The following is a 446,605-nucleotide window of genomic DNA, read 5'->3' as shown; positions in this document are numbered from 1 at the left end:
CCGCGAAATCGCACGAACTTCGCATTCAGCACACTAGCGCCTCACAAGCGACGTGGTCCGGCCGCTCTGTCCGATCGTCTTCACCGTATCCGTGCCGCATTTGAAATCGCGGGCGAAATCATCGGCAGCCTGCCGCGCCAACTCGTTGGCGTTGGGATTGGCCGCGACGTCGACATAGGCGACATGACAGACATCGCCCGGCGGCAGCCGGGTCACGGCGAGCATTGCCCGCGAGACAGGACCGCCGCGCTTGTCCTGTTCGCTGTTGTCGGCGATCTGCCAGCGCTGGATGATCGCAAACGGTTTGCCGCCGGCTGCACGCCATTCGACCCTGTCGCCGGTCGAACTGAACGGGCCGAACCAGGCCCGCGCGGCCGGTTCCCTGGCTGCTGCCTCGCGGTTTCGGCCGACCGAGACCACTTCGCGCAGGTCGCCCTCGTTGATCAGCACCACAAGCCCGGATTTTCCCGGACAGACCCTGGTGGTGCTGCCGTCCTCTTCGCTGGGCTTGCCGATCATGCGGCAGGCCTTCGGCGCGGTCGATGAGTAGCTGCTGCTGATCGCCACAGAGCCGGCATGGCCGGGACTTGCGCCGGCAGCCGTCATAAAGACTGTTGCAAAAGCAAGGTATTTCATCGGGGGAAACCTGCGATCCGGACGTTACTTTGTCTCTGACATATGCAATCTGGGGAAGGTTCAATAGACATGCGGGAAACACCTGACAGGCGCGCGGAATCGTCCTAGAAGGGCGGCTTCGCAACTTCTGTCGCGTGCACCTGCGTGCCGTAACCTCGATCGTCATGCCCACGATATCATCCAACAAGCCCTATCGCGTCGGCCGTTCCCGTACCGGTCTTGGTCTTTTCGCCACCAAGCCGATCAAGAAAGGCACCAAGATCATCCGTTATTTCGGGCCGTTGCTCGACTCGAAGAAGAAGGATGAGGACGCGATCGAGAACAAATATCTGTTCGAGCTCACCAATCGCTGGACCATCGACGGCTCGATCCGCGAAAACGTCGCCCGCTACATCAACCATGCCTGCAGGCCGAACGCGGAATCCGACGTTCGCCCACGCAAGCGCAAGGTGTTCATCCGCGCCATCAAGGACATCGAGCCGGGCGACGAAATCAATTACGACTACGGAACCGACTATTTCAAAGCCTATCTGAAGCCGATCGGCTGCAAGTGCGATGCCTGCGAGAAGAAGCGCAAGAAGAAGCGCGCGGAGGCGAGGGCGGAGCGGGTGCGGCTGAAGGAAAGAGCCGAGCGGAAGGCACAGCGCAAGGCCGAGAAGCTCGCCGAGGAGCGGGCCAGACAGCGGAAGGCGAAGAAGGCTGCCAAAGCAATCGGCAAGCTCGCCAACGGCACGGCGCTGAACGGCAGTCACCTCAATGGCCATAGCCTGATCAACACGGCGGGCAAGAAGGCTGCCTCGTCGAAGCGCGGCACCGCTCGGGCGCTGAACGCCTGATATCCGGGACGAGGTCTCTCTAGCCGCTCGGCCGGTGCGCCGCGCGTGGCAACGGAGAATTGCCGAAATCCAGCGTCGAGCGCTGGATGATCGTGCCGTGCTCGTCGATAACGAGACGGAAACGCTTGCTCCCCGAGAAGAATGTGAGGCGATGGCGCCCCTGATCGGCGTCGAGCCCGCGCTCCGAGCGCGTCGTGATTGCGCCCGAGCGCATCCCGGCCTGCAGCAGCGGAACCGCGATGCCGAGGCCTTCGGCGACGATGTTGGCGTCGACCTCGAACGCGCCGTCCGAGAATGTGATCGTCGTCATGATGCCCTCGCGGGATGGCGGACGGGACGCGGCAGGTAGGCGCATTCGGCGAGCGTCGTTCCGTCGAGCTCGCGCATGAAGGCCTCGCGTGCCGCCGCAAGCTTCGCCTTCAGCCGGCAGCGCGGCAGCAGCAGACAATCTCCGCCATCATCCCTGAAACATTCGACCAGCGCGCTGTCGCCTTCCAGCGCACGGACAACCTGGCCGAGGGTGATGGTCTCCGCCGGCCGTGCCAGCGAAAACCCGCCACCGGCGCCGCGCTGGGTGGCAATGAAGCCGGCGTCGGCAAGGTCGCGCACCACCTTGGCAAGGTGATTGCGGGAAATGTCGAACTCGGCCGCGATCTCGCTGGTCGCAAACGACCGGTCCGGCTCGCCGGCCAGCCGCATCAGGGCGCGGAGCGCAAAATCCGTGAACGATGTCAGGCGCATGGAAGCCCTTCGAAATCAGCACTTGGCGGATCAGCTATAGCAGGCTAAATAGGCATTTGAAATACCTATTTAGGATGTAAGCCATGACAGGAGCAGAGCGCCGCGAGCAGATCACCGCCGGGATTGTCGCGCGGACCGGGATCACCGAGGCCATGATCGAGCAGCTGGTGCACGCCTTCTACGCCAGGGTCCGCAAGGACCCGATGATCGGACCGGTGTTCGAGACCAGGATCAGCAATTGGGAGCCGCATCTGGCGCAGATGTGCGCGTTCTGGTCTTCGGTTGCGCTGATGACCGGGCGCTATCACGGCACGCCGATGGTCAAGCATATGCCGCTGCCGATCGACGCCGCGCATTTCGACCGCTGGCTCGAACTGTTCGAGGCGACCGCGGCCGAGCTGTGCCCGCCTGACGCAGCGGCGCATTTCATCGATCGCGCGCGGCGCATCGCCTCGAGCCTCGAGATGGGCGTCGCCGGCGGACAGGGCGTGATGCTGGCGGTCGGCGAGCGTTACAGGCGAAGCGAAGCAGGAGCAGTGCAATGAGGAACAGGGCGAAGGCGATTGCGCGCGCCATCGACGGCGCGTGGTTTCATCAGGATCAGGCCGATCCGTTTTCCGGCAGCAGACTGGTGCCGATGCTGATCATCGGCCTGGCGCTGACCTTTGCCGGCGGTCGTGCTGAGCTGACGGAAACGGCCGCCGCGTTTGCCGCGACGGCCGCTCGTCACATCCGGCATTCGAATTACGCCGCGACCGCCTCGCCGCTGCGGCGCAGCCCGACATATTGCAGCTCGGCGAACACGCCGGTGGCGATCGCCTGGGCGAGGATCACGAGGGTCCCGAAGAGGTTCGGCGACACCGCGCCCGACAGCAGCAGCGCGATGCTGGCGAGCGTCCAGGCCGCGTTGCCGACGACCACCAGCATCACCAGCGGCTTCGGCACCGAAGTGCGCGTGCCGAGCCAGCCGACCAGCGCGGTATAAGCGATCAGGAACAGCCCGGTCTCGCGCAGCAGCGCTTCCGGCAGACCGAGCAGTGATGCCAGCGCGCCGGCGTCGAGCACCATGGCTATGGCGGATACGCCGCTGAAGACGGCGTCGGCGAGCAAGGCGCGGCGCAGCAGCTGGGACGAATGGATCATGGCAGTGTCTCCTCTGGTTGGGATGGGGGTGGTCAGCGGAACAGCGACTGCAGCTGACGCCACAGCCGGAGCGGACACAGCGCCCTGCCGACCCTCATCTCGGCCGCATAGACCTGCGCGAACACGAACACGCCGGTCGCGTGCACGAGCGGCTGCGGCATGTTGAGCGAGCGCGCCAGCAGCCAAGTGGCCAGATGGACCAGCCACGGGAGCAGGACGGCGAGGACGCGGACAAGGGACAGCATCAGCATGGTCATCTCCTGTGCCGTGGAAGATGAGCCGGCCAGCGCGCCAATTCGATTACCTCAGGCGTAATGGAACGGGCGAATTCCGCATGGTAGGTTTCGCATCATGAACGCACATGCATCCATGGCGCGGGCCGAGCCCGCAAAACCCGTTCCGATCGGCGAACACCTGCGCGAGTGGCGGCAGCGCCGTCATCTCAGCCAGCTCGACCTTGCCGTCGATGCTGAGATCTCGGCGCGGCATTTGAGCTTCGTCGAGACCGGCCGCTCGGCGCCCTCGCGCGACATGGTCCTCAAACTGGCGGAGCGCCTCGACGTGCCCCTACGCGAACGCAACGTGCTGCTGGTCGCCGCGGGTTTCGCGCCCGCATTCCCGCAACGCTCGCTGGATGATCCGGCGCTGAAATCGGCGCGCGAGGCCATCAACCTGGTGCTGAAGGCGCACGAGCCCAATCCGGCGCTGGCCTATGACCGGCACTGGAATCTGGTCTCCGCCAATCGCATGGTGGCGCCGCTGCTCGAGGGCGTGCCGCAGCGGCTGCTCGGCCAGCCCTTCAACATCCTGCGGCTTGCCTTCCACCCCGAGGGCCTCGCGCCGCGCACCGTGAACCTCGCGGAATGGGCGGCGCATCTACTGGAGCGGCTGCATCGGCAATGCGAGGCAACGGCCGATCCGGAGCTGCTCAAGCTCTATCAGGACCTCAAGTCCTATCCGATCCCGGCGCGGTCGGCCCCGATCACCACCGACAACAACGTCGCGCTCCCCTTCAAGCTCCGCCTCAATGGCGAGATCCTGAGCTTCATCTCGACCACCATGGTGTTCGGCACGCCGGTCGACATCACGCTGCAGGAACTGGCGCTGGAGACCTTCTTCCCGGCCGATGAGCTGACCGCCGAGCGGATGCGGCAGATGGCAGCCAGTATGAAATAGCGGCTTGTCTCGGGACGCTTTCGGCCTACCTTTGGGGTTCCATTTCCGCCGGGAACCCCGCCATGAGCGATCTGAAGCCGCTTCGTCTCGACATCGTCTCCGATGTCGTTTGCCCCTGGTGCTATATCGGCAAGCATCGGATCGAGGATGCGCTCAAGCTGGTGCCCGATGTACCGGTCGAGGTGCATTGGCGGCCGTTCTTCCTCAACAACTGGGTGCCGCGCGAAGGCATCAGCCGCGAGGAATATCTCACCGCCAAGTTCGGCTCGGTCGAGGCCTACAAGGGCATTGCCGGCCGCGTGGTCGCCGCCGCCAATGAGGAGGGGCTCACCTACCATCCCGAGCTCGTCAAGCGGCAGCCCAACACGATCGACTGCCATCGCCTGATCCACTGGGCCGAGGCCAGGGGCAAGGCGGCCGAGATGAAGCAGCGGCTGATGGAGCTGTATTTCCGCGACGGCGGCGATCTCACCGACAGCAACGTGCTGGTGCAGGCGGCAAGCGATGTCGGGCTCGATGTCGACGACGTGCGCAAGCGTCTTGCCACCGACGAGGATGTCGCCCTGGTCTCGGCGCAGGCCCAGGAGGCCGCCGAGAAGGGTATTTCCGGCGTGCCGACCTTCGTGTTCGCGCAGAAATACGCGGTGTCCGGCGCCCAGCCGGCCGAGCAGCTCGCCCGCGCCATCCGCCAGGTCTCGGCCGAGATCAACACAGAGGCTGCGGAGTAGTCCACAATCCCTATCGAAAGCCCGGCTCATGCCGGGCTTTTTCGTTTGCCCACATCATCCATCGGAAACAATCAGGGGAGACCACCATGATCTATGAGCTGCGCACCTATACGGTCCGTCCAGGCGCCGTCGGCGAGATGGTGAAGGCGGCGAGCACGATCTCGCGCGATATCCGCGCCGACAATTTCGGCAAGCTGGAAGGCTACTGGATCACGGAGATCGGTCCGCTCAATCAGGTCATGCACATGTGGAGCTACGCCGATCTCAACGAGCGGACGCGGCTGCGCGCCGAGCTCGCCAAGAACCCGCGCTGGACCGGCGAGTATATTCCGGTGATCCGTCCGCTGCTGGTGCGGCAGGAGGTGCGGCTGCTCAATGCAATCATCCCGCCGGTGGCGCCGGCGACATCAGGCAACATCTACGAATTCCGCAACTATCGTGCCAAGCCGGTCGGCGGCGCCAAGCAATGGCTCGATCTGATCACCGGCGTGATGCCGGAGCGCGAGAAATACTCCAAGATCGTTGGTCTCTGGACCACCGAGGCCGGGCAGCCCAACGAAGTCTGCCACATCTGGGCCTATCCCGATCTCAACGCCCGCGCCGCCGCACGCGGCAACGCGATGAAGGATCCGGCCTGGCTGGAATTTTTGAGCAAGGGCACGCAGGTGCTCGAGGAGATGCACTCGACCATCATGCTGCCGGCACCGCACTCGCCGTTGCAGTAAGGGGAGGCGCTGGTCGCGCCGCGTTTCCCAATGATGCGCCGAGCGCGAGACAGAGAGGCCGCCGGTTGAGGCGGCCTTTTCGTTTGCCGTCAGGATGTCGCGAGCGCCGGCAAAAAGCCCCATCCGATGTTTCCATCAGATGAGGCTTTCGAAGCAAGGGCGCGCGCCGTCTGAGAACCAGCGCGCCGCAACGCTAGTCGGGCCAGCTGACACCAACCTGACGGCAGCAGTCACTTGTTTCCCGATGTGTCTGCATGCCTACGAAAGGGTAAACCGCATTATCCGGGCTTGCCGCGCCGGCTGCGGATGAAGCGGACGGCGCCGCGCGCCCCTTCGTAGGCGAAGTTGTTCAGGGTCAGCGCGGCGTGAATGGCCGGCACCAGCGGATCGCGGCGCCGCAGCGGCAGCAAGACGTCGCCGATCGCGAAGCGGCCGCGCCAGATCGGGTCGATCATGGGGTGGCCCGGTGCCGCGGTGGAATCGGCCGAATTGATCGCGGGATCGGCGCAGAGATGGCGCGTCAGCTCCAGCGTCAACTGCGTGCCGGGCGAATGTTTCGCAAAGCGCTCGTCGACGCCGATCTTGAAGAAGAAGGCGCGGTCCTGGTGACGCACCACGATGCCGCCCGCGACCGGCGTGTCGCCCGCATGCAGCGTGATGATCTCGCAGCGGCCGGCTTCGGCCATCGTCGACGTCGCGCGGCGGATGAAGGCCGCATCGCCGGCATGCTGGCTCAGCGCCGTGCCGCGCTTTCCCTTCCAGCCACCGGCTTCGAGGACAAGGAAAGTCTCGAGCGCCGTCGCAACCTCGCGCGGCGTGCGAGCGACATCCAAGCGCACCGCGCCGTGGTCGGACAGGCGATGATGCTGGCGGCGCAGCTCCTTCAGCTTCTTGGGCCCCAGCGCGTCGCGCAACAATTCGTCGGCATCGCGCGTCGCATCCAGCTGGGCGCGCTGGTAGGCGCTCACTATGCGCGGCTGCAACCCGTCTCGTGCCAGCACCGCGCGGATCGCCGCCATGGCCGGCCCCTCGAGCGACATGGTGCGCAGGATCAGCGCATGCGCGCCCGCATTGCGCGCCTGCCGCAGCATCTTGTCCACCGCTTCCTCGGCGGCGTCGCGGTCGAGCAGCGGCGTGCACAGCGTGCCATAGGGTTCGGCGCCGACCAAAGCGGGCAGGGGAATCCGGTAGATCCGCCGCATCGGAACGACCGGCAACAGCCCGATCAGTTGCCCGGCATCGCCGGCGGCGCTGAGCAGCGCCGCGCCGGTGCGGCCGCGCGCGGAGGCATCGACCGCCAATTCCCAGTCCGCCTGATAGTAGCCATTGGCCTCGATCGCGCGCGCGGCAAGCGCGCGCCATGCATTGAGCGGCGCGGCCGACAGCGGCGGCAAGGTGCGATCGTCCGTGGCATCCTTGCGCGATGCACGGTGCATCATTGCTTGGTCAGCAATATCGGCCACGTCCTTGTTTCCCCACTCCGCGAGGCTGATTGGCCTTGCGTTCGTCAGGGCAACGCTAGCGGAAAGAAATGGAAAATGCCGTTGAGGCCATCAGGCAATTTGAGCGGTCGTGTTAACGGGCCGTTCAACATGCCGGTGTGCGGCGGCCCGGCCGGCTCAAGCGCTAGGGTTTGGCGCCCCGCTGCGCTTCCGCCGCAACGGTGCTCTCGACCGGCTCGTAAGTCTCCGTCACGCAATTGTCGTCGGCCCCGACCTGCCGGCGATCGAAGATCGAGCCTTCATTGATGAAGACGCGATAGGTCTGCGTCCCCAGCGGCTTGCCGATCACCGATGTCAGTTCGGCGCGCACGCAGGCGGTCCAGCCGGTGCCGCGCGGGTCGTGCAGCGGGGCGGAAACCCGCACATGGGTCGGCTGTGAGCCGGCCGTGAACACTGAATCCAACTTGCCGGCGACCAGCCGTTTGACGTCCGGAGGCGTCTCGAGCGGCGCCGGCTCGGCGGCCTTGACCTTCAAGGCCTCCGGCCACACCGCGTGGCTGTCCGCCAGCCCGCAGCCACTCAATATTAAGGCGACGCCGGCCAGCAGCGCCGCCAGATGTACTTGTCCCTGTCCCATTCAGCGCATTTAATGTGCCGCCGTCAGGATTGCGCCCCCTGGTGGCGCTGAATTCGCGTGAGGCGGCGCTTTGTCGATCAACAAATGTCGAGCGACAAGTTATCGTTGGGGTAGAGGTATTACCGGATGTTGCTGCGGCGGCGGGGGAGACAGACTGACATGAAACGCTTCACGGTTGCTGCCGTCATCCTGGCGCTGCTCGCGACACCCACCCTGGCCCAGGGCCGGCGAGGGGGCGGTGGAGGCGATACGAAGACGGAGCAGAAGCCCAAGGTCGACGAGAAGGCCTACAAGGCCGCGCTCGATCGGATCCCCGAGCCCAAGGAGAAATACGATCCCTGGGGCGTCACCAAGCCGGCAGCGGATCCGGCCAAGAAACCGAGATAGCCGGGCTCACGACTCGGCAGCCATTCGACCGTCGTCGGTCGGCAGTACATTGCCGCACGGCATGAACCTTGGCCTGACGGCCTCCGACCCATCTTCGATATCATTGTCGGAGGCCGCCATGCTTCGCCGTTCGTTCCTCAGCCTCATCGTTCCGGCAGCGATCCTGCTCGGCGCCGTGCCGGCGTCGGCGGAAAACCGGCTGGCGCTGGTGATCGGGCAGTCGGCCTACAAGTCGGTGCCCGCGCTGCCGAATCCGGCCAACGACGCCAAGGCTGTGTCGCAAATGCTGACCGATGCCGGATTTGCGGTGACGGCCGCATCGGACCTGTCGCAGGACGAGATGCGCGCACGGCTCAGCGATTTCGCTGGCCAGGTGGCGGCGAAAGGCGCCGATACCGTGGCGCTGGTGTTCTATGCCGGGCATGGCCTGCAGATCGACGGCGAGAACTATCTGGTGCCGGTCGATGTCGATCCGAAGCGCGAGGCTGATATCCCGATCCAGGCGGTTCGGCTCAACGACGTCCTGAATACGCTCACCTCAGTTCCGAGTCGGATGCGCATCGTGCTGCTCGATGCCTGCCGCAACAATCCTTTCCCGGAGCTCAGCAAGACCGCGGGGCACGGGCTCGCCATCGTCGATGCCAGGGTCGGCGCGCCCGGCACGTTCGTGTCGTTCTCGACCTCGCCGGGAGCGGAAGCCGAGGACGGCAGCGGTGCCAACAGCCCCTACACCACCGCGTTGCTGGCCACGGCCAAGGAGCCGGGCATCCCGATCGAGGACACCTTCAAGCGCGTTCGCCTGGCGGTGAACAGGGCAACCGACGGTCGCCAGACGCCGTGGGACTCGTCCTCGCTCACCGACGACTTCCGTTTCATGGCGGGTGCGGCGGCATCGCCCGCAGTGACGCCGCCGCCGGCCGCGGCCAAACGCACCGTCGACGAATGGAAGCGCGAGTTGCAGGGCAAGCCGATCGAGGCCGCGAACGAACTGATGGTGGTCGATGGCTCCGACGAATCCTATGAGGCCTTCGCCGCGATCTTCGCCGGCACGCCGCGTGGCCTGCAGGCGCGCGACTGGCTCGGCCGGCATCGCCGCATGGTGGCGTGGAATAACGCTGTTCTCGCCAACACGGCCGCGGCCTATCGCGGTTTCCTCGCGCAATATCCTGACACCGACCTGACAGCGACCGCGCGCAAGATGATCGAACGGCTGCGCTACCGTCCCGATCCGGCGCCCGCCGTCGCGCTCAGCGTGCCTGCGACCAGCGTCGCGCTGGCGGCGCCGACCTGTCCCTGCAACGCGGCGCCGCCGCAACAGCCGCTGCAGCAGAGGGCCAATGCGCCGGTGAAAAAGCGTGCCGATCCCGATCCGCCGCGGCGCGCGGGCAAGCGCCCGCCGCGCGTCGTCGTTGAGGACGACGTCGTGGTGGTGCGCCGTCCGCCTCCAACCGTGGTCTACGAGCCTGCCGGACCGCCGATCGGAATCGGAATCGGGATCGGCATCGGCGGCGGCGGTGGTGGTTATCGCGGCAACTACGGCGGCGGCTATCGCCGGGGTGGATACTGACGCGACGATCGCGTAAATGCTTTCCCGCATGAGATGCGGCGCCCGGTGATCGCATCCTGGGGGAGGACGCGATGCAGTCGCTGTTTTGCCTGCTTGCCGCGCTGCTGCTGTGTGGTCAGCCGGCGCGCGCCTGGGAGTATTGGGGCGGCGACCGCGGCGGACAACGCTTCTCGCCGCTGACGCAGATCACATCAGACAATGTCGGCAAGCTGCTGCGCGGCTGGGAATTCCGCACCGGCGATCTCGATACGCGCCCGCCCGAGGTCATGAAGCGCACCAAGTTCGAGGTGACGCCGCTGTTCGTCGAGGACAGCCTGATCCTCTGCACGCCGTTCAACGAAGTGATCGCGCTCGATCCCGGCACCGGTGCGCAGAAATGGCGTTTCGATCCGAAGATCAGCATGGCGCAACGGCCGGCCAATCGCTTTGTCTGCCGCGGCGTCGCGTACTGGACGGATGATCGCGCGGCGGAAGGCGCCGCCTGCAAGTCACGCATCTTCACCGGCACCAACGACAGGCGCCTGATCGCGCTCGACGCCAGAACCGGCAAGCCTTGCGCCGATTTCGGCAACGGTGGCGAGATCAGGATCGACGTTGGCATGAAGCTGGAATGGCCGGGCGAGTTTCAGATCACGTCGGCGCCGGTGACGGGACGCGGCGTGGTCGTGGTGGGCTCCGCGATCGGCGACAACCGGCGGGTCGACGCGCCGCTCGGCGCGGTGCGCGCCTTCGATGCGCGAACCGGACAGCCGCGCTGGAGCTTCGATCCGCTCGTGCACAATGGCGTCGAGGCCGGCCACAGCAATGTCTGGGCGCCGATGTCGGTGGACGAGGAGCGCGGCCTGGTGTTCCTGCCGACGACATCGCCCAGTCCGGACTTCTGGGGCGGCAAGCGCCCCGGCAATGACGAGCACGCCAATTCCGTGGTCGCGCTGCGGATCGAGACCGGCGAACTCGCATGGGCATTCCAGACCGTGCATCACGACGTCTGGGACTACGACCTGCCGGCGCAGCCGACGCTGGCGCGGATCGACACCGGCGATGATCAACGCGACGTCGTGATCCAGCCGACCAAGCAGGGCTTTGTGTTCGTGCTCGATCGCGACACCGGCAAGCCGGTGTGGCCGGTCGAGGAGCGCGCGGTGCCGCAGAACGGTGCCGAGGGCGAGAGGCTGTCGCCGACGCAGCCGTTCCCGACCCATGTGCCGCCGCTGCTGACGCAGCGGATGACGGCCGACGATGTCGCCGGCCTGCTGCCGGGCACCAGGAGCTCGGCTTGCGAGACGCTGCTCGCGCAATCCCGTAATGAGGGCCTTTACACGCCGCCGTCGACGCAAGGCACCGTGATCTATCCGATGACAGGCGGCGGGGTGAACTGGGGCGGCGCGGCGTTCGATCCGGTCAATCAGCTCCTCTACGCCAATGTCAGTCATGCGGCGCACATCGTCACACTGATTCCGCGCGACCAGGCCAAGGGCTTCAATCCGCCGCCGGGTCATGAATTCGGCCAGCAGGAAGGGGCGCCGTTCGCGATGTCGCGGGCGCTGGCGAAGTCGGCGGTCGGGTCGCCCTGCAACAAGCCGCCATGGGGCGAGACGGTGGCGGTCGATCTCAAGGCCGGCAAGATCCTCTGGCATTCGTCGGTCGGCACCAGCGAGGATCTCGCGCCGCTCGGCATCGCGCTCAATACCGGCACGCCGCTGGTCAACGGCGTCGCGATCACCGCGGGCGGCCTGGTGTTCACCGGCGCGATGGATGCCTATCTGCGCGCGTTCGATGCCAGGTCGGGAAAGCAGCTGTGGCTCGGCCGGCTTCCGGTGCCGGGCGTCGCCAATCCGATGACCTATCTCTGGAAGGGCGAGCAGTACGTCGTGATCGGCGCCGGCGGCCATTCCGAAGCCGGCACCTCGATCGGCGATAGCGCGGTGGCGTTTCGCCTGCCGCGTCAGGGCGAGGGGGCATCGTTGTGGACCCGCCTGATCGATCGGCCCGGCGGGCGGTTCACCGCCAAGGCTGTGGCCGCCGGTCTCGTGCTCGTCGCCCTCGTTGCGCTGTTCTGGCGCCGGCGGCGGAGCCGCCGCTCGCGATCCGCTTAGGTGCTCCCTGCCGCAGTGCGCGCCGCCAAAATATCGAAAACAACCCCATGCAAAGGTGCCGGCAGCTGCCGGCGTTCGAAAAGCAACTTGACACGTCGGGCAACTCAGGGTTACTTTTCTACTATTCCGAAATAATGCAAGCGTCGCCTCGCTCCGCTAAAGCGCGATGAAGTCAGGTTGAATCGGCCTGGCGGCATTCGCTGCATCTCCTCCCGCAACCGGAGAGGGAGCGCAGGTTGTTCGCGGATGCAATTGAACCTGGGGCGTGGACCCGTAAATCCGGGACATCGCTTCCGAGACGAAATGCGGACACGCCGCGCAGACCGCGGGGATGTCACCTTGCGGACCAACTTCGCCGCCTCCGATTGGTCCCGTGTTGGGTGCAGTCCGGATTTCTCATCAACGATCCTCGATCGCCACATTTGACCCATCTCGGACATTCGGTAGGGTTGCCGCGGGTCGGTTACAGGCTTCTCGCACGAGCGTTCGCGCGCCATCGCTCGGGGAGGCTCTGCGGCGTGGCGGCCGGTTTCCACTGCAGGGACACGACCCCCAGTTGTCGAAGACCGTGTTGAAGCTCCCGGACTGGTACGAGAAGTTCTCGCCCGCCGGCCAAAAGTAGCCGGCATCGGCTGCGTAGGTAAAGAGCGTCCAGGTATGGGGCTTCTTCCAGAACGCGTTGCCGCCGTCCGGGTCCCCGTCGAGGGCGCTGAAGTCGAGGAAGAGCCAGAGAGGTGCATTCTTGGTGCCGAGGTTCGTATCCGGCGAGTTGAACTGCAGCGCGTTCCAGTAGATCCCAGGTCCGGCTCCGGGATCAGCATCGTCCACGAGCTTCTGCAGCCGCCAATAGAAGCTCGCGTCGCCGGTCATAGTGGTCTCGCCGGTGAACGTGATCAGGCCAGCCTGCGGGCCTGACTGGATGATGCCGCTGATCGAGGTGGTCCCGCTGATTGTTCCGCTCCCTTGTAGCATGCCGCCGGGAGCAGGCGAATCGGTGCCGGTCGCTGCAATGGTGACCGGGCCCGAGACCGTCCCACCGTTCATGAACAGTGTGCCCGACTCGCCGACAACAATCGCGCCGGTCACCGTGCCGGCGACCTCCAGCGTCGCCGCGTAGGATACCAGCACCTCGCCGGCACCCGTTGCTGATCCACCGGTACCGCCGGCAATCAGCGTACCCCCATTGACCCTGATCAGACCGGAAAGCATGCGGCTGCTGTCTGCGCTCAGGGTCAGCGTGCCGGGACCGAAGATCGTCAGGCCCGCCGATCCCTCGATGGCGGCTGCGATCTGCGAACTACCGCCGGTAGCATTGGTGTAGATCAGGCCTTCTGCCGCGCCGAACGAAAGGCTCGCAGTAGCGATGCTGCCGCCGTTCATGATGAGGCCCGCGGCGTCGCCGCTCGCCTGGCTTCCGACCAGAATGCTCGCATCGCCGCCCGTAATCGCCCCGCCGTTCACTTCGAGCGCCGCCACCTGCGGCACACCGCCGCTCTCGACCGCCTGGCTGTCGACGACCTCGTAGACGGCATCGGCCGGAACGTCGTTGATGCTGACATCGGTCGACGACACGGTCGCCGCGCTCGCGAAGCCCTCGGAGGGCGAATAGGTCAGGAACTTGCCCGAGCTGGCCGCGTCGTCGTCCTCTCCGAGAATGTAGGGAGCGACGATCCCGTTCATAATGATGGGCAGGTTTGCTCCCGTTCCTGCCACGAACACCTGTTGCGTCAGCCCAAGCTGGGCCATGCCGCCGCCCGGCACGATAACAAGCGTTCCGCCGGAGTTGCGGACAATGTTCGTCAGGGTACCGTCGTCATTGCCCCCGATTACGACGCGATAGTTGCCGCTTCCGGAAAGTTGCAAGGCGCCTCCCGTAGAGCCGATGACGAACGTCGCCAGAGATCCCGAGGCGATCTGCACATCGACCGTCGCGCCGTCCGAACGAAGCTCGAGTATTCCGCCGTTCGTCACCGTCACTCTGAAGCTGCCAAATGGTGTGCCCGATGTCCGGGTACTTGCCAGCGTCCCCGCGCCTACGGTGTTGTGTCCTATCAGCTGGTTTGTGTTGGTGAGCAGGAGCGTGCCTTCGCCGTATTTGTGCAGGCCGCCCAGCCCGGAGATCGGCGCGACGACGGTCAGCGTGCCACCGTTCGTGTTGATGACCTTAGGCTGGTTGATCGTCCAGGTGCTGGGTTCATATCCGGATGTCGAGGGCAGCGCCGACTGCGAGATCGCCCAAGCTTGCCCCTGCCAGAGCACGGCGTAGACGCCCCACCCGGTGAGCGCGTCGGTGACGACCTGGCTGTAGTCTTCGGAGGGTAGCGGCAGATTTTCCAGCGTCCATCCGCTGGGCATTTGCGCGATCTGGACGGTCTGCGGATTGCTAGACGGGAGGTTGGGTACGTTCTCGAACGAGGCGGGGAAAGCGTTGTTGATGGTGATCGTGCCACCCGTCAGGTTCACCGTGAGCGGCGCGAGGACGTGGCCGCCGTTATTTTCCATGTATCCCTTCGTCGTCTGGGAAACGGAATACCAGCCAACCGCGAAATTGGCCAAGACGATCGTCTGCGGACTCTCGGACACGTTCGGGGCCAACTGATCGGCGAGCCACGCGAGGCCCGGATTAGAAGTGCCCGTCAAATTATAAAGATCAGGCCCGATTCCGCAGGCCGACAGATAGTCGGCCATCCCGCTCGTCATGCCGTCCACGAAGCTGCCGCTCTCGCTCGACGTCCGCATCAAGCCCGCGACCACCCTTTCCAGGTTGATCGCCACGGGGTCGTCCTCGCCGTTGTAGACCACAGGAGCAACCTGCGTGAAGCCGTTTGCCGACAGCCAGTAAAGGCCCATGACCATCGACGTCGGGCCGCAATAGGCTTCACCGTCCCCCGGCAGGCTCTGCCCGAAGGGCCCGAAATCGGTCTGGATGATCGAAGGCGTGCTCTTGATGGGGTCTTTCCACATGGGGCTGGTCCACTCCTGTCCGACAAAGGCCACGGTACGCGCTTGACCCGCAGGTTAATGTCCCGTTAATTGCGGGGCACAACTTGTGAATACTTTAGCGTGTCAATACACTCTAAGAGTGTAGAGCGGAATCTTGAAAGTACGCAAGCTGGGTCTCCAGCTTGGCCGGCAGGGACGGCTTAGGAGTTCAAGCGCGGGCGCCGAGCGGCAGCATGTTCATCGTGAGTGGCGCATATCTGCCACCAGCGGCGATGTCCTGCGGCAGGGCATGATACCAGGTGGTGTCGCGGCCGGTCCGTGTAACGCGAACGTCTACTTCTGAGGCGTGCTGCGAATCCTGGAAGTGGCACGTTTGAGATATGGCGACCGGCTCTGAAGATGTCCGTTCATTGGGGTAGACCGGAAGTACCCGACTGATTGCTAAAACGGCGCCTTTGACCCGAAGCGGACTATCAATGTTTGACGCGCTCGATAGCTAGCGACTGGAGAAGCGAGATGTCGCTCATTTTATGCCTACTCGCCATTGTGCTAATCGGCATTGCCGGATGGGGTTTCATGTCCGTCATGAGCGAGCTGGGAAAGTGGTATCCCCAAGAGCCGGCGGATACGATTTCCCGCAGGTTCGAGGTTGATGGCTTCGTCTGGAGCTCCCGCGCTCCGCGCGCACTGCGCCGCCGGTTTGTTGTGACACAGGCGTGCGCAATCCCTGCGTTTCTGTGCTTGGCGGCACTTGTTTGGCTGAATGAGACAAGCCCTAATGTCCGTGTCTGGGGGACGATAGCATTCTGTTCTATGTCACTTTTCCTTGCCGGCTCTCTTACCTGGAAGGTCATTCGGCGCGGAGTGTGATCGCGCCATTTTTGAACCGCAGGACTGGTATTGGGCCCTGAGCGGACATTCACCACAGCATCGCCGGTATCGGCTTTTGAGAGCGACACCGACCTCGCTATCCCCGCTCGCATACACTGGATTCTCGACTACACGCCCTGTTCTCATCACGCTTTAGCGCGGGCGCCGTCGCAAATCAGAAACACGAATTCTCAATCCGTGCAGCGAAGCGATGTGCGGACTGATTTGCGCGATGCCGTGCTTGCGTTCGGCGCGACGCTTCGCTTACGAGGTCGCGAGCGGAGCCGCCGGGCTTCCGTCGACCTGTTCATTTTCAGATCATTGCCCATGGAGATTGCGATGAAGATCACTGCTTCGATCATGCTCGCCGCCGCGCTCGCTCTGTCGTCGGCACCGGCCTGCGCCACCGTCCTCGATCTCTCGACCATGACCTGCAAACAGTTCGTCGAAGGTGGCGACGACACCATCAAGATGGTGCTGGTGTGGATGGACGGCTGGTACAAGGGCGACTCCGACGAGGCGATCATCGACACCGACGTGTTCACCGAGAACGCCAAGAAGTTCGGCACCTATTGCGGAAAGAATCCGACCATCAGCATCGTCAACGCGGCGGAGGCCGTGCTCGGCAAGTAAATCTTGCAGCGTGATTGGCCTGAACCCTCATGGTGAGGAGCGTGGAACGCGTGTCTCTGTACGATGCTTCGCATCGCCAGGCGAACCGTGAGGCCGGGCTGGTAGCCTCGTCCTTCGAGACGCCTGCTGCGCAAGCTCCTCAGGATGACGGGATTGAAGGCGGGACAACATGTCCGACGTCGTCCCTGCGAAAGCAGGGACCCATAACCACAGGGTTCAATTGTTGAGGAAGGCTGTGGCCGCAGCCCTGCGCAACAATGGTCTTCGGTGGTTATGGGTCCCGGCTTTCGCCGGGACGACACTGAATGTTTGGTGCCGCTCCTCGGTCATACATTCACATCCTTCAGGATGAGATAGACCGGCCATGATGCGAGAGGCCTATCCCGGCAGCATCGCGAACGCGCTCGACACCATCGCCACCGGCTTGTTGTCGGTGGCGGAGGATAGCGTGACGCGGCCGAAGCTCATGGTGCGGCCGAGCCGGACCACGCGGGCGTCGGCCAGCACGTCGGACGCCGTCACCGCGCGCATGAAGTGCGTGGTCTGGTCGACCGTCGTCATCGGCCGATAGCCCTTGTTGGCCGCGAGGTTGGCGAGCACCATCGCGGTGTCGGCGAACGCCATCAAGGCCTGGCCGCAGACGATGCCGCCATTGCGGCACAGTCGCTCGGAAAACGGCATGCGCAGGATGGCGCCGGGCTGCCAGTCGGCATCGCCGCCGGCAGGCGGCGCGATGTCGAACTGCTCGATCGACAGATTGAGGTCCTGGACCCATGGCGCAAAGACGTCGCCGAGCACGCGTTTCGCGTCGTCGATCCCGAATTCCCCGGCTTGCTGCTGCATGACGTCCCGTTCCTCTGTTGATCCTATATTGCTCTAGTTGCGCGTGACATGCACGCGTGGCGTCTTGCCGTCATTCCACTTGCCGTCGATCGCCCGTTCGATCTGGGCGGCGAGCTGCAGCAACAGCCCGTCACTCGCTTGCTTTCCGATCGCCTGGATGCCGAGCGGCAGGCCGTGCTCGTTGGTCGCGAGCGGCAGCGAGATCGCGGGGATGCCGCAGAGATTGGCGAGCGGCGTGAAGGCGAAGTTGCGCCAGAGATTGCCGAACCAGTCCAGCACCGACGGATTGTCGCTGATGGTGAGATACTCCTTGGTGCCGACCTTCGGCGTCGGCAGTGCCGTGATCGGCGTCAGGATGATGTCCCAGTCCTCGAAGAAGGTGCCGAAGCCGCGCGAGGTGGTGTTGAAGACGGCCTGCATGCGGGCGCGATCGGCGAAGCTGAAGTCGCGGCCATGCTCCCAGATGCGGATGTTGATCGGCTCGATCAGCTCCGCCGGCGGCCGCTCGAGGCCGCGCGCGGCGAGCATGTTGCCGATCACGACGGCGAAATTGCTGATGTAGCAGGTGGTCTGTGCCGCGAAGGCATCCCGGTAGTCGATCGACGGCAATGCGTAATCGACCTGATGGCCGAGGCCTTCGAGGAAGCGGCCGACCCGTTCGAGTTCGGCTGTGATGTGCGGGGTCGCGCGATAGTCGCCCCAGGTGTGCGACAGCGCGATTCTGAGCCGGCCGGGGTCGCGCGCGATCATTGCGGCATATGGCTCGGGCGAGGTCCAGAACGGCATGAACTCGCCGGGCGCAGGTCCCCGGCAGGCATCGACGAAGCCAGCGGTGTCGCGCACCGTGCGCGACTGGCAGCCCTGGATCGAGACCAGCCCGGTGAGATCGGACAGATGCGGCGCGAGCGAGAACACGCCGCGCGAGACTTTCAGGCCGATATTGCCGTTGACCCCGGCGGGAATGCGGATCGAGCCGCCGCCGTCGGTCGCATGCGCGATCGGCACCGCACCGGCGGCGACCATCGCCGCGCTGCCTGCCGACGAGCCGCAGGTGGTGTAGTCGGTGTTCCAGGGATTGCGCGTGACATAGACCGCGGGATTTTCCGCCGAGCTGCAGACCCCGAACTCCGGCGTCGTGGTGCGGCCGATCAAATTGAGCCCGGCCTTGCGCATCTTCGCCGTCAGGAAGGTGTCCGCCGCGGCGCGATTGCCGCGCATCATCAGCGAGCCCATCTCCTGCAGCCGTCCCTTCAGGGTCGGGCCGAGGTCCTTCATCAGGAAGGGCAGGCCGGCGAACGGGCCGTCGAGGTCGGCACCGTCGCGCGCCGGATCGGCGATCACATCGTCGAACAGCTCGACGACGCCGCAGAGCGCGGGATCGACCTTGGTGACGGCGCTGGCTGCCTGCGACGCCAGCTCACGGGGCGTCAGCTCGCCGGACCTGACGCGCTCCGCGAGCGCCGTCCCGTCGTGCTGCGTCCACTCGTCCCAGCTCATCGCCAAAGTCATTTGATCGATTCCTTCTCTGCTTTGTTGCGCAGTGTAATTTGCGCGGCCGCCCGGTCAAACCAGTGCGCGCCGGCAGCCCGTCCGACGCGTGCTCGCGCTCCGACGCGCACTGCGCTGCGCTCCGACGCGCACTGCGCTGCGCTGCAAGTGCCGTGCCCGGCTTGAAAATGCCCCAGTTTCGGCGCCCAGTCGCCTGCTCGCGAGTGGTGGGGGCGTACATGTTCCGCAGGTTGATGGTGCTCGGCGGCGTGGTTGCGATCGGGCTTGCGCTCAGCGGTTGCACGCGCTGCGGTCCGATCTGGGACGACTGGATGCAGTCGCCGAAATCCTGCAAGTCAGACCATCTCTAAGGGCATGATCCGGAAAAGTGGAAACCGGTTTTCCGAAAAAGATCATGCTCAAACAAAGAGATGAGAACATGATGCGATTCCGCGGAAACGCATCATGTTCGGGGCCGGAGCAGGCGCGCTTGGCGGCGGCTTTCTTGCGGTGATATACCGCCGACGAAAACGCAGGGAGTGTTCTTATGAGAGTTTTGAGCGCAGTTGCGGTTGCGGTGCTGTTGTCGGCGCCGGCCTATGCGCAGATGCCGAACGTCAACCTGATGCCTGAGGTCAAGACCAGGACCCAGGAGGAGAAGGAGCAGGACGCGGTCAGGGACAAGGCCTACAAGGACTCGCTCAGCAAGATTCCCGATGCCAAGGGATCGTCCGATCCCTGGGGCGTCGTGCGCAGCGATCCGCCGAAAGCGGCCGCCCATCCCGCCAAGCCGAAGACCAAGACCGGAAGCTCGGCGCAGCCGGGAAGCGCCGCGCCGCGCAGCCAGTAACGCCCATTCGGGGCGACGTCGTCCGTCTCCCGCAGACTCGGATTCTCCCGCCGCCGCCCCTATATTGGGGTGTCGTCAGTTGGTCCGGAGTTGCGGCATGGTGTCTCGTCCGCGCGATCTCGCCAGCCGGATGGCCGAGCGGCGAAAGCCGGACGACGGCTATCTGCGCGAGACCTTCAGCCTGCCACGCGATCAGGCCCGCGTGAGGGCGCGTGACTTTCTCAAGCGCTACCCGAAGGCGGCCTATATGAGCGCCGTCGAGAGCTGGCGCGAGCTTCCCGGCGGCGACATCGAGTTCACGATGCGGCGGCTGGCCAGCGCGGACTGAAGCGTTTTCGAGCGAAGCGGGCGCCGGTTCGTGTGTTCTAATTTTAATTAGAACCGAAGCTCTGCAGGCCAGCGCGTCAGGGCACCGGGGCGTGCACGATAGACTGTGCCTCAGTCCCCATTGCTGCCGCGGGTCCGTTCCCGCCCCAGATTGTTCAGCTCGCGATCGATCCGCAGCTGCACGCGGCGGATCGCCAGAAGATCGAGCTTTGCTTCGGTCTTGCCAGTGAAGACGCGATCGCCGATCTGGAAGCGCCATGTCCAGACGCCGGCCATCAGCTGAGTGACGCTGAACTCGATGCCCCTGTGGATCATCTGTATCGGTTCCGCGAAGGAAGGGCGGTTGTCGATATTTAAACCATTAGTTGTAGTAATGATCAGCACCCGTAAAAAGATCGTGTGAAAGGCCGCGCCCGTTCGGGCCGTCGTTGTGGATTCCGGAAAGGATTCGTCCGCCGGCAGCGTCGCCACGGAACGGTCGCCAGCCATGTTGCCTGCCCGCGCCGCGCAATTCGCGTTGCTTGGAGCAGGCCAATGTTACGAACACTGGCGGAACCCGAGTCTTCCGTCGAACGCTACGGAGTTTTTCCAGGGCTCAGGAGGGGTACGAAGGTAGTATGCAGATTGTGCCAGCCGTTATCGGACGCCGTCGCGCCTGTCACGTTAACTTGTTGATTATCAGGGGAACTTCGGGCGCAAGGCGCGTCGCACGGCCGGAACTTTGTTCTTGGCCGGAGAACTACGGAATTTTAAACGGCCCCAACAGGGGGCCGCCAACCCGTCCCGGAGGCGGGTTTTCCTCCAGCAGTCGGGGGGCTACCTGTCTGGCTGGGGGCCCCCAAATAAGGGCACTGCCGGGTCAATTGTTCCAGTAAAGATTCCGCGAGAACAGATCGCGACCCGCAGGAAATTATGGGGCCAGAACATCTGAGGGCCTTCTCAGTAGTCCTACCGAGAACATCGGCTAACCCTTGGTTACGACGGGGTTAAAGCCAAGCCGGCCACTCGAAAAATCAAAGCAGGCCATTGTGGATGGAAACAGGCCGGCACCGGTCTGTTGGTGCTGTCCTAGTTGGGACACTCGCTTGGGGAAATCAGGACACTCATTCACTTATGCAAATGCCCTTCCGCGCCATGGAGGTTCTAGCTTGAGGTGGGGGTGTCCAGAATCTTTCCCTACCCCACGGGCGCTCCTCGGCCTCAGCCTCCCTGTCGGGGTGCTGGGGCCGTTTGTTTATGTAGAATCCAGTTCGGCTGGGGCCGCAACACTCGGAGTGGTCCCTGCCCAGTGGCGGCGCGGTGAGGCGGCCTCAGCGTTCGTTCCAACGCGCTGGGGCCGTTTCTTCAGGACACCTGATGCCGGCGCACTTCTCCGGCCGCCATGTTGAGAATTGGGATGTGATCGGCGGCCAGCTGTCGCTGAATGAGGCTAACAGCCCATCCCTCCGGGATTGCATCCAGCACTCGGTCAACGGCTTCTTCGCGCGAGGTCGCGGCGATAGGCGCCCTGTTTATGTGATGAGCCTGTCATCTCATGGATGATCCAACCGCCTTGGCCTCAGCGTGTACCGCCTCGCTGGGGCCGTTCTTTGGGCCAAGAAAAATCCCGGCTCGCGCCGGGCTTCATAGTTCAAGCTGACCTGCGAGATAGCGCCGCTTCTCGACTGCCGCGATGTCGAGAGCCTTTCAGCACCTCATTCACGCGACCGGGATTCACGTCATATGTCGCAGCGATTCGACGGGAAGGGCCTGTAATGAAAGAGGCCGCCAAGTGAGGCGGCCTCTTTCTCACATGAATATTGCAATCGCAGCGATAGCAATGGGGCACAGCCCCAGCACCACAATGCTCGCCCTAAAAAGTAGGTCACTGGTCATGACGCAACCTCTGCGTGAGGTTGGAATCTAACTCGGGATGACCACCAAAACAAAGTGCAGTTTGTGCCACGCTAGGAAATTAATCGTGCGCTAGATGAGAATAGGCCGTCAACTGAGGTGGCCCTTTACTCTCCCAGCTCTCTGCGGATTCGGTCGCGGTGCTGAACGTGCAAAACCTGGCATGAGTAGAAGTTATCCAGAAGCTTCTTCGCTTCCGCTAGATCGTGCCCGTGATTGGCAAGGTGCTCGATCAGTCCCTCTTGCTCGGCAATGTGTCGTTCGCCTTGGGCAATATGCCGCTCGGCTTGCTCCAGATGGCGAAGCTGCATCTCGCGGTGCGCTATTGTGGAATGGTTCGGCATGGCCGCGCTCCCTTCCTATGCAGGCGGGAGCGCTGTTGGTCTCTCAGCCACCGACGCCTACGGGCAAAGCCTTGGCCGGTGATGGTGCTATCGTATCACGTTCCGTTGCCCCCGGTTCGTTCTCTCAAGATTAAATTCCGTGATCTCGGTCAAAGGCGGGACGGGGATAGAACATCCGATGGGTCGCCTCGGTAGTCCTACTGAGAACACCGGCCAAGCTACGGTTTCCGTTCGCTTAATCCGAACAAGGACACACCCCAAAAATCAAACTAGGATACGGGGACTTAAATACGGACAGTACCGATCTGTTCGAAAGAACATATTGCGAACGCAGAACAAACGTGGTACGAGGTTCCAATCAACAACGCATTCCACCCGATCTCGTCGCCCGTTTTCCCGCTAGCGAATCCCCGCCATAAGGAGCACATCCCAAATGTCCGCCACCGCACTGCGTATCGTCGAAGGATCCTCCATGGACAAGTCCAAGGCCCTCTCAGCCGCGCTCTCCCAGATCGAGCGCCAGTTCGGCAAGGGCTCGGTGATGAAGCTCGGCAAGAACGACCGTTCGATGGATGTCGAGACGGTGTCGTCGGGGTCGCTCGGGCTCGATATCGCGCTCGGCGTCGGCGGCCTGCCGAAGGGGCGCATCGTCGAAATCTACGGGCCGGAATCGTCGGGCAAGACCACGCTGGCGCTGCACACGGTGGCGGAAGGCCAGAAGAAGGGCGGCATCTGCGCCTTCATCGACGCTGAACACGCGCTCGATCCGGTCTATGCGCGCAAGCTCGGCGTCAACATCGACGAGCTCTTGATCTCGCAGCCGGACACCGGCGAGCAGGCACTCGAGATCGCCGACACGCTGGTGCGCTCCGGCGCGGTCGACGTGCTGGTGATCGATTCGGTCGCGGCTCTGGTGCCGAAGGCCGAGCTCGAGGGCGAGATGGGCGATGCGCTGCCGGGTCTGCAGGCCCGCCTGATGAGCCAGGCGCTGCGCAAGCTCACCGCCTCGATCAACAAGTCGAACACGATGGTGATCTTCATCAACCAGATCCGTATGAAGATCGGTGTGATGTACGGCTCGCCGGAGACCACCACCGGCGGCAACGCGCTGAAGTTTTATGCCTCGGTTCGTCTCGACATCCGCCGCATCGGCGCTATCAAGGAGCGCGACGAAGTCGTCGGCAACACCACCCGCGTCAAGGTGGTGAAGAACAAGCTGGCGCCGCCCTTCAAGCAGGTCGAGTTCGACATCATGTATGGCGAGGGCGTCTCCAAGATGGGCGAGATCCTCGACCTCGGCGTCAAGGCCGGCATCGTCGAGAAGTCCGGCGCCTGGTTCTCCTATGACAGCCAGCGGCTCGGCCAGGGTCGCGAGAATTCCAAGGCATTCCTGAAGTCGAATCCCGACATCACCGCCAAGATCGAAGCCGCGATCCGGCAGAACTCCGGCCTGATCTCCGAGCAGATCCTCGCCGGCACGCCCGAACGCGACGCCGAGGGCGAGGAGCCGACGGAGGAGTAAGTCTCAATCATTTCGCTGCAAGCGGGCGCTGAGGACGTTGAGTTGCCGACGTCTTCGGCGCCCGTTTGGTTTTGTGTGTCTTTTGTAAAGCAGTTGATCCTCAGCTTGCGGTGCTGATGCCATCGCGCGTAGCCGGAGAGCATCGTGACAAGTCTGATCCTGGCGACAAGTGAACTCGCGAGCTATCGCCTGAGGCAGGCGGGAAGGGCGGACATCGTCGTCGGGTTGAGGCCGCGCTTCGTTTGGGGGAAAATGCCCTCGTCGGATGACCTCACGACCCTGCTGGAACCGCGTTCCGCAAAGCATGTCGATTTCGACACGCACTGGCTCGACTTCGCCAGTTCAAGATGGACCGGCTCGATCGGTCGGGACATTGGGCTTGTCGAGTTGTGCGAGCGTTGCGATAGCGTCGAGCTATGGGCTGATCCCCAGCCGAATGACCAGTTGGTGCTGGCCTGGTTGCTCGACGTGCTCCGCCCGCACCGCCACATCGTAGCGAAGCTCAAGCTGGTCCAGACCGATGTCGAGATCGGCGGGTACCGAGGCGAGAGCTTGGCGAAATGGCGATTGCCTGCACTTGCGGTGACCGATGATCGGCTGGAATTGGCCGGTCGCGCCTGGACTGCCTATCGCGCTCCGACGCCCGAGCCCTGTTTCGACCTTCTCATGCAGGATCTGTCGGCCATCCCGCAGCTCCGCGCGGCACTGATTGCGTTGCTCGAGGAGCTACCCGGGCAAGACACCGGCCTCGGCGCGTCCGAACTGCGGATGCTGGATCTCGTCGCCGACGGCGAGACAAGCCCACAGGTCCTTTCAAGCGAGCTGAACCGGGAACGCGGCGTGTTCGATTTTCAGGAAGCGGAGCTGATCCTGGACCGGCTCGCCTATTGTCCATCACCGGTCCTGACCGGATTCCCCGCGGAGATCGAAGCGCCCGACGATCTGAAAGCCCGAAACAACCGACTCCTGCACAGTCGGCTGTCGCTCACCGATTTCGGCCAGGAAGTGTCGGATCGCGAGCTCGACTTCAGCCAGTACAACACGATCCATCGCTGGTGGGGCGGCACCGAACTGACCAATGAGCGGCTGTGGCGCTGGGACGCCGAGAGCCGCACTCTCGTCGCTCCGTAAGGCTTGTTCGAGCGACGCCAGCACGCGACGTTCTGATCTCTACGCCAGCGCCTTTTCCCGGCTCGCGATCAGCGCCCGCAAATCCTCGGTCACCGCGACCGATTGATGGGTCTTCTGGTCGGTCGCGACCCAGATGATCTCGCCGGTGGCGCGCAGGTCATCGGAGCCTTTGGCGAAGATCGCGAGCGCAAGATTGATCGAGGAGCGGCCGATCTTGGCGACCCGCACGCAGACCTCGATGTCCTCGTCGAACCGGATCGGAGCCTTGTACTCGACGACCGATTTCACGGTGTGGAAGTCGATGCCGGTCCGCGCCACCTCGCCGAGATAGTCGTAGCCGAGCGCGCGGAAATATTCGGTGATGGCGGTGTCGAAATAGGTGAGGTAGTGGGCGTTGAACACCACGGCCTGCGCGTCGACCTCCGAATAGCGGACGCGAAACGGGAAATGGAACCAGAATTCCTCGCGCATGTTTCCTCCTGCCGCGGGCGGGCCAGTCCGTCATTCCGGGGCGCGACGAAGTCGCGAATCCGGAATCCGGAAGTCGTGGATCGAGATTCCGGGTTCTCGCTTCGCGAGCCCCGGAATGACACCGAGTGAATCACGCGTCAGAGACGCAGCACGACGTAGCTGCAACAATGGTGCGCTTTACTCAGCCGCCTGCGCGTAATCCTCGACCGGCGGGCACGAGCACACCAGGTTGCGGTCGCCGTAGACGTTGTCGACGCGGCCGACCGGGCTCCAGTATTTGTCGGACCGTGACACGCCGTCCGGGAAGCAGCCTTCGGCGCGGGTGTAGGCCCGGTTCCAGGCATCGTCGGCGATGTCGTGCACGGTGTGCGGCGCGTGGCGCAGCGGCGAGGCCTCGACCTCCCAGCGGCCCTTCTCGATCTCCGCGATCTCGCCCCGGATCGCGATCATGGCGTCGCAGAACCGGTCGATCTCGAACTTCGATTCCGATTCCGTCGGTTCGATCATCAGCGTGCCCGCCACCGGGAAGCTCATGGTCGGCGCGTGGAAGCCGTAGTCGATCAGGCGTTTTGCGATGTCGTCGACGGTGACGCCGCTGGTCGTCTTGAGCGGCCGCGGATCGACGATGCACTCATGCGCAACGCGGCCGCGCTCGTTGCGGTACAGCACCGGGAAGTGCGGCTGCAGCCGTGCGGCGATGTAGTTGGCGTTGAGGATCGCGATCTCGGTCGCCCGCGTCAGGCCTTCGCCCCCCATCATCAGGATGTAGATGTAGGAGATGGTCAGGATCGACGCCGAGCCAAACGGCGCGGCCGACACCGCGCCGATCGCATGCGCCGTCGCTCCATCGGTTGCGGGATGGCCCGGCAGATAGGGCGCAAGATGCGCCTTCACGCCGATCGGGCCCATGCCGGGGCCGCCGCCGCCATGCGGAATGCAGAAGGTCTTGTGCAAATTGAGATGGCTGACATCGGCGCCGTAATCGCCGGGCCGCGACAGTCCGACCTGCGCGTTCATGTTGGCGCCGTCGAGATAGACCTGGCCGCCATGGGCATGCACGATGTCGCAGATCTCGCGGATATGCTCCTCGAACACGCCGTGGGTCGACGGATAGGTGATCATGACCGCGGCAAGGTTGGCGGAGTGCTTCTCCGCCTTGGCGCGAAGATCATTAACGTCGACGTCGCCGCGCGCATCGCACGCGACGACCACGACCTCCATGCCGACCATCGCAGCCGAGGCCGGATTGGTGCCGTGCGCGGAGGAGGGGATCAGGCACACCTTGCGGTGCGGCTCGCCGCGCGCGAGGTGATAGCCGCGGATCGCCAGCAGCCCGGCATATTCGCCCTGCGCGCCGGAATTCGGCTGCAGCGAGACTGCGTCATAGCCGGTGATGTCGCACAGCCATTGCTCCAGCCGCTTGAACAGCGCGTGATAGCCCTTGGCCTGATCCGCCGGCGCGAACGGATGCAGATTGCCGAACGCCGGCCAGGTCAGCGGGATCATTTCGGTGGTGGCGTTGAGCTTCATCGTGCAGGAGCCGAGCGGGATCATCGCGCGGTCGAGCGCGAGGTCACGATCGCTGAGCTTGCGCATGTAGCGCAGCAGCTCGGTCTCGGAACGATGCGTATTGAACACCGGATGGCTGAGGAAGGCGCTGGTGCGCCGCAGCTCCTTCGGCAGCGCCTCGTGCGCGCCGGCCTCGATCTCGGCATAGCTGAGCTTGCCGCCGAACACGCGCCACACCGCCTCGACCGTCTCCGGCGTCGAGGTCTCGTCGAGCGCGATGCCGAGCGTGGTCGCGCCGACGCGAAGGTTGATCTGTTCCGCCTGCGCGCGGGTGACGAGCTCGATCTGCTTGCTACCTGCCTCGACGGTCACGGTATCGAAGAACGCTTCGCTGGTCGGCGCAAAGCCGAGCTTGCGCAGGCCGGCCGCAAGCACGGTGGCGCGACGATGCACGCTGCGTGCGATATGGGTCAGGCCCTCGGGACCGTGATAGACCGCATACATCGAGGCGATCACGGCGAGCAGCACCTGCGCGGTGCAGATGTTCGAGGTCGCCTTCTCGCGGCGGATATGCTGCTCGCGGGTCTGCAGCGCGAGGCGATAGGCGGGCTGGCCACGCGAATCCACCGAGAGGCCGACGATGCGGCCGGGCAGCGAGCGCTTCAGCGTGTCGCGCACCGCCATATAGGCGGCGTGTGGTCCGCCATACCCCATCGGCACGCCGAACCGCTGCGCCGAACCGATCGCGATGTCGGCGCCGAGCTCGCCGGGCGAGGCGAGCAGCGTCAGCGACAGCAGGTCCGCCGCGACGATCGCAAGCGCGCCCTTGGCGCGCAGCGACGCGATGGCAGGCTTGAGGTCGCGTACTGCGCCCGACGTTCCCGGATATTGCAGCAGCGCGCCGAGCACATCGGCGTTGTCGAGCTCGGTCAGGGGATCGCCGACCACCAGCGCCCAGCCCAGCGGCGCGGCGCGCGTGCGCATCACCGCCAGCGTCTGCGGATGCACCTCCTTGTCGACGAAGAACACCTTTGCCTTGACCTGCGAGTGGCGCTCGGCGAGCGCCATCGCTTCCGCCGCGGCGGTCGCCTCGTCGAGCAGCGAGGCGTTGGCGACGTCGAGCCCGGTGAGGTCGCAGATCATGGTCTGGAAGTTGAACAGGGCCTCGAGCCGGCCCTGGCTGATCTCCGGCTGGTACGGCGTATAGGCGGTGTACCAGGCCGGGTTCTCCAGAATGTTGCGCTGGATCACCGCGGGCAGGATGGTGCCCGAATAGCCCTGGCCGATCAGCGAGGTGAACACCTGGTTCTGCGCGGCGAGCTCGCTCATATGCGCGAGCGCCTCGGTCTCGCTCAGCGCCCGGCCGAGATCGAGCGGCGCCTTCTGCCGGATCGACGCCGGCAGCGTCTCGTTCATCAGCGCCTGCAGGCTCGCGGCGCCGACCGTCTCCAGCATCGCGTTGACGTCGCGCGGCGACGGTCCGATGTGGCGGCGGACGAAATCGGTGGCGGCTTCGTTGATCGGCTTGAAGGGCGCGTTCATGACGTGATCCTCGGGGTGATCCTTTAGGCGGTGTGCGCGGCGTAGGCGGCCTCGTCCATCAGGCCGCCGAGCTCGCCCTTGTCGGCAATCTTCAGCTTGAAGAACCAGGCCTTGCCGCCGGCGTCGGAATTGACCAGCGCGGGCTCGGCGGCGAGCGCGTCGTTGACCTCGACCACCTCGCCGGAGATCGGCGCGTAAACGTCGGAGGCGGCCTTGACGGATTCGACGACAGCGGCGGCCTCGGCCTTCTTCAGGCTGCGGCCGACCTTGGGCAGTTCGACGAACACGACGTCGCCGAGCTGCGACTGCGCATAGTCGGTGATCCCGATCGTGGCGACGTCGCCCTCGATGCGGAGCCATTCGTGGTCGGACGTGTACAGCGTCGTCATGGGGTCGATCCTTTGGCGTTCAGCGTTTGTAGGTATTGGGGACGAAGGGCGTAGCGGCGACTTTCAGCGGCAGCCGCTGGCCGCGCACTTCGGCGAAAACGGTGGTGCCGACGGCGGAAAGGGCCGTGGGCAGGTAGCCCATCGCAACCGGCGCATTGAGGCTCGGGCCGAAGCCGCCCGAGGTCACCTTGCCGATCTGCTCGGTCGAGCCGGCATCGGCGAACAGCGCGGCGCCTTCGCGCACCGGTGCGCGGCCGTCAGGCTTCAGGCCGACCCGTCGGCGCGCAGCGCCATCTGCGAATTGCGCGAGAATTTTGTCGGCGCCGGGGAAGCCGCCGGCGCGGGCGCCGCCGCTGCGGCGAACCTTCTGCACCGACCATTCCAGCGCGCCTTCGACCGGTGTCGTCGTGGTGTCGATGTCATGGCCATAGAGGCACAGCCCGGCTTCGAGCCGCAGGCTGTCGCGCGCGCCGAGCCCGATCGGCAACACGTCGGGATTGTCGAGCAGCGCGGTGACCAGGGCTTCCACCTTGTCTGCGGGCACGGAAATCTCAAAGCCGTCCTCGCCGGTATAGCCGGAGCGCGAGACGAAGCAGTCGACGTCACTGAGCCGGCGCGGACCGGCGTCCATGAATTTCATCGAACCGACATCTGCACAAAGTTTCGCCAGCACCGATTCGGCTTTCGGGCCCTGCAGCGCGATCAGCGCGCGGTCGGCCAGCGAGACGATCTCGCAGGCGTCGGAGAGATTCGCGCGCAGATGCGCCTCGTCCTCGGCCTTGCAAGCGGCGTTGACCACCAGGAACAGGTGATCGCCGAAATTCGCCACCATCAGGTCGTCGAGCAGGCCACCGTCATTGTTGGTGAATTGCGCGTAGCGCTGCCGTCCCGGCGCGATACCGACGATGTCCTGCGGCACCAGTTTTTCCAGCGCGAGCGCGGCATCCGCGACCTTGCCGGATTTGGCCTTCAGCACGAGCTGGCCCATGTGCGACACATCGAACAGACCGGCTTCCTTGCGGGTGTGCAGATGCTCCTTCAGCACGCCGGCCGCGTATTGCACCGGCATGTCATAGCCGGCGAACGGCACCATCTTGGCGCCGCGCGCCAGATGCAGCGCGTGCAGCGGGGTCTGTTTCAGCGGGGAGGTTTCGCGCGCAAGCATCACAGGGCCCTCGCGGTTCCCGCCGGGGACCTATTTCCCCTTGAGAAACCTGCAGAAAGCCCCATCTGTCGCTGTGCCTGAGAGTATTATCCCGTCGGCGGACGCGTCGGGGCGAACCCCAGCGTCTCTTTCCAGATGTCAGACGTCACGCGGTCCTTTTGCCTGAGAGTTTCCGGGGCGGTTGCTCCTTCGGCGCCGGCGATGAGGCCGGTCTCTCCCGACGTGACTAGGTATAGGTAGGTAGAAAACACGGCGCCACCAAGACTGTCAACGCAGCTGCAGCAACTATCCAATGGGCTTTGTGCTGCCGCGGCAAGCCCATGATCCGCCTGCACAGTTTCTGGACACCGCAGCTGGCAATGTCTAAAAGCGTTCGGCCGGAAAATGACGCCTTTTTGCGGCTGGCCGGCCCCTTTTTCCGATTGGATGAACATGAGCAGCGTCAACGACATCAGGTCGACATTTCTGAACTTCTTCAAGGAGAACGGGCACGAGATCGTGGCCTCGTCGCCGCTGGTTCCGCGCAACGACCCGACCTTGATGTTCACCAATGCCGGCATGGTGCAGTTCAAGAACGTCTTCACCGGCGTCGAGAAGCGCGGCTACCAGCGCGCCACGACGTCGCAGAAGTGCGTGCGCGCCGGCGGCAAGCATAACGACCTCGACAATGTCGGCTACACCGCGCGCCATCTCACCTTCTTCGAGATGCTCGGCAACTTCTCGTTCGGCGATTACTTCAAGGAGCGCGCGATCGAGTTCGCCTGGAATCTGATCACCAAGGATTTCGGGCTGAAGAAGGACAAGCTGCTGGTCACCGTCTACCACACCGACGACGAGGCGGCCGGCTACTGGAAGAAGATCGCGGGCTTCTCGGACGACCGCATCATCCGCATCCCGACCTCGGACAATTTCTGGGCGATGGGCGACACCGGCCCGTGCGGACCGTGCTCCGAAATCTTCATCGACCGCGGCGAGCACATCTGGGGCGGCCCTCCGGGCAGCCCGGATGAGGATGGCGATCGCTTCCTCGAATTCTGGAACCTGGTGTTCATGCAGTACGAGCAGGTGACGAAGGAGGAGCGCGTAGCGCTGCCGCGTCCCTCGATCGACACCGGCATGGGGCTCGAGCGCATGGCCTGCATCCTGCAGGGCGTCGAGAGCGTGTTCGAGACCGATCTGTTCCGCAATCTGATCGATGCCGCCGCGTCTACCCTCGGGCACGGTCCGAACGAGCAGAACGTTGGGTCGTATCGGGTGATCGCGGACCATCTGCGCTCGTCCGCGTTCCTGATCACCGACGGCGTGCTGCCGTCGAACGAGGGCCGCGGCTACGTGCTGCGCCGGATCATGCGCCGCGCGATGCGCCATGCACAGCTCTTGGGCGCGAGCGAGCCGCTGATGCATCGCCTGGTCTGGGCGCTGGTCCGCGAGATGGGCCAGGCCTATCCGGATCTGGTCCGTGCGGAGAAGCTGATCGAGGAGACGCTGCGGCTGGAGGAGACGCGCTTCCGCAAGACGCTGGCGCGCGGCCTGTCGATCCTCGACGAGAAGAGCGCCGGCCTCAAGAAGGGCGACATGTTCGACGGCGACACCGCGTTCACGCTGTACGACACCTACGGCTTCCCGCTCGATCTGACGCAGGACGCGCTGAAGTCGCGCGGCATCAGCGTCGACCAGGCGTCGTTCACCGACGCGATGGAGCGGCAGCGCGTGAAGGCGCGTGCCTCCTGGGCAGGTTCGGGCGAGGCGGCGAGCGAGGCGATCTGGTTCCCGCTGCGCGAGAAGCTCGGCGCGACCGAATTCCTCGGCTACGAAACCGAGAGCGCGGAAGGCGCGGTGACGGCGCTGATCAAGGACGGCGCCGAGGTCGAGAGCCTGAAGGCCGGCGAGAGCGGCGCGATCGTGCTGAACCAGACCCCGTTCTACGGCGAGTCCGGCGGCCAGGTCGGCGACACCGGCGTGCTGACCGGGGAGGGCGTCAAGTTCCGCGTCACCGACACGCAGAAGAAGGCCGGCGATCTGTTCGTGCATCTCGGCACGGTGGAGCAGGGCACGCTCGGCGTCGGCACCACATTGCAGCTCGAGGTCGATCACACCAGGCGCTCGTCGATCCGCGCCAACCATTCGGCGACGCATCTGCTGCACGAGGCGCTGCGCCAGGTGCTCGGCGATCACATTGCCCAGCGTGGCTCGCTGGTCACGCCCGACCGGCTGCGCTTCGACTTCGTGCATCCGAAGCAGATCACGCCGGAAGAGCTCGCCCGGATCGAGGACATCGCCAACGATGTCGTGCTGGAGAATGACGAGGTCACGACCCGCGTCATGGGCGTCGACGATGCCCGCGAGGCCGGCGCCCGCGCGCTGTTCGGCGAGAAATACGGCGACGAGGTTCGCGTCGTGTCGATGGGCAAGGGCGCCCGCGATCACGGCCAGAACGCGCTTGGCTGGTCGGTCGAGCTCTGCGGCGGCACTCATGTGCGCCGCACCGGCGACATCGGCCTGATCTCGGTGACCAGCGAGGGCGCGGTGGCGTCCGGCGTCCGCCGCATCGAGGCGCTGACCGGACGTCACGCGCGCAAGCACGCCAACGACACCATCGCGCTGGCCAAGACCGCGGCGCTGGAGTTGCGCACCACGATCGACGACGTGCCGGCGCGCATCGCCGCGCTGATGGAAGAGCGCAAGAAGCTCGAGCGCGATCTGTCTGACGCCCGCAAGAAGCTCGCGATGGGCGGCGGCAGTGCGTCGAACGGCGCCGCCTCGGCCGTTCGCGAGGTCGGCAATGTCAAGCTGCTGGCGCGCGCGGTCGAGGGCGTCGAGACCAAGGATCTCAAGAGTCTCGTCGACGACGGCAAGAAGCAGATCGGCTCGGGCGTGGTCGCGATCGTTGGCGTCACCGAGGACGGCAAGGCCGGCATCGTGGTCGGCGTCACTGCCGATCTGACCGCGCGGTTCAACGCGGTCGAGCTCGTGCGCAAGGGCTCCGAGGTGCTCGGCGGCAAGGGCGGCGGCGGCCGGCCCGACATGGCGCAGGCCGGCGGGCCCGACGGCGCCAAGGCCAACGCCGCGCTGTCGGCGATCGAACAGGCCATGACTCAACAGGCGTCGGCCGGCGCCTGACGGAGAGGCTGATCGTGGCGACGGCTCCGCTCAAGCCCACGATCAGCGATCCCGGGCTGCGCGACCGTCTCTACGAGCTGCTCGAACGCGATGATCTGCCGCATTCGGGCGGCTTGCGGTTTGCCCGGGTCATCGTCGCCATCATCGCCGTCGATGTGCTGGCGGCGATCCTGGCCTCCGTGCCCGAGATCGACGCGCAGCTCGGCTGGCTGCTGACGACCATCGAGATCGCGGCGGTCATTGCCTTCGCGCTGGAATATGCCGCGCGGCTCTGGAGCGTGGTCGGCCACTCGCTGCGCGACATGACGCCGGCGCGGGCGCGGCTGGAATACGCCTTCTCGGCGCTCGGCGTGATCGACCTGCTGGCCTTCCTGCCGTCAGCCGTCGCGCTTGCGATCGGCGACAAGACCGCGCTGGTGCTGTTCGGCATGCTGCCGTTCCTCAAGCTGGTGCGCTATTCGACCGCGATGCGCTCGCTGCTGGCGGCGCTACATGCCGAGCGGCGCACGCTGTTCGGCTGCGTGGTGATCCTGACCGGCGCCGTGCTGCTGTTTGCCTCGCTGCTCTATGCCATCGAGCACAGGGTGCAGCCGGACAAGTTCGGCACTATGCCGCAGGCGATGTGGTGGGCGATCGTGACGCTCGGCACCGTCGGTTACGGCGACGTCGTCCCGATTACGCCGCTCGGCCGGACCGTCACGGTGGTCGCGATCGTGGTCGGCTTCGCGATGATCGCGCTGCCGGTCGCGATCATCTCGACCGCGTTCGCCGACGAGGTCCGGCGCCGCGACTTCGTCGTGACCTGGGGCATGCTGGCGCGGGTGCCGCTGTTCTCACATCTTGGCGCTGCCGATATTTCCGACATCATGCGCTTGCTGCGGTCGCAGACCATCGAGGCCGGCGAGGTCTTGGTGCGGCGCGGCGATGCGGCGTCATCGATGTATTTCATCACCGCGGGCGAGGTCGAGATCGACCTGCCGAGCCAGCTTGTGCGGCTTTCCGACGGCGCGTTCTTCGGCGAGATCGCGCTGCTGCGGCGGACCAGCCGCTCCGGCACGGTGACGGCGACGCGCAAGACCAAGCTCCTGGTGCTCGATGCGCAGGACTTCCATGCCCTGATCGAGCGCATGCCGGCGCTCGCCGCGCATGTCCGGGAGACCGCGGAGGCGCGGCTTGCCGATCCGCTTGCGGCCGGCGGCGACCTGGCCGCCGCGGAGATCGCCCAGGCGCCGCGCGAGACCGACGGCGGCATCCGCGACTAGTCTAGAACCTCATTCCGATTGAATCGGAACGAGGCTCTCGATTCTTCGTTTGGCGCGTTTTCTTCACGCGAACCGGTATCCACTTCGCTCGAAAACGCTAGTCCCGTCGCAGGAACACGTAATCCGCCGAGTAGGCCGCGCTCTTCAGCGCGCCTGATTTGTCGCAGGCGCCGCTGAGCTCGCCGCCCGAGGTGTTGATCCGCTGCACCGTTGCGACGCCGGAGAGCAGGCCGTTGCCGCGGTGTGCGATCACCTCGAGCTTCAGCCAGGCAATGTCGGAAGGCGTTGCGCCGGGTGCGCTGCCGGCGGTGCGGGCGGTCACGGCGCTGCCGTCGACATGCTCCCAGTTCGGACCCGCATAATGCCGGCCGACCGTGCGGCCGTCGGCGATCAGGGTCGCGACCGGTTCGCGGAACGACCAGGCGAGCTTGCCGTCGCTGACCGGCTTGCACTCATAGACCTGCACGCCCTCGGCATGGACGGTGAGGATCTTGGACTCGCCAGGCGCCGCGACGGCGTCGGGCAGGGGATCGGCAGCGAATGCCGCCGACCCGTTGAGCGAGAACGATGCGAGCACGACGGCTCTGACAAGGGCCCTGGTCATGCTCGCACCTGTCTTCCCAGGATGACGGCCTCAGGCCGCGATCGCCTTCACGAGGTTGTCGGACACCTTGTCGAGGAATCCGGTGGTCGAGAGCCAGCGCTGGTCGGCGCCGACCAGGAGCGCGAGATCCTTGGTCATGTAGCCCTCTTCGACGGTCGCGACGCAGACCTTCTCCAGGGTGGTGGCGAACTTGGCCAGCGCCTCGTTGTTGTCGAGCTTGGCGCGATGGGCGAGGCCACGGGTCCAGGCGAAGATCGACGCGATCGAGTTGGTCGAGGTCTCCTTGCCCTTCTGGTGCTCGCGGTAGTGGCGGGTCACGGTGCCGTGGGCGGCCTCGGCTTCCACGGTCTTGCCGTCCGGGGTGAGCAGCACCGAGGTCATCAGGCCGAGCGAGCCGTAGCCCTGGGCCACGGTGTCGGACTGCACGTCGCCGTCATAGTTCTTGCAGGCCCAGACATAACCGCCGGACCATTTCAGCGCCGAGGCCACCATGTCGTCGATCAGGCGGTGCTCGTAGGTCAGGCCCTTGGCGTCGAATTCCTTCTTGAACTCGCGGTCGAAGACGTCCTGGAAGATGTCCTTGAAGCGGCCGTCATAGACCTTCAGAATCGTGTTCTTGGTCGACAGATAGACGGGGTAGTTGCGCATCAGGCCGTAGTTGAACGAGGCGCGGGCGAAATCGGTGATGGAGTCGTCGAGATTGTACATCTCCATCGCGACGCCGGCGCCGGGCGCCTTGAACACTTCCTTCTCGATGACGGTGCCGTCCTCGCCGACGAACTTCAGCGACAGCGTGCCCTTGCCGGGGAACTTGATGTCGGTGGCGCGGTACTGGTCGCCATAGGCATGGCGGCCGATGATGATCGGCTTGGTCCAGCCGGGAACCAGGCGCGGCACGTTCTTGCAGATGATCGGCTCGCGGAAGATGCAGCCGCCGAGGATGTTGCGGATGGTGCCGTTCGGCGACTTCCACATCTGCTTCAGGCCGAACTCCTTCACCCGGGCCTCGTCGGGAGTGATGGTGGCGCATTTGACGCCGACGCCGACCTTCTTGATGGCTTCGGCGGCGTCGATGGTCACCTGGTCGTTGGTCTCATCGCGGTATTCCATGCCCAGATCGAAATAGAGCAGTTCGACATCCAGGAACGGGTTGATCAGCTTGTCCTTGATGTACTGCCAGATGATCCGGGTCATCTCGTCGCCATCGAGCTCGACAACGGGGTTGGATACCTTGATTTTTGCCATGACGGGGAGGCCCTCTTGGGAACGGCGCGCTTTTGACGGCGGGGGGTGGAAAATACGCCTGCGCTATAGCACCGCCCGGGGGCGGGCGAAAGCGCACCGGTTATGCACTTTCAGCCCATCTTTTCACCGAGAACCGCCATTCTGGACGGACCAGAATAGCGCCTCTCGGCCCTTGTTCTTGACGGGTTTTCTTCGCGCGAACCGGTGCCCGCTTCGCTTGAAAACCATCTAAAACGCCGCCTGCGTCGCGGTCCCGGCCACGATGTACCAGGTCACGAACAGGCCCGCGATCAGGGCGCCCGGCAGGCTCGATCCGGTCCGCCGCCAGGTGAACGTCGCGATCACGGCGACGATCGCGAGCAGGGGCACGAACTGGATCGCGACGATGGTCGAGAGCGGCACGAAACCGGGGTCCGGGACCGGGTTGAACAGCTTCCCCGTCAGCCACAGCGTGCCGTATTGCAGCACCAGCAACACGATGAAACCGAACGTCAGCGCCAGGATGTTGGTCAGGTACAGCGCCCCGCGCGGCGCATCCATGGTCGAGAAATTCCGGTGCAGCACGTGCAGCGCCACGACGAAAAACGCCGTGAACGGAATCAGATAGATCAGGAAGATGAGGAATTGCTTCGCGCTCATCAACTTGAGTGCGACGATCCAGAAGCGGAAGTCGATCTTGAAGGCGAGGTCGGCAAGCCACAGCGCGGCGTAGCCGACCGCGACCGAAGCCAGCGCGATCACGATGGATTGACCGACGAGGCCGGCCCGGGTGGTGCGCCTTGGGGCGAAGGGCATCAGCGCCAGCGTGATCAGGCCGTTGATGATGGCCCAGACCAGGATCTGGTTGGTGATGCCCTGCGGCAGGAATGCGCTGGGGGCCACGAAGGTGCCGCCCAGCGCGAAGGCCGGATAATAGGTCAGCGCCGGGATGAAGGCGGACAGGATGAACGCCGTGGTCCAGCGCCGGCCCTTGGCAGCCTCATGCGGCGGCATGGTGCCGTCGGCAACCGCCGGCAGCCGGAGGCGGGAGAACGTCTTGGCTTCCAGCAGCCCGTCGAACGTCCCGATGACCAGGGCAATGAAACCGGCGAGGGCGATGAGCGTGCCGATTTCCTTGCGGAACCAGATCTGGTCGTCGACCGGACGAGGCGTGCCGCCCTTCAATGTCTTGGCGAACCAGTCGAGGCTGTAGCCGATCGCCTCATGTGAGATGTGCTCGGCCGGATGGGTCATCGCCGGGGTGTACAGCACCCGGGCCGTGCCGTTGGCCGGGTCGCCATAGACCTTGCCCGGCTCGACCGCGCCTTGGGTGCCGAACAGCGCCCAGAGCTTCGGGCTCGTGGTGACGTCGCGGGCCAGCTGGACGCCCCACATCAGGTCGGGGAATTCCTCATACTGGGCGAACACCAGCGCGGTGTTGCGCGGCCACGACGTGGTGCCCTCGGCCGCGAACGGCTTGCCGGTGGACGAGCCCTCCAGCACCATCGACTTGTAGTCGTTGGGCATCGCCGCGGCGGCGGCCAGCACGGTCCAGCCGCCCATCGAATGGCCCTCGAGCCCGATATTCTCCTTGTCGACGAATTGGAGGCTGCGGAGATAGGCAAGGCCGTCAGGTCCGCCAAAACCGTTGGCGAAGGAGGGCGGGTCGCTATAGCCGTGGCCGGTCTGGTCGAGCGCGAGCACCACATAGCCGCGGCGGGCGAACTCGATGGCGAAGCCGTCCTGGGTCTCGCGCGAATTGATATAGCCGTGGACGGCGAGGATGCCGGGCGCCGGGATCTGCGGCGTGGCATTCGTTGGGATATAGAGCAGGGCGCTCATGGTATTGCCCTTGGCGCCGTTGAAGCGGACATCCTCGATCCGGATGCTGCCGGCGGTCTGCGTGAAGTGGGCGAGCAGGCCCCCCGCCACGATCAAGATCAGGCCCACAATCGCCAGCGTCCATCTGCCCCGCATCGTCGTCCCCCCAAGGTGCCTCGCCGTTGAAACCGGCGTCTCAAACGTGCCTTTACAGCTTCGCTTTGGTTGTGGTTGATAGCCTATCCGAAGGCCAAGTGCGCGCAAGCGGCAGCCTTCGCTTCTTGCGATTGGGATTCCGATTGAGGATTCGCAAACGCCGCTAACCCTGTTATCTCCTTGGAGAAAATGGTCCCGCGCAAAACCGGTGCAAAGCTGGTCGGTGCGGTCCTGGACCCCTGCATGAGATTTTGAATCAGCGTCCTCGGAAGCTGATTCAAAATCTTCAGACGTTGAATCAGAAAGTGAACTGAGATGTCCGGCACCGACAAGACCAAGGCAGGGCACGACCTTGCCGGTCCCGTCGTCATCCTGGTCGAACCGCAGCTTGGCGAGAACATCGGCATGGCCGCGCGCGCGATGGGCAACTTCGCGCTGTCGAGGATGCGCATCGTCAACCCGCGCGACGGCTGGCCGAACATTGCCGCCCAGCGCGCGGCCGCCGGTGCCGACCACATCATCGGTTCCGTCGAGCTGTTCGACACCGTCGAGCAGGCGATCGCCGATCTCACGCTGGTGTTTGCGACCACCGCCCGGGCCCACGACCAGGCCAAGCCGGTGGTCGGGCCGGAGGGCGCGGCGGGTGAGATCGTCGGCCATGTCGCGTCGGGCGGCGGCGCCGGCATCCTGTTCGGGCGCGAGCGCGCCGGCCTGACCAATGAGGAGGTCGCGCTCGCCAACCGCATCATCACCTTCCCGGTCAATCCAGGCTTCGCCTCGCTCAATCTGGCGCAGGCGGTGCTGTTGATGGGCTACGAGTGGTTCAAGCTGTCGACCGCGGGTGCGCTGCCGTTCGCGATGCCCGAGCGGTCCGAGCCGGCCTCCCAGCACCAGATGCAGGCCTTCTTCGACAACCTCGTCGCCGAGCTCGACAAGGTCGAGTTCCTGCGGCCGGCGGAGAAGCGCGACACCATGCTGGTGAACCTGCGCAACATCTTCACGAGGATGGATCCGACCAAGCAGGACATGCACACGCTGCACGGCGTGGTGATGGCGATCGCCGAGGGCCGCAAGGGCCCGGCCAAGGGCGGCGTGCTCGACGGCGCCCAGGCGACGCGCTTGCGGGCGCTGCTCGCCGAGCAGGGGCAGGGCGGCGCGACCGCCGACAGCAGCAGCACCGTGCGCGGCCTCGCCCGGCTGCTCCGCCGCAACCCGACCGACGCCGAACGGACCCTGTGGCAGGCGCTGACGCGGGACCGCCGCTTCGCCGGTCAGTTCAAGCGCCAGACCCCGGTCGGCCGCCACATCCCCGACTTCGTCTCCTTCGTGCACCGGCTTGCGATCGAGCTGGTCAACCCGAACGAGAGCGAGGCCATCGGGGCCGACCGCGCCAAGCGCAGAGCCTGGCTCGAAGCGCGCGACTATCGGGTGGTCGACATGCAGGTTGCCGATGTCGAGTGCGACCTCGACGCCGAGCTCGCGCGGCTGGAGGCGGGGCTGCGGCAGGAGCGGTAGCTTACGCTGCCGTTCCGTCCGCGTCGTTCGCGTGGATTCGGGCGCGTAGCTCCCTCCACGTGTCGTCCCGGCGAAGGCCGGGACCCATACGCCGCGGCTCATGTTGTTGAAGAGATTCGTCGTTCCACCGTCGCAAGACAATCAGCATTTGTGGTTATGGGTCCCTGCTTTCGCAGGGACGACATCGAATGTGTTGCACGATCGTTGAGTCATACATCCACGTTCTCGCGCCTCGCTTCGCCGAGCTTTGCATCTCGTTTCGCCGCTCTGATTACAGAAGGCGCCGCGCGGCGCGGATGGCGTGGTATCTGTCTTCACGATCCAGCAGGCAGCATCTCGCTAGGCTCGTGCCGACACGAGCCACAGACCCACATGCAGGTCGCGCCCATCCGCTCCGAGGCTTGCGGCGAGCGCGTTGCGTACCGCTTCCATGGCGCGATGACGTTGATCGTCCGTGGCATTCTCGAGCAGCGCAGGCAGCGGGCCGGCCTGCGTGATGAAGGCCATGCTTTGCGTGATGTCGCCGCCATCGATCGGCACGTCGGTGGCCTTCAGCGCAATCTCGTGAAACCCGGCCTCGGTCAGGATGCCGCGAACGCGATCCTCGCGCGCGAACGAAAACATCCCGGGCGCCAATGGATCGAGCGGCGGCTGTGGCGGCACGTGCGGTCGGGCCGCCTCGATGGGTACGCGAAACCACGGCGACTCCGGCATGGTGCGAAAACAGACGAACACCAGCCGCCCGCCCGCTTTCATGCCGCCGCGGATGTTGGTGAAGGCCTTGACCGGGTCATCGAAGAACATCAGGCCAAAACGCGAATACACCAGATCCGCCCAGCGCGGTTCGAAGCCGTAGATCGTTGCGTCGGCCAGCGCACAGGTCACGTTGCCAAATCCCGCCTCGGCGACACGATGCCTGGCCAGATCCAGCATCGGAACCGAGATATCGACACCCACCACGGCACCCGACGGACCAACAACCTTGGCGAACGCCAACACTGTGTCACCGGTGCCGCATCCGATATCGATGACACGCTCACCCGGCTTTGCCGCCGCGGCACCCAGGCTGACGTTGGTGACCGACGTGAAGACTTCGCTGATCACGGCTTGCTGCGAAACCCATGAGTGCCCCATGGTGCTGTTCCAGAACTCTGCTCCCCGTGGGTTTGGCGTGGGCGTCTGCATTTGATCAATCTCCTGGTGCTGAAAATGGAGTGTCGTCTGAAACAAACTGCACAAAATTCCAGATCGAACGCGAAGCTGAAATCTCTGTACCGGGCATTAGCCAATTGCAGCCAACGTGCTTTGCATCTCGGCTCTAGGCCATCAGGACGTCTTCGCGCGATCCGCATCTGATCGATGCTGTGCGCTCAGGTGGTGGATTCATTGCCGCCGCCCTTCGGCTTGGAAATCGGAGGGATGCAGCTACCGAAGCGTGGATCGAGCGGATCGTTGCGCGACCTCATTCTCGCAAAAATATAGAGCGCCGCCAGTGCGAAGGCGCCGAGCAACAGCAGGCCCCATGCAGGTGGCGGACCTGCAACCAAAAGCACTGCTGCTCCAACGAGGACTAACGCGAAAATGCCCGAAGACAGTTTTGAAGCCATGACCGGCTCCGCAGTTAGCGCAGGGACGGGATACTATCCCTGAAATCGATCTAGTTGTGAGAGGGCCGGCTGCGACACGCCAGCGCAGATAGATCCACCTGCGCCGGGGACGGAGCAACGGCCTGTTCGCTCACCGCCGCGGACGTCACTATTGCGAGTTAGAGGTTGAGTTGGCCCGGGCTCACTTGCTCACTGCCGCGTGGATGGCGCGGCAATGTTGTACCAGGGCATCGTGCGAGACCACGAATTGCTTCAACGGCGTCTCGATGTCGTAAAAGTAGATGTTGGCCACGAAGCCATAGATGCCGGCGTCGATGGTCGTCGGCCTGTCGCCATGCACATAGCCTTGGCTCGGGATCAGGCTCGCCAGTGCGGCGAGATCGGCGAGACCGCGGGCCATCGCGGCGTCGGGCTCGAAGCGGCCGATGCCCTGGTAATAATAGCGCTGGGCGTTGAACTCCTTGGCCTTCATCAAGCCGTCGTCGGTGAGGGCCGGATGCTCGCGCTTGAGCGCGTCGCGGAATTGGAGCCAATAGCGCGCGTCCTGCCAGCGTGAATAGGACATTACCCAGTAGAGATCGTCGAGCGTCCGCGTGACGAGGAGGTTGGTCGTGCGTTGCGCCGGCGTCAGCGCGGCATCCAGCGTCACGCCATATTTTCCGGTGACATAGGCGAGGATGGTCTCGCTGTCGCCGACAGTGTCGTCGCCGTCGACGACATAGGGCAATTGCTTGCGCGGTGCCTTCGATGCATCGAAAATATGTTCGTGCCGGAACGGTACGCCGGCGAGCTTCAGAAAAGCGAATACCTTCAGACCATAGCCATTGTTGTCGGCGACGCCGAACAACGGCGGATAGGAATAGAGCGTGAGCATGATGGCTCGCCACGTTCGAGGTCGCTACACGCTACCTCAGAATCCGTCGGCTGGATACGTCGGGCAGGCAAGCCCGCGTGTTGCGCCGCAACGCCTGAAACGATTGCCTACAATCCGTAGTTGATGTCTTATTGTCGTCCTCGTCCCGGGTCGGGCGATTTTTAATACAGATATTTTCAGGGAGGAATTGCGATGCTGCGGACGTGCTTCTCATGCCTATTCCTGATGGTCTTTTCGCTGTCGGCAATGGCCGCGGACGGTGATCCAAAGCAAAAGGTCGAAGGGATTGCTTCCGAATATGCGGCGAGTTTCAACAAGCAGGATGGTGCGGGAATTGCCGCGCTGTTCGCGACCGGTGGCGTCCACGTCAATCCTGCGGGGCCGCGCTCCGACATTGCAGAGTTTTATCAAGGCGCCTTCAAGGCCGGGTTCGACCATGAGGAAATCACGGTGGACCAGGCATGGCCGCTGGGCCCGGACATGGCGCTCGCCATCGGCGGGTATCGCATCTCGGGCAAGAACCAAAGCGGCGCGCCTATCGAGACAGGGGGCATCTGGACAGCAACTTACGTGACCGAGGGAGGCAAGCTCAAAATTCGCTTGCTGTCGGCGATGCCCAAGCCGCCGCCGAAGTAGCAGGGGCATCCGGACGACGATACCGCCGCGCGCTTCGGCGCGCGGCTTCGATGAAGTCTACCGGCGCAGTTCGCGCCAGCGGTGCACGCCCGGGACGATCACGCCTTCGAGATCCCGCCGTCGATCACCGGTCCCATCGGCTCGTAGCGCTCGCCGCTGAAACGCACCAGTTGCAGCTGCTCGAGCGGATAATAGTCTGATGGCGAGGTGTTGATCCGGATGCCGGGCAGCAGCATGTCGGATTCGAAATCCTTCAGGTTGGCCGCCTGCTTGATGATGCTTTCGGACGAGACGTCGTCGCCGCACTGCTTGAGCACCTGGACCAGGATCTGGCTGGTGAGATAGCCGGTGACCGCGTAGATGTCGTTCTTGGCGGCGGCCGGATCATATTTGTCGAGGAACGCGCGCCATTTCTGGATGGCGGGATCGCTGTCCCAGGCGGCGTCGACGGGATCCTTCAGGTAGGCGCTCGAAATGATCCCCTTGGAGACGTCGAAGCCCGCGGCTTTCAGCGTCGAGCCGGCGGAGGAGGCGTTGTTGCCGATGTAGTGCGCCGGTTGCCAGCCGAGCTCGGCGATCTTCTTGATGCCTTGGGCGGCGAATTTTGGTGTGGTCATGCTCATGAACACGTTGGCGCCGGCGGATTTGCAGCGGACCACCTGGCTGTCGATGGTCGGGTCGGCGGTCTCATAGGACAGCTCCGCCACGATTGCGGACGTCCTGGCGCCAAGTCCGTCCTTGAAGCCCTTCAGCACGTCGCGGCCGAAATCGTCGTTCTGGTAGACGATGCCGATTTTGGGATCGTTCTGTGTCGACAGCACATGCTGCGCGAAGGCGCGGCCCTCGATCTGGTAGCAGGGCTGGAAACCCATGGTGTAGGGGAAATTCTTGTAGTCGCCGAACTTGGTCGCGCCCGAGGCAATGAAGAGGTGCGGGACCTTCTTCTGGTTCATGTACTTCATGATCGCCGCGTTGGTCGGCGCGCCAAGCGGCGCAAACAGCACGTCGATCTCGTCGCCTTCGACCAGCTTGCGCGCCTGCTCGACGGTCTTGGCCGGGCTGTAGGCATCGTCATAGGTGATATACTTGATCATGCGGCCATTGATGCCGCCTTGCTCGTTGATCATCTTGAAATAGCCGCCGGGGGTGCGGCCGATCGACGAATAGACCGCGGCCGGTCCCGAATAGGCGTCGATGTTGCCGATGACGATCTCGGTCTTGCCCTCCGTCTTGCTCTTGGCGATCGCGGGCCCGCCGAGCAGCACCGTGGCTGACGTGGCTGCGGCGCCCTTGATGAGATGACGGCGCGATAGACGGGGCGAACGGTTCCTTGTCATTGCAGTCCTCCGCTTCTTCTTGTTGGCCGTTTTGGCATTATTGGCCGTTTGGCAGCCTCTGACGGGCATGTCGGCGCGCAGCATTCCACAGCGGTGCTTTGGGACTTGTGTGCAGTCGCTACCATCTGAAATTTTCGCGCGATGTCAGCCGCGGAGGCCGCGTTCCCCATCCTCGGTTACCGACATGCCGCCCGGGATTGCTATACTGCGGCGGATGTCTTGGTGATCTCAGCAGGGTGGACCGATGGCGAAAGCACTGGAAGGCAAGGTAGCGGCCGTGACCGGGGCGGCGTCGGGGATCGGACTGGCGAGCAGCACGGCGATGCTGGCCGCGGGCGCGCGCGTGGTGATGGTCGACCGCGATGCCGCCGCGCTGCAAGCGCTCGCCCGCGAGCATGGCGATGCGGTGGTCCCGCTGGTGATCGACCTGATCGATCCCGGGGAGTGTTCGACCTTGCTGCCCAAGGTGCTCGAGAAGACCGGCCAGCTCGACATCCTGCACGCCAATGCCGGCATCTATGTCGGCGGCGACCTCGTCGATGCCGACACCGCGGCGATCGACCGGATGCTGAACCTCAACGTCAACGTCGTGATGAAGAACGTGCACGACGTGCTGCCGCACATGATCGCGCGCGGCACCGGCGACATCATCGTCACGAGCTCGCTCGCCGCGCATTTCCCGACGCCGTGGGAGCCGGTCTATGCGTCGTCGAAATGGGCGGTCAACTGCTTCGTGCAGACGGTGCGGCGCCAGGTGTTCAAGCACGGCATCCGCGTCGGCTCGATCTCGCCCGGGCCCGTGATCAGCGCGCTGCTGGCGGACTGGCCGCCCGAGAAGCTTGCGGAGGCCAAGGCGGCCGGAAGCCTGCTGGAGGCCAGCGAAGTCGCCGAGGTCGTGATGTTCATGCTGACCCGGCCGCGCGGCATGACGATCCGCGACGTCGTGATGCTGCCGACGAATTTCGACCTGTAACGGCGAGCGCCGCGCCTCAGGCGGCGCTGCGATCGGTGGCGGGCGCCGGGCTGTGCTGCGTGAGGCGGCGCAGTGCGGCGACATTGGTCGCGACGGAGGCCATGCGGCACTGTGCCTTGCCTTCGGATTTCGCCTCGTACAGCGCGGCGTCGGCGGCCGCCAGCAGCTGTTCGGCCTCGGTGCCGTGCTCAGGCGACACCGCGATGCCGACGCTGACGCCGACCTCGGCCGAGATGCCGCCCGCGAGTTGATAGGGCATCGTGACGGTCTGGATGATGCGCTGGCCGGCCGTGAGCGCCTGTTCCGCGGTGACGCCGTTGACCAGCACCACGAACTCATCGCCGCCGAGCCGTGCGATTACCGCGGTTTCGGGCAGCGCGCGCCGCAGCCGCTCCGCGGTCAGCATCAGCACCTGGTCGCCGGCGGCGTGGCCATAGGTGTCGTTGACCGGCTTGAAATTGTCGAGGTCGAAGAACAGCAGCGCAAAGGGCCTGCCATTCCCGGCGGGAGCCGCCAGCTTCGCGTTCAGCGCCGCGACGAAGCCGGCGCGATTGCGCAGGCCGGTCAGGGTGTCGTGATGGGCAAGATGGCCGTTCTCGCGCTCGGCGCGCATGGTGGCGATCAGCATCTTGTTGAGACGGAAGGCCGCAACCGTCATCGCCGTGAGATACAGCGGCACCTGCATGACGACGATGAAGAGCAGCGGCTCGCCGGCAAGGGCCGCGCCCGGAACGATCGGTCCGAGGCTCAGCAGGATCATGGTGCCGGCAAGGCGCGGGGCGCTGAAATTTCGGAAGCAGATGCCGCCGACCATCGCCGCCGCCGATAGCGAAGCCAGCAGCGCAACCACCCAGTCGCCGCTTGCGAGGCTGATCAGGATGCCGAAGCCGACGCTGGCGCTCCAGGCGACTGCAAGCACGAGATGCAGATCGGTCGGGGTCGGCCGCTGCTCGCGCGCGGCGCGATGCGCAACCACGAGCACGGCGAGGCGCGAGAGGCAGATGACGAGTTCGAGAACGACCCAATTGATGAACAGCGCGGTCGGCTCGCGGATCGCGATCACGGCTGCGACTGCGACCATATTGACCGCGCCAGCCGCAAACACCGGCAGCGAGCCGTAGAGATCCCCGATCAGCGCCGCGCGGATGTCGTCAGGTACGCCCGGTCCGGCGTCGGCGAGCCAGCGCGTCACGCCCCAGCGCGGCTGGCTGTATCGTCCTTTTTCGGACTGCATTGTTCTTGCCTCGTACTTTCACCGTGCAACTGACCCGGCCGGACCTAACAGGCGTTTAAGGCCGGCTCCGATCGCGCGGCGTGATTGACGGCAGGTAAACCCGGCGGGCGATCGCGCCGCAGAAATACCGACGCCGGAGGTCGCGATGCGGCCGTTGCGTTACACGGCGAGGAGCTGTTGTTCGGCCGCGCCGCCGGCGCGCTTCGGCTTCTTCGCCTTGGCCGGCGCGAACAGATTGCTGGCGGCAAGGCCCGCGGTGTCGGCGACAGTCGGATCGCACGACACCATGGCCGCGACGATGGCGCCGTCGATCAGAAGCGCGAGCTGGTGCGCGAGCACGGCCGGCTCGGCCGCGCCCATCTCGCCGGCGAGCTTCTCGATATGCGCCAGCACCACCTTCTTGTGCTTCAGCGCGATGTTGCGGAACTGCTTGGCGTCCTTGTCGTGCTCGGCGACCGCGTTGATGAAGGGGCAGCCGTAGAAGCGCTCCTCGGCGAACCAGGTCTTCAGGGCAGGGAAGATCCGCGACAGCTTGGTCTGCGGATCGCCGCCGCCGGCCTCGATCGCGCCGATGAACCATTCGCGCCACTGGCGGCCTTCGCTCTCCAGCACCGCATGCACGAGGTTGGTCTTCGAGCCGAACAGCTTGTAGAGCGTCGTCTTCGCGGTTCCGGCCTCGTCGATGATCGCATCGATGCCGGTGGCGTTGATGCCGTTCTTGCAGAACAGATGGGTTGCGGCGTTCAGCAGGCGCCCGCGCGCCGATTCATCGTCGCCGGCGGTGAACGCCGCGGCAGTTCTTTTCTTCGCAAGCGATTTGGCCATGCACGTCAGTAAATCGGAGCGCGGCAGAATCATCAAGTCGCATCTTCATGCCCCTATCGATGCGCTGAAAATCATCGCGGTCGCGCGCCATTTGCTTGGCGATTGAGCAGCCGCGCCCTGATCAATCCGCAGGCAGCCCCGCTTAAGCGCCTGCGGGATTTCGGCTTTTGATTTGCGGCAGGACTGGCACGCTTCGTGCAGGAAACAGACCGTTCGGTATCCTGACCAATTCCATCGCTCCCAGGGAGAAAACTGATGACCGCTGTCGCCCAGAAAACCGCACTGACCGGCTGCCTCGCGCCGATCGACAGAGGCGGGCTCGAGCAGCTGATTGCCAACGGCAAGGCCAACCCGAAGGTGATCAAGACCTTGAAGTGCAAGACGGTGGCCGAGGGCAAGTTCCGCCACGCCAACTACATCCGCAACCTCGCGCCCTACATCGTCGACGAGCCACCGGGCCTGCTCGGCGACGACACCGCGCCCAATCCCTCCGAGGCCTCGCTCGCCGCGCTTGGCTCCTGCCTCGCTGTCGGCCTGCACGCCAACGCCGTGCATCGCGGCTGGATCGTCAACAAGCTCGAGCTCGAGCTCGAGGGCGATCTCAACATTACCGCGGTGTGGGGCACCGGCGACGTCAGCGAGAAGCCGGTCGGCTTCACCGACGTCCGCGTCAAGGTCGACATGGAGTGCGAGGGCGTCCCGCAGGACGAGATCGACGCGCTGGTCGCGCATGTGAAGAAGTGGTCGCCGGTCGCCAACACCTTCACCCGTCCCGTCAATCTCGAGGTCAGCGCGTAAGCGCCCGACCGGCAATTCAAGGTGCGGAGATCATCCATGGGTTCACTGGCTTTGTCGCGGGTCGCAGCTCAAGATCCCGCACCGACCATTGCGGACGAGGTTGCCCGCCTTGCCCGTCAGGAGCTGGCGCCGATCGCAGCCGCGGTCGACGCCGGCTCGGTCTATCCCGGCGAATTCCTGCGCCGGCTCGGCAAGGTCGGCGCCTGGAGCAGCCATGTGCCGCAGGAGGGGCCTGCCGACCTGCGCTGGGCCATCCAGTCGATGGCCGCGCTCGGCGAGGTCTGCGGTGCCACCGCATTCATGGCGTGGTGTCAGAACACGCTGGTCTGGTACGTCGCCAATTCCACCAACATGAAGCTCGCCGCGCGCTTCGGTGACTGCTTTGCCCGCGGGCGCGCGCTCGGCGGCACCGGGCTTTCCAACCCGATGAAGAGCTTCTTCGGCATCGAGCGGCTGAAGCTGAAGGGCCGCAAGGTCGATGGCGGCTACATCGTCCGCGGCGCGCTGCCCTGGGTGTCGAATCTCGGTCCCGGCCATTACTTCGGTACGATCTTCGAGCGCGAGGACGAGGGCGCCAAGGGCGAGCCGGGCGGCACCGCAGGCGGCGAGCCGGGCGGCATCGCAAGCGGCGAGCCGGGCAGCATCGCAAGCGGCGAGCTGGGCAGCACCGTGATGTTCCTCGCCGACTGCTCCGATCCCGCGATCACGCTGACGCCCTGCAAGCCGTTCCTGGCGATGGACGGCACCGGTACCTATGGCGTCCAGTTTCGCGACGTGTTCGTGCCGGACGAACTGATCCTGGCCGAGCCGGCTGCGCCGTTCGTCAAGAAAATCCGCGCCGGCTTCATCCTGTTGCAGGCCGGCATGGGCCTTGGGCTGATGAAGGATTGCATCAACATCATGGACGAGGTCCATGCGCCGCTCGGACACGTCAACCGCTATCTGCCGCAACAGCCGCTGCAATTCCGCGAGCTCCATGCCGAGTTCGAGAAGGAGGCGATGGCGCTGGCAAGCGACCCCTACAATGCCGATGACAGCTATTGGCGCCGCGTCGTCGCACTGCGACTGCGGATCGGCGATGCCAGCGTCGCATTCGCACATGCCGCGATGCTCCATTGCGGCGCGCGCGGCTATCTGATGAGCCACCGCGCCCAGCGCAGGCTGCGCGAGGCCTATTTCGTCGCCATCGTCACGCCCGCCACCAAGCAGCTGCGCAAGATGCTGGCGGACGGCTGAAGCATGATCCGGAAAAGTGGAAACCGGTTTTCCCTCGCGACAAACGCGGAACGCGTTTGCGCGGAGATCATGCTCAAACAAGTTCGGGACCACCACAACTGCAACCACAGACAGGAGAGGCTGCCATGACGGACGTTCTGATCACCGCCGGCGAACTTGCCGAGCTCGTCAAGAAAGACCCGTGTGTCATCATCGACACGCGAAATCCGGATGCCTATGCGGCCGGCCATTTGCCCGGTGCCGTCAATGTGCATGACATCTTCACCTTCCTCGCGACCTCGACGCCGGAAGGCATCCACGAGCTGAAGACCAAGTTCGCCGACGCGTTCGGTGCCGCCGGTCTCTCCGGCAAGGAGACCGCCGTGATCTACGAGCAGTCGATGAATTCCGGCTTCGGGCAGTCCTGCCGCGGCTACTATCTTCTGACAATGCTGGGCTATCCCAGGATCAAGGTGCTGCATGGCGGCTTCGATGCCTGGAAGGCGGCCGACCTGCCGGTGACCACCGACGTGGCGGTGCCGGCGAAGGCCGCCTTTGCGATCGTACCGGAGGCCGGCGATATCATGATCGACGCCAAGGCGATGCTGGCGGCGGTCGGCAAGCCCGGCGTTGCGATCCTCGACGTGCGCGACGTCGACGAGTGGATCGGCGAAAGCTCCTCGCCCTATGGCAAGGATTTCTGCCCGCGCAAGGGCCGCATTCCCGGCGCGGTGTGGCTGGAATGGTACCGCATGATGAAGCCGACCGCCGAGGGCCCGCGCTTCAAGTCGAAGGATGAGATCCTGGCGGAATGCGCCACCGTCGGCATCTCGCAGACCACGCCGGTCTATCTCTACTGCTTCAAGGGCGCGCGCGCCTCGAACACCTTCCTGGCGCTGAAGAATGCCGGCGTGAAGGACGTGCGGATGTACTTCGGCTCCTGGAACGAGTGGTCGCGCGACCCGTCGCTGCCGATCGATGAGGGCTTGCCGACCGCGGCCGTCGTCACCGGCAAGGCGGCATAGAACCTGCATGTTTGTTGGTGTCCGGCGGCGCAAAACGCGGCCGGACGCCGATCAATGAACCGGATCGCGGAGTTCTCCGCGTTTCGGTGCGACAATGGGGCGCAGTATGTCCATGTCAGATGATCCCTTCGACGTCGACCGCGTGCTCACGCGATCGGGTTGCGCCTGCGGCTGGCATCGCTCAGCCGCCGAGCATGAGCAGGCCGCGCGCACGTTGCGCTGCGAGCCGGTCGCCGACCTCAGCGAACAGAAGCGTTACGAAGGCATCGTCGCGTCGGCGGTGATGCGGGCGGTGTTTCCGCAGGATGTCGCGCGCCGCGCTTTCCTGAAATCGGTTGGCGTAGCGACGGCGCTCGCCGCGCTGTCACAGTTCTTCCCGCTGAAGACGGCGACAGAGGCGTTCGCCGACGCCGGACCGCCGGAGAAGAAGGACCTCAAGGTCGGCTTCATCCCGATCACCTGCGCGACCCCGATCATCATGGCGGCGCCGCTCGGCTTCTATGCCAAGCAGGGCCTCAACGTCGAGGTGGTGAAGACCGCCGGCTGGGCGGTCATTCGCGACAAGACCATCAACAAGGAATACGACGCCGCCCACATGCTGGCGCCGATGCCGATCGCGATCTCGCTCGGCCTTGGCGCCAACGCCATCCCGTTCACGGTCCCTGCGATCGAGAACATCAACGGGCAGGGCATCACGCTGGCCATGAAGCACAAGGACAGGCGCGATCCGAAGGACTGGAAGGGCATGAAGTTCGCCATTCCGTTCGACTACTCCATGCACAATTATCTGCTGCGCTATTACCTCGCCGAGCACGGGCTCGACCCGGATACCGACGTGCAGCTTCGCTCGGTGCCGCCGCCGGAGATGGTCGCCAATCTGCGCGCCGACAACATCGACGGTTTCCTCGCGCCCGACAATATCTGCCAGCGCGCGATCTATGACGGGGTCGGCTTCCTGCACATCCTCTCCAAGGAGATCTGGGACGGCCATCCCTGCTGCAGCTTTGCCGCCAGCCGCGAGTTTATCACGACGGCGCCGAATTCCTTCGCGGCGCTGACCCGCGCGATCGTGGATGCCACCGGCTACGCGGCGAAGGCCGAGAACCGCAAGCAGATCGCGGAAGCGATTGCGCCGGCCAACTACATCAACGCGCCGGTGACGGTGCTGGAGCAGGTGCTGACCGGCACCTATGCCGACGGGCTCGGTGGCGTGAAAACCGATCCGAAGCGCGTCGATTTCGATCCGTTCCCCTGGCAGTCCTTTGCGGTGTGGATGCTGACGCAGATGAAGCGCTGGGGCCAGATCAAGGGCGACGTCGACTACAAGGCGGTCGCCGAGCAGGTCTATCTCGCCACCGATACCAAGAAGGTGATGGCCGAGATGGGCCTCGCGCCACCCGCCACCTCGTACAAGTCGTTCTCGGTGATGGGCAAGAGCTTCGATCCGGCCAAGCCCGACGATTATCTCGCGAGCTTCAAGATCAGGAAATCGTCGTGAGAGAGCAAGCTTTCTCCACGATGTCGTCCCGGCGAAGGCCGGGACCCATAACCCCAACAGCCAGTGATTCGGCACGGCGTCTCCCCGCGTGCCTTATCGCGACGGCACGGCGTATGGGTCCCGGCTTTCGCCGGGACGACGGGTTGAAAGAGTGGGCGCGATGATGCTGCCCCTTCGCCTTCGCGCCGCCATCGTCTCGATCGCGCTGCTCTGCGCCTTCCTCGGCGCCTGGCACCTCGCCACCCGCGGCAGCGGCACGACGGCGGCCATGAGCCCCGAATACGCCAGGCTGATGGGGCTGACCGCGACGCAGGGCAAATCGGCGATGCCCGGACCGCTCGATGTCGGCGCCAAGCTGTGGGAGCATCTGAAGCGGCCGTTCTACGACAATGGCCCGAACGACAAGGGGCTCGGCATCCAGCTCGCCTATTCGATCGGGCGCGTCGGGCTCGGCTATCTGATCGCGGTCGTCGTCGCGATCCCGCTCGGCTTCATGATCGGCATGTCGCCGCTGATCAGCAGGGCGCTTGATCCGTTCATCCAGGTGCTGAAGCCGATCTCGCCGCTGGCCTGGATGCCGCTCGCGCTCTACACGATCAAGGATTCCTCGATCTCGGCGATCTTTGTCATTTTCATCTGCTCGGTGTGGCCGATGCTGCTCAACACCGCGTTTGGGGTCGCGGGTGTGCGCAAGGAGTGGATCAACGTCGCGCGCACGCTCGAGGTCGGCACCATCAGGCGCGCCTTCACCGTGATCCTGCCGGCGGCGGCGCCGACGATCCTGACGGGCATGCGGATCTCGATCGGGATCGCCTGGCTCGTGATCGTCGCCGCCGAGATGCTCGTCGGCGGTACCGGCATCGGCTATTTCGTCTGGAACGAGTGGAATAACCTGTCGATCACCAATGTGATCATCGCAATCCTCTTGATCGGCCTCGTCGGCATGCTGCTCGACCAGGTGCTGGCGCGGTTCACGCGCATGGTGACGTTTCCGGAGTAGCGATGACCGACAGCCGCATTGCAGCCCCTTCACCTCGCCCCGCCTGCGGGGAGACGTCGATTGCGAAGCGATCGGGTGAGGGGGAGTTTCCGCGAGTCTATCTGCCGCCGTGCTCGCGGAGGAAGCCCCTCCCAACCCTCTCCCCGCGAAGAGCGGGGCGAGGGAGCGCAGTCCATTCGTGGAGCTACCGCGGATGACCGACAAGTTCATTTCGATCGAGGGCATTGCGCGGCGCTATCCCGGCGCCGGCGGCGGCGTCACCACGGTGTTCGAGAATTTCTGGCTGTCGATGGCGCGCGGCGAGTTCGGCTGCGTGATCGGCCATTCCGGCTGCGGCAAGACCACGGTGCTGAACATCCTCGCCGGCCTCGACGAGCCGAGCGAGGGCACGGTGATCGTCGACGGGCAGGGGATCGAGGGCACCAGCCTCGACCGCGCCGTGATCTTCCAAAGCCATGCGCTGCTGCCGTGGCGCACCGTGTCGGGCAATGTCGCCTATGCTGTCAGTTCGAAATGGCGCAAATGGGACCGTGCGCGGGTGAAGGCGCATGCGCAGAAGTTCATCGATCTCGTCGGGCTCACCGGCTCCGAGCACAAGCATCCGTCCGAGCTCTCCGGCGGCATGAAACAGCGCGTCGGCATCGCGCGGGCGCTGTCGATCACCCCGAAGATCATGCTGATGGACGAGCCGTTCTCGGCGCTCGACGCGCTGACCCGCGGCACGCTGCAGGACGAGGTGCGGCGGATCTGCCTGGAGACCGGGCAGACCACCTTCATGATCACCCATGACGTCGACGAGGCGATCTTCCTTGCCGACAAGATCTTCCTGATGACCAACGGTCCCGGTGCCGTGCTGGCCGAGATCGTCGAGAACCCGCTGCCGAAGGAGCGCGGCCGCATCGACCTGCACCGCCATCCCTATTACTATGCGCTGCGCAACCATATCGTCGATTTCCTGGTCAGCCGCAGCAAGAGTTTTGACGCCGAGGTGACCGGTCACGATCCGCGCCGCGTGCCGACGGTGCGGCCCGGCGTCGGCGAGCCCGTGATCGTCTCGCCGCCACGCGCCGTCGAACCCAATCCCGCGCAGAGCGCTGCGCGCTGAAGCCCAAGGAGGAAACCTGATGAACCGCGAAGATCTCACCGAGAAGCTGCTCGACATCAAGCGCGAGAAGGGCTGGAGCTGGAAATACATCTGCGAGAAGATCGGCGGCTATTCCGACGTGCTGATCACGGGCGCGATCCTCGGCCAGATGAAACTGACGAAGCCGCAGGCGGCGAATGCCGGAGAATTGTTTGGGCTGTCGAAGGCCGAGATCGCGATGCTCAACGAGGTGCCGATGCGCGGCACCGGCACGCCGATGCCGCCGACCGATCCGCTGATCTACCGCTTCTACGAGATGGTGATGGTCAACGGTCCGGCCTGGAAGGCGCTGATCGAAGAAGAATTCGGCGACGGCATCATGTCGGCGATCGACTTCGACATGGCGCTGGAGCGCGTCGCCAATCCGAAGGGCGACCGCGTCAAGATCACCATGAGCGGCAAGTTCCTGCCGTACAAATATTACGGCGCCAGCGGCAACGTGCCGGAATACGGCTTCAAGGAAGAGTGAGGCGAGGGGGCGAATGGCGAGTAGCGAATGGATTCCTGCCCATTCGCTACTCGCACCTCACCATTCGCTACAGGATCGTGCCCGGGTTGTAGCGCGCCGCCTCAGGCTTGGCCTTGGCCAGAGCCTCGACCTGCTCGGCGAAGAAATCGACCTGGGCGCCGGCGTCGCCGGAGTTGGCGCGACCCTGGTCGAGCACGTGCTGCAACTCGGCTGCGCTCAAGCCAAGACGCTTGTCGGCGGCGAGGCGCTGCAGCAGATCGTTCTGCACGATCTTGCCGGTGCGCAGGTCGCCGATGGCCGCGACGGCATGCTCCTTGATCGCCTCGTGGGCGCCTTCACGGCCCGCACCCTTCTTGACCGCTTCCATCATCACCGTGGTGGTCAGCAGGAAAGGCAGATAGCGGTTGAGCTCGGTCTCGACGACGGCTTCGAACACCTCCATCTGGTCAAGCACCGTGAGCAAGGTTTCGAGCAGGCCATCCATGGCGAGGAAGGCATCGGGCAGCATGACGCGGCGGACGACCGAGCAGGAGACGTCGCCTTCGTTCCACTGATCGCCGGCAAGGCCTGCGGCCATCGCGAGATAGCCCTTCAGGATCACATGCAGGCCGTTGATGCGCTCGCAGGAGCGGCTGTTCATCTTGTGCGGCATCGCGGAGGAGCCGACCTGGCCCTTGGCAAAACCTTCGCTGGCGAGTTCGTGGCCTGCCATCAGGCGGATGGTCTTGGCGAAATTGCCGGGCCCGCTGGCGAGCTCGGTGAGCACGCTGACCGCACGGAAGTCGAGGCTGCGCGGATAAACCTGGCCGACGGCATCGAGGGCCTTCGGCAGGCCGAGGTGAACGAGGACGCTCTGCTCGAGCGCGCGCGCCTTGCCGGCATCTCCGTTGAACAGGGTGATCTGATCGAGACGGGTGCCGACCGCGCCCTTCAGGCCGCGGGCGGGATAGGTCTGCAGCACATTGACCAGGCTCTGATGCGCCAGCAGCATCTCCTCGCCGGACATGGCGATGCGCTTGCCGAGCGTCGTGACCTGCGCGGCCACGTTATGGGTGCGCGCGGTGAACGGGATGTCGCGCAATTGCTTCGCGCGCTTGGCAAAGCGGATAAGCGCGGCGATGCTCTTGGTCTCGATGAGCTGCAGCGCGCGGTAGACCTGCAATTGCTCGACGTTCTCGGTGAGGTCGCGGCTGGTCATGCCCTTGTGCAGGTGCTCGTGACCGGCGAGCTCGCAGAACTCCTCGATGCGCGCCTTGACGTCGTGGCGGGTGACGCGCTCCCGCTTCATGATGGAGGCCAGGTTGATCTGGTCCTTGACGCGCTCGTAGCTTTCGATCACGCCATCCGGCACCGCGATGCCGAGATCGCGCTGGGCCTTCAGCACGGCGATCCAGTAGTCGCGTTCGAGGCGGACCTTGCCTTCGCCACTCCAGATGGCGCGCATGGCGGGCGAAGCGTAACGTTCGGCGAGGACGTTGGAAATGTGATCTTGGGACATCCCGCTCTCTTGGCATTGCCTGAGGCTGGCTGCAAGCCGCGACCTGCGATGAATCGTCAGGTCTGGTAACGCCTCGGCCGGGCTTGCGGTGCTGGCGCCAGCATACCAGATTCTAGAAGGCGCCGCCTCGGGCAATCCGGGGCGGCGCAGGCATGCTTCGCCCCGCGTCAGAGCGAGAAGGTCACTGCGGCGGGTCCGCAGCTCAGGCCGGCCGTGTTCGGCACGGCCGTGTCGCTGGTCCAGTTGTCCTCGCCGTCGGTCGTCTTGTACAGGAACTGGCCGTTGGGCCCCTGGTGCAGGACGTACAATGTGTCGTTGAACACGACCGGCGCGGCATTGCCGAAATTGCCCGGCGTGTCGGGGACCTGGCGGTCGGCTCCCCAGCTGCCAATGCCGTCGAACCGCTTGAAGAAGAAGAGGCCCGTGGGGTCGTTGAAGAACAGGTAGATCCAGTCCTTGTAGGACGCTGCGCCCGGACCGTTGCTGAGGCCTTCCGTGCCGGCAACCGGATTGCTTCGCCAGGTGCTGCGGTCGAAGGTTGCGTACCAGAAGCGGTTCATGTTGCCGGGTTCGCTATAGCCGGGCCCGCGGCCGAACACGTGGAGCGTGTCGCCGCGCACGACCGCGGCCGGGGTGTCGACGTTCTGGTAGGCGACGGAGATGAGATGGTTGGTTCCGGATGTGTTGATCTCGGGTCCGAAGCTGGTGCCGTCGTAGGTCTTGTACATCAGGTCGGACTGGCCGGGATTCGAGTACAGCAGATAGATCAGGCCGTCATACACGGCGGCCGCCACGCCCGCCGCCGACGCCGGCCATGTTGGGCACCTGGGCTGCCGCGGTCCACAGCCCGCCGTCATAGACCCTGTAATAGAGGGACTGGTTGATCGGATAGAACACATACAGGTTGGTGTTGAAGACGACGGCTGCCGGCGTGTTGCTGATCCAGGTGTTCCCCGGCATTGGGACATCGCCGCTCCAGGCCTCGCCGTTGAAGACGTTCGTAAAAAATTGCGGACTGTTTCCAACGCCCTTGTGCAGGGAAAGCAACCAGCTCTTCATTTGGAAATCCCCCATGGCGACGAGACGCCGCCTCTGATCATCGGTGTAGATTGGATCGACGTGCGCAGGATCGATTGGAATGAACTGATCGTACGCCTGCGCCCGTCGTGTTCTACGTCCGATTCACCGACGGTTGTGTGAAGCTGTTCACTCACCCTGGAGGAGGAGACCATATATGTCGTGCGCAGACTGAGAATCGAGGCCGCGCAAGGCACGCCGCGACGTGAGTGGCGACTTGTCGGAAGACGGATTTCGAGGAGATGAGAGAAGCGCGAATAGCGAATGGATGCTTTCCGATTAGCTATTCGCTGCTTCCTATTCGCCTTTCGCTGCGGCGAACGCCGCCCGGACCTCCTTCACCGGCGCCATGTCGCGGACGAAGCTGAATGCGCCGTTGTCCTTCATCTCACGGGCACAGCGCAGGAACGCAGCCAGCGCGTGGCGCTGCATCGCGCCGCCGACGCTGATGCGCTTGACGCCGGCGGCGGCGAGTTGCTCGACGGTTAGGGTCGGATCGGCAAAGCCCATCACGAGGTTGAACGGCTTGTTGATCGATGACACCACGGTCTTGATGGTGGCGAGATCGTAGAGGCCCGGCGAATACAGCACGTCGGCGCCGGCGGCCTCGAACGCCTGTAGCCGCTTGATGGTGTCGTCGAGGTCCTTGCGGCCGTGCAGGAAGTTTTCCGCCCGCGCCGTCAGCGTGAACGGGAAGGGCAGCGCCCGTGCGGCCTCGACCGCGGCCTGGACCCGCTCCACGGCGAGCGTGAAATCGTAGATCGGGCGCTGCGGGTCGCCGGTCGAGTCCTCGATCGAGCCGCCGACCGCGCCGGCCTCGGCGGCGAAGCGGATCGCCTCGGCCGCGAGCTTCGGCATGTCGGCGCCGCATTTTTCCAGATCGGCATTGACGGGCAGGTCGGTGGCCTCGGCGATCACCCGGCAATTCTCGATGATCTCGTCGAGGCTGACGGTCGAACGGCCAAGCGTGTTGGCGAGCCCGAGGCTGGTGGTCGCCAGCGCCTCGAAGCCCATGGATGCGAGCAGCTTCGCCGTTCCGGCGTCCCACGGATTTGGAATGATGAAGGCGCCGGGCCGCTGATGCAGCTCGCGAAACCGTGCTGCCTTGTCCGCCTGGGTGCGCATGTGAACTCCTGCTGTTGTCAAAAGCGACTGAAAGCAGCGATAGGGCGGTTTCGCCCATCAGACAAATTTGTTATTTCTCTCGATATCATCAGCTTTTTGCATGGGGAGAGCGATGGACAGCGACGCGCTCAACACGTTCCTGGTGGTGCATCGGCGCGGCGGGATCTCGCACGCCGCCAAGGCGCTGCACCGCTCGCAGCCGGCGATTTCGCGGCGCATAGCGCTGCTCGAGCAGGAGCTCGGGGTGCCCCTGTTCGAGCGGATCGCGGGCAAGACGCGGCTGAGCGATGCCGGGCGGGTGATGGTGCCCTATGCCGAACGGGCGGTGGCGGCGGCGCAGGATGCCGAGAACGCGGTGCGCGCACTGCTGCGCGACAATTCCGGCCCGGTGGCGCTGGCGGTGACCGGTACCCTCGCCGGCGAGCGGCTCTCGAACGTATTGAAGCGCTTTGCCCGCCGGCATCCGGATGTTGCGCTGACGCTGCGCACCGCGACCAGCGCCGAGGTCAGCGACCTGATCCGGCGCGGCGAGGCGACGATCGGGTTGCGTTACGACCGCGACCGCTCGCGCGACCTCGATTGCGAGGTGCTGTTTGCCGAGCCGCTCGGGGTGGTCTGCGCGCCGGACCATCCGCTGGCGGGACGCCGGGTCGGCAAGCTTGCCGATCTCAGGGATGAGCGGTGGATCGCCTTCCCGGAGGTGCCGGGACGCCGCGAAATCACCGCCTCGCACGTCTTCGCCCTGTTCCTGACGCACGGGCTCGGCGAGGTCGCCTGGACGCCGGTCGACAGCCTGACGGCGCAGAAGCGGCTGGTCGAGGCCGGGCTCGGGATCGCGCTGCTGTCACAAAGCAATGCGGCGGAGGAATTGGGTAGCTCGAGGATCGCGACGATCCGCGTCGGCGATCTCGCCGCAAGTCACGAGGTCGTCGCCGTGACGCGGCATGGCGGCTTCCTTAGCGCCGCCTCACGCCGTCTGTTCGACATCCTCCGTGCCGACTTCACCAAGGCGAGGGGCACAAACACGTCGCGCCGGAACGGTGTCCGGCGCGCGTAAAAGTCGACTTGGTAGGGTGTCCCGGGAACTCAGCTTCCCGCCTTGACCTGCGCCGCGGCCACCGCCAGCAGCTCGTCCATCTTGGCGCGGATATCGCGCTCGGTGACGGCCTGGTCCTTGGCGGAGAGGTCCTTCAGAACCTTGTGCAGCACGTCGTTGTCGCCGGCTTCCTCGAAGTCGGCGGCGACCACTTCCTTGGCATAGGCGCTGGCGGCATCGCCCGTGATGCCGAGCTTCTCGGCGGCCCACAGGCCAAGCAGCTTGTTCCGGCGGGCTTCAGCCTTGAACTTCTGCTCCTCGTCGAGGGCGAACTTCTTCTCGAAACCTTCCTCGCGCTTGTTGAATTCGCTCATGGCTGAAGTTCCAATTCCCTTGCTGAATGAGGGCCGCCGCGCGTTGCGGCAGCCCCTGTGCCTGCCTAGATAGGTGGGAGGAATCGGCAAGACAACGAGCCGTTAAGCCGCAGGCAAAACTGGCGGAATCGGCCCTTTATGATAGGGCGGTATAAGTGCCCTCAAGGGGGCACTATCGATTGTGCTGGATGGGCCAATCGGATAGGTTGCCAACAGGCATGGTTCTTGTTCTGTTTCCAGTTGGATTGCCCAGGTTCCAGGCCTCCGCGGCAGCTCCGTCGTGGGTCGTAACCCCAAGTCATCCGGAGCACCCAAATCCATGGATTTCAACAAAACACGGTACATCCCAATGAGCCGTCGACGCCGTATTTATGAAGGCAAGGCCAAGGTGCTTTACGAAGGCCCCGAGCCGGGAACCCTGATCCAGCACTTCAAGGACGACGCGACCGCGTTCAACGCCAAGAAACACCAGGTGATCGAGGGCAAGGGTGTCCTCAACAACCGGATTTCGGAGTACCTGTTTCAGCACCTCAACGACATCGGGGTGCCGACGCACTTCATCCGCCGCCTCAACATGCGCGAGCAGCTGATTCGCGAGGTCGAGATCGTGCCGCTCGAGGTGGTGGTGCGGAACGTCGCCGCCGGCTCGCTGTCGCAGCGGCTCGGGATCGAGGAGGGCACCCAGCTGCCGCGCTCGATCATCGAGTTCTATTACAAGAACGACCAGCTCAACGACCCCATGGTGTCGGAAGAGCACATCACCGCCTTCGGCTGGGCGACGCCGCAGGAGATCGACGACATCATGGCGCTGGCCATCCGCGTCAACGACTTCCTGACCGGCCTCTTCCTCGGCATCGGCATCCGCCTCGTCGACTTCAAGATGGAGTGCGGACGGCTGTTCGAGAACGAGATGATGCGGATCATCGTCGCCGACGAGATCTCGCCGGACTCCTGCCGGCTGTGGGACATCAAGTCGAACGAGAAGCTCGACAAGGACCGTTTCCGCAGGGATCTGGGTGGCCTGCTCGAGGCCTACACCGAGGTCGCCAAGCGGCTCGGCATTCTGATTGAAAACGAGCGGCCGGCCGGTAGCGGCCCGGTGCTGGTGAAGAGCTAAGCTGAAGGGACGACCGTGAAGGCACGTGTGACTGTGACATTGAAGTCGGGCATCCTCGATCCGCAGGGCAAGGCGATCGAGGGTGCGCTGAAATCGCTCGGCGTCGACGGCGTCGCCAGCGTTCGCCAGGGCAAGGTGTTCGACATCGAGCTCGCCGCGACCGACAAGACCAAGGCGGAAGCGGCGCTGAAGGCCGCCGCCGACAAGTTGTTGGCGAATACCGTGATCGAGAATTATGCCATCGAACTGAAGGCGTAAGGGGCGAGCAAATGGCCGACGTGACGATGGAGCTGATGTTCGAAGTGATGAAATCGGTCCAGGCGCGTTTGGCTCAGGTCGACGGCAAGATCGATGAGTTGAAGCAGGAAATGCAGGCATCGCGAACGTCTCAGAATGGTATCCGCCAGGAAATTACCGGCGTGTTCCAGGAGATTTCCGGTATTCACGCGACGCTGGTTCGCCACGAAGGGCGTCTTGACCGCATAGAGACACGTCTCGAATTGAACGAAGTACCAACTCCATGAAATCAGCCGTCCTCGTCTTCCCCGGCATCAACCGCGAGCGCGACATGGCGCGCGCGCTCAAGCTCGCATCCGGCAATGAGACCGCGATGGTCTGGCACGCCGAGACCGCGCTGCCCAAAGGCACGGACCTCGTGGTGGTGCCCGGCGGCTTCTCCTATGGCGATTACCTGCGCTGCGGCGCGATCGCGGCCCGCGCGCCGGTGATGGACGCGGTGCGCGACTTCGCCGCCAAGGGCGGGCTCGTGCTCGGCGTCTGCAACGGCTTCCAGATCCTCTGCGAGTCGGGGCTGCTACCGGGCGTGCTGATGCGCAATGCCGGGCTGAAGTTCATCTGCCGCGACGTGCATATGCGCGTCGAGCGTTCCGACACGCCGTTCACCCGCGGCTACAATGCCGGCCAGGTGATCCGCGTGCCGGTGGCTCACGGCGAAGGCAATTACGAGGCGGACGAAGAGACGCTGAAGCGGCTCGAAGGCGACGGGCGGGTGCTGTACCGCTACTGCTCGCCGGAGGGCGTGGTCGACGAGGCCTCCAATCTGAACGGCGCCGCGCATTCGATCGCCGGCATCGTCAATGAGCGCGGCAACGTGCTCGGCATGATGCCGCATCCGGAAAACCACGTCGAAGAGATCATGGGCTGCACCGACGGCCGCGGCCTGTTCGCAGGCCTGGTCCAGCAGTTCGAAAAGGCGGCGTAATCACCATAGCGTTTTCGAGCGAAGTGGGGACCGGTTCGCGTGAAGAAAACGCGTCAGAATAAAATGCGGCGGTGGTGCGTTGCCGCGGCTGCGGCGCTTCTGCTTGCGACGTCGGCCTACGCCCAGGACTTCCCGAAGCGTCCGATCACGATGATCGTGCCGTTCACGGCCGGCGGCACCTCCGACGTCATCGCCCGCGCGGTCGCCGACCAGATGGGCACGGCGCTCGGCCAGAGCATCATCATCGAGAATGTCGGCGGCGCCGGCGGCTCCACCGCGCTCGCCCGCGCCGCGCGCGCCGAGCCGGACGGCTACACCATCGCGATCGGCAATGCCGGCACCAACGCCGCGACCTACACGATCTATCCGAAGCTGCCGTTTACGCCTGACTCCTTCGCGCCGATCGCCGTGGTCGCCAAGACCTTCGGCATCGTCGCGCTGCGCAAGGATTTTCCGGCCAAGGACCTCAAGGAATTCATCGACTACGCCAGGAACAATCCGGGCAAGGTCAATCTCGGCCATGCCGGCGTCGGCTCCTCGAATTACCTGATCTGCAAGAGCTTTGTTCATGCCGCCGGCATCGACGTGCAGCTGGTCGGCTATCGCGGCGCGGCGCTTGCGCTGACGGACGCGATCGGCAGTCAGATCGACGGCGTCTGCGATGCCGCGGCCTCGGTGTCGCAGGCGATCGACGACAAATTGGTGAAAGCGGTCGTGGTCGGCTCGACGGTACGGCTTGCGTCGTTGCCGGAACTGCCGACCTCGGCCGAGGCCGGACTGCCCGAGTTCGAGGCGCAGGGCTGGAACGGCCTGTTCGCGCCGAAGGGCACACCGCCCGAGATCATCGCCAAGCTCAACGCCGCCGCGCGCACCGCGGTTGCGAGCGAGGCGGTGAAGAAGCGCTTCGCCGACCTGTCGACCGTCGCCCCCGACGCCAATGAGCTCGCGCCCGAGGCGCTGCAGCAGCTCGTGACCCGCGACGTCGCGAAATACCGCACGCTGCTGGCGGACGATAAGAAGTAGAGGGTCATCGTCGCTGCGTTGGCTCTGCCCTCGACGCGGTCGCCGAGGCGGCGAGTCTTGCGTCAGCCGCTCGCCAGACTGGCCTGAAATTTGCTGGTGATCTCCCGATCGATCAGGACGGGAGCGCATCATGCTCATTCGCAAGGCTCACTGCACGATTGCGTTCCTATGCGCGCTGCTGTGGTCGCATTGGGCGATGGCCGAGACCACGTTGCGCATCGCCATGACGGCGTCCGATATCCCGACGGCCACCGGGCTGCCGAATAACGGCTTCGAAGGCATGCGCTTTCTCGGTTATCCGATCTTTGAAGGTTTGGTGCTGTGGAATTTGAGCGGAACCGACCGCTTGGCGACTTTGCGTCCCGGACTCGCGGAGAAATGGGAACAGGACCCCGTCGACAACAAGACCTGGATTTTCCATCTGCGCCAGGGCGTCAAATTCCACGATGGTACCGATTTCAATGCCGATGCCGTGATCTGGAATCTCGATCGCTACTTCAACAGCGAGAGCCCGCAATTTGAGCCGCCGAGTTCGGCGATGTCGCGGGCGCGGGTCCCGGTGATGGGCAGTTACCGGAAGATCGATGACGCAACGGTGGCGATCTCGACGACGAAGCCGGCATCCTATTTTCCCTATATGGCGGTCTATCTTCTGTTCACCTCGCCCGCCTCATTCGAAAAGGCCGGCCGCGACTGGGCCAAGGTCGCGACGTTGCCGGCTGCCGGCACCGGGCCGTTCCGCATCACCAGGATTGTGCCGCGGCAAGAGGCAGATCTGGCGCGTTGGGACAAGTATTGGGACACGAGCAAGACAGCGAAGGTCGACAATGTCGTGTTGCTGCCGATCCCCGAGGCCAATTCGCGGCTGGCCGCCTTGCGTGCCGGCCAGGTCGACTGGATCGAAGTGCCGCCGGCCGATGGCGTCGACTCGCTGAAATCCGCCGGCTTCACCATTACCACCGGCTCCTATCCGCATGTCTGGCCGTGGTTCTACAACATCGGCGCCGCCAACAGCCCGTTCAAGGACGTCAGGGTTCGCCAGGCCCTGAACTACTGCATCGATCGGGACGGGCTGGTGTCCCTGCTCAACGGGACCGCAGAGCCGTCGGTCGGCTGGCTCAAGGCCAGCGATCCCGATTTCGGCGCGCCGGTCAATCACTACAAGTTCGATCCGACCAAGGGCAAGGCGCTGCTTGCCGAGGCGGGTTACACGTCGGCGAAGCCATTGGCGTTCAAGGTGCTGATCTCGAATTCAGGCTCGGGGCAGATGCTGCCCCTGCCGATGAACGAATTCCTGCAGCAGAACCTGAAGGAAGCCTGCGGGGTCGATGTGGAATTCGACGTCATCGAGTGGCAGGTGCTTCTGACGGCGGCCCGGGCCACGCCCGACAGCCCAACTTTGCGCGGCGCCATGGCGCTCAATATCAGCTCGCCTTCGTCGGACGCCGGCGTGATGGCGCGCTATTTCCTGGCCGCCAATTTTTCACCGAACGGTTTCAATTTCGAGCAATGGAAGGACGGCGAGTTCGAAGCCGCACTCAAGACGATTTCGGAAGCGACCGATCCGAAAGTGATCTCGGCGGCTTACCGCAAGGCGCATGAGCGCCTCGTCGACGATCCGCCCTGGCTCTATATTGTCCACGATCTGAACCCTCGCGCGATGAGTCCGAAGGTGAAGGGTTTTGTGTCGCCCCAATCGTGGTTCGTCGACCTCACGCTGGTCAGCGTGCAATAAGCCGGGGTCCAGCATCGTCGCCCGCATGCTGCGCCCGAGTGCGAGCGAAGCGGTGAAGAAGCGGTTCGTCGACCTGTCGACGGTCGTACCCGACGCCAATGAACTCGCGCGCCGAGGTGCTGCAGCAACTCGTGACCCGCGACGTTGCGAAGGACGACAAGAAGTAGCATTTCCGCGGCGTGCAACGCCCTGATGCGGACACAGTCCGCGACGAGCCTGAGTTCAGGTCTGATCGGGGAAAGCGGCCATGCGCCGTGTGATCTTGCGTTGCTGCGCCGGCATTGCGCTTGCTTGGCTGGTTGCCGGCCCAGTAGCCGGCGAACAGGCTACGTTGACTTATCCCCCCTGGACGAAGTTCTGCATAGCCGACACCTGCATTGTCGGGCGAGAGGGGCGATCGAAGATAGAGAACATAGACTGCGGGGCAGTCGTGGCAGCCGCGCTGATCGCGCGCACCGGAGATTCCAGGAAGACGTTGCGCGTTTTCTTGCCGACCCGGGTGATAGTCGAACGTGGTGTTCGGATCATTATCGATCAGGGACAAGCGATTGAGCGGCCCTACGCGGGCTGCTTTGCCTACGGTTGCACGGCTGACTACGACGCCGGACCGGAAATGGTCGATCAGCTCAAGCAAGCGCATGCGCTCACTCTGGAAGCCTTCGATAAGGCCAATTCGCCGATCAGCCTGACCGTGCCGCTCGCCGGATTCGCTGATGCTTGCGATGGACCCGCACAAGGGACGAAGGTCATCGAGGAGGTGCTTTCGGCGGAGGAAAAGCAGGCGAGATCGGAGCGTGCGAAGCGCGCCGAAGAGGAGCGCAAAGCGCGCTGTGAAGCGAGATAGGCGACCGCAAATAGCGGGTCTGTCAGATTCGATGAGCAGCAGCTAAAGCCTGCGCAGCCACCGTTTGACTGCTTCGCCCGGCACCGTCATCGCGGCGACGCCGGCCATGACCAGCACGAGGCCGAGCGCGAGATTCGACGGTACGGATTCCCCGAGCAGGATCACCGACAGCGCGACGCCGATCGGAATGCGAAGATAACCTTGCGCATTCGTCGTCAGCGTGCCGAGCCGCGTCAGGCACATGTAGAACAGCATCAGGCCGAACGCGCTGGAGAAGATGCCCATCACGACGGTGGCGACCAGCGCCTGCGGCGTCGGGTGCAGGGTCCAGGGATGGTCGACGATCAGGGCGACCGGCAGCAGCACGGTGCCGCCGAACAACAGCGAGCCGGCCGCCACGACCATCGGATCATAGTCCGACAGCCGAAGCCCGAAGATCGTGGCGCAGGCGAACGAGACGGTGGCGAGCAGGATCGCGATCTCGGCGAAGATCTCCTTGCCGAAGCCTGAGAGTGCGTCGAGGCCGATGATCGCGACCGTGCCGGCGAGGCCGAGGATCGCGCCGACCAGCTTGAGCAGAGAGGCCGGCTCGTGTCGCGTGATCGCCCAGGTGATGAGGAAGGCGAAGATCGGCGTCGTCGAGGCCAGCACCACGGTGTTGGATGCCGGCACGTAAAGCTGCGCCCAGGTGATCACCAAAAACGGGATCGTGGAGTTGATGGTCTGCTGGAAGGCGAACAGCTTCCAGGCCTTGAGGTCGGTCGGGATGCGGATGCCGCGAATGCGCAGCACGATGAGCAGGAAGGCGGCGGCCACCAGCGAGCGCGCGGAAATGAAGGTGACCGGCGGGATCGAGCCGAGCCCGATCTTGGTGAGCGGGTAGGTCGAGCTCCAGCAGCACGCCAGCGCCAGCAGCAGCGCATAATCGCGCCAGCCGCGCGCGCCCGGCGCCGACGTGGACGAGGTGGGCACTTTCGCGGGAGCCGTCACGCCGCCCGTTTTCGCTGTGCTCTTCGGCACCTTGATTTGGCTCCCTTCGCGCATTGGCGCGCGAAGCAGCAATCTAGCGCGGCGGCGCGATGCAAGGCTAGGGTATTGAATTTACGCCGATATCCCGCTTGGAGGAATTGGTGCGGGCGCGTCTGAGGGACTGAGGCTGGAGGCGTCCCGACGCCTCCGGCGTATACTACCGTTTGGTGACTTGGCCCACACGGGCGTCTGGCTCGTCCTGCTAGCCTCAGCACCATGACGAAGCATTTCAGATTACCGATCATTTTCACTGCGCGTCGTCGCAACGCAATGCTTCGCTGCGGAGACCAGGGGCGCCGGCTCAACCTTCGTGTCGCCGGTGATGGCGAAATGGATCGATGCCTACAAGGCGAAGACCGGCAACACCGTCAGCTATCAATCGGTGGGCTCGAGCATCGGCGTCGGCCTGATCAAGAAGGCCGCCGTCGATTTCGGGACGAGCGATATGCCGCTCGATCCGAAGGAGCTGGAGAGGCTCGGCATGGTGCAATTCCCTATCGTGATCGGAGGCGTCGTGCCGGTGGTCAACATCGCGGGCGTCAAGCCCGGCCAGATCCAGTTCACCGGACAGCTGCTCGCCGATATCTATCTCGGCAAGGTCAAATCGTGGAACAATCCGGCCATTCAGGCGGTCAATCCCGATCTGAAGCTGCCGCGCACGGCGATCACCGTCGTGCATCGCCTCGATGGATCGGGGACGACGTTCAATTGGTCGAACTATCTTGCGAAGGTCAGTGCGCGGTGGAAGGCAAGCGTCGGAGAGGGCTCGTCGGTCGAGTGGCCGGTCGGGCTCGGCAGCAAGGGCAACGATGGCGTCGCCTCGCTCGTCGGCCTGATTCCCGGGTCGATCGGCTATCTCGAATACGCCTACGCGCTGCAACGGCTTGACCGGATTTCCTTCGGCCTGGTGCAGAACAGTGCCGGCAATTTCGTCACCCCCGACGCCGCATCGTTCCAGGCTGCGGCCTCGAGCGCGGACTGGATGGCGACGCAGGACTTCAACCTGGTCCTCACCAACGCTCCCGGCGAGGACGCATACCCGATCACGGCCACGACCTTCGTCCTGATGCACAAGCAGCCGAAATCGCCCGACGGGTCGGCAACCGCGATCAACTTCCTGCGCTGGTCGTTGCATAGCGGCAAGCCGCAGGCTCAATTGCTCAACTACGTTCCTCTGCCGGCCACGCTGGTCGAACAGATCGAGCAGTATTGGCAACACAATTTCGAGGCGCTTACGGCGTCGGCAGCGGCGTCCGGAAAGCGGACTGATCGGTAGACCACGCGGATACGCTACTTAAATCCGATCACCATCGAATCCGGGCCAACGAGCGGTTCGACCCGCGTTCGGGAAAATCCGACGTCGCGCATCCAAGCCTGACAGTCTTCGCCTGTGTAGTCAAACCCACCGGCGGTTTCGATCAGCATATTCAAGCTCATCAGAAGCCCGAAAGCGTTTTCGCGGCGATCGTCATCGATGATGGCGTCATAAACAATGATTGCGCCACCTTTCGGAAGCGCATCGAATGCCTTGCCGAGAAGCGCCCGTTTCTTGGCAAGGTCCCAATCATGAAGGATGTGACCCATGATGATGACGTCAACCTCCGGCAGCGGGTCCTCGAAGAAGTTTCCTCCCCGAAACCGCACCCGATCCTCCAGCCCGCGCTGAGCGATAAATTCCTCGAACACCGGCTTGACCGCGGGAAGGTCGAAGCCGATGCCGGTGAGGTGCGGATGGTCGTGTGCGAGCGTGGCAGGCACCATGCCCTGAGCCGAACCGAGATCCATGAAAGTCTTGTACTCGCTCCAAGGGAACTTGCCGGCAATAGCATGCGCCGCACCCGCGCTTATTGCGCTCATCGCGGTCAGAAATCCCCGCAACCGATCCGGATCGGCATACAATGCCGCAAATAAGTCTTCTCCTCCGCCCTTGCCCTCGTTCTGCAATTCGCCGCTGCGCAGGGCCTCCGTGAGCGATCCCCAAAAGCCATAGAGCCGGGCATTCGCCATCTCCAGAATGCCTCCGATGTAGGATGGCTTGGCGCGATCGAGATACAGGTCCGTGTCCGGGGTGTTGCTGTAGATGCCGTTCTCGCGCTCAAGCAATCTGAGCGCCACCAGCGAATCGAGGAAGTCGCGGGCCGATCGCTGATGCAACGCAAGCGTCCTTTGCAGCGTCGGCAGGTCGGCGGGGCCATCGGCCAACGTACTGAACACGCCCAGTTCGACGGCGCTCAAGAGCGTTTTGGACGCCCAAAAGCCCAGACCAATCTGCATAATATGTTCCGGTGTTGCGGCGCTCATGACTTGATCCCAATTGGTTGTCACTGCTGGTGCAGCCGGGTGAACATGTCGCCCCTGGTTCGGGCCTGGTGCGCCGGGAGGGTGGCAGGGGTTCACCACGGCGTCATTCAAATAACGGCGAATAAATTTGAGTTTGACACTTCGGCTCGGTGAACGCCAGTGGCGCAGGATTGGCGAGAACGAATCAGCGATGGACGCCGCTCCGGCGTCCATCGCGTGAGCTTTGCCTGAAATGCCGGACCATGCTCTAGCGCAGGACCTGGCCCAGCACCTCGCCGTCGACCTGCTGCGGTGCCGAGCCGAGGATTCGCATGATGGTCGGCGCCACGTCGATATTGCGCATGTGCCGCACCACGGTGTCCTTGCGGATCTGCGGCCCGGCGGCGATGAACGTCGCGCTCATCACCGGAAGCTCGGGGTCGTGACCGTGGGCGCCATAGAAGTTCGGCATCGACAGCATGGTGGTTGCCGCGTTGAACGGCGCGTCGCCCTGGCGCGCGACGCCGGGGTTCTGGATGCCGTCGAAATTGTAGCCGGGCGCCATCAGCGCGAACACGTCGCCATAGTCCTGGCCGATGGTCTTGCTGATGCATTGTCCGGTTCCGGCGTCGCATTGCAGCGGCCGGGTCTCGACGACGGTGAAGATGCGTTGGTCCTTGAGTGAGTAGTTGAAGCGGGCATTGGGGTCGACCGCGTTCTTCACCGCGTCAGTGATCTGCGCCACCAGGGTGCGGTAGGTCGCCAGATCAACGGTGCCGCCGAGCTCGCGGTTCTGCAGGTTGATGTAGATGTCGGCGGCGGGGCCGGAGGTGCGGATCCCGACCTTGCTGGTGTCGATCCCGGCGTTGCGCAGGATGTTGGTGAGATTGACCGAGGTGTGGAACGGCGCGAAGCCGTGGTCCGACACCACGATCACGTTGCTGTCGCGGCCCGCCGCATCGGCGATCTGCTTCACCGCCTTGTCGGCCGTCTGGTAGGCGAAACGGATGTAGGACGCGTAGCGCTTGACCTTGGCAGCATCCTGGTTGGCGCCGATCGAATTCGGATCGGTCGGGTTGGTGCCCTGGCGGGGATCGGTCAGCAGGAACTGGTGCTCGGAGCCGTCGGGCTGCTCGATATAGACCATGACGAGGTCGGCGTCCGGATGGGTCTTGATCGCGCGCTCGCCGATATTGGCCTGGTAGCGCACGAAGGTCTTCACCATGTCCTCGAACATCGTCTCGATCTCGACGTCGGAGAAGCTGGTGAAGCCGGGGCTCAGGCGCTCCGGAATGCGGAAGTCGGCCTGCGGACGCCAGAACCCGATGTTGTTGTTGATGTCGTCGACGTCGGCGAGCACAGGCGTATTGCGCGGGATGTAATTGGCGCCGTAGCGGGCGAAGCGCACCACCGCGAGATCGGGAGACAGCGCAGAGACGAAGTACGCGGCACCAACCTTCGCCCCGCTGCCTTCAAAGAAGAACGGTGCGTTCTCGCCGCCGAACTTGACATAGGCCGGTCCGGTCGACGGCGCGTGGAACGGTCCTGCGGTGATGCCGCGGTTGGCATCGAAGAACACCAGCGTGTCGTAGTTCACCTTCCGATCGTTGGTGGTGTCGATTGCGGCGACGCGGATCGAATATTTGACGTCGAGCGTCGAGGCATTGGTGCAGGTCGCGGTTGCCGCGGCCGAGCAGGAGAACGTCTCGATCGGTGCCGAGGTCACCAGCACCGGGCTGAACGAGAAATGGCCGGCAGCCTGCAGCGCCGTCACGATGCTCGGGTCGGCGGTGAAGTCGCCTCGCGACAGCGAGAAACCCTGGGCCCCGATGCCGCCGAACGCGCCGAACGGGACCGTGAAGTCGGTGATGCGGGTCGGCTGGGCCGGCTGCACCACGGTCTTGTTGATGGAGATGTCGGCGCCGTCGCCGCCGGGCCAGGTCGCCGTGACAACCTTCTTGCCCTGCTGGCGCAGCTGCACCCACAACGGCACCGCGGTCGGGTGCGGCGACGGCCCGAGCGGATTCTCGCTGTAGCCGCCGATCGGCGCCGCAAAGCCGCTGATGCTGCCGGAGATCGGCCCGACGATCGGCTCGAACGTGTTCGAGGGGATGTCGTTGTGGACCGCCGTCGAACCGGTCGCGATGGCAATATGAGACACCGCGGTGAGCGACGGTGACGCCGTCACGTTCTGCAACGCCACCGCGCCGCGTCGGCTGAGCCGGGCGAGGCCGCCGTCGCGCGGCAGTACGCCTTCCTCGATGAATTTCTGGATGAAATCGGGCTTGGCACCGTCAAGCGAGATCATCACCACGCGCGGCTTGCGGCCGTGATGACCGCCGTCATGATCCTGGTCTTGATCCTGATCGTGACCGCGAGCATCGCCAACGCCGCGATCACCATTATCGCCGTCTTGACTGGCGCGCGCCGGAGTTGCAGTCCACACCAGCGATGCGACAAGCGACATCGCCGTCGTAACGGAAACGAACGTCTTCAATTTCATGAGAATGCCCCAATTTCGCTGCGCGAACGCACAAACGGAAACCGTTCAGCAATCTTCGGGGGCTTGCCTGACGCGCATGTGACGCGCGCGCGACGACGCAACGACAGTGCGTCGATGCGTCACAACTGCAGTTCGTATTGCCTCACGCGAAGAACGCGCGTGAACACAACGCGCTAGAGCTGTGCTGTCGATTCAATCCGTGCCGATGTAACGGCTGGATGACGGCGAGCGTCCACAGACGTCACACGCTTTACGCCGTTGCCTGCGCCGGCGCCCTGCGCTTCACCCGCTTGATGGTGCCGGAGAAGGTGAACAGCGGCCGCTCCGCCGATGTCAGCATGCCCCGCACGAAGATCAGCGACATGCCGGCGCGGGTGACCTCGCCGGTGCACTCGATCAGGTCGCCCTCGCGGGCGGCGTCGAGGAATTCCGACGCGAACGACACCGTGACGCCGGGGCCCTGCAGCACCGAGCCGGCGAGCGCGAACAGGCAGTAATCCGCGAAGGTCATGAAGCAGCCGCCGTGGACGTTGCCGGAGCCGTTGAGGTGCTTCTTGCCGACCCGGAACGCGCAGGTGATGCGGCCGTTCTCGTCCATGCGGTGGTAGAACGGGCCGGTATGGGTCTCGAAATTGTCCCGGGTCCAGGTTCGCCAGCCGGCGAATTCGCCCTGGGTTTCGACGTGCAGGTCGGGGCGGCGGTTGAATGCGGTTTTGGCGAGCTCGTTCACGAAATATGGCCTTCAATTATCGGGTTCGGGTCCTTAAATCCGATCCATCCCCATTGTGCAAATCCGGGAGCAGATCCCGGGCCGCGGCCAGCTGCCGCAAAGCTCTGGACAGGCCGGAAATGGGCCCTAAAAGGCCTTTTCGCCCCCGTTCTATCTACCTATTAAGGGTCCCATGAACGCGCCCAAGAACGACGCCAAGAACGAGCCCCAAATCACCCCCGAACTCGTCGCCGCCCACGGGCTGAAGCCGGACGAGTACGAGCGGATCCTGAAGCTGATCGGGCGGGTTCCGACCTTCACCGAGCTCGGCATCTTCTCGGCGATGTGGAACGAGCACTGCTCGTACAAGTCGTCGCGCATCCATCTGCGCGGGCTGCCGACCAAGGCCCCCTGGGTGATCCAGGGCCCCGGCGAGAATGCCGGCGTGATCGACATCGGCGACGGGCAGGCCGTGGTCTTCAAGATGGAGAGCCACAATCACCCGAGCTACATCGAGCCCTACCAGGGCGCGACCACCGGCGTCGGTGGCATCCTGCGCGACGTCTTCACCATGGGCGCGCGGCCGATCGCCTGCCTGAACGCGCTGAGCTTCGGTGCGCCCGAGCATCCCAAGACCCGGCATCTGGTGTCCGGCGTGGTCGCGGGCGTCGGCGGCTACGGCAATTCCTTCGGCGTGCCGACGGTCGGCGGCCAGGTGCGTTTCCACACCCGCTATGACGGCAACATCCTGGTCAACGCCATGGCGGTCGGCCTCGCCGACGCCGACAAGATCTTCTACGCGGCGGCCTCCGGCGTGAACATGCCGATCGTCTATCTCGGCTCCAAGACCGGCCGCGACGGCATCCACGGCGCCTCGATGGCCTCGGCCGAATTCGACGACGCCTCCGAGGAGAAGCGCCCGACCGTGCAGGTCGGCGATCCCTTCGCCGAGAAGCTCTTGCTGGAAGCCTGCCTCGAGATCATGGAAAAGGGTTGCGTGATCGCGATCCAGGACATGGGCGCGGCGGGCCTGACCTGCTCGGCGGTTGAGATGGGCGCCAAGGGCGATCTCGGCGTCGAGCTCGACCTCAGCGCGGTGCCGACCCGCGAGACCGGCATGAGCGCCTACGAGATGATGCTCTCGGAAAGCCAGGAGCGCATGCTCATGGTGCTCAAGCCCGAGAAGGAGAAAGAGGCCGAGGCGATCTTCCGCAAATGGGGGCTCGATTTCGCCATCGTCGGCTACACGACGCCGACCAAGCGCTTCGTCGTCAAGCATGCTGGCGACGTGATGGCCGATCTGCCGATCAAGGAGCTCGGTGACGAGGCGCCGGTCTACGACCGTCCGCACGTCGCCTCGAATGCGCTGCCGGTGATCCGCGGGCAGGACGTCAAGCCGCCGCTCGGCATCGCGGATGCGCTGGAAAAGCTGATCGGCACGCCCGAATTGTGCTCGAAGCGCTGGGTGTGGGAGCAGTACGACCACGTCATCCTCGGCAATACGATGCAGCGCCCCGGCGGCGATGCCGCGGTGGTTCGCGTCGAGGACGGACCGAAGGGCCTTGCGCTCACCGTCGACGTCACGCCGCGCTATTGCGAGGCCGATCCGTTCGAGGGCGGCAAGCAGGCGGTCGCGGAAGCCTGGCGCAACATCACCGCGGTCGGCGGCCGGCCGCTCGCGATCACCGACAATCTCAACTTCGGCAATCCCGAGCGCCCCGAGATCATGGGTCAGTTCGTCGGCTGCCTGAAGGGCATTTCGGAGGCCTGCCGCACGCTGGATTTCCCGGTCGTGTCCGGCAACGTGTCGCTCTACAACGAGACCAACGGCCGCGGCATCCTGCCGACGCCCTCGATCGGCGGCGTCGGCCTGCTCGACGACTTCACGAAGTCCGCGACCCTGGCGTTCAAGGCGGCCGGCGAGGCGATCCTCCTGGTTGGCGACACGCAGGGCTGGCTCGGCCAGTCGGTCTATCTGCGCGACGTCTGCGGCCGCGAGGAGGGCGCTCCGCCGCCGGTCGATCTCGCTGCCGAGAAGCGCAATGGCGACGTGGTGCGCGGCATGATCCACGCCGGCACCGCGACCGCGGTGCACGACGTCTCCGACGGCGGTCTTTTGATCGCGCTCGCCGAAATGGCGATCGCAAGCGGCATCGGCGCGCAACTCCTGGCCGCGCCGTCCTCGATCGTGCCGCACGCCTATTGGTACGGCGAGGATCAGGCCCGCTACATCGTCACCGTGCCGGCCGCCGACGCAGGCCTCGTGCTGGCCAAGATGAAGGGCGCCGGCGTGCCCTGCGCGCGCATCGGCACCACCGGCGGCGACGCGATTGTGGTGGCCGGGGAGTCGCCGGTTGCGGTCGAAAGCCTGTCGCGCGCCTTCGAGCACTGGCTGCCGAACTACATGCACGGCACTGCCGCCTGATCCGGCTGGATCAGGCGCCGCGAGCAACGATTCAATGGCGCGATGAACCCATCATCGCGCCATTTCTATTCCGAACGTGATCCCTTCGGATCATGCCTTATGTCGCGCCGCGGACCGCGCGCCAGGCAAAGATGATGATGCAGGCGCCGATGAAGCCGGCGACGAGATAGCTGAGCCAGCCTCCGCCGAGCGATACGCCGAGCAGACCCAATAGCCAGTTCGCCAGCGCGGCGCCGACAATGCCGAGGATGATATTCATGAAGATGCCGGTTCCGGATTTCATGAACATCTCGGCGAGCCAGCCCGCCAGTCCGCCGACGATGATGGCGGCGATCCATCCAACTTGAGGGTCGTTCATCTCAGGACTCCCTAGGGTCAAGCAGTCCGGCCAGCATACCTGAGAATCACCTGGCGGGATGTGACCAAAGGCAGGTTGTGCGCAACTTGTCGGCCGCGAAAATGCCGTTAGCCCCGCCGCTTGCGCCGCGCCCGGCGTTCGGCCGCGGTGATCAGGATGCGCGGGCCCGGCCCCTGGGCGCCGAGCTTGTCGTCGCAGTTGCGCAGCGGGCAATCGGTCACCGACAGGCAGCCGCAGCCGATGCAGTTGAACAGCTTGTCGCGGAGGTCGGTGAGATCGTTGATGCGCTGCTCGAGCGTCTCGGTCCAGGCGCGCATCGCGCGCTCCCATTCGCGCACGGTCGGCGCGCGATCGAGCGGTATCGCGGCGAAGGTCTGCCTGATCTCTTCCAGCGGGATCCCGGCGCGCTGCGCGATCCTGATCACCGCGATCCGCCGCAGCACCCCGCGCATGTAGCGGCGCTGGTTGCCGCCGGTGCGGCGGCTCGCGATCAGTCCCTTGCTCTCGTAGAAGTGAAGGGTGGAGACGGCAAGCCCGCTGCGCCGCGCCACTTCGCCGACTGAAAGCTCCTGCGCAAGCGTCATTGCAAATCCTGGATTAGAAGTCCTGCAAGCTGCCAGCCTTGACCTCAACCATACTTGAGGTTCTATATCAGTTGCGAGCTTGCAGGGGCAAGCTTCCGGCCGACACGCCGGGGTTCGTTCTTGGAAGCAATATGCCGTCCGCATCATTTTCGTCGCGCCGCTGGCTCGGGCTTCGTGCCAGGCCGTTCGGCATCACCGTTCTGTTGCTCGCCTGTGCCGCGGCCGGCTTGTTTGCCTGGCGCGCAGGCGGATCCAGCGCCTCGGCCAAGCCCACCGCCGAAGCCCGGCCGACGCCGGTCGCGGCGATGGTGGTGCGGACCGAAACCCTGCCGCGGTCGATCGAGGCGATCGGCTCGCTGCAGGCGGTGCGTCAGGTGATTCTGGCGCCGGAGGTTGCCGGCCGCGTCACCGCGATCAATTTCGATGCCGGCATCGATGTCGCCGAGGGTTCGCCGCTGGTGCAACTCTATGACGCGCCGCTGCGCGCCGCGCGTGCGGTTGCGGTCTCCAAGGGGCGCTTCGCGCAATTGCAGGAGAAGCGCTCGCAGGGCCTCGCGCCGTCCGGCTTCGTGACCCAGGAGACGCTGCAGCAGCGGCAGGAGGATCTGAAGCAGGCCGACGCCTCGCTCGACCAGCTCGATGCGCAGATCGCGCAGATGACGATCCGCGCGCCGTTCGCGGGCCAGATCGGCCTGCGCAAGGTCAATCTCGGCCAATACGTCAATGCCGGCGATGCGCTCGCGACGCTGACCGCGCTCGACCAGCTCTATGCCAATTTCACCGTTCCGCAGCAGCGCCTGTCAAATCTGAAGGTGGGAGGCGCGGTGACGATCCGTACCGATGCTTTCCCCGATCGGGTGTTCGAGGCCAAGATCAACGCCATCGAGCCGCAGGTCGCCGAGGACACCCGCAATGTCCTCGTGCAAGCCCTGTTTCCTAATCCCGACCGGCTGCTGCGGCCGGGCCTCTTCGTGATGGTGAACGTCGTGCTGCCGCCGCAGGCCGACGCCATCGTGGTGCCGGTCACCGCGATCCAGACCAGCGCATCCGGCGAGAGCGTGCTGGTCGTGCGCGACAACAAGGCGGTCGGCGTCGCTGTCAAGACCGGGCAACGGATCGGCGAGCGTGTCGTGGTGGAGCAGGGGCTTGCGCCCGGCGATCACATCGTCACCGCGGGCCAGCTCCGCGTCATGCCCGGCGCGGCCGTCCAGACGACCATGGCGGAGACGCCGGAGAAGGGGCGCTGACCCGCGAGCGGTAGGCGACCAAAGGCAAGCATCATGCATTTCACCGACATCTTCATCCGCCGGCCGATTCTGGCGACGGTCGTCAGCCTGCTGATCCTGTTGATCGGCACCGCAGCGATGGTCTCGCTGCCGGTGCGGCAATATCCCAACATGGAGAGCGCGACGATCCAGGTCGACGTCTCGTTCCCCGGTGCGACCCAGGACGTGATGCAGGGCTTCGTCACGTCCGTCATCGCGCAGTCGATCGCGACCGCCAACGGCATCGAGTACATGACCTCGAACTCGACGCTTGGCCTCAGCCAGATCAAGGCCAAGCTGGTGCTCAACGCCAATGCCGACCGCGCCATGACCGAGGTGCTCGCCAAGGTGCAGCAGGTCAAGTACCGGATGCCGGCCGGCGTGTTCGACCCTGTCATCACCAAGATCACCGACGGCGCCTCGGCGGTGCAGTACATCGCCTTCACCAGCGACACGCTGACGCCGGCGCAGATCACCGACTTCGCGACCCGCGTGGCGCAGCCGCTGCTCACCTCGGTGCCCGGCGTGGCGTCGGCCGACACCTCGGGCGGATCGTCGCTGGCGATGCGGGTGTGGATCGATCCGTTCAAGCTCGCGGCACGCGGGCTGACCGCGGCCGATATCTCCGCCGCGCTGTGGTCCAACAACGTGCAGGCGGCGCCGGGGCGGCTGCGCGGCGAAATGACCGTCACCAACATCACCGCGGCGACCGATCTGCGCAATCTCGACGATTTCCGCAAGATGGTGATCAAGACCGGCGCCGGCGGCGGAGGCCTGGTGCGGCTCGGCGACGTCGCCACCCTCGAGATCGGCGGCGAGAACTACGATTCCAACGCACGCGACAGCGGCAGGCCCACCGTCTACATCGCGGTGCAGCCGACCCCCGACGGCAACCCGCTGGAGATCGTCGCCGCCACCGCCAAGGTGATCGAGGACCTCAACCGCGTGGCGCCGCCCGGCTTGAAGGTCGCCGACGTCTTCAACATCGTGCACTTCGTCAAGGCTTCGATATCGGAGGTGCAGCATTCGCTGGCCGAGGCGATCGCGATCGTGGTGGTGGTGATCCTGCTGTTCCTGGGATCGTTCCGTTCCGTGCTGATCCCTGTGGTGACCGTGCCGCTGTCGCTGGTCGGCACCGCCGCGATGATGCTGGCGCTCGGCTTTTCGATCAATCTGCTGACCCTGCTCGCGATGGTGCTGGCGATCGGGCTCGTGGTCGACGACGCCATCGTGGTGGTGGAAAACATCCATCGTCACATCGAGGAAGGGCGGAGCCCCAGCGACGCCGCCTTGATTGGCGCGCGCGAGATCATCGGTCCCGTGATCGCGATGACGATCACGCTCGCCGCGGTCTATGCGCCGATCGGCCTGATGGGCGGCCTGACCGGCAGCCTGTTCCGCGAATTCGCCTTCACGCTGGCGGGCTCGGTGGTGGTCTCGGGCGTCATCGCCCTGACCTTGTCGCCGATGATGAGCGCGCAGCTGCTCGGCGAAGCCACCTCGCACGGCCGGTTTGCCCGCTTTGTCGAGCATCAGTTCTCAAGGCTGTCGCGCGGCTACGGCCGGCTGCTGGCCGCGACGCTCAAGATGCGCGCAGCGGTGCTGCTGGTGGCATTCGGCGTGCTGGCGGCGATCGTGGTGCTGTTCCTCGGCAGCCAGCGCGAGCTCGCGCCCTCCGAGGACCAGGGCTATGTGTTCACCGTGCTCCGCGCGCCGCAATATGCCAGCGTCGATTACACCACGCGCTCCTCCGACCAGATCGAGCAGCTGTTTCGCTCGTTTCCCGAATACCATGCGAGCTGGTTCATCAACGGTACCGACGGGCAGAACCATGCCTTCGGCGGCATCACCCTGACCGATTGGGACAAGCGCAAGCGCTCGGCCAACGACATCCAGAACCAGCTCTACGGCATGTCCTACGGCGTGCTCGGCGCCAGCGTGACGCCGTTCCAGCCGGCGGCGCTGCCGGCGGCGACCGGCGGCCTGCCGTTTCAGATGGTGGTGCGCTCGGCCGGCGATTTCGCCACCATCTATCAGGAGGTCGAGACGCTGAAGGGGGCCGCATGGAAGAGCGGGCTGTTCGCCTTCGTCGACAGCGATCTTGCCTTCGACAGCCCGACCGCGCGGATCACCATCGATCACGCCAAGGCGGCCGAGGCCGGCGTCAGCATGCAGACCATCGCCGACACTCTCGCGGTGCTGGTCGGCGAGAATTATGTCAACCGCTTCAATTTCTTTGAACGCTCCTACGAGGTGATCCCGCAGGTGCGCCAGGCCGACCGGGTCACGCCGGAAGGGCTCGGAAACTTCAACGTCCGTTCGAGCTCGGGGCAGATGTTTCCGCTGTCGACGGTGATCAAGGTCAACGTCAAGCCGGAGCCGAACCGGCTGCCGCAGTTCAATCAGATGAACGCGGCGACGATCTCGGCGGTGCTGAGGCCCGGCGTCACCATGGGGCAGGCGGTGTCGTTCATGCAGGCGCAGAAGCTGTCGCCGGGGATGACCGTCGACTGGCTGTCGGACAGCCGGCAATATGTCCAGGAGGGCAACCGTCTCATCGTCACCTTCGGCATGGCGCTGATCGTGATCTTCCTGGTGCTAGCGGCGCAGTTCGAAAGTTTTCGCGATCCGCTGGTGATCATGGTCACGGTGCCGCTGGCGGTCTGCGGCGCACTGCTGCCGCTGTATTTCGGCTTCACCACGCTGAACATCTACACCCAGATCGGCCTCGTCACCCTGATCGGGCTGATCTCCAAGCACGGCATCCTGATGGTGAGCTTCGCCAACGAGATCCAGCACCATGAAGGGCTCGACCGGGTCGCCGCGATCCAGAAGGCGGCCGCGGTGCGGATGCGGCCGGTGCTGATGACGACAGCCGCGATGGTCGCGGGCCTTGCCCCGCTGCTCTATGCCGACGGCGCCGGCGCCGCGAGCCGCTTCGCCATCGGCATCGTCGTGGTGATGGGCATGCTGATCGGCACGCTGTTCACGCTGTTCGTGCTGCCGACCTTCTACATCCTGATCGCCCGCGACCATCGCGCCGCGGCCGCCCCGCGGCTGGAAAGCGTGGCGGCGAGGGGCGAGATCGCTGCGTAGGCGTAGGGTGGGTAGAGCGCAGCGAAACCCACCATCTCGATGCACGGCACGAAAGTGATGGGTTTCGCTGCGCTCTACCCATCCTACGGCTTCATCGAACTAAAGCACGTATCTCGAGCCGGGAATCTTGCGCAACACGGCCGTGACCGCCCAGCTCAGCGCCACGGTGGCGAAGAACGCGATCGCGGCCTTGGCGAAGGCAGGCAGATCCATATCGAACAGCCAGTATTGCAGCCACAGCACGATCGGATAGTGCACCAGGAACATGCCGTAGGCGTCGCCCTGCATCCGGTCGAGCAGCGTCGGGCCCGACGATTTCGATTGCAGGAAGTAGGCCAGGATCGCGAACAGGATCGAGGCGCTGAACAGCACATAGAAGGTACCGTAGATCCCGAGATACCAGCCGGGCAGCGGATCGGGGTTACCGATGATCATGCGCTTGATGTAGATCATCACCCACATCAAACAGTAGGGGATCAGCGTGATGCCGGTCCAGAACCAGCGGCGCTCGGTCAGCCGTCCGTGCGCGCTGAGCACGCCACCCTCGAGGTTCGCCGCCCCGATTCCCGCGCCGATGAAGAAATAGGACGCGTACAGCAGCACGCGACTCGCCTGCACCGAAAACGGTCCGAACTCGAACCAGTAGTTCTGGCCGTAATGGACCAGCATCGGCAGGTAGGCGGCGACACTGACGATGACGAGGAACAGCCAGAACTTCGAGGGACGTTGAAATCCCTTGATCGACAGGCGGTTGATCGGATCGAGCAGACGCGGCGACACCCGGTACAGCAGGCTTGCCGTGAGGTCGAAAGCCATCAGGACATAGACGAACCAGATCGGGCCGCTTGGCCACGGCCCGACCGTCATGGTTTTCCACCAGAATTCGGAGAAGCTCAGCCCCGGCGTCGCGCGCAGCGCGATCGCGTAATAGGCGATCGGAATGACCGTGACAGCGCAGATCACGAACGGCAGGCCGAGCCGCAGCAGCCGGTCGCGCAGGAAGATCAGCCATGGCTTGTTGCCGAGCCCCGGCCAGACGAACAGCCCCGACAGGAAAAAGAACATCGCCATGAAGAAGCTGTCGGTGGCGAGCACCACGCAGTCGAAGCCGATCCACGATGTCGGGTCGGTGTGCCCGAAATAGGTGTAGGGGATCACCGCGTGGTGCAGCAGCACGACCAGGGTCAGGAAGGTGCGCGCGCGGTCCAGCGCGACATTGCGCTTGTGGAGCTTCGGTGCTGCCTGGATGTCGACGGCCGGAGCCGCGTGAGCAATCGATTTCATGGTGCCACCAGCCGGGTCTGCACCCTGATGTTGCAATCGGGAACCTGATTCAGCAAGGCCCAATCGGCCGGATGGGGGAGTATCGAGGTCGGTCATCTCGGCGAAGCTGTTTCGTCTTTGGAACTGCGGTCGGGTGCGGGCGTTCTCGTCCGACCTGGCGGACACGCGCGGTTATGAGGAGCGGGCAATGACAATTCTGAAATGGGCGCTGATCTTCCTTGTCGTGTCGATCATCGCGGGTTTGCTTGGCTTCACCGGCATTTCCGCCGCCTCCGCCGACATCGCGCGCTTTCTGTTCTATGTGTTCGTCGTGATCTTCCTGGTGCTCCTGATCCTCGGGCTCACGATATTTAGGGTATAGCTGGGATCGGGGCCAAGCGCTCCCGACGTCATGCCCGGGCCTCGCCCGGGCATTGCCGTTTTGCAGGCTGGGTCAGCGCGCGACCAAAGGCCGGGCGAGGCCCGGCGCTTGCGGCAGGCGACCCTAGGCGACTTCCTCGATCTTTACCTTGTCCGGATAGAAGGCGAGGTGGCCGGCAATCTCGGTCATCGCCGGGAAGGGCTCCTCATAGGTCCAGATCGCGTTGTCCAGCGTCTTGCCGTTGGCCTTGATGCTGAAGTAGTTCGCGTCCCCCTTGTACGGGCAATGCGTGGTCCGCTCGGTGCGGGTCAACAGCTCCATGTTGGCGTCCTGCCGGGGGACGTATTGCACGGCCGGATAGCTCGCTTCCTTCAAGGTCAGCGCATGGGTAGTCTCGGCGATCACGACGCCGTCGGCGATGACGCGGACGCGCTTGGCGTTGGGCGTGATCGTAATGGGATGATCGGGGCCGGGGAGCTTCATGATTCTGCGCCTCTTCTGGTCATTTCGGTGTGATGGCTTGTGACCGATTGATGCAGGTTTAAATCGCTGGGAATGGGAATATAGTGTGCCCGGGATGACCTAGAAGACCCCAAGGGCTAGGTTTTATCCTTAGGTTTATCTGGCCGATCTGGCCCTGATTCGAACGACCTGACGGAGGTGGACTGGGATGCCGATGGACGCCCGTGATATCGAATCGATGATCAAGGCAGCGATTCCCGATGCCGAGGTGACGATCCGCGATCTGGCCGGCGACGGCGACCACTACGCCGCCACTGTTATTTCCGAGTCATTCCGCGGCAAGTCCCGCGTCCAGCAGCACCAGATCGTCTACCAGTCGCTGAAGGGCCAGATGGGCGGCGTGCTGCACGCGCTGGCCCTGCAGACCGGCGTGCCGGAAGGCTAGGGCCCGGCAACGCTGCGGGCGGGGGCCTCAAGCATGGTGGACAATCCGCGTGGCGCGATGTTTCGCGTCATCGTGCCGAACCAGCACAGCCGCGTCACCAATGCCGAGCTGTTCTTCGACCTCGTCTTCGTCTTCGCCGTCACGCAGCTGTCGCATACGCTGCTGCACCACTTCACCCTGCTTGGGGCGGTGCAGGTCACGCTGCTGTTCCTCGCGGTGTGGTGGGTGTGGGTCTACACCACCTGGGTCACCAACTGGCTCAATCCCGAGCTGACGCCGGTCCGCCTGCTGCTGTTCGTGCTGATGCTGGGCGGGCTGTTGCTGTCGACCTCCATACCGACCGCCTTCGAGGGCCGCGGGCTGTGGTTCGCCGGGACCTATGCGGCAATGCAGGTCGGCCGCACCGCGTTCTGGCTGCTGGCGACGCCGCGGCGCCGGACGGCGGTGCGCCACAACGCCATCCGCATCCTGACCTGGCTGTCCTGCTCGGCCGTGCTGTGGATCCTCGGCGGATTCGCCGAGCACGAGACGCGGATGTGGCTCTGGATCGCGGCGCTGACCATCGAATATATCGCGCCGGCCGCGCGGTTCTGGACCCCTGGGCTCGGCTTTTCCTCGATCGAGGCGTGGTCGGTCGAGGGCGGCCACATGGCCGAGCGCTGCGCTGGCTTCATCATCATTGCGCTTGGCGAGGCCATCGTGGTCGATGGCGCGACCTTTGCCGAGCTGACCTGGACACCGGAGAACGTCGCCGCGTTCATCTCGGCGCTGGTCGGCAGCATCGCGATGTGGTGGATCTATTTCCACAAGGGCGCCGAGGCCGGCTCGGATATGATCTCCAAGTCAGAGGAATCCGGCCGCGTGGCGCGGATCGCCTATACCTATCTGCACATGCCGATCGTCGGCGGCATCATCCTCACCGCGGTGGCCGACGAACTGGTGCTGAAGCACCCGTCCGGCCATTCCGATCTGAACACGATCGTCAGCTCGGTCGGCGGGCCCATGCTGTTCCTGATCGGGACCATCCTGTTCAAATATGTGATCCGCAACTTCCTGCAGCTGTCGCACGGCGTCGGCATCGTCGCGCTGGCGATCACGGCCTATTTCGCCCGCGAGATGTCGCCGCTGGTGCTCTCGATCGTCACCACCGCGATCATGATCGTGGTCGCCGCGTGGGAGTCGATCTCGCTGCGGTCGACGGGGGAAGAGGAATAGCGGCCGCCGTTACTTGCGGCCGGCCTTTGCTACCAGGTGCTGCCAATAGACGAACAGCGGTGCGCCGATCACTTCGAGCGCGGTGAAGCCCACGAAGGGCAGCGGCGGCAAGCCGACCATCAGCATCGACAGCAGCCTGCCGATGCCGCCGAGGAAGATGCCGCCCCAGACCACCCGAAACAGCACGCTCTCGCTTTCGATCCGCGGTACCAGCCAGAGCAGCGCGAGGCCGAGACCGAGCCAGACCCCGCCGAAGAAGCGCAGATTGCTGTCGAGCACCGGCAGCGCCGGAACGCCCGCTGAGGCGTAGAGCGGATCGCTGACGCCCAGCATGGTGATGATGCCGGTCAGGATCGGGACCAGGGCGAGCAACGCCGTCGCGACCTGCAGCGGACGCCTGCCCATGATTTGCCCCGTCCTGGTTTGGGCGCTAGTCCGCGACCAGTGCGTGCACCGAGAACATCGTGTTGGCGTCGGTCCAGCTTTCGCGCACCGTCCAGCCCGCGCTGCGGGCGAGCGCGGTGAAGCGCTCGAGCGAGTATTTGTAGCTGTTCTCGGTGTGGATGCTCTCGCCCGGACGGAACGCAAAGGTGTTGCCGAGGATGCGCACGGTCTGCGCCTTGCGACTGATCAGGTGCATCTCGATGCGATGGCGGTCGCGGTTGTAGATCGAGCGGTGCGTGAAGCCCGACAGATCGAAATTGCCGCCGAGCTCGCGGTTGATGCGAACCAGCACATTGAGGTTGAACCGCGCGGTGACGCCGGCCGCGTCGTTATAGGCGTCGTACAGCACGCGCTCGTCCTTCTCGAGGTCGACGCCGATGATCATCTGCGCGCCGTGGCCGAGGATTTTTCGCGCGCTGCGCAGGAAGGCCAAGGCCTCGCTCGGCTCGAAATTGCCGAGCGTCGAGCCGGGGAAGAAGCCGACCTTCGGCATCGTGGCGACGGCCTCGGGCAGCGTGAACGGCGTGGTGAAATCGGCAGCGACCGGGTAGATGCCGAGGCGAGGGAAATCCTTCCGCAGCCCGTCGGCCTGGGCTTTGAGGAAATCGCCTGAGATATCGACCGGCACATAGGCTGCGAATTCGCAATGCTCGAGCAGCAGGCGCACCTTGGTGGTAGCGCCGGCGCCGAACTCGACCAGCGCCGCGCCGTCAGGGATGATCGCGGCGATCTCGTCGCCGCGGTCGCGCAGGATGCCAAGCTCGGTGCGCGTCGGATAATATTCCGGCAGCACCGTGATCTGCTCGAACAGCTCGGAGCCGGTGGCGTCGTAGAAATATTTCGGCGACAGCCGTTTCGGGTGACGGGCGAGATCGCCAATCACGTCGCCGGCAAATACCGATGTCGCTTCGTCGAACGGATACGCTTTGGCCAAAGCGGCGGCATGCACATTCATGATACTCTCCCGAACGCGCTTACCGACGCGTTATTGATGTCGACAGGACTCAATCAGGCATAGTCTGCGAGGCGTAACCCCGTGAATTGCCAGCGATGGTGTGGATAGAAGAAGTTGCGATAGGTGACGCGGCTGTGACCTGAAGGCGTCGCCAGCGACGAGCCGCGCAGCACGAGCTGGTTGACCATGAACTTGCCGTTGTACTCACCGAGCGCGCCTTCGATCGCGCGGTAGCCCGGATAGGGCGAATAGGAGCTACGGGTCCATTGCCAGACGATGCCGTAGGCGTCGTTGAGCAGGCCGGCGCGCGCGGCGACCTCCCATTCCATCTCGGTCGGCAGGTGCCTGCCGGCCCATCGGGCGAAGGCGTCGGCCTCGTAATAGCTGACGTGGCAAACCGGCGCTGACGGATCGATCGGCTGCAGGCCGCCGAGCGTCATGAGCTTCCATTCGCCGTCGATCTCGCGCCAATGGCCGGGTGCCTGCCAGCCCTCGTTGCTCACGGTGCCGAAGCCATCCATCAGCCACAGCGTGGCGGTGGAATAGCCGCCGTCCTTCATGAAGGCGAGCCAGTCGGCATTGGTGACGAGGTTCTTCGCGAGCTTGACCGGGCCGACCAAGGCGCGATGCGCGGGCTTCTCATTGTCGAAATGGAAGCTGTCGTCGCCATGGCCGACGGTGTGGATGCCTTCGTTGAGCGTCACCCATTCCTCAGGCCCGTGCTGCGACGCCGGGAAGCGCCACGTCGGATCGTAGGCCGGCGGGATCGGGTTCTGCGCGAAGGCATGCAGGATGTCGGTGTACATCAGCTCCTGATGCTGCTGCTCGTGATTGAGCCCGACCTCGACCAGCGGCACCAGCGCCTCGAGCGTGTCGGCGCCGGCAGTCTGGAAGAATTTCACCACCTCGGCGTCGACATGGCGGCGGTAGGCGGTGACTTCGTCGGCGGTCGGGCGGGTCAAATGGCCGCGCTGGTGGCGGGCGTGCCGCGGACCGGCGCTGACGTAATAAGAATTGAACAGATAAGCGTAGTCGGGATGGAATGGCGTGTAGCCCTTGACGTGCTCGCCGAGCAGGAACTGCTCGAAGAACCAAGTGGTATGGGCGCGGTGCCATTTGGCTGGGCTCGCGTCCGGCATCGACTGGATCAGCTGGTCTTCAGGCGACAGCGGTGCGGCCCGCCGTTCGGTCTCGTCGCGGACGGCGCGATAGGCGTCCACCAAGCGCTGGGCGAGCGGGCCGGATTCGGAGGATAGTGACGGGGGGACGGCGGGAAGGGCGGCCGCGGCAGAGGCTGGTTTCGTCACAGGGGTCTCCGATTCAATGGAGAGAACGTTGCTTCGGCAAACTGGTTCCCAACGGACAGTTCGTCCTAGATAGGGGCTCCGTTACGGGAAAAAAGCCTCCCCCCGCGATGATATTGGGGCCGTCAGATAATCGCGGCCCATTTTGGGCGCCCGCAGCGCCCGGTGCATGCCAGATTTCCGCCATTTTGCTTTGGATGCACAATGGTTTGAGCTACATATATAGTCAGTCACGGGTTAGAAGGGTGGGCCGGCCCGTCAAGGCCTGAGAGCGCCGCCCCCGAAGGAAGCGAAAATGAGCATCGAGCAATTCATCGACAACGAAGTGAAGTCGAACGACGTCGTGCTGTTCATGAAGGGCACGCCGCAATTCCCGCAGTGCGGGTTTTCCGGTCAGGTCGTGCAGATCCTCGACCACGTCGGCGTCGGCTACAAAGGCCTCAACGTTCTCGAATCCGCCGAGCTGCGCAACGGCATCAAGGTCTATTCGAACTGGCCGACGATTCCGCAGCTCTATGTGAAGGGCGAGTTCGTCGGCGGTTGCGACATCATCCGCGAGATGTTCCAGGCCGGCGAATTGCAGCAGCTGTTTGCCGACAAGGGCATCCCGGTCGACGTGGCTGCCTGACCTTGACGGCGCGCCAGATCGGCAAGGCGCGGCTCGAAGTCATCGTTACCGACATCACGACCCTGCGCGTTGACGCCATCGTCAACGCGGCCAATTCATCGCTGCTCGGCGGTGGCGGCGTTGACGGTGCGATCCATCGTGCCGCGGGCCCCGAGCTGCTCGCTGAGTGCCGCACCCTGCACGGCTGCAAGACCGGCGATGCCAAGATCACCAAAGGCTATCGGCTCCCGGCCAAGCACGTGATCCACGCCGTCGGCCCGATCTGGCACGGCGGCATTCAAAACGAGGATGCGCTGCTCGCATCCTGCTATCGTCGCGGCATCGAGCTGTGCCACGCCAATCAGCTGGGCTCCATCGCATTTCCCGCCATCTCGACCGGCGTCTATCACTTCCCGCCGGATCGCGCCGCCGACATCGCGGTCAAGGCCGTCGTCGATGCCCTGGCCGCCGCACCCGGCCTCGCGCAGGTGATCTTTTGCTGCTTTTCTGCCCAAAGCGGCGAGCTTCATCAGAAGGTCCTGGGGGCCTTTGGCAGCCCTTGTGCCTGATGATACCGCCGCTACACTTCCCCGTGATTTCCGGGGAGGGATAATCCAAATGCATTCATTTCGTTTGACGTGCGCGGCCGCGGCCGCCGCGGTGGTGCTGGCGGCGCCGGCGTACCCGCACACCGAGGGCACCTACGAGATTCCGGCGGGTGCGCATTTCAACCGCGACAAGCTCGCCAAGATCAGCGAGTTCTTTAAGAACGAGGTCGCGACCGGGAAGATTCCCGGCGCCATCGTCTTGATCCAGCAGCACGGCAAGCCGGTCTATCACGAGGCCTTCGGCGTGCAGGATGTGGTCAGCAAGGTGCCGATCACGGACAAGACCATCTTCCGGCTGGCTTCGATGTCCAAGTCGATCACCGCCGTGGTGTCGATGCAGTTGCTGCAGGAAGGGAAATACAAGCTCGACGATCCGGTCTCGAAGTACATCCCGTCCTTTGCCAACGTGAAGGTCGGCGTCGAGAAGAAGGCCGAGGACGGCACCAAGACGCTGGAGCTGGTGCCGCCAAAGCGGCCGCTCACGATCCTCGATCTGATGACGCATACGTCGGGTATCACTTACGGCTTCTATGGCGACAGCCTGGTCCGCAAAGCCTACAAGGAAGCCAATATCTACGGCGGAGATTTTGATCTCGCCGAATTCGCCGAGCGGATCGCCAAGCTGCCGTTGCACAACCAGCCCGGCGCGCTCTGGCAATACGGCCATTCCACCGACATTCTGGCGCGCGTGATGGAGGTGGCCACCGCCGAGAAGCTCTCGGCGATCGAGCACGAAAGGCTACTCGATCCGCTCGGCATGAAGGACACCGGCTTCTTCGTCACCGATCCCGAGAAGCAGAAGCTGATGGCCGAGCCGATGCCGAACGACAGCGACTTCCGGGTCGGCCGGGTCAACGATCCGACCAAGGTCAAGAAATGGGAGTCCGCCAGCGGCGGCATGGTCTCGACCATGGCGGATTATTCGCGCTTCGCGCAGATGCTGCTCAATGGCGGCACCCTCGACGGCAAGACCATCCTGAAGCCCGAGACGTTCAAGGAGCTGACGACCGACCGCGTCGGACCGGGCTCCGGCGTCGAGCGCGACTTTTTCTACTTCCCCGGCGACGGCTTCGGCTTCGGGCTTGGGATCGCGGTGCGCACCGATCCCGGCACTGCGAAGCCACCACCGCCCGGCGATCTCGGCGAGCTGAAATGGGACGGCGCCAGCGGCTGCTATTATGTCATCGACCGCAAGCAGGACTTCTTCTTCGTTCTGCTGGAGCAGACGCCGACCGAGCGTCAGCGCATCCAGCGGACGCTGAAGCAGCTCGTCTATGAAGCCATGGAAAACTAGAGCGTTTTCGAGCGAAGTGGATACCGGTTCGCGTGAAGCAGCGCGTTGAAAAGAAGGGAATGACGGCATGATCCGATTCAGGCGGATCGGCTCATGCGCTTGCATGCGTGGGGGCCGCGCGTTCGTCGCGGCACTAGCGTTCGCGTTGGTCGCAACGATTGCGAAGGCCGGCTCCGCGGGGCCGGCCGCGCACAGCTTCTCGGCGGAGGGCCTCGCCAGGGTCTCCGACTATGTCAGGAACGAGGTCGCGACCGGAAAGATCCCGGGCGCGATCCTGCTGCTGCAGCAGCATGGCAAGCCGGTCTACTACGAGAAGTTCGGGGTTCGCGACGTCGCCACCGAGCTCTCGATGAGCGCGGATACCATCTTCCGCCTCTATTCGATGTCGAAGCCGATCACCACCGTCATCGCGATGATGCTGGTCGAGGAAGGCAAGCTCGCCCTCGGCGATCCGGTGTCGAAATATATCCCGTCCTTTGCCGACATGAAGGTCGGGGTGGAAAAGCGCGGCGATGAGGGCAAGATGGCGATGACGCTGGAGCCGCTGAGGCGCCCCATCACCATCGAAGACCTGATGCGCCACACCGCCGGCCTGCCTTACGGCTATTACGGCGGTGGTGTCGTGAACAAGACCTACGCCGATGCCGGCCTGTTCAACAACGATCCCGACAATGCCGAATTCGTGGCGCGGCTTTCGGCATTGCCGCTCGCCGAACAACCCGGCACGCAATGGGACTACGGCCATTCCACCGACGTGCTCGGCCGCATCATCGAGGTGATCACGGGGAAATCGCTGTTTCAGGTCGAGAAGGAGCGGCTGCTCGGCCCGCTCGGGATGAACGAGACCGCGTTCTATGTCGCCGACCGGGCGAAATGGCCGCTGATCGCCGAGCCGATGCCGAAGGATCGCACCATCAGTCCGGTCGCCGACGTCCGCAATCCGCGCAAGCCGCTGCGATGGGAATCCGGCGGCGGCGGCATGGTCGGCACCATCGGCGACTATGCGCGCTTCTCGCAGATGCTGCTGAATGGCGGCAGCTATGAGGGCAGGCGCTATCTGAAGCCGGAGACCATTGCGCTGATGGCGAGGGACCATATCGGTCCGGAGACCGGAGTCGTGCGCGACCAGAACTACTATCCCGGTCCGAACTCCGGCTTCGGCCTCGGCTTCGCGGTCCGCACTTCGGTGCCGGCGAACACAGACTGGCCGCTGGGCGAGTATCGCTGGGACGGTGTCGGCGGCACCTTCTTCTTCATCGATCCCGCGGATGACCTGTTCGGGATCTTCATGGTGCAGACGCCGTCGCAGCGCGGCCGAATCCAGCAGGAGCTGAAGACGCTGATCTACCAAGCGATGGGACGGTAGAATTCAGCTTCGTAGCCCGGATGACGCGAAGCGCAATCCGGGGCTCTCCACCCGCGGATCTGCCGTCCCGGATTTTCGCGGAGCTGTCATCGGGCGCGCGTTCGCGCGACCCGTTGGCTCCATCAGAGCTACAAGACTACGCCGCGCGCACGATGTCCCTGACGTGTCCGACGGCTTCCTCGATCATCGCTGCCGTGACATCGAGATGCGTGCAGGCCCTGATCCGGCCGTCCATCATCGCCAGCGTCACGCCGCGCTTGCGCAGCTCGGCGACCATCTTGTCGCCTGATACCCCGGCGCCGTCGGGCTTGAAGAACACAAGGTTGGTCTCCGGCGCCTGCACCGCGATGCCGTTGATCTGCGACAGGCCGCGCGCCAGCGCCCGGGCATTGGCGTGGTCGTCGGCGAGGCGGTCGACATGGTGATCGAGCGCATGGATGCAGGCGGCGGCGCAGACGCCGGACTGCCGCATCGAGCCGCCGAGCCGCTGCTTCCAGCGCCAGACATCGTCGATGAAGGCGCGGGTGCCGGCGATCACGCCGCCGATCGGCGCGCCGAGGCCCTTGGAGAAATCGATCCAGGCGGAATCCCAGCCCGCCGTCATTTCGCGCGGCGTGATGCCGGACGCCACAGTCGCATTGAGCAGCCGCGCGCCGTCCATGTGGGTGACAAGGCCGTGGGCCTTGGCGATACGCACGACCTCGTCGAGCGCCGCCTTCTTCCAGATCGTGCCGCCACCGATATTGGCGGTCTGCTCGACGCTGACGAGCACCTGCGGCGGCTGGTAGCGGGTGCGCGGATGCAGCGCGGCCTGGAAGGTCTCAGGCGTGAACTGGCCGTCATCACCCGGCAGCTGCGTGATCTGGAAACCGCCGAGCGCGGCATGGGCGCCGCCCTCGCGCGCGATGATATGCGCGGTCGCATGCGCCAAAATCTCGTCGCCGGGGCGGCAATAGGCCAGCGTCGCCGCGACGTTGCACATCGTGCCCGACGGCATGAACACGGCGGCCTCCTTGCCGAGCAGATCGGCGACGCGGGCGCAGAGCTCATTGGTGGTCGGATCGTCGCCGACCTGCTCGTCGCCGACCTCCGCCTTCGCCATCGCCTCGCGCATCGCCGGCGTCGGCCTGGTCTGCGTATCGGACAGAAGGTTGATGCGGACGGGCGGGGCCTTGGGATCGGGCCGGGCAGGGGTGTAGTGCATGATGTCTCTCTCGGTCGATATGCCCTGACTTTAGCCAAACAAAAAGGCCCCGGCAAAACCGGGGCCTTTCGGATCTCGCAACGCTGAAGTGGTCAGCGCGAATAGAATTCGACGATCAGATGCGGCTCCATCTGCACCGGGAACGGCACGTCCGAGAGGCCGGGGGTGCGCGCGAACGTCGCGGTCATCTTGGAGTGATCGACCTCGATGAAGTCGGGGACGTCACGCTCAGGGAGCTGGGCCGCTTCCAGCACCGGGGTCAGCTGCTTGGAGGATTCCTTGACCTCGATGAGGTCGCCGACCTTCAGCTTGTAGCTGCCGATGTTGACCTTGCGGCCGTTCACCTTGATGTGGCCGTGGTTGATGAACTGGCGCGCGGCGAACATCGTGGAGACGAACTTGGCGCGGTAGACCACGGTGTCGAGACGGCGCTCCAGGAGCCCGATCAGGTTCTCGCCGGTGTCGCCCTTCAGGCGGCTGGCTTCGACATAGATGCCGTGGAACTGGCGCTCGGAAATGTTGGCGTAGTAGCCCTTGAGCTTCTGCTTGGCGCGCAGCTGCACGCCGAAGTCGGAGAGCTTGCCCTTGCGGCGCTGGCCGTGCTGGCCGGGGCCGTATTCGCGGCGGTTCACGGGGCTCTTCGGGCGGCCCCAGATATTCTGGCCCATGCGGCGATCGATCTTGTACTTCGCCTCACTGCGCTTTGTCATCGCGTCCTCTTTGTACAGCCGTCGCACCCAGCGCCCGGCGTTTTGTCAGTCTAGGGTTTGAGGAGACGCGCCCTCCTGTGTACCGGCCAAAAGGCCTGTACCGACAGGTCCGCCTCGAAAGCTCGGGGAGGACCACGGGTCGCGAAACGCATCGCGGGCCGAAACCGGCCCGCGAGCAAGGTGGTCTTAAGGAGAAAGTCCGGTTCTGTCAAACAAAACGCAGGGCATTTTGGGCCGAATCGGCGTCAAAATTGGCCGATTTTGCCCCTCAGAGGCGGCTTCCGGCCGCCCGGACCAGCCGGGCATCGGCTTGCGGCCGGCCCGCGCCCAGTTCCGCGGCGATTTCGCCGCCCAGCACCTTGCTCGAGGCGGATCAAGGTCTGCGCGATCAGGGCGGCGTCGCAGACCAGATGGTCCCAGCGCAGCACCACGTCGACAGTGTGGTCCGGCCTGATCACGCCATAGCTCAACAGGAATGGCCCTGGGCTCAGCGCGTGCAATTCGCCGGGGCCATAGGCCGCGACCGAGGTCACGCCAAAGCTGCCGCAGAAATTGGCGCGCTGCCGGCCAAAATTCATCCCGATCGCCCACGCCAGGCGGCGCAGCGGAAGCGGCAGGCGGGTCACGCAGAGCATTTTGCGGAACGAGGGGATTTCGTGCAGCGGCGCGGTCTTGGCGCGGCGGATCCGCGCGTCGACCTCGGCGAGCGGCATCTCGTCGGCGGCACAGACGCGCTCGAACAGCACGCAGTCCTCGCCCTTCTCAACGCGCGCAATCGCCACCATGCCGACGCTGCGCGGCAGCTCGTAGAGGCAAGGCCACGGCCATTTGACGTGCAGCGTGCGCAACGTCGGCTCGATCCTGGCGACCAGCGCGAATGCCTTGACGAAGATGGCGGCCCAGCCCGGTGCCTGCGCCGCACGTGCACGGGCCTCGACGATTGCCCGGACGTTCAGGGTGCGCTTCAGGGAGACCAGCGGCACGCCGGCCGATGCATGCATCAGATCGGCGACGAGACGGCGCGGCAATGAAATCTGACGAAATTTACCGCGCATCCGTTCGGTTCAGTTCCTTAGCAAACAGGCAAAAAATCAAAGGCCCGGCGAGCTCAAATGGTTGCTCGCCGCACCTGAAGCTCAGATGAACCAACTGGTCGGAGACCAAGGGGTTCTGCTCACGGCGCGGGTTTTGCCAACGGCTCGCCGGCCTTGACTACGTAGACGCCGAGCACCTTGAGCGGCTTGTCGCCGGACGTCTTGGCGTCGTGCACCGCGCCTTCCGGGATCTGGTAGGAATCGCCCGCCTTCAGCTTCAGCGGCGGCTTGCCGTCGATCAGAAGCTCGAGCTCGCCTTCGAGCACATAGCCGGTTTCAGCGCCGGGATGGGTGTGACGCCCCGACGCACCCCCGGCCGGAACCTCGGCGATCGCGGTGACCGTGTTGTAGCCCGGCGGAAAATCGACCTTCTGCAGCGGTGTCCGCTTGATGCCGCTCTGCTGCGCCAAAGCAGCGCCGGCACCGGCAAGGGCAATCACAGTGAGACCAAGCAGTAATTTCCTGAACATGGATTTTCCTCCCAACCCGCAAAACTCTAGCAGCGCGGAATCGCGGCGGAAAGCGGGCGATGTGTGATGTGCACTTGCGACGTTGGGATTAGTCCGTTCATCCAACAGCGCGGGTTTGCGCCGCTTATTCATGAGCTACTCAGGCGAACGAGCTGTCTCGGCGACATGCATCGTTCGCGCCGTCGCAGGCGCGATGCAGGAAGTTGCGCCCGCGGTTCCTTCACGACGTGACTGGAACCTGCTCGCCGGCGGCTGTGAACAAGCGGAGCGCCGCGCGGCCGCGTTTGACGCCTACCGCTTGATCCCCGCGAACGCGGCCGCGATGCCGCGCTGGAACAGCGACCAGTCGAAGCCGAGTGCGAGCGCGAGGTAGCCGCGGTCGATCATCGCATTGGCCTGTTCGGCGGTGCGCGCGACGCCGCCGATCGGCACGCCGCTCTTCATGATGCCTTGCTCGGCGCGCTGCATCAGCGCGACCACTTCAGGATCGTCGGGCAGACCGCGCTTGTTGATCGAAGTGGCGAGATCGCCGGGGCCAATCACTGCGAGGTCGATGCCCGGTGTCGCCATGATCTCGTCGATGCGGTTGACGGCATCGACGTGCTCGATCGTGATCATGCAGATCATGTCGTCGTCAGCGGTCGCCATGTAGTCGTTCATCGAGACGCCCCAGCGGAACGGCGCATGGAACGGTCCCCAGAGCCGGTCGCCTTGCGGCGGATAGCGCACGCTGCGCACCGCCTTCACCGCATCGCTTGCGTTGCAGATCATCGGAAAATTGATGCCGAGCGCGCCGATGTCCATCGGTGCCTTGGCGAGATGCGGCTCGTTGGCGGCGATCCGCACCATCGGCACGCAGGGCGTGCCCGAGGTCGCCACGATCATCGCATGGGCGGTGCCGAGATCGATCGGCCCGTGCTCGAGATCGACGATGATCCAGTCCAGCGACTGCGCCATGATCTGCACGGTCTGGATGCTCGGAATGGTCGCGATCGCGCCGAAGGTTGGGCGCTTGTCGCGCCACGCCTCGCGCAGGCGATTGAGCGGTGTCAGCGGGGCTGCGGTCAAATTTTGGTCCTCCCTCGAAGGAGAGCAGAGGCTAGCAGCGCGTTGTGACGGCGAAAAGGATCAGGCCGGGACGCGGCCGCCGAAGAATGGCGTCAAGGCTTCCGTCAGCGCGTGCGGGCGCTTCGAGGTGAAGATCATCTCGGCGCCGGCCTGGTCGCTCTCGTGGCCGGCAGGGCCGAGCAGGTCGGCGACGCGGCGTGCGATCGCCGGCGCCGGATCGATCCAGTCGACCGGCCAGGGCGCGAGCCTCCTGAGGCGTTCCAGCAGCAGCGGATAATGCGTGCAGGCGAGCACGACGGTGTCGGTGCGGGTGGGGTCGTGGGCGCCATCGCCGACGAAGCAGGGCGCGAGCTCGGCCGCGATATCCTCGTCACGCACGCTCGCGCCGCTGAGGGCGGCCTCCGCCAACGAGGCGAGCTCGCCGGAGCCGACCAGCGTCACCTCGCAGCCCTGCGCAAAGTCCGAGATCAGCTTGCGGGTATATTCGCGCTTCACGGTGCCCCTTGTGCCGAGCACCGACACGCGCTTCGTTTTCGACGAGGCGCAGGCCGGCTTGATCGCCGGCACGGTGCCGACGAAGGGCAAAGGATAGGCGTCGCGCAGATGCGACATGACCAGGGTGGATGCCGTATTGCAGGCGATCACGACGAGGTCGGGCGCGTGGGCCGCGATCAGCTCACCGACCAGCGGCACCACACGGGCGATGATCTCGTCCTCGCCGTGGTGGCCATAGGGGAAAAAGGCGTCGTCGGCGACATAGACGTAATGCGCGTCGGGCCGGGCGCGGACGATCTCGCGGAGCACGGTGAGGCCGCCGAGGCCGGAATCGAACACAAGGATGGTCGGGGGAGTGGACACGCGAAAACTCTATCCGAAGCAGGGTTACCATTCAGTTGTTTTTGGCTATCCGGCCGCTACGGCCGACAAAAGGCGGTAAAGCCGGGAATTTCAGATGGCCTTGACCGATAGCTGCAAGTATCACGGCAAACTATTGCTGCGACGTGTGAAATCCAAAAATGCGGCCGCAAGGGGGCCACGCGACATGATCCGCAATACCGCCGCGAGCTGGGGCTCGCTCGCCCGCGCGTTCCACTGGGTGCTCGGCGTCGCCATCATCGGCATGCTGGCCTATGGCTGGTGGATGAACCACGTCCCGGCGCGGGCGGACAAGTTCTTCTACCGCTCGATCCACGCCGATATCGGCTATCTGGTGCTGCTGTTCACCGTGCTGCGGCTGCTCTGGCGCGGCCTTAACCCGACGCCCGCGCTGCCGGCCGAGATGCCCGCCTGGCAGCGGATCGCCGCCCGGGTCAGCCACGGCGCGCTCTATACCGTCACCATCCTGGTGGCGATGCTGGGGTGGGCGCATTCCGGCGCCCGCGCCCAGGATTATTCTGATTTCTTCGGCCTGTTTCGCGTTCCCCAGATCACCTCGCCCGACAAGGCGGCGGCGGATGCCTTTGAGGATCGCCACATCTTCTTCGCCTATGTCTTGCTGGCGCTGATCGTGCTGCACCTCGCCGCGGTCGCCTTCCACCACTTCGTCAAGCGCGACCGTGTCGCCGCGCGGATGGTGGGGACGGGCGCGGCGGACCAAGCCGGTTTGTCCACATGAGAAACTCCGCACCGGACGCTGACCGCCGCTGGCGGATGCCGGACGAGAGCGCTTTGCATGTCGCCACCTGGATGGCGTTCGCGCACGACACTAAGATCTGGCGCAAGCAGCGGCTGCTTCCGGTGGTCAGGGAAAACCTCGCCCTGGTCGCGAAGGAGATCGCGGCTCATGAGCCCGTGAACATGCTGGTGCGCAAGGAAGACTACGATATTGCCGCGCGGCTATGCGGCCCTCGGGTGAACCTCGTTGTTCAACCGCTCGACGACATCTGGATCAGGGACACCGGACCGGTCTTTGTAACGAACCCGTCAGGGCAACTCGGAGCCGTCGGCTTCAACTTCAACGGCTGGGGCGGGAAACAAAGGCATGCGCATGATGCCAAGATCGCGGAACGTGTGGCCGAGCTTGCGCAAGCTGAGTTCATCAAGGCCGGCCCGAAGCTGGAGGGCGGCGGCATCGAAGTCGACGGCGAGGGGACAGCGATCATCACCAAAAGCTGTGTTCTCAACGACAATCGCAATCCTGGTTTGACGAAGGATGAATGCGAGGCTGAACTCTTCCGCCTGCTCGGGCTGCAGAAGATCATCTGGCTACCCGGCTGTCACAACAAAGACGACATTACCGACGGCCATACCGATTTCTACGCGCGCTTCACCAGCCCGGGCGTCGTTGTCGCGGGCCTGGAGATGGATACGTCGTTCGACGATTACGAGGTGACGAGAGAACACCTGGCAATCCTGCGCAAGTCGACAGACGCAAGAGGTCGACACCTGAAGGTCGTGGAGTTGCAGGGACCGTCGACGGTCCGTCCAAAGTACGGAAACGACGACGGCTTCGCCGCCGGCTACATCAATTTCTACGTTTGCAACGGTGCCGTGATCGCGCCGGAATTCGGTGACCCGGCGGCGGACCGCAACGCGCGCGACAAGCTGCGCGACCTGTACCCGGACCGGGAAATCATCCAGCTCGATATCGACGGCATCGCCGCCGGTGGCGGCGGCATCCACTGCGTGACGCAGCAGCAGCCGCGCTTGTGAAAGCTGGCGGCCCGGTCGCGAAGCGGGCGACCGGGCCGTGGCTGCACGAGCGGCGCTAGCCCGCCGGCATCTGCTTCTCGACCAGCCGCACCCAGTAGGAGGCGCCGTGGCCGAGGATGTTGTCGTTGAACTTGTAGGCGGGGTGGTGGCACATCGGACCGTCGCCCATGCCGAGGAAGACGAACGCGCCGGGTCGCGCTTCCAGCATGAAGGCGAAATCCTCGGCGCCCATCACCGGCACCAGATTGTCGTTGACGCGGTCGGCGCCGACCACATCGCGGGCGACCTCGGCGGCGACGCCGGCCTCGCGCGCGTGGTTCAACGTCACCGGATACATCCGGCCATAATCCGTCTCGGCCGAGCCGCCATAGGCCTTGGCGATGCTGGAGGCGACCTCGCCGATCCGGCGCTCGACCAGGTCGCGCACACCGGGATCGAGCGTGCGCACGGTGCCGCCCAGCGTCACGGTCTCCGGGATCACGTTGAACGCGGTGCCGGCCTCGAACATGGTGATCGAGATGACCGCCGATTTCAGCGGGTCGACATTGCGCGATACGATCGACTGCAGCGCATTGATGATCTGGGCGCCGATCAGCACGCTGTCGACCGCCTCGTGCGGGGCGGCGCCGGCGTGGCCGCCCTTGCCGTGGACCACGATCTTCAACGTGTCTGACGAGGCCAGCATCGGGCCCGGCGTCGTCGCGAAGTAACCCTCGGGCAGGCCGGGCATGTTGTGCAGGCCGTAGACCTCCTGGATGCCCCACCGGGTCATCAGCCCGTCGTCGACCATCGCCTTGCCGCCGGCGCCGCCTTCCTCGGCGGGCTGGAAGATCACGACCGCGGTGCCGTCGAAATTGCGCGTCTCGGTGAGATATTTGGCGGCGCCGAGCAGCATTGCGGTGTGGCCGTCATGGCCGCACGCGTGCATCTTGCCGGGAATCTTCGAGGCGTAGGCGACGCCCGAGGCCTCCGCGATCGGCAGCGCGTCCATGTCGGCGCGCAGGCCGATGGTCTTTCCCGAAGTGGACTTGCGGCCGCGGATCACGCCGACCACGCCGGTGCGCCCAATCCCCGTCACCACCTCGTCGCAGCCGAACTCGCGCAGTCTGTCGGCGACGATGCCGGCGGTGCGGTGGACTTCGTAGAGCAGTTCGGGATTCTCATGGAAGTCATGGCGCCAGGCGGCCATTTCATCCGAGAGGGCGGCAACGCGATTGACGATGGGCATGGGGAGCGTCCGTTTCTTGTGAACTTTGGTGGGCGGGTCAGCGTAGCGTAACCCGCCGACTTGTCACGCGGGAATGGCGTCAGTATCCCGGATGAGCGCAAGCGATATCCGGGGATATGCACAACCAGCCCCGGGTGTCGCTGCGCTCACCCGGGCTACGGGAACGGGCTACAAATTCGCCAGCCCGCATTCGACGGCGAGGCGGACCAGCTGGGCGTCGGTCCGCATGCCGGTCTTGGCCTTGATGAGGTAGTGATAGTTCTGCACGGTCTTGGTGCTGAGGTTGAGGTTGGCGGCGATCTGCTCCTTGGTGCTGCCGGCGGCCAGCTGCCGGAGGATTTCGATCTCGCGCTCGCCGAGCTGGTCGAGCGCCGATCGGGTCGGCACCAGGCTCTCCAGCGCCAGCACGCGGGCGACGTCGTCGCTCATCGCATGCTCGCCGCGCGCCACCGAGCGGATCGCCGCGATCAGCTCGGCCGGTTCGCTGCCCTTGGTGACGAAGCCGCTGGCGCCGGAGCCGAATGCCGCTTTCACCTGGGCCGCCTCGCTGTGCATGCTGAAGACGAGGATGCGCGCGTCAGGGTCGCGCGCGCGGATGTTGCGGATCGCCTCCAGCCCGCTGGCACCCGGCATCGAAATATCCATCACCACCACATCGGGCTGGTGCGACTTGAACGCGCGATAGGCATTGGCGGCGTTGTCGGCTTCGGCCACCACGCGGAAATCGTCCTGATGCTCAAGCACGCGCCGGTAGCCCTGGCGGACGACCGGATGATCGTCCACCAGCAGGATCGAGATGCCCCGAATCTTCGCCGTTGTCGTCGTCACGGTTGTCATCTCAGGCGGCGAGCGGGATCGTGGCGGCGACCGACAGGCCGCGGCTGGCGCGCGCGATCGACAGCGAGCCGCCGAGGGCGGTGACGCGCTCGCTGACCCCGGTGAGGCCGAAGCCGGCCGACTGCGCCACCTTGGTCGCATCGCCGCCGCCATCGTCCTCGACGCGCACCAGCAGCGCATTCTCGGCTCCAGTGCGCCGTTCGATCCGCAGCACGATCTCGCGCGCCGAGCTGTGGCGCAGCGCATTGGTCAGGCATTCCTGCGCGACGCGATAGGCGGTGGCGGCGACCGTGCCGCTGATGTCGGCAAGGTCGCCCTGCAGATCGAGCTGGATCATCGGCTGCGCCGTGCGCGACCGCCAGCTGTCGACGAGATCGACCAGGCTTGCCTCCAGCCCGAGCTCTTCGGCCGGCGGATGGCGCAGCCGGTTCAGTGTATCGCGCAGGCACGCCATGATGCGGCGCGTCGCTTGCGAGATCATCCGTGCATCCTGCGCAATTTCGGTGCCGGCGGCGTACTTATCTCCGGCGCTTGCCTCGATCGTGTTGGCGAAGGCGAGGATCGCGGTGAGATTCTGGCCGAACTCATCGTGTAGCTCGCGCGCCAGTGTGCGGCGTTCGTCGTTGCGGATTTCGAGCAGCCGCCTGGTCAGCACCGTGCGTTCCTCCTCGGCAAGCGCGAGGCGGTCGCCGAGATCGCTGACGGCGCGCCCGATCATCGCGAGCTCCATCGAGCGGACGCGCGGCAGCGGCGTACGGTACTCGCCGTCGGCCATCCGCCGCAGCGCCGACACGATCGAGTGGGCGGGCGCCAGCGTGTGCGCGATCGCAAGCGAAGCGAGCAGCGCGATGGCGAGCGCCATCGACAGCGCGACATGGATGTTGTCGAGAATGTGCTGCCAGGCGAGCGCAATCGCGGCGTCCGGATCGGCGATGGCGCGGACGGTTCCCGCGGTCGCGGCGCGGGCGCTGATCGGCCGCTCCACGGTGGCGTGATCGCCGAGTATCATCTGCACGGTGGCCGCGAACCAGCGCGGCGGCGCCTTGCCGATCCCCTTGCTCTGGCCGCAGAGCGGCTTCTCGAAGGCGCCGGCCGGTTCGAACTGCACGCAGATCCCGGGCGCGATCAGGCCCATGGTTTCGATGGTGCGCCAGTCCGGTGCCGGCAGCAATTGCTCGCGCATCCGGTTGCTGCGCAGCAGCAATTCGCGCCAGTACAGCGCTTCGAGCGATTGCGAAACCCGCTCGGCGGACGCCTGCGTGGCGCGATCGACGCTGCGATAGGCATCGATCGTGGCCCAGACGGTGGCTGCGCCGAGGCATAGCGCGACGATCACGAGCAGGCGGGCGACCAGTTGAAGCACGAGGCGCATGCGATCACTCCACGGCCAGAGCATGATCCGGAACGGAAAGCAGCGGCTGGTCATGCTCAAACGAGAGATGCGATGCTAACAGCACCGCTGTTCCCCGCCAATCGCAAGCATGCGAAGCTATGCAGGTCGGGAAATTTGCCCGACGGAATCTGGGCAGATGTCTTTGGACGGCGCAGGCCGGCTCTGCTCTAACGGAAGGTGAGGTCCGCGCGGAGCCTCACGGAACACAGGGAGCTCACGCAGCATGGATGCCAAGGTCGACGTCGCGGCCGCATCGGCCGGCACGGACGCGGCGGAGCGCAGCGCCCTGCTGCTCTGGATGATCTTCACCGGCCTTTCGGTGTTCGCCGCATTCCTGCTGTGGCGCTACGGGTTGATCCGCCTCATGATTAGTTCCGACCGCACCTACATTTCGAGCGTCATCGCCGTCCTCTATATCGTCACCTGCATCCATTGCTTCTGGCGGACGCGGGCGATCGCACGGGAAGGCGAGGTGGCGCGCTCCTGCCGCACCATCCTCGCCGCGCCCGATGGCGCCAAGATCCTTGCATCAGGGGCGCTTGCATCAGATGCGCGCGGCCTGCCCGGCGGGCTCGTCACCGATCACATCAAGAGCCTGGTGCAGAAGGCCGAGGCGCAGGCGAAAGGCCGCATCGACCAGACCCTGCTGCTGCGGACGCTGGCGGACCGGCTGCGCGGGTCCAACGGCTTCGGCGCCTTCGTCTCCGACACGCTGATGAAACTCGGCCTGCTCGGCACCATCATCGGCTTCATCATCATGCTGGCGCCGATCGCTTCGCTGGATGCCGCCGACAAGGTCGCGATGAAATCGTCGATGGGCCTGATGAGCGACGGCATGGCGGTCGCGATGTACACGACGCTGGCCGGGCTGATCGGATCGATCCTGGTCCGGATCCAGTATTACATGCTCGATTCCGCGACCCAGCGGGTGTTTTCCGACGCCGTCGTGCTGACTGAGACGCACGTCACGCCGGCCCTGGAACGTCGCCTCGGTACGCCGTCATGATGGATGAGTTCGGGCTCTATCCGCGTGAGGAGCCGTTCGATCCGCTCGGCGTGATGTTGTTCAAGGCGCTGCAGGTCATCGCTTTCCTGTTCTTCCTGGCGCTGCTTGCGGTGTCGCCGGATTCCAAGGAAGGCAAGATCGAATCCAAGGCGGAGTTCATCATCACGATGGACTGGCCGGACAACCATCCTGACGATCTCGACCTGTTCGTGCAGGATCCGGCCGGCAACATCGCCTGGTACCGGCATCGCGAGGCCGGATTCCTGACGCTCGATCGCGACGACCGCGGCGGCGCCAACGACTTCATCATCGTCAACGGCAAGAAGATCGCCTCTCCGATCCGCGAGGAGATCGTCACGCTGCGCGGCATCGTCGCCGGCGAATACACCGTCAACGTCTCGCACTTCCAGGCGACGACCGGCGAGCCGGTGCAGGCCAATGTGAAGGTGCAGAAGCTCAATCCGACGGCGCAGGTGATCTTCGACGACAAGCTGACCGTCGATCACACCGGCGACGAGAAGACCGCGGTCAGGTTTCGTCTCGATGCCGAGGGCAAGGTGATCAACGTGGACCGGCGGCCGAAATCGCTGCTCGAGACCTTCCGCAGCAGCTGGCGCAACGGCGCCGACATGGATCCGAAAACCGGCGTCAGGGTGCTCCGCCGTGATTAGTCTGCAGTCGGTGATCCTCACGCTTGCGGTCGCATACGCGGTGGTTGGTGCGCTGCTCTTGATCGTGCTGGTCTATGCGCGGCTGCACTGGTCGCTGAAGGCTGTCGTCATCGTCGTGACCAGCGCGTTCTATTTCGTCAGCTTCGGCGGCATGCGCGGTCTGCTCGGCTGGGCGTCCGCGGAAAAATTGCCGGCGAATTTCAAGCTGCTGTCGACGCGAATCGTGGAGCCGCATTCGCTCGAGGGCGACCCGGGCTCGATCTATCTCTGGGTCGAGGAGCTTGACGAGGACAACCGGCCGAGCGCGATCCCGCGCGCTTTCCGCATTCCCTATAGCGAGGCGTTGGCGGAGCAGACCCACACCGCCGAGAACGAGATCAAGGCCGGGCATCCGCAGGGCGGGCGGGCGGCGGATTTCGGCGGTGGCGACGGCACCATCATGGACTTCGTCAGGGAGTACATCACGCCGAAGACGATCGTGGAGACGACAGGCGGCGATTCCACGACGGGGACGTTCGTGGCCCCGCCGGCCGGCGCGCAAGGGTCGGTGTTCACGCCATTGCCGCCGCCCCGGATGCCGCCCAAGGACGAGCAGCAATAGCAGGATGCCTACCCAGAAGGTGGCACAAAAATAGGGATCGGCAATAATCAGTCAGCGGGATGGACAGTAATCATCCGGAATTCCTCAATTCCCTGAAGTGTGTAGTCTTGGGGCTAACCGGGGCTAGATTTCATCCCGAAGCGATTTTCCCGGCAAAGGGGCCGCTGCATGAAGCGGCCCCTTTCGATTCCGGCAGCAATGTACGGTGAGGGGCCGGCGCGGCGAGGCGGGCTCACAGCACCGTCAAGAATGCGATCGCAAGCACCATCAGCCACCCGACAATGACGAGCGAGACCACCGCGCCCGCGGTGATCTTGGCGATCTCCTTCAAGGTCATTGGCCGGTCCATGCAAGTCTCTCCCGGGTAGCCCCGAGCGAGACATAGGCGCGCATTGGCAGATCGCCCCGGCTGCTCACGGAACGTTGTAGCGCCCGTAAGCCGGGGTGGGCCTTTCCCGCGGACCCGGCTGTCATTTCACAAAATATTGTCTGACAGATATTGAAATCTGTCAGCGGGATGGTGTATATACTCAACAGCCCAAGGGAGGAGGGCGCCCAGTGGCTGTTCTGGCGTTTGGCCGGGGAGCCGGACTTAATTTGACTACCTCGAAGGACTACCTCCATGACCATAGAAATCTTTCAATTGACCGCCCAGATTCAACAGTGGCTCAATCTTCGCGTCGCTCGCCACTTGGCCGCCCAGGCCGCCAAGTTCACCCGCGGGCAGGACAGCGATAACCAGACGGTAAACGCATGAACGAGGCGGTGGTTTTGACACCCGAGCGGATCCTTGAGGCAACTGAGGATGTCTTGAGGCGCTTTGGGTTGACCAAGGCCACCGTTGTCGACGTTGCCCGTGCGCTGGATGTCAGCCACGGCAGCGTCTACCGTCACTTCCCCAGCAAAGCCTCGCTGCGCGATGCCGTCGCCAAGCGCTGGCTCGACCGCGCCAACGAGCCGCTGTGCAAGATCGCAGCCGGCGAAGGCCCGGCGCCGGAGCGGCTGGAGCAATGGTTGCGCACCGCCTTCACGATCAAGCAGAAGAAGGTTTGCGACGATCCCGAGATGTTCGCGACCTACCTGGCGCTGGCGCAGGACGCGCGCGAGGTGGTGGAAGCCTACAAGGACAAGCAGGTCGACCTGATCGCGAAAATCCTCTCCGACGGTGTCGCGCAGGGCGTGTTCGAGATCGACAATGTGAAGGCGACCGCCCGTGCCGTGTTCGACGCCACCGTCCGCTACCATCACCCGGCGCATGCCGAGGAATGGGCCAAGCCGGAATGCCCGGGGCGGATCGACGCGCTGCTGGCCCTGCTGCTGAAGGGCCTGCGGGTCTGCAAGCCCTAGCTGAGCTTTCTGCCGACATCCCCTGACCACCTGATGCCTTTGGCCCGATTGCGAGCCCGGGGCCGCGTGTGCTTGATATCGGATAGGGATCAGCGACGCGGATCACGATGCGGCTTGCACTGTTCGCCGATATTCACGCCAACCGGCAGGGCTTCGCCGCCTGCCTCGACGCTGCGCATGCGCGCGGCGCCGAGCGGCTGATCTGCCTCGGCGATATCGTCGGCTACGGCGCCGATCCCGAATGGGCCGTCGACACGGTGATGGACCTCGTCGCCAAGGGCGCGGTCGCGGTGCGCGGCAATCATGACAATGCGATCGGCGTGCCGAGCGACAGCATGAATGCCGAGGCGCAGGCTGCGATCGACTGGACCCGCGGCCGGCTCAGTGGCGAGCAGAAGGCGTTCCTTGCCGAGCTTCCGATGTCGCGGGAGGAGGACAATCGGCTCTACGTGCACTCCGAAGCTTCGGAGCCCGCGAAATGGCGCTATGTCCGCGACACCGCCGACGCCGCGCGCAGCATGATGGCCACCGAGCTGCAGATCACGTTCTGCGGCCACATCCATCGTCCCGGCCTCTATTCGATGTCCTCGACCGCCAAGATGACGAGCTTCGTTCCGACTTCGGGCATCGCTGTTCAGTTGCTGCCGGGGCGGCGCTGGCTTGCCGTGCTCGGCTCGGTCGGCCAGCCGCGCGACGGCGATCCCGCGGCGTCGTTTGCGATGTTCGATACCATAAGCCGCGAGATCACCTTTCATCGCGTGCCCTACGACGTCGCAACCGCGGCGGCGCGGATCAAGGCGAACGGCCTGCCGCATTGGCTCGCCGACCGCCTGCCGCTGGGCCGGTGACGCCGATGGCGGCGCTGGCGATGCAGGCGGGCGCCGAGATCGATGGCTTCACCATCGGCGAACGCGTGCACCGCGGCGGCATGGCGACGTTGTGGAGCGTCACCCATCCCGGCATCACCGTGCCGCTGCTGATGAAGGTGCCGCTCACCTCGGAGGGCGAGGATCCGGCCGCGATCGTCAGCTTCGAGATGGAGCAGATGATCCTGCCGCGGCTGTCGGGGCCGCACGTGCCGGCCTGTTTCGGCACCGGCGACTTCGAACGCCAGGCCTATGTGGTGATGGAGCGCATCCCCGGTCAGACGCTCTACAAGCGGCTCGGCGAGCTGCCGATGCCGTATGAGGAGGTGAGGGTGATCGGCGGCAAGGTCGCCACCGCGCTCGCCAGTCTGCACCGGCAGAACGTCATCCATCACGACATCAAGCCGAGCAGCATCATGTTCCGCGAGCGCGGCGAGGCGGTGCTGATCGATTTCGGCCTCTCGCATCACCGGCATCTGCCCGACCTGTTGCAGGAGGAGTTTCGCCTGCCTTACGGCACCGCGCCCTACATGGCGCCGGAGCGCTTGCTCGGCGTCCGCGACGATCCGCGCAGCGATCTGTTTTCGCTCGGCGTGCTGCTCTATTTCTTCACCACCGGCGTGCGCCCGTTCGGCGAGACCGAAAGCCTGCGCGGCATGCGCCGGCGGCTGTGGCGCGACCCCTATCCGCCGCGCGAGCTGAAGCCCGACTATCCGCCCTGGCTGCAGGAGATCGTGCTGCGCTGCCTGGAAATCGATCCCGCCGCGCGCTATCCGACCGCGGCGCAGCTTGCCTTCGATCTCGGCCATCCCGATCAGGTGAAGCTGACCGCGCGGGCGCAGCGGCTGAGCCGCGACCCGCTCACCACGGTCTGGCGCCGCCGCTTCAATCTCGGCGCGGTGCCGCCGCGGCCGAAGTCTGATGTCGCGGCCCAGCTCGCCTCGAGCCCGATCGTGGCCGTCGCGCTCGATATCGGCGAGGGTGCCGAGGCGCTGAACGACACCATCCGCGTCACCGCCGAGCGGGTGCTGTCGACCTCGCCGTCGGCGCGGCTCGCCTGCGTCAATGTGCTGAAGCTCAATCGCCTGGCGATCGACCGCACCCATGACGAGCAGGGCCAGAACAAGCATGTCGACCGCCTGGTGGCGCTGCGGCACTGGGCGCGGCCGTTCGGGCTCGAGGAAGGGCGGCTGACCGTGCATGTGCTGGAGGCGATCGATCCCGCCGCCGCGATCCTGGAATTCGCCGCGGTCAACCTGGTCGACCACATCATCATCGGCGCGCGGCAGAACTCGCAGCGGCGCGCGCTGCTCGGCAGCGTGTCCGCCAGGGTCGCGGGGGAAGCGCCGTGCACGGTGACCGTGGTGCGGCCGTCGCGGCTGGCGTCGCAAGCGGACGACGGCGAGGGCGATGAGGCGGCGGAGCAAGCGGCGAATGCCGCGGCCACGCCGCCCGCAGTGTTCTAGTTTCCCCGGATCGTCAGATCGCCTCGCCGCGTGCCTCGGCCGCCGCATGGCGGATCGCGGCGATGTTGGTCTTGTAAGCCTCGACCGTGCCGCCCTTGAACACGGCGGATCCCGCGACAAAGGCGTTGGCGCCGGCGGCCGCGAGCTGGCCCGCGACGTCGGGCGCAACGCCGCCGTCGACCTCGACGTCGATCGGGCGGCCCGCGACCATCGCCCTGACGTCGCTGATCTTGCCGATCGCCGAGCGGATGAAGGCCTGGCCGCCGAAGCCGGGATTGACCGACATGACCAGCACGAGGTCGATCAGGTCGAGCACATATTCGATCGCGCTTGCCGGCGTTGCCGGATTGAGCGAGACGCCGGCCTTCTTGCCGAGCGCGCGGATCGCCTGCAGCGAGCGGTGCAAATGCGGGCCGGCCTCGGCATGCACCGTGATATGGTCGCAGCCCGCCTTGGCGAACGCCTCCAGGTAGGGATCGCAGGGCGAGATCATCAGATGGGCGTCGAAGATCTTTTTGGTGTGCGGCCGCATCGCCTTGATGACGTCGGGGCCGTAAGAGATGTTCGGCACAAAGTGTCCGTCCATCACGTCGAGATGGATCCAGTCGGCGCCGGCCTGGTCGACGGCGCGGACCTCCTCGCCGAGCTTTGAGAAATCCGACGCCAGGATCGACGGAGCGATAACGAGGGGACGCGGGGTGAATGACTGAGTCATGTCAGCTGTTCCGGAACACTTCAGGGGGGCGACGGGTGAGTCCGCCTAACATGCGGACGCGTGGCGGGCAATGCGAGCGGACGGCGCTCTGCGACCGGAAAATTCTTCCGCCGGCGGCAGCTCTTGCCGGGTGCGCGGAACCCGCTTCGATGCGGGAACGCCTGGTTTTGCTGGTTTTTTGCCATGGCACGCCCTTTGCTCAGCCACTGACCAGCGTTTGAGCCGCCAGGCGCGGCCCTGTTGGAGTATTGCCATGCTGTTCGCCCTTGGCGCTGCGTCGTCGGCCATTGACCTTTTGAGCTCGCTGATGTCGTCGAAGTCGACGACCCAGACCGGCAGCTCCAGTCAGGGGGCCAAGACCACCGGCCTGTTCGCCCCTTCGACCGGTACATCGACGTCGACCGGGAGCAGCACCGGCACCGGCTCGGGCAGCGTCTCTCCGCAGATTTCGCCGCTGACGATGGGCGCGCTGATTTCCGCGCAAAGCCAGTCCCAGACCGCGGTTTCAAACAGCCCGACGGCGGCCAGCCGCTCGGATGCGCTCAAGGACCTGTTCTCGCAGATCGATGCCGACGGCAACGGCAAGATCACCCAGTCGGAATTCGAGAACGCGCTCGGCGCCGGCGGCACCAACACGGCGCAGGCCGACGACGTGTTCTCCAAGCTCGACAGCAATGGCGACGGTAACGTCAGCCTCGACGAGATGTCCCAGGCCTTGCAGGGCCACAAGGGCGGCGGCCATCATCGCCATCACATGGCCAGCGGCTCGACCGATGGCTCCGGCGCGGGCGGATCGAGCTCCGATCCCTTGATGCAGGCGCTGGACGGTGCGACCTCGACGTCGGTGACCAACAGCGACGGCTCGACCACCACGACGACGACCTATGCCGACGGCTCGAAGGTGGCTATGACGACGCCGGCCACATCCTCCGCGACCCTCAACGCGGCTTCGTCCTACAATATCGTCGAGCAGCTGATCCAGCGCCAGGCGAAGGCGATCTCGGCGCAGGACTTCGCTGCGATTTCGGTCAGCGCTTAAGACGAGACTGGTAATTTCCGTCATTGCGAGGAGCTCGGCGACAAAATTGCAAAGCAATTTTGCGCTGGAGCGACGAAGCAATCCATCTGTCCACATGTGCGGACAGATGGATTGCTTCGCTTCGCTCGCAATGACGGCAGAGCCAGAAGCGCGATGATCTAACCGAATCTGTCCCGCCAGCTCGGTAGCGCGCCGGCGAATGGCAGCGCGGTCGCTGAATGGACGCCGCGGGCTATGGCGCGCGCCACGGTGTTGGCGGCGAGCGCACCGAGCCTGGTGAGGCCGAACAGCGGATCGATCGGCCTGGCGCCGGTCGCGGCGGCAAACACCACGTCGCCGTCGAGCGGGGCGTGCACCGGATAGATCGCGCGCGCCATGCCGGTCTGCGCGATCATCGCAAGCCGCCGCGCCTGCGGCTTCGTCAACTGCGCATCGGTCACCACGACGACGAGGGTGGTGTTCTCGACGGCGCGCGCGTCGGCGCCGCCCTTCAGCCGCGCCTTCAGCATGTCCGGCGTGAACGAGGGCGGCAGGCCGCGCCCGCCGAATTCGCCGCCGACCTCGAACGGCGCCGCCCAGAACCAGGGGCCGCTGCCGACCGTGACGCTGCCGACCGCGTTGACCACCGCGAGCGCCGCGACCGTCACGCCGTCGTCGGTCATGTCGGACGCCGAGCCGAGGCCGCCCTTCAGGTTGGCCGTGGTCGCGCCCATGCCGGCGCCGACGCTGCCGAGCTCGAAGTCATCGGAGGCGGCATTGGCCGCCGCGTAGCCGAGGTCGCGATAGGGCGGAAAGCGTCCCCACGCCTTGTTGCCGCCGTTGAGCAGGTCGAAGCAGATCGCGCCCGGCACGATCGGGATCACCGCGTCGCGGATGCGGAAGCCGCGGCCGCGCTCGGCGAGCCAGGCCTGCACGCCGCCGGCGGCGTCGAGCCCGTGCGCCGAGCCGCCGGACAGCGCGATGGCGTCGATTGCCTCGACGACGTTGTGCGGCGAAAGCAGCGCTTCCTCGCGGGTGCCCGGACCCCCGCCGCGGACATCGATCGAGGCGACCGCCGGCCGCTCGAACAGGATGGCGGTGACGCCGGAGGCGACTGTGGGATCGTCGGCATGGCCGACGGCAACGCCGGCAATATCGGTGAGAAGGTTTTTCACGATGGGTCCATCCGCCTGCTGTCCGATCGATCCGGTATAGCAGCCGCGACGGATGCATCAACCGTCGGGCACGGGCGGGCGGAGACGTGCGGTAAGACTTGCAGGCATCCGGCAAACAGAAAAACGCCCCGGCGGATCGGGGCGTTCTCGTATCTCTGATTGGATCAGACGCGAGAGAGGCTCAGGAGCCCTTCGGATTGATCTCGGTGTAGTTGCCCTTGGCGTCCCACTTGTAGACGACGTAATCGATCGCCTTGATGTCGCCCTTGGCGTCGAAGGCCATCTTGCCGAGCACGGTGTCCCACTCGCCGGCCTTGATGGTGTCCATCACCTTCTTGGCGTCGGTCGAACCGGCCTTGGCGACGGCCTGCGTCCAGACCTGCATCGCGGCGTAGGTGTAGAGCGTGTAGCCCTCGGGGTCGATGTTCTTGGCCTTGAACTTCTCGACGATCGCCTTCGCGGTCGGCTTGTTGCGCGGGTCGGGGCCGAAGGTGAACAGCGTGCCTTCGGCGGCGGGGCCGGTGATCGAGGCGAATTCCTTGTCGTTCATGGCATCGCCGGCCATCAGCACGGTCTGCAGGCCCTGGTCGCGCATCTGGCGCAGGATCAGGCCGGCTTCCTGATGGTAGCCGCCGACATAGACCAGATCGATGTTGTCGCGCTTCAGGCGCGAGACGATCGAGTTGAAGTCCTTGTCGCCCTTGTTGTAGGACTCGAACATCTTCTCCTGGAAGCCGGCCTTGTTCAGCGCCTTCTTGGTCTCGTCGGCGAGGCCTTTGCCGTAGGTGGTCTTGTCGTTCAGGATCGCGACGTTCTTGCCCTTGTAGTTCTTCATGATGTAGTCGGCGGCGACCAGGCCCTGCTGGTCGTCACGGCCGCAGACGCGCGCCACGTTCCAGAGCTTGCGCTCGGTGAACAGCGGGTTGGTCGAGGCCGGGGTGATCTGCAGCACGTTGGCGTCGGCATAGGCCTCGGAGGCCGGGATCGAGGACGACGAGCAGAAATGGCCGGCCACGAACGGGATCTTCGAAGAGCCGATCTTTTCCGCGATCGAGCGCGCCTGCTTCGGATCGCAGGCATCGTCGTCAGCTTCCAGCGCGAGCTTCTTGCCGAGCACGCCGCCGGCGGCGTTGATGTCGGCGACCGCCTGCTCGGCGCCGTTCTTCATCTGCCGGCCGAAAGCGGATTCGGAGCCCGTCATCGGGCCCGCGACGGCGATGGTGATGTCTTGCGCGAACGCGCTCGCCGATAATGCGAACGAAGCGCCAAGTGCCAGGCCGATCAGCTTCAGTGATTTCATGAGACGTCCCTCGTGGTCGTTGCCTCTTGCGGAAGGGCCCGGCACGCCGGGCCCCAAAACCGCGGGCATTCTCAGCTGATTTCGCGGCGAAGTCACCGGCAATTTTCAGGCAAATCGACGCTGCATCCGCCGCATCTTGCTTGCGGGGGCGGCACGGAACGTCAAGCTAGCCGCGGCGGCCGCCTTCCAGATAGGCGGCGCGGATTTCCGGGCGCTGCAGCAATTCGGCGCCGGTTCCGGCCAGCGTGATCAGCCCGTTGACCATGACATAGCCGCGATGGGCGAGCTTCAGCGCATGGTTGGCGTTCTGCTCCACGATCAGCACGGTGAGGCCGTCCTGCCGGTTCAGCGTGCGGATGGCGTCGAAGATCTGCCGCGCGATCAGCGGCGCGAGCCCGAGCGAGGGCTCGTCCAGCATCAACAGCCGCGGCCGGCTCATTAGGGCGCGGCCGATCGCCAGCATCTGCTGCTCGCCGCCCGACAGCGTGCCGCCGCGTTGTGCGACGCGTTCCTTCAGGCGCGGGAACAGCGCGAACACCCGCTCCAGCCCGGCTGCACGTTCGGCCTCGCTGCATTCGGTGGCATCGGCGCCCATCTGCAGGTTTTCCGCGACGCTCATGCGCGGAAAGATCCGCCGGCCCTCCGGCGATTGTGCGATGCGCAGCCGCGCGATCTCGTGGGTCGGCACGCCGGTGATGTCACGGCCGTCGAACTCGATGGCGCCGGCGCGAGCGCGCGGCCTGCCGAAAATCGTCATCATCAGCGTCGACTTGCCGGCGCCGTTGGCGCCGATCAGGGCGACGATCTCCCCGCGATTGATCTCGATATCGACGCCCTTCAGCGCCTCGATCTTGCCATACGCCGCGCGCACGCCGCGCACCGCGAGCAGGGGCTGGGTCATGACTCGTTCCCCTTCTTGGCCGACATGGCGGTGTCGGTTCTCCCTCCCCCTGAAAGGGGGAGGGTTGGAGTGGGGGTTGTCGCCGCTTGCGCCAATCTCTCCATGTGCGTGACCAAGTCGCTCAGCACGCCGTCCAAATTCGACAGCACGTCGTTGTTCCAGTAGCGAACCACGGTGACGCCTTTTTCCGCGAGCCATGCGGTTCGGCGATCGTCGGCCTGCTTCCGCTGCTCGGCATGCTGACCACCGTCCACCTCAACAGCCAGACCAAGGCGCGAGCAGTAGAAGTCGACGGTGTACGGGCCGATCGGGTGCTGCTTGCGGAAAGAGAAGCCGTTGAGTTGATCGCGACGCAACGCACGCCAGAGGCAGGCTTCCGCATCGGTCATGTTTGCGCGGAGAGATCGCGCCCGTGCCGTCATATCTTTCGTGCAGGAAAAGCGTGACCCCCACCCGCCCGCTTCGCGGTCGACCTCCCCCTTGCAGGGGGAGGTGGGGGGCTTGCTGGCTGCGCTCGTCACGTGCCGCTCTCCATCACGGCGATCGCCTCTTCTTCGTCGGCGCCGAGATAGGCGGCGATCACCTTGGGGTCGTCGCGCACCGTCTGCGGCGTGCCTTCGGCGATCTTGACGCCGTAGTCCATGACCACGACGTGATCGGAGATCTCCATCACGACCGACATGTCGTGCTCGATCAGGAGGATCGAGGTGCCCTGTTCGTTGCGGATCGACAGCAGCAGCTCGTTGAGCCCGCCGCTCTCGCGCGCGTTCAGACCGGCCGCCGGCTCGTCGAGACAGAGCAGCACCGGTTCAGTGCACATCGCGCGCGCGATCTCGAGCCTGCGCTGGTCGCCATAGGGCAGGTTGCCCGCGGCATCGTCGGCGCGGTCGAGCAGGCCGACGCGCGCGAGCCAGGTCCGCGCCAGATCGATGGCGCGCTGCTCGGCCTCGCGCCAGGACGGCAGGCCGAGCAGCCCGAGCAGGGTCAGGCCCGAGGCGCGCATCAGCGCGTTGTGCTGGGCGACCATCAGATTTTCCAGCGCCGTCATGCCGGGAAACAGCCGGATGTTCTGGAAGGTGCGCGCCACCTTGGCCTGCTTGGAGATGCGGAAATCGTTCAGCCGCTCGAGCTGGATGGTGCGGCCGTCGTCATGGGCGAGGCGGATCGCGCCCCCGCTCGGCCGGTAGAACCCGGTGATGCAGTTGAATACGGTGGTCTTGCCGGCGCCGTTCGGCCCGATCAGCGCGGTGATCTTGCGCCGCTCGGCCGCAAAGGACAGCTCGTTGACCGCGACGATGCCGCCGAAGCGCATCATCAGGCGGTCGACGGTGAGGATGGGGTCGCCGCTCATCCGTGGCCCTCCTTGACGAGGTCGGACGAGATCGCCTGGTTGCGTTCCAGGAACACGGTCGGCGCGCGATGGCCGATCAGCCCGCGCGGCCGCCAGATCATCAGCAGCACCATCGCCATGCCGAACACCAGCATGCGGTATTGATCGAGGCCGCGGAACAGCTCGAAGCCGCCGATCATGGTCAGCGCGGCGAGCGCCACGCCAAGCTGCGAGCCCATGCCGCCGAGCACCACAATCGCCAGCACCAGCGCCGATTCCTGGAAGGTGAAGGATTCCGGGCTGATGAAGCCCTGCCGGGTGGCGAAGAACGCGCCGGCGAGGCCGCCGAACATCGCGCCGGTCGCGAACGCCGTCAGCTTGGTGGTCGTGGTGTTGATGCCGAGCGCGCGGCAGGCGACCTCGTCCTCGCGCAGCGCCTCCCAGGCGCGGCCGATCGGCAGCCGCCGCAGCCGGATCGTCACCCAGTTGGTGATCAGCGCCATCGCCAGGATCAGATAGAACAGGAAGACGAGGCGGTGGGTCGGCGAGAATTCGATGCCGAGCTTGGCGGCGAGCCCGTCATCACCCGCCGTCAGCGGAATGCCGAACATGGTCGGGCGGGGAATTCCCGAGACGCCGTTGGGGCCGCCGGTCAGGCTCTGCCAGTTGATGATGACGAGGCGGATGATCTCGCCGAAGGCGAGCGTCACGATCGCGAGATAGTCGCCGCGCAGCCGCAGCACCGGGAAGCCGAGCAGCACGCCCCAGAACGCCGCCAGGATGCCGGCAAGCGGCAGGCAGACCCAGAACGACAATCCGAAATTGGTCGCAAGCAATGCGTAGGAATAGGCGCCGACCGCGTAGAAGGCGACGTAGCCGAGGTCGAGCAGGCCGGCGAGGCCGACCACGACGTTCAATCCCCATCCCAGCATCACATAGGTCAGGACCAGGATCGACAGGTCGAGAATGTAGCGCTGGTTGTAGAAGATGACAGGCACGAGGAAGGTGAACACCAGGAGCGCCGGCGCCAGCCAGCGGCCGGCGAACGACATCGCCGATTGCACCGGCTTCGGCACGATGCGGTCCTTGTCGACCGGTCCCCACCATTGCCGCAGCAACTCGACGACGATGCTGCCGCCGAACACGGTAGCGACAAGGGCTGCGAGGTCGCCGAACCGCGTCCAGTAGATCAAGCCGCCCTGCGGCCCGGCCTCGGTGCGAATGCCGATCATCAGCGAGAACAGCACCAGCGCGACAAGGGCGCTGATCAGGGCCTTCTTGAGAATGAAGGCGCTGCCCGAGGGCTGCGCGGCGTGCGAGGGGCGGGCTGAGGTCGCGCTCACGAAGTGCCTGTCAGACTTTTTCGACTTCGGGACGGCCGAGCAGGCCGGTCGGCATGAAGATCAGCACCACGATCAGGATCGAGAACGCGGCGACGTCCTTGTACTCAACCGAGAAATAGGCCGACCAGAACGTCTCGATCAGGCCGATTGCGAGCCCGCCGAGCATCGCGCCCGGCAGCGAGCCGATGCCGCCGAGCACGGCGGCGGTAAACGCCTTGATGCCGGCGACGAAGCCCATGAAGAAATCGACCAGGCCGTAATACAGGAGATACATCATGCCTGCGACGGCGGCGAGCGCGGCGCCGATCACGAAGGTCATCGAGATGGTGTAGTCGACGTCGACGCCGAGCAGCGCGGCCATGGTCTGGTCCTGCTCGCAGGCGCGCATGTCGCGTCCGAGCCGGGTGCGCGAGACCAGCCAGGTGAACAGCGCCAGCACGACGATGGTGGCGAGCACGACCATGATCTGGATGTTGGAGAGCTGCACGGCGAAGCCCGACGAGCCTTCATGCAGCGTGTAGCCGCCGGTGATGATCGGCGGCACCGGCTTCACCCGCGCGCCCTGCGACACCTGTGAGAAATTGGTCAGCACGAATGACATGCCGATCGCCGAGAGCATCGGCGCCAGGCGGAATGAATGCCGCAGCGGCCGGTAGGCGATGCGCTCGATGGTCCAGCCGTAGAGCGCCGTGATCGCCATCGAGACCAGCAGCACGATCAGCAGGATCAGGGGGATCGCGGTGAGGCCGAGCGACACCAGCACCAGGAACGAGATCAGCGCGATGAAGCCGCCGATCATGAAGATGTCGCCATGGGCGAAGTTGATCATGCCGACGATGCCGTAGACCATCGTGTAGCCGATGGCGATCAGGCCGTAGATCGAACCGAGCACGAGGCCGTTGATCAGTTGCTGGGCGAAATAATCCATACGCTGCCGTCAGAGCCTGTTCGGTTGAGAACCGACCAGGCTCTCGTGTTGATCTGGACGCGCTTTCTTCACGCGAACCGGTTCCCACTTCGCTCGAAAACGCTACGTCGAGGGTGACGCGGCGAGGGCCCCGGCAGCCTGATCCGTCGCGTCATGTCGTTTTCTAACAGTGGAACCCCGGCCGCGGCAACAGCGTGGCAGCAGCAGAAAGGGCTTGTACATAACTAGTTTGGCGGATGCGGTTCCGATGTCACAGGGCCGACATGGCCTTGCCTTGCAATGATCACGCCGGAACCCGTGTTCCCCGAGCAACCGCGCTTCCGACGCGCGCGTTGTCCCCAGCTTGATGAAAGCAAAGGGAGTAGCTGAATGAGCAACCCAAATCAGAATCCGGGACAGCCGAACCAGAACCCCAATCAGAAGCCCGGCCAGCAGCAGCAGGGCGGCGGCCAGAAGCCCGGCCAGCAACAGCAGGATCAGGGCCGGCAGGGCCAGAAGCCCAATCCGGAGCGCTAATTCGGACAATTGAGCCGAACTAGCAGGGAGGCCTCGCCGAAAGGCGAGGCCTTCCTTGTTCAGGCTGGACCCTTTTCGCTTGGGCTGTCTTGTTCAGGCCAACTGGTCGGCGAAGCGGCCGCGGAAGGCGTACGAACCGAAATGCGTGAGCTCGCTTCGAAGGTCGAGCCAGATTTCGCCGCCGAGATCGATCCAGCGCCGGCAGAACGCGTAATCTTCGGACAGATACTCGCCGGTTGTCTTGTCGATCATGCATTCGAACAGCGAGACGCGGTCGAGGTCGGCGCGAACCAGGTCGCCGGTGTTCAAGTCGTTGCTCTTGTGGTTCGCCCGATATTTGAGTTCGGGATGGGCGTCGCACAGCCTGACGAGGGCGGATCGCTTCATCATGAGAAAGCCGGTTCCGGCATATCGGACCTTGGCGAAGCCGTCGCCGCGAGATGTGATCTGGTCGCCCTCCCGTGTGACGACATAGTCCAGCGAGGATGACGCGAGGTTCTTGCGCTTGGCGTCCGCAGCCCGCTGCACCTTTGCCCAATCGATGTGCTTGAGCGGATAGGCCGCGGCGGAAACGTCGGCACCGCAATCCAGCAGCCGGAAGACGGACTCGGGTTCGAACCCGATATCGGCATCGATGAACAGGAGATGGCTGGCGCCGGATGCAAGGAATTGGTGGGCCAGTTCATTCCGGGCGCGCACGATCAGCGATTCGTTTCCGATCAGATGGAACTGGATGTCGATGCCCCGGGCGGTGGCCGCAGCCTGAAGCTTCAAGGCGGACAACACATAGGCCATCTTCAGATCGCCGCCGAAGCAGGGCGTTGCGACGAAAACGCGCGTTCTTTCGGTCATTTTACCCCCTTTATCCCCGGCCGGCGCCGATCTTGCGCAGATCCCGGCCGGGCCCGATCGCATCGATCCGGAACCATCGCATCGCGCTTAACCTTAACAAAGGGTTTAAATTGCTGCCGGCAATTGATCGGCGTTAGCTCGCGCCCTGAACCGTCGCCGGTCTGAAAGGCGCGGGATGCACGGGAAGCGGCAATGTCGAACAACTGGCGGATCAGCTCCTTCAACGGCGCGCTGCTTGCGGCCTATTTCATTCCGGTCTGGACCATCATCGCCTTCAGCATCATGGTGTCGCCGATCCACGGCCTCTATGAGCGGCCGAGCGTGTCGATCGCGTTCTATGCCAGCGACTATCTGCACCTCGGCAAGATGGCGACGGTGCGCCTCGCATGGCTGCTCGCGCTGGCGCGGATCACCGTGGTGGCGTTCTTCGCAGTCTTCCTCGCGATGGCCGCCTTCTCACCGCTGCGCAAGAGCAGCAGCGGCGCCGACGAGGCGCTGGCGGTGGCGCTCTGCCTCGGCAGCGTGCTGAGCTTCGCCAGCATGATGATGGCTTCCAAGGTCGGCGAGGTCGAAGCGATGCGCATGCACGCGTCCGAGCTTCTGATGCTGCTCGGGACCGCGATCGTGATGCTGTTCGAGACCTCGCCGAAGCGAGCTCAAGCGTCGGCCAATGCAGCAACGACCACCGAAACGCCCGCAGGCCAGCTATCCCTTCAGCAGCCCTAAAGCGCGATAGTCTTCGCGCTTTAGTCGTTTTTTTGCATGATCTTTTCAGAAAACCGCTTCGCACTTTTCCGGATCATGCTCCTAGCTCGGCAATGATCGCGCCGGCTTCCTTGACGGCGTGATTGGCCGCGGGCACGCCGCAATAGATCGCCTGCTGCAGCAGGATCTCCTTGATGTCCTCGGGCGTGAAGCCGCCCTCGGCGAGCGCGGCGCGCACATGCAGGCGGAATTCGTCCCACTGGCCGAGCGCGACCATGGTGCCGATCACAAGCACGCGCCGGGTGCGGTGATCGAAATGCGGCCGGGTCCAGATGTCGCCCCACGCATAGCGCGTGATCAGGTCCTGGAAGTCGGTGTTGAACGCGTTGCGGTTCTTGATCGACTTGTCGACCCATTCATTGCCGAGCACCTTGCGGCGCTGCGTCATGCCGTCGTCGCGGCGCTGATTGTCGTCCATGGATGTCTCCTCATGAAATCGTAGCCCGGATGGAGCGCAGCGCAATCCGGGGCTTCAGCGTTGGCCGAAGGACTTGTCCCGGATTTCGCTTCGCTGCATCCGGGCTACGTGCTGATTGTCGCCCATAGAGCATCTTTCCCGGTTACGTCATTCCGGGGCGGTCCGCAGGACCGAACCCGGAATCTCGAAGTTATGGATGCGGATCGAGATTCCGGGTTCGATGCTTCGCATCGCCCCGGAATGACGATGACCGTTACCGTTGCGTCAGGAAGCCGACCACGGCCTCGGTGAAGGCGTGCGACTGCTCGACGTTGGAAATGTGCGCGGCATCGAGCAGCGTCATGCTGGCGCCGGGAATGCCGCTGCGGATCATTTCGCCTGCCGACACCGGCGTTGCCATGTCCTGCTTTCCCGCGATCACCAGGGTCGGGCTCTTGATCTTCGGCAGCAGGGCGCGTTGGTCGAGTGTCGATAGCGCCTCGCAGCAGGCGAGATAGCCTTCGACCGGCGAGGCAATCAGCATCGCCTTCATGCGCGCCGCGGTTTCCGGCTCGCGCTCGCGGAAATCGGCGGTCAGCCAGCCGGCGATCACGGCGTCGGCGACGGCGGCGATGCCGCCTTCCTTCACCGCCTTGATGCGGTTCAGCCAGTTGGTCGGATCGGGATAGTAGCAGGCGGTGTTGGCGAGGATGATCTTGCCGAATCTTTCCGGGGCATTCGCTCCCAGCCACTGTCCGACCATGCCGCCCATCGACAGGCCGCACCAGTGCACCTTCTCGATGTTGAGATCGTCGAGGATCGCCAGCACGTCGCGGCCGAAGCGCTCCATGGAGTAGGGGCCCGCCGGCACGCCGGATTTGCCGTGACCGCGGCGGTCGTAGCGGATGACGCGGAACAGCTGCGTCAGCGCCCGCATCTGCGGCTCCCACATCTGCAAGGTGCAGCCGAGCGAGTTCGACAGCATCAAGGTCGGTCCGCCGTCGCGGCCGTCCACCTGGACGTTGAGCAGGCACCCGTCGGCGTTGATCATCGGCATCGTCTTGTCCCTCTCGTCATGCGCTTGCCGGGTCATCTGCGCGAAGACGCGCTTCGCGCTTTTGTCCGGCAATGACATCGTCGCTATTTGTCATCCAGTGAAGCCAGCAGGCGGTCGATCAGTGCTTGCGAGGCACCCTGATAGGCCATCGGCTCGAACAGCTCCGCGATTCGTTTCGCGTCGAGATGCGCGGTGACCTTGGCGTCCGCCGACAGCACCTCGCGCAGATGCTTCTTCTCCGCGACCGCGCGCTTGCTGGCGGCCTCGATCAGATGATGGGCGTCGCTCTTGCCGATCTTGTCGGCGAGCGCAAAGGCGATGGCTTCCGCCATGATCAATCCCTGAGTCGCATCGAGATTGACGCGCATCCGCGCCGCATCGACCTCGAGCCCCTCGGCGAGATCGACGATGGCGGCGAGCGCGCCCGAGGTCACCAGCATCAGGCCGGGCAAGGTCGGCCATTCCGCATGCCATGGACCGGCGCTGCGCTCATGGTCCTGCACCTGCGCGGCGAAGATCGTGGCGGCAAGATTCGGCGCCATGGTCGCAGCCCCCAGCGCGCTCGCGGCAGCGACCGGATTGCGCTTGTGCGGCATGGTGGAGGAGCCGCCGCGACCGGCGCCCGCCGGCTCGAAGGCCTCGCCGACATCGGTCTGCATCATCAGCGAAACGTCGCGCGCGATCTTGCCGCAGCTGCCGGCGAGGATGGCGAACACCGACGCGGCCTCGGCGATGCGGTCGCGATGGGTATGCCAGGGAGCATCCGGCAGCGGCAGATCGAGCTCTCGCGCAAGGTCGGCGGCGACCGCCAGCCCCTTATCGCCGAGCGCGGCGAGCGTCCCGGCGGCGCCGCCGAATTGCAGCGCCAGCGTCTCGCGGCGCAGGCGCAGCAAGCGCTTGCGGGAGCGATGCAGCGCCGCGGCATATTCGGCGAGTTTGAGGGCGAACGGCATCGGCAGCGCATGCTGCAGCCAGGTCCGCGCCACCACGGCGGTGTTGCGATGGGCGCGCGCAAGCCCGGCGAAGCCGGCGACGGCGCGGTCGAGGTCGGCCAGCAGCGCGTCGATCCCCGCACGCAACGACAGCATGGTCGCGGTGTCGATGACGTCCTGGCTGGTCGCGCCCCAATGCACGTAGCGCGCCGCCTCGGCGTCCGCCCTGGCGACATTGGCGGTCAGGGCCTTCACCAGCGGAATCGCCAGATTGCCGGACCGCGTCGCGGCGTCGGCCAGCGCGGCCAGGTCGAATGATTCGGCCTTGCAGGCGGCGCCGATCGGTCCCGCGCCAGCTGCGGGAATCACCCCGCAGGCCACCTCGGCGCGGGCCAGCGCGGCCTCGAAATCCAGCATGTTCTGCAGCGTGGCGGCGTCGTCGCACACCGCGCGCATCGCGGCGCTCGACAGCATCGGCGCAAGCAGGGGAGAAAGGGCTGTGCTCATGGCCGGCGACCTAACCACTGTCGCGCGTCGATGCCAATGCCCCGGGGCTGCCTGCATTTTCAACACCGGGGATTGCGCGATTTCGTGAACGATCGGCTTGGCTTGCTGCGGTTGCGAATATGCATCGCTCATCCTCCGAAGGTGCCCTTTCCTTTGCGCCCCGGCTGCTTTACTTGGGGGAAAAGGTTCTAGCGATCGAGGAGATCCCCCATGGCCATGACAATGACCGGCGAAGTCCAGCTTGCAGCGCCGCGCCAGGCTGTGTGGGACAAGCTCAACGATCCCGAAGTGTTGAAGGCCTGCATTCCCGGCTGCGAAGAGCTGGAGAAGACCGACGAGGGCGGCTTCCGCGCCACCGCCAAGATGAAGGTCGGCCCGGTCTCCGCCCGCTTCAAGGGCAAGGTCACCTTGAGCGATCTCGACCCGCCGAACGGCTACAAGATCTCAGGCGAAGGTGAGGGCGGGGTTGCCGGCTTTGCCAAGGGCGGCGCCACCGTGGGCCTTGCAGACAAGGATGGCGGTACGCTTCTGAGCTACAATGTGGAGGCGCAGATCGGCGGCAAGCTCGCCCAGCTCGGCCAGCGCCTGATCAACGGCGCCGCCAAGAAGCTGGCCGATGAATTCTTTGCAAATTTCGCCAAGGCGGTGCAGGGTTAGCCCCGCCTTTCGGCTGGATTATTCAGGTCCGGCCATGTCCTGGAGGGGGGGCTCGAAAGGTTGCCCATCGCGGGGCGCGCCCATATTATGCCGTCTGGAATGATTTAAAACCGCCTGCTTCGCCGATATGCGGTGGCGCAGATAAGAGAGTGCTGATGGCCAAGATTTCAATGATCGTGAACGGCAACCCCGTGAACGCGAATGTCGACCCCCGTACCCTTCTGGTCCAGTTTCTGCGCGAAAACCTGCGGCTGACAGGCACCCATGTCGGCTGCGACACCTCGCAGTGCGGCGCCTGCGTCGTGCATCTGGACGGCAGGGCGGTGAAGTCCTGCACGACGCTTGCGGTGATGGCCGACGGTCACGAGGTCAAGACCATCGAGGGGCTTGCAGCCGACGGTGCGCCGCTGCATCCAATGCAGGAGGCCTTCCGCGAGCATCACGGCCTGCAGTGCGGCTTCTGCACGCCGGGCATGATCATGACCGCGGTCGACCTGGTCCATCGCAAGGGCCACGAGCTCTCCGACGAGGTGATCCGCGAGGAGCTGGAAGGCAATCTGTGCCGCTGCACCGGCTACCAGAACATCGTTGCTTCGATCGCCGCCGGCGCCAAGGCGATGGCGAAGTCGGACCTCGCCTAGTCAGCAATTCATCGCGAGCGCGATCAGGACATTCCAATGTACGAATTCAAATATCACCGTCCCGGCACCGTGCGGCAGGCCGCCAACCTGCTGGTGAAGAACGAGGACGCCAAGCTGATCGCCGGCGGCCACACGCTGGTGCCGGTCATGAAGCAGCGGCTCGCCAGCCCGCCGCATCTGGTCGATCTCTCCCACATCGAAGGTCTCGACACGATCGAGATGAAGGGCCGCTCGCTGGTCATCGGTGCCACCGCCAAGCACGCCGAAGTCGCGAACTCCGCGGTCGTGGGCGAGGCGATCCCGGCGCTGGCCGAGCTTGCCGGCCTGATCGGCGATCCCGCCGTGCGCCACCGCGGCACCATCGGCGGCTCGCTCGCCAACAACGACCCGACCGCCGACTATCCGGCCGCGGTACTGGCGCTGGGCGCGACCATCGTCACCAACAAGCGCCGCCTCAAGGCCGAGGAGTATTTCCAGGGCCTGTTCTCGACCGCGCTGGAGGCCGACGAGATCATCACCAAGGTGATGTTCCCGGTGCCGAAGAAGGCGGCCTACGTCAAGTTCCGCAACCAGGCCTCGCGTTATGCGTTGGTCGGGGTGTTCGTGGCCAAGCGTCCGTCCGACGTGCGCGTCGCGGTCACCGGCGCGGGCTCCGACGGCGTCTTCCGCGTCACCGCGTTCGAGGACGCGCTGAAGAAGCGCTTCTCGCACAAGGTGCTCGACGGCATCGCGGTTTCGGCCGACGGGCTGAACAGCGACCTGCACGGCAGTGCAGAATACCGCGCGCATTTGATCGGCGTTTTGACGCGCCGGGCGGTGGAAGCCGCGAACGCCAAGGACTAAGTACCAAGGCGTGACTTTGCTGACCTCTGTTCGAAAGACTGGCTGTTCCATGAGTGCATCGGCGTTACCCACTTCCGTCGATGCGCTCGAGGATCTCCTGACCTCGCGCGGCTATCTCGCCGAGCGGTCGCTCGCGACCGTGACCTATCTCGCGCTGCGCATGGGCCGGCCGCTGTTCCTCGAAGGCGAAGCCGGTGTCGGCAAGACCGAGATCGCAAAGGTGCTGTCGGCGGCGCTCGGGCGCAAGCTGATCCGCCTGCAATGCTATGAAGGCCTCGACGTCGCCTCCGCGGTCTATGAGTGGAGCAGTGCGGCGCAGATGATCGCGATCCGCCTTGCGGAGGCTTCCGGCGATACCGATCGCGACCAGCTCGCCAGCGACATCTTCGCCGAGCGATTCCTGATCAAGCGGCCGCTGCTGCAGGCGCTCGAGCCCGATGTCGCGGGTCCTCCGGTGCTGCTGATCGACGAGCTCGACCGCGCCGACGAGGCGTTCGAGGCGTATCTGTTGGAAATCCTCAGCGACTTCCAGGTCACGATCCCCGAGCTCGGCACCGTGAAGGCGCCGGCGCCGCCGATCGTGATCATCACCTCGAACCGCACGCGCGAGATTCATGACGCGCTGAAGCGGCGCTGTCTCTATCACTGGGTGGATTATCCCACAGCCGAGCGCGAGCTTGCGATCGTCAAGTCGCGGGTGCCGAACATCTCCGTCAAGCTGTCGCAGCAGGTCGTCCGCTTCGTGCAGGCGCTGCGCAACCAGGATTTCTACAAGTCGCCGGGCGTCGCCGAGACCATCGACTGGGCGACCGCGCTGTCCGAGCTCGACGCCCGCTCTCTGACCCCGCAGGTGGTCGGCGACACGCTGGGCGCGCTCTTGAAGTATCAGGACGACATCGCGCGCATGCAGGGCGATGCGTTGCAGAAGACATTGAAGGAAGCGACGAGCGAGACGTAAGTCGCGCGTCATAACAACGTCCGTCATTCCGGGGCGATGCGTTAGCATCGAACCCGGAATCTCGAGGTTCCGGGTTCGCTCGCTTCGCGCGCGCCCCGGAACGACGGGAAATGGATCACGATGGCGATCAACCACCTCGCGCCTCCGACCGGCCACATGGCCGACAACGTGATCGGCTTTGCCCGCGCGCTGCGGGCGGCCGGGCTTCCCGTCGGGCCGGGCTCGGTGATCGATGCGCTCGACGCGCTGCAGCTGATCGAGGTCGGCCATCGCTCCGATTTCTACGCCACGCTGGAAGCGATCTTCGTCAAGCGCCACGAGCACGCGCTGATCTTCCGCCAGGCCTTTATGCTGTTCTTCCGCGCCGCCGAGGAGTGGAAGAGCATGCTGGATTCGGTGCCGCTGCCGGACCACGCCAGGAAGAAGCCGCCGCCGGCCTCGCGCCGCGTCCAGGAGGCGATGGCGCAGCCGGCGAAGACCGAAGAGCGCCCGCAGGCCCAGGAGCAGGAGCTCAAGCTCTCGGTCTCCGACAAGGAGATCCTGCAGAAGAAGGATTTTGCGCAGATGACCGCGGCCGAGATCGCCGAGGTGACGCGCGAGATCGCCAAGATGCGGCTGCCGCAGGCCGAGCTCGTGACCCGCCGCTACCAGCCGGATGCGCGGGGCCTGCGGCTCGACATGCGCCGCACCGTGCGCAACTCGCTGCGCACCGGCGGCGAGATCATCGACATCCGAAAGCTCGGCCGGATCGAGAAGCCGGCGCCGATCGTGGCGTTGCTCGATATCTCCGGCTCGATGAGCGAGTACACCCGCCTGTTCCTGCACTTCCTGCACGCCATCACCGACGCCCGCAAGCGGGTCTCGGTGTTCCTGTTCGGTACCCGCCTGACCAATGTGACGCGCGCGTTGCGGGAGCGTGACCCCGACGAAGCGCTGGCGAATTGCTCGTCCGCGGTCGAGGACTGGGCCGGCGGGACGCGGATCGCGACCTCGCTGCACAGCTTCAACCAGCTCTGGGCCCGCCGGGTGCTCGGGCAGGGCGCCATCGTCCTCCTTATATCCGATGGACTAGAACGGGAGGCTGATGCCAAACTGGCCTTCGAGATGGACCGATTGCACCGTTCCTGCCGCCGCCTGATCTGGCTCAATCCGCTGCTGCGCTACTCCGGCTTTGAGGCCAAGGCGCAGGGCATCAAAATGATGTTGCCCCACGTTGACGAATTTCGCCCGGTGCATAACTTGACGTCCATCAAGGGCTTGATCGGGGCGTTGTCATCCCCGCCGCCGGCGCACCACCGCAGCCTGATCCGCTCTGTAGCCTAAGAAGCATCCGATTTCACAGGAGGCCGCCATGCTGAACCGCGACGAAGACATCCTGCAGGCCGCCGAGACCTGGCAGAAAGAGGGCCATGGCGTGGCGCTTGCCACCGTGGTCGAGACCTGGGGCTCGGCGCCGCGCCCGGCCGGCTCGAGCCTCGTCATCAATGACGACGGCACCTTCCTCGGCTCGGTCTCCGGCGGCTGCGTCGAGGGCGCGGTCGTGACGGAAGCGCTCGACGTGATCGCGAGCGGCCAGCCCAAAATGCTCGAATTCGGCGTCGCCGACGAGACCGCCTGGAATGTCGGCCTGTCGTGCGGCGGCACCATCCGCGTCTTCGTTGAGAAGGTTGGTTAGCCGTGAAACTCGAGATCCTGAAAGAGCTGAACGCCGAGCGCGCCGCGCGCCGCCCGGTCATCATTGTCACCGACACCGCCAATGGCGATCAGCGCCTGGTCAAGGCCGCGGACATCGCCGCCGATCCGCTGCGCGCCGAGCTCTCAAAGCAACTGCGGATGGGCAAGAGCGGCAATGTCGAGGTCGGGACCAAGAAGCTGTTCCTCAACGTCTACGCGCCGACCGCAAAGCTCGTGATCATCGGCGCGGTCCATATCAGCCAGGCGCTGGCGCCGCTGGCGCGTTCGCTTGACTATGACGTCACGGTGGTCGATCCGCGCACCGCGTTTGCGAGCCCGGAGCGCTTCCCCGACGTGCCGCTGGTCGCCGAATGGCCCGACGTCGCACTGCCGCCGCTCAACGTCGATCACTACACCGCCTTCGTCGCGGTGACGCATGATCCGAAGATCGACGATCCGGCGCTGCTGCACGCCTTCGACCGCGACTGCTTCTATATCGGCGCGCTCGGATCGCGAAAGACCCACGCCAAGCGCTCCGAGCGGCTGCGCGCGCAGGGCGCCAGGGACAGCGACATCGCGCGCATCCACGCGCCGATCGGCCTCGATATCGGCGCGGTGTCGCCGTCGGAGATCGCGGTCGCGATCATGGCCGAGATCACCGCGCAGCTGCGCTTGCCCCCCAAAGAAAAAGAAGAAGCGGCATGAAATTCGGTCCCGCCAGTCCAGCCGACGCGATTGGCGGCGTCACCGTGCATACCCTCCGCCAGGGCGCGCTGGTGCTCAAGAAGGGCACCACGATCGGCCCCGCCGAGGTCGAGGCGCTGACCAAGGCCGGCGTCGACGAGATCGTCGTGGTGCGGCTCGACGAGGGCGACGTCTCCGAGGATGCCGCGGCCGCCAGCATCGCGCAGGCGGTGGCCGGCGACGGCGTCAATGTCGAGCGCGCCTTCACCGGCCGCGCCAATCTGTTCGCGGCCCGTCCCGGTGTGCTGGTGATCGATCGCGCCGCGGTCGACCGTATCAACGACGTCGACGAGGCCATCACCTTCGCAACGCTCGCCGCGTTCAAGCCGGTGGTCGAAGGCGAGATGATCGCGACCGTCAAGCTGATCCCGTTCGGCGTCGAGGGGCGCTTACGCGATGCCGCCGTCGCGGTCGCCGGCAAGGATACGCTGCGGATCGCGCCCTATGTGATCCGGAAGGTCGGCGTGGTCTCGACGCTGCTGCCGGGTCTTGCGCCGAAGGTGATCGACAAGACGCTGCGCGTCACCGCCGAGCGGCTCGCGCCGGCCGGCGCCACCATCATCGCCGAGCGCCGCGTGCCGCATGACGAGACGGTGCTCGCCGCCTCGATCAAGGAATTGCTCGGCTTAGGGGCCGAGCTCGTCATCGTGTTCGGCGCGTCCGCGATCGCCGACCGTCGTGATGTCATTCCTGCTGCAATCACCGAGATCGGCGGCGCGGTCGAGCATTTCGGCATGCCGGTCGATCCGGGCAATCTGCTGCTGATCGGCAGCGCCGGCGGCGTGCCGGTCCTGGGCGCGCCAGGCTGCGCGCGCTCGCCGGTCGAGAACGGCTTCGACTGGGTGCTGATGCGGCTGCTCGCCGGCATCAAGGTGACGCGATCGGATCTCACCGGCATGGGCGTCGGCGGCCTGTTGATGGAGATCGTGACGCGGCCGCAGCCGCGCACGGTGCCGGACACCGAAGGCAACCGCAACGTCGCCGCGATCGTGCTTGCCGCCGGCCGCTCGACCCGGATGGGCGGCCCGAACAAGCTGCTCGCCGAGCTCGACGGCAAGAAGCTCGCGCGCATCGTCGCCGAGCAGGCCCTGGCGTCGAAGGCCTCCGAGGTCATCGTCGTCACCGGGCATCAGGCCGAGCTGGTCGAGCAGGCGCTCGATGGCCTCAAGGTCAAGTTCGTCCGCAACGCGGATTTCGCCGGCGGCCTCGCCAGCTCGGTGAAGGCGGGCATTGCGGCGGTGTCCGACAGCGCCGACGGCGCGATCGTCTGCCTCGGCGACATGCCGCTGATCGATGCGAAGCTGATCGATCGCCTGATCGAGACCTTCGCGCCGGACCGCGGCCATCTGATCGCGGTCCCGGTCAGTGAGGGCCGCCGCGGCAATCCGGTGCTGTGGTCGCGGCGCTTTTTCAAGGAGCTGATGACGCTCGACGGCGACATCGGCGCCCGTCACTTGATCACCAAGCATGCCGAGGTGGTCGCCGAGGTCCCGGTCGAAGGCGACAGCGCCTTCCTCGACATCGACACCCCGCAGGCGCTGGAAGCCGCAAGACAGGGCTGAACACTCTCCGCGTCGTCCCGGCGAAGGCCGGGACCCATTACCACCAATCGTTGTTGTTGGTGGGATAGCGGCCAGAGCCTCGCGCAATCATCACCATCGGTGGCTATGGGTCCCGGCCTTCGCCGGGACGACGAGTGGATAGAATTCGCTCTCAACCCGTCATTCACCATCTGGAAACGACCCCTGCGTACAGTCCGCGCCGGGCTTTGGGGGATTTCCGCTTGATCATTTCGACCGCCGTCGCGCAGCGTCGCGCGTTGACGATTCTCGTCCTGACATTGCTGCTCGGCGCCACGCGTTTCTCCGTGGAAACCTTCGTGCCCAAGGCGCGCGCGGCCGGCGCGTTCGCGGTCGGCAAGTGCGGGGCCTATGGCCAGGCCTACGACTATCCGGCGGAGGGCGCGGCGCGCGCCGCCGCGCTGAAGCAGTGCAAGGGCGATTGCACCACCGTCACCATGAAGCGGGCCTGCGCCGCGCTCTCGATCGACATGAAGAATCCCTGCGGCGCCCATGGCTATGCCTTGGCGCCGAAGATCTCGAGCTCGCTCAATGCCGCGACCAGGAAGTGCTACGACTATGGCGGCAAGGAATGCGTGATCCGCGCCTGGGCCTGCGACGCCAAGGGGTAGGGCAGTCGCCGCAATCCGCCTGGTGGGCAAAGCGCGCTGCCGCGCTCAGACGGCGCCATAGAAGTGTCGGTATTGCCAGGCGGCGTCGCGCTCCAATTGGTCTTCGGACCACGATTGGTCTTTGAACCGCATGACCGACATCGGCGATAGATCGATGGGCGGCTTGCCGTCCACGATCCAGGCCGCAAGCGCCTCGCCGACGGTCGGCGAGATCGACAGACCGGCGACGTTGCACCCGCTTGCAAAATAGAAGCCGGCCACGCCGATGGCCGGGCCGAGAATATGATGGCCGTCGGCAGTCATCGTCGGAATGCCGCCGCGAAACTCCCGCACCTTGGCGGTTTGCAGGAACGGGAGCTGGTCCTTGACCTCATCGGCGGCTGCATGAAGCACGCCGATATCGAGCGGCATGTCCTTGACGTCGAAGCCGGCCCCAAGCGACTGCATATCGAAGAAGCGCGGCGTTTCCTCGTAGACACCCCACAGGAAACCGCCCTGACACGGACGGGCATACACCGCGGCATCCATGATGCGGATCATCGGCAGGTCGGCCCGCGCGCCATCCAAAGGCTCGGTCACGATCAACTGCTGCCGGGTCGGCACCAGCGGCACGCGGATCCCGCTCGCCTCCGCGACCTGCCGTGTCCACGCGCCGGCCGCATCGACGACAACCGGACTTTCAATGACGCCGTTCGCGGTGGTCAGGCCGATCACGGTGCCGCCGACGATGTTGACGGCGCGCACGTCGGTCTTCGGCAGCAAGATTGCACCGTTGGCCGCCGCGGCTGTGGCGAAACCGACGGCAACCTGCGCCGGGTCGAAATACCGGTCGTCGCCGATCCGCATCGCCGCAACGACGCCCGTCGGCTGCAAGAACGGATTGAGACTGCTCGCCTCTTCCGGAGAGATCAGCTCGACGTCGAGGCCGGTGCTGCGTCCGCGCTCGAAGTCGTCCTCGATCACTTCGGCGTCCTGCGGCCGGCGCGCAACCTTGAGGCTGCCCGAATGCACCCAGTCGAGCGGCTGGCCGGTTTCTTCCGTGAACGCCTCGATCTTGCGGCATGCGTCCTTGATGAGGCCAATCATCAAGTCGCTCTTGCGCGCGCAACTCACCATGCCTGCAGCGCGGGGGGAAGTTTGCGATCCGATCTCATGCTTGTCGACAAGGGCGACGCTGAGACCTCCACGCTTGCTCAGGTAATAGGCTGTGGCCGCGCCCAATCCGCCCGAACCGATAACAACAACATCGGCCTTGCTGATCATGATGCAATGCCCTGAAATATGCTGATGGTCATCGAACGCCCGAAGCCTACTACGCGGCGCAGGAGCTGACTATCGCTTTCCGTCCCGGCGCGGATCTGGCCTTTGCGACGTCGCACGGCTAGCGGTCGACGTGTGGGTTGAGCTTCTTCGCCGCAGCGATATCAGCTTCGCCAGCCGCGACGTCGCCCTTCAGGCGGGCAGGGTCCGCCCGTGGGTTGCTCAAGAAACTAACGTCAGCGCCTGGCGGGCAGATGAGGGATGCGCGGTCAGAACTGGCGTTTGTCGTCAACCTGCGGATAGATTTATCGCCATGCAGTTCGACACCAAGATCGCGGTCGTGATCCGCACCGACCTGGAAGTCTGGCAGAAGCTCAACGTGGCGTCGTTTCTTGCCGGCGGCATCGCGGCTTCCTTTCCCGAATGCATCGGCGAGAATTACGAGGACGGCTCGGGGACCAGATATCTCTCTTTGATCGGCCAGCCGATCCTGATCTACGGCGCCGACGGGCCTGCGCTGTCGCGGGCGCTGGAGCGCGCGCTGGCGCGCAACGTGCAGCCGGCGCTCTACACCGAGGACATGTTCAAGACCACGCATGACGCCGCCAACCGCGAGGTGGTGAAGGCGGTCGTGCGCAGCGAGCTCAACCTGGTCGGCCTCGCCATTCGCGCCGAGCGCAAGGTGGTCGACAAGATCCTCGATGGGCTGAAGTTTCACACCTAGCGGACAGCGCGCGTGCGCGGTCCGGCGCTTATCGGCTCGCCTCCTTGTCCGGCATGATCTGCAGCAACGGCGTCGGCGCGATCGATATCTGGCCGGTGAATGGTCGATCATGCGCGGCAATCAGCAGAACCGATGTGGCCACGCCGGTCGCGAACAGTCCCATCGCGATGGCGGATCCCAACCGGTTGTCGCAGTGAACAAGGGCAATGACCAATAGCTCGCAGATGGCCTGAAGGTAGAGGCACCACCATTTGATCGAGTCGACTTCGGTCTGACTGACGATGATCCGTTGTCGTCGCGCATCGAGTGCCGAATTCAGATTGGTGATGATCTCGTGCTGCGTCGTCTGCTGGCCCGGGTTTTGCGCGGGCGTTGATACGACAAGGCGCAACGCCGCGGTCAGTGCGGGAGGCGCTGCCTTGAGCGATGCAGCCTGGCGCGCCATCATCGGCCATTCCACGGCGACCGTTTCCTCGACGTAGTCGCGAACGAGGCCGCGCAGGCGCGCCTCCTGCTCCGGCGGCAGGCCGCCGGCGAGCAAGATGACCGCCCGCAACGAACTGGCTTCGCGGCTCACCGCCGCGGTGGCGCGATCGCTGTCACTCCAGACCTGTGCCGCGGTGAATGCGACAAACAGGCCGAAAAGGATGCCGAGCACCGGCAACATGCCGGGAGAGATCGATTTGAAAGACGTTGCGCGCTCCTTGGTCGACAGGATCGCAACGCCTGCGAAAATGAGAATGGCAACAAGAAAGGTGAAGCCGAAGACGATGAAGGCCATCCACGGCACAGAAAGGTTGTGTAGCCAATCGCTCATTGGTGTTCCCCCAGCGGACCGCTTGTATCAAATTCCCCCCAATCTCGCCGGGGAGAGCATGAGGTGAGCCGTAGCGCGTCGCGCAGGGAAAGCTGGATTGCTCCGGTTACACCTGTGGTGCCACCCCTGCGCCTTTCTTGTTGCACAGGGCCCGCGGGTACGATCGGCAATCGACTTTCCCTGCGCCCACTGTTCCCCGGAGGGGCGGAAATAAGCAGCAAATTCGGGCATTTGCACCGCGAGATCGCGAACCTATGCGCCCCCTGAGAGCCGGGAAGGCCGACAGGAACGCTTCCGGCCGGCAGGCGTTTTCTCTGAACATGTTGACAATGACTGACTGGTCAGTCATATTATGACCATGACAAAGCGCATCGAAAAGACGACCCGCTCCCGGCCCGCCAAGCGCCGGACCACCGCGATCCGGGCTGCCGCGGCGAGGATCCCGAAGGTGGCCTCGGCAAAGCTGCCCGAGGCCAAGCCTGCTGCGAACCGCGCCGAGAAATCGGCGGAGCGGCGCGCTGCGATCGTCGAGGCGGCGATGGACGAGTTCATTGCGCGCGGCTTCGCCGCGACGCGGCTCGACGATGTCGCCAGGCGGGCGGGCGTCGCCAAGGGCACGCTCTATCTGTACTTCAAGGACAAGGAGTCGATGTTCGAGGAGTTGATCCGCACCGCAGTCGTGCCCTTGGTCAATCGCATGGCCGCGCCGCCCACCATCACCGGCCCGGTGCGCGATGCGGTGGAGAGGTTTGCCGAGACCTTCATCCGCGAGATCGTGTCGACCCGGCGCGGCGACATCGTCCGTTTGATCGTCTCCGAAGGGCCGCGCTTCCCGACGATCGCCGACTTCTATTTCCGCGAGGTGGTGTCGAAGGGGATGGCCGCGATGCAGGCGCTGATCCAGCTTGCGATCACGCGCGGCGAGATCAGGCAGCGCCAACTCGCGCAGTTTCCGCAACTCGTCGTGGCGCCCGCGATCGTCGCGGTGATCTGGCAGGGCCTGTTTGCCCGGCACGCGCCGCTCGATGCCCTCGCGATGTTTAAGGTTCATCTCGATCTGATCTTCGGCGAACGGAGCAAGCCATGACCGGCTCGCGCATGATGAAGCTCGTGACCGCAGTCGTGCTGGCGGCGGCGCTGGCCGGTTGCCAGGAGAAGCGTGATCCCGGCTTCCAGGGCTGGGTCGAGGCCGACATGATCTTCGTCAGCCCCGATGAATCCGGCCGCGTCATCAAGCTCAATGTGCGCGAAGGCGACGAGGTCAAGCCCGGCGATCTGCTCTATTCGGTCGACGACGATTTGCAGCGCGCCGATCTCAACCAGAACAATGCGACCCTCGCCAATGCGCGGCAGAGCTATGACCGCGCGGCCTCGCTGCGCGGCACCGGCGCCGGCACCCAGGCCAATCTGGATTCCGCGGTCTCGGCGCTGCGCGTCGCGGAGGCGCGGGTCAACACCTCGCAGACCCGGCTCGACCGTCGCAAGGGCTTTGCGCCGATCGCGGGCTCGATCCAGCAGATCTATTTCCGCGAGGGCGAGATGGTGCAGGCGCAGCGCCCGGTGCTGTCGATCATGCCGCCCGGCAACATGAAGCTGCGCTTCTTCGTGCCCGAGACCGAATTGCCGAAGCTCGCGCTCGGCGACGAGGTGAGGGTGACCTGCGATAATTGCGCCGCCGACCTCACCGCGAAGATCTACTTCATCGCCACCACGGCGGAGTACACGCCACCCGTCATCTACAGCCTCGATGAGCGCAACAAGCTGGTCTATCTGATCCAGGCACGGCCGAGCCGGCCCGATGTGCTGCGCGTCGGCCAGCCGATCAGCATCTATCTCAATCCCAAGACCACCCCCAAGACGCCGGTGGCGGACCGCAGATGAACGGCGGACCCACCAGCGCGCGGTCCAACGCACCCTCCATCGCCATCGATGTGAAGGGCCTGACCAAGTCGTTCGGCGGACGCGAGGTCGTCCATGACCTGTCGATGCAGGTCAAGCGCGGCTCGATCTACGGCTTCCTCGGTCCCAACGGCAGCGGCAAGACCACGACCATCCGCATCCTGTGCGGCCTGCTGACACCCGACAGCGGCGAGGGCACCTGCCTCGGCTACGACATCCGGCGCGATGCCGACAAGATCAAGCGCAAGGTCGGCTACATGACGCAGCGCTTCAGCCTCTACCAGGATCTGTCGGTGCGCGAGAATCTGGAATTCGTGGCGCGGCTCTACGGCATGCCGGACGCGCGCGGCGCCGCGGCCGACATGATCGCGCGGATCGGGCTGAAGGGCCGCGAGGAGCAGCTCGCCGCCAACCTTTCCGGCGGCTGGAAGCAGCGGCTCGCGCTCGGCGCCTGCACGCTGCCCAATCCGCAATTGCTGCTGCTCGACGAGCCGACCGCCGGCGTCGATCCCAAGGCGCGGCGCGATTTCTGGAACGAGATCCACGCGCTCGCCGCCGAAGGCCTCACCGTGCTGGTCTCGACCCATTACATGGACGAGGCCGAGCGCTGTCACGAGATCGCCTACATCGCCTACGGCCATCTCTTGGCCCATGGCACGGTGGACGAGGTGATCGCGGCGTCCGCGCTGTCGACCTGGACGGTGACGGGCGAGGATTTCAACGGCCTGATGGCCGAGCTCACGGACAAGCCCGGCGTCGACATGGTGGCGCCGTTCGGCACCAGCCTGCACGTCTCCGGCCGCGACAAGGCGGCGCTCGAGGCCGCGATCGCGCCCTATCGGGACAATTCGAAGTGGCATTGGCAGGCCAGCGAGCCGTCGCTCGAAGACGTCTTCATCGATCTGATGGGGCGCTCCAAGGATAATTTCCAAGGATAATCTCCAGGGATAATTGCGATGAGCGCAACGGAAACTATCCAGAACAGCGAGGCGAGGGAGCCGGCATTCGGCTTCTGGCGGCGCAGCTACGCGATGCTGGTCAAGGAGTTCATCCAGCTTCGCCGCGACCGCGTCTCTTTCGCCATGATCATCATGCTGCCGGTCATGCAGCTGACGTTGTTCGGCTACGCCATCAACACCACGCCGCGCAATCTGCCGACCGCGGTGCTGACCCAGGAAGACAGCGATCTCGGCCGTTCGATCCTGAAGGCGATGGAGAACACCGCCTATTTCCATTTTGTCCGCGAGGTCCACACCGTCGAGGAATTCGACGAGCTGCTGCAATCCGGCAAGGTGCTGTTCGGCGTCGAAATCCCGCGCGGCTTCGAGCGCGCGGTGCGGCGCGGCGACAGACCGGCGCTGCTGGTCGCCGCCGATGCCACCGACCCGGTCGCGTCGGGCTCGGCGCTCGGCGCACTCGGGCCGCTGGTGCAATCGGCGCTGGCGCATGATCTGCACGTCGGCGATCCCCCGGACATGCCGTTCGAAATCCGCGCCCACGCCCGCTACAACCCGGCGGCGGATTCGCGCCTCAATATCGTGCCCGGCCTGGTCGGGACCATCCTGACCATGACCATGCTGATCTTCACCGCGCTCTCGGTGACGCGCGAGATCGAGCGCGGCACCATGGAGAGCCTGCTGTCGATGCCGATCAAACCGGTCGAGGTGATGTTCGGCAAGATCATCCCCTATGTGCTGGTCGGCTTCATCCAGGCCACGCTGATCATCGCCATCGGCATTGTGCTGTTCGGTGTGCCGGTCCTCGGCAGCCTGACGCTGCTGGCGCTGCTCACCACACTGTTCATCACCACCAATCTGTCGATCGGCTACACCTTCTCGACCATCGTCCAGAACCAGCTGCAGGCGATGCAGCTCTCGATGATGTTCTTCCTGCCGAGCATCCTGCTGTCCGGCTTCATGTTTCCGTTCGCGGGCATGCCGGTCTGGGCGCAATATATCGGCGAGGGGCTGCCGCTGACCCATTTCGTGCGCATCGTCCGGGCCATCATGCTGAAGGGCGCGGCGATGCAGAACCTGCAATACGACACCGCCGCATTGGTCGCCCTGATGCTGTTCGCCATGACGATCGCGGTGACGCGCTTCCGCCGCACGCTCGATTGAGGCTATGATGGATGCCATCAATGATCGTCATTCCGGGGCGATGCGAAGCATCGAACCCGGAATCTCGAGATTCCGGGTTCGCTTCGCGCCCCGGGATGACGGGGTGGGAGGCATGGCGGAATCTTCGGACAAAAGCGGCGCAGCGGCAGACACAACCGTATCCGCCGATTTCCATCACGCCCTGATGCGCGAGGTGATGACCACCGAGCTGCTCCGCATCAAGGTGCTGATCGCTACCGCCGCTGCTCTCGCGGCGATCAGTCTGCTGGTGTATTTCTTTGCGCCCGACGCGGTCAGCCGCGTCTGGCACGGCAACCTCAGCCCCGTCTACGTCTTCTACGTCACCATTCCGCTGATCCTGTTCGAGCTATGGGTGCACGGGGCAATCAGCTGGCACATGCGCAAGGGGCGCGACCTGCCGGTGGTCCGGCGCTACATCGGCGTGCTGGTCGAGACGTCGCTGCCGACCGTCGTGCTGGCGCTGCACATGAACAGCATGGGGCCGCAAGAGGCGCTCGGCTTCGTGGCGCCGCTGATCTATTTCGTCTTCATCATCCTGTCGACGCTGCGGCTCGACTTCTGGCTCTCGACCTTCACCGGCTTCGTCGCGGCGGCCGAGCTGTTCTACATGGCGGTGTTCTTCCATCCCTCGGGCGGCGGCGCGGCCGAGACCAGCATCTACTATCACGCCGCGCGGAGCTCGATCATCCTGATCTGCGGCATGTTGGCCGGCGCGGTCGGCATGCAGCTGCGCCGGCAGTTCGCGGCCAGCATCGCGGCCGCCACCGCGCGCGATCGCATCACCAATCTGTTTGGCCAGCACGTCTCGCCGCAGGTGGTCGAACGTCTGATGACGGAGGGTGCCGGCACCGGCAGCGACATCCGCCGTGTTGCGGTGATGTTCGTGGATTTCCGCAGCTTCACGGCCGGTGCGCGCACCCGCTCGCCGCAAGAGGTGGTCGACAGGCTCGATGGCGCCTTTGCCGTGCTGGTCGATATCCTCGATCGCCATGGCGGCATCGTGAACAAGTTTTTGGGCGACGGCTTTCTCGCGCTGTTCGGTGCCCCGTTTGAGACCGGCGACGCCGCGCATCAGGCGGTCGCCGCCGCGCGTGAAATGCTCGCGGCGAATGAGCGCACCAACGCGGCGACGAGCTGGCCGCTGCGCATCGGCATCGGCATCCACATCGGCGAGGTCGTCGCCGGCAACATCGGCTCGCCCCGGCGCAAGGAATACACCGTGATCGGCGACACCGTGAATTTTGCGGCGCGGCTTGAGGCACTGAACAAGGATCTTGGCTCGCAGTTTTTGATTTCCTCCGCGGTGCGTGATGCGCTCGGCGATGACTGCAAGGACGCGGTGTCGCGCGGCGAGATCCCGGTGCGGGGCTACGAGCACCCGGTGCACGTCTGGCAGTTGGGGTAGGCGGCGACGCTCACATGATCCGAGGCAATCACGCACGGCTCCTCAAGCCGCGCGAGCTGCCTGCATGTGACTTGCCCGCGATTGTACCGAGTGCTCTGAAGGGCATCGCTCGGGCCGTGGTACGGTGACGTCATCGGAATGACCGGAGCACGAGGACAAGCAGGATGCAGCGGCGCTATATCACCGTCGACGTTTTCACCGACCGCGCCTTCGGCGGCAACCCGCTCGGCGTGGTGCTCGACGCCGAAGGGCTCTCGACCGAAGAGATGCAGGCGATCGCGACCGAGTTCAACTATTCCGAGACGACCTTCGTGCTGCCGCCGCAGGACAAGGTCAACGACGCCCAGGTTCGCATCTTCACGGTGCGCTCGGAAATTCCGTTCGCCGGCCATCCCAATGTCGGCACCGCCTTCGTGCTGGCAAGCCGGGCTGCGAAGGCGCCGGCGCGCTTGAGGTTCGAGGAGAAGGCGGGCCTCGTGCCGGTCGAGATCCTGTCCGACGGCGGCAATGTGGTCGGGGCCGAGCTGACCGCGCCGCAGGCGCTGCAGCGGACCAATGAGGTCAGCGCGGCCGCCGCCGCCGCGTGCCTGTCGCTGACGGCGGCTGATGTGAAGACCGATCGGCACGCGCCGCAGGTCGTCTCGGTCGGGCTGCCGTTCCTGGTGGTCGAGATCGCCTCGCGCGAGGCGCTGAGGCGCGCCCGGCCGGATGCTGCGGCGTTCGCCAGGACGCTGGCCGAGATCGGCCGCGACGTGGTCTATTTCTACACGCGCGACGTGCCGGCGAGCGAGCAGCCGCTCGACCTGCAGGCGCGCATGTTCCATCCGGGCGCCAGCGGCCTGTCCGAGGATCCCGCCACCGGCAGCGCGACCGCGGCTTGCGCGGCGCTGCTCGCCGATATTGATCCCGCGCGCGATGGCGAATTGCGGCTGCGGATCGGGCAGGGCGTCGACATGGGCCGGCCGAGCCTGTTGCTGACGCGCGTGCGCAAGCAAGGCGGCGCGATCACTTCGGTGCACGTCGGCGGCGGCTGCGTGACGATGATGGAAGGGACGCTGAACATGCCGGGCGAGGCAGGCTAGAGCTGCGGTGCCGCCAGGTTCTCGATCCTGACGCCGTCGCGCTCTTCGATGATCTCGGCGATCCATCGACGGTGGCAGTGCTGGTGGTCGCGCTCGTAGCAGAGGATGCAGACCGGGCCGGACTGCTTGACCAGCGCCGACAGCTCGTCGAGCTCTTCCTTGGCCTGCGCCGTCTTTAGGTGCGCCGAATAGATCTTGTGCAGCAGCGCATATTGCCCGCTGCGTGCCGCTTCCCGTCCGCTTTTCGGGGTGCCGAGACCGCGCAGATGGACGTAGCCGATGCCGCGCTCGTCGAGACCGGCGGCGAGCTGGGTCTTGGAGAAGCCGGGCCGGCGCGAGGAGGCGATGGCGCGGACGTCGACCAGCAGCTTGACGCCGGCCTGCTCGAGCTCGTCGAGCACCGCCTTCGACGGCGTCTGCTCGTAGCCGATGGTGAACAGCTTCCTGGCCTTCGCCATCGGTTCTCGCTCACTTCACCCGTTCGATCAGCTCCATCGCGCCGGCCGGCGCGCGGACCTTGCCCTCGTGGATCACATAGGCGAACACGTCGCGCGGCGCCTTCTTGGGCGCGGTCTTCTCGACCTTCGGCAGGTCGTCGGGCTCGCTGCCGCCGGCCCAGTCCTGAAACCGCTTGGCCCAGGCGTCGAGCTGCTTCGGCGGATAGCAGGTCTTCAATTCGTCATTGCCCTTCTGCAGCCGCGCATAGACGAAGTCGCTCGCGACGTCGGCGATCGCCGGATATTTGCCGTGCTCGGCGAACACCACCGGTACCTCGTGCTCGCGAATGAGGGCGACGAATTCGGGCACGCAAAAACTGTCGTGGCGGACCTCGACGACGTGGCGCAGCGCGCGGCCATCGAGCTTGCGCGGCAGCAGCTCGAGGAACTTGCCGAAATCGGCGCCGTCGAACTTCTTGGTCGGCGCGAACTGCCAGAGCACCGGCCCGAGCCGGTCCTTCAGCTCCAGCACGCCCGAATCATAGAACCGCTTCACCGAATCGCCGGCCTCGGCGAGCACGCGGCGGTTGGTGGCGAAGCGTGGTCCCTTCAGCGAGAAGATGAAGCCGTCGGGCACTTCGCTGGCCCATTTGCGAAAGCTCTCCGGCTTCTGCGAGCCGTAATAGGTGCCGTTGATCTCGATCGAGGTCAGCTTGGAGGCGGCGTAGGACAGCTCCTTCGCTTGCGCGAGCTTCTCCGGATAGAACACCCCGCGCCACGGCTCGAAGGTCCAGCCGCCGATGCCGATATAGATGTTGCCTGCGTCGGTCTTGGTTGCCTTGGTGTCTGTCTTGGTCGCCTTGGTGGGAGCTTTGGCCACGACTGCACTCATCGTGAGGGAGGGAACAGGAAGCAAGACTAATCAAAATAATCGTGATTGGCCAGTTTGCCAGATCGGCACGGCGGCGCTTATCGTCGCTGTCGCTCTTCGCTACGATGCGCCAAATGGAGAACAACAATGCGCATGCTGGTTGCGGCCGCCCTCTTGATCATGTCCTCCGCCGCCATATCCTCCGCTGCAATGGCCGATGAGGTCGACGATGCGCACAAGCTCGCGATCACCGGCCGCGACGCCTACTGGAATTGTCTCGCCCGCGAATATCCCCGCGACAGCAACAAGGCGATGTCCGACCAGGAGTTCACCTCGCTGATCGCCAATGTCTGTCCGTCGGAGCGGCAGAACTTCCGTGTGTCGCTGATCGACTTCCTGTCGCTGCAATTTCCGAAGCAGGACGCCGACGCGAATCTGACGACCGCCAACCGTGCGATCGAGCTCGCGCAGAAGGACATCGTGACCGCCTTCACCCGGCGCAGGGCCGCGGCCAAATAGGTTCCCAAATCCTGTTGCGGCCGGCCGATTTTTGATATCAATCCGCGCAGGCGAGGGGATCATCGGCATGAGATCACAATCGACGGCAGGTTTCTTGGGCGCACTGGTCGCGGCCGTCGCGCTGGCGGCGGCGTTCATCTACGGGCCGTCGCCGAGCCAGCTCCGTAACCCGACCCGGTCCGCCGCACAGCCGCAGGCGGCTCCAGCTGCCGAGGCCGCGCCGGCAGCCCCGGCGCCACGCGGCCCGGTGATCCGGGAAGTCCCGAACAACTAGCGCCTCCTGCGCCCCTTGCGGACCGCCTGGCGCCTTCCTATCTAGCCTCCAACGGCGACGTTGCAGCTTCAGGGCTCCGGCGCCGGACGACCACGACATTGATTGGCTGCGCCGGATGTACGCGCGCCCCTTGTTCGTGGTCGTTGGCATTTTCAGGGGTGTTTTGCCCCGTTTTCCCGCTTTCCGAGCGTGCGTTTGGGTCGGCCTGCCTTGGCAGCGGGAGAGGCTGCGGCTATACGCTGGCGCTCATGAACGAAGCCATCAAGCCGAGCCCCGAAACCTCATCGCTGGCAGCAAGCTTGCCGCTGCTTTCGGTGGTCGTCCCGACCTTCAACGAACGCGACAATGTCACGGTGCTGTACCGCCGGCTCGACGCGATCCTGAAGGACGTGTCCTGGGAAGTCATCTTCGTCGACGACAATTCGCCCGACGGAACCTGGGACGTGGTGCGCGCGCTGGCGCGGAAGGATTCCCGCGTGCGCTGCATCCGCCGGATCGGCCGGCGCGGCCTGTCCGGCGCCTGCATCGAGGGCATCCTGGCCTCGAGCGCGCCCTATGCCGCGGTGATGGACGCCGACCTGCAGCATGACGAGACCCAGCTGCCGAAGATGGTGGCGCTGCTGCAGAGCGGCGAGGCCGAGCTCGTGGTCGGCAGCCGCTATATCGAGGGCTACAAGGCCGACGGCTTCAACAAGCAGCGCGCCGGCGCCAGCGCGTTTGCCACCGAGATCGCGCGCCGCGCGCTGAAGGTCGAGATCGCCGACCCCATGAGCGGCTTCTTCATGATCCGCCGCGACCGTTTCGAGCAGCTCGCGCCGCAGCTGTCGACGCAGGGTTTCAAGATTCTGCTCGACGTCGTGGCGACGGCGGAGGGCAAGCTGCGCGCGGTCGAGATTCCCTACACGTTCGGTGCCCGCCAGCATGGCGAGAGCAAGCTCGACTCCATGGTCGCGCTCGACTTCCTCGGTTTGGTGCTGGCGAAGCTGACCAATGATCTGATCTCGCTGCGCTTCATTCTGTTCGCGGCGGTCGGCGGGCTCGGCCTGGTGGTGCACCTCACCGTGCTGTTCATCGCGCTCGAACTGTTCAAGGCGCCATTCCCGGAGGCCCAGGCCACCGGTGCGATCGTCGCCATGACCAGCAATTTCATCCTCAACAATTTCCTGACCTATCGCGATCAGCGGCTGAAGGGCTTTGGCATCCTGCGCGGCCTGCTGCTGTTCTATCTGGTCTGCAGCGTCGGCCTGCTCGCCAATGTCGGCGTCGCGTTCTCGGTCTACGACCAGGAGCCGATCTGGTGGCTGGCGGGCGCGGCCGGCGCACTGATGGGCGTGGTGTGGAATTACGCGATGTCCGGGCTGTTCGTCTGGCGCAAGCGATGACGGCGGCATGAACGCGGACGAGGCGCGGCTGGCCCGAAACACCGCGCTAGCGGTGTGCGCGCTGGTCGTGTTGCGGCTGGCCGCCGCGGCATGGACGCCGCTGACTTTCGACGAAGCCTATTACTGGATGTGGTCGAAGTCACTCGCCGGCGGCTATTACGACCATCCGTCGATGGTGGCGGTGGTGATCCGGCTCGGCACCATGATCGCGGGCGATACGCCATTCGGCGTGCGGCTGGTGTCGATCCTGCTCGCACTGCCGATGAGCTGGGCGATCTACCGGGCGGCCGGGATCCTGTTCGGCGGCCGGCGCATCGCCGCGAGCGCAACGATCCTGCTCAATGTGACGCTGATGGCCGCCGTCGGCACGCTGATCGTGACGCCGGATGCGCCGCTGCTGGTCGCTGCCAGCCTCCTGCTGTACGCGCTGGCAAAGGTGCTGGAGAGCGGTCGCGGCGAATGGTGGCTTGCGGTCGGCGCCAGCGCCGGCGCGGCGCTGCTGTCGAAATACTCGGCGCTGTTCTTTGGTCCGGCGATCCTGATCTGGCTTGCGACGGTGCCGAAGCTGCGGCGCTGGTTTCTCTCGCCCTGGCTCTATCTCGGCGGTCTGGTCGCCCTCGGCCTGTTCAGCCCGGTCATCCGCTGGAATGCCGATCATCACTGGGTGTCCTTCATCAAGCAGATGGGCCGCGCGCGGATCGAGGATTTCCGGCCGACCTACATCGCCGAGCTGATCCCGACCCAGTTTGCGTTCGCAACGCCATTGGTCTTCATCCTCGGCGTGATGGGCCTCTACGCGCTCTATCGGCGCCGCGCCGGCGCGCTGGAGGCGCGCGTGCTGGTCAACACGATGTTCTGGACCATCGTCGTCTACTTCACCTGGCACGCATTGCATGCACGGGTCGAGGCCAACTGGTTCGCGCCGGTCTATCCCGCCTTTGCCGTAGCGGCCGCGGTCGCGGCAGTCCAGGTGCAGTGGGCGCCGCGCGAGCAGCGCACGGTCGATTTCTGCCGCCGCTGGGCCGCGCCCGTCGGCGTCGTGCTGTTCGCGCTGCTGATCGTGCAGGCCAACACCGGTTTGCTCTCGGGCTACCGCCGCGACGCCACCGTGCGCAGCGTCGGTGTCGGCTGGCAGGAGCTTGCGGACGAGATCGAGGCGACCCGCGTGCGGACCGGCGCGAGCTGCGTGCTGGCGGCGGATTACGGCACCACGGGCTGGCTCGCCTTCTATCTCCCCAAGGGCACCTGCGTCGCCCAGCAGGGCCAGCGCATTCGCTGGGTCAACATGCAAGAGCCGAGCCCGGCGCAACTGGCTGGCAAGCTGCTCTATGTGCATGAGGTCGAGCAGGCGATGCCGGCCTCGCTGCGCGACAATTTCGCCCGTGTCGAAACGGTGGCCGAGGCCAAACGCATGCGGGGGCCGTTGACCATCGAGACCTACGCGCTCGACCTGCTGGAAGGCGCAAAGGGCGAGATCCTCGACCGTTCCCCGCCGCCGGAACTGCAATAAATCCTCGCCGTTGAGTGTCGGATCGTCCGGGTCCGGGTCGTCTTCCAGACAGCCCGTCAACCACGCGAGGTTCCAACCATGACCAGTTCCGTCCTCAAGCCTGCTGCCGAACTCGCCACGACCAATGTTAGGCGCTTTCCCAATGAAAGCGCCGAGTATCGCAGCGCCCGCCAGGAATTGCTCGTCGAAGAGATCGAACTGCGCCGGCATATCGAGCGCGTCGCCGCGCTGCGCCGCGCATTGCCGCCGGGCGGCGAGGTGGCCAAGTCCTACGAGTTCACCGGAGAAGCCGGTGCGGCATCGCTCGCCGATCTGTTCGGCAGCAAGCCGACGCTGATCATCTACAGCTACATGTACGGCCCGCAGCGCGAGAAGCCGTGTCCGATGTGCACATCGTTCATGGGCACGTGGGAGGAGAAGCTGCCCGATATCGAGCAGCGCGTGTCGTTCGTGTTCGTGGCGCGCTCGCCGATCGCACGGCTGATCGAGGCAAAGAAGGCGCGCGGCTGGACGCGTCACAGGATCTACTCGGATGCATCGGGCGATTACACGCGCGACTATGTCAACAAGGATGACAGCGACCTGCCGGGCTACAATGTCTTCACACGCCACAACGGCACGATCCGTCATTTCTGGGCCGGCGAAATGGGGGCGGGCACGATGGACCCCGGCCAGGACCCGCGCGGCGCGCCGGACATGGATCCGCTGTGGACCTTGCTCGACACGACGCCTGAAGGACGCGGCAAGGACTGGTATCCGAAGCTCAGCTACTGAGAGATGGTTTTTGCTCGATCCCCGCGCGATTACGGGGCGATCGGCAAGGAAATTCTCCCCTGAATATATTCCGGTATGCCGCGCTGGAGCGGCATACCGGAATGTCCCATGATGGGACAGAAAAGCCGCTTTGGCGGTCCAATGTCATCTTAAAAAAGCCCTACGCCACAGGCACTTCCCGCGCTGCAGGGGATCGCATCCGGTTAAGTCGCATTTAACTAAAAGTCGCCTTAATGGCCGTCTGTGCCCCCGCGCGACGTTGAGCCGAACACCCGTTCGACCCCGCGTCGAGTGAGGGACAAAGGTGGACCTGTTTTGAGCGCCGGGCGTATGGGTACGAGTGCGAGTGCGTATGTTCTTGGGGCACCAAGCCGCAAGAAATCCTCCCGAAAAATTCTCCCACAGCATTTCCTCGGCAGCGCCGCGGTGGTGGGGCTGGTGCTTGGCTGCGCCTGGACCGTCTACGCCAACATTTTTGCGGCGAGCGTCTATCCCTCCGTGGGCAATGTGTCGTTCGATGCGCCGGTGGTGAAGCGGCCCGTCGCGGTCGCTGCGCGGCCGACGCCTGCCTTCAACGAGGTGTTCGCGTCCCTGACGCCCGCACCGGCGGCGCCCGCGAAGACCGAGGTCGCGAAGTCGGAAGTCCCGGCATCGTCGCTTATGTTTAACGATCGGTTTGCGGCCGCCTCGCCCGAGGGCGTCGCGTCCAGCGTCGTGGCTGACGCCGCATCGCAGATCGACCCGATCAAGCAGGCCGCTGCTCCCAAGGTCGCCGAAGCGGCGAGGGCGGTCGCCTCCGCGGAGCTTGCCGAGACATCGAAGCCGTTGCCGGCGCCGAAGTCGGTCGAGACCGCCAAGAAGCAGGCCGCCGCCAATCTGAAGGTGGCGCTCAACGATCCCACCGCGGACGTTCAGCCCAAGGGGGCCGAGAAGGCGTCCGAGGCGAAGCCTGCCGAGGCCAAGCAGGCTGCGAAGTCCGGCGGCGTTCGCGACATGGCCGCGCGCGCCAAGGCCGCGGTGATGTCGATCGCATCGAACGAGCGGCAGACCATGGTCGAAAAACTGTGGGGCAAGCGGGAGTCGAGCGGCGGACTGCTCTCCTTCGCTTCAGCCGACGCGAACGTGACCGGCAGCATCCCCTCGACGTTGGACCAGAACCCGATGCTCGGCGGCTCGCCGCCCTATGATCGTCAGACCGCGGTCTACGACATCTCAGCCAAGACCGTGTACCTGCCCGACGGCACGCGCCTCGAGGCGCATTCGGGCCTCGGCTCCAGGCTCGACGACCCCAGGTCCTCGCATCTGAAGATGGTCGGCGTGACGCCGCCGCACATTTACGAGCTCAAGCCGCGCGAGGCGCTGTTCCACGGCGTGCCGGCACTGCGGCTCAATCCGATCGGGGGCGAGGGCAAGATCTTCAACCGCGACGGCTTGCTCGCGCACACCTTCATGCTCGGTCCGAACGGCGACTCCAACGGCTGCGTCTCGTTCAAGGACTATTACGCGTTCCTCGACGCCTACCGTAACAAGGGCATCCGCCGTCTCGCGGTGCTCGCGCGGATTCAGTAGTCAGAGCGGGCAGCGGCCCACCGCCGCGGCCGGATCGACGTCTGGAACTGGATGCCATAGTCGCTATACTGCACTGATCCAGAGCGAGTCCAAGCTCGGCAACGGATCTGGTGCAACGCGAACATGTCTCCCACACCCTCCATCGAAATCCCGCCGCCGATCACGACCGAAGCGTTCGTCGATGCCGCCGCGGCCGTTGCCCGCCTCGAAGAGATCTACGTGCGCAACACTGAATTCCTGCGCAATCGCTTTGAGGCCTATGTCAACGGCGTGCCGTTCACGACGCGGGTGCGGGCACATTACCCGTTCGTCCGCATCACGACCTCGTCGCATGCGCGGCTCGACTCGCGGCTTGCCTACGGCTTCGTCGCAGGACCCGGCGTCCACGAGACCAGCATCACGCGCCCCGATATCTTCCAGACCTATCTCACCGAGCAGATCGGGCTCCTGATCAAGAACCATGGCGTGGCGGTCGAGATCGGCGAGTCGAACGAACCGATCCCGATTCATTTCGCCTACCGCCGGGACATCAATATCGAGGCGGCGCTGACCATCGCCGACAGTTCGGCGTTCACCAGGTCGCTGCGCGACATCTTCGATACGCCCGATCTCGCCGCGATGGACGATGCGATCGCCGACGGGACCTTTGAGCTGACGCCGGGCGTGCCGGAGCCGCTGGCGCTGTTCCGCGCGGCGCGGGTCGATTACTCGCTGCGCCGGCTCTACCACTACACCGGCACCGACCCGGAGCACTTCCAGAATTTCGTGATCTTCACGAACTACCAGTTCTATGTCGATGCCTTCGTGCAGCTTTCCCAGCAGCGCCTTGCGTCGGGCGAGGCCGGTCTCGAGGCCTTCGTCGCGCCCGGCAATGTGATGACGCACAATGCGCGGCTCGGCGGCGGCATCACCGGGACCCCGTCCGAACGCGTCCCGCAGATGCCGGCCTTTCATCTGGTCCGGCCCGGCTATAACGGCATTACCCTGATCAATATCGGAATCGGTCCGTCCAATGCGCGCAACATCACCGATCACGTCGCGGTGCTGCGGCCGCATGCCTGGCTGATGATCGGGCACTGCGCCGGACTGCGCAACACGCAGCGGCTCGGCGATTATGTGCTCGCCCATGGCTATGTGCGCGAGGACCACGTGCTCGATCACGAGCTGCCGCTCTGGGTGCCGATCCCGGCGCTTGCGGAGATGCAGGTCGCGCTTGAGGAAGCCGTCGGCGAGGTGACCGGGCTCACCGGCTTCGAGCTCAAGCGGCTGATGCGCACCGGCACGGTCGCCAGCGTCGACAACCGCAACTGGGAGATCAGCGGGCCGCAGGTGATCCGGCGCATGTCGCAGTCGCGCGCGGTCGCGCTCGACATGGAATCGGCGGCGATCGCCGCCAACGGCTATCGCTTCCGCGTACCCTACGGCACGCTGCTATGCGTCTCCGACAAGCCGCTGCACGGCGAGATCAAACTCGCAGGCATGGCCAGCGAATTCTACCGCCAGCGCGTCGGCCAGCACCTTGAGATCGGTCTCAAGGCGCTGGAGCGGCTCAAGCAGCAGGAATCCGAACGCCTGCATTCGCGCAAGCTGCGCAGCTTCGCCGAGGTCGCGTTTCAGTAGCGCAACGCCGGGCGGGGCGGCCCTCAGGCAAGCGCGTTGCCGCGGGCGATGATCGCGAAGCGGTCGGACAGTTCGGCGAGCGCGACGTCGTGAATCAGCCTTGCGGCAATCGTGCCGCCGACGCCGTCGGGCAGGTCGCGGGTGGCGCAGCTGTCGGCGTCGATCGTGGTGCGGAAGCCGAGATCGAGCGCGGCGCGGGCCGTCGAGCTCACGCACATATGCGTCATGAAGCCGGCCAGCACCAGCTCCTTGCGGCCGGTCGCGGCAAGCTGCGCGTTGAGGTCGGTGCCGGCGAACGCGTTCGGCAATTGCTTCTCGATCACGATCTCGCCCGGCCGCGGCGCCAGCGGCGCGACGATCGCGCCACGCTCCGCGCTGCGGTCGAACAGGCTGCCCGGCTGGCCCTTGTGCGCGATGTGGATGATCGCGGCGCCGCTTTCACGGGCGCGCGCGAGCAATGCGGTGGCGCGCGCAATCGCCGGGTTGGCGTCGGGCAGCGCCAGCGGACCGGCCAGATATTCGTTCTGGATATCGATCAGCACCAGGCAGCTGTCGCCGAGGCGGGGCGGGGTGAGGTCGATACCGGCAAGCTGCATCAATGTCTTGGCTGACGTCATGGTCGTTCTCCAGCGGATGTATCGCCGAAAACATAGCCCGGGATCGGCCTGCCGTTATGCAGGGATATTGCAGCCGGTGGCTGCGTTATTGCAGGTGGCCGCCGCAGGATGTAGCCTGCCGCCATGAACTGGGACGATCTTCGCATCATCGCGGCCGTCAGGGACGAGGGCACTTACGCAGGCGCCAGCGCGCGGCTGCGCATCGACGAGACCACGGTCGGGCGCAGGCTGGCGCGGATCGAGCGCGCGCTCGGCCTGCGCCTGTTCGAGGCCGTCGATGGCGTCCGCAAGCCGACCCGGCAGTGCGACATGGTGCTCGCGCATATTGAGGCGATGGCCGCGCATGCCGAGGAGATCGGCCGGATCGGCGAGAGCCTGCCCGGTCCGGTCGGGCGGCTGCGCATCGCTTCCACCAGTGCGATCGCCGAGGAGGTGCTGGCGCCGCGCACAAGTGAATTCCTGCGCGCCCATCCAGGCCTGACGCTGCAGTTTCTGACGTCGAGCGACAATGTAAAATTCTCGCGCTGGGAGGCCGATCTCGCGATCCGCTTGCGCAAGCCGGACAAGGGCGACTTTGCGATCTCGAAGCTTGCCGAGGTCAGGTCGTATTTCTTCGAGCCGGCCGCGACGACAGCGGGCGAAGCGATGCTGTGCGCCTATCCCGACGAGCTTGGAGGGATTCCGGAAATGCAGTTCCTGCGCACGAAGCGACTTCGCGCGCGCTGCGTCACCGACAATGTCCGGATCATCCACACGCTGATTCAGTCGCATCACGCGGTCGGCGTGTTGCCGGAGCACAGCTGTGCCGACCTGCTGACCGACCGCCGTCTGCGCGCCACGCTGCTGCCGAAGCGACGCGACGTCTGGCTCCTGGTGCAAAACCATCTCAAGCGCGATGCGGCGACGCGCGTCACCATCGACTGGCTGCGCGCCTGCTTCCAGGATGCCGCGCAGAGGGGGTGAGGTGCCCTCGCAATGACGGGACGTGCCGCGACGCGTGGGTCACAGCAGCGCCCCGTCATGAAAAAATCACACGCAGCCCTCTTGCAACCCGGACGTGCTTCGTCTATTAGCCCGCTCCTTCGCTTCGGCCACGGGTTCGGGCTCGTTGAGATCCCGACTGGCGCGAGCCGCTTTGCGGTGTTGTGTTCCGCCGAAATGAAGATCGCGAGATGAAGCTCATGGTCGAGCGTCGGGGATGAAATCCCGAAGGCATCGGTTCGAATCCGGTCTCTCACAAAGGATAGCTCAGTTGGTTAGAGCAGGTGAATGATACTCATCGGGTCGCGGGTTCGATTCCCGCTCCAAGCGCTCCGTTTCAGCCTGTAAAGCTGATACCTCTGAAGGGGACCGGACGCGCGCTTCAGTCGCAGTCCGGCCGTCCTGCCGCAAGGCATTTCGTCCGAACATCGACACTGTGAGACCGGCTTTGCGCCGCGGTGGATACCGCTTGCGCTGATGCCGGGTGGCTCCGCTGGCCGCGCGACATTCGTCGCGCGAAAGCGCGCGTGCGCCCGTCATCGCGCAAGCCTTAAGCCACGGCCCGCTTGGCTGACAGGAAGCCGCGTTCGCGTCCTCACGTCCTTTGCCAAATGCAACCCGCTCTCAGGCCCATGGGCCTGATGGCAAACGATGGAGGCGTGTCATGACCTGGCACTTCTTGACGACCAATTTGACGGTGAAGGATGGCGAGCGCGCGTTGCTGACGCGCAACGGCCGGCTCGAGCAGGTGCTCGCGCCCGGACGTCACCGCCTGTTCGATCCCCTGCATCAGCTCAAGGCCGAGCTGTTCAGCGTCGTGCGGACCGAATTCCCCGCGGATCGCTTCGCGGTGATCAAGGCCGCGCGGCCTGATCTCGCCGACGAGCTGTTCGAGGCGGTGGAAACCCGCGCGAACGAGATCGCGATCGTCAGCCTCGACGGCCGTCCCGTGCAACTGATGACGCCCTGGCAGACGCGCGTGTACTGGAAGATCGCGACGTCGGTCGAGGTCGAGCGCATCGACGTCACCAGCGATCCCAGGGTCACGGCACGCCACCTCGCGATGATCCAGCCCAACCGGGCCGGCGTCATCACCGAGGCGGTGGTCGAGAACCACGAGGCCGGTCTGCTCACGGTCGAGGGCAAGCTGGTCGAGCGGCTCGCGCCCGGTCGGCACGCGTTCTGGATCGCGGGCCGCAAGATCGAGGTCAAGCGCCTCGATCTGCGTCCCCAGGCGGTCGAGATCACGGCGCAGGAGATGCTGACCAAGGATCGCATCGCGCTGCGCGTAACGCTGACCGCGTTCCGCCGGATCGGCGATCCCGAGCGGGTCGTGGCAACGGTGCCCGACGTGGATGCGTGGCTGTACCGCCTGGTGCAGTTCGCGATCCGCGAGGCGGTGGCCGGCCGCACGCTGGACGAGGTGCTGTCTGCGAAGACGGCGCTCGATACGGAGCTTCGCGACTTCGTCCGCGATCGTGTCGCGGACAGCGGCGTCGAGGTCACCGAGCTCGGCGTGAAGGACGTGATCCTGCCCGGCGAGATCCGCGAGCTGGTCAACAAGGTGGTGGAGGCGGAGCGGGTGGCGAAGGCCAACCTGATCCGCCGCCAGGAGGAGACCGCGGCGACGCGTTCGCTCCTGAACACCGCCAGGCTGATGGAGGAGAACCCTCTGCTGCTCCGGCTCAAGGAGCTGGAGTCGCTCGAGCGTCTGGTCGAGAAGGTCGGCCGCATCGACCTGCATGCGGGCGAGGGCCAGGGCCTCGATGCGCTGCTGACCAAGCTCGTGCGTCTCAAGGCGCCCGAGAGCGCCTAAGACAGAAGGGCCGCCCACGGGCGGCCCTTCGATTTTCTTCGCCGGGACGGACCGCCGGCACCCGTACGAATGTTAGCGTGCAGACGGCTGTAACGGGGCACCGCCACGGCACAGTTCGCATGTCCCGCGCCACGCCGCAAAACAAAGGTGCTACTCCGGTCAGATTGCGATAACGTTCATGCGCCGTGGTCCATTCGGCCAGCCGTCAACCCGTCGGTGAAGCCAGTGCAGCAGATTGCGGAATGGCTCGAGAAGCTGGGACTTGGGCAATACGCGCTGCGTTTTGCCGAGAACGGGATCGACCTCGGCGTTCTTCCCGAGTTGACGGATGAAGACTTCGACAGGCTCGGCGTCCTGCTCGGCCATCGCCGCAAGATGCTGCGCGCGATCGCCGATCTCAATCATGCCGAACTGATCGCCGCGCCGGTTTCACCGCACGATGCCGAGCGCCGCCACCTCACCGTGATGTTCTGCGACCTGGTCGGCTCGACGGCATTGTCGGCACGTCTCGATCCCGAGGACATGTGGGAGGTGATCCGCGCCTATCGCGCGGCCTGTGCGCAGGTGATCACGACATATGACGGCGCCGTTGCCAGATTTATCGGCGATGGGATCCTTGCTTATTTCGGCTATCCCCGCGCCCACGAGGATGATGCGGAGCGCGCGGTGCGCGCCGGCCTCGATGTCATCGCCGCAATCGGCAAGCTCGAGACCCGCGCGGACGAGGGGGTTGCGGTGCGGATCGCAATCGCGAGCGGGCTCGTCGTGGTCGGCGACCTCGTCTCCGGCGGCGCGTCGGAGGAGCAGGCGCTGGTCGGCGATGCGCCGAACATCGCCGCGCGGCTGCAAAGCCTGGCGGAGCCGGGCGTGGTCGTCGTGGCGGCCTCGACCCGGCGGCTGCTCGGCAATCTGTTCACGCTGCGCAACCTCGGCCGCCGCGAGGTCAAGGGTATCTCCGAGCCGATCGCGGTGTGGGCCGTCGAAGGCGAGCCGGCATCGGAAAGCCGTTTCGAGGCGGTGCGCACCGCGCGCTCGATCGGCTTCGTCGGCCGCAAGGCGGAGATCGAATTTGCGCTGTCGCGCCAGCAGCTGGCGTGGCAGGGCCAGGGCCAGGCGGTGCTGATATCGGGCGAAGCGGGTATCGGCAAATCGCGGATCGTGGCGATGCTCTCCGACAGCCTGGCGCCCGGAACACACCGCCGTGTGCGGTATCAATGCTCGCCCTATCACACCAACAGCGCGCTGCACCCCTTTGTCGGCCAGCTCGAGCGTGCCGCCGGCATCAGGTCGGAAGATGCGCCGGAGCAGAAGCTGGACAAGCTCGAAGCCATGCTGGCGCTCGGCACGCAGCACGTGCCCACCGTGACACCGCTGATCGCAGCGCTGCTGTCGATCCCGACCGGCGAGCGCTATCCGCCGCTCGGCCTCAGCCCGGCGCAGCAGCGGCGGCAGACATTCGCAGCGCTGCTCGACCAGCTCGAGGGCCTCGCCCGGCAGCAGCCGGTGCTTGTCGTCTGCGAAGACGTGCATTGGGCCGATGCCACGTCGCTCGAGCTGCTCGACCTCGCGGTCGACCGGATCAGGGGGCTGCCGATCCTGATGCTCATGACGTTCAGGCCGGAGTTCGAGCCGCCATGGGCGGGGCTCGCCAATGTCAGCCTGCTGCGGCTCGATCGGCTCGACCGGCAGGATACGCGCGCGCTGATCGAGCAGGTGACCGTCGGCCGGTTGCTGCCCGGCGAGATGATGGCGCAGATCGTCGAGCGGACGGACGGTGTCCCGCTGTTCGTCGAGGAGCTGACCAAGATGGTCATGGAGTCGGGGCTGCTGGTCGAGAATGCCGGGCGCTATCGCCTCGACAATCCGCTGCCGCCGCTGGCGATCCCGGCAACGCTGCAGGACTCGCTGATGGCACGGCTCGACCGGCTGGCGCCGGTCAAGGAGGTGGCGCAGATCGGTGCCGCGATCGGCCGTGAGTTCTCATATGCGCTGCTGCGCAGCGTGGCAGGGCGCGACGATCTGACGCTTGCCGCGGCGCTTGCCCAGCTCGAAGAGGCCGAGCTGCTGCTGCGCCGGGGCGTGCCGCCGGACGCGAGCTACAGCTTCAAGCACGCGCTGGTCCAGGAAGCGGCTTACGAGAGCTTGCTCAAGAGCCGCCGGCAATTGCTTCACAAGCATATTGGCGATGTGTTGCGCGACAAGTTTGCCGAGATGGCCGAGATCGAGCCGGAAGTCGTCGCCTACCATTTCACCGAGGCAGGGCTCGGCGAGACCGCGCTGGCGTGGTGGCGCAAGGCCGGTCAGCAGGCGCTGAAGCGCTCGGCCTATTGCGAGGCGATCGCGCATCTCGGCAAGGCGGTCGCCATCGCCGATGAACTGCCCGACGAGCCGGATCGGATGATCGGCCGGCTCCATCTGCAAATCGCCTACGGCCGCGCGCTGCGGGGCAGTCTCGGGCACAGCGCCCCCGAGACGGTCGCCGCCTGGACCCGCGCCCGGCAGTTCGCCTCCGATATCGATGATCCGATCGAAATGGCGCCGATCCAGTCGGGCCTCTTCAACGCCTGCTTGACCCACGGCGAGCTCGCGCCGATGCGGGAGTTAGCGGAGGCGATCATGGGCGCAGCGGAGCGGCACCCGCAGTCGCCGGTGGCGACCATCGTCGCGCGCTGGACCAGCGGGGTAACCTGCTGGTTCGCGGGCGAGTACCTGAACGCGGGCATCCATCTCGAGCAGGCCTTCGCGGCCTATGCGACCGAGCCGGATCCGGCAACCTTCAAGGCGTCGACGCTCGACTTGCCGTTCGTCATCATGAGATTTCTCGCCCTGGTGCTTTGGCCGCGTGGCGAGATCGATCGGGCCCGGCAGCTCGCGGGCGCCGCGATGGACGTCGCCGGGAAGCAGCGGGCGCTCGCGCGCGCCAATGCGCTGGTTCACAAGGCCGTCTTCGACGGGCTGTGCGGCAACAGATTGCGCCAGACCGACACGATCCTGGCCCTCGGCCTGGCGCGCGATCACACGATGCCGTTGTATGTCGCCGCCGGAACCTATCTCAATGGTCTGGAGAAGTGGCGTGCCGGCGACCGCGCCGCAGGTCTCGCGGAGATGCAGCGTGGCTGGTCGTTGCTTCACGAGAACGACTGCTATCTCTGTGAACCGTTCTGGGGATTGCAGATTGCCGTGGCGAATGCGGAGGCCGGGCATGTCGATGCCGGGCTCGACATCATCAATGAGTTGATCGAGGCGACGGAGCAGTCCGGGCAGCACTGGCTGGATGCCGAACTCTACCGCGTGCAGGCTGGGCTGCTGTCGCATCGTCACAGCCCCGACATGTCCGGCGCCGAGGATGCCTTCCGCCGTGCCCTCGAGATTGCTCGAAGGCAGCAGACCAGGACGTTCGAGCTGCGCAGCGCGCTGGGACTTGCACGTCTTTACAGCCGCAGCGGCCGGGCAGAGGAGATATCGCAATTGCTGGCGCCGGTGCTCGCCGGTTTCGATCCGGCGCTCGACCTTGCCGAGATCAAGGACGCGCAGGAACTGCTCGCGCAGGCGCGTCGGTGGCCGGACCGCCACTCGCGCGCCTCTTGACGGGTGCCGCAGCGAGCGGTCACACCGCGTCCGCCACCTTCCTGCGCCCGCGCAGATAGTGAAAGAGCAGGTTCGGATGTCGCGCGCGGCGCGAGCGATGCGAAACTGGAACTGTTGGGTTCCCGAAGTTCTACGGTGCGACGATGCGCATTTTGCTATTGCGTCCGGCGGCGCATTTGCATCTAACTTTAAGGACGCCGCCGCGGAGAATTCCGCCTTGCGGTCAAGCGTTTGGAATATGTTTTTGATCCCGTGTTCGAGTGAGTATGCTGTGCGACCCTTGACGTTCCCGCAGGTGAGCATTTCCGGTGGAACTTGTAATCGCCTTCTCGCGACATTGTCGCCGGCGGATCTGGACCTCCTGAGACCCGAACTTGAGACCGTTGCGCTCGAACAGGATGCAGTCCTGGCGCGCGCCGGTGACGAGATCGACTACGTCTTCTTTCCTCACAGCGGCGCGATCCTGTTGATGATCGACATGGCGGATGGGCAGACGGTCGCAACCGGCGTGGTCGGATGCGAAGGGGCCGTGGGCAGTCTTTCGGTTCTCGGAGCCTCGCCGTCAGGCATTACCGCCGTCGTTCGCGCGGCTGGTACCGCCTCGCGGGTTCCGGCGGCGCGCTTTCACGCCGCTTTCGGGCGCAGTCCGGGGATTCGGCAGGCAATCCAGAAGCACGTCAGATCGATGCTGATCCAGTTTCAGCTCGGCTCCGCTTGCAATGCGCTCCACCCGGTCGAGGCGCGGATGGCGCGCTGGCTGCTTCAGCTTCGCGACCGCGTCGACAGCGACGTCCTCCCGCTGACCCAGCAAGCGCTGTCGCAAATCCTCGGCGTGCGACGAACGACGGTGACCTTGCTGATGGGCAATCTGCGCAAGCGCGGTGCGATCAGGTCAGATCAACGAGGCCAGATCGAGATCGACCGGGCGCGGCTATTGGCGGCGGCGTGCGAATGCCATCGCGTCATGCGTATCGAGGCCGAGGAGATCTTCTCGGGCGACAGGGTTCGAACGCGAGGAATGGCGCCGGCTAACGATCCGGGTATCCCGGAAATCGAGGCTGACGACGCCGTGTGAGCGCGTTCCCTGCTGCGATCAGCTTCCCGGCCGCCGATCAAGCTCCCGTGTCGGGGAGGATACCCTTTCGAGCTCCGCAATCTCACGCAGCACCTTTGCGGTCTCGCGCAACTCATTGCGCTTCGGACCGGGCTTCAGCCGTCGTGCTTCATCGAGAAAGTCCTTGGCCTGCAGCAGCCAGGCAGACGTTTCGGTCGAGATCTGTACCTGCGCCATGGTGTCCCTCCATCGCGGTCGTCAAAAGTGGTGGCCACTTTCAGGCCGGTGAACCGCCGCCGCGGCGTCGCCGCACGCGGATGCTCGGCTCGTCGACCCAGGCGTCCCGCGCAAACCAGGCGTGATCCGCGCGGCAAAATGGACAGGGCGTGCGCGAGAAGAACACGGTACTGCGTCGAAAGCTCTCGCGATCGGTCTTGATTCCGGTGGAAATCGCGTGCCCGGTTTGCGGACATCTGACCATCACCATGCCCATGAGCGCCTCCCTCCCATATTGCCTTTTGCTTTTTGCCTGTTGCCTTGCAGAATAGTCCGGCCGGTTGGATTGGCCTGATCGGTGCGCAGGGTAGTTGGGGGGCATCGCGCACCTGCGGCGGTTGACGGAGCATCGGGCAGTGGGGGCTGCATGCTCTCGTCACTGGGCTTCTTCCAACCGGCCAGGTCCCTCCTTGAACGAATCCTCGATGTGACTTCAACGCCGCTTCTTCAGGCGGCTCGGCTGAAAACCTTGTCGCTTTCGCTCACTGCACTGCCTCCCTCGCAAGTGAAAGCATTCTCCGCAACGCTTGCCCGCGTCACGGGAGCTGACGCTCCGTGCTCAATACAGATTGTTGGAGTGAACTTCGATCTTGTCCCGAAGCTACTGTGGGGGACGAAGATGACGCTGTCGGTTCGGTTTGCGACTCTCGCACGAAATTTTTTTTGAGATTGTCAACTCAGACCAACGTATGTTTACGGAGAGTGTTGTGCATAACCTGCATGCCGTGAGCAGTGTGAGGCGCCTGCATCAGCGCGAGGTTGTGGAAGTATTCGCATTGGCCGCGCTGCGGTAAGTCGCCCGGCGAGCCTGCCCCAAACAAAAACCCCGGCATCGCTGCCGGGGTTTTGCGTTCCGTTGTCGTTGAGCGAGATCCCGGCTCTGCGGTGCACCGCTTCGCGCTGCACCGCGTCCGGGTCGACTTCGTCGCTTAGAAGTCCATGCCGCCCATGCCGCCGCCCGGAGGCATCGCGGGGCCGCCGGCGTTCTTCTTCGGCAGCTCGGCAACCATCGCTTCCGTGGTGATCAGGAGCGCGGCAACCGAGGCAGCGTTCTGGATCGCGGTGCGTACGACCTTGGTCGGGTCGATGATGCCCTTCTTGACGAGGTCGGCATAGTCGCCGGTCTGGGAGTCGAAGCCGTAGTTGTAGGTCTTGTTCTCCAGGATCTTGCCGACGATGACCGAACCGTCTTCACCGGCGTTGATCGCGATCTGGCGAGCGGGAGCCGACAGCGCCTTGCGCACGATCTCGACGCCGGTCTTCTGGTCGTCGTTCTTGGTGCGCAGGCCCTTGAGCTGCTCGGAGGCACGGAGCAGGGCGACGCCGCCGCCCGGGACGATGCCTTCCTCGACAGCCGCGCGGGTCGCATGCATCGCGTCATCAACGCGATCCTTGCGCTCCTTCACCTCGACTTCGGTCGCGCCGCCGACGCGGATCACCGCGACGCCGCCCGCGAGCTTGGCGAGACGCTCCTGCAGCTTCTCACGGTCGTAGTCCGAGGTGGTCTCCTCGATCTGCGCCTTGATCTGGGCAACGCGGGCGTCGATGTCGGCCTTCTTGCCGGCGCCGTTGACGATCGTGGTGTTCTCCTTGTCGATCATCACCTTCTTGGCGCGACCGAGCATCTGCAGCGTGACGTTCTCGAGCTTGATGCCGAGGTCTTCCGAGATGGCCTGGCCGCCGGTCAGGATCGCGATGTCCTGCAGCATGGCCTTGCGGCGATCGCCGAAGCCCGGAGCCTTGACGGCCGCGACCTTCAGGCCGCCACGCAGGCGGTTGACGACGAGAGTGGCGAGAGCTTCGCCTTCGACGTCCTCGGCGACGATGACCAGCGGCTTGCCGGTCTGCACCACGGCCTCGAGCAGCGGCAGCAGCTCGTTCAGCGAGGAGAGCTTCTTCTCGTTGATCAGGATGTAGGCGTCGTCCATCTCAACGCGCATCTTGTCGGCGTTGGTGACGAAGTAGGGCGAGATGTAGCCGCGGTCGAACTGCATGCCCTCGACGACGTCGAGCTCGGTCTCGAGCGACTTGGCTTCCTCAACCGTGATCACGCCCTCGTTGCCGACCTTCTTCATGGCGTCGGCGAGGAACTTGCCGATCTCGGCATCGCCGTTGGCCGAAATGGTGCCGACCTGGGCGATCTCCTCGTTCGAGGTGACCTTCTTCGAGTTCTTCTGGAGGTCCGCAACGACGGCTTCGACCGCGAGGTCGATACCGCGCTTCAGATCCATCGGGTTCATGCCGGCGGCGACCGACTTGGCGCCTTCCTTCACGATCGCCTGGGCGAGCACGGTCGCCGTGGTGGTGCCGTCGCCGGCCGCGTCAGCGGACTTGGAGGCGACTTCGCGCACCATCTGGGCGCCCATGTTCTCGAACTTGTCGTCGAGCTCGATCTCCTTGGCGACGGTGACGCCGTCCTTGGTGATGCGGGGAGCGCCGAACGACTTCTCGAGCACCACGTTGCGGCCCTTCGGACCGAGGGTGACCTTCACCGCGTTGGCGAGAACGTCGACGCCGCGCAGCATCTTGTCGCGCGCCTCGACGGAGAATTTGACTTCTTTAGCTGCCATCTGAGTTTTTCCTTGAGAGATTTAACCTGGGAGGGAGGGAGGCGCTTAGGCCGCCTTCTTCTTGGAAGCGGGGACGTCGAGCACGCCCATGATGTCGCTTTCCTTCATGATCAGCAGGTCTTCGCCGTCGATCTTGACCTCGGTGCCCGACCACTTGCCGAACAGGACGCGGTCGCCGACCTTGACGTCGATCGGGATCAGCTTGCCAGCTTCATCGCGGCCGCCCGGGCCAACGGCGATGACTTCGCCCTGGGAGGGCTTTTCCTTGGCACTGTCCGGAATGATGATGCCGCCAGCAGTCTTCTCTTCGGCGTCGATACGCTTGACTACGACGCGGTCGTGAAGCGGACGGAATTTCATGCAGTCCTCCTAAACATTTGTAGATGCTGTAGATTTTTGGAGAGTTAGCAGTCCAGTCCAGCGAGTGCCAGACTGGTTGGGCAGGAGATAGGCCAAGCCTTGGCGGCGGGCAAGTGCCTCTAGCAGAAAAATTGGCACTCGTGAGTGCCGCCTGCCAAGAGGATGCCGAGATCATTTCGGCATCCTTAATGCCGCCCAAGATGGGTTGCCGGGGCTATTAGCAGATGCGGTAAGCTGCTGCCAACGCAAGAAATTTCAACAACCTATTAAACATTTAGGCTTGAGATGGGTTAGTCGCGTGCGTCACATTTCTCTCATGTGAGCGCATCCATTGCCGGTGGTCCGGCGGGGGAGGTCGGCCACCACGTGAATGCGCTCCGTCACAGGAGGTTGGCATGGTTTCGCGAGTTGGTGGGGTTGTTTCCGATGATTTCCGGAAGCAGTTGCTGGGGTACGGGCTGACGACGGCGCAAATCCTCTATCGGATGCCGGATCACCCCTCGTTGCTGCAGACCTATGTCTGGCAGAGCTACGACCTGTTTCCGAAATTTCCGGCGCTGCAGGATTTCCTCGCGTTCTGGCAGGCGAAGCTCGAAGGCCCGCTGTTTTCGGTGACGGTGGCGCATTCCAAGCTGGTTAAGCCGGCCGAGCTGCGTGCCGTCGACGGCGTGTTCCGGCTGCATTGATCAGCAAACGTAGCAGGGCGCGGCTCTGCGCCTTTGCTCGCCTCGCGGCGCGCGACTTGTGTTAGCCTCTCTCCGTCACAAAAAGACGGGAGGCGAAACAATGGCCAAGAAGACGGCATCAAGATCGGCAGCCAAGACCGCGGTGAAGAAGAAATGGTCGGGGCTTGGCGCAGGCGCCAAGAAGACGTCCGCGAAATCGTCCGCGCGCAAGACCATCAAGTCGAAAGGCCGCGTCTCGGCGGCCAAGAAGAGCGCGCCGAAAGCTGCGACCAAGGCGCGGCCGAAGCAGCGCGTGGCGATCAGCCATCACCGCGAAGAGGACTTCAAGGCCGACGGGCTGCGCGCCTACGCCAAGTACCGCGACCTCGGCATATCAGCCGCGTCGCATGGTCTCGCCCAGGCGCACGTCATCCGGCTGCAGGGACCGTGCAATCCCGATGAAGTGTCGAAGCTGCACTTCCACGATGTCGACTTCCAGATGGTCTATGTGCTCAAGGGCTGGGTGAAGACCTACATGGAAGGCGAGGGCGAGACGCTGATGCAGCAAGGCAGTGCCTGGACCCAGCCGCCGCGCATCCGGCACATGATCCTGGACTATTCCGACGACGTCGAACTGCTGGAAGTGATCCTGCCGGCCGAGTTCAAGACGGTGGAGCTGAAGGCGTAATGCTCACGCACTCGTCGTGGCCGGGCTTGACCCGGCCATCCTGCTTGCTTCGCAAGATTCTCCTTGGTCGATGGATGCCCGGGTCAAGCCCGGGCATGACGATTTCCTAGGCCGTGTACCCATAAAACCGTCGGCGTGACTCTACGTCCGCTTTGCCCCGATAGCGACCAAGTTCGTGCGGCAACGCAAGATGTCGCGATGGGCCAACTGCCGACGTTCCAAAGTGAATGAGACCACCAACAGTTATTCTGTCGGCGCTATTGGAGGAGCGGCGTCAAGTAGCCCGAAACAGACTATCCCCGCAATCAGACTGCAAGACGATCCAAAGGAATCGAAACCCTTAACCTGAGCCCGCTCGGTAACCAATCATATTCCACCTTGCCGCCCAGTTGAGCGGCAATGCTGCGCTCCGCAAGCACACTCCCAAAACCCTGTGCCGAAGGCGCAGCAACAATCACTGGGCCGCCTGTCTCCTCCCATTCAAGATGCAAGTCCCCGCCTTGCGTGTCCCATGCGATGTTTATTGAACCGGTTGGTTCCGACAACGCCCCATACTTGGCCGCATTCGTAGTGGTTTCATGCAGCGCGAGTGCGAGGCTTGTAACGGCCATAGCACCCACGGGGACAGTTGGTCCTCTTACCATGATGCGTTCGCTGGACGCGTCATCTTCATACGGCCGCAAGACCGTTCGCACCACGTCTCCCACCGTCGTTCGCTCGCTATGCGCCTCCGTACCCATGATTCCAGGACGGATTAGGTCCTTGGCCTGCATTAGAGCGTCGAGACGGCCTCGTAACGATTGAGCCATCTCTTGCGGAGTTCTGGCTGACCGAGCGCTCAGACTTATGATGCCGTGGAAAACGGCAAACATGTTCTTTACGCGATGGTTTGCTTCCCGAGCGAGCAACCGTTGGCGTTCTTGCGCAATTACACGTTCGGTCGTCTCACTAACGATGCAGAGTACACCGCCAGTTTCGCCAGCCTCGTTCTGAACTGGAGAATACGAGATGTCGAAATAAACTGTCTCTGGGTAGCCGTGCCGCTCAATGTAGAAGGGGCGGTCCTTCGCGAAGACTGTTTCGCCGGTGTCGAGGACGCGCCTGAGAAGCGGTCCTAAATCGTCCCACAGCTCGGCCCAATTATCGCGTGCTGGTCGCCCAAGTGCCTTTGGATGCTTCTGACCTATCGTAGGAGCATAGGCGTCGTTGTAGAGAGCGACAAATTCGGCTCCCCAAAACAGCACGATTTGTGCTTTGGCCGGCAGCATAAGGCTCACCGCGCTCCTGAGGTGCGTTGGCCACCCAACGATTGGTCCCAAGCTGGTGCTGGACCAGTCGAAAGACCGGATGAGTGCGGCAGCTTCGCCCTCAGCCCGCGGAAAATCGCCTTTTACTTCTCGAACAGTGCCCATGGCGATCAACAAAGCAAACATTGGAATCGGGAACAATGGCCCACGAAACACTGATGTCAACAGAGCAACGACGAGATGGGCATAACGAGCTGTCGCAACGGGCCATAAGCAGTCATCAACCGCCGCTGTAGGTCGGCGGTCGGCCGAGAATGTTCCCGCCACGACGCCAAATTAGCAAAAGAACTCAATGGCTTGGAACGTTGCGCCCCTCTGTAGGTTGGCTGACCAGCATCCGAGGAGCCAACGATGGTCCCCCAAGCGCAGCAAAAGAGCGAACGGATCAGGGTTTTGTTCGTGGAGGACGAATGGTTCATCCGATTTGACGTAGCTGAGCAGCTTCGAGGCGCGGGGTTTGAGGTTATTGAGGCGAGGACCGCCGATGACGCGATGGACTACATCTCATCAGGCGAGCGGATTGACGCGCTGATAACCGATATCCGGATGCCCGGAACCCTTGATGGTCTGGAGTTGGCTGGGAAGGTCCGCGTCATGCAACCGATGCTCCTTATCCTCGTTGCCTCTGGAAGCACAGAATTGGAGAGCGCAGCGAGCCGCGTAGGTAGGTTCATCAGCAAGCCCTACGATCCCAAGCAGATCGCGATGCTGATCGCGGAGATGCTCGGCCCGGCGCTGTAGTAAGCATGCAAGCAACAACTGTATTGATCGTCGAGCAGGACGTGCTCGTGCGCCATCCGCTGGCGGAGTACCTTCGTGAGTGCGGCTATCGCGTGATGGAAGCAACTCAACACGATGAGGCACGTGAATGCCTCGAAGGCGGGAAACACTGTATCGAAGTGGCCCTGATCGACGTAGGCGGCCCCACCGGCTCTGGGTTTGCTCTTTCTGCGTGGATACGGAGCAACTACCCAACTGTGAAGACAATGCTGGGCGCGACGGTCGGCAAGGTCCTCGCGCTCGCGGGTGACCTTTGCGAGGAAGGCCCGCAGGCAGCGAAGAAGCTGAATTATCGCCCCGTGTTGGATCACATTCGCCAACTGCTCGCGACCCGGAAGCCGCCGAAAATCACCAGCCGCGATACCCGCGCAGGATAGGTGGCTGCAAACAGTGCGCTCATCGCGCTGCCTTCGGAATTCCCCATGATCACCGCTTGTGATGCGCCAATTGTTGTATCCATGATGGCGCGAACGTCGTCCATGCGTTGCTCAAGGGAAGGAGCAGCGGAATCCGGTCGGATAGTCCGTCGCCCCTTTTGTCGAATGTAGTGACACGCGCAAAGGCTGAAAGCCGCTGCAAGAATGCCGTATATCCGGACGTTTCGTGCTGAAAATCGACGCGCGAGAACCCACCAAGAACCATGATGATGTCGATAGGTCCTTCACCCATCACTTGACAGGCGATATTGACCTCGCCGCTCAGAGCATATCTGGTTTCGGCTAAGGCGAACTCTGACATCCATTCCGGTCCTCGCGAGACCCGACAATTCTCCTCGGCTGAACTATGGGGGTCAGCGGATAAAGTCACCTCAGAAGTATGGCAATGTCCACAGCGGGTCATTCACGTCGAATCGCATCGGGCGGAGCCGCCGGTCGATGTCCGCAATGCTCCGTTTGCGTCCACGCCGGCACTGCGCGGCAAACGACGCTAGGGGCCAATAGCTGCCCCGCAATGTTAAGACGGCGGCGCGCACTTCGAAACTAAACACCGGCACGTCCGGTCGAATCTTCCGTGCCAACGCGACGCGCTCGTCCAACCGCAAGTAAAATGGCGAAAACCCTCTGAGAAATCTGCTACACTCGATCTATGAAAACCTTTTCAGATAAGGTCCGCGACATCGTGCGCAAGATCCCAAAGGGGAAGGCCATGACGTACAAAGCTGTCGCTGCTAAAGCCGGCAATCCGAAGGCTGCGCGCGCGGTCGGTGCCATAATGCGCACGAATGACGACCCATCGATCCCCTGTCATCGCGTTATTGCAAGCGACGGCTCAATGCGCGGCTACGTGCGCCCGCGCCGTCGGCCGGCCCAACAATGATCCGCTTGGCAGGGAGCTTCACCGCGTCAGCACCGCCCCGGATTGCGCGGAGCCTGTTATCGGGCGCGCGTTCGCGCGACCCGTTGGCTCCTCCGGGCTACTGCGACTACGGCTGCGTCAGCATCCCCACGATCGCGCCCATCAGGCAGGTCGTCAGCGTGCCCGAGACGATCGACTTCAGCCCGAGCGCGTTGATCTCGTCGCGCCGCTCGGGCGCCATGATGCCGAGGCCGCCGATCATGATGCCGAGGCTCGCGAAGTTCGCAAAGCCGCACATCGCGTAGAGCATGATCAGCCGCGAGCGCGGATCGAGCGCGTCGGGGCCGAGCTTCGACAGGTCGACATAGGCGATCAACTCGTTCAGCACGGTCTTGGTGCCCATCAGGCTTCCGGCCGTGATCGCCTGCGGCCAGGGCAGGCCCATCAGCCAGCACACCGGCGCCATGACGTAACCAAGCAGGCGCTGCAGCGAAATCTTCGCGCCGCCGATCTCCGGCAGCAGGCCGATGATCGCGTTTGCCAGATACACCAGCGCGACCAGCACGAGCAGCATCGCGATGATGTTCATCAAGAGCTCGAGCCCGGCTGCCGTGCCCTTCACGATGGCGTCCATCGTCGACGACACCTGGATATCGGGATTGTCGAGCGATCCGCCGGTGCGCTTGCCGGACGTTTCCGGCACCATGATCAGGCTCACTAAAATAGCGGTCGGCGCGCCGAGCACCGAGGCGATGACGAAATGCGCGGCCGCATCCGGGATCAGCGGCGCCAGCAGAGTGGCGTACAGCACCAGCACCGTGCCGGCGATCCCGGCCATGCCGCCGGTCATCACCAGAAACAACTCGCTGCGGGTGAGCTGAGCGAGGTAGGGACGGATGAAGAGCGGGGCTTCGACCATGCCGAGGAAGATATTGGCCGCGGTCGAGAGCCCGACCGCGCCGCCGACGCCGAGCGTGCGCTCGAGCAGCCAGGCCATGCCGCGCACGACAGGCGGCAGCAGGCGCCAATAGAACAACAGCGTCGTCAGCACGCTCATCACAAGCACGATCGGCAGCGCCTGGAAGGCGAGGATGAAATCCGAGCCGGGCGCTTTGGGATCGAACGGCGCCGGGCCGCCGCCGACATAGCCGAACACGAAGGCAGTGCCGGCGCGCGTCGCGGCGGCGATGGTGCCGACGGCGTCATTGATCGCGCCGAAGGCCTGCGTCACCAGCGGCACCTTGATCAGCACCAGCGCAGTGACGATCGTGACGGCAAGTCCGATCGCCGCCTGGCGCAGCGACACCTTCAGGCGATTCTCGCTCAGCGCCCAGGCGATCAAGAGCAACGCCACCACGCCGAACGCCGATTGCAACTGCAGCATCACGCCCCCAAAAAACCTCGCGGGATTATGGGCAGGGGCCTCGCGCAGCGCAATGCTGTTGCGCGTTCATCTCGTATCCATTGACAAGTTGCAGGCGCTCGGCCACGCAATCATCCATGTCCTCCGCCACGCCGGCCGGCGCCCGCGATCTGCTCGGCCACAGACCGTTCCTGTTCTTCTTGTCGTCGCGCAGCCTGTCGCGCTTCTCCAGCCAGATCGGCGCGGTGGCGATCGGCTGGCAGATCTATGATCTGACCGGCAGCGCGTTCGACCTCGGCATGGTCGGACTGGTGCAGTTTCTGCCGACCGCGCTGTTGGTGTTCGTCGCCGGCCACGCCGCCGACCGCTTCGAGCGCAAGCGCGTGGTGCAGGCCTGCCAGATCGCTGAGGCGCTGACCGCATTGTTTCTTGCCGGAAGCACTTTTGCCGGCACCATCTCCGAGATCCAGATCTTCGTCGCGACCTTCGTGCTCGGGATCGCCGGCGCGTTCGAGAGTCCGGCGACCGCCGCGCTATTGCCGCTGATCGCGCCGCAAGGCTCGCTGCAGCGGGCGACCGCGATATCGAGCGGCGCGGCGCAGGTCGCGACCATCACCGGACCCGCGCTCGGCGGCTTTGCCTATGCCCTGATGCCGAGCGCGCCCTACGGCATCATGATGGTGTTCTGGCTGTTCGGCGCGCTGCTCACCGGCGGCATCGGCCGGTTGCAGCAGGCGCCGGTGAAGAACGGCGGGTCGTCGGACGACCTGTTTGCCGGCGTCACCTTCGTTCGCAGCAATCCGGCGATCCTCGGCACCATCTCGCTCGACCTGTTCGCGGTGCTGTTCGGCGGCGTCACCGCGCTGCTGCCGATCTATGCGCGCGATATCCTGCAAGCCGGTCCGCTCGGCCTCGGCATCCTGCGCGCCGCGCCCGCGGTCGGTGCGCTGCTGATGACGATGGTGCTGGCGCGGCACACCATCAACCGCCGCGTCGGCATGCGGATGTTCCAGGCGGTGATCGTGTTCGGCGTTGCGACGGTGGTGTTCGCGCTGTCGCACTGGATGTGGCTGTCGGCGCTGGCGCTCGCGGTGCTCGGCGCCGCGGACACGATCAGCGTCGTGATCCGCTTCTCGCTGGTGCAGCTCGCCACCCCCGACGAGATGCGCGGCCGTGTCGGCGCGGTGAACTTTCTGTTCATCAACGCGTCAAACCAACTCGGCCAGTTCGAGAGCGGCGTCACCGCGGCGCTGCTCGGCACCGTGCCGTCGGCCGTGCTCGGCGGCGTCGCCACGGTCGCGGTCGCGCTGCTCTGGATGAAGCTGTTCCCGACGCTGCGGGACGTCGAGAAGCTGGAGTAGGGCGCTTCCCTTACCTCGCCCCGCTTGCGGGGAGAGGTCGGATTGCGCAGCAATCCGGGTGAGGGGGACTCTCCGCGCGTTTGTCTCTCACCGTCCTTGTGGAGACTCCCCCTCATCCCGACCTTCTCCCCGCGCGCGGGGAGAAGGGGACGATGAGCCCCGGGGCAAGCTTTTCATGATTTCGGAATAATGGAAAAGTATCGCTGATTTGCCTGACGTGTCAAGTTGCCGTGTCGGACTCCGACAGCTGCCGGCTCCTTTGCATGGGGTTGTTTTCGATATTTTGGCAGCGCGCCCGGCGACGGCCGGCCGGGACAAGCCCGGCCGGGCGTCGTGAGGGTCCTGCCGCAAGCAGGGAGGAGAAGATCAGCCCCGGCCGACGAACGGCATCTTGGTCGCCATGACAGTCATGAACAACACGTTGGCGTCGAGCGGCAGGCCGGCCATGTAGGCCACGGCGTCGCCGACCGCCTTGGCGTCCATGCGCGGCTCGTGCTTGGTGGTGCCGTCCGGCTGCAGCACGCCGGGACCGTTGACCATGCGGTCGGTCATCGGGGTCGCGGCATTGCCGATATCGACCTGGCCGACCGCGATGTCATACATGCGGCCGTCGAGGTTGGACGACTTGGTGAGGCCGGTGATGGCGTGCTTGGTCGAGGTGTAGGCGGCCGAGAACGGCCGCGGCGCATGCGCCGAGATCGAGCCGTTGTTGATGATGCGGCCGCCGCGCGGCTTCTGGTCCTTCATGATGCGGAAGGCGTGCTGGGTGCACAGGAACGGCGCGGTCAGGTTGGTGTTGACGACGGCCTGCCACTGCTCCAGGGCTAAGTCCTCGAAATTCACCGGCGGCGCGCCCATGCCGGCGTTGTTGAACAGCACGTCGAGCCGGCCATAGGTCGCCTTCACCTTGTCGAACAGGGCTGCGATCGCGGCCGGATTGGCCATGTCGGCCGAAACGCACAGGCTCTTGCCGGCGGGGCCGAGCTTGGCGGTCTCTTCCAGCATCTCCATGCGGCGCCCGGCGAGCACCACGGTGTAGCCCTTGTCCATCAGAGCGAGCGACGCGGCGCGTCCGACGCCGGTGCCGGCGCCGGTCACGAGTGCGATCTTGCTGGTTGCCTCAGTCATCCGAGTTTCCTCTTACTTGGTTTTTGCTTCGGTTTCGTTCTTGTAGGGTGGGCGTGGAATGTTCTGGTGCGCCGCGCGCAGCGCCGCCGACCAGCGTGAGCGCAGGTCGTGGAAATAGGGCTCGCCGGCCTCGATGCGGTGGTTGAGGTCGGCCTCGCAGGCGTCCGTGCGCACCACCAGCACGTCGATCGGCAGGCCGACGCCGAGGTTGGAGCGCATCGTCGAATCCATCGAGATCAGCCCGGTCTTCAGCGCCTCGTAGAGCTCGACGTCGTAATGCATGGCGCGGTCGAGCACCGGCTTGCCGTATTTGTGCTCGCCGATCTGCAGGTACGGCGTGTCGGTGGTGCACTCGATGAAGTTGCCGGCGGTGTAGACCATGAACAGGCGCATCCGCGAGCCCTTGATCTGGCCGCCGAACAGGAACGAGACGTCGAAGGAGATGTCCTCGGCGCGCAGCGCATCGCCCTCGGTGGCGTGCACCGAGCGGATGGCGCGGCCGATCCGCTGCGCCGCCTGGAACATGGTCGGGGCGTTCATCAGCGTCTCGAGCTCGCCGGTGTCCGGATTTTCCATGCCCTCGGTCAGGGTCGACAGCACCGACTGGCTGATCGCGAGATTCCCGGCGCTGGCGATCGCCATGATGCGGTCGCCAGGCTTTTCGAAGATGTGCAGCTTGCGGAAGGTCGAGACGTTGTCGAGGCCGGCATTGGTGCGGGTATCGGCGATCATGACGAGCCCGTCGCGCACCAGAATTCCGCAGCAATAGGTCATTTAAAGCCCTCAGACGGTCCGAGTTTCTCGGCGGGAAACGTGTAGCCAATTTCGAGGATGCATCCAACCCCAATTCCCCGTGACGGGACGTGCGATGGCCGGTCGCGCGGGTCGGGGCCGCCGGTCCCGGCGGTGGTCCGTCCGGGTGCCCTGTTCCGGCCATCGAGGTCGCGAGCATTCCGGTCTCGCTCGGCGTGGCGCGCAGCCGGCAATGATCTTCGCCTTGCGTCGTTGCGAGGGGCGGGGCGTTGTGCTCGACTGCCTGCAACCGACGACAACAAGAAATTTCGGGAGGCGGGAATGTCGTTCAAACTGGCCGCGTGCATTGTGGCATTGGGTATCGCGGCGCTGGCCGCGAGCCCTGCATCGGCGCAGAAGCAGGGCGGCACGCTGCGGCTCTATCACAACGACAATCCGCCCTCGACCTCGCTGCTCGAGGAATCCACCATCGCCTCGGTGATGCCGTTCGCGGCCGTCTTCAACAACCTCGTGGTGTTCAATCCGGCCAAGGTGCACGAAAGCATCGACACCGTGATCCCCGATCTCGCCGAGAGCTGGTCGTGGGACCAGACCAACACAAAGCTTACCTTCAAGCTGCGGCACGGCGTGAAGTGGCATGACGGTCAGCCGTTCACGGCCAGGGACGTGCAGTGCACCTGGCGGATGCTGATCGGCAAGAGCGAGACCCAAGACGTCAAAACACCGGACTTCAAGCGCAATCCGCGCAAGGTCTGGTACTCGAAGCTGAGGGATGTCAGCATCAATGGCGACGATGAGGCGACCTTCGAGCTGACCGAGCCGCAGCCCGGCCTGCTGGCGCTGCTCGCCAGCGCCTTCTCGGTTGTCTATCCCTGCCACGTGCCGCAGCAGGTGATGCGCACCAAGCCGGTCGGCACCGGGCCGTTCAAGTTCGTCGAGTTCCGGCGCGGCGACTCTATCCGTCTGGTCCGTAACCCCGATTACTTCAAGAAGGACCGGCCGTATCTCGACGAGATCACGGTGCGCTCGATCGATAGCCGCGCCACCCGCTTGCTGGCGTTCGCGACCGGCGACTACGACATCACCTTTCCGTCCGACGTCAGCATTCCCCTGATGAAGGACGTCAAGGCGCGGGCGCCGAACGCGATCTGCGAGATGACGTCGACCAATCTGCAGATCAATCTTCTGGTCAACCGCGTCAATCCGCCGTTCGACAATCCGGATATCCGCAAGGCGATGTCGCTGGCGCTGGATCGCAAGGCCTTCAACAGCATCCTGTTCGAGGGCAGCGGGCGGCTCGGCGGCGCGATGCAGGCCAAGCCCGAAGGCGAGTGGGGCATGCCGCCGGAGATCCTGTCGACGCTGATGGGTTACGGCCCCGATGCCGAGAAGAACCTCGCCGAGGCGCAGGCGATCATGCAGAAGCTCGGCTACAGCGACGCCAAGCCGCTGTCGATCAAGATCCAGACCCGCAACCTGCCGACCTATCGCGACCCGGCGGTGATCCTCGCCGACCAGCTCAAGAAGATCTACATCACAGCCGAGCTCGACATTCTGGACACGCCGCGCTGGTACTCGCGGCTGCAGCGCAAGGACTACACCATCGGCCTCAATGTCACCGGCGTCAGCGTCGACGATCCCGACGGCAATCTGGTCGAGAACTATTCCTGCAACTCCGAGCGCAACTACACCCAGTATTGCAACGCCGAAGTCGACAAGCTGCTGGCGGCGCAGTCGCGCGAGGTCGACAAGGACAAGCGCCGCAAGATCGTGTTCGACATCGAGCACCTGCTGGTCGACGACGCCGCGCGGCCGGTCATCCTGCACTCATCGGCCGGCAATTGCTGGCAGCCCTATGTGAGGAATTTCCACCCGCACGACAACAGCCAGTACAACAATCTGCGCTTCGAGGATGTCTGGCTGGATAAGTAACGCGTGGTGGCCCGCCGGCGACGACGTGCGCCGTCGCCCTCGTGCCCTTCGTATCCTTATTTATTCACACGACCAAAGCCGCGGCTGGTCCTGCGCATGCGCGCACTCCCGCGCCGATCGCCGGGGCAAGTCTGCGACGGCGCCCGTCAGTCAGGCCGCGTCGAGAACCATCGGGATATCCGATGTGGCTACGGGAGCTCGGATATCAGCTTGGTCCACTCCGCCTCGGGCCAGGCCCGTGAGGTGCAAGTCCGTATGTTTCCCAGAGAGCTGAGGGCAAGCGCGAGTTTTGTGATGTTGTCGCCGAGCGGTGCTTCGGCGAGGAGAAGGATGTCATGCTCGCCGGAGGTGAGATAGACCTCCTTGATTTCGACACCTAGTGTCTTGGCGAGTTCTTTCGCCGCTCGGCTGCGCTTGGGAGCTTCCTTGACATTACGAATTCCCTGGTCGGTCCAGTCGATCCTCAATATGAATGTCGCCATGTCGTCCTCCAAGGGTTAAGCACTGCCCTTGTCTGCCGCGCGCGCGGCAGGCCAACCTGTTTCATGTTGAAGTTGAGGGAGCGCCACATAAGGCAGGCGCTGCTTTCAGACTGCGATGCCTGCCGACGGCCTGACCGCTGCCCGTTCCTTCAAACGGCGACGTCGGCCCGTCCCGTCTAAGGGCAGCTCGCTGCAGATTACGCCATGTCCCTTGCTCGAGAAAGAGGGCTCCCCGCGTTGTGATCGGGACCGCGGTGGTCTCGCGTAAGCGAGGGCGCCGCGTCAAGATCACACCCTCTGCGCAAGGATGCGGCCGCAGACCTTGACGCGCCGGACAGCGATCCGATGCAAGTCAGCTGTGGGTGTAATCACCGGGTTTCAACCCGAGCGCCTTGACAGCTGCTTCGGGAAGCGGCCCCCACGCTTCGACCGTTTCATTCGGGGCCATCATGTCCGCAATAATTGCCGTGGCCTTTGCCGCGTCTCCTTCAGCCACGAAGAAGACCGAGCGAACAGGCGGGCCGCCGTCCAACGGCGCAGTTGTTACGAGGACAACCTGACCATTTGCCATGCTCTCTTATACCGCAGTCGCGGCGCTGTTCCACGGATCCTGTCGATCGATCCTTACGACCCGGCCGCTGACGCGTGCGCCAAGAGCGATGCTGCTACGGTATTGCATCGTCGCGGCCCTAACACCAAATAACTGAATGTGGGAGGCAGAACCGCTCCAGGAATGAGCGCGTGGCCAGCAAAAGAGCAAACGAAGAGCTCCCCGTCATTGCGCGCTTTGAGGTGCGCCGCCGCAATTACCTCGCGCCCGACGGCTCGATAGAGCGGCCGCTTCCTGCCTTCGCCACCGATGCCAAGCTGCTGGTCGAACTTTACCGGTCGATGGTGCTCTTGCGTCTGTTCGACCGAAAGGCTGTTGCATTGCAGCGCACCGGTCGGCTGGGAACCTATGCCATTTCGCTCGGCCAGGAGGCGGTGTCGGTCGGGATTGCGAGTGCGATGCGGGAGGATGACGTCCTGTTGCCCTCCTATCGCGACAACGGCGCGTTGCTCTGGCGTGGCGTCGCGCTGGAGGAGATCCTGCTGTTCTGGGGCGGCGATGAACGCGGCAATCAATTCTCCGGTCCGGTGCACGATTTCCCGTTCTGCGTTCCCGTCGGATCACAGGCGCCGCATGCCGCCGGCGTTGCCTACGCCCTGAAGTTGCGCAAGGAGCCGCGCGTGGCCGTCTGCATGTTCGGCGACGGCGCCACCTCGAAAGGCGATGTTTACGAGGCCATGAATTTCGCCGGCGTTCACAAATTGCCGCTCGTGTTCGTCGCCACCAACAATCAATGGGCCATATCGGTGCCGTTGCGTCTGCAGACGGGTTCCGAGACGCTGGCGCAGAAGGCCATCGGCGCCGGGTTCAGCGGCGAGCAGGTGGACGGGAGTGACGTGGTGGCGATGCGTGCCGCGGCCGAGGAGGCCATTGCCACTGCCCGCGACGGCAAGGGCCCTCACTTCATCGAAGCGGTCAGCTATCGGCTCGGCGATCACACGACGTCAGATGATGCATTGCGCTATCGTTCGGCCGAAGAAGTCCAGGCGCATTGGAAGGAAGAGCCGATCGCGCGCCTCCGGTCCTATCTTGTGGGTCAGAAGATGTGGACCAAGGCGGATGAGGAGCGGCTTGCCGCCGCGTGCCATGAGCGCATCGAGGCGGCGGTGGAGCGCTATCTGAAGACGCCGCCACGCCGAGCAGAAACCATGTTCGACAACCTCTATGCCGATCTGCCCGAGGCGTATGCCGCGCAGCGTCGCGAACTTGCAGGAGAGGACGATGCCTGAACTCACGTTGGTCGAAGCCATCAATCTGGCGCTCGGCCGCGCGATGGCGGATGATCCCGATGTGGTCGTGCTCGGCGAGGATGTCGGCGTCAATGGCGGCGTCTTCCGCGCGACCGTCGGCTTGCAGGAGCGCTTCGGTCCGGAGCGCGTCCTCGATACGCCGCTTGCCGAACTCCTGATCAGCGGGCTTTGCGTCGGCATGGCCGCGCAGGGACTGAAGCCCGTGGGCGAAATCCAGTTCATGGGATTTATTTATCCCTGTCTCGATCAGCTGGTGAACCACGCATCACGGCTGCGCAACCGTACCCAGGGACGGCTCAATTGTCCGATGGTCCTGCGGACGCCGCATGGTGCCGGCATTCGCGCGCCCGAGCATCATTCCGAAAGCACCGAGGCGATGCTGGCCCACATTCCGGGCTTGCGTGTCGTGGTGCCTTCGTCGCCGGAGCGCGCCTATGGACTTCTCCTCGCCGCGATCCGCGATCCCGATCCGGTGGTGTTCCTGGAGCCGACGCGGTTGTACCGCGCCGTGAAAGGCGAGGTCGAGGACAACGGCGAAGCCTTGCCGATGGATCGCGCCTTTGTCGAGAGGGAAGGTCGCGACGTCACGCTGATCAGCTGGGGTGCGATGCTGAAGGAAACGATGGCCGCAGCGGACGCGCTCGCCGACGAGGGCATCGCTGCCGAGGTTATCGACCTCGCCACGCTCAAGCCCTACGATGAAAACACCGTGCTCAGGTCGGTCACAAAGACCGGGCGCTGCGTCATCGTGCATGAGGCCGCGCACACCGGCGGATTTGGGGCGGAGATCGCGGCCATGATCGCCGAGCGCGGACTGTCCTCGCTGCTCGCACCCGTGACCCGCGTCACCGGCTACGACACGATCATTCCGATGGCCCGCCTCGAGCAACGCTACATGCCGTCGGTCGGACGCATCGTGACCGCAGCCCGAAAGGCGCAACAGTACAACTGAACACCGACGGACCTTGTGCCATGCGCCAGTTCACGTTGCCGGACCTTGGTGAAGGCCTTGAAGAAGCCGAGATCGTCACCTGGTACGTCAACGAGGGCGATCACGTCGTGACCGATCAGCCGCTCGTTTCGGTCGAGACCGACAAGGCGGTGGTCGAGATACCGGCGCCGTCGAGCGGACGCATCGCGCGCCTGTTCGGTGCCAAGGGCGATATCGTGAAGGTCGGCGCGCCGCTCGTCGAGTTTGCCGAGGACGCCGGGCAGGACACCGGCACGATTGTGGGCGAACTCGACACCGGCGAGCAACGGCCGGCGCCAGCAACTGCCTCGCCGACCAGCGGGCAGGGAGCCCGAGTGTTTCCGGCAGTGCGCGCCCTTGCGCGCAAGCTTGACGTCGCGCTCGATCTCGTCGAGGCGACCGGGCCCGGCGGCACCATCACGCGGGCCGATGTCGAGAGGGCGGCGAAGCGGATGTCTCACAGCGGACCCGCCGAGCCGCTGCGCGGCTTGCGCCGCGCGATGGCCCAACGCATGACGGCAGCGCATGCGGAAATCGTCCCCGCGACGGTCACCGATGAAGCCGACATCGACGATTGGCGGCAGGGCGAGGACGTGACAATCCGCCTGGCGCGGGCGATCGCCGCTGCCTGCAAGGCAGAGCCCGCGCTCAATGCCTGGTATCATTCCGGTACGGGAGAACGGCGCCTGATCGAGCGCATCGATCTCGGCATCGCCGTCGACACCGGCGGCGGCCTGATCGTTCCCGTGCTGCGCAATGTCGCGGAGCGGAGCGTATCGGACCTGCGGGCCGGACTCGACCGTCTGCGAGCCGACGCAATCGCGCGCGCGATACCCCCGGAGGAACTGCGCGGTGCGACGATCACGTTGTCGAACTTCGGCATGATCGGAGGCCGGTTTGCTAATCTCATCATCGTGCCGCCACAGACGGCGATCGTCGGCGCCGGGCGGATTTCGGAGCGCGTGGTCGCGCTTCGCGGGCAGGTTGCGGTCCGACGCACGCTGCCGCTATCGCTGACCTTCGATCATCGGGTGGTGACGGGCGGCGAAGCTGCCCGTTTCCTGGTTGTCCTCAAATCCGACGTTGAGCGCATTTCGTGACATCACTCATCCGCGAGACAGGCAGGAGCGTCACGGCTCCTGGCTTCGTCCCGCAGGTGCATCGACGAGGAAGGCCTCGTCGACGGGCACGCCGAGCGCCGTGACCAGCCGGTTGGTCTCGGCGGCCATGCCGACGATTGCCAGCATTTCCTGATATTCGGCGTCGGTCATGCCCTTGGCGCGGGCGCTCGCGGTGTGCGAGTGAATGCAGTAGCTGCAGCCGTGGGCCACCGAGACGGCGACGTAGAGCATCTCCTTGACCTTCGGGTCGAGCGCGCCGGGTGCCATCACCTCCTTGATGCTCTCCCAGGTCCGCCGCAGGGTCTTCGGATCATGCGCCAGGGCGCGCCAGAAATTGTTGACGAAGTCCGAGTTCCGCGTCTTGCGGATGTCGTCGAAGACGGCGCGTGCCTCCGCCGGGAGTTCGTCGTCGGAAAGCAGTTTTACGGTGGCCATGGCTTGTCTCGCTGGTTCGGTTTGCAGCAGCGATCATAGCACCCCTGCCGTCATGAGGAGCGAAGCGACGAAGCAATCCATGCCTCCGCAGGCGGTCAGATGGATTGCTTCGCGGAGCCTGTCCTCGGGCGCGCGTTCGCGCGACCCGTTAGCTCGCAATGACAGACGCGGAGAGGGATCAGCCCTACGACTGCGTCTGGCTCTGCCACTGGCCGGGACGGCCGGCCTGGTCGACCTTGACCGCGACCGTCAGCGTCTCGTTGCCGCCGCCATAGCGGGTGCCGCGGACCGGGGCGGCGCCGAGATAGTCGAGGCCAATCGCGACGCGGGCATGGGCGTCGGTGGTGCAGATGCCGTTGGCGGCGTCGAAGCCGATCCAGCCGAGATCGGGCACGAAGGCCTCGGCCCAGGCGTGGCCGGCCTGCTGGTTGACCATGCCGTCGGAGCGCAGGAAGTGGCCGGAGACGAACCGCGCCGGAACGCCGCCGGCGCGCGCGCAGGCGATCAGGATGTGCGCGTAGTCCTGGCAGACGCCGCGCTTCAGCGCGAACGCCTCGGCGGCCGAGGTGGCGCTGTTGGTCGGGTCCTCATCGAAGGTCATGTGCTCGTAGATCTGCACCATCAGCGCGTGCAGGAAACCGAGCACGTCGGCGCCGGCGTCGGCGCGCAGCTCGCGCACGACGGCCGTCATTGCCGGGTTGAGGTCGGTCAGCGGTGTGGGACGCAGGAACAGGCTCGGCGGAAACCGCTCGTCGCTGCCGCGCAGCACGCCGCCGGTATCCTGGGTCTCGATCAGGCCCTCGCAATGGATCGTGAGGTCGGCGATCGAGCCGTGCGTCAGCACATGGGTGACGTTGCCGAAGGCGTCCTCATGGGTGTCGAGCCGGGAATCGGTCGAGACGTCGATCTGCCAATCCGCGACATACTGGCCGTCATGGCTGCCGGGCGTCATCCGCAGAATCTGGATCACGCCCGAGGCCGCCGGCTCGTAACGATAGGTGGTGGTGTGGGCTATCCGCAGGCGCATGGCTCAACCGGTGTTCAATCGGTTTTTTCAGGGCAGGACTGTCATGCCCGGACCCTTCCCGGGCACCCACGTCTTTCTTCCTAATCGGCCGCGAAAGCAAGATGTCGATGGCCGGGACACCCATGCGAAGACGCGCTTCGCGCTTTTGGCCCCGCCATGACGACAATTTGAGCGTTTTTCGGCCGTATCGGTTAGATCAGGTACTGCTTGGTGATGATCTCACCCAGCCGTGAGTTGTCCGCGATGAACTCCTGGATGAATTCGTGCACGCCGTGCTGGAAGATATCGTCCATGTTGCTGTGCTCGAGCCGGTTCCTGATGCCGCGGGCATGGCGTTGCGAGGCGCCCTGGCGGCCATAGGCGACGCCGATCTGGTCGAGGTTGCGCACTAGGTTGCTGTAGCAGCTGGCAAGCGAGCGCGGCAGCGTATCGTTGAGGATCAACAGGTCGGCGATCAGCCAGGGCTTCAGGGTTTCCCGGTAGACCCAGTGATAGGCGGTCGTTGCCGACACCGAGCGCAGAATCGAGGTCCACTGGTAGTAATCCAGCGGGCCGCCGACATGCTCCTCCTCGGGTAACAGCATGTGATACTTCACGTCGAGAATCCGAGCCGTGTTGTCGGCGCGCTCGAGATGCACCCCGAGCCGCGAGAACCAGTAGGCGTCGTTGCGCAGCATGGTTCGGTAGGCCGAGCCGTCGAAGCGCAGCGAGGTCTCCTGCACGAAGCGCAGGAATTTGGCCAGCTCCTCGCGGTTGGCGGGACCCTTGTTCCAGACCGCCTGCAGCTCGATCCACGCCGAATTGATGGTGTCCCACATCTCCGACGTCAGCGCTGTCCGTACCGAGCGTGAATTGAGCCGCGCCGCCTCGATGCAGTTCTTGATCGAGGACGGATTGTCCGACGAGAAGGAGAGATATTCGATGACGTTCCGCTCGTCGGCTTCCTCATAGTGGTCGTAGAAGCTCGCGCCGACGCCGGCGGTGAGCAGTGCGGAATCCCACTCATTGGTCTTGCCGACATAGGCCGCGGGCAGCGCCGTGACGCGCAAGGTCGCATCGATCGTGCGCGCCAGATATTCGGCGCGTTCGACATAACGGGCCAGCCAGAACAGGTTTTCGGCGGTGCGCGACAGCATGCGATAGTCCCTACAAGGCGAAACGTGTTTCACCTCCCCCTGAAAGGGGGAGGTCGACGCGCAGCGGCGGGTGGGGGTTTTCTCTCCATTCGGCGTATGCGGCCGACCCCCACCCCGACCCTCCCCCTTGCAGGGGGAGGGAGGGCTCGCGCAGCGCGTTTGGCTTCAAATCACTCACTCAGTATCCAGGTGTCCTTGGTGCCGCCGCCCTGGCTCGAATTGACGACGAGCGAGCCTTCCTTCAGCGCGACGCGGGTCAGCCCGCCGGGCACGATGGTGGTGTGGCTGGAGCCGGTCAGCACGAACGGGCGGAGGTCGACATGACGCGGCGCCAGCCCCTTGTCGGTGCAGGTCGGGCAGGTCGACAGCGCCAGCGTCGGCTGGGCGATGAAGCCTTCCGGCTCGCGCTTGAGCTTGTCGCGGAACGCCTCGATCGTCGCTTTGGTGGCGGCGGGGCCGATCAGCATGCCGTAGCCGCCCGAGCCGTGCACCTCCTTGACGACGAGGTCGGCGAGGTTGTCGAGCACGTAGGACAGATCCTGCGGTTCGCGGCAGCGCCAGGTCAGCACGTTCTTCAGGATCGGCTCTTCACTGAGATAGAATTTTACGATGTCCGGCATGTAGGAATAGATCGCCTTGTCGTCGGCGATGCCGGTGCCGACTGCATTGGCGAGCGTGATGTTGCCGGCGGCGTAGGCCGACATCAGCCCGGGGACGCCGAGCGCGGAGTCCGGCCGGAAGGTGAGGGGATCGAGAAAATCGTCGTCGACGCGGCGGTAGATCACGTCGACCCGCTTCAGCCCCTCGGTGGTGCGCATGAACACCTCGTCGTTCTTGACGATGAGGTCGCGCCCCTCGACCAGTTCGATGCCGAGCTTGTCGGCGAGGAAGGAGTGCTCGTAATAGGCCGAGTTGTAGACGCCGGGCGTCATCAGCGCGACTGTCGGCTCGGCGGAGGCGCTGTGCGGCGCCACCGACCGCAGCGCCGACAGCAGCTCGTCCGGATAACGGTCCACCGGCGCGACGCGGTGCCGCGCGAACAGGTCCGGAAACAACCGCATCATGATCTCGCGGTTTTCCAGCATGTAGGACACGCCGGATGGCGTGCGCGCATTGTCCTCCAGCACGATGAAATTGTCGGGATCGGTGCGGATGATGTCGATGCCGGCGATGTGGACGTAGATGTCGTGCGGCACGTCCTGGCCGTTCATCTCCGGCCGGAACACCGGGTTCTGGAAGATCAGGTCCTCGGGGATGACGTTGGCGCGCAGGATGTCGCGGCCGTGATAGATGTCTTTCAAGAACATGTTGAGCGCGAGCACGCGCTGCTTGAGGCCCTTCTCCAGCAGCGTCCACTCGGTCGCCGACATGATGCGGGGGATGACGTCGAACGGGATCAGCCGCTCCTGGGCCTCGGCATCGCCATAGACCGCGAAGGTGATGCCGATCCGGCGGAACAGCAGCTCCGCTTCCTGGCGTCGATATTCGAGCGCATCCGGCGGCGTCTCTTTGAGCCAGCGGGAGAGCTCCTGGTAGGCCGGGCGGAGATCCTCGCCGAGGCCATTCATCTCGTCGAACGCGACTGCCATATAGCCCGACTGCCCTCCCAAGCCCTGTGACACAGTGCATGACTTGATGGGATGGTAGCAAGGGGCGGGCCAGCGCGATATGCATTGGCTTGCGGCATTTGCTATGGGTGAGGTGGAAGGCCTGCCCGAAAAACCGGCTGAGGTCTGCTTAATTCGGCGGCAAAACCCCGTGACATCAAGGCATTGGATCGGCAATGTCAGGGGATCAAGTTAGGGAATGAGACCATGAGCGAGATCGTCACGGCGGGGATATTGGTGATCGGCGACGAGATCCTGTCCGGCCGGACCAAGGACAAGAACATCGGCTTCATCGCCGAATACCTGACCAACATCGGCATCGACCTGAAGGAAGTCCGCGTCGTCGCCGATGACGAGGCCGACATCGTCTCCGCCCTTGATGCGCTGCGGCATAGGTACGCTTACGTGTTCACCACCGGCGGCATCGGGCCGACCCATGACGACATCACCGCCGACAGCGTGGCGAAGGCGTTCGGGGTCGATATCCATCATCACCCCGAGGTGGTGGCGCGGTTCAGGGAGCGCTGGAGCGAGCAGGACCTCAACGAGGCGCGGCTGCGGATGGCCCGGGTGCCCGACGGCGCCGAGCTGATCCAGAGCGCGACCATCCTGGCGCCGGGCTTCAAGCTCGGCAATGTCATCGTGATGGCCGGCATCCCCAGCATCATGCAGGCGATGATGGACATCGTGGCGCCGACCCTGAAGTCCGGCGTGCGGATGCTGTCGGATTCGGTCAGGGCCGATGCGCGGGAAGGCGACATCGGCGGCCCGCTGCGGGCGATCGCGGAAGCCAATCCCGACACCATCATCGGCAGCTATCCGTTCCAGGACGAGAACCAGAAGCCGAACACCAATCTCGTGGTCCGCTCGCGCGATCCGGAAAAGCTCGCCGCGGCGATGATCGCGGTGAAGGAGATGCTGAAGCAAGTGCAGGCCGCGCAGAAGAAGCCGGCGGGTTGAGACGATATGGCTGAACGAAATTCCGAACCGAGTGCACAGGAGCGAGCCGGCAGGCCGTTTCCGGTCTCGTGGGATCAATTCCATCGGGACTGCCGGGCGCTGACCTGGCGGCTCAATGAGGTCGGCCCGTTCCAAGCGGTGATCGCGATCACCCGCGGCGGGCTGGTGCCCGCGGCGATCGTGGCGCGCGAGCTCGGCTTGCGGGTGATCGATACCGTCTGCGTCGCCAGCTACGACCACGACAAGCAGGGCGACCTGAAAGTGCTCAAGGGCATTTCGGAGCAGACTGCCAAGCTCGGCGGCGGCACCGGCAAGGGGCTCTTGATCGTCGACGACCTCGTCGATACCGGCAAGACCGGCAGGCTGGTGCGCCAGTTGCTGCCCGATGCGCATTTCGCGACCGTGTACGCCAAGCCGAAGGGCCGGCCGCTGGTCGACACCTACATCACCGAGGTGTCGCAGGACACCTGGATCTACTTTCCCTGGGATACCGCGCTGTCGTTCCAGCCGCCGATCCGCGACGGGGCGGCGTGAGGAGTCACCTCGCCCCGCTTGCGGGGAGAGGTCGATCGCGGAGCGATCGGGTGAGGGGGAGTCACCGCGAGTTCATCTCTCACTATCTTTGCGGACAAGCCCCTCACCCCAACCCTCTCCCCGCAAGAGCGGGGCGAGGGGGAAGTAAGAAACATGCCCCTGCAAAACCGCGTCACGCCCACCGGCGACATCGTCGCGACCGACCATCGCGGCACCTTCACCGGCAATCGCGGCATCATCCACGATCCGGCGACGCGCACGCTGCTGAACAAGCGCTGGTCGAGCCCGGCGTGGCTCACCTGCGTCTGCGAGTTCAGGGGACGGCGGCGCGAGGTGATGAGCCGGCAGAGCTGGACCGAGCTGTTCTTCCTCGATGAGGCCACCGCGTTCGCGGCCGGACACCGGCCCTGCTTCTACTGCCGCCGTGACGATGCCAAGCGGTTTCGCAGCTGCTTGGAGCAGGGCAACGGCGTAAGCGATCTCAGCGCCAAGGCGATGGATGCGGTGCTGCACGCCGAGCGGCTCGACCGCGGCAAGAAGCGGCTGCATCCGCTGCCGATGCGATTGCGCGACTTGCCCGATGGGACGATGGTGCAGGCGAGCGGGGAGAGCTACCTCGTCGCCGACGGCGCCACGTTGCGCTGGTCGTTCGCCGGTTACAGCCGGGCCGACGTACCCGAGCCGGCCATGCTGCTGACGCCGCCATCGACGTTGCGCGCCTTCCAGGCCGGCTACCGGCCGGTGCTGCATCCGAGCGCGATGGCCGTTCTGGGTTGATTGGCCGGCGTCATCCTTACGCCAGCCGCTGCCGCGCCAGCTTGGCACCGGCGCCCAGCGCGATCAGCTTGGCTTCCGCGATGTCCCGCCGCATCGGCGCCATGCCGCAATTGGTGGTCGCGATGATGTTGCCCTTCGGCACGTGCTTCGCGACCGCCTCGATCACCTTGACGACGTCCTCCGCGGTTTCGATCTCGTCGCTGGCGACGTCGATCACGCCGGCCTGCACGATCTTGCCGGGGAGTGCCGCCAGCAGTTCGATCGGCACCTTCGAGTTGCGGCATTCGATCGCGACCTGCTGGATCGTGCTCTTGTCGATGACGGGAAACGTCTCCTCGTATTGCCGCCACTCGCCGCCAAGCGTCTGCTTCCAGTCGGTGTTGGCCTTGATGCCGTAGCCGTAGCAGATGTGCACGGCGGTGGCGCAGGTCAGACCTTCGGCGGCGCGCTCCAGCGCCTTGATGCCCCAGTCGCGCACTTGGTCCATGTAGACGTTGAAGGCGGGCTCGTCGAACTGGATCATGTCGACGCCGTCGGCCTGCAACGCCTTCGCCTCCTGATTCAAAAGCTCGGCGAAAGCGAAGGCCATCTTCACGCGGTCGCCGTAATATTTGTCGGCGATGGTATCGATGATCGTCATCGGGCCGGGCATGGTGAATTTCAGCCGGTTCCTGGTGTGCGCGCGGGCCGCACGGGCCTCGCTCTCGTGGACGCGTCCCTTGAGCTGCAGCGGTGCGACCACCTGCGGCACCATCGCCTTATAGCGGTCCTTGCGGATGCCCATCTCGACCTTGTGGGCGAAATCGATGCCCTCGATCCGCTCCAGGAAGCCGTGCACGAAATGCTGGCGCGCCTGCTCGCCTTCGGTGACGATGTCGACGCCGGCATCTTCCTGCAGCTTGACCGCGAGCACCGTGGCATCGCGCTTGGCGCGGGCGAGCTCGGCGCCCTCCGACTTCCAGGGTGCCCACAGCATGTTCGGCTCCGCCAGCCATTCCGGCTTCGGCAGCGAGCCTGCGATCGTCGTTGGAAACAGCATGGGTGCCTCCCGTTGGGTTCTGATTGAGGGCCTGTGTGCCATGTCCTAAGGTGGAGGTACAGAACAACAAAAGTCTTTGTGATGGGGAATAGAACGCCGATGATCGACCTGCACTACGCGCCGACGCCGAACGGCTGGAAGATCTCGATCATGCTGGAGGAACTGGGGCTGCCCTACAAGGTGATCCCGGTGAACATCCGCGCCGGCGAGCAGTTTCGGCCCGAATTCCTGGCGATCAGCCCGAACAACCGGATCCCCGCCATCGTCGACCATCAACCGGCCGACGGCGGCGGGCCGTTCTCGGTGTTCGAGACCGGCGCGATCCTGATCTATCTCGCCGACAAGACCGGCCGTTTCCTGTCGCGGGAGTTGCGTGCGCGGTCGAACGTCATCCAATGGGTGATGTGGCAGATGGGCGGCCTCGGGCCGATGCTCGGCCAGCACGGCCATTTCGCGCTCTATGCGGCCGAGAAGATTCCCTACGCGATCGAGCGCTACCGCGACGAGACCGCGCGGCTCTATGGCGTGCTCGACCGCCAGCTCGGCAGGACCGGCGCCTATATCGCCGGCGACGACTATTCGATCGCCGACATCGCCTGCTTTCCCTGGACCATGACCCACAAGGCGCAGGGTTTTACCCTCGACGATTTCCCGAACATCAAGCGCTGGTACGTCACCGTGCGCGCCCGCCCGCAGGTGCAGGCGGGGCTTGCGATCGGAAAATTCGTCAAGGAGCCGTTTGACGAGGAATCACGCAAGAACATGTTCGGCCAGCGTGCGAAGGAATTGGTCGAGAAGAAATGATGCCCGTTATTCCGCGGCGCGACACAGTCGCGAGCCCTGCGCCTTGCGGTGCATCCCGGAATGACGAGAATGAATGTGGAAAAGACAAAGGGAAACGCCATGATCGAATTCTTCTTCGACTGCTCCAGCCCGTGGACCTATCTCGCCTGGCACAACATCCAGCCGCTCGCGAAGGAGTTCGACGCTCCGATCACCTGGCGGCCGATCCTGGTCGGCGGCATCTTCAACACCGTCAACCCGTCGGTCTACGCGCAGCGCGAGAAGCCGGTGCCGCTGAAGGCGCGCTACATGAAGAAGGATCTCACCGACTGGGCGCGCTCGGCCGGCCTTGCGATCAAGATGCCGCCGACCGTGTTCCCGGTGAACAGCGTCAAGGCGATGCGCGGCTGCATCCTTCTCGGCAACGAGAAGATGGTGCCGTTCGCCCGCGCGGTGTTCGAGGCCTATTGGGGTGACGACAAGGACATTTCGCAGGATGCGGTGCTGACCGAGATCTGCACTAAACTCGGGATCGATCCGGCGCAATTCCTTGCCGGCATCGGCGACCAGGCGATCAAGGATCAACTCAAGGCCAACACCGAGGAGGTGATGGCGCGCGGCGGCTTCGGCTCGCCGACGATCTATCTCGACAAGACCGACATGTATTTCGGCAACGACCGCTTGCCGCTGATCCGGGAGGCGCTGGCACGCCTCAAGGCGCGGGCCGCCTGATGCCGAAAGCCGTCGTTTGCCGCGAGCTCGGCCCGCCCGAGCGTCTGCAGCTCGAGAACTTTGCCTCGGTGCCCTTGCAGCCGGGCCAGGTGCGGGTTGCGATCCGGGCCGCCGGGATCAACTTTCCCGACATCCTGATGGCCGCGGGCGAGTACCAGCTTAAGCCGCCGCTGCCGTTCACGCCGGGCTCGGAAGCCGCCGGCGATGTCGTCGAGGTCAATGGAGCATCCGGTGTCGCCGTCGGCGACAAGGTGATCGTCAAGATGCGCTTCGGCGCCTATTGCGACGAGACGGTTGCAACGCCGTCGCAGCTCGTGCCGGTGCCGTCGACTTTCGACTACGCGGAAGGCGCGACCTTCCTGGCCGCGCATGGCACCGCCTATCATGCGCTGATCGACCGCGGGCAGATCAAGCCGGGCGAGGTGCTGCTGGTGCATGGCGCCGGCGGCGGCGTCGGACTTGCCGCGGTCGAGATCGGCAAGCTGCTCGGCGCCACCGTGATCGCCGCGGCTTCGAGCGAGGACAAGCTTGCGATCGCCAAGGCGCGCGGCGCGGACCATCTCGTGCTCTATGCGCGCGAGCCGTTCCGCGATGCGGTCAAGCGCCTCACCGACGGTCGCGGCGCCGATGTCGTGTTCGATCCTGTCGGCGGCGAGGTGTTCGAGAACTCGATGCGCTGCATCAACTGGGGCGCGCGGATTCTCGTCGTCGGCTTCACCGGCGGCATCGGTCTTGCCCGCACCAATCTGTTGATGATCAAGGGCGCGAGCGTGCTCGGCGTTCGCGCCGGCGAGGCAGTGCGCAAGGATCCCGCACTCGGCGAGGTCAGGTTCAAGGCGCTGAGCGAATGGGCCGAGGCCGGCCGGGTGCGGCCGAATATCTCGCACCGGCTGCCGCTGGAAGACTATGCGAAGGCGATGCGGCTGTTGATCGAGCGCAAGGCGATCGGGCGTGTGGCGCTGCTGACGAGGCCGTGAATCCACAGTGTCCAAATTCTGCAGTGCAGCCAAATGACGCGATGGGCCTGACGTTCAGGGAATCGAACCCGGGTCCGTCGCGTGATATCCTCTGCCGGCTGAGTGTCGTTGCAGGGGGGAGGATATGACATGCGTATCGCTGTGATGGCGGCCGGTGCCCTCGGCGGTTATTTCGGAGCACGTATGGCTGCGGCAGGGCACGACGTGTTCTTTATCGCACGCGGCTCCAACCTCGAGGCGATCAGGAAAAACGGTCTCAAGGTCGAGAGTGTGCTCGGCAATCTTCATTTGCCCGAACCCAACGTGACCGATGATCCAGCCACGGTCGGCCCTGTCGATATCGTACTGTTCGCGGTCAAGCTTTGGGACAGCGAGACGGCAGCTAGGTCGTCTCTCCCCCTGGTCGGACCCCGCACCCGGGTGATCCCGCTGCAAAACGGGGTCGATAGCGCCGAGAGGATCGCCCCGATTCTCGGCGCCGACAACGTGGTCGCTGGAAGTGCCTACATTGCTACAGTGCTGTCCGCGCCTGGCGTCGTCACCCACACGAGCCAGTTCGCGCGCATGGTCTGCGGCAGAACCGACGGTAAGCCCGATGACGGCCTCAAGGCCTTTGCCGACGCCGCTCAAGCGGCCGGCATCGACATCTCGGTGTCCGACGGGATTGACCGCGAGCGCTGGCAGAAATTTGTATTCCTCGTCGGACTATCAGGCGCGACCGCAACGACTCGCCAGCCGCTGGGGCCGATCCTGGCCGACCCGGATACGCGAGCGTTCTTTTACAGCCTGATGAGCGAGGTGGTGGCGGTCGGCCGTGCCAGGGGCGTTCCGATTCCGGAGAATTTTGCCGAGGACCGAATGAAATTCGCGGAAGCATCGCCGCCCACCTTCAAGGCTTCCATGCTGCACGATCTCGAACGCGGTAACCGGCTCGAACTCGACTGGCTCGCCGGAAAGGTGGTGGAGTTCGCCCGCCCGCTTGGCATTCCTACGCCAGCCAACAATGCGGTCTATGCCATGCTCAAGCTGCACAGGATGGGTAACGCTCGCGCCTAGTCCACCCGACGATTTGTGCTGAATTTCCCCTCTTGCAAGAACGCGATGGTCTGCGCGATCGCTTCCTTGTTGCGCACCAGCCAGGGATGCGAGGTGCGGATCACGATGTGATCGGCCATGCCCTTGAGCCTGGTGTTGGCGACCGACACCCGGCCGTCATGCGGCCGCGGCAGGGCCATGGAGGTGATCGGATAGACCGAACGGTTGCCGGCGATGATGCCGGCGGAATAATCGATCGGCGGCAGCAGCGCGCTGGTTGCGGCATCGCGGCGGGTGACGAGCTGCTGCCCGGCCGGACCGAAATAGGCGCGATAAGCCGCGAGGTTCTTCAGGCGGTCGGCGATCTCGCTGCCGCCGTTCGGCGTGCCCAGCATCACGACGCGGCCGAGCCGCGCCGGGCGATGCCTTGCCAGATAGACGCGCGCCAGAAGCCCGCCCATGGAATGGCAGACGAAGTTCACGGAGCCGTCGAGGCTCTCTGCGAACCGATCGAGCGAGGGGCGGATGTCCTGGGCCAACACGTCGAGTGGCTTGCGCCGGCTATCATAGTCGAGATTGAGGGTGGCAAAGCCGGCAGCCTTCAGTGCCAGCTCCATCCTGCGAAACGAGCGCGCCGTCCTGCTGATGCCGTGCAGCAGGACGACGCCGTCAAGTGTGGACGCCGCTTGACGCCGTTCGTTCACTTATAGTCGCGCTCTTGCCACCACGGGAAATAGTCGGGCATGTCCGACGACACCTTATTCTTGAACTGCGCGGGGCGCTTTTCCAGGAACGACACCCACGCCTTCCTTGACGTCGTCGGAGCGGCCGCGGGCATAGATGCCGCGGCTGTCGACCTTGTGCGCCTCCATCGGATCGTCGGCGCCCATCATGCGCCACATCATCTGGCGGATCAGCGCCACCGATACCGGCGCGGTCTTGGCCGCGAACTCCTTGGCGAGTGCACGCGCGGTCGGCAGCAGATCGGCCGGCGGCACCACCTTGCTGACGAGCCGCCCGGCAAGCGCTTCCTGCGCCGGGAAGACGCGGCCGGAATAGCACCATTCCAGCGCCTGCGAGATGCCGACGATGCGCGGCAGGAACCAGCTCGATGCGGCTTCCGGCACGATGCCGCGCTGGGAGAACACAAAGCCGAAGCGCGCGGCGTCGGAAGCGATGCGGATATCCATCGCAAGCTGCATGGTGACGCCGATGCCGACCGCCGGGCCGTTCACGGCGGCGATCACCGGCTTCAGGCACTTGAAGATGCGCAGCGTCACTTGCCCGCCGCCGTCACGCACCTGCGGATCGCTGTAGTCGACGCTGCCGTCGGCATTGCGCTTGACCGGGCCGCGCCGCGCATCGCGGTCGAACGTGTTGGCGCCGGAGGAAAGATCGGCGCCGGCGCAGAAGCCGCGGCCCGCACCGGTCACGATGATGGCCCTGACGTCGTCGTCCTTGTCGGCTTTGTCGAACGCGTCGATCAGCTCCTGCTGCATCGTGGCGTTGAAGGCGTTGAGCTTGTCGGGCCGGTTCAGCGTGATGGTCAGGATCTGCTCGGCGACCTCGTACTTGATCGTCTCATACGCCATGGGGATGATTTCCTCTCGGTTTTCTTGAATGAACGGCGCTGGCGCGCGTCTCCATCCAGTTAACCCGGCAATCATCCGTTGTGAAGAAGAGGGATGCGCGGGCCTGGCTCCGCGCATCCTGACTTGCGTTGAGGCGCTGCTTTACTTCTTCGGCGGCGCGGGCCACGGCTTCTGCGGGCCGCGCAGGCCTTCGAACGCCTTGCCCATGCCGAGCACGCCGATGTCGTCGAAGCGGCGGCCGATGATCTGGACGCCGATCGGAAAGCCCTTCTTGTCGTAGCCGGCGTTGATCGACAGCGCCGGGTTCTCCGACATATTCCACGGCACGGTAAAGCAGATGTGCTCGAACGGCTTTGCCGGGTCGTTGAGCGGCGCGGCGAACTCCGCCGGGAAGTTCACCACCGGCGATACTGGCGAGATCACGTAGTCGACCTCGCAGAACAATTTCGCGGCGGCCGCGCGGATCGCCATCGTCATGTTGAAGCCGCGCACCACATCGACGCCGGAGAGCTTTGCGCCGGCTTCTGCCCAGTTGAGGATGTAGGGCAGGGTCTTGCCGCGGTCGGCCTGCGACAGTTTCGACAGCTCGTCCCAGGTCCTAGCGCGCCAGAAATTGTCGAGCCCTTCGAGCATCTCGGGCGTCAGGATGCCGTCGATCTCGGTGATGACGGCGCCGGCGGATTCGAACGCCTTCGCAGCCTTCACGACGACCTCGCGAACCTCCTTCTCGACCTTCTGGCCGGAGCCGGCGTCGAGCATCAGCCCGATGCGCAGCTTGCGCGGCGACTTCTCCAGCGCCTTCCAGTTCACCTCGAGCGCCGGCAGGCTCATGCCGTCGCGGCGATCGGGACGCGACAATACGCTCATCATCAGCGCGGCGTCGTCGACGGTGCGGGTCATCGGACCGGCGACGCGGCCGACATAGGGCGGGTCGATCGGCACGCGGCCGAGGCTCGGTTTCAATGCGACGAGGCCGCACCAGTTGGCCGGCAGCCGCACCGAGCCGCCGATATCGGTGCCGAGATGCAAGGGACCATAGCCGGCAGCGCCTGCCGCGCCCGCGCCGGCGCTCGAGCCGCCGGGGTTCTTGCTGACATCCCAGGGATTGCGGGTCAGGGGATGGAACGAGGACAGGCCCGACGACAGCATGCCGTAGTCCGGCATCGTGGTCTTGGAGAAGATCACGCAGCCGGCCTCGCGCAGCCGCGCCGCAGGCGGTGCATCCTTCTCCGCGGGCGCCAGCTTGACGCTCGCCGCGCCCAGCGGCACCGGCTGCCCCTTGGTCGCGACATTGTCCTTGATGGTGGCGGGAACGCCATCGAGCGTGCCGGCCGGCTCGGCCTGCTGCCAGCGCTCGGTCGAGGTCTTGGCGACCTTCCGCGCCCCTTCCGGGTCGTACAAATACAGCGCCTTGATGTGCGGCTCCCAGGTCGCGACCTGGGAGATGATTTCCTCCAGCACCTCGGACGGCGAGAACTGCTTGGCACGATAGCCGGCGAGCAGGTCGACGGCGGAGAGATCGTGCAGCGACGTGATGGCGTCCCCTTTGGGCTTATGCATGCGCACCTGCCGGCATGCGTTTCTCGATGATGCGGGCGAACATGCTGGCGCCGATCGGCAGGATCTTGTCGTCGAGAACGTAACCGGGATTGTGAACGGGCACGGAGCCGTCATGGCCGACCCAGAAATACGCGCCGGGAATGGCCTGCATCATGTCGGCGAAATCCTCGCTGCCCATCTTGGGTGTCGAGCGGGTGATGACCTTGGCCGGGTCGACGACGGTGCGCGCGACTTCCTCGACCACGCGGGACTGCTCTTCCTGATTCACCAGCACGCTGAAGCCGTCGCGGATCTCGACCGAGATTTCGGCGCCATATGCCGCCGCAAAGCCGGCGGAGATTTCGCGCATGCGCTTGCGGATCAGCTCACGAATCTCGTCGGAGAAGCAGCGCACCGTGCCGCACATCCAGGCTTCGCCGGGAATGACGTTGTACGCCGACCCGGAATGGATCTGCGTGATCGACAGCACCGCAGCCTGCAGCGGATCGACGTTGCGGCTGACGATCGACTGCAACGCCTGTCCGAGCGTCATTGCGATCACGACCGCGTCCTTGGAGCGCTCCGGCATCGCGCCATGCGCGCCGTAGCCCTGGATCCTGATGTCGAAGAAGTCGGCTGCGGCCATTGCCGGGCCCGGCAGGATCGCGATCTCGCCATGGTTGAGGTCCGGCGCGTTGTGCAGGCCATAGACCTCGTCGCAGGGGAACTGCTTGAACAGGCCGTCCTTGATCATGGCGCGGGCGCCGCCGAGGCCTTCCTCGGCCGGCTGGAAGATGAAATGCACGGTGCCGTCGAAATTGCGGGTCTCGGCGAGATAGCGCGCCGAGCCGAGCAGCATCGTGGTGTGGCCGTCATGGCCGCAGCCGTGGAAGCGGCCGGGGATGGTCGAACGCCACTTCAGATTGGTGTTCTCCTCCATCGGCAGCGCGTCCATGTCGGCGCGCAGGCCGATCTTCTTGGTGCTGTTGCCCTTGCCCTTGAGCACACCGACCACGCCGGTGCCGCCGAGGCCGCGATGCACCTCGATGCCCCAGCTCGTCAGCTTGTCGGCGACGATGCCCGAGGTGCGGACCTCCTCGAAGCCGATCTCGGGATGCGCATGCAGATCCCGTCTGATCGCGGTGAGTTCGTCGGCAAAACTGTCGATGCGCTCAATGGTCGGCATGGCTCTCTATCCGTTTGTGCGTGATGGGGAGGTGGGTGTGAAAGTAGGGCCGTTCGGCTTGATACGAATGCCGGGACGCAAATGTTTCCACGGCAGCGTGGCGGTATCGGCGGGCATCGCGCCGGGAGCGGCGCAGATCAAGAGCTTCTCGGCGATCGGCTCGAAATCGGCACGGAAGTGCACCGAGCTCTTGTTGACCAAAATCTTCTGTGCCGTCGGCTCGATGCCGACATAGCGGTACATCGCCTGGTCGGCAAGCTGGGCCTTGTAGGAGCCGACCACGACGCGGACGTCGCCGACCCGCAGGCAGGCCGAGGGGCCCATGTCCATGTCGCGGCCGCCGAAATAGGGACCGGGAGCCACGAATTTTCCATCCGAGAGCTGCTCGACGACAAAAGTCTCCCGGTATGGCGCGTCGCCGGGAATGCCGGACTTGCCGCCGAGCTCGAGCGTGACTGATGCCCCGACACCGGCGGTGTGCGCGGCCTTCGCGGATTGCGGGTCGTAGATCACGCCGGTTGCGGCACTCGCCCTGTTGCGCACCAGTGCGCGCAGCATGCCGGTGGTGTCGGAATCGCCGCCGGCGCCGGGATTGTCCTGGGTGTCGGCGATGATAATCGGCTTGCTGGCCGATTTCGCCAGTTCCATCGCCAGCCGCACGCCTTCGTCGGGCGAATAGATCCGGCCGTCGAAATCATCCTCATGGCTCTCGACCAGGGCGACGACCTTGTCGGCGGCGGCATCCGCATCGGCCTGGGTCCGGCCGTAAGCGAATACGCTCGGCCCGCAATCCCTGAAATCGGCGGCCGGGAAGCCCGGCGCAAACGACAGCGTCGGCACCGCGTCGCTCTCGAGGGCGGCGAGCTTCTGATAGATGCCCTTGGTCGGCTGGTCGTTGGTGCATTGCCAGCTGATCGGGATCAGGAACGGCAATTGCCGGAACGCCTTTGCGAAGCGCTGCCTGGACTTGACCATCAGCGCCAGATGCCGGGCGCAGGCGCGGCCGGTTTCGGCCATGTCGACATGCGGATAGGTGCGGTAGGCAATCAGCGCATCGGCATGCTCGATCATCTTTGGCGAGACATTCGCATGCAGATCGAGGCTCGCCACCAGCGGCAGCTCGTTGCCGATCGCCTTGCGCACGCGGGCCAGCGTTTCGCCTTCACCGTCGTCATAATGCTCGGTGACCATGGCGCCGTGCAGGTCGAGATAGACGGCATCGATCGGTCCGGCCGCGGCGATGCCGTCGACCATTTCCGTCACGATCCGCTCGAACGCATCCTTGCTGACATGCGCCGACGGGCTCGCCGCGGCGAAGATCGTCGGCACCAGCTCCCAGCCATTGGCTTCCGCCGCCTCGACAAAGCCGGCGAGGCCGACATTGATCTTGCGCATGACCTTGAGCACGTCGGCGCCATGCCTCATCGACGGCCAGCCGCCGCCATGCACGAAATCGTCATAGGTTGCCTTCGTCGGTGCGAAGGTATTGGTCTCGTGCAGGAAGCCGCCAACGGCAATGCGGGTCATCAAGTCGGTCTCGATACGTTTCTTCGATCATGATGCGATCATAACGACGCGCGTCATGATCTCATCTGTTTGGTTGGAGCGTGATCTCCGGGGAAGACCGGCGTCCACCTTCAGGGCCACGCTCTAGCGCGCGACGTTAAGCGTGTCGTCGCGCCCAGCGCAAGCCGGGGAGCACCAGCGGATTTGCATGCCCTGTGGGCGGAAAGGCTTGAGGCTAAAGACCTAGGCCGTCGCCACAATGCCTTCCGAAACGGGGCGGAAGTTGGCGAAGTCCCAATCGCGTCCGGGCGCCGCATCGAGCAGCGCGCGGGTATAGGCCTGCTGCGGATTGGTCAGCACCTCGGCGGCCGGTCCCTGTTCCACGACGCGGCCATGCTGCATCACGGCGACGTCGTCGCAGATTTGTGCGGCGACGCGCAAATCATGCGTGATGAACAGCAGCGCGATGCCCAGCCGGCGCTGGATTTCGTCAAGCAGATCCAGAACCTGCGCCTGCACCGAGACGTCGAGCGCGGACACCGCCTCATCCGCGACGAGCACGTCGGGATCGAGCGCCAGCGCGCGCGCGATCGCGATGCGCTGGCGCTGGCCGCCGGAGAACTGGTGCGGATAGCGCGAGATCGCGTCGGGCGGCAGATGGACGAGCTCGAGCAGCTCGCGCGCCCGCGCCAGCGCGTCCTTGCGCGGCATGCCATAATTGACCGGGCCTTCCGCGATGCTCTCGCCGACAGTGACGCGCGGATTGAGCGAGCGGTAGGGATCCTGGAAGATGATCTGGATCTTCTGGCGATGCGGCTGCAACAGCCGGCGCGACAGGTCGGAGATCTCGCGGCCGGCGAGGCGTACCCCGCCCGAGGTCGGATCGATCAGGCGGACGATGCAGCGCGCCACCGTCGACTTGCCGGAACCGCTTTCGCCGACGATGCCGAGCGTGCGGCCCTTGCGCAGAGTGAGCGTGACGTTGCTGGCGGCGGCGACCTCGCGGGCTTTGCCGTACAGCGACCGCTCCCGGTAGACCTTGCTGAGCTCGTTGGCTTCCAGCACCACGGGCTCGGTCGTCTCCGGGCGCGGCGCGCGCGGCACCAGGCTCGGCACCGAGGACAAGAGGTTGCGGGTGTACTCCATCTTCGGATTGCGCAGCACGTCCTGCAGCGGGCCGGTTTCGACCAGGCGGCCGTGCCGCATCACCGCGACGCGGTCGGCGATCTCGGCCACCACGCCCATGTCGTGGGTGATAAACAGAACCGCGGTGCCGTGATCGCGTTGCAGGTCGCGGATCAAGGTGAGGATCTGCTTCTGGGTGGTGACGTCGAGCGCGGTGGTCGGCTCGTCCGCGATCAGGAGCTTCGGCTCCAGCACCAGCGCCATCGCGATCATGATGCGCTGGCGCTGGCCGCCCGACAGGCGGTGCGGGTAGGAGGAGAAGATGCGCTCCACGTCCGGCAGCCGCACATGCTCCATCATCGCCAAAATCCTCTGGCGCCGTGCGCGGGCATCGAGATCTGTGTGGGCGCGCAGCACCTCGTCGATCTGGCGGCCTACCGGCACCACGGGATTGAGCGCGGTCATCGGCTCCTGGAAGATCATCGCCATCCGCGTGGCGCGGAGTTGCCGCAGCCGCCGGTCGCTGGCGGTGAGCAGTTCCTCGCCGACCAGTTTGACGCTGCCGCCAGACGGCACCAGCGTGCCCTTCTGCTGCAGGCCCATCACGGTGAGCGATGTCACCGACTTGCCCGAGCCGCTTTCGCCGACCAGGCACAGCGTCTCGCTTTCACGTACCTGCAGCGAGAGGTCGTCGATGATGCGATGCGCATCCGCCTTGCGGCCGAGGCCGACGACGAGATTGCTGATGTCGAGGACGACGTTGGTCATGTCAGGGTCTCTTGGCGCTGCGAAGGAATTTACCCACTGTCATTCCGGGATGGTGCGCCAGCACCAGACCCGGAATCTCGAGATTCCGGGTTCGATGCTTCGCATCGCCCCGGAATGACGGCTTCAGAAGAGCTGAAGCCGTCACTTGCCCTCACGCTGCTTCATGCGGGGATCGAGCGCGTCGCGGGCGGCGTCGCCGATCAGGTTGACGCTGAGAATGGCGATCGAGAGCAGCAGCCCCGGCCAGAAGATCAGCGACGGCTTGACCTGGAAATAGGCGCGGCCCTCGGCCATGATGTTGCCCCATGTCGGCGTTTCCGGCGAGATGCCGGCGCCGAGGAACGACAGGATCGCCTCGGTCAAGATCGCGGACGCGCAGACATAGGTGCCTTGCACGATCAGCGGCGCGATCGTGTTCGGCATCAAATGCCGCCACATGATCTTCGGCAGGCTGCTGCCGAGCGAAATCGCGGCCTCGACATAAGGCTCCTCGCGTGCGGTCAGCACCACTGAGCGCACCAGCCGCGCCACGCGCGGGATCTCGGGGATGGTGATCGCGACCATCACGGTCCAGATGCTGGCGCCCGACAGCGACACCACGGCGATCGCGAGCAGGATGGCGGGGATCGCCATCAGGCCGTCCATCACGCGCATCAGCACCGCATCGACCCAGCGGAAGAAGCCGGCGACGAGGCCGATCAGAAGACCGATGGCGATCGAGCAGACGGCGGCGCCGAGCCCGATCACCAGCGAGATCCGTGCGCCGTAGATGATGCGCGACAACAGGTCGCGGCCATAGGCGTCGGTGCCGAGCAGATATTGCGCGCTCGACGGCTTCAGCCGCTGCGACGGCGTCAGCAGCAGAGGATCATGCGGCGCAAGCAGCGGTGCGAAGATCGCCATCAGGATGATGAGGGCGAGGCTGATCGTCGCAACCGCGATGATCGGCGTCGACGTCAGGAAGCCGAACTTGACGCGGAACGGCCGGGTGACGGGAAGCGAGGATTCGGGAAGGGTTTCGATCGCCATTGCTCAGTACCGGATACGAGGATCGAGCAGGGTGTAGGCGAGGTCGATCAACAGATTGACCGCGACGTAGATACCTGACGTCAACAGGATCATCGCCTGGATCACCGGATAGTCGCGCGCCAGCACCGCATCGACGGTGAGGCGGCCGATGCCGGGCAGATTGAACACGCTCTCGGTGACGACGACGCCGGAGATCAAGAGCGCGAAGCCGGAACCGATCACCGTGATGACCGGCACGGCGGCGTTGCGCAGCGCATGGCGCAGCAGCACGCCGGTCTCGCCGATGCCCTTGGCCCGCGCCGTGCGCACGTAATCCTCGCCGAGCACATCGAGCATCGAGGCCCGCGTCATGCGTGCGATCAGCGCGACATAGATGAAGGAGAGTGTGCAGGTCGGCAGGATGAGGCGCTGGAAGAACGGACCGAAGCCGGCCGAGATGCTCTTGAAGCCCTGTACCGGAACCCAGCGCAGATCGATCGCAAAGATCTGGATCAGCACATAGCCGATGACGAACACCGGCACCGAGAAGCCGAGCACGGAAAGCCCCATCACGAAGCGGTCGATCCAGGTGCCGTGCTTCCACGCCGCGATCACGCCGAGCGGCACCGCCACCAGGATCGAGAGGATGATGGTGGCCAGCGCGACCGAGATCGAGGGCTCGAGGCGCGGGACGATCATTTCGAGGATCGGCTTGTTCGAGATCAGGGAGACGCCGAGGTCGCCGTGCAGCAACTTGGCGATCCAGGTGTAGAACTGGATGTAGATCGGCTCGTTCAGACCAAGCGAGGTCCGAATGCGTTCGAGCTGTTCGGGAGTCGCGTTGTCGCCGGCGAGGATGGCGGCCGGGTCGCCCGGCGTCAGCCGCAGCAACAGGAACACGAACAGAGCCACCACGCCCATCACGGGAATGGCGGCGAGGATGCGGCGAAGCAGATATCCGAGCAAATTTGATCCGTTGGGTTGTGGTCGATGAAGTCCCCAGCGGGACCGTTGCACACCAGACCGTAGCACAGATGGTAGCAGACTCACGGTAGAACTTGAGCAAGTCCCATGCCATCGGTGCTGCGGATTTTGCGGTGCAGCTAATCAGTCCTGTTGGCCGCGATTATTCCTCCGGTGAAGTTTGAAGCAGTCCACTGGAAGGTGGATTGATTTCAGCTTTGCGCGCGTCGGCGGGCACGTCGAGCCCGGCACCGAACGTCGGCGCCATCGGCGGCGTGTCGAGGTCGCGCCAATCGTCGATCGCCTGGGCCACCATCTGCGCCGTTGCCGCCGACAGTGTCCAGCCGAGATGACCGTGGCCCGTATTGTAGAACACGCCCGGAATCCGTCCGGCGCGAACCACCGGCATCATGTTCGGCATCATCGGGCGCAGGCCCGCCCATGGCACGACTTTCGACGTGTCGATCTCCGGGAAATGATGCCGCACCCAGTCCACCAGCGGTTGAATGCGGTCGGCGCGAATGTCGCGGTTGAAGCCGTTGAACTCGGCGGTGCCGGCGACGCGGAAGCGGTCGGCGCCGAGCCGGCTGGTGACGATCTTCGCAGCTTCATCGAGCAGGCTGACGGTTGGGGCCGCATTCCGGCTTTGCGGCGCATCGAGTTGCACCGTGATCGAATAGCCCTTCACCGGATAGACATTGACGCGGTCGTTGAGCAGGCTGGCGAAGTGGCGGCTCGCCACGCCGGCGCAAATCACGATCCCGTCCGCCTGTAGCTGCTGGCGCGTCGCGACCGCAGCATCATGTGAAGCAGCTTCGTTCCAGCCGATGCGGAAGCCGTCATCGCCGTGTGCGATCGTGTCGACGTCGGCTTCATGGACGAAGCTCGCGCCACGGCGGATGCAGGCGTCGGCAAGCCCACGCGCGAATTTGTGAATATCGCCGATCGCGTCCGACGGCGTGAAGAAGCCGCCATAGCAGGTTGTCTGCAGCGCGGGTTCGATGACGCGGATCTCGTCCGGGGTCACCGGCCGGCGGTCGAGCCCGCCTTGCTGCAGCAGCGTGTTGACCTTGAGGCCGGCTTCGAAGCCGGCCCTGTCGTGATAGACGTGCAGGATGCCGCGGCGTTCGAGATCGAAGGCGATGTTTTCGCGCTCTGCGATCGAGAACAGATGCTTGCGCGCTTCGATGGCGAGCTTCGTGGTCTCGATGGTGTTGCCGCGATAGCGCGTGATGTGGCCTACGAACTCGCCGATCCAGGAATATTTGTGCCAGCTCGGCTTCGGGTTCATCAGCAGCGGCGCGTCGCTTCTCAGCATCCAGCGCAGCCCCTTGAGGATGGTCGCGGCGCTGTTCCACACCTCGGCGTTGCTGGCGGAGAGTTGTCCGCCATTGGCGAACGAGGTTTCCATCGCGGCGTAGCGATGCCTGTCGAGGACAGTCACCTTGTAGCCGCGTTCAAGCAGGGCATAGGCCGTCGTTACGCCGGTGATGCCGGCGCCGATGATCGCGATGTGTGGCATGATAGTTGTCAGGCTCCCGTGGGTTAGAGTCGCCGAACCGCCGGTGAAACCGGCATCGGCGCCCCATCTGTCACGGTACCTGAGAGCTTGATCCGCATCGGGCCGGGGCCAGAAGCGAACTATCCCCTTCGGTGGACGTCATGGCCCTTGATGTGCGGCCATGTTCGTCTCTCTCCAGATCGTCCTGACGATACAGTCCTTTTGCCTGAGAGTTTCCGGGGCGGTTGCTCCGTCGGCGCCAAAGGCAACAACACGAATGTTGTCGCTTCGATCTCTCCCGCATCGTCGCGTTGGACGGCCGGACCGTAGGCGAAGCCTCAAAAATGGACAAGGCTAAATTTCGATCCGGCAGTGCCAACGTGTTGTGCAGTGCAAATCGATGTCAGTCCAGCGTCGCCAGCAGTGCCGCCATCAGGCGGCCGCGTTCGGCGAGGCTGTCGACCTCGATGTGCTCGTTGAGCGTATGTGCATCGGCGCCGCGAACGCCGAGGCCGTCGAGCGTGGGGATGCCCATCGCGCCGGTGAAGTTGCCGTCCGAGCCGCCGCCGGCGCTGCCGTGCGGCAGATCGAGACCCATCGCTGCAGCAAGGCCTTTTGCCTTTTCATAGAGCGCCATGGTGCCCGCATCGGGCTCCCACACCGGGCGGGTGACGCCGCGCGTCACCTTGAAGGTCACGTCGTTGGCGGTGCCCGACAGTGCCAGCATGCGCTCGACGCCACGGTCGAGATCGGCCTGGCGCTTGGCCATGCTGAGCGCTTCGCCGGTGCAGGTCGTCGCGACGCAATTGACCCACTGGCCGCCATGCACGATGCCGACCGAGAACGTGCAGTCCTCGGTGGTCATGCCGTCGATGGCGATGATCTGCCGCGCCATCTCGCGGATCGCGGAGCGGCCGGAAGACAGCGTTGCGCCGGCATGGCTGGGCTTGCCGGTGGCTTCCAGGTTGAAGCGCGCGATCGCATAGCGGCCGGTGACGACGCCGTTGTTCGGACGGCCGGGCTCCGGCACCAGCACATATTTGTTGCGCGCGGCTTCCGCCTCGATGATGTCGCGCGTCGACGGCGTGCCGACCTCTTCGTCGGGGGTGAACAGCACGGTGATCGGCAGCGGAGTCGTAAAGGAGGCGCGCGCCAATTGCCTGATCGCCTCGATCGACAGGTAGTTGCCGCCCTTCATGTCGAAGATGCCCGGCCCGAAGCACTTGTTGCCTTCGCGCCGCCACTTCAGCTTCTCGATCGTGCCGACGGGGTGAACGGTGTCCAGATGGCCGGCGATCAGGATGCCGGGCTGGCCTTGTTTCGGATGGGGGAAACGGGCGCGGACGCAGCCCGCGAAGCCCTGGCGTCCGGCGATGCGCTCGATCGTCGCACCCATGATCGCCATCTCGCGGGCGGCGAGATCGAGCATGCGTTCGACCGCGGCGGCGTCCCAGGTCGGGCTTTCGCATTCCACCCAGCTGCGCAGGCCCTGCAGCATCGTTTCGGAATCAAAGGGGAGATTGGCGGGGTTCATCGTTGTTCTCTCTTGTTGTTCTGACGGCGCCGGCATCGCGCGCGCGTTACGAAAATCTCAGCCGACGATTTTGTAAAGCCAAAATCTGGCGCGCGGCCTCATTCGTTTGTGTACGTCCGATGCGACCTGAAACCGATTGACGCGCTTGGCGCTTGGTGCAAGTCTCAATTTCACAAGCCATACAGCATGTTAGTTCGCCTAAATAACGAACCACATGCATAACGAATAAGCCGGCTTTGACCAGTTACACGTCAGGAGAGATTGCATGTTCCCTATCTCGCGTTGGAAACACCGCACGCTAGCGGCCGCGTTGACGGCGCTCGCGCTGTCGTTCGCGCCGCAGGAATTGTCATTCGCGCCGCAGGCGATGGCCGCGGGCAAGACCATCACCGCGGTGATGCACTCGGATCTGCGCGTCATCGATCCGATCATGACCACGGCCTACATCACCCGCGATCATGGCTACATGATCTATGACACGCTGCTGGCGACGGATTCCAATTTCAAGATCCAGCCGCAGATGGCGGACTGGAAGGTTTCCGACGACAAGCTGACCTACACGTTCACGCTGCGCGACGGTCTGAAGTGGCACGACGGCGCGCCGGTCACCGCGGAAGACTGCGTCGCCTCGCTGCAGCGTTGGGGCAAGGTCGACGGCATGGGCCAGAAGCTGATGGACTTCGTCGCGAGCCTGGAGGCGACCGACGCCAAGACCATCACGCTGAAGCTGAAGGAACCCTACGGCCTCGTGCTGGAATCGATCGGCAAGCCGTCATCGCGCGTGCCGTTCATGATGCCGAAGCGTCTGGCCGAGACGCCGCCGGACAAGCCGATCCCGGAACAGATCGGCTCCGGACCGTTCAAATTCGTGCAGGCGGAATTCCAGCCGGGCGTGAAGGCGGTCTATGAGAAGAACAAGGACTACGTGCCGCGCAAGGAGCCTGCGAGTTGGACCGCGGGCGGCAAGGTGGTCAAGGTCGACCGTGTCGAGTGGGTCACGATGGCCGATGCGCAGACCGCGGTGAACGCGTTGCAATCCGGCGACATCGATTTCATGGAGAACCTTCCGTTCGACATGCTGCCGGTGCTCGAAGCCAATCCGGATCTCAAGATCGACGTCCTCAACAAGTTCGGCTTCCAGACCCTCGGACGCATGAACTTCCTCTATCCGCCGTTCGACAATCCGAAGGTGCGCCGGGCTGCGTTCCTGGCGATGAACCAGAAGGACGTGCTCGACGCGCTGGTCGGCAACGCCAAGTACCAGAGGATCTGCGGCGCCTTCTTCGTCTGCGGCACGCCGCTCGAGACCGACGTCGGGGCCGAAACGCTGGTGAAGGGCAACGGCCTGGCGGAAGCCAAGAAGGCGCTTGCCGCATCCGGCTATGACGGCACCCCCGTGGTGATCATGGCGCCGGGCGACGTCACGACGTTGAAAGCCCAACCGGTCGTGGCTGCGCAGCAGTTGCGCGAGGCCGGCTTCAAGGTCGACCTGCAGGCCACCGACTGGCAGACCGTGGTGACCCGCCGCGCCAGCCAGAAGCCGCCGAAGGAAGGCGGCTGGAACATGTTCTTCACCAACTGGGTCGCGGCCGACGTTTCCGATCCGATCGTCAACGCGTCGATCACGGGTCGCGGCAAGAATGGCGGCTGGTTCGGCTGGGCCGAAGACCCGAAGATCGAGGAGCTGCGTGACAAGTTCGCGCGCGCCGGCTCGGCTGAGGAAAAGAAGAAGATCGCCGCGGAAATCCAGACCGAGGCCTACGATCAGGTGATCTACGTTCCGCTCGGCCAGTACACCATTCCGAGCGCATGGCGGAAGTCGCTGACCGGTGTGCTCGACGGCCCGGCGACGCCGATCTTCTGGAATATCGACAAGTCCGAGTAAGCTTGCGGCTTGACGCAAAAACAAATGGCCGGGACTTGTCCCGGCCATTTTCTTTTCGCCCTGTCGCGTGTCAGGTGTGGCTGTCGCGGAGCTGCTCCAATCCGTCGCTGAGCGGTGGTCCGCCTTGTGGTGCGTGCTGCGGCGGGGAGGGGCGCTCCTTGCGCTGATCGGGTTGGTCGGTTGCGCGCTGCGCGGATGGATCGTCGTTCGGCATCGTCATGCTCCAATTGCGGCATGACAACGAATACGCAGTGCACGGGTTCCGAACCGGGGACCGCTAATCGCCGTGGCCTGGTGTCATGCTGCTCGGGCTCGACAAGCTCGTGAGCTGTGTCTGTCTGGTGCCGGTTCCGCTCATCCTGACCACCGCTCCAGCGGCAAATGCGAGCAGTCCGTACACCACGATCGCGCCGCGGATCCATCGCCGGTAGATCGCGCGGTCGTCGGGCGCAGCGTTGCGGAAATTCTGGGCATTGAGCCCGTTGCTGCAATGAGCCGCATCGTCGCCATGCTCGAGAGTAAAGGCACCATGATCGCGCGCCGTTTCGCTAGCAATCCGATTGCTCTTCGCAATCCGATTGCAGTTTGCAATCTCCATCGCCGATCTCCGACCAAAATTGATTTCGAAATGCAACAGCCGCGAAAATGCGCGGCCGGAATTTCCAATGCGGGTAAGACTACGACAGTCAGCGATCGCGGCGTGTGAACTGCGCCACAGCCGGGAAACACGACGCTGGCCCGCTCGGGTGCGCGTGGCATGCGAAGGTTGGTGCGGGCGGTGGGACTCGAACCCACACGACGTTGCCATCGAGGGATTTTAAGTCCCTTGCGTCTACCAGTTCCGCCACGTCCGCGTTGCGCCAGGCGCGCCGATTTCTAGCGCGTTTGGGCGCGGAGTGGAATTGTCATTATCCGGTGCTAACAGGTGAGCTTTCAAAGGCTTAAGCGGCGGCCCGCAATTCCATTTGCCTCGGCGGCCGAGCATTGCGATAAGCAGCGCGCCGCCGCGATTGAGCCTCAATCCGGACACCGGTGGCTGCTTTAGGCAATCTCAACACTGTCCGGTTAAGAAAGCTGAATGTCCGTTCGTTTCCCACGCCGCCTGAAGCTGTCGCGCGCGGCGGCCGTCATCGCGCTGCTCGCCTCGGCCGCGGGCGTTTCCGGCTGCGCGCAGATCGGCGACACCGTGCCGTCGGCATTCGCAGATCCCGCCAAGTACGAGCTTTATGATTGCAAGCAGCTCGAGAACGAGCGCAGCAATCTCAAGACCCGCGCGGCGGATCAGGAAAAATTGATGGCCAAGGCGGAGACCGGCGTCGGCGGTACTGTCGTCTCCGAGATGGTCTATCGCAACGAGCTGATCTCGATCCACTCCCAGCAGAAGCTGGCGGATGAGGCCTGGCGCAAAGGCAGGTGCCATGAAAGCACGCCGGACACGCCTGCGGCCGCGGCCCCCGCGGCTTCCACGCCGGCGGCGAAGGGCCCGCGCGCACCGCGAGGCCTCGTCCACTAAGCTTGCGTTTCCAGACGGGTCGGTCGTGATTGGCCGAGCTCAGGCTCGCCAGTCGTAGATCCAGTCCTGCCGCGCCAGCATGCGCTCCGGACCGATGGCGCGGATCGCCAGATCGCGCGCGATCGCCGCCGGCCCGCGCAAATGATAGATGCGGCCCTGCTGTCGCGCCAGGCGCTGCACTTTCAGCACGCGCCCGCGCCGCACCCGTGCGTAGCGCGTCAACGCCGCGGGAATGCCCGCGGTGTTTTCCCCGGTGCTGTCGCTCAAGGCCTTGGCGAGCACGGCCGCATCCTCGATCGCCATGCCGGCGCCTTGTGCGGCAAACGGCAGCATCGCATGCGCGGCATCGCCGAGCAGCGTCACCGCGCCTTCGCTCCAGCGACCGATGTCGGGCAGGGTGAACAGCGCCCATTTGCGCCAGCCGTCGACCGCGTCGATCAGCACCCGCGCTGTCGTGGGCCAGCGCGCGGTGGCGAATGCACCCTTGATCTCGTTGATGTCGCCGGGCTCGCTCCAGCCCGGCCGGTTCCAGGTGCCCGATACGATCGCGACCACGTTGATCTGGCGTCCGGCCGAGATGGGATAGGCGACGAGATGCGCGTCCGGTCCCATCCAGAGCTGCACGCGCGGTGCGGTGTATTCACGCGGCAGGGCGGTGGCGTCCAGCGTGCCGCGCCAGGCGATCAGGCCGGAGAATTGCGGCTGTACATCCGGAAACAAATGCCCGCGCACCGACGACCAGATGCCGTCGGCGCCGATCAGCGCGACGGCCAATTCCTCCTGCCGTGAATTGCCGCGGCGTTGCACGACGGTGAGGCCTCGCGCATGCTTGGTCACATCCTCGAACTGGCAGCCGAGCCGCAGATCGATATCGGGATGGTCGCTCGCGGCGGCCTGCAGCGCGGCCTGCAAATCGGCGCGGTGGATCACCCAATAGGGTGCGCCGGCGCGGAACTCGGCGGCCTGGCCAAGCGGCATCCGTGCGATCTCGCCACCGGCCCGCGCGCTCAGGATGTTGACGGATTCAGGCGTGACCGCGCGCCGCGCAAGCGGTTCCTTGAGCCCGAGCTCGACCAGGATGCGGCTGGCATTGGGAGAGAGCTGGATGCCGGCGCCGGCTTCCTCGAGCCGTTCGGCCTTCTCCAGCACGACGACGCGAAAGCCCTGTGCCGCCAGTGTCAGCGACGCCGTCAGTCCTCCGATCCCGGCGCCTGCAACGATGACGGTTCGCGTCAGCGCCACGGAGCGGTCAGGCGACCTTGTCTTTCAGCACGCATTCCGGCGGTCGCGCTTCGCCGGCCGCGAGGTCGGATGCGAAGCGATAAAGCGTCGAGCAGTACGGGCAGATAATCTCGTTGTCATTGCCGAGGTCGAGGAACACGTGCGGATGGTCGAACGGCGGGTTGGCGCCGACGCACATGAACTCCTGCGATCCGATTTCGATCACCGAGACACCGGCATCGTTATGGAAGTGCGGGACGACGTGGTCGGACATATTCTCACCTTGATGGCAACGATGGGCAGACGCAATCAACAGCATGCGGCATCGCGAAATGCCGCGCACCATACTGGCGGGAACAGTTGATTCCTAGAGCCCCGATGGCTCATTTGCTCATGCAAATTCGACACAATCTTGTCGTCCCAGAGAAGCCCTCCTTTGGTCGGAGCCGTTGTGTCGCAAAAACGGCACACTATCTCCAAGGCGAATAAAACTAGAGGTTTTATCGGGATGAATCGGGTGCGCGTCAGCTTGGCGATGGTCGGCGTGGCAGCAAGTGCTGCCGTGGGCGCGGCTATTTGGCCGCACGCCCGTGATGCCGGCACCGTGCTGGCGGCGCGGGACGATCCCGCTGCGCTCGCCGACATCAGGCTCAATTCCGTGCTGCGCAACAACCCGGCGTTGATCTCCGACAATATCGAGGCGGCGCTGGCCTCCGGTGATGCCGACCTTGCGGCCAGCTTTGTCGAACTCGCCGGCGAGAAGAACATCGCACTTGGTGATGATCTCACAAAGCGCGTCGATGACGCGCGCGTCGAGCAATCATCCACCATTCATTTCGCCAAAGGCTTCGCCACCGGCCTGGTGACCGGCAATGCCGACGATGTCGCAAGCCTGTCCGGCACGGTCGCCGGCGACCTGTTCGTATTCGGTGATGTCCGGGACGTCGTGCGCGAGGGCAAGCACCTCGTGATGGGCGAGGACACCGACCAGCTGGTGCTCGGCCTCGCGGCCGCCGGGCTCGCGGTGACCGCGGCCACCTATGTGTCGGTCGGCGGCGCCGGGCCGCTGCGCGCCGGGCTGACGCTGGTCAAGGATACGCGCAAGGCCGGACGGCTGAGCGAGGGGATGATCGAATGGGCCGGGCGTTCGACCCGCGAGGTGGTCGACCAGCCGGCGCTGCGCGAGGCGGTCGCATCCGGCTCGGTGCTGCGGCCGGTGCAAACCGCAACCGCGATCCGCGCGGCCTTCCGAGCCGAGAAGGCGGGCGCGCTGGTGCGCGTCGCCAAGGACGTCGGGCGCATCGGCGAGGCGGCCGGGGTTCGCGCTGCGCGGGATACGCTGAAGGTCGCCGAGAATCCGAGGGAGATCGCGCGGGCGGCGCGGATAGCCGAGGTCAAGGGCGGCCAGACCCGCGCGATCCTGAAGCTGCTCGGCCGCGGCGCGCTGCTGCTGGCGGCCGGCGCATTCAATCTCACCATGTGGCTGTTCGGCGCGCTGCTGGCGCTGTTCGGCTTCCTGTCGTCGATCAAGGCCACCACCGAACGGGCCACCGCCGGGTGGCTCAGACGAAGCAAGGTGCTGCGCCTGAAGCAGCAGATGGCCGCTCAGGCTACCTTGGCGAGTATGCCCGCCCAGGGTTAGGCTTGCGGTCGCCTGTCGATCGCCAATCGCAAATCCCAAGAACAAACGGAATGGATGATGCCGAGTTTCCATCACGGCGATGTTGAAATTGCCTTTATCGACGAAGGCGCGGGCGAACCGATCGTGCTGGTGCACGGCTTTGCCTCGAGCAAGAACGTCAACTGGATCTACCCGACCTGGGTGTCCGATCTCGTCAAGGCCGGCCGTCGGGTGATCGCGCTCGATAATCGTGGCCACGGCGAATCCGCCAAGCTCTACGATGCCGCGCAGTACGAGATCGCGACCATGGCCGGCGACGTGATTGCGCTGATGGACCATCTCGGAATCGCGCGCGCCGACATCATGGGCTATTCGCTGGGCTCGCGGATGACGGCGATCCTGGCGCGAGAGAATTCCGATCGGGTGCGCTCGGCGATCCTTGGCGGGATCGGCATCGGGCTGATCGAGGGCGGCGGCCCCGGCGAGGCGGTCGCGCTGGCGCTGGAGGCGCCGTCGCTCGACGATGTCACCGACCCGGTCGGCCGTACCTTCCGCGCCTTTGCCGATCAGACCCGCTCCGACCGCCGCGCGCTCGCCGCCTGCCTGCGCGGCTCGCGCCGCCTGATGACGCGCGAGGAGGCGGCCGGCATCCGCGTGCCGGTTCTGATCGCGGTCGGCAGCAAGGACGAGATTGCGGGCTCGGCGTCAGCGCTCGGCCGGATCATTCCGGGTTCGGAGGTGCTCGACATTCCGAACCGCGATCACATGCGGGCGGTCGGCGACAAGGTCTACAAGACCGGGGTCATCGACTTCCTGTCGCGGCGAAAATAGATCGTCGGCTTCATCCCTGGCGAAGGCGCGCGCGGCCGCGATCAGCACCACGAAGGTCGCGACCCACACCATGCGCGCGCCGTAGCGGTCGTGCGGTCCCGAGATCACGCCGCAGACAAAGGCATTGCCGAGCAAGGCGAGCGTGACTGCGCCCGCCAGCAACGTCAGATCGTCGAGCCGCCGCTGCCACAGTCCGCGGCCGAACAGGATGACGACCAGGAGCATCGAGCCCAGCGCGACCGGCACGTGGATGCGGTTGATCGCGGTGAAGTCGAGGTGCCAGCGTTGCTGCCGCGCCGCGCGCATCGGCCGGACCTGTTTGGGAATGTAGCGCTCGATGATGCCGTAGGTATGCGGGATCCAGCCATTAGCGCCTTCGCCTGTCGCGACATGCATGAGCTGGTCGGCGGTCGCCGTCAGCGCCGCCTTTGCCTGCCATTCCGGATATTCGGCCAGCGAGCGCAGCACGATGGTGCCCATCTCGTCATTCAGTCCCTTGAAGCGGCCGAGCGTGTTGAACATGCTGTGGCCCCACAGGAAGTCGTCCGCGGTCGGCGGCAACTCATTGCGATAGGGGCAGAGCTTCAGCTTCTCCGTCGCGCAATGATCGTGCAGGTATTGCGCGACGATGCCATCCTGCAGCATGCGGCCGAAGGCGACGCCATAGCCGCCGGGCGTCCAGGCCAGCTGTCCGGACAGCGCAAAGTTCGCCGCCAGCAGCATCGCCGCGCCGGCGACGGTGGTCAGGCTGCCTTGCACGAGGCCCGCGAACGGGATGCGCTGCCCGAGCCATGGACGCAGCATCCAGCCGACGCAGCACAGGCCGAGCAGCACCGCCAGCGTCGCGCTGTGCGTGGCGGCCGAAAACGCGATGAACCCGAACAGCACCGCCCTCTCGAGCGTCGAGATCCGTTCGCCGTGCAGGACGAGGATGAAGAGCGCGAGCACCGAAAGGCCGGCGAAGATGTCGGTCAGCAGCATGCTGGCCAGCCAGGGCAAAGCGGTGGTTGCGATCAGCGCGAGGCTGATCGCGATCAGCCGGACCGGCCGGGCGAGGCCGAGCACGCGCAGCGTCAGTTGCAGGATCCACAGCGTCGCCAGGGTCTGGATGCCGAGGTTGAGCCAGAAATCCGATGTCTCGCCGACATGGAGGTAGATGCCGAATACCGTGGACCGGCTCGGCACCAGGTAGCCCTCATACCAGCGCGCCAGATAGCCGCCGGTATCCCATTGGAGCAGCGGATAGCCGTTCCAGAAGGCAGGGGCGAGCAGCAGGAGGGGGATGGCAATGGTCGCGATCCAGACCGACCGTGCATCGGTCAGGCGGGCACCTAAACTCCGGGTATTGATGATGTTTCCCCCTTTTATTGGGGCCGACCATGCCCAAAACCACACGGGGGACGAAATCCGCCAATAGTTGCAGAAGCACGGCTTGATTTCGGCAAAATCCCGACCAATTCCCCTAGACGCCGGCCCGGGGGTGTTCGGCTGGGGTTTACCGTACTGAGCCATCCCGGGACGCGCTGGGTCCATCGTGCTATAACGCACATCAGAACAACCGAATTGCGAGAGCAGCTATGGCAGTTCATCAGGTTAATCCGCAGGGAGGCAAGCTTGCGGCGCTCGATCCGATCTGGGATCGAATCCGCGGCGAGGCGGAGGACATCCTGCGGCGCGAGCCGGAACTCGCATCCTTCATCTATGCGACCGTGCTGCATCATGAGCGGCTGGAAGATTCGGTAGTCCATCGCATTGCCGAGCGGCTCGATCACGCCGCGCTGTCGGGCGATTTGATCCGCCAGACCTATGGCGAGGCACTGCGCGACGAGCCCGATATCGGCAACGCGTTCCGCGCCGATCTCGTCGCCGTCTATGACCGCGATCCGGCGACCTCGCGCTTCATCGATCCCTTGCTCTACTTCAAGGGCTTTCACGCGCTGCAGACCCACCGTCTCGCGCACTGGCTCTATCAGAAGGGCCGCAAGGATTTTGCCTTCTACCTGCAGAGCCGCTCCTCGGCCGTGTTCCAGACCGACATCAACCCGGCCGCCAGGATCGGCCGCGGCATCTTCCTCGATCATGCCACCGGTTTCGTCTGCGGCGAGACGGCGGTCATCGAGGACGATGTCTCGATCCTGCATGGCGTCACGCTCGGCGGCACCGGCAAGGAGAACGAGGATCGCCATCCGAAGATCCGCCACGGCGTGCTGATCGGCGCCGGCGCCAAGATCCTCGGCAATATCGAGATCGGTCATTGCGCGCGCATCGCGGCCGGCTCGGTCGTGGTCAAGCCGGTGCCGCACAACGTCACGGTCGCGGGCGTGCCGGCGAAAATCGTCGGCGAGGCCGGCTGTGCCGAGCCGTCGCGTACCATGGACCAGATGCTCAGCGCGATCGGGCTTTGATTTCACTCGCTTTCTGATCGCGGCGAAAAAGCGCCCAAGCAAGAGTCGTGTGCGCAACATCACGTCGCCAAAGCCTGAAAAGGCTCTGGCGATCTTTGCCGTCTCGTCCTAAAACTCCCCCGAAAATCATCGACCCGATTGGAGACGGCCGTGGACGTTCAGGAAGTCAGGAAGCTCGACGCGTATCTCAAACGCGTGTTCAGCAATCCCAAGATCCGCGTGGTGCCGCGGCCCAAGAAGGACGACTCGGCCGAGGTCTATATCGGCGAGGAGTTCATCGGCGTGCTGTTCGTCGACGACGAGGACGATGATCGCTCGTTCCAGTTCCAGATGGCGATCCTGGAAGAGGATCTGGCCGAGTAAGGCGGAACAGCCTCGCCTTCACACGTCGTTACGACGAACTCGCGACAAAATTGCAGAGCGATTTTGCGCTGGAGCGACCGTCCTTCGCGGACACGTCGCTCCGCTTGCAATGACAGTGTCATCCCTTCGCGCTGTGCATCTGCGCGGAGAGACGGTTCATCGCGGTGGCGATGTCGTGCCACTGCGCAAGCCAGCTGCGCGGAAAGCGAAAGATCAGGTCGGCGCCGTCGATGCGCCGCTCACTCAGGCACATGCCGGGCGTCGAGGTGTCGCGCGTGCAGCGCGCGGTCAGCTGCGGCTCGCTCGCGGTGAACAGGTCCTCGCCGCCATAGGGCGTGCCGTCGCGGAACGCGCGCGCCGTCAGGCCGTCATCAATGTTTGCGCGCTCGTCGAGATAGCGCGGATAGATCGTGCGCAGGCGCATGTCCGGCGCGAGTGAATCGTGGTGCGCCGCGATCGATACGAAGATCCTGTCGATCGGCTGCACCTTGTCATCGACCGTATCGGCGCTGTAGTGCTTCGGCGCGGCGGGCGCGTCCAGCGACGGATAGAGGAAGCTCAGATCGACGCGCTCCTGCGGCCCGGAGTGGCGCTGGATCTTCATGCGCACCGCCATCGTCGGCACGTTGAACAGCGTGCCGCCGACGCTCACCGGCAGCCGCGACGGATCGCTCGGCGGGATGGTCGTGTAGGTCGGCCACAGCAGATAGGCGACAAGCGCGACCGCGCCCGCCGCGATCACCGCCGAGGCGATGATCGGAACGAGATGCGCGCGCGGGTTGCGGCGGGTGTCGCGGGCGAGATGCTGGGCGGTCGAGAGAAGCGTCATGAGCGAGGCTGAGATCAGGTCGGGAGTGGCCGAATCATCTGCCGAATATGCCACGTAGCGGGGAATTTCCGTACGATTCCAATGGAATCCGGGACCGAATGGCCATGCGCAAACGCCGCGCCTGATGTGTCCGGTTAACCTTTCCTTAAGGATGATGTGGCGGCAGGCTGCCAATTCTGCGAAGCAGGGCGGGTGGCCTGTTGCGTAGCGGAAGTTCCGATGTCGCCCGATACATTGAATTCCCTGTTCTCGCTCTTGATCGGTTTCGCGCTCGCGGGCGCGCTGGCCAACGGTTACCAGGCGATGGCGGAGCGCCCGGCCGGTTTCGGTCTGCTGCAGGAGGGCGCGGCGCCGAAGACCTTCGCCGCGGTCCCGTTCCTCGTCTTCGCCGCACCGTTCATCATCATGCGCAACACGCTGCGCGGGGCGCGCATCGAGCGCCGCCGCTTCGAATTCGTGATGATGGCAACCGTCATCTCCGGCTTCTGGAGCCTGATGTCGGGCACCTTCTTCGTGATGACGCTGCGCGCTGCGGGCGTGCTGGCCTGATCCGATCATGATCCGCGGCCGATCACGGTCGCGCTTGCTTGAAACCATGTCGGCCGTCGTGCCAAGGTCTCCTGCGATCAGGGCTTCGGTTCTGATTGAATCAGAAACCGAAGCTCTGGATTTTCGTTTCGACGCGTTTTCTTCACGCGAACCGGTGTCCACTTCGCTCGAAAACGCTCCAGGGAGACCTCAATGGCGATCTACGAACTCGACGGGCAGGCGCCCGATCTTCCCGCCGACGGCAGCTATTTCATCGCCGACAATGCCGTGGTGATCGGCAAGGTCCGCCTCAAGTCCGCCGCGAGCGTCTGGTTCGGCGCCGTGCTGCGCGGCGACAATGAGTGGATCGAGATCGGCGAGGGCTCCAACGTCCAGGACAATTCCACCCTGCACGTCGATCCCGGCTTTCCCCTCAGCATCGGCAACAGCGTCACCATCGGCCACAATGCGATCGTGCACGGCTGCACGCTGGAAGACGGCGTGCTGATCGGGATGGGATCCATCGTGATGAACGGTGCGCGGATCCGGCGCGGCAGCGTGGTCGGTGCCGGCTCTGTCATCACCGAGGGCAAGGAGTTTCCGGAAAATTCCCTGATCATCGGTGCGCCCGCCCGCGTGGTGCGTACGCTTGACGCGGCGCAGGCCGAAGCGCTGTCGCGGCCGGCGAAGTCCTACGCCATCAGGGGCCCGCAATACAAAACGGGACTGAAGAAGATCGGCTGAAGCTTCAGCGCTTGCGGCCGCGCTTGCGCGCGGCGTTCGGTGCGGCGGGGCGAGGCTTCGCTGCGCCTTGCGGTCTCGTTGCCTGTTGAAGTCTTGTTGCTTCCTGAAGTCTTGCGCTCTTGCGCAGCGCATCCTTCAGGTCGATCGGAATGCCGTGCTTCTTGAGCAGGTCGGCGAAAGCTTCGTCGGCGAGCTCCTGCAAGGTCGCCATCCGGTCGCGCCCGAGTTGCTTCAGCTTGTCGAAAGTGTCGTCGTCAAAACTCGATCAGCTTGCGCAAATTGCATTGCTCCCAAACTGTATTGCTCCAACGCCTGCGGGAACCGGCGTTTTGCGGACTCGTTGACGTCCGCAAGGGAGAATTGCCATGCGCAAATTATCTGTCACCACCGCGCTCGCGACAATCGCGATTGTGCTGACGCCCGCGGTTACCGTCGCCCAAGGTACCGGGAGCGGCGCCGGGACCGGAAGCCCTTCGTCAGCCAGCCCGACATCGCCGCAAGCCACGTCGCCGCCGGCCGGGACCAACAGCGCCGGGACCGCGCAATCCTCCGGCGGCCCCAATACCGGCAGAGGCGTTACCACCGGATCGGCATCGACGACCGAGAGCGTCGACAAGGCCATCGCCGACGAGAACGAAAAAGTCGAGCGCCGTACGAAAGGCATCTGCCGCGGCTGTTAACTTCTGAAGGCCGTGCTTTGATGAACGCGGGTCGCGCAGATGTGAGCGCGACATAGGCGCGCGGTAGAAGCCGCGGTCCTAGATTGAGCTAGCATACGCAGGACGCGGCGGAGGAGGCTTGAAAACAAAGCCTTTGAAAAGAGGAGTAACGGGTAATGTTGCGTAAAACGATGATTGCCTTGCTGGCGACGGCCTCGGTCGGTCTGTTCACCGTCGATGCTGCGTCGGCACGCGGTGGCTTCGGTGGCGGCGGCTTTCATGGTGGCGGCGGCTTCCGCGGCGGCGGCGGATTTGGCGGCTTCCACGGCGGCGGCGCTGCATTCCGGGCGATGGGCGGAGGCGGTGGCTTCCGGTCGGCTGCGATCGGCGGCGGTTGGGCCGGCCGCGGCTGGCACGGCGGAGGCTGGCGTGGTGGCGGCTGGAACGGCGGCTACTATCGGCGCGGCTGGGGCGGCGGCTGGGGCTATCCGCTCGCGGCGGCAGCGGTCGGCTTCGGGCTGGGCTATGGCGCCTACGATTACTATGACGGCTACTACGGCAATCCATACTACGCCGGCTACGGCTATGACGACGGCTACGGTTACGGCGGCTGTTACGTCGTTCGCCGCGGCGTGATGACACCGTATGGCTGGCGCGTTCGGCCGGTGCAGGTTTGCAATTGAGCCATTCGCTCGCGCATGGCCGGTCCGTTCGCTCGCCATGCTGATGGTCTTGCAATGATCGGCGCGGCCGGCGTTTCGATGCCCGGCCGCCGCGTTGTCTGTCGCGCACTAGTGTGCTGAATGCGAAGTTCGTGCGATTTCGCGGCAGCCACTTTCACGAACTTCGCATTCATAAAGCACACTAGAATCATAAGTTTGCTAGTGTCCTTATCGAATCCGAAGTTCGCTCCGAAGGTGCGGCAAATGATGCGAACTTCGGATTCGGGACACTGGTATGCAGCTTGCACCGCCTTGCAGCAGTCCGTGCGTGAGCGCGCCGCGAAAACCAATGGTCCGGCTGCGATTGAAGCCGAGCCTAGAGGACATCCAAGATGCTGACCATTCCTGACCTGACATTGCTGCTCATGGTGGTTGTTGCGAGCCTCGCCGTTGCGCTGATCTACATGCTCCGCGAGCTCGAGCCGAAGCTTGCGCGGCTGCGAGGTGGTCGCGCCGCCTTGCGCGATCGCACCGAATAAGGCGGCAATTCCGTTCGCCGCGGCTTTGGCCGCGGCGGTGCTGCGCATCCAAAGTCGTCAGCCGAGCACGCCGTATTTCTTCAGCCGGTCTGCATCCTTCGCGCGGCGAGGGCACCTTCGGGATCTCGAGCCGGAGCTTTCCTGTCGGGCGGTCCCGAGCGGGATTCAAGGACCCAAAAAACAAGGCCGTCGACGTAGTATACCGTCAACGACCTTGCCAGCCCCGGATATTGAAATCGGCTCACGCCATCCGGTCATTCGAAGATGACTCGGATTCGAAGGCCGATATGTGAACCAGTTCACAAAGTCAGGATTAATTCACGGTAACGGGCACTCGTGATCGGCCGCCGCCGGCAGCCCTCGAGCGCGAAAGTTCCCCGTTAGATGATGATCTTGCTGGGGATTTGGCGCATTTTTATGGCTGGTTACCTTGGGTGGGCGGGGTCTGCGGGCGCGTCAACCGCGCGACCTGTGGCGCTTCCGGTTGGCGCTACGGGTGGCCTTCGAGCGCTTGCGCGGCGCGGGCTCGGCGGCCGGCTCGTTGGCCTGCGCACTCGCCAGCGACTGGCGCAAACCCTCGACCTGTTCGGTCAGCGCGGCGACCTGGTCGGAGAGCCTCTTGGCATCGGCCGCCTGCAAGGCGAGCTGCTTGCGCATGGTCTGCAGCTGGTCCTGCACCTCCTGCAGCTGGTCGATGGATTCCTGCTGGGTCGCCTCCATGCCCTTGGTCTTTTCCACCAGGGCCTCGGAGACCTGCGCGGTCCGCACCTGCAACTGCCGCGCGGCGACCATGCGGTCGGTCTCCGGCACGTTGCCGGTGTAGGCGCGCCACAGCGCGATCGAGCCGATCCCGAACAGCACGAGCACCAGCGCCACGGCGCCGATCGCGATCGGCTGCACGCCAATCAGGCTGCTGGCTTGTGAATTCCGGGGGGCAAGTTCGACCATGCGACCAACAACCGGACATCAATTGAAAGGTCCGAAATAGCACAAACCCCGGCGCGGGCAAAACCGAGGGGTGTGTAGACCACTGCGGCAGCAGCGAAATTTGTATCATATGTTAGTTTTCGGCCGTGCTGCCCGGCCTGCTCGAGGCACGATCGGCCTCTGGCCGACCCGAACTCAACCTCCCCGAATTCAGCCTCTGGGCGCGATCAGGCCGACCCGCATGTCCTTTGCCAGATAGACGCAAGCGCCGTCTGCGAGCACCCGGCCGTCGGCGATGCCCAGCGCCAGCCGGCCGCGCCTGGCCTGGCGTATGTCGACCTCATAGCGCACCAGCCTGACATCCGGCGTGATGTGCCCCCTGAACTTGACCTCGCCGACCCCGAGCGCGCGGCCCTTGCCGGGCGAGCCCGACCAGCCGAGCCAGAAGCCGATGATCTGCCACATGGCGTCGAGGCCGAGGCATCCGGGCATCACGGGGTCGGCGGCAAAGTGACAGGCGAAGAACCAGTGGTCCGGCGCAATCTCGAGTTCGCCGGCGACGTGGCCCTTGCCGAACGCGCCGCCGTCCAGGCTGATCTCGGTAATGCGGTCCATCATTAGCATCGGCGGTGCCGGCAGCTGCGCATTGCCCGGGCCGAAATAGCCGCCTTCGCTCGAGCGCAGCAGATCCGGCTTGCTGTAGGACGATTGCGGTGCGTGAAAATCGTGCGGATTGAACAAGATGGCCATCGATGTTCGGGTTCTGGCTGAAGCTTAGTTGCGGCTGCGCCGCGTGGCTCTTGGCCGCGCGGACAGGGGTTTGGCAGGCAAGCCCAGCGCGGCGGCCATGAAGGCCCAGATGTCGCCGGTCAGCCTTGCCGGATCCGGCCGTCTTTCGCTCGTGAGCGCGCCGATCAGCGCCTGGCGGATGCCGCCGATCATCAGCGCGATGGTGAGGTGAGGGTCGATGCCGCCGGGCACGATCCCGTCGCGCTGGGCCGCCTCGAGCATGCGGGCGCCGGCTGCAAGCTGCCGGCCGGTGAAGGCGGTCTCGACATCGAGCACCTCGGGTGCGCGGCTGAGCGGTCCGATCACGAGGGGTGCAAACGGGTGATCGTAGTGAAAGGCGACATAGGCGCCGATGCGCGCCTTCTCCCGGTCCGCCCAGTCCGTGGCGGACAGCTTGGCACTGCCGAACGCCGCCGCATCAAGTTGTTCATAGAAGCCTTCGACCACGGCGGCGATCAGGCCGGCCTTCGATCCGAAGTGATGGTAGGCGAGCCCGACCGAGACCTGCGCCCGCCTTGCGACGGCCTGCATCTCGAGGTGCCCATGGCCCTCGATGAGCTCGGCCTGCGCTGCCAAGAGCAGCCGTTCCCGTGTCCCGAGGCTCGCCGCGTCCATCGTGGGCCCATTCGCTGAATTGAATTCAATTCAATCGCGCCGATGCTAGGATGTCAAGCCGCCGACGCGGATGGCAAAGCGAGCCGGTGAAGGAAGGCGATGGCGTTTGCGATCAAGACCGAGATCTGAAATCCGCGGGCGAAGGTGTTCACCTTCACCGCGCAGAAGACCATGTATGGCGGCAAGCACATCGCGGCCGATGACATCGTGTTCGTGTTCGCGAGCGAGAACGAGGGCGGCAACGGCCTGATCGCCCGCGCGATCGTCGCGTCGGCCGACGCGACACCGCGCAAGGTCGGCGTCATCAGGCAGACGCCGCGCGTCAGCATCACGGTCAGACGCACCGCATCCGCGGCGCGGCTGCTCGGGCGCGACCAACTCAGGCGCTTCAAGGATTGGGGCGACGGCCGGCCCGAGACCGAGCTGAATTTCAAGTTCTATCGCCAGGCCACCAACAAGATCGTCGGCATCTCAGACGAGACCAAGGACACTGGCAAACTTATGATTCTAGTGTGCTTTATGAATGCGAAGTTCGTGAAAGTGGCTGCCGCGAAATCGCACGAACTTCGCATTCAGCACACTAGGCGTCGGTCGACGCCGCTCAAAAAAGGTGCGGCCACCCTTTGGGGGAAGGGTGGCCGCGCGCGAACCGGTCTGGGACGGGGAGGGGTGGGGATGTGACCGGGTCGCGAACTCGAAATTTCCTGTTCTGCTCAGCGCGAGCTTGCCGTTGCAACTGCCGGGCGGTTGTCACCGAGCGAGACCCACACATTGGGATCGCCCTGCGACTGCCGCTTGACGAAGCGGTAGCCAGTGTCGGTCCAGGCGACGATGCTCTCGTTCTGGTTATCGAGCACGAACTCGCCCTTGTCGGTCTTCACCGTCAGCACTGCGTGGCCTTCGCCCTTCTTGTCGCGGACCACCGTGATCAACAGCGCCTCGCGGGGCCAGCCGGCGTCCATCAGCATCTTGCGCTTCAGGAGCACGTAGTCCTCGCAGTCGCCGTAACCGTCTGATGGCAACGACCATTTCTCGATCACGCCCCAATGATCCATGTCGGTCATCGGCTTGATGGATTCGTTGACCCACTTGTTGACCCGTACGAGGTCCCGCCAAGCGGTCTGCGACAACACGATGTCGCGTGGTTGCGTCGCGCCGCCGCGGCATTCGCCCGGATTGTCGGCACAGAATTCGACCCAGCCGATCGGCGAACGCGCAACGTCACCCAGGCTGGCGTAGACCACGTCGCCGGCCTTGGCCGACACGCACGTCGCAAACAGAATGGCGGCAACCGCCAAACCTTTCCCCTGTCCCCTGAACCCAAACATCGTGGCCCCCGTTCTTCTTGTTGGGACCACGTTTCGCACAAAGCTTTTGCGCCGCCGCTAAGTACGCAAAGTAGATTTGACGCGAATACTGGTAAAACCTGCGGCGAATTCGAACTGTACTTGAATCGAATTCGCGTAAAATTTGAAACAACTGCAATTGATTCAAATTTTATGCATTAACGCCGCGCGCGCTGCGCCAGCGCGGTTTGTTGCGCCAAACGCTGCGGCCGTTAACCGCCGATTTTCACCGGGCCAAACGCGCCGAAGGCGGCCACCGGTGCACCGGTGGCCGCCTTCGCGGGCAAAAAAAAGGGTCTTGAGCGGTTTTTCGCTTTACCTCGCGGTAACGCTCTCTTCGAGCGTTTCCGCCGATTGCTCGTGGACGAACTCGAGCGCGAAGCCTTCCTCGAGATTTCGCACCACGCGGGACTGTACCCGCCCGAGCATCACGAGCGATTTCAGCGGCGGGCGGTTCTCGGCAGCAATCGCAGCACCGGACAAGGAAAGGTCGATGATGCGGCAGGTCATCCGCGTGCCGTCTTCCTGGGTCAGCAGGGCGATCGGGTTGCGCGGCACGATACGGTCGTGGCGGCGATCCTCGGGCAGATTGAGGATGTCGCGGTTGGCGAGCCAGGTCAGCTGTGCGGCGAGCTTGTCGCGCTTGCGCGCGGTGGCGCCGATCGTCATCGCAAAGCCGTTGTCGATGATGCGGGTGATGCGTCCCTCGACCCGGCCGATATGGTCGAGATAGGCGATCACACGGTCGCCGACATTGCCGATGCCAGGCGCCAGCAAAGCGAGGCCGCCCGGCGACATGTTGATAATCTGGCAGGGAAACTCGCGCCGGTCGGGCAGCATGTAGCGGCCGAGCAGGTGCACCTTGACGCGCTGGAAGCGCCGCCGCTCCTCGGCTACGGGGACGATGGTAGTTTTCTTCTGTGCAAACGACATCACGACAAACCCGGCCACCGTCCATTCGGAGCCCCGACGACCCTAAGGCTGATAGGGTTAACGGGGCGTTACGGTTGAGGCGGGGAACCCGCACACGGTGCAAGAGAAGTGTGAGTGGAAGGGGCAGGGCCGCGCATCAGGTTCGCCGAACCACCGCGACATGACCTGAGCGGCTTCATCGAGGTGGGGGGCGGTGTCGGCGGCCCATGCGACGAAGCCGTCGGGGCGTACGAGCACGGCATTAAGGCCCAGCCGATCCCGCGCCTCGCATGCGACATAGCCGATCCGCCCATGCCAGCGATCGGCAAGCGTTTGCTGGGGCGCGCGCCGATCAAAGTCCAGCAGCAGGCCGCGACCATCCCTGAGCAGCTCGCCGAGCTTAGCCCCGCAGGCGAGCTCGAAGTCGGGCGCGCTGCGGCCCGCCAGCGGATGGTTGCTGCCAAGATCGTAGCGCAGCGTAACGCCCCACACGCGCTCGGCAAAGTAGGTCGCGCCGTCTGATGTCGCGATCAGGTCGCGGATGATGGCTTCGAGCGCGCGCGAACTTCGGCTTGGCCGCATCAGCGCGACCTGGGCGCGCGACCAGTCCAGCACCTGTGCGCCCACCGGATGCCGCTCACGCGAGTAGCTGTCGAGCAGGTCCACCGGTGCGTCGCCGCGGATCGTGGCCGCGAGCTTCCAGCCGAGGTTCATCGCATCGCCCAGCCCGAGATTGAGCCCCTGGCCGCCGAGCGGAGAATGGATATGCGCGGCATCGCCCGCGAGCAGCACGCCCGCCCGCGAGCAGCACGCGGCCCTTGCGGTAATCCGTCGCCTGACAGGTGCGATCGGTCCAGGTGGTGGCAAGCCGGAGCGCCGTCAACGTGACGTCCGTGCCGGAGACGCGGCGCAGCACCGCCTGCACATGCTCGCGCGTGATCGGCCGGGTTCGGTGGAAGGCGCCGCCGTCGAACTCCACCGTCGCGATCGTGCCGGGCCGTGCGCAGGTATACATGCCCGTCGGCGTGTAGTGACGGCCGGTACGGAGCTTGTCCGGATCTGATATCTCGACCTCGACCGAATAGCCGGTGAACTCGGGATCGGTGCCGACGAATTCAAAGCCGCCGGCCTTGCGCACCATGCTGCGGCCGCCGTCACAGCCGACCAGCCAGGGCGCATGGAACGTCTCGGCACCGGCGCGAACGGTGACGCCGTCGTCCGACTGATCGAACGCATCGACACTCAGGCCGCGCCTGATCTCAACCCCCATCGCGGTTGCGCGCGCGGCGAGGGCGGATTCGAGCGCCTCCATCTCGACCGCCATGCTGGTGCCTGCCGGGCTCGGCAGACGAAACGGCCATTTCGACGTGTCGAGATCATCGTGAAAGAACTGGATGCCGGCAAAATGGCCGGCCGGGCGGCGCGGATGTTGCATCCAATGTGTGCCGTTTGGCGTACTGGCCGTGCCATCCTGCACACGCTGAGCCACCGCGATGTCATCCAGCATCCCGCGACGATAGAACGCCTCGATGCTGGGCGCCGAAAGGCCGCGCATACCGAAGGGCAGCCGCTTCAGCGGCGAGTGCGCCTCCGCGGCCTGCACCAGCACCAGCACCGAGCACCTTGCGAGCCGCAGCTCGCAGGCGAGCATCAAGCCGACCGGGCCGGCACCGGCAATCACGACATCATGGGGAAGGGGGGCGGCTGGCGTGCATGAACTGCTCCTTTGTCGGTGTTCGACCGGAGCGGTTCGTCGGGTTGAGAACCACACGGACGAACATTGGGCGCCTGGACTGCGTCCGGTGTTCGTCGTGGGGATCTCATGCACGAGGCAGGAGACCAGAGCTTTCGTTTTCGAAAGGTCTTTCGTTCCAGAAAGGACTTCGATCCGAAAGGACTTGGGCTTACCAAACCAAGTCTGCCTTTTCCGACGCGGCGTATATAGCTGCGTGGCGTTCGATCCGCAACGGAAGATGCGCGGCTGCGGATTACTGGAACAATGCACGGCCGCGATGTCGCGGCGCGACTGCATCGGCGTTGCCTGGTTCGTCGACGCGGCGCGCGCCCGGGCGGGGCGCAAGATCGTCCGGCGTATTGATGTTGCTCGCGAGTCCTGCGGCTTCGAATGCCTTGATCAACCACCAGCCGAGGTCGATCTGACCCGGCAGCAGCCCGAGCTTCGCGGAGCCGGGATAGGCGTGGTGATTGTTGTGCCAGCTTTCGCCCATGCTGATCAGGCCCGCGATGCCGACATTGTAGCCCTGGGCCGCGACGCCTTCGATGATCCAGGTCTGTCCGCCCTTGCGATGCGAGTAATGACCGATCAGCCAGTGACCGGTGACGCAGACGGCAACGCGGACGCAGATGCCCCAGACCAGCCAGCTCCACGAGCCGATCGCGAGGAACAGGATCGCCCAGGGCAATTGCTGCCACATCCAGGTTCGCTCGACGAAGGCGTAGAAGGGGTCATCGGCGAGCCGCCGTTCGAGCCGGAATTCGGGCGGGTGTTTCAGCACCAGCGTGCAGTGCAGTTGCCACCACGCGTCGCGCCAGAAACCGGCGCGGTGGCAGGAGTAGTCGTGACACGCCGTCTGGCGCTGCGCCCAGTCGCGGAAATCGTGCAGCCGCACCATGCCGTAGGGGCCGGCCATCCCGACCAGCGTGCCGAGATAGACGCAGAGCCGCTCCAGCCACAGCGGACAGTCGAAGCTCGCATGGATCAGGCGGCGGTGCATGCCGACCGAATGCCCGAAGCACAGCGTGATCGCGCTGGTGACGATGAATAATGCGAACGCGCTCCACGTGAACAGCAGCGGCCCGAGGACGATCGCGACCGCGGTCATGCCGCCAAGCCACAGCGACTTCGCCGGCGCCCATCGCACGCGCCCGTCCAGCGGATCGGTGCTGGCGTCCACGAAGATTCGCTCCGAGCCGGGTTGCGGCTTCATCCCGTCACCTGAGGTTGCATCGCAGGTTGCGGTGAAGCGATCGTCGCTGTCAATCGGCCGCGCACGTCCGTCATGTCGCAGCCCATATTGGCGTCTGCGGCGGATTCACCTAGGTGACGGCGCCCGGCGGATACGGGGTGTGCGGAAGCGGCGCGGTGAGGTTATTTGGCCTCGGCGTCCATTTCCGGTTCGACAGCCGTTTCCGGTTCGACTGCCACCGCTGGTGGTTCAACAGCCACGGCTTTCAGCATCTTTCGTTTCGCCGCGCGGACCTCAATCTGCAGCGGCGGCTGATAGGATTCGCTTGGCGGCACGAAGACGAAGGCATGGTGTCCATCGCCCTTGTTGAGCTTGAGAAGATCGTTGCGGAACTGATCGGCGACGACTTCGCCAACGAGATTGCCGTTGAAGTAGATATCGATCGCGACCCTCTTGTCGGGGTGTTGGTTGTACAGCGCCCAGCCGGAAATCCTTTTTTCGTTGACGACGTCGACATGGCCGGTGATCTCGCCATACAGACTCTCGATGCCGGCCTCGATCACCTCGAGGTCGCTCCTGTAGATCGATCTCGTCACATCGAAGCTGAAATTCGCCGTATCGACGCATTGGTCCAGCAAGCCCTGTCGATGCTCCTTCATCCGTTGCAGCGTGTCCAGTTCGCCCAACTTGACGTACATGCCGACGATACCTTCGATACCAGGATTCATGGTGTCATTCCCCGCAATGCTACCAGCCAATTCGCGCCTCGGCTGCTTTCACAATCGATGCCTCCTTGCGGAAAATACTCCGCCAGGACGAGAAGCGCCTCGTTCCGCCAAGGTCTGTCATCAAGACCTTCATGACAGGCCTTCATGACATCCCAATCGTCCTGACTTAAAGTCGGCTCGGCCGAACCCGGCCCAACGACAAGGACAGGGAGAGCGAACCGATGGAGCAGATCCGCGTCTGCACGCATGATGGACCTGGAGCCAAGCCGGTAATCCGGACAGTGCCATGGCCGGAAATCGGCAAAAAGGCGGCCTTGATCAAGGTGGGTGCCTGTGGCGTTTGCGGAACCGATCTGCACATCCTGAAGGGACATTGGCCGAAGCCGTTGCCGTGGCCGTTCACGCTCGGCCATGAGCTCGGCGGCGTGATCGTGGAATGCGGCGCGGAGTTCACCGAGGATTTCATGAGCAAGCCGCTGCAGGTGGGATCGAAGGTGATGATCCCGCCCTTGATGCCGTGCGGCCGCTGCTACTACTGCATCCATTATCCCGAGAGCGCCAACAAATGCCTGACGCCGGTCTATTACGGCCGCTATCTCGGTTTCGACAAGGCGCCGCACATGTGGGGCGGCTGGGCTGAATATGTCTATGTCGATCTCGACATGCTGCCCGGCACCAAGATCTACAAATTGCCCGACGACATGTCGCTGCGGCTCGGCGCGCTCTCCGAGCCTCTGACCTCCTGCATCCGCGCCTTCAACCGCGCCACCCGCGCCGGCGGTTTCAGCTGGGGCGACACGGTGGTGATCCAGGGCTCGGGGCCGATCGGTATCCTCGCGGTCGCCGCCGCGCAGGAAATGGGCGCGGGGCGCGTGATCTGCGTCGGCGCGCCGGAGGCGCCGCGCCTTGCGCTGGCGCGCAAGTTCGGCGCCGAGGCGACCGTCGATATCGAGCAGCTCAAGACGCCGGAGCAGCGCATCGAGGCGGTGCGTGACATCGTCGGCGGTTTCGGCGCCGACCTCGTCATGGACTGCTCGGGCCATCCGACCGCCGGCCCCGAGGGCATCGAGATGCTGCGCGACGGCGGCACCTATGTCGAGATGGGGCAGTTCACCGATGCCGGCTCGATCAACACCTCGTGGCACCGCATCTGCACCAAGGATCTCAACGTGCTCGGCTCCTGGGGCTTTACCGGCAACGACCTGCCGCTCGGCGTCGACATGCTCTACCGCACGCGCAACAAATATCCCTGGCTCGACATGCAGACGATCTATCCGTTCACCGAGGACGGCGTCGCCCGCGCGGTTGCCGACGCAATGGCGATGAAGACGGTGAAGTCGACCATCGTGCCGTGGCCGGAATTGGTCGGGTGAAGCAGATCGCGGATGCTGCAAATCCTGCTGCAGTGCTCCCAAGGATTTGTGTCCAGGGTGCGGCCGATTGGGCCCTGATATCGCTCGCCGGGACGACGGCCCGGCGCTAACATCGGATCATGCATTCGAACCGTGTGCCGCCGAGCGCGACGTTTGCGTGGGGAAACGTGTCCGAGGACTTCGCGCTGTTCAGAACCCTCAGCGCGGAGCAGCGGCTGATTGCCTTTGGCGCAATGACCCGGCGCGACCTCGTGCGCGGCGAGCTGCTGGTCGAGCAGGGCGGCGCCTCCGACGCGCTGTTCCTGGTGCTGCATGGCGCGCTCGCGGTGTACCGGACCAGTCATCCCGAACCGATCGCGGAACTTCGCGCCGGCGAACTGGTCGGCGAGATCGGCTTCTTTGCCAACATCCCGCGCACCGCCAATGTGATTGCGATCCGCGACACCAGCGTGCTGGTGTTGACGCGCGCCGCCTATACGACGCTGGCGCGGGAAACGCCCGAGATCGTCGAGGCGCTGCTGGCTGCGCTCGCGCGGCGGTTTGCCACCGAGACTGCGCGCCTGTTGCCGCTCCGGGCGTCGCCGAAGGCGCGCACTGTCGCGCTGATCCCGGGCGGACGGGAACCGGTGCCTGCCGCCTTTGAGCGCAGGCTGCGCGAAGGCCTTGCCGCTGCCGGTGCCGAGATCGTCGACCTCGCGCGGGTCCAGGCGATGTTTCCCGGCCGCGCGCTCGACGCATCCGAGGTCGCCGACTGGCTCAACAGGATCGAGTACGACGCGCCGCTGGTGGCCTATTTCGGTGGTCCTGACGCATCGGAGTGGGCGCGGAAAACCATCCGCCAGGCCGATCTTGTCGTATTCGCCTGCCGTGGTCATGCGCCGACGCCCGATCTGACGGAGATCGAACGCTTCGCCTGCGCCGTGCATCCGGCGTCGACGCGGCGTCTCGTCCGGGTTCATGACGTCAGGCGCCACGAGGTCAGCGGCACCGCGGCGTGGCTGGCGCGGCTGCCCTGCTTCATGCATCATCACGTCGCGCTCGAGGACCAGCTCGACATCGACAGCCTGGTTCGCTTCCTGTGCGGTCGCGCCGTCGGATTTGTCGCCGGCGGCGGCGGCAGCCTCGGCACCGCGCATGTCGGCGTCTACAAGGCGTTTCGTGAGCGCGGCGCGATGTTCGACATCTTTGTCGGCACCAGCGTCGGCTCGGCGATGGCGGCGGGCTTTGCCAAGAACTACGACGCCGAGCATCTCGAGCGCGGCACGCATGAGATCTTCGTCTCCAGTCGCAGCTTCCGCCGCCCGACCTGGCCGCGCTACGCCTTGCTGGACCACAAGGCGTTCGATGCCGCGCTCGCCGAGCAGTACGGCCACAATTGCCGGATCGAGGACTGCTGGCGGCCGTTCGCGGCGGTCGCAACCAATCTGTCGACGCACAGTCTCGAATTGATCCGCACCGGTCTGCTGTGGCACGCGGTGCGGGCGTCGAGCGCCATCCCCGGTCTGCTGCCGCCGTTCTATACGAGGGACGGCTCGATGCTGGTCGACGGATGCCTCGTCGACAACGTTCCGCTGGGGCAGATGCACCAGATGAAGAGCGGACCGAATCTGGTGGTCCATTTCGGCGACCCGGCAACCGAGATGTTCGACGTCGACTATGCCGCGCTGCCGGGGCGGCTAGAGCTGTTTGCGTCGCTACTGACGCCGTTCCGCAAGAAATTGCTTCCGGCCGCGCCGAGCGCCGTCAACGTGCTGTGGCGAAGCCTCGTCGCGCATCAGCGCTATGATACGCTGCCGACCACGCCGCTCGACATGGTGATGCGTCCCCCGACGCCCGACGGCATCGACGTCACCGATTTCGACCGCCATCAGGAAATCTTCGAATCCTCGTACCGCTGGGCCCGCGAGACCATTGCTGCCTCGGAGGCGGCACATAATCCCGCCATTGCGGCCATCGTCGCGTCGGCCAACGGAGCGGACAAGGGAACGGACATGGTCGCCGACGAGGGCGCGGATCGCGCGACAGCGACCGCGCCGGTTTCTGAGCAGGCCCGGGTCGGTTGAGCGGCTTGCGGGCGCCGGCGAAGTCGACCATCGTGCCGGACCGAATCCGGAGAACACGATGCCTTTCGATTTGATCCTGCGCGGCGGACGGGTGATCGACCCGTCGCAGAAACTCGATGCCGTGACCGATGTCGGCTTTGCCGCGGGCAAGGTCGCTGCGGTCGGCCGCGAGTTGCAAGCCGATCCCGCCACCGAGGTCCGCGACGTCTCGGGGCTGATCGTCTCACCGGGCATCATCGACCTGCACACCCATGTCTATTGGGGCGGCACCTCGCTCGGCATCGATGCGGAGGAGTTTTGCCGCAACTCCGGCGTCACCACCTCGGTCGACACCGGCAGCGCCGGCCCCGGCAACTTTGCCGGCTTCCGCAAGCATGTGATCGAGCCGAGCCAGGTCCGTATCCTCGCCTATCTGCACGTCTCGCACGCCGGCATCTTCGGCTTCTCGGATCGCGTGATGGTCGGCGAGAGCGAGGAGCTGCGGCTGATGAATCCAATCGATGCGGCGCGCGTCGCCGACGAGAACCGCGACCTGATCGTCGGCATCAAGGTGCGGGTCGGCCTGTTCGCCTCGGGCACCTCGGGGCTGGTGCCGCTCGAGATCGCGCTCGAAGTTGCCGAGCAGGTCGGCATGCCCCTGATGGCGCATATCGACCATCCGCCGCCGAGCTATGAGGAGGTGCTCGCGCGCCTGCGTCCGGGCGACGTGCTGACCCATGCGTTCCGTCCGTTCCCCAACACGCCCGCGACCGCGCAGGGCACGGTGAAGAAGGTCGTCCTGGAGGCGCGCGAGCGCGGCGTGCTGTTCGACATCGGCCATGGCAAGGGCTCGTTCGCCTTCAGGACGGCGCGCGCGATGCTCGCCAACGGCTTCTATCCCGACACCATCTCCTCCGACATCCATCAGCTCTGCATCGACGGCCCGGCATTCGACCAGGTGACGACGATGTCGAAATTCCTCTGCATGGGGATGCCGCTGCCGGACGTGATCGCGGCGTCCACCGTCAATGCCGCGATGGCATTGCGGCGGCCCGAGCTCGGCAGCCTCAAGCCGGGCAGCGTCGGCGACGCCACGCTGCTCTTGGTCCGGCAGGGGACGTTCGACTATGTCGATGTGGTCGGCGAGCACCTGACCGGCGATCGCAAGATCGCATCCGAAGGCGTCGTGATCGGCGGACGCTGGTGGCATCCGCGTTAGGATTGATCGCCGCCGCGGGCATCGAGGTGACTGGCATGATCTTCTGGATCGCGGGTGTGGCTGGACTGGCGATCGCCTATCTGCTCGGTTCGACGCCGACGGGGTATCTGGCGGGGAAGCTGCTGAGGGGCATCGATATCCGCCAGCATGGCTCCAAATCCACCGGGGCAACGAACGTATTGCGAACCCTGGGGAAGTGGCCCGCGTTGGCGGTGCTCCTTGTCGACGTGCTGAAAGGCGTAGCGGCAATCCTGTTCGCCCGCTGGTTTTATCCCTGGTTGTACACCTTGCCATCCGTCACGCCGCCGGCAGCGCTTGATCCGCAAACCTGCGTGTCCTGGGCTGTCTGCCTGGCCGGGCTTGCCGTGTTGCTAGGGCACGGCCGTTCGATCTGGCTGAATTTCACCGGCGGCAAATCCGCTGCGACCGGGCTCGGCGTGTTGCTGGCGATGTCCTGGCCGGTAGGCCTCGGCGCTGCGGCGGCCTTTGGCGCTGTGGTGGCTGTCTTTCGGATTGTCTCCCTCGGCTCGATGCTGGCGGCATTGACGGCGATCGTCCTCGTCTGCGGCCTGGAGCAACCGTTGCCCTATCGCTTGCTGGTGATCGCAGGCGGCATCTACGTGATCGTGCGCCATCGTGCCAACATTCAGCGGCTGCTGGCCGGCACGGAGGCGCGGCTCGGGCATTGATAAGTGGTTCGGATTTCCTCAGAGAAGGCCGATCGATCAATCCGATGATCCGGCCTCGAGCGCTCCGGAGCGAAGCCGGTACCGGTTCGCGTTAAGAAAACGCGTTTGAACCATGGATATGGAATCCCGTTCCGATTCAATCGGAACGGGGAAGGCTCTAGTCGGCGACGACCGGCCCGAAAGGCTGCCACCGCTCACCGGTGAAGCGGCATCATCCGGAACTCCTTCACCACGCGATAGTCGGCGCGGCTGGTATTGATGGCGAGGCCGGGCAACGTCGTCCCTTGCCAAATTTCAACTAGATCAGCGAATGCAGAGCCATGACCGCGGCCTCACGGCTCTCCATCGGAACAAAGAAGCTTACCGAATGCGATGACAAAACATACTTGTCGGCGATGATTCCGTGGCGTTGCAGAATCTGAACCGCCTTGTACGGCAGGTCCGAGGAAATACCGCCGAAGCAAGTGAGGCTCACCGAACTCAGCGTCTCGCGCTGTTTGCGCAGGTCTTTGCTCCGTTCCAGTGTGCGCAGCAACGCGTCGAGTGTCTCAGAATCGCAAGTCATCATGATGCGGGTTTTTTCGGCGGTGAAAGCCGAGGCGAGGAGTTGCGGCCAAGGCAAGCCATTTTGCTGGAGATGCTGCGCGAACTTCTCAAAGCCTTGATTGAGGTCCGCCGAATCGATCTCCACATGCTCGATGCGAGCCATCGAGTTGACGGCCAGGACTTTTCCGTTCTCCATGTCTGCGACCTCCTTCATCACTTGCGTGCTGTGTCGCGCGCCGCCCCACTTTCTCAGGACCAAAGGCACGTTTTGGCTGTGGGCCAGCTCCACGCTGCGAAAGTGCAGGACCTTGGCGCCCCAGAAGCACATTTCGGACAGGGATGCGAAATCCAGCTGACGCAAGGGTTTTGCGTCCGCGACGATGCGCGGGTCAGCCGAGCAAACTCCGTCGACCTCCTTGATGATCTCGCAGCACTCCGCCTTGAGCGCCGCAGCCATGGCGACCGCGGTGGTATCGCTGCCACCTCGGCCAAGCGTCGTGATTTCCTTGGTCAGCGGGTTCACGCCCTGAAAGCCCGCCAAAACCACGATGCGTCCACGATCGAGTTCTTCGCGCACGCGAATGGGCCGCACGTCCAGAATGCGTGCGGAGGAATGGGACCCGTCGGTCATGACACCGGCCTGACTGCCGGTAAAGCTGATCGCCGGCACGCCGAGATCAGACAGCGCCATGCTCATCAAGGACATGCTGATGCGCTCGCCGGTGGTCAAGAGCATATCGAGTTCGCGGCGATTGGGGTGCGGGCTGACCTGATAGGCCATCCTGACGAGTTCATCGGTGGTCTTGCCCATCGCTGAAACGATCGCCACGACACGATGACCACGGCCATGCAAATCGGCGACACTGCTCGCGGCCGCGCGGATTCTTGCTGGTGTTTCGAGACAGACGCCTCCGTATTTTTGCACGATGATAGGATTGCTAGGCATTGTTGCCCGCGTCGTGTTGGAAGGCGCAGCTGAACCCGATCAGATCGTTCTCCCCTTCGACGCCTTTGCGGTCTTTGATCGTTTTGCCACGACCCGCACAGCGCCCCGGTCGCGCTTCTTGCGATCCGCTTCCGCGTGCTGAGCTTTCGTCCCGCCGCGGTGAGCGGCGTATTCCTTGCCGTCGATCGGCGCGACATGTGGTGGATCTCGATCGAGATACGGTCGCCCGATTCCAAAATCCGGTCCACGCGCATCGATCCATTTCCAAAGGGCCTCGGTGGAGACCCAACGCTCCGCCCGCGTCGCGCCTCTGACGCTCACGACATCGACGGCAAGCCCGTGGCCATAGCCGCCGCGGAAGCTCCCGCCATGGTATGACTTGTCGGACGCCGCCTTCAGGCCGCTCGCGATCGATTGACGGTAGTCATCGCGGAACGCGCTGGTGATGCCAGGCGCCAACCCGGCCTGCTCCGCCGCGTAGAGCGCGTGAAACAGCTTGAGTTTGAAGCTCCGATCCACCCCTCCAATCACGTAGTCGATCATCGGCATGCCCATTCGCTCCGCCGCCTTCGGATCCTTCCACGTGAAATCGTTATCGACGCGCCTGGTGAACGTCCTGGTGACAGTCACCGTCTTGCGCTTCTTCTTGACGGTCACTTTCCGCTGCTCTTGTACGCTGATGGTGTCTTGCTTCGGCGTCCGCTGGTAGAGCGCCCACAGGTACCGGTCGATGCAGACATCGACGACGAGGCACTCCTCGAAAATATCCAGGGGTCTCGCGGCCTCCTCGGTGTCACCAGACACTGGAGGCGGGCTCGCCGTCGCCGCTTGCACCGGCGATGTTTCGGCCGGCAGCGTCTGCGACGAATCCGGCAAGGCAGCCACGACGATTGACTTCGGCTCGCTCGAGGTTGCTGTCGCATCAGGGGGCGTCGCCGGCACCGATTCAACCGCCATCGCCGCATCGGCGTTGGCGACAGCGTTACCCATGACGCCTGCCTGCGGCGGGGCCATCGTGTCGGACGCCGGCCCCGTTAGGGGTTCTGCAGCCATCGCTGCTTCAGCATTCACTTTGCTGACGTTGTCGACTGCCGTGGCCTGTCGCGTATCAGCCAGTTCGGCGTTGGCGGCGAGAGATGGTGCGAGGTCCTCGATGGACACTGCGCCGCTGTTCCCGATGCCGGCAGAGCCGGCAAGCCAGGCAAGGAGCCAACCTGCGAGAACGACCGTCCCGCACAACTCCGGAGTCGCAATTCGCCGCGGGTTCATCACCCCGTAGCCTCCAAAGGCTCGATCCGAGCCCTGTTGCACCGCCCAGCACGCGACGGCATCGATCATTCGGATCAAAATGGAAATGCGCAATGGGCGGAAGCCGTAGGCGCTACGCTTTTCCAGAAAGTGTTGCCCGACCGCAACGCGCGGCCGCGAGCAACCCGGCACGGCGCGTGCTGCTGCGTTCGGTGATTCACCTGCGCTCGAGCTTTGATTCCCATTTTGGGTCAAAAGCCGCCCATAGCGACCGAGCCGGGTGACTTCCGGTTCACCTCGAAGAGCCGACGTTCGCGATCGTCATGCAGACCGTCAGCTATGCGCCAAAACCGGAAGTGCTCGCATTCACCCCATTTCTAAAAATTGCCTTACCTCCTCGAGAAATTGGGCCATTCCGGGATCGTTTTCCAACAGTACGTGATTTTTGCCAGGGAGAGATACAAACCTCGAACCAGGAATAGCTGCGGCTAGGCGGCGGCCTTCTTCTATGGGTTGCATAATTTCTTCTCGGGCATGTAAGACGAGCGTGGGTACAGAAACTTCGGGCAATAGCTCAGTAATGTCGAAATTGCTCACTGTCTCGTAGTAGCGAACAGCGTTCTCTGGCGAGGTAGATTTTCGCTGCATGATGTTGAAGGCGGCTGCCTGTTCAACGGTCGCTGTCGGAGCGAGCTGTGATGTCAGCAATTGTCTGAAAGTTGGCTCATCTGAATTCCAACCCACTCGTATTAACGTTCTAGTGGCATTGTAGCGATCGAGGTCTGCTTCGGTCACGGATGGCCGCTTGCAGCGTCCGGTAGCGAAACCTCCATAGAGGATCAACTTTGATACACGGTTTGGGTAGCGGTTTGAGAAAGCCACACTGACCGCGCAGCCTTGTGAATAGCCGAAGAGTGGAAAACGTTCCAACCCGGACGCATCAACAACAGCTTTTAGATCAATCACCCAAGCATCAAGCGACATTTCACTTACGTCCCAATCGGACAAGCCGCTTCCTCGTGCGTCGTAACGAACAAGAGTGTTTCGCCTCGCAAGCTCTACCAGCATGTGGCGGTAAATTGGCAATTCCCAATCGAGCTCCAGATGGCTAAGCCAGTTTGCGGTTTTTACCAAAGGCGGCCCGGTCCCAACTCGCGAGTAAGCCAGTCGCACACCGTCAATTGATCTACAATATTGTACCTGCTGGGCCGAGGGGACGCTCCGACTAGCGTCGACCGCCTCGTTAAGTACGGCAAAATAGATGTCCACCGGTCGCTCAATATTTTTCAGTTTTTGCAGACCCCGCGACGCAAAAGAGACATCGATCTTGCGATCCACCTGATCATAGACGACAGCTGATACGCAAATTCCACCAGGGTCACAAATACCTTCCAATCGCGCGGCGATGTTTACACCGTCCCCGAAAATGTCGTTGTCATCGAATATGATGTCACCAACGTGGATGCCTATACGAAATTCGATACGCCGATCCTGTGGCCCATTAGGATTATGCTCAGCCATGCTACGTTGGATTTCAACTGCACTGCGGATCGCATCGACTGAGCTGCCAAACTCAACCAACATACCGTCGCCGGTCGTCTTGACGATACGGCCTCGGTGAGAAGCTATAGACGGATCAACGATCACTTTTCTGACGGTCTTTAAGCCGGCGAGCGTCCCTTCCTCGTCAATTCCCATCAGGCGGCTATACCCAGCAACATCCGCCGCCAGCACGGCCGCCAGCCGTCGTTCCATCCGTTCGCCCGTCAAGGACTTGCTCCCAGATTGGTGATTTCGGCATCAAAGCATATTGGGTTGGCGTCGGGCTAGGTCCCATATCGGCTGTGGGTCAAAAGCCGTCCACGGCGGCCGAGCCAAGGGACTTCCGGTTACTCTCGAAGAGCCGACCTTCCCGGTGGTCATGCAGACCGTCAGCTTAGGGGCCAAAAGCCGACTTCATCGACTTTCCCCGGCAGATCTAAGGCAGCATCGCCCCGTCCGGCCAAACTAGGGCAGCTATAATGTGAAACGCGGATCGGCTGAGAGCGCCGATCGGGCGACGTAGTCGAGTTCGCCCCGTGCAATCCCGATATCCATCAACTCTCTGTCGCTCAGATCGTCCAGCGCAGCACGCAGCCTCTCGCGTTTGCGCCACTCACGAAATGCATTCCAATATGCCTCGAGGGGACTGTAAAACTGCCGCCTTGCCGTTGCTGGTCCAAACTCACTGGTTCCGTGGATGGTGCTCATTGGAATGTCCAGGTTGGTCTATTTCTGCCAAGCGAGATTGCGGGCACATCCCCTGGCGCGCTTAACAGTTGGCTTACATTTCCCTTACGGGCAGCTTATTCTTGGGGTTTCAGAGGTGGCCGCGAGAGGGAATGCAGCTTGCGTTTTCTTTTTGAGGATTACGCATTGGATACCGACAGGCGCGAACTGCAGCGCGCAACGGAAGAGGTCGTTGTCGCACCCCAAGTATTCGACCTGATTGAATACCTGATCCGGAACAGGGAGCGCGTCGTCAGCAAAGACGACCTCGTCGGCGCCGTTTGGAAGGGGCGCGTCGTCTCGGATGCCGCGCTAACGACTCGCCTGAACGCCGCCCGGAGCGCAATCGGCGACACGGGCGAGAAACAGCACTTGATCAAAACATTGCCGCGCAAAGGTTTCCGCTTCGTTGGCGCAGTGAAGGAAGACCGGAGGCCCGCAAATGAGACGATTGGCCCAATTGAGCGAACCGGCGAAGCGCCGCCGCGCCTATCCATCGTCGTGCTACCCTTCGCGAACCTGAGCGGTGATCGTGAGCAGGACTATTTCGCGGACGGTATAACCGAGAGTCTGACCACGGACCTGTCGCGCATCGGTGGTTCATTCGTAATGGCACAGAACAGCGCCGTCTCATACAAGGGCAGAGCTGTCGATGTCCGCCAAGTCGGCCGCGAATTGAATGTTCGCTACGTGCTCGAAGGCTCAGTGCAACGCAGCGGCAAGCGACTTCGGATGAATGTTCAGCTGATCGATGCCAGGAGCGGCCAGCATCTTTGGGCCGATCGCTTCGAGAAGCCTGTCGTCGACCTGTTCGATATGCAGGACGAAATCGTGTCGAGGCTCGCCGGTGCATTAGGTGCCCAGCTCATCGAGGCTGAGGCGCGACGAGCCGAGCGTACGCTGCATCCCGATGCGATGGACTTGTACTTCCAGGGCCGGGCCTGGTTCATGAAGGGGATTAGCCTTGAATGCGTGACGCAAGCGCGGGGCTTCTTCGAACGCTCGCTGGAGTTCGATCCCGGCAACGTCGAAGCAATGATTGGTCTGGCAAATGTTGATACGGTAGTTGGAGGTAGCTTTACGACGGATGATGGGCCCGCGCGGCTTGCGGCGGCCGAGGCGATGATGAACAAGGTATTGTCGATTAGGCCGAACAGTGCCTCAGCCCACATGGCTCGGGGTTGGGTCCAGACCTTTACGAACCGGGCCGCCCAAGGCATCCGTGAGTTCGAACATGCGTTGGCGCTGGCTCCGAATTTGGTCCACGCTCATGCTGCCCTTGGTTTCGCCAAATCCTACATAGGTCGCGCTACCGAGACCGAAGGCCATATACTCGAAGCTTTACGGCTCTCTCCTCGCGACGTTTTCGCTTACCAGTGGGCGTGTTTTGCGGGCGTGGCCAAGCTGCTGCTTGGTTCAGACGTCGAAGCCGTCAGTTGGCTGCGACGAAGCACCGAGGCGAACCGTAACTTTCATCTCGCTCATATATCGCTCGCCGCTGCCTTGGCCTTGACCGGCGCGCTCGATGAGGCGCGAACTGCTGCGAGAACGGGACTTGCGCTCAACTCAGGTTTCACCATTCGTCGCTTGCTCGCAGCTCAACAAAGCGACAATCCAATTTACCTTGCCGGGCTGCAGCGCTTGTGTGAAGGCTGGCGCCTCGCTGGCGTGCCGGAAGGGTGATGAGCGCTTCGGGTCGACTTCGGTGCTTTACTGCCCTACGTCGGCTTTGGGTCAAAGTGCGACATCTGGGCCTTCGGGGCCGGTATCAGTTGTACTCTCGTATCCGGACATCTCCGCGATGGCCCGGAGGTCAGGAACGATGACAGAAGCCGACATCTGAGCTGGCCTTCGGCACGTCTGCGTTGGTTGGCTGGACAATCGAACTACCCACCAAGCGAACGGAAACTCAATTCCTAGTTGCTTTCGAGCTCCTGTAGTCGACAACGGAGTTCGTTGTCGACAGTTGCTGCATAACGGCTGTCACTTTGATACCAGTCGGGAGCAAAGTCGGTGCATCGTAGTCTCATCTCGATCGCCTTGTGGCTATTCTTCTGCATGTCTACTGCAAGGCTGCTTCGAGAAAACGGACTGGAATAGGACGAGCTATCCTTTCGCGTGTGGGAGCGCGCGCTGAACGAGGATAAGACGACGACGCACATGCAAGAGGCGTTTGCGCGATTTCGGAATATTGGAAATGTATCCCTGAGTTGCCCGACGTGTCAAGTTGCCTTGTCGAACGCCGGCAGCCGCCAGCTCCTTTGCATGGGGTTGTTTTCGATATTTTGGCCGCGCGCAGCTGCGGCGGTCGCTTGGGGGCGAAGGGGGTCTGCGGACAAGCCGATTGCTTATTCGGTCTTGTCGACGTTCCAGAACACCGGCGGCGCCGGGCCTTCCAGCACGCCGGTGAGCGATTTGCGCCAGGCGCTCGGCAAGCGGAACTGGCCGAGCGGGATATAGATCACCTGCTCGTAGGCTTGCTTTTGAATCTCGACCGCGACCTTCTTCTGCTCTTCAGGGGAGGTGGCGCGCGCATAGGCGTCGCGCATCTGCTCGAGCTTGGCGTCTTCGGGCCAGCCGAACCACGCCCGCTTGCCGTTGGCGGCGATCTGGTTGTTGACGATCGGGTTCATCACCTCGGTCGCGCCAGTGAAGGTGAAGAACAGGTTCCAGCCGCCTTCCTTGGGCGGCTTCTGGCTGGCGCGGCGGCTCACTACGGTCTGCCAGTCCGTCACCTGCGCGTCGACGTTGAAGCCGGCCGCGCGCAACAGCTGCGCCGCGACCGTCGGCGGCCCTTTCAGCGTCTGCACGTCGCCGGGGATCATGATCACGACGGGCGTGCCGTCATAGCCCGAGGCGGCGAGCGCCTTCTTCGCCTCGGCCATGCCGTTGCCCTTGATCAGCGTCTCGGCACCGGCGTCGCTGGCGAGCGGCGTGTCGCAGGCGAAATAAGAGCCGCAAATCTCGTAATATTTCGCGTTGCCGACGGTGGCGTCGAGCACGTCCTTCTGGTTCATCGCCAGGAATGCTGCGCGGCGGACCTTGGCGTTGTCGAATGGCGGGTGCAGGAAATTCATCCGGCCCTCGATCTGGAATCCGAACTTGTTCAGCACGGCCACGGTGAGATCGGAGTTCGCCTCGAGCACCGGCAGCAGATCGACCGACGGCTGCTCCAGGAAGTCGATCTCGCCGGATTGCAGCGCGTTGATCGCGGTCTGCGCGTCGGGCATCGTGACCCATTCGACGCGATCGACCTTCGCGACCTTGCCGCCCGACAGCCAATCCGGCTTGTCCGTGCGCGGCACGTAGTCGGCGTTGCGCTCATAGACGGCCTTCACGCCCGGCTGGAATTCGGCGCTCACGAACTTGAACGGCCCGCAACCGATCTGCTCGGCGATCTGCTTGCCCGGCTGCGTCTCCGCGAGCCGCTTCGGCATCATGAAGGCGACGTAGGAGGAGGGCTTTGCCAGCGACTCCAGCACGAGGCCGTACGGTTCCTTGAGCTTGAGCACGATCGTCTTCGGCCCGCTCGCCTCGAGGGAAGCGGTGAATTCGGCCAGCTTCTGCGCCATGCCGTCGACGGCGGTCCAGCGCTTCAGCGAGGCGATGCAGTCCTCCGCGGTGACGGGCGCGCCGTCATGCCATTTCAGGCCGTCGCGCAGCGTGAAGGTGTAGGTGAGCTTGTCGTCCGAGATCGTCCACTCCGCCATTTGCGGGCGGACCTTGAAGCTCGAATCGATGCCGAGCAGCGTGTCGTAGACCATGTAGCCATGGTCGCGGGTGATGTAGGCGGTGGTGAAACCGGGATCGATGATGCGCAGGTCCGAATGCATCACGGCGGTGATGGTCTTGCCCTTGCCCGCGGCAAAGGCGCGCGATGACAGGATGGACGGCGCCGCGATGGCCGGCGGCACGCCGGCCGCAAGCTTGAGGAGCGTTCTGCGCGAAACTTCGACCATTCGCCGTCTCCCGATCTGCCCTTGCGCCGGCATGCTTCACTAATCCGTTGTTGAAAGCAAGCAAGAGCCGCGCCATCGCGTTCGGTCCGGTTGCGAGGTTGCAAAGCCGTGTGCGCTCACTGCTTGAGCACGTCGCCGAGCAGGCGCTGGTTCCGGGCTTCGCCGCGCTCAGCACGTCCCGACGAGGTTGAGGAGGACTTAACCGGCTGCTGACACTTGTATCGCCTGGGTTAGCCGGGGTTGGACACCTTTCCGGTAGCTTGTTTGATGAGTGTTCGGCGGTCGAACCGCCGCGTCCCTTTGAGAGGCAAGACGTTGAGAGGCAAGACGCCATGCGCCGCGGTCTGCTCGTTCTTCTCGTGTTCATCGGCGTGGCGGTGTCCGGTCAGGACGTACGCGCCGCGGAGTTCGGCACGCGATACAGCTACCAGCAGCTGCAGGACCTGACCGAGAAGGGGCCCAAGGGCGAAGCCCTCGCGCTAGGCTATGTGAGCCTCACGCACTCCTTCATCCTGCCCTACAAGATGACGGGCTACTATACCCTGATGGTCAAGGGCTCCGGCAAAGACCTCAACGGCCGCCCGCTCAACGTTTACCACGAGCTCTCGCAGGAGAAGATCGAGCAGATGCAGCGTGCCGGCGCGCTGCCCAATCCGCTTCCCCCTTACCGGCGCACGATCTTCGAACACATGTTCGGCTATGTGTTGTGGTGGTGCATTCCGGCGGCGCTGCTCATCATCGGGATGTTCTCGATGCTTGGGATCGGCTCCGGTAAACGCGGTCAGGCCTGACCGATCTGGTTGGCGGCCTCGTCGCGGCGGGTCGCGAGCGCGCCCCAAAGCAAATGCCGCGCGCCGCCGCCGGCACCGCACAAGTCCGCATCCTGCATAGGAGCCTGCGCTTCCTGCCGCACCTCGCAGGCTGTTCGGACCCCGATCCGCCGTGTAGGCTCGCGATCTGCCGGCCAGCAATCAATAAGGCCACATCCCGCAAATCTTAAGGGAACAAGCAGTCGAGGGAGACCGAAAGAACCGTCATGACCGATATCCGATACGTAGCACCGCGCACGCTTGACGAAGCGATTGGCGCATTTGCTGCCGCCGGGAGTGCCGCCCGCATTATGGCAGGGGGCACCGACTTATTGGTGCAAATGCGCTCCGGCCTGGTGCGGCCGGGACTGATCGTCGACATCAAGAAGATCGGCGAGATGACCGAAATCAGCGAAACCGCCGATGGCGGTTTCCGTGTGGGTGCCGCCGTCTCCGGCATGGAGCTCGCCGAGCATGCGCGCTTTGGCAAGGTGTGGCCCGGCGTGCTCGAGGCCGTGAACCTGATCGGCTCCAAGCAGGTGCAAGGCCGCGCTTCCGCCGGCGGCAATCTCTGCAACGGCTCACCGGCCGGCGACAGCGTGCCGGCGATGATTGCGGCGGGTGCCGTCGTCACCGTGCAGGGTCCGAACGGCCGGCGGGACATGAAGGTTGAGGATGTGCCGGCCGGACCTGGCCGTACCAACCTCAAGCCGGGCGAGATCCTGGTCAGCTTCACCTTGCCGCCGCGGCCGAAAGGCTCGGGTGACGCGTACCTGCGGATGATCCCGCGCACCGAGATGGACATCGCGGTGGTCGGCATCGGCGTCAGCCTGACCTTGAAGGATGGCGTCTGTACCGCGGCCCGCGTCGGCCTCGGCGCGGTGGCGCCGACCGCGCTGCTGGTTGAGCCTGCGGCGAAGGCGCTGACCGGCTCGAAGCTCGACGATGGCGCGCTCGAAGCCGCCGCTGCCGCATGCCGCGCCGCCTGCCGTCCGATCGACGACAAGCGCGGCACCATCGCCTACCGGATCAAAACCGCCGGCGTGCTGCTCAAGCGCACCGCCGCGATCGCCGCACAGCGCGCGGGAGGACACTAGCACCATGGCGAAACTGCACGTCACCACCTCAGTCAATGGCGAGCCGGTCGAATTCCTGTGCGAGCCGTACGAGACCATGCTCGACGCGCTGCGCGGGCAATTGGGGCTCACCGGCTCGAAGGAGGGCTGCGCGTCCGGCGATTGCGGCGCCTGCTCGATCACGCTCGACGGCCGCCTGGTCTGCTCCTGCCTGATGCTCGCGGCCGAGGCCGAGGGCCACGAGATCGGGACCATCGAGGGCATGGCCAGAGGCGAGAAGCTGCATCCGTTGCAGCAGAAGTTCCTCGAGCATGCCGCGCTTCAGTGCGGCATCTGCACCTCGGGCATGCTGGTCGCCTCCGAAGCGCTGCTCGCCAGGAATTCAAACCCGACCGAAGAGGAAGTCCGCTTCTGGCTCGCCGGCAATCTCTGCCGGTGCACCGGTTACGACAAGATCGTCCGCGCGGTGATGGAGACCGCGGCTGAAATGCGGGAGGCTCGCCCATGAACGTCGTCAACAACAAATGGATCGGCCAGCGCACCATCCGGCCCGATGGCGTCGACAAGGTGACCGGCCGCGCGGCGTTTGCCGCCGACACCACCATGCCCGGCATGATCTGGGGCAAGGTGCTGCGCAGCCCGCATCCGCACGCCCGCATCAGGTCGATCAACACCGCCAAGGCCGAGGCGCTGCCCGGCGTCAAGGCGGTGGTCACCTCGCGCGACATCGTCGACTTCACGATCGAGAAGGGTGCCGTCATGCTCGGCATCCAGGACATGCGCTGGATGTGCCGCAACGTGATGGCGCGCGACAAGGCGCTGTTCCCCGGCCATCCCGTCGCCGCCGTCGCCGCGACCACGGAGGCGATCGCGGCCGAAGCCTGCAAGCTGATCGAGGTCGACTACGAGGTGCTGCCCTGGGCGATCGAGATCGACGACGCGCTGAAGGCTGATGCGCCGATCCTGCACGAGTTCAACAAATTCGACGGCAAGCCCTCGAACATCATGGGCCGCCTCGAATCCAAGAAGGGCGACATCGCGCAGGGCTTCAAGGATGCTGAAGTCATCATCGAGCGTTCCTTCACCACACGCCCGGTGCATCAGGGCTATATCGAGCCGCATGCCTGCCTGATCTCGGTTGCGGCCGACGGCAAGACCACGATCTGGTCGTCGAGCCAGGGCCAATTCATGGTGCGCGCGATGACCTCGATGCTGACCGGCATCCCGCAGAGCGACATCCGCGCCATCCCCGCCGAGATCGGCGGCGGTTTTGGCGGCAAGACCATCGTCTATCTCGAGCCGCTCGCCACCCTGCTCGCCAAAAAATCCGGCCGCCCGGTGAAGATGGTGATGACCCGCGAGGAGGTGATGCGCGCCACCGGGCCGACCTCGGGCTCGAAGAGCACGGTGAAGATCGGCGCGAAGAAGGACGGCACCATCGTCGCCGCCCATGGCAGCTTCTATCTGCAGGCCGGCGCCTTCCCGGGCTCGCCGATCCGCGGTGCGGTCGGGTGCAGCTTCGCGCCCTATGACATCCCGCATGTGCTGTCGGAGGGGTTCGACGTCTGCTCCAACCGCTCCAAGGTCGCGGCCTATCGCGCGCCCGGCGCGCCGATCGGCGCTTATGCGGTGGAGTGCGTGCTCGACGAGCTTGCCGAGGCGCTCAAGATGGACCCCTTGGCGCTGCGGCTGAAGAACGCGGCGAAGGAAGGCACCAAGGCGGCGCACGGCCCGGTGTTCCCACGCATCGGCTATATCGAGACGCTGGAAGCCGCCAGGAACCATCCGCATTATGCCGCGCCGCTCGGCAAGCTGCAGGGCAGGGGCGTCGCCTCCGGCTTCTGGTTCAATGCCGGCGGTGAATCCTCCGCGCAGGTCAACATCACCGAGGACGGCAACGTCGTCGTCACGACAGGGCACCCCGATATCGGCGGCTCGCGCGCCGGCATCGCCAATATCTGCGCCGAGTTGCTCGGCATCGACTACAAGCGCGTCTCCGTCATCATCGGCGACACCCAGACGGTCGGATTCTCCAACCTCACCGGCGGCAGCCGCGTGCTGTTCGCCTCCTCGATGGTGGTGACGCAGGCGGCCGACAAGGTGATCGCGACCTTGCGCGAGCGTGCCGCGAAGCTCTGGGAGATCGACCCTGAAGCCGTGAAGTGGGAGAACGGCGCCGCGCATCCGGTGAGCCCGAATGCCGGCCAGTTCGAACCGCTGACGCTCGCCGACCTCGCCGAGAAGGCGCCGTCGCAGGGCGGTCCGATCGGCGCCAGCGTGCAGCTCAACACCCAAGGCGCCGAGGGCGGCTTCGGCACCCATATCTGCGACGTCGAGGTCGATGTCGATCTCGGCATCGTCCGCGTCATTCGCTACACCGCCGTGCAGGATGTCGGCCGCGCCGTGCATCCGAGCTATGTCGAGGGCCAGCTGCAGGGCGGCGTCGCGCAGGGCATCGGCTGGGCGCTGAACGAGGAATACATCTACAACAAGGACGGCAAGGTCGATAATCCCGGCTTCCTCGATTATCGCATGCCGGTCTGCTCCGACCTGCCGATGCTCGACTGCGCGCTGGTCGAGGTGCCGAACCCGAAGCATCCGCAGGGCGTCAAGGGCGTCGGCGAGGTGCCGCTGGTGCCTGTGATGGCCGCGGTCGCCAACGCCGTCCACAACGCGCTCGGCAAACGCTTCTACGGCCTGCCGATGTCGCCGCCGAAAGTGTCGGAGGCGCTGGACGCACCGACGCAGCAGGCCGCGGAGTAGGGAGCGAAGGGCGGGTTACGCCAACGCAAACCCGCCCTACGGTTCTACTACGGTCGCCGCGTAGCCCGGATGAGCGAAGCGATATCCGGGGGGAGACCGGCCCCGCATGTCGCTGCGCTCATGCGGGCTACTCGTTGCCATCGCCGCCGCAAAGGGCGATTGACGTAACCGGCATTGCCTCGGCAAGATCGATCGGACGCATCAGGCTCACCGTGAACGGCTGAGATGACCCACCCCGACGAGCTGTCCGCCTACATGATCTTCGGCCGCAGCGATTGGGCGGCCTTGCGCGCCAGCACGTCGCTGACGCTCTCGGACGCCGATCTCGCGGCGTTGCGCGGCTTGAACGAGCCGATCAATTCCGCCGAAGTCAGCGACGTGTATCTGCCGCTGACGCGCTTGTTGAACCTGCATTTCGCGGCGGCGCGCAACCTCGCGCACGTCAAGGCGGAGTTTCTCGGCCGCCCGGCACGCCGTTCGCCCTACATCGTTGCATTGGCCGGCAGCGTCGGCGTCGGCAAGAGCACCTTTGCCCGCGTGCTGTGCGCGCTGCTGGCCCGCTGGGCCGATCATCCGTGGGTCGAGCTGGTGACGACCGACGGCTTCCTGCATGCCAACGGCGTTCTCGAAGAGCGCGGGCTGATGCGGCGCAAGGGCTTTCCCGAGAGCTACGACCTGCCGCGCATGCTGCGATTTCTCGCGGCGGCGAAGGCGGGCGAACGCGAGCTCGAGCTGCCGGTCTATTCGCATCTGATCGGCGATATCGTGCCGTCGGAACGCCAGGTCATCCAGCAGCCGGACATCCTGGTCTTCGAGGGCCTCAACGTGCTGCTGGCGCGCGGCACGGCGCCGGTGGTGGTGTCGGATTTCTTCGACTTCTCGATCTATCTCGATGCCGATGAGGCCGACATCCAGTCCTGGTATGTCGAACGCTTCCTCAGGTTGCAGCCGACAGCGTTCCGGAATCCCGCCTCCTATTTCCACCACTACAGGGACCTGCCGCCGGGTGACGCGCGCGAGGTCGCGGAGCGGCTGTGGCGCGAGCATCATCGCGCCAATCTCAGGGAGAACATCTTGCCGACGCGGACGCGGGCCGACGTCGTGCTGCGCAAGCGCGCCGATCACTCGATCGGCGAGGTCTGGCTGCGCGAGACGTAGATGTAGCCCGGATGAGCGAAGCGATATCCGGGGGAGGCTGATCCCGCATGTTGCGGAGCCCGTCATCGGGCGCGCATTCGTGCGACCCGTTGGCTCATGCGGGCTACAGAACAGTTCCGCTTACCGCAGCTCCTTCCCCAGCTGCGCAAGCACCGTCTCGCAGGTCATCAGATCCAGATGCCCGCCGCCGGCGTTCTTGAAGAAGGTGATGTCGCTATCCGACAGCCGCCCGGCGACCTTGCCGCCGGCGAGGTCGTAGTGGTCGCCGAGCACGTCGCTCTCGGTGATCGCGCCGCTCGCGATCGGTTGCAGGATGTCGCCGACGCCGTCGAAGGCGGATTCGCGGCGGTCGACGAAGATGCGCGAACGCCGCGCCGCCTCGTCGTCGGACTCGCGGGTCTCCGGGGTGAAGCCGCCGACCAGATCGAGATGGGTGCCGGGCCTTAAATTGGCGCCCTTGACCAGCGGCTCGCGCGAGCGGGTGCAGGTGGTGATGATGTCGGCCTCGCGTGTCGCGGCGTCGAGATCGGAGACGGCCTCGGCCGCGATGCCGTCGCCTTCCAGCAGCGCGGCGAGCTCCTGGGCGCGTTCAACTGTCCGGTTCCAGACCCGCACCCGCTTCAGCCGCGGCCGCACGGTGCGGTGGCCGCGCACCAGCCAGCGCGCCATCTCGCCGGCGCCGACCACCAGCAGCGTCTCGGCATCCGGCCGCGCCAGGTGTTTTGCGCCGAGGGCGGAGTCCGCGGCGGTCTTCCAATGGGTGATCTCGGCGGCGTCCATCACCGCGAGCGGACGCCCGTCATTGCCGTCGAACAGCACGCAGACCGCCTGCACCGCCGGCAGCTTGCCGTGGGCGAGGTTGCCGGGAAAGCTGGTGTAGAGCTTGGTCATCATGAAGCGTCCGGCATCGACCGCGCTGCGCGTCACCAGCTGCTGGCCCTTGTCGTCGCCGAGATAACCGTCGTGCACCGCGATCTTCGGCCGCCGGTGCGCGGCCTCGATCGCCTCGATCAGGATCGGAAAGCTCAGGACGCGGTTGACCTCGCTGTCGTCGACGATATGCACGTGGTATCTCCTCTAGAGCGCCCCTCGCGCTCTCGCCGGGCGTCCCCCAAACTGTCCGGATAGCGCGTGGGGGCGGCTAGTCAACCGGACATGCACCATTGGGCGTCCCTTGCTATCCTGCGGACCTGATTCTCTCGCAGGTTTTCGCAAGCCGTGGTTGCATTCATCGTCGCCGTCCTGATCTTCACCCTGCTCGGCGGCGCCGCGCTTGCGACCATGGCGATCCATGCCCGGCTCGCCGATCATCACCGCAGCGACGAGACCAACACCTCGGTACGCCTGGTCGCGACGCTGTTCGTCACCATGCCGTCGCTGCTGCTCGGCCTGATGATGAATAGTGCCGCCAACACCTATGTGGCGGTCGACCGCAATTTGCATGTCTTCGCCACCGACCTCATCCTGCTCGATCGCGGCCTGCGGCCGCTCGGTCCGAGCGCCGACGAGCCGCGCAAGCGGCTGCTCGCCTATGTCGAGCAGGTGCTCAAGGATGTTCCGATCTCCAGGGCAAGCGCGGTGTCCGAGCGCCTGCTCGACGAGGTCGGCACCAGTCTCCGCGAACTGCGGTTCGACGACGAGCAGAAGGTGGCGCTGTGGAACGACGCGCGCTCGGTCTATCGGCAGGCAGTGCAGCAGCGCTGGACCTTTGTCGAGCAGTCCGACGGCTCGTTTCCGTCGCCGCTGATCTGCATCCTGGTCGGGTGGCTGACGCTGATGTTCGCCACCCTCGGCTTTCGCGCGCCGCGCAACGCGGTGGTGATTTCGACCACCGTCGCCGCCGCGGCGCTGATCTCGGCCGCGATCTACCTGATCCTTGAAATGAGTACGCCGTTCTCCGGCCCGATCCAGCTCTCCGACCGCCCGCTGGTGCGCGCGGCGGAGGAGATCAGGCGGTAGCACATTCGGTGTTGTAGCCCGGATGAGCCAACGGGTCGCGCGAACGCGCGCCCGATGACAGGCTCCGCGATATCCGGGCGGCTCCCGCATGTCGCTCCGCTCATGCGGGCTACGGGACGGTATCGGCACGCGCCTGCGGCTTTATTCCCCTCGCATTGATCGCCATCCCGAAAATTCTTCGCGCGCCGTCAGCGGAATAGTGCGCGCCCTTCGGCGTCCTTACGCATGCAAGCCATTTGCATTCGAACAGGAGACATCATGAAGACATCGATCTCGCTCGCGCTCGCCACCGCCGTGTCGCTTGCGTTCGCCTCGGCGGCCTTTGCCGCGCCGCCGACCAAGACCGGAACCACCGCGAAGGGCTCGGTCCTCACCGACGCCAAGGGCATGACGCTCTACACCTTCGACAAGGATTCCGAAGGCAAGTCGGCCTGCAACGGCCCGTGCGCGACGAATTGGCCGGTCTTGAAGGCTGACGCCAGCGACAAGGCTGAAGGCGGCTACACCATCATCTCGCGTGACGATGGCTCCAAGCAGTGGGCCTACAAGGGCAAGCCGCTCTATACCTTCGCCAAGGACCAGAAGGCCGGCGACATCACCGGCGACGGTTTCCTGAACGGCGCCTGGCATCTCGCGCAGCCCTGAGGGCTTGCAGGCGGATTGAGCGTAGGCGGGTTAGCGCCAGCGCAACCCGCCATCTCTCCGCACGCGAAACATGCGGCGGGTTAGTTTGAGGCTAACCCACCCGTCGATCGTGCCTGAGGCGACGATCGCGCCTCACGCCCTGCGCTTCAGCGCCATGCCCATGCTGATCCAGCTCACGCCGGCGCAGATCAGGTCGACGCTGAGGAAGATGCCGAGCACGTAGAGGCTCGAGACCGGCCAGCGCGCCAGGATCATGGCGCCGAGCACCAGCGTGATCAGGCCGGAGATCGCGACCATTCCCCACGGCGCTTCCGAGTTCATGCCGAACGCGAGGAAGATGCGGACGATGCCCGACACCACCAGCGCGATGCCGAGGAACAGCGTCAGCGTCGCCGCGGCGAGCAGCGGGTTCTCGAAGGTGATGAAGCCCGCCACGACATAGAGCGCGCCGAGCAGCAGCCAGAACAGGAATTTGCCCCAGGTCTTGAACTGGAACGCGTTGATGATCTCGGCGACGCCGGCGACGATCATCATGGCGCCGACGAACAGCACGCTGACGACGGTGGCGAAGAAGACGCTGCCGAAGGCGAGCACGCCGGCGATCAGGTAGATCACCCCGAGGGCGACGATCCAGCCCCACTTGGCGCGGAGGTTGGAAAGCCCGGATCCGAGGCTGTGAGGAGGTGTGGCGGGTGAGCTGGACGCAGTGGACATCGTATCGCTCCCGAATACTTGATGAAACCATGCTACCATAGGTCAAGGCCCGGACAAGGGCGGGTGCGCAGCTGGCACGAAATGCATGCTGGCACCAAAGGCGCCGCGACACGTTTATTCAATTCGTCCGGCGTGTTGCCGCGCAGCATTCGTCGGTTTTGACGATGGCCGGCCCGCATCGGACGATGGACTGTCCGAACCGCAGCGCAAGCGGTCCGGATCGCGCATCCACAGAGGAGGTCGACATGCCCGCCACGCACGACAAGGATCACGTCTACAAAATCCTGGAACTGGTCGGATCATCGGACAAGAGCATCGAGGCGGCAATCGAGAACGCCGTGAGCCGCGCGTCAAAGACGATCCGGGAAATGAAGTGGTTCGAGGTGGTGCAGACGCGGGGCCATATCGAGGACGGCAAGATCCGGCACTATCAGGTGGCGCTGCGGGTCGGCTTTACGCTGGAGTAGGGCGTTCAGGTCGCTTGCGCCTTGCAGCCTGCAGGATTACTCGGGACCCATGGGTGCGATCGGCATCCGGCTTTCCCTGCGCCCTCTGTCATCAGAGCGGCGAAACGAAATGCAAAACTCGCGCTGCAGAGGCCGCGAGAATGCCGGTGTATGACTCACCGGCCGCGCAACACATTCGCTGTCGTCCCGGCCTAGTGCGCAATAGCGCACGGGGGGCCGGGACCCATAACCACCGAAGGTGATTATTGCGCGACGCTGGGGCCACAGCCTTCCTTGCCAATCCAATCCTGTGGTTATGGGTCCCGGCCTTCGCCGGGACGACGAATGGAAAGTGTCGTGCCCATCACCGTCGCGACAGCGGCGCGGGGGGCGGCGGGGCGGTGGCGCCGGCGGCGAGCGAGCGCTGCACCATCATGGTGTCGGACCAGCGGCCATAGCGATAGGCGACACCGGGCAAATGCCCGACGCGGGCGAAGCCGAAGCGGTCGTGCAGCGCGAGCGAGGCGGCGTTGTCGCTGTCGATGTAGCCGATCATCTGGCGGAAGCCGGCGGCGGCGCAGGTGTCGATTAACTCCTGCAGCAGCCGGCCGCCAACGCGCTGGCCGGTGAAGCGGTGATGCACATAGATCGAATGCTTCACCGTGTAGCGGTAGGACGGACGCTTGCGAAACAGCACGACATAGGCATAGCCGACCACCTCGCTGTCGCAGATCGCGACGAGGTGGGGCAGGCGGGTGTTGCGCAGATTCTTGCGGCGGTCGCGCAGATCGTCGGGCTCCGGCGTGCCGCTGTCGTCGACGCTTTCCTCGACGCCGCGGCGGATATGGTGGCGGTAGATCGACAGCATGGCGTCGACGTCGCTGTCGCGGGAAGGACGGACGGTGATCTTGTGATCATTCTCCATTGTGTTGCGTCCGTTCGCCTATTCGGACACGACATAGGTGTAGAAGCGGACACGGCCGGAGTCGTCGATCTCCTTGTAGATGCCCTGGACCTCGACCTCGAAGCCCGGGAACGCATTGAAGCTCGCCTCGAACATCTTCAGGTAATCGATCATTGGCCTGCTGCGTTCCGACAGCCGCTCGCCGGGCACGATGGTGGCGATGCCGGGCGGGTAGACCACGAACGGCGTCGCGGCGACGCGGCCGAAGATCTGGTCGATCGGCAGATAGTCGACATCGTTGCGGATGAGATATTGTGCGGCCTGGCGCGGCGACATCGCGATCTCGGGCAGGTGCTCGGGCAGGAATTGCCTGGCCTGCAGCGTGCTGACGCCGCCGTCGCGGAAGAAGCGGTGCATGTCGCCGCAGAGGTCGCGCAGCCGCACCCCGGTGTAGCGTTGCGGGCGGCGGCGGAAGAATTCGGGGATGACGTCCTCGAGCAGCGCGTTGTCGTCGTGCAGCTTCTTGAAGGCGACGAGCCCGGAGACCAGCGTGCCGGCCTTGCTGGCCTCGACGCCGGGCGTCAGCAGGAACAGCAGGGAATTGAGGTCGTTCTTTTCGGCGACGATGCGGTTCTCCCGCAAATATTGCGCCACCACCGGTGCGGGGATGCCGTGATCGGCATAGGCGCCGGTGGCGTGATCGAAGCCCGGCGTCAGCAATGTGAGCTTGTTCGGGTCGGTCATCGCGAAGCCCGCGGTCAGCTCGGGAAAGCCGTGCCAGGTCTCGCCGGGACTGAGCTGCCAGTAGGACGGATTGGTCGCGAGCTGATCGGTCGAGATCGTCTCCCAGGCGACATTGTGCACGCCGTTCTCGCGCGCGACGTCGGGGATCTTCACGCGATCCGGCACGAACGGCTCGAAGAACCAGCGCCGCTCGGGGCGCGTCTCCTTCTCCTCGAACTCGCGCTTCACGGCGCGGATCTTCTTGCGCAGCTCGATGCCGAGCCGGATCGTGTCGTCCCACAAAACTTCGCCGGAGCGGCCCTTCATCATCTGCGCGCCGACATCGAGCGAGGCGAACAGCGGGTAGAACGGCGACGTCGAGGCGTGCTGCATGAAGCTTTCGTTGAAGCGGCGATGCTCGACCCGGCGCTTCTGGCCCTTGATGTGGCGGTCGCGGATGTGGATCTGCGAGGCCTGCGAGAAGCTCGCGAGCTGCTTGTGGGTCGATTGGGTCGCAATGATGCCGGGCGCCTCGGGGCCGAGATCGGACAGTCCCATGGCGAAGCGGCCGGCATAGATCGGGTGGAATTTCATGAAGCCGGCCCAGGCCTCGTCGAACAGGATGTAGTCGCAGAGATGGCCGATCCGCTTGAGGATCATCTCGGCCGAGTGGATGGTGCCGTCATAGGTGCACTGCTCGACCACGGCGACCCGGAACGGACGCTCCTTCTTCCAGGCGTTCTCGTCCTTGACCAGCGGGTGCTTGCGGATGTGGTCGCGCAGCGTGCCCTCGTCGAGCAGGTCCCAGCGCATCGGCCCGATCAGGCCCCAGGCGTTGCGCACCGTCGGCACGTAGACCGGGATGCCGCCGCCGATCAGCAGCGCGCCGTGATGCGCGGCCTTGTGGTTGTTGCGGTCGAACAGCACGAGGTCGCCGTCGGTGACCAGCGAGCCGAGCGAGACCTTGTTGGAGGTCGAGGTGCCGTTGAGCACGAAGTAGGTCTTCTCGGCGCCGAAGATCCGGGCCGCCTCCTTCTGCGCCCGCAGCGCCGGCCCTTCGTGGGTGAGGAGGTCGCCGAGGTCGAGCACGGAATTGTCGAGGTCGTCGCGGAACACCGCTTCGCCAAGGTGTTCGACGAACACCCGTCCGATTGGGCTGCGGCTGTAGAACACGCCGCCATTGTGGCCCGGGCAGGTCCAGAGCTGGTTGCCTTCCTCGGCATAGTCGACCAGCGCGCCGAAGAACGGCGTCTTCAAATTCTCGGCATATTGCTTCAGCCTGGAGATCAGGTTCTTGGCGATGAAGGGCGGGGTTTCCTCGGACAGGAACACGTAGCCGTCGATGAAGTCGAGCACCTCGACCGGTAGGTCCTCGAACCGCTTGCGCCGGATCAACAGGATGATCGGGAAGTCGAGGCCGCGCCGGCGCATCAGGTTGATCAGCGCCGCAGTCTTGCCCTCAAGGCCCTTCTTGCCCCAATCGACCACCATGCAGCCGATCGCGGCATCGGTCTGCACCGCGATCTCGGCATCTTCCAGCTTGCGGGCGCGAACCACCTCGAAGCCGGAGCGCTCGATCTCGGCGATGATCTGGTTGAAGCGGATGCCCTCGAGGTCGTCGGCCTCGAACACCGGCGCAGCGAACAGGAAGTTGAAGCGTTTGAAATAATCCATGCGTGTCCCCGAACTGGTCCGGCGCTGACGTGTCGGCACAATTCATGACAGGCAGATGACAATGGGGCGGATGGAGGATCGAATACGTTGTTGGGGACGCAATCCCTCACTGCACGGCGTCAGCCCGTGGGTATTCGAGCTGCATGGCGACGAAGTCCGCCGTATCACGGCCATAGCGTGTCTCGATCCCGGCAAGCGCCCGGTCGAGCGCCTGCGCGGGCGGCGCGGTGCCGACCGCGGGCAGCAGACGATCTGCGGACCAATCCGGCGCTACGACCTGCGGATAGACGCGCAGGCCGTTGCGGGTCGTGACGACGTCGTCGGTCGCGGCGAAGGTCACGGCATGCGAGCGGTAGGTGCGCGACCAGCTGTCGGCGACCAGCGCCAGCGAGACCTCGTCGACGCCGGGGGCAAGCGCGAGGCCGAGTTGTTCCCGGTTCCAGAACGCCAGCGTGTTCCGGATGGCGGTCAGCGCGAAGGGACGCGTGAACTTGAAGGCGTTGCTGTCATGCCGCGCGTCCCAGCCGGGCAGGCCGATCTCGCGCGCGACGGCCTCAGCCCTGGTACGGCCGGCGATCGCCTCGATCAGGGTCAGCGACATCGGCATCGAGGCCGAAATCCCGGTCGTCGTCGCGACGCCGTGGTCGACCACGATGCGGCGGTCGGCGACATAGCGGATCTCAGGATGTTTGCTGCGCCAGTTCTTCAGGTAAAACCAGTGCGTGGTGGCGCGCCTGCCGTCGAGCAGGCCGGTCGAGGCGAGCACCTTGGCGCCGGCGCAGACGGCGACGATCACGGCGCCTTTCTCCGCCTGCTGCCGGACCCATTGCATGACCGCCGGATCGTCGTCGCGGCTCATCGCCGGCACGATAACGTAGTCGGCGCCGTCGCCATGTGCGGCATCGAATGCGGCGATGGTCGCATCAGGCTCGACCTTCAGCACCGGGAACAGCGCGACCGGACCGGGTCCCGTCGCCAGCGTGACGATATCGGCCACATCCGCGCGCTTGAGGATGCCGTAGGGCATCAGATAGTCGGTGGTCTCGGTCATGTCGTTGATGCCGAGCATCGCGATCAGCGGGCGCGACCGCTTCGGCGGCTTCAGCGCCGCGAGCGTTGCATCCTGCTCGGCCTTGTCGATCGGAGGCGGAACGCGGAACGCCGATGCGGCGGGCAGGGTGAAGAGCCAGATGCCGCCAATGATTGGAACCAGCGCGGCAACGGCGATGCCGCTCCACGCGAGAAGCCGCCAGGTCATGATGATCGATCTCAACGTATCCGCGTGCGTCGCCCGGCACGCAAGCTACTCGCCGGTCACGTCGACCAAAACGGCGAAATTCCCGCAAAAACGGACACGCGAACAAAGCGGCTCACAGGCATAGCCCGGACGAGCGACAGCGACATCCGGGGCGGTCCTCCCCCGCATGTCGCTCCGCTCATGCGGGCTACGCGACGCGCTCAGTAGACGAGGTTCGTGCCCGGCGGCTTTTCCAGTGCCGCCGCCAGCGTCCGATACTCCTCGCAGTCAGTGCCACAGATCTCGGCGATCCGCTGCAGATGATACTGCGCCTGGTCGCGGTTTCCCTGTTCGATCTGCCACAGGCCGTAGTAGTTCCACGTCAGGACGTGGTTCGGATCGGCCTTGAGCGCACGTTCGTACCAGGCTTGCGATTGCTTGTAGTCGCCGAGCTTGCGATAGGAGTAGCCGATCAGGTTCGCGACGTTCGGCTGATCATCGCGGCCGAGTGCGTGCAACTGATCGATCGCGGCGGCGTAGTCCTTGCGTTCGTAGATTGTCGCATAGGCCGCGCGATAGCCGTCGCGGAATGCCGGGTCTTCGAAGCCGGACTGCTTGAAGGGCTTCTTGACCTTGTGCGTGGTCTTTCTGTCCTTCTGCTGGGGATAGGACGGCGCGGGAGTGCCGTAGCTCGACCCGTATGGGTCGCCACCACCGCCGCCGCCGCCACCTCCGCCAGCCGCGATGGCGGTCTGCGGTGGGAACAGAATGATCGGCGCTGTCAGGAATGCCGCAAGCATCATCGGTGACTTGATCATGTACGCCTCCCGATTTGACAAGGACAGTTATTGACCTGAAGCACTAACTCCCGATCGCGGGAGACATTCCGCGCGGTTTGAGAAATTGTTTGCCGAAGCGGCAATCGCACTGTCTCTTCGGGACGTCGCGCTTTCACGTGCACGCTGGCTGAGTGTTTCGTTCGCGCCATCGGACATCGGAGTCGAAACTGACATCGGTGTTAGAATCACACGCAAATGCTCAATGGCCATCTGGACCCGCGGCAAGGAGGACGATCGATGATGAAAACGGACCTCGCCGAGATCTACCGGAACTACATTGCCTGTTTGAATCGCCAGGACTGGCCGCAACTCGGTCAGTTCGTTGACGAGGATGTGTGCCACAACGGCCGTCGGTTCGGGTTATCCGGCTATCGCGCGATGCTGGAAGGGGATTTTCGCGACATCCCGGACCTTCGCTTCAACATCGTTCTGCTGGTGTCGGATGCGTCCCATGTCGCGAGCCGGCTGGCGTTCGACTGCTCGCCGAAGGGCGCGTTCCTCGGTCTCGGCGTCAACGGCAAGCGCGTCTCGTTTGCCGAAAACGTGTTCTATGAATTTCGTGACGGGAAGATCGTGCAGGTCTGGTCGGTGATCGACAAGGTTGCGATCGAGGCCCAGCTGTAGCGGCGGAGCCTGGATGCGGGTGACGCGGTTACTTCCGCTCCAGATGCCAGGCGCCGTCCCAATCGGCCGCCGGCGGATCTTGCCTGAACGCTGCGACGCGCGCCTTCATGGCGATCGACGGGCCGTCGCCGGGCGCCGCCGCCAGCGCCGCGGTGAAGGCTTGCTCGGCGTTATCCCAGCGGCGCTCGCGATAGGCGGCGAGACCGTCCGCGTAACGCTGCCGCAACTCAGTCTGCGCCGGCGTCAGTTCGTCCTTCTTGCCGAGGATCTCGAACACGGCGACCGGCTGGGTCTGCCCCATCACGACGAGGCGGTCGATCTCGCGGAGCTCGATGGTTGCGGCGCAGGCCGCGGCGGTGGCCTCCGAGATCAGGCTGCGGCTGCCGTAGAACTTGTTGGCGCCTTCCAGCCGCGAGGCGAGGTTCACGGTGTCGCCGAGCACGGTGTAGCTCATCATGAACTCGGAGCCGATGCTGCCGACCAGGGCCTCGCCGGTGGCGATCCCGATCCGGATGTCGCAATCGGCCGGGATCACGCGCACGCCGAGCAGTTCGGGCAGATCCTTGCGCAGCTGGTTGACCTGGCCGATCATGTCGATGGCGGCAAGCGCGGCCAGATGTGTCTGCTCGGCCTCCTCGACGAAGGGCGCGCCCCAATAGGCCATGATGGCGTCGCCGATATATTTGTCGATGATGCCGCGATGCGCATGGACCGGCGCCGACATCGTCGACAGGTAGAGGTTCATGATCTTGACGAGGCCGCTCGGCGTCACGCCCTCGCTCAGGCTGGTGAAGCCCTTCATGTCGCAGAACATCACCGTCATGACGCGGCGCTGTCCTTCGGTCGCGGCGATCGCCGGCTGTTCGAGCAGGCCCTCGGCGATCCGCGGATTGATGTAGCGGCCAAAGGTCTCGCGGATGCGCTGGTTGTGGCGCAGCGTCTCGATCATGCGGTTGAAGGCGGCCGACAGCTGGCCGATCTCGTCCTGGGTCGTGATGGTGATGGCGCCGTCGAGGCGGCCGGCCTCGACCTCGCGGGTGCTTTCGAGCAGGCGCATCACCGGACGCGTGATGCCGCTGCCGACCAGCATCGCGAACACGAAGCCGAGGATCGCGGCAATGGCGGTCACGACGCCGGAGATGATGATCGCCCGCTGCTGGGCACTCATCACCTTTGCGGCGGCCGAAGCGACCTGCGCCAGCATGTCGGCACGGATGCCCTCGATCCTGGTGTTGAAGTCGTCGCGCAGGGCGTCGGCGCGCAGCGTGGTCGCTTTCGCCGCCGCAAAGTCCTTGGCGTCGATTTGCTCGAGCAGCGTCTTGTTCTCTGCGTTCAGGCGCATCAACAGGTCGTTGACGGCATTGTCGATGCGGTCATCGAGGCGTCCGAGCGCGGCGTTGTCGGATGGCGTCGAGGGATCGGCGATGATCGCATCGATCAGCACGCGCGCGGCGTCGGCCTCGCGCTTGATCAGCGGCTCGATCTCGTCGAAGGCCTTGCGCGCGCTTTCGTAGCCGGAGTCTTCGGCCGGCGCCTGCATCTTCGCCATCATCATCCGGCGCATGGCGAGCGACCGCTCCAGCGCGCGGATGTTGACGCGGGCGAGGTGGCCATAGGCGGGGATGTAGCGGTTGGTGAGCTCGTCGAGGAGATGGCCGACCTGGCCCGCCATCACCATCGACAGCAGCGAGGTGACCACCGCGAGGATGATGAGTCCCGCGGCAATGCCGACGATCTTCTGCCTGATCGAATTCCGAAACATGCCCAGCCCGGCCGCAGCTGCAATGAGCGGGTCCACCCCGCCGTGACGGCCAGACAGCTAATAGAGTTCCGCGGGGCGGGGTGCAAGCGACCGGCGCCTGCCATCCCGTCCCAAGGCGGGTGCCGGCGGCTAGCGCAGGCCTTCGTAGACCATCAGGCCGCGCGCGATGGCGAGCTTGCGCAGGGTCCGCGGCACGAACCGCTCCTGGGGATGCAGGTAACGCCACGAGGTCAGCACCAGGTCGTGCAGCCGGCCGGCGTCGTCCTCGAACGGGGCGAGCAGGCCGGTGAGGCTCGCCGGCATATGGACACGGCTCGTGAAGGGCAGCAGCAGCAGCTCGAGGTGCGCCTTGGCGCCGCTCTCGGTCGTGGCGGTGATGCCGGCGATGGCCGGCAGGGTCTCTTCGACGACGCAGGTGATGATGTCTTCGATCTCGCCGCGGCTCGCACCGGTGAACAGGGCGGAAAAGCTCCGGTTCTTGAGGTCGCAACCGAGCAGGGCGGAGGTGCGGGTGCCGGCGACGCGGAACGGAAATCGAGTCTCGCCGTCATAGGACAACACGAAGATGTCGGACAGCAGTTCGCGTACCGCGGACGGCTCGAACTCACTCCGGTCAGGTGCACGTGCGGTGCCGCGCTTCGCATTCCAATATGCGAAGAACTCGCGGCTCGAGCTGTGTTTCATCTAAACCTTGCCCGGCACCTGTCTCGGCGGGACACATCTGTCCCGGTTTTGCTCAGGCGCCTTCCCTTCTCTGTTGTGCAGGGAAGGCTGTGCAGCGTCCATGCCGTGGCCGCGCTTTGGGCGGCTTATCGGCAGCTTTGTGTTGTTAACGTAAATTTAACTATGTCCTTGGCCCCCGCGGAACCAGTGGGTAGGGTCCGCGCGTTCCCGTTCGCGCCGGCTGCCCCAAGCGCCGGCGCCTTTGGTACACAGGTGGCGTCAAACAGTTTGGTCACCGTGCGGGGAGGGTGGGGACGTTCTCCCGATCCCTCCGGGGCACGAGAAGACCAGCCGATCAGGGAGGGCGTTCTCAGCGCCCTCCCTTTTCTTTTGTCCCGATTCCGCACTGCGCGACACCCGGTGTCCGATTTTGGGATTGTGCACTTGCACAGGGGTGCGAAAGCCGCCTATCTCTGATCCACCGCCGCATCGAGGTCGCCGACCCCTTGGACTCCCATCCCGAATCCCCGCTCGCGCCGCCGCCGGAGGCGCCGCGCGAGCCGATCCTGACCTTGCCGCCGGCGCTCACCGCCTACATCCTGCTGATCGCGGCGATCCATCTGCGGGTGCTGCTGCCGCCGGAGCTGGAGAACTGGACCATCGACGTCTTCGGCTTCATCCCGAAGCGCTACGATTCGACGCTGCTCGACATCACCTTTCCGGGCGGCGAAGGCGCCAAGGTCTGGACCTTCGTCACCTATTCGCTGCTGCACGCCAACCTCACCCATATCGGCTTCAACGTGCTGTGGCTGCTGCCGTTCGGCAGCGCGCTGGCGCGGCGCTTCGGCGCGCTGCGTTTCTTCGTCTTCATGGCGGTGACGGCCGCCGCCGGCGCGCTTGCGCATCTGTTGACCCATGAGCACGCGATCGCGCCGATGATCGGAGCTTCGGCTTCGGTGTCGGGCACGATGGCGGCGGCGATCCGCTTTGCCTTTGTGAAGGGCAGCTTCCTGTCGTTCAGCCGTGGCGATGCCGAGGCGGCGGCCAAGGTGCCTGCGCTGTCGCTGTGGCGGGCGCTGCGCAACGGACGGGTGCTCGCCTTCCTGGCGATATGGTTCGGCGTCAACATCCTGTTCGGCGCCACCTCGCTGTCGCTCGGCGGCGAGGGCGCGAGCGTCGCCTGGCAGGCGCATATCGGCGGCTTCCTTGCCGGACTGCTGCTGTTCTCGTTGTTCGATCCGGTGCCGCGCACGCGGGACGATGCTGCAGATGCGTCGTCGGTGGATCAGTCGGGGCGCGTCTGATCGCCGCTTGCGGCCTGGATCGAATTCCTCCATCATCTTTGTGACGCAGAAACAAAGCGGGCCGACAAATCGAGCCCTGCTACTCGCCGCGCCCCGGAACCGAAACCGGCGCGGAACTGTTAATTGAAGACTCTGGCGAACAGGCTCGGCTCCGCTCAAGCGGGGCACGAGCGGATTCAGGGAGGCCGACAATGACGGTACGTTCCATTCTCGATGCAAAAGGCCATCAGGTCATGAGCGTCGCGCCCGGCGCGAAGCTCTCGGCCGCGGTCAAGCTGCTCGGCGAGCGTAGGATCGGCGCGGTGCTGGTGATGGAGCAGAGCCGCATGGAGGGCATCCTGTCGGAGCGCGACATCGTGCGCGTGCTCTCTGAGCGCGGCGCGGGCGCGCTGGACGAACCGGTCAGCGCGGTCATGACCAAGAAGGTCGTGAGCTGCCGCGAGTCCGATACGGTCAGCGGCATCATGGAGATGATGACCACGGGGAAATTCCGCCATCTTCCTGTCGTCGAGGACGGCAAGGTGGTCGGGCTGATCTCGATCGGCGACATCGTCAAGCGGCGCGTCGAGGAATATGAGCGCGAGCAGGAGGCGCTGCGCGACTACATCAAGACCGCCTGAGCGCTACTTCCCGGTGCTGCCCGCGCCGCTAGACGGCGGCGCCAGGATGTCGATCGCTTCCTCGATTGCGCTGATGGAGCGTTCGGCGGCGCGTATCCCGTGCGCGATCAGGTCGTCGGCGCGGTGGAAGTCGAACCAGCCGATCTGACCGACCCGCGGCGAGATCAGCATATCAGGCGGATCGCCGGCAAGGCGTGCGCGGGTGATGCGGTCCTGCATGATGTTGAAGGCGTCGACCATGACGCTCGAGATGCCGGGCCGGCTGGCGCTGCCGAAAAACTCCCGCTTCACGGTACGTTCGGCGGAGAAGAAGCGGCCAAACCGGCGCTTCGGCGGCTCCGGCTCGAGTTCGGCCTCGGCGGTCACCGCAACCGTCACCTCCGGCGCGGCGGACGGGCCGTGATTGTAGATCGTGGTCGAGTGCGCGAACACGTCGCTGGAGAGGTTCGCCGCAATGACGATCTCGGCGCCGAGCGCGCGCGCGGCCGAGACCGGCACCGGATTGACCAGCGCGCCGTCGACCAGCCAGCGGTCGCCGATCAGGACCGGCGCGAAGATGCCGGGCAGGGCGTAGGAGGCGCGCATGGCGTCGACCACGCGACCCTGGGTCAGCCAGATCTCGTGCCCGGTGCGCACTTCGGTGGCGACGCTGGCGAACTTGACCGTGAGGTCCTCGATCATGACCTGGCCCAACGCAGCCTCGATCTCGGCGGCCAGCTTGGCGCCGCGGATCAGGCCGGAGCCGTTGAGGCGGATGTCGAGGTAGCCGAGCACGCTGCGCGGCTGCAGGCCGCGCGCCCATTGCTCCAGCGTCTCGATATGGCCGGCCGCATAGGCGCCACCGACCACGGAGCCGATCGAGGTGCCGACCACCACATTGGGGACGATGCCGTGGGCCAGCAGGGTCTTGATGATGCCGATATGGGCAAAGCCGCGCGCGGCGCCGCCGCCGAGCGCAAGCCCGATGACCGGCCGGCGAACCGTTCCCAAGCCTACCTTGTCGGGGCCGTCGGAGCTCTTGTGGCCTCGGCCCATCCAGCTATCCAACACGACAAATCTCCTGCCAGCGCGAGACTAGGCTGCGCAGCATGGCTGCGCCAGCGTCGTCCGTCTTCATGGTTAGTCCCACAGGCACGATTCATGCCCCGGGTAGTCCGCGGTAGGCAGGGAATGTGACTGGACCGCGACGATAGGGCTAACATCGGCTTGATCGCGCGGTTCCAAATGGCGGACACCGCCCACCCGGACTGTGACAAAGCCTTGGACGCCCCCTGGATCCCCTTGGACGAAGGCTTGAATTTGCCGCGTTTTCGTTGAAAAGCATGATGATGACTTCGAGGGGCAACGGCATCGGCGGATGCGGACGGGGCATGCGGCTCCTTCCGCTGTTGACGCTTGCGGCATTTTTGCTCGCCCTGATCCCCGGTTCCGTATCTGCACAGTTCTTCAGCGACCGGCCGCCGCCGATTCCGCCCGCCTCGGTCCCGGAGGTGCCGTCCGGTCCGGCGCTCAACCTGGCGCCGCCATCGGGCGGCGGTTCAGGGCCCGTTCTGCCTGGTCCGCTGAACCAGCCGACCATCGTCCAGCCCTCGATTGCGACCGTGCCGCCGGTGGTAGCAGCGCCGCCGGCCGGGTCGCCGGCCGCGGGGCAGGCGGTGCTGTCGCTGACGGCGCGGTACGGCAAGGACCTGCCGGTCATCAATGCCGGGCTGGTGTGGCGGGTGTTCGCCGACAAGCCTGACGACAACGGTACCTACAAGCTGGTCCGCGAAGAGCGCGGGGCGACGCCCAACGTGGTGCTGCCGCCCGGCAACTATGTCGTCCATGTCGCGCTCGGCCTCGTCAGCGCAGTGCGCGCCGTCAGCCTGAAGTCGGAGACCGACCGCGAGTCCTTCGTGCTGCCGGCCGGGGGCCTGCGGATCGAGGGTCGGGTCGGCAGCAGCAAGATCCCCGCCAACCAGATCTCGTTTGCGATCTACAAGGGCAGCCAGTTCGACGGTTCGGACCGTGGACCGATGGTGCCGAACGTTGCCGCCGGCGACGTCGCGCTGCTGCCCGAGGGCACCTACTACATCGTCTCCAACTATGGCGACGCCAACTCGGTGGTGCGCTCCGACATTCGCGTCGGGGCGGGCAAGCTGACCGACGTCACCGTCACCCATCGCGCCGCCGTCATCACCCTCAAGCTGGTCAGCGAGCGGGGCGGCGAGGCGCTTGCCAACACCGCCTGGTCGGTGATCACGCCGGGCGGCGACGTGATCAAGGAATCGATCGGCGCGTTCCCGCGCGTCGTGCTCTCCGAGGGCGAGTATCGCGCGATCGCCAAGAACGAAGGCAAGGTGTTCGAGCGCCCCTTCAATGTCGTCAACGGTGTCGATGGCGAAGTCGAGGTCGTGGCGCGCTGACGTCCGGCCGGTCCTGCATTTCATGCAGCTGTCATAGTCTCTAATGTGAACTAACCATCGCGCGAATTTGAGCCGTCATAATCGCTCGCGGCGATACCGGGCCTGCCTATTTTTACATGACGTTAAGCCGCGGCATGACTTGGATGCCGTGGGGACTAGTGTTTGCGTGGGGCGCGCCATGGTCATGGCCAACAAGAAATCAGCTAAAGCATCGGCCAAATTCAATTCCGAGATGTTCGCCGACGTACCGGTTCTGCAACGCAAGTGGCAGGCCGCGGTCCGTCCCGGCGAAAAGCTGCCGCACTATGAAGACGTGATGCTCGGCAGTCTCGGCCGGCTCGCCGATCATATCGTGCTGCTGCGGAGCGTCGATGGCATGCTCAGCGTCTCGCACGCCGGCCGCTATGTCCAGACATGGCTGAACGACGAGCGCTGGGACATTCCGCTCAGCGCCCTGCCGCCTGATTGCGCCACCGCGTTGACCGAGGCGGCCGCAAACGCGCGCGAGAACTGCCGGCCCTATCTGGCGTCGGCGCATTGCGTCCGCGACGGGCTGGTGCGGACCTTCGACGTGCTGGCGCTGCCGACGCGGTCGCGCTGGGGCGGTATCCTGGTCGGCGTCTATGTCAACGAGCGCAATGCGCAGTACAATCTGCTCGATACGATTTTCTCGGCCACCGACGAGGGCGTGCTGTCGCTCGCCGCGATCCGCGATGCGCGCGGCGAGCCGGCCGACTTCCAGATCGTGCATCTCAACCAGGGCGCCGCAAGGCTGCTGATGCAGCCTGCGACCGAATTGCTGTGGCGCCGGCTCAGCGCCGGCGGCAATCCGCTTGCGGCGTCAGCGGTGATGAGCCGTCTGCGTGGATTTGTCGGCGGCGGCCCGGGCGGGCAGTTCGAGATCGACAGCGGCGATCGCTGCCTGCGGCTCGGCGTCACGGCGTTCGGCGACATGCTGTCGCTGACCGTCTCCGACGTCACCGCGCTGAAGCAGCGCGAGCTGTCGTTCCGCCTGCTGTTCGAGAACAACCCGATGCCGATGTGGGTGTTCGACGCCGGCACGATGGAATTCCTCAGCGTCAACGACGCCGCCGTTCAGCATTATGGATACAGCCGGGAAAAGTTTCTCGGCATGACGCTGCGCCAGATCTGGCCGGTGGATGAGTGGAGCGTGCATAGCGCCGCCTTGCGCGAGATCGGCGACGTCTATCAATCGAGCCGCGACTGGCGGCACATCAGGGCCGATGGCAGCGAGATCCACGTGCTGACCTTCGGGCGCAAGGTGGCGTTCGAGGGCCGCGACGGCTATCTGGTCGCGGTGGTCGACATCACCGAGCGCCGCGCCGCCGAAGCGCGGATCGCGCATATGGCACACCATGACGGTCTCACCAATTTGCCGAACCGCGATTTCTACCAGGAGCGCCTGCGCGAGGCGCTGGAGCGCGGCCGCAGCGGCAACAAGCGCGTCGCGGTGATGTGCATCGACCTCGACCTGTTCAAGAACGTCAACGACTCCTTCGGGCATCCGATGGGCGACCGGCTGCTCAAGCTGGTGGCGGAGCGGCTGCTCGAGGTGGTCCGCGACGACAATGTGGCGGCCCGCCTCGGCGGCGACGAATTCGCGATCGTGCTTGCGGCCGACGTTTCGCCGAACGAGGCGAGCGCTTTCGCCGAACGGTTGATCGAAGCGCTGAGCGCGCCCTACAACATCGACGGGCTCGAGGTCGTGGTCGGTGCCAGCGTCGGCATCGCGCTGTCACCGGGTGACGGCACGACGTCGGAAGAATTGATGCGCAATGCCGACATGGCGCTGTACCGCGCCAAGTCCGAGGGCGGCGGCGTGCACCACTTCTTCGAACCGGAGATGGATCAGCAGGCGCAGAAGCGCCGCGACATGGAGCGCGATCTGCGCGCGGCCTTCAGCAACGGCGAGTTCGAGCTGCACTACCAGCCGCTGGTCGACATCGCGGCCGACCGCATCTCTGGCTTCGAGTCGCTGCTGCGCTGGCGGCACCCGCAGAAGGGCATGGTCTCACCTGCGGAGTTCATCCCGGTTGCCGAAGACATCGGCCTGATCGTCGCGCTCGGCGAATGGGTGCTGCGCGAAGCCTGCTCGGAGGCGATCAAGTGGCCCGCCGACGTCAAGGTCGCCGTCAATCTGTCGCCGGTGCAGTTCCGCAGCCGCAATCTGGTCCAGGCCGTGATCTCGGCGCTGGCGCATTCCGGCCTGTCGGCCCGGCGGCTCGAGCTCGAGATCACCGAGTCGGTGTTCCTGGCGGAAACCGAGGCCAACCTCGCGATCCTGCATCAGCTGCGCGAACTGGGCGTCAGCATCTCGATGGACGATTTCGGCACCGGCTATTCCTCGCTGAGCTATCTGCGCAGCTTCCCGTTCGACAAGATCAAGATCGACCGCTCCTTCGTGAAGGATCTGGCGCGGCGCTCCGATTGCCTCGCGATCGTGCGCGCGATCTCGGGCCTTGGCCGCAGCCTCAGGATCACCACGACCGCGGAAGGGGTCGAGACGACAGACCAGCTCGACTGGTTGCGCGCCGAAGGTTGCAACGAGGTGCAGGGATTTCTGTTCAGCGCGGCGCGGCCGGCCGGCGAGATCGCGGCCTTGCTGAGCGGCTTTGCGGAGCGTGCGTCGAAGGCGGCGTAGTCGTCATGCCCGACAATGGCGAGGGCTTTTGTAGCCCGGGTGAGCGAAGCGACACCCGGGACGAGTGTCCCGCATATCGCTCCGCTCATGCGGGCTACAAGGCTGTACCCTAGAACCGCGTCACGATATCCGACAGGGCCGGGCGCGGGCGGTCCTCGCTCGGCCCGGTCGGGGTGCCGATGTGAATGAGCCCGGCGAGCTTCTCGTCCGGCTTCAGGCCGAGGCCGTCGAGCACGTCGCGGTCGAAGGCAAACCAGCCGGTCAGCCAGCAGGCGCCGTAGCCGAGCGCGGTCGCCGCGGTAACGATGTTCATCGCGCTGGCGCCCGCCGACAATTCCTGCTCCCACGGCGGCACCTTCGGGTGCGCCTTGGTGAAGGAGACCACGCCGATCACCAGCGGCGCGTCGGTCAGGCGCTTCTTCTCGACCTCGATGTCGGAGGCCGGCGCCCCGGGATTCTTCCGGGCGAAGACCTTTGCGATCACGTCGCCGGCCCGCGCGCGGGCATCGCCCTCGAACACGATGAAGCGCCAGGGCGCGAGCTTGCCGTGGTCGGGTACGCGTGCGCCGATCGTCAAAATGGTCTCGAGCTCGGCCGCGGACGGGCCCGGGCCGGTCATCTCGCGCGGTTTCATCGAGCGGCGCGTCTTCAGGAGTTCAATGGCATCGGGCACGGAAATGTCCTTCAAGGGGAGTCGTGGCCCCAAGATGGGGACACGACCAAGCCAATGAAAGCCAGTTTAGACCGATTGTGAAGATCAGGCGACGGATCGCGCCCGCTTCACGTCGGGCGGCGTCGCCTCATCCGCCAGCGCGGCGATCGCCTCATCGGTCGGCATCACGGTCTGCCGCTCGCTGCCGAGGCGGCGGACCGAGACCGAGTGGGTCTCGGCTTCCTTCTTGCCGACGACGAGCAGGGCCGGGATCTTGGCCAGCGAGTGCTCGCGGACCTTGTAGTTGATCTTCTCGTTGCGCAGGTCGATCTCGACCCGGAGCCCGGCGCGGCGCGCGGCGGCCGCCACCACCTTGGCGTACTCGTCGCCTTCGGAGGTGATGGTCGTGACGACGAGCTGGGTCGGCGCCAGCCAGAGCGGGAAGTTGCCGGCATAGTGCTCGATCAGGATGCCGATGAAGCGCTCCATCGAACCGCAGATCGCGCGGTGCACCATGACGGGTGCCTTCTTCGAGCCATCATGATCGATGTAGAACGCGCCGAACCGTTCCGGCAGGTTGAAGTCGACCTGGGTCGTGCCGCACTGCCAGTCGCGGCCGATGGCGTCGCGCAGCACATACTCGAACTTCGGTCCGTAGAACGCGCCTTCGCCCGGATTGATCTCGGTCCGGATGCGGTTGCTGCCCTTGGCCTTGATCTCCGACAGCACCGTCGCCATCACGCGCTCGGCGTGATCCCACATCTCGTCGGTGCCGACGCGCTTCTCCGGCCGCGTCGAGAGCTTGACCGTGAGCTCGCCGTCGAAACCGAAATCGGCGTAGGTCGACAGGATCAGGTCGTTGATCTTGAGGCACTCGTCGGCGAGCTGCTGCTCGGTGCAGAACACATGGGCGTCGTCCTGGGTGAAGCCGCGCACCCGCATCAGGCCGTGCATCGCGCCCGACGGCTCGTAGCGATGCACGACGCCGAACTCGGCGAGCCGCAACGGCAGGTCGCGGTAGCTCTTCAGCCCGTGCTTGAAGATCTGCACATGGCCCGGGCAGTTCATCGGCTTCAGCGCGAACCAGCGCTTGTCCTCGGCCTCGTCGCCGGCGGACTGCGCCGCGAACATGTTCTCGCGGTACCAGTCCCAATGGCCCGAGGTCTCCCACAGCGCCTTGTCGAGGATCTGCGGGGCGTTGACCTCGTTGTAGTCGCCGAGCAGCCGGCGCCGCATATAGGCGATCAGCTGCTGGAAGATGGTCCAGCCCTTGGGGTGCCAGAACACCACGCCCGGGCCTTCCTCCTGGAAGTGGAACAGGTCGAGCTCGCGGCCGAGCTTGCGGTGGTCGCGCTTCTCGGCTTCCTCGATCTGCTTGAGATAGGCGTCGAGGTCTTCCTGCCTGGCGAATGCCGTGCCGTAGATGCGGGTCAGCATCGGATTGTTGGAATCGCCGCGCCAATACGCGCCCGCCACCTTCATCAGCTTGAAGGCGTTGCCGATCTTGCCGGTCGAGGTCATGTGCGGGCCGCGGCAGAGGTCGAACCAGTCGCCCTGGAAGTAGATCTTGATCGGCTCGTTGCCGGGAATGGCGTCGACCAGCTCGACCTTGAAGGCCTCGCCCTTGTCGCGGAACACCTGCTTGGTCTTCTCGCGATCCCAGACTTCCTTCGTGAACGGCTTGTCGCGCGCGACGATCTCGCGCATCCGCTTCTCGATCGCGGCAAAATCTTCCGGGGTGAACGGCTCGTTGCGGAAGAAGTCGTAGTAGAAGCCGTTCTCGATCACCGGGCCGATCGTGACCTGGGTGCCCGGCCACAGCGACTGCACGGCCTCCGCCAGCACATGCGCGGCATCGTGCCGGATCAGTTCCAGCGCGCGCGGGTCTTCGCGGCCGATCAGCTCGATCTTGGCGTCGGCCTCGATCGGATCATTGAGGTCGGCAAGCGTGCCGTCGAGCGCCATCGCGACGGTGCGCTTGGCGAGCGAGGGCGAAATGCCTTTGGCGATGTCGAGACCGGTGGTCCCTCTCGGGAAATCGCGCCTCGCTCCATCAGGGAAGGTGAGGGCGATCTTGTTCACGGGTTCTGCGGGTTTGAGGTTAGAGAGGCTGTACTGGAATCCGGATTCGGATTTGGGTGGCGTTTCTGCCATGGTGACTCCTGTAGCTCACTCCTGCGAACGAGCGCAGGTAAGCGGAAAGCAGCGGTATAGCAGGGGATTTGACGCCTGCAATCCGGCAATATCAAGAAAATGGGCCACCGGCCGCACGGATTTGAACAAGGCTCGGCTGCAGGCGACGCCACGGATCGTTGCGACGCTGCCGATCATCGTCTAACGTCCGGCGTCCGTTTTCCGCCATCGCGCGATCCGCAAGGTTCATGTTTTCCCGTCTCCTGTTTTTCGTGGCGTTGCTTCTGATCCCGGGCGTGTTGCGGGCGGAAGAAACACCGGTCCAGAAGGCCGGATTTGCGAAGAAGCTGACCATCTATCTCGCCCATGGGCCAGCGAACGCCTGCGGCGCCGGCTGCGATCGCTGGATCGCGATCGAAGGCGAGATCGATCGGGAAGCCGCTCAGCGGATTCGCACCTTCCTGTTTGCCGTCAAGGACAGGCAGCTTCCGATCTACCTTCATTCGCCGGGCGGAAACGTCGAGCAGTCCTATGGGATCGCGCGGTTCCTGCGCGCGCACAAGGCAATCGCCCGAGTCGGCCGTACCATCGTGCCGGCCTGTTCCACCGGCACGCAGATCGACGCCGCATGCCTGAAGATCAAGGCTGCCAAGGGCGAGGTCGAGGCCGAGCTCGCCACGCGCAACGCGATGTGCGTGTCGGCCTGCGCCTATCTGTTCCTGGGCGCGACCAGCCGCGAAGTGGCGCCCGATTCGGTGCTCGCGGTGCATAACTCCAAGCTGATGTTCGTCGTCCACGGGCATCCGCCTGCGCAGGTCGTCGCGGACTTCAGGCGGCGCGAGATGGTAAGCGCCGATCGCGACCGCAATGTATTCCTCGCGGCGATGGGCATCAGCCATGAGCTCAGCGACCTCATCAAGTCCGTGAAGTTCGAGGACCTGCACGTGCTGACGCGGCCGGAGCTCTATCGATTCGGCATCGATACGCGGCCGCTGCCGGAAACCCTGTGGGCGGTGGAGAAGGAGACACGGCCCTATGTTCGCAAGATCGTGCAGCAGAAAAGGGCCGACGGCAGCGCGTTCCGCATGATGGAGTGGCGGCTGTTCTGCGAGAGCAAGGATCGCGGGCGGCTGATGTTCGTGCGCGAGTTCGAGGAGGGGGCAGCCGGCAAGAGCACGGTGCTGATGATGGCCGGCGCGACCAAGACCGTTGCATTCGGCCGGTCGGCGCGGTTCGGCAAATACGAGGTCTGGAGCGAGGCGGTGACCTCGGACATCGTCAAGGCGATGCTCGCGGCCCCGCATCTGCAGATCGGCGAAAGCCCGCCGGCAACCGACGCCAAGCCTGACGCCAAGTCCGACGTCAAGTCTGACACCAAGTCCGGCCTTGCGACATTCGATATCGGCACCATCGGGCTGGAGCAGGGCTGGACGCAGCTTCTGGCATCATGCCCGGCGGCGACCACCGGTCCGAAGCCTGCGAGCCCGTTGCCGGCCGCCGCGTCGCCGAGCGTCAGCGCCGTGCCGGCGGCGTCACCGTCGCCATGAGCGCAAGAGGCGCCGTTCGATCAGGTGCCATGCATTTAGATGCAGTTGCATCGATCTCGGCGTCTGCTAACAACGCGGCGTGAAACGCTTCGCTCCCACCGCATTGATGCTCGGCAACATCGTCACCGGCTGCTCGGTGCTGGCGCCGGCCGGCATGCTGGCGGAGTTGTCCGACGGACTCGGCGTCACGATCCACACCGCGGGTCTCCTGATCACCTTCGGCGCGATCGTGCTGTGCGTGGGCTCGCCGGCGACGGCGTGGCTGACCAGCCGGATCGAGCGGCGGGCCTTGCTGACGGCGACGCTGCTGGTGCTGACGCTGACCAATGCGGCATCCGCCTTTGTGCCGAACTACGACAGCCTCCTGATCATTCGGCTGGTGATGCTCGCGGTCGGCGTGCTCTACACGCCGCAGGCGGCGGGCACCGCGGCACTGATCGTGCCGGTGGAGAAGCGCGGCAGCACGATTGCCTACATCTTCCTCGGCTGGTCGCTTGCTGCCGCGATCGGGCTGCCGCTGATCACCTTCATCGCAAGCCGCTACGGCTTTCGCGCGACCTATGGCGCGATCGCGCTGACCGGGCTCGTCAGCTCCCTGCTGCTGTGGTGGCGGCTGCCAGGCGGACTGCACGGCGCGCCGGTTGACCTCAGAACCTGGGTCGATCTCGGCCGCAATCCGATGGTCATTCTGCTGCTGTCGATCACGACGCTGCAGATGTCCGGCCAGTTCGTGGTGTTCACCTTCATGGGACCGCTGCTCGCCAAACTGACCGGCGCCAATGCGGACGCCGTCGGGATCGTGTTCGCGCTCTACGGCATCTTCGGGTTCGTCGGCATCGTGATCGCAACGCGCGTGGTGGACTCGTGGGGCGCCTGGAAAACCTCGGTCCTGTTCACCGTGCTGCTGCTCGCAGGCGTCGCCGGCTGGGCGCTGAGCGCCGGCGCCTACGCCCTGATGGCCGCCTCCGTCGCGGTGTGGGGCCTCGGCTTTGCATCGACCAATTCGATGCAGCAGGTACGCCTGGTCGGTGCGGCGCCGGCGCTCGCTTCGGCGTCGGTCTCGCTCAATACCTCGGTGCTGTATATCGGCCAGGCCATCGGCTCCGCGATCGGCGGCTTGCTGTTCGCCCGCGAATGGCTGCACAGCGCAGGCTACGTGGCTACGGCCTTCGTCGCGGCGGCGCTCGCGGTCGTGGTCGTCACGCGGCCGCGACGGACGGCCGCCACCGCCGCAGCCGAGTGAACGGTTGGCTTTCACGTTTGTGTTCGCGAGAGCATCCCAACAACGATCCGCGTGCGGAACATCAGGGAGCTCGACTGCGCGTCACCACCTCACGCTTTGGCTGGGCACGATGAACGCCGTCGTGCTCGGCTTGTTCGGATTGTGGGTGAAGTAGCCGTAGGCGGCGACGATCACGACGAGCAAGGCAAGCACGGCCAGCAAGTCGATCTGCCGGGGATCATGACCGTTGTGGCTGATTTTCCAGCGCATTGTTGTTTCCTCCCCAAAGGGGGCAATGAAACAATGCGCCAACTATCGCCACAGTTCCGCCGGGCAGCAATGCGCGCTGCGCTTGGACATGCCGCAGCAATCGATCAATTCTCGTTGACGCCGCGTCAGCCTTCGTTGACGCCGCGCCAGCGGCCATAGCGCCAGGGCAAGTACCAGCGTGCCCCGGGCGGCTTCGTCACCGGGACATTATCGATCCCGGATGTTCCCCAGGGCTGGCAGCGCAGCAGCCGCGCCAGCGTCATCCAGCCGCCGCCCCACAGGCCGAAGCGTTCGATCGCCTCGTCGCCATAGACCGAGCAGGTCGGCAGATGCCGGCAGTTGTAGCCGACCAGCGGCGACAGCGTGTGCCGGTAGATCCAGATCAGGGCGCGGCCGAGGTTGCGCGGCAAGCGGCGCATGGTGCTGGCACAGTCCATGCATCGTGGATGGTGTGTCGTTGAATGGTCTGTCGGCGGCATACGCAAGTATGTACGTAGTCTTGCGGGGGTTCCAAGCCAAGGAACTGTTTTCTTGCAGATATTTACGCCACAGTTCGTTATTATTGCACAGCACCGATGGCGCTGCAGCAAGGGCTCTATGGACGGTCCGGGTCAGCAACGCTACCGTTCCCATAACGCGCCGCTGACGGAATCGTGGCGCATTGCCATGGGGCCATTGCCACCGCTCGCATCACCAAGGGCTTGGGGGAAGGAACCAAATTGAGGCTCGTCAAGTCGCTCTCGTTGCGCAGTTGGGCGCTTACCGGCGCCGTTGCTCTTTGCTTCGCGGTTTCCGGCACCGCCGCCGTGGCGGGCGGTTCCGCGCAGGCCAATTCGACCCTCGAAGAGCGCAAGCTGCCGATGAAGTTCAGCTGGATCGCCTGCCAGCCGAATTGCCGCGGCTGGGTGTCCGCGGTCGGCATCATCACGGCCGATAGTCCGAGGGAATTCGACGAGTTCGCGCGCGGCCGCCAGCTCAACGGCGCCACCATCGTGCTCGATTCCAGCGGCGGCTCGGTCAACGACGCGATCGCGCTCGGCCGCCGCTTCCGCGGTCTCGGCGTGCTGACCACGGTCGGCACCAGCGTCGTCAATCAGGCCGCGCAGGGCGGCCGCGCGAGCGTTCTGCCCGATGCTTATTGCGAGTCGATGTGCGTGTTCCTGCTGTTGTCGGGCAAGACGCGCTACGTTCCGCCGGCCGCCCATGTTCGCGTACATCAGATCTGGATGGGCGATCGCGCCGACGACGCCAAGGCGGCGAGCTACACCGCGCAGGACCTGATGATCGTCGAGCGCGATATCGGCCGTCTTGCCAAATACACCTTCGATATGGGCGGCGCGGGTGATCTGCTGGCGCTCTCGCTCAGCGTGCCGCCGTGGGAGGACCTGCACGAATTGTCGGCGGCCGAATTGCGGCTGACCAATCTCATCACCACCGATGCGGTTGCCGACGTGCTGCCGCGGCAGGACAACAGCAAGGACAACGCTATTCCCGTCGCCGAGGCGAAGCCGAAGAACAACGATCGCTTCTTGAGCAGCGCGATGGAGGGCGAGGCGTCGCAGGCGAGAGCGACCAAGACCGCCGAGGTCGTGGTGCCGACCGGCGGCAGCGCAGCGCCGGCGCCGGTCCAGCCCGCGCAGTAAGAACGCACATTGTCGCGTCGTTCCGGGACGCGTAAGCGGACCACAGATGCGCAATTGCGCATCGGGGAACCTCGAGATTCCGGGTTCGATGCTGCGCATCGCCCCGGAATGACCTGACATGCAATTTTACGCCGGCTGCTTCGCCTTGGCCTCGATCTGGCCGATCGCATCGACCACGGCATCGAAGGTCAGCAGGGTCGAGGCATGGCGGGCCTTGTAGTCGCGCACCGGCTCGAGCAGCGCGATATCGGCCCATTTGCCGCCCTGCGGGGGCTGGCCGTTTTCCTTCAGCATCTTGCGGACCGTCTCGCGCAATTCGCGCAGCTCGTCCGCGGTCGAGCCCACCACCCGGCTCGCCATGATCGAGGAGGAGGCCTGGCCGAGCGCACAGGCCTTCACGTCATGGGCGAAATCCGTCACCACGGGACCGTCCATCTTGAGGTCGACCTTGACGGTCGAACCGCACAATTTGGAGTGGGCGGTGGCGCTGGCGTCCGGGTCGGCCAGCCGTCCGAGGCGCGGAATATTGCCGGCCAACTCGATGATCCGCTTGTTGTAAATGTCGTTCAGCATGGGGACAGATGCCTGGTTCCGGCGGTGCCGGGCGCTCTTGGCGGCTGGGTTGCACCGTCCTATATATGAACGGCAACGCCGGAAACATAGCCCGGCCATGCAGCCACCGCGGCCCACCTCCGCCGCGGCGGTGCTACAATTGTGGGACTCAGGCGCCCGGCGGTCGAACCATCCGCCCCGTCTGCCCGGTGACACATCCGGACCAAGGTCAAATCCGAGGGCCGGTCGAACGGAGAAGACATGGACGCCTTGATCAAATCGATTCGCCCCAACAAGCCGGCCGACGCGAAGCCCGGCGAGCTCGACCCCTCAGAATTCATGACGGCGGCCGTCCGCGCCGACCAGCCGCGCCCGTCGCGGGCGGAGGCGGAGGACGCCGTGAAGACGCTGCTCGCCTATATCGGCGAGAACACCGGCCGCGAGGGACTGCTCGACACGCCGCGCCGGGTCGTCGAGGCCTATGACGAGCTCTATCAGGGCTACCACCAGTGCCCGGCCGAGGTACTGAACCGCACCTTCGGCGAGACCGCCGGCTACGACGATTTCGTCCTCGTCCGCGACATCGAGTTCACCTCGCAGTGCGAGCATCACATGATGCCGTTCTACGGCAAGGCGCATATTGCCTATACGCCGGTGGAGCGCGTCGTCGGCCTCTCCAAGCTGGCGCGGCTGACCGATATCTTCGCCCGCCGTCTGCAGACCCAGGAGCATCTCACCGCACAGGTCGCGGCTGCGATCGACGAGGTGCTGAAGCCCCGCGGCGTTGCCGTGCTGATCGAGGCGGAGCATACCTGCATGTCGGTGCGCGGCGTTGCCAAGCATGGTGCATCGACCTTCACCAGCCGCTTCACTGGCATGTTCCGCGACAATCCGGCGGAGCAGCAGCGTTTCCTGTCCCTGGTGCGAGGACCGAACCGGTAACCTCGCATTTTCCTGAGCGAGGTTTTCCGTGTCCGCAGCGACCCACGATCACGACCGCGAGGAGGGGCTGGCCTTCCAGCCTAAATTCGACGCGGCAGGTCTTGTGACCTGCGTCGCGACCGATGCCGCGACCGGCGATGTGCTGATGGTCGCGCACATGAACGACGAGGCCCTGCGCAAGACGATCGCGACCGGCGAAGGCTGGTACTTCAGCCGCTCGCGCAATGCGCTGTGGCGCAAGGGCGAGAGCTCGGGCCAGACCCAGCGCGTGGTCGAGATCCGGATGGATTGCGATCAGGACGCGGTGTGGATCAAGGTCGAGCAGATCGGCGCCGCCTGCCACACCGGACGGCGCTCCTGCTTCTATCGCGCGGTGAAGGACGAGGGCGGGCATGTCAGCCTGTCCTTTGTCGACGCCGAGAAGCTGTTCGATCCGGCGCAGGTCTATCGCAAATAGATCATTGATCTGAATCAAGTACAGCGCGGCGAAGTCGTGTACTTCGTGGCCCCTGTTACGCCATGCGCAAGCCGTTGCGCATGGTCGTCACTGGGGGTGAACTGTGGCGCATCGCCTGATACCGCTTGTTGGGTTTTTTGCCTGGGCTGTGTGGCCGATCGGCGAGGCGCAATCGCAAACGACCGAGCGTGCGCCCGATACGATGGCCGCGCGCGTCCTTGCCTGTGCGCCGTGTCACGGCGCCGAAGGCGAGGGCACCAGCGACGCCTATTTCCCGCGGCTGGCCGGCAAGCCGGCAGGCTATCTCTACAACCAGCTCATCGCATTCCGAGATGGACGGCGGAAATATCCGCCGATGAACTACCTACTGGAGTTTCAGACCGACGATTACCTGAAGAAGATCGCCGAATATTTCGCCTCGCTCAGGCCGGCATTTCCGCCGCCGGTCCCGCCGGTCGACAGCAAGGAGATTCTGGCGCGCGGCGAGACGATCGTGAAGAACGGCGATCCGCAGCACGGCATTCCGCCCTGTTCGGCCTGTCATGGTCCTACATTGGGGGGCATGGAGCCCGGCATTCCCGGCCTGCTTGGCCTGCGCGCCGCCTATATCAGCGGCCAGCTCGGCGGCTGGCGCTACGGTACGCGGACCGCGTTCGCTCCCGATTGCATGCAGATCGTCGCGAGCCTGCTGACGGAGGACGACGTGAAGGCGGTGGCAGCCTACCTGTCGTCGCGTCCGGCGCCGTCGGATCCATCCTTCGCGCCGCGAGGCAGCCTTCCGATGCCGCTCGAATGCGGCAGCGAACCGCATTGAAGGGATCGTGCCGATGTCGCGAACCTTAACAGGACTGCTTGTCGGACTGATGCTGGCACTGTCGCCGATTGGGGCATCGGCGCAGCAGAAGGCGGCCGATCCGGCCGTGCTCGCCAAGGGCGAGTATCTCGCACGCGCCGGCGATTGCATCGCCTGCCACACCGCGCGCGAAGGCAAGACCTTCGCCGGCGGGCTGCCGATGAAGACGCCATTCGGCACGCTCTACACGTCGAACATCACGCCCGACCCGCAGACCGGGATCGGCACATGGACGTCGGATCAGTTCTACCAGATGATGCACAATGGCCGCTTCCCCGATGGCGGCCTGGTCTATCCGGCGATGCCGTTCGCCTCCTATACCAAGGTGACGCGCGAGGACAGCGACGCGATCTACGCCTATTTGCGCACGGTGCCGCCGGTCAGGCAGCTCAACAAGCCGCATGACCTGACATTCCCGTTCAACAACCGCTCGCTGATCATTGGCTGGCGCACGCTGTTCTTCAGGGAAGGCGAGTTCAAGCCTGATCCGACGAAGTCGGCGGAGTGGAACAGAGGTAACTATCTGGTCGAGGGGCTAGGGCATTGCGGGATGTGTCATACCCCGATCAATGCGCTCGGCGGCAGCAAGCAGTCGCAGGCCTTCGAGGGCGGCCTGATCCCGATGCAGAACTGGTACGCGCCGTCGCTGACCTCCAACAAGGAGACGGGGCTCGGCGACTGGACGATCGAGGAGATCGTCGACTATCTGCGCAAGGGCGTGTCCGCCAAGGGCGCCGTGTACGGACCGATGGCCGAGGTCGTCTACAACAGCCTGCAATATCTCAATGATGATGATGCGCGCGCGATGGCGGTCTACCTGAAGGGCCTTGCGCAGGGCGGTCCTCCGGAGAAGGCGTCGACTTCGCTACCGTCGGCCGAGAGCAGTCTGCTGCTGTCCTTTGGCAAGTCGATCTATGACCGCGACTGCGCAAGCTGTCATGGCGCGACCGGGCAGGGCATGCCGCCGGATTATCCGCCGCTTGCCGGCAATCAGTCGATCCAGATGGTCTCCGCGGTGAACCCGATCCGGATGGTGCTCAATGGCGGGTATCCGCCGGGCACGTCGGGCAATCCGATGCCCCACGGCATGCCGCCGTTCGCGCAGAAGCTGTCGGATGACGAGGTCGCGGCTGTCGTGACCTACATTCGAACGGCCTGGGGCAATCGCGGCGAGCCGGTGTCGGCGCGGCAGGCCAACGAACTGCGGGCAGCAACGCTGAACTAAAGCATGATCCGGAAAAGTGCGAAGCGGTTTTCCGAAACGATCATGCTCAAACAAAGGAGCTAAAGCGCGATGACTAGTCAACCTCGTCTCGTCGCGCGTTAAGGGGAGCGCGATCATGATCAACTCGTCTTCGCCGCAACCGCCGGCATCGGGCTCGGAAGACGATGATGTCGAGACCATCGTACGCGCCGGTCCGGGCGGCGCGGTCGCGGTCGCGGGCATTGCGACGGCCGTCGTGGTCGGGTTGTGGTTTGCATTCTATCTACTGGTCTTCCTGCCGCGGAGCGTTCCCTGATGGCGAGCGAGACTGACCACAGCCTCGGCGAGGCCGTTGCCGCACGGATCGAGCGGCGCTGGGCGACGCTGTCGATCGTCATTGTCGGCGTCCTGGTCGGCATGGCGACCTATATCGGCATCCATCAGGCGACGATGCCGCAGGGCCGGGTCGAAACCGCCGATCCCAAGACGCTGCATCTGTCGGGTGAATTCGTCGAGAGCAATCTCGGCAGCGAAATGCTGGCCGACGGATCGGTCACCGTGCGTGCGATTGGCCAGCAATATTCCTTCACACCGCAATGCATCGTGGTGCCCGCGGAGACGCCGATCACCTTCCGCGCCACCAGCGCCGATGTCGTCCACGGTTTCCTGATCGAGGGCACCAACATCAACACGATGCTGGTGCCGGGCTACGTCACCGACCTGCCGGTGCGCTTCAAGGCGCCGGGCGATCACGTGATGCCGTGCCAGGAATTCTGTGGCATCGGCCACCAGGGCATGTGGGGCAAGGTCAAGGTGGTCGACAAGGCTGCGTTCCGTGACATGGCGGCAGCGAAGCGGAGGCTGACCTGTGTTGATTAACAAGCGGCTGATCGCGGTGCATTTCTGGCTTGCCTTCATCGTGTTCGGCGTCGCGCTGGTGCTCGGCGCCTGGCAGATGTTCGTGCGCAGCCCGTTGAACGCCTGGCATTTCAATCCGGAATTCTATTATCGCTCGGTCACCGCCCATGGCTCGGCGATGGGATACGTATTCCCGACACTGATCGCGATGGGATTCGGTTACGCGATCACCGAAGCCTCGCTCGAGAAAGAGCTGGTTGGACGGCGCTGGGCTTGGGTGGGCTTCTTCCTGGTCGCCGTCGGCGCCGTTGTCGCGATGATCCCGGTGTCGCTCGGGCTCGCCTCGGTGCTCTACACCTTCTATCCGCCGATGGTCGGCAATCCCTTCTATTACATCGGCGTCGTCATGGTCGTGGTCGGCTCATGGATCTGGGTCGCGCTGATGGTGACCAATTTCGTGATCTGGAAGCGCGAGAACCCGGGCAAGCCGGTGCCGCTTGCGATGTATGCCAATGTTGCGGGCTCACTGCTCTGGGGCTGGACCGCGGTCGGCGCGGCGCTTGAGATCCTGTTCCAGATCCTGCCCGTGGCGCTTGGGCTGAAGTCGACGATCGATGCGGGGCTGGCCCGTGTCTTCTTCTCCTGGACGCTGCACGCCATCGTCTATTTCTGGCTGATCCCGACCTACATCGCCTATTACACGATCTTCCCGCGGGCGATCGGCGGCCGGCTCTTTAGCGACCCGATGGCGCGGATTTCGTTCATCCTGTTCGTCGTGGTGGCGATGCCGATCGGCGTGCATCACCTGTTTGCCGATCCGCAGGTCGGCGCCGGATTCAAGTTCATGCACTCCGTGTTCACCGGCCTCGTCGCGCTGCCGACGCTGCTCACGGTGTTCACGATCTGCGCCTCGGCGGAGATTGCCAGCCGCCTGCGTGGCGGCCGCGGCGCATTCGGCTGGATCGGCGCGCTGCCATGGTCCAATCCGATCATGCTGGCGACGGCGCTGTCGCTGGTCATGCTCGGCTTCGGCGGCGCCGGCGGTCTGATCAACATGAGCTATCAGCTCGACGCCACCGTGCACAACACGCAGTGGATCACCGGCCATTTCCACCTGATCTTCGGTGGCGCCATCGTGATCATGTATTTTGCCATCGCCTATGATCTGTGGCCGCATCTGACCGACCGTGCGCTGGACAGTTTTGGCCTGATGCGCACGCAGCTCTGGCTGTGGTTCATCGGTATGATCGTGACCACCTTCCCGTGGCACTATGTCGGTATTCTCGGCATGCCGCGCCGCATGGCGTATTACGACTATGCCAACCCGGCGATCTCGCCACAGGCCTTGTCGGTCACGATGTCGGCGATCGGCGGGCTCATTCTTCTGATATCGGGCCTGCTGTTCCTGCTGGTGCTGATCCGCGGGCAGTTCGGCGCGCGAGGCGAGGCGGGTGCGTACCGCTTCGCGGTCCCGTTGCACATGCCCGCGCGGATTCCGGTCGCGCTCAACTCATTCGGCCTGTGGCTCGCGTTGATGGTCGGTCTCACCGTGGTGAACTATGGTTTCCCGATTGCGCAGCTGATGGCGCTGAACGAGACCAGCGTGCCTGCGGTCTATGTCGGAGCCGGCCGATGAGCGACCAGCCGCTGTTCTCGCTTCGCAATCCGTGGTTCGGCGCCAGCGTCGGCATCACGGCCGCCATCGCCGTGCTGTCGGCCGTCGCCGGCCTGATCTGGTTGCCGCTGGCGCAGCCCAATTTGAAGCTTGCGGGGGTCTGGGATGCGATCTGCAGCGCGGCCGGCGTTCCGCGTGCCGCCGTGCAGGAGCCCGGCATCAAGCCGGATTTCAAGACGTCCAATGTCATCATGACGTCGGAGATGCTGACCAAGGCAGATCAGGTCTCGATCGGGCGGGGCGCAACGCTGGCGCAGCGCTGCGCGATCTGCCACGGACCGCAGGGCGTCAGCGACGCCCATTCACCGAACCTCGCCGGGCAATTTGCCGCGGTGACCTACAAGGAGCTGAATGACTTCAAGACCGGCGCGCGGGTCAGCGTGGTGATGAGCCCGTTCGCAGCGGCGATGAGCGATCAGGACATGAAGGATGTCGCGGCCTATTACGCCTATCTGCCGCGGGTGCCTTCGAACAATCTGGATACCGCGCGTCCCGCGCCGGCGATCGTGGTGACGGGCGCCCCGATGCGCAACATCGCGCCTTGCGGCTCCTGCCACGGCGATGTCGACAACAAGGCGGGAAGCCCCTGGCTGGGCGGCCAGTCGGCAGTCTACATCAAGGCACAGCTCGAGGCCTTTGCATCCGGGGCCCGCCGCAACGACATCAGCCAGCAGATGCGCAACATCGCGCGCCCGATGACGGCCGAGGAGATCGACCAGGTCGCGCACTACTACGAGGCCCAGCCCTGAATCGGCGCTATTAACGCGCCATTAACCATAATTACGGCACCTTGACGGGACATGGGTGCCGATTGCCGGCGCCCGGCAAGGCACCCGGACAGATGGCGGTCGACCTCTTCAATGCGACGGCTTCGGCAGGTGTCGATTCCTCGCGCCTGAAGGTGGCGAGCTCGATCAAGCAGGCGGCCGCGACCGCCGGCACGAGCTTCGAATATCTGCTCACGACCGCGAAGATGGAATCCAATTTCAATCCGCGGGCCGGCGCCACGACTTCGTCGGCGCATGGACTTTATCAATTCATCGACCAAACCTGGCTCGGCACCGTCAAGGAGGCCGGAAGCCAGCTCGGCTATGGCCAGTATGCCGACGCCATCACCAGGAATTCCGACGGCAGCTATTCGGTCGGCGATCCCTCGGCGCGCGCCGCGGTCATGAAGCTGCGCGACGATCCGGACGCGGCGTCCTCGATGGCGGCGGTGCTGACGCAGTCCAACAGCTTCAAGCTTACCGGCAAGCTCGGCCGCCGTCCGACCGATGCCGAACTCTACATGGCCCATTTCATGGGCGTCGGCGGCGCCGGCAAGCTGATCTCGAGCGCCGAGGACAGCCCGAGCGCCAATGCGGCCAGGATGTTCCCGAAGGCGGCGGCCGCCAACCAGTCGATCTTCTACGACAAGTCGGGCAGCGCACGCAGCGTCAGCCAGGTCTATTCGGTGCTGACCACGCGCTACGCCGCGGCCGCGAACTCCCAGGATACGCGCACCGCCTTCGCGGCGGCGGGTGGCGACACCATGTCGCCTTACGCGATCGCAGGCGCCGCGCCGACGACAGCGCTGACCATGGATACCGCGTCCTATCTCTCGACCTTCTCCGACTCCCGGTCGGCGACGCCCGTCGCTGCGACCTCGGCCATCGCATCGGCACAGTCGGCGCCGACCTTCCGCTCGCTCTACCAGGCCGGCGATCGCTCGGAGCCGATCTCGCCGGCGGTGCAGGAGCTGTGGGGCAATTCCTCCTCGCTGACCGCGTCGGCGACGCCGAAGGTCCGCGTGCCCGGGCGGCTTGACCTGTTCAGCGATCCGAGCGGCACCTACAGCAACGGCTAGCGCTGTCTTGCTGCGCGCGCGAAGCCGCGCGCCGTTGCGGCTTTAACGAAACGTCAATAATCCCAAACGTTTATGGTGAACCCTTTGTTAAGCGTCATGGTTTATTTTTCCTTGCGTGGCGTCGTATGTCGATGCCGTTTCGTTGCGTAAGCCGGAAGGACCATGATCGTTCGGCAGTTCATTAGTTGGATTAGGACCGCTCCAGCAGGTGAGCGAGCAGAGGCGACACGGGCGTTGGCCCGGGCCTGGCTCATCTCGGATCTCACCAAGGACGACCGCATCGCAGCTGAAGGCGCGCTGCTGATGCTGCTCGACGACCCGTCGCCGCTGGTGCGGCAGGCGATGGCCGAGGTGTTCGCGCGCAGCGCGGACGCGCCCACCGCGATCGTGCAGGCGCTGTCGGCCCGACCAGCCGGCGATCGCGCTGCCGGTGCTGGAACATTCACCGCTTCTGATCGATGCCGACCTCGTCGACATCGTCGCCACCGGTTCCGACGAGATGCAGTGCGCGATCGCGCGCCGCATCAATCTGCCGGCCTCCGTCGCCGCCGCGATTGCCGAGGTCGGCTCGGCCGCGGCCGCGCTCGAGCTGATCGAAAATCCTTACGCCGGCCTCGCGCCGTTCTCCTGGGATCGCATCGTCGAACGCCACGGCCATCTCGCCGCCATCAGGGAATCGATGCTGCAGCTGGAAGACCTGCCGTCGGCGACGCGGCTGGCGCTGGTCGCAAAGCTCTCCGACACGCTGGCGCAGTTCGTCGTCACGCGAAACTGGCTCGGTGCCGATCGCGCCGACCGGATTGCCGGCGAGGCCAGGGAACGCTCCACGGTGAACATCGCCGCGCGCGCCTTCGGCGACGACATGCAGAACCTGATCACGCATCTGCGCGCCACCGGGCAATTGACCGCCGGGTTGATCCTGCGCGCGCTGCTGTCGGGCAATCTCGATCTGTTCGGGGCGGCGCTCGCTGAACTCTCCGGACTGCCCTATGGCCGCGTCTCCGCGTTGTTGAACGACCGCGGCGGCAACGGCCTGCAGGCGCTGCTGCGCCGCGCCGGCTTGCCGGAATCCACCTACGCCGCGTTCCGCGTCGCGCTCGAGGCCAGCCACGAGGTCGGCTATGTCGACAGCGGTGACGGCGCGGCGCGGCTGCATCGCCGCATGGTGGAGCGGGTGCTGACGCATTGCGAGACCGATCATTCGGCGGCCGAGCCGCTCCTGATCCTGCTGCGCCGCTTTGCGACCGAATCGGCCCGCGAGGACGCACGGATGTTCTGCGAGGAGCTCGCCGCGGAAGACGCCATCGCGGTGCTGCCCTACGACGACGATCTCATCGCGGCCTGAGGGCCGCGCTTCCTTCCCATCGATGGATGCTTGAGTGGGCTGCGCAACGCGAGCAGCCGGCCGCGCGGCTATTCGCCGGGCACGATGCTCGGCGCGAGGATCGCCTCGAGGTGTTCGGGACGGTCGCGGTTGGCGTGGGTCAGGAATTCATCGGCGATGCCGCGGAGCTGCTTGCTCAGCACGCCGGCGACGACCGCGGTGTCGAGCTTGGTGCGGTTGCGCACGATCGCCTGCACGGCGTTGATGTGGTGGGCGATCAGCTGCGGCGGCACGGCGCCGAGATCCGGCGCGTGCTCGATGATGCGGCACAGGCTCTCCGCGGCTGCGGCGGCCGACGGATAGCCGAATGTCGCGGCATCGCCCTTGATGTCATGCGCGGCGCGGAACAGCTCCTCGCGCGTCTTGTCGCTGAAGCCCTCGCGCAGCACGGTGGCGTGCGCGGCGGAGAGGCGGTCGGCCTCGATCGTCATCCACTCCTTGAACTCGCCCGACAGCCCGGCGAGCGCCTTTTCGGCGCGGCCGACCGGATCGTCGAGATCGCTCTCGGGGACGCGCAGCAGCATCTTGCGCAGCGGATTGGGCTGCGTGATCACGTGGTGCGTGCCGAAACTCTTGACCTCGATCGTCCCGGGTTTGTCTTTCGCCATGGCGGTATCCTAGATGGCCGAGCGCGCCTTTTCGAGCAGCGATGGCTGTTGCAGCACCTCGACCTCGCCGCTGCCGCGGCGTTCGGGGCCGATATAAGTGTTGGTGGTGTTGCGGCGGCGGTCGGGGCCGAAATAGGTCTTGGTCTTGATGAACGGGCGCGGGTTGGCGACCACGTTCATGATGCGCTGGTAGAGGCCCTTGGCCGAGATCGGCTTGGCCAAGAATTCGGTGACGCCGGCATCGCGCGCCACCGTGACGCGACGCTTCTCGGAATGCCCGGTCAGCATGATGATCGGCGCGTAGGGATTACCCTTGGATTCCGGCTGCCGGATCATCTGCGCAAGTTCGAGCCCGTCGAAGATCGGCATCGACCAGTCGGTGATGACGATGTCGGGCACGTAGTGCGTGTACATCTCGAGCGCGGTGGCGCCGTCCTCGGCCTCATACACCTCGCGCGCGCCGAACGAATGCAAAAGCGTCCGCAGGATGCGGCGCATGTGCGGATTGTCGTCGCAAATCAAAAATCGCAGCTTGTTGAAATCGATGCGATACATGGTCCGGCCCTGATAGGGCATACCGGGCCAATGCGGTATTACCCGACGTTAACCATATCCCGCCCGGGGTTAATGATTGGTTGCCGGGCAAGGAGGCAGACGCCGTCAGTAGCCGAACTGCTCGCGCAGGATGCGTTCTTCCAGCGAGTGGCCGGGGTCGAACAGCATCCGCATCGCGATCGTCTTGTCGGACAGCACCTCGACCCGGCGGACGTCGCGGACCTCGTCATGGTCGGCGACCGCGGCGACCGGGCGCTTCTCGCCCTCGATCACCTCGATCACCACGAAGGCGGAATTCGGCAGCAGCGCGCCGCGCCAGCGCCGCGGCCGGAACGCGCTGATCGGGGTCAGCGCCAACAGCGCCGCGTTGATCGGCAGGATCGGCCCCTGGGCGGAGAGGTTGTAGGCGGTCGATCCGGCCGGCGTCGCCACCAGGATGCCGTCGGCCATCAGCTCGGGCATCCGCTCGTGCTCGTCGATCAGAATGCGCAGCTTGGCGACCTGGTAGGTCTGCCGGAACAGCGCGACCTCGTTGATGGCGTGATGCAGATGCACGGCGCCGTGGATGTCGGTCGCGCGCATCAGCAGCGGATTGATCAGCGACTCCCGCGCGGCGGCAAGCCGGGTGCGCAGATCATGCGTCGAATATTCGTTCATCAGGAACCCGACGGTGCCGCGGTGCATGCCGTAGATCGGCTTGCCGCTGCGCATGTTGGCGTGCAGCGTCTGCAGCATCAAACCGTCGCCGCCGAGCGCGACCACGACGTCGGCATCCGCGGGTAGATGGTTGCCGTACATTGCCGTCAGCTGCTCGAGCGCCGACTGCGCTTCCACGCTCGCGCTGGCGACGAAGGCGATCTTGTCATACCGCTTGGAGCTGGCCATTCGCTCACGAACTCGTTTGGCACGGAACACGCCGCGCTCGTCTATACATCCCGGGCGGCCTTGTCGAGATGGTCCGGGAACGGACCGCATGCCACGCCGGCGCCGCCAAACTAGCGCAGTTTGTTGCTGGATTGCGTAAATCGGGGCGCAGGGAGTGAACGATATGGCTAACAGTCTTGCGACACGGCTCGCCGCGGCGTTGCTGGTGGCCTGTCTTGCGACCGTGGCGCGAGCCGACGATGACGTCCCGCAGCCATCGCCGTCGCCGAGCGCGCAGGCCCCAAGCGGCCAGAACCCAAGCGGCCAGAGCCCAGGTGGCCAGAACCCGAGCGGCCAGAAGGGGCGGGCAGGACGCGGCGGCGAGGCCGGCTCCGGCGCCAACGCTGCGGCCAGCGGCTCGACCGCCGAGCAGCACCGCCTGCCGCCGGACTCCACGACCAAGCAATCGGTCGCGCTGCCTTCCCGCACGCTGAACTTCAGCGCGACCGCGGGCTCGATCCGCGTGTTCGACGACAAGGGCGAGCCGCTCGCCGACATCGCCTATACATCCTACCAACTCGACGGTGCCGAGAAGGCGAATCGGCCGGTAACCTTCCTGTTCAACGGCGGTCCGGGCTCCGCGTCGGCCTGGCTGCAATTGGGCAATGTCGGGCCGTGGCGGCTGCCGTTCGACGGCGCGGTGTCCTCGGCCGCGCCCGAGCTGCAGGCCAATGCCGATACCTGGCTCGATTTCACCGATCTCGTCTTCATCGACCCTGTCGGCACCGGCTACAGCCGCTTTGTCACCACCTCGGAGGAGGCGCGCAAGCGCTTCTTCACCGTCGACGGCGACGCCAATTCGGTCGCGCTGGTGATCCGCCGCTGGCTGGAGAAATACGACCGGCTGACCTCGCCGAAATATCTCGTCGGCGAAAGCTATGGCGGCATTCGCGGGCCCAAGGTGGTGCGCAATCTGCAAATGCAGCAGGGCGTCGGCGTCCGCGGCCTGGTGCTGATCTCGCCGGTGCTCGATTTCCGCGAATATACCGGCTCCAGCCTCCTGCAATATGTCGCAAGCCTGCCGACCATGGCGGCGGTCGCGCGACAGGCAAAGGGCCCGGTGACGCGTGAGGATCTCGCCGACGTCGAGAGCTACGCGCGCGGCGATTTCCTGCTCGACCTCGTCAAGGGGCAGGCCGACACCGAGGCCACCACGCGGCTCGCCGACAAGGTCGCTAGCCTGACCGGCATCGATCAGGTGGTGAGCCGCAGGCTCGCCGGCCGTTTCGACATCGGCGAATTCCGCCGCGAGTTCGATCGCAAGAACGGCAAGGTGACCGGCCGCTACGACGCCTCCATCGAGGGCTTCGATCCTTATCCGGATTCCAGCTATTTCCGTTTCAACGATCCGTCCGGCGATCCGCTGATGGCGCCCTTGACCAGCGCCGCCGTCGACCTCACCACGCGCAAGCTGAACTGGCGGCCGGACGGCTCCTATCATCTGCTCAGCGAAAGCGTGAACAAGGCCTGGGAGTTCGGTCACGGCATCAGTCCGGCGGAGTCGGTGACGCAGCTTCGCCAGGCGCTGGCGCTCGACCCCAACCTGAAACTCCTGGTCGGCCACGGCCTGTTCGATCTCGCCACGCCGTACTTCGCCTCGAAGATCATCCTCGATCAGTTGCCGGCCTTCGCGGGCCCGGGCCGCACCAGGCTCGCGGTCTATCCCGGCGGCCACATGTTCTACTCCCGCGACGGCTCGCGCCAGGCGTTCCGCAAGGAGGTCGAGGCGCTGATGAGGTAAGGGGATGTGGTGGTGTGGATTGCGCCGTCGCTGCAAATACGGTCGTCGTCCTGGCGAAAGCCAGGACCTATAACCACCAAATTCGATTGTGAACGGGATCGCGGCCCCGGCGTCGCGCAACAATTGAGATTTGGGGTAATGGGTCCCCTGAGTTCACAAACGAAGTGCAACACTTCCTTGAGGAGGTGTTGCCATGGGGCGGACTTACAAGCAGCTCTCTCTGGACGACCGATGCGAGATTGCCTGCCTATCGGCCAATGGCAGCTCGGTCCGGCAAATCGCGGCAGCTCTGGATCGCTCGCCATCAACGATCTCTCGGGAACTGAGGCGCAATCGGGGGAGCCAGGTCGGCTACAAGCCGAGCTATGCCCAGCACCAGATGCGAGCGCGGCGCTGGACGGGCGGACGCCTCGAACGGGAGCCCGGCCTGCGCCGCGCGGTGTTGCAACGCCTTCGCTGCGGCTGGTCGCCCGAGCAGGTCGCTGGCCGGCTGGCCCGCGAGTACGGGCGCAAGGTGATCTCCCACGAGACCATCTACCGCTTCATCTATCGCCAACTCAGGCGCACCACGGACTTCAACTGGCGGCGCTATCTGCCGCGCGCCAAGAGCAAGCGCGGCTGCCGCGGCAAGCGGGGCGGCAGCCCCGCAAGCTTCATCGAAGGCCGTGTATCCCTGGCAAATCGGCCGCTCGAAGCGGCCGACCGCAGCGTGCCCGGACACTGGGAGGCCGACCTGATGATGTTCTCGAAATACGGTCAGGCCGTGCTGACCGTGCATGAGCGCACCTCGCGGCTGTTGCTCGGCATCCGCCTTGCCAGCAAGGTCGCGCGCGGTGTCGCCCGCCATCTCGTGGGCTTCTTCGCGCCCCTTCCACAAGAGCTGCGCCAGAGCGTTACCTTCGACAACGGCACCGAGTTCGCCGCTCACCTGGCGCTGCACCGCCTCTCGATCGCGACCTTCTTCTGCGATCCCCATGCCCCCTGGCAGAAGGGTGGCATCGAGAACGCCATCGGCAGGATGCGCCGCTTTATTCCCCGCAAGACGGATCTCGTAACCCTCTCGACCGCCAGATTCCGCCAGTTCATCGCCGCCTACAACAACACCCCGCGCAAATGCCTTGACTACCGCACGCCTGCCGAGTCCTTTGCTCAAGTGTTGCACTTCGAATGTGAATCCACCTCCTGGCTTTCGCCAGGACGACATCGATAGTGTGACACGGCCGACATCCACCTTCGTCGTCCCGGCCCCCGTGCGCAATTGCGCACTAGGCCGGGACGACACTGAATTGCGCGACATGCTTCGCGCGAAAACGCTTAGCGCTCACGGCTCCACGGGAAGAGGGAGGCCGGGAAATCGGCCGCGTAGCGGTGACCGATCGGCGGGCGGGGCTCTTCTTGCGGAGGATTCCGGTCAGGCTCGACCACCTTCCTGTAAAGATGCCAGGTCGCATGACCAAGCACCGGCAGAACGACGCAGAGACCGACGAAGAATGGCAGTGAGCCCACCGCCAGCAATACCGCAACGATCAATCCCCACGCGGCCATCTCAATTGGATTCATCATCACGGCCCGTATCGAGGTGCGGATCGCATCGATCGCGGTCGCATGACGGTCGAGCATCAGTGGAAAGGAGACGACGCTGACGCATAGGGCAACCAAGGCGAAAAGAAAGCCGACGCCGCATCCGACGATGATGAGCGACCAGCCTTCGGGCGTCGTCAACACACGCTTTGCGAAATCAGGGATGCTCGCAGCCGGCGCATAACCGAACGTCATGATGTAGATCGCGTCCGCGGTGGCGATCCAGACCCCGAACAGAACGAACAGAAGAACGCCAAGTTCGAACATGGCGCCGAACGACGGCGCGCGCAGCACCTGCATCGCATCCCAGGCTCCTGGCTCCTCTCCGCGTTCGCGCCGTCGGCTCAGTTCGTAGAGGCCGAGGCCGGCGAAAGGACCGATCAGGGCGAAGCCGGCGGCGAGCGGAAACAGCAGCGGCAGCACCGAATAGCCAAGCACAAGTCTGAACAGGACAAGTCCGAGCACGGGATACATCACGCACAGGACGATTGCGTGGGTCGGGATGGCCTTGAAGTCTTCCCAGCCGAGGCGCAACGCGTCGCCCAGGTCGGAAAGGCTGATCTTGCGAACGACGAAGGCGGTAGAGACGCCAAACAATTGCAGCTTGGGTCGTGCGAACACCGTGGTCATGGTTCCGGTCTCCTTGCTTGTGGCCGCAGGGGAACGGAGCGCCATCAACACACGCACATCCGCCTCATGCGCGAAAATCGCGACTGAGTCCGGCAAATCAGATTCAACCAGAAGGAGCTTGCCGGACGACGCCTGTCGCAACCGGTCAAGTAAAACTAGTCCGATGCGCGGCAGAAGCAAGGTGGCGAATGCGGTCGGGAGAATTGTGCAGATGCACAAACGAGGTCTTGCGTTGCACCATGCGATTGGGGAGGGCCGATCAGTGTTCGCGGCATCCAATGCATTCCCGCCAACACGCCCGGACAGCGGCGGGCATTACTCCTCTATTGACGTCTGGCTCGATGGGTACCATGTTGATGCTTGACGCCCCCAGCTCCGATGAGGTTGCGGCCGTGACGTTGAGTTTTTGTCATGTCCAGCATCGCGACCGGCAGAATGGGCGAGGCAAAAGCCACGGTGATGGTGAACGTGAGACCATCCCTCTGACGTGAGCTCCGCCCTTTCGTTCGTCTCCGCAGCCTTCAATGGCAAGGAGGAATGAGGGATGGCTGTAGCGATTTTACTGCTCCTGGTTGCCGTCGCCTCGGTGCTGTTCCACCTCTACAGCCCCTGGTGGTGGACCCCGATTGCCTCGAACTGGAGCTATATCGACCACACGATCAACCTGACATTCTGGATCACCGGAGCGGTGTTCTGCGCGGTGATCGTGTTCATGGCCTATTGCGTCCTGCGCTTTCACCACACCGAGGGACGGCGCGCCCACTACAATCCCGAGAACAAGAAGCTCGAATGGTGGCTCAGCATCGGCACCGCGATCGGCGTCGTCGCCATGCTGGCGCCGGGCCTCATCGTCTGGCACCAGTTCGTCACCGTTCCCGCCGACGCGACCGACGTCGAGGTCGTCGGACAACAGTGGATGTGGAGTTATCGGCTTCCGGGAAAGGACGGCCGGCTCGGCACGTCAGATGCGCGCCTGATCAGCTCCGACAATCCACTCGGGTTGAATCCCAATGATCCGAACGGGCAGGACGACATCGTCGTGCAAAACGAGGATCTGCATCTGCCGGTCGGGAAGCCGGTGAAGGTGCTGCTCCGCTCGATCGACGTCCTGCATGATTTCTACGTGCCCGAGTTCCGGGCGAAGATGGATATGATCCCTGGCTCGGTGACCTACTACTGGCTCACGCCGACCCGGACCGGAACCTTCGACGTCCTCTGCGCGGAGCTTTGCGGTGCCGCGCACGCACAGATGCGCAGCAAGGTCGTCGTGGAAGAAGAGAAGGAATATCACGCGTGGCTGGACAAGCAGCACACGTTCGCCGCCTTGTCCGGCCAGCGCAACGTCGCGAAGGCCGCGTACAAGACTGGCAGCGAATGAACATGCCGACGAGGATCGGCCGGATGATCGGCCGGAGATGAAGTGAACTCGTCGCTGAGCGGAAGACCAAGGAGGGTATTCCGATGGTCGATATCCCGTTTGATGAGGTCGCAGGCATCCCGCCCGCCGAAGTAGGTGAGGTCGAGCTCTATCATCCGCACAGCTGGTGGACGAGGTACGTCTTTTCGCAAGACGCCAAGGTGATCGCCGTCCAGTACTCGATCACGGCGATGTCGATCGGAATGGTTGCGCTGGTGCTGTCGTGGATGATGCGGCTGCAACTGGGGTTTCCCGGCACGTTCTCCTTTATCGATGCCAACCAGTACCTTCAGTTCATCACCATGCACGGCATGATCATGGTGATCTACCTGCTCACGGCGTTGTTCCTTGGCGGCTTCGGCAACTACCTCATCCCGCTGATGGTCGGCGCGCGGGACATGGTCTTCCCCTACGTGAACATGCTGAGCTATTGGGTCTACCTGCTCGCGGTGCTGGTGCTGGCCGCGACGTTCTTCGTGCCGGGCGGGCCGACCGGCGCCGGTTGGACGCTTTATCCACCCCAGGCGATTCTCTCCGGTACCCCCGGGCAGGACTGGGGCATCGTTCTCATGCTGGCCTCGCTGATCCTGTTCATCATCGGCTTCACGATGGGCGGGCTCAATTACGTGGTAACAGTATTGCAGGCCCGCACACGCGGCATGACCTTGATGCGCATGCCCTTGACGGTGTGGGGCATCTTCACCGCGACCGTGATGGCCCTCCTGGCGTTCCCGGCGCTGTTCGTGGCCTCGGTGATGCTGCTGCTGGACCGCCTCCTTGGAACCAGCTTCTTCATGCCGACACTGGTCGAGATGGGCCAGCTGACCAAGTATGGCGGCGGCAGCCCGATCCTGTTCCAGCATTTGTTCTGGTTCTTCGGCCACCCCGAAGTCTACATCGTCGCGCTGCCGGCGTTCGGCATCATCTCGGATCTGATCAGTACGCACGCGCGCAAGAACATCTTCGGCTATCGCATGATGGTCTGGGCGATCGTGGCGATCGGGGCGCTGAGCTTCGTCGTGTGGGCGCACCACATGTATGTCAGCGGCATGCACCCGTATTTCGGGTTCTTCTTCGCCACCACGACGCTCATCATCGCGGTCCCGACCGCGATCAAGGTCTACAACTGGGTGTTGACCCTTTGGCGCGGTGACATCCATCTAACTGTGCCGATGCTGTTTGCGCTCGGCTTCATCGTCACCTTCGTCAATGGCGGCCTGACCGGGCTGTTCCTCGGCAACGTTGTCGTCGACGTTCCGCTGTCGGATACGATGTTCGTCGTCGCGCACTTCCACATGGTGATGGGGATTGCGCCGATCATGGCCGTGTTCGGCGGGATCTATCATTGGTATCCGAAGGTCACCGGGCGGATGCTCAATGACGCGCTCGGACGCTTCCACTTCTGGGTGACGTTCATCGGGGCCTATGCGGTGTTCTTCCCGATGCACTATCTCGGCCTGCTCGGGATGCCGCGCCGCTATCACGACATCGGCGAGACCTCGTTCGTCCCGGCCTCCGCCCATGACCTCAATGCGTTCATGAGCGTGGCGGCGCTGATTGTCGGCTTCGCTCAGCTCGTCTTCCTGTTCAATCTGGTCTGGAGCCTGTTCAAGGGAAAAGAGGCGGGCGGCAATCCCTGGGGTGCCACCTCGCTGGAATGGCAGACGCCGGAGACCCCGCCGGGGCACGGCAACTGGGGCAAGGAGCTCCCCGTCGTCTATCGCTGGGCCTACGATTACAGCGTGCCCGGTTCCGCGAGGGACTTCATCCCGCAGAATGAACCGCCGGCCAAGGTGCTGGCCCAGGGAGCCCATCCGTGAGTGCCATCGTCCTGTTCATTGCTACGATTGCAGCGATCGCGGGATGGTGGCTCTCGCAGCAACGGCTGGCCGCCAAGCCGTGGCTGGAGCAGGGCATTGCGGTGGATCTTCGCGGCGATCTCGGCTCTTCGGTGCCGGCGGCGAAAATCGGCCTCGGTGTTTTTCTCGCGGTGGTCGGTTCGCTGTTCGCGCTCCTGATCAGCGCCTACTCGATGCGCACCACCATGGTGGACTGGCGCGAGTTGCCGCTGCCGAGGCTGGTGTGGTTCAACACCGGCGTCCTCGTCATCAGCAGCATGGCGCTGCAATGGGCGCTGATGGCCGCGCGCCGCGACGACCATGAGGGCCTGATCGCGGGCCTGTTGGTCGGCGGTGCATCGGCCGTGATGTTCCTGATCGGGCAGCTCGTGGTGTGGCAGCAGCTCAACATCGCCGGCTATGCCATGGCGTCGAATCCGGCCAATTCCTTCTTCTATCTGATCACCGCGCTCCACGGGCTGCACCTGACCGGCGGCCTGGTGGCGCTCGGCAGGGCGACCGTAAAACTGTGGCGTGGCGCGCCGATGACGCAGATGCGCCTGAGCGTCGAGCTTTGTACCATCTACTGGCATTTCCTGTTGTTGGTCTGGCTGGTCCTGCTCGGTCTGCTGACGGGCTGGACAGACAATTTCGTCGACATCTGTCGCCAGTTGCTCACCTAGCGAGGCAGGAAGCGATGACCGAAACCACACTCGCAACCCCCAAGGCGCTGCCCGGAACGATACCCGGATTGCGCGGCATCGCCGCCGACTGGGCCTCGGACCAGCGCGCGTTCAAGAACGTGTCCTGGGGGAAGGCCATGATGTGGATCTTCCTTCTGAGCGACACCTTCATCTTCAGCTGCTTCCTGCTGTCGTACATGACGGCGCGAATGTCGACGACCGTGCCGTGGCCCAACCCCAGCGAAGTATTCGCGCTCAATATCGGCGGTCAGCACATCCCGCTCATCCTGATCGCGATCATGACCTTCATCCTGATCAGCAGCAGCGGGACGATGGCGATGGCCGTCAACTTCGGTTACCGCCGGGATCGCGTCAAAACGGCAGCCTTGATGCTGGCCACCGCGGCATTTGGCGCGACGTTCGTCGGAATGCAGGCTTTCGAATGGACCAAGCTGATCATGGAGGGCGTGCGGCCCTGGGGCAACCCGTGGGGCGCACCGCAATTTGGCGCTTCCTTCTTCATGATCACCGGCTTCCACGGCACCCACGTGACCATCGGCGTGATCTTCCTGATCGCCATCGCGCGAAAGGTTTGGCGGGGAGACTTCGACGTCGAGCGGCGCGGCTTTTTCACGAGCCGCAAGGGCTATTACGAGATCGTCGAAATCATGGGCCTGTACTGGCATTTCGTCGATCTGGTCTGGGTGTTCATCTTCGCCTTCTTTTATCTCTGGTGAGGTCGCGCATGACAGAAGCAGCGGTACATGTGGAAGGGCAGGCAGCACAGCATGCGCTACACAGCTATGTGCATGGTGCGGTGGCATCGGGCGCCGCGCATTCAGAGGGCCAGCAGCACCCGATCAAGCTCTATCTCGTGGTCTGGGGATGGTTGTTCGTGCTCAGCACCTGCTCCTATCTCGTCGACTATTTTGGTATCCACGGCCACCTGCGATGGTCGCTGATCCTGCTGTTCATGGTGCTGAAGGCCGGCCTGATCGTCGCTGTGTTCATGCACATGGCCTGGGAGCGGTTGGCGTTGGCCTACGCCATCCTGTTGCCGCCGGTGCTGGTGCTGGTTTTTGTCGGGATCATGATGTTCGAATCCGACTATACGCATCTGCTTCGGGTGATGTTCTTCGCGTCAGCAAGCTAAGAAATGGACGGCCACGACCGCGTGGGTCATGCTGGACAAGGCAAAGCGTCCTGAAGGCGGAGGACTCGCCACATCGTCCGGAACCCTGCGAAGCAGGCCTTTGGCCGATGGCTTTTTCGAACCGACGAGGAATTAGTCTCGTGCAAATCAATCGTTCAATTCTTCGCCGGAGTTATGCCAACATCGGAGACTACGTCGCACTGACGAAACCGCGCGTGATGTCGCTGGTCGTCTTTACCGCACTGGTCGGTCTCATGGTCGCACCAGGCGGCATCGATCCCTTCACCGGTTTCGCTGCTCTTCTCTGCATAGCCGCGGGAGCTGGCGCCGCAGCTGCGCTCAATATGTGGTACGACGCCGACATCGATGCGGTGATGGCGCGTACCGCCATCCGTCCAATTCCCAGCGGCCGCGTATCGCGCCCGGAAGCATTGGCCTTCGGATTGATGCTTGGCACGTGCGCCGTCCTGGCCCTCGGCACCTTGCTGAACATAGCCGCTGCTGCGCTGCTTGCTTTCACTATCTTCTTCTACGTCGTCGTCTACACGATGTGGCTCAAACGCCGAACGCCGCAGAATATCGTCATTGGCGGTGCCGCCGGCGCGCTCCCTCCGGTGATTGGCTGGGCTGCGGTCACCGGATATGTCGGGCTCGAGCCGCTCATCCTGTTTCTGATCATCTTCCTTTGGACGCCACCCCACTTCTGGGCACTGTCGCTCAATCTTGCTGGAGAATATGCCCGTGCCGGTGTGCCGATGTTGCCGGTCGTGGCTGGCAAGACAGAAACAAAGCGCCAGATTCTTCTCTATTGCGTGCTTTTGGTTCCGATCTCACTGCTGCCTTGTGCGCTGGGGTTCGCGGGAGCCGTCTACGGCGCGGCCGCGGCGACGCTGGGAGCGATCATGATTTTTCTCGCATGGCAGTTGCGCCGGAGCGACGACAAGGAAAGGCGGCCTGCTCGTCGCTTGTTCGTGTTTTCGATGCTCTATCTGGTCCTGCTTTTTGGGGGGCTGCTGATGAATGCTGCACCCTACGCTCAGTCCCACTGACTGGACGCATTCGAATCGACAGCCGCTGGCGTTATTCGGAAAAATCGAATATTGTTGCCGAGCGGGCTTGCGCCGCCGGGCAGCTCAGTGATTGAAGTTCGCAGGCACCCGCCAGGGACGGCCCTAGGACCGATCGACATTCAGGATTCCCAAGCGGTTTGATCGCTGATTCATAGAGTTCCGTGATTCGAGACACGGAGCAGATGGTGGCGGCGAAACGATATGAGCTGACGGAGGCGCAATGGGCGAGGATTGCGCCACTGCTGCCGGGGAAAGCTGGCGACCCGGGACGTACGGCTGCGGACAATCGACTGTTCGTCAACGGATGTTTGTGGGTTTTGCGATCGGGCGCACACTGGAGCGACCTGCCGGAACGGTACGGCAAGTGGAAAACGGTGCATCAGCGCTTCAGCCGCTGGTGCCATGCCGGCGTCTGGGAGCGCGTGTTCGCTGCTCTGACCGCCGATCGCGACAACCAGTATCTGATGATCGACAGCACCATCGTTCGCGCCCACCAGCAGGCGACGAGCGGAAAAGGGGGGCCAAAGATCAGGCGCTGGGGCGTTCCCGAGGTGGACTGACCACCAAGATCCACATGCTGGCTGATGCGCTCGGCCGTCCGCTCCGCTTCATCGTCACGGCTGGGCAAGTTAATGACATCACCCAGGCGCCGGCACTGCTCCACGGCCAAAGCGGCGATGCCGTGCTCGCCGACAAGGCCTATGACAGCAACGCCCTGCGTGCGATCATCGCGGAAATCGGCGCAACGGCGGTGATCCCGTCAAACCGCACCCGCAGGATCATCATTCCGCACGACGCCGACGCATACAAACAGCGCAACCGCATCGAGCGCTGCTTTTGCCAGCTCAAACACTTCCGACGCTTGGCAACCCGTTATGACAGGCGATCTGACAACTTTACCGGCTTCATCCATCTCGCTGCCGCAATGATCTGGATGCAATGAATGTCGATCGGTCCTAGCGCTCGTCCCGCATATATGGACTACGCTGGGAGACGAGTCTCAAGTCTTGGTCTGCCGACATCGTCTGGAGCCCGTGCATATGTGGCCCGCTCGCCGGGTTGCCCAACAGGATCCAGGCGATGGCGCCCGTGGCCAGCATTCCGCCGCAAATAACCAAAAGGTCCCGCCTCATCGCGCGTCCTCCGTATGCGGCCATTTCCAAGCATAAATCAGGCCAATCCATTTGGGCCCGGGCAGGTGCGGCGCACGGGATAGCGTTGGACAAGTAGGACAGGCTCGCCCTAAGCTTCGGCCGTTGCAGCAACCAGGCGCGGTTCAAGAATGGACTGGTCCTACTATCTCGGGGGCACTGCCATTGTCCTGCTCCTTCTTGCCTATCGGCTGCATGGCGGGCTGTTTAGGAAGAATTCACGGCGGGACGAGAAACTAAATCGACTGATTGATGAACGCATCGGACGCTTGGACCTGAAGCGCCGCAACGATTGAACCGCCCTGAAGCGGCACCTCGAGGCCAACGCAACGCCACTCTCCGGAATTATCCTCACGGCGACGGCAGAGCTACCTTGGTCTCCCGAGATGACCATCTCGGCAGATGATGCTTTTTTGTGATTTGAAAAGAGATATTTGAGCAATCGAATGAAGGTCTGGGTCTATACCGACACAAGCAAGCCCGTTGGCGAGCCGGAGCATCTGAAGATTTTCGCGACCAATGATGCCGCGCAGTCGTGGTTCAAGCGAAACGTCCCGGGGGGCGCCGCATTTGCTTACGAGATTATTCTGGGGCCACGTTACCTCGCCAAGACGCTCCTCGTGCTGTCCGTCCTGCTTCTTGGCATCGCCGATCTCTACACCACCAACACGATCCTGAATCTCGGCCTCGGCGAGTTGAACCCGTTCATGCATGTCGCTCAGACATGGCTCGGCCCCTGGTGGCTTATTCCGAAGCTCGGTCTGACCTATTTCATGATGTGGCTGCTTTGGCGCAGCAACAACCCCTACAATATCGCGATCGTGGCGGCGTTTTGCTCCACGCCCGTACTCAATAATCTTCTGATCATCGCAAGCACGAAGTAGCGAGGAACACCAGTGGTGCCTCCGCCAGGGCAGGCGCGAGACATCGCTGGCTTCATATCGGTTCGCTCGCTACGGCGATTACTGGCAGTAGTCCCAGAATCCTTGCGTGCGGGACGGATCGGTATAGTACCAGCACATGCCGGGCGCCGGCGCGGCACCGGCCCATGCCGCGGCCGTTGCCGCCGTCACGACCCCGATGGCAGCGCCGGCTGCGATTGCGCCGCCCCTTGGCCAGTAATACCGGCCCGGACGGGCCCATCCGCCGCCTCCCACCACCGTCCGGCCGCGAACCGCGACGTTGCCGCGGGGCCCGACGACGGCGGTGCGGCCGCGATAGGCGCCACCGCGCGGCCCAACGGCTGCGCCACCACGGTGAACGACGGCGCCGCCGCGGGGACCGACCGCTGCGCCGCCACGGCGGCCGGCCGCGCGGACTGCAACGACGTCGGATGATTGCGCGACGTGATTACCGATCGGCATCGCGCCGAGCAGCGCTGCGGACGCCGATTCAAGCGGTATTGCCGCAATGATCGAGGCGGTGAGGATGGACGCTGCAAGCATCGTAGTACGCTTCAAGTCAAGCATCAGTGTATCTCCTGCTAAATTCGGCTACGTCCACCGGTCGATCCGGTGGGCGCGGCGCTGTCCTCCGTCGATCAGCCCGCTGTACTCGATGCCGTCCGAGTTCGAAAAGACGAGACTGCCCGAGAGATGACCGCTGGACATCTGGGTCGCGTCAAGGCCCGCGCCGCGAACGGCGTCGCTCGGATATTCAATTCTCGAAATGGGAAGGCGCGTCCAAACCTCGGCAGGCAGCATGTCGCGCCTCACTTGAACGGAAGCCGCCCGGCATCGGCGCGACGGCCTCATTGCACGTTCTCATCCTACGCGCTCCGTCGCGACGTTACAACCTTGGCCAGTAGCGTTGAGCGGTTTGGCCGCGGCGATCTGTCTCAGCCGTACGTCTCCACGATGAAGTCGATCAGCGCGCGCAGCTTCGGCGTCATCTTGCGATGCTTCGGCCACAGGATCTGGCGCGCGCGGCTCTGCGTCGTGTAGTTCGGCAGCAGGACCTGCAGCCGTCCCGCGGCGATATCGTCGGCCAGCAGCTCGTCGCGCATCAGCACGATGCCGGCGCCCGCCAGCGCCGCATAGCGGATGCCGAACGCGCTGTTGATGAAGAGGCGGCTCGCGACATCGACATGCACTTCGCCCTCCGGCCCCGAGAATGTCCATCGCTGCCCGTCCGACCAGCCGGGGTAGCGCAGGCATTCATGGCGGGCGAGATCGGCCGGATGGGTTGGCGTGCCGCGTTCGGCGAGATAGCTCGGCGCGGCGCACACCACGCCTGTATAGGGCGACAGCGAGCGCGACATCATGGTGGAGTCGGTCAGCGTGCCGACCCGGATCGCCGCATCCAGCCCTTCCTCGAGCAGATCGACCATCCTGTCGCTGAGGATGAGGTCGACCGAGACTTCCGGATATTTCTTCATGAAGCGGACCAGCGCGGGCGCCAGGCTGTACGACCCGAAGGCGACCGAGGTCGCCACGCGGAGCTTGCCGCGCGGCGCGCTGAGCGCCTCCTCGACCAGCGCATCGCCGGCCTCGGCCTGTTCAAGCAATTGCTTGCAGTGATCGAGATAGCTGCGGCCGAGCTCGGTGAGGCCCTGCCGCCGGGTCGACCGGTTGATCAATTGCGATCCGAGCCGGTCCTCGAGAAATCGGATATGCTTGCCGATCATGGTCGGCGACATCCGCAACTCCTTGGCCGCCGCGGTGAAGGAGCCGAGATCGGCGACGCGGGCGAACACGGACATGCTGGTCAGTCGATCCATGATTATAAACCAATGGTTATTTCACTGCGCATCAAGGCGCTACTTATTGGGTGCTGGAACTATATTTATTACCATAAGTGAGCAATCGGCGCGATGATGCGTCCGATTGCTTCGAAATGCTGCCGATTTCGCCCGGAGGGACGCAATCTCGCCGGAGCCTGAACCAGACAGGAGTGTCACGATGCCCTTCCAGATCACGATCAATGGGACCAGTCATTCGGTCGATGCCGATGGCGACACGCCGCTGCTCTGGGTGCTGCGCGACGTGCTCGGCATGACCGGCACCAAGTTCGGCTGCGGCATGGCGCTGTGCGGCGCCTGCACGGTGCATCTCGACGACACGGCGGTGCGCTCCTGCATCACGACCATCGACAGCATCGGCGACTCCAGGATCACGACCATCGAGGCGGTCGGCATGACGCCGGCGGGCAAGAAGATCCAGGACGCCTGGCTCGCGCATGAGGTGCCGCAATGCGGTTACTGCCAGTCGGGGCAGATCATGTCGGCCTCCGCGCTGCTCGCGGGCAAGCCGAAGCCTACCGATGCCGATATCGATGAAGCGATGTCGGGCAATATCTGCCGCTGCGGCACCTATGTGCGCATTCGCGAAGCCATCAAGCAAGCCGCGCAGTCGGGAGGTTGAGCCATGACGCTGATCGACAATCTGTCTGAGCGCGCTGCCGACCTGTCGCGGCGCAATTTCCTCCGCGCCGGCGCGATCGCGGGCGGCGGTCTGCTGCTCAGCGTGAGCCTGCCGTTCGCGGGCCGCGAGAGCGAGGCGGCGGCCTCCGACGGCTTCGCGCCGAACGCCTTCGTCCGGATTGGCGGCGACGGCAAGGTCGTGTTGACCATGCCCTATGTCGAGATGGGGCAGGGCACCTACACCTCGATCCCGATGTTGATCGCCGAGGAGCTCGAGATCGGCCTGACGCAGGTCCGGCTCGAACACGCGCCGCCGAGCGACAAGCTCTACGCCAACCCGCTGCTCGGCGTGCAGGCCACCGGCAATTCGAACGCAATGCGCGGCGCCTGGCAGCCGATGCGGAAAGCCGGCGCCACCGCGAAGGCGATGCTGGTCGCGGCCGCGGCGAAACGCTGGAACGTCGAGCCGGGGACATGCCGCGCCGAGAACGGCGAGGTGCATCACGCGGCCTCCGGACGCAAGCTGGGTTACGGTGAACTCGCGACTGACGCGGCGCAGATGCCGGTGCCGGAGAATGTCACGCTGAAGAGCCCGTCCGAGTTCAAGCTGATCGGCACGCCGGCCAAGCGGCTCGATACACCCTCCAAGATCAACGGCACGGCGGTCTACGGCATCGACGCACGGCCGCCCGGGGTGAAGGTCGCGACGCTGGCGCAGTCGCCGGTGTTCGGCGGGCGGGTGAAGCGCGTCGATGATGCGGCGGCAAAAGCCGTCAAGGGCGTGCGCCAGATCGTGACGCTCGACGACGCCGTCGCGGTGGTGGCCGACCACATGGGGGCGGCGAAGAAGGGTCTGGCGGCGCTCACGATCGAGTGGGACGAGGGCCCTCACGCCAAGCTCGCCACATCGGACATCGCGCGCGAGCTCGAAGCAGCCACCACCAAGCCGGGCACGGTCGCGCAAAATATCGGCGACGCCGACAAGGCGATGGCGGGCGCGGCGACGAAAGTCGAGGCGACCTATCAACTGCCGTTCCTCGCCCATGCCACGATGGAGCCGATGAACTGCACCGTGCATGTGCGTTCCGACGGTTGCGAGATCTGGGTCGGCAGCCAGGCGCTCTCGCGTGCGCAGGCGGTGGCCGCGAAGGTGCTGAACATGCCACCGGAGAAGGTGGTGGTGCACAATCATCTGCTCGGCGGCGGCTTCGGCCGCAGGCTCGAGGTCGACGGTGTCATTCGCGCCGTGCAGATCGCCAAGCAGGTCGATACGCCGGTCAAGGTGGTGTGGACCCGCGAGGAGGACATCCAGCACGACATGTACCGGCCCTACTGGTGCGACCGGATTGCGGTCGGCCTCGATGCATCTGGCAAGCCGGTTGCCTGGAACAACCGCTTCGCCGGCTCGTCGGTGCTGGCGCGATGGGCGCCGCCGGCGTTCCGCAACGGGCTCGATCCCGACACGACCGAGGGCGCGATCGATCTCGTCTACGACATTCCGAACTTCCATGTCGAATATGTCCGGGTCGAACCACCGGGCATTCCGACCGCGTTCTGGCGCAGCGTCGGGCCCTCGCACAACGTGTTCGTCACCGAAAGCGTGATCGACGAGTTGGCGGCGGCGGCGAAGCAGGATCCGGTCGACTACCGCCGCGCGCTGCTCGGCAAATCGCCGCGCGCCAAGGCGGCGCTCGAGCTCGCGGCGGCCAAGGCCGGCTGGGGCGGCAAGCTGCCGGCCGGGCGCGGACGCGGCGTGTCGCTGCAATTCGTGTTCGGCAGCTACCTCGCGCAGGTCGCCGAGGTCGAGGTCGCCAAGGACGGCTCGGTCCGTGTCCACCGCGTCGTCTGTGCGATGGATTGCGGCACCGTGGTCAATCCCGACACGGTGCAGGCGCAGCTCCAGAGTGGCATCAATTTCGGCGTCACGGCGGCGCTCTACGGCGAGATCACGCTCAAGGACGGCCGCGTCGAGCAGAGCAATTTCGACAGCTACCAGATGCTGCGCATCGATCAGGCGCCGGCGATCGAGGTCCATATCGTGCCGAGCACTGAGCCGCCGGGCGGCATGGGCGAGACCGGAACCTCGGGCATCGTGCCGGCGATCAGCAACGCGATCTTCGCGGCGACCGGCAAGCGGCTGCGCAAGATGCCGGTCGATCCGGCGGTATTGAAGCAGACCTAGGGGCGAGTGAGAGCCTCCCCCGGGTGCTGGCGCGATCGTGAAGCCGGACGGATTTGCGCCGTGCACTGATCCGTGCGAGAAGCGGGCATGCATCTGAGGCGGCTCGCCAATCTCTGGATTCTGCTGCTCGTCGCGGCCGGGCTGTTGCTCGCGCCCGTGGCGCCGGCATTTGCCCGGATGATGCCGGATGCCTCGGCCGCTGCGATGCAGGCGATGCCGGACGATCACGCCATGTCTGGACAGGCGATGTCCGAGCAGGCGCTGGCCGACGACATGCCGTGCTGTCCGGACCAGGGCAAGAGCAAGGGCTGCGACGACTGTCCGTTCCTCGCGCTCTGCATGTTGAGCGTTTCGCTGCCGGTGCCCGCCGGCGCCATGTCGCTGATCGAGCGCGATCCGCTGCGCAGCCGGATCGCCGCCCATGACGACCGTCTGCTCGACGGCCTTGGCGCCAAACCTCCCGACCATCCGCCTCGAACCACCGTCTGACGGGCGCGCCAGCGCCTGATCGCTGACGCGTGCGCTAATGGCGCGCGCGCCTTTGCATGCCGCTCACGCGGCTCATCAGACGTATCGAGGATCATCACCATGAAGTCTTTCCACCTGGCGCGGGCCGCTGCCGCAGCGCTGATCGGCGTTGCCATGACGGGCATGTCTGCCCACGCCGAGATCAAGAACTACGAATTCCGGCTGGTGCAGCCGACCGTCAAGGCGGGTGCCGACCGCATCGTCACGGTGCGGCTGGTCGACAAGACGAGCGGGAAAGCCGTGCCCGATGCGGTCATCTTCTCGACCCGGCTCGACATGGCGCCCGACGGCATGCAGGAGATGGCCACCAAGGTGACGCCGATGCCGGGCACCGAGCCCGGCACCTACCGGTTCAAGGCGACTTTCGGCATGGCCGGCCGCTGGCAATTGTCGCTCGGCGCCAAGGTGCAGGGCGAGACCGGCGCGCTCGAGAACAAGCTCGTCGTCACGGCCGAGCAATGAGCCGCCGAGCAATGGGCGCCTTAACATGGGCCGGCGCTGCCGCTGCGATCGCGGCAGCGGCAGGCGCCGCATGGATCGGCCGCAACCTGCCGCCGCGGCCGGTGACCGCTGCGATCGTCGCCGTCGCGCGGGCGGCGGAGACTGCTGCGCCGATCTACTACCGCGATCCCGACGGCAAGTCGCTCTATTCGGCGACACCGAAGAAGACGCCTGACGGGCGCGACTATCTGCCGGTGTTTGCCGATGACGACGGCGGTGCCGGCGGGCCCGGGCAATCGGCAGACGTGAGCGCGCCCGCCGCGAAAGGCGAGCGCAAGGTGAAATATTATCGCAATCCCATGGGACTTCCCGACACCTCGCCGGTGCCGAAGAAGGACTCCATGGGGATGGATTACATGGCCGTCTATGACGGCGATGACAGCGACGACGGTTCGATCACGCTGTCGCCCGGCAGGATCCAGCGCAGCGGCGTCAAGTCCGAGCCCGCGCAGATGCGCCGCATCCGTACGCTGGTCCGCGCACCCGGCACGATCCAGCTCGACGAACGGCGGGTGTCGGTGATCGCAATGCGCGCCGAGAGCTATGTGCAGAAAGTCGCCGACGTCACGACCGGCAGCCGCGTGACGAAGGGCCAGCCGTTGATGGAGATCTACAGCCCTGCAATATCGTCCGCTGCGGCCGAATATGTCGCGACCATCACGTCGAAGGCGACGGCGAATATCGAGCCATACGGGCGCGGCTCCAAGCAGCGGCTGACCAATCTCGACGTTCCCGAACCGGTTATCGTCGAGATGGAGAAGAGCCGGACGGTTCCGATCGCGATCCAGTGGCTGTCGCCGCGCGACGGCATCGTGCTGCAGCGTGCCGCCATCGAGGGCATGCGCGCGCAGCAAGGCGACGTGCTGTTTCGGATTGCCGACGTCTCTGTCGTGTGGGCATTGGTCGACGTTGCCGAGCGCGATCTCGGCAATATCGTGGTCGGGCAGAACGTGTCCGTGCGGGCGCGCAGCTATCCCGGCCGCAGTTTCGTCGGCCGGATCAGCGTGATCTATCCGCAGGTCAACAAGGAGACGCGCACCGCGCGGGTGCGGATCGAATTGCAGAATGCCGACCTCGCACTGCTGCCGGACATGTATGTCGACGCGGAGATCGACACCGGCAGCCCGGCGCCGGTACTTGCGGTAGCTGATAATTCCATCCTCGACACCGGGAGCCGCCAGAGCGTGCTGATCGACCGCGGCAACGGGCGGTTCGAGCCGCGCGAGGTCAAGCTCGGGCGGCGCGGCGAGGGCTATGTCGAAATCCGCGAGGGCATCGCCGAAGGCGATGCGGTCGTGACATCAGCGACGTTTCTGATCGATGCCGAAAGCAACCTGAAGGCGGCGATCAAGGGCTTCGCCGAGGCCGGTGCTGCCCAGGCGGGCGAGGGCGACAAGACGGGAGACCGGCGATGATTGCCCGTGTCATCGCCTGGTCGGCGCGTAACCTGCTGCTGGTGCTGTTCGGCACCGGCTTCGCGGCAGCCGCGGGCCTCTACGCGCTGCTGCATCTGCCGCTCGATGCGATCCCCGATCTCTCCGACACCCAGGTCATCGTCTACACCGAATATCCCGGCCAGGCGCCGCAGGTGATCGAGGACCAGGTCACCTATCCCCTGACCACGGCGATGCTGACGGTGCCAAAGTCGAAGGTCGTGCGCGGCTTCTCGTTCTTCGGCGTCTCCTTCGTCTATGTCATCTTCGAGGACGGCACGGATATCTACTGGGCGCGCTCGCGCGTGCTCGAATTCCTCAACGGCGCGGCGTCGCGGCTGCCGGCCGGTGTGTCGCCGACCATCGGGCCCGATGCGACCGGGGTCGGCTGGGTCTACCAGTATGCCGTGATGTCGAAAGAGCTGAACCTTGCGGACACCCGCACGATCCAGGACTGGAACCTGAAATTCGCGCTTGCCAGGGCCGAAGGCGTGGCCGAGGTCGCCAGCGTCGGCGGCTTCGTCAAGCAGTACAATGTGATCCTCGATCCGCAGCGGATGCGCGATCGCGGCATCACCATGCAGCGGATGCGCGACGCGATTCGTGCCAGCAACGCCGATGTCGGCGGCCGCACCGTCGAGCTCTCCGAGTTCGAATATGTCATCCGCGGCAAGGGCTATCTGAAGGACATCAACGATCTCGGCAACATCGTGCTGAAGACCGATAGCGGCACGCCGGTGCTGCTGCGCGACGTCGCCCGCGTCGAGCTCGGCCCCGACGAGCGGCGCGGCATCACTGAACTGAACGGCGAGGGCGAGGTCGCGAGCGGTATCGTGCTGCAACGCTTCGGCGTCAACGCGCTCGACGTGATCGAGAACGTCAAGAAGCGTTTCAGGGAGATCGCGACCAGCTTGCCGAAGTCGGTCGAGATCGTGCCGGTCTACGACCGGTCCAATCTGATCTATGCGGCGATCGACACGCTGAAGCGCACATTGCTGGAGGAGAGCGCGGTGGTCGCGCTGGTCTGCATCCTGTTCCTGCTGCATGTCCGCAGCGCGCTGGTCGCGATCCTGATGCTGCCGGTCGGCGTCTTGATGGCGTTCGGCGCGATGAAGCTGCTCGGCATCGGCTCCAACATCATGAGCCTCGGCGGCATCGCGATCGCGATCGGCGCCATGATCGATGCGGCGATCGTGATGATCGAGAACGCGCACAAGCACCTGGAGCGAGCCGAGCCCGGCAGGTCGCGGGTCGCGATCCTGATCGAGGCCGCGGCGGAGGTGGGGCCGGCGCTGTTCTTCAGCCTGCTGATCATCACCGTGTCCTTCATGCCGATCTTCACGCTGGAATCGCAGGAGGGGCGGCTGTTCTCGCCGCTTGCGTTCACCAAGACGTTCGCGATGGCGGCGGCGGCGCTGTTGTCGGTGACGCTGGTGCCGGCGCTGATGGTGATCTTCGTCCGCGGCAGGATCGTCCCCGAGCACAGAAATCCGATCAACCGTTTCCTGATCTGGATCTACCGTCCGGTCATCCACGCCGTGTTGCGGGCGAAGACGCTGGTGATCCTGCTGGCGCTCGGCGCCGTCGCCGTCTCGATCTGGCCGGCCCGGCAGCTCGGCACCGAGTTCATGCCCGACCTCAATGAGGGCACGCTGCTCTATATGCCGACCACGCTGCCGGGGATTTCGGTGACCAAGGCGGCCGAGCTGTTGCAGATGCAGGACCGCATCATCCGCAGCTTTCCGGAGGTCGCCTCGGTCTACGGCAAGGCCGGCCGCGCCGCGACCGCAACCGATCCGGCGCCGTCGGAGATGTTCGAGACCATCATCAATCTGAAGCCGAAAGTGCAATGGCGCGCCGGCCTCACGCTCGACCGCCTGATCGCCGAGATGGACAAGGCGCTGCAATTCCCCGGTGTCTCCAACGCCTGGACCATGCCGATCAAGGCGCGCATCGACATGCTCTCGACCGGGATTAGGACGCCGGTCGGCGTCAAGGTGATCGGTCCCGATCTTGCCGTGATCGACAAGCTCGCCCGCCAGGTCGAGCAGGTGGTGAGGGGCGTGCCCGGCACCTCGTCGGCCTATGCCGAGCGCAGCCTCGGCGGCTACTATCTCGAGATCACGCCGAAGCGTGAGGCCTTGTCGCGCTACGGCATCGCGGTGCAGGACGTGCAGGACACCATCGCGACCGCGCTCGGCGGGCAGAGCGTGACGACGACGGTCGAGGGACGCCAGCGCTTCACCGTCAACATGCGCTATCCGCGCGATTTGCGCGACAATCCGGGCGCGATCGCCAGCGACGTCCTGGTGCCGATGCCGGCGGGCGGCGCGGTGCCGCTCGGCGAGGTCGCCGACATCGCGCCGGCGCACGGGCCGACCACGATCCGGACCGAGAACGGGCAACTCGCCACCTACATCTATGTCGACATCCGCGATCGCGATCTCGGCGGCTATGTCGCGGACGCGGAGCGCGCGGTGCAGGCCGGCGTGCAGTTTCCGCCCGGAACCTACGTGGTCTGGAGCGGGCAGTACGAATATCTCGAACGCGCCGCGGCGCGGCTCAGGATCGTGGTGCCGGTGACGCTGTCGATCATCTTCCTGCTGCTCTACCTCAATTTCCGCTCGGTGGCGGAGACGATGATCGTGATGCTGTCATTGCCGTTCGCGCTGGTCGGCGGCTTCTGGCTGATGTGGGCGCTCGGCTTCAACCTGTCGGTTGCGGTCGCGGTCGGCTTCATCGCGCTCGCCGGCGTTGCCGCCGAGACCGGCGTCGTGATGCTGATGTATCTCAACCAGGCGCTGGGCGAGGTCACGGCGCGCCGCGCTGCCGAGGGACCCACGATCGATCGTGACGACCTCAATCGCGCGATCATCGCGGGCGCGGTCGAGCGCGTCCGGCCGAAGATGATGACGGTGGTCGCCATCATGGCCGGGCTGTTGCCGATCATGTGGAGCACCGGCACCGGCTCGGAGATCATGCAGCGCATCGCGGTGCCCATGATCGGCGGTATGATCTCGTCGACGCTGCTGACGCTGATCGTGATTCCCGCGATCTTCGCCGTCGTGAAGGGCATCAAGATCGAAGCGAGAGTGTCGGCACCCGAAGTTGCTTCCTGTGCCGCGCGCCAGCAGGCAAGGATGTGATGGAAACATGACGCCTGTTGGTAGTTTCAAATCGGATTGAATGATACCCCAAGGGGGTATATAGCTGATGGCGGTTTGCAGCGAGCTGATTTGCGGTTAGCTTGCGGCGGTCGGAGATGCGAAGCGGGTGCTGGTGCGATTGACGAGATCAGGGCGGTTGCGGGCGGGATGTTCCATCATCCTGGCCTATCTGTTTTGCGTGCTCGCGCCGTCCTTCGCGCTTGCATTCGGGGCGCCGTTTCCGTGCCTCACCGATGAGGTGCAGCCCACCGCCGCGGCGCATGTTCACGCGGCGTCGATGGCGCATGCCGAAGCCGTCACGCACGATCATGCCGCCCACGATCATGGCGGCATGCACATGCAACGCGCAGCCGATGATGCTGCGCCGCCTGTGAAGCACAGCCACGACGGCAAGAATGCGCCGGGGCCGTGCTGCGCGTTGATGTGCGTATCGGCGCTGCCGGCCGATCTTCCATTCGTCGCTGCTCCCTTGCACCCGATCGCCACGCGTCGTTCCGAGGCTTATCAGAGCCTGCGGAGCGAGGCGCCTCCGCGCCTCTATCGTCCCCCCATCGCCTGATCGTTCGCTGACATCGTGGCGGTGCCGCACGCTTGCGTGCGCACGCCTGTTATTCATCGGATGATCGGGACAGATCCATGTATTCGCATCTCGGGGCGAGGCTCGCCGCCGTGGCCACCAGGCTTGGCAACAGGCTCGGCTGGCGCGCGCCACCCACATTGCTGTCGCGGATGGCCGCCGCCATCCTCGCATCTGCGCCGCTCGCCGGCTGCATGACCGACGGCCGGCCGGTCGCCGTCGCAGGCGATCCGGCAAACCCGGCGGCGGGGACGGCCGCCGTCGGCTACCGCTCGACGATCGCGCCCTACAGCAGCCTGCGTCCGTCGACGCCGCAGCCCTGGCGCGAGCGCAATGGCGGCGTGACGCCGCCGGCCAAGCCGGAACAGTAGGAGGGCGCCATGCGACATCTGGCCATCGTGCCGATCCTGCTGCTTGCGTCATCCGCGCTCGCGGGATGCGCGTCGTTCTCGCCCGACAGCGGTATGGGCGTCGTCTCCGAGGTGACCGAGCAGGCGATCGGCAAGGACGTCGCCTTCGTGCGGTCGGTGGATGAGGCCGCGACCGTCGACGCCGCAGTGAAGCGGCTGCTCGCGCGCAATCTGACGGCGGATGCCGCCGTGCAGGTTGCGCTCTTGAACAACAAGGGGCTGCAGGCCGCCTATAACGAGCTGGCGCTGGCGGAGACCGATTACGTCGCCGACAGCCTGCCGCCGAACCCGACCTTCTCGGTCTCCCGCATCAGCGGCAACGGCGCCAGCGAGGTCGAGCGGCAGGTGGTCGGCGACATCCTGGCGCTCGCGACCCTTCCGGCCCGCTCCGAGATCGCGCGCGAGCGCTTCCGCCAGGCGCAGCTCAAGGCCGCGCTCGCCACCTTGCGGCTTGCCGCCGAGGTGCGGCGGAGCCATGTCGCGGCGGTGGCCGCGAACGAGACGGTCGCGCTGCTGACGGATGCGAAGGCGACCGCGGAGTCGACCGCGCAGCTCGCGAAAAAGCTCGGCGAGACCGGCGGCATGAACAAGCTCGACCAGGCCCGCGAGCAGGTGTTCTACGCCGAGATCACCGCCGACCTCGCCAGCGCGCGGCAGAATGCGGCGAGTTCGCGCGAGCGGCTGGCGCGCCTGCTCGGATTGTGGGACGGCGATCTCGGCTTCCGAATCCCCGGCAAGTTGCCATTGCTGCCGAAGCGGCCATTGGAACAGCCGTCGATCGAGATCGCCGCGGTCGGCCATCGCGTCGACCTGCAGATCGCACGGATGGAAATCGTCGCGCTCGCCAAGGCGCTCGATCTCACCGAGGCGACGCGTTTCGTCACGCTGCTCGATGTCGCCGGCATCGACAAGCGTACGCACGATCCCGAAGCCCCGCCGTTCAGGGAGCGCGGCTTCGACGTCCAGTTCCAGATTCCGATCTTCGACGGCGGCGAGGTGCGCGTGCGCCAGGCGGCGGAGACCTACCGCCAGGCGATGAACCGCCTGACCGAGAAGGCGGTCAACGTCCGCTCCGAGGCGCGCGACGCCTACCGCGTTTATCGCTCGACCTACGACATCGCGCGCCATTACCAGCGCGAGGTGCTGCCGTTGCGGCAGATCATCACCGAGGAGATGCAGCTGCGCTTCTCCAGCATGCAGGTCGACGTGTTCGCGCTGCTGACCGAAGCGCGGCAGCGGCTCGCCTCGCTGCGCGCGGCGATCGACGCCAGGCGCGACTTCCTTCTGGCGCAATCCGAGCTGCAGACCGCGATCAACGGCGGCGGCTCGGCCGGCGCAGCATCGACACCGTCTTCCATCGCCTCGGCCGCGCAGCCCGCGGCCGGCGGCGGTCATTGAATGGAGCAGCACATGTTTTCTCGACGAGGATTTCTGGGCGGCGCGGCGCTGGTCACGGCGAGCGCGGTCAGCGGCCGCGTCCAGGCCGCCGCCATTCCCGAAGCGCCGACCATGGACAAGGTGGTGATGCAGCCGCCGCTACATCCCGCCAGCGGGCCGGACTACCGGCCGGTGGTCACGCTCAATGGCTGGTCGCTGCCGTGGCGGATGAGCGGCGACTGGAAGGAATTCCATCTCGTCGCCGAGCCCGTGGTGCGCGAATTCGCCGACGGCATGAAGGCCAATCTCTGGGGCTATAACGGCCAGGCGCCGGGGCCAACCATCGAGGCGGTCGAGGGCGACAAGGTCCGCATCTTCGTCACCAACAAACTGCCGGAGCACACCACGGTGCACTGGCACGGCATGATCGTGCCGTCAGGCATGGATGGCGTCGGCGGACTCAACCAGCCGCACATCAAGCCGGGCAAGACCTTCGTCTACGAGTTCGAGATGAAGCACAGCGGGACCTTCATGTACCACCCGCATTCCGACGAGATGGTGCAGATGGCGATGGGCATGATGGGCATGTTCATCGTGCACCCGCGCGATCCTGCGTTCCGTCCCGTCGATCGCGATTTCGTCTTCATCATGAGCAGCTACCTCATCGACCCCGGCACCTATCTGCCGAAGGTCAATGAGATGACCGACTTCAACATGTGGACCTGGAACAGCCGCGTCTATCCCGGCATCGATCCGATGCCGATCCGGCTCGGCGACAGGATCCGCGTGCGGATCGGCAACCTGACCATGACCAACCATCCGATCCATGTGCACGGGCATAATTTCGCGGTGACCTGCACCGACGGCGGCTGGGTGCCGGAGAGCGCGCAGTATCCGGAGACCACGACCGACGTGCCGGTCGGCGCGGTCAGGGCGTTCGACATGCTCGCCGACAATCCGGGCGACTGGGCGTTCCACTGCCACAAGTCGCACCACACCATGAACGCGATGGGCCACGACGTCAGAAACTTCATCGGCGTGTCGCGCCAGGATCTGGCCAAGGCGGTCGGCAAGCTCGCGCCCGACGCCATGGTGATGGGATCGACTGGCATGGCGATGGGCAACATGGAGATGCCCGCGCCCGACAACACGCTGCCGATGATGACCGGCACCGGACAATTCGGGCCGATCGAGATGGGCGGCATGTTCACGGTGATGAAGATCCGCGAGGGGCTCGGCCGCGACGATTACGCCGACCCCGGACCGTACAAATATCCGCCGGGCACGGTTGCCTATGAGGTCGAGGCGCCCGCCACCGAGCCCGCGCGCCAGCCGCCGGTGGCGCCCGGGCGAAAAGGCAAGCCATCGATGAAGGGAATGAAGATGTAGCGGATCCGGCTCACTCACCAACGACAAGCATCAAACACAGAATGGAGAATCCAGTGAAGCAACTCACCAGCATCGGCATCGCGCTGATTGCGCTGTCGGTCACCGCAGTGCCGTCGCGCGGTCACGAGAAGCACGGCCATGAATCCTATTCGGCCGGCGAGCCCGGCGATCCGAGCAAGCCCTCGCGCACGGTCGAGGTCGAGATGAAGGAGATGGAGTTCACGCCGTTCCGCATCGAGGTCAAGCGCGGCGAGCAGATACGCTTCGTGATCCGCAATGCCGGCACCGAGGATCATGAATTCCTGCTCGCGACCACCGAAGAGAATCTGAAGCATGCCGAAGTGATGAAGAAGCATCCGCATATGGAGCATGACGATCCGAACGGCGTTCGCCTCGCACCGAAGAAGAGTGCGGAGATCGTCTGGAAATTCACCAAGGCCGGAACGTTTGAATATTCCTGCCTGATCCCGGATCACCGCGACTACGGGATGACCGGCCGCGTCATCGTGAAATGAAACCTGCAACGAAAGAAAGCACAACAATGATGAACAGGATGATCCAACTTGCCGGCGCCGGCGCGTTCGCGCTGGCTCTGACCCTGGGCGCGGCGCTCGCGCAGGCCGCCGCGATCAATGGCGAGGTCAAGAAGATCGACGAGGGCGCGGGCAAGATCACGCTCAAGCACGGTCCGGCCAAGAGCCTTGGCATGGACGAGCCGATGACGATGGTTTACCGGGTCAAGGATCCGGCGCTGCTGAAGCAGGTCAAGGTCGGCGACAAGGTCCGGTTCGAGGCCCAGGAGGGCGACGGCGGCTACACCGTCACCGCGATCCAGAAGGCGAAGTGAGGCGACGGCCCGCATCAACAGGTTGGGCTGTCGGATAAACGCAGCCGGCAGCCCTTGAACCCGCGACGCATGATCGCCGGAGTTGTTCCGGATGGATCGGCTTGAATGCGTTGCGTGGCTGGCCTTATCCTGTCGTCTGCAAGGACGAGCCATGAACGATTGCTGCGGGCAGAACACGACCGAATGCTGCGCACCACCGCCGCTGACGCTGCCGGTCAAGGCCGGCGTGCGGGCAGGGGACCGCGATCGCGCGGCCGATTCGTGCGGCTGCTCGGGCGGCGTTCCGGTCTTTGACGGCCTCGATCCGCGCTACAGGCGCGTGCTCTGGACGGTCATCGGCATCAATGGCGCGATGTTCCTGACCGAGATGATCGCGGGTCAGCTTGCCGGATCGCAGGCGCTCAAGGCCGATGCGCTCGACTTCCTTGCCGATACGGTCACCTATGGACTGAGCCTTGCGGTGATCGGCGCCGGCCTGCGCGTGCGCGCCTCTGCCGCGCTGTTGAAGGGCGCGTCGCTGAGCTTGATGGCGCTGTGGGTGTTCGGCTCGACCGTCTACCAGACGTTCGTGCTCGGCGTGCCGAAGGCCGAGGTGATGGGCGCCATCGGCGCGTTGGCACTCGCGGCCAATCTAGGCTCGGTTCTGCTTCTGCTGCCGTACAAGGACGGCGATGCCAATGTCCGCTCGGTCTGGCTCTGCTCGCGCAACGACGCGATCGGAAATCTCATCGTGATGGCGGCGGCTCTCGGCGTGTGGGGATCGGTCTCGGCCTGGCCTGACCTTGCCGTCGCCACCGTGATGGCGACGATATTCCTCACCTCGTCGGTGCAAATCCTGCGGCAGGCATGGGCCGAATATCGCGAGGCGGCGCTACGCAGCCCGTCAGCAGCGCATGGCTGAGGAAGCCGCAAACGCCCGGTGCTTCCTGCGACAGGCCGCGCCAAGGCGGAAATTTGCCGCGCATTTACCTTAAATCATGGCACCGGGGGAACGTCCGTGGCAGCGGCGCGTTGCTGTGCATCATTCGAGCGCAGAAGGCCCCCTCCATGACAATCAACGCGGCAATACTGATGGCGGCATTGGTGCTATCGGGAACCGTGTTGGCGCAAAGCTCCGGCCCTTCGGCCGGCTCGGCGGGGGCCGGGCAGGCCGCCAACGTGACCACCACCGGCGAGGCGCTGAACAGCGCCAAGAAGACCGGCAACAGCGGGCCGCCGGTCGAGAAGGCCGCGCGTCCGGCCAAGCCGGATGCCGGCGCCGCGGGCAACACAGTGGGGGCGAGCCGCCCGCAAAAGCCCGATCGTCGCCTCGAGCATTATCCGTAATCTCCATCCGTAACGATTATGCTGATCCGTGGGATGGGTGGAGCGAAGCGATACCTATCACCTCTGATCCGCGCGGAAGCAGGATGGGTTTCGCTGCGCTCCACCCATCCTACGGCGCAGCAAAAAGCCGGCGCAGTCGTCGTGACCACGCCGGCTCGATGTAGGAAGCGGTTGCCTTAACTCAGTAAACCAGGCCGGTGCCCGGGGGCTTCTCCAGCGCTGCGGCGAGCGAGCGATATTCGTCGCTGTTGGTGCCGGCGAGCTGGGCGATGCGGTTCAGGTGGTACTGCGCCTGATCGCGGTTGCCCTGTTCGACCTGCCAGAGGCCGTAATACTGCCAGGTGCGGACATGGGCCGGGTCGGCCTTCAGCGCGCGCTCGTACCAGATCTGCGAGACCTTGTAGTCGCCGAGCTTGCGATAGGAGTAGCCGATCAGGTTGGCGACGTCGGCGCGATCATCCTGGCCGAGCGCCTTCAGCTGCTCGATCGCGGCGGTATAGTCGTGCTTGTCGTAGATCGTGGTGTAGGCGGCGCGATAGCCGGCCAGGAACTTCTGATCGTCGATCGCGGAGCTCTTGTCCTTCTTCGCCTTCTTACCCTTGCTGCTGCCGCTGTCGGAAGCCGGCGGCGAGGGATTGTCGCTGCCCGCGGCGTAGGCCGAGATGACCGGCCCGGAGGCGAGCGTCATCGAGAGCACTGCGAGGCCCAAAAACTTCGTCTTCCTGCTCATTCCTGGTTGCTCCTGATCGTTCCTGATCGTGCTCGGTAATCCTACACCGAAGCCTGATGACTTGAACACCCAGGGGTGCAGAACATTCCCGGCCGATCCCACGATTGCGTGATCCTGCTTTTCCGGCGGTAGAGGAGAACATGACAGAGATGTCATGCACATGAATGAAGTCCGTCAGGGTCCTTCAGAACGGGTTCAGTGCGCGGCCCATAAGGTCACGTGCGTTGATCGGTGAGGCCGACCATCCGGCCGGAGACCTCTCGATCCCGACGAGGAGGACCATCATGCTGAAGACGATTTCCGCCGCGCTGCTCGCCATGTCCGTGATCGCAGCGCCCGCGCTCGCCGTCGAGACCGGCAAGGCCGCAACGCCCGCGCCGGCGACCACGACTGCCCCGGCAACCAAGGCCGCTCCCGTGATCAAGAGCGAGCAGCTGCCGTCGAAGGTGCGCAACGCCAACGCCAAGATGCACCACAAGCACTATCGCCATCACCGCCACCACAAGCACATGGGCATGCTGAAGGTGAAGTCGCCGAAGCATGCGACCAAGCACGTCCACGCGAAGGTCGCGACCAAGCACGTCGCGCCGGCCAAACGCGGCTGACCCAAGCGCGGTTGAATCTGATCCGAGGGGCGTAGTTTCGATCCACATTGCCCCGCTGCGCCTTTTGGATGCAGAACCGGCCCGTCCGTCCATTGCTTCCCCAATGGCGACGGGCCGGAGTGCGTCTGGCTCCGGTTGTGAACCCGGGCGAGGAATAACCGAGTTGCGAATTCCCTTCGGCCGCCCGGCAGTCTATGAGACGGCCTCCGGGGACACAGGGAACAGCGTCGTTTGCGGATTTCATCACAACTGGCAGCCATCCTGCTGCTCTCGCTTCCGCTCGCCGGCTGCCTCACCAGCGACGACGGCGGCGGGCCGACCACCTTCACCGATGACCGGGGCGTCGCCAACCAGCCGTTCCCGGACCGCTACCGCGACCAGATCCTAGCCTTCATGCGGACCTACCTGAACAATCCGGTCGGGGTCCGCGAGGCTGCTATCGCCGAGCCGGCGCAGCGTACGGTCGGCGGCCGGCTGCGCTACGTCGTGTGCCTGCGCTACAGCGCGAAGGATACCGACGGCAATTACCGCGCCGCCCGGGAGCGCGGTGTCCTGTTTGTCGACGGCCGGCTCGACCGCATCCTCGACAACCCCGCCGAGCCCTGCGCCGGCGCGTCCTACGCGGCATTTCCGGAACTGGAAAAGATGCCGCGCTAAGGCATGATCCGGAAAAGTGTGAAGCGGTTTTTCCGAAAGGATCATGCCCGAACAAGAAGCAGGAGCGCGATCTGATCTCGCTTCTGCGCGGCGGCTTGTCGCAAGCCTGATCGAAACGTTAGCGAACTCCGATCACTTTTCGGGGAGCGTTGAACTTCACTTTAGCCGTCTGCGACTTACATCCAGCCGAGATGCGGCTGCTTAACCGGTGAAAAAAACCTTCTGTGCCAGGGAACAAACGGGCGTTGTTGCGACCCTGTCACAGCTCGGAAACATCACGGGTGCGGCATTGCCCCAAAGCAACCTAATTGAGGTCACGTTGTTTGGCTTTACAGCGCAGCGTTAGTAACGGGGATCAGAAATGAAGAAGTTTTTGCTCGGCACAGTCGCGCTGGCCGCCCTTGCGGGCCCTGCGTTTGCGGCTGACATGCCGGCCCGCACCTATACCAAGGCACCGCCGCCCTATACCGCCCCCGCCGTCGTCTACAACTGGACCGGTTTCTATATCGGCGGCCATGTCGGCGGCGCGTTCACCGACGGCAACAACCTGATGGGCAGCGACGCGCGCTTCATGGGTGGCGTGCAGGGCGGCTTCGACTATCAGTTCGCCCCGAACTGGGTGATGGGCGCCGAGGCGCAGTATTCCTGGCTGCCCAGCTCCTCGAACAATGGCGTGCTGCTCCCGGGCGGAACGCTGGTGACCGGCAATACCGACCAGATCGGTTCGGTGACCGGCCGCCTCGGCTACACTTGGGGGCCGGCGCTGCTCTACGCCAAGGGCGGTTATGCCTGGCGCGACAACAACAACATCACCGCGTCGGTCGGCGGCGTGCCGGCGTCCTTCACCACCGATGGCGGCCACAAGGACGGCTATACGGTCGGCGCGGGCCTCGAATACATGTTCGCCCCGAACTGGTCGGCGAAGGCCGAATACCAGTACTACAATTTCGGCAAGACCAACTTCACCAGCGGCCCGGCCGACCTCGTCGGCACGAGCTTCCGGAACGACGAGCACACCGTCAAGCTCGGGGTCAACTACCGCTTCGGCTGGGGTGGCCCGGTCGGCTCCCGCTACTGATCGCGGCTTCATCGCATCAATGAAAGGCCGGCCTTCGGGTCGGCCTTTTTTGTTGGCCAGCCGCTCGCCCCGGAATGACGACGGATGCGGTGAACCCGTAGCCCGGATGGAGCGCGGTGTAATCCGGGGCAGCCGACCCGACGAAGGAAGTCCCGGATTTCGCTCCGCGCCATCCGGGCTTCTGTAACGGGCCTTGGTTAGTCAATCCCTTTTCGCGTCATCCACTCGCCGGGCACTTGCTTCTGTACGGGATCGGCGCGAAGGCCGTCGCCTGATGGGGTGCATTGAGGAGCCGGCCGGCCAATCTACGGATTGCGTGGTCGTGAGCCACTTCCCGGATGGCGGCCTGACCGGATCCATCGTCCCAGCGGAGGGACTTCGCTCGGGGAGAGCCTGGTGTCGTGGCCCGCCCGGAACCGATTGCTGCTCCTGGCTAGATGGCCTTGGTCATCGGGTTGAACGGTTTGGTGTCGGCGAGCATGCGATGCAGGATCACGGCGAGCTTGCGAGCCAGCGCTACCTTGGCCTTGCGCATGCCTGCGCGCCGGGCGATCCGCATCGCCCAGCTCTTCAATGCCGAGCAATTCTTGACCGGCTTGGTCAGCATGACGTGAGCTGCCTGGTAGAGTGCCTCGCGCACGGAGGCATCCCCGATCTTGCTGATGCGGCCGGTGTAGTCGGTCTCACCGGACTGGTACTTCTTCGGGGTGAGCCCAAAGTGGGCTCCCGTGGCCTTCGAGGAGCGGAAGCGCTTCGGGTCGTCGATCGCCGCGGCATAGGTGAGCGCCACGATCGGACCAACGGACGGCGTTGTCATCAGGAGCTTGGCGGATGGATGCGTCCTGGCGAGCTTCTGGGTGTGCTTGTCCAGGCTCTTGAACTCCCGCAGCAGCACCGCATGGGCTTGGAGCAGCGCCGCCGCGACCAACTCCAGTCCGGGATGGCCGGTCACGAGCTCGCGGATGCGCCCGGCGAACGTGCGCTCGGTGGTCGCACCGACCTTCAGGCCAAAACCGCGAAGTATGCCGCGCAGGCTGTTCTCGACATCGCGAAGCTTGGATTGCAGCAGCTTGCGCACCGTCAGGATGGCGCGGGTCTCCTGCGCCGCGACCGACTTGCAGTGCACCGGCCGGAACCAGCCGAGCCGCATCAACTGCGCGATCCGGCGGGCATCGTTGCGGTCCGTCTTCACCGGCATCGACTTGAAGGCTTCGCGAACGTGCCGCGTTTCCAGCAGCTCGACCGCAAGCCCTGCGTCTCGCAGACCCGCATACAGCCATTGCGACAAGGGGCCTGCCTCCAGCCCGATCCGTTCCAGTACCAGACCCAGCGACCGGAACCAGGCGATCAGCGCCGCCGGCTCGCTCGCAACCTTCGTCTCGCGCAAAATCTTGCCTGTCCCATCGACAAGGCAAACGCTCGAGCATTCCAAAGACACGTCAATTCCTGCATAGTGGTACATGGTCGTCCCTTAATGATGCTTGGAGCGGGCTTGCCCGACTCCGTTGAACACCATCAGTTTGAGGGACGACCGCCTTCCAACCAACAGGCCGCTCGCGAGCGCGCTTCCAAATTGCGCCGTAGCGAGCGGGCGGCCGGCCCGTTACCCCATCTACGACGCTACATTCACCTGATGTTCAGGCCTGATCGTGCAATGCAAAAAATAATTCCTGCATTGCACGGAACTTTCATCGTGCTGCGCTATTATGCGATCGCCGGGCTGGTGGACAAACGAACATGCGTAGTTTTGCGTTAGGGCTGATCCTCTCTGCGGTCTCCGTGCCGTGCCTTGCCCAGACTATCCTCAAATCCGAACCCCTGGCGCTCGCGCCCTATGAGGTCGTGTTCGTGCAGGATGCGTCCTGCTCGGCTGGCAAGGTGCTCAAGGTGACCGGCGCGATCCGGGGTCTGCATCGGCGGAAGATTTGCGTTTCGGTCGCCGCCGAACAGGCCTCGCTGGCGACGGCCACGCCGTAGGCGCGGGCGACCGCACCGATTGCATCCTCGGCCCGCCGCTGCGCGCCGGCCAGCCTGCCGTCTGATCAGTTCAACCGCGGCTCCAGGCGTGCTTCGCGATCGGCATCGGCCTTGTTCTTGGCCGGATCCTCGTTCGGCTCGAGCTGACAGGGCCGGATTTCGTAGTCGTTATCCAGCACCGGGCGCGGCGCGGACTCCTCCTCTCCGGAGATGGCATCCACCACCAGGCCGGATTTCCTGGCCAGTGTCCAGACATCCGCCTCGGTCGGGTAGGCCTTGCTCAGCTTGGCGTCCTGATAAAACAGCGCGTACGGCATTCGTCGTTCCCCAAACAACCGACAACGCCAGCCCCCGTTTTGGGTTTCAGGCAATATCGCCGTTCCGGTCACGGAACCGTGAGCGAGCATCCGCGGCAAGGATCTGAAAATATGAGTCATTTCGGTTCTTTCGCGGAAGGGCCTTGAGTCCTTAACGGGTGGTAAACCCCCGAAAAAAGAATCCCCGGGACTCTCCGGGTAGAATCGCCGGATGCTCCGGCCCATGAGAGCAATCCACCAGCCCCCTTACGAACGCGTGCAGCTCGCGCTTGCGGTTGCGCTGCTCGCGGCCTGCGCCGCCAATGTGGCGCTGGTCTGGTCCTGGCTTTAGATATCCTGGCTTTAGATCTCCCGGCTCTCGCCAAAATCTGTATGTGGCGGCCACGCGAAAACGCCGGAGCCGCGCGGCGCCGCTGGCGATTGACGGCACCGGCATTCCTCCCATCATTGCCGGCAGAACAAGCGCCCGCTGCGCCCTGCGCGGACGGGCCGCGATCGGGGGAGCTGATATGATCGACACGCTGAAGGAACGGGTCAACGGCGAGGCCGGCCTTGTGCGGCGCGGCCGCTACCTCACCACGACATTCCTGCTCGAGATCGGCGCGGCCGCCTGGCTGATCGCGATCCATGAGGGCCGGATCGTCGCGGTGACGAAGGGCCCGTTCGTGATGCCCTCGTCGTCGTTTGCGCTGCGCACCTCGCAGGCGGAGTGGGACCGGTTCTGCGAAAAGCGGCCGCCGCCGGGCTCGAACGACCTGATGGCGCTGATCAAGCGCCGCGTGCTGAAGGCTGAGGGCGAGCTGCAGATCTTCATGGCGAACCTGCGCTACTTCAAGGAGGCGCTCGGCAAGCTGCGCCGCGAGGGAGTGGCCGCATGAGCGCCAGGTTCGAACCGATCGTCGGCCGTTACATGCATCTGGAGCTGTTCGGCCGGGCCCACCGCGTCTATGTCGAGGAGGCGGGCGAGGGCACGCCGCTGCTCTGCCTGCACACCGCGGGCGCGGACGGGCGGCAATATCGCGGCCTGATGAACGATGCGCGCGTCACGCGCAACCATCGCGTCATCGCCTTCGACATGCCCTGGCACGGCAAGTCGTCGCCGCCGCAGGGCTGGCACGACGAGGAGTACCAGCTCACCTCCGCGCAATATACGACCATGATCCTGGCGGTGATGGACGCGCTCGACCTCGACAGGCCGATCGTGATCGGCTGCTCGATCGGCGGCCGGATCGCGCTGCATCTCGCGCTCGAGCATCCCGAACGTTTCCGCGCCATCATCGGCCTGCAGGCCGGCGCGCATGTCGATCCCTATTACGACCTGAATTTCCTGCACCGGCCGGACGTGCATGGCGGCGAGGTCGCCGCCGCCATCGTCTCGGGCCTCGTCGGCCCCGACGCGCCCGACAAGGAGCGGTGGGAGACGCTGTGGCATTACATGCAGAGCGGGCCCGGCGTGTTCAAGGGCGACCTCTATTTCTACAAGGTCGACGGCGACATCCGGGCCCGCGTCGCCGAGATCGACACCAGACGTTGCCCGCTGTTTCTGTTGTCGGGCGAGTACGACTATTCCTGCACGCCGGAAGAGACGCTGGCGGTGGCGAACAGCATTGCCGGGGCTGAGGCCACCATCATGAAGGGCCTCGGCCATTTCCCGATGAGCGAGAATCCGGGCGAATTTCTCACGCACCTGCTGCCGGTGCTGGAGAAGATCGGCGGCCGCTAGCGCACGCCCGGGGTTGCTTTGGTCCTCGACCTCGGGCGGCGCGGTATGACAGACTGCGCGTCCGCCCGATTGGGCGTGAACCGGTTGCGCAGGAGGTCCCCATGCTTCCGAAGGCTGAAGCGGCCTATTTCGCGATTGCCGACATCTCCGGCTATACCAACTTCCTCGCGGCGGTCGAGCTCGACCATGCGCAGGATATCATCGCCGATTTCATGGATACGGTGGTGAAAGCGCTGCGCCCGCCGTTCCGCCTCGCCAAGTTCGAAGGCGACGCCGCGTTCGTCTACACCACCGCCGAGACGATCGACGGCTCGCTGCTGCAGGACGCGATCGAGGGCGCCTATTTCAAATTCCGCCGGCGCCTGCGCAGCGTGCGCCAGGCCTCGACTTGCGAGTGTCAGGCCTGCGTCGCGATGGGCGATCTCGATTTCAAGTTCGTTATCCATCATGGCGAGATGGTGAAGCAGAAGATGGGCGGCAGGGAGGAGCTCGCCGGGCGCGACGTCATTCTGGTCCACCGGCTGCTCAAGAACACGGTTGCTGAGAAGATCGGCGGGCGCGCCTACGCGCTCTACAGCGACGCGGCCATCCGCGCGATGGGTGTCGACCCGGTCGCGCAGGGTCTCATCGCCCATCGCGAAACCATCGACGTCATCGGCGACGTGACGCTGTGGGCGCGCGATCTGGAAGCGGCGTGGCGGCAGGAAGACGCGCAAACCCGGATGCAGGTGACGCGCGACGATGCCTACGTCATGCTGGAATTCGACATCGCCGCGCCGCGGCAGACGGTTTGGGAGTTTTTCACCGTGCCCGGGCAATGGCAGAAATGGTGGGACGCCGATACCATCGTCGAGGATTCCGGCAAGGGACGACGCGGTCCCGGCACCAGGAACCACTGCATGCACGGCAACCATACCGTCGTTGAGGAGATGCTCGATTGGCGCCCGCCCGATTATTTCACGGTGGGCATCACGCTTCCGATTCCCGGCGCGCCGCGGATCGTGATGACTCGCGCCGTTCTGGACGGTCCAAGCGGAATGACGCATCTGGAGCTGCGGGTCGCCAAACCTAAACCAAAGGATCGAGAGTTCGTCGAAGGCGCCGCGGTGAAATACGCCGAACGCATGACCAAGGCGATCGCCGGCTTGCGATCCATGCTGGAAGGGAAGCAGCCTGCCCTCGATGCAGTGGAGGAGCCGGCGTTGACGCGATCGAGCGGACGCTTCCTGACCGAGCCGGTGAAGTCGGGCGCGCGCGGCTGATGCCCAACGCACGGTCCGGGTCTAATGGGGCTGCGTTACTTGCCCGAGCGCGGCAACTCGTCGATCGCGGCGCGGACCTTGGCCATGGTCGTGGTGCAATATTCCTCGCGCTCCTTCAGGAAGCGCTGCTGCTGTGCGCGGAAATTGGCAACCCGCTCCCGCACCTCGGATCCGAAGTCGCCGCTGATGTCGAGCCTGGCAAAGTGCGGCAGCTGCGCCGGTTGAGGCGGAACTTCGACGACCGTCACCGCCAAAGGCGACGGAGCGGGGGGCAGGCCCTCGATCACGGTCGGCGCCGGAAGCGGAGGCGGCACGACCGCAGCCCGCACCTCAGCCTTGACGCTGAGCGTGGCGACCGCCTCGGCCAAGGCCTGTTCAGCGGCGATCGGCAACGCGGCGGCGGGGGCAGGTGTAGCGGCAGGCGGCGTGGCGGTCGACTGGGCGGCAGGCGCCGCCGCCGTCCGTGAGGCAGGCGCCGGCAGCTCGGCGTCGGGCAGCTTGCCCTTCACCGACTGTACGAAAGCCATTGTCTGCGCGATCAGGAGATCGCGTTCTTTCATCCACTTCATGGCGCACCCTGAGCGCGCGGATTCCAGCAAAGCAACCGCGCGGAATCAAGCGCTCGCCATCATGATGGTTGACGAAGACGCCTGTTTGGTAGGCGCGGTGACATAATTGTGACACGCCGCGCGGGCGTGGACGGTCAGCGTTGACGGGGATTGGTGTTCGGGACGAACGGGGTACCGACGATCCGGACCGGGGTCTGGGCCAATCCCTGATCCGATGCCGACGCGTGATTCGCGGGCGGCCGGGGCGCGGCACTCGCCGGCGCGGGCGCCGGATCGAGCAGGGCGACGAGGCCGGCCGCGGCCACGCTGAGCAGCGTGAACGCGCCCAGAAGCAGCAGATTGCGGTCGGATTCGCGGACCCTCATGCGAGGAAAATCGCGTGGGAGGGCATAACGTTCCGAACAAATCCTCAGAGCATTGTCGAGCGGATTTGGCCTCACCTTGAGGACGAGCATCAGGAGAGGACGAACCGGTGAGCCGGCCGGAACGGGGTGGGAGCCAGCCTAATGGGCCGCCATCGCGGCGGGTACCCGCTCGATGCTGCGGGCCTCGATCAGGTCGGCGTAGCGGCCATATTCCTCGGCCATTTCGAGCAGCTTCTCGCGCACCGCGGCGTCGGTCACCTGCCGGGCCAGCCGTCGCGCCTGATCGGATTGGAAGCGGTAATGTGCTGTGTCGGACATGGTGGCGGCTCCTCACATATCTGTAAGGGCCACCCGGCAAAGGTTCATCAAAGCGTCATTGCAGCGTCGGTGGACGATCCGCCGGGGGAGCCGACGTGACCGGCGCCGTCTTGTCCTCGCGGACCTCGACTTCGAACCAGCCCATCTCCTTCAGCTCGCGAGCCTTCTTCTCGGCCGCGTCTTCGCTGTCGCGCTTCAGCACGATTCGGCTGGTGCCATCTCGGGCAAGGATCAAATAGGTCATTGGCAGAGTCCCACCCCGCATTCTGCATACCCCGTTTGGGGCCGCAAGAACAGAAGCAAGGCGAGGGATGGGTGATCCTACGGGAAGGATCCCACGATTCCTGCCAGGGGAGTGTCGCAGCGGCTTTCCGAACCGGCCCCGCGGCGCAGCGCCGGTTCGGAAGGGCGAGTTGCCTCAGCGCTTCACCACCACGTCGATGTGGCGGTTCCTGTCGTCCCACCGGCCGCTCTGCAGGCAGCTCTCGCGGTACTGTCGCAGATGGCGAGGTCGCCGCCATGGGTGCGATTCCAGGTCTTGCAGGTCGACGCGATGTAGGTGCAGGTGCATTTGCCCGACGCGCATTGGCGCTCGACAGCGGTTTCGGCGGTGGCCGCCGAAATGGTGGCGGCGAAAGTTGCGAGCAAGATCAGCAATCTCATGGTGATTCCTCAAAATGGTGAAGTCTGGTCGGCGATAATTTCAGGCCGATCAGGATTGGCGATGTGCCTTAGCGTTGGGTGCAGACGAAGCGGGTGCCGTTCTTCGTCGTGCCGGTGGCCCGGCTGCCCTTCTTCGCGACAGGATAGTTGTTGCCGTTCGGGAAGCCGGTGAGATGGATGTAGGCGCTATCGCCGCCATCATACGACCCGGAGATCAGACCCGGGGCGGAGCAGGTTCAGCCTGCGGCGCTTGCCGGGATGCAGGCGATGGCAAGGAAGGCAAGGGCGAGTCCGATTTTCATCTCACCCTCGAGGCTCATCGATAGCCCGCGCTGAAGTTATGGTCGCGAATGCCGATCGCCTTGGCCTGTGCCGCGGACACCCGATCCCGACACTGAATGTACCTCAGGACCTGCGCGTCGGTGCCCGCGGAGTGAGCGCGCCACATGTCGAGATTGAAGCCGTTCTTGGCCATGCAGGCCTGGGCATGAGGGCTGTCATTGCGCTCCCTGGCGCTCGCCGGAGCGACGGCCAGTGTGGACAGGACAATCACGGTGCAGAAAACAATCTTCATTCTGAAATTCCCAAAGGTGAAAGTGCCGGAACAATAGCCAGCGGGAACAAAATCACAAGTAGTCGTTGCGAGATGACTCAACGTTCTCGCTAGCGCTTCCTGCAAAACATTGCGAAGCGCAGGGTCGTTGCATTGGCTAGCGGTGAGCGCGATCGACGACGTGGCACTCCCGGCGACCGGAATACTACGGCTCGCTCTGTACATTGTGGGCAATCAGGCGATGCGCTTTGATTGAATCGCGACGACATGTTCGAATCGCATCGGGAACGACGCGGCGTAGGCCGCGCATATCTGATGGAGGACGCGATGCCCAGGCACTTCGGTTTGAAGGCAGCATCGGCCGCAGGACGGTCGGCGTTCACGGGGTCATCAAGGGATTTGCAGCAGCGGACTGCTTCGGCGTCGGCATCGAAGAAGCATGCTCTGGACAGCGCTGCAGCGTCGAAGCACGCTTCCCCATGCTCGGAACTGCCGTATTCGCCTGCGAGCTGGCGGGGCTGCTGCGGTCGACGGTCGATCTCGGCAGACTGAAGCTGTGTCGCGGCGGCCAGATGGCGGAAATCCAAGCCAGCGGAAATCCAAGCCAATTGGTGCCGGCTGAGGGGATTGAACCCCCGACCTTCAGTTTACAAAACTGCTGCTCTACCGCTGAGCTAAGCCGGCGAATTGGGAATGATTTGCGCGCTCGAATAGCAGACTTGGCGCGCCAGAGCCAGAACCAAGGCTTGAACCGAGCAGGCGAGAAGCGATCGCGCCCCCGTGTCGGCCCGACAGCAAAAGGCGGCCCGCGGGCCGCCTTTTGCGCCGTCGGCCTAGTCAGCTGAGCTACTGGCAGGGATGCTGGCGGCCGTCGCTGCCGCGGAACCAGGTGCCGGGGGTGCAGACAAAGCCGTTTTGCCGGGCATATTCGGCGCCGCCGATCGGGGCGCGGGCATAGTCGGGGCCGCCGAACGGGGCGGTGGCGACCGCAGCCGCCGTGCCGACCGCACCGCCGACGACGCCACCGGCCACGCGGGCCGCGGCGTCGACAGGCGCGAACGGGCCGGGGTCATAGCGGTTGTAGCTGCCCTGCCAGCCTTGGTCCCGCCGACCGATGCGCTGGTGATAGGCGGTGCGGGTGGTGGCCGGTGCCATCGCCTGGCATCGGGCGTCCGGCCAGGCGTTCGAGCAGCGCGCGGGGGTGCCGATCGTCTGTTGCGCCATCGCCGGGCTCGCCAGCGCCGAGGCGAGCAGGGGCTGCTGCGCCGAGGATTTTGAATTGTGTCATGCGAAATCTCCTCTCGTCGTCGAGAGCTAATCTCGCGGTGCCGTGCCTGTTCCAGCGCGGCCTTGCCCCGTGTTCAAAGCAGTGTGAAGTTCTGCAGGTTCGTGCGCATGATGCGTTCCGGAGCATGCTGCCTTTGACGAGAATTGCGTGTACAGCGGTGAACGGACTGATGTCGGTGCCGACGCGGGGGATTGATGTTCGGAATTTTGAGTCTTGGCTTTCTGCTCGGCATGCAGCATGCGCTGGAGCCGGATCATATCGCGGCGGTATCGAGCATCGCGGCCCGCCGCAGCCAAGTCGGTGACATCGTCAAGCACGGGCTGACCTGGGGACTTGGCCACACGCTCACTTTGTTCATCTTTGCCGGCGCCGCGATCCTGCTCGGGCGCGCGATCCCGGAAACGGTCGCACAGCCGATCGAGACCGCGGTCGGTATCATGCTGGTCGGCCTCGGCGCGCATGTGTGGTGGCGGCTGTGGCGCGACCGCGTGCACTTCCACACCCATTCGCACGGCGACGGCACCACGCACTTCCACGCCCACAGCCATGCCGGTGAAGCCGCATCCACCGTGGCGCTTGCGTCCACCGTGGCGCGTGCGTCCACCGTGCCGCACGTCCGCGCCGCGCACAGCCATGCGCACGGCTTCCGCTGGCGCACGCTCCTGGTCGGCCTGATGCACGGCATGGCCGGCTCGGCGGCGCTCCTGGTGCTGACGGTGTCGCAGGCCCCAAGTCCGGTGATCGGGCTCGGCTATGTCGCGCTGTTCGGCATCGGCTCCATGATCGGCATGGGCGTGCTGTCCAGCGTGATCGCGGTGCCGCTGGCAGCTTCGGCGCGCTGGCTGACCTGGGCCAATCGCGGCCTGCAAATGGCGGTCGGCGCGGTCACGATCGCGATCGGCGTCCACGCGATCGTCGAGAACGCCTTCACCTGACGGGTCGGCGGCTTCCCGAAGCAAGATGACGTTGCGTCGATTTGAGCGACAGAGTCTGCGTCACCTCGCCCGACGTGCGGGGAGAGGTCGGAACGCATCGTCAGATGCGTTCCGGGTGAGGGGGACTCTCCGTAAACGTAGCTATCACCGTATCCGCGGAGCCCCTAACCCCAACCCTCTCCCCGTAAGAACGGGGAGAGGGGGCACTTCGGCGCCCGTTAACGATTTCTGATTCCGCACGGCCGCATTGACCGGATGCCGATGCTTACGCGTTAGGCTTACCGGCAGTTTGGCCGGCGTCCTTAACCCTTCCGCCAAGCCGTTGGATTAGGTTGTGGTGGAACAATTCGGGACGCTGGGTGAACATGCGCGCAAGTCTTGCGCTGGCGATATTGGCTGCGATGAGCTCGACGGCGCTGGCCGGCGGCGGCTTCGACATTGTCGTGCCGGTGCGGCCCGGCGTGCCGATCATCATTAACGGCGTCGACGCCTCCTACGCCGTGGTCGAAAGCGCGATGGGGCTCGCTCGCAACGAGTCGATGGTGCCGACCGTCTATGGCGGCCGCCCGATCGATCCCCAGCCGAATGTCGGCCACTATTATCCGAGCCTCGGCCGCATGCCGGGTTACGGCCGCCTCGAGATCGAGCCGCCGGCCAACCGCCGCCTGCCCAAGCCGGCCGAGAGCTACCATCAATCGTGGGGGGCGGAATCGGCTCCGCTGCCGGCACAGTCCAACGTGCCGGTCGATCCGCCGCCGGTGATCTACGCGCCGGAGTTCAACGGGCCGCGGCCGCTGCCGCGCCCATTCCCGCGGCCACCGCGACCCCGAGGATTCTGACATCGACTGCCCGAAATCAAGAGCCCCGCGAAACGGGGGTCCTGAATAGCCATCAAGAGCTACGCGACGAACAGAGAGACCTACAGGAGAGAGTAATGCGTCAAATGATCAAAGGACTGATTGCGGCGGTGGCCGTCATGCTGAGCGCGCCCGCAATGGCGTGCGGTTTCAACCCTTGCGGCTATTCCGCGCCCGTCGTGAATTACGGCTGCGGTGGTTGCGGCGGTGGCTACTATGGCGGCTACGGCTACGGCGCCGTCGAACGTCTGCCCGACCCGGATGCCGCTTATCCCAGCGCGGCGCAGCAGTACTATTACGTCAACCAGGGACCGACCTACACCGGTCCGGGCAACTGGGCACCGCGCCCGTACTACCGCGAAGGTTACGGCCGCCCGTATTACGGCTATCGCCGCTATGGCTACCGTCACTACGGCTACCGCCATCACTACGGCTATCGTTCGCACTACGGCTATCGCTACGGCCGCTACGGCCATCCGGTGCTGCGCCGCTACTACTGATCCGATCGTCAGTTCGAGACATCAGCGCCCGTTCGCGTCACGCGAGCGGGCGTTTGTCGTTCACATCAGCCCGAGCCGGCTGGCGCCGATATAGAGCGCGAGCACACACGCGTTCGAGACGTTGAGGCTCTTGATCTCGCCGGGCATGTCGAGGCGGGCGACGACGCGGCAGGTCTCGCGCGTCAATTGCCGCAAGCCCTTGCCTTCGGCGCCGAGCACCAGCGCGAGCGGCGCTTGCAGCGCGGCCTTGCCGAGATCCTCGGTGCCCTCGCTGTCGAGGCCGACGGTCTGGAAGCCACGCTCGTTCAACTCGTTCAGCGCGCGCGCCAGATTCTGCACGGTGACAACAGGCACCAGCTCGAGCGCGCCGGAGGCGGACTTCGCCAGCACGCCGGTCGCCTCCGGGCTGTGACGGGCGGTGGTGACAATCGCCTTCACCGCGAACGCCGCGGCCGAGCGCAGGATGGCGCCGACATTGTGCGGATCGGTGATCTGGTCGAGCACCAGCACGATGCCCTCCAGCGCCAGCGTGTCGATGCCGGGCGAGGGCAGGGGATCAGCCTCCGCCAGGAGGCCCTGATGCACCGCATCGGGGGTGAGGCGCCGGTCGATCTCGCTGGGCCGGACGATCTCGGGGGTGACGCGGGTCGCGATGTCTTCGTCGGCGAGGCGCTTGGCCGCGTTCTCGGTGAGGTAAAGCTTGCGGATATGGCGGTCGGGGTTGGCAAGCGCCGCCGACACGGTGTGCCAGCCGTACAGAATCACCGGCCCGTCGGAACCGGATTCGCGTTCCCGCCGGGCCGGCGGGCGGCCGAATTTCGGCCCTTTTTGGAAGGGTTTACCGCCCTTGCCTCGGAAATTGGGTTTGCGGTCGCGATCGCTCATGTGAGGCTTGTGTCACGGCTCCTGAATATTGGCAATTTTACACAGCGTTTTCGAGCGAAGTGGGGGTCCGGTTCGCGTGAAGAAAGCGCGACAAAACAAGAATCTAGCCGCAAGACTCACGACTTTGGAACAGAGATCGCCCGAGCCTGCAAAAGTATCCCAATTAGATGGCTGGCTTGGTTGACTTTGGGGACCGCCTTCCCCCATAAACGCGCCCGACCGCGCACCCGCTTCGGGTCGGCCGGTTATCAGCGTCATTTCGATGACCGGTCCGCCGCCACTCGCGCGGCCGGTCTGATGCTGTTGGACGGGGGAGTGTCCCGAGTGGCAAAGGGAGCTGACTGTAAATCAGCCGCCTCATGGCTTCGCAGGTTCGAGTCCTGCCTCCCCCACCAATCAAATCAATCACTTACATCGCCTGCCTTCCACGTCATCCTGATCGCCTCGAATGGTGGAAGGATTGGGAGCCTGTAGGAGTCCGTCAGGGAGCCGCTGAGCGGCCATCGCTCCTCGGCGTGATCCGGACGATCGCACAGGGGAGCCCGGTAGCCGGGGACGAGGCAGTGTTCGTGATGCTCCGGGTCTGGCCGGAACGTTTCCCGCTGTTCACGGCTTATGGAATAGTTAGCGCGGCGCGCGGTCCCTGATGGTTCATCCGCCAGCCCCAGAGATCGGGGACCGCGTTACTGCGCTGAGGCGAGGGCACATGACGGGTTTGTCCAATGACCGAAGCGACATTGTTCATGTTGGGCGTGGCGGGTTTGGCTCTGTGGTCCGCTATCGTTGCAGTGTTTGAGATCAAAGCGGCATGGGGGCGGAGCCAGCTACGACGGCGAGCCCGTGATCAAGGCCGCACCGAGATAATCCTCTAAAGCTTACGGGGAGAAGGCGACGTTGCCATCGGCTGAATATCATCTGCGACAAGCCGAGATCGCATCTCAGATGGCTCTTATCGAACCTGACTTCAACAAGGTCCGTGCATTTGCACCGTCTTGCCTTGGAGCACTACGACAAGGCTGAAGGGGCTCTACCCAAAGCGTCTTTGTATTCCGCACACCAAACGGCAGCATCGCCACCGGTCACGGACCGCAAGTCTCCACGATCGCATCCTCGGCGATCTCGGTAGATTCGTCTGAGGATATAGGAATGAAGCCGTTTCTTGAGCGGATTACGGAGGTTATATCTCAACAAGGGTTGACCCCGGCGGCAGGGCAATCTCCTGAAAGCGCATCTGCCTAATAGTCATGCGGCATGTGCAATCTCTACAGCATCACGACCAACCAAGCCGCGATCCTCAGCCTTTTCCGGATCGTCAACCGGTACGTCGGCAATCTGCCGCCGATGCCAGGCGTCTTCCCGGATTATCCGGCGTCTTCACCCTATCCGCGAAAACATCTCCAGCCGCCGCCGGCGTTCCATTGCTCGGCCGGCGCGCGCAATGGTAGACTGCGCCATTTCATGATTTGAGCCGTTTCAGACGATATGAAGAAAATTTTGCACTGGGACGCTTCTGCAGGAGATGACCCGGCGCTGATGGTTGCCTGCGCTGTCTTGCTCGGGGTCTCGATCCTGGTTTCGATACCGGCATTTGTCGGTGGTGGCGGCCAGGCCGGAATCGATTTTTCATGTTTCTGGGGCGCGGGCGCGATGGCGCTCGAAGGCCATGCGGCGGCGGCCTACGATTGGGAGCAGCTGCATCAGCAACTTGTTCTCCGGCTGCAATCCCTCAATCACGCTCCGTATCCTTACGATCAGGTACCGGTTCCGTTCTTTTATCCGCCGGTGTTTTTCCTGGTTGTGGCGCCGCTGGCGCTGCTGCCGTTTCCGATCGCGTTCTGGGTCTGGAGCGCAGCGAAGCTGTCTTGCTGGCTGCTCGTCGTTCATGCCATCCGGCCGCGCTCCGCCGCGCTGCTGCTGGCACTCGCTGCTCCGCCAGTATTCTACGACTTCATTTCCGGCCAAAGCGCACTGCTCGCCGCATCGCTGCTCGGCGGCATCCTGCTGACATTGGACAGGCGTCCGCTTCTCAGTGGAATCCTGATCGCGCTGCTCATCTTCAAACCTCAGTATGGCGTGCTGCTTCCCTTCGTGCTGATCGCCACCGGACGTTGGCGCGTCGTCATCACCGCCGCTCTGGTGATTCCGGTCCTCCTGCTGCTCGCCGGGCTGATCTTCGGTTGGGATACCTTCGATGGATTCCGCGCCGCCGCCACCTTCGCCACGACGCAATTCCACCTCAGTGGCGCGCTGCCATGGTACAAACTGCAGAGTGTGTACGGGCTCTTGAGAGACGCCGGCCTTGGCTACGGTTTGGCGATGGCGGTCCACGTCGCCATCGCATCGGTAGTTGCGATCGGGGTGCTGATCATTTGGCGCAGCCATGTCAGCTTCGCCGTAAAGGCCGCGAGCCTCCTGTCGGCAACGCCGCTGATTTCTCCTTACTTCGCGATCTACGATATGCCGATCCTGGTGGTCGCGTTGCTCTTTCTCATGAACGCCAGCGCGGGCCGCCTCGCGTCGCGTTCGGGTCGAAGCGCCTTCCGGATCGCTGTCAGCGTCGTCTTCGTATTGGGATACGCTTTCCCGTTCGTGCGCACGCCTCTCGGCCCCATGATGTGCGCAACCGTGATCGCGCTGATCTGGACGAGATACCGGCAAGAGGCCGGCGAGACAGCTACAGGCGAGGGATTGCGAAAATCTGCAACCGTTGGAGGCTAGTGTCCTGATCGCGAACAGTCCGCGGCGAAGATCATCACGATCAGCCGTCCTGGTGCGCCGGCGGCGTTGCCGTGCCGGGCACAGCCTCCGCGCCAACCGGGCGCCTGGTGCCCGACGGATCGTCGCGCTTGAGCATCGAGGCCCAGGCGAAAAATGGATAGGCCAAAAGCGCCAGGTATCTCGTGGGCATCGGATGATCGACGCCGAATGCCGTCGGCTTCTGCCGTTCCGGAAGATAGAGGCTGCCGAACAGCACATCGTAGAACGAGAACAGCCCGGCGTAGTTCTTGTCCCTGGCTTCCCGCTCGCTGCTGTGGTGCCAGTGATGAAACTCCGGCGATACCAGGACATGGCGTAGCGGGCCGTAGCCCAGGCGCACGTTGGCGTGTGCGAGCCAGGACTGCCAGTAGTAGATCGCAAGGTAGGTCCCGATCGCCTCAGCGGAGAAACCGAGCGCGAACAGCGGGAACAGCGAACCAACCTTCATGAAGGTCACGTCAAGCGGGTGCTGGTGGATCGCGGCGAGCCAGTCCAGCTCTTCGACGGCGTGATGAACGGCATGGATGCGCCACATGGCGGGCACGACATGCAGGATGCGGTGGGTCCAGTAGATGCCGAGGTCCCCGATCACGATCGCGATGAGCGCCTGAGCCCAATACGGGAGATCGCTGACCGCCTGCTTGACGGCCGAGGGCAGGATCGATTGATTGACCAGCGTCGCCAGTGCGATGATCGCGGTCACGCCGATGAACACCAGCCAGCCGTTGAGAAACAGGAAGGCCATATCAGTCGAAAGACCGCGCCTGAAGATCTTCTGCTGCCTCGCTGCAAAGAGTTGCTCGAACGGCACGAAGATCAGGGGCGCCAGCAAAAGCTGATATTGTTCCAATAACTCGCGCATTCAAATGGCCACATGAAATGGCGACAGCCTACCACCCCGGTCCCCGATGGCGTCAATCGGAAACCAAACCCGGGTTGTGGGAGCGTTAATCAGCATCCCCGTGCCGCTACGGGGATCACCGGTGTCCGGGAGCCGGGTTCGTCCGCATGCCCCAATCCCACCGCGTCACTCCATCCTTGCGAACATCTCCACCAGCGTCTCGCGCAGCCAGCGTTGCGCGGGGACGGTGTCGTTGCGCTGGTGCCAGAACAGGCTGACGATGCGGGGCGGCGCCGGCAGCGGCACCGGCATGGCGTGCAGATGGGGCGCGTGGCGGGACTGGGCGCTGAGATCGCGCGGCAGCACGGCGATCAGGTCGGACTGGCGCACGATCTCGTAGGCGGCATTGTAGTGGTTGACGGTCGCGACCAGATTGCGCGACAGCCCGCGTGAGGCGAGAAACTGGTCGTAGGTCGGCAGCGTCTTGCCGGCGAGGCTGACATCGACATGCTTGGCGGCAAGGAAGCTCCGGGTGTTGAGCCGCTTCTGCCTGGCCAGCGGATGGTCCCGCCGCATCATGCAGGCATATTCGACGGTCCACAGCGAGCGTGAGCGGATCACGGCCGGCGGCTGCTGCGCCTCGTTGACATAGACGCTCAGCACGCAATCGACCCGGTTGTCCTCGAGCCGGTCGCCGATCTCCAGGATGGTGTTGGGCACGGTGTGGATGCGCGCGGACGGCGCCACGTCGCTGAAGCGGGTGAGTAGCCGCGGCATCACCAGCGAGGCCACGTAGTCGGACATCGACAGGATGAATTCGGCCTGGGTCTGTCGCGGATCGAAGGCGTCCTCATCGAGGGCGTGGCGGACATGTTCCAGGGCGTCGCCGATCGGCTGCCACAGCGCCACGGCGCGCTGCGTCGGGCGGATCCCGCTCGCGGTGCGCACGAACAGGGGGTCGCCCAGCGCGTCGCGCAGCCGCGCGAGCGCGTTGCTGACCGCGGGCTGCGTCATGGTCAGCGCGCTGGCGGCGCGCGTGACGCTGCCCTCGGTCATCAGCGCCTCGAAGACTTTCAGCAGGTTGAGGTCGAGCGTGCGGAAGGACACGAGCAATATTCACAAGGGTGATGTGCCAGATAACGATTATAAATTATTCGGATAATATTGGTTTGTCTATCATTCCCCGGCTGACCCTGTGGCGCGTGCCGCCGCGGGGCGAGGGGGGACTTTCATGTCGATGATCTCGGCGCGCATCGAGCGCCTGCCGTTCGCGCGGTTCCACGTGCACCTGCTGCTGATGGGCGGCCTCGGCTATCTCTTTGACGCGATGGATGCCGCCGTGCTGGCGTTCATCCTGCCGGTGCTCCGCACCGCCTGGGGGCTGACCAATGTGGAGACCGGCGTGCTCGGCAGCAGCACCTTCGTCGGTTATCTGTTCGGCGCGCTGCTCGCGGGGACGCTGGGCGACCTGATCGGCCGCCGCGCGGTGATGATGTCGGCGCTCGCGCTCTACAGCGCGGCCTCGCTGGTCAGCGCGGCGGTGGATAGCTGGCCGGCGTTCTTTGCCGCCCGCGTCGTCGCCGGCATGGGCACCGGCGCGGAGAGCGCGATCATCGCGCCTTACCTCGCCGAGTTCGTGGCGCGGCGTTACCGCGGCGCCTTCACCGGCGCGCTGGCGGGCTTCTTCTCGTTCGGCTTCGTCGCCGCCGCCTTGCTCGGCTATTTCATCGTGCCCGCCTATGAGAACGGCTGGCGCATCGTGCTCGTCATCACGGCTATACCGGTCGTGATGCTGCTGTGGTGGCGGAGATCGCTGCCGGAATCGCCGCGCTGGCTGGAAAGCCGGGGCAGGGCGAAGGAGGCCGAAGCGGTGCTCGACAGGATCGAGGCCGGCTTCGCGCGCGAGGGCCGCGCGCTGCCGCCGGCGGTAGCCGAGCCAGCCGCGCCAGTCGCCTCGTCGGGAACGCTGGTGAGCAATTTTGCCGCGCTGCTCGCCGGCCGGCAGGCGCGCATCACCACCATGACCTGGATCATGTGGCTGTCGATCACCTTCAGCTACTATTCCTTCTTCGTCTGGATTCCCGGCCTGCTGGTGCAGAACGGCATGAGCATCACCAAGAGTTTTGGCTATTCGCTCGCGATGTATTGCGCGCAGGTGCCGGGCTATTTCACCGCCGCTTTTTTCAATGAGCGGATCGGACGGCAGGCGACGATTGCGACCTATATGCTGCTCGGCGGCGCCAGCGCGCTCGGGCTCGCCTTTGCCAAGAGCGATGCGGAGATCATGGCGGCCGGCCTGCTGCTGTCGTTCTTCATGAACGGCACCTATGCCGGCGTCTATGCCTACACGGCCGAAGTGTTTCCGACATCGATCCGGACCACGGGGGCGGGGCTCGCATCCGCGATCGGCCGCATCGGCGCGATCGCAGCGCCGATCCTGGTCGGCTACCTCTATCCGAATTTCGGCTTTGCCGGTGTGTTCGGCGTCACCACGTCCGTTCTCCTGATTGGCGCGCTGACCGTCGTGCTGATGGGCGTGCCGACGCGCGGCCGGTCGCTGGAAGACATCGCAAGCGAAGCCGCGTGATCATACGAGCTACGCGCTGACAGGAGACCTTTCATGTCCACCATCCTCTTCAAGAATGCCGCGCTGCTCGATCCGCTGCGGTCCGATCTGCTTGAGGGACACCACGTGCTGGTCGAGGACCACCTGATCAAGGAGGTGTCGGACCGGCCGATCGAGGCTTCCGCCGATCGGGTCATCGACCTCAAGGGCAAGACGCTGATGCCCGGCCTGATCGACCTGCATGTCCATGCGGTCGCGGTCGAGCTCGATTTGTCGCAGCAGGCGCGGATGGCCAACGTGCTGGTGACGCTGCGCTCGACCATGCTGTTGCGCGGCATGCTGAAGCGCGGCTTCACCACCGTGCGCGATGCCGGCGGCGCCGGCTATGCGCTGAAGCAGGCGATCGACACCGGTCTCACTGATGGCCCGCGGCTGTTCGTCTCCGGCCGCGCGCTCAGCCAGACCGGCGGCCACGGCGACGGGCGCGCCCGCTCGGACTATCTGGCCGACCCGACCTGCTCCTGCTGCGTGCGGGTCGGCGCGATCGCGCGCGTCGTCGACGGCGTCGATGCGGTGCGCAAGGCGGTGCGCGAGGAGCTGCAGATGGGCGCCGACCAGATCAAGATCATGGCGTCCGGCGGCGTTGCGTCGCCGACCGATCCGATCGGCGCCTACGGTTATTCCGAGGACGAGATCCGCGCCATCGTCGCGGAGGCGAGAGCGCGGCACACCTATGTGCTGGCGCATGCCTACACGGCGGAGGCGATCGAGCGGGCAATACGCTGCGGCGTGCGCACCATCGAGCACGGCAATCTGATCGACCTTCCGACCGCGCGGTTGATGGCCGAGCAGGGCGCCTATGTGGTGCCGACCCTGGTCACCTACGAGGCGCTGGCCAATGAGGGCGCGAAGTACGGCCTGCCTGCGGCGAGCGTCGCCAAGATCGCCGACGTTCGCGACGCCGGGCTGCGCTCGCTTGCAATCTATCGCGAGGCCGGGGTCAAGATGGGATTTGGCACCGATCTGCTCGGACCGTCGCAGCGGCTGCAGAGCGACGAGTTCCGGATCCGCGCCGAGCTGATCGGCCCGCAGGCAGTGATCGCCAGCGCGACCATCATCGGCGCCGAGGTGCTCGGCATGGAAGGCAAGCTCGGCCGCATCGCGCCGGAGGCGTTCGCCGACCTGCTGGTAGTCGAGGGCAACCCGCTGCGCGACGTGGGTTGCCTGCTCGGCCAAGGCGAGCACATCCCGCTGGTGATGAAGGCCGGCAAGGCCGAGGTCGACCGGCTGGACGGGTAGGGCGGGAAGGGGGTAGGCTGAATCGATACGATTTCTGAATAATGGAATCGTACCGCTGATTTGCCCGACGAGTCAAGTTGCGGTGTCGCCGGACAGTTGCCGTGTCCGCCGGCACCTTTGCATGGGGTTGTTTTCGATATTTTGGCAGTGCGTCCGTCCTCACCACACCACGCGCAGTGCAGGACAGGGCGGGCATTCAGAGCCCTGACCACCGGTACGCCCGATCACGTTACCGCTGGTGGCGTTGACGTTGCCGGGCAGAAGCACGACATATCGCGTGCCGATCCCACCTGCCGCTCCGGAGCAAGCCATGAACGCCCCCAACATCGAGTCCGTCACGCCGCAGTCTGGCGGCGACGTGGTGGCCTGGCTGACCAACGAGACCCGCGACGAGCGCTTCATCGACAATATCTTCGCCGAGCTTTGCATCCGGTTGCAGGGCAGGGGCATCCCGCTCAAGCGGGCGACGATGAATCTGCTGATCCAGCATCCGCAATGGCTCGGCGCCCGGATCATCTGGGGCGACGGCAAGCGCGAGGCCGAGATCACGCGGGTCGACTACGAGGTCAGGGAGCGCTCGGAATATATCGGCAGCCCGGTCTACGAAATCCACCAGGGCGCTGGCGAAGTGCGCGAGCGGCTCGAACGGGCGCCTGGCCGCACGCATGCGCTCTTTGACGAGATGCGCGCGCAAGGCCTGACCGACTATGTGGCGTGGCCGCTGCTGCATACGCTCGGCAAGCGGCATGTCGTGACCTTCGCGACCGACCGGTCCGGCGGTTTCGATGACGCTGACATCGCCGAGCTGCGCAAGGTGCTGCCGGTGCTGGCGCTGGTCAGCGAAATCCGGATGAAGAACCGCCTGGCGCGGACGCTGCTCGAGACCTATGTCGGCACCCATGCTGGCGAGATGATCCTGGCGGGTGCGACGCGGCGGGGCAGCGGCACCACGGTCCGCGCCGCGATCATGATCTGCGACCTCAGGGACTTCACCCGGATCTCGGACTCCTGGCCGCGCGACGATGTCATCGATCTCCTCAACGACTATTTCGACGCGATGTCGGAGCCGATTGCGCGGCACGGCGGGGAAATCCTGAAATTCATCGGCGACGGTCTGCTTGCGATTTTCCCGCTCAGCGATCCCAGGGCCTGCGCCAACCTGCTGCACGCGGTGTCCGAGGCGCGGCAGGCGATGGCGGCGCTGAGCGAAAAGAACAGCATGATGGGCCGGGCGCCGATGAATTACGGCATCGGCGTCCATGTCGGCGACGTCATGTACGGCAATATCGGATCGCGCAGCCGGCTCGACTTCACGGTGATCGGCCCCGCGGTGAACATGGCCTCGCGGCTCGAGGCTCTGACCAAGCAGTTGGGACGAAACGTGCTGCTGTCGCGCGCCTTCGCCGATCTGGTCTCGCACGATTTCGCGCTCGAGCATGTCGGCGAGCATTTGGTGCGCGGTTTCAGCGAGCCGATCGAGCTGTTTGCCTATCGGGGCTGAGGCTCGATTGGCCAGCGTGACGTGCGGCGCACGCACCGGCTGAGACGGCCCAATATCCAAAGGCTCCTGCCGTTAAGGAGATCGGCCGGACAGGTTTACTGTCGGCGCGCGCAACAATTGCTGCTCGGCATAGTTGGCCAGACGATCGTACTCTTCGGCGATCTTCAGAAGGTTCGCACGTGAGCTTTGGTATCTGAACAACTCCGCCTTGGCACGTGTCTTGGCGGCTCGATCCCGCCAATAGCCGGCGTTGGTCATGACGTTCTCGACCATGGTGCTTCCCCCTTTCTCAGGGATTGCCCATAGACCAACGTCGCCGCGACAAGTCCGCTCCCCGAGGAACCCGGAACTGGCGTTCACGCATGAAGAGTCACTGAAACATTCCGTTTGTTCCAGACGAAATTTATTCAAGCTGGATTCACACGTGTTGTTTTCCGGAACGCCGGATAGCGTGAATCTTCGAATGCTGGGCAGGCTTTTTCATTAAGGAAATTTTTCAAGGCCCGAGGGTCCGCCCTGATTATCGACACCGGCGGTTCGCCGTGAGCATGGGAATCGGACGGCCCCGGCAACGCGAGATGCCGGGGCCGTTTTCCCTTGGTGCCGGGAATTCAGATCGAGGTGATCTTCTGCGCCGGCGCAGCGCGCTCGACGAAGCCCTTGGCGAGGGCGTGATAGACGCCTTCCTTGCAGATCAGGCGCGAGCTCGCGTGCGCAATCAGGGCCGCGGTCATCAAGGGCACGACCATCGCGTGATTGTCGGTCATCTCGGTGACGATCACGAAGGCGGTGATCGGTGCCTGAACTACGCCGGCGAAATAGGAGACCATGCCGAGCAGCATGATGGCCGACAGCGGCGCGCCGTGAAACAGCGGCGCGATGTTGGAGCCGAGCCCGGCACCGACCGCGAGCGAGGGCGCGAAGATGCCGCCCGGCATGCCGCTGATCGAGGCGAACGTGGTCGCGAGGAATTTCCAGACGCTGAAGCTCGCCGGCAATTGTGCTCCGGCTTCGAGCGCGGATTTGACCTGCTGATATCCCGTGCCATAGATCGCGCCGTCGGACGCAATCCCGCAAATCGCAGCCGCTAATCCGCAGATTGCGGCAAAACCGACTGGATAACGCTTGATCGCGCTTCCGACCGGATTGGCAAACCCGCGTGCCATTGTGATCAGGATGCGACTGAACAGGCCGCCCGCAAGACCTCCGGCAACGCCGCAGAGCGGGACCGCGAGCCAGTCGGTGCCGTTGCGCAGGGCCGTCGCACTGGTGCCGAAATACGTATAGTTGCCCATCAGCGCGAGCGAGGTCAGGCCGGCGGCGATTACCGCGCCGATGATCAGGCTGCTGGTTCTCGTCTCGAAGGCACGGCTCATTTCCTCGATGCCGAACACGATCCCGGCCAGCGGGGTGTTGAAGGCGGCCGCGACACCAGCGGCCGCGCCGGCAAGGATCAGGCCGGGTTGGCGCCGCGGCGAGAAGCGGCCGAGCGCAAACATGATCGAGGCGCCGATCTGCACCGTCGGTCCCTCGCGCCCGACCGACGCGCCACACAGCAGGCCGAACAGCGTCAGCAGGATCTTGCCGGCCGCAACGCGCAGCGAAACCAGGCTTTCGCGCGCGGTCTGATCGGTCAGATGGCGTGCGGCGATCGCCTGCGGGATTCCGCTGCCTTGCGCGTTCTGAAAGAAGCGGTTGGTCAGAAACACCGACAGCGCGAACCCGGCCGGCGTGAGCACCAGCGAGGCATAATGGAAACGGGATACCACCGCGCCGAACGCGATCTGCGCCAGATCGGCGAGCTGTGCCAGCGCGACGGCCGCCGCGCCGACCGCAATGCCGCCCAGCAAGAACAGGGCGCGGCGCTGCCAACGCGCGGAGACCAGTCTGAACAGCCGCCTCTGGCGGTTGGAGGGGAAGGTCATTCTGACGAGTTCTGGCTCATGTCGTGGTCCGATACGCAGCGGATCACGTCATTCCTAGCACGCGTCGGCGGTATGCGAAGCTGAAGAAATCAGCACGGTGTGCCGGCGCAGCCGCCAAACTCCAGGGCCGAAATCCGCGATACCGCCTGAGGCCTCAATCTTCGGCGATCTCCGGGAGGCTCGCGCGTGAGTTTTGGTGTCTGAACGACTCCGCCTTGGCGCGTACTTTCCCGCCGTGACGCATGGTTGAGGGACGCGGAAAATCTGGCACAAACTGCACTTTGCGCGGCTTCCGCTGCGGCGTATTTTGATCGCCCCATTGAAGGGCGCATGTCATGTCCGAAGTGATTGTTCGAGCGGGCATCGTCGTATTGGGACTTTGCCCAATCGCAATGGTTGCCGTTGCTCTGTTCATTTGATGGAAGCCCACCTAGCCCGACCGCGCCAACCGGGCCGGTAGACGGCCCCAGCGCCTGCCCTCCCAGGCCCCCATAGGTTGCTGGGGCCACTCAACAAGGAGGCCGCCGGTTGGCGGCCTCGTTCTTTGCCTGGTACCGATTTGGGTGCGTCACCGGGATCATTGCCGCGCGAAGACATGGGGCGCTGAATCGAAAAGGGCCGTCGCATCGGCGGCCCTTTTCTGCCGGTCATAATAGGTCTGTAAAAACTCAGTCGTGAAAAAATGCTCTGCAAAGAACGGTAACGCCGGCAGGGTTGGTATTACGACCGTCCTATCTGTCCAGAAATCCGGATCAGTACGGTGTTCCTGCGGTGGAACTCTTGGTCTGCGGATGCGTATCCGACGATCATGATGGGGCACCAGAGAGGGTGCCGCACCCATCAGGACATTCGCCTTGGGGAATCAGGACATCCCATGTCGCCGCGCTTCGCCAAGCATCATGTTGAGCATCGAGATGTGCTCGGCCGTGAGCTGCCGCTGCATGAGGCTCACGGCCCATCCTTCCGGGATCGCGTCCAGGCGCGCCGTCCAGGAACCGACGCGGCGGAGCATGATTGTCACAGGTTCGGTGCTGTCCCTGCCGGCAGCGCCTGGACGATCAAGGTAAACTCGCGGCCCCAGCTTGTACCCCCCTCGCTGGGGCCGTTTCTTTGGGGTGGATGCGCGGCGCATTCAAGCAGCGATGGTCCCGCCGCCTATCTCCGGCGGCGCTGCTTTCTCGGAAACAGCCGGTCGCGGATGTAGCGGGAGGTCGGCGTCAGGCGAAGGCCCCGCGGCTTCTGCCAGGCGGCGCGGTCGATCTCCTTCTTGTCGCCGATCGCCAGTCGGCCCTTGGCGTTCTTGGCGATGAAGATCGCGTCGCTCATCCTGCGGCCAGAACGCTTGTTCCTGGCGGTCACTTCCTTCCACAGGCTAAGCCTGCCGAGCTTGAGCTTCGGCAGCTCCTCCTTGATCTCGCGCTTGAGGCAATCCTTCCCGGTCTCGCGCGCGCGCCTGCGCCCGCCGGGGAACATCCACAGCCCGTCAGATCGGCGTCTAACCAGAAGAACCTTGCCGCGCTTCGCGGCTACCAGCTTGGAGGACTTGGGCATTGGAGTACTTGGGCATTTGCTGCGCAATGATCGAAATAGAATCGACCCATTTTAACTTGTCTATTTGTGTAGACAAGTTCGATGCCGCATTGTTCCACAGTCGTATGTCGGCCGTTTGTCTTTGACGGCTGCGATCCTCGCCGCGCGCGGTCGGCCGCGGCTTCTTGATCTCGCTTGATGTCCGGTACCTCACGTTGAATTCGTGAAAGCTGTTACGGCCGGTGACTGCAACTCACCCGGTTGCGTCGTGATAACGATACCCATGACGGACGGCTTTCGCTGCTTGACTCAATGTTCTTGTTTTGTTCTAATTGCCCTCCACCGGGAATTGGAGGACGCCATGGACAACCGCATCAGCGAAATTCGCAGGCAGATCAGGGCGCTGCGCGTCAGCATGCTCGAGGCCGAAGCCATCATGCGCCAGCAGATCAACCGCGATGAGGACTGCGCCTTCGTCGCCGGGGATCTCCTGAAGATGCGGCTGGTCATGAGCCGCCTGGTCGAGGAGCGGGAGGTCCTGGGCGACCGCGATCCGATCATCGTGCATGCGAGCGTTGCACCGCGCCGTCGCGCCGCGACGCCGGCCTTCATTCGCCCGGCGAAGCGAGAGCTGGCCGCCGGCGAAGCGCGTGCATGACGGCGCGCCCGGGATGCGGCGGCTGTGCGCCGAGCTGCAAGACGTGATGTGCCGGAGGAAAAGATGAGAGAGCCGCTTCGGTATTTCCACGACAGCGATGACCACGCGCCCTGGATCAAGGCGCTGGCCGAGGTCCGGCACATGGCGACGCGGGAAGGCTGGTGCTTTCACCACGTGCAGGCGATCATCGTGGCGATCGACCAGTATGCGGAGGCCGCGCTCGGCAATCGCGAGTTCTTCCTCAACCGGCCGCAGACCGTCGGTCCAGTGAGAAGAGGCGACGTGCCTTAACATGCTGACCGGCAGGCACGCGTGTTCGACGTCGCGGCAGCTCGACGCGCTGTCCGCGGCGGCGAAAAGCCTCGCTCAGGAAATAAAAGCCTCGCTCAGGAAGTGCCGACTATTTCGCGTAGCCTTGACTGCTGCAGTACCACCAGGATTCGGCGGGCGATGCGCCATGCTCGATCACGTATTTCCGGCAGGCTTCGTAGCTGACCGCATACCGCTTCCCGCACGGTACTGCAGAGATGCCGAAATTGCTGGTCGAGCATGTGGATGCGGCGTGGCTCGTCGACATCGACAGGACGCCGATAAAGGGCAGGACCGCTAGAAGTGACAGGGTCTTCATCATAGCCATCGCCTCCCAAGTTGGAGGACAGCGGGGCCGCCGTCCCCGCCGAGAACCTACTACATCGCACGCCGTTCACCACCGGATTTCGCGGGTCTCATGCGCGATCCGCATCGTCACGCACGCCGTGTTCGTCGTCATGCCCGGCGCGTGACGCCTTCCGGGCGCAGGGGCCAAATGTCCCGGCCTGCCTGAGGCGGGCGGGATGGCCAATCCGCTGCCAGCGACATATCGTGACGGTCCGAGGCCGAATCTGAGGCGGGCCGTTCATCGCCGGGTCATGTCCATCCGGCCATCGTCAGCGCCGCGCCCGCGAGGGCGGCGGCATATTTGCGGAGGAGGTTTCGGATGATCAGGGGCTGGCAGGTTGCGACGTCGGCGCTCGCCATCGTCGTGATGGTTGCAACGCTGGGGGCTGAGGCGAACGCGGCGCAGTGCGGCAACGGGCCCGGCGGGTTCGAAGCCTGGAAGCAGCAGTTCTCGGGCGAGGCGAGCGCCAAGGGCATCGGCGCCACCGCGATCGCCGCGCTGATGCAGACCCATTACGCCAGTGCGACGATTGCCGCGGATCGCGGCCAGCGCAGCTTCGGCCTGTCGCTCGAGCAGTTCATGGCCAAGCGGGGATCTGCAACCATCGTGGCGCGTGGCCGATCGCTGAAGCAGTCGCAGGCGGCGCTGTTCGCCTCGATCCAGCAGCGCTATGGCGTGCCGCCGGGACCGTTGATCGCGATCTGGGGCATGGAGAGCGGTTTTGGCAGCCAGCGCGGCAACCAGAACATGCTGTCCTCGATCGCAACGCTTGCCTATGACTGCCGCCGTCCGGAGTTCTTCACCGACCAGCTCTATGCGGCGCTGAAGCTCGTCGACCGCGGCACTTTGTCCGGGAGCACGCGCGGCTCGATGCATGGCGAGATCGGCCAGACCCAGTTCATGCCGAAGAACGTCCTCGCCTACGGCACCGGCAATCTCGACGTCGCGGCCAACGCGCTGAGCTCGACGGCGAACTTCCTGCGCGCCCATGGCTGGCGCGCCGGTGCCGGCTATCAGCCCGGGGAACCCAACTTCGCCGCGATCGAGGCGTGGAACGCGGCAGGCGTCTACCAGAAGGCGATCGCCATCATGGGACGACAGATCGACGGCCAATGAGCGCAGGCGTGAGTTCCTTCATCGCCTGTTAACGCAGCGGTGCCCAGATCGTGCGCTGTGAAACGGGAGCAGATGGAGACCGGCTCCATGCTCAAGAATGGCACCTACGCGGCGTGGTTTCGAACGTCGCTTGCGGACGGCACCGGCATCGTGCACGTCGCCGATGGCAGGCTGTGGGGCAGCGACGCGGTCATGCTCTACAGCGGCACCTATGAGGTCGACGGCGAGCGCTTCTCCGCCGTGCTCACCACGCAGCGGCACTCCAGAGACGGCACGACCGTGTTCGGCACCGACGACCTCGTGGTGCGGCTCGAGGGCATCTGGACCGGCGCGATCGCGACCTGCACGGGCAGGGCAGATGCTGTGCCCGATCTCGCCTTCGAGGTGACGCTGATTCCGAGCCAGGAGGTGGCACCCGAGCCGCCGCCGGATCTGCCGCTGCCGAAGTTCGACCCGAGCAAACTCCCGAAGCTGCCGAAGCGCTCCAGCCGCTAAGGCATGATCCGGAAACGTGCGAAGCGGTTTTCCCTCGCGACAAGCGCCAAAGCCGTTTGCGCGGGGACACGCGCTACGCGTCTCGCGGGCCCGCGGTCTCCGGAAATGGCGCGCCGGGGATGTAGAGCTTCAGCGCGCGGATCTCGTAGACCGCCGACGGGTTGACGCTGCGCAGGTCGCGCGCCGCGGCGATCGCCTCCGCCTCATCGGTGCAATCGATCACGTAGAAGCCGAGCAATTGCTCCTTGGTTTCGGAGAACGGCCCGTCGATCACCATGCCGTGGCCGGGCCCACGCAGCGTGCTGGCATTGCGGGTATCGCCGAGCCGCGCAGCCGGACCGAGCTTGCCCTTCAGCCGTTGATGGACCTCGCGCAGACCCGTCATCACGGCAGCGTCCTCCTCGGCGTTCCACGATTTGACCTCGGCTTCGACGTGATAGGCCAGGATGGCATAAAGCATCTGATGTGCTCCTTATTTCTGATGCGACTGGCCCAAGGACGTCCCGCGGCGATCCGAGCCGACATTTCATCTGTAGCGGATCGGACGGTTTCTGTGTTGCGACAAGGTATCCCGGCGGCCGGCATGGCGGCGGCGAATCGCGCAGGCCAAAACAGCAAAAAGGCGCGGCGGATGAGCTCCGCCGCGCCCCCGATATTGATGTCTCGCTGGTCCAGGGCTGAGAGCGCCCCGATGCCAGGCTGATTGCTCAGGGCCTAGCGGGCGATCCCAGCGAGGTGACAGCGCTTGAGACAAGACACTAGATCACCTCCTTTCTTTGTTGATGGGACTTCCAATATAGGTGCCGAATCCGCCGCTGTTAAGGCCGCCTCCGGCCCGGCCGCGCCGGAAAACCGGCCGGATTGCGGCGAAATGGTTTCGTTTACCGGAGAACAGAACGCACGCCGGGGCAGTTGAGGCCGCCGCCCGGCCGTGTTAGGTGAACCCGAGATGCGGGTGTAGCTCAATGGTAGAGCAGCAGCCTTCCAAGCTGAATACGAGGGTTCGATTCCCTTCACCCGCTCCAATAATTTGAGGTACTTATCGGAATATTTGATTTCCGTTCCGACAACAGCGCCGAATCCATTCCGACAAACGTTCACTTTCTGGCCGCCTGCTTGCGCCGCTTGATCTGTGCGTGCTTGGCCTCGTCGTCATGATGAAGGTCGTGCGCCATCGCTTTGGTCGATGACCATTGGCCGTTCTTCATCAGTCGCGTTCTTGTGGGGCCGGACGTGCTCGCCTCGGTGGTCCCGCCATGCCGGCCAAACGGCGTGAAGGTCAGCTCAGGGCGCAAGCCCCCAGCCGGAAAGATCTTCTTCGAAATGCGCTCGGCTTGTGTCGGCATTCGCCCTTGCTGCTCAACGACACCAAGCGAAATCAACTGCCTCGCAAGGCCAATTTCCGCTATCTGCGCGCTCAACCGGACGCGATCCCGGATGGATATGCTCGGCGCGATGGACCGGGCGAGATCCCGTCCGTGGATTAGGAGGGGTGGGGGGAGCCATGCCGAGCTTCGTTCAGTTCCTGCAGAATTCGGGTGTGTACGCTGCGCAAAATTTCATGATCGTTCCTCGGGGAGGCTTCAACCTGGTCTGCCTCCGCGACAGCAAGGACGTTGGCCTGTCGTATGATCGCAATCGACTCCTGGTCGAGGATGTGCGGCTCGATGACGTCGAACGCGTCGCTCAGGAATACATCAAGACTCGCTTCAGGGAGCAAAAAGGACAGGAGCGCGACGACCAGTTGCTGCGTTTGCGTACAGCGCTGTATGCCACCGCACGGCCGGCCGGCCCTGCGCGCGGCCTCAAGGTCTCGCCCAAGGATAAAGGCATTCCCGAGCTTAAAGCCGTACGCGGCAGCACAAGCATCAAGTTGGATGTCGCCATTCTGCCGCGCAAGGATTTCACGATCGCGTTCAAATTCCTCAAGCACCTCGATCAATCCGGCAATCTGATCAACGCCACGAAATGGACGCCGGACGACGTGCCCTGGTTCCTCACCAAGCTGAACTGGACGTTCGGGGCTCAGGCAAATATCTTCTTCACCCCGGCAGAGGCGACTTGGATGACGGTCCGGAAAGCCCTGGGGCCAAAAATCTCGCGGGATGTTTTCCGCAAGGAGATCGTCCCGTTCAAGGTGCGCGGCGCCGATCTCACGTGCTTTCTCGTCGGCGACTATGACGCAATGGATAACGAGGCGGCTGGAGAGTATCTGCCCGACGAGCAGGTCTTCGTGGTTGTCGATCAGGGCAATCCACCCGTGTTCGACTATGGCGAGGCGTTCGTTGGCGTCATGGCGCACGAGGTCGGTCACTTCCTGCACCACAAGCGGAACATTCCCGGCAGTGGGCACCATAATCGAAGCGGCATTTTGCTTTCCAGCGGCATGGAAAGCTTGTCCCTGGACAAGCAACTCGTCACCGACCTCAACGCGTGGTGAGAGCGCTTGTTCTCCACTCACGCTTTGGCAGCAATGTACCCGTAATAATTCATAAGGAAGTCCCCAATCGAGAGAGGCTTCTGAGCGCCACCCTTGCCCGGATGCGGGATCGCGTAATCTCCTTTGCCCCATGTGAAGATCGTTGTCGTCACGTTTCCGTTCGACACTTGTATCCTGTCACGCAAGACGACCCAGTGCCGCGTCAACACCGAGCCTTCATCCGACTGGTCGTCATATTCGATCATGTTGGCGCTTATGAACAGGCATACGCGGTATCCACTGGCGAGGAGGGCGTTGGCTTCGTTGACGCTGTCGATGCCTTTGCTGAATTTCAGATTGGTCTCCTCGCGTACGTCCTGGTATCCGGCCTTGCGGAACCATTGCTCCATTTCGCTCGGCAAGGTGATCCCCGCGACGTCGCTTATTCTGCCGGTGTCGTCAAAATCGAGGAACCAATTTTCGGAGTCGCGAATGGAGGCGCAAGTCAGCCAATCGACGTGGTCCAGCGAGTAGGGCGGCGTGTAGTTTTTCACGTCCTTTCCCGGCTTGATCAGCAGGCGGCCGAGGTTCGCCTGCCCCTTCTGATACAGATCGATGGCGAACCGCGCATATTGCCCCGGCTTGTCGGATGCGTAGCTGAACATCAGCGCGGAGGGGCCGCACATGCTCGCTTGATCCTGATCTATGAGGCTCGGCTTCGCAATTCGCCTGAGAATGCCTATCCCGACGCGGTGCGGGTCGAGCTTCGGAAAGAATGTGGTCCTCGTGTTCTTGAGGAAATCGCAGACCATCTCCGCGGCGAGCTTCTTTTGATCCGAGTTGAGGTCGTACGGTCCAACCCCGAGCCACTTCTTCTTTTCGTCGCCGACGAAGAGCGTGATGAGCTTCTTCGAAGTCGGAGAAAGCGTTCTGGAGGTGTTTGCAATAGTGGTCAGGTCGTCCAGCTCGAATGCGGTGACCATGCCGTCCGTGACGGTCGCCCTGATAATGTCGACGACTTCCCCATAGTCCAGCTTGGAATCGTCGAGCAGACCCTTGCGAAGTGCGGCATCGACGGATGGCGTCGCGATCCCGTCCCATTGACCCTTGGGAGGAGGAGGCTTGGCGGCTGCCTTGGTCGCGAGATCAACGAGCCGAGTGAAGGTTGGCCCACCAGGCCGGATATGGCCGTCCGGCGTGCCCGGGAAGTTCTTTTTCTGGAAATACAGGATCGAGTTGTAAAGGCTGTCGCTGGCGTGACCCGTCACGACCATTTGCGGTTTGAGCGTGGTCTCGGCTCCTCCGTCGGAAATGGCGATCTTGTTGAGCAGCGAGATGACCAGTTCCTGGTCCTGCTTCCAGTTCTGGCAGCTGCGACCCGTGGCGGCAAACCGTCCTACTTTGTCTTTCAATTGCGGCATGAGCAATCACCAGCAATATGATCGTTTTCAGTGGCGGATTGCGGGCTCAACTATCGCATTGGTGGTCGGCTGAAGCGTCCACGCTAGCTTGTCGATGAACTCGTACTCAAATAGCGCCTGCGGATCGGTTCCGAAATAGTATCCATACTGATGCAGAATCTTGGAGCCCCTGGCGACCATCTCGCGCTTCCATTTCAGGTCCTTGGCAGAACTGAACTGAAATCCAATCACCACCGCATAGTTTTCGTACGCTTCGGCCACTTGCAGAATGGTCGCGCGCGTCAGGATGCCAGCAGGGTCTTCCAGACCTTGAACTCTGAACGCGGTGATGCGGTTCATCAGATTTGATGCAACTTCCTCCTCGGACCAACCCATGACGCCCGCTGCAACGCCCTTTGCAAACCCCTCCTTGATGAACTTGACTTGAATGTTCTTGAGTGCCTCCCGGGCCGCGACCTTGTCAGCCACCATAAGGACCAGATCGGGGATCATCGCGGCGATGTTCTCGGCCTTGAAAGCCTCCTTTAAACCCGCCTTGAAGCCGGCCTTGGCCGCGCTCCAAAATCCTTCGCCAGCGACGGAGCCTGCCGGGGGCGGCGGGACCTCTGGCGGGGTCGGTGTGTTCCGCGGGACCTTCAATCTCACCTCCGGTGCCCGGAAGTCGAGCGCTTGAACGCCTCTCCTGCGCATAGCAATGAGCGTTCCTCCGCTGTCCCTGGTCAGCAACACCGGATTCTTGATGCCGCGAGCCACTCCGCCTGCCCTGACCTGGGCAACAACATCGGAATCGAACGCGGAAAGCCCGTGATTCAAACCCTCATTGCCCCACTTCCAAACTTGCGCGCGGGGCACCTGGGTCATCATCTTGTCTTCGACGATCCGCAAGTCAGTGAGCAATTTTTCGCCGGACTGAGCACGCGCTCCCTTTAGAAATTCAAACTTGACCCGCGGTGAGATCAGAACCTCGTGACCGTCCTTGGCCAGATTGAGAATCTCATTCTCGAAGCGTCGGCTGAGCGCTTTCTCGGCGGTGCTCGCCGCAGCTCTTTGCCCGTTCTGTATGTCTATAAGAATATTGGTATCGAGCCAGACGGGGGGCTTTAAGGGCGCCATTGCAACAACACCATTGGCATAAACTGTAGGACGCATTTTGCGTCGGCGAGCCTATCCCTCAGTCGCGTCTGCTGAAGCGCCGGTTCAAGCGGCTCTGCCGCACCCTCGATCGCAGACATGCGATCGTCAGCGCGCGCCTTTCGGCTTGGAGCCAAGCAGATCATGCGTTCCACTGACGCTTAACGTTCCCGAGCACTCGAATCCTCCGAAAATGCCGCAGGAGCCGGTGACGGTGACGCGCAAGTCCTTGCGTTGATACAGGTCGACCGAAACGCCAAATCGCGAAAAATCGTTGGCGCTGTTCGGCAGGATCAGGTCGATGTGATCGATCGCCCAGCGCGGCAGGTGAGGATTGCTCTTCCAGAGCAGTTCATTGACGGCGTGGTGGCCGAAATTCGGTCCGACCGTGAGGGCGCCGTCTGCGCCCTCAAACACGAAGCCGGTCTCGTCGATGTGAACATTGACCCGGTCCGGCGCTACCGCGAAATGCAGCGACGTGATGTCCTGCGGCTGCGGGTCCTTGCCGAACTGCGCGCTATAGTCGTCGCTCCATTGCCCGCGGCCGCGCCCGAGCCCGAAGCCGTGCCGGCCCGGAAGGTCTCGCGTCGAGAGCGGCCGGTCGGATAGTTTTGGGCGCCAGATCTCCCGGAATCCCTTGCCGATTGTGGCTGCCATCGACAGATCGAGGGCCCAATGCGACGGCTTCTCCGGGCTTTTGCCTTCGGCGAAGGCGTCGAATCCGTCCGACGTCTTGGCAATGCGCAGCGTCTTGATCAGGTCTTCCCAGTCCTTGGGCAGGAACGTGACGCCGTCGAGCGTGCTCGTCGCGGCCGCGACGCCATACTTCTCCAATTGGCGTCGGATATAGGCCTTCTCGTCATAGAGGCGGACATTGGGATTCGGCCCCGCGAAATATTTCGACAGATCGATCTGCGGCCGGAGCATGGTCAGCCGCGCCGCGATCTTGCGGTAAGTGTCGGTCGTGGTCGGGTCGGTGGTCGTCACGGGGCTGCCCTCCGAGTGAAAGCCAGTCCCCGATTTGTCTGATCCGGCCGGGGCCGGGTTCAACTGAACCTCCTAACCGGAAACGCCGACCACCATTCGTGGAGCAGTGTCAACAGCAAGGACGATCCGATGTCACTTCGGAGCAGGGTGCTAGACGTACTCAATGGCCCGGCGGTCGCACGCATTCGCTTCCGGTTTCCGATCCGTGGCAGCCACGTGACGATTGCACCGCAAACGTTCCATCACGTCGCTCGCGCGATCCGGTTGGGACAGGTCAGCGTCAGAGTTCCGACGGACCTCGCGGCAAATGTTGCGGCACAATATAACGACGTCGCGCGGACTCGGGCGGACGGTACGGTCGTCGCGGCGAATACGCTGGAGGTCGTGTCGGCGACGGGGCGAATGGACGAAGCCTATATCGTCCACGAGGCCTTGCATGCGGCTTACGATCTGCTGCGTACTGGCCTTGACGGCAATGCGGAGGAGGCGTCCGCCTATGTCTGTACCGCGCTCTACTGCCGCATGACGGGCCTGCCGCGACCCCGCTGGGCGAACGGCCCGATCTACGCCAATGCCGCGGAAGTCGCCCGAACGTTGCTGTCGCAATATCAGAAGGGTGATCCCGGCATTCCCTGGGTCGGCGAGCATGAATGGCGGATGCTGCGCGCCGGTGTCGGCCTTAGTGTGGTCTATGCCAGCGGACCCGGCGGCATTCTCACCGGGTGGCTGCTCGGCCAACAATACACCCACGACGGCTGATGGGACGTGGGGCGTCCGCTCCACAAAATGACGGGCCGGCTCCTTGCCGCCCGTCCTCAGGCCACCAGCAAACCCAGTTTGCCGACCGTCGCCAGCGAACGGTCAACGCTTTGTCGGGTTGACAGCAGCAACGGCTCGGCGGGCTGCCCGGCATCATCCAATTGCTTGACCTGGATGGTCGGTCCGAAGATTTCAGTCATTTCGGCTGTGATTTGCTCGATCGTCCGGGAGCCGTCGAGCAGTTGCAGAAAGTGGCGCGTCCTGTCGTCCTCCAACTGCACGGTTTGGTGAAGCAGATTGGTGACCAGCGGGCCGCTCTGCGCCTGTCTGCGGGCGAGCAGACTCGCCTGCGGACAATCCGTGACTTCCTTCACGAGAAACGGCCGTGATTTCAGAAAGGAGACCTCGCCGCTGCAGGCCAGGATATAGAGCGCTTCCGTCAATATCCGTTGGTCATCGGCTGTTTGCCGGCCGTCCAGCAGCGTCCGGGAGCCATCGAGCAGTTCAGTGAACGAGAGTGCGCGCGGCCAGGCCCGGCCGAGACAAAGATGTGCGGCCTTCAGGAGCGGATTGGTCACGGTGATTCGGCTGCCGTCCTGATTTTCAAATTCCATCTCGGAATCGTCGGTCAGGCAGGCGTCGGGGCGACGTGGGCTGGTGGTGCTCAGCAGATAGAAGGCGGTGATGAAGTCGAGATCGACCTTGCGGTCAAGGGAGATGCCTTCGTGGCAGAGCAACGTACGCCGAAACCCGTTGCCGTCGATGAAGTCCTGATACTGATCGCGCGCCATGAACTCGCTTTCGGGAAAGCGCTGCAGCGTGGCGCGGACCTCTTCGGTGTAACCGGCAAGATAGCGTCGTGAGAAATCGGCGTCGCTCAGATATTGCAGCCCATGTCGGCCGGCGTCTTCGACGACTTCGTGCAGCAGGAACGCCGTCGCGCCAGAATCGAGATCGTCGTGAAAAAGCAACTCGTCCGGAGCCTTGAGCACGCGGTTGCACTGGTCGCGCATGACTGTACCGTGTACCGAGCTGGACTTCGATCCTTCGCTGAGAAATTTCACGATCGCGCGAGCTTGTCCCACTTTCTCCTTCATCCCGGTGATGCGCCGGGTGTGGTAGCGCATCATGTCGCGGACCATGTCGCGAAGATGCGAGAACGGGTGCGCGTTGTAACTGACATAGCAGAGCCCCCGTGGCGCCAAATTCCGTTTGAAGATGGACATCATCTTCTCGCGCACGATCGGTGGTACCCATGAATACACGCCATGGGCGATGATGTAGTCGAACTGTCCGAAGGCAGCGTCGACATCCATGATGTCGCAATGCAGAAGCCTGATGTTGCTCAAGCCCAATGCGGCGATGTTCCGCTGTCCGCGTTCGATCGTAACGCCGCTCAGGTCGATACCGATGAACTCGCTGTCCGGATATTGAAAAGCCATCGGCAACAGATTGCCGCCAACGCCGCAGCCGAGCTCCAGGACCCTGCAGCGCTCGACCGGAGCCGGCTGCATGCCGTAGACCGCAGCGATCGTTGCCAGATGGTTCGGGTGAGTGAGCCCGTAGACATGCCCGGGATAATACACCTCGTCGTATGCTGTGGTGCCGGTGGTCGGCTGGCGGTGCTCGGTCTGGATGTTCATCGCAGTCAGTTCCACGAATATGCAAACTTGTCGTTCACGATCGAGACGCGCGTCTGCTTGACCTCCTCCTTGGCGAGAGACTTGCTGAGGAATTCACGCGACAGTTCGGGCAGCAGCGTGTTGGTGATGATGTTATCGATCATCCGCCCGCCGGAGTCCGGATCGTTGCAACGGGATACGATGTGCTCGACGACTGCATCGTCGTAGCCGAAGGCAGCCTTGTGATTATCGCGGAGGCGCTGTCCGATCCGGTCGAGCTGCAATCTGACGATGCCGGCAAGCATCTCGTCCGAAAGCGGAAAGTAGGGGATCGAGACGATGCGCCCAAGCAAGGCGGCAGGGAACACCTTCAGCAATTCCGGCCGCAGCAGCCTGGCGAGTTCTTCCGGCTCGTTGCGATACTTGGGATCGCGCGCCAGGCTCATGATGAGATCGGTGCCGACGTTCGTGGTCAGAATGATCAATGTGTTCTTGAAATCGATTCGCCGACCGTTGCCGTCTTCCATGACTCCCTTGTCGAACACCTGAAAGAAGATCTCATGGACGTCGGGATGGGCCTTCTCCACCTCGTCGAGCAGGATAACGCTGTAGGGCTTGCGCCGGACCGCTTCGGTGAGCCGGCCGCCTTCACCATAGCCGACGTAACCCGGAGGTGCGCCCTTCAAGGTCGAGACCGTATGGGCCTCCTGGAACTCCGACATGTTGATCGTGATCATGTTCTGCTCACCGCCATAAAGGGTTTCGGCAAGCGCGAGGGCGGTTTCTGTCTTACCCACGCCGGACGGTCCGGCCAGCATGAAAACGCCGATCGGCTTGGACGGGTTGTCCAACTTGGCGCGGCTGGTCTCGATTCGTTTCGCAATCATCGTCAGCCCGTGGGACTGGCCGACCACGCGTCGATTGAGAATTTCGGGTAGCTTCAGGACGGTTTCGATCTCGTCGCGCATCATTCTGCCGGTCGGGATACCGGTCCAGTCGGACACGACAGAGGCCACCGACTGCTGGTCGACATGGGCATAGATCATCCGCTTTTCCGGATTGATGCCTTCCAGTGTCTCGAACTTGCCGCGCAACTCGACGCGCTTCGTCGCTCGATCTTCGTCGCCGTTCTCGGAGAGGATTTCGCGAATGCTGCGGATGTCCTTGACGAGCTCCTGTTCCTTGGCCCAGTCGGCCTCCAGGCCGGACAGCTTGGCCTTCAGCGTCGCGATGTCGCCGTCGATTGTGGTGATGCGCTCGCTGTTCTCGTCCCCGAGATCGCCGTCGCTGACCAGCGCCGATCGTTCGGCCTCGCGGGCCGCGATCGCGACGCGAGCGTCCTCGATCAGGGCCGGCGTCGCGCTTTGACTGATGGCTACTCGGGCCGAAGCCGTGTCCAGCAAGCTGACCGCCTTGTCCGGCAGCTGTCGGGACGGAATGTAGCGATGCGACAGGTTGACCGCGGTCACGATCGCGGCGTCCGAGATGCGAACGCCGTGGTGCTTCTCCATCGGGCCCAGGAGACCGCGCAGCATGATGCAACAGGTCTCGACATCCGGCTCATCGACCTGGATCGGCTGAAAGCGCCGTGTGAGTGCGGGGTCCTTTTCGATGTATTGGCGATACTCTGCCCAGGTGGTGGCGGCGATGGTCCGCAGCGTGCCGCGGGCGAGGGGAGGCTTGAGGAGATTGGCCGCGTCGCCGGTGCCGGCGGCGCCACCGGCCCCGATCAGCGTGTGCGCTTCGTCGATGAACAGGATAATCGGGGTAGGCGAGTTCTGTACCTCGTCGATCACCGAGCGCAGGCGCTGCTCGAACTCGCCCTTCATCGAGGCACCGGCCTGCATCAGGCCGATATCCAGCGCGCAGAGCCTGACGTTGCGCAGCGGCGGCGGCACCTCGCCGGCGGCAATGCGCTGGGCAAATCCCTCGACCACGGCGGTCTTGCCGACGCCGGCCTCGCCGGTGAGGATCGGATTGTTTTGCCTCCGGCGCATCAGCACGTCGATCAATTGGCGGATTTCGTCGTCTCGACCGAGGATCGGGTCCATCTGGCCCGATCTGGCCTTGGCGGTCAGATCCTGGGAGAACCGGTCGAGTGGCGTCGTCCCCTTGGGATTCGCCCGGTCTGTACCGTCAGTACCGGCACCGGCCAATCCGGAGCCGTCCATCGGACGCATGGTCTCCTCCTCGGAGCCTGCCCAGATGGCGCGGTGCTCCGCAGCCAATGCGTCGATATTTATCTTGGCGAATTCCTGCGAGATGTTGTTGAGCGCACGACGGATCTCGTTCGATTTCAATCCGGCGACCAGGAGATGTCCGGTGCGGATCTGGGTCTCGCCGAAGAACAGCGTGGCGTAGTGCCAGCCACGGTCGAGAATATCGATGACCGAATTGGCGACGCCCGGCATGTCGGTTTCGTTCTTGCGGAAACCGTTGATGACGCCTGCGAGGTCCGACAGCAGCCGCGCGCGGTCGAGCTTGTAGTGATCCACCGACAGGCTGAGGTCGGTCCGCTCCTGTTGCAGGATGTGAAACAGCCAGTGCGCAAGCTCCACGTTACGGTTGCTGACGCTCTTGGCGTGGCGCAGGGCCTGTATGAAGGCATCGTAGCCGGCCCGGTTCAGTTTGCCAGTCACGGCCTCAAGGCTGATATCGGTCACGATGGCGCCTCCTGCTCAATCCCCGGGCGATGCCGGGTCGTCGCGGAAATCGGCTCGAATTCCCATGATGTTAGGACAATCGGAGCGATGCTTAGGTTCAAATCGGCTGCTGATCAGTCGCAGCGTTGCGCCGGGCTCTGAGACGCTCGGCAAGGTGAAAGCGTGCATCGCGCCGATACTCCTCGGTCGAGGCCCAGTTCGGCGAAACCCAGCTGGTCCATCCAAGGCGTCCGCTCTGCCCGAGCTTCATCGGGACAACCGCTCCCGCCGGAATGGCAAGTTCCACCTCCCACTCGAGTTCGTCGCCGATGTAGAAGTAGACGGCGTCAGCCAGGGGCTCGGACAGGTTCGGCGCTTCGGTGGGCAGGAACTGCTCGTATTGAGCAAAATCCTTCACGAACACGCGAACCCTGATCTTGTCTTCGACGCTGAACACACGCGAGCCCAGGAGCGCGTCGTGACCAAGCTTGGCGTGCGTCCCGCCGAGCCGGCTGCAATGGCTTGGGTCGAATGGGAGCCACGTGCCGACGAACTCGTCGATCTCGACCCTGACATCGAACAGCCCTTGCAGCAGCCGCGCCAGTCGTGATGCGGATTTCGCTCTCGGTGAAACCAGCCCGGCGAAGCTCAGCTTCGCCATGTCAGGCACGGTATCCCGATTGGCAAAAATATCGGAGCCGAGGCCGGCGAAGGAGCCGACATAAGCGATGAAGCGGTCGTCGGATGGCCGATCATGCTGGGCGATCGGCCGTGCGTCTGCCCAGGCTCGAAAGAACAACTGCAGAAAGCGTCCGTTCAGCAGGTCGAGAAAACGGGGGAAAGCGTCGTCCCGCATCAACTGCCAGCCGACGCTCTCATCGGTGGTAGCCAGCGGCAGCGCGCCCTGCGGTCCGAGCAGGCCGAGGAATTTGACCAGAATTTTGAGCCTGCCATCACGATCGTCGACCGAGCTCAGATTGGAGGCGGGAAATTCCAGATAGGGGGTTTGACCGAGGTCGACAAACTCCTCGCGACGCGCTGCACTGTCGCCGATCCGCGGTCGATCCGGATTGCATCGCTCGAGCTGGCGGAGCGTCTGAAAGAAATCGAACCGCCAGGGCTCGGCCTTCATCTGGTCGATCAGCGTCACAGCGGCCTCCGGGTGCCCATGCGGGCCGGCCAACGCATGATCTCGCCACGCTCCGGGGTCGAGATGACGGTCTGGGTAAAGGTGTTGAAGCCTGAATAGTCGGCGAAGAAGCGTTCCAGCACAGCTCCGAGCAGGAACACGCCGCTGCCCTCGAATGCCTTCTCGTCAAGCGTGACCGTGATCTCCAGGCCGCGCGCCGCGCCGCTGCCGGTACGCTCACGCACCCGCCGCACCACGGGCCTGCTCTCGACGCTGCGCACGCCACGAATCTTTCGTTCCGTCGCATCGTCGAACTGGTCGGCGAACAATGACAGCATCTCCCGCAGTGCTCCGGCGTTCTTGCCGCCGCTGCGCTCCACGAGGCCGAGATAGTTCAAACTCAGCATGTTGATCAGGCGCCAGCTGACGACGCCGCTATTGGCGATTTCGCTGCGACTGCGCAACTGCGCCACCACCGGCTCGCGTGGCCGGGTGGGACCGGCGATGCACATCAGCTCGAGCGAGGTGTCGTCCAGCAGGCGAAAGTCGGCTCCGCCCTGGCCGACCGGTAGATGTTCCGTGAGATGCCGGTTCGAGCACAGCGCGCGGACGCTCAGCTCGGCGGCGGATCCGTCGCCGCTCGGGTCGCCGGGCTCGAGCAACGAGAGGAACATGTCCGTTCCGGTATAGTCCGAGGCCGCGCCATAGGTCTTCTCTTCGACGGTGCGTCGCCGCGGCAACCGACGAACCGTGTAATAAAGTCCCTCGACCGATCCGGCCGTCCTGTCGACGGCGGCGGAGTACAGCGGACGCACGCGTCGCTTGTCCTTTTCCGCCGGAAAGTGCGCGTAGACTTCCAGCACCTGGTGCGGCTCATATTCGAGATAGCGGCTTCGGTCGGGCACCACGTGGTATTCGTAGGTATTCGACTTGATCGGGATGCGATCGCTGGTCTTTTCGAAAAGGTTGATCGCCGGAGCGGTGTAGAGACTGAACGTGTCCGCCCGGACCGAGGCGGCGAGCCGCGAGTTGTGCTCATTGAACGCGAAGACGATATCGATGGATTTGCTGCGTAACCGCGGCATCACAGCGCGAAGTTGCGTCAGATTGACGCCGAGGAACTTGCGCGGAAACACGAAATATTCCCGCAACAACTCCGACCCGCGAAAGACCCGGTTGTCGTTCGGAAACAGGGATTCGTTCTCGCTGAAGCCGACTTGCTGCACACAGTCGTTCGGAGCCCGGATGACGACCGGATCGCCGAAATCGTCGAGATAGCGAAAATAGAGCCCGACGCAGTTCGAGGTCAGTTGTTCGTAAAGTGCGATGGCGTCCGACTCGGCGCCGGTCAGATAGATGGGCAGTTCGCTGGTGCGGCAGCCAGCGAACCAGGTCTCCGGCTTGTTGCGAGTCTCCGCGTCCGCCGGCTCCTCGTCGAGCCGCGCGGCGGTACGGTGTGTCAAGGAGACCCTGAGCCCGGCGATGACCTCTCCGCCGACTGGAATCCCGAGGGCCTGCAACGTGCCCGCGGTCGCAAAATATTCGGCGCCGGTGACGTCAAAAGGCCAAAGCACGATATCGCGGCAAAGCCGGAACCGGCAGGCGAGGCTGCGTTCCCTTTCGCGATAGTTCGCGTCGAAATAGGCGCCCCGCGCAATCTTCTTGCCGTCGCGCAACGCCGGATCGGCGTAGGTCGGCTGAATCTTGACCAGCATGGCGGACGGAGTCGGCGCGAGATAATTCGGAACCAACTGCTCAAGCAGGTTCGCGGTGAATTCCGGAAACTCGTGCTTGAGCTTGAGCTGGACACGAGCGGCGAGAAATGCAGCGCCCTCCAGCAGGCCTGAGATCATCGGATCAGAGCGGTCGCGGACCAGACCGCCGAGGCGCTCGGCGATACCAGGATATTCCTCGGCAAAACCCTCCGCGTGCTCGTACAGCAGCGACAGTTCACGATTGTAGAAGTCGAGGAATTCGCGGTTCATGCTATAATCGGTTGATCTGTATATCGCCGCTGTCGAGGTCGACGTCTGCGACGAATTCCACGGGTACGTTGAGCGGTTCGCATTTCAGGTCGGAATGCACGACGAAGCGCAGCTTGAGCTGCTCGGCGCCCACGGAGGTGTCGCGCCGCACCCGGATGGACTTGCGATCGAGTCTCGGCTCGTAGGTCGTGAGCGACATGCGCAGGGCATCGCTAAGCTCCTCGTCGGTGACTTCGTCGATCGAACGGTTTGCGATATCGGGGAAACCATAGTTCAGGATCGAGGTGCGGACGCAGCCGCGACCCGTCAGGTCAAGCGTCGATTCGAGGGCAATGGTATTGAGGAGTGTTTCGACGTCCTGCGAAACCTCGCGCCTCAGCAGCGTCTCCGAGATCGGGAAACGACCGGCGCTGCGCCGTCCTGCTATCACTCGCTCGCCGAACTGATCGCGCAGTTCGAGTGCTTTGCGCGCATCGCGAGCATCATGAGCCGCACGAAAGGCCAGCATCAATGGCGGAGAGAGCCGGTCCTTCCTTGGCGTAACGGTCATTGACGGTCCCCGTACAGCCGGCGCCGATTGCCGCTATTGGCAACCGGCGCCGGGCAGGAAGCCTGCGATCAGGCCCATTCCTTGTTGGCCGCAACGTCCCATCCGAACACCGGAGACGCGCCGGCGCCGCCTTTTTCGGTCTGGGTCTTGTAGGTCATTTTGACCTTCTGGAAGTTCAGGCTGACGTTTTCGGTGAGGCGATCCTCGCCGTGCGATCCGCCCGTCGAGACGCTGGAAACCAGAACGTGCTTCATCTCGATCTTGAGATATTCGAGCGGGTGTTCACCGGCCTTGCGTACCGTGAGGATGGCGCTGTCGATGTGCTTTCCATTGGCGCAGACCTTGAAAAGCTCGGGTGTCGCCTTGTCCACGAAGTGCGTGAAGTGGAGGTCTTGAACCGCGACCTTGCCGGCGCCGCCGCCCGACCCGCTGTGGAACGTGCCGCTTTGGCTCTCGCCGAACGACCAGCTCAAAATGTCGATTTCGTCCTTGTGTTTGTCGTCGAGCGACTCGCCCTTGATCGGATCGAGTTTCAAAAAGATGTCGACAGCCATAGCATAGCCCTTTCAAAATTCTCTGATGAGTGACGGTTGCAATAGCGCGGCGTCAGGAGCTCGGGCCTGGCAGGCGCGAAACGAGACTGAGACCGACGTCCATCGCTTCCAGTTGAAAGTGTGGACGGAGAAAGAAGCGCGCGTTGTAATATCCCGGGTTCTCCTCGTTTGCTATGACCTCAACCTTCGCAGCGGCCAGCGGCTTGCGCGCTTTCTGAGCTTCTGACGACAAGGCCGGATTGGCATCAACGTATTCGTTGATCCAGGTCTGCAGCCAGACCGTCAGCTCATCCTTTTCCTTCATGGATCCGATCTTGTCGCGAACCATGCACTTCAGATAATGCGCAAAGCGGGATACTGCGAACATGTAGGGCAGGCGTGACGACAGGTTGTCGGACGCGGTTGCATCCACGCCCTTGTCGCCGAAATACTTCTTCGGCTTATAGAGCGACTGGGCGCCGATGAAGGCGGCCTTGTCGGTGTTCTTGCGATGGATCAGCGGGATCAGTCCCGCCTTTGCAAGCTCGTGCTCGCGACGATCGCTGATGGCGATCTCGGTCGGGCATTTCAGGTCGACGCCACCGTCGTCGGTCGGGAACGTATGCGTCGGCAGGTTGATGACCTCGCCGCCGGACTGGACGCCGCGGATGCGCGTGCACCAGCCGAACTCCTTGAAGGCGCGGTTGATGTTGACCGCCATCGCATAGGCGGCGTTGATCCAGCCGTATTTGTCACCGGTGTGCCCGTCCGTCTCCTCTTCGAAGGCGAACTCTTCCACCGGCTCCGATTTGGCGCCGTAGGGGAGGCGGCCCAGTGCGCGCGGCATGCACAGACCGAGATAGCGCGAGTCGTCCTGATCGCGCAGTCCCTTCCATGCGGCGTATTCCGGCGTGTCGAACACCTTGCCGATGTCGCGAGGGTTGGACAGTTCGGTCCACGAGTCCATTCCCATCAGCGTAGGCTCGGCGCCGCTGAAGAAGGGGGCGTGCGCGGCGCCGGCGATCTTGCTGAGATCGCGGAGCAACTGCACGTCGGTGGGGAGGTGGCTGAAATAGTAGTCGCCGATCAGGCAGCCGAACGGCTCGCCGCCCAACTGGCCAAATTCGTACTCGTAGATCTGCTTGAACAGCGGGCTCTGGTCCCAGCGCGCATCGGGATAGAGCCGCAGGTTCCGATACAGCTCGTTCTTGGAGACGTTCATCACCCGGATCTTGAGGTTGGCGTCGGTCTCGGAGTTGAAGACGAGGTAGTGGAGGCCGCGCCAGGCACTTTCGATCGCCTGGAATTCGGGCGCGTGCAGGATCTCGTTCATCTGCGCGGTCAGCTTCTGATCGATCCGCGCGATCATCTCCTCGATGGTGTCGAGCACGTCCGACTTGATGACGCTCGTATCTTTCAGCGCTTCCTGAACGAGCGTGGACACCGCGTTCTCGACTTCGGTCGCCGCACGTTCGGTGCGCGGCTTGAAGCTTTGCTTCAGCAGGGCGGCGAACTCGTCAGCCTCGACGGTCCCGACCTTGGCGGTGGTCTCTTTGTGGATTGCTTCTTTTGCCATGGTCCCCATTCCTTCCCTTAGCTGTTGCTGTCGGATTCGGTGGACTGGCCGGTCGCGCGCTCGCGCAGTGCGGCCATCAGTTGAGGATCGGCGAGGAGCTTCTTCAGCTGGTCCTCGGCACCCACCTTGCCATCCATGTAGCGCAGCAGGTTGGCGAGCTGTTCACGCGCTTCGAGCAGCTTGGCCGTCGCCGGCACCTGGCGGGCGACCGCCACCGGCGTGAAGTCGGATATCTTGTTGAAGCGCAGGTTGACGGAGATCTTTTCGTCGGACCCGTCGCTGAGACGGTTGGCGACGCGCGCCGTCACGCCGGGCTGGATCGCCGCCATGCGGTTGTCGAAATTGTCCATGTCGAACTCGAGGAACTTGCGCTCCTCGACCTTCGTCTTCTCGATGCCGGGGTTGTTGCCGGAAAGATCGGACAGGACGCCCATGACGAACGGCAGTTCGATCAGCCGCTCGGCGTCGTAGGGATCTTCGTAAGTGATGTGCACGCGCGGTGCGCGGTTTCGGCGAATGAATTTTTGACCGCTGTCGGTTGCCATTGGGTTGCCCTCTTCACAAAAAAAATATCTGCGGAAGCCGACTTGCGCGACGCAGGCAGGGAAGTGCCTCGGTCTTTCGTCGGCGGAGCTTCCTTCCGTTCAGTTAGTCCCGTCGAACGGAAGGCGGGTTCAATTCGATTTATCGATCGCCTTCAGAGCGCCCTCGGGCAGCACTTCGTTCAGCAGGCTGAGGAAGTCTCGCTGTGCGAGTTCGCGTGCGCGATCGACCAGGAACGGGATCGGGCTGGACGGCTCCGCGGCCCGGAAGAACGACGCGACCTTGCTCAGCAAGTCCAACGCCTGCGCTCTATTTTCGGCCGAAAAAACAGTATCTTGAGCCTCATTTTCGGCCGCGGATGGGAGCGAGGCGGCGAACTCTGCCATGCGTTCGATCGGCAGGTCGAAGACCTTGTCGCGACCGATATTGATGGCGGCGGTCTCCGCGTGGGCCGGCATCAGCATCCGCATCACTTCGATAAACGATTTGCCAACCATGTCCTGCGCCTGCCGCACCAGCAACAGCGCCGGGCTCGACGGTTCCTTCCGGGCGAAGTAGTCGGCAGCCGCCGCTAGCGCCGCGGATGCCTGTCCGGGTGAGGTCACTGCGCCGGCGATTTCGATCGGAAGCTGCGGGCCGTCTTGAGCAAGCTCGTCCGGGGACGGGGCAATTGCGGCCGGATCGCGTGCGGTGACCAGAGTCGCGAGCCAGCCGGCCATGCCATTCGCGACACCCGCCAGCCGGTCGAGACTGATGGGTTGCCCCGAGTTCAACTTTTCGTGCCAAACCGATTTGATGCCGGCGATCTCGGCAGCGACCGCGGAACAGCGGGCGCTCACCGCCTTGAGGGTGTCGAGATCGGTCTCGCCGACGATGCGCTCGATGGTTCCGAGATCTGGCGTGTCGACATCGGCATCGCCGGCGGGAATTTCGCCCTTGGCAATCTGATAGGCACGGTAGTTGAGGCTGCCGTGCCTTCGATTTTCGATCAGGGGGAGGAATTGGAGCGGGTTGATCACCGTCGGAAACACGTCGATCGCCTCGATGGTGACGGCACGAAAGGCATAGTCGCCGTCCTCGCCCCTCGGGTGAACCGCTTCCCATTGTTCGCGGAGCAGCAGGGTGGTTGCCCGCAGGCAGCCGAGGAAGCCGTCGAGATCGCGGTTCAGGATGGAAAACTTGGCGAGCAGCATGGTCAGGCGCAGATCGCGGGTGCGAGCCAACAGGGGCTGCGCAGCGGCGAACTGGCCGGCAATATCGATGGCCTTCGGGTCGAAGCGTCCGCGCTCTCCGTTCGCATTGACGACCTCGAAATACGACATCGGCAGCAGCGATTCCGCAGCTGCGAAGAAGTTCAGGTACTGGACGTCGCCGGCCGCATCGAGGTCAGGCCCGCAGGGATCGTCCGGGTCGATGGGCTGGGTCAGGGATGCGACGTCGAGCATGCAAAGAGGATCCGTCTGCGAGGCCCTGGCCCCTCGACCAGGTCCATGACATCTGGCGGATCACGCGGGGGATCATGATCCGATTGACTGGTAGGTCAGATCAACGCCGGCCTCGGTTCATTCCCGCGATGGTGGCGGTTTCCCGTGAACCAGCAAGCGCTTGGAACCGACTACATGAGTGCCGCAGTGGCTTCCCCGGGCGGGTGCGTTGCCGCGTCAGGAGAGTGACACCGAGCGGACTTGCCGGCCATCCCACCGATGGACGGCTCGGATTTCGGTTGTTCGTGCTTGACCGCCTGCTGCGCTGGTTGCGCAGCTCGCGCGGTCAACGAGGGAGTTTAACGCCCACATGGGCCAGCTTACCCAGGATACCCGCCTCTGCGAGCTCAAGACCCCCCTTGGCAAGGACGTTCTGGTATTTGCCCGGTTCGAGGCCGCCGAAGGTCTGAGCGAACTGTTCGAATATCGCATCGAGTGTCTCAGCGAGGAAGCCGATCTCGACTTCGATCGGGCCATCGGCAAGCAGTGCACCCTCACCATCAAATTGCACGAGAAGGAACGCGAGTTCAGCGGCATTCTCACGGAAGCCCAATGGCTGGGGGTGAAGAACGACTATTTCAGTTACCGGATCGTGCTGAGGCCCTGGTTGTGGCTGCTGTCGCGGACCACCGATTGCCGGATTTTTCAGGACAAGAAGGCGCCCGACATCATCAAGGAGGTCTTCAACGAGCGCGGCTTCACGGATTATGAGTCCAAGCTTACCGAAGAGGGCTCATGTCCAAAGCTCGAATACTGCGTTCAATATCGCGAGACCGATCTGGATTTCGTGTGCCGGTTGATGGAGCAGCACGGGATCTACTACTTCTTCAAGCATGAAGGCGGCAAGCACACGCTGGTGCTGGCCGATTCCAAGTCCTCGCACAGTCCAATCAACGGTCTCGCGAAGATCCCCTACATCCCGCTTACCGGCTCCGATCGTCGCGGCGAGCAGCATATTTATGAATGGGCGTCCGAGCGCCGGTTCCGCACCGGGAAGATCGAGCTGAACGATTACAACTACCAGAAGCCCAACGCGCAGATGATCAGCGACGCCAAGGGCTCCGAGCACTACACGCGATCCGAGATGGAGTTCTACGACTATCCCGGCAAGTTCAAGGAGAAATCCGACGGCGAGCGATACGCGAAGATCCAGCTCCAGGCTGAGCAGGCGATGGATCGTCGCCGCCGGGGCAACGGCGACGCCGTCAATCTGTTTCCGGGCGGACTAACCAAGCTCGAGAAGCACGCGAAAGACTCGCAGAACGTCGAATATCTCGTGGTACGGGCAGCTCACTCGTTTTCCATCGAATCCTATCGCACTGGCGGCCCCGGCGACGCCGGGCAGCACGTCTACTTCGGCAGCTACGAATTTCTGCCGAGCGATCGGCCGTTTCGATCTCCCATGACGACGCCGAAGCCGAGGATCAACGGCATTCAGACAGCCAAGGTGGTGACCAAGGACGACAATTCGAGCGAGGAAATCGACGTCGAGTCGCTGGGCGAAATCTATGTTCGCTTTTTCTGGGATCGGAAGAAGAAGCGGTCGTGCCGGTTGCGCGTGGCGCAAGTCTGGTCCGGCAAGCGCTGGGGCGGTCAGATCATCCCGCGCGTCGGGCAGGAGGTGGTCGTGGAATTCCTGGAAGGGGATCCCGACCGGCCCCTGGTGATAGGGACCGTATACAACGATGAATACAAGCTGCCGTACGACCTGCCGTCCAAGAAGACGATCGCGGGTCTGAAATCCGACTCGACCAAGGGAGGAGGCGGCTACAACGAATGGAACTTCGAGGACAAGAAGGGGTCCGAGAAGATCACCCTGCACGCCGAGAAGGACTACGACGTCACGGTCCGCGACACCGAGACCAGGACCATCGGTGAGGCGGCGTTCGGCGGCGATACCCGCAAGACCACGCTCAAGAACGGCAACGACAAGCTTGATATCCAATTGGGCGGTCAGCACGTCAAGCTGGCGATGGATCAGTCCGTCGATGCGGGCCTGAGCATCACCCTTTCGGCCAACGTCAATATCACCCTGCAGGTTGGTCCAAGCCAGATCATCCTGTCTCCAGCCGGCATCATCATCAACGCCCCAACCATCACCATGACCGCGCAGGCCGCCATGGCGCTCGCCGCCGGCGGCCCATTGGTTGCCCACGGCACGCCAACCATTGTCGGCTGACAGCCATGAATCAGGTTCGGTTCAGCACAGTCCGCGATCTCTTCGAAGCCTATCCGCTGGCGCGCTACGACGTCGGCAAAGCCGCTCCGGACAAACTGTCGTTGGATTTCCTGCAGGAGGCGGCCGATGCGGGCAACTGGCACCAGGCTGTGTCCTTCTGCGCGTATCTGCTCCCCAGGCGCGTGGCCGTCGCCTGGGGCTGTCGCTCGTTGCGCCAGATGTTCGACCATTTCGACGGCAATGAAGGCAGGTCGCTCAATTTCGCCGAGACCTGGGTCCGGCAGCCGGACGAGCAATCGCGCAACAAGGCTTTGGCGGTCGGCAATGCCAACGATCCCGAGCAGCCGGCGACCTGGCTGGCGCTGGCGGCGGGTTGGTCCGGCGGAAGCGTGGTTCCCGCGGAATTTGCGCCGGTCGAAGCCAAGCCGGATCAGACGGCGCGAGCGGTTCGCGCAGCCCTTTTGATCGGCCTCTGCCGGCTTACCCGTGAGTCCAGGGACCGGATAATGACGGCCTGCCTGGAGGATGGTATTCAATTGGCACGCGGCGAACCGCGCCCTCCACGCTGACGAGACGATGTGATGGTGCTTCGCTTTAACATCGAGAACGAGCCGAACCTTCCAGACGGCGGCCCTGTGTCATTTACCGTCACCGGAAGGCGTTCGGTCGACATTGGCCGGGACCGCCATCTCGATTGGACATTGCCCGATCCGGCACGGATGATTTCGGGGAAGCATTGCGAGGTCCATTATCGCGACGGCGGCTACTGGCTGCACGACGTCTCGACCAACGGCACCTTTCTCAATGGTGCCGACCAGCGCATTCGAGGAGCGCATCGGCTGCGCAACGGCGATCGGCTCGTCATCGGCCACTATGTCATTGGCGTTTCGCTGGACCTGGATGAGCCTGCCGAGGACACGCCGAGCCATGGTGCGCAGCAGCAAGCTCCGCTCGCTCAGCAGCACGCCGATTACCAGGAACTGTGGGCTCCCGGTCGCGACGTGCCGCCGCCAATCGACCCGCAGCAGTTGCGAAAACCGCGCGAGGCCGCGCGGCCCGTCAATCCAGAATTCCTGGACTGGGCAGCGAGCGTTCCCGCGGCGGGTGTGGATCCTGTCCGGCATTCGCCGCAGATGCCTCAACGCGAGCCGCCGCTGCACGACGACATGAGCTGGGCAGCCGGTCCGGTCGCCACGCCAAAACCGCCGGTCGACGTGCTGCACGCGATGCCGACGCCGCGCCGACCGTCGGTGTGGGCCGACGACGACGCGGCTGTCCCGCCACCGCCGGTGCCCTCACCGACAGGGCATGTGGGAGCGCCGCGGCCGCAACTGGCCGAGCCGGCACCGGCCACGGCGGCGTCGATCGGCAATCCCGAGTTTGCGCGCCTGGTCGCACGTGCTGCCGGGCTGCCGGACGGTTTCTTTGCCGACAAGACCGAAGCTGAACTCGCGGAACAGCTCGGCGTCATCCTGCGCATGACGGTGGAAAACTTGATGGCCCTGCTGCAGGCGCGCACCCAGGCCAAGCAGCTGACGCGCAGCACCAGCCAAACCACCATCCAGGCCATCGAGAACAATCCGCTGAAATTCTCGCCGACCGCAGAAGACGCGATGCGTATCCTGTTCGGGCCGCCGACGCGCAGTTACCTCGATGCGCCGCATGCCTTCGCCCAGGGCTTCAAGGACCTCAAATCCCATCAATTGAAGACCTATGCGGCAATGCAGCATGCCGTCCGGGGACTAATCGCCAGCATCGATCCGACGCTGATGGCGCGCGAGCTCGAGCTTCAGCGCGGCGCACGGTCCTTGTTTGGCTCGAACAAGAGCAAGCTCTGGGATGAATTTTTGACGCGCTGGAACGCGCATCTCGGTCGCGACGAGAGCGCGCCGATCGATACCTTCATGCTGCATTTCTCCGAATATTACGACCGCGCAGACAAGTCGGGGTCAAAGTGAACTGTCGGTGACGATGCAGTCGCCGATCATTGCCGAGTGGATGTAGGAATGTCCTGGTACAGCAAAGTGTTCTGGTCGGAAGGCCTGTTCCTGCGGCCGCATCATTTGCAGCAGAACGATCGCTATCTCGAGCATCTGCTGGAAAAGCGTGTTCGTTACACGACACCGTACCCCTGGGGCTTTGCCCAGCTCGAGATCGATAACGATCTTACCCAGCAGAGCAAATTCGCCGTGCGCGGTGCGACCGGCGTCATGCCGGACGGAACGCCGTTCGATATTCCTGCCGACAGCCCGATCCCGGAAGCCATCGAAGTGCCGGATTCGGCCGCAGGCCAGATCGTCTGGCTGATGATGCCGGTCGCGGCGCCCAATACGCGGGAGGTGGATGAGGATCGCACCGACAGCGCAAGTCGCTACGTTCGGACTGCCGAAACGTTTATCGATTCAACCTCGGCGCTGCGCATCGAAGAAGAAATTGACGTTGTCTATCCACGCCTGTCGTTCGAGCTGCGCAAGACGAGCAAGCCGGGATACATGGGTCTCGGCATCGCTCGCATCCTCGAAGTGCGCGACAAGAACATCCTGTTCGACGACAAGTTTGTGCCGCCGATGCTGGTCTGCGCCGCGCATCCGGTTGTCGATGGCTGGCTCAACCGAATCATCGGCTGGGTCGAGACCAAGCTCGACGAGCTTGCGCGCTACGCAGTCGATCCGTCGTCCGGCGGCGGTTTGCAGAGCGTCGACTATCTGGTGCTGCAGGTACTGAACCGGACCATTCCGGTGCTGACTCATTTCAAACGATCCGGCAGCGTACATCCGGAACGGCTCTACGAGGAATTGCTGAGGTTTGCCGGTGAGCTTGCGACCTTCGCGACCACCGAACGACGCGCACGGGACTACCCGGCATACGATCACGACAACCTCGAATACGTCTTCACGCCCCTGGTCCGCGACATCCAGGATTTCCTGAGCGCGCGGCTGGGCAGGCGGGCGATCCGTCTGGAGATCATCGAACGCGCCCAGAACGCATTTGTATCGCCGATCCGCGATCGCGCGTTGTTCCGAAATGCGACCTTGGTGCTGGAGGTCGCCGCGCGGCGGCCTCTCGTGGAGATCCAGAATGAATTCCCGCACCTGTTCAAGGTCGGGCCCAACACAAAAATGACCGAGATCGTGCACGCAAACCTGCCGGGTTTGACCCTGGTGCATCTGCCGACGCCGCCACCGCACATCCGAGCCATCACAGACCACGTCTATTTCTATCTCGATCGCAAGTCGCCGCTGTGGCCCGAGTTCAGCACAGCGGCCTCGATCGGGATGCATTTTTCCGGCGACTGGCCGGAGCTTGAGTTGTACCTTTGGGCCATCCTGGAAGAGCGGCCATGACCGACAGGGACAAGCCGGTTAATCCTTTCGGTCGGGGTGAGCGGACCATCATCCGTCCGAATCCCGGCGGGAAGATGCCGCCGGCTCCGGCTCCTCAAGCTCCAGCAGGCGAGGGACCTGCCAGCCGTCCAGCGTACTCGCCATCGCCCATGGCTTCGCCTGGTGCCCCTTCGCCGCCGCCCTCGTTTTCTCCCACACCGCAGGGCGCAAGCTACGCCGCCCCGCCGACCAGCCAGCCCTCAGAGGAATGGATTTCGACACCGGCGCAGGCTCAGGCGCCGCAACCGATCCTGCCGCCCGGACCGCCGTTGCGTGTCGACGATCTGGTTGCGCCAAACGCCAATCCGGTGATGCGCGCCGGCGGCCCTTTGCTGCAGTTGCTTGGCCGGCTGCGCGTCGCGCTGATGCGGGCGTCATTCGCGAGTCTGATGGAGCAGGTCGCCGACGCCATCAAGTTCTTCGAGAAGGATATCCGCTCGGCGGGCATTTCCGAGCACCAGGCCAATACGGCGAAGTATATCCTGTGCGCGACCGCCGACGATATTGTGCAGCACATTCCGACCGACGACCGGCACGTCTGGGCCCAATATTCGATGCTCAGCCGGTTCTTCGGCGAGCGCGTGGGCGGCGTACGCTTCTTCGAGATTCTCGACCATTTGAAGACTGATCCGCTCGTCAACTATCCGGTGCTCGAGCTTCAGCACGCCTGCCTTGCGCTCGGATTCCAGGGAATCCACCGGACGTCGCCGGGCGGACTTGCGAACCTCCAGGTGATCCAGCGCAACCTCTATGAAACGCTGCGCCGGGTTCGGCCCAAGCCGACCAACGATCTGTCGCCGCACTGGCGCGGACAGGCCTTGGCCGGTCGGCGGAAGCACTTGCGCATTCCGGTTTGGCTGGTGGCGGCGGTGGTCGCTGCGCTGTTAACCGGATCCTATTTCGTTCTGCGAACGTTGCTGGCTGGCCGTGCGGAGAATGCTGCGCAAGTCGCGCTGGCACTGCATCCCGGCGATCCGATCGAGCTCAAGCGCCGCGTCGTTGCGCCGCCGCCACCACCGCCTCCGCCGCCACCGCCGGACCGCATCACCCAGCTGCAGCGCATTCGCAACGCGCTTGCACAGGAGAAGACGGCGTGCGCCATGACCGCGGATCAGACGGCGAGCTTCATCGTGATCAGGGTGTGCGATCTCGCACTATTTGCCTCGGGTCAGGCAACCATCCTGGATGGTTTCAAGCCGATCGCGGCCCGCGTCGCGGCGACGCTCGACAAGGAGCCGGGGCGAATCCGGGTGGTTGGCCATACCGACAGCTCGCCGATCCGCACCGTGCGTTTCCCCTCGAATTTCGAATTGTCGGTCGAGCGCGCCAAGGCGGTTGCCGCCGCGCTGAAGCCCGGCCTGGCCGATGGTTCGCGCGTCGATGTCGACGGCAAGGGATCGGATTCACCAATTGCCAGCAATTCGACGCCCGAGGGGCGTGCCAAAAACCGTCGGGTCGAAATCTTCATCGAACGTAGCGAATAGGCGGACGCCAGAAGCTCACGCGATAAGCGACAGGTACCGATCAATATGCTCGCCAAGGACATTCTACGCATCGTTCTCTATGGAGTCGGGCTCAGCTCGCTTGGAGCAGTGATCTACCTTGCCGGTCCCTTCGTTGCTTTCGGCGACTGGCACCCGTTGGAAAATCACATCGTTCGCCAGATCGCGATCCTGCTGCTCGGCGCGGCGGCGGCAGGCATCACCGGCCTTCATTTCTTCAAGCGACGCAAGAATGCCAAAGAGATCGCCGACGGCGTCAGCGCTGCGGACCAGGCTGTCAGCGACGAGCCGGTGCTCAAGGAGCGCATGAAGGATGCGCTCGCAACGCTCAAGACCGCGAGCGGCAACAAGTCCGGATATCTCTACGATCTACCCTGGTACGTCATTATCGGCCCGCCCGGTGCGGGAAAGACCACCGCGCTGGTCAATTCGGGACTCAAGTTTCCGCTCGCGCGCGGGGCGACGCCGGCGGCGATCGCCGGCGTCGGCGGGACTCGCTACTGCGATTGGTGGTTTACCGAGGAAGCGGTGCTGATCGATACCGCCGGTCGCTACACGACCCAGGATTCGAACAGCAAAGCCGACAAGGAAAGCTGGCTGTCGTTCCTGGACATCCTGAAAAAAAATCGGTCGCGCCAGCCGATCAACGGCGTTCTCGTCGCGATCAGTCTGGAGGACGTGCTGACGCTGCCGAAGCAGGAACTCGCGCTTCATGCCGATGCCATCAGGATGCGGCTCCTCGAACTGCATCAAAGGCTGAAAGTGAGCTTCCCGGTCTACGCGCTGTTCACCAAGGCCGATCTCGTTGCCGGTTTCACCGAATATTTCGCCTATCTCGGCGAGGCCGGCCGGCGCCAGGTCTGGGGGGCCACGTTCCAGACCGCCGACAAGACCCAGAATCTGGTGGGGCAGGTCCCGGTCGAGTTCGATCGCCTGCTGGAGCGTCTGAGCGAGGAAACGCTCGATCGTCTGCAGGACGAGCCGACGCCGCAGCACCGGGTGCAGTTGTTTGGCTTCCCGGCGCAGATGGCGCGGCTCAAGCCGCAGATCCACGATTTCCTCAACCAGATTTTTGAGCCGACACGGTATCACGTGAACGCCAATCTGCGTGGATTCTATTTCACGTCGGGCACTCAGCAGGGTACGCCGATCGATCAATTGATCGGATCGTTGGCGCGTACGTTCGGCGCGGAGGAAGTCGGTGCCGGATCGTACTCCGGAACCGGCAAGAGCTTTTTCCTTGCCGATTTGATTTCGAAGGTCATCATCGGCGAGGCCGACTGGGTCTCGACCGACCGCGCTGCGGTGCGCCGCGCCTTGATCCTCAAGACCGCGGCGCTGTCGCTGATAGGTTTGGTGGCGATCGGACTGGTCGGTGCGTGGCTGACCAGCTACAAGCGCAACTCCGACCTGATCGAGCAGAGCTTGCAGGCGGACAACGAGTATGCGGCCGCCGGGGCGCCGCTCATCAAGCAAGCGCTGATCGCCGATCACGATCTCGACAAGGTGCTGCCGCTGCTCTATCGGCTGCGGAACGCCCCGGCCGGCTATGCCTCACGGAATGAGCCGGTAGCACTGTCGGCGCGCTACGGGCTCAGTCAGCACGCGCGCCTGTTATCGCCCGCGAAGGCGGCCTATCACACCGCGCTTGAGCGCATGTTCCGGCCTCGCTTGCTGTACCGGTTGGAAGAGCAGCTCAATGCGCGCATCAACGAGCCTGCCTTCGTCTATGAGGCGCTGAAGGTCTACCTGATGCTCGGCGGCCTGCAATCCCCTGACCGCGAGCTCATCCGTTCCTGGATGCAGCGCGACTGGGCGGACAACCTCTATCCTGGCGCGACCAATGCGGAAGGGCGGCGTCTGCTCGACGAAAATCTCGTCGCCATGTTCGACCTCGAAACCGAGCAGCCGCCGCTGGTCGAGCTTGACGGACGGCTGATCAAGCAGGCCCAGAATTCATTGGCGCGCCTCAGCGTCTCGCAACGCGCCTACGAGTTCCTGAAGTCGGAGGCTCGAGGATCGACCGCCGGCGACTGGATCGCCAGCCGCCGAGGCGGTCCGGACGTGGCAGTTGTCTTCGAAACCACGACTGGGCAGCCCCTGGACAATGTGCGGGTGCCCGAGTTCTTCACCTACAACGGCTTCAATCAGAAGTTCATCGCTCGACTGCCCGGATTGTCGCAGCGCATGAAGCGGGAGCGGTGGGTGTTGGGTGACGCCGGCCAGCAATCGGCAATAGACCAGCAGTATGACAATCTGGCCGGCGATCTGCTCAGCATCTACTCCAATGAGTTCGTGACGACGTGGCGGACCGCGCTCGGCAGTCTGCGTCTGAAGAAATTGCTCGCCGACAAGCCGAAATACGAGGTGTTGAGGGCGCTTTCGGCGCCGACTTCGCCGATGCGGCAAATCCTGGAGTCGGTGCGCGATGAGACGATGCTGACCAAGGAACGCCCGAAGCCGGCGAGCGGCGGCACGCCGGCCGCGCCGCCCGCGGTGACCGCGCCGGCGCTGTTCAACAACGCCCAGGATGGTACGCCCGGTGCGGCGATCGAGTCGCAGTTCAAACCCTACCATGCAGTGCTTGAAGGGGAGAGCACCCGCCGGCCGATCGACTCGACGATCGCAAACCTGAACGACATCGCGCAGAATCTGACGCTGATGGTCGAGAATCCGCAGCTGACGGCGCAAGCAACGGCGGGGCTTCAGACCCAGGTTGCGGCGCTGCGCAACAATGCCTCGCGTATGCCGCCACCATTTTCCGATATGCTGCGGGCGGCGGCTGGGGAGTTCGAAGGCAGCATCGCCGCCTCCACGGCCGGTCAGATCCTGCAGTCGTTGCGCGATCAGGTCACGCCGGTCTGTCAGCAGACGGTGACCAACCGCTACCCGTTCGTACGGAGCAGCGGTCAGGAAGTCCCGCTCGCGGACTTTGCCAAACTGTTCAGCCCGAACGGTGTCATGGACAAGTTCTTCACTCAGTTCCTGGCGCCTTATGCGGATACGTCGCGATCCGAATGGGTCTGGCGGAAGGAGAGCCCCGTCGGCCGATCGTTCTCGCCCGATACGCTAAAGCAGTTCCAGAACGCAGCCTATATCCGCGATGCCTTTTTCCAGACTGGCGGCGGTGTGCCGGCGGTGTCCTTTGCGATCCGGCCGCCGGCCGCGGCCGGACCCGGCATCACAGTCAAGACCGAGATCGGCGGCACGACGATCACGAGCCCAACCACACCAGGACCAGCCGCAACCCCCTCCATGTTTGGCGCGCCGCAACCCGCTCCGCCGCCGCCGCCGCAGAGCAATTCACCGACGACGGTGCTCTGGCCCGGCCCATCGCCGCGGACGGCAATTTCGGTCAGCAACGAGACCGGCTCGCCATCCGTACTCGAGCGCATCGGTCCCTGGTCATTGTTCCGAATGCTGGAGGCTGGTTCGCTGGTCGCCAAGGCGGAATCCGCCAGCGCAACGTTCATTGTTGCCGGACGCGAGCTCAACTATCAGATTTCGACCGGATCGCTGCGCAATCCGTTAAACCTGTCAGTGCTCCGCGAGTTTCGTTGCCCGACCGGAATATGACCATGCGATGCGGCTTATTCGGCAAGATCGGCGCGAAGCGTGATTTCATCGCGATCGCGACGCCGCGCAGCTTCCTCGAAGTCTGGGAGCCGTGGGTGCAGGCAGCCATCTCTGCGAGCCGCCTTCAACTCGGCGCCGGCTGGCAGGAAGCATTCCTGACCGCGCCGATTTGGCGATTCTGGCTTGGCGCCGCGATCTGCGGCACCACCGTCGCAGGAGCGATCATGCCCTCGCTTGACGGCGTGGGGCGATACTATCCGTTGACGCTGCATGCGGTGCCGGATGGCGACGCCGCGCTGTCGCCGCCACACATCGATCCGCAGGACGAATGGTTTGTGCAAGTGGAGACGTTCCTGCTCTCGACCCTGGACCGGGCTGCGACGTTCGAGCAGATCTCCGATGCACTGGATCGTCTCGCGCTTCCGCGTCTGCGGACGCCGGGGACCGATCGACCGCCGGTCGTGTCGCTGAGCGATGCGACGCTGGGAATGGTTTCGACGGTCGACGGGTTTGCCGAGTCGTTCGGCACGCTCTGCGGCGCCAACCCTCAAGTCTATGCCGCGGCTAGTTTCTGGTGGACCGCCGGGGGCGAAGGGTTTTCGCCGGTCGCACTCTGTTGCCGCGGATTGCCGGATCCGTTTCGCTATTCCACATTGCTGACCGGCGACGTTGGCCGCGAAGTATCCGGGACGGGATGACGCGCGATGGCACACGTCCCTTCCTTGTTCGATGTCGGTAGCGTCACTCACGCCGGACGGGTGCGGGCGCGGAACGAGGATGCATGCCTGGTAAGGACCGACGTCGGCTTGTGGGCCGTCGCTGACGGTATGGGTGGTCACGAGGCGGGCGATCTTGCCAGCCGCATCGTGGTGGAGTCGCTTGATTCCATCGGCGCGCCGGACTCCGCGGCGGACCTGCTGGCGCAATGCGAGGCGCGTCTGTTCAGCGCCAACCAGCAGATCCTGGCACTCAGCCATGAAAGGCAGGGAGCTATTGTCGGGACCACAACGGCAGTCCTGCTCGTGCGCGACGGCCATTATGCCTGTATCTGGGCGGGTGACAGCCGGGTGTACCTGATCAACCGCCACGGCATCACGCAGGTGTCGCACGATCATAGCGAGCTGGAGGAACTGATCGCCGATGGCGCGCTATCGCGCGAAGAGGTCCAGGACTGGCCGAGCAATGCCATCACCCGGGCTGTCGGTGTCGTCGCCGACCCTGAGCTCGAGGTGGTGACCGGTAGGGCCGAACCGGAAGACATCTTCGTGATTTGCAGTGACGGCTTGACCCGGCACGTGCGGGACGACGAGATCGAGCAGCACGCGGCCACCCGCCTTGCCCAGGCCGCCTGCGACGACATGCTCGCGCTCGCACTTGATCGCGGCGGGCTCGACAACGTCACGATCGTGATCGTGCGATTGCTCGCGCCGCGATCCTCAGAGCCTACGAGGACGCCGCTTGATCGGGAGCCGCGACCATGACCGCGAACGATCCGTTTCGGTCATCCTACCGCGGTGTGCCGGCCGGCACGCGGCTCAACGGCATTTACGAGATCGAGGCGATGATCGGGGCAGGCGGCATGGGGGAGGTCTACCGATGCCGCGAGATCCAGACCGGATCGCCCGTCGCGGTCAAGATGCTGCTGCCCGACATGGTCGACAACGAGGCGGCGCTTGCGCTGTTCCGGCGGGAGGCCGCGGCACTTCACAATCTTCCGCACGAAGCAATCGTTCGCTACTTCCTGTTCACGGTCGAACCCGCACTGCAGCGCCCGTATCTGGCGATGGAGTTTGTGAACGGACGCTCGCTGTCGAACATGCTCGACGATGGGCCGCTGACCTTCGAAGCGCTGATCAAGTTGATGCGGCGGGTCGCATCGGGCCTTCAGGCCGCTCACGAGCACGGCATTATCCATCGCGATGTCTCCCCCGACAACATCATCGTGCCGCTCGACGATGTAAGGCGGGCGAAGATCATCGACTTCGGGATCGCCCGGTCGACGCAGGTGGGTGACAAGACCATCATCGGTTCCGGCTTCGCCGGCAAGGACAATTACGCGTCGCCGGAACAGGTCGGCTTGTACGGCAATGATGTCACCGCGAAATCCGACGTCTACAGCTTTGGTCTCGTGCTGTTCCATGCCCTGACCGGACAGAAGCTCGATATGGGCGGGAGCCAGTTTCAACTGGTGGAGAAGCGTCGGCGCGTGCCCGATCTCGGCGCGGTGGATATGCGCATCAGGCCGCTTCTCGAGAGGATGCTGCAGCCGGACCCGGCGTTGCGCCCGACCATGGCGGAGGTCGCCACCTGGACGCCGGCGGGTTCGGCGCAGCCGTCCGCCGCACCGCTCTATGGCTTCGATCCATTGGCGAAGTCGCAGGCTGGTTCATCTGCGCCGCAGGAGCGGGTGCCATCAACCACGCGGAACTCTCGCCGCATCTGGCTCAGCGCTTGCGTCGCGGGGCTGCTGCTTCTGCTGGGCGGCGGTGGGTACACCTTCTATAAATTTGTCTGGAAGACATCGGGCTTGGCGGCCTTGCCGCCACCTCCGAAACTCGCCGGGACATCCGCGCCGACGAGCGAGCCTGCTCCGCCACCGCCGGCACGTCAGGAGCCGGTGAAGCTGCCGTCTCAGCCGACGTTGACGCCGTCTCCGTCCCCCGACGGGCCGGGTCGAGCCGAGCGCATCCGCAAATATGTTGCCCAGTATGCGGGCGGCGACTGCTTCTTCATCCTGCCTGTTGCCGTGAGCTCAAGCGCAGCCGTCATTGAAGGCTTCGGCGCTTCGACCGCCCCGTTCGATACCTTCGACAAGGCGTTTCGAAAGGAGCAGGGATTTGAGGCTTCGGTCGGCGTCAGGCAGGTGAATCAGGCACAATGTCCGGCCGTCAAATTCCTCAGTCAGGTCGGAAGCGATCAAGCGCGGGCGCCGCGCATCAACCTGTCGGCGACGGAGCTGAAGGCCGGCGAGACCCTCAATGGGACCGTCGAGAATTTTGCCAACCGGGTGGTGGAACTGCTCATGGTCTCGGATCGCGGCGAGGTGCGGAGTTTGTCCTACCTCCTGAAGCCGGGCGTCGATTCGCTTTCCTTTGCCCTGCCGATGGAGCGTACGACCGGTCCGCAACTCCTGTTGGCCGTCGCAGCCCCGCGGGTTCTGGATTCATTGCGCCAGCCGCGACCGATGGCTGCCGACACATTCTTCCTGCAGGCAACCAGCGAAGCTCAACGCGGCAATGTGACCATCACCGCGGCTGGACGCTACGTGATGCTCACCAATTGAGCTGCCGTTCAGAACTTGCCGATCATCAGGATCTTCAGGTCGGCATCCGGCTTGAAGTCGCTCGCCGTGAACTGCCGCGCGTTGTCGGCAGATGACGGCTTGAGCCGCCCTGGACAAAAACTGACCAGACGGTCGTCGCCGCCCGGATCGATCGTCAACGTGAAGGACCGGATTGGACCCGCCCAGTTCGCACCCGTCTTGAGCACGTAGGAAATACGCCGCTCCTGCAGCTTTGCGGTGTTAGCCTGGCTGTCACCTGTGCGCTTGTCCAATTCGGCAAGGAAGGCATCCGTAACGCAATAATCTCTCCGGTATCGCTCGACTTCCGGGCCTAGCGCCGCGCTGTGACGCAGACCGGAGCGCAGGACCGTGTCGGGGCTGGAGCCGACGCTCGGGCGATATTGATGTTCGACCGTGACGGTACGCGCCGCTGGGAACACTTGCTCGCGAACAGCCGACGTCCTGGTTATCCAGCCGGGCGTGTATTGCTGGTGACCGTTGTCGCTCATGCCGGCAGGCATCAGAAGGCCATCATCGATCAGCTTCGTGCGGGTTGTCGCCGGCAGGTCGGCCACCCGTATCTCCCGATCACCGAGCGGCAGCAAAGGCAGCTTGAACTGACGGAGGAGGGCGGTGACATCCTTGTTGCCGACCATGGCGCGCTGGTCGATGGCCAGCGGCACCGGGTTGCCGTCGATCCTCGTCTCGAACGCGACGAAGTTGACCGGATCGCTCGATGGAAGCGCAATGCTCTCGGCTTCGGACAGATCGATGTCCGGCAGCGGAAAGGCGACAGTGAGCGCAACCGGCTTGCTCGTCTGGTTGACGAATTGGTAGCGAACGCTGACCCGGTCCAGCCCGATATGAAGCTCCTCGCTCGCCATGGCCACGTCCTTGGTGCGGACGAATTGCAGCCCGCCGATGGACAATTCGGCCGCCGAATCGTTCGCCCGCGCAGGCCAGCCGGTTGCGGCCAACAGGACGATCATCAAGGCTCGCGACCTCAACGACAGCCCGCTTAACGCTCCATTTGCCATGCCGGCCTCCATGCGGCGCCGCAGCGTCTGCCCGTGTGGGTCAATCGATCGCCTGGTAAAGGTCGCCCCATTCCGGTTTCCAGACGCCATCGGGGTCGCAAACCACGATCGCGAGCTTCATGTCATTGGCGAGACGGATTGCGCCGCGAAAGGCATCCTGGGCCGGCATATGGGCGCTGACCTGGTCGCTGCTCAGGCGACCTCCGCTTGCGGCGGCCGGCAACACGATTGACCCGGAGGCGCCGGCATTGTCGCGTCTCAAAACCAGAGTAATCGCGTCGGGCTGGATTTCACTGACTTGCTCAAATCTGTTTCTGGCCATGATTTTGCACTGCAAGCTGAAGGAGTTCGGACTATCACCGTCCAGTGAAAGAGTTGAACGGGATCGGGGTTGCTCGCCACTAATTGACGCTGCACTCGCGCAGTCTTGGATTAGGCAGTCTTGGATTAGTCGGACTGACGCCGCATTCGGTTCGGTTACATTGAGGCGGATATGCTTCGTCGATCTAGCTGGATCTGGCTCTCTATCGTCGGCGCGGCCATAGCTGCCACCGGGGCTAGGGCCGACGACGCGGTCGTGCGAAGCTTTGCCGGCGGTTCGGCTGCATCCATGGTGGGGATCGTCGCGGCCAGCCAGGACGTCGAACTCGCGGGCCCGCAAGCGCTCAGCGCTGACGGACAGGGAAATCTGTTTGTGCTCGATCAAATCAATGGCCGCATTCTGCAGTTCGACCCCAAGCAACCGAACACTGCTCCCGACATCCTGAAGATGCCTGGCGACGTCCAGCCCACCGACCTCGTCGTCCATAACGACGACATCATGGTTTGGGACGGCGGCGTGCGGATGCTGAAGGCGGCACCAGGACAGTCCACACGCGGGCTGGGCGGCGACGAGATCCAACTGGAGGAAGTCTCATCCCGCGGAACCGACGACCAGGTCGCCATTTCGGCCTTCGCACAGATGGGCTCGCAGGCGCTGAGCAGCCCGACCGACTTGCTGGATCAGAATACGCGCGCGGCCATCGTGAGGACGACGCGACAGCCCGACCGGCAATATATCGCCTCGCGCAGCAAGGGATCGGTGATCGCCGATATCATTCCCGACAAGGGCAATGCCGGCGTTCGGGTCGAAATCCAGACCATGGTCTCCAATGAGACCATCGGTCAGCTCGGCCTGCGCGTCCGCAACCAGCTCGGCACCGTGGAGTTTCTCGAGATCGACAACAGCGACCGCTTCTACGTGCTGGCCGAGGACATTCCTCCGTCGGGCAAGAATGCCTCCACCTTCGTCGCACGCTATGCCGCGAACGGACGCCTTGAGGGTATCTACGAGCTGCCGCTGGAGAACACGCCCGTGACCCGGCGGTTCGTCACCGTCTCGGGCGACGGCGACGTCTATTTTCTGCGTACCAAGCCGGATGGCGTCGAGGTGGTCGGTGTCGGCTTCCGCCCCCTGGGCAAGGTATCCGTCATTGACGTCAGGCCGTCGCGCACGGCGGCCGCGCCGGCGGCGGCGCGGCCGGATATCAAGTTCAATGCGACCGCCGCCGTGCGGCCGTCCAATCGCCAGCAGGCGATCGAGACGGCCTTCGCCTTTGAGGGCATCCAGTGGAAGCTGACACCGGCGAACTACGGTAGCGATCCCGACAGCCAATGCTCCGGTTTCAGTCGTATTCGCCGGCCGTGGTATCTGCAGGGCAAGGTAAACCAGGAAGTGCGCGGCGTGCCCTATTGCTGGGGCTGCCACGGTTCGCTTGCGAATTTCCGGCAGCGGATCGACGGCGGGACCCTGGCGGGCAATGTCTGCACCCGTAACGAGCCACGGCCGGATGTGGCGGGTGTCGACTGTTCGGCGTTCGTCAGTGCCACGTGGGGACTTTCCGTCCATTACACGACCGCTGCCATTCCCGCGATCGCCGCGCCCGTGACCAATCCCTGGGACCTCAAGCCTGGTGACGCCCTGAACAAACCGGGTTCCCACGTGATGTTGTTCCTGCGGTTCACCCCGGATCGCAAGGCCGAGGTCATGGAATCCTCGACGGGTGGCTGCAACGGTCGGGTCTGCCGCAACGTCTACCCGCTCGCGAGCCTGCTTGCGCGCGGTTACGTTCCGGTCCGCTTTCGGGCGTTCGCAGACGATCAGACGACCGTTTCCGCGAACGCCTATCAGGAGACCGAGGCGCCGACAGGCCGCAAGACGGCGAACAAACGGCGCTGAACCTGAGGTCTTGCCAAGGCTACAGATGAACATGGATCACCGCCTGCGCGCTGGTTTCCGGAGGTCCGGACGGCATTCCTGCCGCTCTGCCTTGCCGGTGCGGTTCCAGGGCGGACCTGCTTGATATCGAGGTGGATCGCGATGCGAACGCTCAGGGGCTTTGATCGAAGGACCGGTTGGCTGTGTGCCGCCATCCTGCTCGCCGCGTTGATCGGCCTGCAACTCCAGCGCGCGCATGCGGCGGGTGAACTGTCGATAAGCAATCCCGACGGTGCGGCGCTCCGGGCGCTCGTCATCGGGATCGACGACTACCAGCATGTACGCAAATTGAAGGGCGCGGTCGCCGACGCCAATGACATCGTGTCGAGCCTGAGGACCATGGGCGTCAGCGACGTGGTCGAGCTGACCAACGCACAGGCCGACCGGGCAAGCGTGCTGCGCGAGATCAGCTCACTGGTGGAGCGGACCAAGAGCAACGATCTCGTCTTCCTGTCGATCGCAGGCCACGGCACGCAGGAGCCGGAGCGGATCAAGGGCTCCGAACCGGACGGAATGGAGAACGTGTTCTTGCTGCCCGAATTCGCGACCACGCCCGCCGGGTCGGTCGAGCGCATTCTGGGAAGCGAATTCAACCATTTCATCCGGCAGTTCGAATTGCGCGGCGCAAGGGTGATTTTCGTCGCGGATACCTGCCATGGCGGCGGAATGGTGCGCGATATCGATCCGCGGGCGGCTGAGATGAGTTTTCGGCAGGTGCCCCGCTACACGCTGCTGGTCGATGAATTGAAGCCGGTGTCGAGCAGCGACGACCCGAAGTCCGAACTCGATCTCGACCACACCGCGTTCATCGCCGCGGTCGATCGGCACACCAAGGCGCCGGAAGTGCGGATTCCGGGGATCGATGGCCTGCGCGGCGCCCTGAGTTATGCCGTTGCGCGCGCCGTGGAGGGCAACGCGGACATCAATCATGATGGCAAGGTGACCCTGAAAGAGCTTTTCAGCAATGTTCGGCAGGTGGTCTATCAACTGTCCGACCAGCGCCAGAATATCGTGACGGTATCGTCGCCGGCACAGATGCCGGAAACCGAGGTCGCGTTCGAACTGACCCGCGGCGTGGTGCTGATCCAGGGGACGGCGGCGAGAGCTGCCTCCAGCCAGGTCGCTACCGTCGCGTCCGCCGAGAAGCAGACCCCTGCGCCGCCGGCCGTTACGGCCAAGTCGCAAACCGGTCCAACCAGTGCCGCTGCGACCGCCCCGGCCGCGCCCAGTGCCGCACTGCCGCCCTTCCGCCTCACCACGCCGATCCGCTTGGCAGCGCTTGACGGCAAGATGGGCTATTTCACCAGCGTCAAGCCGCAGGACGCCAGCGTGCAGGCCGTTCAACCGACTGATAATCCCGACCTGATCTGGGACCCCGTATCCCATGATGTGATCGCCTGGGGCGACGTGGTCGCCTATGGCGTCGACGTTGGCGGTTTGACGACAGTGGTCAACCGAACCGCGGCAATTCGGGAGCTGAAGCGCATGGCGACGCAGTCGCCGCAGCTGATGCGTATTTGGCCGGATGACCGACAGCAGCGCAGCGGACAGACCGTCGAGGTCGAATTGTCCGACGTCGGTTCGCGGGCGGTGCTGCTATTCAACGTGTCCGGTGATGGAACCATCCAGATGCTGTATCCGGTGGGTTCCGATGCCGCGATGGCTCGGTCAGCAAATCTGCGGCTGCCTCTTCGGGTAGGCGAGCCGTTCGGCGCCGAGCAGATCGTCGCGGTAACCTCGCAGCAGCGGATGGTTGATCTGGAGACGGTCCTGATGCAGCTCAACCGGCGCCGTGCCTCGGGGCAGGTGATCAAGAGTCTGGAGCGCTACCTGCCGGCGGACGCGCGGATCGCGTCAATCGGCTTTTTCAGCGTTCCCTGACGAAGCTGTGACAGCCGGTCATGTCGCCAGCGAAACTGGTTTCCCGCAAGCAATCCTGGTTCGCGATCGTGCTGCTGCTGGCAGGAGGCGGGGCCGCGTGGGCGACGCCGCCGCCATCGGCCGCTCCATCGGCAGGTGCGACGAATGCTCCGTTGCTCTGGCGCGTACAGGCCCCGCGCGGCCCGGCAAATGCCGCCGGCGTGGCGCTTGAAATCCTGCCGGGTCCAACCGTCAACATTGGCGGCAAGGTGTCATTCGGCGTAACCGCCAGGAAGCCGGGCTATCTGATGCTGGTGGATGTTGATGCGGACGGGCGGATGTCCCAGATCTTCCCGACTGCCGAGCTATTGGCGCAGTCGGTCGGACCCGACATGAATCTTGTCAAGCCTGGCGTCCAATTCATCGTTCCGACCCCGGCGGCACAGCAACGTGGATTTGAATATGTCGTCGCGCCGCCGGCCGGGTCCGCCGTGATCGTTGCGATCCTGAGCGAGCGACGCGTGCAATTGCTCGATCTGCCGGACATTCAGCGCAAGCTTCAGGGGCCGGCCGACACGTTGAGCTATCTGTCGGATTGGACCAGTCAGCTGCGGATACCGGACAGCGGCGGCGGAAGACTGTTGCCGAACAATTGGTCGTTCGACATCAAATCATACTCCATCAAGTAGGTAAGCGATCGCGTTGCTCCGGCTACTCGGGCGGTTGAGGAGGCCGTCGCGCGCGATCATGTGGTGAATATCCTTGTGGCGGAGGCTGCTGTTCGGCTTCTTGCATGCAGGGCCCTGCGGTTTGGCTCCGTTGCCCCCGGGCATGACCGATTGCGGAGGAGACGGCGGCCCGATCTCGAGCGCGCCGCCGTGGCCGTCCTAGTTGCAGACCTCAACATTGCCGGTACCGCCGCCGGGACCTCCGCCGCCACGGTAATCGAGATGACATCCGCGACGGACCGGGCGGCATAGATAAGCATCACACACGATCTGGCCGCTGCCACCCGAGGGTCTCGCAGTCGCCTGTCGTCGGGGAGTGTCGGCTTGCGGCTCGGGCCTCTCGCGGACCGGACGATCGGCGCGCGACGGGCGCTCATCAATGTAACGCTTTGCCACCGGCTTTTTACCGCGCCGCTTCTCGCATTCGTTATCCTCGTTCAGGAACGAGCCCTCGGCGCAGGTGATCTTGCGGCACTGGTCGCCGTCGGCCTTGTAGCCATGTTCGCAGATCAGCGGGCAAACCCGGGCCGGCTTCAGCTTGATCGCATCGAGCGCATCGAGGCTTGCAAGCTTGACGTCAAATTTGGTTCCGGCGTGCCGGTTGAACAGGGTCAGGGAGCGACGCGAGGCCGCGTTCCAATCACCGTCGATGGAGCCCGTGAAACAGCCAACCCGGTTCAACTCGCTCTGCACCGATTTGGCAAGATCCTCCTGCGGCGGCGCCGTGTTCAAGGCGGCAACCTTCGCGCCCTCGCTATTCAGCGATGGGGTAGCGGTTGCAATATTATCCGGCTTGGCGCTGTCGACCACAGGTCCGTTCGTGGAAAGCATGGCGACCGTTGAGGTTTGGGATGCGGTCCGCTTCCGTTCAGCCTCGGCAGCTTGGTCCTGCGCCGCCTGCTTTGTTCTTTCTGCCGCGATACGGGCATCCTCCGCGGCCTTGAATTCTGCGGCCGCCTTTTCCTGCTCCGCTCGCTGGGCACCTTCGGACGCAAGCCGAGCCTTCTGCTGCTCCGCTTCCTGCGCTTTCCGGGTGGCGGTAACGCGTGCGTCCTCCGCGTCGATCTGGTTGAGCTGAAGCTTGGCCAGATTTGAATAATAGCCGTCGGGGTGCTGGGCGAGAAACGCGCTCATAGCGGCCTTGTTACCCAGTTGCAGGGCCAATTCGTAGTCGCGACGAATCTCCGACGAGGCGTTAGCCGGCGGCGGCGCCGGCTCTTCTGCCTTTGGCACGAGGGCAACGTCCTCACCGCCCAGTGAGCCGTAAACGTAAGGCTCCTGTCGGTTGCCGGTCGCTTGCAAGACATCATCGCGGACGAAGCCGAAAGCCCTGCGCAGGTCCAGTCCAGGCTTTGCGATATATTTCACCAGCGCTGTCGCGTAGGGACTGTTCGTGCTGTTGCCGTCGAGCGCGGTCAGTCCGGCCTTCGCCGCAAACGCGATCAGCGTATTGGATACGGCGGGTTCTACCCGGGCGAGCCCGCGGCTGATCGCGCGCGAAGCGACGGTTCGCTTCATGGTGTCGGCGAAAGGATTGTTGCGGCAGGCATCAACGATCACGACGCGGAGCTGCTTGGCGGGCTCGATGGCCAGCAGGACACGATCGAGCGAGAAGGCCTCGTCATAGATATCGGTGTCGCGTTCAAGTCTGGCATCCGTCGGGATCAGATAATTCGTCCCGTCGATCTCGATTCCGTGACCTGCATAGTAGACGATGGCGATGTCTGCATCGCGAGCTTGATCGGCGAAATCCCTCAGTGCCCGCCGCATGTCGCTCGAGGTCAGGTTCAGCCGAGACTCCACCAAATCGAACCCGGCGCCCTTCAAGGTCGCGGCGATAGCGGTGGCATCATTGGCAGGATTCGGAAGTAATGGCGCATTTTGATAGTTCGAATTGCCGACCACCAAAGCCACTCGCTTCGTTGCCCAGGCTGGCTGAGACGCCAGGAGAACCGAAGCAGCAAGAACAACAAGAACTCGGAGGAGCGTGTAGCGCATGGCGAACGTCCAAAATCGGCTCGAAACAACGGCAGCTTTATCGAAGGTGGCCGCGCGCAAACTCCACTGCGTCAAGCGTTACGGGCGCCGGCATACCTCCGTAGAGAACAAACTTGAGTCCAATCCATTCCTGATGTTGTCGTCCGGGGCAGCGAGATTGTTCAAGGATACACCGAAGCGTGTAGGGCCGGTGGTGCACGGCCGAACAAATGTCAATTGACCTGTAAGATATTGAAATATCTGTCTTTTATCGTTAGCGCCGGAATGGCTGGCAGTGCCGGCATCCGCCTGGGCTTCGCCAAGCTGAAGTTCCATCTCTCGATAGTGATCTCGGAATTGAACTCGCATGCTCAAGCGATGCTCGTGCCGGATCGTCAGCGTGTGACGGCCGCGTTGTTAGTCTCGGTGGCGTCGACAAGGTTCAGCCCGTTCGTCTCGGCCGTTTGTCGCAGCCTCGAGCCTCTTCCATAGGAGCGCGAACTGCGTCTATCTGGAAGCAACGCCGATCCGTTCGAGCTGAGACGTGCGAGTCCCGAAAGAATCGAAATCTGCGTCCTCGGGATCCGGACGTCGACGTGTGGACGCCCACCGCAGGTGTCGTCGAAATCTCTGGAGACGCACATGTCTATTCCACTGAAAATCTACATTACGCCATTTGCCGAGAAAGGTGTCGCCGAGCCGCAAAAATGGAGTGGCGAGGCCGCCAAGAAGGCACTGGATGTGGTCAATAAGATCTGGGCGAAGGCCAAGATCGCGTTCGTGATCAATGATTACGTGGAAGATAAACCGCTCGATATGGCGAAGAGCGCGCGCAACAATGATCAGCGCGTGCTGGATGTTCTCAGTTTCCGGCATGCTCCCGACAATGCGGTCCACATCTATCTCGTCAATCCGATAGTCAATCTCTCGGCTGGTGGCGGCTCGTATCTTCATAGCGATCCCGAGCCGGCAAGCTTTGTCCAATGGTATGGCAATGACTTTGCCAACGGACGCGCGTGGGCCCATGAACTTGGGCATTTGATGAGTCTCGACCACGTCGACGTAGATTACGCCGATGAGAAGCAGGCCGCCCTGCGCAGCAACTTGATGACGAAGGGATTGAGCGTGGGAAGCGATTTGACCGGTCAGCAGATAAGCACGGCCAAAGGTTCAAAACTGGTGAAGCGATTTGGCGGCTGACCTCGGAACTTCCTGCTGCCGCCTTCCATGAAACCAATTGCAGTCGGCCCGATCGCTCGTTCGCCCGCCAACCGCCGGAGAGACGCCATGCCCAAGGTCGACCTTGCAAACGTGCCGGAGCGCAAGGGGACCGGCTATCCGGCGGAGTTCGCGGCGCCGTGCGCCGAGCGGGTGCGGCAGCGTCTCGGTGATGCCGGCGGGCTCGCCGACTTCGGTGTCAACCTGATGCGGCTGCCGCCCGGCAACTGGTCGAGCCAGCGCCACTGGCATTCGGATGAGGACGAGTTCGTCTATGTGCTCGCAGGCGAAGTGGTACTGGTGGAAGACGGCGGCGAGTGCTGCGGGCCGGCGATTGCGCGGCGTTTCCGAAGAACTCCGGCAACGGGCATCATCTGATCAACAGGTCGCAGAAGACGGCGACCTATCTCGAGGTCGGATCGCGCTCGCGCGCCGACGTCATCACCTGCTCCGACATCGACATGATGAGCCCGAGCTCCGACGGCCGCTTCCTGCACAAGGACGGCACGCCGTACGAATAGCCCCACCTGTCGCGCCGCGCACGAAATCGGGCGTTGCGGATTGGCCGGCGAAGGACCAATGTTCCGGCGAGGAGCTTTGGTCGCGTCCATGGCGGAATGGTATTTCATCTGGGTCGACGGTCCGCGCGGACCCGAGCCGCAGAAATGGTCGTCGGATGCGCTGTGGGGCCAGCTGGCGCGTCAGGACGTGATCGTGCGTTTTCCCCTGAGCGATCGCGAGGCCGAATTGTCGCTCGACCAGCTCGCAAGGCTGCACCCGGTGCCGCAGTGAGCTGCGCCGCAGTTCTTTCCGTCGACGTTCGATCCGCCGGGGTGAACGTCAGACCGAAAGATCGAAGCCGGGCGTCGCGATTTCGGTCAGGAACGCGGCGACGAACATCTTGCCCAGCACATGCTTGGCCGCCGGCGTGCCGGCCTTGAGCCGGCCGGCGCGTGTGGCCTCTGCGAGCTCGGCAAGCGTCGGTGCCGCAAGGCTCGTATCGGGTACGGTGCGCGGCGCCGTCGCCGATGCGCTGAGCAGCACGCCGGCGTAGTAGAGCCGGGTGAGCGCGCGGACATGTGCGAGCCGTGCGCGCCGCGCCTCGTCGAGCCGGCGGCCGAGCCAGGCACGATGCAAAATGCTTTCCAGCTCCGGCGTCCGCGCCAAGCTGTCGCCGACAATCGCGAGGTCGACCAGCGGATCGGTGCGATAGGCGGATTCCCAGTCGATCATCCAGAGCCTGTTGCCGTCGAACAGGATGTTGGCGGGGAGCGAGTCGTTGTGGCTCGACACCGAGTTGACCTCATCCCAGGCATAGGCCGCGCGGATGCGCGCGAGATGCGCGTTGCAACGGTCAAGCACGCCGGGCGCGAACAGGCCGGTGCGGCCGACATGGGCCCAGAGCCGGGCCACGATGTCGGGGTAGCGCACGAAAGCGGGAAAGGTCGGCGTCGCCTGCAGGCGCGCCAGCAATTCGCCGAGCGCCTTCGCCAGCGCCGGCAGGCCGCCGGGATAGCGGCCGAGCGGCTGCCGCTGCACAAAATCCATCACCGCGACGCGCGAGGCCTCGTCGACATAATGGAGTCGCGGCGCGATGCCGGCCTCGGCGGCGATCCTGAGCGACACATACTGAAACGGATTGCGCAGCGGGCTCGGCATTCCTTCGATTCGGAGCAAATAATTCTCGCCGCCTGCATCGATCCGGAACAATTGCGCCGACGTTGCGCCGCCCGAGACCGATGTGACGGCCTCGATCGCTGCGGTGCTGATCACCTGACGCAGTGCGGCATGTGCTGCGTCGCGCTGTGCCGGCGGAAGTTTATCGAGAGCACTCATGCGCAGGAAGTTAGCATGGCCGCTATGCGTGCCCAAAATCGCGTTGATGCAGCGTTCGCGATCTATTGCTGGCAGCGCACGACGAAGCATGAAACAATGCTGCAAAAATCATGTTGGGAGAGAACTTGATGTCGTTCGAGCGGGAGTTGCATTGCGCCGTTGCGTGCCGATCATGGATCGCGTTGCCATTATTCTGCCTGATCAGCACGTTCGGAGTGATGCATAACGCCGCCGCGAACGAGTCCTTGCAGATTGTGGCCGCGCGCGTGCCGGCGGTCGACAAAGCGGGCGGGGACCTACCGTTGACGATGACGATCAAGAACGAGGCCGACAGCGCCGATGCGCTGCTTCGTGTCCGCTGCCCGGTTGCGAATTTTTCCGAGCGTCATACTGTGGATCGCGGCGAAGGCGCACCGGCGATGCGCTCGATATCCAATATACCAGTGCCGGCAAAGGCGATGCTCGAGCTGAAGCGTGACGGTTATCACGTCATGCTGCTGCAGATGCGTCAGGCGCTCACGCCGGGCGAGACCTTCAAATGCGCGCTCGTTTTTCAGAAAGCAGGCACCATCGAGACGGAGGTACAGGTCCAGAAGTGACCTCACACAAGTGACTCAAGAAGACGGCGGGTGGTGCACAGCCATGCGCCGGGACTCAAGGCTTCTCACGTGATCGCCCGTGTGTGACGGGCGGTTCGATCAATGAAGAATGCTAGATCCGGAGGAAATGAACTCATGACAAGGTTGAATTGGGTAAAGTCGCATATGCTCGCCGCGGCAGTAGCATCCGCAGCGACCTTCGCGGGCTCTTTCGCGCTCGCCGACGATGTCGGCCAGGACCGTCTGCTCAATGCTGACAAGGAAGCAGGCAACTGGCTGCACCACCACAAGAACTATTCGGCGACGCGCTTCTCGTCGCTGGCCGATATCAACAAGGACAACGTCAAGAACCTCAAGGTCGCCTGGACCATGCATCTCGGCGGCGTCGAGGGCGGCGGAATCTGGTCGCACGGCGGCCTGGAGGGGACGCCGATCGTCGAGAACGGCTTCATGTACGTCACCGACGGCTGGGGTTCGGTCTACAAGATCGATGCCCATGGCGGCAAAGGCGTGCTGCTCTGGAAGATGGATCCGAAGACCGACCATGACTGGGCCGGCGCGGTCGCCTGCTGCGGCGTCGACAACCGCGGCGTCGCATTGTGGGGCAACCTCGTCGTCTCGCACACGCTCGACGGCCGCCTGATCGCGACCAACAAGGAGACCGGGCAGGTCGCCTGGCAGCGGCAGGTCGCCGATCCCGACAAGGGCGAGGTGATCACCGGCGCACCGCTGATCGTCAAGGACATGGCGATCACGGGCGTGGCCGGCGCCGAATACGGCATTCGCGGCTGGATCGCGGCGACCGACCTGAAGAGCCAGAAGGAAGTGTGGCGCACCCACACGATCCCGGGCAAGGACGAGGCGGGTCACGAGACCTGGAAGGACGACAAGGACGCCAAGGCGAGCGGCGGCGGATCGACCTGGGTCACCGGCAGCTTCGACCCCTCGACCAACACCATCGTCTGGGGCGTCGGCAATCCCGGACCGGACTGGGACAACGAGTATCGGCCCGGCGACAACCTCTACACCGACTCCTCGCTTGGTCTCGATGCCGACACCGGCAAGATCAAGTGGCACTACCAGCACACGCCGAACGATCCCTACGATTATGACAGCGTGGCGGAGAACGTGCTGGTCGACGTCCCCGGTCCGAACAACACGACGCAGAAGCTCGCGCTCGAGGCCGACCGCAACGGCTTTGCCTATGCGATCGACCGCAACAGCGGCAAGTTCATCTGGGGTCTGCCGTTCGTCAAGAAGGTGACCTGGACCAAGGGTCTCGACCCCGAATCCGGCAAGCCGGTGGAGTATGATCCGAAGCAGGGCGTGCAGCGCTACAACGCTGCGGTGACGCCAAGCCGCACCAACAAGGTGACGGACATCTGCCCCGGCAACATGGGCGGCAAGAACTGGCCGCCGACCGCGTATAATCCGAACCTGAAGCTCTGGTACATCCCGGTGATCGAGAGCTGCAACCGGATTACGGTCGAGGAGACGACGCCGGACAAGTTGAAGAAGCGCGAGTTCTTCACGGGCGGCGGACCGAGCCAGCCGGTCAAGATCACCGGCAGCGTCACCGCAATCGACGTCACCACCGGCAAGGTGGCAGGGAAGGCGGAGACCGAATTCCCGAATCTCGGCGGCATCCTGGCGACGCCCGACCTCGTGTTCTCCGGACAGCCGTCCGGCGAGGTGATCGCCTATGACGCGAAATCGCTGCAGCAGCTCTGGCAGTTCAACACCGGCGGCGGCGTCAATGCGCCTCCGATGACGTTCTCGGTGGACGGCAAGCAGTATGTCGCGATCCTGGTCGGCCTCGGCGGTGCCTGGGACAAGTGGTTCATCGATGCCACGCCTGAGCTGAAGCGGATGCAGCCGGGCTCGATGCTCTACGTGTTCGCCCTTTGACGTCGCAGCGCGGGAGGCCTCTCACCGAGGCCTCCCGCGTCGATTTGGCCGAGAAAGACAAGAAAAAAGACAAGAAACAAGACAAATGAAAAAAATATCGCTGGTTGGCACGTGGCTCGGCTGCGCGCTGGTGATGGGATTTATCGGTACCGCGCAAGCGCAGTCGGCGAGCGATCCGACCGATGCGGGCAAGGCGGTGTTCAAGCGCGGCAATTGCGTCGGCTGCCACAAATGGCATGGCAATGGTGGCGGCGGCTATGGCGGCGACGCGCTGTCGCTGCGCAAGACCGAGCTGACCCGCGAGCAGATCATCGAGACCGTGACGTGCGGCCGGCCGGGCACCGGCATGCCGTTCTTCGTGCGCGGCTCCTACGACACCACGAAATGCTACGAGATGACCCGGCAGGACGTCGCGGACCGCATGCCGCCCGAAGCGAATGTGTTCCTGCGGCCGAACGAGATCGAGGCCGTCGCCGACTACGTGCTCGCCCGCGTCAAGGGCAAGGGCGAGCCGACCTACGATGAATGCATCGCGTTCTTCGGCGATGGCTCGCGGGTCTGCAACATCTACAAGGAGGCCGGCCACGCCGCCGCGCCGTCCGATCAGAGCGAGAAGGCAAAGCCATGAGCAAGCAAGGATCGGCAATCCGTGGCTTGGTCTTCGCTGTCACCGTCACGGCAGCGGTGCCGGCGATGGCGACCGCGGGAGACCTGCGCGACATCAGCGTCGGAATGGCGATCAGCAGCGTGCCGGACGCGGGCTACATCAACCTGACTTGCGTCGGCGAGAAGACCCACAGATTGGCTGACTGGGCGCAATGGCAGGCTTGCCAGGCCGGACCGGACCAGCTGCGCGGCATCCGCTTCGAGTACGATCGCGAGAGCGGGCGGGAAGGCACCATGGTCGGCGGCCATCCCGCGATCCTCACCGTCATCATCGACAAGGACGCCAAGATCGCGGCGCTGATGATCGAGACCGATCCGAAGGCGCGGCTCTATCTGCGCAAGAAGGCCTTCCTGCTCGGCCTGCAGGCGAGATCGCGCTATGGCGAGGACGGCTGGACCTGTTCCAAGGCACAGCCGGGCGCCGACAAGCAGGAGGTCGGCGGCGTATTTGTCGACGAGAAATGCACCAAGACGATCGACGGCCGCACGGTCGAGATCGAGCGCCATCTCTACCGCGAGCCGAACAAGGAGCTCAAGGACATGACCGACGAGACCCGCATCACGATCCGCCGCGCCGGGTCCTGAGCTGCAAACTGAAATAGCCAAATTTCAGCTGCCTAACCGATCTAAAATGACTCTCTTTCTTTTCGTCATGGCCGGGCTTGTCCCGGCCATCCACGTCTTTTCTTAGGCGATTGCAGCGAAGACGTGGATGCCCGGCACAAGGCCGGGCATGACGGAGCTAGTCTAATGCCGCGCCAGCAGCACCACGACGATCAGGGCCAGGATCGCGCATAGCACCTTCCAGAAGGTCACGGGATCGCGGTCGTGCAGCGATTTGCGGGTGGTGACGGCGGGGCCGGCCCAGGTCGCGCCGTTTTCCAGTTCGTGCGCGAACTCGATGGCGTCGCCAAAACGTTGCGCGGGGTCGACGCTGAGCGCCTTGCCGATCACCGCGTCGAGCCAGGCCGGCAGGTCCGGCCGGTAGCGCGATAGCGGCGCCGGCTTGCCGAAGCGAGGCCGCGAGAACGGTTCGATCTCGCCGAACGGATAGTTCGCGGTGAACATGCGATAGACCGTGACGCCGAGCGCGAACAGGTCGGAGGCCTCGTCACCGGCCTTGCCGCCGAACAGTTCGGGCGCCATGTAGCTCGCGGTGCCCGGAATGTCCTCGGCGGGAAAATCCTCCAGCAGCGGCACCCGCGCGACGCCGAGGTCGACAAGGCGCAACCCGCCGTCTTTCAGCAAGATCACGTTGTCCGGCTTGATGTCGCGATGGATGATGCCGGCGCGGTGCAGCGCGGTGACCGCGCGCACCAGCTTGGTTGCGATCGCGATGCCGTCGGTGAGCGACAGCCGCGGCGCGCGGCCAAGCCGCTGCTCCAGTGTTTCGCCCTCGTAGAGCGGCATCGCCGAATAGAGCCTGGTCTGCCGCTCCGCCGGCACCTCGATGATTTCGCCGATCCAGAGGCTGCGCACACGCGCGGCGACCCAGGCCTCGCGCACGAAGGCGAGGCGGTAGGAGCCTTCGCTCGCGACCCGCGGATGTGGAAACTTCAGCACCACTTCGCGGCCGGCGCGCTTGTCGATCGCCTTGAACAGGCGGCTGTAGCGCCCGTCGGACAAGACGTCGCCGAGGCTGAAATCGTCGATCGTATCGCCGGTCACCGGCAAATCGAGGATCGGCAGCGTCGCGATCGCGTGGGTGAGATCGTCGCGGTCCGCCGGCGGCAGGTCGACGACGTCGAGCACCAGTGCGGTCGTGTTGTCGCTGCTGCCGGCCGCGAGGGCGGCGTCGACGATGCTGCGCGCGGACTCGTCAGGCGGCGTGCGTTCCTCCAGCAATTGCTGGAGGCGCAAATCGCCGAGCGCGCCGTGAACCCCGTCGCTGCAGATCAGCAGGCGATCATGTTGCCGGAGCCCGAGGGACGTGTAGTCGAAGCGGGCGAACTCCTCGAAACCGATGGCGCGGCTCAGCATGTGGGCGAGGTCACCGCGGCCGGCGATATGGTCCTGCGTCAGGCGTTCCAGGCGGCCGTCGCTCAGGCGATAGGCACGGGTGTCGCCGATATGGATCACATGGCATTGTCGCCGTGACAGGATGATCGAGGAGAACGCGCAGGCCATGCCGCTGCGCGCGGCATCGACGCGGCCCTGGCCGTAGATCCAGCTGTTGGCGGCTTCCAGCGCCCGCGCGGCGCGGCGGCGGACACCGAGCGTCTCGGGCAACGAATAATAGGCGTCGATGAAGCTGCGGACCGCAACCTCCGCGGCCTCGCGCCCGCCCTTGTGGCCGCCGACGCCGTCAGCGACCGCGGCGACCACATCGCGATGCAGCGTGCCCGGCTGGCCCAAGCAGGCCGCGACATAATCCTCATTGGCGGCGCGCTTGCCGGTCTCGCTGGCAAAGCCGACGCGCACCCCCAAGTCCCGTTGCGAACCGTTCGCCACGTCCGGGCCCCGTCACGTTGCGGAGCGGAGTCCTCAGACGCGCGCTCCCGATACCGCGCCCCAAGTGGTGCGCCAGCGAACCTTGACCATGGCAAGTCCGATGAAGCCAAGCAACGCCAGCCCGCCGAAGAACAGGAAGCCGGCGCCGAAGCCGCCGGTCATGCCCTTGGCGGCGCCGAGCGTCTGGGCGAGGAAGAAGCCGCCGACGCCGCCGGCGCAGCCAACCAGCCCGGTCATCAGGCCGATCTCGTGACGGAAGCGCAGCGGGATTAGCTGGAACACCGCGCCGTTGCCCATGCCGAGCGCCAGCACGCCGATCGAGAACAGCAGCACCGAGATCCAGGCGATGCGCGGCAGTTCCGTCAACGCCCAGCCGGCCTGCGTCGGCGCCGTCGGGCCCTCCGGCATGAAGGCAATGACGAGATAGGCCGCGACCACGACACCGAACAGGATCGACAGCGAACGGATGCCGCCGATCCGGTCGGCGATCATGCCGCCGACGGGACGGAATCCCGAGCCGAACGCGACGATCAGCGCGACCAGCATGCCCGCCGCGACGCCGGAGACATGATACTGCACGGTGAAATAGAGCGGCAGCGCGTTGGCGAGGCCGACGAAGCCGCCGAAGGTGATGAAGTAGAAGAACATGAACCAGCGGCTGTCGGAATCCTTCAGCAGTGCGCCGTAGGCATGCAGCGAGACCTTCTTGCGCTCGCCCGGCGCGTCCTTGGCTGCGACCGCGTAATAGGCGAGCACCATCAGCATCGGGATAAGCAGGCAGCCGAACACGGCCTGCCAGCCCCAATGCTCGGCAATGGTCGGCGCGAGCAGCGTGTCGAGCACGACGCCCATATTGCCGGCACCGGCAATCCCCATCACCACGCCCTGATATTGCGGCGGATACCAGCGGCTCGCCTGGGGCAGGGCGACGGCGAACGAGGCGCCGCCGACGCCGAGCGCAAGCCCGAACAGCTCGATCGCGAGCTTGCTGGTCAGCCCGAAGTGCCACACCGCAGCAGTCGCGGCGATCACGACGAGCTGGGCGATGATGCCGGTGCGCTTGGCGCCGATGATGTCGGCGAGAATGCCCATCGGCACGCGCAGCAGCGCGCCGGCCAGCACGGGAATGGCGACCAGGGTGAACTTCTCGTTCACGGCCAGATTCATGTCTCGCGCGATGTAGACGATCAGCGGTCCGAGCGCGACCCACGCCATGAAACTGATGTCGAAGTACAGGAACGCGGCAAGCAGTGTCGGCCAGTGACCTGCCTTCTTGAACTCGGCAAGCTTCATCGCAAGCATCTCGCGTTGATGCGGCGGAGGCAGCCGCGAAAGCGCGGCCATCTCAGGCGCAGACAAATGGAATGTTGGTGAATGGGAGTGCGCTCGTCGTTGAAACGCACTCCGTCAACAGCTGGGGTCAGCAATTACCGTGCCATCGATCAGGTCGTGTCTCTTTGCCGTGCAGTCGCAAGACGTTGCCGCGCAATCGCGAACAGCGTTCCGCCGCCGCGCGTGGCGTGGCTTGCGGCAAGTGCCGCCGCGCAAACGTGCATGCTGGTGCTTTTTTGTGCGATGCGCCAAGTCCCTGCGATCGCGCATCAAATGCGATTTCGCGATCGCATCGCGGCCGGCGATGCTGTGATGCACAAGAGATCATCGGCGTGGCTAAAATTTCGGCCGGCTGTCGGCGCGGCGCGCGGACCGGTGGATTTTGATCGGCCGGAAACCTTTTGATTTTGCAGCCGGATTCGCCCGCCACGAGTTGGCACGCGTTTTGAATATTAATTAACAACGGAACATCGGTCGTCATCGAAGACGGTCTGCGCCCGCGGCTGGGCTTCCTACAACTCCAAACCTTTATCGGTGCCCATCAACGACGCACGCCGCGTCGCTGCGCAGCGCCGTCGGAATTGAAAGGCAGACCATGCTCGACAAAGTGACCAAGCAGAAGCTCGTGGTGATCGGCAACGGGATGGCCGGCATCCGGACGGTCGAGGCGCTGCTGGAGCGCGCGCCCGATCTCTACGACATCACGGTGTTCGGCTCCGAGCCCTACGGCAATTACAACCGCATCCTGCTGTCGCCGGTGCTCGCCGGCGAGAAGACCGTCGACGACATCATGCTCAACACCGTCGACTGGTACGAGGACAACAACATCACGCTACGCAAGGGCGAGACGATCACCATGATCGATCGCCGGACCTGCGAAGTCGTCACCGAGGCCGGCGAGCGGGTGCCCTATGACCGCCTGCTGATCGCGACGGGCTCAAACCCGATCATGCTGCCGCTGCCGGGCAAGGAACTGCCAGGCGTGATCGGCTTCCGCGACATCTACGACGTCGATCGCATGATCAAGGCCTCGACCGACTATCGCAACGCGGTAGTGATCGGCGGCGGCCTGTTGGGCCTCGAGGCCGCCAATGGGCTGATGAAGCGCGGCATGAACGTCACGGTCGTGCATCTGCTCGACACGCTGATGGAGCGTCAGCTCGATCCGGTGGCCGGCGGCCTGTTGCGCAAGTCGCTGGAAGAGCGCGGCATGGTGTTCAAGATGCCGGCGCAGACCCAGGCCATCCTGGGCGAGGACCGCGTCACCGGCGTGCGGTTCGGCGACGGCACCGAGCTGCCGGCCGATCTGGTGGTGATGGCGGTTGGCATCCGCCCGAATTTCGAGCTCGCCAAGAAGGCCGGGCTGTACTGCGAGCGCGGCATCGTCGTTTCCGACACCATGCAGACCTATGACGGCCGCATCTACGCGGTCGGCGAGTGCGTGCAGCACCGCCGCCAGACCTACGGTCTCGTCGCGCCGCTGTTCGATCAGGCCAAGGTCTGCGCCAACCACCTCGCGATGAAGGGTTTCGCCACCTATGACGGCTCGGTCACCTCGACCAAGCTGAAGGTCACCGGCATCGACCTGTTCTCGGCCGGCGACTTCGCGCCGGGGCCGGACAAGGAGGAGATCGTGCTGCAGGACGCTAACCGCGGCGTCTACAAGCGCATCATCCTGAAGGACAAGAAGATCGTCGGCGCCGTGCTCTATGGCGACACCATCGACGGTCCCTGGTACTTCCAGCATCTGCGCGACGGCACCGACGTCTCGCATATGCGCGAGCGCCTGGTGTTCGGCGCCGCCAATCTCGGCGATGGCGGCGTCAGCGGCCAGAGCTCGGTTGCCGCGATGAGCGACGAGACCGAGATCTGCGGCTGCAACGGCGTCTGCAAGGGCGCCATCGTCAAGGCGATCAGCGAGAAGAAGCTGTTCACGCTCGACGACGTCCGCGCCCATACCAAGGCATCGTCGTCCTGCGGCTCCTGCACCGGGCTCGTCGAGCAGGTGCTGGCGTTCACGCTCGGCGGCGACTATTCGGCGGCGCCGAAGGTCAAGCCGCTGTGCAAATGTACCGATCACAGCCACGACGACGTTCGCCGCGTGATCGTCGAGCAGCAGCTCAAGACCATTCCCGCGGTCATGCGCTTCATGGAGTGGAAGACCCTGAACGGCTGCCACTCCTGCCGTCCGGCGCTGAATTACTATCTGCTCGCGACCTGGCCCGGCGAATATCGCGACGATCAGCAGTCGCGCTTCATCAACGAGCGCGTCCACGCCAACATCCAGAAGGACGGCACCTATTCGGTCGTGCCGCGGATGTGGGGCGGCGTCACGACGCCGAGCGAGCTGCGCGCGATCGCCGACGTCGCCGAGAAGTTCAACATCCCGACGGTGAAGGTCACCGGCGGCCAGCGCATCGACCTGCTCGGCGTCAAGAAGGAGGACTTGCCGGCGGTGTGGTCCGACCTCAACGACGCCGGCATGGTGTCGGGCCACGCCTACGCCAAGGGCCTGCGCACGGTGAAGACCTGCGTCGGCTCGGAATGGTGTCGCTTCGGCACCCAGGATTCGACCGGCCTCGGCGTCAAGCTCGAGAAGTTCATGTGGGGCTCGTGGACGCCGGCCAAGGTCAAGCTCGGCGTCTCCGGCTGCCCGCGCAACTGCGCGGAAGCGACCTGCAAGGACGTCGGCGTGGTCTGCGTCGATTCCGGTTACGAGATCCATTTCGCCGGTGCCGCCGGACTGCACATCAAGGGCACCGAGTTCCTGACCAAGGTCGAGACCGAGGACGAATGCCTCGAGGTGATCGTGGCGCTGACCCAGCTCTACCGCGAGGAGGGCTGGTATCTGGAGCGCATGTACAAATGGTGCGACCGCGTCGGTCTCGAGCAGATCAGGAAGCGGGTGGTCGACGACGTTGCGAACCGCAAGGCGCTGTTCGCCCGCTTTGCCTATTCGCAGCAGTTCGCGCAGACCGATCCGTGGGCCGAGCGTGCCAGCCGCGGCGTCGACCGCAACGAGTTCGCGCCTCTCGCCGAATTAGAGCTCGCATGACTCAGTGGATCGAAATCGGCGCATTGACCGACATTCCGCGGCTCGGCTCGCGCGTGGTGCGCACGCCGGGCGGCAACATCGCAGTGTTCCGGACCGAGAGCGACGAGGTGTTCGCGCTCGACGACCGCTGCCCGCACAAGGGCGGGCCGCTGTCGCAGGGCATCGTGCACAACAAGCGCGTGACCTGTCCGCTGCATAACTTCGTCATCGAACTGGCGAGCGGGCAGGCCGTGGCGCCCGACGAAGGCTGCACCCATACCCATCCGGCCAAGGTCGAGAACGGCGTTGTCTGGCTGTCGGTGCGGCAGGCGGCCGCGGTGAGCTGAGCGGTCAGGCAATGTCCGTCAAGACCACGTGTCCCTATTGCGGTGTCGGCTGTGGCGTCATCGCGTCGAAGGACGCGGCCGGTGCCGTCACCGTCGAGGGCGACAGGCAGCATCCGGCCAATTTCGGCCGGCTCTGCAGCAAGGGCTCGGCGCTCGCCGAGACCATCGATCTCGACGGGCGTCTGCTCGAGCCGATGGTGGACGGCGCGCCGGCGTCATGGGACGACGCGCTCGATCGCGTCGCCGATGGCTTTAGCAGGATCATACGCGAGCACGGGCCCGACGCGGTCGCGTTCTATGTTTCCGGCCAGCTGCTGACCGAGGACTATTACGTCATCAACAAGCTCGCCAAGGGCTTCGTCGGCACCGCCAATATCGACACCAATTCGCGGCTGTGCATGGCCTCCAGCGTCGCGGGGCACAAGCGCGCGTTCGGCAGCGACACCGTGCCGGGCTGCTATGAGGATCTCGAGCAGGCGGACTTGCTCGTGCTGGTGGGCTCCAACGCCGCCTGGTGCCATCCGATCCTGCACCAGCGCATGCTGGCGGCGAAGGAGAAGAATCCGGCCTGCAAGATCGTGGTGATCGATCCGCGCCGCACCGCGACCTGCGAGGGCGCCGATCTGCATCTGCCGCTGCGCTCGGGCAGCGATTCCGTGCTGTTCAACGGCCTGTTCGCCTTTCTCGCCGGCAGCAACGCGGTCGACCGCGGCTTTGTCGGCAATTGCACGACGGGTGTGGTGGACGCGCTGAAGCAGGTCGGCGGCCAGACCGTGGCGCAGACCGCGGCGACCTGCGGCCTGACCGAAGGCGCGGTCGGGCTGTTCTTCGACTGGTTCACGCGCACCGAGCGCGTCGTCACGCTGTATTCGCAAGGCATCAACCAGTCGTCGAGCGGCGTCGACAAGGTCAACGCCATCATCAATTGCCATCTCTTGACTGGACGCATCGGCCGTCCCGGCATGGGGCCGTTCTCGCTGACCGGCCAGCCCAACGCGATGGGCGGCCGCGAGGTCGGCGGGCTCGCCAACCAGCTCGCCGCGCATATGGAGATCGAGAATCCCGCGCATCGCGAGCTGGTGCAGCGGTTCTGGCGTGCGCCAGTGATCGCGGAGAAGGCCGGGCTGAAAGCGGTCGACATGTTCGACGCGATCGCCGACGGCCGCATCAAGGCGGTGTGGATCATCTCGACCAATCCGGTGGTGAGCCTGCCGGATGCCGATCGCGCGCGCGCCGCGCTCGACGCCTGCGAGCTCGTCGTGGTGACGGATTGCATGCGCGACACCGACACCACGCGCCATGCCGACGTGCTGCTGCCGGCACTGGCGTGGGGCGAGAAGGACGGCACCGTCACCAATTCCGAGCGTCGGATCTCGCGGCAGCGGCCGTTTCTCGCAGCGCCGGGCGAGGCGCGCGCCGACTGGCGCATCATCTGCGACGTCGCCGCCCGGATGGGATATTCCGGCTTCGATTATGCCTCGGTGGCCGAGGTGTTCCGCGAGCACGCCGAACTGTCCGGCTTCGAGAATAGCGGCCGGCGCGATTTCGACATCTCGGCGCTGGCGGCGCTGGACGATACCGCCTACGACGCGCTGGCGCCGGTGCAGTGGCCGGTGACGTCGGACCATCCGGCCGGCACGTCGCGGATGTTCGAGAGCCAGCAATTCTTCACGCCCGACCGCAAGGCGCGCTTCGTGCCGGTGGCGCCGCGCGCGGCGCGCCACGCGACCAGCCGCGACTTTCCGCTGGTGCTCAACACCGGCCGTGTGCGCGATCAGTGGCACACCATGACCCGGACCGGCAAGACCGGCCGGCTGCTGGCACATGTGTTCGAGCCCTATGCCGAGTTTCACCCGGAGGATGCGCGGCAGGCCGGCCTGCAAAACGAGGGATTGGTGCGGCTGACCAGCAGCTGGGGCGAGATGATCGCGCGCGTCGTGGTCAGCGCCGACCAGCGCCGCGGCTGCGTGTTCGTGCCGATGCACTGGAACGCGGAGTTCGCCGGCGAGGGGCGCGTCAACGCGCTGGTCAATCCGGCGACAGATCCAGTGTCCGGCCAGCCGGAGTCCAAGCACACGCCGGTCAAGGCCGATCCCTATACGCCGAAATGGCACGCCTTCATCCTGAGCCGCGACGCGATCAGGCGTCCGGCAAGCGGCTATTGGGTCTACGGCAAGGCCGGCGATTGCACGCGGCTGGAGCTCGCGCTCGACACTCGCCCGGAGAGCTGGCGCGACTGGGCGAGGGCGCAGCTCGGCCTCGAAGGTGTCGAGATCGAGTGGATCGCCTATCGCGATCCGGCGGCGGGACGCTTCCGCTACGCGGCGGTGCGCGACGGCCGGCTCGAGGGCTGCGTGTTCATCGCGCCCGATCACGCGCTGCCGTCGCGGGCCTGGCTGACCGGGCTGTTCGCCGAGCAGCAATTGTCGGCCAACGCGCGGATGTCGCTGCTCGCGGGAAGGCCGTTCGGCGCGGGCGAGGATGTCGGCCCGATCGTCTGCTCCTGTTTCAGCGTCGGACGGCACCGGATCACCGCCGAGATCAAAAAGGGCGCCGACAGCGTCGATGCGATCGGCCGCTGTCTGAAGGCCGGCACCAATTGCGGCGGCTGCAAGCCCGAGATCGGCAAGCTGATCGGCGCCACCGCGCAGCCGCGGCAGGCGATCGCGTCGTAGGTCGCCGCGCCAGGGCCCAGCCGAGAAATGCGCGATTCAAGATTGTTGCGGTGCAAATTGACCGTGAGCCCTATTTCTACGGCCGCAATTTCCTGATGTGATCTTCAATATTGCGAGCCAGTTTGCGGTTACCCCTGCTGAGGCGCGCCGTGCCGATCACCATCATGTCGTGACCAAAGCCATAGAACAGGAAGGACATTACATGCCTTCACGCCGTCATCTTCTGACCGGCGCCGTCGCGACCGGTGTCGCGCTGTCAATGCAACGCGCCACTGTAGCGGTCGCGCAGCAAAAACGAGTGATCGTCGATTCGCAGGTTCACCTGTGGCCGGCAAGCACTCCGGAGAGACCCTGGCTCCCCGGTGCCAAGCCGCAGCTCCCCGAGCCCTTCACCATCGAGCGAGTCATTCCACTGATGGACGAGGCTGGCGTCGATCGCGTTGTCATCGTTCCGCCAGTGTCGCTTGAAGGTGAGCGCATCGATTATGCCCAGGAGGCAGTCAGACGGTACCCGGGCCGCTTCGCCATCATGGCGCGTGTCGCCCTCGACAAGCCCGACCGCGCGGCACGGCTTGCGACTTGGCGCGACCAGCCCGGCGTACTGGGCGTGAGGTTGAACGTCGGCCCCGGCGAAGCGGCGTGGCTGACAGACGGAACCGCGGACTGGTTCTGGCCGGCGGCGGAGAAGGCCCGCCTGCCGGTGATGTTTCTCACTGAGGGGCAGACGTCGCTGTTCGCCCGCATCGCCGAGCGGCACCCGCAACTTACGCTCATCATCGATCACATGGGCGTCGGCGCGGGACTTCGCCCTCGTTCCGGCTCATCGGAAAACAACATGGTGCCGGAGGCTATCGTCCAGGCGGCCGCGCTCGCAAAATATGCGAATGTATCGGTGAAGTTGTCGTCGGTCCCGCTGATTTCGACTGAGCGATATCCATTCCGCGACGTGATCCCGCACATCCACCGCCTGTTCGACGCCTACGGCCCGGAGCGCTGCCACTGGGGGACCGATCTAACCAACTCATTCGCCCGGGCCACTTACCGGCAGCGCGTGACGCAATTCACGGAGGAGCTTCCGTTCCTCAGCGAAAGCGACAAGGACTGGATCATGGGCCGCGCGATCCTGGCGCGGCTTCGCTGGACGTCGTCCTAGCAGCCGCGGCAGATGCTCTTCAGCTTGCTGTTGAGCAGGCGGTCCTCTTCGTCGGAGGCCGCCTTGGTGTAGGGGGCGTTGCCGTGGCGCTTGTCGTCGGCAAAACTGCCGGCGCCAGTGGCGCCGCCCACGTGCATGCCGTGCATCGCGTGCCCGCCGCCATGGCCGTGGCTGCCGCGCGCGTCCACCGGCGGCATCGCGGCCGCAAGCAGCGTCAGCAGCAACCCGACCGTCGTGATCGTCCGCATGTTTTCCTCCTCGTCGCGGCAAAATACCGCTGACGCTGAGGCAAATGGGTGTCGGCCATCTTCACAATTTCGCGTGGCGGCAATCGGGGCAGGGGCCGGCCGGTTCCGGCCAAATACCGCCGGTGCGCCGCACATAGGCCGCCCGGGGATGGCTTCATGCCGACAATGCAGTGCTCGTCACACCAAAATGGTGTATCGGCAGGCTTGAGCGCGCGCGGGCAGCGGCCCGGTGCGACACAATCAAGATATCGCAAGATTTGGAGGAAGGTTCATGTCGGCTCTGCCACTCTCGGGCATCAAGATTCTCGACCTGACGCGGGTGCTCGCGGGCCCGCTGTCGGCCCAGATGCTGGCGGATCTCGGCGCCGAGGTGATCAAGATCGAGCGGCCCGGCGGCGGCGACGATGCCCGCGCCTTCGGCCCGCCCTATCTCACCGATCCAGAAGGCAAGCAGAACAACAACAACTCGTTCTACCTCTGCGCCAACCGCAACAAGAAGTCGGTCACCGTCAACATCGCCAAGCCGGAAGGGCAGGCGATCATCCGCGAGCTCGCCAAGACGGCCGACGTGATGATGGAGAACTACAAGGTCGGCGACCTCAAGCGTTACGGTCTCGACTACGAGACCATCAAGCAGCTCAACCCCGGTATCATCTATTGCTCGGTGACGGGTTTCGGCCAGACCGGACCTTACGCGCCGCGCGCGGGCTATGATGCGATCCTGCAGGCGATGGGCGGCCTGATGAGCGTCACCGGCCATATCGACGGCGAGCCGGGCGAGGGCCCGATGAAGGTCGGCCCCTCGATCGTCGACTACATGACCGGCATGAACACCTCGATCGGCATCCTCTCGGCGCTCTACCATCGCGACGCCAACAACGGGGAAGGGCAGCACATCGACGTCTGCCTGTTCGACACGGTGATCGCATCGCTGTCGCACTGGCTGCAGATCTACCTCGTCAATGGCAAGACCCCGCCGCGCCGCGGCACCTGGGGCAATGGCGGCATGCCGGCCGGCGTGTTCCGCTGCACTGATGGCGAGCTGATGCTGGTGGTCGGCAATGACGGCCAGTTCCAGCGCACCTGCGCCGTGCTCGGCGAGCCCGAGCTCGCCAACGACAAGCGCTTCGTCAAGAACAACGACCGCGTCGTGCACGGCAAGGAGATCATGGCGATCTTCGCCGGGCTGTTCCTGAAGAAGCCGGTGGCCTACTGGCTAGAGAAGCTCGAGGAGGCCGGCGTGCCGTCGGGCCCGATCAACAATTTCGAGCAGGTGTTCAGCGATCCGCACGTGCAGTCGCGCGGCATGCGGGTCAAGGTCGACCATCCCTTCGAGCCGAACCTGTCGCTGATCCGCAACGCGCTGACCTTCTCGGGCACGCCGATCACCGAATACCGCGCCCCGCCGCTGTTGGGGGCCGACACCAAGGAGATCCTGGCGACCATCGGCTATGACGACGCCAAGGTCGAGGGACTGAAGGCGCAGGGGATTCTGTAGGCACTGACTTCGAGGCCGCGGGCGGTGGAGTTTCTCCGTCATCCTGAGGTGCGAGCTCTTGCGAGCCTCGAAGGATGAACGGCCCCGCTGGTGGCCGTCGACCCTTCGAGACGCGCGCAAGGGCGCGCTCCTCAGGGTGACGGGACCAGGGTCGTCATTCCGCAACAACACTTCGACCAGCATCGAAGCATCATTGACATCCGCCTGCTAGGTTGGCGCCATCGATCCTCATCGAAGGTGCCAATCATGAAACGGGAAGTGGTCCGCGTCGAACCGATCTCGAGTTGGCTGGAGCGCTGGAAGGCGCCGGCATCGCCGGTGACCCGGGCCGGCAACATGGTGTTCGTCTCCGGCCTGCCGCCGTTCGATCCCGCGACCGGCGAGTTCGCCGCCGGCGCGTCGATCGAGCGGCAAAGCGAGCTGGTCATGGAGCAGCTCAAGCAATGCCTCGAGGCGGCCGGCGCCACGCTCGACAATGTGATGAAGTGCAGCGTGTTCTGCACTTCGGCAAAGCACTTCACAACCTTCAATGCAGTCTATGCAAGGTACTTCCCGCACCAGCCGCCGGCGCGGATCTTCGTCTGCATCCCGGAATGGACCGGGCCGTTCGACGTCGAGATCGACTGCATCGCGATGGTGTAAGGGCAGGGCGCCGCAGCGGCGCCCTCGCTTCACAAATCCTGCCGCGTCAGCCGCCCGTGCATCGCGACCGGTCGCGGCGCCGGCTTGCTCGGCACGTCGCCCATCGTCAGCGCCATCACCGAGACCGTGACCACGCGATCGATGATGCCGCGGACGTCGTCGAGATCGCATTTGCCTTCCGACAGCCGCAGCAGGCGTTCCTTCTCGCGGATGGTGTGGTGCGCCATCGCGAGCGCGAAGTGCAGGCCCCAATAGAGCTCGGTGTCGCTGCTGGCCGGCATCGCGCGGCGCATCGCCGCGGCGAACTTGCGCAGGTGATCGACCTCGCGATTCTTGATGCGGCGGATCGGCGGCACGGATTCGATCGAGGCGCGGATCATGAACCGCGCCGCGGTCGAGCCCTCGCGATCCGGCCCGAGGCAGCCGCGCAGGGTGGGGCCGACGAGGGCGCGCATGATGTCCTCGATCGCGGCGCGGCCGCCGCCTTTTTCCTCCGCCGCCCGCAATTCGTTGAGGCGCTCGCGGTTGGTCTGGATGCTGCGGGTGACAAACAGCTCCGCGATCAATTCGTCCTTGGAGCCGAAATGATAGTTCACCGCAGCGAGGTTGACGTTCGCCTCCGCGACGATGTCGCGCAGCGTGACGTCGCCGAAGCCGCGGTCGGCATAGAGCCGCTCGGCGGCGGCGAGAATGGCGGATCGGGTCTGGTCGCTGGCCATGGCTGAGAGCCTCCGGTCATTCCGGGGCGATGCGCAGCATCGAACCCGGAATCTCGCTCCACAATTTCCGGATTCCGGGTTCAGCCCTGCGGGCTGCCCCGGAATGACGAACGCGAGGTTGCATTTCAAACATTTGTATGAAACTATCGTTTGAACGGTCGGAAATGTCAATCCGCGGATCGCGGGGCAGCATTCTGGCACGCCAACGCCGCCCTTCCGCGAACGCCCTTGCGAGCCGCGGAGGCGGGGTCAACAATGTCGGCAAATGGCTACGGCCCAGGTCATCGGCCCAGGTCATCGGCCCAGGTCAGCGGCCCAAGTCTAGGAAACGAGGAGCGTCCCATGGATTTCACGATGTCGCCCAAGCAGAAGGAGTGGCTGGAGCGCGTTCAGGCCTTCATGAAAACGCATGTTCGCCCCGCCGTGCCGATCTACGACAAGCAGGACGCCGAAGGCCCGCGCTGGAAGGTGATCCCGATCCTCGAGGACCTGAAGAAGAAGGCGAAGGCCGAAGGCCTCTGGAACATGTTCATGCCGCCGTCCTCGCATGAGGACGATGAATTCCACGGCGCGGGATTGACCAATCTCGAATACGCGCTGCTGTCGGAAGAGATGGGTCGCATCTCCTGGGCTTCGGAAGTGTTCAACTGCTCCGCCCCCGATACCGGCAACATGGAAGTGTTCATCCGCTACGGCACCAAGGAGCAGAAGCGCAAATGGCTGCGTCCGCTGATGGACGGCGAGATCCGCTCCGCCTTCCTGATGACCGAGCCGGCGGTCGCTTCCTCTGACGCCACCAACATCGAGACCCGCATCGAGAAGGACGGCGATCACTACGTCATCAACGGCCGCAAATGGTGGTCGTCGGGCGTCGGCGATCCCCGCTGCAAGATCGCGATCCTGATGGGCAAGACCGACTTCAACGCCGCCAAGCATCAGCAGCAGTCGCAGATCCTGGTGCCGCTCGACACCCCCGGCATCAAGGTCGAGAAGATGCTGCCGGTGTTCGGCTTCGACGATGCGCCGCACGGCCACGCCCAGGTGCTGCTGGAGAACGTGCGCGTGCCGAAGGAAAACATCCTGCTCGGCGAAGGCCGCGGCTTCGAGATCGCGCAGGGCCGTCTCGGTCCGGGCCGCATCCATCACTGCATGCGCACCATCGGCCAGGCCGAAGAGGCGCTGGAGAAGATGGTGAAGCGGCTCGCCTCGCGCACCGCGTTCGGCAAGAAGATCATCGAGCATTCGGTCTGGGAGCAGCGCATCGGCGATGCCCGCACCGACATCGAGATGAACCGTCTGCTCTGCCTCAAGGCCGCTGACATGATGGACAAGGTCGGCAACAAGACCGCACAGGCCGAGATCGCGATGATCAAGGTCGCAGCTCCCAACATGGCGCTCAAGATCATCGACCAGGCGATCCAGGCCTTTGGCGGCGGCGGCGTCTCCGACGACGCAGGCCTCGCCCGCGCCTATGCCCACATCCGCACGCTCCGTCTCGCCGACGGTCCGGACGAGGTGCACAATCGCGCCATTGCCAGACTTGAACTTCGGAAGTATGCAAACACGTCGCACTGAGCATGATGCGGAACGCATGGCGTTCGCGCGCACATCGTGCTCAGAATGAAAAACAGAGATCAGGCTGGCGTGCCGGCCTGATTGAGGGAGCGCCCCGACGCGCTCCTTGAAAAATCGAGTTGAGGGAGCGTCATCGTGGCGGACGGCGTCAGGAAAGACGAAGAATTTTCCGGCACAAGGGAAGTCGAGGAGCGCCATCGTATCAACGAGGCCAGTCTCGACGCCTGGATGAGGGAACACGTCGAGGGTTATCAGGGCCCGCTCACGGTCCTGCAGTTCAAGGGTGGCCAGTCCAACCCGACCTACAAGCTCGAAACCCCTGGCCGCAGCTATGTGATGCGGCGCAAGCCGTTCGGTAAATTGTTGCCGTCGGCGCATGCGGTCGATCGCGAGTTCCGCGTGATCGCGGCGCTCGGCAAGCAGAATTTCCCGGTCGCGAAAGCCTACGCGCTGTGCACCGACGACGCGGTGATCGGCTCGGCCTTCTACATCATGTCGATGGAGGAGGGGCGGGTGTTCTGGGATCCGACGCTGCCGAGCCAGGAGCCCGACGCGCGCCGCAAGATCTTCGCCAGCAAGATCGAGACGCTGGCCAAGCTTCATCTGTTCAATCCCGAGACGATCGGCCTCGGCGATTTCGGCAAGCCCGGCAATTATTTTGCACGGCAGGTCGATCGCTGGACCAAGCAGTACCGCGCCTCCGAAACCCAGCACATTCCCGAGTTCGAGAAGCTCGCCGAGTGGCTGCCGAAAACCGTTCCGGAGCAGAAGCGCGTCTCGATCGTCCATGGTGACTATCGCCTCGACAACATGATCTTCCACGCCACCGAGCCGCGGGTGCAGGCGGTGCTCGACTGGGAATTGTCGACGCTCGGCGATCCCATGGCCGACTTCACCTACCTCTTGATGCAGTGGACCATGCCGGGCCTCGTCAATGCCGATCTCAAGGCATTGAACATTCCGAGCCAGGATGAAGCGGCGCAGATCTATTGCGACGTGACCGGCATCCCGGTGCCGGACCTGAACTGGTATTTCTCCTACAATCTGTTCCGCCTTGCCGGCATCACGCAGGGCATCGCGGGCCGGGTCCGCGACGGCACCGCCGCGAATGCCAAGGCCCTCGAGTCGGCCAAGCGCACCGTGCCGCTGTCGCAGGCGTCATGGGAATACGCGCAGAAGGCCGGCGCAACCTGATCCGAGAATGCGGCGCGATCCCACAAGGTTCGCGCCGCTTTTCTTTTTACCTCGCCCCGCTTGCGGGGAGAGGCATAGGCCGCCTGAGGCGGCCGTCTTCAAGAACGCCGAAGCGCAGCTTCCGCTGTGTCGCATCGCGAGATGCGATCCGGGTGAGGGGGACTCTCCGCGAGTTCATCTGTCACCGGGTTTGTCGAGATAGCCCCTCACTCACCCCGACCCTCTAAGAGCGAGCTGCGCTCATCTTGACCCCGCAAGAGCGGCGCGAGGGAGCAATAGGCCGATCGCGATTCCAAAAGCTCGCGCCGCCGCTGCAAGGTGCGGCATGTTTCCGCATTGTAGCCATCTGTGACTTGAGTTCGCGCTGCCGCTTTGGCAAGTCAGTCCGGTCAACGCCCGCCCTGGTCCTGATCGGACATCTTCATTTTGACCCTTTCCTCCAATCTTCGCGGCAGCCTGTTCATGGCTGCGGCCATGGCCAGCTTCACGGTCAACGACACCATCACCAAGGCGGTGTCGGCGGAGCTCAACATCGGCGAGATCCTGCTGGTGCGCGGCCTGGTCGCGATGGTGCTGGTCGCGGCGCTCGCCTGGTACCGCGACGCGCTGCGCAGTTTCAGCGTCCTGCTGATCTGGCCGGTCGGGCTGCGGGTTCTTGGCGAGATCGGCGGCACGCTGACCTATCTCTCGGCGATCGCGCAGATTCCGCTCGCCAACGCCTCGGCGATCTTCCAGGCGCTGCCGCTGGTGATCACGCTCGGCGCGGCGCTGGTGTTCGGCGAGCCGGTCGGCTGGCGGCGATGGCTCGCGATCGCCGCCGGCTTCATCGGCGTCCTCGTCATCGTTCGGCCCGGTGCGGAAGGCTTTAGCCAGGCTGCGCTCTTGGCGCTGGCGTCGGTCGGCTTCTGCGCGGTGCGCGATCTCGCCACCCGCCGTATCCCGAAAGAGCTGCCGACCGTGTTCATCACGCTGCTCACCACCGTGACCGTGACGACAGCGGGTGCTGTCGTCCTTGTCCCGCTCGGCGGCTGGCGGCCGCCGTCCGGCACCGCGCTCGGCCTGCTCATATTGGCCGCGGTCCTGATCCTGATCGGTTATCAGTGCATCATCGTGTCGCTGCGCACCGGCGACATCTCGGCGGTGGCGCCGTTCCGCTATACCGCGCTGCCGTGGGCGATGCTGACGGGCTATCTCGCCTTCGGCCACAAGCCCGACGGTCCAATGCTCGCGGGCGCCGCGATCATCGTGGCCTCCGGCCTCTATGCCTTCTACCGCGAGCGCAAGCGCGACAAGCTCCGTCCGGCCGCGACCGGACCGGGCCTGCCGCCGGATGGGCTGTGAGGCATCCGTGATCCTACGCAATCATTTGCAAATCACTTCGCGCAATGCGCGATCAGCCGTGCGACGAATGCGCCGCACGCCTCGAGCTGCGACATCTCGACGAACTCATCCGGCGTATGCGCCTGTGCGATCGAGCCGGGGCCGACCACAACGGACGGCACGTCCGCCATGCTGACGAACAGGCTGGCCTCGGTGCCGAAGGCAACCTTGGCGTGGTCGTTGCGGCCGGCAAATTGCTTGGCGAGCGTGACGATGGCGGCGTCGGCGGCGGTGTCGAGCGCGGGGTAGTCGAGGATCTCCTCGAAGTCGATGCCGCAGTCCGGATGCCGCTTGCGCATGTCAGGCTCGATCTCGGCCTTGGCCCAGGCGATGATCGCGTCCGTCACCTCTCTCGACTCGGTGATGCCAATGCCGCGGCATTCGAATTCCACCACGCATTCGTCGGGCACGATGTTCAGCGCGGCGCCGCCGTGCACGATGCTGGTGAGCAGGGTCGAGTGCGGGACATCATAGAGGCTGTCTCGCTCGGCATCCGCCGCCAGCAGCACGGCGCGGCGGCGGATTTCGGCGATCAGGTCGGCGGCATATTCGATGGCGTTGACGCCGTCGGGCGCGATCGAGGAGTGGCGGGCGAGCCCGCGGAACGTGGCGCGCACGCCATGCTTGCCCTTGTGCCCGATGATCACCTGCATCTGGGTCGGCTCGCCGACGAAACAGCCGAGCGGCTTGATCGGCTTGCGCGCGACCTCGCGCAGCATCGGACGCACGCCGACGCAACCGATCTCCTCGTCATAGGAGATGGCAAGATTGATCGGCGTCTTCAGATCGGCCGCGAGCATCTCGGGAACCATCGCGAGGCAGACGGCGACAAAGCCCTTCATGTCGGTGGTGCCGCGGCCGTACAGCCGGCCATCGCGCTCGACGAGCTCGAACGGGTTGTGGCTCCAGTCCTGTCCCACAACCGGCACGACATCGGTATGCCCCGACAGCACCAGCCCGGCCTTGTCCTCGGGGCCGACGGTGACCCACAACGAGGATTTCTGCCCGGTTTCATCGACGATGCGTTGCCCCGCGAGGCCAAGCGAGGCGAGGTAGCGCTCGATGTAGTCGATCAGGGGCAGATTGCTGCGGTCGCTGACGGTGTCGAACGCGACGAGGTCGGCCAATAGCTTGCGGATGCGGTCGGAACGTCGATTTTGCATTGCCTGTTCGTTTGCGAGGGATTGTGCGAGGAATGACGAGTGTGCGAGCGATCCTGCCAGCGAAGTATAACAGCTGGCTGGCCTGCCGAGGCCAAGCAATATTCGGACCGTTGCCGGCGGTTATTGCGGTCCAGGCGTGTGGGATGGGTTGGGTAGAGCGAAGCGAAACCCATCGAATATATCCGCGCGGTGAGATGATGGGTTTCGTGGAGTTTATCATCGGGTCGCGCGTTGCGCGGACCTAGGCGAAGCGGAACGAAAGGCAAGACTCGGGCGATTCATGTCGCGAGAATGCGAAACTGTATTCCCATTCTCGGCTGTCATCGCCCGGCTCGGACCGGGCGATCCAGTACGCCGCGGCCTCTCGGCTCAAGCACAGACGTCTCTGGAGTACTGGATCACCCGCATGCGTATGCGCAGGTGATGACACCGCATTGTTTGGCACTTGAATGCGAACCATCTCCAGCGTCGTCCCGGCGAAGGCCGGGACCCATTACCCCAAATGCCAATGAATGCGCGACGCTGGGGCAACAGCCTTCTTCAACCACTCGACCCTGTGGTTATGGGTCCCGGCCTTCGCCGGGACGACGGTCGTGAATGTGGAGCCATCGGGGCCGCAGCCGGGATAACCACTGGAGACTGCCCTCGCTAGATCGGCTTGCCCGTATAGGGCATCGATGCGGTGAGGCCGCCGTCGACCGGGATGGCCTGGCCGTTGACGTAGGACGCATCATCGCTTGCCAGGAACAATCCCATCGCGGCGAGCTCGTGCGGCTGGCCGGCGCGCTTGAGCGGATTGAGCTGGCCGATCTTGTCGGCGGTGCCGCGCTCCTTGGCGCGATCGAACACCGGTTTGGTCATGCCGGTTTCAATCAGGCCCGGGCACACCGCATTGATGCGCACGCCGGTGCCGGAGAGCGAGTAGGCGGTGGTCTGCACCAGGCTGATGACGCCGGCCTTGCTCGCGCCGTAGGGATGTCCGCTGGCACCCGACTTCAGGCCCGCGACGGAGGCGGTGCAGACGATCGAGCCGGAACCTTGCTTCGTCATATGCGGAATCGAATGCTTGATCGCGAGGAACGGGCCGATCAGATTGACGCGCAGCACTTCCTGCCAATGTTCGACGGTCTGGTCGGCGAGCGGGACGAGGCCGCCGCTGACGCCGGCATTGGCCCAGATCGCATCGAGCTTGCCGTACTTCGAAACCGCCTTCTCGATGAAGGCCTTCACGTCGCTCTCCGAGCCGGCATCGGCGGTGACGGCCTCGACGGTGCCGCCGGCATCGCGCACCAGCTTGGCGGTCTCGTTGACGCCCTCGGTGCGATCGACCGCGATCAGCTTGGCGCCTTCCCTGGTGAACAGCAGCGAGGCGGCGCGGCCGATGCCGCTGCCAGCGCCGGTGATGATGACGGATTTGCCTTCGAGGCGGCCCATGAGTTTCTCCCTGTTCACGTGATTAGTTCGGGTGGTCCTTGGCGAGTCTGCCGCGCGACGGAATTCAAACAAAATTTCAAACGTCCGAAGCACTTGAGACGGTGTGCGGCGTGACGTACAGCGAGACGGGACACTATTGAAGGGCTCATCCGATGTCCAATCCAGACAAGCCTGAGGTGACGGTGACGCGGTGGTGGTGGGTTCGTCACGCGCCGGTGCGCAGCGACGGCGGCAACATCTACGGACAAGAGGATATCGACTGCGACACCGGCGATGTCGAGGTGTTCGAGGCGGTCGCCAAGATGCTGCCGCGCGATGCGGTCTGGTATTCGAGCAATTTGAAGCGCACACACAAGACTGCGGACGCGATCTGGGCTGCCGGGTTTCCAAAGCCTGAAAGCATGACGCAGGAACGCGACTTCGCCGAGCAGCATCTCGGCCAATGGCAGGGTATGAACCGCGCCGCGTTTCTCGCCAGTCGTCCGCCGGGTACGGCCTGGTTCGCCGACGTCAACGATCCCGCGCCCGGCGGCGAGAGCTACATGGATCTTTACACCCGCGTCTGCCGCACCATTGTGCGGATCACCGCCGCGGAAGCGGGCAGGAATATCATCGCCGTCGGCCATGGCGGCGTGATCAAGGCCGCGGTCGGGCTGGCGCTCGGCGGCCAGCCGGACAGGGGGCTGTCGTTCGATATCGATAATGTCTCGGTGACGCGGCTCGATCACATCGCGAGCGCCGGCCTGTCGACCTGGCGCTTGCCGATGGTGAACCAGCAGCCGTGGATTGCCGATCCGCGCCACGCCGCGATGCATCAGCCGTCCGGGCCTGAAGTCAGGCCGGCGAGCAAGCTTGCGTGATCGTCATTCCGGGATGGTCCGAAGGACCAGACCGCAGATGCGCAATTGCGCATCGGGGAATCTCGAGATTCCGGGTCGACGCTGGTGCGTCGCCCCGGAATGACGCTAAGACGAACACTTAACATCAGGGAGAGAAACATGACCTTGTTCGACATGAAGGGAAAAGTCGCCGTCATCACCGGCTCGACGCGCGGCATCGGACGCGCGATCGCCGAGCGCATGGCCGAGCACGGCGCCAAGGTCGTGATCTCCTCGCGCAAGGCCGACGTCTGCGAGCAGGTGGCGAAGGAGATCAACGACAGCTACGGCAAGGGCACCGCGGTTGCGATCGCGGCAAACATCTCGTCGAAGGAAAACCTGCAGAACCTGGTCGACGAGAGCAACCGCGCCTTCGGCAAGATCGACGTGCTGGTCTGCAACGCGGCGTCGAACCCGTATTACGGTCCGCTCGCCGGCATCTCCGACGATCAGTTCCGCAAGATCCTCGACAACAACATCGTCGCCAACAACTGGCTGATCTCGATGGTGGTGCCGCAGATGATCGAGCGCAAGGACGGCTCGATCATCATCGTGTCCTCGATCGGCGGCCTGAAGGGCTCGACCATCCTCGGCGCCTACGCGATCTCCAAGGCTGCCGACATGCAGCTCGCGCGCAACCTCGCCTGCGAATACGGCAAGCACAATATCCGCGTGAACTGCATCGCGCCCGGCCTGATCAAGACCGACTTCGCGAAGGCGCTGTGGGACAATCCGGACAATCTGAAGGCCTCGACCGCACGCTCGCCGCTGCTGCGGATCGGCGTGCCGGACGAGATCGCTGGCGCCGCCGTGATGATGGGCTCGCGCGCCGGCGACTTCATGACCGGCCAGACCATCGTGATCGACGGCGGCGCGACGATCAGCTGAGCATCACTCGTCATTCCGGGGCAGCCCGCAGGGCTGAACCCGGAATCTCGATGTTGTTGCGCGAGATTCCCCGATGCGCGATTGCGCATCTTAGGTTCGCGCCCCGGAATGACGGACTACTCCACCGCCGCATACACCCCGTTGCGCACCAGCGAGCGGGTATATTCGCGCTGGCCCGGGCCCTGCATCATGAAGACCGCGATCAGGTCTTCGCTCGGATCGATCCAGAAGAAGGTGCCGGCCATGCCGCTCCAGAAATACTGGCCGACCGAGCCGGAGAACGGCGCGATGCCCTGCTGCATGCGCACGGCGAAGCCGAGGCCGAAACTGTGGCCGGGCGACACCAGCGTGCCTTGGATCTTCACGCCGGCGCCGAGGTGATCGGAGGCCATGAATTCGAGCGTCTTGCGGCCGATGATCCTGGTGCCGTCGAGCGAGCCGCCGTTCAGCAGCATCTCCGCGAAGCGGGCATAGTCCATCGTGGTCGAAACCAGGCCGCCGCCGCCGGATTCCATCGCCGGCTTCTCCAGCATGTTGAACAGCTGCACCTTGTCGTTGGTCCAGGGATCGTTGGCAAAGGCCTCGGCGAGGCGGCCGGCATTGGCTTCCCCGGTGTGGAAGGCGGTCTCGGTCATCTGCAGCGGCGAGAGGATGTGCTCAGTGAGGTACGCGCCGAGCGTCTTGCCGCTGACGACCTCGATGATGCGGCCGAGTATGTCGGTGGAGCGGCTGTAGTTCCACTCGGCGCCGGGCTGGCAAACCAGCGGCATGCCGGCGAGCATGGTGGCGTGCTCGGCATTGGTGATCTTGCGGCTGCGCAGCCGCGACTGCTGGTAGAGCTGCTGCACCGGGCCGTTGCCGGTGTGGTCATAAGTAAGCCCAGACGTGTGGCCAAGCAGGTCCTGGATCGTCATCTGCCGCTGCACGGGTACCAGCTCGAGCTTGCCGTTGTTGTCGACGCCGACCTTGGTCTCGGCGAATTCGGGGATGAATTTCGCGACTGGGTCGTTGAGCAGGAAGTGGCCGTCCTCCACCAGCTGCATGATGCCGACCGAGACGATCGGCTTGGTCATCGAGAAGATGCGGAAGATCGTGTCATGGGCCATTGGCGCCGAGGCGGTCGGGCTTTGCCGGCCGATCGCGTCGAACCAGCCGATCTGGCCGCGCCGCGCCACCAGCACCGTCACGCCGGGCACGGTTCCCTTGTCGACCTCGCGGCGGAAGGTGTCGGACATCGCCTGCAGCCGCACGCTCGACAATCCGATCGATTCGGGCTTGGCGAGGGGAAGAGAAGGGGTGGTCGGGCTGGCGGCGTGCTTGGTGGCGGTTTGGGCGTTCATGGTCTCTCCCTGGTTGTTGATTCTTGCGGCGAGGTGCCGACACGGGGTGATCGCCGAAGTCTGGCGCAGAAGTTTTGCAATGAACAGAAGCTTCACCGCTTCGCCCTTGCAAACCGGCCATGCCCTGTGCTTGAAACGGCGCGAACCGGCGGCGACGCGGGTTCCCTGCAGGAGTGTAGCTCAATTGGTAGAGCACCGGTCTCCAAAACCGGGGGTCGCAGGTTCGAGCCCTGCCACTCCTGCCAGCCTTTTCCCAATCATTTGAATGCCTTGGCCGAGGTCCCGGACCCCGGCCATGATCCTGTTCGCCTACTTGATGAGCGGGCAGCCGCCGTCCTTCAGCGGCCGGAACGCCTGGTCGCCGGGCACTTCGGCGAGCACCTTGTAGTAATCCCACGGCGCCTTCGATTCCTCGGGCTTCTTGACCTCGAACAGGAACATTGAGTGCACCATGCGGCCGTCCTCGCGCACCACGCCGTTGTCAGTGAAGGCGTCGCGGACCGGGGTCGCGCGCATCTTGGCCAGCACCGGCTTGGTCTCCTTGGCGCCGGCGGCCTTCACCGCGTTGAGGTAGTGCAGGGTGGCGCTGTAGGTCGCGGCCTGGTTCATCGTCGGCATCCGCTTCATGCGCTCGAAGAAGCGCTTGCCGAAGGCGCGGGTGCGGTCGTTGAGATCCCAGTAGTAGGCCTCGGTGATGATCAGGCCCTGCGCGAGCTTGAGCCCGAGGCTGTGGATATCCGAGATGAACATCACGATGCCGGCGAGGTTCTGCCCGCCCGCGACGATGCCGAATTCGGAGGCCTGCTTGATGGTGTTGATGGTGTCGGCGCCGCCATTGGCCATGCCGATGATCTTGGCCTTCGAGGCCTGCGCCTGCAGCAGGAAGGACGAGAAGTCCGGCGTGTTGAGCGGATGCCGCGCGCTGCCGAGCACCTTGCCGCCGGCGGCGCGGACCACGTCGCCGGTGTCGCGTTCGATCGAATGGCCGAACAGATAGTCGGCGGTGATGAAGAACCAGGTATCGCCGCCGTTCTTCACGATCGCGCTGCCGACGGTGTGGGCGTTGGCGTAGGTGTCGTAAGTCCAGTGCAGCGTGTAGGGCGAGCAGGACTTGCCGGTGATGTCGGAGCTCGCCGCATCCGTCACGATCATGATCTTCTCGAACTGCTTCGACATCTCCATGCCGGCGAGCGCGGTCGCCGAGGTCGGCATGTCGATGATCATGTCGACATTCTCGGCCTCGTACCATTTGCGGGTGATGGTGGCGGCGACGTCGGCCTTGTTGAGGGCGTCGGCGGTGACGAGCTCGATCGGCTTGCCGAACATCGACCCGCCGAACTCCTCGATCGCCATCTTGGTGGCCTCGACATTGCCGGCGCCGCCGATGTCCGAATAGACCGACTGGAAATCCGTGAGCACGCCGATCTTGAGCGGCGCCTGCTGCGCGAGCACCGGCCCTGCCAGCACAGCCGCGATCAGGCCGGCGGCGGACAGACTCGTGACGATGGATTTCATGATGGTGTGCCTCCCCGAGGTGTTCTTGTCAGTTTGTCCGACAAAGCTAGATTTGCCCGGTTCCGGTGTCAATTCCGACCGCCCGGGTGCGACAATCAGGCCGAATATTGCCCGTTTGACGCCCCAAGGGCCTTCGCCTATCTTTTGTCCGACAAACGACAATCGGGGTCCGGGGGAGCTGAAGATGCCCACCACGCCGCTGTTCCGGCGTATCGATGTCGCGCCGGCCTATCAGAAGGTCGCCGACGCGATCGAACGCGAGATCATCAACGGGCGGATCAAGCCGGGCGAGCCGATCGGCACCGAGCAGCAGCTGGTTGCGCAGTTCGGCGTCAACCGCTCGACGGTGCGCGAGGGCATTCGCGTGCTCGAGGAGGGCGGGCTGATCCGCCGCGATTCCAGCCGCCGGCTGCAGGCCTGCCTGCCGCGCTACAACAAGCTCGCGACGCGACTGTCCCGCGCGCTGATCCTGCACGAGGTGACGTTCCGCGAATTGTTCGAGACCTCGATGACGCTGGAGGTCGCGAGCGTCGAGGGCGCGGTGGAGCGCGCGACCGAGGAGAACATCGCCGAGCTCGCCGGCAATCTCGAGCGCAGCGCAGCTGTCGTCGGCAATCCCGCGGCGCTGGCCGAGCTCGATGCGGAATTCCATGTGCTGATGGCCAAGGCTTCGCAGAACCGCGTGCTGCAACTGGCGCGCGAGCCCGCCGCGCAACTGTTCTTTCCGACCACCGAGATGATCGTGGGCGGCGTGCCCGAGGGCGGCGCGCGGCTGGTCGAGGCGCACCATCATCTGCTCGACGCGATCAAGCGGCGCGACAAGGAGGCCGGCGTGCTGTGGACGCGGCGGCACCTGCAGGACTGGCGGCGCGGTTTCGAGAAGATCGCCTCGCTCGATCGCTCGGTCGAGCACACCTACATGGAACACGCTTACGCCGCCCGGCAATAGCGACGGCGCGGCCAAGACAAGACGAAAACAACGCAACAAGCACATTCGGGAGGGACAAATGAGCGGAGACATCGCAGCAACCATCCAGCGCGCCCGCGGGCACAGCATCGGCGATCTGCTGCGCCGGTCGGCGAAGCGCTACCCCGGCAAGACCGCGCTGATCTGCGGCGCGGTGAGCTGGAGCTTTGCGGAGATGGACGCGATCTGCAATCGGCTCGGCCGTGGCTTGCTCGCGCTTGGCGTTGCGAAGGGCGATCGCGTCGCGGTGCTGTCGCGCAACTCGCACGGCTTCGCCGCGCTCCGCTTTGCGGTGGCCCGGATCGGCGCGATCCTGGTGCCGATCAACTTCATGCTCAATCCGGACGAGATCAATTTCATCCTCGCCAATTCCGGCGCCAAGCTGCTCGCGGTCGGCCCCGATTTCGTGGAGACGGCGCACGCTGCGGCCGCCAAGGGCTCGGCGGTCGAGACCTTGATCTGGCTGCCGGACGAGGATCCGGCCACCGCACCCGACGGCATCACGACGTTCGACACCCTGCTGCACAGCGACGCCTCGGCGCCGGAGGTGTCGGTGGACAGCCGAGATCCCGCGCAGGTCATCTACACCAGCGGCACCGAGTCGCTGCCGAAGGGCGCGATCCTCACCCACGAAGCCGTTATGTGGCAGTATGTCAGCTGCATCATCGACGGCGGCATGGCGACCGACGATACGGTGCTGCACGCGCTGCCGCTCTATCACTGCGCGCAGCTCGACGTTTTCCTGGGGCCCGCGATCTATCTCGGCGCCACCAGCCTCATTACCGGCAAGCCGGTGCCCGACAATGTCCTGGCGCTGATCGCGGCCCACAAGATCAATTCGTTCTTCGCGCCGCCGACGATCTGGATCGCGATGCTGCGCTCGGGCGCGTTCGACCGCACCGACCTGTCGACCCTGCGCAAGGGCTATTACGGCGCCTCGATCATGCCGGTAGAGGTGCTGCTCGAGTTGCAGCGCCGGCTGCCCGAGGTGAAGTTCTGGAATTTCTACGGCCAGACCGAGATCGCGCCGCTCGCGACCGTGCTGTCGCCTGAGGACCAGCTGCCGAAGGCCGGCTCGGCCGGCAAGCCCGCGATCAATGTCGAGACGCGGGTGGTCAGGCCTGATATGACCGACGTCGGGGTGGGGGAGGTCGGCGAGATCGTGCATCGCTCGCCGCATCTGTTGTCAGGCTATTACAACGATCCGGTCAAGACCGCGGCCGCGTTCGCCGGCGGCTGGTTTCATTCCGGCGATCTCGCGACCATCGATGCCGACGGCTACATCACCGTCGTCGATCGCGTGAAGGACATGATCAAGAGCGGCGGCGAGAATGTCGCGAGCCGCGAGGTCGAGGAGATGATCTACCGGTTGCCTTCGGTGTCGGAGGTCGCGGTGGTCGGGCTGCCTGATCCGCGCTGGATCGAGGCGGTGACCGCGATCGTCGTGGTCAAGGCCGGCCAGAGCCTCGATGCCGACGCCGTCATCAAGCATTGCGCGGCGTCGATGGCCCATTTCAAGGTGCCGAAGCAGGTCATCTTCGTGGATGCCTTGCCGAAGAATCCGAGCGGCAAGCTGCTCAAGCGCGAGCTGCGCCAGCGCTATCTCGGCGGCGCCACGCTCGACCAGGCGGTGCAGAAGAGCTTCGCCGGCTAGGCTGTCTATTGGCCAGCTGTCGCCGGCGCCTTGTCCGACCATTCCGGCGGCAAGCCGAGCTTGCCGGCGGCCATTCCGACCAGGCCGGGATTGCGGCCGAACGCCTCGCAGGCCGCGTATTTCGGCTTGCCGCCGAGCGTTGCGCCAATCTTGTCGAACGATGGCAGCTCCGGCGCCTTTCCGAATGGCGTCGCGCCGGTGACGACGAGCTTGCTGAAATCGTCGCTGAAGGAAGGGGCGAGATCGTAGGCGTCACCGGCGCTCGAGACCATCGGCGAGTTGGTGAAAGAATTCGCCCCGCGGGCCCAGATCATCGCCGCCTGCTGGCGGCTGGCCTGATCGCGCACCTCGGCTTCGACGGTCAGGCTGCCAAGCCCGACCGGCAACCGCGGCACCGGCACCGGCACGCCCGCGCCGAGCGCGCTCGGCAGGAAGCTGACCACCTTGGAAGTGCCCGCCGCGACCTCGTCGGTGGGCGCCGCCTGGGTGACAAGCGCGTGCAGGGACAGATCCGCAGGCTGATCGGGACCAACAACCTGCAGCCGCTCGCTCAGGCCGACGCACAGCGAACGATCGATCGCGTTGGCCACTAGGTGCCGCTGCTCCTGGGACAGCGTCGGCGACGCTGCCTGCGAGAAGGTCGTCGGGACGATCCGCACCGTCTTCGCGGCGAGGACCTCGTCCTTGTTGACGCGAACCAGCGATTTCGCCAGCACTCCGTCGGACGGCGTGAGACTGTCGTAGGATGCCAGTGACCCGCCTCGCGTCATCGGTGCGCTGGCACAGCCCGACAACAACACCATCGCAACCGCAGCGCCGGCAAGCAGGGATGACCGATTGGGCTGACCGTTGCGCGACGCCCGGCCCGTGCTCCGCGCATCAGTCGCAGCGCCCGGCAGAAATTCGATTCTCATGTACCCCTCGAACGACCGCTCACCCCACGAACGATCGAAGGTCACGATAGAGCAGGGCCGCCGGGGTCGGGATTAAGAGATATTAAGTCAGATGTAGCTCGCGAAACCGCGCGACCTATTTGAGCCACATTTGGCCGTGCAGGCTTAACAAAACGCTATATTTGCGCACTGCGCATCCGGGGCCGAGGCCTCTAAAATGCCGTGATGCAAATCCTGGAATACGACCTCGTGGCTTTCCCCGTCACCAACGCACGCATCCTCTGCGTCGAGGACGATGCCGATATCGCGCGCATGCTGGCCGAGGTGCTTGAGGACAACGGCTTCCGACCGGTGCTGGTCGGCTCGGCCGTGGAGATGGATGCGCTGCTCAAGCGCGAGAGCTTTGATCTCGTCGTACTCGACGTGATGCTGCCGGGCGAGGATGGGCTGAGCATCTGCCGGCGCCTGCGCATGTCGTCTTCGATTCCGATCATCATGGTCACCGCGCGGGGCGAGGACATCGACCGCATCCTCGGCCTCGAGCTCGGTGCCGATGACTACGTCACCAAGCCGTTCAATTCGCGCGAACTGGTCGCCCGCATCCGGGCGCTGCTGCGCCGCGTCGAGAGCGGCGCCACGTCGCGGTCACGGCCGCGTCCGCTGACCTTTGCCGGATGGCGCATCAACCCCACCACCCGTGAGCTGCATGACCCCGCGGGCGTCCGGATCACGCTGACCGGTGCCGAGTTCGATCTGCTGCTGGCGTTCTGCCGCAATCCTGGGCAGGTGCTGTCACGCGAGCAATTGATCGAGCAGGCCTTCGGCGGCCTGATCGCCTCAGTCGAGCGCAGCGTCGACGTTCATATCAGCCGCATCAGGCAGAAGATCGAACCGGATCCGAAGGACCGCTCGATGATCAAGACGGTGCGGCTCGGCGGCTACGTGTTCACGCCTGCGGTCGAGCAGATATGATGGGATGGGCGCAGCGGCTGATGCCGCGCAGCATCGCCGCGCAACTCATGAGCCTCGTCGCGCTCTCGGAACTGATCGGCATCACGCTCGCGGCGGTGACCATCATTTTTCTGTTCGATTCTCCCTCGATCACCGACACGCAGAAGTTTCTTGCCGGGCGGGTCGCGGAGCTCACGCAGCTCGTGCGTTCCACGAAGACGCCGGCAGACGCGGATGAACTGCTGGCCGCAGCCAGGCGCGGCGGTCTCGACGTCAGGCGCGTCGCCTTAGGCGAACTGGTGCCTCGAACAGCCGCAGAGACGCGGTCGTTTTCCATGCGAGCGTTCCGGCAACTGGCTGCCGAGCCCGGAATTGAATTGATGGAGGATCTGCGCCATCCCGCAGGCTCGTCGTCACAGGTGATCGTGAGACTCGACGATGGCCACGCGCTGATGGCCGATGTTGCGGTCAAAGGCGGCCTTTGGTCCACTTTGCTCCGCCCGCTGGCCGGGGGGACGATCATCGTGCTGATCTCGATGCTGCTGCTGTCGGTCTATGCGGTGCGTTGGGTGATCGCGCCGCTGGCCGATGTCGCGCGTGCCGCGACCTCGTTCGGCCGCTCGCCGCGGGCTCCCGAGGTGCTGCGCCGGCGCGGTCCGCTCGAGATCGCCCAGGTCACCGACGCGCTGAACGACATGCGCACGCGTATCGCAGCGCTGCTCGACGACCGCACCCGCATGCTCGCCGCCATCAGTCATGACCTGCGGACGCCGCTGACCCGGCTCAGGCTGCGCACCGAGCGCGTCGGCGACGACACCCTGCGCCCGGCGATGCTGGGCGATATCGCCAAGATGACGCGCATGATCAACGAGACCCTGGAGTATCTGCGCGAGGATGCCCGCTCGGAGGGGGCGTCGTTCATCGACCTGCCGAGCTTCCTGCAGACCATCTGTTCGGACTTCGCCGACATGGGCCACGCGGTATCCTATGCCGGGCCGGCGCGTCTGCCTTATGCCTGCCGGCCCCGCGCGCTGTCGCGCGCCGTCACCAATATCGTGGAGAATGCGGTCAAGCACGGCAGCAAGGTCGCGGTGACGCTTCGCCCCATGGAGGCCGGCCACATCGAGATCGAGGTGGCGGATGACGGTCCGGGCATCCCAACTGCGCTGCACGACAAGGTATTCGAGCCCTTCTTCAAGGCCGACAGCGCCCGGCAGGAGGGGGGCTTCGGGCTGGGGCTATCGATCGCGCAGGATATCGCCAAGCGCCATGGCGGCAGCATCGCTTTGAGGCTGCGGGAGCCGAGCGGACTGCTCGTATCGATGCTGCTGCCGCCAAAACCCGGCCTGGCCTAGAGGGGCGAGACGAACGACGCTGATCCCGCCAGGACGCCAGGGGATCGCAGGGCGCCGGCTAAGCCCTTGATTTGGAGAGACCAATGCCCGATCTCCCCGAACCGGGCGGGAGCCGGACCCGACCCCGCCGACCTTGACGTTTGGCCGGTCTCGCAGTAGATACTCGCCACTCGCAGCCGGCCCGCTTTGATGGCGGATATCCGGCGCGGCCTAATTCCCCGAACATTCGAGCTCGTTTATCGGCTCAACCTTCCAAACGAGGGCTGGGTCCGCAAGGTCGGCTGTTCGGATTCCTTGAAACGTTGCAATCGTCCGGAGACGGACGCGGATCTCACGATGGCTTTCAGCCCGTTCAAATTCCTGCAGGAAGTGCGCTCGGAGACCGCCAAGGTCACCTGGCCGACGCGCCGCGAGACGACCATCACCACCATCATGGTGTTCGTGATGGTGGCGCTGGCCTCGGTCTTCTTCTTCGCCGCAGATCAGATCATCCGCTATCTGATTACCCTGATACTGGGCATCCACTGATGAGCATGGGAACTCAATTGATGGACAAGCGCTGGTACATCGTCCACGCCTATTCGAACTTCGAGAAGAAGGTTCAGGAATCGATCCGCGAGCAGGCCAAGCAGCGTGGGCTGGAAGAACTGTTCGAGCAGATTCTAGTGCCGACCGAGAAGGTCACAGAGGTGCGCCGCGGCCGCAAGATCGACGCCGAGCGCAAGTTCTTCCCGGGCTATGTGCTGGTGAAGATGAAGCTGACCGACGAGGCGTTCCATCTGATCAAGAACACCCCGAAGGTGACCGGCTTCCTCGGCGCGGAAAACAAGCCGATGCCGATCTCGGAAGCGGAGGCGATGCGGATCCTGCACCAGGTGCAGGAGGGCGTGGAGCGTCCGAAGGCGTCGGTGTCGTTCGAGATCGGGGAGAACGTACGCGTGGCCGACGGCCCGTTCGCCTCGTTCTCCGGCGTGGTGGAAGAAATCGACGAGGCGCGCTCGCGCGTCAAGGTCGCGGTGTCGATCTTCGGCCGCGCGACGCCCGTGGAACTGGAATTCGGTCAGGTCGAAAAGGTGGTCTGACCGGACGGCGCGGGGTATCTGCCTCGCGTCAAGTCGAGAGGCCGTGGGAGGGAGGAGGCGGTCGCCAGCCCCTTCAACCGAACCACGGAACCTGAAACCGCCGGCACGTCCGGCACAACAGGAGTGATAAATGGCAAAGAAAGTGACCGGATACCTGAAGCTTCAGGTCCCGGCCGGTGCGGCGAATCCTTCGCCCCCGATCGGCCCCGCGCTTGGTCAGCGCGGTCTCAACATCATGGAGTTCTGCAAGGCGTTCAACGCGCAGACCCAGAAGGAAGAGAAGAACACCCCGATCCCGGTGATCATCACCATCTATGCGGACCGGTCCTTCACCTTCGAGATGAAGACCCCTCCGATGTCCTACTTCCTCAAGCAGGCCGCCAAGATCCAGTCCGGATCGAAGGCGCCGGGCCGTGACAAGGCCGGCCAGGTGACCAAGGCGCAAGTGCGCGAGATCGCCGAGAAGAAGATGAAGGACTTGAATTGCGACACCATCGAATCGGCCATGAAGATGGTCGAGGGCTCTGCCCGTTCGATGGGTCTGGAAGTTGCGGGGTAACGGGCCATGTCAATCGGAAAGCGTTTGAAGAAGGCCCGCGAGGGCGTCGATCGCGAGAAGCTCTATCCGCTCGCGGATGCCATCAAGATGGTCAAGGAGCGCGCCAAGTCGAAGTTCGACGAGACGATCGAGATCGCGATCAATCTCGGCGTCGACCCGCGCCACGCCGACCAGATGGTCCGCGGCGTCGTCAACCTGCCGAACGGAACCGGCCGTACGCTTCGTGTCGGCGTGTTCGCGCGCGGCGCCAAGGCTGAGGAAGCCAAGGCCGCCGGTGCCGACGTCGTCGGTGCGGAAGACCTGGTCGAGAAGGTGCAGGGCGGCGCGATCGATTTCGATCGTTGTATCGCCACGCCCGACATGATGCCCCTGGTCGGCCGCCTCGGTAAGGTGCTCGGTCCGCGCGGCATGATGCCGAACCCGAAGATCGGCACCGTGACCATGGACGTCACCAACGCCGTGAAGGGCGCCAAGGGCGGCTCGGTCGAGTTCCGCGTCGAGAAGGCGGGCATCGTGCAGGCCGGCATCGGCAAGGCCTCGTTCTCCGAGGACAAGCTGGTCGAGAACGTCAAGGCGCTCGCGGACGCGGTCTCCAAGGCGAAGCCGGCGGGCTCCAAGGGCACCTACATCCAGCGCGTGGCGGTTTCCTCCACCATGGGCCCGGGCGTTAAGGTCGAGCCGGGCACAATCCTCGGCTGAGGTCTCTGGCCGTGACGAGATAAAGAGGGGCGGGACCGGGCAACCGGTTCCGCCCTTTGTTTTGCCAAAGCGTTTTCGAGCGAAGTGGCTACCGGTTCGCGTGAAGAAAACGCGCCAAGACAAGATCTGAAGCCTCTCGCAAGAAAGAACAACAATGCCCGATAAGGTCCTGGTCTATTCACGCTTTCCCAAGGCCCAGCTGATCCGCTTCGGCGAGCGCTATGAGCTGCTGAACGCGGCGGGCAAGCGATTGGATGAAGCGTTCCCGGCGGCCGAGCTCGCCGATATCCGCGCCATGATCACCGCGGGCGGCACGGCGCTCGGCACGGAGGCCATGGACATGCTGCCGAAGCTCGGCGCAATCGTCTGCTACGGCACCGGTTATGACGGCGTCGATCTCGCCGCGGCCGCCAGGCGCGGCATCGCGGTCGGCCACAGCCCGGGGGCCAATGCGGCCTCCGTCGCCGACACGGCGGTGACCTTGATGCTGGCGTCGGTGCGGCGGCTGCTGGTGGCTGACAATTACGTGCGGAGCGGCGACTGGGCCGGTGCAAAGCCGTCGCCGATGATGCGGCCGCAGGCCGGCATGCGCGGCCGCAAGGTCGGCGTCTACGGCATGGGCGAGATCGGCCGCAAGATCGCCGCCCGCGTCGCGGCCTTCGAGACCGAGGTCGGCTATTTCAGCCGCTCGAAGCAGGACGTGCCCTATCAATACTTTCCGACGCTGGAGGCGCTCGCCGATTGGTGCTGCGTGCTGCTGGTGGCCGTCCGCGCCGGCGCCGAGACCGAGCATGCGGTCAATGCCGACATCCTGCGCCGGCTCGGCAGCGACGGGTTCGTCGTCAACATCGCGCGCGGCTCGGTCATCGACGAGAAGGCGCTGGTCGCAGCGTTGACCGACGGCGTGATCGCCGGTGCCGGCCTCGACGTGTTCGCGAGGGAGCCACATGCGCCCGATGCGCTGACGGCGTTGCCGAACGTGGTGCTGTCGCCGCATCTCGGCGGCCACACGCTGGAATCGCACGTCGCCATGCAGGATTGCGTGCTGGCCAATCTCGACGCGTTCTTTGCCGGCAAGCCGCTCGCCTATCCGGTGGCGACGGCGGCCTGACCGGAGCTTCAGCTCCGGCGCGGCGCGTGGCGCAGCTTGTCCGGGTTGCGGACGATGTAGATCGCCGCGATCCGGCCGGTCTCGCCGTCGATCGCCATGCTCAGTGTGTGGTCGACTTCGCCATCGAGGAAGATCAGCGCGCCCGCGCTGCCATTGACCATCATCGGTTCGACGCGAACCTCGCTGCCGGCGTTCTTGCCGGCGATACCGATGATGAAGCGGACGATCTTCTCTGCCCCCTTGATCGGCTTCAGCGCCGCCAGCTTGCGGCCGCCGCCGTCGGTGATCGCGATGGCATCCTCGCGCAGCAGGTTGGCGAGGGCGGAGACGTCGCCGCTGGCCGCGGCCTTGCAGAATGCCGTCAGCAGCCGTGCGTGGCCTTCGGGCGGCTCGGCGGGAACAGGGCGGTTGTCGCGGATCGACCGGCGGGCGCGCGCGGCGAGTTGCCGGCAGGCCGCCTCGCTGCGCTCGAGGGTGCGGGCGACTTCCGCGAACGGCCGGTCGAACACGTCGTGCAGCAGGAACGCGGCGCGCTCGAGCGGCGTCAGGGCGTCGAGCGCCAGCATCAGCGCGAAGGAGAGATCGTCGGCGAGTTCGGTCGCCGCCTCGGCCGACAGCGCCTCGTCGAACACCGGCTCGGGCAACCAGGCACCGACATAGACCTCGCGCTGGGCGCGGGCGCTCTTCAGCCGGTCAAGACAAAGCCGGGTCACCACGGTGACGAGGAACGCCTCGGGATTGCGAACGTCGTCGACCGCGGCGAACCGCAGCCAGGCGTCCTGGACCACATCGTCGGCATCGCCGCGGCTACCGAGCATGCGATAGGCAAGCCCGGTCAGCCGCGCCCGATACGGCGCCAGCGGGTCGCGCTCAGGCAGCCTGCTTGATGACATCGATCTGATGGCCGGCCACGGTCACGCGGCGACACTCCCTGGCATATCCCAGCGCCAGCTTCATCATGGGGAAGATGCGGCCGATTTGTAGGGCCATGGCGAGGTCGATCACGCCTTTTTCGCCCCAGCGCGCGCGAACGGCGTCGCGGCAGGCGTTATCGTCGGTCGAGCGCTGCACGATGGCGTCGGCGAAGTGGAAGCCGAGCGCGGTGTCCGCGGTCATGGCGGCAACGTCACGACGGAGCACGGCGGTGACCTGCTGTTCCGCCATTCCGGCTCCGATCGCCATGTCGACGACTAGTTGCGCACAGGGACCGCAATCTTCCGCCAGCGCGCCGGTCAGCTTGGCAGCATAGAAGGCCTCAACCGGCGCGACCGCGCGGTAGGCGGCGGCCTTCATCGCGCCGGCGAATTTGAAGAACGCGGCGGGCGATTCCTTCAGCATGATCTCGAGATAGGTGGTGTCGTAGCCGTAGCGCCTGGAATAGGCGCGCAGCATGCGGCGCGCGATGAAGCTACGCATGTCGTTCTCCTTGATTTGGCAGGGCGGAATAGAGGGCGAGCGCCGCCGGCAGGACGACCGCCACCAGATCGGATGCGGCATGGCGGTCGTGGCCGCCGGCGATCATCACGAGATGCAGCAGGCCGTGGCCGGCCAGGAACGCGGCGCCCGCGACCGCTGCCGGCCACCAGGCCGGCCACAAGGCTCGCGCGGCCAGGCCGAGCCCGGCCGCGATGAAGGCAATGCCGACGTCCTGGGCCAAATGAGGGTTGAACGGACCGGTATCGGCGGCGCCGGGCACCAGCGACCACCAGAGGGAACCGGCCGACAGCATCACCAGCCCATTGGCGACGTTGAAGAGGGCGAGAACTCCTGCAATCCATCGTTTCATGCGAGCCTCCAGCGCCCAGACGAGCGACGGCATTGGAGCGTGACGCCTCCGGGAAGAAATTTTTCGCTGGGCCGGGCGGATCGCCGAACTGGTCTGAAATTTGCTCTTGGCAAGCAGGGCAGGACCGGCTACATAGCGCCTTCCGGGCGTGCTGGCACTTGCTGGCATGTCCGTGCTCGCAATCCGAAAACCTGAGATGATAGGAGATCATTCCTTTCCGCATGCCCGCAAGGATGCTCGAAAGGAAGGAGACCCATCGTCTCTGACGGAGTGAGAGCAGGGGCCTTCAGCGTGCTGAAGTGCCTCGATCCTGTCCAAGACTGCAGGCGCCCGCGAGAACTTCGTGTTTTCAATGGCTTAATCGCATGGCCTGCATAGACGGGTGAAGACCGGATTTTGCACTCCACGTCGCGATTAGTTCGCGGCCGGGAGGCTGGTTTGGTTCGAACCTCGACAGCCCATGGCCGCAAGGCTCTGGGAGGGCAGGCTTCTAGATGTCGTCTTGCCCGGCATGTCCGAAGGGTCTTGCGCCCCAAGGATCAGGTTTAGGGCGGGACGATGGGTGCAACCCGGCGGTCCTGCCTTCGCGGAAAGGCCGCCAACCGGAAAGAGCTTGCTGTGGAACGAGCGGCAAAAAAAGAGTCGGTCGAACAACTTAACGAGGTCTTCAAGACCACGTCGGTTGCGATCGTTGCTCACTATTCCGGCCTCACCGTGGCCCAGATGCAGAAGCTGCGCATGCAGATGAAGCAGGCGGGCGCGTCGGTGAAGGTCTCGAAGAACCGTCTCGCCAAAATTGCTCTTGAAGGCACTGACGTCGCTGCCATCGGCTCCCTGCTGAAGGGGCCGACCGTGATCGCTACTTCGAACGATCCGGTTGCGGCGCCAAAGGTTGCCATCGAATTCGCCAAGGCGAACGAGAAGTTCGTCATCCTCGGCGGCTCGATGGGTAAAACCGTCCTGAATGTCGACAGCGTGAAGGCGCTTGCCTCACTGCCGTCGCTCGACGAACTGCGCGGCAAGATCGTTGGCCTCCTCGTGGCGCCGGCGACCAAGCTTGCTCAGCTCTCCAACGCGCCCGCGGCCAAGCTCGCACGCGTCATTCAGGCTCATGCCTCAAAGGGCGAAGCGGCCTGACCCTTCGCTAATCTCAAACCTGGTTCGAACCAAACGTTTAAGGAACTGAACAATGGCTGACTTGCAGAAAATCGTCGACGACCTCTCGAGCCTCACCGTGCTCGAAGCGGCCGAACTCGCCAAGCTCCTCGAAGAAAAGTGGGGCGTGTCCGCCGCTGCCGCCGTTGCGGTTGCCGGCCCGGCTGCTGGTGGTGGCGGTGCCGCTGCTCCGGCTGAAGAGAAGACCGACTTCACCGTCGTGCTGGCTGGGGCCGGCGACAAGAAGATCGAAGTCATCAAGGAAGTCCGCGCCATCACCGGCCTGGGCCTGAAGGAAGCCAAGGACCTCGTCGAAGGCGCTCCGAAGCCCGTCAAGGAAGGCGTCAACAAGGAAGAAGCCGACAAGATCAAGGCCCAGCTCGAGAAGGCTGGCGCCAAGGTCGAGCTCAAGTAATGCGCGATCCGGGAGCGTCGCAGGGCGCTCCCGGGCCATGCAAACGGCGTGCGACAGGTTGTCGCGTGGCGCGCCGGACACAAAAAAGTGTGGGGATCCGTGGACTTAACCCTCGAATCTCCTTTATTGCCATCCCATATCGGGTTGGCAGCGGAAAAACACGGTAGGCGGCGGGGACGGCAGGGTCCCTGGCGGAAGCCGTTGGGAGACAGTCAGATTTCGGGCTTTTTCAGTCCGTAAAGCGGAGCGTTTGGACGAGCGGGTGCAGTGATGCGCCCCGCGCGTTGTTTTGCGTTTTGGAGGTGGTCGGGGCCGGGACGGGGATTTAATTCCTGACTTAGCGCTTCGTTCCTTCGAGACGATTCGAAATTCAACCCGGGGCCGATGGCAGTCGCTCCCGGAAGGTTCGCCCCACAAAGGCGACGAAAATGAGAGGCCACGATGGCGCAGCAGACATTCACCGGTCGCAAACGCGTACGCAAGTTTTTCGGTCACATCAAGGAAGTCGCCGAGATGCCGAACCTCATCGAGGTTCAGAAGGCGTCCTATGACCAGTTCCTGATGGTCGACGAGCCGACCGGCGGTCGGCTCGACGAGGGCCTGCAGGCGGTGTTCCGCTCGGTGTTTCCGATCTCGGATTTCTCCGGCACCTCGATGCTCGAATTCGTCCGCTACGAGTTCGAACAGCCGAAATATGACGTCGACGAGTGCCGCCAGCGCGGCATGACCTTCGCTGCGCCGCTCAAGGTGACGCTGCGCCTGATCGTGTTCGATATCGACGAGGAAACCGGCGCCAAGTCGGTGAAGGACATCAAGGAACAGGACGTCTACATGGGCGATATCCCGCTCATGACGATGAACGGCACCTTCGTCGTCAACGGCACCGAGCGCGTCATCGTCTCGCAGATGCACCGTTCGCCGGGCGTGTTCTTCGACCACGACAAGGGCAAGACCCATTCGTCCGGCAAGCTGCTGTTTGCCGCGCGCGTGATTCCGTATCGCGGTTCCTGGCTCGACATCGAGTTCGACGCCAAGGACATCGTGTTCGCGCGCATCGACCGCCGCCGCAAGCTGCCCGTGACCTCGCTGATGTACGCGCTCGGTCTCGACGGCGAGCAGATCCTGTCGACCTTCTACAAGAAGATCACCTACAAGCGGACCAAGGACGGATGGCGCGTGCCGTTCGATGCCAACCGCTTCCGCGGCTATTCGACCGTCAACGACCTGATCGACGCCGACACCGGCAAGGTGGTGCTCGAGGCCGGCAAGAAGCTGACCGTGCGCCAGGCGCGCCAGCTTCAGGAGAAGGGCCTGAAGGCGCTGCGCATGTCGGACGAGGAGCTCGTCGGCAACTATCTCGCCGAGGATCTCGTCAACCCGAAGACCGGTGAGATCTACGCCGAAGCCGGCGAGGAGATCACCGAGAAGTCGCTCAAGGTGCTGAACGAGCAGGGTTACAAGGACCTGCCGCTGCTCGACATCGACCACGTCAATGTCGGCGCCTACATCCGCAACACGCTGTCTGCCGACAAGAACATGACGCGCGAGGACGCGCTGTTCGACATCTACCGCGTGATGCGTCCGGGCGAGCCGCCGACGCTGGATTCGGCGCAGGCGATGTTCCAGTCGCTGTTCTTCGACGCCGAGCGCTACGACCTCTCCGCGGTCGGCCGCGTCAAGATGAACATGCGCCTCGAGCTCGATGCGCCCGATACCCATCGCACGCTGCGCAAGGAAGACATCCTGGCGGTCATCAAGACGCTGGTCGACCTGCGCGACGGCAAGGGCGAGATCGACGACATCGACCACCTCGGCAACCGCCGGGTGCGCTCGGTCGGCGAGCTCATGGAGAACCAGTACCGGATCGGCCTGCTCCGCATGGAGCGCGCGATCAAGGAGCGCATGTCGAGCGTCGATATCGACACCGTGATGCCGCAGGACCTGATCAACGCCAAGCCCGCGGCTGCCGCGGTGCGCGAGTTCTTCGGCTCCTCGCAGCTGTCGCAGTTCATGGACCAGACCAACCCGCTGTCGGAGATCACCCACAAGCGGCGCCTGTCGGCGCTTGGCCCGGGTGGTCTGACCCGCGAGCGCGCCGGCTTCGAAGTCCGCGACGTGCATCCGACGCATTACGGCCGCATCTGCCCGATCGAGACGCCGGAAGGTCCGAACATCGGCCTGATCAACTCGCTGGCGACGTTCGCGCGCGTCAACAAGTACGGCTTCGTCGAGACGCCCTATCGCAAGATCAAGGACGGCCGGGTCACCGACGAGGTGATCTATCTGTCGGCGATGGAAGAGGGCCGCTACCGCGTCGCGCAGGCCAACGTGCCGCTCGATGCCAAGGGCCGCTTCACCGACGACCTCGTGGTCTGCCGTCACGCCGGCGAAGTGCTGCCGGTGACGCCGGACAAGGTCGACTACATGGACGTGTCGCCGAAGCAGCTGGTTTCGGTCGCCGCGGCGCTGATCCCGTTCCTCGAGAACGACGACGCCAACCGCGCGCTGATGGGCTCGAACATGCAGCGCCAGGCGGTGCCGCTGGTTCGCGCCGAGGCGCCGTTCGTCGGCACCGGCATGGAAGGCGTGGTCGCCCGTGACTCGGGCGCGGCGATTGCCGCGCGCCGCTCGGGCGTGATCGACCAGATCGACGCCACCCGCGTCGTGATCCGCGCCACCGAGGATCTCGATCCGACCAAGTCGGGCGTCGATATCTACCGGCTGATGAAGTACCAGCGCTCCAACCAGTCGACCTGCATCAACCAGCGTCCGCTGGTGAAGGTCGGCGACATCGTCAAGAAGGGCGACATCATCGCCGACGGTCCGTCGACCGATCTCGGCGAGCTCGCGCTCGGCCGTAACGTGCTGGTCGCGTTCATGCCGTGGAACGGCTACAACTTCGAAGACTCGATCCTGCTCTCCGAGCGGATCGTGAAGGACGACGTCTTCACCTCGATTCACATCGAGGAGTTCGAGGTGATGGCCCGCGACACCAAGCTCGGTCCTGAGGAAATCACCCGCGACATTCCGAACGTCTCGGAAGAAGCGCTGAAGAACCTCGACGAAGCCGGTATCGTCTATATCGGTGCGGAAGTCCGCGCCGGCGACATCCTGGTCGGCAAGATCACGCCGAAGGGCGAGAGCCCGATGACGCCGGAAGAGAAGCTGCTGCGCGCCATCTTCGGCGAGAAGGCCTCCGACGTCCGCGACACCTCGCTGCGCGTGCCTCCGGGCGTGCAGGGCACCATCGTGGAAGTCCGCGTGTTCAACCGCCACGGCGTCGATAAGGACGAGCGTGCGCTGGCGATCGAGCGCGAGGAGATCGAGCGTCTCGCCAAGGACCGCGACGACGAGCAGGCGATCCTGGACCGCAACGTCTACAACCGCCTCGCCGAGTTGCTGGAGAACCGCCAGGGCATCGCCGGCCCGAAGGGCTTCAAGAAGGATACCAAGATCACCCGCGCGGTGCTCGACGAGTATCCGAAGTCGCAGTGGTGGCTGTTCGCCTCGCCGAACGACAAGCTGATGGCCGAGATCGAGGCCATGCGGAAGCAGTACGACGAGTCGAAGAAGGGCCTCGAGCAGCGCTTCCTCGACAAGGTCGAGAAGCTGCAGCGTGGCGACGAGCTGCCGCCCGGCGTGATGAAGATGGTCAAGGTCTTCGTCGCGGTGAAGCGCAAGATCCAGCCCGGCGACAAGATGGCCGGCCGTCACGGCAACAAGGGTGTGGTGTCGAAGATCGTGCCGATCGAGGACATGCCGTTCCTCGAGGACGGAACGCACGCCGACATCGTGCTCAATCCGCTCGGCGTGCCGTCGCGCATGAACGTCGGTCAGATCCTTGAGACCCATCTCGGTTGGGCCTGCGCCGGCCTCGGCAAGCGCATCGGCCAGACCATCGACGCCTATTATCACAAGCAGGATCTCAAGCCGCTGCGCGAGACCCTGAAGAAGATCTACGGCGAGGATGAAACCATCAAGTCGCTGAACGACAACGAGCTGGTCGAACTCGGCCGCAATCTGAGCCACGGCGTGCCGATCGCAACGCCGGTGTTCGACGGCGCCAAGGAAGCCGACATCGAGGAGATGCTGAAGCTCGCGGGCTTCGACGCCTCCGGCCAGTCGACCGTTTATGACGGCCGTACCGGCGATCAGTTCGATCGTAAGGTGACGATGGGCTATATCTACATGCTCAAGCTGCACCATCTCGTGGACGACAAGATCCACGCGCGTTCGATCGGTCCGTACTCGCTCGTCACCCAGCAGCCGCTGGGCGGCAAGGCGCAGTTCGGCGGCCAGCGCTTCGGCGAAATGGAGGTCTGGGCGCTGGAAGCTTACGGCGCCGCCTACACGCTGCAGGAGATGCTGACCGTGAAGTCGGACGACGTCGCCGGCCGTACCAAGGTGTACGAGGCGATCGTGCGCGGCGACGACACCTTCGAGGCCGGTATTCCGGAATCGTTCAACGTGCTGGTCAAGGAAATGCGCTCGCTCGGCCTCAACGTCGACCTGCACAATTCCAAGGTGGGACCGGCGTCGACGTCGGAAGCGGCCGAGTAACGCTGTGATCATGCCCGGCGCCAAACGCGCCGGGCCTTCGCACTCCGCTCGGACGTTGGGCGGGGCGCGCGCTGAATAAAAGTTTCGAATTTGCTGCCGGTGACGATCGGCACGCGAGGAGAAGACCATGAATCAAGAGATTATGAATCTTTTCAATCCGACGACCCCGGCCCAGGTCTTCGACCAGATCCGGATTTCGATCGCGTCTCCGGAGAAGATTCTGTCCTGGTCCTACGGCGAGATCAAGAAGCCGGAGACCATCAACTACCGCACCTTCAAGCCGGAGCGTGACGGCCTGTTCTGCGCGCGCATCTTCGGGCCGATCAAGGACTACGAGTGCTTGTGCGGCAAGTACAAGCGGATGAAGTACAAGGGCATCATCTGCGAGAAGTGCTCGGTCGAGGTGACGCTGTCGCGCGTCCGGCGCGAGCGCATGGGCCATATCGAGCTGGCGGCGCCGGTCGCCCACATCTGGTTCCTGAAGTCGCTGCCCTCGCGCATCGGCCTCCTGCTCGACATGACGCTGAAGGATCTCGAGCGGATCCTCTACTTCGAATACTACGTCGTGCTCGAGCCGGGTCTCACCGCGCTGAAGGACCGTCAGCTGCTGTCGGAAGACGAGTATCTGAAGGCGCAGGACGAGTACGGCCAGGATTCCTTCACCGCCATGATCGGCGCGGAGGCGATCCGCGAGCTGCTCAAGGGGCTCGAGCTCGAGAAGCTCGAGGCGACGCTGCGTGCCGACATGGCGGAGACCGACTCCGACATCAAGCACAAGAAGCTCGCCAAGCGTCTGAAGATCGTCGAGGCTTTCCGCGTTTCCGGCAACAAGCCGGAATGGATGATCATGACGGTCGTGCCGGTGATTCCGCCGGACCTGCGTCCGCTGGTGCCGCTCGACGGCGGCCGGTTTGCGACCTCGGACCTCAACGACCTGTACCGCCGCGTCATCAACCGCAACAACCGCCTGAAGCGGCTGATGGAGCTGCGTGCGCCCGACATCATCATCCGCAACGAAAAGCGCATGCTGCAGGAGGCCGTCGACGCACTGTTCGACAACGGCCGCCGTGGCCGCGTCATCACCGGCGCCAACAAGCGTCCGCTGAAGTCGCTCGCCGACATGCTGAAGGGCAAGCAGGGCCGGTTCCGCCAGAACCTGCTCGGCAAGCGCGTCGATTATTCGGGCCGTTCGGTGATCGTGGTCGGTCCCGAGCTGCGCCTACATCAGTGCGGCCTGCCGAAGAAGATGGCGCTCGAGCTGTTCAAGCCGTTCATCTACTCGCGGCTCGATGCCAAGGGCCTGTCCACCACGGTGAAGCAGGCCAAGAAGCTGGTCGAGAAAGAGCGTCCGGAGGTCTGGGATATCCTCGACGAGGTGATCCGCGAGCATCCGGTGCTGCTCAACCGCGCGCCGACGCTGCATCGCCTGGGCATCCAGGCGTTCGAGCCGGTGCTGATCGAAGGCAAGGCGATTCAGCTGCATCCGCTGGTCTGCGCCGCCTTCAACGCCGACTTCGACGGCGACCAGATGGCCGTGCACGTTCCGCTGTCGCTCGAAGCGCAGCTGGAAGCGCGCGTCCTGATGATGTCGACCAACAACATCCTGCATCCGGCGAACGGCCAGCCGATCATCGTGCCGTCGCAGGACATCGTGCTCGGCCTCTACTACGTCTCGATCATGCGCGAAGGCCTGCCCGGCGAGGGCAAGATCTTCGGCGACATGGCCGAGCTCGAGCACGCCCTGCATTCGAAGGTCATCCACCTCCACACCAAGATCAAGTACCGGTGGGAAGGCCTCGACGAGGAAGGCAAGCACTCCAAGCGCTGGATCGAAACCACCGCGGGCCGCGTCATGCTCGGCAACCTGCTGCCGAAGAACCCGAAGATCTCGTACGACATCATCAACAAGCTGATGACCAAGCGCGAGATCTCCGGCGTGATCGATCAGGTCTACCGGCACTGCGGTCAGAAGGAGACGGTGATCTTCTGCGACCGCATCATGGCGCTCGGCTTCTACAACGCCTTCAAGGCGGGCATCTCGTTCGGCAAGGACGACATGGTCGTGCCGGCGTCGAAGTGGAAGATCGTCGATCAGACCCGTACGCTGGCGAAGGATTTCGAGCAGCAGTACAATGACGGCCTGATCACCCATGGCGAGAAGTACAACAAGGTCGTCGACGCCTGGTCGAAGGCCGGTGAAGAAGTCGCCAAGGCGATGATGAAGGAGATCTCGTCCACCAAGAAGACGGCGGCGGGCGCGGATGCCGACATCAACTCGATCTACATGATGGCGCACTCCGGTGCGCGTGGTTCGCCGGCCCAGATGCGCCAGCTCGCCGGCATGCGCGGCCTGATGGCCAAGCCGTCGGGCGAGATCATCGAGACGCCGATCATTTCCAACTTCAAGGAAGGTCTGTCGGTGCTCGAGTACTTCAACTCGACCCACGGCGCCCGCAAGGGCCTCGCGGACACCGCGTTGAAGACCGCGAACTCGGGCTACCTGACCCGCCGTCTGGTCGACGTCGCGCAGGACTGCATCATCACGCAGACCGACTGCGGCACCACGCTCGGCATCAAGATGCGCGCCATCGTCGACGCCGGCACCGTGGTCGCCTCGCTCGGCTCGCGCATCCTGGGCCGCGTCGCCTGCGATGACGTGCGCGATCCCGCCACCAACGAGGTCGTCATCAAGCGTGACACCTTGATGGAGGAGAGCCATGTCGACGCGATCCAGCAGGCCGGCATCCAGGAAGTGAAGATCCGCTCGGCGCTGACCTGCGAGCTGATCAACGGCATCTGCGCCAAGTGCTACGGCCGCGACCTGGCCCGCGGCACCCCGGTCAACCACGGTGAGGCCGTCGGCGTCATCGCGGCACAATCGATCGGTGAGCCCGGCACGCAGCTGACGATGCGCACGTTCCACATCGGCGGCGCCGCCCAGCTCAACGAGCAGTCGTTCGTCGAATCGAACTTCGACGGCAAGATCGTGATCAAGAACAAGGCGATCGCCCGCAACAGCGAAGGCAGCCTGATCGCGATGGTGCGCAACATGGTCGTTGCGATCGTCGATGCCGACGGCACCGAGCGTGCGACCCACCGTATTCAGTACGGTTCGAAGATGCACGTCGACGAAGGCGATATGGTCAAGCGCGGCCAGCGCATCGCCGAGTGGGATCCCTATACCCGCCCGGTGCTGAGCGAGGTCGAGGGCACGATCGGTTTCGAGGATCTGGTCGAGGGACAGTCGATCTCGGAAACGCTCGACGAGTCGACCGGTATCGCCAAGCGCGTGGTCATCGACTGGCGCACGACGCGCGGCGGTTCGGACCTGCGTCCGGCCATCGTGGTCAAGGGCAAGGACGGCAAGGTGATGAAGCTCGCGCGTGGCGGCGATGCCCGCTACATGCTGTCGGTCGACGCCATTCTGTCGGTCGACACCGGCGGGAAGGTGATGCCGGGCGACATCCTGGCGCGTATCTCGACCGAGAGCGCCAAGACGCGTGACATCACCGGCGGTCTGCCGCGGGTGGCGGAACTGTTCGAGGCTCGCAAGCCGAAGGATGCGGCGATCATCGCGGAGACCGCGGGAACGATCCGCTTCGGCCGCGACTACAAGAACAAGCGCCGCATCTCGATCGAGCCGATGGACAAGACCGAGGAGCCGCGCGAGTACCTGATCCCGAAGGGCAAGCACATCCACCTTCAGGACGGCGACATCGTCGAAAAGGGCGATTTCATCGTCGAAGGCAATCCGGCGCCGCACGACATCCTGGCGATCAAGGGCATCGAGGAGCTCGCTGCCTATCTGGTCAACGAAATCCAGGAGGTCTACCGGTTGCAGGGCGTGCTCATCAACGACAAGCACATCGAGGTGATTGTCCGTCAGATGCTGCAGAAGGTCGAGGTCACCGATCAGGGCGACACCGACATGATCTCGGGCGAGCAGGTCGACAAGATCGAGTTCGACGCGCTCAACACCAAGGCCAAGGAGGAGGGCAAGAAGCCCGCCACGGGTACGCCGGTTCTGCTCGGCATCACCAAGGCGAGCCTGCAGACCCGCTCCTTCTTCTCGGCGGCGTCGTTCCAGGAGACCACGCGCGTGCTCACCGAAGCTGCCGTCAACGGCAAGGTGGACCCGCTCGAGGGCCTCAAGGAGAACGTCATTGTCGGCCGCCTGATCCCGGCCGGCACCGGCGCCTCGATGGCGCGGATCCGCGAGGTCGCGGTCAAGCGCGACAAGCTGATCCTCGACGAGCGCGAGAAGCAGCAGGCGGCGATCGTGCCGACGGCTCCGGAAGCGGAGCCGCTGGCGCTGCCGCCCGCCGAATAGGCATCCGCAAGACTACGGGTATGGCGAGAAGGCCGGCGTTTAGCCGGCCTTTTTGCTGCTTTCTTTGCTTGCTGCGGTGCAGGGACGCAGTTTGTTCATCTTTCCTTCAGGCAAAAAAGTGCCTTTGCTAGGGTGACTTAGACCGGTTGTTTGGCTCGCGCCGGAGACGACGGAATCCATATGCTCGACTTGGCTATCGTAGGCGGCGGCCCCGGGGGGCTGATGAGCGCCTGGTATTTGAAGCGCAAACTCGGCGACCTCTGCCGCGTTACCATCTTCGAGGCGTCGAACCGCCTCGGCGGCAAGATCGTCACGCGCAAATTCGACACCGCGCCCGCGATGTATGAGGCCGGCGTCGCCGAGATCTATGATTACTCGATGACGGGGCCGGACCCGCTGCGCGAGCTGATCCAGCATTTCGGCCTGCAGACGATCCCGATGGACGCCGAGCAGGTGCAGCTCGACGGCGAGTTGCTTGCCGACGTTCCCGGCATGCGCCGCAAATACGGGGCGAAGACCGCGGCCGCGATCGAGGCGTTCCGCAAGCGCTGCAGCGACCTGGTGTCGCCGATCGAATATTACGAGGGCGTCGGCGCCCACGACAACGAACACCCGTGGGCCTACAAGACCGCCGAGCAGGTCCTCGACGAGGAGGTCGAGGACGCGACCGCCAAGCGTTTCTTCAAGGTGATGGCGCGTTCCGACATCGCGACCGAGAGCCACAACACCAACGGCCTCAACGCGCTGAAGAACTACGTGATGGACGTCGACGGCTACATCGGCCTGTATTCGATCCAGAACGGCAACGAGCAGCTGATCGATTGTCTGCGCTCGGAAGTCAGCGCCGACATCCAGCTCAACCATCGTGTGCTCAAGGTCGGCAAGACCGCTGGCGGCCGCTACCAGCTCAACATGATGAACGGCAAGGGGCCGGAGACGCGCGACTTCGATCTCGTGCTGGTCTGCCTGCCGCACTCCTGGCTCGCGACCATGCGCTGGGACGGCGAACAGCTGCGCAAGTCGATGGTCAAGCACGTCGCCTATTTCGACCGGCCCGCGCATTATCTGCGGGTCTCGATCCTGTTCGACGAGCCGTTCTGGGGCGAGAAGATCCCGGGCGCCTGGTTCATGTCGGAAGCGTTCGGCGGCTGCTGCGTCTACAATGAGGGCGCGCGCCACGATGTCGGCAAGCACGGCGTGCTGAACTGGCTGATCGCGGGCTCGGATGCGCTGGCCTTCGCCAATCTCAGCGACCAGGAGCTGATCGATGCCGCGTTGAAGTCGCTGCCGGCCTCGCTCGGCGATGCGCGCGAGCATTTCCTGGAAGGCAAGATCCATCGCTGGCTGTCGTCGGTCAACGCGCTGCCGGGCGGCCTGCCGGTGCGCGACGTCATGACCAACCACCGGCCCGAGCCGAAGGAGCATCCCGGCATCGTGGTGGTCGGCGACTATCTGTTCGATTCGACGCTGAATGGACTGCTCGATTCCTCCGATGCCGCGACCGACATCATCGTCACCGAGATGATGCGGCTGCGCCGTACCCGCGCGCAGGACGAGAGCTCGCTGTCCGACAAGATCGACCGCAGCTATTTCAACAATTATCGCGGCGTCGGCCCCTACAGCGAGGTCTGGCGCAACTTCACCGACCCGGCCTATCTGACGGACCTGATCAAGACGGTCTGGGGCAGGGCGAAGGGCTACAAGCTGCTGATCGCCGGCTCCGCCAGCGGCGAACTGGTCGGCGCGCTGCGCGAACGTGGCATCGATGCCTGGGGCATCGAGAACAACCGCTACATCCACGGCAAGACGCCGAAGGCGCTCAAGAAGTACAACAAGCTCGGCTCGATCGCCGACATGCCGTTCAAGGCCAACGAGTTCGACTTCGTGTTCGAGACCTCGCTGTGCCATCTCGGCGAGAAGCAGGTCGTGCGCGGGGTGCGCGAGCTCAACCGCGTGGTCAAGACCGGCGTCGTGTTCGCGTCGGTGACCTCCGACATGGCGGCGGCAGTGATCGATCGCTACGACCTGCTGCGCGGGGTGAAGAAGCTCGGCACCTGGTGGGAGTGGTCGGAATTGTTCTTCGGCAACGGCTTCGATCTGTCGATGCACCGCCGCGACTGCACCGATGCGCTGTGGACATTGACGCTGGCCGCCAACAAGGGGCCAGGGCAGTGGTACGCCGACTCCGACAGCCTGCGCTATTCCTTCTTCGACAAGGTCGAAGCCGACCTCGACGACTAGCGGGACCGACCGGAAGCTTTTGCCGCGAGCCGACCGGCCTCGTGTCAACCAGCTGTCAAACGGCGGCAATTCTGCGCTCCGCGAATCCGCGCGAGCGCGCCGCGGCGCGTCGGCCGTTCCAAACGCTTTGCCGAATTCGTCGTGATCGCATAGGATTACGGGCGCAGTGTTATCAGCTGCGGTTTCGATTTGCGGTCATGCCGGCCGTGGAGCATCGGTTGGTTTCATGGCGCCAAGACCTCCTGCATCAGACGATCCGACGAGAGCGGCGGCCGACGATCCCGAGCTGAAGAAGAAGCCCGCGTCCGGTCCGCCCGCGGCGGCCGCCTCCACGAAGCCGTCCGCGGCGCCGGCTGACGACGAAGAGGAAGACGACGCGGACGACGAGTTCGAGCTCGATGACGACGATGATGACGAGGACCTCGTCGTCTTCACCGCCAAGGAAGCCGCCGGCGCGCTCTCCACGATCTTTGGCTTCGTCAGGCCGATCCTGGCGAACTACAGGAAGCCGTTCGCCTGCGTCGCCTTCGGCGTGCTGGTCGAGACGTTGTTCAACGTCATCATGCCGCTCAGCCTGAAATTCCTGATCGACGACGCGCTCGGCGAGGAGGATTTCGGGGCCCTCTACAAGATCCTCGGCGTGCTCGCGGTTGCCGGCATCGTCACCTCGATCATCGCGGTCTGGTACGAGCGCTGGGATGCGCGGCTGGGCGCCGGCATCATCGCCGACGTGCGGACGCGGCTGTTCGACCATGTCCAGAACCTGCCGTCGGCCTATTTCGCGCGCACCAAGCGCGGCGAGATCCTGTCGCGCTTCTCGATCGATTTGTCGGCGTTCGAGGGCTCGGTCAAGACCTTCGCCAACAGCGCGGCGCTGCCGGGCCTCGAGCTGGTCGCAGGCATCATCCTGATGCTGTTCCTGAACTGGCAGCTTGCCGTGGTCGCCTTGCTGGTGTTTCCGATCACCCTGATCGGGCCGCGCATCCTGACGCCGAAGGCGGTGCAAGCCAATTACGAGCAGAAGCAGAACGAGGCCGCGCTGCTCGGAACCGTGCAGGAGAACGTCGCCGCGCAGGCGGTGGTGAAGGCGTTCAATCTGCAGCGCCGGGCGCTCGGCTGGTTCACGATGCGCAACCGCGACGTCCGGGCCAAGGCCGCGTCAGCCATGTTCCTGTCGACCATGGTGGAGCGCACCGTCACCATCGCGGTGCTGCTGCTCCACCTCGTGGTGCTGGCGATCGGCGCCTATCTCGCCACCAAGGGGCAGATCACCGTCGGCACCTTCGTGACCTTCGAGAGTGCGTTCTGGGAGGTGTCGTACAACATCGCCCATCTGATGCATTTCATTCCGGTGTCGATCCAGTCGGCGGCGGCGGTGCGGCACATCCAGGAACTGCTCGACGAGCCGACCCGCGGCGCCGACCGTCCCGGCGCGCCGGATCTGCCGCGCATCACCAACGACATCTCCTTCGATCGCGTCACCTTCCAATATGAGGGGGCACAGACGCCGGTGCTCGACAATCTCAGCCTCAAGCTCAATGCCGGCAAGAGCATTGCGATCGTCGGTCCCAGCGGCTCCGGCAAGAGCACGCTGATCAACCTGATCCTGCGGCTCTACGTGCCGGACGAGGGCCGCGTCGCCGTCGACGGCGTCGATATCCGCCGGGTGACGCGCGAGTCGCTGCGGGCCAACATGGCGGTCGTGTTCCAGGAGAACATGCTTTTCAACATGTCGATCCGCGAGAACATCCGGCTCGGCAAGGAAGGCGCGACCGACGCGGAGGTCGAGGACGCTGCCCGCAAGGCCGAGATCCATCGCTACATCATGAGTCTGCCGCAGCGCTACGACACGCCGGTCGGCGAGCGCGGCGATACCCTGTCGGGCGGCCAGCGCCAGCGCATCGCGATCGCGCGCGCGATCATCCGTAACCCGTCCGTGCTGCTGCTCGACGAGGCGACTTCGGCGCTCGACCAGACCACGGAGGCTGCGATCAATCGCACGCTGCTCAAGGTCGCCGAGGGCCGCACCATGATCTGGTCGACGCATCGCCTGACTTCGGTGGTCGAGATGGACGAGATCATCGTGATCTCCGGCGGCAGGGCGATCGAACGCGGCTCGCACGAGGAGCTGCTGGCCCGCAATGGCGTCTATCGCAAGCTGTGGGACGACCAGGGACATCTGAATCACGACGAGGACGCCGACGACGCGGATGATGACGATGATGACGATGATGACGATGAGGACGAAGACGAGGATGAGGAGGCGTGAGGCCCGCGTCGCGGGCGATGGTCGAGCGCCAGATTTTTCGTTACGCCGCGGTCCGCGGCGTGCGGACGTTGCCGGAAGTGGTTGGCCGGCTGCGTCGTTGACGCCGCCGCCGCAGGGTTGTGCAGCCGGCGCAGCCAGCCGCGGCCGAGATAGCCGAAAAAGCGCGCCCAGCGCTGGGCCTGCCACGTGGGCCCGCTGCCGACCGACACCTCGCGGAAGCTGAATGCCTTGGCGTTCGACCAGGCGTCGCAGGCGGTCTTGACCGGATCGTCGTAGAACGCGGTGATCTTCTCCTCGCCCATGCCGTCGGTCGACAGCCAGGCCGGGATGTGGACGTTGCAGAGCTGGGCGACGTCGGTGAACACCTTGTCGGTACCGGTGCCGGTGACGGGGCAGGTGCTGGCGAAGGCATCACCGACCAGCACCACGCCGGCCTGCCGATAGCCGGTGCTGACAAAGATGTCGGCGGGCCTGATCTTGATATCGCCGGCGATGTCGAACTCGCCGGTGAGCCGGCGCAGCCGCGGCAGCGCGGCGTTCAGCGTCTCCACCGGATTGCGCCGCATCGCCCGCAGCCAGGGATCGTCGGCCTTGCGATAGGTGAAGAGGTTGGCGCGCATCCGGTTTCCGATCGGAAACAGCGTGATGTAGGGGATGCGATCGCTCGGCCGCTCCGAGAAGTAGGTCATGGCCGCGAACGGGAAGGCGGGGCGGCCGACGGGGACGAAATCGAAGCCGAGCGAGATCGAGTGGCAGAAGCTCGTGACCAGCCGCTCGATGCCGAGCATCCGGCGCAACCCGACGTTCAGGCCGTTGGCAAGCACCACAAGGCGCGCCGAGATCTCCTCGCCATTGGCAAGCACGAGCCGCTGCCGCTCGGAACTGGTCGCGACATTGATCACCTTGTCGCAGATGAATTCCGCCGGCCCGGCGATTTCGTTCCGAATCGCCGCAATCAGCGCGTCGTACATGATGCCGTATTGCCGGCTCGGCTGCCGGTCGAGCAACCGGCCGAATCGCGCGATCCAGTTCTCGCCGTCCAGCGTCGCCGAGCGGAGCACCGACTCGGCGAGGCCGGTCCTGGCGAATCGCTCGAGCTGGAGGTCGCCGCCGATCTTTTCGACACGGAAATCGAACGGGTAGACCCGGTGGGGGTCGATCAGGATCGTCGGTATCCCGGCACGGCCGAGCATGGCGGTTGCGGTCGAGCCCGCAAGACCGCCGCCGATGATCGCGATGTCGGTGTACCGCATGAGAATTCCGTGGCTGTGACCCCGATTTTTGCGCTGCGAATGGCAAATAAAGGCTTAGTTTCGAAGTTTGCCTTCGGGACTAACTTGGGGAGAGTTGTTTCTATTCATATTTTACCCGGATGTAATATGATTCCGCACGCGCCCGAAGATTCGGATGAAGTGCGCGGGGAGGTCGGTCGGCCGTCACATTTCGCCTTGCGCCGAACCTCGGTGAAATGCGAAATCCGCAAGTGCCAGAGGCGTTTCTTTGCTTGTCGTTTTGCTTGACTTCACTATCTCTCGATTATACAAGGCGCCCACTTAACGACAGGCGGTGAGCTACGCCAGCGTCGGAACGGAACACCCGAAGGTCCTTTTTGAGGAGCCGGACGGGCACCAACCTCGACGAATGCCGCTCAAACGCTGTCGATGATAGCTAGGCAATGCCAGGACGATATTAGTTCTCTTGAGCACGTCCTCTTGAGAGTGAATTCGGATGCATGACCTCGGTGGCGGACCGAACAGCGCACGCTGAACGGTTCGGGATCGCGGTCCTCTGTGGCGTCGATGCGCTTTCCGCTCAGCGATGAGTGGTTGGCGCGATTTCGCTTTGCGCGGTTGTTTGTTCCGTGTCGAGCGGGCCGTGCGGGACGGCTAGTCCTGAGAAGAAATTTGCGGAGCCATTCAAGGTTTTCGCGCGAACTAAAGGGTGAAGGCTGCATGCCGACGATCAACCAGCTGATCGCAAATCCGCGTGAAGTGCAGAAGTCGCGTAAGAAGGTGCCGGCGCTGCAGCAGTCGCCGCAGAAGCGCGGCGTGTGCACGCGCGTCTACACCACGACCCCGAAGAAGCCGAACTCGGCGCTTCGTAAGGTCGCCAAGGTGCGCCTGACCAACGGCTTCGAGGTGATCGGCTACATCCCGGGTGAGGGCCATAACCTGCAGGAGCACTCGGTGGTCATGATCCGCGGCGGCCGCGTCAAGGACTTGCCCGGTGTGCGCTACCACATCCTCCGCGGCGTGCTGGATACCCAGGGCGTCAAGAACCGTAAGCAGCGTCGTTCGAAGTACGGCGCGAAGCGTCCGAAGTAAGCGGGAACCGATCAGATGTCGCGTCGCCATTCTGCCGAGAAGCGTGAAGTTCTTCCGGATCCGAAGTTCGGGAACATCATCATTACGAAGTTCATGAACTCGGTGATGTACGCCGGGAAGAAGTCGGTTGCCGAAAACATCGTCTACGGTGCGCTCGGCATGATCGAGGCCAAGACCAAGCAGAACCCGCTCGGCGTGTTCGAGCAGGCGCTCGAGAACGTGATGCCGACCATCGAGGTTCGTTCCCGCCGCGTCGGCGGCGCGACCTACCAGGTTCCGGTCGAAGTCCGTTCGGTGCGCCGTCAGGCGCTCGGCATCCGCTGGCTGATCTCGGCCGCCCGCGAGCGCAACGAGAAGACCATGACGGAGCGTCTCTCGGCTGAGCTGCTCGACGCCTCGAACAATCGCGGCAACGCCGTCAAGAAGCGGGAAGACGTGCACCGGATGGCGGAAGCCAACCGCGCGTTCTCGCACTATCGCTGGTAAGGCGAACAACGGAATTTAAGGAACAGTCTCATGCCCCGCCAACATGCCATCGAGGACTACCGCAACTTCGGTATCATGGCGCATATCGACGCCGGCAAGACCACGACCACCGAGCGTATCCTGTATTACACCGGCAAGAGCCACAAGATCGGCGAAGTGCACGAAGGTGCCGCGACGATGGACTGGATGGAGCAGGAGCAGGAGCGTGGCATCACGATCACCTCGGCTGCGACCACCGCGTTCTGGAACGGCAAGCGCCTGAACATCATCGACACCCCCGGCCACGTCGACTTCACCATCGAGGTCGAGCGTTCGCTGCGCGTGCTCGACGGCGCCGTTTGCGTTCTCGACTCCAACCAGGGCGTCGAGCCGCAGACCGAGACCGTCTGGCGCCAGGGCGACAAGTACAAGGTTCCGCGCATCGTCTTCGCCAACAAGATGGACAAGACCGGCGCCGACTTCTTCAAGTGCCTGTCCGACATCGTCGACCGCCTCGGCGCCAAGCCGATCGCGATCCAGCTGCCGATCGGTGCCGAGAACAACTTCAAGGGTCTCGTCGACCTCGTGAAGATGAAGGGCGTCATCTGGAACGATGAATCGCTCGGCGCGAAGTTCGACTATGTCGACATTCCGGAAGATCTGGTCGAGCAGGCCAAGGAATATCGCGAGAAGATGGTGGAAGCCGCCGTCGAGCTCGACGACGACGCTTTGGCTGCCTTCCTCGACGGCAAGGAGCCGGACGAGGCGACCCTGAAGCGCCTGATCCGCAAGGCCGTGCTGACCGGCGCGTTCTATCCCGTGCTGTGCGGCTCCGCGTTCAAGAACAAGGGCGTGCAGCCGCTGCTCGACGCCGTCGTCGACTATCTGCCGTCGCCGATCGACGTGCCCGCGATCAAGGGCACCGACGATGAGGGCAACGAAGTCGTGCGCAAGGCGGACGACAAGGAGCCGCTGGCGCTGCTCGCGTTCAAGATCATGGACGACCCCTTCGTCGGCACCATCACCTTCTGCCGCATCTATTCCGGCATCCTGCAGTCGGGCACCGGCGTGGTGAACTCGACCCGCGAGAAGAAAGAGCGTATCGGCCGCATGCTGCTGATGCATGCGAACAACCGCGAAGACATCAAGGAAGCCTATGCCGGCGACATCGTCGCGCTGGCTGGCCTGAAGGAAGCGCGCACCGGTGACACGCTGTGCGATCCTGACAAGCCGGTGATCCTCGAGAAGATGGAATTCCCGGAGCCGGTGATCGAGATCGCGATCGAGCCGAAGTCGAAGGCCGACCAGGAAAAGCTCGGCGTGGCGCTTGCCAAGCTCGCCGCGGAAGATCCGTCGTTCCGCGTGTCGACCGACCAGGAGTCCGGCCAGACCATTCTCAAGGGCATGGGCGAACTGCATCTCGACATCAAGGTCGACATTCTCAAGCGCACCTACAAGGTCGACGCCAACATCGGCGCGCCGCAGGTGGCGTTCCGCGAGCGCGTGACCAAGAAGGCCGAAGTCAAGTACACCCACAAGAAGCAGACCGGCGGTACCGGTCAGTTCGCCGAAGTGTCGATCGTCGTCGAGCCGAACGAGCCCGGCAAGGGCTATGAGTTCGAATCGAAGATCGTCGGCGGCGCGGTGCCGAAGGAATACATCCCCGGCGTCGAAAAGGGCCTCAACAGCGTGATGGGCTCCGGTGTCGTTGCCGGCTTCCCGGTGGTGGACGTCAAGGTGCAGCTGGTCGACGGCAAGTATCACGACGTCGACTCGTCGGCACTGGCGTTCGAAATCGCATCGCGGGCTGCGTTCCGCGAAGCGTTGACGAAGGGCAAGTCCGTTCTGCTCGAGCCGATCATGAAGGTCGAGGTGGTGACCCCGGAAGACTACACCGGTTCGGTCATCGGCGACCTGAATTCCCGGCGTGGCCAGATCCAGGGCCAAGACATGCGCGGCAACGCCAACGTCATCAACGCGATGGTGCCGCTCATGAACATGTTCGGTTACGTGAACAACCTGCGCTCGATGAGCCAGGGTCGCGCGACCTTCACCATGCAGTTCGATCACTACGCCGAAGCTCCGGCGAACGTGTCGGCTGAAGTCCAGAAGAAGTTTGCCTGATTGTCGTTGATGGCAGTCAACGATTGAACGGAGAGTCAAATGGCCAAAGCTAAATTCGAACGTAACAAGCCCCACTGCAACATCGGCACCATCGGTCACGTCGACCATGGCAAGACCTCGCTGACCGCAGCGATCACCAAGGTGCTCGCAGAAACCGGCGGCGCGACGTTCACCGCCTACGACCAGATCGACAAGGCGCCGGAAGAGAAGGCCCGCGGCATCACGATCTCGACCGCTCACGTCGAGTACGAGACGACCAACCGCCACTACGCCCACGTCGACTGCCCCGGCCACGCCGACTACGTGAAGAACATGATCACCGGTGCCGCCCAGATGGACGGCGCGATCCTGGTCGTGTCGGCTGCTGACGGCCCGATGCCGCAGACCCGCGAGCACATCCTGCTCGCCCGCCAGGTCGGCGTGCCCGCGCTCGTCGTGTTCCTCAACAAGTGCGACATGGTCGACGATCCGGAGCTGCTCGAGCTCGTCGAGCTCGAAGTCCGCGAGCTGCTCTCGAAGTACGAATTCCCGGGCGACAAGATCCCGATCATCAAGGGCTCGGCGCTCGCCGCCCTCGAAGACAAGGACAAGAAGCTCGGCCACGACGCCATCCTCGAGCTGATGCGCAACGTCGACGAGTACATCCCGCAGCCGGAGCGTCCGATCGACCAGCCGTTCCTGATGCCGGTTGAAGACGTGTTCTCGATCTCGGGCCGCGGCACCGTCGTCACCGGCCGTGTCGAGCGCGGCGTGATCAAGGTCGGCGAGGAAATCGAAATCGTCGGTATCCGCGACACCCAGAAGACCATCGTCACCGGCGTCGAAATGTTCCGCAAGCTGCTCGATCAGGGCCAGGCCGGCGACAACATCGGTGCGCTGCTCCGCGGCACCAAGCGCGAGGAAGTCGAGCGTGGCCAGGTGCTGTGCAAGCCCGGTTCGGTCAAGCCGCACACCAAGTTCAAGGCTGAGGCTTACATCCTCACCAAGGAAGAGGGCGGTCGCCACACCCCGTTCTTCACCAACTACCGTCCGCAGTTCTACTTCCGCACCACCGACGTGACCGGTGTCGTGCACCTGCCGGAAGGCACCGAGATGGTGATGCCGGGCGACAACATCGCGATGGAAGTGCACCTGATCGTGCCGATCGCGATGGAAGAGAAGCTGCGCTTCGCGATCCGCGAAGGCGGCCGCACCGTCGGCGCCGGCGTCGTCGCCGCGATCATCGAGTAACTACGCGAATAGGGAATGGCGAGTAGCGAGTGGGTCACTCCATTCGCTATTCGCTACTCGCCACTCACTAAAGAAAGAATACGGCAATGAACGGCCAAAATATTCGCATCCGTCTCAAGGCGTTCGACCATCGAATCCTCGATACGTCGACCCGCGAGATCGTGAACACGGCGAAGCGCACCGGTGCGCAGGTTCGCGGACCGATTCCGCTGCCGACCCGCATCGAGAAGTTCACCGTCAACCGTTCGCCGCACGTTGACAAGAAGAGCCGCGAGCAATTCGAGATGCGCACCCACAAGCGCCTCCTCGACATTGTCGACCCGACCCCGCAGACCGTCGATGCGCTGATGAAGCTCGACCTGGCCGCCGGTGTCGACGTCGAGATCAAGCTCTAAGGTTTTGGATTTTTACGTCCGCCGCTTGCGGACAGAAAGACAGGAAGCACGCCGATGCGCTCCGGAGTGATCGCACAAAAGGTCGGGATGACGCGGGTCTTTACGGAGACCGGCGAGCATATCCCTGTGACCGTGCTGAAGTTGGGCAACTGCCAGGTGCTGGGCCACCGCACGACCGAGAAGAACGGCTATGTCGCTCTTCAGCTCGGCTCGGGCGCCCGCAAGACCGTGTACATGCCCAAGGCCGAACGTGGCCAGTTCGCGGTCTCCAAGGTCGAGCCGAAGCGCAAGGTCGCCGAGTTCCGCGTGTCCGAGGACGCGCTGATCCCGGTCGGCGCGGAAATCCAGGCGGACCATTTCGTGGTCGGCCAGTTCGTCGACGTGACCGGTACCTCGATCGGTAAGGGCTTCGCCGGCGGCATGAAGCGCTGGAATTTCGGCGGTCTGCGCGCCACCCACGGTGTGTCGATCTCGCACCGTTCGATCGGTTCGACCGGTGGCCGTCAGGACCCCGGCAAGACCTTCAAGAACAAGAAGATGCCCGGTCACATGGGCGTCGACCGCATCACCACGCTCAATCTGCGCGTGGTTTCGACCGACGTCGAGCGCGGCCTGATCCTCGTCGAGGGCGCCGTTCCCGGCTCCAAGGGCGGCTGGATCTCGGTGCGCGACGCGGTCAAGAAGCCGCTGCCGAAGGACGCCCCGAAGCCCGGCAAGTTCAAGGTTGCAGGTGGCGAAGCTGCCGAGGCTGTGGCCGAGAAGGAGGGCGTGTGAGATGGAATTGAAAGTCACGACCCTTGAAGGCAAGGACGCCGGATCCGTCGAGCTCTCGGACGCGATCTTCGGTCTCGAGCCGCGCGCCGACATCATCCAGCGCTGCGTGCAGTGGCAGCTGAACAAGCGTCAGGCCGGCACCCACAAGGCCAAGGGCCGCGCCGAGATCTGGCGCACCGGCAAGAAGATGTACAAGCAGAAGGGCACCGGCGGCGCCCGTCACGGCTCGGCCCGCGTGCCGCAGTTCCGCGGCGGTGGCCGTGCGTTCGGTCCGGTCGTTCGCTCCCATGCGACCGACCTTCCGAAGAAGGTGCGCGCGCTCGCGCTCAAGCATGCGCTCTCGGCCAAGGCCAAGGACGGCGGGCTGATCGTGATCGACAATGCGCAGCTCGAGGCCGCCAAGACCAAGGCGCTGCTCGGCCACTTCTCCGGCCTCGGACTGACCAACGCGCTGATCATCGACGGCGCCGAGCTGAACGCCGGTTTCGCGACCGCGGCCCGGAACATTCCGAACATCGACGTGCTGCCGATCCAGGGCATCAACGTCTACGACATTCTCCGCCGCCAGAAGCTGGTGCTGACCAAGGCTGCGGTTGATGCGCTGGAGGCGCGCTTCAAATGAAGAACATCGATCCGCGCCACTACGACGTCATCATCTCTCCCGTCGTGACGGAAAAGGCGACGCTCGCCTCCGAGCACAACAAGGTGATGTTCAAGGTCGCCGGCAAGGCGACCAAGCCGCAGATCAAGGAAGCGGTCGAGAAGCTGTTCGACGTCAAGGTGAAGAGCGTCAACACTCTCGTTCGCAAGGGCAAGACCAAGGTGTTCCGCGGCAATCTCGGCTCGCAGTCGGACACCAAGCGCGCGATCGTGACCCTGGAAGAGGGCCACCGCATCGACGTGACTACCGGACTATAAGGCGCAACGACGATGGCATTGAAAACCTACAATCCCACGACGCCGGGCCAGCGCCAGCTGGTCATGGTCGATCGTTCGGCGCTCTACAAGGGCAAGCCGGTGAAGACCCTGACCGAGGGCAAGCTCGGCAACGGCGGTCGCAACAACACCGGTCGCATCACCGTGCGTTTCCGCGGCGGCGGCCACAAGAAGGCCTACCGCACCGTCGACTTCCGCCGCGACAAGGTGGACATGCCGGCGGTCGTGGAGCGGCTCGAGTATGATCCGAACCGCACCGCGTTCATCGCGCTGATCAAGTATCAGGACGGTGAGCTGGCCTACATCCTGGCGCCGCAGCGCCTGGCGGCAGGCGACACCGTTGTCGCCGGCAACTATGTCGACGTCAAGCCGGGCAACGTCATGCCGCTCGGCAACATGCCGGTCGGCACGATCGTGCACAACATCGAGCTGAAGATCGGCAAGGGCGGTCAGCTGGCGCGCTCCGCCGGCACCTACGCCCAGATTGTCGGCCGCGACCAGGACTACGTGATCGTCCGCCTGAACTCGGGCGAGCAGCGTCTGGTGCACGGCCGTTGCCGCGGCACGATCGGCGCGGTCTCCAACCCGGATCACATGAACATCTCGATCGGCAAGGCCGGTCGTACCCGCTGGCTCGGCTGGCGTCCGCACAACCGCGGCGTCGTCATGAACCCGATCGATCACCCGCACGGCGGTGGTGAAGGTCGTACCTCGGGCGGTCGCCACCCGGTTACTCCGTGGGGCAAGCCGACCAAGGGCAAGAAGACCCGCACCAACAAGTCGACCAACAAATTCATTCTCCTCAGCCGCCACAAGCGGAAGAAGTAAGGAACGCCGGACATGGTTCGTTCAGTCTGGAAAGGCCCGTTCGTCGAGGGTTCTCTGCTCAAGAAGGCAGATGCCGCGCGCTCGTCCGGCCGTCACGACGTCATCAAGATCTGGAGCCGCCGCTCGACCATCCTGCCGCAGTTCGTCGGCCTGACGTTCGGCGTCTATAACGGCCACAAGCACGTGCCGGTGGCAATCAACGAGGAAATGGTGGGTCACAAGTTCGGCGAGTTCTCGCCGACCCGGACCTTCCACGGCCATTCGGGCGACAAGAAAGCCAAGAAGGCTTGAGGATTAACCGATGAGCAAACCAAAGCGCGAACGTAGCCTCGCGGACAATGAGGCCAAGGCCGTCGCCCGCATGCTGCGCGTCAGCCCGCAGAAGCTCAACCTGGTGGCGCAGCTGATCCGCGGCCGCAAGGCGTCCGCTGCGCTCGCCGACCTGCAGTTCTCGCGCAAGCGGATCGCGGTCGATGTCAAGAAGTGCCTGGAATCGGCGATCGCGAACGCCGAGAACAACCATGACCTGGAGGTTGACGATCTGGTCGTCGCCGAGGCGCATGTCGGCAATGGCATCGTGATGAAGCGTTTTGCTCCGCGCGGCCGTGGCCGTTCGGGCCGTGTGTTCAAACCGTTCTCGCACCTGACCATCGTGGTTCGTCAGGTCGAGGCCGAGGCAAGCGCCTAAGAAGGGCGCAGGAGAAGACGATGGGTCAAAAGATCAATCCAATCGGGCTGCGTCTCGGCATCAACCGGACCTGGGACTCCCGTTGGTTCGCCGGCAAGCAGGAATACGGCAAGCTGCTGCACGAGGACGTCAAGATCCGCGAGATCCTGCACAAGGAGCTCAAGCAGGCGGCCGTCGCCCGCATCGTGATCGAGCGTCCGCACAAGAAGTGCCGCGTGACGATCCATTCGGCCCGTCCGGGCGTCGTGATCGGCAAGAAGGGCGCCGACATCGACAAGCTGCGCAAGAAGGTTGCCGACATCACCTCGTCGGACGTCGTGATCAACATCGTCGAAATCCGCAAGCCTGAGCTCGACGCGACCCTGGTCGCTGAATCGATCGCCCAGCAGCTCGAGCGCCGCGTCGCGTTCCGCCGCGCCATGAAGCGCGCCGTGCAGTCGGCGATGCGTCTCGGTGCCGGTGGCATCCGCATCAACTGCTCGGGCCGTCTCGGCGGCGCCGAAATCGCGCGCATGGAGTGGTACCGCGAAGGTCGCGTGCCGCTGCACACGCTGCGCGCCGACGTCGACTACGGCGTTGCCACCGCGTTCACGACCTTCGGCACCTGCGGCGTCAAGGTCTGGATCTTCAAGGGCGAGATCCTCGAGCACGATCCGATGGCCCAGGACAAGAAGATGGCCGAAGGCGACAGCACGCCGCGTTCGCGCCGCGACGCCGCTTGAGGCAAAGCAGGAATTTGAGGGCTTAAAGCCATGATGCAACCTAAGAAAACGAAGTTCCGGAAGGCGCATAAGGGCCGTATCCACGGCGTTGCGACCTCTGGCGCGACGTTGGCGTTCGGCCAGTTCGGCCTGAAGGCGATGGAGCCTGAGCGCGTCACCGCCCGTCAGATCGAAGCCGCCCGCCGCGCGCTGACCCGTCACATGAAGCGCGCCGGCCGCGTCTGGATCCGCGTGTTCCCGGACGTGCCGGTGTCGAAGAAGCCCGCCGAAGTCCGCATGGGCTCCGGCAAGGGCGCCCCGGAATTGTGGGTGGTCCGGATCAAGCCGGGCCGCGTGATGTTCGAGATCGACGGCGTGCCGGTGCAGACCGCGAAGGAAGCGCTGTCGCTCGCCGCCGCCAAGCTGCCGATCAAGACGCGCTTCGTTGCGCGCATTGCGGAGTAATCGCCATGGCCGAGATGAAAGTTGAAGACATTCGCGCGATGAGCGACGACCAGCGGGAAGACGCGATCCTGAATCTGAAGAAGGAACGCTTCAACCTGCGTTTCCAGCGCGCCACCGGGCAGCTGGAGAACACCTCGCGGATGCGGGAAGCCCGCCGCGATATCGCTCGTATCAAGACCATCGCTGCCCAGCAGCGCGCGAAGAAGAAGTAAGGGGCCAGCTATGCCGAAACGTACTCTGCAGGGCGTGGTCGTCAGCGACAAGCAAGCCAAGACCATCGTGGTGCGCGTCGATCGCCGCTTCACCCACCCGATCTACAAGAAGACGATCCGCCGTTCCAAGAACTACCACGCGCACGACGAGAACAACCAGTTCAAGCCGGGCGACATGGTCTGGATCGAGGAATCGAAGCCGATCTCGAAGCTGAAGCGCTGGACCGTGGTCCGGGGCGAACACAAGAAAACGGCCTGATTACTTCGGCCTGGCCGAGGGAATTCAGGGAAATTTTGAGCGCGCTGAAGCGCAGAAAGAGGACGAGGTGCATCAATGATTCAGATGCAGACCAACCTCGACGTGGCCGATAATTCAGGCGCACGCCGTGTCATGTGCATCAAGGTTCTTGGAGGTTCCAAGCGCCGCTATGCCACCGTGGGCGACGTTATCGTTG

Annotated in this window: 429 protein-coding genes, 7 tRNA genes, 8 pseudogenes and 3 riboswitches (1 of these 447 cut by a window edge); of the genes and pseudogenes, 258 read left to right on the top strand and 186 right to left on the bottom strand. The window is 64.4% G+C overall.

All coding sequences use genetic code 11. From position 1 onward, the window contains the following. Positions 1-33 precede the first annotated feature (33 nt). Positions 34-636: a hypothetical protein gene (locus tag ACVI1L_RS40340; protein ID WP_430641085.1), complete on the bottom strand. Its 603-nt coding sequence runs from the start codon at positions 634-636 to the stop codon at positions 34-36. A gap of 164 nt (positions 637-800) precedes the next feature. Here ACVI1L_RS40340 and ACVI1L_RS40335 point away from each other — a divergent pair, with 164 nt between their 5' ends. Beyond that, the gene (locus tag ACVI1L_RS40335; RefSeq protein WP_057018454.1) at positions 801-1,472 is read left to right on the top strand and encodes an SET domain-containing protein; all 672 of its coding nucleotides are present in this window, start codon (positions 801-803) and stop codon (positions 1,470-1,472) included. A gap of 19 nt (positions 1,473-1,491) precedes the next feature. On the opposite strand, the gene ACVI1L_RS40330 is transcribed toward ACVI1L_RS40335, so the two are convergent. Continuing rightward, positions 1,492-1,782 carry a DUF6522 family protein gene (locus ACVI1L_RS40330; protein WP_057018349.1) on the bottom strand — a complete coding sequence of 97 codons (291 nt, stop codon included), beginning with the start codon at positions 1,780-1,782 and terminating at the stop codon, positions 1,492-1,494. Next, the gene (locus tag ACVI1L_RS40325) at positions 1,779-2,213 is read right to left on the bottom strand and encodes an RrF2 family transcriptional regulator (RefSeq protein WP_057018350.1); all 435 of its coding nucleotides are present in this window, start codon (positions 2,211-2,213) and stop codon (positions 1,779-1,781) included. The genes ACVI1L_RS40330 and ACVI1L_RS40325 overlap by 4 nt, the downstream gene beginning before the upstream one ends. 83 nt (positions 2,214-2,296) lie before the next feature. Between ACVI1L_RS40325 and ACVI1L_RS40320 the strand changes: the two genes are divergently transcribed. Then, entirely contained in the window at positions 2,297-2,758 is a 462-nt protein-coding gene (locus ACVI1L_RS40320) for a group III truncated hemoglobin (protein WP_456785350.1), read from the top strand. A gap of 199 nt (positions 2,759-2,957) precedes the next feature. Here ACVI1L_RS40320 and ACVI1L_RS40315 read toward each other — a convergent pair whose 3' ends face one another. Both ACVI1L_RS40315 and ACVI1L_RS40310 read right to left on the bottom strand, forming a co-directional pair. After that, the gene (locus ACVI1L_RS40315; protein WP_253623708.1) at positions 2,958-3,356 is read right to left on the bottom strand and encodes a hypothetical protein; all 399 of its coding nucleotides are present in this window, start codon (positions 3,354-3,356) and stop codon (positions 2,958-2,960) included. Positions 3,357-3,388: 32 nt separating this feature from the next. Beyond that, positions 3,389-3,613, bottom strand: a complete 225-nt coding sequence (locus tag ACVI1L_RS40310; RefSeq protein ID WP_456785349.1) for a hypothetical protein — start codon at positions 3,611-3,613, stop codon at positions 3,389-3,391. Between the two features lie 94 nt (positions 3,614-3,707). On the opposite strand from ACVI1L_RS40310, the gene ACVI1L_RS40305 reads away from it, so the two are divergent. From ACVI1L_RS40305 to ACVI1L_RS40295, 3 genes are all read left to right on the top strand, one after another. Beyond that, a complete protein-coding gene (locus ACVI1L_RS40305; RefSeq protein ID WP_038385984.1) occupies positions 3,708-4,532 on the top strand; it encodes a helix-turn-helix domain-containing protein in 825 nt (274 codons plus the stop codon). A 62-nt stretch (positions 4,533-4,594) separates the two neighbouring features. Continuing rightward, positions 4,595-5,260 (top strand): DsbA family oxidoreductase, encoded by a 666-nt coding sequence (locus tag ACVI1L_RS40300; RefSeq protein WP_168854962.1) that lies wholly within the window; start codon positions 4,595-4,597, stop codon positions 5,258-5,260. A gap of 86 nt (positions 5,261-5,346) precedes the next feature. After that, positions 5,347-5,985 carry an NIPSNAP family protein gene (locus ACVI1L_RS40295; protein WP_168854961.1) on the top strand — a complete coding sequence of 213 codons (639 nt, stop codon included), beginning with the start codon at positions 5,347-5,349 and terminating at the stop codon, positions 5,983-5,985. A gap of 278 nt (positions 5,986-6,263) precedes the next feature. Here ACVI1L_RS40295 and ACVI1L_RS40290 read toward each other — a convergent pair whose 3' ends face one another. Beyond that, positions 6,264-7,448 (bottom strand): GNAT family N-acetyltransferase, encoded by a 1,185-nt coding sequence (locus ACVI1L_RS40290; RefSeq protein WP_456785348.1) that lies wholly within the window; start codon positions 7,446-7,448, stop codon positions 6,264-6,266. A gap of 163 nt (positions 7,449-7,611) precedes the next feature. After that, positions 7,612-8,064, bottom strand: coding sequence for a hypothetical protein (locus tag ACVI1L_RS40285; RefSeq protein WP_456785347.1), 453 nt, complete (start codon positions 8,062-8,064; stop codon positions 7,612-7,614). A gap of 159 nt (positions 8,065-8,223) precedes the next feature. Here ACVI1L_RS40285 and ACVI1L_RS40280 point away from each other — a divergent pair, with 159 nt between their 5' ends. From ACVI1L_RS40280 to ACVI1L_RS40270, 3 genes are all read left to right on the top strand, one after another. Next, positions 8,224-8,451, top strand: coding sequence for a hypothetical protein (locus ACVI1L_RS40280; RefSeq protein WP_456785346.1), 228 nt, complete (start codon positions 8,224-8,226; stop codon positions 8,449-8,451). Between the two features lie 118 nt (positions 8,452-8,569). After that, positions 8,570-10,018 (top strand): caspase family protein, encoded by a 1,449-nt coding sequence (locus ACVI1L_RS40275; protein WP_456785345.1) that lies wholly within the window; start codon positions 8,570-8,572, stop codon positions 10,016-10,018. A gap of 71 nt (positions 10,019-10,089) precedes the next feature. Then, positions 10,090-12,114 (top strand): pyrroloquinoline quinone-dependent dehydrogenase, encoded by a 2,025-nt coding sequence (locus tag ACVI1L_RS40270; RefSeq protein WP_456785344.1) that lies wholly within the window; start codon positions 10,090-10,092, stop codon positions 12,112-12,114. A gap of 399 nt (positions 12,115-12,513) precedes the next feature. On the opposite strand, the gene ACVI1L_RS40265 is transcribed toward ACVI1L_RS40270, so the two are convergent. After that, positions 12,514-15,078 (bottom strand): hypothetical protein, encoded by a 2,565-nt coding sequence (locus ACVI1L_RS40265; RefSeq protein WP_456785343.1) that lies wholly within the window; start codon positions 15,076-15,078, stop codon positions 12,514-12,516. A gap of 1,188 nt (positions 15,079-16,266) precedes the next feature. Here ACVI1L_RS40265 and ACVI1L_RS40260 point away from each other — a divergent pair. Next, positions 16,267-16,560, top strand: coding sequence for an HdeA/HdeB family chaperone (locus ACVI1L_RS40260; RefSeq protein WP_456785342.1), 294 nt, complete (start codon positions 16,267-16,269; stop codon positions 16,558-16,560). Between the two features lie 378 nt (positions 16,561-16,938). On the opposite strand, the gene ACVI1L_RS40255 is transcribed toward ACVI1L_RS40260, so the two are convergent. Both ACVI1L_RS40255 and ACVI1L_RS40250 read right to left on the bottom strand, forming a co-directional pair. Beyond that, positions 16,939-17,403, bottom strand: coding sequence for a PaaI family thioesterase (locus ACVI1L_RS40255; protein ID WP_225164349.1), 465 nt, complete (start codon positions 17,401-17,403; stop codon positions 16,939-16,941). Between the two features lie 33 nt (positions 17,404-17,436). Next, positions 17,437-18,912, bottom strand: coding sequence for an amidase (locus ACVI1L_RS40250; protein ID WP_456785341.1), 1,476 nt, complete (start codon positions 18,910-18,912; stop codon positions 17,437-17,439). Between the two features lie 218 nt (positions 18,913-19,130). Between ACVI1L_RS40250 and ACVI1L_RS40245 the strand changes: the two genes are divergently transcribed. The 3 genes from ACVI1L_RS40245 (at position 19,131) to ACVI1L_RS40235 (ending at position 20,069) form a co-directional block, all read left to right on the top strand. Then, entirely contained in the window at positions 19,131-19,262 is a 132-nt protein-coding gene (locus ACVI1L_RS40245) for a peptidylprolyl isomerase (RefSeq protein ID WP_155262436.1), read from the top strand. Positions 19,263-19,438: 176 nt separating this feature from the next. After that, entirely contained in the window at positions 19,439-19,741 is a 303-nt protein-coding gene (locus tag ACVI1L_RS40240; RefSeq protein ID WP_076828393.1) for a hypothetical protein, read from the top strand. A gap of 97 nt (positions 19,742-19,838) precedes the next feature. Continuing rightward, positions 19,839-20,069 (top strand): hypothetical protein, encoded by a 231-nt coding sequence (locus ACVI1L_RS40235; RefSeq protein ID WP_016848527.1) that lies wholly within the window; start codon positions 19,839-19,841, stop codon positions 20,067-20,069. Positions 20,070-20,179: 110 nt separating this feature from the next. Here ACVI1L_RS40235 and ACVI1L_RS40230 read toward each other — a convergent pair whose 3' ends face one another. Both ACVI1L_RS40230 and ACVI1L_RS40225 read right to left on the bottom strand, forming a co-directional pair. Beyond that, complete coding sequence (locus ACVI1L_RS40230) at positions 20,180-20,383, bottom strand: hypothetical protein (RefSeq protein ID WP_076828394.1); 204 nt, start codon at positions 20,381-20,383, stop codon at positions 20,180-20,182. 1,685 nt (positions 20,384-22,068) lie between these two features. After that, positions 22,069-22,305 (bottom strand): hypothetical protein, encoded by a 237-nt coding sequence (locus ACVI1L_RS40225; RefSeq protein ID WP_063790118.1) that lies wholly within the window; start codon positions 22,303-22,305, stop codon positions 22,069-22,071. A gap of 433 nt (positions 22,306-22,738) precedes the next feature. Between ACVI1L_RS40225 and recA the strand changes: the two genes are divergently transcribed. Further along, the gene (gene recA, locus ACVI1L_RS40220; RefSeq protein ID WP_028337774.1) at positions 22,739-23,827 is read left to right on the top strand and encodes a recombinase RecA; all 1,089 of its coding nucleotides are present in this window, start codon (positions 22,739-22,741) and stop codon (positions 23,825-23,827) included. A 144-nt stretch (positions 23,828-23,971) separates the two neighbouring features. Continuing rightward, complete coding sequence (locus tag ACVI1L_RS40215; protein ID WP_456785340.1) at positions 23,972-24,958, top strand: hypothetical protein; 987 nt, start codon at positions 23,972-23,974, stop codon at positions 24,956-24,958. Positions 24,959-24,997: 39 nt separating this feature from the next. Here the strand turns inward: ACVI1L_RS40215 and ACVI1L_RS40210 are convergent, their stop codons facing one another. From ACVI1L_RS40210 to gcvT, 4 genes are all read right to left on the bottom strand, one after another. Further along, positions 24,998-25,429 carry an acyl-CoA thioesterase gene (locus ACVI1L_RS40210; RefSeq protein WP_225164343.1) on the bottom strand — a complete coding sequence of 144 codons (432 nt, stop codon included), beginning with the start codon at positions 25,427-25,429 and terminating at the stop codon, positions 24,998-25,000. Between the two features lie 177 nt (positions 25,430-25,606). Then, positions 25,607-28,480 (bottom strand): aminomethyl-transferring glycine dehydrogenase, encoded by a 2,874-nt coding sequence (gcvP, locus tag ACVI1L_RS40205; protein WP_456785339.1) that lies wholly within the window; start codon positions 28,478-28,480, stop codon positions 25,607-25,609. 23 nt (positions 28,481-28,503) lie between these two features. Further along, positions 28,504-28,869 carry a glycine cleavage system protein GcvH gene (gene gcvH / locus ACVI1L_RS40200; protein ID WP_057018368.1) on the bottom strand — a complete coding sequence of 122 codons (366 nt, stop codon included), beginning with the start codon at positions 28,867-28,869 and terminating at the stop codon, positions 28,504-28,506. Between the two features lie 19 nt (positions 28,870-28,888). After that, entirely contained in the window at positions 28,889-30,034 is a 1,146-nt protein-coding gene (gcvT, locus tag ACVI1L_RS40195; RefSeq protein WP_456782408.1) for a glycine cleavage system aminomethyltransferase GcvT, read from the bottom strand. Positions 30,035-30,175: 141 nt separating this feature from the next. Next, a riboswitch (glycine riboswitch) is annotated at positions 30,176-30,264 on the bottom strand. Between the two features lie 202 nt (positions 30,265-30,466). Here gcvT and alaS point away from each other — a divergent pair. Both alaS and ACVI1L_RS40185 read left to right on the top strand, forming a co-directional pair. Beyond that, entirely contained in the window at positions 30,467-33,154 is a 2,688-nt protein-coding gene (gene alaS, locus ACVI1L_RS40190) for an alanine--tRNA ligase (protein WP_456785338.1), read from the top strand. An 11-nt stretch (positions 33,155-33,165) separates the two neighbouring features. Beyond that, positions 33,166-34,416, top strand: coding sequence for a cyclic nucleotide-gated ion channel (locus ACVI1L_RS40185; protein ID WP_456785668.1), 1,251 nt, complete (start codon positions 33,166-33,168; stop codon positions 34,414-34,416). A gap of 97 nt (positions 34,417-34,513) precedes the next feature. Here ACVI1L_RS40185 and ACVI1L_RS40180 read toward each other — a convergent pair whose 3' ends face one another. The 3 genes from ACVI1L_RS40180 to ACVI1L_RS40170 form a co-directional block, all read right to left on the bottom strand. Then, the gene (locus ACVI1L_RS40180; protein WP_082653880.1) at positions 34,514-35,020 is read right to left on the bottom strand and encodes a DUF3455 domain-containing protein; all 507 of its coding nucleotides are present in this window, start codon (positions 35,018-35,020) and stop codon (positions 34,514-34,516) included. A 30-nt stretch (positions 35,021-35,050) separates the two neighbouring features. Next, on the bottom strand, positions 35,051-36,265 hold the full coding sequence (locus tag ACVI1L_RS40175; protein ID WP_016848511.1) for an NADP-dependent isocitrate dehydrogenase: 1,215 nt from the start codon (positions 36,263-36,265) through the stop codon (positions 35,051-35,053). 228 nt (positions 36,266-36,493) lie between these two features. Then, positions 36,494-38,221, bottom strand: a complete 1,728-nt coding sequence (locus tag ACVI1L_RS40170) for an alpha/beta hydrolase family protein (RefSeq protein ID WP_456785337.1) — start codon at positions 38,219-38,221, stop codon at positions 36,494-36,496. Positions 38,222-38,536: 315 nt separating this feature from the next. Here ACVI1L_RS40170 and ACVI1L_RS40165 point away from each other — a divergent pair, with 315 nt between their 5' ends. Continuing rightward, positions 38,537-39,736 carry a TrmJ/YjtD family RNA methyltransferase gene (locus ACVI1L_RS40165; RefSeq protein WP_168854947.1) on the top strand — a complete coding sequence of 400 codons (1,200 nt, stop codon included), beginning with the start codon at positions 38,537-38,539 and terminating at the stop codon, positions 39,734-39,736. Between the two features lie 339 nt (positions 39,737-40,075). On the opposite strand, the gene ACVI1L_RS40160 is transcribed toward ACVI1L_RS40165, so the two are convergent. The 3 genes from ACVI1L_RS40160 to ACVI1L_RS40150 all read right to left on the bottom strand — a co-directional run bounded on the left by ACVI1L_RS40160 (position 40,076) and on the right by ACVI1L_RS40150 (position 42,217). Next, on the bottom strand, positions 40,076-40,921 hold the full coding sequence (locus ACVI1L_RS40160) for a class I SAM-dependent methyltransferase (protein ID WP_063790120.1): 846 nt from the start codon (positions 40,919-40,921) through the stop codon (positions 40,076-40,078). Between the two features lie 185 nt (positions 40,922-41,106). Continuing rightward, positions 41,107-41,343 (bottom strand): hypothetical protein, encoded by a 237-nt coding sequence (locus ACVI1L_RS40155; protein ID WP_156436331.1) that lies wholly within the window; start codon positions 41,341-41,343, stop codon positions 41,107-41,109. A gap of 181 nt (positions 41,344-41,524) precedes the next feature. Continuing rightward, positions 41,525-42,217, bottom strand: coding sequence for a glutathione S-transferase C-terminal domain-containing protein (locus ACVI1L_RS40150; RefSeq protein ID WP_057018373.1), 693 nt, complete (start codon positions 42,215-42,217; stop codon positions 41,525-41,527). 192 nt (positions 42,218-42,409) lie between these two features. Between ACVI1L_RS40150 and ACVI1L_RS40145 the strand changes: the two genes are divergently transcribed. Beyond that, positions 42,410-42,853: a YybH family protein gene (locus ACVI1L_RS40145; RefSeq protein ID WP_156436332.1), complete on the top strand. Its 444-nt coding sequence runs from the start codon at positions 42,410-42,412 to the stop codon at positions 42,851-42,853. A 98-nt stretch (positions 42,854-42,951) separates the two neighbouring features. On the opposite strand, the gene ACVI1L_RS40140 is transcribed toward ACVI1L_RS40145, so the two are convergent. After that, positions 42,952-44,190, bottom strand: a complete 1,239-nt coding sequence (locus ACVI1L_RS40140) for an ABC transporter substrate-binding protein (protein ID WP_057018459.1) — start codon at positions 44,188-44,190, stop codon at positions 42,952-42,954. A gap of 244 nt (positions 44,191-44,434) precedes the next feature. Between ACVI1L_RS40140 and ACVI1L_RS40135 the strand changes: the two genes are divergently transcribed. Then, complete coding sequence (locus tag ACVI1L_RS40135) at positions 44,435-45,163, top strand: SDR family oxidoreductase (RefSeq protein ID WP_456785336.1); 729 nt, start codon at positions 44,435-44,437, stop codon at positions 45,161-45,163. Between the two features lie 16 nt (positions 45,164-45,179). Here ACVI1L_RS40135 and ACVI1L_RS40130 read toward each other — a convergent pair whose 3' ends face one another. Next, positions 45,180-46,397 (bottom strand): diguanylate cyclase domain-containing protein, encoded by a 1,218-nt coding sequence (locus ACVI1L_RS40130; RefSeq protein WP_456785335.1) that lies wholly within the window; start codon positions 46,395-46,397, stop codon positions 45,180-45,182. Positions 46,398-46,556: 159 nt separating this feature from the next. Next, positions 46,557-47,222 carry a TetR/AcrR family transcriptional regulator gene (locus ACVI1L_RS40125; protein ID WP_456785334.1) on the bottom strand — a complete coding sequence of 222 codons (666 nt, stop codon included), beginning with the start codon at positions 47,220-47,222 and terminating at the stop codon, positions 46,557-46,559. 255 nt (positions 47,223-47,477) lie between these two features. Here ACVI1L_RS40125 and ACVI1L_RS40120 point away from each other — a divergent pair, with 255 nt between their 5' ends. From ACVI1L_RS40120 to cynS, 7 genes are all read left to right on the top strand, one after another. After that, on the top strand, positions 47,478-48,020 hold the full coding sequence (locus tag ACVI1L_RS40120; RefSeq protein WP_076828426.1) for an OsmC family protein: 543 nt from the start codon (positions 47,478-47,480) through the stop codon (positions 48,018-48,020). A gap of 36 nt (positions 48,021-48,056) precedes the next feature. Beyond that, a complete protein-coding gene (locus tag ACVI1L_RS40115; RefSeq protein ID WP_456785333.1) occupies positions 48,057-49,256 on the top strand; it encodes an acyl-CoA dehydrogenase family protein in 1,200 nt (399 codons plus the stop codon). A gap of 125 nt (positions 49,257-49,381) precedes the next feature. After that, positions 49,382-50,260 carry a sulfurtransferase gene (locus ACVI1L_RS40110; protein WP_229190908.1) on the top strand — a complete coding sequence of 293 codons (879 nt, stop codon included), beginning with the start codon at positions 49,382-49,384 and terminating at the stop codon, positions 50,258-50,260. 106 nt (positions 50,261-50,366) lie between these two features. Continuing rightward, on the top strand, positions 50,367-51,758 hold the full coding sequence (locus ACVI1L_RS40105) for an ABC transporter substrate-binding protein (RefSeq protein ID WP_456785332.1): 1,392 nt from the start codon (positions 50,367-50,369) through the stop codon (positions 51,756-51,758). A 160-nt stretch (positions 51,759-51,918) separates the two neighbouring features. Continuing rightward, positions 51,919-52,758, top strand: coding sequence for a nitrate ABC transporter permease (ntrB, locus tag ACVI1L_RS40100; RefSeq protein WP_076828430.1), 840 nt, complete (start codon positions 51,919-51,921; stop codon positions 52,756-52,758). A gap of 193 nt (positions 52,759-52,951) precedes the next feature. Further along, on the top strand, positions 52,952-53,863 hold the full coding sequence (locus ACVI1L_RS40095) for an ABC transporter ATP-binding protein (protein WP_456785331.1): 912 nt from the start codon (positions 52,952-52,954) through the stop codon (positions 53,861-53,863). Between the two features lie 19 nt (positions 53,864-53,882). Continuing rightward, complete coding sequence (cynS, locus tag ACVI1L_RS40090; protein WP_456785330.1) at positions 53,883-54,371, top strand: cyanase; 489 nt, start codon at positions 53,883-53,885, stop codon at positions 54,369-54,371. A gap of 67 nt (positions 54,372-54,438) precedes the next feature. Here cynS and purB read toward each other — a convergent pair whose 3' ends face one another. The 4 genes from purB to ACVI1L_RS40070 all read right to left on the bottom strand — a co-directional run bounded on the left by purB (position 54,439) and on the right by ACVI1L_RS40070 (position 58,071). Then, a complete protein-coding gene (gene purB / locus ACVI1L_RS40085; RefSeq protein WP_456785329.1) occupies positions 54,439-55,869 on the bottom strand; it encodes an adenylosuccinate lyase in 1,431 nt (476 codons plus the stop codon). 167 nt (positions 55,870-56,036) lie between these two features. Next, positions 56,037-56,663 (bottom strand): hypothetical protein, encoded by a 627-nt coding sequence (locus tag ACVI1L_RS40080; protein ID WP_456785328.1) that lies wholly within the window; start codon positions 56,661-56,663, stop codon positions 56,037-56,039. Continuing rightward, entirely contained in the window at positions 56,644-56,928 is a 285-nt protein-coding gene (locus ACVI1L_RS40075) for a hypothetical protein (protein ID WP_456785327.1), read from the bottom strand. The genes ACVI1L_RS40080 and ACVI1L_RS40075 overlap by 20 nt, the downstream gene beginning before the upstream one ends. 315 nt (positions 56,929-57,243) lie before the next feature. Continuing rightward, positions 57,244-58,071 carry an isocitrate lyase/PEP mutase family protein gene (locus ACVI1L_RS40070; RefSeq protein WP_229190903.1) on the bottom strand — a complete coding sequence of 276 codons (828 nt, stop codon included), beginning with the start codon at positions 58,069-58,071 and terminating at the stop codon, positions 57,244-57,246. Positions 58,072-58,183: 112 nt separating this feature from the next. Between ACVI1L_RS40070 and ACVI1L_RS40065 the strand changes: the two genes are divergently transcribed. After that, positions 58,184-59,128 carry a LysR family transcriptional regulator gene (locus ACVI1L_RS40065; protein WP_253589906.1) on the top strand — a complete coding sequence of 315 codons (945 nt, stop codon included), beginning with the start codon at positions 58,184-58,186 and terminating at the stop codon, positions 59,126-59,128. Between the two features lie 29 nt (positions 59,129-59,157). Here the strand turns inward: ACVI1L_RS40065 and ACVI1L_RS40060 are convergent, their stop codons facing one another. Next, a complete protein-coding gene (locus tag ACVI1L_RS40060; protein WP_057018385.1) occupies positions 59,158-59,481 on the bottom strand; it encodes a DUF1476 domain-containing protein in 324 nt (107 codons plus the stop codon). 349 nt (positions 59,482-59,830) lie between these two features. Between ACVI1L_RS40060 and purC the strand changes: the two genes are divergently transcribed. The 7 genes from purC to ACVI1L_RS40025 all read left to right on the top strand — a co-directional run bounded on the left by purC (position 59,831) and on the right by ACVI1L_RS40025 (position 65,422). Beyond that, the gene (gene purC, locus ACVI1L_RS40055) at positions 59,831-60,598 is read left to right on the top strand and encodes a phosphoribosylaminoimidazolesuccinocarboxamide synthase (RefSeq protein WP_016843454.1); all 768 of its coding nucleotides are present in this window, start codon (positions 59,831-59,833) and stop codon (positions 60,596-60,598) included. 15 nt (positions 60,599-60,613) lie between these two features. Beyond that, positions 60,614-60,856: a phosphoribosylformylglycinamidine synthase subunit PurS gene (gene purS / locus ACVI1L_RS40050; protein ID WP_092088518.1), complete on the top strand. Its 243-nt coding sequence runs from the start codon at positions 60,614-60,616 to the stop codon at positions 60,854-60,856. Positions 60,857-60,867: 11 nt separating this feature from the next. Continuing rightward, positions 60,868-61,122, top strand: coding sequence for a hypothetical protein (locus ACVI1L_RS40045; protein ID WP_057018387.1), 255 nt, complete (start codon positions 60,868-60,870; stop codon positions 61,120-61,122). Then, on the top strand, positions 61,119-61,820 hold the full coding sequence (gene purQ / locus ACVI1L_RS40040) for a phosphoribosylformylglycinamidine synthase subunit PurQ (RefSeq protein WP_057018388.1): 702 nt from the start codon (positions 61,119-61,121) through the stop codon (positions 61,818-61,820). The genes ACVI1L_RS40045 and purQ overlap by 4 nt, the downstream gene beginning before the upstream one ends. Positions 61,821-61,883: 63 nt before the next feature. Then, the gene (locus ACVI1L_RS40035) at positions 61,884-62,843 is read left to right on the top strand and encodes a tripartite tricarboxylate transporter substrate-binding protein (RefSeq protein ID WP_456785667.1); all 960 of its coding nucleotides are present in this window, start codon (positions 61,884-61,886) and stop codon (positions 62,841-62,843) included. Between the two features lie 130 nt (positions 62,844-62,973). Beyond that, complete coding sequence (locus tag ACVI1L_RS40030; protein WP_253623732.1) at positions 62,974-64,578, top strand: ABC transporter substrate-binding protein; 1,605 nt, start codon at positions 62,974-62,976, stop codon at positions 64,576-64,578. Between the two features lie 247 nt (positions 64,579-64,825). Beyond that, complete coding sequence (locus ACVI1L_RS40025; RefSeq protein WP_456785326.1) at positions 64,826-65,422, top strand: invasion associated locus B family protein; 597 nt, start codon at positions 64,826-64,828, stop codon at positions 65,420-65,422. A 42-nt stretch (positions 65,423-65,464) separates the two neighbouring features. Here the strand turns inward: ACVI1L_RS40025 and ACVI1L_RS40020 are convergent, their stop codons facing one another. Continuing rightward, a complete protein-coding gene (locus tag ACVI1L_RS40020) occupies positions 65,465-66,442 on the bottom strand; it encodes a DMT family transporter (protein WP_057018461.1) in 978 nt (325 codons plus the stop codon). A gap of 235 nt (positions 66,443-66,677) precedes the next feature. Here ACVI1L_RS40020 and pstS point away from each other — a divergent pair, with 235 nt between their 5' ends. Continuing rightward, entirely contained in the window at positions 66,678-67,727 is a 1,050-nt protein-coding gene (gene pstS, locus ACVI1L_RS40015) for a phosphate ABC transporter substrate-binding protein PstS (protein ID WP_456785666.1), read from the top strand. A gap of 14 nt (positions 67,728-67,741) precedes the next feature. Here pstS and ACVI1L_RS40010 read toward each other — a convergent pair whose 3' ends face one another. The 3 genes from ACVI1L_RS40010 to ACVI1L_RS40000 all read right to left on the bottom strand — a co-directional run bounded on the left by ACVI1L_RS40010 (position 67,742) and on the right by ACVI1L_RS40000 (position 71,964). Next, complete coding sequence (locus tag ACVI1L_RS40010; RefSeq protein WP_057018393.1) at positions 67,742-68,752, bottom strand: methyltransferase; 1,011 nt, start codon at positions 68,750-68,752, stop codon at positions 67,742-67,744. Positions 68,753-68,999: 247 nt separating this feature from the next. Beyond that, positions 69,000-71,234: an alkaline phosphatase family protein gene (locus ACVI1L_RS40005; RefSeq protein ID WP_456785325.1), complete on the bottom strand. Its 2,235-nt coding sequence runs from the start codon at positions 71,232-71,234 to the stop codon at positions 69,000-69,002. 250 nt (positions 71,235-71,484) lie between these two features. Beyond that, entirely contained in the window at positions 71,485-71,964 is a 480-nt protein-coding gene (locus ACVI1L_RS40000; protein WP_456785324.1) for a PaaI family thioesterase, read from the bottom strand. Positions 71,965-72,136: 172 nt separating this feature from the next. Between ACVI1L_RS40000 and purL the strand changes: the two genes are divergently transcribed. Further along, positions 72,137-74,368, top strand: a complete 2,232-nt coding sequence (gene purL / locus ACVI1L_RS39995) for a phosphoribosylformylglycinamidine synthase subunit PurL (protein ID WP_456785323.1) — start codon at positions 72,137-72,139, stop codon at positions 74,366-74,368. Between the two features lie 97 nt (positions 74,369-74,465). On the opposite strand, the gene ACVI1L_RS39990 is transcribed toward purL, so the two are convergent. Both ACVI1L_RS39990 and soxR read right to left on the bottom strand, forming a co-directional pair. Then, positions 74,466-74,726 carry a GlsB/YeaQ/YmgE family stress response membrane protein gene (locus ACVI1L_RS39990; protein WP_016843463.1) on the bottom strand — a complete coding sequence of 87 codons (261 nt, stop codon included), beginning with the start codon at positions 74,724-74,726 and terminating at the stop codon, positions 74,466-74,468. Between the two features lie 107 nt (positions 74,727-74,833). After that, positions 74,834-75,310, bottom strand: coding sequence for a redox-sensitive transcriptional activator SoxR (gene soxR / locus ACVI1L_RS39985; protein ID WP_057018397.1), 477 nt, complete (start codon positions 75,308-75,310; stop codon positions 74,834-74,836). 131 nt (positions 75,311-75,441) lie between these two features. On the opposite strand from soxR, the gene ACVI1L_RS39980 reads away from it, so the two are divergent. After that, the gene (locus ACVI1L_RS39980) at positions 75,442-76,557 is read left to right on the top strand and encodes an efflux RND transporter periplasmic adaptor subunit (protein WP_456785322.1); all 1,116 of its coding nucleotides are present in this window, start codon (positions 75,442-75,444) and stop codon (positions 76,555-76,557) included. A gap of 33 nt (positions 76,558-76,590) precedes the next feature. Beyond that, positions 76,591-79,671, top strand: coding sequence for an efflux RND transporter permease subunit (locus ACVI1L_RS39975; protein WP_456785321.1), 3,081 nt, complete (start codon positions 76,591-76,593; stop codon positions 79,669-79,671). A 99-nt stretch (positions 79,672-79,770) separates the two neighbouring features. Here the strand turns inward: ACVI1L_RS39975 and ACVI1L_RS39970 are convergent, their stop codons facing one another. Further along, a complete protein-coding gene (locus ACVI1L_RS39970) occupies positions 79,771-80,955 on the bottom strand; it encodes an acyltransferase family protein (RefSeq protein WP_057018399.1) in 1,185 nt (394 codons plus the stop codon). A gap of 187 nt (positions 80,956-81,142) precedes the next feature. On the opposite strand from ACVI1L_RS39970, the gene ACVI1L_RS39965 reads away from it, so the two are divergent. Further along, entirely contained in the window at positions 81,143-81,316 is a 174-nt protein-coding gene (locus tag ACVI1L_RS39965; protein ID WP_024582607.1) for a DUF1328 domain-containing protein, read from the top strand. A gap of 123 nt (positions 81,317-81,439) precedes the next feature. On the opposite strand, the gene ACVI1L_RS39960 is transcribed toward ACVI1L_RS39965, so the two are convergent. Next, complete coding sequence (locus tag ACVI1L_RS39960; protein ID WP_057018401.1) at positions 81,440-81,799, bottom strand: DUF427 domain-containing protein; 360 nt, start codon at positions 81,797-81,799, stop codon at positions 81,440-81,442. Between the two features lie 187 nt (positions 81,800-81,986). Between ACVI1L_RS39960 and ACVI1L_RS39955 the strand changes: the two genes are divergently transcribed. Both ACVI1L_RS39955 and ACVI1L_RS39950 read left to right on the top strand, forming a co-directional pair. Next, positions 81,987-82,223 (top strand): BolA family protein, encoded by a 237-nt coding sequence (locus ACVI1L_RS39955; protein WP_016843470.1) that lies wholly within the window; start codon positions 81,987-81,989, stop codon positions 82,221-82,223. Between the two features lie 33 nt (positions 82,224-82,256). Beyond that, the gene (locus tag ACVI1L_RS39950) at positions 82,257-83,438 is read left to right on the top strand and encodes a low temperature requirement protein A (RefSeq protein ID WP_456785320.1); all 1,182 of its coding nucleotides are present in this window, start codon (positions 82,257-82,259) and stop codon (positions 83,436-83,438) included. Between the two features lie 9 nt (positions 83,439-83,447). Here the strand turns inward: ACVI1L_RS39950 and ACVI1L_RS39945 are convergent, their stop codons facing one another. The 3 genes from ACVI1L_RS39945 to egtB are packed head-to-tail and all read right to left on the bottom strand — an operon-like array spanning position 83,448 to position 86,144. Then, positions 83,448-83,843: a DUF4345 domain-containing protein gene (locus ACVI1L_RS39945; RefSeq protein ID WP_253589915.1), complete on the bottom strand. Its 396-nt coding sequence runs from the start codon at positions 83,841-83,843 to the stop codon at positions 83,448-83,450. A 25-nt stretch (positions 83,844-83,868) separates the two neighbouring features. Then, positions 83,869-84,837, bottom strand: a complete 969-nt coding sequence (egtD, locus tag ACVI1L_RS39940) for an L-histidine N(alpha)-methyltransferase (protein WP_057018404.1) — start codon at positions 84,835-84,837, stop codon at positions 83,869-83,871. A gap of 53 nt (positions 84,838-84,890) precedes the next feature. After that, positions 84,891-86,144, bottom strand: a complete 1,254-nt coding sequence (gene egtB / locus ACVI1L_RS39935; RefSeq protein ID WP_057018405.1) for an ergothioneine biosynthesis protein EgtB — start codon at positions 86,142-86,144, stop codon at positions 84,891-84,893. Between the two features lie 292 nt (positions 86,145-86,436). Here egtB and grxD point away from each other — a divergent pair, with 292 nt between their 5' ends. The 4 genes from grxD to ACVI1L_RS39915 all read left to right on the top strand — a co-directional run bounded on the left by grxD (position 86,437) and on the right by ACVI1L_RS39915 (position 90,016). Next, the gene (gene grxD, locus ACVI1L_RS39930) at positions 86,437-86,769 is read left to right on the top strand and encodes a Grx4 family monothiol glutaredoxin (protein WP_168858985.1); all 333 of its coding nucleotides are present in this window, start codon (positions 86,437-86,439) and stop codon (positions 86,767-86,769) included. Next, positions 86,766-87,317, top strand: a complete 552-nt coding sequence (locus ACVI1L_RS39925) for an O-acetyl-ADP-ribose deacetylase (protein WP_057018462.1) — start codon at positions 86,766-86,768, stop codon at positions 87,315-87,317. Before grxD ends, ACVI1L_RS39925 begins: the two co-directional genes overlap by 4 nt. A 49-nt stretch (positions 87,318-87,366) precedes the next feature. After that, positions 87,367-88,650 carry a serine hydrolase domain-containing protein gene (locus tag ACVI1L_RS39920; protein ID WP_456785319.1) on the top strand — a complete coding sequence of 428 codons (1,284 nt, stop codon included), beginning with the start codon at positions 87,367-87,369 and terminating at the stop codon, positions 88,648-88,650. A gap of 103 nt (positions 88,651-88,753) precedes the next feature. Further along, on the top strand, positions 88,754-90,016 hold the full coding sequence (locus tag ACVI1L_RS39915; RefSeq protein WP_456785318.1) for a serine hydrolase domain-containing protein: 1,263 nt from the start codon (positions 88,754-88,756) through the stop codon (positions 90,014-90,016). Positions 90,017-90,152: 136 nt separating this feature from the next. Here the strand turns inward: ACVI1L_RS39915 and ACVI1L_RS39910 are convergent, their stop codons facing one another. The 6 genes and pseudogenes from ACVI1L_RS39910 to murI all read right to left on the bottom strand — a co-directional run bounded on the left by ACVI1L_RS39910 (position 90,153) and on the right by murI (position 95,420). After that, positions 90,153-91,220: a threonine aldolase family protein gene (locus tag ACVI1L_RS39910; protein ID WP_456785317.1), complete on the bottom strand. Its 1,068-nt coding sequence runs from the start codon at positions 91,218-91,220 to the stop codon at positions 90,153-90,155. Between the two features lie 92 nt (positions 91,221-91,312). Next, positions 91,313-91,930, bottom strand: coding sequence for a 30S ribosomal protein S4 (gene rpsD, locus ACVI1L_RS39905; RefSeq protein ID WP_057018409.1), 618 nt, complete (start codon positions 91,928-91,930; stop codon positions 91,313-91,315). A 268-nt stretch (positions 91,931-92,198) separates the two neighbouring features. Then, positions 92,199-92,985 (bottom strand): annotated as a pseudogene (locus ACVI1L_RS39900) (acyltransferase). Positions 92,986-93,104: 119 nt separating this feature from the next. Then, on the bottom strand, positions 93,105-93,494 hold the full coding sequence (locus tag ACVI1L_RS39895) for a cupin domain-containing protein (RefSeq protein ID WP_028336773.1): 390 nt from the start codon (positions 93,492-93,494) through the stop codon (positions 93,105-93,107). Between the two features lie 291 nt (positions 93,495-93,785). Further along, positions 93,786-94,562: an HpcH/HpaI aldolase family protein gene (locus ACVI1L_RS39890; protein ID WP_057018410.1), complete on the bottom strand. Its 777-nt coding sequence runs from the start codon at positions 94,560-94,562 to the stop codon at positions 93,786-93,788. A 60-nt stretch (positions 94,563-94,622) separates the two neighbouring features. Next, positions 94,623-95,420, bottom strand: a complete 798-nt coding sequence (murI, locus tag ACVI1L_RS39885; protein WP_057018411.1) for a glutamate racemase — start codon at positions 95,418-95,420, stop codon at positions 94,623-94,625. A gap of 184 nt (positions 95,421-95,604) precedes the next feature. Between murI and ACVI1L_RS39880 the strand changes: the two genes are divergently transcribed. Continuing rightward, positions 95,605-96,177: a cytochrome b gene (locus tag ACVI1L_RS39880; protein ID WP_456785316.1), complete on the top strand. Its 573-nt coding sequence runs from the start codon at positions 95,605-95,607 to the stop codon at positions 96,175-96,177. Continuing rightward, positions 96,174-97,214 (top strand): agmatine deiminase family protein, encoded by a 1,041-nt coding sequence (locus ACVI1L_RS39875; RefSeq protein ID WP_456785315.1) that lies wholly within the window; start codon positions 96,174-96,176, stop codon positions 97,212-97,214. Before ACVI1L_RS39880 ends, ACVI1L_RS39875 begins: the two co-directional genes overlap by 4 nt. A gap of 55 nt (positions 97,215-97,269) precedes the next feature. On the opposite strand, the gene ACVI1L_RS39870 is transcribed toward ACVI1L_RS39875, so the two are convergent. The 3 genes from ACVI1L_RS39870 to ACVI1L_RS39860 form a co-directional block, all read right to left on the bottom strand. After that, on the bottom strand, positions 97,270-98,442 hold the full coding sequence (locus tag ACVI1L_RS39870; RefSeq protein ID WP_076828489.1) for a M20 aminoacylase family protein: 1,173 nt from the start codon (positions 98,440-98,442) through the stop codon (positions 97,270-97,272). A 168-nt stretch (positions 98,443-98,610) separates the two neighbouring features. Then, positions 98,611-99,279 carry a response regulator gene (locus ACVI1L_RS39865; protein WP_456785314.1) on the bottom strand — a complete coding sequence of 223 codons (669 nt, stop codon included), beginning with the start codon at positions 99,277-99,279 and terminating at the stop codon, positions 98,611-98,613. Between the two features lies 1 nt (position 99,280). Beyond that, the gene (locus tag ACVI1L_RS39860; RefSeq protein WP_456785313.1) at positions 99,281-100,651 is read right to left on the bottom strand and encodes a histidine kinase; all 1,371 of its coding nucleotides are present in this window, start codon (positions 100,649-100,651) and stop codon (positions 99,281-99,283) included. A 244-nt stretch (positions 100,652-100,895) separates the two neighbouring features. Here ACVI1L_RS39860 and ACVI1L_RS39855 point away from each other — a divergent pair, with 244 nt between their 5' ends. The 7 genes from ACVI1L_RS39855 to ACVI1L_RS39825 all read left to right on the top strand — a co-directional run bounded on the left by ACVI1L_RS39855 (position 100,896) and on the right by ACVI1L_RS39825 (position 106,629). Further along, a complete protein-coding gene (locus ACVI1L_RS39855) occupies positions 100,896-101,678 on the top strand; it encodes a MotA/TolQ/ExbB proton channel family protein (RefSeq protein ID WP_057018416.1) in 783 nt (260 codons plus the stop codon). Then, positions 101,675-102,349, top strand: a complete 675-nt coding sequence (locus ACVI1L_RS39850) for a hypothetical protein (protein ID WP_026192978.1) — start codon at positions 101,675-101,677, stop codon at positions 102,347-102,349. The genes ACVI1L_RS39855 and ACVI1L_RS39850 overlap by 4 nt, the downstream gene beginning before the upstream one ends. Beyond that, entirely contained in the window at positions 102,342-102,950 is a 609-nt protein-coding gene (locus ACVI1L_RS39845; RefSeq protein ID WP_016843143.1) for a hypothetical protein, read from the top strand. Before ACVI1L_RS39850 ends, ACVI1L_RS39845 begins: the two co-directional genes overlap by 8 nt. A gap of 622 nt (positions 102,951-103,572) precedes the next feature. Beyond that, the gene (locus ACVI1L_RS39840; protein WP_016843141.1) at positions 103,573-103,707 is read left to right on the top strand and encodes a hypothetical protein; all 135 of its coding nucleotides are present in this window, start codon (positions 103,573-103,575) and stop codon (positions 103,705-103,707) included. Next, entirely contained in the window at positions 103,704-104,297 is a 594-nt protein-coding gene (locus tag ACVI1L_RS39835) for a TetR family transcriptional regulator (protein WP_076828498.1), read from the top strand. The genes ACVI1L_RS39840 and ACVI1L_RS39835 overlap by 4 nt, the downstream gene beginning before the upstream one ends. 107 nt (positions 104,298-104,404) lie before the next feature. Continuing rightward, positions 104,405-105,145: a metallophosphoesterase family protein gene (locus tag ACVI1L_RS39830; RefSeq protein WP_438072549.1), complete on the top strand. Its 741-nt coding sequence runs from the start codon at positions 104,405-104,407 to the stop codon at positions 105,143-105,145. A gap of 5 nt (positions 105,146-105,150) precedes the next feature. Next, on the top strand, positions 105,151-106,629 hold the full coding sequence (locus ACVI1L_RS39825; RefSeq protein ID WP_456785312.1) for a serine/threonine protein kinase: 1,479 nt from the start codon (positions 105,151-105,153) through the stop codon (positions 106,627-106,629). A 13-nt stretch (positions 106,630-106,642) separates the two neighbouring features. On the opposite strand, the gene rpe is transcribed toward ACVI1L_RS39825, so the two are convergent. Beyond that, positions 106,643-107,344, bottom strand: coding sequence for a ribulose-phosphate 3-epimerase (rpe, locus tag ACVI1L_RS39820; protein ID WP_456785311.1), 702 nt, complete (start codon positions 107,342-107,344; stop codon positions 106,643-106,645). A gap of 253 nt (positions 107,345-107,597) precedes the next feature. Here rpe and ACVI1L_RS39815 point away from each other — a divergent pair, with 253 nt between their 5' ends. Continuing rightward, entirely contained in the window at positions 107,598-108,383 is a 786-nt protein-coding gene (locus ACVI1L_RS39815; protein WP_456785310.1) for an EF-hand domain-containing protein, read from the top strand. 158 nt (positions 108,384-108,541) lie between these two features. Here ACVI1L_RS39815 and ACVI1L_RS39810 read toward each other — a convergent pair whose 3' ends face one another. The 7 genes from ACVI1L_RS39810 to ACVI1L_RS39780 form a co-directional block, all read right to left on the bottom strand. Then, positions 108,542-109,537: a P1 family peptidase gene (locus ACVI1L_RS39810; RefSeq protein WP_057018420.1), complete on the bottom strand. Its 996-nt coding sequence runs from the start codon at positions 109,535-109,537 to the stop codon at positions 108,542-108,544. Positions 109,538-109,718: 181 nt separating this feature from the next. After that, positions 109,719-110,837, bottom strand: coding sequence for a branched-chain amino acid ABC transporter substrate-binding protein (locus tag ACVI1L_RS39805; protein ID WP_028339917.1), 1,119 nt, complete (start codon positions 110,835-110,837; stop codon positions 109,719-109,721). Positions 110,838-111,003: 166 nt separating this feature from the next. Further along, on the bottom strand, positions 111,004-111,738 hold the full coding sequence (locus ACVI1L_RS39800; RefSeq protein WP_028336790.1) for an ABC transporter ATP-binding protein: 735 nt from the start codon (positions 111,736-111,738) through the stop codon (positions 111,004-111,006). Then, positions 111,735-112,160, bottom strand: a complete 426-nt coding sequence (locus tag ACVI1L_RS39795) for an endonuclease domain-containing protein (RefSeq protein WP_456785665.1) — start codon at positions 112,158-112,160, stop codon at positions 111,735-111,737. The genes ACVI1L_RS39800 and ACVI1L_RS39795 overlap by 4 nt, the downstream gene beginning before the upstream one ends. 95 nt (positions 112,161-112,255) lie before the next feature. Beyond that, positions 112,256-113,089, bottom strand: coding sequence for an ABC transporter ATP-binding protein (locus ACVI1L_RS39790; RefSeq protein ID WP_028336791.1), 834 nt, complete (start codon positions 113,087-113,089; stop codon positions 112,256-112,258). Next, entirely contained in the window at positions 113,086-114,411 is a 1,326-nt protein-coding gene (gene livM, locus ACVI1L_RS39785; protein ID WP_057018422.1) for a high-affinity branched-chain amino acid ABC transporter permease LivM, read from the bottom strand. The genes ACVI1L_RS39790 and livM overlap by 4 nt, the downstream gene beginning before the upstream one ends. 10 nt (positions 114,412-114,421) lie before the next feature. Beyond that, positions 114,422-115,339: an ABC transporter permease subunit gene (locus ACVI1L_RS39780; RefSeq protein WP_076828509.1), complete on the bottom strand. Its 918-nt coding sequence runs from the start codon at positions 115,337-115,339 to the stop codon at positions 114,422-114,424. Between the two features lie 369 nt (positions 115,340-115,708). Between ACVI1L_RS39780 and ACVI1L_RS39775 the strand changes: the two genes are divergently transcribed. Beyond that, positions 115,709-115,855, top strand: coding sequence for a hypothetical protein (locus tag ACVI1L_RS39775; protein WP_168858023.1), 147 nt, complete (start codon positions 115,709-115,711; stop codon positions 115,853-115,855). Positions 115,856-115,948: 93 nt separating this feature from the next. On the opposite strand, the gene ACVI1L_RS39770 is transcribed toward ACVI1L_RS39775, so the two are convergent. Next, complete coding sequence (locus tag ACVI1L_RS39770; RefSeq protein ID WP_456785309.1) at positions 115,949-116,707, bottom strand: hypothetical protein; 759 nt, start codon at positions 116,705-116,707, stop codon at positions 115,949-115,951. A 192-nt stretch (positions 116,708-116,899) separates the two neighbouring features. Between ACVI1L_RS39770 and ACVI1L_RS39765 the strand changes: the two genes are divergently transcribed. Continuing rightward, complete coding sequence (locus ACVI1L_RS39765) at positions 116,900-117,433, top strand: hypothetical protein (protein ID WP_456785308.1); 534 nt, start codon at positions 116,900-116,902, stop codon at positions 117,431-117,433. Positions 117,434-117,506: 73 nt separating this feature from the next. Here ACVI1L_RS39765 and ACVI1L_RS39760 read toward each other — a convergent pair whose 3' ends face one another. From ACVI1L_RS39760 to ACVI1L_RS39750, 3 genes are all read right to left on the bottom strand, one after another. Beyond that, positions 117,507-117,890, bottom strand: coding sequence for a carboxymuconolactone decarboxylase family protein (locus ACVI1L_RS39760; protein WP_028336796.1), 384 nt, complete (start codon positions 117,888-117,890; stop codon positions 117,507-117,509). 253 nt (positions 117,891-118,143) lie between these two features. Then, positions 118,144-118,926: a 3-oxoadipate enol-lactonase gene (pcaD, locus tag ACVI1L_RS39755; protein ID WP_092090128.1), complete on the bottom strand. Its 783-nt coding sequence runs from the start codon at positions 118,924-118,926 to the stop codon at positions 118,144-118,146. An 83-nt stretch (positions 118,927-119,009) separates the two neighbouring features. After that, positions 119,010-120,365, bottom strand: a complete 1,356-nt coding sequence (locus ACVI1L_RS39750; protein WP_456785307.1) for a 3-carboxy-cis,cis-muconate cycloisomerase — start codon at positions 120,363-120,365, stop codon at positions 119,010-119,012. A gap of 210 nt (positions 120,366-120,575) precedes the next feature. On the opposite strand from ACVI1L_RS39750, the gene ACVI1L_RS39745 reads away from it, so the two are divergent. The 9 genes from ACVI1L_RS39745 to ACVI1L_RS39705 all read left to right on the top strand — a co-directional run bounded on the left by ACVI1L_RS39745 (position 120,576) and on the right by ACVI1L_RS39705 (position 128,073). Next, positions 120,576-121,022: an SRPBCC family protein gene (locus ACVI1L_RS39745; protein WP_016840413.1), complete on the top strand. Its 447-nt coding sequence runs from the start codon at positions 120,576-120,578 to the stop codon at positions 121,020-121,022. 155 nt (positions 121,023-121,177) lie between these two features. Further along, positions 121,178-121,663, top strand: coding sequence for a (2Fe-2S)-binding protein (locus ACVI1L_RS39740; RefSeq protein WP_028336799.1), 486 nt, complete (start codon positions 121,178-121,180; stop codon positions 121,661-121,663). A gap of 36 nt (positions 121,664-121,699) precedes the next feature. Beyond that, positions 121,700-122,506 carry an FAD binding domain-containing protein gene (locus tag ACVI1L_RS39735; RefSeq protein ID WP_050383296.1) on the top strand — a complete coding sequence of 269 codons (807 nt, stop codon included), beginning with the start codon at positions 121,700-121,702 and terminating at the stop codon, positions 122,504-122,506. A gap of 49 nt (positions 122,507-122,555) precedes the next feature. Further along, positions 122,556-123,464 (top strand): AAA family ATPase, encoded by a 909-nt coding sequence (locus tag ACVI1L_RS39730; protein ID WP_168858028.1) that lies wholly within the window; start codon positions 122,556-122,558, stop codon positions 123,462-123,464. A gap of 120 nt (positions 123,465-123,584) precedes the next feature. Further along, a complete protein-coding gene (locus ACVI1L_RS39725) occupies positions 123,585-124,787 on the top strand; it encodes a vWA domain-containing protein (protein WP_456785306.1) in 1,203 nt (400 codons plus the stop codon). 28 nt (positions 124,788-124,815) lie between these two features. Then, positions 124,816-125,139, top strand: coding sequence for an XdhC family protein (locus ACVI1L_RS39720; protein WP_018272401.1), 324 nt, complete (start codon positions 124,816-124,818; stop codon positions 125,137-125,139). A gap of 2 nt (positions 125,140-125,141) precedes the next feature. Next, entirely contained in the window at positions 125,142-125,843 is a 702-nt protein-coding gene (locus tag ACVI1L_RS39715; RefSeq protein ID WP_456785305.1) for an XdhC family protein, read from the top strand. Then, a complete protein-coding gene (locus ACVI1L_RS39710; RefSeq protein ID WP_456785304.1) occupies positions 125,840-127,444 on the top strand; it encodes an NTP transferase domain-containing protein in 1,605 nt (534 codons plus the stop codon). The genes ACVI1L_RS39715 and ACVI1L_RS39710 overlap by 4 nt, the downstream gene beginning before the upstream one ends. Positions 127,445-127,722: 278 nt before the next feature. Beyond that, entirely contained in the window at positions 127,723-128,073 is a 351-nt protein-coding gene (locus tag ACVI1L_RS39705) for a DUF4189 domain-containing protein (protein ID WP_456785664.1), read from the top strand. A 45-nt stretch (positions 128,074-128,118) separates the two neighbouring features. Here the strand turns inward: ACVI1L_RS39705 and ACVI1L_RS39700 are convergent, their stop codons facing one another. Then, positions 128,119-129,336: an NAD(P)/FAD-dependent oxidoreductase gene (locus tag ACVI1L_RS39700; protein ID WP_456785303.1), complete on the bottom strand. Its 1,218-nt coding sequence runs from the start codon at positions 129,334-129,336 to the stop codon at positions 128,119-128,121. A 310-nt stretch (positions 129,337-129,646) separates the two neighbouring features. Between ACVI1L_RS39700 and ACVI1L_RS39695 the strand changes: the two genes are divergently transcribed. After that, positions 129,647-130,057, top strand: a complete 411-nt coding sequence (locus tag ACVI1L_RS39695) for a DUF2000 family protein (RefSeq protein WP_057018434.1) — start codon at positions 129,647-129,649, stop codon at positions 130,055-130,057. Between the two features lie 28 nt (positions 130,058-130,085). Here the strand turns inward: ACVI1L_RS39695 and ACVI1L_RS39690 are convergent, their stop codons facing one another. Next, positions 130,086-130,838 carry a bestrophin-like domain gene (locus ACVI1L_RS39690; protein ID WP_456785663.1) on the bottom strand — a complete coding sequence of 251 codons (753 nt, stop codon included), beginning with the start codon at positions 130,836-130,838 and terminating at the stop codon, positions 130,086-130,088. Between the two features lie 388 nt (positions 130,839-131,226). Between ACVI1L_RS39690 and ACVI1L_RS39685 the strand changes: the two genes are divergently transcribed. The 6 genes from ACVI1L_RS39685 to ACVI1L_RS39660 all read left to right on the top strand — a co-directional run bounded on the left by ACVI1L_RS39685 (position 131,227) and on the right by ACVI1L_RS39660 (position 137,401). Further along, entirely contained in the window at positions 131,227-131,961 is a 735-nt protein-coding gene (locus ACVI1L_RS39685; protein WP_456785302.1) for a TetR/AcrR family transcriptional regulator, read from the top strand. Beyond that, complete coding sequence (locus ACVI1L_RS39680; RefSeq protein ID WP_456785301.1) at positions 131,958-132,755, top strand: HlyD family secretion protein; 798 nt, start codon at positions 131,958-131,960, stop codon at positions 132,753-132,755. The genes ACVI1L_RS39685 and ACVI1L_RS39680 overlap by 4 nt, the downstream gene beginning before the upstream one ends. Next, positions 132,752-133,711 carry an ABC transporter ATP-binding protein gene (locus tag ACVI1L_RS39675; protein ID WP_456785300.1) on the top strand — a complete coding sequence of 320 codons (960 nt, stop codon included), beginning with the start codon at positions 132,752-132,754 and terminating at the stop codon, positions 133,709-133,711. Before ACVI1L_RS39680 ends, ACVI1L_RS39675 begins: the two co-directional genes overlap by 4 nt. An 18-nt stretch (positions 133,712-133,729) precedes the next feature. Continuing rightward, entirely contained in the window at positions 133,730-134,893 is a 1,164-nt protein-coding gene (locus ACVI1L_RS39670; protein ID WP_229190555.1) for an ABC transporter permease, read from the top strand. Positions 134,894-135,005: 112 nt separating this feature from the next. Further along, a complete protein-coding gene (locus ACVI1L_RS39665; protein ID WP_456785299.1) occupies positions 135,006-136,319 on the top strand; it encodes an adenylate/guanylate cyclase domain-containing protein in 1,314 nt (437 codons plus the stop codon). Between the two features lie 164 nt (positions 136,320-136,483). Next, entirely contained in the window at positions 136,484-137,401 is a 918-nt protein-coding gene (locus ACVI1L_RS39660; protein WP_456785298.1) for a PhzF family phenazine biosynthesis protein, read from the top strand. Here the strand turns inward: ACVI1L_RS39660 and ACVI1L_RS39655 are convergent. Together ACVI1L_RS39655 and ACVI1L_RS39650 are read right to left on the bottom strand one after the other, a co-directional pair. After that, positions 137,398-137,859 carry a DUF488 domain-containing protein gene (locus tag ACVI1L_RS39655; RefSeq protein WP_057018441.1) on the bottom strand — a complete coding sequence of 154 codons (462 nt, stop codon included), beginning with the start codon at positions 137,857-137,859 and terminating at the stop codon, positions 137,398-137,400. The genes ACVI1L_RS39660 and ACVI1L_RS39655 overlap by 4 nt on opposite strands. A 10-nt stretch (positions 137,860-137,869) precedes the next feature. After that, entirely contained in the window at positions 137,870-138,718 is an 849-nt protein-coding gene (locus tag ACVI1L_RS39650) for a DUF72 domain-containing protein (protein WP_456785297.1), read from the bottom strand. 138 nt (positions 138,719-138,856) lie between these two features. Here ACVI1L_RS39650 and ACVI1L_RS39645 point away from each other — a divergent pair, with 138 nt between their 5' ends. The 7 genes from ACVI1L_RS39645 to ACVI1L_RS39615 all read left to right on the top strand — a co-directional run bounded on the left by ACVI1L_RS39645 (position 138,857) and on the right by ACVI1L_RS39615 (position 146,357). Continuing rightward, entirely contained in the window at positions 138,857-139,228 is a 372-nt protein-coding gene (locus ACVI1L_RS39645) for a hypothetical protein (RefSeq protein ID WP_028339943.1), read from the top strand. Between the two features lie 67 nt (positions 139,229-139,295). Beyond that, positions 139,296-139,502 carry a hypothetical protein gene (locus ACVI1L_RS39640; protein ID WP_057018442.1) on the top strand — a complete coding sequence of 69 codons (207 nt, stop codon included), beginning with the start codon at positions 139,296-139,298 and terminating at the stop codon, positions 139,500-139,502. Positions 139,503-139,750: 248 nt separating this feature from the next. Further along, on the top strand, positions 139,751-140,884 hold the full coding sequence (locus ACVI1L_RS39635) for a glycosyltransferase (RefSeq protein ID WP_456785296.1): 1,134 nt from the start codon (positions 139,751-139,753) through the stop codon (positions 140,882-140,884). A gap of 7 nt (positions 140,885-140,891) precedes the next feature. After that, entirely contained in the window at positions 140,892-142,394 is a 1,503-nt protein-coding gene (locus ACVI1L_RS39630) for a glycosyltransferase family 39 protein (RefSeq protein WP_456785295.1), read from the top strand. A 78-nt stretch (positions 142,395-142,472) separates the two neighbouring features. Then, complete coding sequence (locus ACVI1L_RS39625) at positions 142,473-143,168, top strand: DUF899 family protein (protein WP_141339977.1); 696 nt, start codon at positions 142,473-142,475, stop codon at positions 143,166-143,168. Between the two features lie 330 nt (positions 143,169-143,498). Next, positions 143,499-144,737, top strand: coding sequence for a tlde1 domain-containing protein (locus ACVI1L_RS39620; protein ID WP_456785294.1), 1,239 nt, complete (start codon positions 143,499-143,501; stop codon positions 144,735-144,737). Positions 144,738-144,860: 123 nt separating this feature from the next. Further along, positions 144,861-146,357 (top strand): AMP nucleosidase, encoded by a 1,497-nt coding sequence (locus tag ACVI1L_RS39615; RefSeq protein WP_456785293.1) that lies wholly within the window; start codon positions 144,861-144,863, stop codon positions 146,355-146,357. 23 nt (positions 146,358-146,380) lie between these two features. Here the strand turns inward: ACVI1L_RS39615 and ACVI1L_RS39610 are convergent, their stop codons facing one another. Beyond that, a complete protein-coding gene (locus ACVI1L_RS39610; RefSeq protein ID WP_028336826.1) occupies positions 146,381-146,974 on the bottom strand; it encodes a cysteine hydrolase family protein in 594 nt (197 codons plus the stop codon). 123 nt (positions 146,975-147,097) lie between these two features. On the opposite strand from ACVI1L_RS39610, the gene ACVI1L_RS39605 reads away from it, so the two are divergent. From ACVI1L_RS39605 to ACVI1L_RS39580, 6 genes are all read left to right on the top strand, one after another. Further along, a complete protein-coding gene (locus ACVI1L_RS39605) occupies positions 147,098-147,937 on the top strand; it encodes a LysR family transcriptional regulator (protein WP_057018447.1) in 840 nt (279 codons plus the stop codon). A 204-nt stretch (positions 147,938-148,141) separates the two neighbouring features. Continuing rightward, a tRNA-Phe gene (locus tag ACVI1L_RS39600) sits at positions 148,142-148,213 on the top strand. Between the two features lie 2 nt (positions 148,214-148,215). Then, positions 148,216-148,282: transfer RNA gene (locus ACVI1L_RS39595), tRNA-Ile, on the top strand. Positions 148,283-148,619: 337 nt separating this feature from the next. Further along, the gene (locus ACVI1L_RS39590) at positions 148,620-149,771 is read left to right on the top strand and encodes a slipin family protein (protein WP_168858044.1); all 1,152 of its coding nucleotides are present in this window, start codon (positions 148,620-148,622) and stop codon (positions 149,769-149,771) included. 225 nt (positions 149,772-149,996) lie between these two features. Continuing rightward, a complete protein-coding gene (locus tag ACVI1L_RS39585) occupies positions 149,997-153,359 on the top strand; it encodes an adenylate/guanylate cyclase domain-containing protein (RefSeq protein WP_456785292.1) in 3,363 nt (1,120 codons plus the stop codon). Between the two features lie 337 nt (positions 153,360-153,696). After that, a complete protein-coding gene (locus tag ACVI1L_RS39580; RefSeq protein ID WP_082653883.1) occupies positions 153,697-154,434 on the top strand; it encodes a Crp/Fnr family transcriptional regulator in 738 nt (245 codons plus the stop codon). Between the two features lie 18 nt (positions 154,435-154,452). On the opposite strand, the gene ACVI1L_RS39575 is transcribed toward ACVI1L_RS39580, so the two are convergent. The 4 genes from ACVI1L_RS39575 to groES all read right to left on the bottom strand — a co-directional run bounded on the left by ACVI1L_RS39575 (position 154,453) and on the right by groES (position 157,619). Continuing rightward, positions 154,453-154,650 carry a hypothetical protein gene (locus ACVI1L_RS39575; protein ID WP_057018449.1) on the bottom strand — a complete coding sequence of 66 codons (198 nt, stop codon included), beginning with the start codon at positions 154,648-154,650 and terminating at the stop codon, positions 154,453-154,455. A 40-nt stretch (positions 154,651-154,690) separates the two neighbouring features. Next, positions 154,691-154,906, bottom strand: a complete 216-nt coding sequence (locus tag ACVI1L_RS39570; protein WP_028352345.1) for a hypothetical protein — start codon at positions 154,904-154,906, stop codon at positions 154,691-154,693. Between the two features lie 712 nt (positions 154,907-155,618). Further along, positions 155,619-157,259: a chaperonin GroEL gene (gene groL / locus ACVI1L_RS39565; protein ID WP_076830236.1), complete on the bottom strand. Its 1,641-nt coding sequence runs from the start codon at positions 157,257-157,259 to the stop codon at positions 155,619-155,621. 45 nt (positions 157,260-157,304) lie between these two features. Continuing rightward, entirely contained in the window at positions 157,305-157,619 is a 315-nt protein-coding gene (gene groES, locus ACVI1L_RS39560) for a co-chaperone GroES (protein ID WP_021077770.1), read from the bottom strand. Between the two features lie 395 nt (positions 157,620-158,014). Between groES and ACVI1L_RS39555 the strand changes: the two genes are divergently transcribed. Both ACVI1L_RS39555 and ACVI1L_RS39550 read left to right on the top strand, forming a co-directional pair. Further along, the gene (locus ACVI1L_RS39555; protein ID WP_141343465.1) at positions 158,015-158,305 is read left to right on the top strand and encodes an usg protein; all 291 of its coding nucleotides are present in this window, start codon (positions 158,015-158,017) and stop codon (positions 158,303-158,305) included. Between the two features lie 100 nt (positions 158,306-158,405). Next, on the top strand, positions 158,406-158,972 hold the full coding sequence (locus ACVI1L_RS39550) for a cupin domain-containing protein (RefSeq protein WP_057019108.1): 567 nt from the start codon (positions 158,406-158,408) through the stop codon (positions 158,970-158,972). Positions 158,973-159,277: 305 nt separating this feature from the next. Here ACVI1L_RS39550 and ACVI1L_RS39545 read toward each other — a convergent pair whose 3' ends face one another. Next, positions 159,278-160,240, bottom strand: coding sequence for an HWE histidine kinase domain-containing protein (locus ACVI1L_RS39545; RefSeq protein WP_246786681.1), 963 nt, complete (start codon positions 160,238-160,240; stop codon positions 159,278-159,280). A gap of 390 nt (positions 160,241-160,630) precedes the next feature. On the opposite strand from ACVI1L_RS39545, the gene ACVI1L_RS39540 reads away from it, so the two are divergent. Together ACVI1L_RS39540 and ACVI1L_RS39535 are read left to right on the top strand one after the other, a co-directional pair. After that, positions 160,631-161,020 carry a response regulator gene (locus ACVI1L_RS39540; protein WP_057019106.1) on the top strand — a complete coding sequence of 130 codons (390 nt, stop codon included), beginning with the start codon at positions 160,631-160,633 and terminating at the stop codon, positions 161,018-161,020. A gap of 5 nt (positions 161,021-161,025) precedes the next feature. Beyond that, on the top strand, positions 161,026-161,436 hold the full coding sequence (locus ACVI1L_RS39535; protein ID WP_168858046.1) for a response regulator: 411 nt from the start codon (positions 161,026-161,028) through the stop codon (positions 161,434-161,436). A gap of 49 nt (positions 161,437-161,485) precedes the next feature. Here ACVI1L_RS39535 and ACVI1L_RS39530 read toward each other — a convergent pair whose 3' ends face one another. Then, entirely contained in the window at positions 161,486-161,797 is a 312-nt protein-coding gene (locus ACVI1L_RS39530) for a hypothetical protein (protein WP_456785291.1), read from the bottom strand. A 348-nt stretch (positions 161,798-162,145) separates the two neighbouring features. Between ACVI1L_RS39530 and ACVI1L_RS39525 the strand changes: the two genes are divergently transcribed. Beyond that, positions 162,146-162,376 (top strand): MGMT family protein, encoded by a 231-nt coding sequence (locus tag ACVI1L_RS39525; RefSeq protein WP_076830218.1) that lies wholly within the window; start codon positions 162,146-162,148, stop codon positions 162,374-162,376. 106 nt (positions 162,377-162,482) lie between these two features. On the opposite strand, the gene ACVI1L_RS39520 is transcribed toward ACVI1L_RS39525, so the two are convergent. Next, positions 162,483-163,739 carry a NupC/NupG family nucleoside CNT transporter gene (locus ACVI1L_RS39520; RefSeq protein ID WP_057019103.1) on the bottom strand — a complete coding sequence of 419 codons (1,257 nt, stop codon included), beginning with the start codon at positions 163,737-163,739 and terminating at the stop codon, positions 162,483-162,485. 116 nt (positions 163,740-163,855) lie between these two features. Here ACVI1L_RS39520 and ACVI1L_RS39515 point away from each other — a divergent pair, with 116 nt between their 5' ends. Beyond that, positions 163,856-165,079, top strand: coding sequence for an MFS transporter (locus ACVI1L_RS39515; protein WP_050385903.1), 1,224 nt, complete (start codon positions 163,856-163,858; stop codon positions 165,077-165,079). 366 nt (positions 165,080-165,445) lie between these two features. Here the strand turns inward: ACVI1L_RS39515 and ACVI1L_RS39510 are convergent, their stop codons facing one another. Then, entirely contained in the window at positions 165,446-166,207 is a 762-nt protein-coding gene (locus tag ACVI1L_RS39510; protein WP_456785290.1) for an SDR family oxidoreductase, read from the bottom strand. A 12-nt stretch (positions 166,208-166,219) separates the two neighbouring features. Then, entirely contained in the window at positions 166,220-166,981 is a 762-nt protein-coding gene (locus ACVI1L_RS39505; protein ID WP_057019101.1) for a hypothetical protein, read from the bottom strand. 300 nt (positions 166,982-167,281) lie between these two features. Between ACVI1L_RS39505 and ACVI1L_RS39500 the strand changes: the two genes are divergently transcribed. Continuing rightward, on the top strand, positions 167,282-168,892 hold the full coding sequence (locus tag ACVI1L_RS39500) for an ABC transporter substrate-binding protein (protein ID WP_456785289.1): 1,611 nt from the start codon (positions 167,282-167,284) through the stop codon (positions 168,890-168,892). A 188-nt stretch (positions 168,893-169,080) separates the two neighbouring features. Here the strand turns inward: ACVI1L_RS39500 and ACVI1L_RS39495 are convergent, their stop codons facing one another. Together ACVI1L_RS39495 and ACVI1L_RS39490 are read right to left on the bottom strand one after the other, a co-directional pair. Beyond that, positions 169,081-169,374, bottom strand: a complete 294-nt coding sequence (locus ACVI1L_RS39495; RefSeq protein ID WP_026192964.1) for a GYD domain-containing protein — start codon at positions 169,372-169,374, stop codon at positions 169,081-169,083. 352 nt (positions 169,375-169,726) lie between these two features. Further along, positions 169,727-169,945, bottom strand: a complete 219-nt coding sequence (locus ACVI1L_RS39490; RefSeq protein WP_057019099.1) for a hypothetical protein — start codon at positions 169,943-169,945, stop codon at positions 169,727-169,729. A gap of 221 nt (positions 169,946-170,166) precedes the next feature. Here ACVI1L_RS39490 and pdhA point away from each other — a divergent pair, with 221 nt between their 5' ends. Genes pdhA through ACVI1L_RS39475 form a run of 3 tightly spaced genes read left to right on the top strand, consistent with a single transcriptional unit; the run spans position 170,167 to position 173,304 of the window. Next, on the top strand, positions 170,167-171,213 hold the full coding sequence (gene pdhA / locus ACVI1L_RS39485; RefSeq protein ID WP_456785288.1) for a pyruvate dehydrogenase (acetyl-transferring) E1 component subunit alpha: 1,047 nt from the start codon (positions 170,167-170,169) through the stop codon (positions 171,211-171,213). Beyond that, positions 171,206-172,186, top strand: a complete 981-nt coding sequence (locus ACVI1L_RS39480) for an alpha-ketoacid dehydrogenase subunit beta (RefSeq protein ID WP_456785287.1) — start codon at positions 171,206-171,208, stop codon at positions 172,184-172,186. Before pdhA ends, ACVI1L_RS39480 begins: the two co-directional genes overlap by 8 nt. A 20-nt stretch (positions 172,187-172,206) precedes the next feature. Continuing rightward, positions 172,207-173,304: a dihydrolipoamide acetyltransferase family protein gene (locus tag ACVI1L_RS39475; RefSeq protein ID WP_456785286.1), complete on the top strand. Its 1,098-nt coding sequence runs from the start codon at positions 172,207-172,209 to the stop codon at positions 173,302-173,304. Between the two features lie 30 nt (positions 173,305-173,334). Here ACVI1L_RS39475 and ACVI1L_RS39470 read toward each other — a convergent pair whose 3' ends face one another. The 4 genes from ACVI1L_RS39470 to ACVI1L_RS39455 all read right to left on the bottom strand — a co-directional run bounded on the left by ACVI1L_RS39470 (position 173,335) and on the right by ACVI1L_RS39455 (position 177,512). Beyond that, positions 173,335-173,760, bottom strand: a complete 426-nt coding sequence (locus tag ACVI1L_RS39470; protein ID WP_057019097.1) for a carboxymuconolactone decarboxylase family protein — start codon at positions 173,758-173,760, stop codon at positions 173,335-173,337. 184 nt (positions 173,761-173,944) lie between these two features. Then, positions 173,945-174,787: a transglutaminase family protein gene (locus ACVI1L_RS39465; RefSeq protein ID WP_057019096.1), complete on the bottom strand. Its 843-nt coding sequence runs from the start codon at positions 174,785-174,787 to the stop codon at positions 173,945-173,947. A gap of 191 nt (positions 174,788-174,978) precedes the next feature. After that, complete coding sequence (locus ACVI1L_RS39460) at positions 174,979-175,923, bottom strand: alpha-E domain-containing protein (RefSeq protein ID WP_057019095.1); 945 nt, start codon at positions 175,921-175,923, stop codon at positions 174,979-174,981. A 170-nt stretch (positions 175,924-176,093) separates the two neighbouring features. Beyond that, positions 176,094-177,512 (bottom strand): circularly permuted type 2 ATP-grasp protein, encoded by a 1,419-nt coding sequence (locus ACVI1L_RS39455; RefSeq protein WP_456785285.1) that lies wholly within the window; start codon positions 177,510-177,512, stop codon positions 176,094-176,096. A gap of 225 nt (positions 177,513-177,737) precedes the next feature. Between ACVI1L_RS39455 and ACVI1L_RS39450 the strand changes: the two genes are divergently transcribed. The 3 genes from ACVI1L_RS39450 to ACVI1L_RS39440 all read left to right on the top strand — a co-directional run bounded on the left by ACVI1L_RS39450 (position 177,738) and on the right by ACVI1L_RS39440 (position 179,801). Next, positions 177,738-178,490 (top strand): competence/damage-inducible protein A, encoded by a 753-nt coding sequence (locus ACVI1L_RS39450; protein ID WP_057019093.1) that lies wholly within the window; start codon positions 177,738-177,740, stop codon positions 178,488-178,490. Between the two features lie 6 nt (positions 178,491-178,496). Continuing rightward, positions 178,497-179,024 carry a xanthine phosphoribosyltransferase gene (gpt, locus tag ACVI1L_RS39445; RefSeq protein WP_057019092.1) on the top strand — a complete coding sequence of 176 codons (528 nt, stop codon included), beginning with the start codon at positions 178,497-178,499 and terminating at the stop codon, positions 179,022-179,024. 153 nt (positions 179,025-179,177) lie between these two features. Next, positions 179,178-179,801, top strand: coding sequence for a hypothetical protein (locus ACVI1L_RS39440; protein ID WP_456785284.1), 624 nt, complete (start codon positions 179,178-179,180; stop codon positions 179,799-179,801). A gap of 16 nt (positions 179,802-179,817) precedes the next feature. Here the strand turns inward: ACVI1L_RS39440 and ACVI1L_RS39435 are convergent, their stop codons facing one another. Continuing rightward, the gene (locus ACVI1L_RS39435; protein WP_038383315.1) at positions 179,818-180,840 is read right to left on the bottom strand and encodes a methionine synthase; all 1,023 of its coding nucleotides are present in this window, start codon (positions 180,838-180,840) and stop codon (positions 179,818-179,820) included. 99 nt (positions 180,841-180,939) lie between these two features. Between ACVI1L_RS39435 and ACVI1L_RS39430 the strand changes: the two genes are divergently transcribed. From ACVI1L_RS39430 to ACVI1L_RS39415, 4 genes are all read left to right on the top strand, one after another. Next, positions 180,940-181,644 carry a glutathione binding-like protein gene (locus ACVI1L_RS39430; RefSeq protein WP_456785283.1) on the top strand — a complete coding sequence of 235 codons (705 nt, stop codon included), beginning with the start codon at positions 180,940-180,942 and terminating at the stop codon, positions 181,642-181,644. A gap of 99 nt (positions 181,645-181,743) precedes the next feature. After that, the gene (locus ACVI1L_RS39425) at positions 181,744-182,355 is read left to right on the top strand and encodes a 2-hydroxychromene-2-carboxylate isomerase (RefSeq protein ID WP_168856778.1); all 612 of its coding nucleotides are present in this window, start codon (positions 181,744-181,746) and stop codon (positions 182,353-182,355) included. Then, positions 182,355-183,332 carry an NADPH:quinone oxidoreductase family protein gene (locus tag ACVI1L_RS39420; protein WP_456785282.1) on the top strand — a complete coding sequence of 326 codons (978 nt, stop codon included), beginning with the start codon at positions 182,355-182,357 and terminating at the stop codon, positions 183,330-183,332. Before ACVI1L_RS39425 ends, ACVI1L_RS39420 begins: the two co-directional genes overlap by 1 nt. A gap of 129 nt (positions 183,333-183,461) precedes the next feature. Then, on the top strand, positions 183,462-184,388 hold the full coding sequence (locus tag ACVI1L_RS39415) for a ketopantoate reductase family protein (protein ID WP_456785281.1): 927 nt from the start codon (positions 183,462-183,464) through the stop codon (positions 184,386-184,388). Here ACVI1L_RS39415 and ACVI1L_RS39410 read toward each other — a convergent pair. From ACVI1L_RS39410 to ACVI1L_RS39365, 10 genes and pseudogenes are all read right to left on the bottom strand, one after another. Continuing rightward, positions 184,385-185,071 (bottom strand): esterase/lipase family protein, encoded by a 687-nt coding sequence (locus ACVI1L_RS39410; protein WP_456785280.1) that lies wholly within the window; start codon positions 185,069-185,071, stop codon positions 184,385-184,387. The two genes, ACVI1L_RS39415 and ACVI1L_RS39410, sit on opposite strands and share 4 nt — an antisense overlap. Further along, positions 185,068-185,959, bottom strand: a pseudogene (locus ACVI1L_RS39405) (crotonase/enoyl-CoA hydratase family protein). Before ACVI1L_RS39405 ends, ACVI1L_RS39410 begins: the two are co-directional and overlap by 4 nt. Positions 185,960-186,100: 141 nt before the next feature. Next, the gene (locus tag ACVI1L_RS39400; protein WP_057019085.1) at positions 186,101-187,519 is read right to left on the bottom strand and encodes an amidase; all 1,419 of its coding nucleotides are present in this window, start codon (positions 187,517-187,519) and stop codon (positions 186,101-186,103) included. Then, the gene (locus ACVI1L_RS39395) at positions 187,512-188,684 is read right to left on the bottom strand and encodes a M20 aminoacylase family protein (protein ID WP_076830174.1); all 1,173 of its coding nucleotides are present in this window, start codon (positions 188,682-188,684) and stop codon (positions 187,512-187,514) included. Before ACVI1L_RS39395 ends, ACVI1L_RS39400 begins: the two co-directional genes overlap by 8 nt. Positions 188,685-188,690: 6 nt before the next feature. Then, positions 188,691-190,211, bottom strand: a complete 1,521-nt coding sequence (locus ACVI1L_RS39390) for a M81 family metallopeptidase (protein WP_456785279.1) — start codon at positions 190,209-190,211, stop codon at positions 188,691-188,693. 222 nt (positions 190,212-190,433) lie between these two features. After that, positions 190,434-192,083 carry an ABC transporter ATP-binding protein gene (locus ACVI1L_RS39385; protein WP_456785278.1) on the bottom strand — a complete coding sequence of 550 codons (1,650 nt, stop codon included), beginning with the start codon at positions 192,081-192,083 and terminating at the stop codon, positions 190,434-190,436. 141 nt (positions 192,084-192,224) lie between these two features. Continuing rightward, entirely contained in the window at positions 192,225-193,112 is an 888-nt protein-coding gene (locus ACVI1L_RS39380) for an ABC transporter permease (protein ID WP_456785277.1), read from the bottom strand. 3 nt (positions 193,113-193,115) lie between these two features. Continuing rightward, complete coding sequence (locus tag ACVI1L_RS39375; protein ID WP_028336105.1) at positions 193,116-194,057, bottom strand: ABC transporter permease; 942 nt, start codon at positions 194,055-194,057, stop codon at positions 193,116-193,118. 160 nt (positions 194,058-194,217) lie between these two features. After that, positions 194,218-195,576, bottom strand: a complete 1,359-nt coding sequence (locus ACVI1L_RS39370) for a D-amino acid dehydrogenase (protein ID WP_456785276.1) — start codon at positions 195,574-195,576, stop codon at positions 194,218-194,220. 65 nt (positions 195,577-195,641) lie between these two features. Next, positions 195,642-195,756, bottom strand: a riboswitch (glycine riboswitch). A gap of 3 nt (positions 195,757-195,759) precedes the next feature. Then, positions 195,760-195,866, bottom strand: a riboswitch (glycine riboswitch). 92 nt (positions 195,867-195,958) lie between these two features. Then, positions 195,959-197,089, bottom strand: coding sequence for a M20/M25/M40 family metallo-hydrolase (locus ACVI1L_RS39365; protein ID WP_026192961.1), 1,131 nt, complete (start codon positions 197,087-197,089; stop codon positions 195,959-195,961). A gap of 265 nt (positions 197,090-197,354) precedes the next feature. Here ACVI1L_RS39365 and ACVI1L_RS39360 point away from each other — a divergent pair, with 265 nt between their 5' ends. Then, the gene (locus ACVI1L_RS39360; RefSeq protein WP_057019080.1) at positions 197,355-198,974 is read left to right on the top strand and encodes an ABC transporter substrate-binding protein; all 1,620 of its coding nucleotides are present in this window, start codon (positions 197,355-197,357) and stop codon (positions 198,972-198,974) included. A gap of 70 nt (positions 198,975-199,044) precedes the next feature. Here the strand turns inward: ACVI1L_RS39360 and ACVI1L_RS39355 are convergent, their stop codons facing one another. The 3 genes from ACVI1L_RS39355 to ACVI1L_RS39345 form a co-directional block, all read right to left on the bottom strand. Next, the gene (locus ACVI1L_RS39355) at positions 199,045-199,188 is read right to left on the bottom strand and encodes a hypothetical protein (RefSeq protein WP_156436404.1); all 144 of its coding nucleotides are present in this window, start codon (positions 199,186-199,188) and stop codon (positions 199,045-199,047) included. A 63-nt stretch (positions 199,189-199,251) separates the two neighbouring features. Continuing rightward, positions 199,252-199,572, bottom strand: a complete 321-nt coding sequence (locus ACVI1L_RS39350; RefSeq protein ID WP_456785275.1) for a hypothetical protein — start codon at positions 199,570-199,572, stop codon at positions 199,252-199,254. Positions 199,573-199,741: 169 nt separating this feature from the next. Further along, positions 199,742-199,828 (bottom strand) — tRNA-Leu (locus ACVI1L_RS39345). Between the two features lie 224 nt (positions 199,829-200,052). Between ACVI1L_RS39345 and ACVI1L_RS39340 the strand changes: the two genes are divergently transcribed. Then, positions 200,053-200,487 (top strand): hypothetical protein, encoded by a 435-nt coding sequence (locus ACVI1L_RS39340; RefSeq protein WP_057019078.1) that lies wholly within the window; start codon positions 200,053-200,055, stop codon positions 200,485-200,487. 39 nt (positions 200,488-200,526) lie between these two features. On the opposite strand, the gene ACVI1L_RS39335 is transcribed toward ACVI1L_RS39340, so the two are convergent. Together ACVI1L_RS39335 and ACVI1L_RS39330 are read right to left on the bottom strand one after the other, a co-directional pair. Continuing rightward, positions 200,527-201,729, bottom strand: coding sequence for an FAD-dependent monooxygenase (locus tag ACVI1L_RS39335; RefSeq protein WP_456785274.1), 1,203 nt, complete (start codon positions 201,727-201,729; stop codon positions 200,527-200,529). Positions 201,730-201,736: 7 nt separating this feature from the next. Continuing rightward, entirely contained in the window at positions 201,737-201,982 is a 246-nt protein-coding gene (locus ACVI1L_RS39330) for a zinc-finger domain-containing protein (protein WP_018272338.1), read from the bottom strand. 234 nt (positions 201,983-202,216) lie between these two features. On the opposite strand from ACVI1L_RS39330, the gene ACVI1L_RS39325 reads away from it, so the two are divergent. Both ACVI1L_RS39325 and ACVI1L_RS39320 read left to right on the top strand, forming a co-directional pair. After that, the gene (locus ACVI1L_RS39325; RefSeq protein ID WP_057019076.1) at positions 202,217-203,350 is read left to right on the top strand and encodes a hypothetical protein; all 1,134 of its coding nucleotides are present in this window, start codon (positions 202,217-202,219) and stop codon (positions 203,348-203,350) included. A 57-nt stretch (positions 203,351-203,407) separates the two neighbouring features. Further along, positions 203,408-204,160: an alpha/beta fold hydrolase gene (locus ACVI1L_RS39320; RefSeq protein ID WP_141341163.1), complete on the top strand. Its 753-nt coding sequence runs from the start codon at positions 203,408-203,410 to the stop codon at positions 204,158-204,160. A 3-nt stretch (positions 204,161-204,163) separates the two neighbouring features. Here the strand turns inward: ACVI1L_RS39320 and ACVI1L_RS39315 are convergent. Beyond that, positions 204,164-205,555: pseudogene (locus tag ACVI1L_RS39315) on the bottom strand (hypothetical protein); the annotation flags it as partial. Positions 205,556-205,737: 182 nt separating this feature from the next. Between ACVI1L_RS39315 and cysE the strand changes: the two are divergent. Both cysE and ACVI1L_RS39305 read left to right on the top strand, forming a co-directional pair. Continuing rightward, positions 205,738-206,565 (top strand): serine O-acetyltransferase, encoded by an 828-nt coding sequence (cysE, locus tag ACVI1L_RS39310; RefSeq protein WP_092089661.1) that lies wholly within the window; start codon positions 205,738-205,740, stop codon positions 206,563-206,565. 150 nt (positions 206,566-206,715) lie between these two features. Next, positions 206,716-206,928, top strand: a complete 213-nt coding sequence (locus ACVI1L_RS39305; protein ID WP_021077729.1) for a DUF3126 family protein — start codon at positions 206,716-206,718, stop codon at positions 206,926-206,928. A gap of 118 nt (positions 206,929-207,046) precedes the next feature. On the opposite strand, the gene ACVI1L_RS39300 is transcribed toward ACVI1L_RS39305, so the two are convergent. After that, entirely contained in the window at positions 207,047-207,757 is a 711-nt protein-coding gene (locus ACVI1L_RS39300; RefSeq protein WP_456785273.1) for a hypothetical protein, read from the bottom strand. Between the two features lie 219 nt (positions 207,758-207,976). Here ACVI1L_RS39300 and ACVI1L_RS39295 point away from each other — a divergent pair, with 219 nt between their 5' ends. Further along, positions 207,977-208,306: a DUF6949 family protein gene (locus ACVI1L_RS39295; protein WP_028336117.1), complete on the top strand. Its 330-nt coding sequence runs from the start codon at positions 207,977-207,979 to the stop codon at positions 208,304-208,306. Between the two features lie 192 nt (positions 208,307-208,498). Beyond that, the gene (locus tag ACVI1L_RS39290; protein WP_057019072.1) at positions 208,499-209,029 is read left to right on the top strand and encodes a gamma carbonic anhydrase family protein; all 531 of its coding nucleotides are present in this window, start codon (positions 208,499-208,501) and stop codon (positions 209,027-209,029) included. Between the two features lie 4 nt (positions 209,030-209,033). Here the strand turns inward: ACVI1L_RS39290 and ACVI1L_RS39285 are convergent. Further along, positions 209,034-209,307: pseudogene (locus ACVI1L_RS39285) on the bottom strand (hypothetical protein). Positions 209,308-209,394: 87 nt separating this feature from the next. Between ACVI1L_RS39285 and ACVI1L_RS39280 the strand changes: the two are divergent. From ACVI1L_RS39280 to ACVI1L_RS39270, 3 genes are all read left to right on the top strand, one after another. Then, positions 209,395-209,709 carry a hypothetical protein gene (locus tag ACVI1L_RS39280; RefSeq protein WP_076830147.1) on the top strand — a complete coding sequence of 105 codons (315 nt, stop codon included), beginning with the start codon at positions 209,395-209,397 and terminating at the stop codon, positions 209,707-209,709. A gap of 155 nt (positions 209,710-209,864) precedes the next feature. Then, the gene (locus tag ACVI1L_RS39275; protein ID WP_456785272.1) at positions 209,865-210,371 is read left to right on the top strand and encodes a hypothetical protein; all 507 of its coding nucleotides are present in this window, start codon (positions 209,865-209,867) and stop codon (positions 210,369-210,371) included. A gap of 371 nt (positions 210,372-210,742) precedes the next feature. Next, positions 210,743-210,889 (top strand): hypothetical protein, encoded by a 147-nt coding sequence (locus tag ACVI1L_RS39270; protein WP_253639508.1) that lies wholly within the window; start codon positions 210,743-210,745, stop codon positions 210,887-210,889. A gap of 456 nt (positions 210,890-211,345) precedes the next feature. On the opposite strand, the gene ACVI1L_RS39265 is transcribed toward ACVI1L_RS39270, so the two are convergent. The 3 genes from ACVI1L_RS39265 to ACVI1L_RS39255 all read right to left on the bottom strand — a co-directional run bounded on the left by ACVI1L_RS39265 (position 211,346) and on the right by ACVI1L_RS39255 (position 213,220). Further along, positions 211,346-211,837, bottom strand: coding sequence for a hypothetical protein (locus ACVI1L_RS39265; protein WP_456785271.1), 492 nt, complete (start codon positions 211,835-211,837; stop codon positions 211,346-211,348). A gap of 189 nt (positions 211,838-212,026) precedes the next feature. Next, complete coding sequence (gene fabA / locus ACVI1L_RS39260) at positions 212,027-212,557, bottom strand: bifunctional 3-hydroxydecanoyl-ACP dehydratase/trans-2-decenoyl-ACP isomerase (protein WP_456785662.1); 531 nt, start codon at positions 212,555-212,557, stop codon at positions 212,027-212,029. A 33-nt stretch (positions 212,558-212,590) separates the two neighbouring features. Next, positions 212,591-213,220: a TetR/AcrR family transcriptional regulator gene (locus ACVI1L_RS39255; protein ID WP_456785270.1), complete on the bottom strand. Its 630-nt coding sequence runs from the start codon at positions 213,218-213,220 to the stop codon at positions 212,591-212,593. A 144-nt stretch (positions 213,221-213,364) separates the two neighbouring features. Here ACVI1L_RS39255 and ACVI1L_RS39250 point away from each other — a divergent pair, with 144 nt between their 5' ends. Continuing rightward, positions 213,365-213,901 (top strand): hypothetical protein, encoded by a 537-nt coding sequence (locus ACVI1L_RS39250; protein WP_456785269.1) that lies wholly within the window; start codon positions 213,365-213,367, stop codon positions 213,899-213,901. Between the two features lie 32 nt (positions 213,902-213,933). On the opposite strand, the gene ACVI1L_RS39245 is transcribed toward ACVI1L_RS39250, so the two are convergent. The 5 genes and pseudogenes from ACVI1L_RS39245 to ACVI1L_RS39225 form a co-directional block, all read right to left on the bottom strand. Then, the gene (locus ACVI1L_RS39245; RefSeq protein WP_026192955.1) at positions 213,934-214,548 is read right to left on the bottom strand and encodes a transglutaminase-like cysteine peptidase; all 615 of its coding nucleotides are present in this window, start codon (positions 214,546-214,548) and stop codon (positions 213,934-213,936) included. A gap of 333 nt (positions 214,549-214,881) precedes the next feature. Continuing rightward, complete coding sequence (locus ACVI1L_RS39240) at positions 214,882-215,499, bottom strand: PilZ domain-containing protein (protein WP_057019065.1); 618 nt, start codon at positions 215,497-215,499, stop codon at positions 214,882-214,884. A gap of 57 nt (positions 215,500-215,556) precedes the next feature. After that, positions 215,557-217,129, bottom strand: a pseudogene (locus ACVI1L_RS39235) (FAD-dependent monooxygenase). Positions 217,130-217,466: 337 nt separating this feature from the next. Continuing rightward, positions 217,467-218,426: an acyl-CoA desaturase gene (locus ACVI1L_RS39230; protein WP_456785268.1), complete on the bottom strand. Its 960-nt coding sequence runs from the start codon at positions 218,424-218,426 to the stop codon at positions 217,467-217,469. A 161-nt stretch (positions 218,427-218,587) separates the two neighbouring features. Next, positions 218,588-219,133, bottom strand: a complete 546-nt coding sequence (locus ACVI1L_RS39225) for a hypothetical protein (RefSeq protein WP_076830131.1) — start codon at positions 219,131-219,133, stop codon at positions 218,588-218,590. 221 nt (positions 219,134-219,354) lie between these two features. Here ACVI1L_RS39225 and ACVI1L_RS39220 point away from each other — a divergent pair, with 221 nt between their 5' ends. The 4 genes from ACVI1L_RS39220 (at position 219,355) to plsY (ending at position 224,456) form a co-directional block, all read left to right on the top strand. Next, entirely contained in the window at positions 219,355-220,506 is a 1,152-nt protein-coding gene (locus ACVI1L_RS39220) for a zinc-binding dehydrogenase (protein ID WP_076830128.1), read from the top strand. A gap of 119 nt (positions 220,507-220,625) precedes the next feature. Then, entirely contained in the window at positions 220,626-222,569 is a 1,944-nt protein-coding gene (locus ACVI1L_RS39215; protein WP_456785267.1) for a patatin-like phospholipase family protein, read from the top strand. 58 nt (positions 222,570-222,627) lie between these two features. Next, the gene (locus ACVI1L_RS39210) at positions 222,628-223,767 is read left to right on the top strand and encodes an amidohydrolase/deacetylase family metallohydrolase (RefSeq protein ID WP_456785266.1); all 1,140 of its coding nucleotides are present in this window, start codon (positions 222,628-222,630) and stop codon (positions 223,765-223,767) included. Between the two features lie 35 nt (positions 223,768-223,802). Beyond that, positions 223,803-224,456: a glycerol-3-phosphate 1-O-acyltransferase PlsY gene (gene plsY, locus ACVI1L_RS39205; RefSeq protein WP_076830239.1), complete on the top strand. Its 654-nt coding sequence runs from the start codon at positions 223,803-223,805 to the stop codon at positions 224,454-224,456. Positions 224,457-224,754: 298 nt separating this feature from the next. Here plsY and ACVI1L_RS39200 read toward each other — a convergent pair whose 3' ends face one another. The 4 genes from ACVI1L_RS39200 to ACVI1L_RS39185 form a co-directional block, all read right to left on the bottom strand. Continuing rightward, positions 224,755-225,948 carry an aspartate kinase gene (locus tag ACVI1L_RS39200; protein WP_076831683.1) on the bottom strand — a complete coding sequence of 398 codons (1,194 nt, stop codon included), beginning with the start codon at positions 225,946-225,948 and terminating at the stop codon, positions 224,755-224,757. A gap of 39 nt (positions 225,949-225,987) precedes the next feature. Further along, the gene (locus tag ACVI1L_RS39195; RefSeq protein WP_456785265.1) at positions 225,988-227,310 is read right to left on the bottom strand and encodes a peptidase M15; all 1,323 of its coding nucleotides are present in this window, start codon (positions 227,308-227,310) and stop codon (positions 225,988-225,990) included. Positions 227,311-227,562: 252 nt separating this feature from the next. After that, entirely contained in the window at positions 227,563-228,966 is a 1,404-nt protein-coding gene (locus ACVI1L_RS39190) for an alpha/beta fold hydrolase (RefSeq protein ID WP_456785264.1), read from the bottom strand. A gap of 246 nt (positions 228,967-229,212) precedes the next feature. Continuing rightward, a complete protein-coding gene (locus tag ACVI1L_RS39185) occupies positions 229,213-229,446 on the bottom strand; it encodes a DUF1127 domain-containing protein (protein WP_076831674.1) in 234 nt (77 codons plus the stop codon). A gap of 138 nt (positions 229,447-229,584) precedes the next feature. Here ACVI1L_RS39185 and ACVI1L_RS39180 point away from each other — a divergent pair, with 138 nt between their 5' ends. Further along, positions 229,585-231,147, top strand: coding sequence for a winged helix-turn-helix domain-containing protein (locus tag ACVI1L_RS39180; protein WP_057017589.1), 1,563 nt, complete (start codon positions 229,585-229,587; stop codon positions 231,145-231,147). A gap of 665 nt (positions 231,148-231,812) precedes the next feature. Here ACVI1L_RS39180 and ACVI1L_RS39175 read toward each other — a convergent pair. Then, a complete protein-coding gene (locus tag ACVI1L_RS39175; RefSeq protein WP_456785263.1) occupies positions 231,813-233,423 on the bottom strand; it encodes an ABC transporter substrate-binding protein in 1,611 nt (536 codons plus the stop codon). 332 nt (positions 233,424-233,755) lie between these two features. On the opposite strand from ACVI1L_RS39175, the gene ACVI1L_RS39170 reads away from it, so the two are divergent. The 5 genes from ACVI1L_RS39170 to coaA all read left to right on the top strand — a co-directional run bounded on the left by ACVI1L_RS39170 (position 233,756) and on the right by coaA (position 239,229). After that, positions 233,756-234,214: a hypothetical protein gene (locus tag ACVI1L_RS39170; protein ID WP_456785262.1), complete on the top strand. Its 459-nt coding sequence runs from the start codon at positions 233,756-233,758 to the stop codon at positions 234,212-234,214. A 254-nt stretch (positions 234,215-234,468) separates the two neighbouring features. Further along, positions 234,469-235,329: an FAD binding domain-containing protein gene (locus ACVI1L_RS39165; RefSeq protein WP_456785661.1), complete on the top strand. Its 861-nt coding sequence runs from the start codon at positions 234,469-234,471 to the stop codon at positions 235,327-235,329. 4 nt (positions 235,330-235,333) lie between these two features. After that, positions 235,334-235,816, top strand: a complete 483-nt coding sequence (locus tag ACVI1L_RS39160; protein WP_057017586.1) for a (2Fe-2S)-binding protein — start codon at positions 235,334-235,336, stop codon at positions 235,814-235,816. Further along, positions 235,813-238,071, top strand: a complete 2,259-nt coding sequence (locus tag ACVI1L_RS39155; RefSeq protein WP_456785261.1) for a xanthine dehydrogenase family protein molybdopterin-binding subunit — start codon at positions 235,813-235,815, stop codon at positions 238,069-238,071. The genes ACVI1L_RS39160 and ACVI1L_RS39155 overlap by 4 nt, the downstream gene beginning before the upstream one ends. A 225-nt stretch (positions 238,072-238,296) precedes the next feature. Then, a complete protein-coding gene (coaA, locus tag ACVI1L_RS39150; RefSeq protein ID WP_141341553.1) occupies positions 238,297-239,229 on the top strand; it encodes a type I pantothenate kinase in 933 nt (310 codons plus the stop codon). A gap of 120 nt (positions 239,230-239,349) precedes the next feature. Here the strand turns inward: coaA and ACVI1L_RS39145 are convergent, their stop codons facing one another. Continuing rightward, the gene (locus ACVI1L_RS39145) at positions 239,350-240,294 is read right to left on the bottom strand and encodes an ornithine cyclodeaminase family protein (protein ID WP_456785260.1); all 945 of its coding nucleotides are present in this window, start codon (positions 240,292-240,294) and stop codon (positions 239,350-239,352) included. Positions 240,295-240,447: 153 nt separating this feature from the next. Between ACVI1L_RS39145 and ACVI1L_RS39140 the strand changes: the two genes are divergently transcribed. Together ACVI1L_RS39140 and ACVI1L_RS39135 are read left to right on the top strand one after the other, a co-directional pair. Further along, positions 240,448-241,188 carry a bestrophin-like domain gene (locus tag ACVI1L_RS39140; RefSeq protein ID WP_456785259.1) on the top strand — a complete coding sequence of 247 codons (741 nt, stop codon included), beginning with the start codon at positions 240,448-240,450 and terminating at the stop codon, positions 241,186-241,188. Positions 241,189-241,446: 258 nt separating this feature from the next. Continuing rightward, a complete protein-coding gene (locus tag ACVI1L_RS39135) occupies positions 241,447-241,833 on the top strand; it encodes a COG4315 family predicted lipoprotein (RefSeq protein WP_210262721.1) in 387 nt (128 codons plus the stop codon). A 132-nt stretch (positions 241,834-241,965) separates the two neighbouring features. Here ACVI1L_RS39135 and ACVI1L_RS39130 read toward each other — a convergent pair whose 3' ends face one another. Further along, positions 241,966-242,547 carry an HdeD family acid-resistance protein gene (locus ACVI1L_RS39130; protein ID WP_057017581.1) on the bottom strand — a complete coding sequence of 194 codons (582 nt, stop codon included), beginning with the start codon at positions 242,545-242,547 and terminating at the stop codon, positions 241,966-241,968. A 245-nt stretch (positions 242,548-242,792) separates the two neighbouring features. On the opposite strand from ACVI1L_RS39130, the gene ACVI1L_RS39125 reads away from it, so the two are divergent. Next, the gene (locus ACVI1L_RS39125) at positions 242,793-243,014 is read left to right on the top strand and encodes a dodecin (RefSeq protein WP_026192947.1); all 222 of its coding nucleotides are present in this window, start codon (positions 242,793-242,795) and stop codon (positions 243,012-243,014) included. A 343-nt stretch (positions 243,015-243,357) separates the two neighbouring features. Here the strand turns inward: ACVI1L_RS39125 and ACVI1L_RS39120 are convergent, their stop codons facing one another. The 4 genes from ACVI1L_RS39120 to ACVI1L_RS39105 form a co-directional block, all read right to left on the bottom strand. Beyond that, positions 243,358-243,918, bottom strand: coding sequence for an N-acetyltransferase family protein (locus ACVI1L_RS39120; protein WP_456785258.1), 561 nt, complete (start codon positions 243,916-243,918; stop codon positions 243,358-243,360). An 18-nt stretch (positions 243,919-243,936) separates the two neighbouring features. After that, positions 243,937-246,294, bottom strand: coding sequence for an Orn/Lys/Arg family decarboxylase (locus ACVI1L_RS39115; RefSeq protein WP_456785257.1), 2,358 nt, complete (start codon positions 246,292-246,294; stop codon positions 243,937-243,939). Between the two features lie 106 nt (positions 246,295-246,400). Next, on the bottom strand, positions 246,401-247,552 hold the full coding sequence (locus tag ACVI1L_RS39110; protein WP_456785256.1) for a DJ-1/PfpI family protein: 1,152 nt from the start codon (positions 247,550-247,552) through the stop codon (positions 246,401-246,403). A 200-nt stretch (positions 247,553-247,752) separates the two neighbouring features. Further along, on the bottom strand, positions 247,753-248,349 hold the full coding sequence (locus ACVI1L_RS39105) for a tetratricopeptide repeat protein (RefSeq protein ID WP_456785255.1): 597 nt from the start codon (positions 248,347-248,349) through the stop codon (positions 247,753-247,755). Positions 248,350-248,607: 258 nt separating this feature from the next. On the opposite strand from ACVI1L_RS39105, the gene ACVI1L_RS39100 reads away from it, so the two are divergent. After that, positions 248,608-248,994 carry an ester cyclase gene (locus tag ACVI1L_RS39100; RefSeq protein ID WP_057019674.1) on the top strand — a complete coding sequence of 129 codons (387 nt, stop codon included), beginning with the start codon at positions 248,608-248,610 and terminating at the stop codon, positions 248,992-248,994. 28 nt (positions 248,995-249,022) lie between these two features. Here the strand turns inward: ACVI1L_RS39100 and ACVI1L_RS39095 are convergent, their stop codons facing one another. Both ACVI1L_RS39095 and ACVI1L_RS39090 read right to left on the bottom strand, forming a co-directional pair. Continuing rightward, the gene (locus ACVI1L_RS39095; RefSeq protein WP_456785254.1) at positions 249,023-250,756 is read right to left on the bottom strand and encodes an adenylate/guanylate cyclase domain-containing protein; all 1,734 of its coding nucleotides are present in this window, start codon (positions 250,754-250,756) and stop codon (positions 249,023-249,025) included. A 129-nt stretch (positions 250,757-250,885) separates the two neighbouring features. Continuing rightward, positions 250,886-251,440: a PAS domain-containing protein gene (locus ACVI1L_RS39090; protein ID WP_456785253.1), complete on the bottom strand. Its 555-nt coding sequence runs from the start codon at positions 251,438-251,440 to the stop codon at positions 250,886-250,888. A gap of 485 nt (positions 251,441-251,925) precedes the next feature. Between ACVI1L_RS39090 and ACVI1L_RS39085 the strand changes: the two genes are divergently transcribed. After that, on the top strand, positions 251,926-252,723 hold the full coding sequence (locus ACVI1L_RS39085) for a rhomboid family intramembrane serine protease (protein ID WP_168856741.1): 798 nt from the start codon (positions 251,926-251,928) through the stop codon (positions 252,721-252,723). Positions 252,724-252,914: 191 nt separating this feature from the next. Then, entirely contained in the window at positions 252,915-253,343 is a 429-nt protein-coding gene (locus ACVI1L_RS39080; protein WP_057019670.1) for a CBS domain-containing protein, read from the top strand. Positions 253,344-253,346: 3 nt separating this feature from the next. Here ACVI1L_RS39080 and ACVI1L_RS39075 read toward each other — a convergent pair whose 3' ends face one another. Further along, positions 253,347-254,393 (bottom strand): patatin-like phospholipase family protein, encoded by a 1,047-nt coding sequence (locus ACVI1L_RS39075; protein ID WP_057019669.1) that lies wholly within the window; start codon positions 254,391-254,393, stop codon positions 253,347-253,349. A gap of 278 nt (positions 254,394-254,671) precedes the next feature. Here ACVI1L_RS39075 and ACVI1L_RS39070 point away from each other — a divergent pair, with 278 nt between their 5' ends. Together ACVI1L_RS39070 and ACVI1L_RS39065 are read left to right on the top strand one after the other, a co-directional pair. Further along, on the top strand, positions 254,672-255,748 hold the full coding sequence (locus tag ACVI1L_RS39070) for a hypothetical protein (RefSeq protein WP_028342693.1): 1,077 nt from the start codon (positions 254,672-254,674) through the stop codon (positions 255,746-255,748). A 178-nt stretch (positions 255,749-255,926) separates the two neighbouring features. Beyond that, complete coding sequence (locus ACVI1L_RS39065) at positions 255,927-258,410, top strand: putative bifunctional diguanylate cyclase/phosphodiesterase (RefSeq protein WP_456785252.1); 2,484 nt, start codon at positions 255,927-255,929, stop codon at positions 258,408-258,410. Between the two features lie 109 nt (positions 258,411-258,519). Here ACVI1L_RS39065 and ACVI1L_RS39060 read toward each other — a convergent pair whose 3' ends face one another. After that, on the bottom strand, positions 258,520-259,083 hold the full coding sequence (locus ACVI1L_RS39060) for a nitroreductase family protein (RefSeq protein ID WP_456785251.1): 564 nt from the start codon (positions 259,081-259,083) through the stop codon (positions 258,520-258,522). An 84-nt stretch (positions 259,084-259,167) separates the two neighbouring features. After that, the gene (gene thrS / locus ACVI1L_RS39055; RefSeq protein WP_316398056.1) at positions 259,168-261,216 is read right to left on the bottom strand and encodes a threonine--tRNA ligase; all 2,049 of its coding nucleotides are present in this window, start codon (positions 261,214-261,216) and stop codon (positions 259,168-259,170) included. Positions 261,217-261,443: 227 nt separating this feature from the next. On the opposite strand from thrS, the gene ACVI1L_RS39050 reads away from it, so the two are divergent. Together ACVI1L_RS39050 and ACVI1L_RS39045 are read left to right on the top strand one after the other, a co-directional pair. Continuing rightward, a complete protein-coding gene (locus tag ACVI1L_RS39050) occupies positions 261,444-262,742 on the top strand; it encodes an ATP-dependent Clp protease proteolytic subunit (RefSeq protein WP_456785250.1) in 1,299 nt (432 codons plus the stop codon). A 106-nt stretch (positions 262,743-262,848) separates the two neighbouring features. Beyond that, positions 262,849-263,985, top strand: coding sequence for an MFS transporter (locus ACVI1L_RS39045; RefSeq protein ID WP_168856787.1), 1,137 nt, complete (start codon positions 262,849-262,851; stop codon positions 263,983-263,985). 81 nt (positions 263,986-264,066) lie between these two features. Here ACVI1L_RS39045 and ACVI1L_RS39040 read toward each other — a convergent pair whose 3' ends face one another. Continuing rightward, positions 264,067-264,234, bottom strand: a complete 168-nt coding sequence (locus ACVI1L_RS39040) for a hypothetical protein (RefSeq protein ID WP_016843922.1) — start codon at positions 264,232-264,234, stop codon at positions 264,067-264,069. Positions 264,235-264,359: 125 nt separating this feature from the next. Then, the gene (gene yidD, locus ACVI1L_RS39035; protein ID WP_168856736.1) at positions 264,360-264,671 is read right to left on the bottom strand and encodes a membrane protein insertion efficiency factor YidD; all 312 of its coding nucleotides are present in this window, start codon (positions 264,669-264,671) and stop codon (positions 264,360-264,362) included. Positions 264,672-264,953: 282 nt separating this feature from the next. Between yidD and ACVI1L_RS39030 the strand changes: the two genes are divergently transcribed. Then, complete coding sequence (locus tag ACVI1L_RS39030; protein ID WP_456785249.1) at positions 264,954-265,877, top strand: hypothetical protein; 924 nt, start codon at positions 264,954-264,956, stop codon at positions 265,875-265,877. 126 nt (positions 265,878-266,003) lie between these two features. Here the strand turns inward: ACVI1L_RS39030 and ACVI1L_RS39025 are convergent, their stop codons facing one another. Further along, positions 266,004-266,450 carry an iron-sulfur cluster assembly scaffold protein gene (locus ACVI1L_RS39025; protein ID WP_057019663.1) on the bottom strand — a complete coding sequence of 149 codons (447 nt, stop codon included), beginning with the start codon at positions 266,448-266,450 and terminating at the stop codon, positions 266,004-266,006. A gap of 240 nt (positions 266,451-266,690) precedes the next feature. Here ACVI1L_RS39025 and folE point away from each other — a divergent pair, with 240 nt between their 5' ends. The 10 genes and pseudogenes from folE (at position 266,691) to ACVI1L_RS38975 (ending at position 275,609) form a co-directional block, all read left to right on the top strand. Further along, positions 266,691-267,371 carry a GTP cyclohydrolase I FolE gene (gene folE, locus ACVI1L_RS39020; RefSeq protein ID WP_016843918.1) on the top strand — a complete coding sequence of 227 codons (681 nt, stop codon included), beginning with the start codon at positions 266,691-266,693 and terminating at the stop codon, positions 267,369-267,371. A gap of 28 nt (positions 267,372-267,399) precedes the next feature. Next, complete coding sequence (gene hisI / locus ACVI1L_RS39015; protein WP_057019662.1) at positions 267,400-267,828, top strand: phosphoribosyl-AMP cyclohydrolase; 429 nt, start codon at positions 267,400-267,402, stop codon at positions 267,826-267,828. A gap of 202 nt (positions 267,829-268,030) precedes the next feature. After that, positions 268,031-268,642, top strand: a complete 612-nt coding sequence (locus tag ACVI1L_RS39010) for a c-type cytochrome (protein WP_456785248.1) — start codon at positions 268,031-268,033, stop codon at positions 268,640-268,642. Between the two features lie 13 nt (positions 268,643-268,655). After that, positions 268,656-269,906, top strand: coding sequence for a c-type cytochrome (locus ACVI1L_RS39005; RefSeq protein ID WP_057019661.1), 1,251 nt, complete (start codon positions 268,656-268,658; stop codon positions 269,904-269,906). Positions 269,907-270,021: 115 nt separating this feature from the next. Continuing rightward, a complete protein-coding gene (locus ACVI1L_RS39000; RefSeq protein WP_016843914.1) occupies positions 270,022-270,201 on the top strand; it encodes a hypothetical protein in 180 nt (59 codons plus the stop codon). Beyond that, positions 270,201-270,764 (top strand): cupredoxin domain-containing protein, encoded by a 564-nt coding sequence (locus tag ACVI1L_RS38995; protein WP_057019660.1) that lies wholly within the window; start codon positions 270,201-270,203, stop codon positions 270,762-270,764. Before ACVI1L_RS39000 ends, ACVI1L_RS38995 begins: the two co-directional genes overlap by 1 nt. After that, positions 270,754-272,379, top strand: coding sequence for a cbb3-type cytochrome c oxidase subunit I (locus ACVI1L_RS38990; RefSeq protein WP_057019659.1), 1,626 nt, complete (start codon positions 270,754-270,756; stop codon positions 272,377-272,379). The genes ACVI1L_RS38995 and ACVI1L_RS38990 overlap by 11 nt, the downstream gene beginning before the upstream one ends. Then, positions 272,376-273,167 carry a c-type cytochrome gene (locus ACVI1L_RS38985; protein ID WP_456785247.1) on the top strand — a complete coding sequence of 264 codons (792 nt, stop codon included), beginning with the start codon at positions 272,376-272,378 and terminating at the stop codon, positions 273,165-273,167. Before ACVI1L_RS38990 ends, ACVI1L_RS38985 begins: the two co-directional genes overlap by 4 nt. A 92-nt stretch (positions 273,168-273,259) precedes the next feature. After that, positions 273,260-274,264 (top strand): transglycosylase SLT domain-containing protein, encoded by a 1,005-nt coding sequence (locus ACVI1L_RS38980; RefSeq protein ID WP_456785246.1) that lies wholly within the window; start codon positions 273,260-273,262, stop codon positions 274,262-274,264. Positions 274,265-274,426: 162 nt separating this feature from the next. Beyond that, positions 274,427-275,609 (top strand): annotated as a pseudogene (locus ACVI1L_RS38975) (DUF2336 domain-containing protein). Between the two features lie 68 nt (positions 275,610-275,677). On the opposite strand, the gene ACVI1L_RS38970 reads toward ACVI1L_RS38975, so the two are convergent. From ACVI1L_RS38970 to ACVI1L_RS38960, 3 genes are all read right to left on the bottom strand, one after another. Next, a complete protein-coding gene (locus tag ACVI1L_RS38970) occupies positions 275,678-276,256 on the bottom strand; it encodes an Hpt domain-containing protein (RefSeq protein ID WP_016843908.1) in 579 nt (192 codons plus the stop codon). 9 nt (positions 276,257-276,265) lie between these two features. Continuing rightward, complete coding sequence (locus tag ACVI1L_RS38965; RefSeq protein ID WP_028336173.1) at positions 276,266-276,811, bottom strand: response regulator; 546 nt, start codon at positions 276,809-276,811, stop codon at positions 276,266-276,268. A 105-nt stretch (positions 276,812-276,916) separates the two neighbouring features. Beyond that, on the bottom strand, positions 276,917-277,696 hold the full coding sequence (locus ACVI1L_RS38960; RefSeq protein WP_253639530.1) for an NAD kinase: 780 nt from the start codon (positions 277,694-277,696) through the stop codon (positions 276,917-276,919). A gap of 163 nt (positions 277,697-277,859) precedes the next feature. Here ACVI1L_RS38960 and ACVI1L_RS38955 point away from each other — a divergent pair, with 163 nt between their 5' ends. Beyond that, positions 277,860-279,476, top strand: a complete 1,617-nt coding sequence (locus ACVI1L_RS38955; RefSeq protein ID WP_057019655.1) for a S10 family peptidase — start codon at positions 277,860-277,862, stop codon at positions 279,474-279,476. Between the two features lie 193 nt (positions 279,477-279,669). Next, a complete protein-coding gene (locus ACVI1L_RS38950; protein ID WP_456785245.1) occupies positions 279,670-280,686 on the top strand; it encodes an IS30 family transposase in 1,017 nt (338 codons plus the stop codon). A 104-nt stretch (positions 280,687-280,790) separates the two neighbouring features. Here ACVI1L_RS38950 and ACVI1L_RS38945 read toward each other — a convergent pair whose 3' ends face one another. After that, a complete protein-coding gene (locus tag ACVI1L_RS38945) occupies positions 280,791-281,687 on the bottom strand; it encodes a DUF2189 domain-containing protein (RefSeq protein ID WP_026192934.1) in 897 nt (298 codons plus the stop codon). A 544-nt stretch (positions 281,688-282,231) separates the two neighbouring features. On the opposite strand from ACVI1L_RS38945, the gene ACVI1L_RS38940 reads away from it, so the two are divergent. The 9 genes from ACVI1L_RS38940 to ACVI1L_RS38900 all read left to right on the top strand — a co-directional run bounded on the left by ACVI1L_RS38940 (position 282,232) and on the right by ACVI1L_RS38900 (position 289,883). Then, positions 282,232-283,065 (top strand): cytochrome c oxidase subunit II, encoded by an 834-nt coding sequence (locus ACVI1L_RS38940; protein WP_076831602.1) that lies wholly within the window; start codon positions 282,232-282,234, stop codon positions 283,063-283,065. A gap of 83 nt (positions 283,066-283,148) precedes the next feature. Next, positions 283,149-284,924 (top strand): cytochrome c oxidase subunit I, encoded by a 1,776-nt coding sequence (gene ctaD, locus ACVI1L_RS38935; protein WP_057019653.1) that lies wholly within the window; start codon positions 283,149-283,151, stop codon positions 284,922-284,924. Then, entirely contained in the window at positions 284,921-285,625 is a 705-nt protein-coding gene (locus tag ACVI1L_RS38930; protein WP_229189347.1) for a cytochrome c oxidase subunit 3, read from the top strand. Before ctaD ends, ACVI1L_RS38930 begins: the two co-directional genes overlap by 4 nt. A 14-nt stretch (positions 285,626-285,639) precedes the next feature. Further along, a complete protein-coding gene (locus tag ACVI1L_RS38925) occupies positions 285,640-286,362 on the top strand; it encodes a heme-copper oxidase subunit III family protein (protein ID WP_057019651.1) in 723 nt (240 codons plus the stop codon). Between the two features lie 8 nt (positions 286,363-286,370). Beyond that, positions 286,371-286,778, top strand: coding sequence for a cytochrome C oxidase subunit IV family protein (locus ACVI1L_RS38920; RefSeq protein ID WP_168856728.1), 408 nt, complete (start codon positions 286,371-286,373; stop codon positions 286,776-286,778). Positions 286,779-286,918: 140 nt separating this feature from the next. Beyond that, positions 286,919-287,827, top strand: a complete 909-nt coding sequence (locus ACVI1L_RS38915; RefSeq protein WP_456785244.1) for a heme o synthase — start codon at positions 286,919-286,921, stop codon at positions 287,825-287,827. A 203-nt stretch (positions 287,828-288,030) separates the two neighbouring features. Further along, positions 288,031-288,791 (top strand): IS5 family transposase gene (locus tag ACVI1L_RS38910; RefSeq protein ID WP_210185730.1). Its coding sequence is split into 2 segments (ribosomal slippage): positions 288,031-288,376 and positions 288,376-288,791, totalling 762 coding nucleotides; the frame shifts between segments, so codons are not numbered across the junction. A 339-nt stretch (positions 288,792-289,130) separates the two neighbouring features. Next, the gene (locus ACVI1L_RS38905; RefSeq protein ID WP_168856726.1) at positions 289,131-289,295 is read left to right on the top strand and encodes a hypothetical protein; all 165 of its coding nucleotides are present in this window, start codon (positions 289,131-289,133) and stop codon (positions 289,293-289,295) included. 150 nt (positions 289,296-289,445) lie between these two features. Further along, positions 289,446-289,883, top strand: a complete 438-nt coding sequence (locus tag ACVI1L_RS38900; RefSeq protein WP_057019648.1) for a DUF5658 family protein — start codon at positions 289,446-289,448, stop codon at positions 289,881-289,883. Positions 289,884-289,961: 78 nt separating this feature from the next. Here the strand turns inward: ACVI1L_RS38900 and ACVI1L_RS38895 are convergent, their stop codons facing one another. From ACVI1L_RS38895 to ACVI1L_RS38885, 3 genes are all read right to left on the bottom strand, one after another. After that, complete coding sequence (locus tag ACVI1L_RS38895; RefSeq protein WP_076831596.1) at positions 289,962-290,468, bottom strand: hypothetical protein; 507 nt, start codon at positions 290,466-290,468, stop codon at positions 289,962-289,964. Positions 290,469-290,492: 24 nt separating this feature from the next. Continuing rightward, complete coding sequence (locus tag ACVI1L_RS38890; RefSeq protein WP_456785243.1) at positions 290,493-290,702, bottom strand: hypothetical protein; 210 nt, start codon at positions 290,700-290,702, stop codon at positions 290,493-290,495. 134 nt (positions 290,703-290,836) lie between these two features. Further along, a complete protein-coding gene (locus ACVI1L_RS38885) occupies positions 290,837-291,718 on the bottom strand; it encodes a LysR substrate-binding domain-containing protein (protein ID WP_057019646.1) in 882 nt (293 codons plus the stop codon). A 181-nt stretch (positions 291,719-291,899) separates the two neighbouring features. On the opposite strand from ACVI1L_RS38885, the gene ACVI1L_RS38880 reads away from it, so the two are divergent. The 14 genes from ACVI1L_RS38880 (at position 291,900) to ACVI1L_RS38815 (ending at position 306,097) form a co-directional block, all read left to right on the top strand. Continuing rightward, positions 291,900-292,361: a (2Fe-2S)-binding protein gene (locus tag ACVI1L_RS38880; RefSeq protein ID WP_057019645.1), complete on the top strand. Its 462-nt coding sequence runs from the start codon at positions 291,900-291,902 to the stop codon at positions 292,359-292,361. Between the two features lie 3 nt (positions 292,362-292,364). Continuing rightward, a complete protein-coding gene (locus ACVI1L_RS38875) occupies positions 292,365-294,542 on the top strand; it encodes a xanthine dehydrogenase family protein molybdopterin-binding subunit (RefSeq protein ID WP_253639535.1) in 2,178 nt (725 codons plus the stop codon). An 87-nt stretch (positions 294,543-294,629) separates the two neighbouring features. Then, complete coding sequence (locus ACVI1L_RS38870) at positions 294,630-295,031, top strand: hypothetical protein (protein WP_168856723.1); 402 nt, start codon at positions 294,630-294,632, stop codon at positions 295,029-295,031. Positions 295,032-295,130: 99 nt separating this feature from the next. Beyond that, complete coding sequence (locus tag ACVI1L_RS38865; RefSeq protein WP_456785241.1) at positions 295,131-295,532, top strand: FixH family protein; 402 nt, start codon at positions 295,131-295,133, stop codon at positions 295,530-295,532. Positions 295,533-295,543: 11 nt separating this feature from the next. Further along, the gene (locus tag ACVI1L_RS38860; protein ID WP_456785239.1) at positions 295,544-296,986 is read left to right on the top strand and encodes an efflux RND transporter periplasmic adaptor subunit; all 1,443 of its coding nucleotides are present in this window, start codon (positions 295,544-295,546) and stop codon (positions 296,984-296,986) included. Next, positions 296,983-300,150 carry an efflux RND transporter permease subunit gene (locus ACVI1L_RS38855; RefSeq protein WP_456785238.1) on the top strand — a complete coding sequence of 1,056 codons (3,168 nt, stop codon included), beginning with the start codon at positions 296,983-296,985 and terminating at the stop codon, positions 300,148-300,150. The genes ACVI1L_RS38860 and ACVI1L_RS38855 overlap by 4 nt, the downstream gene beginning before the upstream one ends. Positions 300,151-300,277: 127 nt before the next feature. Continuing rightward, on the top strand, positions 300,278-300,730 hold the full coding sequence (locus ACVI1L_RS38850; RefSeq protein WP_456785237.1) for a hypothetical protein: 453 nt from the start codon (positions 300,278-300,280) through the stop codon (positions 300,728-300,730). Positions 300,731-300,807: 77 nt separating this feature from the next. After that, complete coding sequence (locus ACVI1L_RS38845; RefSeq protein ID WP_456785236.1) at positions 300,808-301,119, top strand: hypothetical protein; 312 nt, start codon at positions 300,808-300,810, stop codon at positions 301,117-301,119. A 9-nt stretch (positions 301,120-301,128) separates the two neighbouring features. Beyond that, positions 301,129-302,556 (top strand): TolC family protein, encoded by a 1,428-nt coding sequence (locus ACVI1L_RS38840; RefSeq protein WP_456785235.1) that lies wholly within the window; start codon positions 301,129-301,131, stop codon positions 302,554-302,556. A 12-nt stretch (positions 302,557-302,568) separates the two neighbouring features. After that, positions 302,569-303,924, top strand: a complete 1,356-nt coding sequence (locus ACVI1L_RS38835; RefSeq protein WP_456785233.1) for a multicopper oxidase family protein — start codon at positions 302,569-302,571, stop codon at positions 303,922-303,924. A gap of 41 nt (positions 303,925-303,965) precedes the next feature. Then, a complete protein-coding gene (locus ACVI1L_RS38830; RefSeq protein ID WP_253639544.1) occupies positions 303,966-304,439 on the top strand; it encodes a cupredoxin domain-containing protein in 474 nt (157 codons plus the stop codon). A gap of 29 nt (positions 304,440-304,468) precedes the next feature. Further along, positions 304,469-304,771, top strand: coding sequence for a copper-binding protein (locus ACVI1L_RS38825; RefSeq protein ID WP_057019685.1), 303 nt, complete (start codon positions 304,469-304,471; stop codon positions 304,769-304,771). Between the two features lie 151 nt (positions 304,772-304,922). Then, positions 304,923-305,672, top strand: coding sequence for a cation transporter (locus ACVI1L_RS38820; RefSeq protein WP_076831565.1), 750 nt, complete (start codon positions 304,923-304,925; stop codon positions 305,670-305,672). Positions 305,673-305,818: 146 nt separating this feature from the next. Then, the gene (locus ACVI1L_RS38815) at positions 305,819-306,097 is read left to right on the top strand and encodes a hypothetical protein (RefSeq protein WP_057019637.1); all 279 of its coding nucleotides are present in this window, start codon (positions 305,819-305,821) and stop codon (positions 306,095-306,097) included. A 181-nt stretch (positions 306,098-306,278) separates the two neighbouring features. On the opposite strand, the gene ACVI1L_RS38810 is transcribed toward ACVI1L_RS38815, so the two are convergent. Continuing rightward, on the bottom strand, positions 306,279-306,827 hold the full coding sequence (locus tag ACVI1L_RS38810) for a tetratricopeptide repeat protein (protein WP_028335359.1): 549 nt from the start codon (positions 306,825-306,827) through the stop codon (positions 306,279-306,281). 284 nt (positions 306,828-307,111) lie between these two features. Here ACVI1L_RS38810 and ACVI1L_RS38805 point away from each other — a divergent pair, with 284 nt between their 5' ends. The 3 genes from ACVI1L_RS38805 (at position 307,112) to ACVI1L_RS38795 (ending at position 309,167) form a co-directional block, all read left to right on the top strand. Beyond that, complete coding sequence (locus tag ACVI1L_RS38805) at positions 307,112-307,432, top strand: His-rich protein BRANT (RefSeq protein WP_063790156.1); 321 nt, start codon at positions 307,112-307,114, stop codon at positions 307,430-307,432. Between the two features lie 231 nt (positions 307,433-307,663). Next, positions 307,664-308,089, top strand: a complete 426-nt coding sequence (locus ACVI1L_RS38800; RefSeq protein WP_057019634.1) for a hypothetical protein — start codon at positions 307,664-307,666, stop codon at positions 308,087-308,089. A gap of 361 nt (positions 308,090-308,450) precedes the next feature. Beyond that, positions 308,451-309,167: an outer membrane protein gene (locus ACVI1L_RS38795; RefSeq protein ID WP_057019633.1), complete on the top strand. Its 717-nt coding sequence runs from the start codon at positions 308,451-308,453 to the stop codon at positions 309,165-309,167. 433 nt (positions 309,168-309,600) lie between these two features. Here ACVI1L_RS38795 and ACVI1L_RS38790 read toward each other — a convergent pair whose 3' ends face one another. Next, complete coding sequence (locus ACVI1L_RS38790; RefSeq protein ID WP_456783038.1) at positions 309,601-310,629, bottom strand: IS110 family RNA-guided transposase; 1,029 nt, start codon at positions 310,627-310,629, stop codon at positions 309,601-309,603. Positions 310,630-310,904: 275 nt separating this feature from the next. Between ACVI1L_RS38790 and ACVI1L_RS38785 the strand changes: the two genes are divergently transcribed. Continuing rightward, positions 310,905-311,144 (top strand): DUF6719 family protein, encoded by a 240-nt coding sequence (locus tag ACVI1L_RS38785; RefSeq protein ID WP_057019632.1) that lies wholly within the window; start codon positions 310,905-310,907, stop codon positions 311,142-311,144. A 65-nt stretch (positions 311,145-311,209) separates the two neighbouring features. On the opposite strand, the gene ACVI1L_RS38780 is transcribed toward ACVI1L_RS38785, so the two are convergent. Beyond that, positions 311,210-311,461, bottom strand: a complete 252-nt coding sequence (locus tag ACVI1L_RS38780) for a hypothetical protein (protein ID WP_076831552.1) — start codon at positions 311,459-311,461, stop codon at positions 311,210-311,212. A 509-nt stretch (positions 311,462-311,970) separates the two neighbouring features. On the opposite strand from ACVI1L_RS38780, the gene ACVI1L_RS38775 reads away from it, so the two are divergent. From ACVI1L_RS38775 to ACVI1L_RS38765, 3 genes are all read left to right on the top strand, one after another. Further along, complete coding sequence (locus tag ACVI1L_RS38775) at positions 311,971-312,339, top strand: hypothetical protein (RefSeq protein ID WP_456785232.1); 369 nt, start codon at positions 311,971-311,973, stop codon at positions 312,337-312,339. Next, entirely contained in the window at positions 312,336-313,184 is an 849-nt protein-coding gene (locus ACVI1L_RS38770; RefSeq protein WP_057019629.1) for an alpha/beta fold hydrolase, read from the top strand. The genes ACVI1L_RS38775 and ACVI1L_RS38770 overlap by 4 nt, the downstream gene beginning before the upstream one ends. Before the next feature lie 101 nt (positions 313,185-313,285). Beyond that, a complete protein-coding gene (locus ACVI1L_RS38765; protein ID WP_456785230.1) occupies positions 313,286-314,446 on the top strand; it encodes a DUF2652 domain-containing protein in 1,161 nt (386 codons plus the stop codon). A gap of 35 nt (positions 314,447-314,481) precedes the next feature. On the opposite strand, the gene ACVI1L_RS38760 is transcribed toward ACVI1L_RS38765, so the two are convergent. From ACVI1L_RS38760 to ACVI1L_RS38725, 8 genes are all read right to left on the bottom strand, one after another. After that, the gene (locus ACVI1L_RS38760; RefSeq protein WP_057019627.1) at positions 314,482-315,015 is read right to left on the bottom strand and encodes a hypothetical protein; all 534 of its coding nucleotides are present in this window, start codon (positions 315,013-315,015) and stop codon (positions 314,482-314,484) included. A gap of 134 nt (positions 315,016-315,149) precedes the next feature. Continuing rightward, positions 315,150-315,380 (bottom strand): hypothetical protein, encoded by a 231-nt coding sequence (locus tag ACVI1L_RS38755; RefSeq protein WP_057019626.1) that lies wholly within the window; start codon positions 315,378-315,380, stop codon positions 315,150-315,152. A gap of 138 nt (positions 315,381-315,518) precedes the next feature. After that, complete coding sequence (locus ACVI1L_RS38750; RefSeq protein ID WP_057019625.1) at positions 315,519-315,698, bottom strand: hypothetical protein; 180 nt, start codon at positions 315,696-315,698, stop codon at positions 315,519-315,521. Positions 315,699-315,753: 55 nt separating this feature from the next. Further along, positions 315,754-315,942, bottom strand: coding sequence for a hypothetical protein (locus ACVI1L_RS38745; protein WP_057019624.1), 189 nt, complete (start codon positions 315,940-315,942; stop codon positions 315,754-315,756). Positions 315,943-316,124: 182 nt separating this feature from the next. Continuing rightward, entirely contained in the window at positions 316,125-316,361 is a 237-nt protein-coding gene (locus ACVI1L_RS38740) for a hypothetical protein (protein ID WP_456785229.1), read from the bottom strand. 316 nt (positions 316,362-316,677) lie between these two features. Next, positions 316,678-316,935, bottom strand: coding sequence for a hypothetical protein (locus ACVI1L_RS38735; protein WP_456785228.1), 258 nt, complete (start codon positions 316,933-316,935; stop codon positions 316,678-316,680). A gap of 588 nt (positions 316,936-317,523) precedes the next feature. Further along, positions 317,524-317,598, bottom strand: a tRNA-Thr gene (locus tag ACVI1L_RS38730). A gap of 162 nt (positions 317,599-317,760) precedes the next feature. Next, positions 317,761-318,138 carry a hypothetical protein gene (locus ACVI1L_RS38725; RefSeq protein WP_456785226.1) on the bottom strand — a complete coding sequence of 126 codons (378 nt, stop codon included), beginning with the start codon at positions 318,136-318,138 and terminating at the stop codon, positions 317,761-317,763. A 258-nt stretch (positions 318,139-318,396) separates the two neighbouring features. On the opposite strand from ACVI1L_RS38725, the gene ACVI1L_RS38720 reads away from it, so the two are divergent. From ACVI1L_RS38720 to ACVI1L_RS38710, 3 genes are all read left to right on the top strand, one after another. Continuing rightward, entirely contained in the window at positions 318,397-319,137 is a 741-nt protein-coding gene (locus tag ACVI1L_RS38720; RefSeq protein WP_456785225.1) for a HoxN/HupN/NixA family nickel/cobalt transporter, read from the top strand. A 365-nt stretch (positions 319,138-319,502) separates the two neighbouring features. Further along, positions 319,503-319,976 (top strand): hypothetical protein, encoded by a 474-nt coding sequence (locus ACVI1L_RS38715; protein ID WP_057019618.1) that lies wholly within the window; start codon positions 319,503-319,505, stop codon positions 319,974-319,976. 95 nt (positions 319,977-320,071) lie between these two features. Then, positions 320,072-320,494 (top strand): hypothetical protein, encoded by a 423-nt coding sequence (locus ACVI1L_RS38710; protein WP_194295396.1) that lies wholly within the window; start codon positions 320,072-320,074, stop codon positions 320,492-320,494. A gap of 60 nt (positions 320,495-320,554) precedes the next feature. On the opposite strand, the gene rlmB is transcribed toward ACVI1L_RS38710, so the two are convergent. Next, positions 320,555-321,379 carry a 23S rRNA (guanosine(2251)-2'-O)-methyltransferase RlmB gene (rlmB, locus tag ACVI1L_RS38705; RefSeq protein WP_168856706.1) on the bottom strand — a complete coding sequence of 275 codons (825 nt, stop codon included), beginning with the start codon at positions 321,377-321,379 and terminating at the stop codon, positions 320,555-320,557. Positions 321,380-321,688: 309 nt separating this feature from the next. On the opposite strand from rlmB, the gene ACVI1L_RS38700 reads away from it, so the two are divergent. The 3 genes and pseudogenes from ACVI1L_RS38700 to ACVI1L_RS38690 all read left to right on the top strand — a co-directional run bounded on the left by ACVI1L_RS38700 (position 321,689) and on the right by ACVI1L_RS38690 (position 324,097). Further along, positions 321,689-321,774 (top strand) — tRNA-Tyr (locus ACVI1L_RS38700). Between the two features lie 856 nt (positions 321,775-322,630). Then, positions 322,631-322,750: pseudogene (locus ACVI1L_RS38695) on the top strand (SOS response-associated peptidase); the annotation flags it as partial. A gap of 111 nt (positions 322,751-322,861) precedes the next feature. After that, complete coding sequence (locus tag ACVI1L_RS38690; RefSeq protein WP_456785223.1) at positions 322,862-324,097, top strand: glycosyltransferase family 87 protein; 1,236 nt, start codon at positions 322,862-322,864, stop codon at positions 324,095-324,097. 40 nt (positions 324,098-324,137) lie between these two features. On the opposite strand, the gene ACVI1L_RS38685 is transcribed toward ACVI1L_RS38690, so the two are convergent. Further along, positions 324,138-324,998: a sterol desaturase family protein gene (locus ACVI1L_RS38685; RefSeq protein WP_456785221.1), complete on the bottom strand. Its 861-nt coding sequence runs from the start codon at positions 324,996-324,998 to the stop codon at positions 324,138-324,140. Between the two features lie 165 nt (positions 324,999-325,163). Next, positions 325,164-326,090 (bottom strand): LysR family transcriptional regulator, encoded by a 927-nt coding sequence (locus ACVI1L_RS38680; RefSeq protein ID WP_338128920.1) that lies wholly within the window; start codon positions 326,088-326,090, stop codon positions 325,164-325,166. A gap of 118 nt (positions 326,091-326,208) precedes the next feature. Between ACVI1L_RS38680 and ACVI1L_RS38675 the strand changes: the two genes are divergently transcribed. From ACVI1L_RS38675 to ACVI1L_RS38665, 3 genes are all read left to right on the top strand, one after another. Then, positions 326,209-327,564: an MFS transporter gene (locus tag ACVI1L_RS38675; protein WP_057019613.1), complete on the top strand. Its 1,356-nt coding sequence runs from the start codon at positions 326,209-326,211 to the stop codon at positions 327,562-327,564. A gap of 33 nt (positions 327,565-327,597) precedes the next feature. Further along, positions 327,598-328,842, top strand: coding sequence for an amidohydrolase family protein (locus ACVI1L_RS38670; RefSeq protein WP_456785219.1), 1,245 nt, complete (start codon positions 327,598-327,600; stop codon positions 328,840-328,842). A 310-nt stretch (positions 328,843-329,152) separates the two neighbouring features. Beyond that, positions 329,153-330,343 (top strand): adenylate/guanylate cyclase domain-containing protein, encoded by a 1,191-nt coding sequence (locus ACVI1L_RS38665; protein ID WP_076831515.1) that lies wholly within the window; start codon positions 329,153-329,155, stop codon positions 330,341-330,343. Between the two features lie 72 nt (positions 330,344-330,415). On the opposite strand, the gene ACVI1L_RS38660 is transcribed toward ACVI1L_RS38665, so the two are convergent. From ACVI1L_RS38660 to ACVI1L_RS38645, 4 genes are all read right to left on the bottom strand, one after another. Next, positions 330,416-330,616 carry a hypothetical protein gene (locus ACVI1L_RS38660; protein ID WP_456785217.1) on the bottom strand — a complete coding sequence of 67 codons (201 nt, stop codon included), beginning with the start codon at positions 330,614-330,616 and terminating at the stop codon, positions 330,416-330,418. 338 nt (positions 330,617-330,954) lie between these two features. Further along, positions 330,955-332,268, bottom strand: a complete 1,314-nt coding sequence (locus ACVI1L_RS38655; RefSeq protein WP_057019609.1) for a chloride channel protein — start codon at positions 332,266-332,268, stop codon at positions 330,955-330,957. An 862-nt stretch (positions 332,269-333,130) separates the two neighbouring features. Next, on the bottom strand, positions 333,131-333,280 hold the full coding sequence (locus tag ACVI1L_RS38650; RefSeq protein ID WP_158074226.1) for a hypothetical protein: 150 nt from the start codon (positions 333,278-333,280) through the stop codon (positions 333,131-333,133). Between the two features lie 143 nt (positions 333,281-333,423). Continuing rightward, complete coding sequence (locus tag ACVI1L_RS38645) at positions 333,424-333,819, bottom strand: NUDIX hydrolase (protein ID WP_026192922.1); 396 nt, start codon at positions 333,817-333,819, stop codon at positions 333,424-333,426. Between the two features lie 340 nt (positions 333,820-334,159). Between ACVI1L_RS38645 and ACVI1L_RS38640 the strand changes: the two genes are divergently transcribed. Both ACVI1L_RS38640 and ACVI1L_RS38635 read left to right on the top strand, forming a co-directional pair. Beyond that, the gene (locus tag ACVI1L_RS38640) at positions 334,160-334,456 is read left to right on the top strand and encodes a hypothetical protein (protein WP_028339395.1); all 297 of its coding nucleotides are present in this window, start codon (positions 334,160-334,162) and stop codon (positions 334,454-334,456) included. Between the two features lie 63 nt (positions 334,457-334,519). After that, positions 334,520-334,747, top strand: a complete 228-nt coding sequence (locus tag ACVI1L_RS38635; protein ID WP_016843397.1) for a hypothetical protein — start codon at positions 334,520-334,522, stop codon at positions 334,745-334,747. A 109-nt stretch (positions 334,748-334,856) separates the two neighbouring features. Here ACVI1L_RS38635 and ACVI1L_RS38630 read toward each other — a convergent pair whose 3' ends face one another. Further along, positions 334,857-335,087 (bottom strand): hypothetical protein, encoded by a 231-nt coding sequence (locus tag ACVI1L_RS38630; RefSeq protein ID WP_456785216.1) that lies wholly within the window; start codon positions 335,085-335,087, stop codon positions 334,857-334,859. Between the two features lie 345 nt (positions 335,088-335,432). On the opposite strand from ACVI1L_RS38630, the gene ACVI1L_RS38625 reads away from it, so the two are divergent. Beyond that, positions 335,433-336,230, top strand: a complete 798-nt coding sequence (locus ACVI1L_RS38625) for a lytic murein transglycosylase (RefSeq protein WP_038383190.1) — start codon at positions 335,433-335,435, stop codon at positions 336,228-336,230. Positions 336,231-336,317: 87 nt separating this feature from the next. Then, complete coding sequence (locus ACVI1L_RS38620; protein WP_026192921.1) at positions 336,318-336,725, top strand: hypothetical protein; 408 nt, start codon at positions 336,318-336,320, stop codon at positions 336,723-336,725. 73 nt (positions 336,726-336,798) lie between these two features. On the opposite strand, the gene ACVI1L_RS38615 is transcribed toward ACVI1L_RS38620, so the two are convergent. After that, complete coding sequence (locus tag ACVI1L_RS38615) at positions 336,799-337,185, bottom strand: YciI family protein (RefSeq protein WP_076831500.1); 387 nt, start codon at positions 337,183-337,185, stop codon at positions 336,799-336,801. 491 nt (positions 337,186-337,676) lie between these two features. Here ACVI1L_RS38615 and ACVI1L_RS38610 point away from each other — a divergent pair. Further along, positions 337,677-337,750, top strand: a tRNA-Gly gene (locus ACVI1L_RS38610). A gap of 72 nt (positions 337,751-337,822) precedes the next feature. Here the strand turns inward: ACVI1L_RS38610 and ACVI1L_RS38605 are convergent. Next, a complete protein-coding gene (locus ACVI1L_RS38605) occupies positions 337,823-338,146 on the bottom strand; it encodes a hypothetical protein (RefSeq protein WP_456785215.1) in 324 nt (107 codons plus the stop codon). Positions 338,147-338,229: 83 nt separating this feature from the next. Between ACVI1L_RS38605 and ACVI1L_RS38600 the strand changes: the two genes are divergently transcribed. Then, positions 338,230-339,165, top strand: coding sequence for a hypothetical protein (locus ACVI1L_RS38600; protein ID WP_200844460.1), 936 nt, complete (start codon positions 338,230-338,232; stop codon positions 339,163-339,165). A gap of 17 nt (positions 339,166-339,182) precedes the next feature. Here ACVI1L_RS38600 and ACVI1L_RS38595 read toward each other — a convergent pair whose 3' ends face one another. The 3 genes from ACVI1L_RS38595 to ACVI1L_RS38585 all read right to left on the bottom strand — a co-directional run bounded on the left by ACVI1L_RS38595 (position 339,183) and on the right by ACVI1L_RS38585 (position 342,683). Further along, a complete protein-coding gene (locus ACVI1L_RS38595; RefSeq protein ID WP_141339675.1) occupies positions 339,183-340,565 on the bottom strand; it encodes a hypothetical protein in 1,383 nt (460 codons plus the stop codon). Positions 340,566-340,592: 27 nt separating this feature from the next. Continuing rightward, on the bottom strand, positions 340,593-341,714 hold the full coding sequence (locus ACVI1L_RS38590; protein ID WP_246786609.1) for a type II toxin-antitoxin system VapC family toxin: 1,122 nt from the start codon (positions 341,712-341,714) through the stop codon (positions 340,593-340,595). A 90-nt stretch (positions 341,715-341,804) separates the two neighbouring features. Continuing rightward, a complete protein-coding gene (locus tag ACVI1L_RS38585) occupies positions 341,805-342,683 on the bottom strand; it encodes a hypothetical protein (protein ID WP_456785214.1) in 879 nt (292 codons plus the stop codon). Between the two features lie 129 nt (positions 342,684-342,812). Between ACVI1L_RS38585 and ACVI1L_RS38580 the strand changes: the two genes are divergently transcribed. After that, the gene (locus ACVI1L_RS38580) at positions 342,813-343,442 is read left to right on the top strand and encodes a hypothetical protein (protein WP_456785213.1); all 630 of its coding nucleotides are present in this window, start codon (positions 342,813-342,815) and stop codon (positions 343,440-343,442) included. A 56-nt stretch (positions 343,443-343,498) separates the two neighbouring features. Here the strand turns inward: ACVI1L_RS38580 and ACVI1L_RS38575 are convergent, their stop codons facing one another. The 9 genes from ACVI1L_RS38575 to ACVI1L_RS38535 all read right to left on the bottom strand — a co-directional run bounded on the left by ACVI1L_RS38575 (position 343,499) and on the right by ACVI1L_RS38535 (position 355,467). Further along, entirely contained in the window at positions 343,499-345,085 is a 1,587-nt protein-coding gene (locus tag ACVI1L_RS38575; RefSeq protein ID WP_456785212.1) for a methyltransferase regulatory domain-containing protein, read from the bottom strand. A 5-nt stretch (positions 345,086-345,090) separates the two neighbouring features. Continuing rightward, positions 345,091-347,727 (bottom strand): type VI secretion system ATPase TssH, encoded by a 2,637-nt coding sequence (tssH, locus tag ACVI1L_RS38570; RefSeq protein WP_456785211.1) that lies wholly within the window; start codon positions 347,725-347,727, stop codon positions 345,091-345,093. Between the two features lie 97 nt (positions 347,728-347,824). Beyond that, positions 347,825-348,889 carry a type VI secretion system baseplate subunit TssG gene (gene tssG, locus ACVI1L_RS38565; RefSeq protein ID WP_225160383.1) on the bottom strand — a complete coding sequence of 355 codons (1,065 nt, stop codon included), beginning with the start codon at positions 348,887-348,889 and terminating at the stop codon, positions 347,825-347,827. Next, positions 348,853-350,820 carry a type VI secretion system baseplate subunit TssF gene (gene tssF, locus ACVI1L_RS38560; RefSeq protein ID WP_456785210.1) on the bottom strand — a complete coding sequence of 656 codons (1,968 nt, stop codon included), beginning with the start codon at positions 350,818-350,820 and terminating at the stop codon, positions 348,853-348,855. The genes tssG and tssF overlap by 37 nt, the downstream gene beginning before the upstream one ends. A gap of 1 nt (position 350,821) precedes the next feature. Next, positions 350,822-351,370, bottom strand: coding sequence for a type VI secretion system baseplate subunit TssE (gene tssE, locus ACVI1L_RS38555; RefSeq protein ID WP_092082332.1), 549 nt, complete (start codon positions 351,368-351,370; stop codon positions 350,822-350,824). 68 nt (positions 351,371-351,438) lie between these two features. Beyond that, on the bottom strand, positions 351,439-351,924 hold the full coding sequence (locus ACVI1L_RS38550; RefSeq protein WP_016843423.1) for an Hcp family type VI secretion system effector: 486 nt from the start codon (positions 351,922-351,924) through the stop codon (positions 351,439-351,441). 52 nt (positions 351,925-351,976) lie between these two features. Further along, positions 351,977-353,479 (bottom strand): type VI secretion system contractile sheath large subunit, encoded by a 1,503-nt coding sequence (tssC, locus tag ACVI1L_RS38545; RefSeq protein WP_057019596.1) that lies wholly within the window; start codon positions 353,477-353,479, stop codon positions 351,977-351,979. 17 nt (positions 353,480-353,496) lie between these two features. Continuing rightward, positions 353,497-354,024 (bottom strand): type VI secretion system contractile sheath small subunit, encoded by a 528-nt coding sequence (gene tssB / locus ACVI1L_RS38540; protein WP_057019595.1) that lies wholly within the window; start codon positions 354,022-354,024, stop codon positions 353,497-353,499. Positions 354,025-354,153: 129 nt separating this feature from the next. Next, positions 354,154-355,467, bottom strand: a complete 1,314-nt coding sequence (locus ACVI1L_RS38535; protein WP_057019594.1) for a type VI secretion system protein TssA — start codon at positions 355,465-355,467, stop codon at positions 354,154-354,156. 349 nt (positions 355,468-355,816) lie between these two features. Here ACVI1L_RS38535 and ACVI1L_RS38530 point away from each other — a divergent pair, with 349 nt between their 5' ends. The 9 genes from ACVI1L_RS38530 (at position 355,817) to ACVI1L_RS38490 (ending at position 369,429) form a co-directional block, all read left to right on the top strand. Beyond that, a complete protein-coding gene (locus ACVI1L_RS38530) occupies positions 355,817-357,685 on the top strand; it encodes a type VI secretion system Vgr family protein (protein ID WP_456785209.1) in 1,869 nt (622 codons plus the stop codon). 5 nt (positions 357,686-357,690) lie between these two features. Continuing rightward, a complete protein-coding gene (locus tag ACVI1L_RS38525) occupies positions 357,691-358,254 on the top strand; it encodes a DUF6931 family protein (RefSeq protein ID WP_057019592.1) in 564 nt (187 codons plus the stop codon). A 12-nt stretch (positions 358,255-358,266) separates the two neighbouring features. Next, a complete protein-coding gene (gene tagH / locus ACVI1L_RS38520; protein WP_456785208.1) occupies positions 358,267-359,643 on the top strand; it encodes a type VI secretion system-associated FHA domain protein TagH in 1,377 nt (458 codons plus the stop codon). Between the two features lie 48 nt (positions 359,644-359,691). Continuing rightward, the gene (gene tssK, locus ACVI1L_RS38515) at positions 359,692-361,029 is read left to right on the top strand and encodes a type VI secretion system baseplate subunit TssK (RefSeq protein WP_456785207.1); all 1,338 of its coding nucleotides are present in this window, start codon (positions 359,692-359,694) and stop codon (positions 361,027-361,029) included. A 149-nt stretch (positions 361,030-361,178) separates the two neighbouring features. Beyond that, the gene (tssL, locus tag ACVI1L_RS38510) at positions 361,179-362,552 is read left to right on the top strand and encodes a type VI secretion system protein TssL, long form (RefSeq protein ID WP_283809217.1); all 1,374 of its coding nucleotides are present in this window, start codon (positions 361,179-361,181) and stop codon (positions 362,550-362,552) included. Positions 362,553-362,597: 45 nt separating this feature from the next. Beyond that, entirely contained in the window at positions 362,598-366,146 is a 3,549-nt protein-coding gene (gene tssM / locus ACVI1L_RS38505) for a type VI secretion system membrane subunit TssM (RefSeq protein ID WP_456785206.1), read from the top strand. Next, positions 366,143-366,844 (top strand): type VI secretion system-associated protein TagF, encoded by a 702-nt coding sequence (tagF, locus tag ACVI1L_RS38500; protein ID WP_456785205.1) that lies wholly within the window; start codon positions 366,143-366,145, stop codon positions 366,842-366,844. The genes tssM and tagF overlap by 4 nt, the downstream gene beginning before the upstream one ends. Positions 366,845-366,850: 6 nt before the next feature. Further along, positions 366,851-367,627 (top strand): PP2C family protein-serine/threonine phosphatase, encoded by a 777-nt coding sequence (locus ACVI1L_RS38495; protein ID WP_057019587.1) that lies wholly within the window; start codon positions 366,851-366,853, stop codon positions 367,625-367,627. After that, the gene (locus ACVI1L_RS38490; protein WP_456785204.1) at positions 367,624-369,429 is read left to right on the top strand and encodes a serine/threonine-protein kinase; all 1,806 of its coding nucleotides are present in this window, start codon (positions 367,624-367,626) and stop codon (positions 369,427-369,429) included. Before ACVI1L_RS38495 ends, ACVI1L_RS38490 begins: the two co-directional genes overlap by 4 nt. Positions 369,430-369,437: 8 nt before the next feature. Here the strand turns inward: ACVI1L_RS38490 and ACVI1L_RS38485 are convergent, their stop codons facing one another. Both ACVI1L_RS38485 and ACVI1L_RS38480 read right to left on the bottom strand, forming a co-directional pair. Continuing rightward, positions 369,438-370,418 (bottom strand): DUF4424 domain-containing protein, encoded by a 981-nt coding sequence (locus ACVI1L_RS38485; protein WP_456785203.1) that lies wholly within the window; start codon positions 370,416-370,418, stop codon positions 369,438-369,440. A gap of 88 nt (positions 370,419-370,506) precedes the next feature. Further along, complete coding sequence (locus ACVI1L_RS38480; RefSeq protein ID WP_253608182.1) at positions 370,507-370,803, bottom strand: hypothetical protein; 297 nt, start codon at positions 370,801-370,803, stop codon at positions 370,507-370,509. 156 nt (positions 370,804-370,959) lie between these two features. On the opposite strand from ACVI1L_RS38480, the gene ACVI1L_RS38475 reads away from it, so the two are divergent. The 3 genes from ACVI1L_RS38475 to ACVI1L_RS38465 all read left to right on the top strand — a co-directional run bounded on the left by ACVI1L_RS38475 (position 370,960) and on the right by ACVI1L_RS38465 (position 375,272). Then, positions 370,960-372,684 carry an NHL repeat-containing protein gene (locus tag ACVI1L_RS38475; RefSeq protein ID WP_253589954.1) on the top strand — a complete coding sequence of 575 codons (1,725 nt, stop codon included), beginning with the start codon at positions 370,960-370,962 and terminating at the stop codon, positions 372,682-372,684. A 141-nt stretch (positions 372,685-372,825) separates the two neighbouring features. Next, positions 372,826-374,604, top strand: a complete 1,779-nt coding sequence (locus ACVI1L_RS38470) for a caspase family protein (RefSeq protein WP_456785202.1) — start codon at positions 372,826-372,828, stop codon at positions 374,602-374,604. 68 nt (positions 374,605-374,672) lie between these two features. Continuing rightward, positions 374,673-375,272, top strand: a complete 600-nt coding sequence (locus tag ACVI1L_RS38465; protein ID WP_229189324.1) for a DUF4384 domain-containing protein — start codon at positions 374,673-374,675, stop codon at positions 375,270-375,272. A 198-nt stretch (positions 375,273-375,470) separates the two neighbouring features. Here the strand turns inward: ACVI1L_RS38465 and ACVI1L_RS38460 are convergent, their stop codons facing one another. Next, positions 375,471-377,309, bottom strand: coding sequence for a caspase family protein (locus tag ACVI1L_RS38460; RefSeq protein WP_456785201.1), 1,839 nt, complete (start codon positions 377,307-377,309; stop codon positions 375,471-375,473). 264 nt (positions 377,310-377,573) lie between these two features. Here ACVI1L_RS38460 and ACVI1L_RS38455 point away from each other — a divergent pair, with 264 nt between their 5' ends. From ACVI1L_RS38455 to ACVI1L_RS38440, 4 genes and pseudogenes are all read left to right on the top strand, one after another. Beyond that, positions 377,574-377,780 (top strand): hypothetical protein, encoded by a 207-nt coding sequence (locus ACVI1L_RS38455; protein ID WP_210183460.1) that lies wholly within the window; start codon positions 377,574-377,576, stop codon positions 377,778-377,780. A gap of 150 nt (positions 377,781-377,930) precedes the next feature. Then, positions 377,931-378,488 carry a zinc metalloprotease gene (locus tag ACVI1L_RS38450; protein ID WP_057019579.1) on the top strand — a complete coding sequence of 186 codons (558 nt, stop codon included), beginning with the start codon at positions 377,931-377,933 and terminating at the stop codon, positions 378,486-378,488. An 87-nt stretch (positions 378,489-378,575) separates the two neighbouring features. Continuing rightward, positions 378,576-379,027: pseudogene (locus ACVI1L_RS38445) on the top strand (cupin domain-containing protein). Between the two features lie 88 nt (positions 379,028-379,115). Beyond that, positions 379,116-379,298, top strand: coding sequence for a hypothetical protein (locus ACVI1L_RS38440; RefSeq protein ID WP_168857061.1), 183 nt, complete (start codon positions 379,116-379,118; stop codon positions 379,296-379,298). Positions 379,299-379,346: 48 nt separating this feature from the next. Here the strand turns inward: ACVI1L_RS38440 and ACVI1L_RS38435 are convergent, their stop codons facing one another. Continuing rightward, positions 379,347-380,342, bottom strand: a complete 996-nt coding sequence (locus tag ACVI1L_RS38435) for a phosphotransferase (RefSeq protein ID WP_456785200.1) — start codon at positions 380,340-380,342, stop codon at positions 379,347-379,349. Between the two features lie 128 nt (positions 380,343-380,470). On the opposite strand from ACVI1L_RS38435, the gene ACVI1L_RS38430 reads away from it, so the two are divergent. From ACVI1L_RS38430 to ACVI1L_RS38415, 4 genes are all read left to right on the top strand, one after another. Next, the gene (locus ACVI1L_RS38430) at positions 380,471-380,941 is read left to right on the top strand and encodes a copper chaperone PCu(A)C (protein WP_456785199.1); all 471 of its coding nucleotides are present in this window, start codon (positions 380,471-380,473) and stop codon (positions 380,939-380,941) included. A 135-nt stretch (positions 380,942-381,076) separates the two neighbouring features. After that, positions 381,077-382,849 carry a PQQ-dependent dehydrogenase, methanol/ethanol family gene (locus ACVI1L_RS38425; RefSeq protein WP_129965109.1) on the top strand — a complete coding sequence of 591 codons (1,773 nt, stop codon included), beginning with the start codon at positions 381,077-381,079 and terminating at the stop codon, positions 382,847-382,849. Positions 382,850-382,982: 133 nt separating this feature from the next. Continuing rightward, positions 382,983-383,477 (top strand): c-type cytochrome, encoded by a 495-nt coding sequence (locus tag ACVI1L_RS38420; protein WP_035631104.1) that lies wholly within the window; start codon positions 382,983-382,985, stop codon positions 383,475-383,477. Then, entirely contained in the window at positions 383,474-384,100 is a 627-nt protein-coding gene (locus ACVI1L_RS38415) for a hypothetical protein (protein ID WP_456785198.1), read from the top strand. Before ACVI1L_RS38420 ends, ACVI1L_RS38415 begins: the two co-directional genes overlap by 4 nt. Before the next feature lie 162 nt (positions 384,101-384,262). Here the strand turns inward: ACVI1L_RS38415 and ACVI1L_RS38410 are convergent, their stop codons facing one another. Further along, entirely contained in the window at positions 384,263-385,936 is a 1,674-nt protein-coding gene (locus ACVI1L_RS38410; protein ID WP_194295395.1) for a bifunctional protein-serine/threonine kinase/phosphatase, read from the bottom strand. Positions 385,937-385,999: 63 nt separating this feature from the next. Then, entirely contained in the window at positions 386,000-387,259 is a 1,260-nt protein-coding gene (locus ACVI1L_RS38405) for an MFS transporter (RefSeq protein WP_456785197.1), read from the bottom strand. Between the two features lie 261 nt (positions 387,260-387,520). Here ACVI1L_RS38405 and ACVI1L_RS38400 point away from each other — a divergent pair, with 261 nt between their 5' ends. The 4 genes from ACVI1L_RS38400 (at position 387,521) to ACVI1L_RS38385 (ending at position 393,354) form a co-directional block, all read left to right on the top strand. Continuing rightward, on the top strand, positions 387,521-387,703 hold the full coding sequence (locus ACVI1L_RS38400; RefSeq protein WP_057019572.1) for a hypothetical protein: 183 nt from the start codon (positions 387,521-387,523) through the stop codon (positions 387,701-387,703). A 190-nt stretch (positions 387,704-387,893) separates the two neighbouring features. Next, positions 387,894-390,353, top strand: coding sequence for a nitrite reductase large subunit NirB (nirB, locus tag ACVI1L_RS38395; protein WP_057019571.1), 2,460 nt, complete (start codon positions 387,894-387,896; stop codon positions 390,351-390,353). Continuing rightward, positions 390,350-390,679, top strand: a complete 330-nt coding sequence (nirD, locus tag ACVI1L_RS38390) for a nitrite reductase small subunit NirD (RefSeq protein ID WP_028335429.1) — start codon at positions 390,350-390,352, stop codon at positions 390,677-390,679. The genes nirB and nirD overlap by 4 nt, the downstream gene beginning before the upstream one ends. An 11-nt stretch (positions 390,680-390,690) precedes the next feature. Further along, positions 390,691-393,354, top strand: a complete 2,664-nt coding sequence (locus ACVI1L_RS38385; RefSeq protein ID WP_456785196.1) for a nitrate reductase — start codon at positions 390,691-390,693, stop codon at positions 393,352-393,354. Between the two features lie 76 nt (positions 393,355-393,430). Here the strand turns inward: ACVI1L_RS38385 and ACVI1L_RS38380 are convergent, their stop codons facing one another. Next, positions 393,431-393,553, bottom strand: coding sequence for a hypothetical protein (locus ACVI1L_RS38380; RefSeq protein ID WP_456780370.1), 123 nt, complete (start codon positions 393,551-393,553; stop codon positions 393,431-393,433). 3 nt (positions 393,554-393,556) lie between these two features. Between ACVI1L_RS38380 and ACVI1L_RS38375 the strand changes: the two genes are divergently transcribed. After that, positions 393,557-394,507 (top strand): amidohydrolase family protein, encoded by a 951-nt coding sequence (locus ACVI1L_RS38375; protein ID WP_233285844.1) that lies wholly within the window; start codon positions 393,557-393,559, stop codon positions 394,505-394,507. Here ACVI1L_RS38375 and ACVI1L_RS38370 read toward each other — a convergent pair. After that, entirely contained in the window at positions 394,504-394,755 is a 252-nt protein-coding gene (locus ACVI1L_RS38370) for a hypothetical protein (RefSeq protein ID WP_456785195.1), read from the bottom strand. The genes ACVI1L_RS38375 and ACVI1L_RS38370 overlap by 4 nt on opposite strands. A gap of 271 nt (positions 394,756-395,026) precedes the next feature. Between ACVI1L_RS38370 and ACVI1L_RS38365 the strand changes: the two genes are divergently transcribed. Together ACVI1L_RS38365 and ACVI1L_RS38360 are read left to right on the top strand one after the other, a co-directional pair. Then, the gene (locus ACVI1L_RS38365; protein ID WP_253608193.1) at positions 395,027-396,253 is read left to right on the top strand and encodes a CaiB/BaiF CoA transferase family protein; all 1,227 of its coding nucleotides are present in this window, start codon (positions 395,027-395,029) and stop codon (positions 396,251-396,253) included. 246 nt (positions 396,254-396,499) lie between these two features. Then, positions 396,500-396,895, top strand: a complete 396-nt coding sequence (locus ACVI1L_RS38360; RefSeq protein ID WP_200844643.1) for a RidA family protein — start codon at positions 396,500-396,502, stop codon at positions 396,893-396,895. Between the two features lie 29 nt (positions 396,896-396,924). On the opposite strand, the gene ACVI1L_RS38355 is transcribed toward ACVI1L_RS38360, so the two are convergent. Next, positions 396,925-397,614, bottom strand: a complete 690-nt coding sequence (locus ACVI1L_RS38355) for a TetR/AcrR family transcriptional regulator (protein ID WP_057019566.1) — start codon at positions 397,612-397,614, stop codon at positions 396,925-396,927. A 342-nt stretch (positions 397,615-397,956) separates the two neighbouring features. On the opposite strand from ACVI1L_RS38355, the gene ACVI1L_RS38350 reads away from it, so the two are divergent. The 3 genes from ACVI1L_RS38350 to ACVI1L_RS38340 all read left to right on the top strand — a co-directional run bounded on the left by ACVI1L_RS38350 (position 397,957) and on the right by ACVI1L_RS38340 (position 401,724). Then, on the top strand, positions 397,957-399,189 hold the full coding sequence (locus tag ACVI1L_RS38350; RefSeq protein ID WP_168857056.1) for an acyl-CoA dehydrogenase family protein: 1,233 nt from the start codon (positions 397,957-397,959) through the stop codon (positions 399,187-399,189). Between the two features lie 135 nt (positions 399,190-399,324). Beyond that, complete coding sequence (locus ACVI1L_RS38345; protein WP_456785194.1) at positions 399,325-400,383, top strand: phosphotransferase family protein; 1,059 nt, start codon at positions 399,325-399,327, stop codon at positions 400,381-400,383. A 426-nt stretch (positions 400,384-400,809) separates the two neighbouring features. Further along, positions 400,810-401,724 carry a DMT family transporter gene (locus ACVI1L_RS38340; protein WP_141342957.1) on the top strand — a complete coding sequence of 305 codons (915 nt, stop codon included), beginning with the start codon at positions 400,810-400,812 and terminating at the stop codon, positions 401,722-401,724. Positions 401,725-401,756: 32 nt separating this feature from the next. Here the strand turns inward: ACVI1L_RS38340 and argE are convergent, their stop codons facing one another. Next, positions 401,757-402,926, bottom strand: coding sequence for an acetylornithine deacetylase (gene argE, locus ACVI1L_RS38335; RefSeq protein WP_456785193.1), 1,170 nt, complete (start codon positions 402,924-402,926; stop codon positions 401,757-401,759). A gap of 648 nt (positions 402,927-403,574) precedes the next feature. Next, entirely contained in the window at positions 403,575-404,360 is a 786-nt protein-coding gene (locus tag ACVI1L_RS38330; RefSeq protein ID WP_057019562.1) for an SDR family NAD(P)-dependent oxidoreductase, read from the bottom strand. Positions 404,361-404,512: 152 nt separating this feature from the next. Between ACVI1L_RS38330 and ACVI1L_RS38325 the strand changes: the two genes are divergently transcribed. Together ACVI1L_RS38325 and ACVI1L_RS38320 are read left to right on the top strand one after the other, a co-directional pair. Continuing rightward, positions 404,513-405,220 (top strand): histidine phosphatase family protein, encoded by a 708-nt coding sequence (locus ACVI1L_RS38325; RefSeq protein ID WP_168857052.1) that lies wholly within the window; start codon positions 404,513-404,515, stop codon positions 405,218-405,220. A gap of 138 nt (positions 405,221-405,358) precedes the next feature. Beyond that, positions 405,359-406,126, top strand: coding sequence for an SDR family NAD(P)-dependent oxidoreductase (locus tag ACVI1L_RS38320; protein ID WP_026192903.1), 768 nt, complete (start codon positions 405,359-405,361; stop codon positions 406,124-406,126). 116 nt (positions 406,127-406,242) lie between these two features. Here ACVI1L_RS38320 and ACVI1L_RS38315 read toward each other — a convergent pair whose 3' ends face one another. Continuing rightward, the gene (locus ACVI1L_RS38315; RefSeq protein ID WP_456785192.1) at positions 406,243-407,466 is read right to left on the bottom strand and encodes a serine hydrolase domain-containing protein; all 1,224 of its coding nucleotides are present in this window, start codon (positions 407,464-407,466) and stop codon (positions 406,243-406,245) included. 169 nt (positions 407,467-407,635) lie between these two features. On the opposite strand from ACVI1L_RS38315, the gene ACVI1L_RS38310 reads away from it, so the two are divergent. Then, a tRNA-Trp gene (locus ACVI1L_RS38310) sits at positions 407,636-407,711 on the top strand. Positions 407,712-407,775: 64 nt separating this feature from the next. Here the strand turns inward: ACVI1L_RS38310 and ACVI1L_RS38305 are convergent. Next, a complete protein-coding gene (locus ACVI1L_RS38305) occupies positions 407,776-408,981 on the bottom strand; it encodes an ABC transporter substrate-binding protein (RefSeq protein ID WP_456785191.1) in 1,206 nt (401 codons plus the stop codon). Between the two features lie 184 nt (positions 408,982-409,165). Here ACVI1L_RS38305 and ACVI1L_RS38300 point away from each other — a divergent pair, with 184 nt between their 5' ends. Both ACVI1L_RS38300 and ACVI1L_RS38295 read left to right on the top strand, forming a co-directional pair. After that, positions 409,166-409,930, top strand: a complete 765-nt coding sequence (locus ACVI1L_RS38300; protein WP_018272155.1) for a FadR/GntR family transcriptional regulator — start codon at positions 409,166-409,168, stop codon at positions 409,928-409,930. Positions 409,931-409,988: 58 nt separating this feature from the next. Beyond that, positions 409,989-411,602 (top strand): acyl-CoA synthetase, encoded by a 1,614-nt coding sequence (locus ACVI1L_RS38295; RefSeq protein ID WP_456785190.1) that lies wholly within the window; start codon positions 409,989-409,991, stop codon positions 411,600-411,602. A gap of 5 nt (positions 411,603-411,607) precedes the next feature. On the opposite strand, the gene ACVI1L_RS38290 is transcribed toward ACVI1L_RS38295, so the two are convergent. After that, positions 411,608-412,516 carry a DUF3313 domain-containing protein gene (locus ACVI1L_RS38290; RefSeq protein WP_456785189.1) on the bottom strand — a complete coding sequence of 303 codons (909 nt, stop codon included), beginning with the start codon at positions 412,514-412,516 and terminating at the stop codon, positions 411,608-411,610. Between the two features lie 204 nt (positions 412,517-412,720). On the opposite strand from ACVI1L_RS38290, the gene ACVI1L_RS38285 reads away from it, so the two are divergent. The 7 genes from ACVI1L_RS38285 to ACVI1L_RS38255 all read left to right on the top strand — a co-directional run bounded on the left by ACVI1L_RS38285 (position 412,721) and on the right by ACVI1L_RS38255 (position 418,252). After that, complete coding sequence (locus ACVI1L_RS38285) at positions 412,721-413,467, top strand: response regulator (RefSeq protein ID WP_456785188.1); 747 nt, start codon at positions 412,721-412,723, stop codon at positions 413,465-413,467. 20 nt (positions 413,468-413,487) lie between these two features. Next, a complete protein-coding gene (locus ACVI1L_RS38280; RefSeq protein ID WP_456785187.1) occupies positions 413,488-414,801 on the top strand; it encodes an ATP-binding protein in 1,314 nt (437 codons plus the stop codon). Between the two features lie 336 nt (positions 414,802-415,137). Beyond that, complete coding sequence (gene secE / locus ACVI1L_RS38275; RefSeq protein WP_028335448.1) at positions 415,138-415,329, top strand: preprotein translocase subunit SecE; 192 nt, start codon at positions 415,138-415,140, stop codon at positions 415,327-415,329. Positions 415,330-415,349: 20 nt separating this feature from the next. Further along, positions 415,350-415,883 carry a transcription termination/antitermination protein NusG gene (gene nusG / locus ACVI1L_RS38270; protein WP_021081670.1) on the top strand — a complete coding sequence of 178 codons (534 nt, stop codon included), beginning with the start codon at positions 415,350-415,352 and terminating at the stop codon, positions 415,881-415,883. A gap of 130 nt (positions 415,884-416,013) precedes the next feature. Continuing rightward, positions 416,014-416,442, top strand: coding sequence for a 50S ribosomal protein L11 (gene rplK, locus ACVI1L_RS38265; protein WP_016840552.1), 429 nt, complete (start codon positions 416,014-416,016; stop codon positions 416,440-416,442). A 6-nt stretch (positions 416,443-416,448) separates the two neighbouring features. Then, on the top strand, positions 416,449-417,141 hold the full coding sequence (gene rplA, locus ACVI1L_RS38260) for a 50S ribosomal protein L1 (protein ID WP_018272150.1): 693 nt from the start codon (positions 416,449-416,451) through the stop codon (positions 417,139-417,141). A gap of 154 nt (positions 417,142-417,295) precedes the next feature. After that, positions 417,296-418,252, top strand: a complete 957-nt coding sequence (locus ACVI1L_RS38255; RefSeq protein WP_057019555.1) for a 2-hydroxyacid dehydrogenase — start codon at positions 417,296-417,298, stop codon at positions 418,250-418,252. Positions 418,253-418,260: 8 nt separating this feature from the next. On the opposite strand, the gene sigJ is transcribed toward ACVI1L_RS38255, so the two are convergent. Genes sigJ through ACVI1L_RS38240 form a run of 3 tightly spaced genes read right to left on the bottom strand, consistent with a single transcriptional unit; the run spans position 418,261 to position 420,071 of the window. Then, positions 418,261-419,145, bottom strand: coding sequence for an RNA polymerase sigma factor SigJ (gene sigJ, locus ACVI1L_RS38250; RefSeq protein WP_456785186.1), 885 nt, complete (start codon positions 419,143-419,145; stop codon positions 418,261-418,263). Continuing rightward, positions 419,123-419,668 carry a hypothetical protein gene (locus ACVI1L_RS38245; protein ID WP_253589961.1) on the bottom strand — a complete coding sequence of 182 codons (546 nt, stop codon included), beginning with the start codon at positions 419,666-419,668 and terminating at the stop codon, positions 419,123-419,125. Before ACVI1L_RS38245 ends, sigJ begins: the two co-directional genes overlap by 23 nt. Beyond that, a complete protein-coding gene (locus ACVI1L_RS38240; RefSeq protein ID WP_456785185.1) occupies positions 419,661-420,071 on the bottom strand; it encodes a hypothetical protein in 411 nt (136 codons plus the stop codon). Before ACVI1L_RS38240 ends, ACVI1L_RS38245 begins: the two co-directional genes overlap by 8 nt. Positions 420,072-420,656: 585 nt before the next feature. Here ACVI1L_RS38240 and rplJ point away from each other — a divergent pair. From rplJ to ACVI1L_RS38210, 6 genes are all read left to right on the top strand, one after another. Continuing rightward, the gene (gene rplJ / locus ACVI1L_RS38235) at positions 420,657-421,175 is read left to right on the top strand and encodes a 50S ribosomal protein L10 (RefSeq protein ID WP_028335452.1); all 519 of its coding nucleotides are present in this window, start codon (positions 420,657-420,659) and stop codon (positions 421,173-421,175) included. Positions 421,176-421,227: 52 nt separating this feature from the next. Further along, positions 421,228-421,608 (top strand): 50S ribosomal protein L7/L12, encoded by a 381-nt coding sequence (gene rplL / locus ACVI1L_RS38230; protein WP_028335453.1) that lies wholly within the window; start codon positions 421,228-421,230, stop codon positions 421,606-421,608. Between the two features lie 441 nt (positions 421,609-422,049). Then, on the top strand, positions 422,050-426,168 hold the full coding sequence (rpoB, locus tag ACVI1L_RS38225; protein WP_057019553.1) for a DNA-directed RNA polymerase subunit beta: 4,119 nt from the start codon (positions 422,050-422,052) through the stop codon (positions 426,166-426,168). Positions 426,169-426,295: 127 nt separating this feature from the next. Then, positions 426,296-430,498: a DNA-directed RNA polymerase subunit beta' gene (gene rpoC, locus ACVI1L_RS38220; RefSeq protein ID WP_057019552.1), complete on the top strand. Its 4,203-nt coding sequence runs from the start codon at positions 426,296-426,298 to the stop codon at positions 430,496-430,498. Between the two features lie 180 nt (positions 430,499-430,678). Continuing rightward, on the top strand, positions 430,679-432,739 hold the full coding sequence (locus ACVI1L_RS38215; protein WP_456785184.1) for an FAD-dependent oxidoreductase: 2,061 nt from the start codon (positions 430,679-430,681) through the stop codon (positions 432,737-432,739). Between the two features lie 226 nt (positions 432,740-432,965). After that, a complete protein-coding gene (locus tag ACVI1L_RS38210; protein ID WP_456785183.1) occupies positions 432,966-435,008 on the top strand; it encodes an ABC transporter ATP-binding protein in 2,043 nt (680 codons plus the stop codon). Here ACVI1L_RS38210 and ACVI1L_RS38205 read toward each other — a convergent pair. After that, positions 434,924-436,261 (bottom strand): FAD-dependent monooxygenase, encoded by a 1,338-nt coding sequence (locus tag ACVI1L_RS38205; protein WP_456785182.1) that lies wholly within the window; start codon positions 436,259-436,261, stop codon positions 434,924-434,926. The two genes, ACVI1L_RS38210 and ACVI1L_RS38205, sit on opposite strands and share 85 nt — an antisense overlap. Before the next feature lie 699 nt (positions 436,262-436,960). Here ACVI1L_RS38205 and rpsL point away from each other — a divergent pair. The 16 genes from rpsL to rplN form a co-directional block, all read left to right on the top strand. Next, entirely contained in the window at positions 436,961-437,332 is a 372-nt protein-coding gene (gene rpsL / locus ACVI1L_RS38200; RefSeq protein WP_006611834.1) for a 30S ribosomal protein S12, read from the top strand. Between the two features lie 15 nt (positions 437,333-437,347). Next, positions 437,348-437,818, top strand: a complete 471-nt coding sequence (gene rpsG / locus ACVI1L_RS38195; protein ID WP_016843741.1) for a 30S ribosomal protein S7 — start codon at positions 437,348-437,350, stop codon at positions 437,816-437,818. A gap of 30 nt (positions 437,819-437,848) precedes the next feature. Further along, positions 437,849-439,921: an elongation factor G gene (gene fusA, locus ACVI1L_RS38190; RefSeq protein ID WP_057019548.1), complete on the top strand. Its 2,073-nt coding sequence runs from the start codon at positions 437,849-437,851 to the stop codon at positions 439,919-439,921. Positions 439,922-439,960: 39 nt separating this feature from the next. Beyond that, entirely contained in the window at positions 439,961-441,151 is a 1,191-nt protein-coding gene (gene tuf, locus ACVI1L_RS38185) for an elongation factor Tu (RefSeq protein ID WP_018272140.1), read from the top strand. 86 nt (positions 441,152-441,237) lie between these two features. Continuing rightward, on the top strand, positions 441,238-441,546 hold the full coding sequence (rpsJ, locus tag ACVI1L_RS38180; protein ID WP_002712302.1) for a 30S ribosomal protein S10: 309 nt from the start codon (positions 441,238-441,240) through the stop codon (positions 441,544-441,546). Between the two features lie 54 nt (positions 441,547-441,600). Further along, positions 441,601-442,320, top strand: a complete 720-nt coding sequence (rplC, locus tag ACVI1L_RS38175) for a 50S ribosomal protein L3 (protein WP_057019547.1) — start codon at positions 441,601-441,603, stop codon at positions 442,318-442,320. 1 nt (position 442,321) lies between these two features. Next, the gene (rplD, locus tag ACVI1L_RS38170; RefSeq protein WP_016843745.1) at positions 442,322-442,942 is read left to right on the top strand and encodes a 50S ribosomal protein L4; all 621 of its coding nucleotides are present in this window, start codon (positions 442,322-442,324) and stop codon (positions 442,940-442,942) included. Then, positions 442,939-443,238, top strand: a complete 300-nt coding sequence (locus tag ACVI1L_RS38165; protein WP_028339313.1) for a 50S ribosomal protein L23 — start codon at positions 442,939-442,941, stop codon at positions 443,236-443,238. The genes rplD and ACVI1L_RS38165 overlap by 4 nt, the downstream gene beginning before the upstream one ends. A gap of 12 nt (positions 443,239-443,250) precedes the next feature. Continuing rightward, positions 443,251-444,084, top strand: a complete 834-nt coding sequence (gene rplB / locus ACVI1L_RS38160; RefSeq protein WP_021081655.1) for a 50S ribosomal protein L2 — start codon at positions 443,251-443,253, stop codon at positions 444,082-444,084. Positions 444,085-444,096: 12 nt separating this feature from the next. Next, positions 444,097-444,375, top strand: a complete 279-nt coding sequence (gene rpsS / locus ACVI1L_RS38155) for a 30S ribosomal protein S19 (protein WP_028335459.1) — start codon at positions 444,097-444,099, stop codon at positions 444,373-444,375. 10 nt (positions 444,376-444,385) lie between these two features. Continuing rightward, complete coding sequence (rplV, locus tag ACVI1L_RS38150) at positions 444,386-444,772, top strand: 50S ribosomal protein L22 (protein WP_016843750.1); 387 nt, start codon at positions 444,386-444,388, stop codon at positions 444,770-444,772. A gap of 20 nt (positions 444,773-444,792) precedes the next feature. Continuing rightward, positions 444,793-445,494, top strand: coding sequence for a 30S ribosomal protein S3 (gene rpsC, locus ACVI1L_RS38145; protein ID WP_016843751.1), 702 nt, complete (start codon positions 444,793-444,795; stop codon positions 445,492-445,494). Between the two features lie 30 nt (positions 445,495-445,524). Continuing rightward, positions 445,525-445,938 carry a 50S ribosomal protein L16 gene (gene rplP / locus ACVI1L_RS38140; RefSeq protein ID WP_016843752.1) on the top strand — a complete coding sequence of 138 codons (414 nt, stop codon included), beginning with the start codon at positions 445,525-445,527 and terminating at the stop codon, positions 445,936-445,938. A 5-nt stretch (positions 445,939-445,943) separates the two neighbouring features. Next, positions 445,944-446,150: a 50S ribosomal protein L29 gene (gene rpmC / locus ACVI1L_RS38135; RefSeq protein ID WP_016843753.1), complete on the top strand. Its 207-nt coding sequence runs from the start codon at positions 445,944-445,946 to the stop codon at positions 446,148-446,150. Positions 446,151-446,160: 10 nt separating this feature from the next. Continuing rightward, on the top strand, positions 446,161-446,409 hold the full coding sequence (gene rpsQ / locus ACVI1L_RS38130; protein WP_016843754.1) for a 30S ribosomal protein S17: 249 nt from the start codon (positions 446,161-446,163) through the stop codon (positions 446,407-446,409). Positions 446,410-446,484: 75 nt separating this feature from the next. Continuing rightward, on the top strand, positions 446,485-446,605 hold the beginning of the coding sequence (rplN, locus tag ACVI1L_RS38125) for a 50S ribosomal protein L14 (RefSeq protein WP_011473865.1). The gene runs 248 nt beyond the window's last position; the window shows 121 of its 369 coding nt (coding positions 1-121); the start codon lies at positions 446,485-446,487; the stop codon falls past the right edge of the window.

The sequence above is a fragment of the Bradyrhizobium sp. USDA 4516 genome (assembly GCF_054055915.1).
Note: the sequence above shows the minus strand (reverse complement) of the source record. Positions and strands in the feature narration are given on the sequence as shown.

What these genes read in the sequence shown, in the direction of transcription:
- thrS (WP_316398056.1), bottom strand. Translation starts at nt 261,216, where the DNA reads ATGGCAGAAACGCCACCCAAATCCGAATCCGGATTCCAGTACAGCCTC.
- ACVI1L_RS39245 (WP_026192955.1), bottom strand. Translation starts at nt 214,548, where the DNA reads ATGTTTGGGTTCAGGGGACAGGGGAAAGGTTTGGCGGTTGCCGCCATT.
- nirB (WP_057019571.1), top strand. Translation starts at nt 387,894, where the DNA reads ATGCTCGACAAAGTGACCAAGCAGAAGCTCGTGGTGATCGGCAACGGG.
- ACVI1L_RS38815 (WP_057019637.1), top strand. Translation starts at nt 305,819, where the DNA reads ATGACAATCAACGCGGCAATACTGATGGCGGCATTGGTGCTATCGGGA.
- ACVI1L_RS39945 (WP_253589915.1), bottom strand. Translation starts at nt 83,843, where the DNA reads ATGGGCAGGCGTCCGCTGCAGGTCGCGACGGCGTTGCTCGCCCTGGTC.
- ACVI1L_RS39910 (WP_456785317.1), bottom strand. Translation starts at nt 91,220, where the DNA reads ATGCACTACACCCCTGCCCGGCCCGATCCCAAGGCCCCGCCCGTCCGC.
- ACVI1L_RS39420 (WP_456785282.1), top strand. Translation starts at nt 182,355, where the DNA reads ATGCCGAAAGCCGTCGTTTGCCGCGAGCTCGGCCCGCCCGAGCGTCTG.
- ACVI1L_RS38745 (WP_057019624.1), bottom strand. Translation starts at nt 315,942, where the DNA reads ATGACCTATTTGATCCTTGCCCGAGATGGCACCAGCCGAATCGTGCTG.
- ACVI1L_RS39675 (WP_456785300.1), top strand. Translation starts at nt 132,752, where the DNA reads ATGAACGGCGGACCCACCAGCGCGCGGTCCAACGCACCCTCCATCGCC.
- ACVI1L_RS40245 (WP_155262436.1), top strand. Translation starts at nt 19,131, where the DNA reads ATGTTCCGCAGGTTGATGGTGCTCGGCGGCGTGGTTGCGATCGGGCTT.
- tagH (WP_456785208.1), top strand. Translation starts at nt 358,267, where the DNA reads ATGGTGCTTCGCTTTAACATCGAGAACGAGCCGAACCTTCCAGACGGC.
- ACVI1L_RS39750 (WP_456785307.1), bottom strand. Translation starts at nt 120,365, where the DNA reads ATGAGCACAGCCCTTTCTCCCCTGCTTGCGCCGATGCTGTCGAGCGCC.
- ACVI1L_RS39655 (WP_057018441.1), bottom strand. Translation starts at nt 137,859, where the DNA reads ATGGCGAAGGCCAGGAAGCTGTTCACCATCGGCTACGAGCAGACGCCG.
- ACVI1L_RS38365 (WP_253608193.1), top strand. Translation starts at nt 395,027, where the DNA reads ATGTCGGCTCTGCCACTCTCGGGCATCAAGATTCTCGACCTGACGCGG.
- ACVI1L_RS38920 (WP_168856728.1), top strand. Translation starts at nt 286,371, where the DNA reads ATGACAGAAGCAGCGGTACATGTGGAAGGGCAGGCAGCACAGCATGCG.
- ACVI1L_RS38595 (WP_141339675.1), bottom strand. Translation starts at nt 340,565, where the DNA reads ATGCCGCAATTGAAAGACAAAGTAGGACGGTTTGCCGCCACGGGTCGC.
- ACVI1L_RS39860 (WP_456785313.1), bottom strand. Translation starts at nt 100,651, where the DNA reads ATGCGCCTCGTGCTTCAACTGGTCGCCCGCCTGCTCGTGATCGTCGCG.
- ACVI1L_RS38980 (WP_456785246.1), top strand. Translation starts at nt 273,260, where the DNA reads ATGGCGGTCGACCTCTTCAATGCGACGGCTTCGGCAGGTGTCGATTCC.
- ACVI1L_RS39965 (WP_024582607.1), top strand. Translation starts at nt 81,143, where the DNA reads ATGACAATTCTGAAATGGGCGCTGATCTTCCTTGTCGTGTCGATCATC.
- rpsS (WP_028335459.1), top strand. Translation starts at nt 444,097, where the DNA reads ATGGTTCGTTCAGTCTGGAAAGGCCCGTTCGTCGAGGGTTCTCTGCTC.
- ACVI1L_RS38355 (WP_057019566.1), bottom strand. Translation starts at nt 397,614, where the DNA reads ATGGCCAGCGACCAGACCCGATCCGCCATTCTCGCCGCCGCCGAGCGG.
- ACVI1L_RS39710 (WP_456785304.1), top strand. Translation starts at nt 125,840, where the DNA reads ATGAAATTCGGTCCCGCCAGTCCAGCCGACGCGATTGGCGGCGTCACC.
- ACVI1L_RS39690 (WP_456785663.1), bottom strand. Translation starts at nt 130,838, where the DNA reads ATGGCCTTCATCGTCTTCGGCTTCACCTTTCTTGTTGCCATTCTCATT.
- ACVI1L_RS39295 (WP_028336117.1), top strand. Translation starts at nt 207,977, where the DNA reads ATGTCGCCCGATACATTGAATTCCCTGTTCTCGCTCTTGATCGGTTTC.
- ACVI1L_RS38430 (WP_456785199.1), top strand. Translation starts at nt 380,471, where the DNA reads ATGTCGTTCGAGCGGGAGTTGCATTGCGCCGTTGCGTGCCGATCATGG.
- ACVI1L_RS39330 (WP_018272338.1), bottom strand. Translation starts at nt 201,982, where the DNA reads ATGTCCGACCACGTCGTCCCGCACTTCCATAACGATGCCGGTGTCTCG.
- ACVI1L_RS39700 (WP_456785303.1), bottom strand. Translation starts at nt 129,336, where the DNA reads ATGATCAGCAAGGCCGATGTTGTTGTTATCGGTTCGGGCGGATTGGGC.
- ACVI1L_RS40225 (WP_063790118.1), bottom strand. Translation starts at nt 22,305, where the DNA reads ATGCCGAACCATTCCACAATAGCGCACCGCGAGATGCAGCTTCGCCAT.
- ACVI1L_RS39050 (WP_456785250.1), top strand. Translation starts at nt 261,444, where the DNA reads ATGTTTTCCCGTCTCCTGTTTTTCGTGGCGTTGCTTCTGATCCCGGGC.
- ACVI1L_RS38425 (WP_129965109.1), top strand. Translation starts at nt 381,077, where the DNA reads ATGACAAGGTTGAATTGGGTAAAGTCGCATATGCTCGCCGCGGCAGTA.
- nirD (WP_028335429.1), top strand. Translation starts at nt 390,350, where the DNA reads ATGACTCAGTGGATCGAAATCGGCGCATTGACCGACATTCCGCGGCTC.
- ACVI1L_RS39765 (WP_456785308.1), top strand. Translation starts at nt 116,900, where the DNA reads ATGTCGAACAACTGGCGGATCAGCTCCTTCAACGGCGCGCTGCTTGCG.
- ACVI1L_RS40135 (WP_456785336.1), top strand. Translation starts at nt 44,435, where the DNA reads ATGGCGAAAGCACTGGAAGGCAAGGTAGCGGCCGTGACCGGGGCGGCG.
- ACVI1L_RS38985 (WP_456785247.1), top strand. Translation starts at nt 272,376, where the DNA reads ATGAGCGACCAGCCGCTGTTCTCGCTTCGCAATCCGTGGTTCGGCGCC.
- plsY (WP_076830239.1), top strand. Translation starts at nt 223,803, where the DNA reads ATGATCTTCTGGATCGCGGGTGTGGCTGGACTGGCGATCGCCTATCTG.
- ACVI1L_RS38685 (WP_456785221.1), bottom strand. Translation starts at nt 324,998, where the DNA reads ATGCGCGAGTTATTGGAACAATATCAGCTTTTGCTGGCGCCCCTGATC.
- ACVI1L_RS39540 (WP_057019106.1), top strand. Translation starts at nt 160,631, where the DNA reads ATGGTCCCCCAAGCGCAGCAAAAGAGCGAACGGATCAGGGTTTTGTTC.
- rpsQ (WP_016843754.1), top strand. Translation starts at nt 446,161, where the DNA reads ATGCCGAAACGTACTCTGCAGGGCGTGGTCGTCAGCGACAAGCAAGCC.
- tssE (WP_092082332.1), bottom strand. Translation starts at nt 351,370, where the DNA reads ATGACCGTTACGCCAAGGAAGGACCGGCTCTCTCCGCCATTGATGCTG.
- ACVI1L_RS39465 (WP_057019096.1), bottom strand. Translation starts at nt 174,787, where the DNA reads ATGCGCCTGCGGATAGCCCACACCACCACCTATCGTTACGAGCCGGCG.
- ACVI1L_RS38315 (WP_456785192.1), bottom strand. Translation starts at nt 407,466, where the DNA reads ATGAACGCCCAAACCGCCACCAAGCACGCCGCCAGCCCGACCACCCCT.
- ACVI1L_RS39515 (WP_050385903.1), top strand. Translation starts at nt 163,856, where the DNA reads ATGTCCTCCGCCACGCCGGCCGGCGCCCGCGATCTGCTCGGCCACAGA.
- ACVI1L_RS39745 (WP_016840413.1), top strand. Translation starts at nt 120,576, where the DNA reads ATGGCCATGACAATGACCGGCGAAGTCCAGCTTGCAGCGCCGCGCCAG.
- rpsL (WP_006611834.1), top strand. Translation starts at nt 436,961, where the DNA reads ATGCCGACGATCAACCAGCTGATCGCAAATCCGCGTGAAGTGCAGAAG.
- rpoC (WP_057019552.1), top strand. Translation starts at nt 426,296, where the DNA reads ATGAATCAAGAGATTATGAATCTTTTCAATCCGACGACCCCGGCCCAG.
- ACVI1L_RS39320 (WP_141341163.1), top strand. Translation starts at nt 203,408, where the DNA reads ATGCCGAGTTTCCATCACGGCGATGTTGAAATTGCCTTTATCGACGAA.
- ACVI1L_RS38995 (WP_057019660.1), top strand. Translation starts at nt 270,201, where the DNA reads ATGGCGAGCGAGACTGACCACAGCCTCGGCGAGGCCGTTGCCGCACGG.
- ACVI1L_RS38600 (WP_200844460.1), top strand. Translation starts at nt 338,230, where the DNA reads ATGCCGAGCTTCGTTCAGTTCCTGCAGAATTCGGGTGTGTACGCTGCG.
- rplB (WP_021081655.1), top strand. Translation starts at nt 443,251, where the DNA reads ATGGCATTGAAAACCTACAATCCCACGACGCCGGGCCAGCGCCAGCTG.
- ACVI1L_RS38715 (WP_057019618.1), top strand. Translation starts at nt 319,503, where the DNA reads ATGCGCGCAAGTCTTGCGCTGGCGATATTGGCTGCGATGAGCTCGACG.
- alaS (WP_456785338.1), top strand. Translation starts at nt 30,467, where the DNA reads ATGAGCAGCGTCAACGACATCAGGTCGACATTTCTGAACTTCTTCAAG.
- ACVI1L_RS39550 (WP_057019108.1), top strand. Translation starts at nt 158,406, where the DNA reads ATGGCCAAGAAGACGGCATCAAGATCGGCAGCCAAGACCGCGGTGAAG.
- rpsD (WP_057018409.1), bottom strand. Translation starts at nt 91,930, where the DNA reads ATGACAAAGCGCAGTGAGGCGAAGTACAAGATCGATCGCCGCATGGGC.
- ACVI1L_RS40140 (WP_057018459.1), bottom strand. Translation starts at nt 44,190, where the DNA reads ATGACAAGGAACCGTTCGCCCCGTCTATCGCGCCGTCATCTCATCAAG.
- ACVI1L_RS39605 (WP_057018447.1), top strand. Translation starts at nt 147,098, where the DNA reads ATGAACTGGGACGATCTTCGCATCATCGCGGCCGTCAGGGACGAGGGC.
- ACVI1L_RS39240 (WP_057019065.1), bottom strand. Translation starts at nt 215,499, where the DNA reads ATGTCGTTTGCACAGAAGAAAACTACCATCGTCCCCGTAGCCGAGGAG.
- ACVI1L_RS38495 (WP_057019587.1), top strand. Translation starts at nt 366,851, where the DNA reads ATGGCACACGTCCCTTCCTTGTTCGATGTCGGTAGCGTCACTCACGCC.
- ACVI1L_RS38655 (WP_057019609.1), bottom strand. Translation starts at nt 332,268, where the DNA reads ATGACCTTCCCCTCCAACCGCCAGAGGCGGCTGTTCAGACTGGTCTCC.
- ACVI1L_RS38790 (WP_456783038.1), bottom strand. Translation starts at nt 310,629, where the DNA reads ATGTACCACTATGCAGGAATTGACGTGTCTTTGGAATGCTCGAGCGTT.
- ACVI1L_RS38460 (WP_456785201.1), bottom strand. Translation starts at nt 377,309, where the DNA reads ATGCGCTACACGCTCCTCCGAGTTCTTGTTGTTCTTGCTGCTTCGGTT.
- ACVI1L_RS39395 (WP_076830174.1), bottom strand. Translation starts at nt 188,684, where the DNA reads ATGCCGACCATTGAGCGCATCGACAGTTTTGCCGACGAACTCACCGCG.
- ACVI1L_RS40340 (WP_430641085.1), bottom strand. Translation starts at nt 636, where the DNA reads ATGAAATACCTTGCTTTTGCAACAGTCTTTATGACGGCTGCCGGCGCA.
- ACVI1L_RS38300 (WP_018272155.1), top strand. Translation starts at nt 409,166, where the DNA reads ATGCCCACCACGCCGCTGTTCCGGCGTATCGATGTCGCGCCGGCCTAT.
- ACVI1L_RS39370 (WP_456785276.1), bottom strand. Translation starts at nt 195,576, where the DNA reads ATGCCACACATCGCGATCATCGGCGCCGGCATCACCGGCGTAACGACG.
- ACVI1L_RS39500 (WP_456785289.1), top strand. Translation starts at nt 167,282, where the DNA reads ATGTCGTTCAAACTGGCCGCGTGCATTGTGGCATTGGGTATCGCGGCG.
- ACVI1L_RS40270 (WP_456785344.1), top strand. Translation starts at nt 10,090, where the DNA reads ATGCAGTCGCTGTTTTGCCTGCTTGCCGCGCTGCTGCTGTGTGGTCAG.
- ACVI1L_RS38210 (WP_456785183.1), top strand. Translation starts at nt 432,966, where the DNA reads ATGGCGCCAAGACCTCCTGCATCAGACGATCCGACGAGAGCGGCGGCC.
- ACVI1L_RS38900 (WP_057019648.1), top strand. Translation starts at nt 289,446, where the DNA reads ATGAAGGTCTGGGTCTATACCGACACAAGCAAGCCCGTTGGCGAGCCG.
- yidD (WP_168856736.1), bottom strand. Translation starts at nt 264,671, where the DNA reads ATGGACTGTGCCAGCACCATGCGCCGCTTGCCGCGCAACCTCGGCCGC.
- ACVI1L_RS39870 (WP_076828489.1), bottom strand. Translation starts at nt 98,442, where the DNA reads ATGCCCATCGTCAATCGCGTTGCCGCCCTCTCGGATGAAATGGCCGCC.
- ACVI1L_RS39290 (WP_057019072.1), top strand. Translation starts at nt 208,499, where the DNA reads ATGGCGATCTACGAACTCGACGGGCAGGCGCCCGATCTTCCCGCCGAC.
- ACVI1L_RS39450 (WP_057019093.1), top strand. Translation starts at nt 177,738, where the DNA reads ATGAGCGAGATCGTCACGGCGGGGATATTGGTGATCGGCGACGAGATC.
- ntrB (WP_076828430.1), top strand. Translation starts at nt 51,919, where the DNA reads ATGATGCTGCCCCTTCGCCTTCGCGCCGCCATCGTCTCGATCGCGCTG.
- ACVI1L_RS38735 (WP_456785228.1), bottom strand. Translation starts at nt 316,935, where the DNA reads ATGAAGATTGTTTTCTGCACCGTGATTGTCCTGTCCACACTGGCCGTC.
- ACVI1L_RS40145 (WP_156436332.1), top strand. Translation starts at nt 42,410, where the DNA reads ATGCTGCGGACGTGCTTCTCATGCCTATTCCTGATGGTCTTTTCGCTG.
- ACVI1L_RS39980 (WP_456785322.1), top strand. Translation starts at nt 75,442, where the DNA reads ATGCCGTCCGCATCATTTTCGTCGCGCCGCTGGCTCGGGCTTCGTGCC.
- ACVI1L_RS39660 (WP_456785298.1), top strand. Translation starts at nt 136,484, where the DNA reads ATGCAGCGGCGCTATATCACCGTCGACGTTTTCACCGACCGCGCCTTC.
- groL (WP_076830236.1), bottom strand. Translation starts at nt 157,259, where the DNA reads ATGGCAGCTAAAGAAGTCAAATTCTCCGTCGAGGCGCGCGACAAGATG.
- tuf (WP_018272140.1), top strand. Translation starts at nt 439,961, where the DNA reads ATGGCCAAAGCTAAATTCGAACGTAACAAGCCCCACTGCAACATCGGC.
- ACVI1L_RS40150 (WP_057018373.1), bottom strand. Translation starts at nt 42,217, where the DNA reads ATGCTCACGCTCTATTCCTATCCGCCGTTGTTCGGCGTCGCCGACAAC.
- ACVI1L_RS38415 (WP_456785198.1), top strand. Translation starts at nt 383,474, where the DNA reads ATGAGCAAGCAAGGATCGGCAATCCGTGGCTTGGTCTTCGCTGTCACC.
- ACVI1L_RS39115 (WP_456785257.1), bottom strand. Translation starts at nt 246,294, where the DNA reads ATGGATTATTTCAAACGCTTCAACTTCCTGTTCGCTGCGCCGGTGTTC.
- ACVI1L_RS39960 (WP_057018401.1), bottom strand. Translation starts at nt 81,799, where the DNA reads ATGAAGCTCCCCGGCCCCGATCATCCCATTACGATCACGCCCAACGCC.
- ACVI1L_RS38645 (WP_026192922.1), bottom strand. Translation starts at nt 333,819, where the DNA reads ATGCCCAAGTCCTCCAAGCTGGTAGCCGCGAAGCGCGGCAAGGTTCTT.
- ACVI1L_RS38305 (WP_456785191.1), bottom strand. Translation starts at nt 408,981, where the DNA reads ATGAAATCCATCGTCACGAGTCTGTCCGCCGCCGGCCTGATCGCGGCT.
- ACVI1L_RS39080 (WP_057019670.1), top strand. Translation starts at nt 252,915, where the DNA reads ATGACGGTACGTTCCATTCTCGATGCAAAAGGCCATCAGGTCATGAGC.
- ACVI1L_RS38925 (WP_057019651.1), top strand. Translation starts at nt 285,640, where the DNA reads ATGACCGAAACCACACTCGCAACCCCCAAGGCGCTGCCCGGAACGATA.
- tagF (WP_456785205.1), top strand. Translation starts at nt 366,143, where the DNA reads ATGACCATGCGATGCGGCTTATTCGGCAAGATCGGCGCGAAGCGTGAT.
- ACVI1L_RS39280 (WP_076830147.1), top strand. Translation starts at nt 209,395, where the DNA reads ATGCGCAAATTATCTGTCACCACCGCGCTCGCGACAATCGCGATTGTG.
- ACVI1L_RS40165 (WP_168854947.1), top strand. Translation starts at nt 38,537, where the DNA reads ATGTCCGGCACCGACAAGACCAAGGCAGGGCACGACCTTGCCGGTCCC.
- ACVI1L_RS39365 (WP_026192961.1), bottom strand. Translation starts at nt 197,089, where the DNA reads ATGAACCCCGCCAATCTCCCCTTTGATTCCGAAACGATGCTGCAGGGC.
- ACVI1L_RS38890 (WP_456785243.1), bottom strand. Translation starts at nt 290,702, where the DNA reads ATGCTGCCTGCCGAGGTTTGGACGCGCCTTCCCATTTCGAGAATTGAA.
- ACVI1L_RS39495 (WP_026192964.1), bottom strand. Translation starts at nt 169,374, where the DNA reads ATGGCGACATTCATATTGAGGATCGACTGGACCGACCAGGGAATTCGT.
- ACVI1L_RS38635 (WP_016843397.1), top strand. Translation starts at nt 334,520, where the DNA reads ATGAGAGAGCCGCTTCGGTATTTCCACGACAGCGATGACCACGCGCCC.
- ACVI1L_RS39490 (WP_057019099.1), bottom strand. Translation starts at nt 169,945, where the DNA reads ATGGCAAATGGTCAGGTTGTCCTCGTAACAACTGCGCCGTTGGACGGC.
- ACVI1L_RS39725 (WP_456785306.1), top strand. Translation starts at nt 123,585, where the DNA reads ATGGCGATCAACCACCTCGCGCCTCCGACCGGCCACATGGCCGACAAC.
- ACVI1L_RS38940 (WP_076831602.1), top strand. Translation starts at nt 282,232, where the DNA reads ATGGCTGTAGCGATTTTACTGCTCCTGGTTGCCGTCGCCTCGGTGCTG.
- ACVI1L_RS39950 (WP_456785320.1), top strand. Translation starts at nt 82,257, where the DNA reads ATGGTGGACAATCCGCGTGGCGCGATGTTTCGCGTCATCGTGCCGAAC.
- folE (WP_016843918.1), top strand. Translation starts at nt 266,691, where the DNA reads ATGGACGCCTTGATCAAATCGATTCGCCCCAACAAGCCGGCCGACGCG.
- gcvP (WP_456785339.1), bottom strand. Translation starts at nt 28,480, where the DNA reads ATGAACGCGCCCTTCAAGCCGATCAACGAAGCCGCCACCGATTTCGTC.
- ACVI1L_RS38525 (WP_057019592.1), top strand. Translation starts at nt 357,691, where the DNA reads ATGAATCAGGTTCGGTTCAGCACAGTCCGCGATCTCTTCGAAGCCTAT.
- ACVI1L_RS38215 (WP_456785184.1), top strand. Translation starts at nt 430,679, where the DNA reads ATGCTCGACTTGGCTATCGTAGGCGGCGGCCCCGGGGGGCTGATGAGC.
- gpt (WP_057019092.1), top strand. Translation starts at nt 178,497, where the DNA reads ATGGCTGAACGAAATTCCGAACCGAGTGCACAGGAGCGAGCCGGCAGG.
- ACVI1L_RS38435 (WP_456785200.1), bottom strand. Translation starts at nt 380,342, where the DNA reads ATGAGTGCTCTCGATAAACTTCCGCCGGCACAGCGCGACGCAGCACAT.
- ACVI1L_RS38690 (WP_456785223.1), top strand. Translation starts at nt 322,862, where the DNA reads ATGAAGAAAATTTTGCACTGGGACGCTTCTGCAGGAGATGACCCGGCG.
- ACVI1L_RS39100 (WP_057019674.1), top strand. Translation starts at nt 248,608, where the DNA reads ATGATGAAAACGGACCTCGCCGAGATCTACCGGAACTACATTGCCTGT.
- rlmB (WP_168856706.1), bottom strand. Translation starts at nt 321,379, where the DNA reads ATGAGCGATCGCGACCGCAAACCCAATTTCCGAGGCAAGGGCGGTAAA.
- ACVI1L_RS38955 (WP_057019655.1), top strand. Translation starts at nt 277,860, where the DNA reads ATGGCTAACAGTCTTGCGACACGGCTCGCCGCGGCGTTGCTGGTGGCC.
- ACVI1L_RS38675 (WP_057019613.1), top strand. Translation starts at nt 326,209, where the DNA reads ATGTCGATGATCTCGGCGCGCATCGAGCGCCTGCCGTTCGCGCGGTTC.
- ACVI1L_RS39215 (WP_456785267.1), top strand. Translation starts at nt 220,626, where the DNA reads ATGCATTCGAACCGTGTGCCGCCGAGCGCGACGTTTGCGTGGGGAAAC.
- ACVI1L_RS40235 (WP_016848527.1), top strand. Translation starts at nt 19,839, where the DNA reads ATGGTGTCTCGTCCGCGCGATCTCGCCAGCCGGATGGCCGAGCGGCGA.
- ACVI1L_RS39025 (WP_057019663.1), bottom strand. Translation starts at nt 266,450, where the DNA reads ATGCTGAACGACATTTACAACAAGCGGATCATCGAGTTGGCCGGCAAT.
- ACVI1L_RS39615 (WP_456785293.1), top strand. Translation starts at nt 144,861, where the DNA reads ATGTCTCCCACACCCTCCATCGAAATCCCGCCGCCGATCACGACCGAA.
- ACVI1L_RS39385 (WP_456785278.1), bottom strand. Translation starts at nt 192,083, where the DNA reads ATGACCAACGTCGTCCTCGACATCAGCAATCTCGTCGTCGGCCTCGGC.
- ACVI1L_RS39970 (WP_057018399.1), bottom strand. Translation starts at nt 80,955, where the DNA reads ATGAAATCGATTGCTCACGCGGCTCCGGCCGTCGACATCCAGGCAGCA.
- ACVI1L_RS39455 (WP_456785285.1), bottom strand. Translation starts at nt 177,512, where the DNA reads ATGGCAGTCGCGTTCGACGAGATGAATGGCCTCGGCGAGGATCTCCGC.
- ACVI1L_RS40005 (WP_456785325.1), bottom strand. Translation starts at nt 71,234, where the DNA reads ATGAAATTGAAGACGTTCGTTTCCGTTACGACGGCGATGTCGCTTGTC.
- ACVI1L_RS38350 (WP_168857056.1), top strand. Translation starts at nt 397,957, where the DNA reads ATGGATTTCACGATGTCGCCCAAGCAGAAGGAGTGGCTGGAGCGCGTT.
- ACVI1L_RS39720 (WP_018272401.1), top strand. Translation starts at nt 124,816, where the DNA reads ATGCTGAACCGCGACGAAGACATCCTGCAGGCCGCCGAGACCTGGCAG.
- ACVI1L_RS38615 (WP_076831500.1), bottom strand. Translation starts at nt 337,185, where the DNA reads ATGCTTTATGCCATCCTGGCCTATCACGTCGAAGCCGAGGTCAAATCG.
- ACVI1L_RS39760 (WP_028336796.1), bottom strand. Translation starts at nt 117,890, where the DNA reads ATGGACGACAATCAGCGCCGCGACGACGGCATGACGCAGCGCCGCAAG.
- ACVI1L_RS39525 (WP_076830218.1), top strand. Translation starts at nt 162,146, where the DNA reads ATGAAAACCTTTTCAGATAAGGTCCGCGACATCGTGCGCAAGATCCCA.
- ACVI1L_RS38805 (WP_063790156.1), top strand. Translation starts at nt 307,112, where the DNA reads ATGCTGAAGACGATTTCCGCCGCGCTGCTCGCCATGTCCGTGATCGCA.
- secE (WP_028335448.1), top strand. Translation starts at nt 415,138, where the DNA reads ATGGCTTTCAGCCCGTTCAAATTCCTGCAGGAAGTGCGCTCGGAGACC.
- rpoB (WP_057019553.1), top strand. Translation starts at nt 422,050, where the DNA reads ATGGCGCAGCAGACATTCACCGGTCGCAAACGCGTACGCAAGTTTTTC.
- ACVI1L_RS39435 (WP_038383315.1), bottom strand. Translation starts at nt 180,840, where the DNA reads ATGCTGTTTCCAACGACGATCGCAGGCTCGCTGCCGAAGCCGGAATGG.
- ACVI1L_RS39795 (WP_456785665.1), bottom strand. Translation starts at nt 112,160, where the DNA reads ATGACGGCACGGGCGCGATCTCTCCGCGCAAACATGACCGATGCGGAA.
- ACVI1L_RS39670 (WP_229190555.1), top strand. Translation starts at nt 133,730, where the DNA reads ATGAGCGCAACGGAAACTATCCAGAACAGCGAGGCGAGGGAGCCGGCA.
- ACVI1L_RS39185 (WP_076831674.1), bottom strand. Translation starts at nt 229,446, where the DNA reads ATGAGCACCATCCACGGAACCAGTGAGTTTGGACCAGCAACGGCAAGG.
- ACVI1L_RS38295 (WP_456785190.1), top strand. Translation starts at nt 409,989, where the DNA reads ATGAGCGGAGACATCGCAGCAACCATCCAGCGCGCCCGCGGGCACAGC.
- ACVI1L_RS38855 (WP_456785238.1), top strand. Translation starts at nt 296,983, where the DNA reads ATGATTGCCCGTGTCATCGCCTGGTCGGCGCGTAACCTGCTGCTGGTG.
- ACVI1L_RS39440 (WP_456785284.1), top strand. Translation starts at nt 179,178, where the DNA reads ATGCCCCTGCAAAACCGCGTCACGCCCACCGGCGACATCGTCGCGACC.
- ACVI1L_RS39065 (WP_456785252.1), top strand. Translation starts at nt 255,927, where the DNA reads ATGGTCATGGCCAACAAGAAATCAGCTAAAGCATCGGCCAAATTCAAT.
- ACVI1L_RS39210 (WP_456785266.1), top strand. Translation starts at nt 222,628, where the DNA reads ATGCCTTTCGATTTGATCCTGCGCGGCGGACGGGTGATCGACCCGTCG.
- ACVI1L_RS39275 (WP_456785272.1), top strand. Translation starts at nt 209,865, where the DNA reads ATGTTGCGTAAAACGATGATTGCCTTGCTGGCGACGGCCTCGGTCGGT.
- ACVI1L_RS39920 (WP_456785319.1), top strand. Translation starts at nt 87,367, where the DNA reads ATGCATTCATTTCGTTTGACGTGCGCGGCCGCGGCCGCCGCGGTGGTG.
- recA (WP_028337774.1), top strand. Translation starts at nt 22,739, where the DNA reads ATGTCCGCCACCGCACTGCGTATCGTCGAAGGATCCTCCATGGACAAG.
- ACVI1L_RS38590 (WP_246786609.1), bottom strand. Translation starts at nt 341,714, where the DNA reads ATGCGTCCTACAGTTTATGCCAATGGTGTTGTTGCAATGGCGCCCTTA.
- ACVI1L_RS38665 (WP_076831515.1), top strand. Translation starts at nt 329,153, where the DNA reads ATGAACGCCCCCAACATCGAGTCCGTCACGCCGCAGTCTGGCGGCGAC.
- ACVI1L_RS39110 (WP_456785256.1), bottom strand. Translation starts at nt 247,552, where the DNA reads ATGACCTGGCGGCTTCTCGCGTGGAGCGGCATCGCCGTTGCCGCGCTG.
- ACVI1L_RS38780 (WP_076831552.1), bottom strand. Translation starts at nt 311,461, where the DNA reads ATGCCGTACGCGCTGTTTTATCAGGACGCCAAGCTGAGCAAGGCCTAC.
- ACVI1L_RS39130 (WP_057017581.1), bottom strand. Translation starts at nt 242,547, where the DNA reads ATGTCCACTGCGTCCAGCTCACCCGCCACACCTCCTCACAGCCTCGGA.
- ACVI1L_RS38740 (WP_456785229.1), bottom strand. Translation starts at nt 316,361, where the DNA reads ATGAGATTGCTGATCTTGCTCGCAACTTTCGCCGCCACCATTTCGGCG.
- ACVI1L_RS38960 (WP_253639530.1), bottom strand. Translation starts at nt 277,696, where the DNA reads ATGGCCAGCTCCAAGCGGTATGACAAGATCGCCTTCGTCGCCAGCGCG.
- ACVI1L_RS39825 (WP_456785312.1), top strand. Translation starts at nt 105,151, where the DNA reads ATGGCGGCGCTGGCGATGCAGGCGGGCGCCGAGATCGATGGCTTCACC.
- ACVI1L_RS39360 (WP_057019080.1), top strand. Translation starts at nt 197,355, where the DNA reads ATGTTCCCTATCTCGCGTTGGAAACACCGCACGCTAGCGGCCGCGTTG.
- ACVI1L_RS38420 (WP_035631104.1), top strand. Translation starts at nt 382,983, where the DNA reads ATGGGATTTATCGGTACCGCGCAAGCGCAGTCGGCGAGCGATCCGACC.
- ACVI1L_RS39735 (WP_050383296.1), top strand. Translation starts at nt 121,700, where the DNA reads ATGTACGAATTCAAATATCACCGTCCCGGCACCGTGCGGCAGGCCGCC.
- ACVI1L_RS39570 (WP_028352345.1), bottom strand. Translation starts at nt 154,906, where the DNA reads ATGGGCATGGTGATGGTCAGATGTCCGCAAACCGGGCACGCGATTTCC.
- ACVI1L_RS38760 (WP_057019627.1), bottom strand. Translation starts at nt 315,015, where the DNA reads ATGAAGTGGATGAAAGAACGCGATCTCCTGATCGCGCAGACAATGGCT.
- ACVI1L_RS40030 (WP_253623732.1), top strand. Translation starts at nt 62,974, where the DNA reads ATGCTCATTCGCAAGGCTCACTGCACGATTGCGTTCCTATGCGCGCTG.
- ACVI1L_RS39830 (WP_438072549.1), top strand. Translation starts at nt 104,405, where the DNA reads ATGCGGCTTGCACTGTTCGCCGATATTCACGCCAACCGGCAGGGCTTC.
- ACVI1L_RS40130 (WP_456785335.1), bottom strand. Translation starts at nt 46,397, where the DNA reads ATGCAGTCCGAAAAAGGACGATACAGCCAGCCGCGCTGGGGCGTGACG.
- ACVI1L_RS38620 (WP_026192921.1), top strand. Translation starts at nt 336,318, where the DNA reads ATGCTCAAGAATGGCACCTACGCGGCGTGGTTTCGAACGTCGCTTGCG.
- ACVI1L_RS40330 (WP_057018349.1), bottom strand. Translation starts at nt 1,782, where the DNA reads ATGACGACGATCACATTCTCGGACGGCGCGTTCGAGGTCGACGCCAAC.
- ACVI1L_RS38470 (WP_456785202.1), top strand. Translation starts at nt 372,826, where the DNA reads ATGCGAACGCTCAGGGGCTTTGATCGAAGGACCGGTTGGCTGTGTGCC.
- tssF (WP_456785210.1), bottom strand. Translation starts at nt 350,820, where the DNA reads ATGAACCGCGAATTCCTCGACTTCTACAATCGTGAACTGTCGCTGCTG.
- ACVI1L_RS39135 (WP_210262721.1), top strand. Translation starts at nt 241,447, where the DNA reads ATGAAGACATCGATCTCGCTCGCGCTCGCCACCGCCGTGTCGCTTGCG.
- ACVI1L_RS40210 (WP_225164343.1), bottom strand. Translation starts at nt 25,429, where the DNA reads ATGCGCGAGGAATTCTGGTTCCATTTCCCGTTTCGCGTCCGCTATTCG.
- ACVI1L_RS38650 (WP_158074226.1), bottom strand. Translation starts at nt 333,280, where the DNA reads ATGCTCCGCCGCGTCGGTTCCTGGACGGCGCGCCTGGACGCGATCCCG.
- ACVI1L_RS38375 (WP_233285844.1), top strand. Translation starts at nt 393,557, where the DNA reads ATGCCTTCACGCCGTCATCTTCTGACCGGCGCCGTCGCGACCGGTGTC.
- soxR (WP_057018397.1), bottom strand. Translation starts at nt 75,310, where the DNA reads ATGACGCTTGCGCAGGAGCTTTCAGTCGGCGAAGTGGCGCGGCGCAGC.
- ACVI1L_RS39200 (WP_076831683.1), bottom strand. Translation starts at nt 225,948, where the DNA reads ATGCCTAGCAATCCTATCATCGTGCAAAAATACGGAGGCGTCTGTCTC.
- ACVI1L_RS39125 (WP_026192947.1), top strand. Translation starts at nt 242,793, where the DNA reads ATGCCCGCCACGCACGACAAGGATCACGTCTACAAAATCCTGGAACTG.
- ACVI1L_RS39045 (WP_168856787.1), top strand. Translation starts at nt 262,849, where the DNA reads ATGCTCGGCAACATCGTCACCGGCTGCTCGGTGCTGGCGCCGGCCGGC.
- ACVI1L_RS39895 (WP_028336773.1), bottom strand. Translation starts at nt 93,494, where the DNA reads ATGTTCAGGAAATTACTGCTTGGTCTCACTGTGATTGCCCTTGCCGGT.
- ACVI1L_RS40175 (WP_016848511.1), bottom strand. Translation starts at nt 36,265, where the DNA reads ATGGCAAAAATCAAGGTATCCAACCCCGTTGTCGAGCTCGATGGCGAC.
- ACVI1L_RS39880 (WP_456785316.1), top strand. Translation starts at nt 95,605, where the DNA reads ATGATCCGCAATACCGCCGCGAGCTGGGGCTCGCTCGCCCGCGCGTTC.
- ACVI1L_RS38775 (WP_456785232.1), top strand. Translation starts at nt 311,971, where the DNA reads ATGATCGACACGCTGAAGGAACGGGTCAACGGCGAGGCCGGCCTTGTG.
- ACVI1L_RS38765 (WP_456785230.1), top strand. Translation starts at nt 313,286, where the DNA reads ATGCTTCCGAAGGCTGAAGCGGCCTATTTCGCGATTGCCGACATCTCC.
- ACVI1L_RS38970 (WP_016843908.1), bottom strand. Translation starts at nt 276,256, where the DNA reads ATGGCGAAAGACAAACCCGGGACGATCGAGGTCAAGAGTTTCGGCACG.
- ACVI1L_RS39775 (WP_168858023.1), top strand. Translation starts at nt 115,709, where the DNA reads ATGAGCAACCCAAATCAGAATCCGGGACAGCCGAACCAGAACCCCAAT.
- ACVI1L_RS38240 (WP_456785185.1), bottom strand. Translation starts at nt 420,071, where the DNA reads ATGCCGTCGCTCGTCTGGGCGCTGGAGGCTCGCATGAAACGATGGATT.
- ACVI1L_RS38165 (WP_028339313.1), top strand. Translation starts at nt 442,939, where the DNA reads ATGAAGAACATCGATCCGCGCCACTACGACGTCATCATCTCTCCCGTC.
- ACVI1L_RS39230 (WP_456785268.1), bottom strand. Translation starts at nt 218,426, where the DNA reads ATGAAGCCGCAACCCGGCTCGGAGCGAATCTTCGTGGACGCCAGCACC.
- argE (WP_456785193.1), bottom strand. Translation starts at nt 402,926, where the DNA reads ATGCAAAATCGACGTTCCGACCGCATCCGCAAGCTATTGGCCGACCTC.
- ACVI1L_RS38965 (WP_028336173.1), bottom strand. Translation starts at nt 276,811, where the DNA reads ATGTATCGCATCGATTTCAACAAGCTGCGATTTTTGATTTGCGACGAC.
- nusG (WP_021081670.1), top strand. Translation starts at nt 415,350, where the DNA reads ATGGACAAGCGCTGGTACATCGTCCACGCCTATTCGAACTTCGAGAAG.
- ACVI1L_RS38845 (WP_456785236.1), top strand. Translation starts at nt 300,808, where the DNA reads ATGTATTCGCATCTCGGGGCGAGGCTCGCCGCCGTGGCCACCAGGCTT.
- ACVI1L_RS40110 (WP_229190908.1), top strand. Translation starts at nt 49,382, where the DNA reads ATGACGGACGTTCTGATCACCGCCGGCGAACTTGCCGAGCTCGTCAAG.
- ACVI1L_RS40045 (WP_057018387.1), top strand. Translation starts at nt 60,868, where the DNA reads ATGGCCGACGTGACGATGGAGCTGATGTTCGAAGTGATGAAATCGGTC.
- ACVI1L_RS40180 (WP_082653880.1), bottom strand. Translation starts at nt 35,020, where the DNA reads ATGACCAGGGCCCTTGTCAGAGCCGTCGTGCTCGCATCGTTCTCGCTC.
- ACVI1L_RS38385 (WP_456785196.1), top strand. Translation starts at nt 390,691, where the DNA reads ATGTCCGTCAAGACCACGTGTCCCTATTGCGGTGTCGGCTGTGGCGTC.
- ACVI1L_RS39510 (WP_456785290.1), bottom strand. Translation starts at nt 166,207, where the DNA reads ATGACTGAGGCAACCAGCAAGATCGCACTCGTGACCGGCGCCGGCACC.
- ACVI1L_RS39415 (WP_456785281.1), top strand. Translation starts at nt 183,462, where the DNA reads ATGCGTATCGCTGTGATGGCGGCCGGTGCCCTCGGCGGTTATTTCGGA.
- ACVI1L_RS39770 (WP_456785309.1), bottom strand. Translation starts at nt 116,707, where the DNA reads ATGACCGAAAGAACGCGCGTTTTCGTCGCAACGCCCTGCTTCGGCGGC.
- ACVI1L_RS38810 (WP_028335359.1), bottom strand. Translation starts at nt 306,827, where the DNA reads ATGAGCAGGAAGACGAAGTTTTTGGGCCTCGCAGTGCTCTCGATGACG.
- ACVI1L_RS40280 (WP_456785346.1), top strand. Translation starts at nt 8,224, where the DNA reads ATGAAACGCTTCACGGTTGCTGCCGTCATCCTGGCGCTGCTCGCGACA.
- ACVI1L_RS39620 (WP_456785294.1), top strand. Translation starts at nt 143,499, where the DNA reads ATGGGTACGAGTGCGAGTGCGTATGTTCTTGGGGCACCAAGCCGCAAG.
- ACVI1L_RS40025 (WP_456785326.1), top strand. Translation starts at nt 64,826, where the DNA reads ATGCGCCGTGTGATCTTGCGTTGCTGCGCCGGCATTGCGCTTGCTTGG.
- ACVI1L_RS40120 (WP_076828426.1), top strand. Translation starts at nt 47,478, where the DNA reads ATGACCGCTGTCGCCCAGAAAACCGCACTGACCGGCTGCCTCGCGCCG.
- ACVI1L_RS40230 (WP_076828394.1), bottom strand. Translation starts at nt 20,383, where the DNA reads ATGATCCACAGGGGCATCGAGTTCAGCGTCACTCAGCTGATGGCCGGC.
- ACVI1L_RS39155 (WP_456785261.1), top strand. Translation starts at nt 235,813, where the DNA reads ATGAACGTCGTCAACAACAAATGGATCGGCCAGCGCACCATCCGGCCC.
- ACVI1L_RS39790 (WP_028336791.1), bottom strand. Translation starts at nt 113,089, where the DNA reads ATGAGCGGCGACCCCATCCTCACCGTCGACCGCCTGATGATGCGCTTC.
- ACVI1L_RS38330 (WP_057019562.1), bottom strand. Translation starts at nt 404,360, where the DNA reads ATGGGCCGCCTCGAAGGCAAATCCGTCATCATCACCGGCGCTGGCAGC.
- tssM (WP_456785206.1), top strand. Translation starts at nt 362,598, where the DNA reads ATGCTCGCCAAGGACATTCTACGCATCGTTCTCTATGGAGTCGGGCTC.
- ACVI1L_RS39220 (WP_076830128.1), top strand. Translation starts at nt 219,355, where the DNA reads ATGGAGCAGATCCGCGTCTGCACGCATGATGGACCTGGAGCCAAGCCG.
- ACVI1L_RS40250 (WP_456785341.1), bottom strand. Translation starts at nt 18,912, where the DNA reads ATGACTTTGGCGATGAGCTGGGACGAGTGGACGCAGCACGACGGGACG.
- rplL (WP_028335453.1), top strand. Translation starts at nt 421,228, where the DNA reads ATGGCTGACTTGCAGAAAATCGTCGACGACCTCTCGAGCCTCACCGTG.
- ACVI1L_RS39855 (WP_057018416.1), top strand. Translation starts at nt 100,896, where the DNA reads ATGGATGCCAAGGTCGACGTCGCGGCCGCATCGGCCGGCACGGACGCG.
- ACVI1L_RS38835 (WP_456785233.1), top strand. Translation starts at nt 302,569, where the DNA reads ATGTTTTCTCGACGAGGATTTCTGGGCGGCGCGGCGCTGGTCACGGCG.
- ACVI1L_RS38535 (WP_057019594.1), bottom strand. Translation starts at nt 355,467, where the DNA reads ATGCTCGACGTCGCATCCCTGACCCAGCCCATCGACCCGGACGATCCC.
- ACVI1L_RS38795 (WP_057019633.1), top strand. Translation starts at nt 308,451, where the DNA reads ATGAAGAAGTTTTTGCTCGGCACAGTCGCGCTGGCCGCCCTTGCGGGC.
- ACVI1L_RS39800 (WP_028336790.1), bottom strand. Translation starts at nt 111,738, where the DNA reads ATGACCCAGCCCCTGCTCGCGGTGCGCGGCGTGCGCGCGGCGTATGGC.
- rplC (WP_057019547.1), top strand. Translation starts at nt 441,601, where the DNA reads ATGCGCTCCGGAGTGATCGCACAAAAGGTCGGGATGACGCGGGTCTTT.
- ACVI1L_RS39535 (WP_168858046.1), top strand. Translation starts at nt 161,026, where the DNA reads ATGCAAGCAACAACTGTATTGATCGTCGAGCAGGACGTGCTCGTGCGC.
- ACVI1L_RS39090 (WP_456785253.1), bottom strand. Translation starts at nt 251,440, where the DNA reads ATGAAACACAGCTCGAGCCGCGAGTTCTTCGCATATTGGAATGCGAAG.
- ACVI1L_RS38455 (WP_210183460.1), top strand. Translation starts at nt 377,574, where the DNA reads ATGGCTGGCAGTGCCGGCATCCGCCTGGGCTTCGCCAAGCTGAAGTTC.
- ACVI1L_RS39840 (WP_016843141.1), top strand. Translation starts at nt 103,573, where the DNA reads ATGACCATAGAAATCTTTCAATTGACCGCCCAGATTCAACAGTGGCTC.
- ACVI1L_RS40170 (WP_456785337.1), bottom strand. Translation starts at nt 38,221, where the DNA reads ATGCGGGGCAGATGGACGCTGGCGATTGTGGGCCTGATCTTGATCGTG.
- ACVI1L_RS39175 (WP_456785263.1), bottom strand. Translation starts at nt 233,423, where the DNA reads ATGGTCGAAGTTTCGCGCAGAACGCTCCTCAAGCTTGCGGCCGGCGTG.
- fusA (WP_057019548.1), top strand. Translation starts at nt 437,849, where the DNA reads ATGCCCCGCCAACATGCCATCGAGGACTACCGCAACTTCGGTATCATG.
- ACVI1L_RS38860 (WP_456785239.1), top strand. Translation starts at nt 295,544, where the DNA reads ATGGGCGCCTTAACATGGGCCGGCGCTGCCGCTGCGATCGCGGCAGCG.
- ACVI1L_RS39255 (WP_456785270.1), bottom strand. Translation starts at nt 213,220, where the DNA reads ATGGACGCGGCGAGCCTCGGGACACGGGAACGGCTGCTCTTGGCAGCG.
- ACVI1L_RS39975 (WP_456785321.1), top strand. Translation starts at nt 76,591, where the DNA reads ATGCATTTCACCGACATCTTCATCCGCCGGCCGATTCTGGCGACGGTC.
- ACVI1L_RS39120 (WP_456785258.1), bottom strand. Translation starts at nt 243,918, where the DNA reads ATGGAGAATGATCACAAGATCACCGTCCGTCCTTCCCGCGACAGCGAC.
- ACVI1L_RS38490 (WP_456785204.1), top strand. Translation starts at nt 367,624, where the DNA reads ATGACCGCGAACGATCCGTTTCGGTCATCCTACCGCGGTGTGCCGGCC.
- purL (WP_456785323.1), top strand. Translation starts at nt 72,137, where the DNA reads ATGAACGCGCCCAAGAACGACGCCAAGAACGAGCCCCAAATCACCCCC.
- ACVI1L_RS39625 (WP_141339977.1), top strand. Translation starts at nt 142,473, where the DNA reads ATGACCAGTTCCGTCCTCAAGCCTGCTGCCGAACTCGCCACGACCAAT.
- ACVI1L_RS40075 (WP_456785327.1), bottom strand. Translation starts at nt 56,928, where the DNA reads ATGAAGAGCTGGTTGCTTTCCCTGCACAAGGGCGTTGGAAACAGTCCG.
- ACVI1L_RS39400 (WP_057019085.1), bottom strand. Translation starts at nt 187,519, where the DNA reads ATGCATAAGCCCAAAGGGGACGCCATCACGTCGCTGCACGATCTCTCC.
- ACVI1L_RS39340 (WP_057019078.1), top strand. Translation starts at nt 200,053, where the DNA reads ATGTCCGTTCGTTTCCCACGCCGCCTGAAGCTGTCGCGCGCGGCGGCC.
- cynS (WP_456785330.1), top strand. Translation starts at nt 53,883, where the DNA reads ATGAACCGCGAAGATCTCACCGAGAAGCTGCTCGACATCAAGCGCGAG.
- ACVI1L_RS38405 (WP_456785197.1), bottom strand. Translation starts at nt 387,259, where the DNA reads ATGAAGCTTGCCGAGTTCAAGAAGGCAGGTCACTGGCCGACACTGCTT.
- rplV (WP_016843750.1), top strand. Translation starts at nt 444,386, where the DNA reads ATGAGCAAACCAAAGCGCGAACGTAGCCTCGCGGACAATGAGGCCAAG.
- ACVI1L_RS38750 (WP_057019625.1), bottom strand. Translation starts at nt 315,698, where the DNA reads ATGTCCGACACAGCACATTACCGCTTCCAATCCGATCAGGCGCGACGG.
- ACVI1L_RS38285 (WP_456785188.1), top strand. Translation starts at nt 412,721, where the DNA reads ATGCAAATCCTGGAATACGACCTCGTGGCTTTCCCCGTCACCAACGCA.
- ACVI1L_RS39380 (WP_456785277.1), bottom strand. Translation starts at nt 193,112, where the DNA reads ATGGCGATCGAAACCCTTCCCGAATCCTCGCTTCCCGTCACCCGGCCG.
- ACVI1L_RS40010 (WP_057018393.1), bottom strand. Translation starts at nt 68,752, where the DNA reads ATGAGCGCCGCAACACCGGAACATATTATGCAGATTGGTCTGGGCTTT.
- ACVI1L_RS40160 (WP_063790120.1), bottom strand. Translation starts at nt 40,921, where the DNA reads ATGCAGACGCCCACGCCAAACCCACGGGGAGCAGAGTTCTGGAACAGC.
- ACVI1L_RS40300 (WP_168854962.1), top strand. Translation starts at nt 4,595, where the DNA reads ATGAGCGATCTGAAGCCGCTTCGTCTCGACATCGTCTCCGATGTCGTT.
- ACVI1L_RS39685 (WP_456785302.1), top strand. Translation starts at nt 131,227, where the DNA reads ATGACCATGACAAAGCGCATCGAAAAGACGACCCGCTCCCGGCCCGCC.
- ACVI1L_RS39665 (WP_456785299.1), top strand. Translation starts at nt 135,006, where the DNA reads ATGGCGGAATCTTCGGACAAAAGCGGCGCAGCGGCAGACACAACCGTA.
- egtD (WP_057018404.1), bottom strand. Translation starts at nt 84,837, where the DNA reads ATGAATGTGCATGCCGCCGCTTTGGCCAAAGCGTATCCGTTCGACGAA.
- ACVI1L_RS39680 (WP_456785301.1), top strand. Translation starts at nt 131,958, where the DNA reads ATGACCGGCTCGCGCATGATGAAGCTCGTGACCGCAGTCGTGCTGGCG.
- ACVI1L_RS38885 (WP_057019646.1), bottom strand. Translation starts at nt 291,718, where the DNA reads ATGGATCGACTGACCAGCATGTCCGTGTTCGCCCGCGTCGCCGATCTC.
- rpe (WP_456785311.1), bottom strand. Translation starts at nt 107,344, where the DNA reads ATGACTCAGTCATTCACCCCGCGTCCCCTCGTTATCGCTCCGTCGATC.
- purQ (WP_057018388.1), top strand. Translation starts at nt 61,119, where the DNA reads ATGAAATCAGCCGTCCTCGTCTTCCCCGGCATCAACCGCGAGCGCGAC.
- ACVI1L_RS38450 (WP_057019579.1), top strand. Translation starts at nt 377,931, where the DNA reads ATGTCTATTCCACTGAAAATCTACATTACGCCATTTGCCGAGAAAGGT.
- ACVI1L_RS38880 (WP_057019645.1), top strand. Translation starts at nt 291,900, where the DNA reads ATGCCCTTCCAGATCACGATCAATGGGACCAGTCATTCGGTCGATGCC.
- gcvH (WP_057018368.1), bottom strand. Translation starts at nt 28,869, where the DNA reads ATGACGACGCTGTACACGTCCGACCACGAATGGCTCCGCATCGAGGGC.
- ACVI1L_RS38440 (WP_168857061.1), top strand. Translation starts at nt 379,116, where the DNA reads ATGGCGGAATGGTATTTCATCTGGGTCGACGGTCCGCGCGGACCCGAG.
- ACVI1L_RS38625 (WP_038383190.1), top strand. Translation starts at nt 335,433, where the DNA reads ATGATCAGGGGCTGGCAGGTTGCGACGTCGGCGCTCGCCATCGTCGTG.
- ACVI1L_RS39095 (WP_456785254.1), bottom strand. Translation starts at nt 250,756, where the DNA reads ATGTTTCGGAATTCGATCAGGCAGAAGATCGTCGGCATTGCCGCGGGA.
- ACVI1L_RS39475 (WP_456785286.1), top strand. Translation starts at nt 172,207, where the DNA reads ATGCGCCAGTTCACGTTGCCGGACCTTGGTGAAGGCCTTGAAGAAGCC.
- ACVI1L_RS38255 (WP_057019555.1), top strand. Translation starts at nt 417,296, where the DNA reads ATGCCCGATAAGGTCCTGGTCTATTCACGCTTTCCCAAGGCCCAGCTG.
- ACVI1L_RS38870 (WP_168856723.1), top strand. Translation starts at nt 294,630, where the DNA reads ATGCATCTGAGGCGGCTCGCCAATCTCTGGATTCTGCTGCTCGTCGCG.
- ACVI1L_RS39170 (WP_456785262.1), top strand. Translation starts at nt 233,756, where the DNA reads ATGCGCCGCGGTCTGCTCGTTCTTCTCGTGTTCATCGGCGTGGCGGTG.
- ACVI1L_RS39575 (WP_057018449.1), bottom strand. Translation starts at nt 154,650, where the DNA reads ATGGCGCAGGTACAGATCTCGACCGAAACGTCTGCCTGGCTGCTGCAG.
- ACVI1L_RS39005 (WP_057019661.1), top strand. Translation starts at nt 268,656, where the DNA reads ATGTCGCGAACCTTAACAGGACTGCTTGTCGGACTGATGCTGGCACTG.
- ACVI1L_RS39780 (WP_076828509.1), bottom strand. Translation starts at nt 115,339, where the DNA reads ATGGATTATTTCGCCCAGCAACTGATCAACGGCCTCGTGCTCGGTTCG.
- ACVI1L_RS38580 (WP_456785213.1), top strand. Translation starts at nt 342,813, where the DNA reads ATGTCACTTCGGAGCAGGGTGCTAGACGTACTCAATGGCCCGGCGGTC.
- ACVI1L_RS38840 (WP_456785235.1), top strand. Translation starts at nt 301,129, where the DNA reads ATGCGACATCTGGCCATCGTGCCGATCCTGCTGCTTGCGTCATCCGCG.
- ACVI1L_RS40155 (WP_156436331.1), bottom strand. Translation starts at nt 41,343, where the DNA reads ATGGCTTCAAAACTGTCTTCGGGCATTTTCGCGTTAGTCCTCGTTGGA.
- ACVI1L_RS39520 (WP_057019103.1), bottom strand. Translation starts at nt 163,739, where the DNA reads ATGCTGCAGTTGCAATCGGCGTTCGGCGTGGTGGCGTTGCTCTTGATC.
- ACVI1L_RS38640 (WP_028339395.1), top strand. Translation starts at nt 334,160, where the DNA reads ATGGACAACCGCATCAGCGAAATTCGCAGGCAGATCAGGGCGCTGCGC.
- ACVI1L_RS39545 (WP_246786681.1), bottom strand. Translation starts at nt 160,240, where the DNA reads ATGCTGCCGGCCAAAGCACAAATCGTGCTGTTTTGGGGAGCCGAATTT.
- ACVI1L_RS38670 (WP_456785219.1), top strand. Translation starts at nt 327,598, where the DNA reads ATGTCCACCATCCTCTTCAAGAATGCCGCGCTGCTCGATCCGCTGCGG.
- rpsC (WP_016843751.1), top strand. Translation starts at nt 444,793, where the DNA reads ATGGGTCAAAAGATCAATCCAATCGGGCTGCGTCTCGGCATCAACCGG.
- ACVI1L_RS40325 (WP_057018350.1), bottom strand. Translation starts at nt 2,213, where the DNA reads ATGCGCCTGACATCGTTCACGGATTTTGCGCTCCGCGCCCTGATGCGG.
- gcvT (WP_456782408.1), bottom strand. Translation starts at nt 30,034, where the DNA reads ATGCTTGCGCGCGAAACCTCCCCGCTGAAACAGACCCCGCTGCACGCG.
- ACVI1L_RS38785 (WP_057019632.1), top strand. Translation starts at nt 310,905, where the DNA reads ATGCGTAGTTTTGCGTTAGGGCTGATCCTCTCTGCGGTCTCCGTGCCG.
- ACVI1L_RS38575 (WP_456785212.1), bottom strand. Translation starts at nt 345,085, where the DNA reads ATGAACATCCAGACCGAGCACCGCCAGCCGACCACCGGCACCACAGCA.
- ACVI1L_RS40315 (WP_253623708.1), bottom strand. Translation starts at nt 3,356, where the DNA reads ATGATCCATTCGTCCCAGCTGCTGCGCCGCGCCTTGCTCGCCGACGCC.
- ACVI1L_RS39355 (WP_156436404.1), bottom strand. Translation starts at nt 199,188, where the DNA reads ATGCCGAACGACGATCCATCCGCGCAGCGCGCAACCGACCAACCCGAT.
- tssK (WP_456785207.1), top strand. Translation starts at nt 359,692, where the DNA reads ATGTCCTGGTACAGCAAAGTGTTCTGGTCGGAAGGCCTGTTCCTGCGG.
- ACVI1L_RS38905 (WP_168856726.1), top strand. Translation starts at nt 289,131, where the DNA reads ATGGACTGGTCCTACTATCTCGGGGGCACTGCCATTGTCCTGCTCCTT.
- ACVI1L_RS38550 (WP_016843423.1), bottom strand. Translation starts at nt 351,924, where the DNA reads ATGGCTGTCGACATCTTTTTGAAACTCGATCCGATCAAGGGCGAGTCG.
- ACVI1L_RS38205 (WP_456785182.1), bottom strand. Translation starts at nt 436,261, where the DNA reads ATGCGGTACACCGACATCGCGATCATCGGCGGCGGTCTTGCGGGCTCG.
- ACVI1L_RS38820 (WP_076831565.1), top strand. Translation starts at nt 304,923, where the DNA reads ATGAACGATTGCTGCGGGCAGAACACGACCGAATGCTGCGCACCACCG.
- ACVI1L_RS38360 (WP_200844643.1), top strand. Translation starts at nt 396,500, where the DNA reads ATGAAACGGGAAGTGGTCCGCGTCGAACCGATCTCGAGTTGGCTGGAG.
- ACVI1L_RS40115 (WP_456785333.1), top strand. Translation starts at nt 48,057, where the DNA reads ATGGGTTCACTGGCTTTGTCGCGGGTCGCAGCTCAAGATCCCGCACCG.
- ACVI1L_RS38865 (WP_456785241.1), top strand. Translation starts at nt 295,131, where the DNA reads ATGAAGTCTTTCCACCTGGCGCGGGCCGCTGCCGCAGCGCTGATCGGC.
- ACVI1L_RS40095 (WP_456785331.1), top strand. Translation starts at nt 52,952, where the DNA reads ATGACCGACAAGTTCATTTCGATCGAGGGCATTGCGCGGCGCTATCCC.
- ACVI1L_RS38400 (WP_057019572.1), top strand. Translation starts at nt 387,521, where the DNA reads ATGCTGGTGCTTTTTTGTGCGATGCGCCAAGTCCCTGCGATCGCGCAT.
- ACVI1L_RS40335 (WP_057018454.1), top strand. Translation starts at nt 801, where the DNA reads ATGCCCACGATATCATCCAACAAGCCCTATCGCGTCGGCCGTTCCCGT.
- ACVI1L_RS38320 (WP_026192903.1), top strand. Translation starts at nt 405,359, where the DNA reads ATGACCTTGTTCGACATGAAGGGAAAAGTCGCCGTCATCACCGGCTCG.
- rplA (WP_018272150.1), top strand. Translation starts at nt 416,449, where the DNA reads ATGTCAATCGGAAAGCGTTTGAAGAAGGCCCGCGAGGGCGTCGATCGC.
- ACVI1L_RS39430 (WP_456785283.1), top strand. Translation starts at nt 180,940, where the DNA reads ATGATCGACCTGCACTACGCGCCGACGCCGAACGGCTGGAAGATCTCG.
- ACVI1L_RS39850 (WP_026192978.1), top strand. Translation starts at nt 101,675, where the DNA reads ATGATGGATGAGTTCGGGCTCTATCCGCGTGAGGAGCCGTTCGATCCG.
- ACVI1L_RS38875 (WP_253639535.1), top strand. Translation starts at nt 292,365, where the DNA reads ATGACGCTGATCGACAATCTGTCTGAGCGCGCTGCCGACCTGTCGCGG.
- ACVI1L_RS38830 (WP_253639544.1), top strand. Translation starts at nt 303,966, where the DNA reads ATGGAGAATCCAGTGAAGCAACTCACCAGCATCGGCATCGCGCTGATT.
- ACVI1L_RS39425 (WP_168856778.1), top strand. Translation starts at nt 181,744, where the DNA reads ATGATCGAATTCTTCTTCGACTGCTCCAGCCCGTGGACCTATCTCGCC.
- rplK (WP_016840552.1), top strand. Translation starts at nt 416,014, where the DNA reads ATGGCAAAGAAAGTGACCGGATACCTGAAGCTTCAGGTCCCGGCCGGT.
- ACVI1L_RS40265 (WP_456785343.1), bottom strand. Translation starts at nt 15,078, where the DNA reads ATGTGGAAAGACCCCATCAAGAGCACGCCTTCGATCATCCAGACCGAT.
- ACVI1L_RS38290 (WP_456785189.1), bottom strand. Translation starts at nt 412,516, where the DNA reads ATGAGAATCGAATTTCTGCCGGGCGCTGCGACTGATGCGCGGAGCACG.
- ACVI1L_RS39695 (WP_057018434.1), top strand. Translation starts at nt 129,647, where the DNA reads ATGCAGTTCGACACCAAGATCGCGGTCGTGATCCGCACCGACCTGGAA.
- tssL (WP_283809217.1), top strand. Translation starts at nt 361,179, where the DNA reads ATGGCTTCGCCTGGTGCCCCTTCGCCGCCGCCCTCGTTTTCTCCCACA.
- coaA (WP_141341553.1), top strand. Translation starts at nt 238,297, where the DNA reads ATGACCCACCCCGACGAGCTGTCCGCCTACATGATCTTCGGCCGCAGC.
- ACVI1L_RS40125 (WP_456785334.1), bottom strand. Translation starts at nt 47,222, where the DNA reads ATGGCCAAATCGCTTGCGAAGAAAAGAACTGCCGCGGCGTTCACCGCC.
- ACVI1L_RS38720 (WP_456785225.1), top strand. Translation starts at nt 318,397, where the DNA reads ATGTTCGGAATTTTGAGTCTTGGCTTTCTGCTCGGCATGCAGCATGCG.
- ACVI1L_RS38710 (WP_194295396.1), top strand. Translation starts at nt 320,072, where the DNA reads ATGCGTCAAATGATCAAAGGACTGATTGCGGCGGTGGCCGTCATGCTG.
- purC (WP_016843454.1), top strand. Translation starts at nt 59,831, where the DNA reads ATGAGCCGTCGACGCCGTATTTATGAAGGCAAGGCCAAGGTGCTTTAC.
- ACVI1L_RS39640 (WP_057018442.1), top strand. Translation starts at nt 139,296, where the DNA reads ATGAGATCACAATCGACGGCAGGTTTCTTGGGCGCACTGGTCGCGGCC.
- ctaD (WP_057019653.1), top strand. Translation starts at nt 283,149, where the DNA reads ATGGTCGATATCCCGTTTGATGAGGTCGCAGGCATCCCGCCCGCCGAA.
- ACVI1L_RS39105 (WP_456785255.1), bottom strand. Translation starts at nt 248,349, where the DNA reads ATGATCAAGTCACCGATGATGCTTGCGGCATTCCTGACAGCGCCGATC.
- ACVI1L_RS39815 (WP_456785310.1), top strand. Translation starts at nt 107,598, where the DNA reads ATGCTGTTCGCCCTTGGCGCTGCGTCGTCGGCCATTGACCTTTTGAGC.
- cysE (WP_092089661.1), top strand. Translation starts at nt 205,738, where the DNA reads ATGGCAGTTCATCAGGTTAATCCGCAGGGAGGCAAGCTTGCGGCGCTC.
- ACVI1L_RS39070 (WP_028342693.1), top strand. Translation starts at nt 254,672, where the DNA reads ATGACTTCGAGGGGCAACGGCATCGGCGGATGCGGACGGGGCATGCGG.
- grxD (WP_168858985.1), top strand. Translation starts at nt 86,437, where the DNA reads ATGAGCATCGAGCAATTCATCGACAACGAAGTGAAGTCGAACGACGTC.
- ACVI1L_RS39805 (WP_028339917.1), bottom strand. Translation starts at nt 110,837, where the DNA reads ATGAAATCACTGAAGCTGATCGGCCTGGCACTTGGCGCTTCGTTCGCA.
- ACVI1L_RS39300 (WP_456785273.1), bottom strand. Translation starts at nt 207,757, where the DNA reads ATGACGCTTCTCTCGACCGCCCAGCATCTCGCCCGCGACACCCGCCGC.
- ACVI1L_RS40275 (WP_456785345.1), top strand. Translation starts at nt 8,570, where the DNA reads ATGCTTCGCCGTTCGTTCCTCAGCCTCATCGTTCCGGCAGCGATCCTG.
- rpsJ (WP_002712302.1), top strand. Translation starts at nt 441,238, where the DNA reads ATGAACGGCCAAAATATTCGCATCCGTCTCAAGGCGTTCGACCATCGA.
- ACVI1L_RS39990 (WP_016843463.1), bottom strand. Translation starts at nt 74,726, where the DNA reads ATGAACGACCCTCAAGTTGGATGGATCGCCGCCATCATCGTCGGCGGA.
- ACVI1L_RS38380 (WP_456780370.1), bottom strand. Translation starts at nt 393,553, where the DNA reads ATGTCCTTCCTGTTCTATGGCTTTGGTCACGACATGATGGTGATCGGC.
- ACVI1L_RS40240 (WP_076828393.1), top strand. Translation starts at nt 19,439, where the DNA reads ATGAGAGTTTTGAGCGCAGTTGCGGTTGCGGTGCTGTTGTCGGCGCCG.
- ACVI1L_RS39730 (WP_168858028.1), top strand. Translation starts at nt 122,556, where the DNA reads ATGAGTGCATCGGCGTTACCCACTTCCGTCGATGCGCTCGAGGATCTC.
- ACVI1L_RS40060 (WP_057018385.1), bottom strand. Translation starts at nt 59,481, where the DNA reads ATGAGCGAATTCAACAAGCGCGAGGAAGGTTTCGAGAAGAAGTTCGCC.
- ACVI1L_RS39470 (WP_057019097.1), bottom strand. Translation starts at nt 173,760, where the DNA reads ATGGCCACCGTAAAACTGCTTTCCGACGACGAACTCCCGGCGGAGGCA.
- ACVI1L_RS39875 (WP_456785315.1), top strand. Translation starts at nt 96,174, where the DNA reads ATGAGAAACTCCGCACCGGACGCTGACCGCCGCTGGCGGATGCCGGAC.
- ACVI1L_RS39160 (WP_057017586.1), top strand. Translation starts at nt 235,334, where the DNA reads ATGGCGAAACTGCACGTCACCACCTCAGTCAATGGCGAGCCGGTCGAA.
- ACVI1L_RS40305 (WP_038385984.1), top strand. Translation starts at nt 3,708, where the DNA reads ATGAACGCACATGCATCCATGGCGCGGGCCGAGCCCGCAAAACCCGTT.
- ACVI1L_RS40070 (WP_229190903.1), bottom strand. Translation starts at nt 58,071, where the DNA reads ATGCGCACCCAGGCGGACAAGGCAGCACGGTTTCGCGAGCTGCATCAG.
- ACVI1L_RS39325 (WP_057019076.1), top strand. Translation starts at nt 202,217, where the DNA reads ATGAATCGGGTGCGCGTCAGCTTGGCGATGGTCGGCGTGGCAGCAAGT.
- ACVI1L_RS39835 (WP_076828498.1), top strand. Translation starts at nt 103,704, where the DNA reads ATGAACGAGGCGGTGGTTTTGACACCCGAGCGGATCCTTGAGGCAACT.
- sigJ (WP_456785186.1), bottom strand. Translation starts at nt 419,145, where the DNA reads ATGTCATCAAGCAGGCTGCCTGAGCGCGACCCGCTGGCGCCGTATCGG.
- ACVI1L_RS38660 (WP_456785217.1), bottom strand. Translation starts at nt 330,616, where the DNA reads ATGGTCGAGAACGTCATGACCAACGCCGGCTATTGGCGGGATCGAGCC.
- ACVI1L_RS39350 (WP_456785275.1), bottom strand. Translation starts at nt 199,572, where the DNA reads ATGGAGATTGCAAACTGCAATCGGATTGCGAAGAGCAATCGGATTGCT.
- ACVI1L_RS39225 (WP_076830131.1), bottom strand. Translation starts at nt 219,133, where the DNA reads ATGAATCCTGGTATCGAAGGTATCGTCGGCATGTACGTCAAGTTGGGC.
- ACVI1L_RS38950 (WP_456785245.1), top strand. Translation starts at nt 279,670, where the DNA reads ATGGGGCGGACTTACAAGCAGCTCTCTCTGGACGACCGATGCGAGATT.
- ACVI1L_RS39630 (WP_456785295.1), top strand. Translation starts at nt 140,892, where the DNA reads ATGAACGCGGACGAGGCGCGGCTGGCCCGAAACACCGCGCTAGCGGTG.
- ACVI1L_RS38770 (WP_057019629.1), top strand. Translation starts at nt 312,336, where the DNA reads ATGAGCGCCAGGTTCGAACCGATCGTCGGCCGTTACATGCATCTGGAG.
- ACVI1L_RS38530 (WP_456785209.1), top strand. Translation starts at nt 355,817, where the DNA reads ATGGGCCAGCTTACCCAGGATACCCGCCTCTGCGAGCTCAAGACCCCC.
- ACVI1L_RS39040 (WP_016843922.1), bottom strand. Translation starts at nt 264,234, where the DNA reads ATGCGCTGGAAAATCAGCCACAACGGTCATGATCCCCGGCAGATCGAC.
- ACVI1L_RS38370 (WP_456785195.1), bottom strand. Translation starts at nt 394,755, where the DNA reads ATGCGGACGATCACGACGGTCGGGTTGCTGCTGACGCTGCTTGCGGCC.
- ACVI1L_RS39590 (WP_168858044.1), top strand. Translation starts at nt 148,620, where the DNA reads ATGACCTGGCACTTCTTGACGACCAATTTGACGGTGAAGGATGGCGAG.
- ACVI1L_RS38725 (WP_456785226.1), bottom strand. Translation starts at nt 318,138, where the DNA reads ATGGCGCAACAGACGATCGGCACCCCCGCGCGCTGCTCGAACGCCTGG.
- ACVI1L_RS40035 (WP_456785667.1), top strand. Translation starts at nt 61,884, where the DNA reads ATGCGGCGGTGGTGCGTTGCCGCGGCTGCGGCGCTTCTGCTTGCGACG.
- ACVI1L_RS38475 (WP_253589954.1), top strand. Translation starts at nt 370,960, where the DNA reads ATGCTTCGTCGATCTAGCTGGATCTGGCTCTCTATCGTCGGCGCGGCC.
- ACVI1L_RS38280 (WP_456785187.1), top strand. Translation starts at nt 413,488, where the DNA reads ATGCCGCGCAGCATCGCCGCGCAACTCATGAGCCTCGTCGCGCTCTCG.
- ACVI1L_RS40105 (WP_456785332.1), top strand. Translation starts at nt 50,367, where the DNA reads ATGTCCATGTCAGATGATCCCTTCGACGTCGACCGCGTGCTCACGCGA.
- ACVI1L_RS39480 (WP_456785287.1), top strand. Translation starts at nt 171,206, where the DNA reads ATGCCTGAACTCACGTTGGTCGAAGCCATCAATCTGGCGCTCGGCCGC.
- ACVI1L_RS39635 (WP_456785296.1), top strand. Translation starts at nt 139,751, where the DNA reads ATGAACGAAGCCATCAAGCCGAGCCCCGAAACCTCATCGCTGGCAGCA.
- ACVI1L_RS39010 (WP_456785248.1), top strand. Translation starts at nt 268,031, where the DNA reads ATGGCCGCGCGCGTCCTTGCCTGTGCGCCGTGTCACGGCGCCGAAGGC.
- pcaD (WP_092090128.1), bottom strand. Translation starts at nt 118,926, where the DNA reads ATGCCGATGATCAACGCCGACGGGTGCCTGCTCAACGTCCAGGTGGAC.
- ACVI1L_RS40260 (WP_456785342.1), top strand. Translation starts at nt 16,267, where the DNA reads ATGAAGATCACTGCTTCGATCATGCTCGCCGCCGCGCTCGCTCTGTCG.
- ACVI1L_RS39270 (WP_253639508.1), top strand. Translation starts at nt 210,743, where the DNA reads ATGCTGACCATTCCTGACCTGACATTGCTGCTCATGGTGGTTGTTGCG.
- ACVI1L_RS39610 (WP_028336826.1), bottom strand. Translation starts at nt 146,974, where the DNA reads ATGACGTCAGCCAAGACATTGATGCAGCTTGCCGGTATCGACCTCACC.
- ACVI1L_RS39505 (WP_057019101.1), bottom strand. Translation starts at nt 166,981, where the DNA reads ATGACCTATTGCTGCGGAATTCTGGTGCGCGACGGGCTCGTCATGATC.
- ACVI1L_RS39915 (WP_456785318.1), top strand. Translation starts at nt 88,754, where the DNA reads ATGCGTGGGGGCCGCGCGTTCGTCGCGGCACTAGCGTTCGCGTTGGTC.
- ACVI1L_RS39460 (WP_057019095.1), bottom strand. Translation starts at nt 175,923, where the DNA reads ATGCTGTCGCGCACCGCCGAAAACCTGTTCTGGCTGGCCCGTTATGTC.
- groES (WP_021077770.1), bottom strand. Translation starts at nt 157,619, where the DNA reads ATGAAATTCCGTCCGCTTCACGACCGCGTCGTAGTCAAGCGTATCGAC.
- ACVI1L_RS39955 (WP_016843470.1), top strand. Translation starts at nt 81,987, where the DNA reads ATGCCGATGGACGCCCGTGATATCGAATCGATGATCAAGGCAGCGATT.
- ACVI1L_RS38945 (WP_026192934.1), bottom strand. Translation starts at nt 281,687, where the DNA reads ATGACCACGGTGTTCGCACGACCCAAGCTGCAATTGTTTGGCGTCTCT.
- ACVI1L_RS40310 (WP_456785349.1), bottom strand. Translation starts at nt 3,613, where the DNA reads ATGACCATGCTGATGCTGTCCCTTGTCCGCGTCCTCGCCGTCCTGCTC.
- ACVI1L_RS38485 (WP_456785203.1), bottom strand. Translation starts at nt 370,418, where the DNA reads ATGATCGTCCTGTTGGCCGCAACCGGCTGGCCTGCGCGGGCGAACGAT.
- ACVI1L_RS39555 (WP_141343465.1), top strand. Translation starts at nt 158,015, where the DNA reads ATGGTTTCGCGAGTTGGTGGGGTTGTTTCCGATGATTTCCGGAAGCAG.
- ACVI1L_RS40285 (WP_456785347.1), bottom strand. Translation starts at nt 8,064, where the DNA reads ATGGGACAGGGACAAGTACATCTGGCGGCGCTGCTGGCCGGCGTCGCC.
- tssC (WP_057019596.1), bottom strand. Translation starts at nt 353,479, where the DNA reads ATGGCAAAAGAAGCAATCCACAAAGAGACCACCGCCAAGGTCGGGACC.
- rpsG (WP_016843741.1), top strand. Translation starts at nt 437,348, where the DNA reads ATGTCGCGTCGCCATTCTGCCGAGAAGCGTGAAGTTCTTCCGGATCCG.
- ACVI1L_RS39265 (WP_456785271.1), bottom strand. Translation starts at nt 211,837, where the DNA reads ATGGTCGAACTTGCCCCCCGGAATTCACAAGCCAGCAGCCTGATTGGC.
- rplP (WP_016843752.1), top strand. Translation starts at nt 445,525, where the DNA reads ATGATGCAACCTAAGAAAACGAAGTTCCGGAAGGCGCATAAGGGCCGT.
- ACVI1L_RS39530 (WP_456785291.1), bottom strand. Translation starts at nt 161,797, where the DNA reads ATGTCAGAGTTCGCCTTAGCCGAAACCAGATATGCTCTGAGCGGCGAG.
- rpmC (WP_016843753.1), top strand. Translation starts at nt 445,944, where the DNA reads ATGGCCGAGATGAAAGTTGAAGACATTCGCGCGATGAGCGACGACCAG.
- ACVI1L_RS40255 (WP_225164349.1), bottom strand. Translation starts at nt 17,403, where the DNA reads ATGCAGCAGCAAGCCGGGGAATTCGGGATCGACGACGCGAAACGCGTG.
- ACVI1L_RS39865 (WP_456785314.1), bottom strand. Translation starts at nt 99,279, where the DNA reads ATGACAACCGTGACGACGACAACGGCGAAGATTCGGGGCATCTCGATC.
- ACVI1L_RS38825 (WP_057019685.1), top strand. Translation starts at nt 304,469, where the DNA reads ATGAACAGGATGATCCAACTTGCCGGCGCCGGCGCGTTCGCGCTGGCT.
- purB (WP_456785329.1), bottom strand. Translation starts at nt 55,869, where the DNA reads ATGTCCCAAGATCACATTTCCAACGTCCTCGCCGAACGTTACGCTTCG.
- ACVI1L_RS40295 (WP_168854961.1), top strand. Translation starts at nt 5,347, where the DNA reads ATGATCTATGAGCTGCGCACCTATACGGTCCGTCCAGGCGCCGTCGGC.
- tssB (WP_057019595.1), bottom strand. Translation starts at nt 354,024, where the DNA reads ATGGCAACCGACAGCGGTCAAAAATTCATTCGCCGAAACCGCGCACCG.
- ACVI1L_RS38895 (WP_076831596.1), bottom strand. Translation starts at nt 290,468, where the DNA reads ATGCTTGACTTGAAGCGTACTACGATGCTTGCAGCGTCCATCCTCACC.
- ACVI1L_RS40065 (WP_253589906.1), top strand. Translation starts at nt 58,184, where the DNA reads ATGGACAGCGACGCGCTCAACACGTTCCTGGTGGTGCATCGGCGCGGC.
- ACVI1L_RS38630 (WP_456785216.1), bottom strand. Translation starts at nt 335,087, where the DNA reads ATGATGAAGACCCTGTCACTTCTAGCGGTCCTGCCCTTTATCGGCGTC.
- rplD (WP_016843745.1), top strand. Translation starts at nt 442,322, where the DNA reads ATGGAATTGAAAGTCACGACCCTTGAAGGCAAGGACGCCGGATCCGTC.
- ACVI1L_RS38325 (WP_168857052.1), top strand. Translation starts at nt 404,513, where the DNA reads ATGTCCAATCCAGACAAGCCTGAGGTGACGGTGACGCGGTGGTGGTGG.
- ACVI1L_RS39000 (WP_016843914.1), top strand. Translation starts at nt 270,022, where the DNA reads ATGATCAACTCGTCTTCGCCGCAACCGCCGGCATCGGGCTCGGAAGAC.
- ACVI1L_RS38245 (WP_253589961.1), bottom strand. Translation starts at nt 419,668, where the DNA reads ATGCGTAGCTTCATCGCGCGCCGCATGCTGCGCGCCTATTCCAGGCGC.
- ACVI1L_RS38755 (WP_057019626.1), bottom strand. Translation starts at nt 315,380, where the DNA reads ATGAGGGTCCGCGAATCCGACCGCAATCTGCTGCTTCTGGGCGCGTTC.
- ACVI1L_RS39390 (WP_456785279.1), bottom strand. Translation starts at nt 190,211, where the DNA reads ATGACCCGCATTGCCGTTGGCGGCTTCCTGCACGAGACCAATACCTTC.
- ACVI1L_RS39645 (WP_028339943.1), top strand. Translation starts at nt 138,857, where the DNA reads ATGCGCATGCTGGTTGCGGCCGCCCTCTTGATCATGTCCTCCGCCGCC.
- ACVI1L_RS40320 (WP_456785350.1), top strand. Translation starts at nt 2,297, where the DNA reads ATGACAGGAGCAGAGCGCCGCGAGCAGATCACCGCCGGGATTGTCGCG.
- ACVI1L_RS39740 (WP_028336799.1), top strand. Translation starts at nt 121,178, where the DNA reads ATGGCCAAGATTTCAATGATCGTGAACGGCAACCCCGTGAACGCGAAT.